Consider the following 425,711-nt stretch of genomic DNA (forward strand, 5'->3'; position numbering starts at 1 on the left):
AATGTTATGTATTCACCAAATAAAAATATTCGGTATCAACAAACTTGGCACACTATTGAGTTCTCAAACAACAAACACTCTCGACACCACAACCACCAATCCTTCGATGACTGCTTCGCTCCGGAGCAACTTTTCCAACTTACCAGACTTCCTGATCCGATCAAAATCGGCGGAAAACCTTCAGTGAAAAGTGATTGGCTGCCGGGTAAACAATCGGTAGATTCCGTGTTGTTTCCGTTCCGGCAACAGATAAAAACTATACACAGGTTCTTGGGCACTTACAAATCGAGGGGCCGCGTTCTAGGTCACATTCATTTCGCTGTTCTAGTCTGGGCTCATGAGCGACCTGCAAAGACTCCTTGGATACCGTGAACCCATCTTCAATGCATCTATGGCTGGCGCGGCTGGCGGCGCCTTGGCTGCAGCTGTTTCCCACGCGGGAGGTGTAGGGATGATCGGTTCGCCTGCAACTCCCACAGCTGACTGGATTGAACAGCAAACGCAATTCGTTGAATCCCTGAGTACTCCATGGGGCGTCGGCTTCATGGCCTGGGCGTTGGAAACGGATCTCTCCCCGCTAGAGGCCTTCTTGGAGTTCGGGCCCTCGTTGGTGACCTTGAGCTTCGGCGATGTCACCCGGGCCGCGGCGGTAGCCCATGAGGCTGGAGTTCTGACCGCCATGCAGGTAGGCAATGCGGCAGATCTGGAACGCGCGATGGCTGATGACATCGACATCATCATTGCCCGTGGCGCAGAAGGTGGCGGACATGGCCGCAATGAAGCCGGAACTCTGCCGCTGCTGCAGCTGGCAACCGCCCAGCACCAGAAGCCTGTGGTGGCGGCCGGAGGCATCGGCACTGCGCGAGGTATCGCCGCGGTGCTGTCAGCTGGCGCGGAAGCTGCCTGGATCGGGACCCGTTTCCTCTCGGCAGCAGAGTCCAGCGGGCACGGGAACATGAAGAGCGCAGCACGCAATGCGGGCCTGGATGACACTATCTATACCCGCGCCTTCGATCTCGCCCAGCAATTGCCATGGGCGCCCGAGTTCGGCGGACGGGCGCTGCGCAATGAGTTCAGCGACAAGCACGCGGATCTTTCCAGCTGGGAGCCGAACGATGCGCTGCGCGAGCAGATGGATCAGGCCCGCTCCGAAGCGCTGACGGACATAGCCCCGGTCTATGCCGGTGAGGCAGTGCAGTTCGTTGGCGCCGAGCAGCCCGCCGCCGAAATCATGCAGGAGCTGTGCGGCTTCCGCCAGGTCCTCGGGCAGGCTGCTCGACGATTTGCCTAGATCGGCTGGTTGTCGATCAGACGGACGTTGCCCACCTTCGCCGCGACAAGGATCAAGCCCTCGCCGGTGAAGGGGGTGTCCTGGCAGTTGAATGCCAGTTCCTGCAGGGTATCCGGGTCAACGACGGCGAAGTAGTCCAGCTCCACCAGCGGGGCCATCTGGTACATGGCGATGGCATCCTCGATGTACAGCGGTTCATTGCGTGCCGCACGGTCGGCAACCAGCTGGATCGAACGGTGCAGCACCAAGGCTGCTTCCTTCTCTTCCTCGCTGAGCAATGCATTGCGGCTGGAAAGCGCCAGGCCTTTCGGGCTGCGCACGATCGGCACCGCACGCAGTTCTACCGGATAGTCCAGGTCGGCAACCATGCGGCGGATCAGCATCAGCTGCTGGGCATCCTTCTGGCCGAAGTAGGCGCGGTATTCGCCCCGACGCGGGTCGGTCAAGTGCAGCAGCTTGGCGACTACGGCCAGCATGCCATCGAAGTGGCCTGGACGCGAGGCGCCTTCATACATTTCGCCCAGCGCGCCGGAGCTCAACTTCACCAGCGGAAGGCCGGCATGGTAGATCTCGGAAGCGTCCGGGGCAAAGACAAGATCAACGCCGGCGGCCGCGGCCAGCTTCACATCAGCGTCGAGCTGGCGCGGATAGTTGGCGTAGTCGCTGGCATCGTTGAACTGCAGCTCATTGACGAATACGGAGATGACTACCAGTTCGTTTTCTGCGCGGGCGGCCTTGAACAGCGAAGCATGTCCGCGGTGCAGGGCTCCCATAGTGGGCACGAAGCCCAGCGATCCCGGGTTAGCTGCGGCAATAGCAGCCTTCAGCTCGGCACGGGTCTTTACAATCTTCGGGGTTTTCACGCTTCTATTCTAGAACTCGCAGAAGCTCTTCCAGCGTGCCTTGGGAGATCAGTCCGCGTTCTGCGGCGCGTAGCGCGGTAGCGCGCGAGAGGCTCCGATAGGAATTGTTGGTTTCCGCCGGGGCGTCGGCCAGCGCCTGCAGGTGCGCGGTGACCGTTCCGCTATCGCCTCGTGCTACCGGGCCGGTCAGTGCGCCCGCGCCGGAACGCAGGGCATTATCCAGGCTCGCGTACATCAGGGCGCGCAGGGTATTGGATGGTTCTTCCACGCCGATCCGGCGCAGGATGTCCGCCGATTGCGCCGTGATGGTGTTCAGGTGGTTTGCCGCATGGGCCAGGGCCGCGTGGTAGCTGGCACGATCCTGCTCGGCGATCACCACCGGCTCCCCGCGCATTTCCACCACCAGCGCCTGGGCTACCGGGAGGATGGCCTCGTCCGCGGTGACCGCGAAGACGCAGTCGGTCAGGCGCTGGAGGTCCATGCTCATGCCGGTGAAGGTCATGGCCGGGTGGATTGCCAGTCCAAAGGCGCCAGCATCCAAGGCCGGTTGCAGGATCGAGGTGCCGTACCGCCCGGCGGTGTGCGCGATCAACTGCCCGGCGGCGATATGGCCGCCCGCTGCCAGTCCGGACACCAGTTCGCCGAGCACGTCGTCGGGTACCGCAAAGAGCACCAGTTCGCTGCGGCGCAGGATTTCTGCTGGGTCCAGCAGTTCCACGCCGGGCAGCAAGGCGTCGGCGCGATCGCGCGAATCCTCCGAGACGGCGTGGATTCCGGTGATCCGGTGTCCACTGGCTGCCAGCGCCGCACCAAGCACGGTGCCTACCTTGCCGGCGGAGATGATGCCGATTCCCAAGCGTGGTGCGTCCACTTCTACCTTTCAACCAGGCGCCGGGTTTGCGCCCGAATAAATTCTGCTGCGGTGTCCGCATCAATCTGATGCAGGTATCCGATGATGTTTCCGCCGGCACAGTGCAAGCGGACACCGGCCAGTTTACGTCCTTGCTCCCACGGCCCCTGGCCCCAGCTCATGCCCTGCACCCGGTTATGCGGCACGAAGCTGGCCTGCCGGGCCAGCCAGCCATACCGGGAAATCACCGTGGTGCCGGTCGCCAGGAACGCCTGGTGCTTCCATGCCCCGGGCGATAGCGGCTTGGCGCGTTCCGGGGAGCCGGTGAAACCGTGTTCGCATCCGGTGCTCACCGCGGTGGCCAGCACCTCGCGCTGGTTGGCGACGCCGAGATCCGGCAGCAGGATCCCCATGATCCGGGCGACCGACTCGAAGTCGCCCACCGGGAGCACCTGCAGGTTATCCGCGTCATCGCTCTTGGTGCCCAGCACGTTGACTTCCACCTTGTACCAGCCCAGCATCCGCCAGAAGAAGGGTGCCGTCACCGAAATGGCCTGGACGCGGCCGGCAGGAATGGAGTGCTGGCGGGTGTCAGCCAGCCCGTAGCTGATGCGCATGCCGGTGTCCGAGGCGCTGGCGGTGAAGTTCCAGCCCTGGTTCAGCTGCTTGTAGTAGAAGCTGCCGAAGGCCAAGGCCGCGGGGACCAGGGCCGCGATGATTCCGTCGACCCCGGCAAGCCAAAGCACCAGCATCGCCAGGCATGCGAGCACCCCGAACATCACCGGCAATTGCAGGAACATGGAGCCAATCAGGCGCCCAATGGGCACGTTGGCCATCAGCGGCAATGCGTCCGCGGCGGCCTGCGGCTGGGCTGCCGCGCGATCCGCCGCGTCGTGGGAGCCGCTTTCTTGGGCAGCGGCAGGTTCTTCGCCGCGGGCCCGCTCCAGGATGACCACGCGCAGCGCGTGGGCATCGGCCTTGCGCAGGAAGGAAAGGCGCAGCACCGACTCGGAGGAATCGGCCACGTCAAAGCGCAGTTCGGCGAGACCCAGCAGCCGGGCTACCAGTGGCTGGGCAATGTCTATGCCTTGCACCTTGTCGATGCGCGCCTGCTTCTGGCTGCGGAATAGCATCCCGGAATTCACGTACACGTGGGTGCTGGTGAGCTTATAGCGGGTGAAGTACCAGGAAAGGAAGTAGAAGATGAGCACCACGGCCAGTGCGATGCCGGCGCCCGCGACGGTCCACATCAGCCTGGTGCCGGAGAAGCGCTCCGCCCAGGACAGGTCGTCGGTGTTCTGCCAGTAGATGTAGCCCAGGCCGATGATGGCCAGCCAGCCGTGGACGAACGGGCTGGCTGGATGCACCCGCTGCCATGGCTCGGCACTGTCTCCGGTGGCCAGTTCTTCGGCCTGGCTCATAGCATTTTCTCTTCGCCGGCGGCCACAAGCCGTTCGCGCAGGGCCTGCCCTTCGCCCTCGGGCAACCCGTAGACGTGCGCGGTGGCAGCGCTGCCGGCGGTGTTCAGCGTTAGCTGGCATAGCCCATAGCGGCGCTCCAGCGGCCCGCTGTTGACCTCGACGTATTGCATGCGGCCGTAGGGAATGACCACCTGCTTGCGCCACATCACCCCGGAGCGGACGATGAAGTCTTCTTCGCGTTCGAGATAGCCCAGTGCGGCGACCTGGCGGCGGATGATGCGCAATGCCGGCAACGCGATAGCCAGCACCAGCAGGACCGGGGAAATCACCAGCCACAGCGGGACGCCGACGCCGGTGACTGCCAGCACGGCAGGGACCAGGGCCGCCAGCAGGAACAGGCCCCAGGTGATCACCCAAGTGGTGAACTTGACCTTGGCGTAGTCCCGGTGGGCTGGGGTGAAGTTATTCGGTGACCACGGAGTCGCTGTTGCCATCGGTATCCTCTGGAGGTAGTTTGCACAGTTGCTGAACAATATACCCAATAATCACCATGAGGACACCAGCACCAGTCAGCACTAGGCCGCGGGTCAGGGTGGGGGTGATCCCAGTGGCCGCCCAGAGGGTGATGATGGCCGGAACATGCCAACCGGCAATCACCGCACCAGCATACGCCGAGGCCTGGGCCAGAACCAGGGTACGAGCTGCGGCGATCGGCTCGAAGTCCGATTTGCCCAAGGTGGAGCGCTTCACGCGGATCCCCAGGAACAGGATCACCGCGCAGACTGCGCCCAGCGAGTACAGGGCGGAGTAGTCCAGCACCGGCGCGTACCTGCCTGCCGCGGTGAGCAGGCGCAACGCGATCCAGCCGGCCACGGCCCCGAGCCCGGCGCACCAGAGCAGCCAGCGCAGCTTCAGCTTGGCCATAGCCGTATGATGTCCTTCGTATCGGCAGCTTCGGCGGCCAAACGGGAAACCAGTTGCCCGTTCAGCACCGCGTCCGGATCCATCCAGCTCCACGGGGCCAGCACGAAGCCGCGGATCGCGGCGCGCGGATGAGGCAGGGTCAGCCGCTCATCATCCAGGTTCAGCTGGTCGTAGGCGATCAGGTCCAGATCCAGGGTGCGCGCTTCCCAGCGCACCTCGCGGGTGCGGTGGTGCTTGGCTTCTATCCACTGGCACAGATCCAGCAGCTCATGCGGGGCCAGCCGGGTACGCACCTGGACGACCTGGTTGGTGTAATCGGGCTGTTCCGGCGGACCGCCTACCGGCTTGGTGATGGCCAGCGGGGAAACCTTGAGCAGCTCGACTTCTGCGCCGAGGTCCTGCACCGCGGCGGCCAGGGTAGCCTGCGGATCACCCAGGTTGGCGCCCAACGCGATGATCGCGGTGTGCTGCTTCTGGTGCCGCGTCAGCGAGATGGTGACATCGGTGAACGGTACCGGGATTGGAGCCTGCGGCTTGTGCACCACCACGTCGATGGTGAACACGCCCGGGTAGGCGGCGAGGATCGCCTCGGCGATTTCGCTGCCCAGCTTCTCGATCAGGTCCCACGGGCCGGCCTGGATCTGCTGGACTACCAGCTCGCTGACTTCGCCGTAGTGCACCGTGTCAAGAACATTGTCGCTGGCTGCCGCACGTGAGATATCCACGTGCAGCACCACGTCAATGATGAATTCCTGGCCGTCGCGCTTCTCATGGTCGAAAACGCCATGGTAGCCGGTGGCCGAAATTCCGTAGATGCTAATGCGATCCATAGGCCTGCACGACTTCAATGGCGTCGCGGTTGCCGGTGACATCGTGCACGCGCACTGCCCAGACCTTGTCGCGGGCGCCCAGCACGGTGGTCGCTGCGGTCGCGGAATCGCGTTCCATCGGCGCGCGGCTCGTGGAACCCTCGGCCAGCAGTTCGCCCAGGAAGCGCTTCCGGCTGGTGCCGATCAGCACCCGGTGGCCCAGCTCCTCGATGGCAGGGACGTTGGCCAGCAGCGCCCAATTGTGCTGCGCATCCTTGGCGAAGCCCAGTCCCGGATCGATGATGATCTGCTCCGGGGCCACGCCCTTGGCGACGAATTCATCGCGCAGCATGCGCAATTCGCCGATGACCTCGGTGACCACGTCCTGGTAGTTGGCCTCGGAGACCATGTCCTGCGCGGTGCCGCGGCGGTGCATCAATACGTAGGGGACGCCGGTTTCCGCGATCAGCTCCGGCATGCCCGGCTCATAGGTCAGGCCGGAAACGTCGTTGATGAGGTGCGCGCCGGCGGCGATGGCCGCGCGGGCGGTGGAGACATGCATGGTGTCCACGGAGATCACCGCGCCGGCCTTCACCAGGGCTTCGATGACCGGGATGATGCGCTCGCGCTCCAGGGCAGGATCCACGTTCGTGGCGCCCGGGCGGGTGGATTCGCCGCCCACGTCGATGATGTCGGCACCCGAGTACAGCAGCTTCAGGCCCTGGTCGATCGCGGCATCGGCGGACAGGTACTTCCCGCCATCCGAGAAGGAGTCCTCGGTGACGTTCAGGATGCCCATGACTAGGGTGCGGCCGGTTGGCAGGTCGGCCATGGTCTTCTTGCTGGACTTGCGGATCACCGGCAATGGGCTGGTGTTCGGGCCGGTGCCCGGGATCGCTCCAAGCGACATGGGGGTTCCTACTTTCCGAGGATCAGGCTCATGGCTTCGGCACGGGTGGCGGTTTCCCGCAGCTGCCCGCGCACCGCACTGGTCACGGTCTTCGCGCCGGGCTTCTGCACCCCGCGCATGGACATGCACATGTGCTCGCATTCAACGACGACGATCGCACCGGAGGGGTTCAGGTGCTCCACGAGGGCATCGACGATCTGGGTGGTCAGGCGCTCCTGGACCTGCGGGCGGCGGGCGTACACCTCGACCAGCCGGGCCAGCTTGGACAGGCCGGTGACCTTGCCGCCCTTGCCCGGGATGTAGCCGATATGCGCCGAACCGTAGAAGGGCACCAGGTGGTGCTCGCAGGTCGAGTAGAACGGGATGTCCTTGACCAGCACCATCTCATCGTGCTCGATGTCGAAGGTGGTGGACAAGTGGTCTGCCGCTTTCTGGTGCAAGCCGGCGAAGAACTCCGCATAGGCCTTGGCCACCCGCTTCGGGGTGTCTACCAGGCCGTCGCGGTCGGGATCCTCGCCAATGGCTTCCAGGATCTCGCGCACGGCTGCCGCGATCCGCGGCTGATCAATCTCTTGTAGTTCACTCACGCTTCGATCCTAGTCGGTCGAGGAAGCTGCGCGCTCCTTGGGGCTTAATATCGGGCCCTCTTGGTGCACCGGACGGGCCTCGTTGCTCAGCCAGACTTCGCGCTTGTCGCGCTTCACCAGGTCGGAGAAGATCTCGGCGATCTCCTTCTGGTTCAGCGTCTCGCGCTCCAGCAGCGCCAGGGCCAGGCGGTCGAGCACATGGCGGTTGGCCATCAGCGCCTGGTAGGCGTCGTTGTGCGCCTGCTCGATCAGCTCGCGCACTTCCTGGTCCACCAGGTGGGCCATTTCGTCGGAGAAGTCGCGGGAGGCGGTGCCCATGCCCTGCTCGGCAGCCGAGCCGGCCAGGCGCACGGCGCCCACCTTCTCGCTCATGCCGTATTCGGTGACCATCTTGCGCGCGGTGGCGGTGGCCTTCTCGATGTCGTTGCTGGCACCGGTGGACGGATCGTGGAAGACGATCTCCTCGGCGACGCGCCCGCCCATGGCGTAGGCCATCTGGTCCAGCAGCTCGTTGCGGGTGACCGAGTACTTGTCGGATTCGGGAACCACCATGGTGTAGCCCAGCGCGCGGCCGCGCGGCAGGATGGTGATCTTGGTGACCGGTGCGGTCTGGTTCATGGCCGCGGCCACCAGCGCGTGGCCGCCCTCGTGGTAGGCGGTGACCTTGCGCTCGTGCTCGTCCATCAGGCGGGTGCGCTTCTGCGGGCCGGCCATGACGCGGTCAATGGCCTCGTCCAGGGCGCGGTCGTCGATCAGGTTAGCGTTGGAGCGGGCGGTGAGCAGCGCGGCCTCGTTGAGCACGTTGGCCAAGTCGGCACCGGTGTAGCCCGGGGTCTTCTTCGCGACGGCGTTCAGGTCCACGGTGGCATCCATCGGCTTGCCCTTCACGTGCACGGCCAGGATCTGCTCGCGGCCCTTCAGATCCGGTGCCTCCACCGGGATCTGGCGGTCGAAGCGGCCCGGGCGCAGCAGCGCCGGGTCCAGCACGTCGGGGCGGTTGGTCGCGGCAATCAGGATGACGTTGGTGGTGGCGTCGAAGCCGTCCATCTCCACCAGCAGCTGGTTCAGGGTCTGCTCGCGCTCATCGTTGCCGCCGCCGATGCCGGCGCCGCGATGGCGGCCGACGGCGTCGATTTCGTCAACGAAGATGATCGCCGGGGAGTTGGTCTTTGCCTGCTCGAACAAGTCGCGCACGCGCGAGGCGCCCACGCCGACGAACATCTCCACGAAGTCCGAACCGGAGATCGAGTAGAACGGTACCGCCGCCTCGCCGGCTACGGCCTTGGCCAGCAGGGTCTTGCCGGTGCCCGGAGGGCCGTAGAGCAGCACGCCCTTGGGGATCTTCGCGCCCAGGGCCTGGAATTTGGCTGGTTCCTGCAGGAATTCCTTGATTTCGTGGAGTTCCTCCACGGCCTCGTCGGCGCCGGCGACATCCTTGAAGGTCACCTGCGGCATGTCCTTGGTGATCAGCTTCGCCTTGGACTTGCCGAACTGCATGACCTTGGAGCCGCCGCCTTGGGAGCGGGCGAGGATGAACCAGAAGATGCCGGCGATCAGCAGGAACGGGATGATGATCCCGAGCATCGACAGCAGCCAGTTGCTTTCCACCGGCTGGTCGGTGAACTTGCCCAGGTTGGCCTTGTTGATCTCATCGACCACCAGTTCGGCACGGGCGGTGGAGTAGTAGAAGCTCACCGAGGTGCCCTTGTCCACGCCATCGACCTTCAGCGAGTCGCGCAGCTTCAGATCCACGCGCTGGTCGCCGTCGAACATCTTCGCTTCGGTGACATTGCCGCTGGTGAGCTGGTGCAGGCCTACGGAAGTGTCCACCTTGGCCGAGTTATTGCCGAAGACCATCGGCAGGAACAACACCACGGCGACTACGCCGACCAGGACCCAAATGATCCAGCTGTTAAAAAGCTTCTTCGTTTTCATTGATCCGACAGGCCCCGCGCCTGGCGCATCCCCCTCACGCACTGCTCTGGCGTCCGGGTCACGCCACCTTCGATATTTCTCAACGCCCCATTGGCGAGAAAAGTTCCCTACTGGTAAATATGCGGGGCCAAGGTGCCCACGCAATCAAGGTTGCGGTACTTTTCCGCGAAGTCCAGGCCGTAGCCCACCACGAATTCGTTCGGGATGTCCATGCCGACGTACTTGACGTCGATTTTTACCTTGGCTGCTTCCGGCTTGCGCAGCAGGGTGCAGATTTCCACCGAGGCCGGGCCGCGGGATTCCAGGTTGGACTTCAGCCAGGACAAGGTCAGGCCGGAATCTATGATGTCCTCGACGATCAGCACGTGCTTGCCCATGAGGTCGGAATCCAGGTCCTTGAGGATGCGCACCACACCGGAGGACTGGGTACCCGAACCGTAGGAGGACACTGCCATCCAGTCCATGGTCAGGTGGGAGTTCAGTGCGCGAACCAGGTCAGCCATGATCATCACGGCGCCCTTGAGCACACCTACCACGAGGATGTCGCGGCCTTCGTAATCCTTGTCGATCTGCGCGGCAAGTTCTTCCACGCGGGCCTGGATTTCTTCCTTGGTGTACAGAACGTGCGCAAGATCGGCTTTGACTGCATTGGAATCCACGAGAATTCTCCTGATTCTAGAGGTGTGGTACTTACCTAGAGTGCCACATTTAGCGGAAGGTTGTTTAGCCGGTTGTGGTGAAAACGATCACCGATTGCCGCCGGAAGGCGCTGATCCTGCCATCCAGCTGCACAGGACCAGCTGATTTGGACTTGGGGACGCCGAGCCCGGCCAGCGCGCACAGCGCCGCCGTTCGCTCATGGCCCACATTCCTGGCCCCGGCTTCCATGGCGGCCAGGCGTAATACTCGCGAGCTGATGGCCACCGGCAGCTTGGCCAGGTCCGGGATCGCCAACCCGTGCTCGTCCTTGGCCGCTTGGGCCCATTCGTCGAGGGCTTGGGCGTCGGCGGCGGCCAGGCTGGCGGTGCGCGCCAGGGCTTCGGGAACATGCTCGCCAAGTTCCTCGCGCAAGAAGGGCAGGATCCTATGGCGGATGAGGTTGCGCTTGTACCCGGTGTCCGCGTTGCTCGGATCTTCCCAGTAGCCAAGCCCCGCCTGCCGGCAGATTTCCTCGGTTTGCGCCCGGGACAGTTCCAGCAGGGGGCGCCGGTAGGCTCCGCGCCGGGCAGGGATGCCGGCCAGCGAGCGGGTTCCCGATCCGCGCAGCAGCCCCAGCAGCACCTGCTCGGCCTGGTCGTCGCGGGTGTGGGCGAGCATCAATGCCTGCGCGTTGAACTGCTGCAAGGCTGCTTCAAAGGCCTGGTACCTGGCCGTGCGGGCCGAAGCCTCGTCATCCGAGGTCTCGACCTGGAGCACCGCCACCGGGTCCAATCCCAGCTCGCGGCATTGCCCGGCGGCTCGTTCGGCCGCCTGGGCGCTGCCGGGCTGCAGGCCGTGATCGATAACCACGGCGCCGAAGGAAGCGGGCAGCGTCGCCGCGGCAATGGCCAGGGCTAGCGAGTCGGCACCGCCGGAAACCCCGATCAGGTTCAGCCCGGGCGCGCTGCTGGCACTGATGGCGGCGCGGGCAAGGTGAAGGGCGCGGCTCATCGGGTGCGGGCCAGCCAGCGTTCCGGGTCATCGAGTTCCCCGGCGCTCGGGAACATCTCGCGGGCGGTGAAGATTTCGTTGAAGCCCTCGTAGCCGATCGCGTCGACGATATGCCGCACGAATTTTGCCCCGCGTTTGTACTGCAGCGCCTTGGCATCCAATCCCAGCAGCTTGCCCAGCAGGATCGCCAGGGCCGAACGGTTCTCGCCACGGGCTTCGAAGCGGCGGCGGATGGTCTTGATGCTGCGGATCGAGGTGACATCGTTCATCACGACCATGGCGTGGCCTTCGAGCACCGACATGATGCTGGTCAGTTCGCTGACCTCGGACTTCATGGATTTCAGGCGTTCACCCAGTTCGCCCATGGAGTGGGTGGTGCCGGCCAGCGGCTCGAAGGCCTCGGCCAGGGTCTGCTTCATGACCCCGGGGATCCAGGCAGCGTGCTCGAATTGCAGGCGGTGGGTCTGCTCGTGGGTGGCGATCCACAGGTAGAAGTCGCGGGCGTTCACATTCAGCTCGCCGCGGATCTGGGTGATGGTCGGGGCGTTGAGCAGCAGGCGCGGGCCGACGAATGGGTCGAACTGGCCCAGCACCCGGGTGCCCAGCACCGAGAGCACCGCGCCAAGTTCTGCGCCGGCAATCAAGGGGACCACACCGGGGACGTCCTGGCGCGCTGCCGGGAGCAGGGCCGCGAAATTCTGGCTGACGGCCTTGGCCCAGCCGGACCGGTCCACCACCAGGGTCTGCGAGGGCGCGGAAGCAGCCAGCTTGGAAACCTTCTCGGCCTCCACCAGGCCTTCGCCGGCGGCGATGCGCAGTTCCTCGATGATCCGTGCGGCATCCTGGGCCTGGATCCCCGGCCCGGCGGGCATCAGGGTTTTCGCGGCCTTGGCCGCCAGCTTCCAATCGACGAACTGGTTCATTTGCTGCTCCTGCGGCGTTCAGCTCCGGCAGCCACAGCCACGGATGGCGGTGACAGCAGAGTCAATGGTTGGCTTGTGGGGTGCGAGTGTTCCGTTGGGCTGATCGGCATAGATCGAGAAGGCGAGCAGGCGCCCGTCTTCGGTCATGGCCATGCCCGTCAGCGTGGCCACGCCGGTGAGCGAGCCGGTCTTGGCGCGGACCAGGCCAAGTGTTCCGGCACCGCCCAGGCGGTTCATCAAGGTGCCGTTGTAGCCGGCGACCGGCAGCGAGTAGACGACCTCGCGCAATTCCGGCTTCTTGCTGGTGGCGGCCGAGCGCAGTACCGCGGTCAGCGCCGCGGGCGAAATCCGGTTCCTGGCAGCCAGGCCGCTGGTGTCCACGAGCGTGTGTCCAGCAGCCCCATGGGCCTGGGCCACAGCAGCGACGGCGGCCCCTGCCTGTTCCCCGGGCATCTGGCGGTCCAGCGCCACCAGGCGGCCCATGGATTCGGCAATGTAGTTATCCGAAACCAGCAGCATGTGCTTGATGACATCGCGCAGCGGTGCGGACTTCACTTCGGTGATCTGCTCGCCCCCCGCATAGGGGCCGCGGCCACCCTCATCCACCTTGACCCGCTCGCCCAGGGCTTGGGCGAAGACCTTGCGGACCTGCCCGGCCGGGTCGGACTGGTAGGCGGTGCTGGTGCTTTCCCCGGCACGCCCGGCGTAGTGCGCAATCGGGTAGACCTGGCCAATGTTATTGGAGGTGAACAGCGACTTGTCCCAGGCGGGGTTGCTGTGCGCATCGCCGAACAGCGAGTCGTCCAGCCACAGCTTGACCTCGCTGATGCCGCGCTTTTCAAGTTCTTCGGCGGTCTGCTTGGCCAGGGTTGCCAGTCCTGCATAGCCCTTGGGGTGCGCCGGGTCCGATTCCCCGTCGCCCAGCAGCACATCTCCCCCGCCGCGCAGGATCAATGTGCCGCCATCGAGCAGCACGCTGGTGGACAGCTGGGTGTCGCCGCCGAGGGCATCGAGGGCCGCGATGGCGGTGACTACCTTCAGGCTGGAGGCCGGGGTGCCATTTATTTCGGAGTTCCTGTCATACAGGACTGTGCCCGTGGCCACGTCGACCACCTGGGCGTTGAAGGACGTCCGGTCGGGCTTGTCCGCCAGGATGCCATCCAGCTTCGCGGCGAGGATCCCGGGGTCCGGTTGCGCGGCGTTGGGGTCCAGGTCCCGCACGGCGACTGGGGATTTATCGGCCAGCTGCGCGCTGGCCGGGGTGTAGAAAGCCTCGGGCTCTCCGGTGAAGAATCGCGGGGCCAGCAGCATCGCGGCAATCACTGCAACCATGGCAACAATCGCCACCCCCAGCGTAATAGCGCGTCGGGCGGCAGTGTTCATATGGTTACATTCCTCTCGCAGTTTTATCCATCAGGCGCAATGGGGCGATACCCTTATTAGCGGATATCCCTAAGACTAGTTTAGGAGTGTGCTTTTCATGAGCCACGACGTGACCATCGAGATCCCCACCGGATCGCGCGTCAAGTACGAGATCGACCACGAGACCCACCGCCTGCGCCTGGATCGCGTGCTGTTCACCTCGATGCAGTACCCAACCCACTACGGCTACTTCGACGATACTCTGGGCGAAGATGGCGATCCATTGGACGCCATGGTCTTCATCCCGGGTGTTGACCTGATCCCAGGTGTTGTTGTCGAAGCACGCCCAATTGGCGTATTCAACATGACCGACGATGGCGGTGGCGATGCCAAGCTGCTGTGCGTTCCTGCCGACAAGCGCTTTGACCACATCAAGGAACTTGAAGACATCGACGAATGGCTGATCAAGGAGATCGAGCACTTCTTCACCCGCTACAAGGACCTGGAACCAGGCAAGTGGGTCAAGGCCGAGGGTTGGGAAGGCCGCGAGGCTGCCGAAGCCGAGCTGGCTCGCTCCATCGAGCGTTTCAAGGCCTAGCCACTAGGCTCAAGCCGAACATGGCGGCGACCCCCGAATCGGGGTCGCCGCCATTGCTTTTGCTGCCGGTTCACTGCCGGAGACCCGGACTTGCCCGGCGCTAGGCTTCAGGCAGCATTCCGCTGAGCACATCTTCCTGCGCGGAAACTTCCAGGGTCTGCACGTCCTTGAGTTTCCGCTCCACCGCACGGGTCCGGGTACCGGCATCGCGCACCGTGTTCTGCGCCGTGGCCAGCTGCTTGCCCAGCTTGTCCCAGACATCTCCGTACTTGCGGAACTCTTCCTTGGCCGCCGAGAGCACCTGCCACACCTCACTGCTGCGCTTCTCAATGGCCAGTGTCCGGAAACCCATTTGCAAGGAGTTCAGCAGGCTCATCAGGGTGGTCGGCCCCGTGACCAGCACCCGGTGCTCGGCCTGCAGCTTGCTGGCCAGCCCCGGGCTGCGCACAACCTCGGCGAACAGCCCCTCGGTGGGCAAGTACATGATGGCGAAGTCGGTGCTGTACGGCGGGGCGATGTACTTGCTGGAGATCAGCTTGGCCTGCTCAAGGATCGCCCGGTCCAGCGCCTTGCCCGCAGCGGCGATGACGGCCTTGTCGCCGTGCTCCTGGGCATCGAGCAGGCGCTCGTAGTCCTCTTGCGGCAGCTTGGAGTCGATTGGCAGATAGATCGTTCCGGCATCCCGCCCGGGCAGGATCACCGCGAACTCCACGACCTCGCGGCTGCCGGGCACGACCGCCACGTTCTGCTCGTACTGCTCTGCGGTGAGGATGTCTTCCAGCTGGCGCGAAAGCTGCACTTCGCCCCATGAACCACGGCTCTTCACGTTGGTGAGCACGCGTTTCAGCCCGCCGACATCCTGGGCCAGGCTCTGCATTTCCCCCAGCCCCTTCTGCACCATTTCCAGCCGCTTGCTGACCAGTTCAAAGGATTCGCCCAGCCGCTTCTCCAAGGTCCCCTGGAGCTTCTCGTCCACCGTCTCGCGCATCTTCTCGAGTTTGGCTTCATTGCCCGAGCGCAGTTTCTCCATTTCCTGCTGGAGCAGCCCCTGGACCTGCAGATGGCGGTTCGCATTGGCTTCTGCCATCGCGGTCAGCTTGGCGTCGATCTCGGTACGCACTTCGCCCATCCCCTGGCGCAGTTCGGTGCGCTGGGTCCCCAGTTCCTGCCGGAGCTCCGCATTAGCAGCACGCACCGAGTCCTGGATCTGGGTGCCATCAGAGCCGGATGTCCTGCGCACCAGCAGCAAGGCAATACATGCCGTTGCCAGAATATTCAGGATGACGAGTACAAAAACCGCGATTACCATGAGCACCTAACCAAGAACTGTCGAGCGGACCATTGCCTCAGTCCTATCAGCGGACACCGACAGTTTGGGCCCATAATGGGTCCATGCATATTTTGGTCACCGGTTTCGAGCCGTTCGGCAACGACGAATTCAATGCCAGCCAGGAAGCCGTTTCCAGCCTTCCCAGGCAGCTGGGCGAGCATCAGGTCCTCACCGCCATGCTTCCGGTGTCCTTCGCGGCCTCCGGCAAAGCACTCGAATCGCTCTTGGCGAAGCACCAGCCCGATGCGCTGATTTGCGTCGGCGAAGCCGGCGGCCGGAATGCAATCACGCCGGAGCGATGGGCTTTTAACGAAGATGATGCCCGCATCCCCGACAATGATGGCGCCCAGCCACGGTCAGCGGCCATCAAGGCGAATGCGCCGGGACGCTTGGATGCCACACTTGATCCAGCAGCGGCCGTCCGCGCCCTGCTCGCCGCAGGCTATGAGGCAAGGGTCTCCGAGGATGCCGGGCGTTTCGTGTGCAACCACACTGCGTATTTGGCGTATTCCCAACCGGTCCCGGCATTGTTCATCCATGTTCCCGCACTGCGCCCGCCAGGGGTTCAAGCCACGGTTGGTGCTGAAACCGACGCATCGGCCAGCCAACCTCGGCCCGGGGACCTGAGCCAGCTATCGTCGGCCCTGGGCATTGCGATACTGGGAAGCCTCGCCCCCGGTGGATAGACTGCTTTCATGGAAGCGGTAATGGCACTGGACGGCCTGGAAGTTGGCATTCTGGTGCTGTGGGCGCTGGGCACGCTCTTTGTGCTGGTGCAGTTCCTCCGCGAACGCTGTGTGCGCACCGCCATACCGCTGGCCCTAGCCATGCCTATTCCCCTGTTTGGCGCCGTCTACTCGGTGGCCCGCTTGACCGGGATCATGATGAAACGAAAGCCTGGATCCGATAATGAATAGCAGTCCCACCCGCTGGATGGTTCTTTTTTCGCTTGCCATCGGCTTTCTTTTCATCGGAGCTTTCGCCCTGGTTGTCTCGGGGCTCGCTGCACCATGGCTGGACTGGGACTAGGAATGTGACCATCTGATACTTGCGGGATTACTGCCGGGGTTCAGCGCAGGGCTAGCCTTGAAGCATCATGACCCTGCATAATCTCACTCCGCTCGATCAGCTGCGTGCCGGAAAGCTCCCCCTGCGTCTTGCAAATCTGTTCATCGGCCTCATGCTTTTTGCGCTGGCCATGGCACTGCTGATCCGCGCCCAGCTCGGCGTGGATCCGTGGGATGTGCTTCACCTGGGCCTGGCCAACTACATTCCGCTGTCGCTGGGAACGATAGTGATCATCGTCGGCGTCGTGGTGCTGCTGGCCTGGATTCCGCTCAAGCAGTGGCCAGGATTGGGCACCGTCGCCAATGTGCTGCTCATCGGGCTTGGCCTGGACTTCTTTCTCTGGCTCATCCCTGATGTCCACGGGTTGGGCTGGCAGATCCTGACCCTGGTTGGCGCCATCGCCGTCAATGGCCTTGGCGGCGCCCTGTACATCGGCTGCCATTTCGGCCCCGGCCCGCGCGACGGCCTGATGACCGGGCTGCATTTGCGCACCGGCAAATCGATCCGCCTGCTGCGCACCATTATCGAGGTGTGCGTGCTGGGGATCGGCTGGTTGCTCGGCGGTCCGGTGGGCGTGGGCACGGTGGCTTATGCGCTGCTGATTGGCCCCGCTACGCAGTTCTTCTTCAAGTACACGACCGTTGCGCTGCCCGCCCAGCAGGGCGCGCCCAGCAGCACCCTGTCCTAGTTCCTCCTGATCCCGCCAGCCGGCGGACCAGCATCAGGCTGGAGCAGCACCGTTAGCCGCCAAGTGCCGCACAGTGCGCGACAAACCCGGTTGCACACGCAATACTTGAATCATGTTTGTCGTTGCGCTCAGCCCCCGGCCCCGCTCGGTCACCGATGTTGCCGCCGCCAGCGAGCAGCTCTGGCACCAGCTGGAACAAGTCGACACCCACGCGCCGTTCACCGCGCTCAGCGGGCAGCTGCTGCTCGGAGTGCCCAGTGACCCCGATGCCGCCGTCGACGCGCTGCTGCGCGTGGCACGGCTGAACTTCTGCAATATCGGGCTGGGCATCGGCAGCCTGTACGAGCCGGTGCCCGTAGAGGCCGACCTGGTCGAGGGCAGGGCGGCGCGGCGCGCGCTCGGCGCGCTGGAGGCGGCCAGCCACCGCGGCGAAAGGGTCCCGATCTGCGTTTCCTCGGGCAATGACGAGATGGACGGCGAGCTCGAGGGCCTGCTGCGCATGCTCGGACAGTGGATCCGCACCCGCACCGAGGCCGAATGGTCCGTCGTTGACCTGTTGACTCCCGGTGTGCGCGGGCAGCAAAAAGCGGTCGCCGGGATCCTGGGAATCACTCCCCAGGCAGTATCTGCGGCGATCGTGCGTTCGGGCTACAACGACGAGCTGGGCGCGCGGGCAGCGATCGCCCGGCTGCTGGAATACACCGACCAGCTCTAGACTCTGGTGCTAGCTGCCCAGCAGCCCTTCCAGGACGATGGCCAGGCCATCCTGGTCAACGCCTTCAGTCACGGCGTCGGCCGCTGCCTTGACCTCATCCGGCGCTTGGCCCATGGCCACGCCATGTCCGGCCCACTGCAGCATTTCGACGTCATTGCGGCCATCGCCTACTGCCAGCGAGTCCTTCGAATCGAACTTCAGGATCGCCCGCAGCCGCTCCAGGCCGCTGGCCTTGGTGGTACCCTCGGCGGCAATATCCAGCCAAGCGGTCCAGCCCACCGAGTAGGTCACCCCGGAGAGCCCCAGGCTCTGCACGGCATGCCCGAATTCCTCGGCGGTGTTGTCGGTGGAGAAAACCACCACGCGCACGGCCTTGCTGTTGACCAGCTCGCCGAAATCAACGACCTTGCTCTCGGCGCCAAAGCTCATGTCGCCGAAGGTTTCGCTGGAAAGGAATTCGCCGCGCTCGTTTTCCAAGGCGTACTTGGCTTTGGGAAGCTGGTCGCGCAGCGCCTTGAGCGCTGTCGACGGGTCGAAGATCTCGCGGTGCAGGATCTCGACTTCATCCTGGCACACCTTTGCGAGCACGCCGCCGTTGCTGACCACGACATAGCCATGGTCGATGCCCAGTTCCGCCATGATGGGCAGGGCCGCACCCAAGGAGCGGCCGGTGGAGATGATTACCTCATGGCCCTGGGCCACTACAGCCCGCGCGGCATCGCGCACGCGCTGGCTCATTTCCCCCTGGTGGTTGACGATGGTGCCATCCACGTCAAGGCAAATCATCAATTTTTGCTTGGTCAGCCGGTCATCGTTGCCGAGCTTAGTCATAACAGTCATGGCTCAAGTTAACCACCACCGCGGGTTTTTGGCGATGACCCAAGGCACAGCGCCAAGTGAACAACCGGTTAAAAGCATTTGCCGGCTGCCCGCGAGGGGCAGCCGGCAAATGGCCGGTCATTGGCTACTTGAGTACTTCGAGTCCGCCAAGGTAGGGCTGCAGCGCCTTGGGCACGTTGACCGAACCGTCCGGGTTCTGGTGGTTTTCCAGAATCGCCACGAGCCAGCGGGTGGTCGCCAGGGTGCCGTTCAGCGTCGCCACCGAACGGGTCTTGCCGGCCTTGCCGTCGATGATCTCGCGTTCGCGGATATTCAGGCGGCGGGCCTGGAAGGTGGTGCAGTTCGAGGTCGAGGTCAGTTCGCGGAAGGTGCCCTGGGTAGGAACCCAGGCTTCGCAGTCGAACTTGCGCGCGGCGCTCATGCCCAAATCCCCGGCGGCGGTGTCGATCACGCGGTAGGGAAGTTCCATGCGCCCGAGCATGTCCTCTTCCATGGCCAGCAGCTTCTGGTGCTCTGCTTCGGCGTCCTCGACGCTGGCGTAGACGAACATCTCCAGCTTGTTGAACTGGTGCACGCGGATGATGCCGCGGGTGTCCTTGCCGGCCGAACCAGCCTCGCGGCGGTAGCAGGAGGACCAGCCGGCGTAGCGGATCGGGCCGTCGGCCAGATCCATGATCTCGTCCGCGTGGTAGCCGGCCAGGGCCACCTCCGAGGTGCCGACCAGGTACATGTTGTCGCGCTCGAGCTTGTAGATCTCGTCGTCGTGCTCGACATCGAAGCCGGTGCCCTGCATGGTTTCGGGGCGGACCAGGGTCGGGGTGATCATCGGGATGAAGTCGTGCGCCATGGCCACATCCAAGGCCATGTTCATCATCGCGATTTCCAGCCGGGCGCCGATGCCCTTGAGGAAGTAGAAGCGCGAGCCGGAAACCTTGGCGCCGCGTTCCATGTCGATGGCGTCCAGCTTCTCGGCGATCTGCAGGTGGTCCAGCGGCTCGAAGCCCTCGGCCTTGAAGTCGCGGGCGGTGCCCACGTGCTTGACGACGGTGAAGTCATCCTCGCCGCCGGCCGGGATGCCGTCGATGATCAGGTTGGGGATGGAACGCTGCAGTGCGGTGCACTTGGCGGAGGCCGCGTCGGACTCGGCCTGGGCGGACTTCACCGCGGCAGCGAGCTCCTTGACCTCGGCAAGCAGGGCGGCGCGCTCGTCGCCCTTGGCCTTGCCGACCTTCTTGGAGAACGCATTCTGCTCGGCACGCAGGCGCTCGTAGGTGGCGATGGTTTCACGACGTGCCGTGTCAGCTGCCAGCAGCTGGTCAATTAACGACTCGTCGGCACCGCGCGCGCGTTGCGAGGCACGGTACAAATCCGGATTTTCGGTGAGCATTTTCAGGTCGATCACATGTTAAGGGTAGCAATCATGAGTACGATGAGAGCATTATGCAGACAAATCGTGTGATCGTTTTCTCTGCCGTGGCTGCTGCAGCTGCCGCCGCGGCGACCAGTTGGTATTCGGTGCGCAAGCTTTCGAACTACAGCAAACCGCTGATCAAGCAGCCCGAAGCGGCTGAACAGGCAGCGGCTACCAAGGTGGCCCTGGTCATCAATCCTTCCAAGTCAGGTGCTGACGAAGCAAGGGAAGCCGTGGTCCGCGTCTGCGCTGAAGCGGGCCTGGAAGCACCGCTGGTCCTTGAAACGACCAAGGACAACGCCGGCCAGGATGCAGCCCGTGAAGCACTCGATGCGCAATGCGACACAATTATTGCCGCAGGTGGCGACGGAACCATCCGCGCCGTCGCGGAAGTGCTCGAAGGCACCGGCGCATCCCTGGGAATCCTGCCGCTGGGCACTGGCAACCTGCTGGCCCGCAACGTGGATATTCCGCTCGATGACCTGCACACCGCGGCGCTGGTGGCAGTGCGCGGGATGGTTCGCCGGATCGACGTCGGGCACATGAAGCTGCAGCTGCTGGACGGCAAGGAGGCGGATCATGCTTTCCTGGTCATCGCCGGCGTGGGCACCGACGCCGACCTGTTTGACGACACCAACGAAGAGCTGAAATCCAAGGTCGGCTGGCTGGCCTACTCGGAAGCCGGCCTGCGCCAGTTGCCGGGCCAGCGCAAGAAGGTCAGCTTCAAGCTCTCGGGCGACGAGAGCTGGCAGACCCGCAAGGTCCGTTCGGTGCTCTTCGCCAACTGCGGAAAGCTGCAGGGCCTGGATTTCGTGCCCGACGCCAAGATCGACGACGGCGTGCTCGACGCAGTGATCCTTTCTCCCCGCTCGGCCGCCGGCTGGACCTGGATCCTGCTCAAGACCGCATTCCGCGCCAAGAACAAGATTCCGGTGATGAGCTTCTACCAGACCTCTGGCGTGTCGCTGCGTTGCGATGAGCCGATGAATACCCAGATCGACGGGGACCCCACCGGCCAGGTCAACGAACTGCAGGTGTCCGTGAACCCGAGCGCCCTGCGCCTGCGCACCCCGTAGCGCATGCCGAAGGCCCGGCCGATTTCCCCTTGCGGGGAGCTAGGCCGGGCCTTCGCGCTGCCTGCTTAAAGCCGGTCGCGCAGCGACTGCACCCAGGCACGGGCTTCACTGAAGGCCGCATCTGAATTATGCGTATCCACGGCCGGCTCCAGGCCTTGGGCGGCTGGGTAGGAACCGAGGAAGCGCAGCTGCGGGGACAGCCGGTGCAGCCCCGACAAGGCGGCGGCAACGCGTTCCTCGGCCACGTGGCCTTCGATATCGACGGAGAAGAAGTACTCGCCCAGGCTCTTGCCGGTAGGACGCGATTCGATGCGCGAGAGGTTCACGCCGCGCGCGGTGAATTGCTCGAGAATTTCCATCAGCGCACCGGGACGGTCCTCGGGCAGCGGCAGGATCAGCGTTGACTTGTCCACGCCGGTAGGCTGCGGAATCCTTCCCGGACGAGTCACGAGGATGAAGCGGGTCACCGCGCCGATATTGTCCTCGACCCCGCTGGCCAGCACCTTCAGGCCGCGCTCCTGGGCTACCAGCGGAGAGCAGATCGCCGCATCATGCGGCGGTTCGTCCTCTTCGAGAGCCCGGGCGCCGGCTGCCGTGGAAGAAGCCGGGGTGAATGCGGCCCCGGGAATATTCGCTTCGGCCCATAAGCGGCACTGCGCCCAGGCATGCCCGTGGGTGGAGATCTGCCTGATCTGCTCCAGCGAGTCGATGCCGGGGCGTACCGCCAGCACGAAAGTGATCGGAACCAGGATTTCGGAAACAATCTGCAGGGCTTCGCCCTGCGCAATGGCGTCCAAGGTGGCCGAAACGCCGCCTTCTACCGAGTTCTCGATCGGGACCATCGCCGCGTCCGCGGTCCCCTCGCGCACCATGGTCAGCGCCACGTTGACGTTGGAGGCCGCGATCCGCTGCGCCTCGGTAGCCCCGGGAACCTGCAGCAGGGCCGACTCGGTGAAAGTGCCAGCAGGTCCCAGATAGGCATAGTTCATCGTACGGTTGGCTCCTGGCCGTTATCCGCTTCCATTGGCAAGCCCGCTTCGATCCACGCATCGGAACCGCCGGCGACGTTGAAGGCGGTGTAGCCCATCACGGTGAGCCATGATGCGGCCTGGGCCGAACGGCCACCGGTACGGCAGATGACGTAGGTGTCTACATCCGGGTCAAGCTCGGAAATCTTCTCTGGCAAGGAGCCAAGGGGAATATGGGTTGCTCCGGCAGCACGGCCTGCTTCCCATTCGAAGTCTTCGCGCACGTCAAGGATGAAGGCATCCTTCGGGACATCATTGACCGAAACAGTCTCAAAATCGCTCACGGCTAGCATTCCTCTCACATAGGGTGTTTGCTTATAAGACTAGTCATTTCCTGCGTCGAAAGCCGACATGTTTCCCTCAAGCGCCCTGAAATTGCGAGACGAGCTGGCCCGCGGCGAGCGTTCAAGCCGCGAGGTCACCGAGCACTACCTCAAGCGCATCGAAGAGCAAGCGGACCTTGGCGCTTTCGTCCACGTGGCAGAAAATGCGATGGAGGCCGCGGCAGCGGCGGACCAGGCGCATGCCCGTGGCGACATTGGCCGCTTGCATGGGCTCCCCACCGCGTTCAAGGACCTCAATGACGTGGCCGGGATGCCTACCACCTATGGCACTGCGGCGATGCCTGCGATGGTCGCTGAACGTGATCACTCCTTGGTGGCCAGGCTGCGCGCCGAGGGCGTGGTGGTCCTGGGCAAGACGCAGGTTCCGGAATTCGGGCTGAGCAGCTATTCAGAGAACCTCGTGGCGCCCCCATCACGCAATCCCTTTGATCCCACGCGCTCGTCGGGCGGTTCCTCTGGCGGGCAGGCCGCGGCGATTGCCGCCGGCATGATTCCGCTGGGTCCGGGCTCTGATGGCGGCGGTTCGGTTCGCATCCCCGCGGCCGCCTGCGGGCTGGTAGGCCTGAAGCCTTCTTTGGGCCGCGTTCCCAGCGACATCCTTGATGGCTACACCGATCCCATGGGCGCACCGAAGCTAGCGGTTAGCGGACCGTTGGCCCATGATGCCTTGGATGCGGCTTTGCTGCTTGACGCCATGCGCGGCAAGGACCACTATCTGCCGTTGCTGCAGGGAAGCTACCCCCAGCGCCTGGACGGGCTGAAGATTGGGTACAGCATCCATTCCCCGTTTGAACCGGTCTATGAAATTACCCTGGCGCAAGAAGCCCGGGCTTCATTTGCCCAGGGCCTTGAACGCCTTGGAGAACGGCATCGCGTCCAGCCGGCCAACCTGCACTACGCCACGGACTATCCGGAAACCTTCGCGGCGGTGTGGACCAATGGGCTGAAGGACGTTCCGGTCGCGGATGATTCGCTGCTCGGCGATTTGGCAAGGGATTTCCGCCGACGTGCCGCCGACCGCTCGCTGGAACAGAGCCTGCAGGCAGGTTCGAGGTTGAAGCAGATTGCGGCCGACTTCGTGCGCCAATGGTCCGCCTACGATGTCGTGGCCACCCCTGCCATGGCCTCGATCCCGCCGAAGATCGGGCACTATACACAATCCACAGCCGATGTGGATTATATGTTGCAGTGCCAGTACACCCCCTACACTTCCATGGTGAACGTCGCCTCAGTAGCGGCCATCACCGTTCCGGTAGGCCACTCCAACGAGGGGTTACCAATGAGTATTCAGCTGATTTCCCCGCGCTCGGACGAAGGACTGCTGCTCGCGCTGGCAGCCCAGATGCAGGTGTGACCTTTCCCATATAAGTAGGTACTCGGGTGGGCAAGGGCGAAAAATATTACGTATGTCTACTGCAACAACGAGCACCAAAGCTTCCGGAAAGACCTTCTTCGGTCACCCCGGTGCGCTCGCAAGCCTCTTCAGCGTGGAAATGTGGGAACGATTCTCCTTCTACGGCATGCAGGGCTTGCTGGCTTACTACATGTACTACTCGGTCACCGACGGCGGCCTGGGCATGGACCAGGGTCTGGCTCTGTCGCTGGTCGGCGCCTACGGCGGCGCTGTCTACCTGTCCACCATCCTGGGCGCGTGGCTCTCCGACCGCCTGTTCGGCTCGGAACGCGTCCTGTTCTTCTCGGCTATCGCGATCATGATCGGCCATATTGGCCTGGCGCTCCTGCCCGGCTATGCCGGACTGGTTATCGGCCTGATCTTCGTTGCCGTCGGTTCCGGCGGCCTGAAGGCCAACGCTGTAGCCCTGGTGGGCTCCCTGTACTCCAAGGAAGATCCGCGCATCGATGCCGGCTTCTCCCTGTTCTACATGGGCGTGAACATCGGCGGGCTGCTCGGCCCACTGCTCACCGGTTGGCTGCAGGTCCAGTACGGCTTCCACATCGGCTTCGCCGCTGCCGCGGTCGGCATGGCTATCGGCCTGGGGATCTATGCCCTTGGACGCAAGAAGCTGCCGGACTCCGGCCGCATCCCAAGCAACCCGCTGCCTGCCTCTGAGCGCAACCGCTATGTGGTCATCTTCGCTGCCGTGATCGTTCTGATCATTGCCGCTTTCGCATCCAAGATCGTGACTCCGGAGAATTTGGCAAGCACCATCGCCTACGTGGTGATCGCCGCTTCGATCATCTACTTCGCGTTGATCCTGCGCAGCAAGAAGGTTGACGCCACCGAGCGCAAGCAAGTCTGGGCATTCATTCCGTTCTACATCGGTTCGGCTGCCTTCTGGGCCCTGTTCCAGCAGCAGTTCACCTTCATTGCCGCTTACTCGGATCAGCGCCTGGACCGCCACCTGGGCAGCTGGGAAATGCCACCGAGCTGGGTTACCTCGATCAACCCGGTCTTCATCATCATCTTCGCCGGTATCTTCGCCGCATTGTGGACCAAACTGGGCAAGCGCCAGCCACGCACTTCAATGAAGTTCGGCCTGGCACTGGTGGTTGTGGGTGCGGCCTTCTTGCTGTTCATCCCGCTGGAATCCTTCGTGAAGACCCCGCTGCTGGCGCTGGTCGGCATCCTGCTGCTGTGCACCTTTGCCGAGCTGCTGCTCTCGCCAGTGGGCCAGGCAATTGCCACCAAGCTGGCTCCGGCCGCCTTCGGCACCCAGATGATCGCCTTGTTCTTCCTGTCGGTTTCGCTGGGCACCACCCTGTCGGGTGTGCTGGCCGGCTACTACACCGAGGGCAACGAGATCCCGTACTTCATCGCCATGGGCGGCACCGCTGTTGTCCTGGGTATTGCCATGATGGCAGCTACCCCGGCCTTGAAGAAGCTGATGGGCCCGATCCTCTAGGCGTTCGAGCATGCGAAAAGCGGTTGGTTCATTTGAACCAACCGCTTTTTTCATGCCCGGGGATTATCGAAGAAGCCCTTGTGAGAAGGTCACGTTGTCGTAATACGAGTCGTAGCCGAACCCGGTTGACAATGCCCAGAAGAACCAGATGGCTACCGCATAAATGACTATGGCTAGTGCCAATCCAATCCATGAGGTAATTAGCCCGGCCAGGCTCAGGCCCCGGGAGCTGGGTTCACGCCGGTAGGCCAGGTGCCCGGCAATGACTCCGGCCAGCGGAACAAGGATAATGACAGTGAAGCCTAGCAACGACAAGATGCCAAGCACCAGGGAAGCCACCGAGAGGCCGGCGGATTCAGGCGGTCGTTGGTAGGGGTTCTGCGGATACTGGTAGTAGCTCATTTGCCTACCATTCTTCTACGAAACTGCGATAAGCGCATCAATCTGAAAGGCAATCTGTGGCACACCTCCGAGCTGGCCAGCCAGCCCAAGAATCAGACCTGATCAATTTGCAGGAGGTACTCGATGCCTACAGCACCCTGGTTCCTTCCAGCGGCAACCCCGACCAGGCCGTCGTTTTCGGCACCTCGGGACATCGCGGAAGCTCCCTGAACACCACTTTCAATGAAACGCATATCGCTGCGATCACCCAGGCCGTGGTCGACTACCGCAACGGTGCGGGGATCACCGGCCCGATGTACGTGGGCAAGGACAGCCACGCACTCTCCGCGCCCGCATACCGCACCGCCCTTGAAGTTTTGGCAGGCAACGGCGTCACCGTGCTCGCCGATGACGGACTGACTCCCACTCCAGCGGTCAGCCACGCAATCCTGGTACATAACGCTAGCGGCGGCGAACAGGCCGATGGCCTGATCATCACCCCATCGCACAACCCGCCAACCGACGGCGGCATCAAGTACAACCCGCCGCATGGCGGACCGGCAGAATCCGGAATCACCGGACCCATCGCTGCACGGGCCAACGAATTGCTGGCCAGCGGAGCGGTCAAGCGCGGCGAGCCGAATGCCCGGCCCTTCGACTTCCGCGAACTGTACATCGCCAATTTGGCTGAAGTCATCGACTTCAAGGCCATCGCCGAGTCCGGCATTTCCATTGGCGCAGATCCGCTGGGCGGGGCTTCGGTGCACTACTGGGGCGAAATCGGCCGCCGATACGGCCTGAACCTCGAAGTGGTCAACGAGTCCGTGGATCCGCGCTTCGGCTTCATGACCTTGGACAAGGACGGGAAGATCCGCATGGATTGCTCCTCCGCCCATGCGATGGCCTCCCTCGTGGCCAATCGCGAGAAGTACGACATCGCGACCGGCAACGATGCCGATGCTGACCGCCACGGCATTGTCACCCCGGATGCCGGCCTGATGAATCCGAACCATTTCCTGGCCGTGGCCATCGACTACCTGCTCACCCACCGTCCGCAGTGGCCGGCTGATGCCCAGATCGGCAAGACCCTGGTCTCCTCGGTGCTCATCGACAAGGTGGTGGCTTCCCACGGCCGGACCCTGCGCGAGGTACCGGTGGGCTTCAAGTACTTCGTTGAACCGCTGGCTTCCGGCAGGGTCGCTTTTTGCGGCGAGGAATCGGCCGGCGCGAGCTTCTTGGACTTCTCCGGCGAGGCGTTCAGCACCGACAAGGACGGCCTGATGCTGGCCCTGCTGGCCAGCGAGATCCGCGCAGTAACCGGCAAGAGCCCCAGCCAGCTGCATACCGAACTGGTAGAGCGCCACGGCCCCAGCTTCTACGACCGCTTTGACGCGCCCGCAAACCGCGAGCAGAAGGCCGTACTGGGCAAGCTGGACCCATCGATGGTCACCGCTACCGAACTGGCATCGGATCCGATTACCGCCAAGGCCACGCAAGCGGCCGGCTTCCCCATTGGCGGCTTGAAGGTTTCCAGCGAGCACGCATGGTTTGCCGCGCGCCCATCGGGCACAGAAGACATCTACAAGATCTATGCAGAATCAACAAAATCACCCGAGCATCTGCAGCAGGTGCTGGCTGAAGCTCGGGTGATTGTTGATGCTGCGCTAGCTGGCTAGTTCAGCTTTGCAGTCCATGGGTCGATGGCCACGGCTGGCTGCTTGCGGGTGGCCAGCCAGTGGCCCAGCCACAGCAGCAAGAAGATTGGCAGGCCAATGTAGCTGGAAGCCATCTGCAGCAGGTTTCCATCCACGATCGCCTGGTAGTTCTGGCCTGCGATCACCACGATCAGGATCACGAAAGCCAGAATCGGGCCCAGCGGGAATAGCGGCGCCTTGTACGGCAGGTTCGCGAGATCCTGTCCGCTAGCAATGTATGCCTTGCGGAACTTGTAGTGGCACACCGCGATACCCACCCAGGCGATAAAGCCGGAGAGGCCCGAAACGTTCAGCAGCCAGGTATATGCCGAGCCTTGGCCGATGATGGCGGTCAGGAAGCCAAAGAGGCCTACCGAGGCGGTTAACAGCATTGCCGGCATCGGCACGCCGCGCTTGTTCAAGCGGGCGAAAATCTTTGGCGCCTTGCCGTCCAACGCCATCGAATAAAGCATGCGTGCAGAGGCATATAGCCCGGAATTGCCTGCGGAGAGGATGGCCGAGAGGATCACCGCATTCATCAGGGCCGCGGCGAATGCTACGCCCGCACGCTCGAAGACCAGGGTGAATGGCGAGGTGGTGATATCCGATGCCTCCGAAGACAGCAGCGATGGATCCATATACGGGATCAGCATGCCAATGACGAAGATCGCGCCGATGTAGAAGAGCATGATGCGCCAGAAGATCGCCTTGATGGCGCGTGGGATATCGCGCTTGGGGTTCTCGGCTTCGCCGGCGGCTACACCGATCAGTTCGGTTCCTTGGAAGGAGAAGCCGGCAATCATGAAGACCGAGACGATGGACAACCAGCCGCCAACAAATGGCGCTTCGCCATCGGTCCAATTGCTGAAGCCCGGGGTGGAATCACCCAGGATGCCGAAGATCATCGCGACACCGCAGATCAAGAAGACCACCACGGTGATGACCTTGATCGCGGCCAACCAGTATTCGCCCTCGCCAAAGGCCTTGGCGGACAGCGCGTTCAAGCCGGTGAGCAGCACCAGGAAGATGGCCGCCCAGATCCACCCCGGGGCATCAGGGAACCAGTAGGACATGATGATGCCGGCGGCTACCAGCTCGGCAGCCACGGTGATGGCCCAGTTGAACCAGTAGTTCCAGCCGATTGCGAAGCCGAAGTGGCGGTTCACGAAGACCGTTGCGTAGGTCTGGAAGGAACCAGCGACCGGAAGGCGGGCGCTCATTTCTCCCAACGACTGCATCAGGAGCAGCACCATCATGCCGATCAGCGCGTAGGCCACCAGCGAACCGCCTGGGCCAGCTTGGGCAATGGTGCCGCCGGACGCGACGAATAGTCCGGTACCAATCGAGCCGCCAATGGCAATCATCTGCATATGGCGAGCTTTGAGGCCACGCTTCAGACCGTCCTGGGACGGTGCGGGCTCAGTCATGCGTTACATCTCCTGATGCTTGAAAATTTCCAACCTATCCATCCAAGCACCCTGACAAGCCATAACGCTATGAACCGCGCTACAGTAAGCGATCAATAATCTTTCGCTTAGCCCATGAATACGGAGGATATATTGCGCTCAAGGTGTCAACTACGGTCGTTTTGTTGAGTTCTGAGCGCATCTGCGAAAGCCGTTCGAATCCATGTTTGCCGTGGTAAGCCCCCATTCCACTCGGTCCGACGCCACCAAAAGGCAGGGTTGGAACGATCATCTGGGCCAACGGAGCATTGTGCACTATGGAGCCGGCTCGCACCCGATCAGAGAAAATCGACTGCAGGCGCGGACTTTCGCTCATCAGGTAAGCGGCCAGCGGTGATGGCCGCCGGGCAATGAATTCGAGGGCTTCCTCGAAGGTTTCCACCTCGATCACCGGCAGGATAGGACCGAAAATCTCTTCGGTCATCAAACTTCCCTCGAGGTCCACATTGCGCATGATGCTCGGAGCGATGCGCAAGGTATCCTCGTCGTATTCGCCGCCGAAAACCACCTCGCCCTGCTCGAACATCGACAACAGCCGGTCAAAGTGCTTGCGGCTGACGATGCGGCCAAAGTCCGGATGGGTCAGCGGCTCCTTGCCGTAGAAGCTGGTGATGGCCTGGCCCAGGCGCTTGATGAGCTCAGACGAGTCGCCCACGCTCAATACGTAATCCGGGGCCACGCAGGTCTGGCCGGCATTCATGAATTTGGCGTAGGCCAAGCGCTTTGCGGAAGCCAACGAATCGTTTTCCACCACGGCCGGCGACTTTCCGCCCAGTTCCAAGGTGGTTGGTGTCAGATGCTTCGCAGCCGCTGCAGCCACGATCTTGGCCACGCGTTCACCGCCGGTGTAGAAAATATGATCCCAGCGGGCGCCGAGCAACTCCGTGGAGGTATCCACCCCGCCTTCAACTACCGCGTAGACACGTTCGTCGAGGTAGACCGGGAGGAACTTGGCCAAGGCGCCTGAGGTCGCAGGAGCCAGTTCCGATGGCTTGATCACCGCCGCGTTGCCGGCAGCAATGGCCGCGACCAGCGGTGCGAGCACCAGCTGAACCGGGTAGTTCCAGGCGCCGATAATCAGCACGACCCCCAGCGGGCGCGGCTCAACCTTGGCAATGGCTGGTTGCAAAGCCAGCGGTACCTTGACGCTGGTGGAATCCATCCATTCAACGAGGTGGCGCTGGGCGAAATCTATTTCTGCCCGCACCACGTCGATTTCGGAGAATTTGGCTTCGGTGGCACTCTTGCCCAAGTCCTCGGCCAGGGCCTGGACGAAGTCTTCCAGATGCTCTTCGAGCATCTTCTCCAGGGCCTTGAGCTGCTGCAGGCGGAAGCGTCGCGGATGCGTGATCCGCGTGTCCGCAGAACGCCGCAAATGGCTCAGAACTGTTGCTATGCGCGATGGATGCTCGTCCACCGGAGGTGCGGAATCACCGACCGGTTCGGGCAACGGAGTGGAAGTAAACAGACCCATGATTTGAGCGTACGTCACTGGGACTATTTTTCATCGTTTAATTCGCCGGAGGATTCAATATGTATCAAATAGTTGATACATTGATTTCCATGAACCAGTTCTCGGCGAGCGCCATATCCATCGCTTTCGTTGCCGCAATCATCTGCGTTTGGTTGCGTTCGGTGGCGCACAGGCGTGGAACACCAGCTATCGACCGGGCCCGATCCCACTCGTTCTGGTGCGCATTGATCGCATTCTTTGCTTCAACCTCATGGGATTTGTCCGAGACCTGGCGCGTTTCAATGACCGAGCCCAATTCAGGTTCGGCTCTCGCTGAAGCACTCACTCCGGGGATCTGGGTTCTTCTGGTTTACCTCATCGGCTTGTTCACTTGGCCCAAGGAACTCCAGCCAGTGCGCACCGCTTCATTAGAGGCCCGCAGCCTGACAACTCCATTTCCCAAGGCCCTAGGGGCTTTCGTTGGGCTTTTGCTGCTGATCGCGGTCGGCTCCCTGTGGCCGGCGTCCAAAGTCGAAGGGCTCGTTGGCGTTCCGGCCTCGGAATTCACGACCTTTGATTTTGACGGCATCTATTCATACACGTCGGAGGGTCCGTATGATGGGCGGTTGCCGGGCACACAGATGCTCCCGGTATTCATCGTGGCCCTGGCAGGGATCATCGTGGCCGCGGCTGTGATTACCGTAGTTATCCTGAAAAGACCTGCCTTGGCCGGCATCTCGGCCGAAGACAACCAAGCGTTGCGCACGGTCTGGCTCAACCGCTTGATGCGCAATATCGGCATCGTCTTGCTGGCCTTCACCGTGTCGGTGGTCAATTACTCGCAGGCTAATTCGCCGGATGGACAGTACGAGTTCGTTAGCTATGGCGCCCTTGCGGTCGCCCTCACGTTGCTCTTCTGGGGACCGCGCTCTACATTCTCAGCTCAATCCACCACCAGGGAACGGACCGCCTTCTCGCGTTTGCGTGATCAACTATTCACCTTGCAATACGTAACTGCAGCACTCACCTTGCTCAGCGTTGCAATCGGCTGGTCATTCTTGCCACTGGATGACGAGCTCCAGATGCCTACCAATGAGCGAACTACGTGGATCTTAATGATCTTTGCCGGTGCGGCTTTGAGCTATGCCGTTCTCAATGCGCTTTATCTCAGCTACGTCAGCACGGTGGCCCGGCAGGCGTCTGCAGCACCCAAGTACCACGCGCCCCTGCCCTTGTGGTCCTACATCGCCGCTGGCTTGCTGTTTGCCACCAGCACCTATTTTCTGCTCGATCCGCCGCTGGACTATTTGTGGGGCTTCGTGCCTCCAGGCAAGACAATGGTTGCAGGCTTGATCCTGCTGTTGCTGGCAACCCATCTTGGATTCGTCTGGTTCTCCCGCCGGGCAATTATTCCCTGGGCTGTCTCGTCGGCCGAAGAAATCTGGTACCGCAAGGTCCTGGAACTGCGTTCAATGCGTGTTAACACCAGTGCAGTGGTAGCCATGCTGCTCATTGGCTACGGATTCCCGGCCGGGCTGGGACTCTTTGCATTGCTCATCTTCGTTGTCCCAGCAGTCATTTTCCTAGAGCGCCCCGGTAGCGCCTTCGTGCGGGAACATCAGCCGGCAGCTACTTCATGAGCACGCAGATCAGTGTTGACCTCCAAGCAGCTACCCCGCCCTATGAGCAGATCCGCTCGCAGATTGCTTCACTGATCTCCTTGGGAGATCTGCCCTCGGGGAGCAAGCTGCCTACTGTGCGTGCGCTGGCCACGGACCTCGGCGTCGCTGCCGGTACAGTGGCGCGCGCCTACAAGGAGCTGGAAGCCGAAGAGCTGATCACCTCCCGGCGCCGTGCCGGCACAGTAGTCAACGAGCGGCCGCAGCCGGTGGATACCAGTGAAGATCTCCTGGCCGCCGTGGATCACCTCTGGGCGCTGGCGGCCGCGCAGAAGGTGGATGCGGCCACGCTCAAGGCCTTGGTGGCGCGGCGCGAGCGTAAGTAACTTGTCCTCGGAACCGGTTGTGCGTACGCTCTATGGCAGTGACACGGGGTGTCGGATCAACCGACTGAGATAAGACCCGTAGAACCTGATCTAGTTCACGCTAGCGGAGGGATGTCGCATGGCTTTGCATGCAGTTGCCCAAAAATACCGGCAACAATCACCTTTGGTTTTTTGCCTGACCAATACCGTCGTATCCAATTTCACCGCCAATGTCTTGCTGGCATCCGGGGCTTCCCCGGCCATGACGGATCTGCCCGGAGAGGCCGGCCCATTCGCGCAGGCAGCTTCAGCCGTATTGGTGAATTTGGGAACTCCAAGCACTGAACAGCTGACCGCCATGGAAGAAGCTGTGCAGTCGGCGAGCGCTGCAGGCACCCCCTGGGTCCTGGATCCAGTGGCAGTGGGAGCGCTTCCGGTGCGCACGGAGTTTGCCCGGCGCATTGTCCGGCAACGCCCGACCCTGATTCGCGGCAACGCCTCGGAAATCCTGGCCCTGGCCGGCCGGCAATCTGCTTCGCGCGGTGTCGATGCCTTGGATGAGGTTTCTGCCGCCTTGGCGGCGGGACGCGAACTGGCCACGGAACACGACTGCGTAGTGGCCATTTCCGGCCAGGCTGACGCCATCATCGACGCCACGCGTACCGTCTTGGTGCATACCAACGGAATTGGCTTGACCCGGATGACAGGTGGCGGCTGCGCCTTGGGCGCGGTCTGCGCCGGGATGGTTGCGGTCCACGATGACCCGTTCGAGGCCACCATCGCAGCCCACGGTTTCTATGGCCTGGCCGCGGAAAAGGCCCTGGCTGGCAGCTCCGGTCCGGGCAGCTTCGCAGTTGCCTTCCTTGATGCGCTGTCGGCTGCCGATCCCGGGGAACTGAAGACTTTGAAGTACGAGGAATTGAACCATGCATAATTACGGCGCTTATCTAGTAGCCAACACTGCCAGCTGCACCCCACGCAGCACCCTGGAAGTTATCGAGGGCGCCGTCGCCGGAGGGATCGGGTGGATCCAGCTGCGCGCCAAGGATGAAAGCGCCCGGGAATTCTTCGAGCTGGCCTGCGCGGCTGCCAAGCTCACCGAGGGCAAAGCCCAGTTGCTGATCAATGACCGCATTGACGTCTACCTCGCGGCACGGGCTGCTGGCGCAGCAGTGAACGGCATCCATATCGGGCAAAAAGATGTGCCGGTACAGTTGGCTCGCCAGATCATCGGCGAGGGCATCATCGGCTTGAGTGCTTCCAGCGATGAGCAATTGGCCCAGGCGAACAAGGACGCCTCGGTGATCGACTACCTCGGTGTAGGAGCCATCCGCGCCACTCCGACGAAAAAAGACCATCCTGCTCCCCTGGGGCTGGACGGCTTTGCGCGAGCCGCTGCCTTGGCCAAGCTGCCCTGCGTAGCGATCGGCGCAATTACCCAAGACGATGCCGCCGCGATCCGCGCCGGCGGCGGCGCAGGCCTGGCCGTGGTCCGCGCCATCTGCAATGCCGAAGATCCGCAACTTGCCAGCGCGCAGCTGGTCGCAGCCTGGGAGGCCTCGAAATGAACATCCTATCCATCGCAGGCTCCGATCCTTCCGGCGGCGCCGGAATCCAAGCGGATCTGAAGGCCATTGCCGCCAACGGCGGCTACGGAATGTGCGTGATCACCGCTTTGACTGCGCAAAACACCCATGGGGTATCCGGAGTTCAGGCGATCAGCGGCGATTTCGTCCTCGCGCAGCTCGAAGCCGTGAGTACAGATATCCGCATCGATGCGATCAAGATCGGGATGCTGGCCAACGCCGAGGTGATCCGCGCAGTCACCAGCTGGCTGGAAACTGTTGACGCCCCCGTCGTGCTGGACCCGGTCATGGTGGCGACCAGCGGGGATCGCCTGCTCGACGACGAATCGGCCCTTGATTCACTGCTGGATCGCGCCACGGTGATTACCCCGAACCTGCTGGAGCTGGCCAGCTTGCTGCGCGAGCCTGTGGCCCCTTCCTGGGACGAAGCCCTGCGCCAGGCCCAGCGGCTGGCTGCCAAGCACGGCACGCTGGTGCTGGCCAAGGGCGGGCACCTGGCCGGGGCGGATTGCCCCGATGCCCTGGTGTCGGCGGGCGGGGTGCAGCTGGAGCTGCACGGACCGCGCCATGCCACCAGGAACACCCACGGCACCGGCTGCACCCTTTCCAGCACTCTGGCTACCCGCTTCGCTGCCACTGGAGATTGGATCGCCGCGTTGGAGCAGTCCAAGTCCTACCTCTCCAAGGCCATCGCAGCGGCCGACCAATTGCAGGTGGGCAGCGGCCACGGCCCGGTCAACCACTTCATCGACTTCTTCGGCACGGCAGATCCCATGGGCGACTGGTGGCAGAAGATCCAGCCGATCCGCGAGGAAATCGACCAGCTGGATTTCATCACCCGGCTATCCGAGGGCACCTTGGACCGGGATGACTTCCACTACTACATCGCCCAGGATGCGCTGTATCTGCTGCGTTACGCCAAGGTGCTTTCGCTAGCCAGCTCGATGGCGCCGGATCTCGGTGCACAGCGTTTCTGGTCGCGTGGCGCCAACGGCATCCTCGATGGCGAGCTGCAGCTGCACGGCAGCTACCTGGATGAGTTCGCTGATACGCCCAGCGCCACCACGCTGAACTACACCAACCACCTGGCCGCCAGCCAGGAGAGCTACGGGGAGCTGATTGCCGCGATCCTGCCTTGCTACTGGCTGTACCAGGACATCGGCAAGCGGCTGGCGGCAGCCAACCATGCCGAGCATCCTTATCGGCAATGGCTGGAAACCTATGCATCCGAGGAATTCGATTCCGCCACCGAGCAGGCCATCGAAATGGTCCGCCAGGCGTTCGAGCAGGCAGATCCGCAGCTGCGGGCCCGCATGGAGGCCGCTTTCATCCGCTCCGCGGAACATGAGCGCTCTTTCTTCGCGCAGGCGCACGAGAACCGAGTAGACTTCTCTACGGCCTAAAACCCGCAGGGCCCGGGAAGAGGAATCATGAGTTGGAGCATTCACGGCAACGGCAGGACCATCACCCCAGGTGAGGTAGTTGCCCCGGATGAGCGGCTGCATTGGCCGCAGACCGTTTCCATCGGAGCCCAGCACATCCTGGCGATGTTCGGCGCCAGCATCCTGGTGCCAACCATCACCGGCTTCCCGGTCACCACGACCTTGCTGTTCACCGGCCTGGCCACCGTCATCTTCTTGCTGATGACCAGGAACAAGGTGCCCAGCTACCTCGGCTCGTCCTTTGCGATGATTGCCCCGGTCCTCTCGACCACCCAGTCGCACAGCATGTCCGGCGCGCTGGGCGGCATCGTGATGACCGGGGCCTTGCTGTTCGTTGTCGGGCTGATCGTGCAGAAGACCGGCACCGGCTGGATCCACGCCCTGATGCCGCCGGTGGTCATGGGCACCATCGTGGCGCTCATCGGCCTGAATTTGGCCAGCGCAACGCTGGTTCCCATGACCGAGTTCCCGCTGACCACTTTCCTCACGGTGATCTTTACCGTGGTCGCGACCGTTGCGTTCAAGGGCCTGCTGGGCCGGTTGTCGATCCTCATGGGACTTCTTTGCGGCTACCTTGTTGCGCTGGCCCAGGGGCAGGTGAGCTTCAAGGCGGTTGCTGCCGCAGAGTGGATCGGACTGCCAGAATTCCACACCCCGACCTTCCACTTCGACACTGCGCTGATGTTCCTGCCTGCGGTGTTCGTGCTGATCGCCGAGAACATCGGCCATGTGCGCACCGTGGGCGTGATGACCAATCGCGACCTGTCGAAGTTCAACGGCCGTGCGCTGATGGCCGATGGCGCTGCCAGCGTGCTCGCCGGTTTCGGCGGCGGTTCGGCCACGACCACCTATGCCGAGAACATCGGCGTGATGGCCGCTTCGCGCGTGTACTCGACCGCGGCCTATTGGATCGCTGCGATTGTGGCCGTGGCCCTGGCCTTCCTGCCGAAGTTCGGCGCATTGATCGGCACCATTCCAGAAGGCGTGATCGGCGGCTTGGGCATCGTGCTCTACGGCATGATCGGCATCGTCGGCGCGCGCCTGTGGATCGAGGCGAAGGTGGATTTCGGCAACCCGATCAACTTGATGACCGCCGGCACCGGCCTGATTATCGCCATTGCGGTGACCAAGGAAATCGCTTTCGGCCAGCTCCAGCTGGGCGGCATCGCCCTGGGCTCGATCGCCACCTTGGTGGTCTTCCACCTGATGAGTATCGTCGCCAAGATGCGCGGCAACGATTTGGCGGACTCGCAGAAGCCTGCGGATAGCTAGCAAATAAATTCCCCGCAGGCCGGCATCGCGATAACTCGCAATGCCGGCCTGCTTTTTTGCCAAGAATTCGGGAGCTGGCCAGTCATGAACCGGCGACGCGCACTGGGCCTCCCCCGGTCTTGAAGTAAGGACTCCTTCCAATTTGTGATCGATCTCCCATAAAAAATCGGGAAATCGGGATTCTGCGGCTCTCGAATCCGATAGCATGGCTCATTGTGACTGCGACTACATCAGACGGAAAACTCTCCGCGCGACTCATCTTCATCGCCCTCGGGGCGGCATTGGGTGGGTTCGTTTTCGGATATGACTCATCAATCGTTAACGGCACCGTGGACGCTGTCGAGCACGAATTCGGGCTCAACGCGGTAACCATCGGATTCACCGTTTCCTGCGCCCTGCTCGGCGCAGCACTGGGAGCTTGGATAGCGGGTGTGGTCTCCGAACGCGTGGGACGCGTGCGCACCATGCTCTTCGCCTCCATCCTCCTGGCAGCATCAGCCATCGGCTGCGGCCTGTGCTTCGGCGTAACCGACCTGATCATCTGGCGCATTGTCGGCGGCATCGGCGTGGGCTTCGCCTCGGTGATCGCCCCTGCCTACATTGCCGAGGTCTCCCCGGCCGCGCATCGCGGACGCCTGGGCACCATGCAGCAGATGGCCATCGTGCTGGGCATCTTCGTGGCCTTCCTGGTCAGCGCGCTGCTGGTCTTCGTCATGGGCTCGGCGGATGCCGTCGGCTTGTTCGGCCTGACGGCCTGGCGCTGGATGTACCTGTCGCTGCTGGTTCCAGCAGTGCTCTACGGCCTGCTCTCGCTGCGCCTGCCCGAATCTCCCCGCTACCTGGTCGAGCGCGGCCGCTTCGTTGAAGCAGCTACCGTGCTGACCCGCGATATGGGCATGAACGCCGGCACGGATACCGAAAAGAAGATCGAAGAGATCCGCTCCACCGTGCACATCGAGCGCCGCCAGGTCTTCAAGGACCTGCTGGGCCGCTTCGGCTTCCACCCGCTGGTGTGGGTCGGCATCCTGCTCTCGGTCTTCCAGCAGTTCGTCGGCATCAACGTGATCTTCTACTACTCCACGACGCTGTGGAAGTCCGTCGGCTTTGCCGAATCGGATTCCTTCACGATTTCGCTGATCACCTCGGCGACCAACGTGCTGGCAACGATCGTGGCGGTGCTGCTGATCGACGTGCTGGGACGCAAGCTGCTGCTCACCATCGGCTCGGCCATCATGACCGTGTCGCTGGGCATGATGGCGGTAGCGTTCGCGCAGTCGGTCACCATCGACGGCGCCGTGTCGCTGCCGGGCAGCTGGGGCATCGTCGCCCTGGTCTCGGCCAACCTGTTCGTGGTCGGCTTCGGCGCCACCTGGGGTCCGGCCGTATGGGTATTGCTCGGCGAGATCTTCCCGAACTCGATCCGCGCCATGGCACTCGGAGTGGCAGCCTCGGCGCAGTGGATCGCCAACTTCGCCGTTTCCACCACCTTCCCGGCCCTCGCCGAGGCAGGCTTGGCATTGGCCTACGGCATCTACGCATTCTTCGCGTTGCTTTCCCTGATCTTCGTGATCTTCCTGGTCAAGGAAACCAAGGGGCGCCAACTCGAGGAGATGACCCTCTAGGCACCACCCGCAGGGCATTGCGGATTGCGCAAAGGAGGCAGGAACCAAGATGGTTCCTGCCTCCTTTTGCGTGCCCGGATGCTTACCAGGCCTTGTTGGGCACATCCACGCCGACGTCGCTTTGCAGCGAGAGCACATGCTCCAAGCTTGGCCGCCCTTCCAGCGTCGGGCCCTGGCCGGCGAGCGCCACGCTGACTGTCTGCCCCGGCTGCAGGTCCACCTGCTGGCCGCGCACCCAGATCGGACGGGAGAAGGCTCCGTGCAGGGTGAAATCAATGGCTTCAGCCCGCAAGCCCACGGAAATCCTCATGCCCCGCCACCCGAGGTTGAAGCGCAGGGCCCGCCATTTCTCCGGGAGCCGCGGATCAAAGCGCAGCTGGTCGTCATCGTCGCGCAGTCCCGCGAAGCCGTAGATCAGCGCCGACCAGACGCCACCGGTCGATGCCACATGCACGCCGTCAGCGGTATTGCCATGCAGGTTTTCCAGATCCACGTTCAGCGCGTGCTCGAAATACTCCCAGGCAAGATCGCGGTAGCCCACCTCGGCGGCGAGAATCGATTGCACTGTCGCCGACAGTGTCGAGTCGCCCGTAGTCAGCGGGTCATAGTAGTTGAAATCCGCAAGTTTCTGCTCGGCGGTGAAATCGCTGGAACGCAGCCACAAAGCCAGCACCGCGTCGGCTTGCTTGATGACCTGGAAGCGGTAGATCACCAGCGGATGGTAGTGCAGCAGCAACGGCCGCTTATCCGCACCGGTATTGGCCAGGTCCCAGACTTCGCGGTTCAAGAAATGCTCGTCCTGGGGGTGGATTCCGACCGTTTCGGAATACGGGATGTGCATGCAATCAGCGGCCTTGAGCCACAGGGCGATCTCCTCGTTTTCCAATGAGTGCCTGCTGGCCAGTTGCGCGAACTCGCGCGGATGCTCTTGGGCCATTTCGGCCAGCAGCTGGGCGCTGCGGCGCAAATTGAAGCGCGCCATGACATTGGTGTAGAGGTTGTCGTTGACTACCGCGGTGTACTCATCGGGCCCGGTGACCCCATGGATATGGAAACGCTCATTGCCCTGCTCGCCACGCCAGAACCCCAGCGAGGCCCACATGCGCGCAGTTCCCACGAGGATTTCGGCGCCGCCGGCCAGCAGGAACTCGTCATCCTCCATGACCCCGAGGTACCGGTTGAGCGAATACACCACGTCGGCATTGATATGGTACTGCGCAGTGCCAGCCGGATAATAGGCGCTGGCTTCCTCGCCGTTAATCGTGCGCCACGGGAAGAGCAGGCCTTCCTCGTTCATGATCAGCGCCCGCCGGGTCGCTGCAGGAATCATCGAGACCCGGGCGCGCAGCGTGTTGCGCGCCCACTGCTGGTTCGTATAGGTCAAGAACGGCATCACATAGATCTCGGTATCCCAGAAATAGTGCCCGGAATAGCCGTTGCCGCTTACTCCCTTGGCGCTGATGCCCAGGCCGTCGGCACGTCCGGCAGCTTGGGCGAGCTGGAACAGGTTCCAGCGGATCTTGCGCTGCAGCTCGGGCTCATCGCTCTCCACCACCACATCGCTGCGGTCCCAGTAGTCGGCCATGAAACGGCGCTGGGTGCGGAAGTGCTCGTCAATCCCCAACGGCACCAGGTGCTCCAAGGCCCGCGCAGAACGCAAGAGCATCTCCTGGGCAGGATGGCGCCGCGAGGAGTGGTAGACCGCGTACTTGGAGACGCGCACGCCTTGCCCGGCTTCCAGCCTGGCGCTGATCACTTCATCGGCGCGGTCATCGTCCACCTGGCGGACCACGGACAGCTCCGCCTGCGCTCCGCCAGTGGTGGCCACCTCGTGCTCCACCATTGCTGCTACCGACATCCCGGATCCGAAGACCTGGTACGAGATGCCCAGCCGCGCGCCATCGCGGTGGGTGCCCGCCGGATGCAGCGGGTTGGCCCTGGCTTCCTCGCTCTTGCGCGGATCGGCAGGAACCCCGGCATCGGTTTCCTCCGGGGAAGCCACCTTCCGGCTGGAACGGTACCCGATGACCGAAGACTGGATCAGCACCTGCGCCGGAGCATCGAGCAGGCGCACGTGCACGTCCTGCAGCGCCACGTGGCGATCCGTGAAGGAAATCATTGAGCGGGCAGTGACGGCTACCCGGTGCCCCTCGGCAGTTCGCCACAGGGTGTGCGCGGTCAGCGTCCCGTCAATGAAATCCAGGCGCAGCTCATCACGCAGCATCTCCGTGCGGCCGACTTCCAGGGCTTCGTCATTGATGAACACGCGCATGGTCCGGAAATCCGGGGCGCTGATCATGGTCTGTCCGGTTTCGGCCAGCCCGAAGGCGCTCTCGGCATGGCGGATTTCCCAGGTCTCATGCAGCCCGTTGATGAATGTGCCACCTCCTTGGTCCCCCAGACCCAGTTGCGCAGCCCGTGCACCCAGAAAACCGTTGCCCAAGGAGAAAACGGTGTCTTCGGCGCCATCGCTGTCACGCTGGTTCCCGCGCCACAGCGACCAGGAGTCCTCTTCCCAGGCCTTGGCTGCTTGCTCGGAGACCAGTTCGGAAAGGTCATGAACCACAAAATGGGCCCCTGCATCCAGCAAGGCGGCCTCATTGCCTTCGCGGGCCACGCCGATGACGCCGAAGCCCCCGGCACGCGCTGCCCTCACCCCGCTGGTGGCATCCTCGATGACGGCGCATTCTTCCGGACGCCAACCCAGATCGGCGGCGGCAGCCAGGAACGTGTCCGGGGCTGGTTTGCCCGCCAGCCGGCGCGCAGCAGCTTCCTGGCCGCTCATCACCAATGGGAAGTGCTCGGCCAGTCCTGCGGCAGCCAGTACCACGCGGGCATTGCGCGAGGAGGACACCACCGCGACGTCCAGCCCGGCATCCAGCACCTGTTGCAGGTAGGCCACGGAGCCAGCATAGGGGTCGATCCCGTCGCGCTGCAGCACTTGGGTGAACTTTTCGTTCTTCATATTGCCCAGCGCGCAGATGCTGCCCTCCCCCGGCAGATCGCTTTCATCCCCGCGGGGCAAGCTGATGCCGCGGGATTCGAGGGTGGCCGCCACCGCGTCATAACGCGGACGGCCGTCAAGCAGGTTGAAATAGTCCTCGGCAGTGTATGGGGCCACGCCCGGGTGCTTGTCGAAAAAGGTGGTGAAAAGTTCTTCCCACGCCTTGCGATGCAGCAACGCGGTAGGAGTGATCACGCCATCCAGATCAAAGAGGACGGCCTTGTAATCACGATGTCGGTACTCAGGACGAAAAGCGTTCACAATCGAAATCCTTCGAAAGAGGAGCGAATTACTGGCCGTAGTCCTTACCGTAGCAACTGAACGCGCTTGCTTCGACATACTACGATAAGAATGTGGCTCAGTGGATAGATGTATGGAATAGCGAAGACTGGCGTGAGGCAACCGCCGAGTGGATCGATGCTGCGTGCGAGGCATATGGCATTCAGCGCACCGCAGGACCGGATTTTTGGCCCGCAGATTTGCACCAGATCCAGGCGGCGGTTCAGACCGGTGCCGCAGATCTGATCTTCAGCGCCAACGCTCCGGGGCTGGCTTCGGAACCAGCGACCACGGTCGCTGCCGGCCAGCTGCTGCCCGATCGCGTGGTGATGCCACTGGCTATCGACCGGATCGCCGGCTACATGCTCAGCCCGGATTTCGGGCACACCCTGGCGGATCTGGGCGATTCGGTGGAGAACTGGGAGCTGGCCATGGCCTCGCTCGGTTCCTTTCAGGTCGCACTGATGGGCCACGAGGAAGAATTCTTTGATTCCGGGGTCACCGTGGTGGACCCGCAGTTCCTGCCCGAGCAGTACGAGCAGGCGCTGATGATGCATGTGTCCCTGGACCCGGCACACCCGCTGTACCTGGATGGATCCATGGCGGACAAGATGGTTTCGCATCTCGATGAGTTGAGGAGGGCCACCGCTGCCCTTCATGCCGGTGCGGTGCCGTTGAGCATCGAGCACGGCAACTTCGATCTGTCGCAGGTGGTGGTTCCTGCCGAGGCCGGAGACCACGGCCGCATCCTGAATCTGTCCTCCGCGCACTGGGCTCACCCCTTCTCATCCCTGAACACGCCGCTGGCCGCCATGTGCGAAGCGTGGGATTGCGATACCGGTGATGAGCGAGTGATGAAGGTGCTTTTCGCGTACCTGGACCAGTTCTCTGCCTACGGCTCAGCAGATGAGCTGTACGACCTGATTAATCCAGCCTGCCTGGTTGCGCCGCTGTCGCAGCACGAGACCTGGTTGCGCCTGCTCCTGGATGCCAGCGACGAGCAACTGCAGGAGCACGCCGAGACCGTTTTGGGAACCCTGGATATCTCCTAGGGCCGCAGTTCAAGAGCCCAGAACCCTGGCCAGCAAGGCCGCGTCATCGCTCATGATGGCGTCGGCCTTGCGCTCCATCAGCAGCCGCATGGTCGGCTCGTCGTTGATGACCCAGACATGCACCTGGGCGCCGGCTCGGTGGACCGCCTTGATGAATCGACGGGTCGCTACCGGCAGCATGCCCTGGTTCAGCGGCACCTGGACCGCCCAGAAGCCTGCCAGCAGCCGCTTGGGAACCCAGCCCAGCAGGTGGGCGCACAGCCAGATGGCGACAATTTCCCGTTGACCCGGCGAGCGCCGTATCGGAGCGGAAAGCAGGTGGCCGACCGCGGCGCTGCGTGCCGTGGAGAAGGACGCGAGGGCAATTTGCCGATGGGCTTTCCTGCGCTCGATGAGCTCGGCCAGCGGGCCGATCACGTGCTCGTCCTTGACGTCCAGGTTCAGTGTGGCGTGCGGGAACGCATCGAGCAGTGCATCAAGCGTGCACAGCGGTTCCCCTCCGGCCCGCACCATTGCCAGCTGCTCGTCGGTGAAGTCGTTGAAATTCCCGCTCGCGTCGGTCACCCGGTCCAGGCTCTGGTCATGGAACAGGTAGACCGTGCCGTCGGCTGAGGCGTGCACATCCGATTCCAGATGGGTGATGCCCAGGTCTGCGGCGCGCTGGAAGGCTGCCAGCGTGTTTTCCTCGTTGCCCGTGCGTACGCCGCGGTGCGAAAAGGCGTAGGTCATTTCAGCAGGCCTTCAATGACCTGGGCTACCCCGTCATCGGCCAGCGAGGGTGCACGGAAGCGGGCGGAGGCCAGCGCCATGGGGTGTCCGGAGGACATCGCGTAGCCGTGGCCGGCGTATTCGAGCATTTCGATGTCGTTGGGCATGTCGCCGAAGGCCATCACTTCAGCTGCGGCAATTCCCAGGCGCTGGCAGTATTCATGCAGCGTGGTGGCCTTGTGGATATCCACATGCGCCATTTCCAATAGGGAAACGTCGAAGGCGGAGTGGGTCACCGATACCAGTTCTGCCAGCTGCGGCTCAACCGAGGAATAGAACTTGTCTATCGGCAGGTGCTGGGAGCGGGCAAGGAATTTCACGATGCCCTCGGAATCAATTGACTCGCTAGCCAGATCCAGGACTGCCTGCACCCCGAAGTTGTGGTGGCGGTCGGCAAAGCCTTCACCCAGGTGCAGCCCCTTGGTGGTCTCGGCAGCGAAGGACGCGCGCGGTTCCAGCTCCAGGATGATTTCGCTCGCCCGCCGCGCGGTAGCCGCGCTGAGCGTGCGCGACCAGATCACTTCGTCTTGTTCCAGGTCGTAGAGCACCGCGCCATTGGAGCAGATGACCGTGCCCATCCCGCCGAAGGCTTCAATGATCGGGCTCAGCCAGCGGAAGGGGCGTCCGGTGACAAAGACGATCTGGATGCCAGCGTCGCGAGCTTGGATGAAGGCACGTTGGGTGCGTTCGGAGATGGTGCCGTCCTTGGCGACAATGGTGCCGTCGAGGTCCGAGGCGATCAGCTTGATCATCTACAGCTCCTGGCGGCGTGGCGGGTTCGCCCCGGCACGCTGCACGGTCACCGCGGCGGCCATGGCCGCGAATTCCAGGGCTCGCGAAAGCTCCGCAATCTGCAGCTGGTTCAGCTTTTCGCGGTTGGCCGCGCCAATCAGGCCATGTTCGGCCAGCCAGCACAGCAGCGCGGCGGTGAAGGTATCGCCGGCACCCACGGTATCGGTGACTTCCACCGACGGCGCAGTGAATTCGGAGTCGCCGGCGCGAACGACGCCCCAGGACCCGCGCGAGCCTGCGGTAGACACCACGATCGCCGGACCCATGTCCAGCCAGGCACGGGCCGAGTCCTGGACCGAGCGCATCGGGTACAGCCACTTCAGGTCGATGCCGGAGACCCGCACCACGTCGGCCTGGCCGACGAATCGCTCGACCTCCGCCACGGTCTGCGAATGGTTGGTGACCAGCGACGGGCGCAGGTTCGGGTCGTAGCTGATGGTGGCATGGGTGCGCGCGGCCGAAAGCAACGGCAGCAGTTCTCCGGGGCTGAACAGGGTGGCGATGGAGCCGGTGTGCACCAGCTCGGCATCCTGGGCCAGCTCCGGCCCGATGGTCGGCATCTGCCAGTAGGCGTTGAACGCGAAGGCCGCGCCGCCGGCCGGGTCGAGGATGCCATGGGCAATGACGGTTGCCTGGTCATCGGCTCCGCCCAGGTATGCCACGTTGTTGTCCTTGAGGTAATCCTCGATCTTGCGGCCCTTGTCATCGGCGCCCCAGCGGGAAATCAAGGTTCCCGGGTACCCCAGGCGGGAGAGCGCAACCGCGACGTTCAACGGGCTGCCGCCAACGAACTCCTGGGCTGGGGCAATGCCGGAGGCCAGGACGTCAACGAGGGCCTCGCCGATCACAGTCGGGTTCATGCTGCTCCTTCAGTAATGCAGTGGGGACAGGGCACGCACGCAGGCAGCCCATTGGCTGCTGTGCGGATCGATCCAGGTGTAGTGGTCTCCCGCGAACAGCGAGAAGCTGTGCTCCTGTCCGAGCGCAGCCGCTTTCTGGGCTGCGATACGGGCAATTCTTACCGGAACATCGCCATCGTCCCGTCCATGAAAGATTACGACACGGGCATGCATTGGCCATAATTCCACCGGATTGCAGGCGCCCAATGGCGCGCCTGCGAGCATCTCGTCCACTGCGCTGCCGCTGAGCTTCAGGCGCTGCGCCGTTTCAAGGTCCAGGACCCCGGCCTGGCTGATCACCTGGGAGACCCGTGCATCATGGGCGGCCAGCACGCAGGCCAATTGCGCTCCGGCTGAATGGCCGATCAGCGTGATCGGCCCCTCTTCCTTGACCAGGCCCAGCGCGAGCCGGGCATCGGCCAGCATTTTCGCCGCGCTGCCCGGCCCACGCCGGTATTCGAGGTTGTAGGCAGGGATCCCGCGGGCGGCAAGATCCTCTGCCAGGGGCACGCCAAGGCCAGAGGTGTACTTTTCACGCCAGTATCCGCCGTGGATGATCATCACCGCTCCGCGAGCGGTGGTGCGTTCCGGCTCGTAGAACTGGACCTGCTGGTCCGGGTGCGCCCCGTAGTGCATGGTCGGCGCCCCGGCTAGTTGCCCGGGAAGACCGCGGCGCGCTTTTCGACGAAGGCGGCACGGCCTTCCACCGAGTCGGCGGTTCCGAAGGCCTGCTGGAAGGACTGTGCTTCAACCAGCAGGGCGTCATGGGTGTTCAACGCGTCCATGTCCACCATCGCGGCCTTGGCATTGCCAACGGCCGTCGGTGCCACCTTCGCGATCTCCTCGATGGTGGCCACGGCCTGGTCAATCAGTTCCCCGGCCGGGACAACGCGGTTGGCCAGGCCAATGCGCAATGCTTCCTCGGACTTGATGCGGCGGCCGGTGAAAACCAATTCACGGGCCATCGCGTTGCCGACACGTCGCGGCAGGCGCACCATGCCGCCAAAGCCGGGCACCAGCCCGAGGTTGACCTCCGGCTGCCCAAAGCTGGCCGTCTCGGAAGCGTAGATGAAATCGCAAGCCAGGGCGAGTTCGCAGCCGCCGCCCAGGGCGAAGCCGTTGACTGCGGCGATCACTGGAACCTGCAGCTTCTCCAGGCGTTCGGTGACCGCGTGCATCTGGCGCCCGTAGGCCAGCGCCGCCGCCGGGTCCATTTCGCGCAGCTGCACGATATTGGCGCCGGCGACAAAGGACTTCTCGCCGGCACCGGTGAGGATCACGCCGCGGTATTCATAGCCGGTGGCCTCGAACCAGTCCAGGAAGGCTTCAAGGTCGTTGACGACCTCTTTTGCCAACGCGTTCAGCGACTTCGGCTGGTTGACGGTCAGGATGAGGGCCGAGCCCTGGGTGCTCAGGCTGAGGGTATCGAATTGCTTCATACCCCTAACTCTCTCACGTAACGCGCGTCACGTATTGGATTGTCAGCGGTGCTTGCGTGGCTTTGCCTTGGCACCCTGTGGCTTCTTGGATGAGCTCTTGGCCTGCTGTTTTGCCTTGGCTTGGGCTTTCGCCTTGGCCTTCTTCTGCTCATTGACGCGCTTGGCCTTCTGCTCCTGGTTGCGCACCGAAGTCTGGCGCGATGAGCTGGCGGTACGTCCGCGCACAATGCCGATGAATTCTTCGAGCAAGGCGGTGTCTTCGGTGGCGGTAGGCCAGGCGATGCCCACCTGGGTTGGCGAACCGTCTTCAATGAAGCGCACCACCACGTCCTTGCGGGCGAAGAGCCGGGCAATGGACTGCGTGGTGCGCAGCACCTGGGCTCCGGAAGCGACAACTTCCATCGCTACCGGAATGCCGCCCACGGATTCCGGGTAGTCGGCCAAGTCGAGTTGCGGGAAGGACTCTACGGTCTCCAGCGGAATGGATTCTTCGAAGTACTCCACGTCGTGGTCTTTGCCCGCGCAGACCACTTCGAGTTCCTCGTAAAGCGGGATGACGTGGCGCGTTGCGTCCTTGGGCGAGTCGCCGCGATAGCGCACGAATACTGCGTCAGCCTCGCCATTGGCCAACAGATCCAGGATTTCCCCCTCATCCAGGCGCCAGGCTTTCAGCTCGATGGCAGGATAGCGTTCCTGGAAGCGGTCCATCCATTTGCCGGGGGTGACGCCGGTTGCGTAGGCGATTCGAAGTTTCTGCACGGGTTAAGCCTACGCTCTGCCGGGTTAAATGGCGCAGGCGGGCACCGGTGAACCGGTGCCCGCCTGCGTCCGCGCAAGCCGGGGAGGCCTACTTGTCGGTCTTGACGACCAGAACGTCGCATGGTGCCGAGTGGGCCACCGAGGAAGCTACCGAACCGAGCACGCGGCCCAGGCCCTTCATGCCCACGTTGCCGACAACGATCATCGAAGCCTTGCGGTCCTCGGCGTCGGAGATCAGCACGTCACCTGGCTTGCCGTGGCCGGCAGCAGCGGTGATCTTGACGCCTGGCACAGCGTTCTTCACGTCGTTGGCTACGCGCTGGGCCAGCTTGCGGGCCTGCTCTGCGTCGTCCAGGATCCAGGTATCGGAACCGATGGAAACGACCTCGGTGTTATCCGAAGCGTGAGCGGTGATGACCACCAGGTCAGCGTCGAGCTTGACGGCGAGTTCTGCAGCGCGGCGGGCTGCGCGCTGTGCGGTTTCGGAACCGTCTACGCCTACGATGATGGTTTCAGACATATTGTTCTCCTTATATGAGTGATGCATTAAGTGATGGGTAACACTTTATGGCCTTTAGGCCACTTTAGCCTGCAAAAAGTCCACGGCGCGCTGCCATGCGATGGCAGCCTGTTCGGGATCGTAGTTGCCGGCAGGGTTCTCGTCGTTGTGGAATGCGTGATCGGCGTCGTAGTAGAAGTACTGGACTTCCGCGCCTGATTCCTGGCGAATCTGCTCTTCCTGAGCCTTCGCCTGAGCCGGCGAGTACATCTGGTCCAGGTTCGCGTAGTGGCCCTGGATGGCCGCGCGGACTCCGGAAAAATCGTTGGGCACACCCTGGCCGACGCCATAGAAAGGCACGGCCGCGGCAATTTTCCCGCCTTGCTGGGCAGCCATCTGCAGCACGAAACCGCCACCCATGCAGAAGCCGATGACGCCCAGCTTCTCGCTGGTGACGTGCTCATTGGCCAGCAGGTAGTCCACGGCACCGCTCAATAGCTGGGCCCCGGCGGCTTCCGGGAGCTGGGACATCATCTGCCCGGCTTCTTCACCGTCGTGGGTGATCCAGCCTCCATAGAGGTCCGGAGCCAGAGCCACGAAGCCCTGCGCGGCCAGCCGGTCGGCAACGTCGCGGATATGGTCGGTCAGACCCCACCATTCCTGGATCACGATGACCCCAGGGCCCTTGCCGAACTCCGGCAAGGCGAGATAGCCATGCGCTTGCGCGCCTGAAGAAGGGAAAGTCACGTTCTGGTGCGGGGTTTTGTCCGCCATGGTGCCTCCTGCTCTGCGTGTGCCTCCAGTTTATGCAGGTCTGGACGCCATTGGCATTGACCTGCCCCACATTGCGCCAAAGTTGTTCTATTTTCCGAGCGTGACCTCGCCGATACGTTCCAGCGCATCGACCACCAGATTCCAGAAGCCTTCGTGATCCAGGTCCACCGCCACGGAAGTATTGCAGTCGGCGGAAGCCGGCGCGCGGAAGTCCGTGACGGTCATCCCCAAGGTCAGCTCGCCACGCAGCTCAACGCTGACCGGGGCCTTGACAGTGCGCACGATATCCGGGTCGATCACGTAGGCCACGGCGCATGGGTCATGCACCGGCGGTGCATCGAAGCCCTGGTGGTCTCGGTAGGCCCGGGCGAAGAAGTCCATCAGCTCGCGCACGAAGGTCGATGGGCCGGTGCCGATCTTCTCGATGCGTTCAACCACCTCGGAGGTGGCCAACGCCTGGTGGGTCAGGTCCAATCCGACCATCACCACCGGCCAGGCCTCGTTGAAGACGATGTGCGCAGCTTCAGGATCGATCTTGATATTGAATTCTGCCACCGCCGACCAGTTGCCGGTGTGGTAGCCGCCGCCCATCAGCACCACTTCGCGCACGCGTTCAACGATGCGCGGTTCCTTCCGGGCCGCCAAGGCGATATTGGTCAATGCGCCGGTGGGCACCAAGGTGATTTCGCCGGGTTCATGGCTCATCACCAGGTCGATGAGGACGTCCACGGCGTGGCGCCCATCGAGTTCGATACCCGGCTCCGGCTGGGCCGGCCCGTCCATCCCGGAATCCCCGTGGACGTCTCCCGCGGTTTCCACTTCGCGCACCAGCGGACGGGCGCAGCCGGCCGCGAAGGGAATGCCGGTAATGCCGGCGATGGTACCCACGGCCAGCGCGTTGGCAGTGACCTTATCCAGGGTCTGGTTGCCGGCCACGGTGGTCACGGCCAGCAGGTCGATCTTGGGATTGCCATGGGCAAGAATCATTGCCACGGCGTCATCATGACCCGGGTCGCAGTCCAAAATGATCTTGCGCGGGGCATTGCTGTCCTGGGTCATGGCTTCTTCCTTCGCTCTGCCAGCTGGCGGCCGGTAGCTAAGTCGTGGGGGCGGATAGGCATCCTTTGATAATTCTTTCGCGTCCCCATGCTATCGTCAAGCGCTTAACGCAAAGCTGTCGCGTGTCACAACTCCGACTACGATGGAGCCATGAAGAATGGTGAGAAGTCCGGCAACTCGCGCGCTCCACGCCGCGTGACCGCAGCGATGGTAGCCGAACACGCCGGCGTTTCCACCGCAACGGTCTCTCTTGTTGCCAACGGGAAGTCGGCGGGCCGGGTCTCGGCCGCGAATGAGCAGCGCGTGCGTGAATCAATTCGCGAACTGGGCTACTTCGTCGACAGCATCGGCAGCTCGCTGGCCAAGGGCGTCAGTTCGCTGGTGGTCCTGGTGGCCCCGGATATCTCCAACCCCTTCTTTGCCAAGGTGATCGCTGGCGTGCGCTCGGTATTGGCTAGCGACTACCAGCTCCTGCTCTCGGTCACGGATGCCGGCGTCTCCCCCAGCGCCAGCGAAACGAGGAAGATCATGGGCCTCCGTCCGGCCGGGCTGCTGGTCCATGCCCCAAGCCAGGATTTCCTCGAGGAAATTTCGAGCAACCTCCCGCTGGTGGCCCTGGATGCCCCGGGCATCGATCCATCGATTCCTGCCGTGAATATGGACGTCGCCCAGGGAGCGCGGGAAGTCGTAGCCCATTTCGCTGCACAGGGACACACCAAGGCCGCCTACCTGGATGCCAGCACCGGCACCGAGACCCTGGCAGTGCGCCGCGAGGCCTTCCTGGCGGCGGCAAGGGAGTACGGCATCGAAGTGCTGCCATCTTCTGTTGCCAGCTCGATGATCGACGTCACTGAGGCTTCAGCAGCCTTTGGCCAGCATTGGCCCAAGTGGCATGAATCGGGCGTGACCGCACTGGGCTGCGCAACCGATAACCACGCTTTCGGCGTGCTGCATGCTTCGCGCCTGCTTGGTATCCGCATTCCGCAGCAGCTTGCGGTGGCCGGATTCGACGACCTTCCCTACTCGGCGACGTCCAGCCCTTCCATCACTTCCGTGCAGCTCAACGCCCAGGAAGGCGGGCGCCAGGCCGCATTGAAGCTGCGCGCGCTGCTCGATGGAAAAACCCCTGACCCACTGCAGACAATGCTGCCCAGTTCGTTGATTGTCCGCGGATCGACGCTGGGCAACAAAGGAGACTAGCCGGTGAACATGCATAAATGGCCTGCCAAGGTCACTGCCGCCATCGCCCTGCTGATTGCTTTGGGCCTGATCGTCATGTCCAGCGGAGTGCTGGGCCTCATTACCGGCCCGGCAACCCCACCGGGCACCGGCATCGAATCCGCCGCGCGCAGCTGGGTGCTACTGGATTAGCTTTCCGCTCTTCGAAACTTCGGGATCGGTGCATGAGGACAAATCAAAGCAGCACGGCCGGCGCTTGCCATCACGCAGCTTGGAAATACTGGCCTCCACTCGGCGTTCGCGCGTGGAAGGGTTCTTGGTCGCACCGATCCAGCGTACCCATTCCCAGCGGGCCATGGCAGTGAGCCCTGCCCACATCTCATCCAGATCCCCAGCCTCGCCCAGGGCACTGGCCAGGTCTTGCGGAATCCCTGTTTCCGGCCAGGTTCTAGCGACCCGGGCGGTCAATTCCACTTGATCCCCCGCCTCGGCCAACAGCTGGGGCGCGCCCTGTCCATCGAGGGCCAACCAGTGGCCTCGGCGCCCGTCGGGATCTATTACGACCACGTGGCCTTCATGCGCCTGGAGAAGTTCCACCGCAACCTGTCCGCGGCTTGGCAACTTGTCGCTGGATTCCTGGTCGAGCCTGATTATCTTCCGATCGTTGACCAGATCTGCAGTTCCATTCAGTTCGAATATCTCATTGGATGCCGCCATGGGAATTCCCCTTCTCCGTTGTCCAAGGGCAGTCTATGGCACGGCGGCATTGCGCTTCCACGTGGCTAGACTGCTGTTATGACCCAACCTCCGCTGCTCGTTAGTTCCTGCCTGGCCGGCATCCCTTGCCGCTACAACGGCAAGGCGAAGGCAAACCCTGCCATCGTCGAGGCCGTGGCACGAGGAGAAGCCGTTGCGGCCTGCGCTGAGGAATTGGGCGAGCTCCCTACTCCGCGTCCGCCAGCGGAGATTGTCGGTGGCGATGGCCACGACGTGCTGGAAGGCCGGGCCTGCGTGATCGACATCAACGGCGAGGACATCAGCGGGCAGTTCATAGCTGGTGCCCAGAAGGTTTCGGATCTAGTCCAGCACCAGAGAATCACCGAGGCGATCCTGCAGGATCGCAGCCCCTCGTGCGGCTGCGGCACCATCTACGATGGCTCGCACACCGGAAAACTCGTTGCAGGCGATGGCGTACTGGCCGCCCTGCTCAAGCGCCGGGGCGTCAATGTCAGCGCGCCACCGGCAAACTGACACACCCTGCAAGATAACGATTCAGTTGCTCTTTTAAACAAAAAAATAACCCTCGATCCGAAGATCAAGGGTTATTTTCCATTTGTGCGCGAGGGGGGACTTGAACCCCCACGACCTTGCGATCACTGGCACCTGAAGCCAGCGCGTCTACCAATTCCGCCACTCGCGCATATTCTGTTTTCGTTGCCATCGTTCTTTGCAACAAGAAATAGCTTACACACTCATTTTCCGTTCACCTAATCGAAACCCTGATTTGTGGTTAGGGACACATGGGAAACCTTTTTGGGGCATTTATCGTTGATATTGACGCACTTGAGCCGCTCAAGGATTTTTCGGCATTTGCACAGCTGAAAACAGTAAGATCGAATATGAAGTTCTGTGTTCACAGCTTGGACGGCGTGAATGCAGGCTCGCAATAACCAGCCATGGACCCTAAGGAAGGAGCACGAATAATGGGCTTTCTCGACAATGTCGAACGCGGCTTAGAGAAGGTCGTCACTAGCTTCTTTCGTGGCACCAGCACCGCAGATCTCAAGCCAGTCGAACTGACTACCGCGCTACGCAATGACATGGACCGCGGAATCATGCCAATCAGCGAGGGCCGCAGCCTTGCAGCCAATGACTTCGTTGTCTCGCTGAGCACCAAGGACTACAACACCGCGCAGGGTTGGGGGCGGGGCGTCGTCAACGAAATGGCAAAGGTCACCGCTGAGCATGCGGCAGCCCAGGACTACTCGGTCCACGGCGACATCACGATCCATTTTGTTTCCAAGGACGATTTCAAGCCCGGAGAAATGGAGATTGCCAGCTCGGTCAAGGAGTCCAGCTCGCGCCCAGCAGCCTCGGCTCCGGTAAAAGAGCGAGCAGCAGCGCCCGCAGCGCCATCCGCCACCCCGCCGACAACCGCACAGCCACGTCCATCGGTCCGTCCGATTGCAGAGATCCCCAAGAAGCCCATGCAGAAGCAGGCAATTCTTGAGGTCGCTGGACAGCGCTACGCCCTGCATCACCACTCCATCGTGCTGGGCCGTTCGGCCAGCACCGATATTCCCGTGGATGATTCCGGCGTTTCCCGCCAGCATGTGCGCGTCGAAACCCGTGGCAAAACCAGTTTCGTCGTCACCGATCTGGGTTCAACCAATGGAACCTACGTGGACGGCAAGAAGATTTCGGAAGAAACCCGTATATTTGACGGTTCGATCATTACTATCGGACAGACAAAAATCGTCTTTCGGCTGATTACCTCGAACAACGGAGGCCGCGCGTGAACGACCTGGTTCTAAGCTTGTTCCGATTGGGCTTTTTGGTCCTCATCTGGCTGCTCGTATTAAGCGTTGTCGGATCGATGCGCCGCGACTTGGCCATCGGATCGCGGGCCCGCACCGGCAAGCCCAGCGCTCGGGAACTGAAGAAGAATCCAGAGCTGGCGGAACCAGAAGTGCCTGCGCGCAAGGCCGCCACGTCATTGGAAGTTGTTGAGGGCCCACTGGCCGGCAGCAGCATTCCCCTCCGCGGCCAACCGATCATGTTCGGGCGAGCTCAGGATGCCACCGTCGTTCTCGATGATGACTACGCTTCGGGACGCCATGCCCGCCTGTTCCCGCAGGGATCGCGCTGGTTCATTGAAGATCTCGGCTCAACCAACGGCACCTTCGTGGGTGACAACCAGCTCTCACGCGCCCAGGCAGTGGAGCCCGGCCAGCGAATCCGCATCGGAAAGACTGTCCTGGAATTGAAGCCCTAGCCTATGGCCCTCAAACTAAAATTTGCTGCGAAATCCGACGTGGGGCGGGTTCGCAAGAAGAATGACGACTCCGCCTACGCCGGCGCGTACCTCGCGGTGCTTGCCGATGGCATGGGCGGACACGTCGGCGGTGACGTGGCGTCAGCCTCCACCGTGCTTGATTTGGTGCATCTGGACCACGATGGCACCGCAGATCCGCAAAATGCCCTGCCGGATGAGATCCAGGCCGCCAATTTGGTGCTGAATGAACTCGTCGGCGCCAACCCGAAGCTTTCGGGGATGGGTACCACCGTCACTTCCCTGCTGCTCTCGGGAAGTACCCTGCACATGGCGCACATCGGCGACTCCCGCGCCTACCGCTTGAAGCACGGGGTCTTCGAGCAGATCAGCAAGGACCATACCTTCGTGCAGCGGCTGGTCGACGAAGGCCGCATCAAGCCGGCCGAGGCCGAGGTCCACCCGCATAAGAACGTGCTCTTGCGCGTGCTGGGCGACTCGGATGCCTCCCCGGAACTCGATGTCGACCAATTCGAGGCAGAACCCGGCGAACGCTGGATGCTGTGCTCTGACGGACTCACCGACGCGGTGCCGGTTCCGGTAATCGAGCAGATCATCCGCACTACCGCCGATATGGATGAAGCGGTCAACGACCTGGTTGCCATCACCTTGAAGAATGGTGCGCCGGATAACGTCACCGTGGTGATGTTCGAGGTTGTCGAAAACGCTGTCGTCGAAGGCGAAGCGCCCGCCGAACCAGAACCCGCACCGGATACCGGCCAGCTCACCATTGCCGCCGAAGGCGATGTCGAAGCCAGCGCTTCGCTGCTCCGCCATGAGATTTCCCAGCGTCCCCACCTGCTGGTGGGCGCCGCCCAGCTTGCGACGCAAACCGGCCAGATCCCGGTGGTGACCCAGCACACCGGCGAACGCCGTGCAGCTGCCTTGCTGACCCACCGTTCCCCGGCGGCCGGCGAGGTGCTGGATCCACTGGATGCTCCGGTGCAGCAGCGCCGTTGGATGATGCCGATCCTGCTGACCTTGACGGCTTTCTTCGTCATTGCCCTGGGCGTCTGGGGCTACATGTGGACCCAGACCCAGTACTTTGTTGGCACTGTCGATGGAAAGGTCGCAATCTACAAGGGCGTTCCCCAGGAGCTCGGACCGATTTCGCTCTCCGAGGTCGACACAGTCAGCAAGGTGCCGCTCGAAGCCCTGCCGGAGTATTCACGCCACCGCGTTGAATCGACCATCTCGGCAGAGAACCAGCAGCATGCCCAGATGATCATCCAGGAACTCCTGGTCACCGCGAAGCAGAACTGCCCGGTCACCGTTCCCGGATCCTCGGATTCCGCCAACCAGCTCGAACTGCCCGCCTACTGCCAGGAGATAATGCAATGACCGAAGTGCAAACCGCACCGGTGCCTCGGCGCAATCTCGAGCTGCTGCTGGTGCTGCTGGCCCTCTGCGTGGGCGGTGCCGCGTTCTATCTGGTGGGCAGCTCCACCGAGGATGTCGACAACACCGACTTCTACGTGCAGATAGGCATCCTGGCGGCACTATCCCTGACGGTTCATGTGCTGCTGCGCATCTTCGCCAAATATGCCGATCCAGTAATACTTCCGATTACGATTGCGTTGAACTCCCTTGGCTTAGCCATGATTCACCGCATTGACCTGGCTAAAGGAACGTCCCAGTCGGCGCGCCAGCTGCTCTGGACTGCCATTGCCATCGTCATTGCTTCGGTCGTTCTCTGGGCAATCAAGGACCACCGCCTGCTGCGTCGGTTTACCTATATCGCCCTGCTGCTATCGGTCGTATTGCTCCTGCTTCCGTTGATTCCCAAACTGGGTGTCACGATCAACGGTGCCCGCATTTGGATCCGCATGGGCATGTTCTCGCTGCAGCCAGGCGAACTCGCGAAGATCACCTTGTCGATCTTCTTCGCCGGTTATCTCTCGTCGAACCGCGACTTGATCCTGATGGCTGGCCGCAAGTTCGGACCGCTGCAGCTGCCCCGCCTGCGGGATATGGCTCCGATGGTTATCGCTTGGCTGCTCTCCATCGGCGTGCTCGTGGTGCAGCGAGACCTCGGTTCCGCGATCCTCTTCTTCGGCCTGTTCATCGTGATGATCTACGTGGCAACCGCGCGTATTTCCTGGGTGCTCATCGGTGCCTTGATGGTTGTCGCCGGAGGCATCGTCGCGGGCCTGACCATGGGCCACGTGACCCGCCGCCTGGACGTCTGGCTCAACGCCTTTGACCCTGCGATCTACCAGGCCAAGGGTGGCAGCATGCAGATCGTAGAAGGCTTATTCGGCATGGCTGACGGCGGCTTGTTCGGCACCGGCCTGGGCGCGGGTTCCCCCTACCGTGTTCCGCTGGCCAACTCCGACATGATCATTGCCTCCTTCGGCGAAGAAATTGGCCTGATCGGCGTGGCCGCGATCATCCTGCTCTACATGCTGCTGGTCTCCCGTGGCTTGCGGGCCGCCTTGGGCTCGGCCGATACCTTCGGCAAGCTACTGGCTGCAGGCCTGTCCTTCACCCTGGGCCTGCAATGCATCGTGATCATCGGAGGCGTCACCCGGCTGATCCCGCTGACCGGCCTGGCAACGCCATTTATGGCCGCCGGCGGCTCATCGCTGCTGGCGAACTGGATCATCATCGCGTTGCTGCTCCTGATCTCCCACAACTCGCGCCGCCCGAAGACTGGCGGCGTAGGACCAACCGATGAATTTGCAAGTGCCAGCACGGCCCTTACCTCCAGCACCAAGGCGGTGACGAAAAAGTGAATCATGCAATCAAGCGCGTTTGGGTTGCGCTAACCGTCCTGTTCGTCATCTGCCTGGGTGGACTGAGCTACATCCAGTTCTTCGACGCCAAGCCGCTCTCGGAGAATGCGCTGAACAAGCGCGAACTCTACCGCGAGTTCGACCTGCCCCGCGGCGCGATCCTGGTCGACGGCAAGCCGATTGCCGAATCCGTTCCGACCGATGATGGCCAGTTCGAATTCCAGCGTGTTTACCACGACGCGAAAACCTACGCCCACCTGACTGGCTACTATTCGCTCGCGAATGGCACCACCCAACTCGAATCGCAGCTGAACGACTGGCTGACCGGCACGAGCTCGGATCTGCTCTTCGACCGCTTGTCGGCCATGTTCACCGGTACCCGTTCCGAAGGCGCCTCGGTTGAGCTGACCATTGACGGGCAGTTGCAGAAGACTGCCTTCGAAGCGATTCCTGACGACTTGAAGGCCACGATCATCGTGACCAATCCGAAGACCGGTGACATCCTGGCGATGGCTTCCAAGCCAAGCTACAACACCAACCTGCTGGCGGTGCACTCGACCTCCCAGGCGGCCCAGAACCTGAAGGACATCAGCAACACCGACGGCTTGAGCCCCTACCGGAACCCGGCCATCAGCAACCCGGTGACCCCAGGTTCCTCGTTCAAGATCCTCAGCACCGTTGCGGCCCTGGAATCGGGCAAGTTCGATATGGAAACCCCCATCGACAATCCGGTGTCGGTGAATTATCCGCATTCGACCGCTAAGATGAACAACTTCAATGAGGGCATCTGCGCGCGGGATACCCGGGCAAGGCTCGAGTTCATCTTTGCCCAGAGCTGCAACACCCCGTTCATGGAAATCAGCCAGACCGTCGGCAAGGATGCCTTCACCGAGGTTGCCGAGCGCTTCGGCTACGGGCAGCAGCTGAGCATCCCGCAGAATGTTGTTCCAAGCGAGTTCCCTTCTGCTGAGGCCAATGAAGCGCAGATGGCGCAGATGGCAATCGGCGAATGGGAAAACAAGGCTACTCCGCTGCAGATGAACATGGCCGCCATGGCCATCGCCAATGACGGCGTGATCATGAAGCCGAATTTGATCGGCAAGGTCATCGCGCCGGATCTTCGAGTTATCGAGGACCCGAAGCCGGAGAAGTTCTCCACGGCCACCACCCCGGAAGTTGCCGAACAGCTCACCGAGCTGATGGAAGGCCCGGTTGTGAGCGGTACGGCCATGAATGCCCGCGTTCCCGGCGTGGATTTCCGAGCCAAGACCGGCACCTCGCAGCGACCGTCAGAGAACGGAGTCCGCATGGTGAACTCCTGGATGACCGGTTTCGCACCGGCCGATGATCCGCAGGTTGCCATCACGGTCAATATTCAAGACGTAGATTACAACACCGGCCACAACACGGCAGGTGCACTTATGAAGACGATGTTAGAGGCGGTGTTCAACAAGTGAGGCCAGTAACCGGCACCACCTTGGGCGGTCGTTACAAGCTGACCGACCGCATTGCGATCGGTGGCATGGGCGAAGTTTGGAAGGCACGAGACCAGGTCCTAGGACGTCTGGTAGCGATCAAGATCCTCAAAGAGGAATACACCGATAATGAGAGCTTCCTGACGCGTTTCCGCGTGGAAGCACGCCACACCGCGCTGCTGAACCACCCTGGCATCGCTGGCGTCTTCGACTACGGCGAGGAACAGGGCTCCGCCTATCTGGTGATGGAACTGGTTCCCGGCCCGCCGCTGTCCACCATTATCGAGCGCGAGCGCAAGCTCGACGTGGACCGTACGCTCTCGCTGATCGCGCAGACCGCCCGCGCGCTGGCAGCAGCCCACGAGCACGGCCTGGTGCACCGCGATGTGAAGCCGGGTAACATCCTGGTGATGCCTTCGGGCGTCGTGAAGATCACCGACTTCGGCATTGCCCGCCTTGCTGACCAGGTTCCGCTGACCGCCACCGGGCAGGTAATGGGAACCGCCCAGTACTTGGCCCCGGAACAGGCCACCGGGCAGATCGCCACCGGCAGCTCTGACATCTACGCCTTGGGCGTGATCGGCTACGAGTGCCTGGCAGGACGCCGCCCGTTCACCGGCGAATCGCAGATCGCCATCGCCCTGGCACAGGTCAACGATGCTCCCCCGGCGCTGCCGGACACCATCCCGGCACCGGTACGCCAGCTGATCATGTCGATGCTGGCCAAGAACCCGTCGGATCGCCCGAAGGACGCAACGGCGCTGGCGAAGGCCGCCGATGCGCTGCGCTCCGGTGATACCAATACCGCGACCTTGGCCGTTCCCGGCATGCTGGCCACCGGTATCGCCACCGACGCAACCCAAGTGGTCAACATGGGTAACGACGCCACCCAGGTGGTGCCGCGTGCTGATTCCGCGCCGACAATGACCAATGCGATGCCAACCGTGGTGGAACCTGCCGGCGCTACCAGCGGTTTCTCCGGGTCCAGTGCCGCAGCCGGCGGATTCGATGACGAGGACGTGGATACCCAGGATCCGGCTGGCGAGGCCGGGGCCAAACGCAGCCCTTGGCTGGTCCCGCTGATCGTGATCATCGCGCTGGCCGCCGTGATTGCCTTGCTGGCGTGGCTGATCCCTGCCATGAGCAGCGACAAGGACAATCAGCCGACGGCTTCGGTCACGCAGAGCACCGATGTTTCCCAATCCCCTTCTCCGACCGAGGAATCCACCGATCCTTCGGAAGAAACCACCGAAGCATCGGAGACCTCCGAGTCCTCTTCCCCGACCCCGAGTGAAACCGTGACCTACGTAGAGGTTCCGGCCTCGCTGGTGGGCCAGGATATCGACACCGTGACGGCAGAGCTTGAGGGCAAGGGCCTCGTCGTTGACGCGACCCCGCAGGAAACCAATGAGTACGACCCACGCGAAGTCATTTCGCTGAACCCGACCGGCAGCGTCGAAAAGGGCGAAACCATTTCGATTACCTACGCCATGGCTCCCGAAACCGTTGGCGTTCCTTCGGTAACCGGCATGGGCTACGAAGCTGCGCAGAAGCGCATCCAGGACGCTGGGCTGGCCGTGGCCAAGGGCGAGGAACGCCATGACTCTTCGGTCGCTGGCACGGTGCTTGCGCAGGACGTTCCAGCCGGCAGCGAAGTAGAGCCGGGCACCACGGTGACCCTGGATATTTCCATGGGCCCAGAAGAACCCGAAGCATCCGAGTCCGCTACCCCGTCGGCATCTGAATCCCCAGAAGCTGCAGAGCCGGACCAAAGCGAAGCGCCATGAGTGAAGTCGAAGCCTTGCCCCCCGGCTTGCCACGGTTGATCAACGATCGCTACGAGATCGAATCGCTGGTAGGCCGCGGCGGCATGGCGGATGTCTATCTTGCCACCGACCATGTGCTTTCGCGCAAGGTCGCGGTCAAGGTGCTGCGCCCGGATACCGCAAGCAACCCCATGGTGGTCAATCGATTCCGCCGTGAAGCCAAGGCCGTCGCGGGCCTGAGCCATCCGAATATCGTTGCCGTCTACGACACCGGCGAGCTGCCTGCTACCGATCATAGCCGTGAGCGCTTGCCCTTCATGGTCATGGAATACGTGACCGGCCGGACTCTGAAGCAGGTGATCGCTTCGGGCGATGTCGACGCTTCCTTCGCTGTGCACGTCACCCGCGGCGTATGCAATGCCCTGGATCATTCGCACAATAACAATGTCGTCCACCGCGACATCAAGCCGGCCAACGTGATGGTGACCGATGCCGGCCACGTGAAGCTGATGGACTTCGGCATAGCCCGTGCCTTGGACACATCGGCGACAATGACGCAGACCGCCGCTGTGGTGGGAACCGCCCAGTACTTCTCTCCTGAGCAGGCACGCGGCGAACAGGTCGATTTCCGTTCGGATATCTACTCTGTTGGCTGCCTGTTCTACGAGCTGATGACCCAGCGCCCCCCGTTCACCGGTGATTCGCCGGTTTCGGTCGCGTACCAGCACGTTGGCGAGATTCCGTCAGCGCCCAGCGAGGTCAAGCACGACGTTGACCCGATCTTCGACCCGATCGTTTCCAAGGTTCTGTCCAAGGAACGCGATGACCGTTTCCAGAGCGCAGGCGCTTTCGCGGCTGCGTTGGAAGATGCACTGAACGGCATTGAATTCCATGATGACGAACCGGCACCATCAACCTACACCTTGCCGATATACGGCATGCACGGCGAGACTGAAACCGGGTTCATCGCGCAGTCAGCGCCAGGCACCAGCCAGCACCCGGTCTTCGTCGAAGATGAGGCTCCCGAGGCCCCTGCACGGCACAAGTCCAACCGCGGCCTGATCATCCTGCTGACCATCATTGCCCTGATCGCTGTGGGTATCGCCAGTTTCCTGGTGATCCGCTCGATCCAGGCCGAGGCTGAAAAGCGTGCCCCAGTTGCTGTGCCCAAGGTCCTGGAGATGTCCGAAGACGACGCACGTGAATTGCTGCGCGATTCCACCTTCCAGGTGCGTGTAGAGCGGGAATTCAGTGATGAAGTAGAGCAGGGCAAGGCGACCCGAACCGACCCGGCAGAAGGGTCCATGGTTTCCAAGGAATCCACGGTTGCGCTGTTCATTTCCGATGGTTCGGAACAGCGCACGATTCCCAAGGATCTGGCGAACCAGTCCGAGACGGCTGCCCGCGATGCCCTGCGTGAAGCTGGCCTCGAAGTGGGTGAAGTCAGCCGGGAGAACTCTGCAACCATTCCAACCGACTGGGTTATTGGCACCAGCCCGGAGCTGGGCTCCAAGGTGAAGGCCGGCAGCGAAGTCGACCTGATCCTTTCTACCGGCATGGTGACCGTTCCGGTCGTTACCGAGATGAGCCGTGAGGAAGCTGAAGAGAAGCTCTCTGCGGACGACATCGGGTTGGAAGTTCAGTTCGATGAGGTGGCAACCGACGACTACCCTGAGGGAACCTTGTTCAAGCAGTCCCCCGAGGCCTCCGAGGACGTGGCTCAGGGAAGCCTGGTGAAGATTTCTGTGGCCAAGGCTCCGCCGGCACCAGAACCAAGTGAAGAACCATCGCCCAGCGAGACCGAATCTCCAGATTCAGAAGAATCCGATGATCCGTCCGACAGTGCTTCGCCTACCAGTGACGCTCCGGCTCCTTCCAATGGGAACGGCCCGCCAGATCGGACTAACCCGCCACGGGAAAACGGGCGCGACCGATAGGCTGCTAGGCTACTCTCCGCTGAAGAGCGGGCTCAGGGTCGTGGCCTTCTTGGCTGCCCCCTGAAGTCCTACGAATTCCAGCCAATTGCCCAGCATCTGGTATCCCTGCTCGGTCAGCACCGACTCTGGGTGGTACTGCAGGCCCCATAGTGGTGCTTCCCGGTGCGCCAGCCCCATGATGACTCCCCCGGCGGTAGCAGCGATGATTTCAAGCTCAGCAGGGATGCTCTCGCGTACGGCTGCCAGGGAGTGGTAGCGCGTTGCGGTGAAGGGGTTGGCTACCTGGTTGAAGACCGGGTGGTTTTCGTGGCTCACCAGCGAGGTCTTGCCGTGCATTAGTTCTTCGGCGTGCGTGACCGTGCCGCCATAGGCTTCAGCGAGCGCCTGATGCCCAAGGCAGACACCGAGCATTGGCTTGCGCTGCTGCCCGCACCACTTGATCAGATCGATGCTGACACCCGCTCCTGCAGGCTCGCCCGGGCCCGGGGAGATCAGCACACCGTCGTATTCCGCAGCCAACTTAGTTGCTTCCCCAACGCTCAAATCGTCGTTGCGGTATACGGTGGTTTCCGCGCCCAGCTCCTGCAGGTAACCCACGAGGGTGTACACAAAGCTGTCGTAGTTATCGATCACGAGGATCCTGGTGCTGCTCACGGGGTGCTCTGGCCAATCGTTGAATCGGTGAATGGGCTGATGTACTGGTTCAGCCATGGGAAAACGTACATCATCAGTAATAGCACGATCGCGGCAATGAGAATCAATGCTTCAAAAATACGAAGCCACAAAGGGCCGGGCAGATTTCTAAATATCCAGGCGTACATCTCTTCTCCTAGCTCGTTGCGTCGATGACCATGTCACGGATTTCCTTCGGCGGACCTGCATCCAGTGGACGCCAATCGGTGAGTTCCGAATACGCGATCATGCGTTGCTGGGTCGAGTACTTCGGATGGCAGGTGGTCATGGTCAAGATGGACTTCGTTGGTTCCACTCCCCACTGGTGCGGGGTAGGCAACAGGACATCGCCATTGGATGGAGCCACAATCTCGGTGGCGTACCAGGTGTAGGTGTAATACCCCTGTGCAGTCTGCAGATAGATCTTGTCGCCGTCTTGCAGCTTGTCAATATCCCAGAAGACCTGGCCATGGGTCTGGCGGTGGGCCGCTACGGCGAAGTTGCCCAGCTCCCCCGGTTGCTGCGTGGTCGGGTAATAGCCAATGCCGAGGTTATCGATCACGTGGTCTTCCACTCCGTAGGTCACCGGGTGGTGCGATCCGCTAGCGCCAAAGCGCGGGAAATACATGATCCCGAAAGTTTCTCCGGGAGCCAATTCCGTGACCGGAGCCGGACCGTAGTCCTTCTCCTCTTCCTCCTCGTTGCCTTCCGGCACCACGACCTCGCCAAGTTCTTGCACGAGGTTTGCGGTGACTTCCTTCTGGGCCTGGGCCGAGTCGATATTCGTCCACCACAGTTCCCACACCACGTAGAGCATCAGCAAGATGCCAAGGGTGATCAGCAGTTCGCCAAAGAATCCGGCAATACGGTTTCCTGCCGACGGTCGTCGGTGCTGCATGCGACGTCCCTGCGCAGTGGCTGATCGGTTCACGGCGGTCTGGCTCCTTAAGGGAAAGAAATGCGCGAAATAGGTCAACTAAGATGGGTCGATACTGGCCAAAACCCAGAGTTCCAGCGGGTAACGGCTAGTATGGAAGCTACGTAGGAATGCACTAAGCAGTTCTCAGCATTCTTGCACCCAAGCCTACCGGGAAGACCTGAAGGTCACCCACATTTACTACATTAAGCAGATGAAGCCGAGGGAGCATTCGAGTGCCGGAGTCAAAGCCACGACGCAAGAAGAATTCACAGCCGCAGGAGACGCGCCAGAGCGCCCATGCCATCGATAAGCCGATGCCGGGCTGGTACAAGCCAGTCATGTTCGGACTGATGCTTCTGGGCTTGCTGTGGATCATCGTTTATTACGTTTCGCAGACCCTGTACCCGATTCCGAATATCGGCGGTTGGAACATCGTTGTCGGCTTCGGTATTGCGATGGTCGGCTTTTTCATGACAACGGGCTGGAAATAGCCGTATCGCCGGCCCCCTGCTGAGGGGGCCGGCGAAGTTGTTTAATGGCGGCTTTTGATATTAGTGGCTGACGGCTTTCAAGCCGATGATGCAACCAACCAATCCGAGAATGAAGACCATCTTCAGTACGCTGAAGGCTTCCTGTCCGGTGGCCATCGAGTAAATGACGGCAAGCGAGGCTCCGATGCCTACCCAGATGGCATATGCAGTGCCGACGGGAATTTCCTTCATGGCGTAGGCCAGTCCACCCATGGACACAACCAGCGCCGCGAAGAAGACGATGGTCGGAACGAGTTTGGAGAACCCCTCGCTCATGCCAAGAGCGATGGCCCATACCGCTTCGAATAGTCCGGAAACGATCAAAATTACCCAATGCATGCCAGATACTTTCTGGCCGTCTTGTCGCGCTCCGGGTACGGCTCCCTCGTCCGGGTCCAAGCAATGATTGCTGGTGACCACCTCAGGCTAGCAAATGCAGGCCTTGCTGTCTCGCGGCTGTGACCAAAATGCCACCTATCCTCGCGAGGATCTGCGAGTCCACAGCCCAGCGCTGAAAATACAGTGGCACATCGATAAACCATTGCTCGTTGAGTACCTGCAGCCCGCTGGCTTTCTGCAGCTGCGTTTCTGGAATCATCCCCCACCCCATCCCCGCTTCTATGGCCGCAACGAACTGCATGGAATCTGGAACATGGTGGACTTGGCCTTCCGGTCGCGCTTTAGCCCCGGCAACCCGCTGGAGCATCTCATGCTGCAAGGGATCCTCACGATCGAAGACCACCATCGGAGTGCGAATGAGCTCTTCCACGGCCCCAGTAGGTACATGGCGTTGGACCACCGAAGCTTGCGCGGCTGCGCGATAGCGCAGTGCACCCAGTTTGTCACTGATGCAACCCTGGATATTCTCCTCCGCATTGGTGACCACGGCGCTGACGCGACCGGTTCGAAGTAGCTCCAGTCCCCTGTTTTCATCGGTACGCACTATTTCACAGGAGAGGTCTTCGAACTTCGCGAGCTCGTAGAATACCGGACCGAACCAAGTGGAGAGCGAATCCGCGTTGACTCCAATGGCGATCGGGATCGGATTTTCGGAGGCTATCTCTTTGGAGAACTCTGCACTGAGCAGCGTCATCTGTCGCGCATAGCGCAGAACTTTCAGTCCATGCTCGGTAGGCCTAACCGGGCGACTGCGGACGAGCAGGACTGCGCCCAGGCGGTTCTCCAAGGCCTTGATGCGCTGGCTGACGGCCGAAGCGGTCACTCCCAGATCAATCGAGGCATCATCGAAGCTTCCCGCATCAACTACCGCAAGCAGGGTTTCGAGGTGTTCCACATCCATGTTCACATTAGGAACTCTAATCTAGAATCAGAAACTTAAGTTCGACGCAGATCAGCTAATCTCTTACAGTTTCTACATGCTCTCTGGATCCTTGTTCTTCGGCTTTACCACTGGCCTGTCCCTCATCGTCGCCATCGGTGCGCAAAATGCGTTTGTGCTGCGCCAGGGAATCAGGAAAGAGCATGTTTTCATCACCGCTTTGGTGTGCTCATTATCAGATGCGATCCTGATTGCCGCCGGAGCCAGCGGCATGGGAGCGCTTGTCGACCGAGCGCCCTGGATATTGGTGATTGCGCGAATAGGCGGTTTCATCTTCCTGGCAAGCTACGCGATTTTCGCTTTCCGCCGAGCACTGAAGCCCGAGGCGCTGAAAGTCTCAGGGCTCCCCGGTGCAACAACAGCCGTCTCGATCATCGGAACGACGTTGGCCCTCACCTGGCTGAATCCACATGTCTATATCGACACGGTACTGCTTCTTGGTTCAATTGCTACTTCCCAAGCCGCAGGCGCACCCTATTTCGCCACTGGTGCGATCATTGCCAGCTTCACTTGGTTCTTCGCACTTGCCTACGCCGCACGTTTCCTTGCCCCGCTCTTTGCCAACCCCAAGGCGTGGCAGGTACTTGATGTACTTATCGGAATCGTCATGCTCATCTTTGCCAGCATGCTGATCCTGCCAGTTCTCACCAAGTAATCCACAGGCAAACACGCTTATCCACAGTGACTGTGAACAACTTTTATAAACAGTTGTTCACAAAGTTATCCACAGCTGGGGAGAACTTGGGTAGAGTTCACGATTTTTCGGATAAAGTACAGGTCAACGGGGATATTGGAAACTGAAATGACATGCTTGTAAGTTATTAACACTGTGGATTCCGGCTGTGGATAAGGCGTGATTCCGCTTATTGAACCGTGATTCTCATGATTCGTTTAAACTTTCGAACCCGAAGTTATTAACAGTCGGTGGATTCGTATATGCACTATCTACAGGGGTTGTTAAAAAGTTATCCACAACTGGGGACAAGGTTGTGAGTATTGGGTACTCCAAGGCGAATATCCCTGATATCACGGGGTCTTGGGGCTGTTAATAACCACTAGGCCTCGAGAGTTACACGCTTGTAAGTTATTAACAGTGTGGATAAGCAGTGTGGATAACTGCATTGCTTCTTTTCGAACTATCCCAAGGGCCACTTCACTGCTTCCGTGGAGAGGTAAAGGGCTGCCAGCAACGCAATCGACAAGTCCGTGAGTAAAAGTATCTGGTTACGCGCACGCTGTGGATTACTTCGCGGGATCAGCACAATGCAGCAGGCTGCGAGGATACCCAATATCGCTCCGCCCAGATGCCCCTGCCACGAAATACTGGGAATAACGAAGCCGAGAACGACATTCAGCGCCAGGATAATTCCCATGGAGCGAAGTGCCTGCTTGTTGGAACGGAACACTACGAAAGTTGCGAGGAACAAGCCTGCCAGTGCGCCCGAAGCGCCGAGCGTGGCGCTGATCGGGTTGCTCAGCAGGAGAACGCCCAGTGAACCGCCAAAAGCGCTGAGCAGGTATAGCCAGGTGAAGCGCAGCCGTCCCATCCTTGGTTCGAGCATGGTGCCGAAGATGTAGACGCCGTACATGTTCATGGCAAGGTGCAAGAAGGAGCTCGTCGAGTGGGCAAAGGCGCTGGTGATCAGGCGCCATGGCTCATAGGCGGCCAGAGCCGGCGCAAGTACAAGCTGATTGGTGAATCCAGGGATGATCCACTGCAGCAGATACACCAGCACGTTCAGGCCGATGAAAGTGTAGGTGATAACAGGAGCACCGGATCGAGCCCGGCCACCGAATTGGGTCTTCTGCCGCGGCAGGTTCTTATTGGCTTGCGCGACGCAGTCTACGCATTGCACACCTACAGGCGCAGAGACCTGGCACTGCGGGCAGACCGGACGTCCGCACCGGTGGCATGAAACATAGGACACCGTCTGCGGGTGTCGATAGCACGTCGGAGTTGCTTGGCCCTCTGGGAAAACCTGTCCAAAGGACATCAGTACCTGCCTTGAGTTGGGGGAGAAGGATTAAATACTCGAGGCCCCGACAATGCCGCTAGGGAATCGTCGGAGCCTCGGGTTGGTGCGCCTGTGTTGTTACAGGGTCTCGATGTCGACCGAGTTGATAACGACGTCTTCCAGTGGCTTGTCACGGCCATCGGTAGCAACGGCGTTCAGCGCGTCAACGATCTTGCGCGAGTCAGCGTCAAGGACTTCACCGAAGATGGTGTGCTTGCCCTGCAGCCAGGTGGTAGGAACGGTGGTGATGAAGAACTGCGAACCGTTGGTTCCACGGCCCATGCGGATGCCCGCGTTGGCCATGGCCAGCTTGTAAGGCTCGTTGAAGTTCAGTTCTGGGTGGATCTCATCATCGAACTGGTAGCCTGGGCCGCCGAAGCCCTGGCCCAGTGGGTCGCCACCCTGAATCATGAAATCAGAAATGATGCGGTGGAAGATGGTTCCGCTGTACAGCGGGGTGTTGGTCTTCTTGTCACCGGATTCTGGGTGTACCCACTCCTGCTCACCGGTCGAGAGGCCAACGAAGTTCTTTACGGTCTTTGGTGCGTGGTTGCCAAAGAGATCGACAACGATATCGCCCAAAGTAGTGTGAATCGTGGCTTTATGAGTTGCGTTTGCGGTCATGCCTTCATTCTTCCATGATCTATGCTCGACCCGCTAAATACTGACGTACGCGTTGAGAGAAAATTTGGACCATTCTTAGGTTGCTTGTCCGATACTGCTGGCCACTGGGCATAGAACTGCCTAGTCTTGAACTGTCGGTTAGCGTGAATTTTTTCGGATCGGGAGCAATGCATGAGCAAGAAGAGCAAAGCAGGAAAAGTACTAGCCGTTGGCTTGATTGCGGGACTTGTCGCAGTGCTGGTAGCTGTGTGGAAGGCCTCGAAACCAATTGAGGATCCATGGGAAAACGAACCACTTCCTGCACAACCGCACGAGCCTGTTGAATCGCGTGAAGCCAGCGTGGAAGAAATCCGCGAAATCCTCGAAGATGACAAATAAAGCCGTCTAGGCTGCTTTTGGTTGGGCTTGCCCTCGAATCACGAGGGCAAGCCCAACAAGTATCACGGCCAACCCGGCATAGGTAGCGATAGGAACTACCTGCCCCAAGAACATTGCCGCCAGGATTGCCGCGCCAGGAATCTCGAGCAGAATCAGCGTCGAGACCGTGAGCGGACCGAGCACGCTAAGCAAATGATTCATGGCGGTATGGCCAAAGATCTGCGCGCAAAGCGTCAGCAGAATGATCGCCATCCATCCTCGGGCGTCGAAACCCCAAATCGGCGTTCCAGTCAGGAAACACAGGATTAGCAGCACTGCGGCGGTAATGGCATAGCAGCTCGAGGCATACGTTGTAGTTCCCAAGGTCCTGCGAGCCACGGATCCGGCCAGCGTGTACACAGCGGCCAAGACGCCACCGGCTAGTGCCAAGAGGTCGCCAATGATGGCATCACGTCCCAGCCCCATGTCGAATCCCGTGATGATGATTGCACCAAGCAGCGCAATGCCCATGCCAAGGAAAACCTGCGTTCGATATTTGGTTCCGCGAAGAACCTGGTAAATCGCGATCCAGACACCTTGGATGCACACCAGTGCCGTTCCAGCAGCCACGCTGGTTAGTCGCATCGAATACATGAAGCACACGAAATGCAGTGCGAGAGCTACACCTGCTACCCCGGTGAAGAACCATTCTCGCCCGGTCATCTGCAGATAAGCTTTGGAGTTCTTTCGCAGTGCCGGTGCGCTGAGCGCGGCCGCCGCAGCTCCATTGCGCCAAAAGGCCATGGAGAGAACCGGGACACCAGGGAAGGCGGCAATAATGGGGCCGGATGCCGAAATCCCGAGAATTCCGACCAAGGCAAGCAAGATGGTCACCAATCAAGATTACAGTTTCCCAGCGCATGGGCTTCATTCGAACTCGGAACGTGCCGGATCCGGCGAATACTTGGACAGATCAAGATATTCTTATGATGGAATACTTTTATCCGTGCCCGCACTCTCGAGCTATTTAGCGTCTTTTCTCCGCCAATAAGCTGCGATCAATGCGCCGGACAAGTTATGCCAAACAGAGAATACGGCACCTGGCAGAGCGGCTTCAGGCGAGAAGTATTGCTTCGCTAGCCCACCGGCGAGGCCTGAATTCTGCATGCCGACTTCGATGGCAATTGTGCGCCGGGAAGCTTCGGGAACGCGCAACAGGACACCCATGGCATACCCCAAAGCCAGGCCCAGGGCATTATGCAAAATGACCGCAACCAGGACCAGCAGGCCAGCAGTCAAAATCGTCTGTGCACTGCCCGCGACGATGACCGTCACCACGAAGGTGATGGCTAGCACCGACAGCCATGGCAGCACACCACCGATCTTCGCCACGAACCGGTTGAACAGCATGCGCAGGACGATGCCTAGGACCACAGGGATCAGTACGATCTTGATGACGCTGACGGCCATGGATCCAGCATCGACCGGCATGTACTGGCCAGCCAGCCACAAGGCCAGCGCCGGGGTCAGCAGCGGTGCGAGCAAGGTCGACACGGACGTCATGGCAACGGACAAGGCGACATTGCCTCGAGCCAGGTAGGAAACCACATTCGATGCCGTGCCACCTGGTGCGCAGCCAACCAGGATCAGGCCGGCGGCCAAGGCAGGTTCAAGCTGCAGCAGCGTGGCGACCAGCCAGCCCATGGATGGCATCACGATGAACTGCGCTGCGACACCGCCGAGCACCGGCAACGGGTTCTTGAACACCAAGGCGAAGTCTGGCAAGGTCAGCGTCAGCCCCATGCAGAACATGATCACCATCAGCAGGGGATTTATCCATCCGGAAAACCCCACGAACGCTTGGGGAACGAGCATTCCGCACAGTCCGCCCAGCAAAATCAGCACAGGGAATAGCAACACCGCGATGCGGGAGTCTTTTTCGTTCTTATTGGCATTTACCGCCACGGCGGAAGGGCTGGACTGTTCATAGGGCACCTAGGTATTTTGCCACTAAAGAGTTGCGGCCACAACGAGACAGCTGAAGTTAATCCACTACCCTTGTCATATTCACTTGCGTGTAATTGACGAAAAGCATGCTGAAGATGTGAAGGTAGCAATCGTCGCTGAATCGTTCCTTCCCCATTTCAATGGGGTCACCAACTCAATCCTCAAGACGCTGGATCACCTCAGGCAGACTGGCCAGGAGGCCGTGGTCATTACCCCTGCAGGCTCGCTGGCAGGGGAGCTGTCGGGCCATGGCGTGCCAAAGCTCTATCAGGGCTTCAAGATCCTCACAGTTCCGTCGATGCCTTTGGCAAGCTATCCCGAGGTTCGGGTCGCTACCACCAGTGTGGCGCGCCTGCGCAAGATGCTGGCTCGAGAGCGCGTCGACGTAGTTCATCTGGCTAGCCCGTTCATCCTTGGATGGCAGGCTCTGCGCGCTGCACAGGAACTCGAATTGCCCACCGTGGCGCTGTATCAGACCGAGGTTCCCAGCTACGCGGCACGCTACAAAATGCCGTGGCTGACGCAGAGGCTCTGGGAGCACGTCAGAGCGATCCACACGGGTGCGGACCTCACTCTGGTTCCAAGCACGTTTTCCTACCACCAGCTCGAATCTCTGGGCGTTCCGCGGCTTGCCATTTCAGGCAGGGGAGTAGATACAGCGCAGTTCACGCCAAGACGGCGAAGCGAGCAGTTCAGGCAGGCGGTTGCCCCGAATGACGAGGTAGTCATTGGCTACGTCGGCCGGCTGGCAGCAGAGAAGCAGGTCGCGGACCTGCAGGCCCTGGCGAGTCTTGAGAATACTCGGCTGGTGATCGTCGGTTCCGGCCCACTCGAGGACGAACTGCGCAGCCTTTTGCCCAACGCCCACTTCACCGGTTTCCTTTCCGGGGAACGCTTGGCCGAGGTCATGGCTTCGATGGACATCTTTGTGCATCCTGGCGCCTCAGAGACCTTTTGCCAGACCATTCAGGAAGCCATGGCCTGTGGTGTGCCTGTCGTGGCCGTAGGCCGTGGGGGACCGCTGGATCTGGTGGATTCCTCGCGCACGGGCTGGCTCTATCAGCCAGGAAACCTTAGTGAGCTGCGCAGTCGGGTCAGCGACTTGGCCTATGACGATGCGAAACGGCTGGCTTTTGCCAGCGCTGCGCTTAGCAGTGTCCAGGATCGGTCCTGGCACAGCATTGGCGAGCAGCTTATTGGACACTATGAGCATGTCCGGATGGCCCGGATCCCGCACTAGCGAAATAGAATTTTCTTCTGGATACGCAAAAGGCGGAAAGTTTTCACTTTCCGCCTTTTGGCAAATGTGGAGCCTAGGAGAATCGAACTCCTGACATTCTGCTTGCAAAGCAGACGCTCTACCAACTGAGCTAAGGCCCCGTATTCAATTTTGAAGTTTCCACTCCAAGACCAATCCAACCGGATCAATCAAAAAGAATTAGCGGAAAGTTTTCACTTTCCGCCACTTTCTTTTGTGGAGCCTAGGAGAATCGAACTCCTGACATTCTGCTTGCAAAGCAGACGCTCTACCAACTGAGCTAAGGCCCCAAAAGCTTTAGGAAACTTTATCGGCTACCTGATGCCAGGTTTCCTTCGTTTCCGACGAAGCCTTCGCTTTCTTGACCAAGACTACTGCAGCAGCCGCGATCGATGCGAGAACCAGGAACTTTTTCATTACTCCCTCTTTCTCTCCAGCAAGGTTTCCGTGGGCGTACCAAGACTTGAACTTGGGACCTCTTCGTTATCAGCGAAGCGCTCTAACCGCCTGAGCTATACGCCCTTGCTTTTGTTTTTGTTCCCTTCGGAACGAAATAAAACTTTACCGGTGTTCTCCCAAAGATACAAATCGAGCCCGGGTGTCATGCATCACAGCATGAATCCCGGGCTCGACTTGGGGTGTTCCTAGTCGTCGGTGAGGGTCACTCCGGCTCCGCCGACCAGTGAAGCAGCAATGTTGTACAGCACCGCGCCAAGCATGGAGACCACGGAAATTACCACTACGTTCACCACTGCGATGATCGTCGCGTAGGAAGCCACCTGGCCCAGCGACATGGTGTCGCGCAGGTCGAAGTTGCCGTCGGCGCCAATGGCCTCGCGCATCAGCTGGTTGAACGCATCAAAGGTTCCGGTCAGATCCAAGACAGCCCAGATGCCCACGGCGGCAACCACGGTGATCACACCGAAAGCTACCGAGAGCAGGAAGGCCAGCTTCAGAACCGAGAAGGGCTCCACCTTGGAAACCAGCAGGCGGGCCTTGCGGACCTTCGCCTTGGGCGCTGGACGAACCAGGCGATCCTGGCCATTGGCCGGACGCTGCTGGCTGGTTGGGCGCTGCGGCGCTCCTGTCGGGCGCTGGCCCGCTGGACGTGCCTGGCCTGCTGCTGGTCGTGCGCCGGCGCTAGCCGGACGGGCGCCAGTACCGGTCGGAGCTGGACGCTTTACCTGGGTAGGTCGCGGCGCTGCGCTCTTCGGGGCACCGCCGCTGGGGCGTGGCGTCGAGGGCGTGCTCATGCGTTACCTCCGTTAGTGTTGTCATCATTTTCCGCGCCGGATTCGTTTTCTGGCACAGCCGATGACTCATCGATCGTGTTTTCTGCGTCCAACGTTACGGCATCTTCCTCCAAGTTCTCTTCGAGCTCAGTCTCAGAGTTCTTGGCAACCGCAAGGATCCGGTCCTTCTTGTCCGGCTTGGCGAAGATGACGCCCATCGTGTCGCGGCCCTTGGAAGGAACCTGCGAAACGGCCGAGCGGACCACCTTGCCCGAGCCCATCACCACCAAGACCTCATCGGTCTCGTCGACGATCAGCGCGCCAACCAGCTCACCGCGTTCCTCGTTGAGCTTGGCCACCTTAATGCCCAAACCACCGCGGGATTGCACACGGTATTCCTCGACGGTGGTGCGCTTGGCGTAGCCCTCGTTGGTCACGGTGAAGACATAGGAGCCTTCGCGGACCACATCGGCTGCCAGCAGTTCATCGTCTTCGCGGAACTTCATACCGGTCACGCCCGAGGTTGCACGGCCCATGGGGCGCAGCGCGGTATCGGTGGCGGTGAAGCGGACCGACTGGCCCTTGCGTGAGACGAGCATCACGTCATCGGATTCGCTGACCAGCTGCGCGGAGACCAGTTCATCGTCCTCGCGCAGGTTGATCGCGATCACGCCGGCGGTGCGGTTGGTGTCGTAATCCTCCAGGCGGGTCTTCTTGACCAAGCCGTTGCGGGTAGCCAGCATCAGGTAGGCCGCATCCTGGTAGGTGCGCAGGTCCAGCACCTGGGCAATGTGCTCGTCCGGCTGGAAGGCCATCACGTTGGCTACGTGCTGGCCCTTGGCATCGCGGCCGGCCTCGGCCAGCTCGTAGCACTTGGTGCGGTAAACCCGGCCGTGGTTGGTGAAGAACAGCAGCCAGTTGTGGGTCGAGGTGACGAAGAAGTGCTCCACCACGTCGTCCCCGCGCAGGTTCGCGCCCTTGATGCCCTTGCCGCCACGTGCCTGCGAACGGTAGTTGTCGATGCGGGTGCGCTTGACGTAGCCGCCGCGGGTGATGGTGACGACCATTTCCTCTTCGGGAATCAGGTCTTCGACGCTCATGTCGCCGTCGTAGCCCATCAGCACCTTGGTACGGCGCTCGTCCCCGTGCTTGTCGACGATTTCCTGCAGTTCTTCGGAGACGATCTGGCGCTGGCGTGCCGGATCGGCGATGATCGCCTGGAATTCGGCGATCATGCGCTCGAGCTCGGCATGGCGATCCTGGATCTTCTGGCGCTCGAGGGCGGCCAGGCGGCGCAGCTGCATGTCGAGGATGGCGCGGGACTGCGCCTCGTCGATGTCCAGCAGCTCCATCAGCCCGTCGCGCGCCGCCTCGGTGGTAGCCGAGCGGCGAATCAGGGCGATGACCTCGTCCAGGGCATCCAGGGCCTTGAGCAGGCCGCGCAGGATGTGGGCTTCTTCCTCGGCCTTCTTCAGGCGGTATTCGGTACGGCGGACGATCACTTCGATCTGGTGGGTGACCCAGTGGCGGATGAATCCATCCAGCGGCAGGGTGCGCGGCACCCCGTCGACGATCGCGAGCATGTTGGCCGAGAAGTTGGACTGCAGCTCGGTGTGCTTGTACAGGTTGTTCAGCACTACCTTGGCCACGGCATCGCGCTTGAGCACGATGACCAGGCGCTGGCCGGTGCGGCCCGAGGTCTCGTCGCGCATGTCGGCGATGCCGGCGATCTTGCCGTCGCGGACCAGTTCGGCGATCTTCACCGCGAGGTTATCCGGGTTGGCCATGTACGGCAGTTCGGTGACCACCAGGCAGGTGCGTCCCTGGATTTCCTCCACGTTGACCACTGCGCGCATGGTGATCGAGCCGCGGCCGGTGCGGTAGGCATCGGCGATGCCCTTGGTGCCCAGGATCATGGCGCCGGATGGGAAGTCCGGGCCCTTCACGCGCAGCATCAGCTCGGCGAGCAGCTCCTCGCGCGAAACTTCCGGGTTCTTCAAGTACCACTGCACGCCCTCGGCGACTTCGCGCAGGTTGTGCGGCGGGATGTTGGTGGCCATGCCCACGGCGATGCCGGAGGAGCCGTTGACCAAAAGGTTGGGGAAACGCGCCGGAAGAACCGTTGGTTCCTGGTTCTTGCCGTCGTAGTTGTCCTGGAAATCAACGGTGTTCTCGTTGATGTCGCGGACCATTTCCATGGCCAGCGGGGCCATCTTGGTTTCGGTGTAACGCTGGGCGGCGGCGCCGTCGTTGCCCGGGGAGCCGAAGTTGCCCTGGCCCAGGGCCAGCGGGTAGCGCATGACCCAGTCCTGGATCAGGCGGACCAGCGCATCGTAGATCGCGGTGTCGCCGTGCGGGTGGTACTGGCCCATGACTTCGCCGACCACGCGGGCACACTTGTTGTACGAGCGCTCAGGGCGGTAGCCGCCGTCGTACATTGCGTACAGCACGCGGCGGTGCACCGGCTTCAGGCCATCGCGCACATCCGGCAGCGCGCGGCCGACAATAACGGCCATGGCGTAGTCGAGGTACGAACGCTGCATTTCGGTCTGCAGGTCGATCTGGTCGATGCGACCGCCTTCTGGGACCGGCTCGATGATCTCGCCGTCCATTGGTGCGTTCTCAGGGGTTTGCTCGTCGCTCAATTTCTTCCCTTACAAGTCAAAAAAGTCTTCGGTGGATATCTGTGGTGGCGGCGGCCGGCTAGATATCCAGGAAGCGCACGTCCTTGGCGTTCTGCTGGATGAAGTTACGGCGGGACTCGACGTCCTCGCCCATCAGCACGGAGAACACCTCGTCCGCGGCGGCCGCGTCATCCATGGTGACCTGGCGCAGCGTACGGTGCTCCGGATCCATGGTGGTGTCCCACAGTTCCGAGTAGTCCATCTCGCCCAGGCCCTTGTAGCGCTGGATGCCGTTGTCCTTGGGCAGGCGCTTGTTGGCGGCCTGGCCGGCAAGCAGCTCCTGGTCGCGTTCCTTGTCGGTGAACACGTAGTCATGCGGCGCATTGGACCACTTGATGCGGTACAGCGGCGGGGCTGCCAGGTAGACGTAGCCGTGCTCGATCAGCGGGCGCATGAAGCGGAAGATCAAGGTCAGCAGCAGCGTGGTGATGTGCTGGCCGTCCACGTCGGCATCGGCCATCAGCACGATCTTGTGGTAGCGCAGCTTGGCCATGTCGAACTCTTCGCCGATGCCGGTGCCGAAGGCGGTGATCATCGCCTGCACTTCGGCATTGCCCAGCGCGCGGTCCAGGCGGGCACGTTCCACGTTCAGGATCTTGCCGCGCAGCGGCAGGATGGCCTGGGTGTGCGGGTCGCGTCCGCGCTTGGCGGAGCCGCCTGCGGAGTCGCCCTCCACGATGAACACTTCGCACTCGGCAGGGTTCTTCGAGGAGCAGTCCGAGAGCTTGCCCGGCATGCCGAAGGATTCCATCGGCGACTTGCGGCGGGCGTTGTCGCGGGCCTTGCGGGCGGCCATGCGGGCCTGCGAAGCCAGTTGGGCCTTGCGGATGATGTCGCGGGCCACGTTCGGGTTGCGCTCGAACCAGTCGCCCAGTTCCTCGTTGACCACGCCCTGGACGAAGCCTCGGGCCATCGAGTTGCCCAGCTTGGTCTTGGTCTGGCCCTCGAACTGGGGCTCGGAGAGCTTGACCGAAATCACGGCGGTCAACCCTTCGCGGGCGTCCTCGCCGGTGAGGTTGTCGTCCTTTTCGCGCAGGATCTTGTTATCGCGTGCGTAGCGGTTGAGCAGGCCGGTCAGGGCCGCGCGGAAGCCCTCTTCGTGGGTGCCGCCTTCATGGGTGTTGATGGTGTTCGCGTAGGTGTGCACGGATTCGGCGTAGGCGCTGGTCCACTGCATCGCGATTTCCAGGCTGATGCCGCGGGCAGCATCTTCGGATTCGAAGGCGATGACCTCGTCGTGGACCAGTTCGATCTTCTTGGCGGCGTTCAGGTGCTTGACGTAGTCCAGCAGGCCGTCCTTGTACAGGTAGTCCACCGTGCGCGGCTTGACTACCTGGTTCTCGATTTCCTCCTCGACCTCGGCCTCGGGCTCTTCGTTGTCCTGCACTCGCTCATCGGTGAGGGTGATGCGCAGGCCCTTGTTCAGGAAGGCCATCTGCTGGAAACGGGCGCGAAGCGTCTCGAAATCGAATTCGGTGGTCTCGAAGATTTCCGGATCCGGGTAGAAGGTCTGGCTGGTGCCGGTCAGCTCGGTTTCTTCGCCCTTGGTCAGCTCCTGGACGGTGTGGCCGCCGTTGCCGAAGCCGATGCGCCACGCATGGCCCTGGCGGCGCACGATGGTGTCGACCTTCTCGGACAGGGCGTTCACCACGGAGATGCCCACACCGTGCAGGCCGCCGGAGACCGCGTAGCCGCCGCCGCCGAACTTGCCGCCTGCGTGCAGGATGGTCATGACAACCTCTACGGTTGGCTTGCCCTCGGTTGGGTGGATGTCTACTGGGATGCCGCGGCCGTTATCTTCACAGCGCACGCCGCCATCGGCCTGCAGCGTGACGTTGATGGTGTCGCAGTAGCCAGCCAGCGCCTCATCGACGGAGTTGTCGACGACTTCGTAGACCAAGTGGTGCAGGCCTCGAGGGCCGGTGGAACCGATGTACATGCCCGGGCGTTTGCGTACCGCTTCGAGTCCTTCGAGGACGGTAATATCCTGGGCGCCGTAAGTGTGTTCGACTTTGGAAGTCATCGATTCCGCGGGGGCTTGGCTTTCAGCCGGTTCCTGCGGTGAAGCATTTTCGGTAGACACGGGTGCTACGAACTCCTCGGATTTGGCGCGCGATTGCCCGCTGCGATGGATTCAGCGCGTCAGGCAATCATGGTCTGGAGGGACACCGCCGCCGGGCAAGCCCGCAGCGGAGTCATTTCACTACCTCTAATTCTACCGCGTAGACCAAAATAAACGGTGACTTTGAGGCCTAAATCGCCCACCAAAAGCTGCTAATTGACGTTCTGAGGCAGTTGGGGCGATCAAGTGTGGGGGGATCCACCCTCCGGGTCCGTGAGTGCGCCATATGCCGTGCCAGCAATTTCTACCCGTATGTGTCGCGTGGACCCCGGCCGGCCACCGAACGCATGCCATGGCGCCAGGAGGGAGCATTAGGCCCGAGCACCTTGATCACGGTGACGATCCCGGGACCCAACTCGGCATCGAATTTCTTCAGAATATCGTGGCTGAGCAGGCGCATTTGCGCAGCTCTCGCTGTTGTATCGCAGCGCATCACCACCACCGTGTCTTCAAAGGATTCCGGCTTGCAGTGCTTCGCGTTCTCCACGCCAATGATGTCGGGCCAGCGGCCGAGTACCGATCCGACCGCGACCTGGGTGTTCCAGCCGCGGGACTTGGACAAGCGGGAGACTACTTCGCCGATGGCGCGCGGATCGCGGATCGCCCCCTCGGCGGATTCCGGCTTTTCAGCGGCGAATCCGCGGCGGGAGGCTTTTCGCTTGCGCACTTTGTCCATGCGCGCCGCATCTATGCGCTTCTCGCCACGTTCTTCGGCGAGCTTCCGCATGCGGTTGAGCAGTGCTTTGGCCGCATCGATCTCTGGATCGAAGCGGTGTTCATCCCGTTCTGATGGCTCATGCATCGACAACCTGGCCAGGGGAGACCTGGAAGAAATGTCCCTTCAGTGCTTCTGGAACATCTTCGACAACGGCGGCGGTCACCAGAACCTGCTCGGCTCCGGCAACGATATGCGCCAAACGATCACGACGGGTGGTGTCCAGTTCGGCAAAGACATCATCAAGGATCAGGATGGGTCCGGAACCTGGGCGCGGATCGTCATCGCCGAAAACACGGTAGGCGGCAAGGCGCAGGGCCAGGGCAAAGGACCAGGTTTCCCCGTGCGAGGCATAGCCCTTGGCAGGGGTCGGTCCCAGGATCAGGGTCAGATCGTCCCGGTGCGGTCCAAAGAGCGAAATTCCGCGGTCGACTTCCCGACTGCGATTAACTTCAATGGCGTTCAGCAGCAGTTCCTGGATTTCTTCTTGGTCCAAGGATTCAAGGTCCTCTGCCGGAAGGCTGTTTTCATCGAGTTCGCCCTCGAGCGAGGACCGGTAGACGGCGCGCGCTTCCTTCGCGCCATCGGCCAAATCCGCGTAGGCGGCCTGCATGTACGGGCGAATCAAGGCCAGGACGTCAAGGCGTCCGCGGATCAATCGAGCGCCCGTCAAGGCCAACTGCAGATCCCAGGCCTTGAGGGTGTTTTCCTGCGAGGTGCTCAGCTTGGACTTGCCGCGGATGGATTTGAGCAGGGCATTGCGTTGCTTCACGATGCGGTCGTAGTCGTTCTTGGTGCCGGCTTCTACCGGGCGCAGGGCTACCAGGAGCTCGTCCAAGAACTTGCGGCGGTTGGACGGGTCGCCCTTGATCAGCGCCATGTCCTCCGGGGCGAAGAGCACGGTGCGCACCATGCCCAGGATCTCCCGAGCGCGAACCGGGTTGGCCCGGTTGATGCGGGCACGATTGATCTTGCCACTGGTGATTTCGACCTCGATCACTGTGGTTTGCGGGCCGCGATGCACGGTGCCGCGGATCAGCGCGCGCTCAGAACCGAAATGCAGCAAAGGGGCGTCATTGCTCACGCGATGCGAAGAGAGATTGGCCAAATAGCCAACGGACTCAACGATATTGGTTTTGCCGACGCCGTTGGGGCCGATCAGAACGTTGATCCCAGGGGCCAGGTGCACGTCGGCCTGCGCATACGAGCGGAAGCCCGTGAGTGAAAGCTGCGAGATATACACCGAGGTCCTGACAGAAAGAAGGTGGTGGATGGCTTTAGCCATCCACCACGAAATTGGCTTAGTTCGAGTTGGGCAACCGAACCGGCATCACGAGGTAGCGATACTGGTCCTGGTCATCCTCATCCAGCTTCTTCTGGCCGGTCAGCATGGCCGGCTTGGGCGCACTGGTGAAGGAGAAGCGCACGAAATCGGTATTGAAGGAGTTCAGGCCTTCGGACAAGAAGGTCGGGTTGAAGGCAACGACGATGTCTTCGCCGCGAAGAGACGCAACAATAGCTTCTTCAGCCTGCGCGTCTTCGCCGGTGCCAGCATCCAAGGTCAGCTGGCCATCGGTAAAAGCCATGCGAACTGGGGTATTGCGTTCGGCAACCACCGATACACGACGAACAGCTTCCATCAGCTCGCTGGTGCGAACGGTGGCATGGATTGGGGTGTCGCTTGGGAACAGCGAGCGGATCTTCGGGTATTCGCCATTGATCAGCAGCGAAGTGGTCCGGCGGTTGGAGCTTTCGAAGCCAACCATTTCTCCGTTCTCGCTCATTGCAAGCTTCAGCTCGCCAGAGCTCGAGAGAGTCTTGGCAACTTCGTTGAGGGTCTTGGCTTTGATCAGGAAGGAGGTCGAGATTTCTGCCTGGTTCGGAGTCCAATTGAGTTCACGCAGAGCCAGACGGTAGCGGTCCGTGGCCAAGAATGTGATCAGGTCATTTTCAATTTCAACCTTGATGCCGGTGAGAACTGGCAAGGTGTCGTCCTTGGACGCCGCAACGATAACCTGCGATACAGCTTCGGAGAATGCTTGGCCATCGATAGTGCCGGCGATAGCTGGAAGTTCAGGCAGGGTTGGGTATTCATCAACTGGCATGGTGGCCAGGTGGAATCGTGAACGGCCACAGGTCAGCGAGATCTTCGAGCCTTCGGTCTCCAAGGTGACCGTCGAGTTAGGCAGCGATCGGGTGATCTCAGCCAAGAGCTTGCCGGAAACCAAGATCGAACCCTGCTCAGAAATGTCCGCGGGAATCTCAATATGCGAGGAAATCTCATAGTCGAATCCCTCGAGCCGAACCAGGCCTTCATGGGTGGTGATGAGAATGCCAGCCAAAACAGGTGATGGTGGTCGCTGTGCCAGGGACCGGGCAGTCCAGGATACGGCGTCTGCCAATACATCCTTTTCAACGCTGAACTTCACGAAAAATCCGCCTTTCGGAACCCATAAGTCTTAAGTCAGGCCAAGAAGGTTGTTCCCTCGCCAAGTTCTTAAGCATAGAGCAGGTAATTGCACGTTTTATCCATCTAATCTTGCCACGCCCTGATAGCGCAACGTCTGCTCAATGAACGAAGTGTGGACGATGCAACAAAAAATTGTTCTGCACAGGATTTGGCTCGAGGGTGTGGAGTGGACTCGTTATTTGGATGATTAAGGGTTTAAAGGAGAAGTGTTAATAACCCTTGTGGATACTGTGGATAAGGCCTGCAACCCCAGACCCGCCCACGATTGTGCATGTGAACAATCTGTGGTTGAACATGAGACTCAGTTCCATCATCCTGTTGATACTCAGTTCCATGATTTTTAACGTCCACATGGTTTGCGCACTTATCCGCAGGTCGTCACCAAATCATCCACAGTCTTATCCACACCTGTGATTTCTCGCCGCTAGTGCTCCCGCTGGCTCTGCTTAATCCGGTTGGTTAGCTCGGTGACCTGATTAAAGATCGCTCGGCGCTCGGCCATGAGCTCACGGATCTTACGATCCGCGTGAATCACGGTGGTGTGGTCGCGGCCGCCAAGTTCTGCACCAATCTTCGGCAGCGACATGTCGGTAAGCTCACGCAGCAAGTACATGGCGATCTGGCGCGCGGTGACCAAAGTACGAGTTCGCGACTTGCTGTTCAGCTCATCAATACTCAGTCCGAAGTACTCTGCGGTCTGCTTGATGATGGTCGACGGCGTGATTTCCTGGGCCCCGTCTTCGCTGATCAAGTCCTTGAGCACGGTTTCGGCCAATGCAAGGTCCACGGGCTGGTTATTCAGCGACGCGAAAGCGGTGACACGGATCAAAGCACCTTCGAGTTCCCGGATATTCGTGGAAATACGCGAAGCAATGTACTCCATGACATCACTTGGAGCTGAAAGATTTTCAGCGTCGGCCTTCTTACGCAAAATCGCAATACGCGTCTCCAGCTCTGGTGGCTGAATATCGGTCAGCAGGCCCCACTCGAAGCGCGAACGCATGCGGTCTTCGAATCCCTGCAGCTGCTTGGGAGGCAGATCAGAGGTGATGACAACCTGCTTGTTGTGGTTGTGCAGCGCATTGAAGGTATGGAAGAACTCTTCCTGGGTAGCGTCCTTGTTGGCCAAGAACTGAATGTCGTCAATGAGCAGAATGTCGACATTGCGGTAAGTCTGCTTGAAACTTGCGCCCTCGTCGTCGCGGATCGAGTTGATGAAATCATTGGTGAACTCTTCGGAGTTCACGTAGCGCACGCGGATGCCCTTGTAGAGATGGCGTGCGTAGTGGCCAATGGCATGCAGCAAGTGAGTCTTGCCCAGACCTGAATCACCATAGATGAACAGCGGGTTGTAGGCCTTGGCCGGCGCTTCGGCAACAGCAACGGCTGCGGCGTGGGCAAAGCGGTTCGATGAGCCGATCACGAAGGTGTCGAAAATGTACTTCGGGTTCAGCCGGCCGAACTCCTGCGAATTCGATGGGGGAGTTGGCTGCGGTGCTGGCTGGGGGCGCGGACCAGGAGTCTCAACGACTGCTGGAGCTGACGGCGCGGCGGCTTTGGCTTCAGGCTCATCTTCTTCGAGCTCATCCGAGAGCGAGAGATCAACGCTGACGGCGCAACGGATCTCGTCCTGGAAGACTTCTCGCAGTGCTTCATCCAGCGGCTCGCGCAGCTGAGTCTGCAGAATATCGCGGGTGAGGTCATTGGGTACCGCAACTAAGAGCGTCGTACCGATTAGTCCCTGAGGTTTAGCCAGCGATACGAAGGCACGGTAACGCGCCTTGACGCGATCATCATCCTCGATCTTCCGGATGACTTGGCGCCAAGAGCTACCAATGCTATTGGTTTCGTCGCTGCTCACTAAGGGCGCCCCGCTTCCGTTTAAATGCAATCTTGGTCACAAGAATCCTGTTTCCAGGCTTCTGAAACGTCGTTTTCTGGACCACGTCTGCATTGATTCTATCCATCATCCACACAGTTATGCACAGCTCCGTGGAAAAACCGGGTGTTATTACTGTGGAAAACGGGTTTTCCCTTGAAATCAAGCGTTTTTCGCTGCGAGATGACTAGCTGTTTTGCGGAAAACTGTGAATTTTCTTTCGTTATGCACAGCCTTAATCCACAAGTCTGGGGTAGATTATTCACAGGCCGACTCTCGAAGTAGGGAGCATGGGCAGAACTCGTGCGCCAATTTGACCTTGCGCGCATAGTTTTCTATTGTTATTCAGTCCTATGCGCATCTTTTTGCGACTTGCTCATTTTTGGAAGAGCCCGCGAAAAAAGCGCATTTTATAAAAAGCACGAGCGTCATCCTGTTGTTATCCAGCTAGCTAGTAACGGGTAGTACGCATCATCTAAAACGTTTTGGAGTGTCACCGTGAGCAAGCGGACTTTTCAGCCTAACAACCGTCGTCGTTCGAAGAAGCATGGCTTCCGCCTTCGTATGCGTACCCGTGCAGGTCGTGCCATCCTTTCGGCACGTCGCGGCAAGGGTCGCACCGAGCTGTCCGCATAAATTTGCGAAACAGCTCTTGGCAGCATGACTTCAACGAGCTCAGCTAAAGAGCAACCCGAAGCCGATGTTGCCTAAGAATCAGCGACTGCGCCTAGCGCAAGACCTTACAGCCACTGTACGTTCCGGCGTCCGAAGCGGACGCCGGAACGTCGTGCTATATGCACGGCACCGAGAAACCGAAGAGTTCCTTGGTGACAGGTTTGGATTCATTGTTTCCAAGGCTGTAGGTATTGCCGTTAAAAGGAATCTCACCAAACGACGAATGCGGGAAATCGCCCACGAGCTGCGGCGCGTGGACGGCGACGTCGATTTCGTCTTCCGTGCACTTCCTGGCGCCGCCGAACTCTCTTGGGAAGAACTCAACTCCCAGGTCAATTCAGCCTTCTCCGCTGTTTTGCGCAAGATTGAGGCGCGCTGATGCGTAAGGACTTAGCTCCGCGTAGCGGTTTGCTGTGGTTCATCATCGATATCCCACGCAACATCGTTATCGGGCTGCTCAAGACTTACCGAAAACTCATCTCGCCACTATATGGCGATGTATGCCGATACTTTCCTAGCTGTTCTGCCTATGGGCTCGAAGCAGTGACTCAGCACGGCGTTGTCAAAGGCGCCGGATTGACCACTTGGCGGATTCTCCGATGCAATCCGTGGTCCCACGGAGGCGTCGACCACGTTCCTGAGGGACCGAGGATTTGGCCAGAAGGCAAACTGCCGAGGATCATAGTTCTGAATCATCCTGTGATTCCCGACGATGAAGACGCCGCGGAAAGCGGCCGCAAGGAGCTCGACCACTGATGAACAACTTCCTAGACACGATACTGACTCCGTTTACGTACGTAGTCTCGTGGGTTCTGTGGGCATTCCACGAACTGTTCACCGCGATTGGAATGAACGGGGATTCGGGTGTTACCTGGACCTTGTCGATCATCTTCCTCGTGCTGCTGATCCGTACTTTGCTGATCCCAGTGTTCGTCAAGCAGATCAAGTCCCAGCGCGCGATGCAGGCACTGCAGCCTGATCTGCGCAAGCTGCAGGCCAAGTACAAGGGCAAGACCGACCAGATGTCGCGCCAGGCTATGGTTCAGGAGCAGCAGGCGCTGTTCAAGAAGCATAAGACCAACCCGCTGTCTTCCTGCTTGCCCCTGCTCGTGCAGATGCCGTTCTTCTTCGCGCTGTTCCGCGTTCTGAACGAAGCCTCCCGCGCCAGCGATGATGGACGTTCGATCGGCGCTCTGTCCGCTGAGCACATCCGCAGCTTCGACAATTCCTCGATCCTGGGCGCTCCGCTGTCCGAGACCTTCTTGGGCACCATCAATTCCGGTGCCATCAACTGGGCAGTGATCATCGTTGCGGTGGTCATGATCCTTGCAATGACCGCATCGCAGTTCTTCACCCAGCGACAGCTGATGACCAAGAACATGAGCAAGGAGGCCCTCGAGGGCCCGTTCATGCAGCAGCAGAAGATGATGCTGTACATCCTGCCCCTGGTCTTCGGTATCGGTGGTATCAACTTCCCAATCGGTGTGCTGATTTACTGGACCGCTTCGAACCTGTGGACCCTGGGCCAGCAGTTCTGGGTTATCCGCAACAACCCGACCCCTGGTTCGGAAGCAGAGCGCGAACTTAACGCTCGCCGCGCCGCCAAGGGCCTGCCTCCAGTAGGCGTGAAGAAGGAAGACGCTGATGCCGCTGCCGCCGCCGCGGCAGAGCAGCAGGCCAAGGGCCAGCGTGAACAGCCGCAGCGCAAGAACCGTCGAAAGAAGAAGTAGCCATGACTGCAACTGAGAACATCGACGCACCAGAACTGGAAAACCAGATCGAAGACGACCAGGAAGTTCTGGACGAGGGCGACGTCGCCGCCGACTACCTCGAAGAGCTTCTGGACATTGCAGATCTGGACGGCGATATCGACATCGAGATCCGCGGTGGCCGCACCTACATCTCGATCCTTGCCGAGGACGCAGACGCCTCGTTGGAGAGCCTCGTAGGCAAGGATGGAGAAGTCCTCGATGCCCTCCAGGAACTCACCCGGCTGGCAGTGCTCACTGCTACCGGTGAACGTTCGCGCTTGATCCTGGATATTGCCGGCTACCGCGCAGAGCGCGCAGAACTGCTCCGCAAGATCGCTGAAGATGCTATTGCGTCGGTACGCGAAACCGGCGAGAAGACCCACTTGGATCCAATGAGCGCCTACGAGCGCAAGCTCGTGCACGACGTGATCGCCGATGCAGGACTGCACTCGGAATCCGAGGGTGAATCGACCCGACGCCATATCGTTATTTCGGTACTGGACAGCTAAGAACCATCACGCGAGAGCGTGCTGATCGACCTAAGGACCAACGACCATGACTGAGGACCTCAGCCTTACTGCAGAAGAGACCCTGGCTGCCGAGAAGATCTTCGGTGACCGCCTGGATCTTGCCAAGCGCTATGTGGAGCATCTGGCGACCTCGGGCATTGAGCGCGGGCTTCTTGGCCCACGGGAAGTACCCCGTCTGTGGTCCCGTCACGTGCTCAACTGCGCCGTGATCGAAGAGGTCATGGAGAAGGACGCCGAGGTAGCCGACGTAGGCTCCGGTGCTGGCCTTCCAGGGCTCTGCTTGGCAATTGCCCGCGCGGACCTCAAATTGACGCTTATTGAGCCTCTGGAGCGCCGCTGCATCTGGCTCTCCGAGGTTATCGATGATCTGGGTCTGGACAACGTCACCGTGATGCGTGGCCGTGCAGAGCAGATGGTCGACGTCGTCAACGCACGCTATGTCACGGCCCGTGCCGTATCTGCTCTGACCAACTTGGCTGGACTGACTATTCCATTGCTACACGGACAGGGCGAGCTCATCGCCATCAAGGGCCGCTCCGCTGTCGAAGAGATCGCTAAGGCTACCAAGGCGATCCGCAAGCTTGGCGGCAGGGAAACCGAAGTGCTCACTGTGGGCGAAAGCATCCTTGCAGAGCCAACCACGGTGGTTCGCATCAAGGTTGGCTAAGGTTGACGCGATAGTCTGTTAAATAGTTATAGAAGCGAAATGGCTTTCATCCTCATAGTTTTCGAGGATGAAGCCATTTCGCAATCTGAATGACTTGTTTTGAATGTTTCACGTGAAACATTATCGGTGCACGCCATGAGCATTAGGTGCATCAATTCACGAGGAGGAGTTTTACCTTTGTCTAAGACTAAGGATTCATCGGATAGCGCGTTTGATTTCAACGACTCGTCCTCGCCTTTGGCTACTCAGATAGCTAGTGAACATCGTCGTCGCGAAGCTTTGGAGGCCCGCAAGGTGCCAATGCCTGAGAAGACCCGCTATTTCACCATTTCCAACCAGAAGGGTGGCGTAGGCAAGACGACGACCACGGTCAACCTTGCCGCCGCCCTAGCCAAGGGCGGGCTAAACGTCCTGGTCATTGATATCGACCCGCAGGGCAACGCTTCTACCGCGCTGGGCATTGAACACCACGCTGAAGTAGACAGCATTTATGACGTGTTAATCAATGATCTTCCATTGGCTGACGTAGTAGCTACATGCCCAGAGTTGCCAACCCTGCAGGTCGCTCCTGCAACCATTCACCTGGCAGGCGCTGAAATCGAGTTGGTTTCATTAGTAGCCCGCGAACAGCGCCTGCAGCGCGCCCTGGATGACTACGCGCGTACCCGCCAGCGCAAGGGGCTGCCTCGCTTGGACTACGTCTTCATCGACTGCCCGCCAAGCCTAGGCCTGCTGACCGTTAACGCCTTCGTTGCCGCTCGTGAAGTTCTCATCCCAATCCAGTGCGAGTACTATGCGCTCGAGGGCCTGAGCCAGCTACTGAAGAACATTGAAATGATCCAGAAGCATTTGAACTCCAAGCTGACGGTTTCGACGATACTGCTGACCATGTACGACGGTCGCACGAATTTGGCCGCGCAGGTCGCCAACGAAGTCCGTGAGCACTTCCCAGAGCAGGTGCTCAAGGCCGTCATCCCTCGTTCGGTACGAATCTCTGAAGCGCCGAGCTACCAGCAGACCGTCATTACTTATGATCCAAATTCGACTGGTGCATTGTCGTACTCCGAAGCAGCCGTAGAGATGGCTGAACGAGGCGCGTAAGACCTTATAAATACGTTTCACGCTGGAAAAGATCATCCCCTTAGATTTTCGTTTGTTTTTCCAGATCTATCTGATGCGGATGCGAGATTCGTACGGTGAGAGCCACGGCTGACGCACTGTGCGCATCCCCGGTTCAAAGCCAAAAAACAGTAGACTAGTCTCGGGCTGAAATTTCGGATGAAAGGGCGTGCGAAGAACATGGCAGATAAGAAGCGGGGATTGGGCAGGGGACTGGGTGCCCTTATTTCCAGCTCACCGGCGACGGCGGCTCCTGAGGAAAACCAGAATGTTTCACGTGAAACAGCTCCTGTAGATCCGGCCGCGGAAGCGTCGAAGTCGCGCGCTACACGTCCTGTCGATATGTTCTTCGAACCGGGACGCAAGTCCTCGGCACCTAAGGCGCCAACCACTCCCGCAAAGCCGGCAAAGCGCGCTCGCGCAACTATGCCTGGCTTGAATACAACTCTTGGGGGAAAGAATACCTCTGCACCTCAGGAAGACGCATCAGCTGAGAAACCAGCACCTAAGAAGACCGAGCCGCAACCTGTAAAATCAGACTCTCCCGATCTTGTCGAAGTTCCTGGCGCACAGTTCGCTGAACTCGACGTCCAGCTGATTCACCCAAATCGCAAGCAGCCGCGTACCAACTTCGATCAGGAGCACATGGATGAACTCATCCATTCGATCCGCGAAATTGGATTGCTTCAACCTATCGTGGTCCGCCCTTCCCGCGAGAAAGATGACGCTCCGTATGAGCTGGTCATGGGTGAACGCCGTTGGCGCGCGACACAGGCGGCTGGCCTAGCGACTATCCCGGCCATTATTCGCGACACGCATGACACCGATCTGTTGCGCGACGCCTTGCTCGAGAACCTGCATCGCTCACAACTGAATCCACTGGAAGAGGCCGCTGCTTATCAGCAGCTTCTAGAAGAGTTCAATTGCACCCAGGAAGTGCTTTCAGAACGAATCGGACGATCCCGTTCGCAGATTTCCAATACGATTCGCTTGATGAAACTACCTCCACTCGTTCAGCGTCGTGTTGCGGCTGGCGTTCTTTCTGCCGGTCATGCGCGCGCGTTGCTAGGACTGTCGAACAACGAAGTCATCGAGCAGCTGGCTCAGCGAATCATCAATGAGGGCTTGTCCGTGCGCGCGACCGAAGAAGCAGTGGCACTGAGTGACGACAAGCCACGAAAGCCAGCAAAGAAGGCGCGAGAGACCCAGCGCAATGAACGCCTGGACTTCCTGGCAACTTCGCTCGCGGACCGCTTGGACACTAACGTCAAGATTCAGCTTGGCAGCCGCAAGGGCAAAGTCAGCATCGAGTTCGCTTCGGTGGATGATCTGAACCGCATCATGCAGGTTATTGATCCGACTATGAACTCGTAATTTCATGAACTGGCGCATGTTTCACGTGAAACATGCGCCTTTCTTGTATCTAGAGCCTGTGTTTCACGTGAAACAAATACTCCATGCGAGGTTACTGCCAACCAAGTATGAGGGCGGCACATGGAGACGAATCGTTGGTGGGTAGGAAACCGCTGCTGTCCATAAACGGATACTTATGTGTGCCCGCATAGCTTTCGCATCAAATGGATCATGAACCACAGCAAGCATAAAACTGATTGTTGGCATCCGCCGTTGGCTTATCAAAGAGGGAACGTACATGCCGATGGCATGAGCACGAAGTAGCCACGACGCTGTCCAGAAATGTAGAGAAAGCAGGACACACCGTACCAGGTTCGGGATTGGCACCGCATCGCTGAGCCGAGCCCTTCACCTCGCTTCGTAACCATTCTCCGATGCCTGCTCCTGAGGATCAGCGAGCCATTCAGTTTAGGTCACCGAAATGCCTCCACTTAATGAATTCTACGGAGAACGGGAAGAGGATAGAACGCATGATTCGACCCGCCTGGCTGCGGGAACTACCCCAGCTGATACGGATTTGGGCAGCCAGTATTCTGCTTGGTAGGACATCCGGGGCGATAGGTGCCGCATTTGGTGCACAGTATTCCGGCTACCTTCCAGTGCGAAGGAGAACACAAGGTGCGATCAGTAGAGACACTGATGGTTTTCGCGGTCTATCCCTGCCTGGCTCTACTCCATCTAATGCGCAGTGGCATGTGTCAGCCATGCTTCTTAGATTGTTCGAGGACTGATGTGCAAGGGAGCCAGGATGCTGTCCGCAACTGAGCACAACTCCGAAAACCTTGGACCGAGAAGCCGTATCGGGCGATTCCAAGGGTACGTTTCATCGTTCTTGCTTAGGGCAGATATGCAACGGCGTTGAGTAAGGACTGCATACAGCATGTTCTGGAACAGCAAGATCAGATAGTCAGGCATACCGTGATGACTCTCTGAGCAGCAAGGTGGGCGTATAGCGACGCCACGAGAGCCGGGAGTCGGGTAGGGGAGAGGAAGGCTCGCACGAAGGCCGAGAAGGGCCAAGGAAGGCCGCTATGGACTTATGGCAGGACCAACCGGGGGCAAGTTCGGAGGGGTGCCAACGCTAACTGAATGCTAACCATTGAACGACTTTTGAATATTCACCCCACCTGATCCATTCAACAGACATTCTGAGGGAAGGATCAATGTGGAACAGTACGCAGAGATCCGTCGACTGCATTGAGCAGAAGGCGTGCCAATAACGGCGATCTCGCGGCGACTTGGCATCGCACGTAACACCGTATGTTCAGCATTGGCAGTCACCGAGTCTGCAAATGACCTGCAGACGAAGCGTGGTTCCATCGCTGACGCTTTCGAACCAGAAACCCGCAGGCTGGTCTGCGAGTATCCGCGCATGCCGGCGACGGCCATCGACGAACGAATCGAATGAACGAATTCCATCTCCACGTTGAAGAACCGGGTCGCACTGATATGTCCGGAATACACGAACGTGGGCCCTGCGGACCGGATGTTCCACGAATCAGGGCAAGCCGCGCAAGTGGATCTGTGGTTCCCCAAGCCACGGACATCTGTCGGATCCGACCAGGCTCTGATGCTGCCGGAGCTGATGATGAGGCTGTCGCATTTGAGGGTGTTCAAAGCGCTGATGATTCCTAGCTGGCAATGCCCGGATCTGAGCGTTGGGATGTGGAGCTAGAACGACGATGATGACGCGGTCCTCAAGAGCAGAATCTGGGACCGTGAATCCGCGATTCGGAAGCAAAAGGAAAGACACGGAAGTCAATTCAGTGCTTGCCGAGCCGCTGGCTAGCAGGAGCATTCTGGCTCCACCGAGAGATTCTGAGTTCAAAGAGCAAACCGAATGCAACCAGTTGCTTGAATCCTCTTTCCTTCAGAATCTCAGCAAACAGCTCGACGGGTGTCTACCGAAAGCCAATGTACACCGTTCAGCCCGATCCAGGTCCGGAGCATCGACCGGTCGCCGTAGGCTCTAGGCACAATGATCATCTCGCCTTCGATGCCATCAGTACCGGGCTCAGCCATCGGGCACGATGGAGAAGGACCTATAGCATGAGTCTGGGCCGCAATAATTAATTGGTGCATCCTTCAGACATTGGCCGGATTGTTGATTCCACGGTGACCATGGATAGAGGGTCTGCGGCCAGCCGGTGGTGGCTGATCCTCCGCGGTGCTGGACAAGCTGAATATTGGACTTTTCGAGAGCCGCCAATATTGCGGTTCTGAGCCACCCAGTATTCTGTCCGCGCGCGCCGGTGGTTGCGTCTTGCTGATGGATGAGTGGCTTTTGGATCCTCCAGCCGGCGGGTTGCTGAGAATCATCTTCGAGCTCATAGGGCGGCGGTATGACGCTGCATCCACCATTTTCTGTACGCAGTACAAGCAATCGGATTGGCGTGCCCGGCTGGACGCTGGTGCGTTGGCCGACGCGATCATGGATCATGTCGTGCACGATACGATTTGGGTTGAGACCGGTGGGCGCAACATGTGTGAGGTGTACTCTCGGCCGGAGCATTAGCCACGGGGCGTTGATTCGATGGAATCCTCGTTCAGGACTGCCTGCCGGACTGATGATCCGGCAGGTGGTTCTAAGGGAGACTATTGGGTGGATCTGAACCACAATAACGACTGGCCCAGAAGCGCAATATTGGGTGGCTCTCAAACCACCGAATATTCACAAGCACCAGATGATTACCGATCCGGCACATGTGCAGATTACTGCGTTGTGCGTTGAGCAAGATTCGACGCACAACCGTTATTTGGCCACGACCACGGCTGCGTGGTCGCGTCACGCCAGGTATCGGCCGGCAATAGAATCCCTTGCCTGGACATCCACGACTTTCCTGATGACCAGTAATGCGTACTTCGGAAGAAACGATTGAGCAGTTGGCGAGAGCCATGAAAATGCCATCAATCTGTCGGACGTGCAAGTAGCATGTTGATCCAGCACATGATGAGGGATGGACTCGTGAACCTGCCGGGCCAGGACGGCGATCATCCCGACAGCTATGCTCGTGACCTGTAGAGGACCGCCATGGGCGGTGAATACTAACTCGCGTATTGCGCTGGGTGTCAAAGCCTGCCGGCAGTGGTATCCAATGCTCTTCGATGAACAGCTCTGGCTGCGCGTAAAGGTTGGTGGCGGCGCATCACGGAGGGAAATCGACTCATGAGTTGCTGCGTCTTATGCAATACAAACTGTTGATCATCGTCAAGGTGGATTACATTCCATTCGGTACTGCGGCCGTTGATGCAGCTGATCGTTATTAACAGAAGTCGGTGCTAACCAGGTCCAATCCGCCGATTGTCCGCTGGGGTGAGGCCAATGGTGACGAGGTTGATGCCTCGGCGAATACTGATTGCTTGGTTCACCCTGAGGAGAGGCTGTCTTCGCCTAACCATCCATATCGGGCGAAGAACCGTCGGGTTTGCTGACCAATGCCGAGCTGGCGTAGGGAGAATTGGACGGTACAGGTCCGATTCCGTTTGACGATAAGAAGGCGATTTTCAGTTGGTGTTGCGGGCATGACCGGAACTTCTTATGTCGAATGCGCCATGCCGTGCGATGGGGGAGTGGTACTAGCCCTTCCCGAAGCCATTACGCGCACCCTGAGCCAGGGCACGCTGATGAGAAGCAACGACTCCATTAAGATTCCTGACGCAGGTGTGGGATTAACATTGGTGCGCACCCTTGCCGAACCGACATCCAGATCTCTAGAAATCCGAGTTCGAGCTGTCATGAAATCGTGTCACCGTCTCTCGAATTTCTTGAATCGGCGACTGCGACTGGTGGGGGGGGCGGAACCGCAACATGAACACTGAGAGCAGCTGCCTTGAAGCAACGTTTCACGTGAAACATGATCCAGACCACCCTTCGAACCTGCTGACGTCTGCGAAGCGAAACGTGTTTCACGTGAAACATTAACCTGACCGCCCTTTGATTGTCCTGAATTCAACGATGCGCTTGGTGTTTCACGTGAAACAACCAGAACGACCTGAAAGCACATGCAGGGTTGACGTTGCACAGAATGGAGCGGCCACGCACGACCTGGGCACCCCGCCCCCGAGATGAATAGCTAATGATGCTATACCCACTACCCGCAGGCTGACAGCCTTTGCTGAGATGAGGCATAAGAAGCTTGCTGAATACATGCGTAGGCCTGTACGAGCGCCGGAGAGGACCTGTCTGGCCGGTGCCTACGTGAGAGGACAGTGATCAGCCTGCGGCTTGCGGCGCGGACATGAGGAAGTTCGTTCCAGCGCCAAAAACCCGGCGAGCACGCACGGCGTGCAGGAAAGTAAGAGCGTCGCGAGATGCCGAGGGATAACTTGACCCTTGGTCTCATACGCGCGGAAGGTGAAGCCTGGATACGATCGTCCAACCACTTCAACGCCAGCAGCTGACAGGAGGAAATGACGCCAAGGCCCTAGGGAGGGGTCGAGCAACAGATGGCCAGAAAGCCTTAGGAGTGACTTATGAGGCTGCAGAAGCGCGTCCTAGTCGGATGTATGGGTCTCCGGGAGCCCTGTCGGGCATGAGCGGCCCGGCAGCGCTCCAGATCCCGCTCATGAGCAAGGTGAGCGAAGGGAAATCCAGAAGGATCACAACCTTCAATCCAAGAGAGTAGGAGGATTAGCGGTGAAATAGGTTCACTAGAGTCTCCGCAAACCCGGCTCAACCCGCTCCTGCTTTTGTCCCGGTTCGAAGGAACTATTCACTAGAAAAAAGCCCCAAGGTAAATAGCGCGGGAATTCGGACCAAGCTGTCCATGCACCAGCCGCGCAATAGGTAGGCATGATGCCGTGGAGTGCGAAGCCCCAGGTGCCGAAGCCCGTAGTAGTGATCAACCTAAATTTCTCAGGGTTGGAGAACTGGGCGAAGACCTCCATTAATTGAAAGGCAAGAGAACCTGAAGGAGGGAAGCGTGTGAATGAAAGAACTTATATGTGGGGTTAGTACTGGCCCTCGGGGAAACCGACTTCCCGAAAGATAGGTAGCGCGCTGTTCAGAGTTAGTTGATTGCACTAGGACCTAGTGCAGAATTGCAATGACCTGATCAGAGAGAAACCCCTCCGATCACTAGCAGATTGGAGATTCAGGCCTTCTCTTCGCGAGTCGACAGTAGGGCAACGAGCATGAGTCTAAGGCCTTTGTCCCTGATGCAGGTTCTACCGGCAAGCTTCGCCCCGATGGGTATGAACAGCTATTCAGCGATGATGTGGCTCGTTCGCTCCACGGCAATCGACCTCAGATTCATTCAATCTTCGACAGGTCGCACCTCATCATTACCCAGCGGCCCATGTGACAGTTGCGCAGTGGGTGATGACGTATCGGCACGAAACATGGTTTGGGCCGCAGCAACTGACTTACGACAACAACTCACAAGCCGAAAGATTCTGTTCTGCTTACTGCGTGCCAGTTTAGCCAGAGAACGTCCTCAGGAACTCGTTGCTGAACCGTTCGGACTTTGGAGGAGATAGCATCATGGATTCTGACGATTGACGGCGAAACAGTAGGCTCAGTGAGCAACCAGTGGATACGCGGAAGGGGAGTGCTCCGCTAATTCCCTGGAACTCCGTTAGCCCTGGCAGTTCTCACTGCGCGTTGAACCCTCCCCAATAATCAAGACCAAGAGATGCTGTTCCAGCTAAAGACGCCCATGAAAACTGAGTGTCGCGGCGACACGGGGATGCGGCAGTCGGCATGGCCTGGATTATCCATGGACAGAATTTGACGCAATTTCGACCGGAAGCGGATAGTCCCATGAGGAATTGGTTTTGGCTGCCTCTCAGAAAGCACATCCAATCAGCTAGCATGTGCGGCGTATCCGGATGCGTTTCCGCGGCCCTTCACAGTGCAGTCTGGAATTGTGGGCCGAAGTTGAAGGGCTAGAAATACGGCGATCGCGGATCGCTGAATTTTGCATAGGACATCAAGATTCAGAATTCGGGAACCTGTCTAGGTGGCCAGAGAAACGATCAAATGCGAACCCGAACTTGCCGGGTCCATTGCTGAGCATGAAATGCGCATCTTGGCTGATGGGTGCCAAAGAACTGTGCAAAGCGTCATAGAACAGAGCCAGAATCATAAAAACAAATATTTTACCTTGGATATTCGCAACAGCATGTCAAAAGGGCCTTCAGATGAAGAACCGGCTCAACCTGAGCTGGGGTAAGGCTCGGAAACGGCCAGAAAACGAAAGCAAGTGAACTTCTCGCGGCGCCACGGTTAAATAAGAAGTGGGGACCAACCTTGCGGTTGATCCCCACTTCAATCATGTTCTTGGCTTACAGGTATTCTGCGAAGTCCTTTTCGATGACAGCCTTCGGCTTGGCACCGATGGAAGTAGCGACATGCTCGCCGCCCTTGAAGACGTATACGGCTGGGATGCTGGTGATGCCGTACTTCGCGGCAATTGCCTGGTTCTCATCGACGTTGACCTTCACGACGTCGACCTTCGCAGCGTGCTCTTCTGCGATCTGATCCAGGATTGGACCGAGCTGGCGGCAAGGGCCGCACCATTCAGCCCAGAAATCGACGATCACTGGCTTGTCGGCATCCAGGACATCGGCCTGGAAGGTTGCTTCAGTTACTGCTTTTGCGTTGCTCATGAGAGACAACCCCTTTCTGAGAAAACTATTAGGCGGTAGCGAGGGTTTCGGAAACGTTGGCCAGGTAGTGCTCCACGTCCTGGGCCGCGGCGCAGCCCGAGCCGGCCGCGGTAATGGCCTGGCGGTAGGTGGAATCGATGACGTCGCCGGCGGCGAAGACACCTGGCAGCGAGGTCTTGGATGTGCGGCCTTCAACGGCGATGGTGCCTTCGGAAGTCAGCTGCAGCTGGTCCTTGACCAGATCCACGCGTGGGTCGTTGCCGATGGCCACGAAGATACCGGTGACATCCACGGTGGATTCTTCGCCGCTGGTGCGGTTCTTCACAACCAAGCCTTCGACCTTATCGGCACCGTTGATGCCGATGACTTCGGAGTCCCAGATGAATTCGATCTTCTCGTGGGCCAGGGCGCGGTCGGCCATGATCTTCGAAGCGCGCAGCTCGTTGCGGCGGTGCACGACGATGACCTTGGAGGCGAACTTGGTCAGGAACAGCGCTTCTTCCATGGCGGAGTCGCCACCGCCGATCACGGCGATGGTCTGGTCGCGGAAGAAGAACCCGTCGCAAGTGGCGCACCAGGAGACGCCATGGCCAGAGAGGCGCTTTTCGTCCTGCAGGCCCAGCTCGCGGTAGGCGGAGCCGGTGGAGACGATGACAGCACGAGCACGGTAGATGGTGCCGTCAGCCAGGGACAGCGTCTTGATTTCGCCTTCGAGGTTCATTTCGGTGACGTCGTCGAAGAGGATCTCGGCGCCGAAGCGTTCGGCTTGCTTCTGCATGTTGTCCATCAGGTCTGGGCCCATGATGCCCTCGGGGAAGCCTGGGAAGTTCTCCACGTCGGTGGTGTTCATCAGTTCGCCGCCGGCAGTGACTGAGCCGGCGATGACTAGTGGGTTCAGATTCGCACGGGCGGTGTAAACCGCGGCGGTGTAACCGGCCGGACCGGAGCCGACAATGATGACGTCGCGGATTTCGTCGTTCTGTGCTGAAGTCACGGGGGTAGAACCCTTTCGTTCTAATAATGCGAGGTGGATAGCAAGGTCTAACCTCACTATCCACCTCAACGCATTGCTTTCGTAAAAAATTCCGCTTCTATTACTTGGCGGAGAATTCACCGATCTGGAGACCGAATGGACGTGAATCATTGCCGCCGGATGCCTTGCGAGGCAGGTCGGTGATGTCCAGGAACACGTGGGTTCCTTCCATGTAGTCCTTGTCGTCGTCCTTGGCAGTTACCGATACCGAAGGACCGGAGAATGAACCCTTGGCTACCGACTTGGCATCGCCCAGGTCTTCGGATTCGCCGACGAGGATTTCGTAGTTGCCGCCGGTGCCGTTCAGGCCCTCGAGATTGACCTCGGAGATCTTGGACTTCTCGTCCAGTTCCAGGATGAAGACCATGTTGGAAGCGAAGCCGCCAAAATCAGCGGTGGTGTACGAGTACGTTGAGTAGGTGCTCGAGGCGTTGCCGTCGATCATCTGGCCCAGCTTGCCATCGGTTTCGGAGTTCAGCTGCTGATTGCCGGGAACCAGGCGGGACACGTCGTCGATCTTCGGAGCCGGCAAGGAATCCTCGGCTGAGTCCTTTTCCTTCTCGGTCTCGGATGGCTTTTCCGGGGACTCCACGGCAGTTGGCTGCTCGCCATCGGCGGTGGTGTTCTTGTCCCCACCAAGGAAGTTGAAAGCGAACACGACTGCAACAATCAGCACGATGAGCAAGACGGCGCCAACCAGCAGGCGAGTTCCCTTGGAACCGCCTTCTTCCTCTTCCTCTTCGCCGACCTGGGGGTCCTGGGCAGGAGCATTCTTGGCAGCTGCGGGGAAGGTCGAGGCTTTCGGAGCAGCGGCAGCGGCGGCACCCGCAGCGGCGCCTGCGCCGGCTACGGCTCCAGCTGCTGCAGCCTTCTTCTTTGCCGGCTTCTCGTCTTCCTCGGCAGGCATCTGGGTAGGCTTGGCCGGCGTCTTGCCCTTGGACTGCGCAGCGGCAGCCAGGGCCGCGGTTGCGGTGACATTAGGCTCGTCTTCGTCTTCCAGGCGGGAGACCTTCGGCTTGTCTTCGGCCGCTGGCTTTTCAGCTGGCGCGACCGGGGTAGCCATGGTGGCGGGAACCTGCTCATTAGGCGCAGTCTGGTCGAACTGTTCTTCTTCAGGCTGTTCCTGGTTCTTCTTGCCGAACCGGTTCTTCAGTCCTGCGAAGCCACCAGCCAAGGCGGAACCGATCTTGCCCTGCTGCTCTGGTTCGTCTTCGTACTGCAGCTGGTCGTAGTACTCGTTGTCGTCCTCATAGGTCTCTGGGACGGCCTGGCGGGACTCGCCGAAGATCTCGGTGCCCAGGGTGTCGGTGAAGAACGGCTCAACATATGGAGCGTCGTCGGTTTCCAAAACCAGGTCCAGCAGGTCCGAGGAACGCGCGGTGTTGGCGACGAGGTAGGTCTGGTTGGCATCGGTGATGCCCAGATCCAGCACCTGAACGTTCGAAGCGCGCTCGCCCATGGCGATTTCGCGTGCGCTCGTTGCCAGCTGCGACGAATTCTCCACGGAAGCCACCATGATGCTGACCGAGCGGTTCAGTACCTGGTCTACGCCACCGAGTACCAAGTCTCCTTCAGCTGATGAAAGGATACTCTCGGTTACTTGGTAGCGACCGCTGAGGACAGAGCCGACATCGATTGGCTGCGACACGTGCATCTCCAAGGGGTTGATTTTGGTTCGGTGGCGGTCCACGGACCACCACCTGCCATGTTACCGGTCAGATCAAGCTATTTGGTGCCTATTTGCCCAGAATCACTAGCAAGTTTCAGCGGACCATCAGCGATTGAGTCCCGGGATTCTGCGAAGGATCGGACCGAGGAACGACTGGAGCTCCGGGACCTTGGTTTTGTACAGCAAGCCAATGAAGACGATGCCCATCACCAGCGCGACAATAGCCACCGAAACCAGGGCGCTGACTACGGAGTCGTAGGCGAATCCGAAGTTGAATCCCCCCAGCAGCCAGAGCGCTATGCATCCAATGATGGAGGAGAGCGTAGCCATCCAACCGACTCGAATGTAGGTGTCGATGACCGAGGAAACACCGTAGTTGCCGTAGCGGCGCTTGATCAGATAGTGGGTGCCGACGCAGGTCAGCACGTTGGTCAAGCCGTAGATGAAGGCAATGGCGGCGGCGATATGCAGCGGATCGACCACGGCGGCAGCGGCGAACGCCAAGATCAATCCGAGCCCGGCGGTGGCCGACTGGATCAGCATCGGGGTGCGGGTATCTTCCTCTGCGTAGAAGACACGCAGCATGAAGAACTGCAAGGACTTGAACGGCAGCCCAAGCGCGGTGAGCACCAGCAGCTGCCCGAGAGCGCCCGCGGCCTGCGCAGCATTCTCGGAGTTGCCGGCAAAGAGCCTGCCTAGCGGTCCGGCCAGCACGATGAAGACCAGCGTGCAGAACACGATAGGGATTGCGGTGGAGCGCATGCCCTGATTGAGCAGCTTGCCAACATCCTTGCGGCGGTTCTCGGTGAAAGCCCGGGCGAAGTCGTTGAACAGCACGGTGGCGACGGTCAGCGCGAACAGGGAGTGCGGCAGCACGGTGATCAACTGCGAGGTGTTCAACGCGTACTCGCCGGCTACCGAGGCGGCCTGTTCGGGAGGCAGCTGCGCTCGAGCCGCGGTAGCTCCGGACACGATCTTGGAGTACACCAGCGAGGAGAGATTGCCGATCACCATGGCCGCCAGGGTCCAGATCGCCAGCTTGCCCACGTGGCGCAGTCCCATGCCGCGCCATTGGAAGTCCAGTGTCAGTTTCAGCCCGGTCTTCTTCAGTGGCCAGAACAGCGCCACCGACTGCAATACGATACCCAAGGTGGCACCGCCAGCCAGCCACATGGTCTTGACCCCGCTCCAATCCTGCATCGGGTCGCCCGAAGAGTAGGCGCCGAAAGTCAGGATGAAAGCGCCAATGACGATCAGCTGGATGATGTTGTTGACCGCAGGAGCCCACATGAATGCGGCAAAGCGGCCATTCGCGTTCAGCACCTGGCCCAGTACTGCGTAGAGCCCATAGAAGAAGATCTGCGGCAGCGACCAGTAGGCAAAGGCCGTTCCCAACGCGATCATCGGCTCGGTCCAGTTATTGGTGAGCACTGTGATCAATGGCCTGGCGCAGAGCGTGAGGATCAGAGTCAAAATACCCATGCCCACGACGGTCAGCGTCACCAATTTCGACGTGTACGCGGCGCCGCGGTCCTTCGCCTTGGAGGCCTTGATCAGCTGCGGGATCAGCACGACGTTGAAAATGCCGCCGGCCAGCAGCATGTAGATGATAGTCGGGATGATATTGGCTTTTTCAAAGATGTCAGCCACCGAGGTGACCGAACCAATGGCCATCGCCAGCAAGGCCGTGCGCACGAAGCCCAGCAAGCGTGAGACCATCGTGCCGGAGGCCATCAGGGCATAGATCCTGGAGCGCGAGCCAACAGGCTGAGCTGCCTGCTGCGGGGGAGGTCCGGCGACTACGTCCATGGCTCCGGTGTGTAGCTGATCGGAGCCCGCAGATGGATTAGGAACCTGAGACATGCTTTGTAAGGACCTCGCGTGCCAGATCAGCGATCCGGCGCTCATTAGGGAAGGACAGGCGCTTGCCCAGGGAACCGATGGGGACCCAGGCAACATCGACGGCTTCATGATCGGGATCATTCTCGATCGTCAGATGCCCGCCGGTAGCTTCCAGCAGGAAATGGTGCACGGTCTTGTGCACACGGTAATTCGTCACGGTGAACCAGTAGTCGACCGAACCCAGCGGGGCGAGGATGCGTCCGGCAATGCCGGTCTCTTCCTCGATTTCGCGGATAGCCGCTTCCTCATTGGTTTCCACGCCCTCCGGGTGGCCCTTGGGCAGGCACCATTCCAGCCGTCCGCCACGGTTGTACCGGGCAATGATGGCCACTGGGAAGGTGGGGTCGTTGAAGTCGATCACGATGCCGCCGGAAGAGACTTCTTCCACGGTCGGCAGGCTCGTGTGACCGCCAGTTGCCTGCGCGCGAGCCATTGACGCAGTCAATGGGGTGCGCTTTGGGGCAGACGGGATCGGTCGGTTCATGGAACCACTCTATCGAGAAAGTACCGTTCGCCGCCTGATCGACGTGGACAAGTAAGTTATCTCGCAGGCAAATCCGTCGGAATTTCAAGCATTCTTCCGGGATTTCTGGCACGCTTAAGTAACTATGCATGCACTTCCCTCGCCTGACGCACTGCGTCAAATCCTGCCCTCGGTTATTTTCGACTTGGCCGACCGTTTTGTTCGGGCGGGCCATGAATTGTCGCTGGTAGGTGGGCCGGTTCGGGATCTGTACTTGGGACGCGTATCCCCGGACCTCGATTTCACCACCAGCGCTCGCCCGGAAGAAACCATCAAGGTGATTTCCGGCTGGGCCGATAACGTTTGGGATGTGGGACGCGAGTTTGGAACTATTGCCTTCAAGAAGGGCGAACACACGCTAGAGGTCACGACCTACCGCGCTGATGCCTATGACAAGGAGTCGCGCAAGCCGATCGTTGCCTTCGGTGATAACCTGCACGACGATCTCTTCCGTCGGGACTTCACCATGAACTCGATGGCTCTGCGCTTGCCGCAGCTCGAGCTGGTGGATCCTTTCGACGGCGTAAGCTCGCTGGAAGACGGGTCCATCCGCACCCCTGGTGCACCTGATATCTCCTTCTCTGACGATCCGCTGCGCATGATGCGTGCTGCCCGTTTTGCTTCGCAGCTGAAGATCGAAGTCAGTCCAGAGGTGCGCGAAGCCATGAGCGGAATGACCGATCGGATCGACATCATTTCCTCCGAGCGGGTTCGCGATGAACTGGTCAAGCTGATCAACGGTGCAGACCCGCGCGCGGGAATCGACCTTCTGGTGGAAACTGGCCTGGCCGATAAGGTGCTGCCCGAAGTCTCGGCACTGCGTCTGGAAATTGACGAGCACCACCGGCACAAGGATGTCTACCAGCATTCGCTGACCGTGCTGGAACAAGCCATGGCGTTGGAAACCGACGAAGAGGGACCTGTTCCCGGCCCGAACTTCGTGTTGCGCTTCGCGGCGCTGATGCACGATATCGGTAAGCCGGCGACCCGCAAATTTGAACCAAGCGGCGCGGTATCCTTCCGCCACCATGACATGGTGGGTTCGAAGCTCGTCAAGGCGCGTATGCGCGCCCTGCGTTTCGACAAGGACACCACCAAGTCCGTAGCCCGACTGGTCGAGTTGCACATGCGCTTCTATGGCTACGGCGAGGCCGGCTGGACCGACTCGGCGGTGCGCCGTTACGTCACCGATGCTGGAGACCTGCTCGAGCACCTGCACCGCCTGACCCGTTCGGATGTCACCACCCGCAATCGCAAGAAGGCCGACCGCCTAGCTTTTGCCTACGACGACCTCGAGGCGCGCATCGCGCAGATCGCCGAGCAAGAAGAGCTCCAGTCAATCCGCCCGGATCTTGACGGCGAGCAGATCATGCACCTGTTGGGAATCAAGCCGAGCAAGGTCGTTGGCCGCGCATACAAGTTCCTCTTGGAACTGCGTTTGGACGAAGGCCCGCTGGGCGCGGAAATCGCCACTGAGCGCTTGCGCGCCTGGTGGAAAGAACAGCCTGAAGCCCAGGAATCGGCTACCGAGGGGTAACCTCTGACCTGAGCACCAAGGGAAAAGCACCTGAAATCCGCATGGATTCGGGTGCTTTTGCCGTCCCCGGGAAAGTGCTTAAAGTTTCTGCGCAAATTTGTAGCGCATCGGGGATAATCCATGTATGCTGAATACTGTGATTGGGAAGTCTCAATGAGACTTGCGGATCGAGAAAACTTTTCAAAGAGGCCCCATGGCATCCATGGCCGGCCGAGAGCAGATTTTAGGAGGTGGCGAAATGATTAATACCAATTGGTACACAGAGACTCATCGCGGAGCGCGATTTATTGGCGGCTCTCCCATGTCTCGTCTGTGCAAGCTCATTTCCCCAACCTCCGGACAAGCGGATTCCTAACTCACGGTAAATCCCGCATAAGTTCCTGAGGTTGCAGGTCAGTAATCGACTCTCATCCTTAGGAACTTTTTTCATGCCTAGTCCACTGTTCTCCTCATCCGCTCAACGGGCAGTTCGCACCTCGGAATTAATCTTCGCAGGACCAGAAAGCCTGAAAGCTCGCGCCATTTCAACTACGCGCCAAGATCTTCCCTCCCCTTCTACTTTGACCGAAGGGAGGGACAGCAAATGAAAAAGCGTCAAGACAAGCGCAAGTTCACCAACCTTGATAGCACCGAGTTCAACCGCCGCATGCGTCAGCGTGAGCTGAAGAACCACGTGCCACCAGAAATGTACCTTCGAATTCGCTAAGGCCGGCAACGCCATTACCGTTGCCCGCTAACAAGAATCCGAGGTACCCATGATGAACTCGCAAGGCATCGCCAAGAGGCCCGCCGGCCTGCAAGCCGGCGGGCTTCTCCGCATCCAGAGCACCGTCGAATACAGCAATGGCCAGGACCGAACGGTCCTGGCCATTGCCTTTCCGCTAACGCGGAGGGCTAGCGCTCGATGTCGCCGCGAATGAAGGCTTCCACCTTGTTGCGCGCGGTCTCATCGTCGTACTGCTCTGGTGGCGACTTCATGAAGTAGCTCGAAGCCGACAGGATCGGACCGCCGATGCCACGGTCCAGGGCGATCTTCGCTGCGCGTACGGCATCGATGATCACGCCGGCCGAGTTTGGCGAGTCCCAAACTTCCAGCTTGTATTCCAGGTTGACCGGAGCATCGCCGAAGTTGCGGCCCTCGAGGCGGACGAAAGCCCACTTGCGGTCATCAAGCCATGCAACGTAGTCGCTTGGGCCGATGTGCACGTCGTCTTCGCCCAGGGCGGCGGAGGTGTTCGAGGTGACTGCCTGGGTCTTGGAGATCTTCTTGGATTCCAGGCGATCGCGCTCGAGCATGTTCTTGAAGTCCATGTTGCCGCCAACGTTCAGCTGGTAGGTGCGGTCCAGGACAACGCCGCGGTCTTCGAACAACTTGGCCATCACGCGGTGGGTGATGGTTGCGCCGATCTGGCTCTTGATGTCGTCGCCAACGATTGGCACACCGGCGTCAGTGAACTTCTGCGCCCACTCTGGGGTGCCGGCGATGAATACTGGCAGGGCATTGACGAATGCAACGCCTGCGTCGATGGCGCACTGTGCGTAGAACTTGGCGGCCTGCTCGGAACCAACTGGCAGGTAGCAAACCAGGACATCGACTTCGTTGCCCTTCAGGGACTGGACGATGTCAACTGGCTCGGCTGCAGACTCTTCGATGGTCTCGCGGTAGTACTTGCCCAGGCCATCCAAGGTGTGGCCGCGCTGAACGGTCACTCCGGTGGTTGGAACGTCGGCAATCTTGATGGTGTTGTTCTCGCTGGCCAAGATGGCTTCCGAGAGGTCGAGCCCGACCTTCTTGGCGTCGACATCGAAGGCGGCAACGAACTGAACGTCGCCCACGTGGTACTGGCCGAACTGCACATGCATGAGACCTGGAACCGTGGAATCAGCATCGGCGTTTCGGTAGTACTCAACACCTTGGATAAGGGAAGTGGCGCAGTTGCCTACGCCTACGATGGCAACGCGAATCGGGTTCGCCGACACATGAACTCCTTATTGAAATGTATAAAACCTTTGGGCAATAGGGCGCGCAAAAGCGCATTGCGCAAATTGACCCACAATGATCTTAAGTCTTAATGGAGTGCAAACATTCCCAATCGTGCCCGGTATCACCGAATAACTATCGGGGCGGCCTCTCTGGGCTAGCGAAACCGAGGTGATTACTGCACTGTCTCAGCGCAGCTGCACCAATAGCAGGTAAAGCACCTAAGGATTGGATACTACTGACAATGACGATCAATTCAGGCATTAAAGTGACTTCATGGGCTAAGGCCTAGTTGGTCATGACCATGAGTTGGCGCCATTTTTGCGTGCTAGCCCGAACTGGTGCCGCAACTTCACCAAAACCCTGACTAGCGGTGCAGGCAACGTTGTTCTGAGGCGGTGGCGCAATGGCTGGCGGCGAATATGCGCCAGCATTTCCGGATCAGTGTGCAGCTTTCCAGCTCGAGCTCGCTGCGCGAGAATCTCGAGGGACTGAACGAAACTGTGGTCCACCCTGTGGAAGTAGTTTTCCCGCAACCAGGCTTTGGTAGGTTCACCGAAGCTCAAGCCGGCGACGTCATCCAAGGTGCCGATGACGCCGGAGGCAACAAAGACCGTATTGATCATCTGCGCGCTGACGCCGAAGTCGGAAAGGACCAGCGTTGGCAACCCGCGATCAATGGATTCCAAGGCAGCAGTCGAAGACACTGTTACCAAGGCGCTGCCATCGGCCAATGCTTCACTCATCGATCCGGTATCGAAGCGAAGCCGCGACTCGGGCCCGATCCGCCGTTCGGACTGCAACTTCTCGAACAGCGAATCGTACGGGAACGCCTCGAGATGCGTTTGGGGCTCACCGGCCTTGGCGCGGAGCTTGACGATCACCTCAAGTTCGGGATTCATCTTGCTAGCCTGCTCGAGAGCCAGCAGGATCGACTCGCGTTCGCTCTCTTGGGCAGGTACCTTCGCTTGCGGCGCGAACACCAAGCGTTCGACCACCTGCTTTTGCGCTGGCGGGAATCCTGCCGAGTGCAAGAACGGGAGCTTGCTGACCATGATGGTCGGCTGGTGCCCTACCTGGCCTTCGATCATGAATGAGAAATCACGGGCTTCGGCATGCGAATGGCAAATGAACGCATCGCCGGCTCGACGATAGTTCCACCCCTTCTGCGTGGCGGGGAATGCCACGCCAGGCAGGGCGGAAATCAGTGCGGTGCACCGGCCATCAGTCGGCTCGGTGCGAAGCATGCGAGAGTAGATCTCGGCAACTACCGGCCCGGTGGCCGAAGCGAAAACAATGTCTTCATCTACGGTGTCGGCTTCTAATTGGGATACGGAAATCACCTGCAGGATATCCGGATCCAGATCCGTGCCTTCAAAGGCGGCTGCGATCTGGTCGGCGGTCGGCATCACCGGGGTCCGCGCCAAATACACCTTGCGATCCCATGCGGGACCTAGGCGGTTCAGGAAGCTCGTTGCCAGCTTCAGATAGGAATCCGAGTCGGCGATGGCAAGTATTGATGGCTTCATCGGCTGATTCACACCTTCAATGAACTGGATAGGTGCTCGCGCAACTCGGATGGGGTACCAGGGGTCCACCAGCTGTCAATCACGGCTTGCGGATAGAGGCAGCGGGCATCAGGACCCAGCAGCAGGCGCAGGGATGGAATCACCGTGGAAGGCAAGGCGCGGATCTCCTGGCCTGGTCGCAGGACACGCAAACGCATTTCAATGGGAACGGTGTGCTCCTTGAGCACCACCTGATCAATCCTCGAGATCTTCTCCAGCAATTCGGGAGTTTCACGGCGATGCGGGAAGTACGCAACCGGGCCTTCGGAAGCGATCTGCTCAATCCAGCGCAGATACGGCTGCTCAAAAATCAGCTCATCAGCCACCATCGCCGAACCGATCAGCAAGGTAGGTTCGGTGAACTGCTCGGCTACCGGCTGGGTAGCGAGCCATTCAAACTTGTGCTGCGCGAATTTGATCCCCAGATCAGCCATCTTCTGACGGGATGCCGGGTCGACATACAGCGCTGAAACGATCAGCAGGCGATCTTCACGGGCCAGCTGGCGCAAGCGATGCCAAGTCGCCAACCCCATGGCCACGCGTGCTGCGGAATTCCTGGTCCGGGCGCGCACCAACGGGGTGGGCTCATCGGAAATGAGCTGCTTGATCAGGGCCAGCGTAGCCATGCCGTCATCGATGATCACGATTTCCTTGGCCCGTACGCCTGCCAGCAGCGTGCGCTGGATCTTGCCCGAGTAGGCGTCGCCGGTGACATACCGATCGGCAGGGCCCTTGGGCTGCGGAGGCTTACGCGCGGCCGGTTCAAAATGAACCCCTGCAGGGGCATGCTTCAGCATTGCCTGCGTCGTGGCTTCCAGGGGCATTCCCTGACGGGGGATGATCCGGATGTCCGTGCCCAGCAGCCCCGCTGCATGCGTTTCTACCGCCGAAAGCAGCTGCAGTGGCGACTCCACCCAAACGTGCGCGGTGCCGAAACGCGGGCGTGGCACCTCGTGGGTGTCATGTTGAGTCAGTTTCATCATGGTGAGGGTCATTTTGCCAGTCGGCTCAGGGATTTGGAAAGCGTGTCCAGCTGCTTGGAACCATTGCGCAGCACACGGCGCGAGGCCCCGCGGACTCTGGAAGGCAGCGAGCGGCGCGAGCTGATGTGCGCCCAGCGTGGAGGCAGCTCCAGCCTGGTGATGCGCCGGCGCTTGAAATGAGCCGAGAACTCCGGGTAGTGCGCGGACAAGAAGGACTCGGCCTGCTCGCGCAGGTGAGGCAGCTGCGCGGCCTGCATGCAGTAGGCCACGGCAGCCAGCAGTTCGGTGAGGCGGTCGCCGCCGCCATCGTGCGCCGGAACCGCCACGTCCTGGACGAACAAGGCATGAATGATGGACAACGGGATGCGGTTGGAATTCTCGTATGGAGCCAGCGCCTGGAGCAGTCTGCCGGTGCCCACTGCGTAGACCTCGGTATCCAGGATGTACTTGGCGGTGGCCAAGCCTGTGGAGAAGCAGGAGATCACCACGGCTGGACGTACCGCCGCGATGACGGTTTCCGCCAGATGATCGGTGCCGACCAACCGGAAATCCAGCCCCATGTCCCTGGCGGCTGCAGACAAGCGTGCCGCTGAGGTGGCGCTGGCCGATGGGTGCGCCTTGAACAGGACGGTGGAAATTTCCCGGCGGGCCACCTCGTTGAGCATTTCCAGATGCAGCTCGAATTCTTCCTCGGCATCCATCAGGCCCAAGGAACCCAGGTACTGGCCGAGGATCAGCGCACTGCCGGTTGGCAGATCGAATTCTGCCCCCTGGGCCAGTTCGCCGAAGATTGCAGCCAGGCCGCCGGTGGCCAAGACCTCGCGCCGCGGCTCGAGCTCTGCGAGCAGGTGAGGCTGCAGTCCTGGAACCAAGTCCACATGGATGGTGCCCATGACGCGCTGGCGAAGCGGCATTGGCAATCGATTACGGGTTGGGCCATAGGACATCAAGCCGTCGGAGTGGATCCACAGCTGGGCATCAAAGAAAATACGCGCCAGCGCACGCGCCGGATTGACCTGGATGGATTCCAGAACCAAGGTCAAGGGTTCATTGCCCAGATCCCAAGCGCTGCGCAGGAGGCGTTCGAAAATATGCAGCTCGTCCTCACGCGGGTTGAACTGTGCCGGGCGACGCGGGGAGGTCAGCGCAGCGAAATCCACCACGCGGTCAAAGCGGGCGGCAAGCTGCTCGAAGCCCGGGACTTCATCCAACGCAGTAGTCAGTTCCGGAACCTGCGAGCCGTTAGCCAAGACGAGAATTCGTTCATCTGCCTCGGGGAGCAGTCCTGCATCGGCCATCGCGGCCAGAGAAGCAAGCTGGAAATAGCTGCTGGCTTCAATCAGTGCGATCACTTGGCGGCCCCGATCTGACCTGGCTGGAGGAAGGAGAGAATATGGCGGCGGCGGGCAACGTCCATCTCGAGGGCAACCTGGCGGGCCATCGGCGCATCAATAGTGGTGAATACCTGGCGCAGTTTCTGCTTCATTTCCAAGCGGACTTCCGGCGGGTAGTTCTTCGCGCGCTTCTCGTGGTGGCACACGATGGCGAAGAACTGCCGCATCGCCTTGGGCAGGTGGCGATCCGCGTCCGGGTGCAAGCGCACCTCGGTGAGGATCTGCGAGTAGGCCGGAATGAAGCCGAGCTGACGGTGGTCGAAGACCTGGGTCAGCGAGCCGGGCAGGCCGCGGCGGTAGAACACCCCGGGGGAGGAAACGACGGAATAGCGCTCGGTGTTCAGATGCAGCTTCCATAGCCAGAGGCGGTCTTCGGCGCTGTGCAACTGCGCGTCGAAGTACATCAGTTCGCGGGCGCGCATCAGGTCGGTGCGGTACATGCCCGCCCACACGAAGGCGTAGTCCACCATGGACGGCGAATCGATAGGTTCAATGTCATCGGCCGGGTTCAGCGGCATGCCGCGCAACGCCTGCGGGGCGCGGTGGATGACGCGATTGGTGCCGGTGACACGCACATGATCGCAACGCACGAAGTCCACGTGCAGTTCGGTCAATGATTCCGCCAGGGCTTCCAAATGCTCGGGGGAGTACCAGTCGTCGGGGTCGAGGAAGGTGAAGTATTCGCCGGTGACCTGTTCCAACCCGGCATTGCGGGCGGCAGAAACTCCGGCATTCTCAGGCAGCGAGATCAGGTTCAGGCCAGGCAATTGGTCTTGGTAGCTGCGAACCAGGGCAGCAGTCTGGTCATCGGAAGCGTCATCAACCACGAGCACTTCCAGCTCCCAGCGTCCCAGCTTCTGCCGGACCAGCGATGACAAGGCATCGCAAATATATGCTTCTTGGTTATAGGCGGGGATAACCACGGAAATGCGCCCGGGGATCAAACTCATCTGTGCTTCAAGGCCTTCCTCATGCAGACAAAAATAAACGGCGGTTGGACCCGTCGGTGAGTCCAACCGCCGGATACGTTGGCGTGCTTAGGCGTCGACGCGGCGCAGGCGCGAGAGCGGTGCCAGCTCGCCTGGGAAGACCTTCTTCACGCCGTCACCCATGGCCTGCTCCAGGATGCGGATGTCGCGGATCAGCGACTCGAAGCCCTTTGGCTCCAGCGACGAGGCCTGGTCCGAACCCCACATGGTGCGGTCCAAGGTGATGTGGCGCTCGACGGTCACTGCGCCCAGGGCAACAGCAGCCAGCGAGATCTGCAGGCCGCGCTCGTGGCCCGAGTAGCCCACTGGGACCTGGTAGCGGTCGCGCAGGGTCTCGATCATGCGCAGGTTGGCCTCTTCAGGAGGCAGCGGGTAGGTGGAGGTAGCGTGCATCATGACCAGGTTCGAGGTACCCAGGGTCTCGACGGCCTTGTCGATCTGCTCGATGGTGGACATGCCGGTGGACAGGATGATCGGCTTGCCGGTCTGCGCCAGGGCCTTGAGCAGCTCGATGTCGGTGACCGATGCGGAGGCGACCTTGTGGGTGACTGCACCCTGCTCTTCCATGAATTCGACCGATGGAACATCCCATGGCGAGGCGAAGGCGTGCAGGCCCTTGGAAGCTGCGTAGGAGATGAGTTCCTTGTACTGCGCCTGGTCGAACTCGACGCGGTAGCGGTAGTCCAGGTAGGTCATGTCGCCCCATGGGGTGGAGCGGATCTTGTCGCGCATGTCCATCGGGGTGGAAATGTCCGGGGTGCGCTTCTGGAACTTCACTGCGTTGGCACCGGCTTCAGCAGAGATATCGATCAGCTGCTTGGCGATCTCGATGTCGCCGTTGTGGTTGATGCCGATCTCGCCGATGACGTAGACCTGCTGGCCTGCGCCAACCTGGACGTCGCCGATAGCAACAGGCTTGATGTCAGTAGTCATGGAAGTCATGGGTATTGCCTTTCAGTGGGTGAAACTTGGAGAACTCTTGGTAGCGGTGCGTGCGGCGAGAACCAGTTCGGCTAGTTCCCGTACCGCTCCGTGCCCGCCCTTGCGGGTCAGTTTGTACCGTGCTGCCCGGTGCACATCTTCCTGGGCATCGGCCACGGTGATCGGCCAGCCGACCAATGCCATCGCGCCCAGATCGTTGATGTCGTTGCCCACGTAGGCAGCACGAGCCGGATTGATGGATTCGTCAGCCAGCCAGCGGGCCAGGTATTCGGCCTTGTTGTCGATTCCGTGGGCCACTTCGACGTTCAGCTTGGCGGCGCGGGCGGCGACAACAGGGTTGATTTCCTTGGAGAGAATAAGGAACTTCACTCCGGCAGCCCGCAACCGGGCCACTCCCATTCCATCGGAGCGGGAGACGCGCACGGTTTCGGTTCCGTGCTCATCGACATACGCGGTGTCCGGGGTATGCACCCCGTCGAAATCCGTGATGACCGCGTCGACTTCGATCGGTTCCCGGGTGGCCGGAACGGCCAGCCCAGCGAGCAGCAGGTCTGCCTCGGTATCGATGTCGATGCCGTGCTCTGCTGGAACTTCGTGAACCCGGACCTTTCCGAAGAAACGGTGCCCTGCCTCGCGGAATCCCCGGGTATCCATCACGTAGAAGGCCCCGGTTTCGCGGAAGCGCGGTTCGCGATCCTGGCGACGCGGACGGTGCAGCTTGTCGTGGCCTACGGCGACCGCTTCGCCCTGCGGATCCAGGCCCCAATGGAAACCGTGGTCCGCTACAGCTGCGAAGCTGACGTCGGCGCGTTTCGAAGAAACCGCCGCAATGGCTGCGTCCAGATCCTCCGGATCGATGAACGGGCTGGTGCACTGGATGAACACGGTGATCTCTGGCTGAGATTCCGCATTCGCTAGCGCGTGGAGCAGAACTGACTCGCTGCTGGCCGTGTCGCCGGCGATATCTGCCGGTCGATCGATGACTCGCGCCCCGTAGCGAAGCGCTTCGGCCTTGATCTGCTCATGGTCGGTACTGACCACGACGTCGCTGACTGCCGCCGCGGATCTGGCTGATTCGATTGCGCGGCCCAGCAGCGATTTGCCGCCGATCTCACGCAGGTTCTTAAGCCGGATGCCCTTGGATCCTCCCCTGGCGGGGATGATCGCCATGGCATTTGGCTGGTTGGTTTTGCTCACGAGTAAGACGCTATGGGCACAAGTTAACTAAGAGGGGGCATCTGGGTTAACGCACGGTGAAGTGCCGGTGTAATCACCTGTTTGTTTGCTGAATGCGAGGTCAGCAAGCGTTTTACGTACCAGTAGGCGAATCCGGAAGAGGGATTTCGAGCCCTCGGAACCGCATAAAAGATCAAAGCGACTAATGAAACATGAGTGTGCAAGGCGGAGCTTAGGCACAGAACATTTAGGCTGGAGGGTATGCACGAGCCAAACCAGTCACAGCCCACGCGTGGCCCCCTGCGGATTACCGTGCCATCACGCGCTGACGGGTTCCTTCGACAGTTCACCGCAATGATCGGTGGCCGCCTGGGACGACACAGCGATCCAGGCCGAGTCGATCCAGGATTCTTCAGCGTGGAACGAGTCATTATCCTGATGACCACCGTGGGCGCCTTGCTGATGCTCCTTGCCAAGAACCCCTGCCGGGTCAACGGGTGGACTGGCAACAACCCGTACGCCTATGCGTGCTACAGCGACTGGGTTCCGCTGTTCTCCGCCCGCGGCTTCGCCGAGAACCCCTGGGCGCCATTCAGCGCGACCGCCCAGTTCGAGTACCCGGTACTGATGAGCACGGTGGCCTCGGCCGTTGCCTCGATCATCCCCACGGGGATCGAAAACCGTTCGCTGCTGTACTTCGACATCAACCTGCTGCTCGTTGCGATCCTGTGGATGGTCACCGTGATCGCCACCCTGCGGATGACCGGGCGCCGCCCGTGGGATGCCGCAATGGTGGCTATTGCCCCGGGCATCATCCTGGCCGGCAGCATCAACTGGGACATGTGGGCTGTGGCCTTGCTGGCCCTGGGCATGCTGGCATTCGCACGAAAGCACACCGTCCTTGCCGGGGTGCTGATCGGCTTAGGTGCCGCGATGAAGATCTATCCGTTCTTCATCCTCGGCGCGGTGCTGATATTGGCCATTCGCACCGGCAGGCTCAAGACCTTCTGGGTGACTGGCGGAACCGCCGCGGCGACATGGGCACTGGTGAACCTTCCCTATGCGCTGGCGTTCCCCGACTCGTTCATGCACTTCTTCAACTTCTCTTCTGAACGCGGGGCAGGCTTCTCCAGCTTCTGGCACGCATGGAATGTCATCGCCGATAACAGGGGAGGGGTCCCGCTCTTTGAAGCCGAACAGATTTCCCGTTACGGCCTGGTCCTCTTCTTCCTGTGCTGCGTGGGCGTCGCAGTGCTGGGCTTGACTGCTAAACGCACCCCGCGCCTGGCCTCCATGGCCTTCTTGATCATTGCTTCCTTTGTCATGGTCAATAAGGTGTATTCACCACAGTTCATCGTCTGGCTGATTCCGCTGTTCGCCCTCGCCTTGCCGCGCTGGCGCGAATTCGTTGTCTGGATGCTCGTGGAAATCGCGCACTTCTACGCTGTTTGGTTCTACCTTGATTCCCTCTCTGCGGAAGAAGCGCAGAAGGCCTTCCCTGAGACCGGTTATGCGGTGCTGGTGCTGGCGCATATGGTGATGCTGGGATACCTGATGTTCTTGGTGGCACGTTCAATTCTTGATCCACGCCACGACCCGATTCGTGCCGTGGGCCAGGATGATCCTTTGGCCGGCCCATTCGCCGGACTGGAGGACCGCTGGACCCTGCGCGGACTGCTGCCTCAATCCAAGAAAACGAATGAAGTGGCGGGAAATAAATCATGAGCGATGTTGCCGTTGTCGGTGCGGGACCCAATGGGCTAGCAGCCGCAGCAGTTGCTGCCCGTGCTGGATTAAGCGTCACGGTATATGAAGCCAACGACACCATCGGCGGGGCCGCCAGAACGCAGCCGCTGAATGGTTCTGCAGCGAAATTCGATTTGGGCAGCGCAGTGCATCCGATGGCCATGCAATCCCAAGCCATGCATGAACTGGGCGTCCACGACAAGGTGGAGTTCATCGTCCCCGAGCTGTCCTTCGCCCATGTGCTGGATCGCCGGACTGCCTACGCGTACAAGGATCTGGAACGCACCGGGCAGGAACTTGGAGGCGCGGACGGCGAGATGTACACCCGGCTCCTGGGCCCGCTGGTCAAGCAGATTGACGGGGTCAGCCAGACACTGCTCAATCCTCTGCTGAGGGTTCCCTCGAACCCCGCAGCGTTGGCGACCTTTGCCGTGAGCACGGTGGCGGGCATGGCCGTCAAGGAACTCTTTTCTGGAAAGTTTGAACGCGCCGCCGCGCTCTACGCAGGCTGTTCCGCCCACGTTGCGGGAGGCTCTCGCGGACCGGCCAATGCCGGGGCAGGACTGTTCCTTGCAGCAACAGCGCACGGCAAGGGATGGGCCATCCCGCGTGGAGGTTCCCAAGCCATCAGCGACGCCTTGGCCGAAGAAGCGATGGCTCATGGAGCAAAAATCCTTACCGGCACCCGCGTCAACCATGTTGATGAGCTTTCTGCGCAGAGCATCCTCTTCGATACCTCCGCCGAAAACGCTGCCAAGCTTTCAACAGGACACCTGCCTGAACGGCTCTCGCACGCGTTGAGCAGCATCCGGCGCTCGCCGGGAAGCTGCCTGGTGCACTACGTCCTTTCGGCACCGGTTCCATGGCGCGACGAGACTCTGGGCAAGGCCGGCACCGTGCACCTGGGCGGCACCGCGGCGCAGGTCGGGAAGGCCGAACGCGCCGCAGTGCGCGGGGGAGCGGCGAAGCCGTTCATGATTGTTGCCCAGCCCTCGCAATTTGATGATTCGCGGGCACCGCAGGGCCAGCACGTCATCTGGGCCTACTGCCACGTGCCACTGGATTCTCCGGTAGACATGAGCCGGGAACTGAAGGAAATGATTGAACAGGCAGCCCCTGGTTTCAGCGAGACAATCATTGAATCCCATGTTGTCACCGCCCAGGACTTGGAAGTGCAGAACTCGGCACTGGTCGGTGGCGATCTTTCCGGGGGAACCATGGACCTGCTGGGCAGCATCAAGCGGCCTCGGATCTCGGCCGACCCGTGGTACCTGGAGTCCAAAGGACTGTACTTGGTATCCTCGGCTGCGCCTCCGGGGCCGTCGGTGCATGGCATGGGCGGATTCCTCGGAGCGCAATCGATGCTCAAACGGGAATACGGAATCGCAAACTGGAAATCGGTGAACTGAGAGGCAATGGAATCAGTGCTCGCGCAGCTCGTTGGCTGGGTCTTCCTGGCAGCACTCTGGTGGCTGTTTATCCGGCAATACCGCAAGGACCCACGCCGCTTGGGTCTGGCTGCACTTCTCTTGCCGCTGGTGTTCTTCACCATTTCGGCGGTCGTCGACCTGTTGACCAGTGTGATCCCCGGGTTTGGGTTCCTCTTCTCCATAGTGCTGGTGCTGACCCCGCTGATGGTCGTTGTCTTCGGTGCCGCGCTGATCTACAACGGGATCCTGATGTGCCGGCGCGAAGGAGCCAAACCTGCGAATCTGCTGTCATTGGCAGCCGGGCTATCCGTCTTTGTCCTGCCAGTCATTGCGGTGCTGCTGATTCGCATCGAATCCTGGTGGACCTATTCGCTGGCTTTCGTCCTGTTCATGGCCTCCGTCTTCACGGCGAGCTTGTTCGCCATGCTGTTGCTGTACGCATGGGTGCACGCCAGATACCCATCCAAGGGCGAAGCCGCCGCCGTGGTGGTCCTTGGTGCCCGCACAATCAACGGCAAGGTCACCCCGTTGCTGCGTGGCCGCTTGGACAAGGGCATAGACCTGCATCAACTGCAGGCATCTGCTCGCCCCTTCATGGTTCCGACCGGGGGACAGGGCCATGATGAGGAAGAACCAGAGGGCGTAAGCATGGCCCGCTACCTGCGTGAGCAGGGCATTGGCGATGAACAGATTCTGGTTGAAGACCGGGCCAGGGACACCCTTGAGAACCTGGAGTTCTCCGACGCCTTGGTCCGTGCCCAGCGTCCGGATGGCCAGCTGTGGTTGGTCACCAGCGACTATCATGCGCTGCGTGCAGCGATGGCGTCACGCAAGCTCGGCTTGGATGCCCGTGCCTTCGGCGGGAAAACGGCGGCCTACTACCGTCCGAGTGCCTTCCTCAGGGAATGCGTTGCGATCGTGCGGGATCAAAAGAAGCTGATGGTTTTGCTGGCCCTGCCCTTCGCATTAGCCGTCGCAGGGATGATGTTCGTGCTCACGACGACCTTCTAACTTCCTTGGCACCCTGGGACCATGCACCATCTGGTGCATGGGCCCAGTTTTCGCTTCCCTGCCATCACCCTTTTGGTTGAGCCATAAATCAGCACTGGGGGCGGTGAGAGCTGGGCTCGAATTCCTTAGGCTGGAAATATGATCCAGGCAGAGCAGTTGACGAAGAAATACGGTGGAAAAACCGTGGTCGATAATGCGTCGTTCACGGTCCAAGAAGGCATGGTGACTGGGTTCCTCGGCCCCAATGGTGCCGGCAAGTCCACCACCATGCGCATGATCGTGGGATTGGCCAAACCTACCAGCGGTGAAGTGCTGGTCAACGGGCACGATTTCAAAAAATCACGTCACCCGTTGACCGAAGTCGGCACCCTGCTGGAAGCTAAGTCGGTGCACAAATCCCTGACTCCGCTGGCGCATTTGCGTGCCATGGCGGCTACCGCGGGGATCCCGAAGTCCCGAGTGCACGAAGTGCTCGATCTGACTGGCTTGTCTAGCGTGCAGCGCAAGAAGGTCGGCGGCTTTTCGCTGGGCATGGGGCAGCGGCTGGGCATTGCCACGGCCCTGCTTGGAGATCCGCAGGTGCTGATCCTCGATGAGCCGGTCAACGGCCTGGATCCCGAAGGCGTGGCTTGGGTCCGCAACCTGGCCCGCCAGCAGGCGGCCGATGGCAAAACCGTTTTCATCTCCTCCCACCTGATGAGTGAAATGGCCCAGACGGCGGATCACCTGATCGTGATTGGCCGTGGCCGCATCATGGCCGATGCGCCGATCACTGAATTCATCGACAACGGTCTTGACCAGACCATTGTGCGTTCAGCCGACATTGAGATCTTGATGAATGCGTTGAATGGTGAAGGTATTCAGCTACGCCGGATTGATGAGCATGGCCTGGAAGTTACCGGCCCCGATTCAGAAACCATTGGCCGCCGTGCCTTGGAATACGGGGTGGTGCTCAGCGAATTGCGTCCGCTGCAACGCACCTTGGAAGACGCCTACATGGAATTGACCCGCGATGCCGTCGAATACCACTCGAACACAGTTGCCGAGACTGGCGGCGGGAAGTAAGGACATGTCTAACCATCTAGCAACCGCACCGCATGGCAAGGTCACCCTCTTCGGCGTGCTGCGCAGTGAGTCCATCCGTTTCTTCTCCCTGAACTCCACCCGCATCCTGGTTCTCTTGGCCATCGTGTTCTATGTGGGCATTGCAGCCGTGGCCACTTGGGGCATTGGTTCGCTCAGTGCCAGCATGGGCGACACGGATCAGATGCCGGGCATGGAAGGCCTATCGGCCCCGGGATTCGCCGCTGAGCTCATCGGCTCGGGCCTGGTCTTCAGCCAGCTGATCCTTGGCGTGCTTGGTGTCCTGCTCTTCAGCGGTGAATTCACCACCGGTTCAGCGGTAAGCACGTTCCTGGCCAGCCCGCGGCGACTGCGTGTCCTGGCCGCCAAGGGCATCTTGATCATCCTGCTTACTGCCGTCGTCCAGATCATCAGCTCGCTCTTGGCCTTCGCGATCAGCAAGCCGATTGCCGAGAACTACCAGATGAATCTGGAATTCAGCAGCGACGCCTTCCAACGGGTGCTCTGGTACGGGACGCTGGCGGTGACCATGGCGGCGTTGATCGGTTTGGCGTTGGGGATGCTGCTGCGCAACTCGGCCGGCGGCATCACCAGCCTCGCTGCCCTGTTCTTCGTGCTGCCGATCATCCTTTCCATCCTGACCGCCTTGACCGACTGGGCGCAGGATATCGCGAAGTTCACCCCTGACCAGCTGGGCATGGGGTTGGCAACGCCCGCAAGTGTTGTCACCGACTTGGAGACCTGGCAGCAACTGCTGGGCGTGGCGGGTTGGGTCGTGCTTCCACTGGTATTGGGTGCAATCCTGCTGACCAAGCGGGACATCAAGTAGCGCAGGGATTGATCGAGAAAACTAGACTGGAAACATGAGCCAACCGACGCTGCAGGAAACTGTGGTTTCCTTCGATGAACTGGCCGCCAAGCGCATGGGCCGGATACGCCGTTATTTGCGTACCCACCCGCGTTTGGTGGTCATCGGTGCGGTAGTCATCTATCTGCTGCTCACACTGCCCGGTGTCCTGGTCATGGCAGCGATGCCAGAAGCCAACGCCACCGGCCTGCTGGTCGTCACCCTCGCCGTCAGCGCTGCCTTGTTGTACCGGCGCCGGGCACCGATGACGGTGATCATCCTGGTGTTCATTTTCGAATGCCTGGCCCTGGTGATTGCTGGTCCGCAAGGTGGACTGGGCGGGGTAGGCATGATTATCGCCCTGTACACGGTCGCCACCAGCTATTCGGCCAAACGCACCATCCCGCTGGCCATCCTGGCCGGCAGCTTCCAGACGGTCCTGATGGTGCTGATGGGCTTCCCCGACATGGCCGGAATGGAATTCGACCCGCAAGATGGAATCGACGAAACCATCTTCACGCGCGTCATCATCGCCGTCTCGGGCAGCTTCGTCATCGGTTTCTACATTGCCGCAGCCGCGGTGGGCATGAATGTGCGCAACGCGCGCATCCACGAAGCTGAACTGAACCACTGGGCCTCGCAGGTCTCCGGACTGGCCCAGGTGCAAGAGCGCAACCGCATCGCCCGCGAAATGCACGACGTTGTCGCCCATTCGCTTTCGGTGATGATTGCCCTGTCAGAGGGGGCACGAGTGGTGGCCAAGCGCGATCAGGTCCGTGCCGAAGAAGTGCTCAATGAGCTCTCTGGAACCGGTCGCGCCGCCCTGGCGGATATGCGCCGCATGCTGGGCGTGCTTCGCCAAGAAGAATCCGGAGAGCTGGCCCCGCAGCCTACCGGCGGGAACGTGGAGCAATTGCTCGAAGGATTCCGTACCGCAGGTCTGCCGGTCTCATTTACCCATACGGGCGATCCGCTGCCGGAGGACACCACCTTCCAGCTGACCGTCTTCCGTATCATTCAAGAGTCCCTGACTAATTCCTTGCGCTATGCCCGTAACGTAAGTGATGTGCAGGTTCGCCTGGAACGGCGCCGCGAAGAACTGCGCATGGAAATCATGGACAACGGAGATGCAACGAGAGTTCCGAGTATCGGCAGCGGACGCGGTCTGCGCGGCATGCGCGAACGAGCCGCGCTCTTTGGCGGAACGGTTGATGCCGGACCGGTAGCCAGTGGCGGATGGATTGTGAAAGCGGTCCTCAAGCTACCCGAATGCAGCTTGCAGAACGAAAACCAGAAGGCAGTGAAGGAATAAGCGTGGACGACAAAATCAAGGTACTGCTGGTCGATGACCAGCCCCTCTTACGCATGGGATTCCGCCTCATCCTCGAAGGTGAAGACGACATCGTCATCGCCGGCGAAGCTGTCGATGGACTCGATGCCCTTGCCCAGACGGCCGCACTGAAACCCGATGTGGTCCTGATGGATGTGCGCATGCCCAAGATGGACGGCTTGGAAGCGACCGAACGCATCGCCAAGGACCATCCGGAAACCAAGATCATTATCCTGACGACCTTTGACCTGGACGAGTACGCCTTCTCAGGGCTGCAGGCAGGAGCCAGTGCGTTCCTGCTCAAGGACGTGGCCCCGGAAGAACTGGTCCAAGCGGTGCGCCTGGTAGCTTCCGGCGACGCTGTGGTGGCACCCCGGGTGACTGCCCGCCTGCTGGAAACCTATGTGCGCAACGCTGGCGCCGGGAACCGGAACCAGCCGGCCGAAACTCCGCATGACCCGCTGCTCGATGATCTCACCCCGCGTGAGCAGGAAGTGCTGCGTGCGCTTTCCGAGGGACTATCCAACGCCGAGATTGCACACCGTTTCTTCCTTTCCGAAGCAACGGTGAAAACCCACGTGCGGCGCATCCTGACCAAATTGCATCTGCGCGACCGTGTTCAAGCGGTGGTGTACGCCTACGAGACCGGGCTGGTCATTCCATCCCAAGGCCTGGACTACTAGGCATCGCTGAGGCAGCAAAATGGCCGCCGGGTGAAACCCCATGGGGTTCCGCCCGGCGGCCATGGAGCTTTCTAGCGCTTATTGGCCTTGCGCTGCTTCTTCGCCGTAGAGCGCAGCTGTATCACGCGGGCCACCCCGGCGATCGCGACCACTAGGGCGCCACCAATAGCGGCAAAGAACAATGCCAGCCCGAGGTTGACCTGTCCCTGATACGCGAAGTAGTTCAGGGTCACCTGCTCCTGGTTCTGGGCAATGAAGATGATCAGCAGGATCAGCACGAGCAAGCCGAAGATCGTAGCGGTCCAGATACGACCCAACTTGGTCGCTGGGAGCTTATCTGCACCGGCAGGTTTGGCCCGTTGGACCTTGGAATCCATCGGTACGGTGGTCTCCACTTCGACCTCGCGTGATTCTGCTGGAATGTTCTCTTGCTCTGGTGTTCGATCAGCCGTAGCCATGATGAACTCGCTTTCCTTGTCTCCGGGACTGCTTTCAGCTTCGTCGAGAGCGAGGTGCCAAGTCAAGACCCGGATAGGGGTGTCTGCCAGGTTGCCAGGGCGGAGGCAGGCTCAGCAGGACATCAGCAAATGTGGTTCAGGCTACTAAGCTGGGAGGCAACTCGACTTTTCAGGCGGGAACCTAAACCTGAAGAACCGTCTGACAAACATCTCTTGACAGAAAGAAGTGAGTAACCAGCCATGGCACAAGCCGCAGCAATGGCCCACATTGCAGATCTGGCCGAATACGTCGCAACCTCGCCATCGAGCTACCACGCCGCGGCCTCGGCCGCGCAGCGCTTGGACGCTGTTGGATTCACCGGTCTGGACGAAAAGCAGGCTTGGAACCTGGTCCCGGGTTCCTACTACGTGGTCCGCGACGGTGCGATCATCGCTTGGGTGCAGCCAGAAGCTGCCACTGCGACCAGCGGATTCCATATCCTCGGCGCCCACACCGACTCGCCGGGCTTCAAGCTCAAGCCGAAGCCAACCACCGGTTCCAACGGCTGGTGGCAGGCAGGGGTCGAAGTCTACGGCGGACCGCTGCTGAACTCCTGGCTGGACCGCGAACTGGTGCTCGCCGGCCGATTGGTACTCAAGGACGGTTCCGAGCACCTGGCGAAGACCGAACCAATCCTGCGCATCCCGCAACTAGCGATCCATCTGGACCGCCAGGTCAATGAGGGCCTGACCCTGGACAAGCAGACCCACACCAATCCAATCTTTGGCGCCGGCGATCTGGCGGATGCCGACATCCTGGCGATCCTGGCGAAGTCTGCAGGTGTCGACCCGGCCCAGGTAGCCGGCTACGACATCCTGACCGCGCCCGCGCAGCGCGGCGAGGTCTTTGGCGAGGGCAAGAACTTCTTCGCCAGCGCCCGGCTGGATAACCTCACCTCGGTGCACGCAGGCCTGATTGCGCTGACGGGCCATTCCCGCAAGCCAGCAGGCAACCGCATTGCCATGCTTGCTGCCTTCGACCACGAAGAACTGGGTTCCTCCTCGCGCTCGGGCGCTTGCGGCCCATTCCTGGAAGAGCTGATCAACCGCATCCAGGCATCCATGGATGCTTCAGTTGAAGACACCGCTCGCGCCCTGTCGAATTCTGTATGCCTGTCTGCCGATGCTGGCCACGCGGTTCACCCGAACTACCCAGAGCGCCACGACCCAGCCAACCGTCCGCAGCTGAATGCCGGCCCGCTGCTGAAGATCAATGCGAACCAGCGTTATGCCACCGATGCGGTGGGTGCTGCCGCATTCGCCAACTGGTGCGAGTCGGCGGGAGTTCCCTACCAGGAGTTCGTGTCCAATAACCGCGTACCGTGCGGATCCACCATTGGACCATTGACCGCGACCCGACTGGGCATTCGCACCCTGGATGTGGGAGTCGCGCTGCTGTCCATGCACTCGGCCCGCGAGATGTGCGGCGTTGACGACCCTTGGTATCTGTCCAAGGTCTCTCGCGAGTTCTTCGGAGCCTAGCAAGTCCAACCTGAAAAGCCGGCCTGCGGGCTGGCTTTTCGCCTCCCCGGGGGATCTTCGCCCGATGTGCCTAATCGATGGCATAATCGGCACCATGACGATCCTCAACCAGAACACGTTGATCTTCCAGCAGACGAAGAACATCTCGAAGAACGACTTCGCGATTCTTGATTCTTCCGGGATGCAGATTGCCCACGTGGATACCGGCGGAAGCGCGCTGGGCCGCATGTTCGTTGGGGCTCGCGAACTCACGGTCTTCGATGGACCAGGCAATCCGGTTGTCATCGTCAAGGACACGATGACCATGGGCCGCGATCGTTTTGAAATCCTTGATGGCAACGCTGCCCCGCTGGCCAGCCTGGTCAAGAGGATCACCTTCTTCAAAACAAGGGTCTCCATCTCGATGCTGGGCGAAGAGCTCGAATTACTGGGCAGCATCTGGGACTTCGACTTCCAGATCACCGGTCCCGGCGGGGTTCTGGGAACCGTGACCCGAGAATGGTCCGGGATGGGCAACGCATTGCTCGGCAAGTCAACCTATGCCCTGCGCTTGGCGGAAAACCTCAACGCACAGCAACGCCAGGCAGTGATCGGCTCGGTGCTGGCACTGGATTTGATCCGTGAAAAGCAACAGCGCAATTCTTAACGGAGCTGAGGTAGTCGCCGCCAGGAATACTTCTTCGTCGCAGGCCAGCCTTGGTTCTTGGCCGCTGTCGTGTTGCAGTCGGGTAACTGTCACGTCGATGTCGTGGTGCTTTCGGGGCGCCATTGGCTAGCGTAAGTGGCATGAATGAATCACGGATTGCAGAGCTTCGCCGTGCCAAGGGCTGGACGCAAGAACGTCTAGCCGCCGAAAGCGGCATCACTGTCAGAACGGTCCAACGGCTCGAAGCCGGAAATGATGCGAGCTTGGAGACTATCTCACTGGTCGCCAAGGCCTTGGAGGTGCCGGTTGGAGACCTGTTCAAAAGCGTCCAGACTCCGAAGTTCTCCGAGGCCGTGGATGGGCTTGAAGCGCGGACCCAAGCAGATCAAGATCGTCGGGATTCGGCAACCAAGGGGATCCTGGCCGTGTTCCGCGGGCTGGGCATCCTGGTCACTTTCGGCACGGTCATCTTGGCTACCACCGGCGACTTTGGGTGGTACATCTGGTTGCTGATCCCGGTGTACTGGGGCGTCGGGCAGCTGCTGCTTGAGGCTGCTTTCCGTCTGAGCCTGGATGCCAAACTCGACGCCAAATACCCGCTGTCCACGGCAAATCGGAAACTGCTGGGCTAGGTCCATGCTGCGAAGCGCAAACCCAGGCACCGCCCATGAGGTTCCCACGGGTCGTTAGACCGACTGTTGCCCATTGATAACCTGCTGTTTACCCCCTGCTGGTCTGATCAATGACTATGAGTTCGAATTCCCTGCAGGTCAAGAATTTCCGCCCGGAGATCCAAGCGCTCCGCGCCTTGGCGGTTCTGCTGGTCGTCGCCTATCATCTTGAGCCATCCGCAGTTCCAGGCGGTTATATCGGGGTTGACATCTTCTTCGTCATCTCGGGCTTCCTGATTACCTCGCACCTGCTGCGTGAAGCCGAACGCACCGGCCGGGTCAGCCTCGCAGCCTTCTTTGCCGGCCGAGCGCGAAGAATCCTCCCGGCTGCCATGCTGGTGATCCTGGTAGTTGTCGTGGCAAGCCTGCTGATCTTTCCCAAAACCCAGTGGGGTGCCTTGGGCACCCAGGCCATCGCCTCTGCCTTCTCGGTGCAGAACTGGGTTCTCGCCGCCGACTCCGTCGACTACCTCGCTTCGGATCAAGCACCCGGGCCGTTGCAGCACTTCTGGTCCCTGGGCGTGGAGGAGCAGTTCTACCTTTTCTGGCCGTTGCTGGTTTTGGCCGTGTGCCTGTTGGCCAAACCGAATGCGGACGCTAGCAGTGGCGATGGATTTGCCCCGCGGCGCCGCATGCTCTGGATCATTTTCTCAGCCACCGCACTTTTGTCGCTGGGATACTCGGCCTATGCCGGTTACTCAGGCAATAGCGCCGGATACTTCATCACCACCACCCGCATTTGGGAACTGGCCGTCGGCGGACTGCTGGCCTTGGCAGTCCAGGCGCACGCCAACGGCGCCTTGAAGCTTCCACCGTGGGCAACCAGCTGGCAGTTCAGAAATCTTGCCGTACTCGTGGCTTTGGCGGCGATCTGCTTCGCGGCATTCAGCTACAACGCCACAACAGTCTTCCCGGGGATTGCGGCGGCCCTCCCGGTTCTTGGCTGCGCCGTGGTGATTGCCGCAGGCAGTACGCGAGGACCTGGTTCCCTGCACCCGCTGGTGAACTGGGCTCCCGTTCAATGGGTCGGCCTCGCCTCGTATTCGCTATATCTGTGGCACTGGCCGCTGATCGTATTCTTCATCGAACTGGCCGGGGGCAACCCGGACCCATTGCAGTCGCTGGCCTTGCTGGCCGGGTCCCTGCTCTTGGCTTGGGCCAGCTTGAAGTGGGTCGAAACTCCCATGCGCCACTTCCGCCCCATAGCCGGTTCTCCTGCCCGCTCCTTGATTGCAGGGGCGGCGATGGTCGGGCTGGCCGCGTCCATCGCGCTATTGCCAGGTGCCATGCAGCAGCATCTTGTGGGCCAGGAGCAGCGTGAGCTGGGCGCGATGATGCAAAACCCGCCAGCTGGTTTTGGCGCGGCCTCCGTGGGCCAGGGCGCACCTGCGTACCTTTCCGGCCATCGCCAGGTCGTCCCGCTTCCTGCGACGGCCGCCGAGGACCAGCCCGAACTGGGAGATTGCGTCCAGGAACCGAAATCCACGCAGATCAAGGAATGCGAATTCGGCAGCGAGGACGCCAGCTACACCGTGGCCCTGGTGGGTGATTCCCATGCAGCCCACTGGTTCGAGGCCGTCAGCCGATACGCCCAAAGCAAGGGCTGGAAAGTGGTGACCTATCTGAAGAATTCCTGCCCGTTCTCCGAGGCCCAGCGCAAGGCGGATCGGGATGGCAGCATCAACTGCGAAGAAGCCATCGACCAGACCATGGAAGCTCTGGCTGCGCGCGATGACATCAACGCGGTGATCACCTCGAGTTGGGGAGGAGCCACCTTTACCACTGACGCGGCACAGGGGCTGGCTTCGACGTGGTCCACCCTTGAAGACGCGGGCCTGCCGGTCTACGCCATTGTGGACACCCCGCGGCCGCCGCAGGATTCCTATGCGCGCGACTGCGTGGAAGAAAACGTGCAGAACCCGGATAAGTGCGCCTTCCCGGAAAAGGGAGCCTATGAAGTGGGCGATGCCACCAAGCAGGCCGCCGAACTGGAGCCGCGCGTCGAAGTGCTCGACTTCAGCGATTACTTCTGCATGGATGGAACCTGCCCGGCAGTGGTGGGGAATGTCTTGGTCTACCGGGACAAGCACCATATCAGCGATACCTACATGCGCACCTTGGCCCCGATCTTTGGCGAAAGGATCGAGGCTGCCTTGGATTCCGAGTAGCCCAGCATGATTTAGGACACCAAGGCTTATGCAAGTTCGGGTCTCTCGGGTAGGATTGGAAGGTCTGTGCCACTGCATGCCCGAAAGTTGGGCGTCTGGTGCACAGATAACGCAAGAACCTCCTGTTGCGGAAATACCGCGACCGTTTAGCCCAAAGGAGGTGGGTTCACATGCGTGCTTATGAACTTATGGTCCTCATTGATCCAGAGGTCGATGACCGCACCGTAGAGCCAACCATCGAGAAGTACCTCGAGGTTGTCCGCTCCAACGGTGGCACTATCGAAAAGGTTGATGTCTGGGGTCGTCGCAAGATGTCCTACGAGATCAAGAAGAAGGCAGAAGCCACTTACGTAGTGGTGAACTACACCGCAGAGCCAGCAGCTTCCGCTGAGCTTGAGCGCCAGCTCAAGATCAACGAACTGATCCTGCGCCACAAGGTCACCCGTCCGGAAGAGGCACGCGTTTAATTACGCGCAACCTTCCGTCGTAGGAATTAACGTTCAATCTTTTTAAGGAGAGTCAATGGCAGGCGAGACTGTTATTACCGTTATCGGAAACCTGACTGCCGATCCGGAGCTGCGTTTTACGCCGTCCGGTTCAGCCGTAGCGAACTTTACGATCGCTTCGACTCCTCGCACCTTTGACCGCCAGTCCAATGAGTGGAAGGACGGGGAAGCCCTGTTCTTGCGCGCATCGGTGTGGCGCGAAGCTGCAGAGAACGTTGCTGAAACGCTGACTAAGGGCATGCGTGTCATCGCCCAGGGTCGCCTGCGTTCACGTTCTTACGACACCAAGGAAGGCGAACGTCGCACCGTCATGGAGCTTGAAGTCGATGAAATCGGCCCATCGCTCCGTTTCGCGTCCGCCAAGGTCACCCGTACCCAGCGCTCCGGCGGTGGCAACGGTGGCTTCGGCAACGGTGGTGGAGGTTTCTCCAACGCACCGCAGCAAAGTGCACCAGCTCAGGCGCCGCGTCAGCAGCAGCCTCAGCAGGGTGGCGGATGGAATGCTCCAGCCGCAGACCCATGGAGCACCGGCGGAAACAACGGTGGCGGCTGGGGCAACCCGGGCGCAGACGAACCGCCTTTCTAAACAATATTTATTCACCATCCCGCAGATCACTCTGCGGGCTCCAAAGCTAAGGAGCTCCACGATGGCTAAGGCTGAAATCCGTAAGCCCAAACCAAAGTCCAACCCATTGAAGGCCGCTGACATCACTGTCATCGACTACAAGGACACCGCACTGCTGCGCAAGTTCATCTCCGACCGCGGTAAGATCCGCGCTCGTCGTGTAACTGGCGTTTCCGTTCAGGAACAGCGCAAGATCGCACAGGCAATCAAGAACGCACGTGAAGTAGCCCTGTTGCCTTACTCCGGCGCTGGCCGCGGCTAAGGAAGAGGGATAGCAAAATGGCAAAGATCATTCTGACTCACGAAGTATCCGGTCTCGGTGCTGCTGGCGATATTGTCGAGGTAAAGAACGGCTACGCCCGTAACTACCTGCTGCCACGCGGCTTCGCAATCGTCTGGACCCAGGGCGGTGAGAAGCAGGTGGAGTCGATCAAGGCTGCACGTGCTGCTCGCGCCGTTGCAAACCTTGAGGATGCTCAGGCACTTGCAGCTAAGCTGAAGTCCCAGCCGGTGAAGATCACCATGAAGGCTGGCTCGAACGGTCGCCTGTTCGGCACCGTTAAGACCACCGAAATTGCTGCTGCCGTAGAGGCTGCCGGTCTGGGTAAGATCGACAAGCGCAACATCGAGGTCAACGACCAGATCAAGTCGACTGGCAACTACACCGCAACCGTTCGCGTTCACGCTGACGTTCTTGCAAACCTGCGCCTGCAGGTTGTAGCTGCTGCCAAGAAGTAAGTCTTCTAGACTCAGCTTCTGTCCAAGAGGTGGCGTGCACTCCGCAAGGAGAGCACGCCACCTCTTGGCGTTAACCCGGTGTCCAGGCCGTCTAGTCAGCTAGCGCGTTGGGCCAGCCGTCGATTGAGGTGCGTCCGTTGGGCACCGGGGTTAACGGTGGTGGCCACGATGCATCGGCATCGCAGCCACCGATCGGAATTACAGTTTTTCAGTGTGCCATCCGGGAGCCGCCAGTTGCATGGCGCATCTGAATGGCAGGGGAAAGCGCGAGCAGGCCGGCCACGACGCCGACACCACCGCAGATCCACGACATCCAAGCGACGCCAGCGGAATCGGTAAACGATCCCATCCATGGCGAGGCGAATAGCAAGGCGCTGGCGATAACCAGTGCCCATTCCATTGAAACCAGGCGCGGCATCATGACGCTCCAGACACCGGTGATCACCATGAGCAGGCCGAAAGCCGCCATTAGCGTCATCGAGGTGCTGGTTCCGCCAAGCCACGTGGTTGAAACTGCGGCCGCAATACCTGCCGCAACGCCGACCCAGTCTTGCCACCGAGTCCATTTCTTCATTGCAGATACCTCCAACATTCATCGCAGAGGGCTCCTGAGCGGGAGTCGATTTAAAGGTAGGTTCGCCGTTGCTGATGCGCAATCCACTTTTGGGAGCATTTTGGTAAATCCTTGGCCCCTACGGTACTTCTGGCCGCCCGTATCGTGGAGCTACCGCGGGTTTGCGCATAATTCATCAGATCGTCTCGCGCTGGGCGCGTCTTAATCGTTGGCAGAGGAGCAGCGGACTCGTAGCCTCGAAGATGAGTACGTCCAAAGCCAGCACGATCGAGAGAAGCGGTGGAACAAATGGGTTTTGCGTGTGCGGATCCTGAAGTATTGACCGAGGCGCAACGCGAAGCTGTGGCAGAGCATCAGCGCCGTGTGCAAAGCGAGTCCCGGCGCCTGTCGTTGCGTGCGCTGCGCGAAGAAGCAGAACTGAGCCAAGTAGAACTTGCCACCGTGCTGAAGCTGAGCGTGGACCGCATCGCCCGCATGGAGACCGGGGACCTTGACCGAGTCCAGCTGGCCACCCTGCGCCGCTACGCAGAAGCCATGGGCGCCAGCCTGCAAGTGAAAGCGATCCGCGAGGGCACGCACGCCGAACTTGGCTAGTGATCGAGCTCCCGGCGGTCGCTGCCAAGCTGCCATTCCTGACCGACCGGTCAGCGCAAATAGAGCGCACCTCATCGATAAATATGCCACCCATCGCTCAGAAGCGCACAGCGAGGCCTGAATCACTGTGCTGACCAGCTAAAGTATTCCGGTGAGACGCGGGTTATAGACCTGTGTCACAAGGAAGTTCTGAAGGGGTTATTTTGCACGAACGTATTCACCACCGGGCCTTTGCTGATCGCTTGATGAGCGCCGAGCAAGCTGCAGAGTTCATTAAGCCAGGCATGACTGTCGCCATGAGCGGTTTTACCGGTGCAGGATACCCGAAGGCCGTGCCCGGGGCACTGGCAGCGCAGATGGAGCGCCAGCACGCTGCGGGCAAGGACTTCAAGATCAACGTGCTTACCGGCGCTTCCACCGCCCCTGAGCTTGATGGCGTGCTGGCCAAGGCCGAAGGCATGAACCTGCGCCTGCCATACATGTCGGACCCAGAACTGCGCCGCCGCATCAACGAGGGCAACATGGAATACATGGACATCCACCTGTCCCATGTCGCCCAGCACGCCTGGTTCGGCTTCTACGGCAAGATCGACTTGGCCATCGTCGAAGTTGTCGGCGTCACCGCCGAGGGCGACTTGATCCCTTCCAGCTCGGTGGGCAACAACAAGACCTGGCTGGAGATGGCCGACAAGATCATCATCGAGGTCAATTCCCAGCAATCTGCGGCCATGGAGGGCATGCACGATGTCTACTACGGCACCGCACTGCCTCCGCACCGCAAGCCGATCGACCTGAGAACCGTGCGTGACCGCATCGGCCAGCAGTACATGGACGTCGACGTCAACAAGATCGTCGCCGTCGTGGAAACCGACGCGCCAGACCGCCTGAGCCCCTTCGCCCCGGTGGACGAGACCAGCGAGAAGATCGCCGATCACCTGCTGACCTTCCTGGATTCCGAGATCCGTGCCGGACGCCTGTCCGAGAAGCTGCTCCCGCTGCAGTCGGGCGTGGGCAATATCGCCAACGCAGTGCTCGCTGGCCTAGCCCGTGGCGGCTACAAGGGCCTGACCGCCTATACCGAGGTCATCCAGGACGGAATGCTGGAGCTGATCAAGGACGGGACCATCGAGTTCGCCTCTGCCACCAGCTTCTCGCTGTCTTCGGAGGGCATCGAGGAATTCAACCGCAACGTCGACCACTACCGCGAGCGCATCCTGCTGCGCGCCCAGGAAATCTCGAACCATCCGGAGATCATCCGCCGGCTGGGCTGCATTGCGCTGAACGGCATGATCGAAGCCGACATCTACGGCAACGTGAATTCCACCAACGTGCTGGGATCGCACGTGATGAACGGCATCGGCGGCTCGGGCGACTTCGCCCGCAACGGCTACCTGTCGGTCTTCATGTCCCCATCGACCGCCAAGGGCGGCAAGATCTCGGGCATCGTTCCTTTTGCTTCGCATGTGGACCACACCGAGCACGACACCATGATCCTGATTACCGAACAGGGCCTGGCCGACCTGCGCGGCCACTCGCCAAAGCAGCGTGCGCAGCTGGTCATCGATAACTGCGCCCACCCGGAGTACCGCCCGATGCTGCAGGACTACTTCGACCGTGCGTGCAAGGAAAGCTACGGCAAGCACACCCCGCATCTGCTGGGCGAGGCCCTGTCCTGGCACCAGCGCTTCCAGGAGACCGGAGACATGCGCCCGGCCAGCTAGTCGCCGGCCAGACGGGGCGCGATGCGCAGGATGCGGTCATCGCCCGCCCCTGGCTGGCCGCGCCCGTCGGTATTGTTGGTCAGCACCATCAGTGCGCCGTCAGGATCCACTAGCACGTCGCGTAGCCGGCCGAGCCGGCCATCGAGCAGTTCATGCTCGGTGGCCGGCTCGTCCAGTTCCACCGCGCGCAGCACTTCTCCGCGCAGATTCGCCAGGTAGAGGGTGCCATCGAGGATCGCGATGCCGCTGGGGCTGGCTTCGGACGGGGACCACTGCGCAATCGGATCGGTGTACGACGGATTTCCGCCGCTTTTTCCCTCGGCTTCGGGCCAGCCGTAGTTTCCCCCGGCTTCGATGATGTTCAGCTCGTCGAAGGTGTTCTGCCCGAACTCGCTGGCGAACATGGTGCCATCAGCACCCCACGCCAAGCCCTGCACATTGCGGTGCCCGTAGCTGTAGACGAGGGAATTCTCGAACGGGTTGTCGTCCGGGACGCTGCCGTCAGGTGCCATGCGCAGGATCTTTCCGCCCAGCTGCTGCAGGTCCTGGGCTTGCTGGGGATTGCCCGCATCGCCCACGGTGGCATAGAGCATCCCGTCCTGACCGATGGCCAACCGCCCGCCGTTGTGGATGCTGGCCGAGGGCAACCCGTCAATCAAGGTGCGCGGGGCCGACAGTGAAAGATTCCCGGCGCTGCCTTGCAACGTGAACCGCTGGATGCGGTTGCCGAATTCCGCGGTGGAATACGCATAGAGCCGGTCCGGTGCGAGGAAGGCCAGGCCCAGCAATCCGCCTTCTCCCGTCGCTACCAGATCATCGAGCCGGGCTAATTCGCGCAGTTCTCCGGACTCCAAAACCTCCACGATCCGCCCGGAATCACGTTCGCTGACCAGCAACCTGCCCTGCGCGTAGACCATGGACCAGGGGGCTTCGAGTCCGGTGGCCAGTGGTGCTGGAACAGCTTGCGATTCGGTGGCTGGAGCTGAAGGCGGGGTTGGCGCGGAGCATCCGGCGAGGAACACTGCGCCGAGCACTAGGCAGGTACCCAGAATGCGCTTCATCGAGCTGCTATGCATGGGCTGGTTGATGGCGCGTCGGGCGATAAGTCAGTTCCTGGATCCGTCCGTCCAGCAGCTTGGACTCGACAAGTTCCAGATCGTAGTCATCGACCCCGCCAAGTACCGGGGCAGAACCGCTATGCCCGGTCAGTACCGGGAAGATGGTCACCTGGATGAAGTCCACAAGACCTGCCGCCAGCAGGGAATGGTTCATCGCTAAGCAGCCGTGGGAGCGCAGCGGCACATCTGAAGCTTCCTTGAGCTGTGCGACGACTTCCAGTGCATCAGCGCGCTCCAGCGTGGGGTTTGGCCAGGACAGCGGCTCTTCCAGGGTGGTGGAGATGACGGTGGCGGGCTTGTCGTGCAGGGCCACACCCCACGCGTCTTCAACCTCGGGATTCGCCTCGATTTCTGCCCAGAAGCGGCTGAAGAGACGGAAGGTGTTGGCCCCGAAAACCATGCGGCAAGCCGGAGTGTAGAGCTCGAGCCGGTGGGCCAGCAGCTGCGGCCCTTGCTTTCCCCAGTAACCGCCCCAATCGCCACCGGCGCTGCCGAAGCCATCGAGGCTGCTGAACACATCGAAGGTATAGGTCGCACTCATGGCGAATCTCCTGGAGCTTGAGCGTTAGATGCCACCTACCGTACGCCCGTGCTCGCGGTGTGAAAACCAGCTCGGCCGGATTCTCAGGCAAATCCATATTCTGGATACGCAACTGGCCGCTTCGTCCTTCTGAGGATGCGGTGTTTCGCGTGCTCGGTATGGTGCCTCTCGCGGGACTCGCAAGTTCGCTTAGAGTGCATCTAGGGTCCCTGCTCCGAGTTGTCTTGACACATGCCAAGATACTTGGAATCCGAAAATACCGAGGAGACCTCTATGGTCCTTGAACGAGGGTGACTCCGAGCGCTAATAGTTGCACGGCCAGTACGCCAAGAGCTACGGATATGAGTCCCCATCCATAGCTTTTCTTCACTGTGGCGATAATGCCACCAGCTAAGCCAAATCCACTAGGGAGGAAATACGTGCTCACTGAACTGGACCGCCAACAGCCCAAGGGTATCCCTGCCGCTGCCTTCACTATTTGCAAACCCAGCGCACTAGTAGCTGGTTTGGCACATGGAGTCTTGGCTTGCGCTGAGCTGAATTGATTTAACAACTTGCCCATTTCCAGAGCATGAGAATCCGTGCCGTCGGCACGGGCCTTCTTCATGTCGAAGTAGACCTGCCCATGTCGAGTTGCCGTGCAAGCCACGTAGTCGAATCCCATCCGGCATGAGGGTCTTATTTCTCAGGCAAATCCACATTCTGGGTGCGCAACTGGCCGCGGGATAGCTGCTTGCCGTTGGATTCATCGGTGATGATGACCTCCCAGAGCTGCTGGGTGCGCCCTTGGAATAGCGCGGTGGCGATCACCTGAACCCGTGCTCCGGTGGAAGGGCGCAGGAAGTCGGTGGCGTTGTGCACGCCCACGGCGAATTGCCCGCGTTCGGCCACCGCGTAGCTGGCGCCCACTGATCCTGCGCTCTCGATGATCGAGGTGTAAACGCCGCCATGCACCACGCCCCAAGGGGTGTGGTGGTTCTCGTCCAGCTGCGCGTGGCCGCGTACTTCCGTGGCCGTGATTTCGTCGAATTCCAGTCCGATGCTTTCGGTGAAGCGGCTGGTCTTATTGGGAATCCGCGGTGCAGTGTTTTCCAATTGGTGATCCTCAGGCTAGTTCGGTGTGCTGGCTTCGAGCGCTTGGGCGCGCAGGACATTCTTCTGCACCTTACCAGTGGAGGTGCGCGGCAGATCCTGCGGGAAGACGATGGTGCGCGGCACCTTGAAACCGGCAAGCTTTTCGCGGGCGAATTCAATCAGCGTTTGCGCGTCCAGGGAGGATCCGCTGGCGCGGATGACATATGCCACCGGACGCTCGCCCCATTTCTCGTCCGCGATGCCGATGACGGCCAGGTCCAGCACCTCTGGGTGCGAGGCGAGGGCTTGCTCCACCTCGATGGTGGAGATGTTCTCGCCGCCGGAAATGATGATGTCCTTGGCCCGGTCGCGCACCTGGATGTAGCCATCCGGGTGCATGACACCCAGATCGCCGGTGTGGAACCAGCCGCCATGGAAAGCTTGGGTAGTGGCCGCTTCATCGCGGTAGTAGCCGATCATGACGTTATTGCCGCGCAGCACGATTTCGCCCATGGTCTGTCCATCCGCCGGGACATCGTTCATGTTCTCGTCAACAATGCGTGCGGACTCGGCGGTAATCATGCCAACGCCTTGGCGGGCGAGCTTCGCGGCCCGGTCCGGGCCATCGAGGGCATCCCACTCATCCTGGTACTCGCACACCGTGTACGGTCCGTATACCTCGGTGAGGCCATATACATGGACTACCTCGATGCCCAGCTTCTGCAGCTTGGAGATGATTGCCGGGGACGGGGGAGCTCCTGCGGTGGTGATGCGCAGTGGCGCATCGAGCTGGTGGGCGCGGGTGGAGTCGGCGATGATGGAGCAGACGGTCGGAGCGCCGCACAAGTGGGTGGTTCCAAGATCCTCGATGGCATCCCAAACGGAATCTTCGCGCACGCCGCGCAGGCACAGGTGCGTTCCTCCCGCTGCGGTGACGGCCCATGGAGTGCACCAGCCGTTGCAGTGGAACATCGGCAGGGTCCACAAGTAGCGGGTCTTGGCGGTGAAGCCCTGGTGGTGCGCTTCGCCCAACGAGTTCAGGTAGCTGCCGCGGTGCGAGTAGAGCACGCCCTTCGGCTTGCCGGTGGTGCCCGACGTGTAATTGAGAGTGATCGGAGCCCGCTCATCGGCGATGGCGTAGGGAAGTCTTTCATCCGAGGCTTGTGCGATTAGCTCGTCCAAGGTGGCGTCCACGGGCACGTCCGGACGTTCTCCGGCGTACTGGTCATCGGTGATCTCGATGAGCGCCTCCAGCGTTGGGTTATCGCGGCGCAGGGTCTTCGTGTTTTCCAGCAGCTCTGTGTCGGCAAGCATCAGCTTGGCAGCAGAATGATCAATGATGTATTGCAGCTCGTGGGCCGAGAGTCGGGTGTTCAGGGCAACGAGGACTGCGCCTGCCAGCGGTACGGCGTAATGCGCCATGAGCATTTCGGGAGTATTCGGTGCCAGCACGGCCACGCGGTCGCCCGGCTCAATGCGAGCCTTCAGCGCCTGGGCAAAGCGGTGCACCCGTGCTTCGAATTCTTCATAGGAGAAGATGCGAGTTCCATGGATGACGGCGGTCTTCTTCGGATAGGCCTCGGCTGTGCGTTCCAAGAAACGCAGTGGGGTCAATTCTGAATGGTTGGCCTGAATCTCTACCATGGTGTGGCTATTCCTCAATCGTCATCGATGGTTACGGAGAACAATAAGCAGGAGTGTGACTCAATGCACTCCATGACCAATAGTGGCATGAACCTCAGCGTCATGCCGGGAAACCAAGTTTCATTACGGTGGGCGGTAGGGAATTCGCGCCAGGGCCCCGAGCCCAGGGGAGGCGTTAGTGTTCTGCCGAATCAAGGGCGGCGGAAGCCTGCTGCGATCATGGGGGCCGAGTGGTTCAAGAAGCGCGGCGCATGGCGAATAAAAGACTGCCCAAGGACTCCCCGTGGGGCCTTGGATCGAATATTGCGTCGAATATTGCGATTTGCGAAGTGAAATGTTTGACGGTTGTTCGTCATGAGCCATATCGTTTTAAACAGAATCAAGAGCATCAGCTATAAGCCCTGGCTTGCTGATCGGCAACCCTCTCAACGGTAGTGGGGTGCTCCAGGTGAGGATTCGGTTCCACGCAAAATGTGCTGGAACAAGTACCGCACACGGCGCGGAACTTCAGCCCAAGCGGCTTCGAGTAACGAGAAGCCAATGCTTGCAGGCTACTGCGCGGTGGGCAAGACCCAAAGGAATCGAGCCATGTCATTGAATCTTGAACTTGACCCGTTGACCCTGCGCAAGGTTTTCGCTCAGCATCCATCAGGGGTAGCCGCCCTCTGTGCAGAACTGGATGGCGTGAAGACGGGAATTGTCGCTTCATCGTTTACCGTGGGAGTTTCCCTCGAACCTGCACTGGTGATGTTCGCCGTGCAGAAGTCCTCGAACACTTGGCCAAAGCTGCGCGAAGCTGGCCGCATTGGCGTCTCAGTGCTGAGCGAACGCAATGATGGTGTCTGCGCTCAGATTGCCTCGAAAAATGGCGACCGGTTCCGCGGAATCGATACCTATTCCTCGGATCAGGGCGCGCTCTTCGTCAACGACTCAACGTTGTGGCTGGAGACTTCGATCTACAACGAGGTCGAAGCGGGGGATCACTGGGTAGTCCTGATGGAAGTCCACGGGCACCGCACCTCCGAGCACTCGCCACAGATCTTCCATGATTCGCGGTTCCATTCGCTGCCGATTCCTGAGCTCGTATAAGCGCTTCGCATCTTCCAAAGCTCCGGCCAGATCAAATCATCGATCTGGCCGGAGCTTTTTGAATTCCGGTTAGGCGGGTTGAGCCGTTCCCCGCAGCCCTCGACACCGGCAATGCCCGTTCTCTCTCGCCACCCTGAAGACGTGGCAAGATGGCTGGCAATCTCATGGCCTGCCATCTTGGGCCAGCTGCCCCAGGCATTTGGCGATAACCTCGTCATCAAAGTATCTGTCGCGAGAAACCTTGAACTCGCCATATCCGCCACCCGCCTGGGCTGTCGAACAGAACCGCGCAGGTAGCTCATGGATCCTCGCTGCACGCTGGACCAGAGTGGCAGCGAATTGCCGGCAACCCTCGGATGGGGTTTCCGAGCCATGCAAAGGCTGCGCATCACAAATGAAACCGGCGCTTTATGGGGTCTTCACTGGCGCGCGTCGCGGACGCGAAGTGGCGAGAGTGCGCCGGCAGCCCAGTCGCTGATCCAGGTTCGCCCGCCGAGTCGTTGCACACATTAAGTTATCCACCGCCCCCGAACGCAGAAACCCTGGCCGATTGTGGACTACTGGAAGATCCGGCCTTGCTGGCGAATTTAATCCACGGTGACTTAGGGTTTTGTAAATTCAGCAGTATCCACAAGGTTATCCACAAAACTGTGGACAAGACATGGGCAAATGTGTGCAAAGGGTGAAAAACCCCGGGAACTGGGCGATTAAGGGTGTTGATAACCTTGGGCCGGTTGGCGTGAGCTTCAATGAATTAATTTTCTGTCCACAGGTGTGCGAATACAAACAACCAAGTCAACAGATATTAATGATACGTAGAGTGGGGTAATCCACAGAGTTCTCCCCAGACTGTGAACAGGGAAGTCCACAGGTAGAGGAGTGTTATCCACATATTCTGTGGATAATGAGGTTTACGCCTGTTAATAACAGCCCTAGTGTTGGGTTCGGGAGAGAAATATCCACAGGCGCCTGACATCCAAATGTCCGTATCGACTGACACGATGAAGCGTTGCCATGAGGCAAGGATAATTTTTCCCAGCGGGTCAATAGGGGATGGAAGTGTCTGCAATGAGTGCTGAGCCGGTTTACGAAGGACGAGATTCCGACGCAGGGCGCAAGCCGCCACAGGATATCGAGGCCGAGATGTCGGTCCTCGGTGGCATGATGCTCTCCAAGGACGCCATTGCTGACGTCGTTGAATCCATTCGCGGCACCGACTTCTACCGTCCCTCCCACGAATCGATTTACGAGGCGATTGTCGACCTCTACGGTCGTGGCGAACCAGCCGATGCGGTCACCGTAGCCGACTTGCTGACCAAGCGCGGCGAAATCTCGCGCATTGGTGGCGCCGCCTACCTTCACAATCTCATCCAGCAGGTTCCAACTGCAGCCAACGCCGGGTACTACGCAGAAATTGTGCGCGAACGCGCCGTGCTGCGCCGATTGGTTGACGCTGGAACGCGTATTGTCCAGATGGGCTACTCGCCAGATGGTGAAGTTGACGCAATCGTCAACGAAGCCCAGGCAGAGGTCTACAAGGTGGCCGAGAACCGCAGCAGTGAAGACTACGTGCGACTTTCGGACATCATCGAAGACACCGTTGATGAAATCGAGAACGCGGCCAACGCGGGCGATGGCATTACCGGTGTGCCCACCGGATTCTATGAATTCGACGAGCTGACCCAGGGCCTGAAGGGCGGCCAGATGATCATCATCGCCGCCCGTCCTGCGGTGGGCAAGTCAACCTTCGCGCTGGACTTCGCCCGTTCTGCTGCCATCAAGCACAATATGGCCACCGTGTTCTTCTCCTTGGAAATGGGCCGCAATGAAATTGCGATGCGCCTGCTCTCGGCCGAAGCATCCATCCAGCTCCAGGATCTGCGCAAGGGCTCGGTGGAAGACGCACAGTGGACCAAGATCGCCACGACCATGGGCCGGCTGAACGAAGCCCCGTTGTTCATTGATGATTCGCCGAACATGTCCATGATGGAAATCCGTGCCAAGTGCCGTCGCCTCAAGCAGCGCAACGAGCTGCGCATGATCATCCTGGACTACCTGCAGCTGATGAGCTCGGGCAAGCGCGTGGAATCGCGCCAGCAGGAAGTTTCCGAGTTCTCGCGTAACCTCAAGCTGCTCGCCAAGGAACTCGACGTTCCGTTGATTGCGCTGTCGCAGCTGAACCGTGGTTCCGAGCAGCGTACCGACAAGAAGCCAATGGTTTCGGACCTGCGCGAATCGGGCTCGATTGAGCAGGACGCCGACATGGTGATTTTGCTGCACCGTGATGACGTCTACGACAAGGAAAACCGTCCGGGCGAAGCTGACGTGATTATCGCGAAGCACCGTGCCGGTCCGACCAAGACCATCACCGTGGCCTTCCAGGGCCACTACTCGCGCTTCAACAACATGTCCACCGAGGGTTAGTCCCAGTCAGAACTCATATGGCACCTACTAAGCCAGCGAATTGCTGGCTATAGTGGGTGCCATGTTCGCTTCGATGCAGGCTTTGCTGTGGGGCACTGTGGCCGGCTCGGCCCTGCTGCTGGGATCTGGCGCGGCCTGGTGGCTGAAGATCCCCAAGGTCTGGGTCAGCGCCATCATGGCCTTCGGTGCCGGGGTCCTGGTCAGCGCACTGGCCTTCGAGCTGGTGCTCGAAGCCTATGAAACCGGCGGCCTCGTTGCGACGCTGGGCGGCGTGATCGTGGGCGCTGCCTTGTATTTCGGCGCGAACCGGCTGCTGGCCTGGAGAACCTCAAAGCGGCAGGCGCAGCGCGCAGGAGAGCAGGAGTCATCGGGAACCGCGCTCGCGGTCGGTGCACTCATCGACGGCATTCCCGAGTCCGTGGCGCTTGGACTTTCCGTGGTCGCCACCGCGAGCATTAATCCGGCGATGCTCATCGCCATATTCATCTCCAATGTCCCCGAGGGACTGGCGAGTACCGCACAGATGAAAGCGTCCGGGCGCAAGGGGTCCTCGATCGTTTTGCTCTGGGGATCGATAGCCATTTCCTGCGGCATCGCTGCCTTCCTCGGAGCGCTGCTGCTGGAATCCATGCCCGGTGAAGTGCTGGCCTTCGCCACCGCGGTCGCTGCCGGAGGCATCTTGACGATGATCGCCGACACCATGATCCCGGAAGCCTACAAGGTGGAGCACGACTACACCGGGTTGCTGGTGACCTCGGGCTTCCTGGCGGCCTTCAGCCTGCACGTGATCGGCGGCTAGGGGAAACCTGAGATCATGGATGCATGCCCCTGAACCGCAGCAGCCAATCAGCCGAGCGCGCCGAGTCAACGATCTATGCTCCGCAGTATCTTGCCACCACCCTTGGCATGTTCGTGCTCGTCTTCCTGGTCGCTTTCGAATCCATGGCCGTGACCACGGTAATGCCACTGGTCAGCGAGCTGCTGGAGGGCGAACGCTACTTCGCCCTGGCCTTTGCCGCGCCAATCGCCAGCGGGATGCTGGGGATGGTTGCCGCCGGAGAAGTCACCGACCGGTGGGGGCCCAAGCACCCGCTGTCCATCGCCGTGGCCGTTTTCTGCATTGGGCTGCTGATCTGCGGTTCAGCCGAGAACATGCAGGTCCTGATTGCCGGGCGCATCTTGCAGGGAATTGGCGGTGGCGCGATCACCGTCGCCATCTACGTGCTCATTGCCCGCGCGTATCCTGCGCATCTGCATTCCAAGATCTTCGCCCTGTTCGCTACCGCCTGGGTGGTCCCGGCGATGATCGGCCCCTGGCTGGCCGGCTTGATGGCCGTGCACCTCGGTTGGCGCTGGGTGTTCTCCGGCGTGGCGGTGCTGGTGGTTCTCGCGTTCTGCGGGATCGTGCCGGCGTTGAAGTCGCTGAGCTCCCAGCGCAATCCGGACCTGGGGCCGATTTCCAAGAAGCGGCTGATGCTGGCCGGCCTGGCTGGACTGGCTGTCATCTGCATGAACTTGCTCGGCAATGCGCAGGGCAGCTGGTCCCTTCTGGGACTGGTCTTGGCATTGGCGGTAGCCCTTGCAGCAATTCGCCCGTTGCTGCCCAAGGGCACGTTCAGCTTGGCCAAGGGGCTGCCGTCCACCATCATGACCCGCATCTTCGTGGCCGGGGCCTTCTTCGGCGTGGAAGTCTATCTGCCGTACCTGCTGCGCGAGGATTACCAGCTGGGTCCCGACCGGGCGGGCCTGATCCTGACGGCCTCGGCATTGTGCTGGTCGGTGGGTTCATGGCTGCAAGGAAAGCTGGGGGATAAGGTGGAATCCTCCACCTGCATCACCGTGGGTGCGATCGCCGGCAGCGTAGCGATTTCAACCGCATTGGCCACCGCGATCTTCCATCCGCCGGTCCTCGTGCTGGTCTGCGGATGGGCCGTGGGCGGCTTCGGCATGGGGATGATCTTCCCGCGGCAAAACGTGAACATGCTGGCCCTGTCTGCCAAGGATGAACAGGGATTCAACTCATCGGCAATGACCGTGGCCGACTCCCTGGGCAACGCCGGAACCACCGCCATCGGTGGCGTCATCTTCGCGATGGCCGCCACCGGGATGGAGTTCATCTCGGTCTTCAGCTTCAGCCTCTTGCTGATTCTGGTCCTGATCGCGATCTCGCCGCGCACCAAACCTGTTGCGCAGCCAGCAGCCTGACTACGCTGGGATCATGGACACAGAGCTTCCCAAGACGAGCAACCCCGCCGCCAGGGCTTTCGAGCAGGCCGGCATCACCAGTCTCGAGCAGGCGGGGCAAGCCGGCACCGCGGCGCTGCTCGCGCTGCACGGCGTCGGCCCGAAAGCCATCCGCATCCTCCGCGACGAGCTGGCCGCACGCGGCCTCAAGATGAACCCCTGAGATCTCCGGTTTAGCCGCGCGGCAGGATGCCCAGGTGGTCCTTGTCCGGTTCCACGATATGCTGCGCATACTCGGTGTGCTTGGCAACGTAGGCCTTCACGTACGGGCAGACCGGAACGATCCTGGCACCGCTGGCGATGGTGTTCTCCAGCGCGAATTTCACCATGACGCTGGCTAGGCCCTGTCCGCCGTATTCCTCATCCACGGTGGTGTGGAAGAAGATCCGCTCGACGCCTTGGGCCCCATCAAAATCGCGGTAGTGCGCCGCTCCGATGATCTTGCCGTCATCGTCGAGGGCGAAGCGCTGGCGCTCGGGCAGGAATACTGGTTTGATGTCGCTCATTGGGAGTTCCTTACTGGTTAGGCGGGGTTCACGCGCGGGCGCAGGCGAACGGTGGGAAGTGCTGGAGCCGGCAAGGCTGCCGGAGTATTAGGCGGGAAAGGCCCGAAGCGATCCTCGGAGGCATCCCCGGGCTCGGCCCCGATCTCGGCCTGCCATTGCGCGCGGAACGCGAGGACTTCCTCATGGGTGCGGCCTACGAAGTTCCACCACATCAGGATGTCTTCCTTCAGCGGCTCTCCGCCGATGAGCAGCGCCAGAACCGGCTGGTCCCCGGACTTCAGGCGCAGGGTCGTGCATCCCGCACGCACGAACCCGAGATCGCGTGGAGCGAGTTCATGGCCGTTGACTTCAAGATTGCCGGAGTCCAGGAGGATCCCGTGCTCATGGTGCCCGGGGACAACCACTTCGATCTCGGTGTTCGGTTCAAGGCGCAGTTCGGCGCCACCGAGCTCGGTGTGCGTCTTCACCGGGGAGGTGGACGACTTGCCCGACACCCCGTAGGTGCCAAGGAAGACCGACAGCGACCAGCCGGGAGCGGTGAGCGCTTCCGGGCGGTAGTTCTCAAAAGTATGTTCCATATCCCGTGCATGATCCGGCAGCGCGGTCCATAGCTGGGCGCCGTGAAGGATGGTGGTGTCTTCGGTGAGGATCTCCGAATGGCTGATTCCGTGCCCGGCGGTCATCAGATTGACCTCGCCGGGTCGCACGGTCGCCTTGAACCCGGCCGAATCCATATGGTTGATCTCTCCGGTGAAGAGCCAAGAGACAGTCTGCAGTCCGGTGTGCGGGTGACGGGGCACGTTCATCCCGCCGGTGACTGCGACATCGTCAGGACCGTAATGGTCCAGGAAGCACCAAGCGCCGATCAGGCTGCGCTGCTTTTGCGGCAGTGTCCGGAAGACCGTCATTGCCCGCGGACCGCCCAAGGGCACTTCGCGTGGTTCCAGGATTTCAACCTCTGCCTGGGAACGCACTGCACTGCAGCCGATCTCCTCAGGCCGGTGCTCAAGATTGCTCATATGCCAAGGCTATTCACTGTGGCCCGCTTTGACTACTTGCGCCACCGGATTCGAACGCAACTGGAATTGGCGCTGCGACCCGGGACAGCTTTCGGCCCGGGCACGGTATTCTCGACCGCGGTACGATCAATGCAGTGGTATTAGGCATCTTTCAAGGAGCTTGCGACAACGTGGACAGTGCTATTCTTCGTGACGAAGATCTTCTCAAGCTGGAAAAGCAGGTGTGCTTCGGCCTGGCCGTAGCCTCGCGCTCGGTGATCTCGGCATACAAGCCCGTGCTGGATCCGCTGGGGCTGACGCATCCCCAGTACCTGGTGATGCTGGCCCTTTGGGACTTGGGGCCGATCAGCGCCCGTGCCCTCAGCGGGCATCTGCACCTGGATCCGGGAACGCTTTCCCCGTTGGTCAAGCGCCTCGAAACTGCCGGTTTGGTGGCAAAGACGAAGAACCCGGACGATGAGCGGGCCGTCATCATTCAGCCCACCGAGAAGGGTGCCGCGCTGCGTGCTGAAGCGGTGGAGGTGCCGCGCGAAATGATGGCCCGGCTTGCCCTGACCGACAAGGATGTGCTGGAGCTGCGCGGCATCCTGGACCGCATTATTGCTGCAGGTTCGAACGCTCCGAAAAGCTAGAACCCCATTTAGTTGGTGCACCAACTAATGACGTATGATTGAAGTGCCAGTACTCGCAAACCCAATGACCGAAGAGGACGACGATCATGGATGAATCACCCCTGCCGATCATTTCCGATACCACCGGACTAAGCGTCGGCTACCGCATGTTCTGGCGTCTGAAGTACTTGGGATTGTCCATCTTCGGTCCGGCCGAGCGCCGTGTCCTCGCCAGCCCTCGCGAACGCATCAAATGGGACCGCGCAATGAAGGTCATGCGCGCCCATGAAGCTGCCGGAACCTCGCCGGATGAGCAAACGCTGTACACCGCGAGCCGCATGGAGCCTCGCCGTCCGCAGGGGTAGTTGCCCCCGCAGGTGAACCTGATGGCGGGCCGCGATAATATTGACCTTATGGAATCGATGACTGAACTCGTAGTCGCCCGGCAATTTTCCGCACCGAAGAACGCCGTTTGGGCTGCCTTCGTCGAGCCGGAAATCATCGCCCAGTGGTGGGGTCCCGATGGCTGGCTTGTCGAGGAAGATTCCGTCGTATTCGAAGCCAAGGTCGGCGGCCGGCATGAGCTGAATATGGTGCAGGCTGATAACCCGGATGCCAAGGTGCCGCTCAAGGCGGTCCTGACGTCTTTCGACGAGTACGAATGCCTGGTCAGTGCCGACGGCCCGCACGAAATGACCTTGGACCTCGTGATCGAAACCCGTATCGAATTCAAGGAATTCGCCGGGCAGACGATGCTGACGCTGACCCAAACCCCATTGCCTTATGAGGTTCTCGAATCCAGCACCAAGGCATGGAATTCCGCTTTTGCGAAGCTCGAAGCGCTGCTGGCGGAATTCTTCTAGGCCTTTAGTACGGCAGGGGAAGAACCAGCACAGCAGCTGCGAACGCCTGCCAGTTTCGCGCTCTTGCCGGCGGAGTCAAAGCGCAGCACGTGGCTGAAAGGCGTTTCGCTGCGGCCACTGGCGCAGTTCTGGCAGGTTCTTGCCGTGCAGTGCAACCAGAAGCCCCATGAGGATCTGATGGCGCGGAGCATTGCCGCACGTAGCCGGAGAATCTACTTGCAAGCCAATGCCTCCCTCCCGTTGCCCGCGGCCTAGCCTCGCCCGATGTATGGCATGCCGCCAGCGGTGATGGTGAATTGGTTGATGGACGTACCGATCGGAACCCCGGCGATGTACGCAACGGCTTCAGCGGCTTGGGCCAGCGGGAATGTCGGCTCGACGAGCCGCTGGCCGCCCGGTTGCAAGGCACCCTGGGTGGCACCGAAATCATCGAGCAGGTCACTGGCGGTGTTGCCGATATCGAGCTGCGTGGCCCTGATCCGGTGCTCCCGTCCATCAAGTTCTAGGCATTTGGTCAGGCCGGCGATGCCGTGCTTGGTGACGGTATAGGCAACGGAGTTCACGCGCGGAACCTGCGCTGAAATCGATCCATTGTTGATAATGCGTCCCCCGCCGTTGGCCTTGAAATGGGCAAAGGCCGCGCGGGCCGCGTTGATGGCCCCGGTGAGGTTGACCCGGCAAACCTCATCCCACTGGGCCGGACTCAGCTCATCGATGGCTGCCGAGGGACCGAAAATTCCGGCATTATTAAACAGTGCATTGACCTTGCCGAAACGTTGTGCCGCTTCGGCAAACAGGTGTTCCACAGCCTGCGGATCACTAACATCCGTGGGGACCACCAAGGCGGAACCGTGGCCTTGCGCCGTCTCATGCAGGTTAGCCGCGGTGCGCCCGGCGAGCACCACATTCCATCCCTGCCCCAGCAGCAGGCGGGCGGTGGCGCGGCCTATGCCTGATCCTGCGCCGGTGATGGCAATCGTGCGCGGGGCATGCGGGATTCCAAGTGAGTGGGACATCAATTCTCCTTGCGGAAAGCTCAACAGTATTGGGACGAGGCGCGTGGTCTCATCCTAGGAATTTGCGCCGCCAAACCCCAGTTTTCGGCTGCATGTTGCGAAGCGCCCCCGAGCGCATTTCCCGGATCAGCCTGGAAAGCAACTAACCTTGAAGTGCTCGGTCCCCGCAACCCCGGCCGAACATCTCCTAAGGAGGCTTGTGTTCCTCGACGTGCTCTATGGTGTGCTGCCGCTGTTCTTCGTCATGCTCATCGGCTACGGCGCCAGCCATGCACCCAAATTCCCGGCCAGCGTGGAACCGGCACTGAATGTGTTCGTCTTCTATGTCGCCTTGCCGGCGCTGCTCTACAAGGTGGTAGCCCGCGCGGATATCAGCGAAGGCGTGCCGCTCGCATTCCTGTGGATCAGCATCGTCTCCGCGCTGCTTTTCGCCCTGCTCAGCTGGCTGGCTTTCCGCTATCTGCTGCGCGCAAACCGGGCGCGGGCGCTCGCCGGCATGCTGACCACCAGCTTCGGCAACGTGTCGTACTTGGGAATCCCGATTATCCTCGGCGTCATGGGCACCGAAGCCGGGTTCGCCGCGGGCATGGGGCAACTGGTCCACAACATCATCTTCATGGTCGGATTCCCCATCCTCGCCCAAATTCTCTTGCCCAACGGCAAAGGAGGCCAGCATCCGGCAAGCGCAGCGCGCATCGCCCGGACCATCCGCAATGCCTTGGTTTACAGCCCGGTCACCTGGGCCATGGTCCTTGGCGGCACGGTAGCAATCCTCGGTGTGCCCGTGCCGCGGCCGGTGGACGACACCGTCGACCTGATATCCGCCGCGGCCGCCCCGGGTGCACTCTTCGTCATCGGAATGTCGCTGAAGCGGACCATTGACCGTTCGCGTGCCAGGAAGCATGCACCGGTTGCTCCGGATGGCTCTGCGGCTGGCGGCAGCTGGGCGAGAACCTCCATCGCGGCCATGGTGCTGGGCAAACTCGTGGCAATGCCATTGCTGACGGTGGCCATGCTGCTTGTTTTCGCCCCGGATCTGGATCGCATCTGGTTCAATGCCGCGGTGCTCATGGCGGCCATGCCGGTCAGCGCAACCGCCTACATCATGGCCCAGAACGACACCGGGGATGGCGAGCCGACCGCGGTGGCCATCGTCATCACCTGCGTTCTGTCGGTCATTGCCTTGCCGGTGCTGGCTCAATTGGTACTGAAGTAGTCCCCGCGCTTTCCTTGACCTTTGCCCCGGTGCGGGGACAGTCTTGTAGCAGCACAGGCTAATCGGCCCGGAGTATCCAGCCCGAGAGATGAGATGCAGGGATTTGATGAAGAAGTTTTCGCTGGCCGCCATCGCCCGAACCCAGCTGAGGGAAGCCGCGGATGCAACCAATGGCCGAGCTGCCAGCACGGTTTTCGGCGGACATGAGCACACCCTGCGCCAAACCGTCATCGGTCTCACGGCCGGCACCGAGCTGCAAGAACATGTGAATCCCGGCGAAGCGACACTGCTGGTCCTCCAGGGCAGGGTCACCGTTTCATCCATGGGCAACCAGTGGGAGGGGCGCAGCCAGGATCTCATTGTGCTTCCCGAGGGGAGGCTGAAAATCAGCGCCACGCAGGATTCCAGCGTGCTGCTGACCGTAGCCAAGATCGATCGCTAGGGGACAGCAAAATGCGGGCCAGTTCACATCCATGAACCGGCCCGCATCTGCAGGGGAGAAGGACTGATTAGACGCTGACCGCGTCCTTCTCCCGGTCTCCAGTGCCGCTTTCGCCGGCCGCGGCTTCGGCGTCTGCCAAGTCCCCGGCTTCAGCGTCGATGGCGTCGGCGGATGCCGCGGCTTCGTTCGCCTTGGCTTCAAGCGCCCGGCCTTGCAGCGCGGCGAGCTCCTCGGCGGAAACCGGGTGGCTGGAGGTCTGCACCGGCTTGAGCTGGTCGATGACCATGGTCACGGCCAGGCTGGCCAAGGCCCAAATAGCCAGGACCACCAGGTGGGAGCCTAGCCCGACACCGTCGAAGTAGACGATCGCGCGGATGGCTTCAACGGCAGCCGGCATCGGCAGGATGTCGTGCAGGATGGTGAAGATGCGCGGTTCCATGTAGATGGACAGCCCGCCATTGGAGGCTGGGACGCCCAGGAACATCACGATCAGCATGGTCGGGACCAGGCAGACCATGCCCAGCAGGCGGTTGAATACCGTGGTGAGCATGGCCACCGCGAAAATCGCGAGCATGCCGACGCTGAACAGCTGCCCGAAGTGGCCCTCGACTGCCCCGGTGAACGGGACGGCGATCAGGCAGAGCACGGCGGACATGAAGGCCGAGTACACGGCCGCCAGCGGGACCAGTTTCTGCAGCGGGGCCATGTGCGGTGCCGCGGTGGCGCCGACCATGATGACCATGAAGCCTGCCATCACCCAGCCCATGCCCAGGTACATGGCCACGGTGCCCATATTGTCGTGCTCCGGAAGCGGGGCCAGCTCCTGGTGGTCCACGTCCATCTGCTGCGCTTGGCCGATCTGCGTGAACACCTGGACCACCAGCTGCGATGCGGCGTTGCCGGAAGCCTGGGCGGTATAGACGGCAGCTTCCGGGCTCTGCTCCGAAGGCAGCACGAAGGCCCCTGTCAGCTCCTGGGACTCGACCAGGTACCGGGCGTCAGCGGCAGTGTCCATGGCGGTTAACTCGAACATGCCCTCCATGGATTCGTTCAGCGAATCCACGGTCTGCTGGGCCTGCTCCACGGAGGAGCCCACGACGGCTACCGGCATGTCGCGTGGCACCGGGGTCTGCATGGCGCCGAGCATCGAGCTGAGCATGATGGCGATCATGCCGAAGGGCAGCGCGGCCAAGGTGATGTAGCGCCACGCCTTGTTCTTGGGGCGCGGGCCGCCATGCAGGGAAGCGACATTGATCTGGGTGGGGATATCGCTCTTGCCCTTGGCGATGCGCAGGGCATCGAGCAGGGCGACCAGCAGCAGCGCCGCGACGGCACCGCCGGCGAGAATCAGGATATGCCGGGCCGCTCCGTCGCCGTTGAAGTACAGCACCGAGCGCATGGCTTCGCCCAGGGCCGGCATCGGCAGGAACTGGTGCAGGAACGGGAAGATCTTCGGCAGGGTGTAGACCGACATGCCCATATTGGAGGCCGGCTGGCCCAGCACCATGAACAGGAACATTCCGGGGATGACGGCCATGGCGCCGAATATGCGGGTCAGCAGCAGCTGCCCGGCGCCCACGGCGAAGACGCCCAAGGCCAGGGTCGACCACGCGGGCAGGATGCTCGCGGCAGGAATGACGCCCAGGATCGGGCCGCCGACGAGGATGCCCAGCCCGGAGAGCAGGATCGACCATCCGCCCAGCAGCGGCAGCGCGCGGCGGCGCTTGAGCAGTTCCGGGGAGTTCGAGAAGGCCATCGACCAAGGCATGTAGCCGGCAGTGATCATCGCGGTGGCCAGCAGCATGGCGCCCATGCCCATGGAGTCGTTCTCCGGAAGCGGCACCAGATCCTGGGAAGCCAGTTCCAGCGACTGCTCCATGATGACCGGCGTGAGCACGGCCGTGATGGCCGAGGTGGCTGACATGCCGGCGCCGCTGGCGGTGTACAGCGTGGCCGTATCGCCATCGAGGTCCACCGCAGCGGTGACTTCGCGGTCGTAGACCAGCTCGCGGGCTTCGCGGGCCGAGTCCACGATGCGCAGGTCCACGGCCTCAGCATTGCTGTCCTCCAGCGCCCGGGCAAAGTCACCGGCCGCTGCGCTGCTGGTGGCCGAAATGGCCACCGGCATGTTCGCGGCTGACTGGTGGTGCATGGCTCCCAGGTAGCCCCAGATCATCATGCCCACGATCATCAATGGCATGATGAAGACTGCGACAGTCCTGCCGATCTTTTCGGCCTTGGCGCGTTTGGCGGCCGCTTCCTGCTCGGAAAGAGGCTGCTTCTCGTGCTTGGCCCTGCGGGAGGGCGGCGGGTTTTCAGTGACTGCGGCGTCGTTGCTCAACTGCGCATGCTCCTTGGATTCTCGGTCTGCAGCGGGGTGCGAGGCAACCCGCCAAGGTCTTTAGTTGAATACTGACAACTAATTTACGCCACGTGGCGTAAAATTGTCAGCAACTGTGCCGAGGTTCACTTCCTGGACGCCGGGACGAGATGATGCGAGGAAAGGCGGGAATGGTGAGCCGACACGGCGATAAGGCGCGGGAGGTCTTGCTCGATGCGGCAGAAGAGCTCTTCGCGAGCCACGGCATAGACGCCGTATCGAATCGGAAAATTGCCGAGCATGCCGGTACTGCCAACCATTCGGCGATCAAATACCATTTCGGGAGCCGCGAGGACCTGTTGCAGGCCATGCTCCAGCGGGCACTGGGCGACATGCGCAGCTGCCGCAACCGCCTGCCATCCCTTGCTGGCGGACCGGAGGCGAGCCTGCGCGAGGTGGTCACCGTGCGGACCCTTCCCTGGATCTATTCCTTTGACGCGCTGCCGCGGCCCTCCTGGCGGGCGCAATTCCTCTACCAGGCACGGCTGCATCCAGGACTGCCGGCGATTGTGGGCGACAGCCTGCGCAACGAGGTGCTGAGCGTGGCGGGCCCAGGACGTGCTCGCAAGGAATTCGAGGGCATTCCGGAGGTCGTGGTCAGGTCGCGTGCGCTGATTCTCGGTCCGATGTTCCTGGGGCTGTGCGCGCAGTACGAGCGCACGGTCAATGAAGGCAAGCAGCAGGGCAACTGGGAATCGCTGGGCTACTTCCTGGTCGATTCCATGGTCGGCATGCTGGCGGCGCCAAGCACCGCTGCGGCCGACTTCATGGGATTCGGCGAGGACTAGCCGGGCTGGCGCGAGGCGCTGCAGCTGGAACTAAAAAACGCAGAGGCCAGGTCCCGACGCCTCAGGGGTTGGCCTCTGCGTGGTCTTCAGGGGACGCTTAGCGTCCCGGGTGCTGGCCGAACAGGCGGCTCCACAGCGAGGGAGCCTCGCGGGTGATCCGCGGCTGGCGGGCAATATCCGGATCCAGGTTCTCGATGGGCTGGAACAGTCCGGTGCGTAAGGCGTCGGTGGTGGCAATGAGGCGCTGGCCCTCCGGTGTGCAGTTGATCTTGCTTGGGTTGATAGCGGTCATTGCGACCCTCCTTCACGATTTCGCATTTCCACAATATGGAAATTATCTTCTGTGTTGTGAAACCATTATGTGGGCTAGGTCGGAGCGTTTGCAATAGCTGGGCGCAAAATTATCTATCCATAATATGGAAACCGGCAAAAAGTCACACTTGTTAAAGTTTTTCCAGCTTTCGCTTGACTGCGACGCTGTGAGGTGGATTACAGTGGTCACACAAGGTTCCACGAAACCAGCATCGAGTCGAAGCCGAAGTCTCCTTCGGTGGTAAGGGTGTTCAGCCAAGGTCCGTGGAAAGAACGACCGTTTGAAAAGAGCTGATCACCCGATGCGTTTAGACGTATTCAACCAATTGCCCGCAGCCGAGGCCGCTGATTTCCTGCGCCCCTGCGTCGATGTCGACCGCTGGATCGATGCCCTTGTTTCCGCCCGTCCTTTCAGCAGCTTCGATGCGCTTTCCAGCTTTGCGCTCCAGGACGTCGCTCCCTTCAGCCGCGAGGAAATTGCCGCCGCCCTGGCCCACCATCCGCGCATCGGCGAACAGGCGCAGGGAAGCAGCAAGGAAGCGGACCTCTCCCGCGGCGAACAGGCAGGCCTGGACCTTGATGACGATGTCGCCGGCCGCCTGGCAGCAGCCAACCGGGCCTATGAGCAGCGCTTCAACAGGGTATTCCTCATCCGCGCCGCCGGCCGCAGCACCGAAGAAATCCTTGCCGAATGCGAACGCCGGCTGGCCAACGCAGAACAGGCCGAACTGCTTGAAGTAGCCGAGCAGCTGCGCCAGATTGCGCTGCTGCGGCTGGAGAACTCGGTGGACAACTAAGCCCATGCCCGGGGCGAACCCCTGCGCATTTATCGATACCAATCCCTCCGACAGCCAGGAGATGAACATGGCAGATGGAAATGGCGAACGCAGCCACATCACCACCCACATACTCGACACCGGGACCGGGAGGCCTGCCTCCGGTGTCAAGGCCACGCTGGAAGCCAAGACGGCATCCGGCTGGCAAGAAATCGGCTCGGGTTCCACGGATGCCGATGGCCGCATCAAGAACCTCGGACCGATACAGGTTGAAGCCGGCCGCTACCGGATTTCCTTTGAAACCGGGGGCTACTTCGGGAAGCAGGGAACGGAAAGCTTCTTCCCCGCGGTAAGCATCGATTTCTTCGTCAACGACGTCGACGAGCACTACCACGTACCTCTTCTTATCAGCCCGTTTGCATATTCCACGTACCGAGGGAGTTAGAACAATGACTACCGAAATCACCGCCCCAGCAGATACCAAGATCGTGCTGGGCTCCAACCAGTACGGCAAGGCCGAAGTCCGCCTGGTCAAGATCACCCGCGACACCGTGCGCCACCAGATCCAGGACCTGAACGTCACCAGCCAGCTGCACGGCGACTTCACCGCCGCGCACCAGGACGGCGACAACGGCCGCGTCGTCGCCACTGACACCCAGAAGAACACCGTCTATGGCCTGGCCCGCAACGGCGTGGGCGCCATCGAGGAGTTCCTGGTGCAGCTGGGAAACCACTTCACTGGCGAATTCGAGTGGATCACCGGCGGCCGCTGGGCAGCCCAGCAGTTCTTCTGGGACCGCATCAACGACCATGACCACGCCTTCTCGCAGAACAAGTCCGAAGTGCGCACCGCCGTGCTGGAAATCGACGCCGAAGGCAAGAAGTCCATCGTTGCCGGCCTGGAGGACCTCACCGTCCTGAAGTCCACGGGCAGCGAGTTCCACGGTTTCCCGGTGGACAAGTACACGACCCTGAAGGAAACCACCGACCGCATCCTGGCCACCGACGTGACTGCGCGCTGGCGCTACACCGGCCAGGCCATCGCCCAGGGCATCGACTTCGACGCGGTCTATACCTCGGTGCGCCACCTGCTGCTGACCCGCTTCGCCGACACCCACTCGTACGCGTTGCAGCAGACCATGTTCCAGATGGGGCAGGCAGTGCTCGAAGCGCATCCGGAAATCGCCGAAATCAAGATGTCCCTGCCGAACAAGCACCACTTCCTGGTTGACCTGGAAGTCTTCGGCCAAGACAACCCCAATGAGGTCTTCTTCGCCGCGGATCGCCCATACGGCCTGATCGAAGCGACGATCACCCGCGAAGGCACCGAGGCGAATCACCCCATCTGGGCCAATATTCCGGCATTTATCTAACTGAACGGCGTTGAAGGTGGGCCGGCGCTGGCACGCCGGCACACCTTTGGCAGCGACTGACGTAGGAGGTCAGCCTTGAGCGCTACACAAGATGAATCTATCAAAGGCAATCGTCCCGAGGACGCGAAGCTCCCTCTGGGGAAGTCCTTTGCCTATGGCCTGCAGCATGTCCTGACGATGTACGGCGGCATTATCGCCCCGCCGCTGATCATCGGAAACGCTGCCGGCTTGGCCCCGGACGAGGTGGGCCTGCTGGTCGCCTGCTGCCTGTTTGTCGGCGGGCTGGCCACCATCCTGCAAACCGTGGGCATCCCGTTCTTCGGGGCGCAGCTGCCGCTGGTCCAGGGCACGTCCTTCGCATCCGTGGCTACCATGGTGGCCATCGTCAACGGGGGAGGCGGAATCCAGGCGGTCTTCGGGGCCGTGCTCGTCGCAGCGCTGATCGGCTTCCTCATAGCGCCGTTCTTCGCCCGCATTGTCAGGTACTTCCCGCCGGTGGTCACCGGCGTGGTCATTACGATGATCGGCATCTCGCTGACCCCGGTCGCGGCCAACTGGGCCATGGGCGGGGACGCGAAGGCCGATGACTACGGGTCGCTGGCCAACATCGGCCTGGCCGCCGGAACACTGCTGGTGGTCCTGCTGCTGTCCAAGGTCGGCAATGCAGCGATTTCCCGCATGTCGATCCTGCTGGCCATCGTGCTGGGCACCGTCGCCGCAGCGCTGCTGGGCATGGCCGATTTCTCGCAGGTCGGGCACGGCGCGATCTTCGCCTTCCCGCAGCCGCTGGCCTTCGGCATGCCGGTCTTCGAAATCGGCGGCATCATCTCGATGACCATCGTGGTGCTGGTGATCCTCACCGAAACCACCGCAGACATCCTCGCTGTGGGCGAGATCGCCGGATCGAAGGTGGATTCCAAGCGCATTGCCGACGGCCTGCGTGCCGACATGGCCTCTTCCGCAGTGGCGCCGATTTTCAATACCTTCACCCAGTCGGCCTTTGCGCAGAATGTCGGCCTGGTGGCCATCACGGGCATCACCAGCCGCTTCGTTGTCGCGGCCGGTGGCGGCATCCTCGTCGTGCTCGGCTTGCTGCCGATCCTCGGACGAGTGGTCGCTGCCATCCCGACTCCGGTGCTCGGCGGCGCAGGCATCGTGCTCTTCGGCACCGTCGCCGCTTCCGGGATCCGGACCCTGTCCAAGGTGAAGTACGACGGCATGAACTTGGTGATCGTCGCGGCATCGATTGCCTTTGGCTGCATCCCGATTGTGAAGCCGGACTTCTACGCTGGATTCCCCACGTGGTTCGAGACGATCTTCCACTCCGGGATTTCCTCGGCGGCCGTGATGGCCGTGCTGCTGAACCTGCTGTTCAACGAACTCAAGTTCGGGAATACAAAGGATGCATCGGTCTTCTCGGCGGCTCCGCCGCGCATGGTCAAGACCGAGGAGATCTGCGGATTGCTCGATGGCGACCACTACGTGGGCGGCAAGCTCATCGACAAGGAAGGCTACGAAATTCCGGTGGTCACACCCGATGAATTCGAGCAGATCCAGACCGGAGCCATCCAGATGCCTGTACCCAGGCCTGCCGAGACATCAGGGCACTGAGGAATCGGCCCCATCCGAACCCGAGGCCGAGGAATTGCTCGATGACGAGAAGTAGCAGCTAGCGCGAAATGCTCGCAAACTCCGGTTTGCGGGCATTTTGCGCGAGCTCGAGCAGTTGCACTTCACAGCGCGAACAGCCAGGGAGCACCGCCGGACGAGTTTTCCGGGCACCTTGCGCAGGGCTGGCCCAAGTGCTGGACTGCGTTGGAAGTTCCGTGCAGGCACCGGACCAGTCAGGGGCTCCTGTGCGGCAGCGGGAGCATCGGCGTTTTGCGAGGGTCTAAGCTAGATGACTGTGAGTTCAGCAAATCTTTCCATCGGCGTTGACATCGGTGGCACCAAAATCCTTGCAGCCCTTGTGGATCAAGAGGGGAACGCCTTCGGGCAAATCCGCCGCGAGACACCTGACCATGACGTGGCGGGGACCGAACGTGCCCTGGCTGAGATGATCCGCGAGCTCTCGAAGGGCAACGAAGGTCTTCCGGTGGGCATTGGCGCCGCGGGATGGATGGACCGCAAGGGGCAGAACGTGCTGTTCAGCCCCCACCTGTCTTGGCGCAATGAACCGGTGCGCGACCGTCTGATGCAGCTGGTAGGACATGAAGTGACTCTGGTCAACGACGCTGATGCGGCCGGCTGGGCCGAGCATCGTTTTGGCGCGGGCCGGGGCGAAAGCGACATGGTGTGCCTGACCCTCGGAACGGGGATCGGCGGGGCGGTCATCCTCGGAGGGCAAATCCACCGTGGCAAGTCCGGGATTGCTGGCGAATTCGGGCACCAGGTGATCGTTCCCGGCGGCCATCGGTGCGCCTGCGGAAACCGCGGTTGCTGGGAGCAGTACGCCTCTGGCAATGCCCTGGGCCGGGAAGGAGCCGAACTCGTGCGCAGCAAATCACCGGTGGCCTTCCGCCTGCGCGAGGCCGTGGGCGATGATCCGGACGCCGTTACCGGGGCGGAGGTAACTCGACTTGCCGCAGAGGGCGACCCGGCGTGCGCCGACCTCATTGCGGATATGGGCGAATGGCTCGGGTTGGGCATTTCGAATCTGGTCTCGGTTCTGGATCCGGGGACCATCGTTATCGGCGGCGGCTTGGGCGCGGCGTCGAAGCAACTGGTGGCCACCGCGGAGGAGACCTACCGCCGCACCCTCTCCGGCAGGGGCTACCGTCCCTTTGCGAAGATCAGCCAAGCCGAATTGGGTCCGGTGGCAGGCCTGATCGGGGCTGCTGATTTGGCGAGGTTCAATCAACAGCAATAAACATTGACAGGACATTAGGTCTTATCTAGGCTCAGTTTGTTATTCAACACGAGAGCGAGGTTCCGGCATGGTCCTGCCAGAGAAGCCGCCGCAGACCCGTGGCTGGCCGCTAGCAGTCGTTTTGGGAACCTACGCGGTCGCCATGTGCGGTACCACCATGCCGACCGCGCTGTATCCAATGCTCCAGGATGAATACGGCCTGAGCACCGCCGCCTCGACCCAGCTTTTTGCGATATACGCCCTGGTGGTGCTCACGGTGCTGTGCATCTTCGGTTCCCTCTCCGACGCCATTGGCCGCAAGCCCGTCATGATTCTCGGGTTGCTCTCCTCGGCCGCCAGCGGGATGCTTTATGCCGTGGCCACCGACGTTCCCATGCTGTTCATTGCCCGGGCCCTGTCCGGGGTGTGCGCCGGGCTGGTCACCGGAACGGCCACAGCCTATTTGGCGGATGTGGTCTCCAGCTCCGGACGCGGTGCCGCCATTTCCAGCCTGGCGAATATGGCGGGACTAGGCAGCGGGCCGGCCTTGGCGGCATTTCTGACTTTCTTCTTCCCGGCTACCCCCATGATCGCTTTCAGCGTGCACGCGGTGCTTTCGGGTCTGTGCATCGTGCTGCTGGCCATGATCCCCGACAGTGTTGCGCACCGCCGGGGCGGGTGGAAACTCAGCCTTCCGCTGGTGCCGCGTTTGGCACGACGGGACTTCTGCGTGGGTGGACTGATGACCCTGGGCTTTGCGGTCATGGGCGGCTGTACAGCCATGACGTCCATCCTGGTGGTCCGCGCCTTTGGGATTACCGACCTGCGCCTGCTGGGGCTCATCGGTTCGCTGATTTTCGCCGCCACTGCCGTGGGCCAGAAAGCGGGCGGGAAGCTGGTCAGCGAAAAAGTGCAGCTGGGCTATGCCGGGCTGGCGGTGGGAGCAGTGCTGATAGCTATTGCCCCGAGGTTGGGCGGGGGCTTGGCGGTCACGGTGTACCTGGTTGGCCTAGTGGTTGCTGGACTGAGCCATGGTGCGCTGTTCCCGGTGGGACTGGGCATCGTACTGCGGCGCATCGAACTGCGGCATCGAGGCAGCGCCAGCTCCGCCTTCTGGGTACTGGGCTACGCCCTGACCGCACTTGGGGCGCTGGGGCTGGGCTGGGTAGGGCAGATCAGCGGCGAATCGATGGCAGTGACCTGCTTCGGCGCAATCATCGCACTGTGCGCAATCGGGTGCGCCAGGCTTCATCGCCGCTGGGACGATTCTGCAAACTCGCGAATCCCTGCCGGACCCTAGGTCTGCGTGCGGCGGGCATTGCTGGCAGGACAGCCGAGCTCCAGATGAGCCCCGGCCTGCGTGTGGCAGAGAACACGTGGCTTGCCGGAATGAGGTGCAGCCGATCCTCGTTGGGCATTGATAGAAGAAAACCGTATCCGGCAATGGCCCGAACCAGTGGCCTCGGACAGATCTGAAAGGCAATCAATGACAGTTGCATCCCAGGAAATCCAGGCCGACACAGCAACGCTCAACGCCATTTTTGGCGAGGCACGCACCGCTAACGCGTTCACCGGAGAGGTTACCGAGGAGCAGGCCCAGGAAATCTACGAACTGGCCAAGTTCGGTCCAACCGCGTTCAATTCCCAGCCGCTGCGCGTCACCTACGTGCGGTCGGACGAAGCCCGCGCCACCCTGGTCGACGCGCTCTCCAACGGCAACAAAGCCAAGACCGCCGCAGCTCCGCTGGTAGCGATCCTCAGCTATGACACCGCATGGCACGAACAGTGGGACAACTTCCTGCCCGGCTACAACGCACCCAAGGCCATGTACGATGCTGATGCGGACTTCACCGCATCCACCGGCAACAACAACGCACACCTGCAGGCGGGCTACTTCATGCTGGCCGCGCGCAGCTTGGGCTTCGCGGTAGGTCCAATGACCGGCGCAGACTTCTCCGCCATCGACGCATCGTTCTTCCCGGAAGGCGATCAGAAGAGTTTCCTGGTCGTGAATATCGGCCAGCCAGCCGAAAGCGAGATCGGCTCGCCAAAAGCACGCTTCGACTACGAAGCAGTTGTCCGCACCGTCTAGGTGCATCGAGTACTTCGAAAACGGCATGCGCCAGAAGCCCGGAATTCACACGGTGAATTCCGGGCTTCTGCACGCCAGCGGGAGGATCCTAGGAGGTTGCGGCCAATGAAGCTTGCAGGGCCGCGTCGGCCTCAATGAGTACCTTGGCGGCGACTTCCAGGCCCTCAACGGCACCTAGCTCGGTGTCCTCGTGTTCGATGTTCACCATCATTTCCGGATCCACCTCGTGCAATGCGCGCAAGAATTCGGTCCAGAATGCGGTGCCATGTCCCTTGCCCAAAGCCACGAAGTCCCAGGCTGAATTCTTCGGCCACTCGTTCGCCCATTCATCCCCGCCGAGGTTGGTGCGTGGTTCGTCTTCGCCCAGCTTGCGGAAGCTGTTATCCAATACGCCCTGGATGGCCGCATTCGGATTGACGCGCACATCCTTGGCTGCTGCGTGGAAGACCCATGGGCCCAGGTCGCGGACAACGGCTACTGGATCCATCTGCTGCCAGAAGAGGTGCGAAGCATCCAGTTCAACTCCGATGTTGCTGGTACCCGCCCGCTTCAACAGCTCTCGAAAGCTTGCAGGGTTGAAGACCAGGTTCTGCGGGTGCAGCTCCAGAGCGACCTTGACTCCGTGTTCGACAGCCAGCTCATCGATTTCTTTCCAGAATTCCGCGGCAATCCCGAATTGATAGTCCAGCTGGTCTAGGGCTGCCGAATTCCAGGCATTGACTACCCAATTCGGGGTCGAAGCATTGGGGTCTCCAGCGGGCAGTCCGGACATGGTGACCACGCGGGTCTGGCCTAGGCGCGCGGCCAGCTTGATGGAGCGGCGAATGTCCTCGGCGTGCTTCTGGCCGATTTCGCGATTGGGGTGCAACGGGTTGCCGTTGCAGTTCAGCCCATAGATTTCCACGCCGGTGCCTTCGAATTGGGCGAGGAAAGCATCGCGAGCGATGTCCGATTCCAGGATCTCGTCGATGTTCGGCACGTGCACTGGGGGCAAGAAGCCGCCGGTATTCAATTCGATGCCGGTCAGCCCCTGGGCGGCAATGATCTCCAGGGCTTCGGCCAGCGGGCGGTTGTGGAGGATTGCGTTGTAGACTCCGAGTTTCACAGTGAAACCTTCTTTCCGTCATTGGCAGCGGACTGCACGACCGCCTGGAGGACCTGCATATTGTGCACGCCCTCGTCGAATGTTGCGTTGATGGGAAGTGCATTGCCCAGGCCGCAGACCTCGTCGAGGAAGGCGCGCGCCTGGTAGCCGAAGGCATCATTCTGGCCGAAGCCGACACCTGGCGCATCCATGGGCAGTCCGCCACTGAGGTAGGCGTGTTCCGAGCCGAGATTTACCGTGCGGTAGCCGTTGGTTGCCGAAGGGCCCTCGGTGAGCATGATTTCGATTTCCGCTGGACGCAGCTGGCTGAAGCGTGCGGCGCCCTTCTCGCAAAAGACCTCGAAGGTCAGCGTATTGGGGTGGCCGGCTGCCACGCGGGAAACTTCCAGGCTGCCTGCGGCCCCGGCGAACTGTACGTTGAACGCCGCGTAGTCGTCGTTTTCTACCGGCTCGGACTTGTCGCTCAGTTCCACGAGATCGTGGCCGGTGACGGCGCCGGCTGGCAGGAAGCGTTCGGTGATGCTGGTGCTCAGCTGGCCGCCGCTGACCGAAAGAATCTCGCCGGCCAGGAATTCGGCAACGTAGGCCAGGTGGCTTCCCACATCGGCCAGTGCGCCCGAGCCTGGCTGGCCCTTGAAGCGCCAGCTCATCGGGGCCTGCGGGTTGTGGCCGTAGTCGGTCCAGTAGCGTCCGGAGAAATGCAGCACCTTGCCCAGGGTGCCATCGGCGATCAGGTTCTGGATCGTGGCGATGCCCGGGGTGCGGCGGAAGGTGAAGCCAACGCGGGCCACGGAGTCGGCGTTGCGGGCCGCGGTGGCCATCGCTTCAGCTTCTTGAAGGGTGTCAGCCAGCGGCTTTTCGCACAAAACGTGCTTGCCGGCAGCCAGCAGGCCCTCGACTGCTTCACGGTGGAAACGGTTGGCAATAACTACCGAGACCACGTCGATATCTGGATCTGCGGCCACCTCTTGCCAGGAACCGAGCGCCTTTTCGTAGCCGTAGCGCTTGGCGACCTTGGCTGCGAGCTCGGTGTTCACGTCAGCCACGGCAACGTAGCGAAGCGGTGGCAAGTCGGAGCTGTAGAGGGTGGGTGCTGTGCGGTACCCAGCGATGTGGGACAGCCCGGCCATGCCGGCGCCAATGACGGCAATGCCGATGGTTTTTGTCATGGAATTCTCCTGGGTGAAAGCTGTTCATGAAATATTTTGGAGCGCTCCAAAAGAGTCTAGAACCTATTTCAGATCGCGGTCAAGGGGTCTGCAGGAGAAGGTTTGGAACTGGAGGGAATCAGGGCCGGCGTGGTGCCGCGCAGGTGCCGCGCTCGATGAGCAGCGGCTCCATCAGCACGCGCTGGGCTTCGCGTTCGGGATTGGCGAGCCGGGAGAGCACCTGCTGGGCCACGTGCAATCCAAGCTCGTGGTTGCGGCTATCCACGGTTGTCAGGCGCAGCAGGTGGGTGCCGGAGAGCGGCGAGTTGTCGTAGCCGATGATTGACAAATCCCCAGGTGTCGACAGGCCGGCTTCCCGGGCGGCTGCCATGGCTCCCATGGCCATTGAGTCGTTGCCGGCCAAGATGGCCGTTGTTTCCGGGGCTTCGCCCAAAAGCTGCCGTGCGCACTGGTAGCCGGTGTCTTCGGTGGTCAGTTCGCTGACCGAAACGATGCGCTCTTCGAGTCCCGCGGCCTTCATTGCCTCCTGGTACCCGGCCAGGCGCAGCATCGAGGCTCCGCCGCCACCGGCGATGTGGCCAATATTCCGGTGGCCCAGCGAAACCAGGTACTCGATGGCTTGGCGTGCCCCGACCCTGTCGTCACTGGAAGAAATGTCCGCGCCGCGAACCTGGGTGGCGCGATTGCCGGCCACAATGACCGGAACCTGCGCTGAAAAGCGCATGGCAGGAGTCGGTTCGGTGGCCAGTACCAAAGCCTCTACCCGGGTGCTGAGGAATCCATCGAGCGGGTCCGACTCGACGTGGGTGTTGAGTGCCCGGTCGGAAACTGCGATGCGCAATCCTGCGCTTGCCAGTCCTTCTTGGAGCCCGCGAAGAAGTTCCACGAACCAGACGTTGGTGTAGTCGTCGATGACTACGCCGACTGTCTGGCTCGTGCCGCCGGCAAGTGCCGTGGCGGCCTGGCTGGGGCGGTAATCCAGTTCCTTGATGGCGGCCAGTACTGCCGCGCGACGTGCTTCCGAGACGCTGGGGGAGCCGCGCAGCACCAGGGACACCAGCGACTTGGAAACACCTGCGGCCTGGGCAACGTCGTAGATGGTCGCTCGACGGCGTGCTGCGGCCACAGTTCCTCCTGGGGGTGTCGGTTGTTCTCGTTAAGAGCCTAGCGTTTTGCTCGAGCGCACGGCCGTGCGGGACGGTTTCGACGCGTCGAACTTCGCGGGCCACGCCATGAAGCCAGGACATGGCATGCGGAAATTTTTTTATTTTCAACGTCCGAAACAGATGGAAAACCCCGGAATTCCGCGGATTTGTCCACATCATGTTACTCATGTTGTAAATATGTCAGTACAAACCTTTGACAGTGCCGAATTCATGGTGCAAAGTATTTCTTGTGGCACCGTTCACATCTTCGGCAGTTGGCCGATCCCTGAACTTCTGACTCGAAAGGACGTCGATCTGCGTGACTTACGACGTACTCACCCTCGGACGCATCAGCGTCGACGTGTATCCGAATGACATCGGCGTTTCCCTCGCGGATGTGAACACATTCAGCAAGTACCTCGGCGGCTCCGCCACCAACGTCGCCGTGGCGGCAGCCCGGCACGGCCGAGCAGCCGGTGTGATCACCAAAATCGGCGACGACGACTTCGGCACATTCCTGGAACGCGAATTGGACCGCTTCGGCGTGGACCGCACCCAGGTAGCCCGCGACGCCACGTTGCAGACGCCGGTCACCTTCTGCGCCATCATGCCGCCGGACGACTTCCCGCTGTACTTCTACGGACGCTTCCCGATGGCGCCGGACTGGAACATCGACAGCAGCGACATCGACCTCCAAGCCGTCAAGGACTCCAGGATCTTCTGGAGCACCGTCACCGGCTTGAGCCGCGAACCTTCGCGCACCGCGCAATTGGCGGCCTATGCCGCCCGCCCAGCAGATTCCCTGGCCCAGGGACAGTTCACCATTCTGGATTTGGACTACCGCCCGATGTTCTGGGACTCCGTGGAACAGGCCCGCGAACAGGTAGCGCGTGCCCTGCCATCGGCCACCGTGGCCATCGGCAACGACACCGAATGCTCGGTAGCCGTCGGCGAAGGCACCCCGGATGAGCAGGCCGACCGCCTGCTGGAGGCCGGAGTGCAGATTGCCGTGGTCAAGCTCGGCCCCGAAGGGGTCATGGCCAAAACCCGCACCGAGCGCGTGGTTTCCGCGCCGGTCCCGGTGCAGACCGCTAACGGACTGGGTGCCGGAGATTCCTTCGGCGGCGCCTTCTGCCACGGACTGCTCTCCGGCTGGCCGCTGGAACAGGTGCTTGACTACGCCAATGCCGCCGGAGCCATTGTGGCCTCGAAGGTTGCCTGCTCCGACGCCATGCCGGACCCGGAAGAAGTCAATGCCCTGCTGGCCGAGCGCGGCCGCACCGTCCCCGACTCCCAGAAAGACCTGGTCTAGAAATGAAACAGGCATCAGAGCTGCCAGTGGACCGGGAAGACCCGCGCCGCTACGAATCCATCACCCGCCAGCGGCTGGAAGACCCGGCCTCGGTGCAGCGCGCCGCTTCGCTGCGCCGGAAGCACGCCGGCCCGGTGCTGGGACGGCAGAACTTCATCATCGCCGCCGACCACCCGGCCCGCGGCGCCCTGTCCGTGGGCAAGCGCGCCACGGCCATGGCCGATCGCCGCCAGCTGCTGGACCGGCTGCAGATCGCCTTGCAGAACCCCGCCTGCGACGGGGTGCTGGCCTCACCCGATATCCTCGATGACCTGCTGCTGCTGGGCGCGCTGGAAGGCAAGCTGGTCTTCGGATCGATGAACCGCGGCGGGCTCACCGGCTTGGTCAACGAGATCGACGACCGCTTTACCGGGCACAGCGCGGCCGCCCTGGCTGCCCTGGGCGCCGACGGCGGCAAGATGCTCACCCGGATCAGCTACGAGGATCCGGACACCGTGAAAACCCTGGCCGCTACCGCCGACGCCGTGTCGGATCTGGCCCGGCACCAGCTGGTGGCCATGGTCGAGCCGTTCATCTCCAAGCGGGCCGAGGGCAAGGTAGTCAACGACCTGCGCCCGGAGGCAGTGATCAAGTCCATGGGCATCGCCTCGGGACTGGGCGAAACCAGCGCCTACACCTGGCTGAAGATTCCCGTGGTCCAGGAGATGGAACGGGTCATGGCCGCGACCACCCTGCCCACGGTCCTGCTCGGCGGGGATCCATCGGGCAGTCCCGACGAGGTCTTCGCCTCGTGGCAGGCGGCGCTGGCCCTGCCTTCGGTGCAGGGGCTGACCGTAGGCCGGACCCTGCTGTATCCCGAGGACGGGGATGTGGCCGCCGCCGTGGCAACCGCCGCATCGCTACTGGACACCACCGCAACCGTACGCAGCTGAGAAGGACGAAGCTCGATGACTACACGCACAATGACCGTTGCCCAGGCGGTCGTGGAATTCCTGGGCCGCCAGTACACGGTGGATTCCATCGGCGGCACGCACTACCGCGAACGGCTGATTCCGGGCATGTTCGGGATTTTCGGCCACGGGAATGTTGCCGGGGTGGGCCAGGCGCTGAAGCAGTGGCAGGCCAAGGACCCGAGCCTCATGCCGTACTACCAGGGCCGCAATGAGCAGGCCCAGTCGCACCAGGCCGTCGCCTACGCGCGGCACACCCGCCGGCGCGCCACCTACGCGGTCTCCACCTCCATCGGCCCCGGGTCCTCCAACTTGCTCACCGGTGCGGCACTGGCCACCGCCAACCGCCTGCCGGTGCTGCTGCTGCCTTCGGACACCTTCGCCACCCGCGCCGCGGACCCGGTGCTCCAGCAGCTGGAAATGCCGCACGGCTACGACATCACCGTCAACGACGCCTTCCGCCCGCTGTCCAAGTACTTCGACCGGGTCACGCGACCCGAGCAGCTGGCCAGTGCCTTGCACCACGGGATGCGGGTGCTCACCGACCCCGCCGAAACCGGAGCGGTGACCATCTCCTTGCCGCAGGACGTGCAGGCCGAGGCCTTCGACTTCCCGGAAGAGCTCTTTGCCGAGCGCGAGTGGAAGATCCGCCGCCCGGCACCGGAATCCGAGGACATCGCGGCCGCCGCGGCGATGATCCGCAAAGCCAAGCGCCCATTGATCGTCGCAGGCGGCGGCGTGCTGTACGCCTACGCCACCGAGGAGCTGGCCGCCTTCTGCGAAGCCACCGGCATTCCCGTGGGCAATACCCAGGCCGGGGTGGGCGTGCTGCCGTGGGATTCCGAGTACTCCCTGGGCGCCATTGGCTCCACCGGCACCACCGCGGCCAATGCGCTGGCCGAGCAGGCGGATCTGGTCATCGGCATCGGCACCCGCTATGAGGACTTCACCACCGCCAGCCGCACCGCATTCCAGAACCCGGACGTGAAGTTCGTGAACATCAACGTCGCCGCGCTGGACGCCTACAAGCACGGCACCGTGCTGCCGGTGGTCGCCGATGCCCGCAAGGCGCTGATCGCGCTGCGCGAGGCGCTGACCGGATACCGGGTCGAGGGAGCCCTGGAAGTCCAGGCCGCCACCGAGAAGCAGCGCTGGGACGCGACCGTTGATGCGGCCTTCGCCGAGCGGCTGAGCCCGCTGGTCAGCCAGAACGCCATCATCGGAGCGGTGAACCAGGCCATGGATCCGCGCGATGTGGTGGTCTGCGCCGCCGGCTCGCTGCCCGGGGACCTGCACAAGATGTGGCGGGTCTCCGACCCGTTCGGCTACCACGTGGAATACGGCTTCTCCTGCATGGGATACGAGATCGCCGGCGGGCTGGGCATCAAGCGCGCCGCCCTTGCTGAAACCGCGCGAGGCTCCGAAGAGCCCCGCGACGTCGTGGTGATGGTGGGTGACGGCTCCTACCTGATGATGCACACCGAGCTGGTCACCGCCGTGGCCGAAGGCCTGAAGCTGATCACCGTGCTGATACAGAACCATGGCTACGCCTCCATCGGAGCCCTGTCCGAATCACTGGGCTCCCAGCGTTTCGGCACCAAGTACCGCACGCTCGATGCCCAGCGCCACAGCTTCGATGATGGTGCGACCTTGCCAGTGGACCTGGCTGCCAACGCCGAGTCGCTGGGCGTGAAGGTCATCCGGATCGAGCCCGGGCCCCAAGCCATCGATGAGCTCTCGGCGGCCATCGCCCAGGCCAAGGCCGCGCCCGAGGGTTCGGGGCCGATCCTGATCCACATCGAATCCGACCTCTACGCCGATGCTCCCTCCAGCGAGTCCTGGTGGGATGTGCCGGTCAGCGAGGTCGCCGAGCTGGACTCCACCACCCAGGCCCGCAAGACCTACGCCGAGCACAAATCCCGCCAGAAGCCCCTGCTGGGCTAGGCGCACCGCACCAGACCAACTCGAATACCGAAAGACGTGAACCCATGACTGCTACCGCTACCGAAGTCACCGAAATCCTGCACTACATCAACGGCAAGCCCAGCGCCGGCACCGGCACCGCCACCCAGCCGGTCTACAACCCTGCGACCGGCGAAATCACCGGCCAGCTGCACCTGGCCAGCGACGAGGACCTGCAGCAGGCCGTGGCCGTGGCCAAGGCCGCCTCCGAAACCTGGGGCGAAGTATCGATCGCCAAGCGCAGCAAGATCCTCTTCCGCTTCCAGCAGCTGCTCACCGAGCACACCGGCGAGCTGGCCCGCATCGTCACCTCCGAGCACGGCAAGGTCCTCTCCGACGCCGCCGGCGAGATCAGCCGCGGCATCGAAGTGGTGGAGTATGCCTGCGGCATCTCCCAGTCGCTGAAGGGCGAATACTCCGACCAGGTCTCCACCGGCATCGACGTGTTCTCCTTCCGCCAGCCGCTGGGCGTGGTCGCCGGCATCACCCCGTTCAACTTCCCGGTGATGGTGCCGCTGTGGATGGCACCGGTGGCCATTGCCACCGGCAACGCCTTCATCCTCAAGCCTTCCGAGCGCGACCCTTCGGCCGCCTTGCTGATCGCCGAGCTGTTCAAGGAAGCCGGCCTGCCCGACGGCGTTTTCCAGGTGCTGCACGGCGGCAAGGAAACCGTGGACGGGCTGCTCACCCACCCGGATGTGGATGGCATCTCCTTTGTCGGTTCCACTCCGGTCGCCAAGTACGTGCACGAAACCGCCACCAAGCACGGCAAGCGCGTGCAGGCCCTGGGCGGAGCGAAGAACCACGCGGTGATCATGCCCGATGCCGATATGGACTTGGCCGCCGACCACATCAACGCCGCCGCTTTCGGCTCCGCGGGCCAGCGCTGCATGGCCATCTCCGTGGCCGTCGCCGTGGGCGATGCCGCCGACGGCCTGGTGGACAAGCTCGCCGAGCATGCCCGCAACGTCAACGTCTCGGACGGCTTCGATGAGACGGCGGATATGGGACCGGTGATCACCCCGGCCTCGAAGTCCCGCCTGCAGAAGATCGTTGGCGAGGCGCAGGAAGCTGGCGCCGCGCTGGTCATCGACGGACGCGACCTGGTGGTCAAGGACCACGAGAACGGGTTCTTTGTCGGCCCGACCATCATCGACAAGGTCAGCCGCGAGATGAGCGCCTACACCGAGGAGATCTTCGGCCCGGTACTGGTGGTGCTGCGCGTAGACAGCCTGGAAGAAGCCATCGAAGTGGTCAACGCGAACCCCTACGGCAACGGCACGGCCATCTTCACCTCCTCCGGCGCCCACGCCCGCACCTACACCCGCCGCATCCAGGTAGGCATGGTCGGGGTCAACGTGCCGCTGCCGGTGCCGGTTGCCTGGCACTCCTTCGGAGGCTGGAAGGACTCGCTGTTCGGCGAGCACCACATCTACGGCCCGGACGGCGTGCGCTTCTACACCCGGGGCAAGGCCATCACGCAGCGCTGGCCGGAGCCGGCCCAGGGCACGGCCGCCACCTTCAACTTCCCCTCCAACTAGGCACCTTGAACAGAAGATAAGGTACGCACCATGGCACAGAACATCACCATTGGGACTGCCCCCGACTCCTGGGGAGTCTGGTTTCCCGATGATCCCCAGCAGACACCCTGGCAGCGCTTCCTCGACGAAGTGGCTGAAGCCGGCTACAAGACCATCGAACTGGGTCCCTACGGGTACCTGCCCACCGACCCCGCGCAGCTGGCCGACGAGCTGACCGCCCGTGACCTGAACGTCTGCGCCGGCACCGTCTTCACCGCCTTCCACCGCGGCATCGACGGCAGCGCCAGCGCCTGGGAAGAAGCCTGGGAGCCAGCCCGCAAGGTGGCCGAGCTGACCGCCGCCATGGGAGGCGAGCATATTGTGGTGATCCCTGCCATGTGGCGCGACGACGTCACCGGCCAGGCGCTGGAACCAGGCGTTCTGGAAGCCGAGGGCTGGGACTCGCTGGCCAAGGGCCATGACCGCCTGGGCAAGATTCTGCAGGAGGAATTCGGCCTCAAGCAGCAGTTCCACTCCCACGCGGACTCCCACGTCTGCGGCCAGAGCGACATCGAGAAGTTCCTCGAAGTCACCGACCCGCAGTTCACCACCCTGTGCCTGGATACCGGCCACGCCGAATACGGCGGAGCCTCCAGCGTGGATTTGATCCGCCGCTTTCCGGAACGCATCGGCTACCTGCACCTGAAGCAGATCAACCCGGACATCCTGGCCACCGTGCGTGAAAAGGATATGACCTGGGCTGCCGCCAACCTGTCCGGGGTCATGTGCGAACCGCCATCGGGCCTGCCCGACCTCAACGAGGTCCTGCAGGAAGTAGAGAAGCTGGGCCGTCCGATCTTCGGCATTGTGGAGCAGGACATGTATCCGGTGGCCGACTTCTCGGTGCCGCTGCCGATTGCCACGCGCACGCGCAGCTATCTGCACAGCTGCGTCTCCCGCACGCACGTTTAAGCCAGACTGAACCTAGCCAAAAATTTCTTGAAAGGACATATCGTGCCAGATATCCTGCGCGTTGCCGTCGTTGGAGCCGGACGCATGGGCGCTGACCATATCCAGCGAATCCACCACCGTATTTCCGGTGCCGAAGTAGCTGCCGTGGTCGACATCGACCTGGACCGGGTCAACGCCGCCATTGTGGGCATTCCCGGCGCCAAGGGCTACACCGATCTGGACTCCGCGCTCGCCGGCGGAGACGTGAACGCGGTCCTGCTCGCCACCCCGGGCTTCCTGCACCACGATGCACTGCAGAAGGTGCTGGAAGCGGATATCCCGGTATTGTGCGAAAAGCCGCTGACCCCGGATGCCGCATCCTCATGGGAAATCGTCGAGGCCGAGGCGAAGCTGGGACGCCAGCGCATCCAGGTGGGCTTCATGCGCCGCTTCGACGCCGAGTACAAGCAGCTGCGCCAGCTGATCGAGGACGAGAGCCTGGGCGAACTGCTGGTGCTGCACCACCAGCACCGCAACCCCTCCACCCCGGAGGGCTTCACCAATGAGATGCTGATCAACGACTCGGTGGTCCACGAATTCGACGCCATCCGCTACTTCACCGGTGACGAGATCACCTCGGTGCAGGTGCGCTTGGGCAAAGCCACCCGCAATGCTCCCAACGGCCAGCACGACCCCCAGCACGTGCTGCTGGAAACCTCGACCGGAGTGCTCGCCGACGTGGAGATCTACGTCAACGCGAAGTTCGGCTATGAGGTGGCGACCCAGGCTTCCTTCGAGGAGGGCATCGTGTCCATCGGCAATGACGCTGGACCGTATGTGCGTACCGCCGGGCAGTGGGGCGGCAAGGTCACCCCCGGCTTCGAGGAGCGTTTCGGCGCCGCCTACGATACCGAAATCCAGTCCTGGGTGGACGCCGCGCTGCGAGGCGAATTGGGCGGGCCCAGCGCCTGGGACGGCTACGCCACTGCGGCCTGCTGCGAGGCTGGAGTCGAGGCCCAGCGCACCGGCGAAAAGGTGGCAGTCAAGCTGAACAGCAAGCCGGATCTATACAGCTAAGGGCATCATGAAATACGCACTGGACCCGACCCCGTTCCATTCCACCCATTCGCTGCTCCAGTTCCCGGAACTGGCAGCGGAGCTGGGCTATGACAGCATCCAGCTGACACCGCATGCGGACATGATTCCGTTCTTCACCCACCCCAAGGCCGACGATGACCTGGTCGCGCAGCTCGCGGCCCGTTGCCGGGCTTCCGGGGTGGAGATCGCTTCGGTGCTACCGGTACTGCGCTGGGCCTCGCCCGATGAGAATTTGCGCCAGGCCGCGGTGCGCTACTGGAAGCGCGCCATCCAGATTGCCGTGGATCTCGGCGTGAACCAGATGAACACTGAATTCTCCGGGCGGCCGGAACGCGCCGAGGAGTCCGAGGCGGCATTCTACCGCTCCATGGAAGAGCTCGTGCCAATCATTGAGCGCGAGGGCATCAATGTGGCCATTGACCCGCATCCGGATGATTTTGTCGAAGAAGGCCTGGCCGCTTGGCGGGTGATCCGCGGGGTGAACTCGCCGAATCTGTCCTTCGTCTACGTTGCTTCGCATTCCTTCCACATGAAGGACAAGCCGCTGGATATCATGCAGGCAGTGGGAGAGCGGCTGCGCGTGGTGCACGTGGCGGACACCATGAACCATCATGCCTCGCACGGGTTGCGCTACATCACCAACCCGCCGGGCAATGCGGTGCGCGTGCACCAGCATCTGAAGCTTGGCGATGGCGACGTGAACTGGGACGAATTCTTCTCCGGCCTCGTGGCCAACGGATTTGCCGACCGCCAGGACAGCGTGATGGTCTCCTGCGTTTTTGCCGAGAACGAGAACGCCGTAGCAGTCGCCAAGTACCAGTTGGAGCAGATGCGCAGCCGCGTTGACGCTGCCCGTGCCGTGCGCGCCTAGCCAAACCGGCTTCCCGAGCCGAATTGCAACATGACGAAAGCCGAATCCGCAAGGGTTCGGCTTTCGTCGTCCTGCCAGGGGCCATCCTGCGCAGAAGGCGGATCCAGCAAGAGCCGCAAAATGCCGTGATGATCTGTGGGCATGGTCCCGGGAAGTGGCGGACCGGGAGGCTGCGGCAGTCCAAAAAGCAGTATCCGCCAGGACAAAATGTCCAAGAATGCTTGCCCAGAAAACACTGATGACGTATTGTCCTTACATAAGGGCTGTGAAGCCCATCACTTTCAATTATCGACGGGGCCGGAATAATGCTCAATGGCCCCCGCCGCACCGAGTGGAGGAAGCCGGATCGCAGTTGATCCGATGGATGGCCGCAGGCCAGCCACGCTTCCACCCGGGCAATCCAAAGGAGTCCCCATGTCCAGTGCGCAGAGTGCTTCTGCAGAGTCGAGTCTGCCGCCCCTTAGTCCGGGCCCCCATGCAAAACGTCTCGGTTTAATCTCCATCGTTGCCTGTTTCGGCGGTCTGCTTTTCGGCTATGACACAGGTGTTGCCAACGGTGCTGAAGGCCCGATGGCCGCCGAGCTGGGCCTGAATCTCCTGCAGATTGGCGTGGTGATCAGCTCGCTGGTCTTCGCCGCCGCAATTGGCGCACTGGTCGGTGGGCAGATCGCTGACGTGTGGGGCCGGCGGAAAACCATCATCATGCTGGCAGTCCTCTTCTTCGCGGGAAGCCTGCTGGTTGTCTTTTCGCCTGCTGGACCGGAACTGGGAACGTTCTCGCCCTTTGGCTACAGCGTGCTGATTGCCGGACGCATCATGCTCGGATTGGCCGTCGGCGGCGCATCTACGGTCGTACCGGTATACCTGGCTGAACTGGCACCGTATGAAATTCGCGGCTCGATCACCGGCCGCAATGAGTTGGCCATCGTCTCGGGCCAGCTGGCCGCCTTCGTCATGAACGCGATCATTGGAACCGTTCTGGGCGGGACCGTGGATGGCATCTGGCGTATCATGTTCGCGATTTGCGCCTTGCCGGCATTGGCGTTGTTCTTCGGCATGCTGCGCATGCCTGAATCCCCTCGCTGGCTCGTGGAAAAGCGCCGCTATGCCGAGGCGTTGCGGGTGCTCAAGACCGTGCGCTCGCCTGAACGCGCACTGGCCGAAGTCCACGAGATCGAGATTGTCGCCGACGAGGAAAAGCTGGCTAACAAGCCGGTGGGCATCAAAGCGGTGCTGAAGAACAAATGGCTGATGCGCATCATCGCCATCGGCATCGGCGTTTCCATGACTCAGCAGCTCACGGGCATCAACTCGATCATGTACTACGGCACGCGCGTGCTGGAAGAATCCGGGATGTCAGAGCAGCAGGCAGTACTGGCGAATATCGCCTTTGGCGTGGTTGCTGTCATTGGCGGAATTATCGCCCTGCGCAACATGGACCGCATGGACCGCCGCAAGACGTTCCTGATTGGCCTGTCGCTGACCACCACCTGCCACTTGCTGGTGGCTATCGCGGGCATGCTGCTGCCAGTTGGCAGCCCGATCCGGCCAGTGGTGATCCTGATCCTGGTGGTTGCCTTCGTGATGTCCATGCAGACATTCCTGAACGTGGCCGTCTGGGTATGGCTGGCTGAAATCTTCCCGCTGCATATGCGCGGACTGGGCATTGGCATCTCGGTATTCTTCGGCTGGACGACCAACGGCGTGCTGGCACTGTTCTTCCCGTCGCTGGTCTCCGGGATCGGGATTACCGGATCCTTCTTCATCTTCGCTGGCATCGGTGTGCTGGCACTGTTCTTCGTAGCCACTCAGGTGCCTGAAACCCGTGGACGCTCGCTGGAAGCGCTGGAAGAGGATGTTTCCACCGGAGCGATCTACCACGTCAAGCCTGTGGTCAACGCCTGAATCCCGGCGCATCGCTGAGCTGGCAAGCCCAGCCCCCGCCGCATGGCAAGGGGCTGGCCTCGCTGCTATGCCCGGGGCCTTGCCGTGCTGCCTCGCACTACCAGCTGCGGGGCATGGGTGCTGGAAGCGCCCGGGGCGTTCAGGGCCGCGTGCATGGCGGCTTGGGCCAGTGCCGCGACATCTTGCCGAACGCTGGTCAGATCGGCGTGCGCCAGCCTGGCGAATTCACTGTCGTCATAGCCGACCAGGCAGATCTGCTCGGGAACATGCAGGCCGGCAAGGTCGATTGCTTGGCGGGCGCCGAGCGCCGCACGGTCATTGAAGGCCAGTACCGCTGTGGCGCGTTCGGCTGGGGTAGTCGCTTCCAGGTATTCGCGCAGGACCGTGAAAGCGGTGGCGTCATCGGGGCCAGCTGGGAGCACTTGGCCGTGCGCGTTGGCGCGGGCGGCGGATTCGGCAAAGGCATCGCGCCGCTGTTGCGCCGCGATGGCAGTTCCGCCATCCAGATGCAGCAGCCGTGTGTGGCCGAGCTGGGCCACGTGGCTGACGGCTTGTTCAACGCCGGCAGCTTCGTTGGTAATGACTGATGGGATGCCGTCAATCGTGCGCAGCAGGCTGATTATGGGAAGCTGCTTGGAGGCGTGGACCAGTTGAGCCGGCGGAAGTTCCGGGAACAGGCCAATCACCGCTTCGACTCCCGCATCGATCAGCGTATTGAGCACTCGGCGTTCATCGCGGTGCCTGCCGGTAGCGCCCAGGATGATCTCGAAGCCGTTCTGGTCTGCCTGCTCGTACAGGGCATCGGCCAATTCTGCATGCAACGGTTCTCCCAGCGCCAGGGCCAGACCGATGGTCCGGCTGCGGCTGCTGCGCAGCGACCGCGCGCGCGAATCCGGGCGGTAACCCAACTCCGCGGCCGCCTGCTTGACTCGGGACCGGGATTCTTCGCTGGCACCCTCGGCATCGCGCATGACAATCGAGGCCAGCGCTACCGAGACCCCAGAGGCGCGGGCGACGTCGGCCAGTGTGGGGCGTTTTGCAGGGGGTGTCGGCATGGGCGGAACTTTCTTCTAGAACGTTATAGACAGTTGCTATCCAGTGTGCCATGATTTTCCTGAACACTAAATCTAGAACGTTCTAGGAGAGACTTCATGGCTTACCAGACCCTGCCAGAAACTTCAGTAAAGCCGCTGCGCCTGGCCGTTATCGGTACCGGGTGGATCGGAGCATTCCACGCCCGCACTGTGGCGCAGCATCTGCGGGATGCGCAATTGCATGTCATAGCGGACCCCGCGCCGGGCCGGGCCGCTGAACTGGCCGCTGAGCTTGGTTGCCCGAACTACACCGAAGACATCGCCGACGTGCTGGCCGACGACAGCGTGGACGCCGTGGTTATCGGGGCGCCTTCGAGCTTCCATGCTAGCTTGATCGCCCAAGCCGCCGCAGCCGGAAAGCACATCTTCTGCGAAAAGCCGGCAGCGCACGCGTTGTCGGACTTGGACGCCGCGCTTGACGCCGTGGAGGCTTCCGGGGTGCTGCTGCAGATCGGTTTCAACCGGCGCTTCTCCCGGGACTTCGCCGTTGTGGCGGAACAGGTGCATTCCGGAGTTATTGGCACCCCGCAACTGCTGCGCTCGCTGACCCGGGATCCAGAAGTGGCCGGCGGGCTGCCCAACGCGGCAAAGATCCGTTCCCACGTCATTTTCACTGAAACCCTGATCCACGATTTTGACACCCTGAACTGGTTGAACCCGGGAGCCGAAGCAGTGGAAGTCCACGTCATGTCCGATGCGCTGGTGGCCCCTGAGCACCGGGGCTCCGGTTTGCTGGATACCGCCGTGGTGAGCCTGCGCTACTCCAATGGGGCAATCGCCGTGGCCGAGGCGAACTTCTCGGCCAGCTACGGCTATGACGTGCGCGGAGAAGTCTTCGGTTCAAAGGGCATGGTGCAGGCAGGCAATCCGGTGCAGCTGGCCGCGGCCAGCTTCGACAGCCAGGGAGCGCATGCGCCAACCGAACGGTTGAACATCGAGCTATTCGCCCAGGCCTACCGCGAGCAGCTCTCGGTCTTCGCCCGCAAGATCCGGGGCTTGCGCGAGGATACGGCTGATGCGGCCCTGGCGGTCCCCACCGGCGCCGACGCCCGCGCAGCCCTGCGCATCGCACTGGCGGCCTTGGAATCCGCAGAATCCGGGCTGCCGGTCAAGTTGGAATCCGCCACCCGCCTTGCGGTGAACCCATGAACGGGCAACTGGCGGTCTGTGCCGAAACGGTCTTCCTGGACCTTCCGCTGATCGACCGGGTGAAGCGCCTGGACGAGGCCGGCTTTGAAATAGAACTCTGGGATATCCGGGGCAAGGACGTGCCGGCATTGGCGGCCACCGGCGCCCGTTTCGGCTCCATGACAGGCTACAGCGCAGGCAGCCTCTGCGATCCGGACAGCGCGGCAGAAGTTGTTCGCACCGCCAAGGAATTGATCCCGGCAGCCCAGCAGCTGGGCATCCACCGGCTAGTTGTGCATCCGGCCCAGCTCGTTGACGGGCAGGCGGCCAGCCCGCAATTCCGGGCTACCGGAGAGATGTGGCTCACCGCAGCGCGAACGCTGGAAGCACTGGGCCGCATCGGCGAAGAGCACCAGGTCACCTTCATGCTGGAGAACCTGAACACGATCCTGGATCACCCTGGAATCCCGCTGGGACGCGCCAAGGACACGATGTCCCTGGTCAAGGCCGTCGGGCACCCGAACGTGAAGATGATGCTGGACCTGTACCACGCCCAAATTGGCGAGGGGAACCTCATCGAACTGGTGCGCTCGGCGCTTCCGCACATTGGGGAAATCCAGGTCGCAGACGTACCCGGACGGTGCGAGCCGGGCACCGGGGAGATCAACTATCTGGCCGTCGCCCGTGTGCTGGCCGAGCTGGGTTATTCTGGCCCGATCGGCATGGAGGCCTACGCCAGCGCAGATTCCGAAGGAGCCATCGCGGCCTTTGCCCAGGCGTTTTCACCGCTGTCCAAGCCCGTGGCGCGCTAGCCATCATGCACCGAGCATCGGAATGAGAGTCTAAAGCCCAGTGGCGGCAGCAGGAAAACCTGCTGCCGCCACTTGGCGTGCGTTCCGAGAAGCTACGCGCCAGCGCCGAAAGGCAAGCGCGAATCCATGCTCTGCGAATCCCAAGTCTGGCGGATCCAGCCGTGGTGGGGATCATCGCTGATCAGCCAATCGCGCACCCGCCCCGGGCCGGCCATGACGTTCAGGTAGTAGAGGTCGTATCCCGGCCCAGCCATGGCCGGGCCATGCCAGCCGTAGGGGACCAGGACAACGTCCCCGGTGCGGACTTCGGCATTAACGTCGATGGGGCGTTCATCCGAGGCATAAACGCGCGCGTAGCCGATGGGATCGCTTGCCGCCTCGGCGGGCATGCCCTGGGCTAGCTGCGTCTCGAAGTAGTAGATTTCCTCGAGGCTGGTTTCGCCTTCCTTCTCCTGATCATGCTTATGCGGAGGGTAGGAAGACCAGTTGCCCGCCGGAGTGATGACTTCGCAGACGATGAATCGGTCCGCTTCCAGGGCGGCCGGGGTGCCGAAGTTGTGGACCTGGCGGGAGCAGTTTCCTGCGCCGCGCAGCTCCACAGGGGTCTCTTCTGCCCTGATCAGCCGGGTCGGGTAGGACTGCTTGGCCGGGGCCAGTGCGACGGCGACCCGGCCCCCTTTGGCGGAGCTGATGGACAACGCCGTGTTGATGCCGGTGTAGAGGACATCAGCAGGTCCAGCAAAGACTGATTCGCGACCCCTGAGAACGTGTTCTGTTCCTGCCATGGCGACAGTGAATGATTCGCCGCTGAGCGGGACCACGATCCGCTCTTCGCCGCAGGCCTCCAGTTCAACTGTTTGGCCAGGGGCCAGCTCAGCTACCTTGAGACCGGTGTGTGCCCAGCCGTCTATGGAAACGGCTGAGTCATGGGCACCGAGCGAGATGCTCCATTCTCCGTTAGCGGCCGAACCTGCAGGGTAAATCCAATCGGTCATCAGTCGATCCTTTCGACGGCAGGGGACAGGTGCCTAGCGTTGCACCAAGGTCATTTCAAAACTGTAGGCGTCTGCTCGATAAACATGGGAGCCGGTTTCCACGTTGCGCCCAGTGTCATCCACCGCGGTGCGCTGCATGGTCACCAGGGCTGAACCGGCCGCTGCGTCCAAGGTCTTGGCCTGGGCTTCATCTGCAGTCGTGGCCCCGATGCGCTGCTGGGCCAGGCGGAAGTTCACCCCTGCTTCGCGCAGGAGCTCGTAGAGGCCATGGGCCTGCAAGGACTTTTCGTCCAGCTCGACAATGTCGTCGCGAACCCAGTTCTCCATGAGGGCCAGCGGGCTGCCTCCGGCAGAACGCAGCCGGGTGAAGTGGTAGACAGAGACGTCCTTGGGCAACGAAAGAAGATCCTGGATCTCCGGCGGAGCGGGAATGTGCTCGAAGCTGAGCAGGGTGGTAGAAGGCTTCTTCCCGGCGCGCTCAAGGTCGTCATTCAGGCTGGACAGCTCAAGATGCCGGCGGATCTGGCTGGAAACAACCTGCGTTCCCACACCGCGCTTGCGCACCAGCAGGCCGGACTGGACTAGGTCATCCATGGCCTTGCGAATGGTGGGCCGTGAAAGCCGCAGCCGCTGGGCCAGCTCGATTTCATTTTCCAGTCGAGTGCCCGAGGCCAGCGAACCGTCGCGGATCGCGCCTTCGATGCCTTGCGCTACCTGGTGGTAAAGGGGAATGGGCGAAGATCGGTCGATCTTGATGCTCAGTGGTGTGCTCACAGTTGCTCCTTGCCGGCGACTTTGTCATGATATGTCGCTTTGACAGGACAAACTATATATGAAAGTTCACGATTTGGGCATCCTTTGGCTGGAAATCCAATCATTCCAAAGCATTCTCCACGCAAGTTGGTGATCCCCGGCGGCGTTGCCAGCCGCGGGGTTCGAGTCAGACATGAGGTCCGACAAGGGGAATTGGACAACAGGTTGGATTGTCCAATTGTCCAGATAAGAAATTCGGCAGATTCCATTGCCCGAGGATTCCAGTGGCACATATGGTTTTTTGGAACGGTCCAAGACTTGAGGCGAGCCGCGGCGGCCACAGGGAATCACGGCGTTAAACGCCGCAGACAGGAGAACATCATGAATGAACAGCGCAGCATCGGCGTGGGGCTGATCTCGGTGGGATGGATGGGCAAGCTGCACGCTCGCGCCTACAGTTCGGTGCCCTATGCTTATCCAGAGCTGGGCATCAAGCCAAGACTGGTCATAGCCGCGGACACCGAGCAGTCGCGAGTCGACTTCGCGATCTCAACACTGGGCTTCGAGCGCGGAACACTGGACTACCACCAGGTGCTAGCCGATCCCGAGGTGGATGTCGTCTCGATTTGCGCTCCGAACTTCCTGCACGCCGACATGGCGATCGCCGCAGCGGAGGCCGGCAAGCACTTCTGGATCGAAAAGCCCGCCGGCCGAAGCCTGGCCGAAACGCAGGCTATCGAGCAAGCCGCCATCCGCAATGGCGTGGTCACCTCGGTCGGGTTCAACTACCGGCATGCGCCAGCTATCGCACGCGCCCGCCAGCTGGTGCAAGAAGGCCGGCTGGGATCCATCGCGAATGTCCGCGCCAGCTTCCTTGCCGGATATGCGGCAGACCCCCGGGCCGCTTTATCGTGGCGCTTCAACCGGGAGCTGGCCGGCAGCGGGGTGCTTGCTGACCTGTTCAGCCATGCAGCTGATCTATGCAGCCATGTTGTCGGCCCCATCCAGGGCATTTCCGCATCCACCAATGTCATGATCCCGTCCCGGCCGAAACTATCCATGGGCCAGGGCACGCATTTCGACCTGATCGAAGGCGGTGAGCAAGGTGAGGTCGAGAATGAGGACTACGCCGCAGCGTTGGTGCGTTTCAGCCCAGAAGGCGTGGCGGACCGCGCGATCGGAACTATCGAGGCATCCCGGGTGGCTGTGGGACCGCAGTGCGGTTACCGACTGGAAATCTACGGCACGGAAGGTTCGGTCAAGTGGGATTTTGAACGCATGAATGAACTGGAAGTCGTGCTCGGTCGAGACAATGAAGAGCAGGGATTCACGACGGTGATCGGCTCGCCAAAGCATGGCGAATACTCCCGGTTCCAGCCAGGCCCAGGGAACGCGATGGGCTTTGACGACCTCAAGACCATCGAGGCCAAGAAGTTCCTGCTGGCTGTCGCCGGTGGAGAGAAAACGAACTCCACCATCGCCGATGCGGTGGCCGCAGCCGCAGTGGTCGAAGCGGCCGAAGCATCTGCCGCAAGCGGCACGTGGCAGGCGCTGGATGAGCCTGTGCGCGCTGCGAGTGTGCAATACTGACCGCCATGCCTGACTCGTCGCGCCGCCGCCCCACGATCCGGGACGTCGCCAAGCATGCCGGGGTCTCAAAATCCTTGGTCTCCCTGGTGCTCTCGGATCCTAGCAAGGTCAGTTCGATGCGGCGTTCGCTGGTCGAGGACTCCATCCGCGAGTTGGGCTATCAGCCCAACCTGGCAGCGCGCTCGCTTTCGGCCGAGAACCGGCATGCCATTGGCGTTGTCCTGGGGGAACTGCATAATCCCTGGGTTCTGAGCGTCGCGGAAGTGGTGCGCGAACAGTTGCAAGCAGCAGGACTTGACGTGCTGTTCAGCGCGGCCGCGATCCACGACGGGCAGGGCGTTGGGCCTGCGGAATTGCAGACTTTGCGCGATTTGCGGGTCAGTGGAATTCTCATCGTCGGATCAGCCGATGACGCCGTCAGCTTCGAAGCCGCCTTGGGTGAGACTCCCGCGGTATTTGTTGGCGGCGGGCGCCAGGCCCAATCAGGCACTGGCGCGGTTTCGGTTGATGATGAGCAGGGCTTCGGTTTGGTGATTGACCACTTGGTCGATCGCGGAAATGCGCGGATTACCCATATAGCCGGTGGCGCTGGTCCGGTTTCTGCGATGCGCGAAGCTGCCTATCATCGGGCGATGCTGCGCCATGGCTTGCGCCAGCATGTACAGGTGGTGGAAGCCGGGCCAACGATTCAGGCCGGGCATGAAGCCGTAGCGCGGTTGCTGGCCTCGGGGGCACGGCCTGAATCGCTGGCTTGTTTCAATGATCTTTCCGCCATTGGGGCGCTGCAGGCTCTGGATGAGGCTGGCGTGTCTGCGGCGGTGACTGGCTACGACAATATTTCCCTATCGTCGCTGGGAAGAATTTCGCTGACCAGCATCGGCTCGGATTCGGAAGATCTCGGTCGCAGCAGCGTGCGGCTGCTGCTCCAATTGATGCGGAATCCGGAAGGAAAATTTGCACGTCAGTTGATGATTCCACCGCGGCTTATCGTGCGCTCCTCGTCGCAGCTGCACCGTTGAACCCTGTGAAAGCGGCGTTTCGCCGTGCTTGTCAAGGTCGGCAAATTACTCGTCTTCACATCCTTATGTCTTAACAAAGTCTTGACGGATCGCTTTTCGTCACGCACACTTTAGGCATCTTGTGATTCAAGTCACGGAACATCTTGTTAAGGCGGCCCGCCCCAGGGGACAATCGGGGTGCGCCGGGGATTCCTGAAGGGGAAACGAATATGGGAAAGCCAATTTGGCGCAAACTCGCAATCACGCTCGCCATCATTCCAGCATTGGGGCTGGCGGCTTGCTCGTCCACTGGCGGGCGTGCACCGGAACCGGAAAGCAATGCCGGTGGCGGTGCGGTGGCGGCTACTGACCGCATCAAAATCGCGGTCATCACCCACGCGGCTCCAGGAGATACCTTCTGGGACATTCTTAGAAAGGGCGCTGAAGAAGCTTCGGCCAAGGACAACGTAGAACTCCAGTACCTGAGTGATCCTGATGGCGGACGCCAGTCCCAGCTGATCGAGCAGGCTATTGACCAGGGCGTCGACGGCATCGCCGTGACCCTGGCCAAGCCCGACGCCATGGCTGGAGCGCTAGGCAAGGCTGCCGATGCCGGGATCCCCATTGTCAGCTTGAATGCCGGTGAAGCCCGATTCAAGGATCTCGGAGCATTTGCCCACTTCGGTTCCAATGAGCAGCTTGCAGGCCAGGCCGCTGGCGAAAAGCTGAAGGAGGCGGGAATCAAGAAGCCGATATGCGTCATCCAGGAACAGGGGCACGTTGGGCTTGAAGCACGTTGCGCCGGCGTGAAGAAAATCGTCCCAGACACCGAAATACTCTACGTGCAGGGCACTGACATGACCCAGGTTGAATCAACGGCAACCGCAAAGCTCCAAGCCGATAAGCAAGCCGACGCGATCATCGGCCTGGGCGCACCCATCACGATGACACTGCTCAAGGCTAAAGCCACGGCGAAGTCCGAGCTCGAGGTAGCTTCCTTCGACATGAACTCGCAGTTGGTTGAAGAAATCACCAAGGGCAATGTGATGTTCACCGTTGACCAGCAGCCTTGGTTGCAGGGCTACATGGCAGTTGATGCGCTGTGGCAGAACAACCGTGGCGGCTTCACCATCGGCGGTGGACAGGCGACGTTGACCGGCCCGGCTGTTGTAGACAAAGCCGTCGCTGAGCAAATTACCAGTTTCGCCCAAGAAGGCGTCCGCTAGCCACATCCCCTCGGCGCGCGCCTGATCTGCCGGTAGCGGCGATCCGGCGCGCAGCCTGGACACGGAGGAAATCCCATGTCATCTATAACAGCTTCACCCTCTCAAAAGAGAAAATCTCCGGCTCTGGACGAGCGCGTCGGCAAGAAAAGCGCATTGTCTATCCTTCTGGGCCGTCCGGAGATCGGTGCTCTCGTGGGCGCCATCGCCCTCTTCGTATTCTTCGCCGTCGTCGCTCCGGTCTTCCTGGCTCCCGCATCCTTGGCCACCGTCCTCTATGGGGCTTCGACCATCGGCATCATGGCCGTTGGCGTGTCACTGCTGATGATCGGTGGCGAGTTCGACCTATCCACCGGTGTGGCCGTCATTTCTTCGGCGCTCAGTGCATCGATGATCTCCTGGTACTTCGGTCTCAACGTCTGGGTCGGCATTGCCTTGGCCCTGGTCGTCTCGCTGCTGATCGGTTTCATCAACGGAATCATCCTGATCAAGACCAAGCTGCCATCCTTCATCGTGACGCTGGCCAGTTTCTTGATGCTCACCGGCCTGAATCTGGGCCTGACGCGAGCCATTGGCGGCTCGGTGTCCTCTCCATCTATTGCGGATATTGAAGGATTCCAGAGCGCAAAGGCGGTCTTTGCCTCTTCAGTCAATATCGCCGGGATCGACGTCAAGATCACCGTGTTCATCTGGATCGCCATGGTGATCATCGCTTCCTGAATCTTGCTCCGAACCAAGATCGGGAACTGGATCTTCGCCGTAGGCGGGGATGAGAAGGCCGCTCGCGCCGTCGGCGTTCCAGTGGTCCGCACCAAGATCGGACTCTTCATGGCCGTTGGATTCTGCGGCTGGGTGCTGGGCATGCACAACCTCTTCGCCTTTGACTCGGTGCAGTCCGGCGAAGGCATCGGCAATGAATTCCTCTACATCATTGCCGCGGTCATCGGCGGCTGCCTGCTCACCGGCGGTTACGGTTCAGCCATTGGCGGCGCTATAGGGGCGTTCATTTTCGGCATGGCGAACAAGGGCATCGTGTACGCGGAATGGAATCCGGACTGGTTCAAGTTCTTCCTTGGCCTGATGCTGCTCTTGGCTACGGTGGTCAACATCGTGGTGAAAAAGCGTGCGGAATCCAGCAAGTAGGAAGCCAAGGACAAAAATCATGAAGACTCGCAAGAATAAGAAGACCGAAGACCTGCTCGAGAAGCTCGAGCCCAAGATCAGCGACAACCTGCTGACCCTCAAGGGAGTTGGCAAGCACTACGGAAGCATCATCGCCCTGCGCGGTGTCGACATGGTGGTGGATCCGGGCAAGGTCACCTGCGTTCTCGGGGATAACGGCGCCGGCAAGTCCACGCTGATCAAGATCATCGCCGGCTTGCACCAGCACGATGAAGGAGAGTTCAGTTTGCATGGCTCGGCCATCAAGCTCAAGAGTCCCCGCGTCGCACTGGATGCCGGCATCGCCGCGGTGTACCAGGACCTGGCGGTCGTTCCTTTGATGCCGATCTGGCGCAACTTCTTCCTCGGCTCGGAACTGACCACCGGGGTTGGGCCGTTCAAGAAGCTTGACGTGCAGAAAATGAAGGACATCACCAAGCAGGAACTCTCCGACATGGGCATTGATCTGCGTGACGTCGAGCAGCCGATCGGCCAGCTGTCCGGCGGTGAACGCCAGTGCGTAGCCATCGCCCGCGCGGTATATTTCGGAGCCAAGGTCCTGATCCTCGATGAGCCCACCGCCGCCTTGGGCGTCAAGCAGTCCGGCGTGGTGCTGCGCTACATCCTCCAGGCGCGCGACCGCGGGTTGGGTGTCATCTTCATTACGCACAACCCGCATCACGCGTATCCGGTAGGGGACTCGTTCCTGTTGCTGAAACGCGGCCGCTCCATCGGGTACTACTCGAAGTCGGAAATCACCGTCGAAGAGCTGACCGCCCAGATGGCCGGTGGCGCTGAACTCGCTGAACTGGCTCATGAGCTTGAACAGCTTGGTGGACATGATGAAGAGCTGGCAGAGGCAGAGGCGGGCGCGAACTCTCAAGCAACAGCCTGACCCAACCGCAACTAAAGCCTGGGCTTCTTCGCGATGGTGAAGAAGCCCAGGCCTTAGCTGTCCCAGTGCTTAGAGCGAGTAGTCAATCATTTCACTATGGCCAGTAGCGATGGAACGCACCGCGGCCTGGGCGATGGCCTGGGATTTGAGCCCCTCACGCAACGTGACAGGTACTTCCCGGTCTTCGTCCAGTGCCTGAACGAAGGCTCCCAAGCTGGCGGCATAGGTTGGCTGGACCCTGTCGAACCAGTTGCCGTGCAGCCCGTGGGATTGCGCGTGCTGCCCCTGGAACAGGCTGACGTGCCCCGAGGGTTGCCGTTCAGATGCGGCCATGGCTTCAGACCCCAGCGCTTCGATGCGTTCGTCATAGCCGTAATTCGTATGGCGCACACAATCTATTTGGGCCATCGCTCCACTAGGGAACTGCAGCGAACTGATCGAAGTGTCCACATCGCCAAATTCCGCAATCTCCGGGGCGGCCAGGGCCGAGCCGAAGGCGTGCACCTGCAGGGGATCCTGGCCTGATATCCAGCGTGCCAAATCATAGAAGTGCACGGCTTGATCGCGGAACTGGCCGCCAGAATTTTTCAGGTAAGCCAGTGGTGGCAATGCCGGGCCACGCGAAGTCAACTGGAGCAAAGCCAGATCGCCGATTCGCCCGGAGTGCACGAGCTCCTTGAGCTCTGCGTGAGCGCGATCGAAGCGCCGGTTGAAATTGACCATGGCCTTGATTCCTGAACGTTCAACGTAGGCTACCGTCGCTTTTGCCGTTTCCAAGTCGAGGTCGATTGGCTTTTCGACGAGAGCCGCCAGGCGCGCATCGGCTGCAAGGCGGAGGTTCTGGGCGTGGGAATCCGTTGATGACGCGATGAACACTGCGTCCAGGCCGTCATTGCCGAAAATCTGGTCGAGCGTTGCTGCTGCCTTGGCGCCATGTCGCGAGGCCAGAGCAGCAGCTCGCTGAGGGTCAATGTCGTAGACCAGTTTAAAGTCGATCTCCGGGTGTGCGGCCAAGTTGTGTGCATGCACCGAGCCGATGAAGCCGGCGCCGATCAGGGCGAATCTTTGCATTGAAGGCACCTCGTGAAGTTGGTTGAAGTCAGGAGACCATGATGTCCAGAAGATTGCGCATGGTGCTGGCAACCTTGTGGAAGTCGTGCTCATTGGCGCGGTCAGAGAACATCTCGGAAACCCACCAGCCGTCATAGCCGGTGGACTTGATCGCGTCCACCCACTGCTGCAATGGGATGGCGCCACCGCCGATGACGACATTGCGGTGCACGTCCTGGGCCGGAACCTCATGGCGCCGATCCAGATCCAACCCGTCGGAAATATGGGCCGCCTTGATCAGTTCCTTGGGCAACGCGGCCACTTCTTCCAAGGTGTCCCCGACGGTCCAGAAATGCCAGGTGTCCAAGGCGATGCCGACGTTCTCGCGACCGCAACGCTCAATAATTTCCAGGGCTTGTCGACACCGATTGATATTCGACCAAGCCAGCGGTTCCACGTAGATCTCCAGCCCGTGCTCTGCGGCGATCCCGGCGGCAGCAGATACATTATCGGCGGCAATGGCCATGGCCTCCGGTTCCGAAAGACCGAGTGTCCCGCGGTAGCGATCATCAGATGCTGCGAGTTTTCCGGACTTGAAATCCTTGACCACATTCCAGTCCACTGGCCCGGTGCACATTTGCAGGATCGGTGCGCCGACCACTGTGGCGATTTCGGCCATCCGCCTGACTTCCCGGAGCATGTCATCACGTGCGGTGCCTTGGCGTTCAAGGTCAAGGACTGCGCCGATTCCTGTCACTTCAAGGCCCGTGAGCATTTCTGGAAGCGTGTGCACAGAAAAGCCGGCATCAAGATAGCGATAGAGTTTCGGGCTTTGCAACTCGATGCCGCCGAATCCGGCCGACCGTGCCGTTGCAATGTCGGTGGCAACATTCCCGTAAAAACTTGTTGTGACATTCATGGACAGTTTTGCCATTGGTCCTCCTTGGCGTGTGGAATGCATGCGTGGAAACGAAATGTACAGTTGTCAGTACAAAGGTGCTTCCAAGATCATATGCCCACTGCTCCCCGGAAAGTAATACGCCCGGGCATATTCTCCATGAGTTTTTTCCGAGCCGCCGCTAGGCTGGTCTGCGAGTGCAGGATACGTCTGTTCATCACCGGTTTTTCAATGGTTCAAGGCGAAAGTGCGTTATATACCTTCAAGGGAATACAGTAATCCGGCTCGCTGATTGACCGGATATTCGCCCGCGACAGTGGCTGTTTCGAAGGTGTTTGCAATAATGACCGTTGTGAACATTGCTCAGCCCGGTGAAGGGCGCCCAGGAAACCGGCCCCCGTCGATGGCGGATGTGGCGGCCTTGGCTGGGGTGTCCCATCAGACGGTTTCCCGCGTGCTCAACGACCATCCAAACGTCAGGGCGGGAACCCGCGACCAGGTGCTGGATGCCATCCGTCAGCTGGGTTATCGCCGCAACCGAGCCGCGCGGGCACTGGCCACATCGCACTCGAGCACTATCGGCATTCTGACCATCGGCAGCGAATTCTTCGGACCTCAATCCACCGTGCTGGCCATCGAGGCCGCTGCCCGTGCGCAGGGATATTTCGTGACCGTTACCGCACTGGATCGCTATGACGCGCACAGCGCGAGCGAAGCCCTCAGCCACCTGGTGGACCAGGGCGTTGATGGCGTGGTGATGGTTGCGCCCTTCGAAAAGGTGATCGATGCCCTGGATGATGCTGCGCTGACGATTCCAGTGGTGGTCGTGGCCGCTCGCACCGAGGTTCCCGACGCGGATCCGGCGCATTACGTGTACATCGACCAGCGTGAAGGCGCGCGCTTGGCCACTGGTCATCTTCTGGCCCTGGGGCACCGCAAGATCGTCCACGTGTCCGGGCCGACCGGCTGGTTCGACGCCACCGAACGGCAGATCGGCTGGCGGGAAAAAATGCTGGAAGCCAAGGCCCCGATTGTTGAGGTGCCAGCTGAATCCTGGCAGGCCCAGAGCGGCTATGAGGCAGGCCAGCGTCTGGTTGACCCGATACGCGCCGGCGAAGTTACGGCAGTATTCGCAGCGAATGATTACCTTGCCACCGGTGTTCTGCGTGCTTTCTGGGAAGCCGGGCTGGAAGTGCCCAATGACGTTTCGGTTATCGGTTTCGACGACCTGCAAATCTCCAATTTCCTGATCCCTTCGCTGACCACGGTTCGCCAGCCTTTCCGCGATGTCGGCCATGCTGCGCTGATGGAATTGCTGGAAGGCGCCACGGCTGACAGGGTCCCGAAAGTGATTGCGCCAACGCTGGTAATCCGGGCGAGTACCGCACCGCCCAACGCCCGCTAGCCAAGCGCTTCATTCCCCGAGTCCGGGATCCGGTATTGCGGATCACAAATTGTTAGCGCTAACATTGGATCGAGGTTTTGTTCTGCCAGCGCATTTTTCGCGAGTGGAGCAGGAAACGATGGCTATGGCGCTGCTCACCGAGCTGTGCGAACGGAGATTTCATGGCAACACAGCTCAACGGGCCAACCGCCCGCGAGATCATCAGCACCGGCGAAGCCGTGCTGGGCATCGAGTTCGGTTCAACGAATATCAAAGCCAGCCTGATCGGCCCCGGTCACCAGCAGCTTGCCAGCGGAAGCCACGCCTGGGAGAACCAGTACGAAAACAGGAATTGGACCTACTCCCGCGAAGCCATCGTCGCCGGCCTGCAGGACTGCATGGCCCAGGTGCTGGCAGATGCCCAAGAGCGCCACGGAGTACGCCCAACGCAGCTAGGAGCCGTTGGAATCTCCGCGATGATGCATGGCTACCTCGCCTTCGACGCCGACCGGGAACTGCTGGTTCCCTTCCGCACCTGGCGCAACACCTCCACGGCAAAAGCGGCGGCGATGCTAAGCGAGGAACTGGACTTCAATATCCCGCAGCGCTGGTCCGTAGCGCACTACTTCCAAGCGCTGCTCAACGGCGAAGAGCACGTGTCGAAAGTTTCCCGCCTGAACACGCTGGCCGGATTCGTGCATGAGCTTCTCACCGGAAATTTTGTGCTTGGCGTGGGCGATGCCGCGGGAATGTTCCCCATCGATTCAGCCACCGGCAGCTACGATGCACGGATGCTTTCCGCCTTTGACGCGGTGGCTGCCCGGCATGGCGCGACCGCAGGGCTTTCCTCAATGCTGCCCGCGGCACTGCCCGCCGGTGCAGATGCTGGCACGCTTAGCGAAGCCGGGGTCTTGCTCCTGGACCCCACCGGCCAGCTCCAGCCTGGCAGCCCGCTGTGCCCACCGGAAGGAGACGCCGGAACCGGCATGGTGGCCACCAATTCGGTAGCCCAGCGCACCGGCAACATCTCCGCCGGAACCTCCATTTTCGCGATGGTGGTCCTCGACGCGCCGCTCAAGGAAGTGCACCACGAAATCGACGTGGTCACCACGCCCGATGGGCATCCGGTAGCCATGGTCCACTGCAATAACGGCGCCAGCGAATTTGCCGCCTGGGCCCAGGTCTTCGGGCAGTTCGCCCGGGCGCTGGGCAGCGACGCCGACGACAACGCGGTCTTCGAAACCCTGCTGCGTTCGGCCCTTCAGGGTGCTGCCGATGGTGCGGGGCTCTTGGCCTACAACAATCTTTCCGGCGAACCGGTAGCGGGTCTTGCCGAAGGCCGTCCGGCCATCCTGCGCACCCCGGACTCCACGCTGAACCTGCCCAACTTCGTGCGTGTTCAGGTGTACGCCATGTTCGCCACGCTGAGCCTCGGACTGCGCGTGCTGGCCGCCGAAGGCGTCGAGGTCAAGCAGATGTTTGCCCATGGCGGCATCTTCCGCACCGCCGGGGTGGCCCAACGGCTGCTGGCCGCTGCGATCAACACTCCCGTCCTTGTCGGGGACAGCGCCGGACACGGAGGTGCATGGGGCATCGCCGTCCTGGCAGCGTACCGGCGCCGAGTCCTCGATGGCCTGCAGCAGTCCCTGCCTGAATTCCTGGATTCCGAAGTCTTCGCCGGTGCCGCTTTGAGCCTCGCGGAGCCGCAGGCCGATGACCGTGCCGGCTTCGAGGCCTACCTGGAAACCTATGAAGCCGGCCTGGCCATTCAGCGCACCGCCATTACCGCCATCTAGGCATCGCACACAGTTTCGGACGAAAAGAGAAACCGATGAATCAACCACGAATCCTGGCGGATTACCCGCAGTCAATGCAGGACGAGGTGGCCACGGTCCGCCAGATTGTTGCCGACCTGCACGCCGAATTGCCGCGCTATGAGCTGGTGGTCTGGACTGCCGGCAACGTGTCGCAGCGCGTGCGCCACCCGGAAATCGCCGACGGCTCCGCGGACCTGTTCGTGATCAAGCCATCGGGCGTCGCCTACGACGAGCTGACCGCGCAGTCCATGGTGGTCTGCACCTTGGACGGCAAGCTGCTCGATGGCACCCGCACCCCGTCCTCGGACACCGCGGCCCATGCCTACACCTACGAGCACATGCCGCAGGTGGGCGGCGTGGTGCATACCCACTCCACCTACGCCACCGCATGGGCGGCGCGCGGCGAGGAAATTCCCTGCGTGCTGACCATGATGGCCGACGAATTCGGCGGCCCGATCCCGGTAGGCCCCTTCGCCATCATTGGCGATGATTCGATTGGCCGCGGCATCGTGTCCACGCTGAGCGAGTCCCGCAGCCCGGCCGTGCTGATGCGCAACCACGGTCCTTTCACGATCGGAAAGGACGCCAAGGCCGCAGTCAAAGCCGCAGTGATGTGCGAGGAAGTGGCGCGAACCGTGCACATCTCGCGCCAGCTAGGCAACCCGGTCGCGATCGACCAGAAGCATATCGACTCGCTCTACGAGCGCTACCAGAACGTCTACGGACAGTAAGGACATCATGGCCAAGGCATATAACACCCAAGAAATCTGGTTCTTCACCGGCAGCCAGGACCTGTACGGCGAAGAGACGCTGCGCCAGGTGGCGCAGCAGTCCACCGAGGTCGCGCAGGCGCTGGATGCGTCCGCCGACGTTCCGGCAAGGATCGTGTGGAAGCCGGTCCTGAAGGACTCCGAATCGATCCGCCGCGCAATGCTGGAAGCAAACTCGGATGACAAAGTGCTGGGCGTCATCACCTGGATGCACACCTTCAGCCCGGCCAAGATGTGGATCAACGGCCTGAAGGCCCTGCAGAAGCCGCTGCTGCACCTTCACACCCAGGCCAATGTCGAACTGCCCTGGGATTCGATCGACTTCGACTTCATGAACCTGAACCAGGCCGCCCACGGCGACCGCGAGTACGCCTACCTGGCCACCCGCCTGGGCGCGGCCCGCACCACCGTGGTCGGCCATGTCTCCAACCCGGCCGTATCCCGCCGCGTGGGCACCTGGATCCGCGGCGCTGCCGGCTTCAACGCCGTGCAAAACCTGAACCTGGTCCGCTTCGGCGACAACATGCGCAACGTCGCGGTGACCGAGGGGGACAAGACCGAGGCGGAGATCCGCTTCGGCGTCTCGGTGAACACCTGGGCCGTCAACGACCTGGTCGAAGCGGTCCAGGCCGTGGCCGAGGCCGACATCGATGCGCTGGTCGCCGAGTACGAGCGCGAATACGACGTCGTGCCCGAACTGCGCGCCGGCGGTGCCCGCCACGAGTCGCTGCGCTATGCCGCATCCCAGGAAATTGCGCTGGAAGCCTTCCTGTCCAAGGCCGGCGCCATGGCGTTCACGACCAACTTCGAGGACCTGGGCGGGCTCAAGCAGCTGCCGGGCCTGGCTGTGCAGCGCCTGATGGGCAAGGGCTACGGCTTCGGCGCCGAAGGCGACTGGAAGACCGCGGTACTGGTGCGTGCCGCCAAGGTCATGGGCGAGGGCCTGCCGGGCGGCGCCTCGCTGATGGAGGACTACACCTACGACCTGACTCCCGGCAAGGAGCTGATCCTCGGCGCCCACATGCTCGAGGTCTGCCCGTCGCTGACCACCTCCAAGCCGCGGGTTGAAATCCACCCGCTGGGCATCGGCGGCCGCGAGGATCCGGTGCGCATGGTCTTCAACGCGGACGTTGCCGAAGGTGCGGTGGTCGTGTCCATGGCCGATATGCGCGAGCGCTTCCGCCTGACTGCCAATGTGGTGGATGTGGTCACCCCGCCGGCGGACCTGCCGAACCTGCCGGTGGCGCGCGCGGTGTGGAGCCCGCGGCCGGACTTCAATACTTCCGCCGAGTCCTGGCTGGCTGCCGGCGGTGCGCACCACACGGTGATGTCCACGGCCGCGGGGATCGAGGCTTTCGAGATCTTCGCTGAAATCGCAGGCACCGAGCTGCTGGTTATCGATGAGGAAACCACCCGCCGGAACTTCGCGCAGCAGATTCGCGTGAACCAGAGCTACTACCGCTTGGCGCAGGGTTTCTAGCGGTTCGAAGGACACCTGCCCAGGTAATGCGCGCCCCGTGGCGGGGCGTGCATTACCAATGAGTAAGGAATCTTAATTTATTTACATAGAGGGTGGCTGAAATCACTGTGTTAGCGCTAACATAGTGTGAGTCCAGTCTCACTCGCAGATATGGCAACCTTTCAAGGAGGAAAAGATGGCATGGAATAATTGGACCCGCAAGGCCGCGGCGACCATGGGATCGCTGGCACTGGTCGGCGCATTGGCAGCGTGCAGCGGCGGTGGCGCTGGCGGCGGAGCAGGAGCCGGCGAAGGCGAGTCGACTGCACCTGAGGACATCCAGGTGGGCGTGGCAATGCCAACCGAGACTTCCGAGCGCTGGATTGCCGACGGCGAAGCCGTCAAGTCCCAGCTGGAAGCCGCTGGCTTCGAAGTCGACCTGCAGTTCGCGAATGACGACATCCCCACCCAGCAGCAGCAGATCGACCAGATGATCACCAAGGGCAGCGACATCCTGGTAGTCGCCTCCATCGACGGCACCGCGCTGTCCACCCAGCTGCAGGCCGCAGCGGACCAGAACATCCCGATCATCTCCTACGACCGCTTGATCAACGGCACCGAGAACGTCGACTTCTACGTCACCTTCGACAACTACAACGTCGGCGTCCAGCAGGCAACCTCGCTGCTGACCGGCATGGGCCTGGCCGATGAGGAAGGCAAGCGCACCAGCAAGGAGGGCAAGTTCAACGTCGAGCTCTTCGCCGGTTCGATCGACGACAACAACGCGCACTTCTTCTGGAAGGGCGCCATGGATACCCTCAAGCCCTACCTGGATGACGGCACCCTGACGGTCAAGTCCGGGCAGACCAAGATCGAGCAGGCAGCTACCCTGCGCTGGAGCCAGGAAGAAGCCCAGTCGCGCATGGAAGACCTGATCACCGCCCACTACCAGGGCGGCAAGACCAAGATCGACGGCATCCTCTCGCCATTCGACGGCATCTCCCGCGGCATCATCACCGCACTGTCCAACGCCGGCTACGGCAAGACCATCGAGGCCGGCCTGCCGATCATCTCGGGCCAGGATGCAGAAATCGCTTCGGTGAAGCTGATCGACGATGGCGTGCAGTACGCAACCATCTTCAAGGACACCCGCAAGCTGGCTACCCAGGCTGTCGAGGCAGTGAAGTCCTACGCAGGCGGCGGCGAGCCGGAAGCCAATGACACCGAAACCTACGACAACGGCAAGAAGGTTGTTCCTTCCTACCTGCTGGATTCGGACATCGTCGTCAAGGACAACATCACCTCCCTGCTGGTCGACTCCGAGTACTACACGGCCGAGGAAGTCAAGGCCGGCCAGACCAAGTAGTCTCCCAGGCCGCAATCCGGTGGGCGGGAGGGCAAGCCGCCCTCCCGCCCACCGGATGCACCGCTCACAGCACACACCAAGGACGTCTGCACTATGGACACCACGATCCTGCACATGCAGGACATCACCAAGACTTTTCCCGGAGTCAAGGCGCTGGACGGCGTCAACCTTTCGGTTAGCAAGGGCGAAATCCACGCTATCTGCGGAGAGAACGGCGCCGGAAAATCCACCCTCATGAAGGTGCTCTCCGGGGTCTACCCGCACGGCAGCTACGAGGGCCAGATCATTTTCGAAGGCGAAGAGCTCAAGGCCTCGAACATCAAGGACTCCGAAGCCCAGGGCATCGTGATCATCCACCAGGAGCTGGCGCTGGTGCCGTACCTGTCGGTGGCCGAGAACATCTTCCTCGGCAACGAAACCGCGCGCGGCGGCTTCATCGACTGGAACGAGACCAACCACCGCGCCGCGGACCTGCTGGCCCGCGTGGGCCTGGACGAACTGCCGGTCACCCCGGTAGGCCAGCTGGGCGTGGGCAAGCAGCAGCTGGTGGAAATCGCCAAGGCGCTGAGCAAGAACGTCAAGCTGCTGATCCTGGACGAACCGACCGCCGCGCTGAATGACGACGACTCCGAGCACCTGCTGAACCTGCTGCGCGGACTGCGCGAACAGGGCATCACCTCGATCATCATTTCGCACAAGCTCGGCGAGATCGAGGACATTGCCAACACCACCACCATCATCCGCGATGGCCAGTCCATCGAGGCGCTGGACATGGCCGATCCCGAGTCCAACCAGAACCGCATCATCCGCGGCATGGTGGGCCGCGAACTGTCCTCCCGCTACCCGGAACGCGTACCGCAGATCGGCGACGTGGTCTTCGAGGTCCAGGACTGGTCGGTCCAGCACCCGGTCCAGCAGGACCGCACCGTGGTGGAAGACGCCAACCTGGAGGTCCGCGCCGGCGAAATCGTCGGCATTGCAGGACTGATGGGCGCCGGGCGCACCGAATTGGCGATGAGCATCTTCGGCCACAGCTATGGCCGGAACATCACCGGCACGGTCAAGATGGACGGCAAGCCGGTGGACACCTCCACCGTGGGCAAGGCCATCAAGGCCGGCATCGCCTACGTTTCCGAGGACCGCAAGAAGTTCGGGCTGAACCTGATCGAGGACATCCGCGTGAACACCACCGCGGCCGGCCTGGACAAGATCTCCTCCAAGGGCTTCGTGGACGGCAACAAGGAGATCCAGATTGCCGAGCACTACCGCAAGTCCATGCGCATCAAGACCCCGAACGTGATGGCGAAGGTCGGGAACCTCTCGGGCGGCAACCAGCAGAAGGTCGTGCTGGGCAAATGGCTGCACACCGCACCCGAGCTGCTGATCCTCGACGAGCCCACCCGCGGCATCGACGTCGGCGCCAAATACGAGATCTACACCATCATCAACGAGCTGGCGGCTGCCGGCAAGGCCGTGCTGGTGATCTCCTCCGAACTGCCAGAGCTCTTGGGCATCTGCGACCGCATCTACACCCTGGCCTACGGCCGAATGACCGGCCAGCTGCCCAGCAGCGAAGCCACCCAGGAACGCCTCATGGAACTCATGACCATCGAGAAGGAAAGCACCCGATGACCATCACAAGCGAGCTGAAGGATATCTTCACCAAGAACCTGCGCACCTCGGGCATTTACATTGCCTTCGTGCTCATCGTGGTGCTGTTCACCATCCTGACCAACGGGCTGCTGCTCAGCCCGATCAACATCACCAACATCATCTTGCAGTACTCCTACGTGCTGATCCTCGCCCTGGGCATGATCCTGGTGATCGTCGCCGGGCACATCGACCTGTCGGTCGGCTCCCTCGTGGCGCTGACCGGTGCGGTCTCCGCGGTCATCGTCATCAAGGGGGATCTGCCCTGGTGGGTCGGCATGCTCGCCGGCATCGCCGTGGGCGCCCTGTGCGGCCTGTGGCAGGGCTTCTGGGTGGCGTACGTGGGCATTCCCGCGTTCATCGTGACCCTGGCCGGCATGCTGCTCTTCCGCGGCCTGACCTACGAAGTGCTGAGCAATGTGTCGCTCTCGCCGTTCCCCGGCGAATACGGCCAGATCGCCGGCGGTTTCCTCAACGGGCTGCTGGGCGGCAACGGATTCGACCTGTTCACCGTGATCATCGGCGTGATCGCCGTGGCCGGACTGTTCGTTTCGCAGTGGCGCAACCGCGCTGGACGCGCCAAGTACGGCCAGAGCGTTGAATCCATGGCCATGTTCCTGGCCAAGAACATCATCTCGGGCATCATCATCCTCTGGTTCTTCTGGCAGATCGCCACCAGCCGCGGCATGCCGATCGTGCTGATCATCCTGGCTGCCCTGATCCTGGGCTACCACGTGCTGACCACCAAGACCGTTTTCGGCCGCCACGTCTACGCCATCGGCGGCAACCTGTCCGCCGCGAAGCTTTCGGGCGTGAACGTGAAGAAGATCAACATGTGGATCTTCATCAACATGGGCCTGCTTTCGGGCGTGGCCGGCGTGGTCTTCTCCTCGCGTTCCAACGGCGCCCAGCCGGGTGCCGGCAACATGTTCGAGCTGGACGCCATTGCGGCCTGCTTCATCGGCGGCGCTTCGACCACCGGCGGCGTGGGCCGGGTGACCGGCGCGATCGTCGGCGGCCTGGTGATGGCGGTGCTCTCCAACGGCATGCAGCTGATGGGCGTGGGCGCCTCCACCCAGCAGATCGTCAAGGGCGTTGTGCTGCTTCTGGCAGTCGCCTTCGACATCTACAACAAGCGCCGCGCGGGCGCCGGCAACTAGCCTGCCACTGGTGCCATGGGCCCTCCCGCACGCGATTGCGGGAGGGCCCATGCGTGCCCGACGTTTTCGATGGCCCAGCAAGAAGGATGAAGACATGGACCGCCTCGCACTGCCCCTGAAGGACACCGCCAATGGAACGGTGCTGACGCTGCAAGTCCATGGCTTCACCGCGCAAGTGGCCACGGTGGGCGCCACCCTGGTTTCCCTCCAGTACGGCTCCCGCCCGCTGGTGCGCGCTTTCGACCCGCACGGGCCGCGCCCGGTTTTCGCGGGCGCCATCCTGGCCCCGTGGCCCAACCGGGTGATCGACGGGGCCTACAGCTGGGAAGGCCAAGAGCTGCAGCTGCCGATCACCGAGCCGGAGCGCGGCCATGCGCTGCACGGCCTGGTGATCGATACCGGCTTCGAGATCATCGAGCACCGTGCCGACTTCGCCCAGCTGCGCACCGTCATCGCCCCGAGCGCCGGCTATCCGTACGAGGTGCAGCTGGTGATCGGCTACCGGCTGGAGGCCGGCGGGCTGCGCACCGTCGCTGCCGCCACCAACCTCGGGACGGGCACCGCGCCCTTCGGCTGGGGTTCGCACGCCTACCTGGTCGCCCCGGGCAAGAAGGCGGATGAATGGACCTTCACCCTGCCAGCTGGCAAGGTGCAGCTGACCGAAGGCCCGCGCCTGCTGCCGCGCGACACGGTTCAGGCCGCCGGCACCGAGCTGGATTTCCGCACCCCGAAGCCCATCGGGGATCTCTTCATCGACCATGCCTACACTGGCCTGGCTGCCCGCGCGGACGGTTCTTTCCGCGCGGAGATCACCGACGCCGGGGGCGTCGGATCGCACATCACCTGGGACGAAGCCTGCCCGTGGGTCCAGATACACACCGCCGACCGCGATGATCCGGCCCTGGACCGCACCGGCCTGGCCATCGAGCCGATGACCTGCCCGCCGGGCGGCTACAACTCCGGCCAGGACGTCATCGCCCTGGCACCGGGCGCCAGCCACGAAGCCAGCTGGCTGATCGGCCCGGTCCAGCCGCGCTAGCACCCCAGGCGCCACCCACCTTTGGAACCACCACGAGTCAACTGGAGAGATTGCAATGCCGCAGGGCTCCGCAGCACATGAACCGACCCACCGGGTCCATCACCTGGCCGATGGCCGCGAGGCGATCTTCTTCGCCGACGCCAATGCCGCCGTGCCCGAACCGGTGGCCGACACCCGGCCGCTGGATCCGCGCGGGGAGCCTGGCGAACTGCGCTACGACCGGCTGACCGGGGACTGGGTGGCCGTAGCGGCCCACCGCCAGTCGCGCACCTACCTCCCGCCCAAGGAAGAATGCCCGCTGTGCCCCAGCGTCCACGGGCGGCAGAGCGAAATCCCTGCCGAGGACTTCAACGTGGTGGTTTTCGAGAACCGCTTCCCGTCCCTGGGCCCGGCACTGGGCCGGATTCCAGCGGCCGCACCGGTGCAGCAGCCGGCCCCGGCCTACGGGCGCTGCGAGGTCGTGGTGTTCACCCCCGAGCACACCGGTTCCTTCGCATCGCTGGATGATGCCCGGGCGCGCACCGTCATCGAGGCCTGGGCGCAGCGCACCGCCGCCCTGTCCGCCATGGAGGGCATTGCGCAGGTGTTCGTCTTCGAGAACCGCGGCCAGGATATCGGCGTGACCCTGCACCACCCGCATGGGCAGATCTACGCCTACCCGTACCTGGCGCCAACCGCCGCCAAGATGGCCGGCCAGGGCATCGCGCACCTGGAGAAGACCGGGCGCACCCTGATGGGCGACATCCTGGACTTCGAGCGCAAGGAGGGCACGCGCATGGTCGCCGAGGGCGAGCACTTCTCCGTGTTCGTGCCCTACGCGGCCCGCTGGCCGCTGGAAGCGCACCTGGTGCCGCACCGCCACGTGCCGGACTTCGCCGCGCTCAATGCGGACGAAAAAGCCGAGCTGGCCGTGATGTACCGGGACCTGCTGCGCGGATTCGACGCGCTGTACCCGACGCCCACCCCGTACATCGCCGCCTGGCACCAGGCTCCGCTGGAGCCCGTGGCCCGCAAGGCCTCACGGCTGCACCTGCAGCTGACCAGCCCGCGCCGGGCCGCTGACAAATTGAAGTTCCTGGCCGGATCGGAAGCTGCCATGGGCGCTTTCATCAACGACGTCCCGGCCGAGCAGACTGCTGCACGGCTGCGCGAGGTCATGCCATGAGCCGCAGCGGAACGAAGGAAACCGCGGCGCGCGTCAACGCCCTGCGCGAGAAGTTCACCAAGGCCTACGGCCACCACCCGGAAGGCATCTGGCGGGCCCCGGGACGGGTGAACCTGATCGGCGAGCACACCGACTACAACATGGGCTATGTGCTGCCCTTCGCCATCGACAAGAACGCGCTGGTGGCCGTGCGCCGCAAGTCGCAGCTGGAGCCGGGCAGCCAGGTGCTGGATTTCGCCTCCACCTACGGGGCGGGCGACGAACCGCCGGTCACCTCCATTACCCTCGATGAGCTGGTGCCCCGCGCGGTGCCCGGCTGGGCCGCCTACCCGGCCGCCGTGCTGTGGGCGCTGAGCCAGCTCGATGGCGTGCACATTGGCGGGCTGGAGCTGATGGTGGACTCCGATGTCCCGGTGGGCTCGGGCTTGTCCTCTTCGCATGCCCTGGAAGTGGCGACCATCGTGGCGCTGGACGATCTCTACGGCCTGGGCCTGTCCAAGGTGCAGATGGCCCAGCTGACCCAGCGTGCCGAGAACGAATTCGTGGGTGCTCCGACCGGGATCATGGACCAGAGCGCCTCGCTGATGTCCCATGCCCAGCATGCGCTGTTCCTGGATTGCCGATCCATGGAATCCCAATCCGTGCCGCTGCCGCTGGCGCAGCATGACGCGGTGGTCCTGGTCATGGACACCCGCGTAGAGCATTCGCACGTGGATGGCGGCTACGCCGCCCGTCGCACCAGCTGCGAGCAGGCCGCCGCGGTGCTGGAGGTAGCATCGCTGCGCGAGGTGCACAGCATCGAAGAGCTGGAGGCCATTGGGGACCCGGTAGCCAAGCGCCGCGCCAAGCACATCGTGACCGAGAACCGCCGCGTCCTGGATACTGTCCTCGCGCTGCGCGAAGGCGACCTGCCCGCGGTGGGCAAGCTGCTTTGCCAGTCGCACGAATCCATGCGCGACGACTACGAGATTTCCAGCGAGGAACTGGACGCCGCCGTGGAAGCGGCCATGGCGGCCGGGGCGATCGGAGCCCGGATGACCGGTGGCGGTTTTGGCGGCAGCGCCATTGCCTTGGTCAAGCGCGAGCAGATCGAACCGGTCAGCCAGGCCGTCCGCGAAGCCTTTGACCAGGCCGGCTATGTCGAGCCGGCCATTTTCACCGTAATTGCAGACGAAGGAGCAGGCCGGGCATGAGTTGGCTAGTGACCGGCGGAGCCGGATATATCGGATCCCACGTGGTGCGTTCGCTGTCCGCGGCAGGCCTTGAGCCGGTCGTCGTGGACTCGATGTCCAGCGGGGTGCACGGCTTCGTTCCCGAACAGGTGCCGTTCTACCAGCTGAACATCCTGCAGACCGAAAAGCTCGTGGAAATCATGAAGCGCCACGAGGTCACCGGGGTCATCCACTTGGCCGGCTACAAGTATGCCGGCGAATCGGTGAAGCACCCGCTGCTGGCCTTCGAGCAGAATGTCACCGGCACCGCGCACCTGCTCGAAGCCATGGCGTCCTCCCGCGTGCACAACATGGTCTTCTCCTCCTCGGCAGCCGTCTACGGCACCCCGGACGAAGATGTGGTGACCGAATCCACCGGCACCTTCCCCGAATCCCCGTACGGACAGAGCAAGCTCGTGGGGGAATGGCTGATCCGCGACCAGGCGGTGGCTACCGGGCTGAAGCACACCTCGCTGCGCTACTTCAACGTGGTCGGCTCGGGCAGCGAAGAACTCTACGATGCCAGCCCGCACAACCTGTTCCCGCTGGTGTTCCAGGCGCTGAATGCCGGAAAGACGCCGAAGATCTTCGGCACCGACTACGACACCGAGGACGGCACCTGCGTGCGCGACTACGTGCACGTCGCCGACCTGGCGCTGGCGCACGTGGAGGCGGCCAGGAAACTGGAAGCCGGCGAGGTATTGGAGCCGGTCTACAATTTGGGCTCCGGCGATGGCGTCTCGGTGCGCCAGATCATGGATGCGGTAGCGAAGGCCACCGGCATCGGTTTCACCGCGGTGGAAGAAGCGCGCCGCCCGGGCGACCCGGCGCGCATTGTCGCCGACGGGAAGCTGGCCGCCCGCGACCTTGATTGGCAGATGCGCCATAGCCTGCAGCAGATGGTCCACAGCGCCTGGAAGGCTTCGGCCCAGCGCGGCTGATTGCGCCAAGCTGAAGCGCAGCGGCCTGGGAAACTAGCTGGTGCGCAGCGTGGCCGCGATCTGATCCATGGTCTGCGCAATCGCCAGCGATTCAGCCAGCGGCATGACCGGGGATTCGGCCAGGCCCAGGGCAATGCACTGGGCCACGTGGGCCGCTTCCCAGCCCAAACCGGCAGTAGGCGAGGTTTCCGTGAACTCGCGGCTGTCGGCGATCTTGCCGTCGGCGCTGCGCAGCACCAGCCCGGAACCGCAGCACATCGGGCGCTGGAGTTCCAAGGTGCCCTGCGTGCCGGCAATCCATGCGCCCTGCGGCGAATCGGTTTCGATGCTGCTGAAGACCGTTGCCGTGGAACCGTCTTCATTGGAGAGTACCGCGGTGAAGGTAGCGTCAACCCCGGTCTTGGCCATGCGTCCCGAAGCGTGCAGGAGCTGCTTGGCAGGGGAGACCATGGCGCTGAAGGCAATAGGGTAGACGCCGACATCCAGCAGGGCCCCGCCGCCGAGCGCCGGGTCGTAGATGCGCGAGTCGTAGTCGACCTCGAACTTGGCGCCGAAATCAGCCTGAACGGTGATGATCTGCCCCAGGATTCCGGACTTGACGACCTGTGAAACCACATTGCCGATGGGCAGGAATCGTGACCACATGGCTTCCATGGCGAAAACTCCGGCAGCCTTGGCCGCCTCGATGATCCGGGAAGTTTGCCCGGCGTCCAGGCTCATTGGCTTCTCCACCAGGACATGCTTGCCCGCGGCGATCGCCTCGAGCGCAAGTTCTGCGTGGCCGCTGTGCGGGACGGCGATGTAGACGACGTCCACCCCAGGGTCCCCGAGCACCTCGGCATAGGAGCCGAAGGCCCGGGTTCCGGCGTCTCCGTAGGTGCGTGCGAACTGCTCGGAGCGGGCCAAGGTGCGCGAGCCGACTGCTGCGAGCCGGCTGGCGGTCAAGTCGTTCAGCGATGCGGCAAACTGCGAGGCGATCCACCCCGGCCCGAGGATGCCCCAATTCAGCGCAGGAGCCGAGGAGGGATGGGGCAGCGTGGATTCGGGTAAGGCTAGTGGCACTGAAGGCTCCGATGGCAGGTAAAATTCATGGTGGATCCTAATCAGACTAGTGGAAGGCGCAAGGCGGGGGAAGAGCAGTATTCCAACGACTATTCACCGATCAGCAGCATCTGGGGTTAGCGGTATGCGGCCCCAGGGCATCCTCGGTTAATCAGTGTGCATCCTCGTGACCGCCAAGGGCAGCGTCCGGGCCACGGTTGGCAGGCCGGCAGGCGGGCCGCGAGTAGTGCTGGCGATTCATCTGGCGACCGCAACACCGCTACGCTTCTGCCTCGCTTTCGCTGAATTCGCGACTAGATCCAGCGGAATATCCCTGCTATCGCGCAGCGGGCGGGCGGTAGCCTCGCGGGCTTCTCGCACTTAGCGGTGGGCCATGGCATCGAAAAGCGCACGGGCGGAAACTCGGATTGGGCGAGCACATCCCCTCAAGGGTCCTGCTGGAAGCGCGCAGTAATATCCGGGATCCCATCCTCGCCGCCGGCGCCAGCGATGGGCTGGCTGGTAAGCCTCAATTGCTGAGCCAACCGCCTGGCTACAGGTCGACCGCGTTGGCCAGCACCGGCAGCTGCTTGCGAGCGGCCTGGACCTGACTGAGATCCAGATCGACTACCAGCAGCTCGGGTTCTGCACCGGCCCGGGCAATAATGCGTCCTAGCGGATCAACCACCACCGAATGCCCGACGCCCAAAGGCGCGGTACCGGTGATCTTGCGTCCAATGCTTTCAGGATCAGCCTGGTCCACTGCCACCACGAACGTCGTCGCGTCCAAGGCGCGGGCCTGCGCAAGGGTGGTCCACTGCTCGGCCTTGCCCTCGCCCTGGCCCCACGAAGCGCTGACGATATTGACCGCTGCACCAGCCTTCGCATGGCGGGTGAACAAGCGCGGGAACCGCAAGTCGTAGCAGGTGGCCAAACCGATCGTCGTTCCCTCATGCTCGAACTGCACCGGAGAAGTTCCGGGCGTCACCGAATCCGACTCGGCATAGCCGAAGGCATCGTAGAGGTGGATCTTGTCATAGTGGGTATCTACGCCTTCACCGGCGACCAGCAAGGTGTTGCGTACCCGGCCGCCTTCACCGGGGGTGAACATGCCCACGGCAATGGTGATGCCTATATCCCGCGCCTGCTGGCGGATCAGTGTAGCCCAGGGCCCATCCAGGGGTTGCGCGTACTTGGCGAGATCGTGGCCGAAGGAAACCTGCATGGCCTCGGGGAAGACCACCAGCGAGGCGCCTGCTTCCTTTGCCCGGCGCGCATGATCGCGCACTGTTACCAGATTGCGCTGCGGATCAGCGGTGCTCAGAACCTGCGCCAAAGCGATTCTCATGGGATAGTCCTTTCCTGCTGCCAGCTGCTGGCTATGCGCTACCTTCACGACTCTACGCAGTAGCGATCAGCGAAGCTACATCCGGGCCATCTGCACCTCTTCACGGCCCTTGGACACCGACATCACGTCCTTTTGGCGCTCACCGTCCACCTGGGCAGCCAAGGCATCCAGCTGCGACATTGATTCCAGGGATAAGCGGACATCCAGCGCCCCCAGATTATCCTCGAAGTGCGCGCTGAAGCGGGTCCCCGGAATCGGGGAGACGGCCACATTGAATGCGCGTGCTTTTTCATAAACCCACGCCAGTGACACCTGGGCGGTTGAAACACCTTCGCGCTGGGCCACCTCCGCGATGACTTGCCGCAATGGATGGTTGTGCTGCATGCGGGCCGCTTCGAAGCGCGGGAAGTTATGGCGGATGTCGTTGGCTTCAAGCTGCTGCAGGGAATCAACTTCTCCGGTGAAGTACCCGCGACCCAGCGACGCGTAGGTCACCAGGCCCACGCCGAGTTCACTGGCGGCTGGCAAGAGCCATCTTTCGATGTCCCGGCTGAAAATCGAGTACTCCATCTGGATCGCGGAAATTGGATGCACCTTGTGGGCTCGGCGCAGCTCCTCGGAAGTCACTTCGGACAAGCCGATGTGCCGGGCCTTCCCTGCTTCGACTAGCTCCTTGTAGGCTCCGACAGTCTCCTCGATTGGCACCCGGGAATCCACCCGGTGGTAGTAGTACAGGTCAACGTGGTCTACGCCCAGCCGCTGCAGGCTCGCATCCATGCATTTCTTGATGAAGTCCGGGTCGCCATTAGCGCGTGGGTCTCCCGGATTCTTCGGACGCACGATGCCCGCCTTGGTTGCCAGGGTGACTTCGCCGCGACGGGTTTTGAGCACCTGCGAGAGCAGGGTTTCGTTGTGCCCTTCGCCGTAGATGTTGGCGGTATCCAGGAACGTGACGCCGCGATCAAGAACATGGTTCAAGGTGCGCAGGGATTCGGCATCGTCGGCCGATCCGTAGGGCCCGCTCAGGGACATGCAACCAAAACCCTGCGAGGTGGCTTCCAACCCCTGGCCGAGGTCGATGCTGTTTGCGATCTGCTGTGCCATGGTGGTCCTTCGAGTAGTCAGTTTCTCTCTTCTTGAGCCTAGCGAAGCAGGATTCAGCGGTCATCATGTTCCGTGATTTATTGAGTTCCGTGAACTGCGGCCGAAACGACACACCGTAGCTAAAGTGGCAATGACCAGCATAAAGAGACTGTGTCTCACTTCTGCCCTTGAATCTCAGAGTAAAATTCTTGCCATGGGAAGCGTGGTTCGCGATCGAGTGCGCGAAAAGATGAAAGTCGAGTTGGCGGAACAGGTTTATGCCGTGTTCGCCGAACGCGGCATGGAGAACGTCACCGCCCAGCAGGCAGCCCAGGCAATCGGAATATCCCGTGCCACGTTCTTCCGGTACTTCTCGTCAAAAGAGGACGCGGTAGTTACTGCGTTGCGTTCCATGACCGCGCACTTCTCCGACATGGCCAGCTCCATGTCTTCGCATCCGGGCGAGAGCTTGTTGGAGCTTTTGCGCCGCAGCTTTGAATCGGCAGTAGTATTCGCTGAGCAGGATCCGGTGGCGATGCAGGGCCGCATTGAGCTGGTCAGGAGCACCCCTGCGCTCCGGGCCAGCTGGCAGGAATCCCGGCGAGAGCAGCAGGTAGCGCTGGCCCAGGCGCTGTCGCCGTTCTGCGCGAACCAGCGGCTGGCTGAAACCGCCGCGTTGCTGGGTCTGGCCCTTTACGACCATGCACTGACCCGTTGGGTTGGGACGGCGGGCAGTACACTTCGCGAGATCCTCGATGAAGCCTTCGACTTCGCGGCCATGATCGATGACAACTGGGCGGAGAAGCGCTAGCAACCGCTACAGGCTACGGCAAGCGAAGCACCTTGATCGCCTCGGCCAAGTACGGTTCCGGGCTGGGGTCAGCAGATTGCGCCCAGCTGATCCATGCTGCAAAAGTCACCGTGCCGAAGGCCAGCGCCAGATAGGGCGCCGTCTGCGCGCTGACCCCGCCTTCCGAGAAATGCCGCAGCACCCGCTCGTTGTCCTTGCCCATCCGCATCGAGGCCTGGGCCAGGAGCTCGGGCTGGTCAGCGATAAGCCGCAGGCGTCCTCGCGTGACCTCCGGATCCGGCAGCGAATCGAAAGCTGCCACCGCAGCAGCGTGCATGGCACCCACCAGGTCGTGGCCCTCCTGCTTCGCCGAGGCGAAGGCGCCGTCTGAAATGGCCGAAGCTTCCAGCAGGCCGCCCCACACCAAATCCGCCTTGGAAGCGAAATAGCGGTAGAGGCTCTTGCGTCCGATTCCCGCTTCTTCGGCAATTTGCGCCATCGAGACTTCGCCATAGCCATGCTTGGCGAAGAGCGCCAGGGCGGTGCGGGCCACGGAGTCGGGATCAATGGACTGCGGGCGCCCAGGCAGGTGCGTGGCAACGGAATCTCGGGTGTCAGGCATATCCCAATTATGGCCCATTGAGTTAAGACACAGTGTGTCATAACATGAAACTACCAATTCATCGGCAACCAGAAGGAACGGTTATGGGCATGGAAAACGCATGGCAGGAAAAGGTCACCGCAGAACGTTTTGCCGGCAAGACAGTGGTGGTCACTGGCGCCGGTTCGGGCATCGGCAAGGCCACCGCGCTGCGCGTGGCCAAGGAAGGCGGCAAGGTGATCGCCGCGGACATCAGCCGCGAACGGCTCGATGAGCTTGTTGCCGAGAACCCGGATCTGGACGTTGCCGTTGTGGCCGGCGACATCACCGACCAAGCGGTAGTGGACCAGGTAGTGGCAGCTGGCGAGGGGCGGATCGATGCGCTGGCCAACGTCGCCGGCATTATGGACAAGTTCGAGCCGATCCACGAGATCGAGGACTCGACCTGGGAACGGGTCATGAATGTGAACGTCAATTCCGTTCTGAAGCTGACCCGTTCGGTGGTCCCGCTGATGCTCGAGGCCGGCCAGGGCAACGTGGTCAATGTGGCTTCGGAAGCTGGCCTGCGCGGCTCGGCCGCCGGCGTCGCATACACGGCCTCGAAGCACGCGGTCATCGGCATGACCAAGAACTCGGCTGTCATGTACGGCAAGAAGGGGCTGCGTTTCAACGCAGTGGCTCCGGGTGCGGTGCAGACCAATATCGAGGCTCCAATGGCCTCCGAATTTGCCCAGCAGGTAATCCCTCCGCTGATGGGCATCATTCCGGGCATGGCTACCGCAAGCCAGCTCGCCGCCTCGATCACCTTCCTGCTCAGCGAGGACAGCACCAACATCAACGGCGTGGTCCTGGCTTCAGATACCGGCTGGAGCGCCATCTAGCAAGGCCTGCCTGGAGACGAGTTTCCCTGCCAGCAGGTGGAACGGCCATCGGCCGGGGTGCACTGGAAAGCTCCAGTGCACCCCGGCCGATTAGCTCTCAAGGTCCCCGCAGTTTTCCGTGCGGCAACCGCCTGACTCAGCTGCGCGCTTCTGCGCGTTCCTCATCGGGGTAGCTTTTTTGCGTGGCCGCAGCTGCTTCGGCTTCGGTTGCCGGGCTCATATCGAACTTGAGCAGGGCCTCCGGGGTGGGGCCACCGCCGAACTTCGGTGAAGGCTGGCCGCCGTTGGCTACGCGTTCGGCCTCCATGGCTTCCCATTCCTCATCGCGTCCGAGCATGCGGGCCGAGTCCTCATTGGTGATTTCCCCGGCGAAGGCGCGCTTCATTGCCTCGCGGTCGAACTGCCCTTCCCATTTGGCGACCACGAAGGTGGCCACGCAGTTGCCCAGCAGGTTCACGGCAACGCGCATCGAATCCATGATGCGGTCCGCGCCCAGCAACAGGGCCACGCCGGCCACCGGGAAGATGCCCAGGGCGGCTGCCGTCGCCGATAGGGCCAAGAACGAGGATCCAGGGACGCCGGCCATGCCCTTGGAAGTCAGCAGCAGGATGCCCAGGGCGGCAAGCTGCTGGCCAAAGCTGAGATTGTGGCCGAACGCCTGGGCCAGGAACAGCAGCGAGATGGACAAGTAGATGGCCGCACCGTCGAGGTTGAAGGAATATCCGGTCGGGACCACCAAGCCGGTGGTGGCGCGGGAGCATCCGGCGTTGGTCAGCTTGGTCATGATGCGAGGCATCACCGACTCGGTTGATGCGGTGCCCAGGGCCAGCAGGAATTCCTCGCGGGTGTACTTGATGAATTGCCACAGCGGAACCCGCGCAAATCCCCAGGCGATCAGGAAGAGGATGCCGATGAACAGCAGGGCCGCGGCGTAGCAGGCGAGAATTAATTTCGCATAGGTGCCCAGTGTCTCGATGCCGTATTGGCCGATGATGAAGCCCATGGCGCCGAAGGCACCCACGGGTGCGACCCGCATGACCCAGCTCATGACCTTGAAGATCAGCTCCAGGACGTTCTCGAACACCGCGAGCAGTGGTGCGCAGCGTTCCTGGCCGACCACCACGATGGCTGCGCCGAAGAAGACCGAGAAGAACAACACCTGCAGCAAGTTATTATCCGCGAAGGCGCCGATGACGCTGACCGGGATGATTCCCAGGATGAAGTCGGCGGCCCCCTTGGCCTCTCCGGATTTCTCTTCGATGGCCCCGGCGTCGAGGGATGACGGGTCGATGTTCAACCCGGCGCCTGGCTGGAAGAGGTTGGCAATGATCAGGCCGAAGACCAGGGCGAAGAGTGTGGCGCAGGTGAAGTAGACCAATGCCTTGACGCCAACGCGTCCCACTGCCTTGACATCGCCCACCGCCGCAATGCCGGTGACAATCACCAGGAAGATCAGCGGGGCGATGATCATCTTGATCAGCATGATGAATCCGTCGCCCAGCGGGCGCAACTCGGATCCGACCTTCGGCAGGAAGTGGCCGATCAAGACGCCGGCGACGATTGCGACGCCAAGCTGGAAGAACAGGGAAGTGTAGAAAGGTTTCTTGGGGGTTGGCTCAGCGACCCGGAAGTCGTCTGCGGATTTGATTTTCATGGCTGCTCCTGAGGATGGACTCGCTCCGAGGTATGTGCCCGTGGCTTGGATGGTGTCAACTGTAAGGCACGTCACAATATTCCGCAATGAAAAAAGATAATTTCGTTATGCGGAATGGATTCCTTCTGGATTATGGAATTAATCCGTGTTTGATAGGCATTTATCTGGCTCCGAGTACCGCTGTGCCGATGGCGGCAGCGTTGGGCGTGTCACGCGCCATCGGGGGCTCGTGCTGTGCCGCGCGGGGCCGGCGAGGAATGAACCCGGGGGTACCGCTGTTCTTGATGCAGGGATCCCTCTTGATGCAGGGATCCCGGTTATTGCGCGTCGGGCAATCGGGCTGTGTCGCCCGGGCTGGCCGCCGTAAGCTGACCCTACCTGGAAGTCGCGGATGGCTTACTGGGATCATGGACAAAGGTGGAACCCACCGATTACTTCCAGCAGGATTGAGAGCACTCACTTATGAGCATGGAAAGCGCCGCCTGGCATTCGCTATGGAAGCTGTCAGGAGACAAGGGCAAGGCCTACGCTCCAACCACGCCTAAGCGAGTGCTGAAGTTCGCAGCCAGCTACAAGTCCCGGCTGCTGGTCTTCGTCGTCTTCTCCATCTTCGCCGCAGTCCTGGCCGTGATCACCCCGGTGCTCGCTGGACGGGTGGTCGACGAAGTCGTCGCGCAATCCGGGGTGCGGACGATCATCAACTTGGCTCTGGTCATGGCGGGGATCGCGATCCTGGATGCGGTGGTGTCCGTAGTGGTCCGCTGGTTCTCCTCGCGCTTGGGCGAGGGCATCATCTATGACCTGCGCACCGCAGTCTTCGACCATGTGCAGAAGATGCCGGTGGCATTCTTCTCGCGCACCAGGACCGGTGCGCTGGTCAGCCGCTTGAACAACGATGTCATCGGCGCGCAATCCGCCTTCGCCGGAACCCTTTCCGGGCTGGTCTCCAATACCGTGGCGCTGGTGCTCACCGCTGCGGTCATGTTCACCACCTCGTGGCAGGTCACGCTGATCGCTCTGGTGCTGCTGCCGATTTTCCTCTTGCCCGCCCGCCATTTCGGCAGGTCCGTGGCCCTGCTGCGCCGTGAATCCGCGGACCTGAACGCGACCATGGGCAACCAGATGACCGAGCGCTTCTCCGCCCCCGGCGCCACCTTGATCAAGCTTTTCGGCCGTCCCAAGGACGAGTCCGAGCAGTTCGCGCTGCGTGCCGGCAAGGTGCGGGATATCGGCGTCAAGATGGCCATGCGCCAGTTCTACTTCGTCGCCGCACTGACCCTGGTTGCGGCCCTGGCACTCGCCCTGGTCTACGGTCTGGGCGGCATGTACGCGGTACGTGGCGATCTGGCCGCCGGCGACGTGGTGGTCCTGGGCATGCTGCTCACCCGCCTCTACACGCCGCTGACCGCACTGGCCAACGCGCGCGTGGAAATCACCAGCGCGCTGGTCAGCTTCGACCGGGTCTTCGAGGTGCTGGACTTGGAGCCGCTGATTGCCGATGCCCCGAACGCCCGCCGCCTCGAGGCCGGGGCGGTGCCGGTGAGATTCAACCACGTGAGCTTCTCCTACCCGAGCGCCGACAAGGTCTCGCTGGCTTCGCTGGAAGAAGTCGCCATCCTGGACACCCGCGGCGGCGAAGAGGTCCTGCACGATATCGACTTCGAGATCCCCGCGGGCCAAACCTACGCGCTGGTCGGCTCCTCGGGTGCGGGCAAGTCCACCATCGCCTCGCTGCTGGCGCGCCTGTACGACGTGGATTCGGGCAGTGTTGAACTGGCCGGCGAGGATATCCGCCAGCTTGAGCTCGATTCGCTGCGTTCGACGGTGTCCATGGTGACCCAGGACGGGCACCTCTTCCACGAGAGCATCCGCTCCAACCTGACGCTGGCCCGGCCCGAAGCGACCGAAGAGCAGATCTGGGAGGCGCTGGAGCGTGCCCGGCTGAAGCCGGTGATCGCTTCCTTGCCCGATGGCCTGGATACCGTGGTGGGCGAGCGGGGCTACCGGCTTTCCGGTGGCGAACGCCAGCGCATGACCATTGCCCGTCTGCTGCTGGCAGCACCCCAGGTAGTCATCCTGGATGAGGCGACGGCGGCCCTGGACTCGTCGAATGAAGCGGCGGTGCAAGCGGCGCTGGGCGAGGCGCTGGCAGACCGCACGGCGCTGATCATTGCCCACCGCCTGTCGACCATCCGCTCGGCGGACCAGATCCTGGTCGTGGAGGGCGGGCGCATCGTCGAGCGCGGAACCCACAGCGAGCTGCTGGCCTTTGGCGGACGCTATAGCGAGCTGCACGAAACCCAGTTCGCGCAGTAGCACGCCTGTTCGCCGGCTCCATAGGTGTTCCGGCACCAGCGCGAACTGAGATGCCCGCCTGGGCGGTCGATGCCATCGACTGCCCAGGCGGGCATCTTTGCTTGCGTGCCGGAATCGCCAAGCGCGGCTAGTCCGCCGCGGCCACCAGCTGGCGTCCCAGCTCGCGGGCCGCCTCCTGCAATACCGGCACCGCGCTGTCGATGAAGGCCTCGTCAACGCGGGTCACCGGCCCGGAAACCGAGATGGCCATCGGCGTTGGCGCGCCCGGTACTGGCACGGCGATGCAGCGAACCCCTAGTTCCTGCTCTTCCTCGTCGATGGCGTAGCCGCGTTCGCGGGTGGCCTCGACATCGGTGAACAGCTTGCCCAGGGTGGTGATGGTGTTCGCGGTCTTCGGGGGCATGCCCGCCTGCGAGACCAAACGCTGCACGCGCTCGTCATCCAGCACCGAGAGCACGGCCTTGCCGACCCCGGAATTGTGCAGCATGGCGCGGCGTCCGACTTCGGTGATCATGCGCATCGAGTGGGCTGACTGCACCTGGGCGATGTAGGTGACCATGTCTCCGTCGAGCACCGCGATATTCGCCGATTCGCCCAGCTTCGCGACCAGATCCTTCAGCGCAGGGGAGGCCAAGGCGCCCAGCTGGCGGTTGGCTACCTCGCCCAGCCGGATCAGCCGCGGGCCCAGTGAATAGCGGCGGTTGGGCAGCTGGCGCACGTAGCCCACTCCGACCAGGGTGCGCAGCAGGCGGTGGATGGTCGGCAATGGCAGGGGAGTATCGGCGGCAAGCTCGCTGAGCGCGGCTTCTCCGCCGGCACGGGCGATGACTTCCAGGAGCTCGAAAGCACGTTCGACGGACTGGACGCCGCCGGTGGTGGACTTGCTGGAAGTCTGCGTCATCTTTGCTCCTAATAAAGGCACTGGTTTCGGAAGAGGGCTACGCATTACTTCTACGATGCGAAATCCTAGTCCCAAGAATAGCGCAGAATCAGGCTTTTCTTCCACGATCCGATATTAACTCGGCAAAAAATCGTGCCGGGCGCCACAAAACACTCTTGCATTTTCATTTTGAGGATAATAGTATCCACTATACGGAAACTTTTACAGGAGGATCAGATGGCAGCACCAAGCCCGGGATATTCACTCACGCTTCGCGTCCAGACACCTGCGTCGATTACCGCTACCAGCGAGCTGGCCGGCGCGGTCGGTTCGGCCGGCGCGCACATCACCGCCCTGGATGTCACCGAGTCCAACCACACCCACATGGTGGTGGACGTTTCCTGCAACACCACCGACGTGGCCCACGGCGAGACCGTGCGCGCGGCGCTGGATAACCTCGATGGCGTAAGCGTGCGCAACGTCTCGGACCGCACCTTCCTGATGCACCTTGGCGGCAAGCTCTCGGTGACCCCCAAGGTCGCCCTGCGCAACCGCGATGACCTCTCCCGCGCCTACACCCCGGGTGTCGCCCGCGTCTGCATGGCCATCGCCGAGAACCCTGCCGATGCGCGCAACCTGACGGTCAAGCGCAACACCATCGCCGTGGTCACCGACGGCTCGGCCGTGCTGGGGCTGGGCAATATCGGCCCGGCCGCAGCCCTGCCGGTCATGGAAGGCAAGGCGGCGCTGTTCAAGCAGTTCGCCGATGTCGATGCCTGGCCGGTCTGCCTGGACACCCAGGACACCGAGGAGATCATCATGATCGTCAAGGCGCTGGCACCGGTCTACGGCGGGGTGAACCTCGAAGACATCGCCGCCCCGCGCTGCTTCGAAATCGAGGCCCGGCTGCGCGAAGAACTGGACATCCCGGTCTTCCACGACGACCAGCACGGCACCGCAATTGTCACCCTGGCCGCGCTGCTCAACGCGGTGAAGGTCGTGGACAAGAAGATCGAGGACCTGCGCATCGTGGTCTCCGGGGTCGGCGCGGCCGGCAACGCGATCATCCAGCTGCTCATGGCCCGCGGCGCGCAGAACATCATCGCCTGCGGACGCAATGGCGCGATCACCCGCAACGAAGCCTACGCCGATGCGCACCGCACCTGGCTGGCGGAAAACACCAATCCGCAGAACTTCACCGGCACCCTGAAGGAAGCCATCGCCGGCGCGGACGTCTTCATCGGCGTCTCGGCCCCGAACGTGCTGGACGAAGCCGATATCGCCGCCATGAACGAGCGCGCCATCGTCTTCGCCATGGCCAACCCGGATCCCGAGGTGGACCCGGAACTGGCCGGTCGCCACGCGGCGGTGGTCGCCACCGGGCGCAGCGACTTCCCCAACCAGATCAACAACGTCCTGGCATTCCCAGGTTTCTTCCGCGGGCTGCTGGATGCAGGCGTCACCGAGATCACCGACGCCATGCTCCTGGCCGCCGCGGACGCCATTGCCGCGCGGGTCAGCGAATCAGAGCTGAACCCCGGATTCATCATCCCGTCGGTATTCGACCCACAGGTCGCCTCCGATGTGGCCATGGCAGTGCAGGACGCAGCCGCCGCCAAGTAGGCGCTGCGCAGCAAGACCTTAGGGTGCATGTCAACGCACCCTTCATTGGAACAGAGCACAAGAAGTTAAGGAACAACCCATGAGTATTGAAATCACCAGCATCCCCGACGTCGCCGATGCCCAGCAGATCCTCTCGGGCGAAGCGCTGGCCTTCATCGAGAAGCTGCACCAGAAGTTCGCTGGCACCCGCGATCAGCTGCTGGCCGCACGCGGCGTGCGCCGCCAGCAGTTCTCCGATGCCAAGTCCATCGACTTCGATCCGCAGACCGAATCCGTGCGCACTGGCGACTGGAAGGTCGCCGAAGCCCCAGAGGCGCTGCGCGACCGCCGCGTGGAGATCACCGGCCCGGCCTCCCCGGCCAAGATGGCCATCAACGCGCTGAACTCCGGCGCCAAGGTCTGGCTGGCCGACCTGGAAGATGCTTCCACTCCGAGCTGGTTCAATGTCATCGATGCGATCTCCAATCTCTCGGCCGCCGCCCGGGGCACCTTGGCCTTCACCGATGCGAAAACCGGCAAGTCCTACGCACTGCGCACCGACGCCCCGCGCGCGGTCGTGGTGGTCCGCCCCCGCGGCTGGCACCTGCCGGAGAACAATGTGCTCATCGACGGCAAGCCGGCGGTCGGTGCACTGGTCGACTTCGGCCTGCACTTCTTCCACAATGCCAAGGTGCTCGCCGAATCGGGACAGGGCCCGTTCTACTACCTGCCGAAGATGGAGCACTACCTGGAATCGCGCCTGTGGAACGAGGTCTTCACCTTCGCCCAGGCCGAGCTGGGCATCGCCCACGGAACCGTGCGCGCCACCATGCTCATCGAGACCATCCCGGCCGCCTTTCAGATGGAGGAATTCCTCTACGAGCTGCGCGAGCACGCCTCTGGCCTGAACGCGGGCCGCTGGGACTACCTGTTCTCCATCATCAAGACCTTCCGCGAAGCCGGCGAAGCGTTCATCATGCCCGACCGCTCGGCCGTGTCGATGACCGCGCCGATGATGCGCGCCTACACCGAGCTGCTGGTCAAGACCTGCCACAAGCGCGGGGCTTTCGCCATGGGCGGCATGGCGGCGTTCATCCCGAACCGCCGCGAACCAGAAGTTACCGCCGCCGCCTTCGACAAGGTCCGCGAGGACAAGTCCCGTGAGGCCAACGACGGATTCGACGGCTCCTGGGTCGCCCACCCTGACCTGGTTGAGCTGTGCAAGGAGATTTTCGACGCGAAGCTCGGTGAGAAGCCGAACCAGATCGACCGCCAGCGCCCGGAGGTCGAGGTCACCGCGGCCCAGCTGCTGGACGTGGCCAGCGCTCCTGGCGATGTCACCGAGGCCGGCGTGCGCGCCAACCTCTACGTGGCCGTGAACTACGTGGCCGTGTGGCTCTCGGGCAACGGCGCGGTCGCCATCCACAACCTGATGGAAGACGCCGCCACCGCGGAGATCTCGCGCTCGCAGATCTGGCAGCAGATCCGCAACCAGGTGGTCGCCGCCGACACCGGCAACACCATCACCGCCGAACTGGTTGCTGGCATTCTCGCCGAAGAGGTTGAACGCCTGCGCGCGGAGGTCGACAATGAAGAGCACTTCAACGCCTACTACCAGCCGGCAGCGGAACTGATCGCGAAACTGACCAGCGGCAAGGACGAGGATTTCGCGGACTTCCTCACCACCCCAGCCTACGAACTCTTGGAAAAGGAATACGTGACCAAGCCATGAGCAACACCTTCGATGAGTCCACGCTTGCCAGCGTAGAAGCAAAGCTGGCCGCCACCGACCGGCTGCTGGAAACCTCCTACCCGGGGGATACCGGAGCCCGCCAGCCGATCCATACCGTGTACGTCCCCGGGGACAAGTACACCGTGGACCTCCCAGAACGTTGGGGCCACAACGCAGTAGCCACTGCCGGAGGACTGATTGGCCTATCCGCCTTGGCGGCCAAGCTCAAGCTGGCCGAACCAGAGCGCTTGGCGGAACTGGTTGGCGCGAAGCTGGCAAGCGAACCCATCGAAGATCTGCGCCTCGATTTCGAGGACGGCTACGGCAACCGCACGGATGCCGAGGAGGACGCCGCAGTGCTTGCCGCGGCCGACTCGGTATCCGCCGCGGTGGCCGCCGGCAAAGCCCCGGCCTGCATCGGCATCCGCTTCAAATGCTTCGAAGCACCCACCCGGGCCCGCGGGATCCGCACCCTGGACCTGTTCATCACCCGGCTTCTGGCCAACGGTCCGCTGCCCGAGGGCCTGCGCCTGACCCTGCCCAAGGTGACCACCGTGGCCCAGGTCGAGTCCATGGTCTACCTGGCCGAGAAGCTGGAAGAAGCCCACGGGCTGGAAGCCGGACGCATCCGCTTCGAAGTGCAGGTGGAAACCCCGCAGGTCATCCTGGCCGCCAACGGAACCCATCCGGTGGCCCAGCTGATCGCCTCGGGCAAGGGCCGGGTATCCTCGCTGCACTACGGAACCTACGACTACTCCGCGTCGCTGGGCGTGGCCGCCGGATACCAGTCCATGGAGCACCCGGTAGCGGACTTCGCCAAGGACGTCATGCAGGTGGCCGTAGCCGGCACCGGGGTGGAACTGTCCGACGGCTCCACCAACATCATCCCGGCCGGCGACCCGGAGAACATTGCGGCCGCCTGGGAACTGCACGCCCGCCTGGTCTCCCGCCACCTGTCCCGCGGCATCTACCAGGGCTGGGACATGCACGAGAATCAGCTGGTCACCCGTTACCTGGCCACCTTCGCCTTCTTCCGCGAAGGCCTGCAGGCAGCCGGAACCCGGTTGCGCAACTACGTCCACCAGATCAACTCGGCCATCATGGACGAGCCGGCCACCGCACGGGCCCTGGCCCGCTACATCCACCGCGGGGTGGCCTGCGGTGCGGTCAGCGCCGACGAGGTCACCGAACTAGCCCAGATCACCCTGCCCGAACTCGAGGCGATCGCCTTGAACCGCTCCCACGCCTAAGGACAACACCATGACTGTTCCAGCCATCCAGAACTCCTCGTCGTACTACTCGGACTTCGGCGGCCACCCGCCGCAGAGCGATCTGCTCACCGACCGGGCCATCGTCACCGAGGCCTATACCGTGATCCCCAAGGGCGTGCTGCGCGACATCGTCACCAGCGTCTTCCCCGAGTGGACCAACACCCGTGCCTGGGTGCTCAACCGCCCGGTCGCCGGCGGGGCCACCACCTTCTCCCAAGCCATCGTGGAAGTTGCCCCGGGCGGCGGCGCCACCAAGCCGGAGCCGCAGGCCCAGGTGCAGGGATTCATCTTCGTGCTCACCGGGCAGCTGACCCTTCTCATCGAGGGCACCGAACATGTGCTGGTGGACGGCGGCTTCGCCTACCTGCCAGCCGGCGCTACGTGGTCCGCCCGCAATGACGGCACCGAGACCACCAGCTTCCACTGGCTGCGCAAGCGCTACGAAGTGCTTGAAGGCGTCGCCGCACCGGCTCCCGTGGTGGGCAATGAGCGCGACATCGAACCTGGCCCGATGCCGGGCACCGATGGCAAGTGGCGCACCACCCGCATGCTCGATCCCAACGACGTGGCCTTCGACTTCGGCGTGAATATCGTGACCTTCGAACCGGGCGCATCCATCCCGTTCGCCGAAACCCACGTCATGGAGCATGGCCTGTACGTGCTTGAAGGCAAGGGCGTGTACCGGATGAATGGCGACTGGGTCGAGGTCGAAGCCGGGGACTACATGTCACTGCGCGCCTTCTGCCCGCAGGCTTGCTACGCCGGCGGCCCGGAGAACTTCCGGTACCTGCTCTACAAGGACCAGAACCGCCAGATCGCGTTGTAAGCGTTCATTTCCAGAGACTGCCGGGGCCGCACCCCGCGCTGACCCGCCGGCCATCGGCGCACCGTGTCCATTTCATGTTCCAGTGATGTTTCTTTTGCTCGGACATGGTGGGCTGACGGCAGGGTCGCGCGGGATGCGGCCTTCGGTTTTGGCGACCCGGGGCTGTTTCGTGAAGATCCAAGGATCACTTGGAACCGCTCATCGAAACCATCGGCAATACCGGGCGTCATCCCGGCAATCGCGGGGAGCACGGAATCGTCCAACGTTGGACGGGTTGGAATTGGGACTCATCACTGGAGTCGCGGGCAGCACTTGAGTTATTTCCGAAGGCTTGGCCTGTTTGGGACGTGCCCCTATGCACCGGGCGCGAACTGGATGCGAACGCGGCTCGATGTTGCAGGTCGAGACGGGGCAGCGGATGCCCTCGTTGCCAACTCGCAGGCATCAGTGCCGCAGCAGCTAGAACTCTTCAGCGTCAACCTTGGCCGGAGCATCTGCTGCATCGCTGCTCAAAATCAACCGCCGTTCCAAACGGGTGAGATTTCCCGGCGAAGGATCAAGTCGTGCTGGTTCCAAGGCGGCCGCTAATGCCGCGCCAACCGCTTCCTCGTCCAAGTTCATTCCCACGGCGACCAGCGCGTCATTGGCCGGATCGCTGTGGGCCGTTGCTTTCGCGAAATGGATCTGCCGGCCCACCATATTGACCAGGAAACGCTGCGTGCCGCGATCGGTGCGCAGTTTTACATGCCCCTTGAGCCGGTAGGCCGCAACCGGCGGGTGCTCCAGCAGGTCCAAGAGGGCACCCGGATCCGCCGCTTCGGGGCAGCGCACCGTCACCGCGTTGGCGTGAGGAGCATGCTCGTGGTCGTGGTGCGGGCGGGAGGCAGCCGCCAACGGCAACTCGTCGATCGGGTCTTCGTTCAGGGCGATGTCGAAGACCAGCTCGGGGTCTATGGCGGCGTGCGACGCCGGGATGATGGCAACGTGCGGGTTGATTTCGCGGATCCGTCCGCTGATCCTGGCCAGGACCGCGTCGCGGTGTTCCGGGGCAATGCGGTCCAGCTTGTTGACCACCGCCATGCTGGTGGCGCTGAAGCGGGCCGGGGCCATCGCCGCGGTATCCACGGTGTGCTCATGCTCCACCGCGTCGATCACGTCGATGATGCCGCCGAAGCGTACCCCGTGGGCCTTGCCGAAACGCAGCAGCCGATCCACGTTCAGCGGGTCGGCCGCGCCGCTGGCCTCCACGATGATGGCATCCAGGCGCAGCTTCGGCTGGCCCAGCTTCTCCAGCAGCTCGTCCAGGCCGCTGCTATCGGACAGGCAGCAAACGCAGCCGCCGGCAATGGATTCGGCCGCATCGATCTGGCCGGTGATCAGCCCGGTATCCACGTTGACCTTGCCGATGTCGTTGATGATGACCCCGACGCGGGTACCCGGGCGGGTCAGCAAGCGGTTGAGCAGGCTGGTCTTGCCTGCACCCAGATATCCGGTGAGCACGATGACAGGGATCAATGCCGGCTCCTTTTCACTTCGACAAGCGGGCCGAATCCATTCTCCTTGCAGGGCCAACCGTTGCCGCGTGCTGACACGCCTGCCAGAAGATGGTTACCAGGAAGGCAAAACCGGAATCGGGCCATCGGCCTCGATATGCCGGGCCTGGCCGCGGGCCAGCCATTCGATCAAGCCTTCGCGGTCCGAGCGCACCTTCAGCGCGCCATCGCCGATGACCCATTCGTCGCCCTCTTCGGTCACCAGCGTCATGCCCGGAGCGTTCTTCACGCGCATAGTCCGCACGGCGGCCTCGACGGCGTTCTCCTGGGAATCCGGATCGGCTTCCTCGATGGTCCACGCGGTATCCAGATCATGGTGGTGGATGACCACCTCTGAGATGCGCAGGGCCACGATGGAGGTCGCCGGAATGATCTTGCCGTGAAGGTCCACCTCTTCCACGGCCAGTTCGCCGCTGAGCCGTTCGCACTGCTCGGCGAAGTATGCGGCGGCGTCCTGGAACTTCTTGACCAGTTCCTCGCGCGGCAGGGCCGCCAGCTCGTCGATCTCCGCGTCGCGGGCCTCGCGCGAGGCGTAGAGCTCCTGCGGTTCTCCGCTGGTGGCCCAGTCGATGAGCTTGACCAGGCTCCGGCCGTTGGAGGCCAAGTGCGCAATGACCTGCGCCCGGCTCCAGCCTTCGCACAGCGAGGCGGCGGCCATTTCTTCGGTGGACAGGGTTTCGATCGTGGCCGACATCATCGCGGTTTCGCGGTTGAGTCGTGACAGGTCCGAGTGCAAACGAGCAGTATTGATCATGAAGTCACCCTACCAACGCGGGCGCTCCAGCAGTACGGGTTACGCCATAGATATCGAAAGCGACTCGATTCATATCCGCGCCGTGCGGGCCCTGGCGGTGCCTGGCTGCGACGGCAGGAAGCTGTCCAGCAGAACACGTGCCAGGCATGCTTCTTCAGGAACCAGCAGCCACGTAGCCTAGGGGGAGAAGCAAACGACCAGGAAAGCAGTCCGATGGCGAAGAAAAAGAAGAAGCAGAAGCCCAAGCAGGGGCATCCGGCACGCCTGCAAGAGGGCGTCGTCTCCCTGGACCGGGTGAAGGTGGGGCGCGGCCTGGACGCGCTCACGCCGCAGTTCGTACGCTGGTTCTCCGAGAACCGCGATGACCCAGAACTGGCCCTGATGGTCCTTGCCGCAGTGCGCGAAACCCTGGGCATCTACGCCGAAGTCGTCGGCCTGGACAAGGTTACCGATTTTGATCCGCCCAAACTGCTGGCAGTGCTCAGCTCGATGATTGAATTCGAAGAGGCCGAGAATCCCGATGCCGCCGATAATGGGCTGGGAACCATGATCTATATGGCCTGGGCGGATTACGTCGAGTTCTTGCGCGATGCCGGTCTGTGGGAGCGCGAGGCCGAAAGCCTGGAGTGGTTCCGGAAGTCGCTGGAAGCCCAGGATCCATTCGCCGGTGATGACGGCATCGATGAAAACGATGAAATTGACGAGATCATGGCATCTGACGAGGCCTCTCAAGCGGCCCTGGCTGAAATCGCCGCCATGCCGATCAGCAAGCTGGGCCGTGCCTTCTTGGCTTGGACCCTCACCGAGGGCAAGAATCTGTGGGCCAGCTTGCCGGCGTCTGAATTCTTGGAAACGGCCGCAATAGCGCTCGCCGACCAGCTGCCTCCGGAAGTCCACGAATCGCGCAGGGGCCTGATGGTTGCGGTCGTGCTCTCGGCACTGGAATCGGTCAGCGCCATCAAGCTGCCCGAACAGGGCAAGCCGGAGCGCGGCGTGACGTACGAAGACATCATGCAGCATGAAGACGCCGACTCCTTCGAGCCGAACTTCTACTTCATCCAGGCCTGCCTGGACTCGTTGCTGGAAAAGCCGGAAGGCGGCGATGACGCCAGCCTTGAAGCCTGGGGGCTGGCAGCGTTCTGGATCGTCGAGGGGATCGAAGGCAACCCGCATCGCGTGGCTGACCCGCGAGATGATCAATGGTCGCCAAAGGTATGGGAAACCGCGCATGTGCGCATGCATGAACTGCGCGTACTTGGCCTTATCGAAGATGGCGAAGCGTACTCGGTGCCCACTATCGTCCGCCTGGCGATTACCGACGTTGAACAGGACCTGCTCGATGAGGATGAATTCGACGACACCGATCTCGACGCGATGTTCGGGCCGGACGATGACGAGCCGAAACGCCTGAAGCGCGAAACACCGTATACCGGCAAGGTGCTGCAGCTGAAGCTGACCCTCAAGGACGCCAAGCCGCCGATCTGGCGTCGCGTGCTGGTGCCCATGGACCTGAACCTTGGCGACCTGCACGACATCATCCAAGCGAGCTTCGACTGGTACGACGGGCACCTGCACAGCTTCTACGAGGGTGGCTTCGGCGGCACTTCATATGGTCCAGAGATTGACGACATGGACTACCAGAAGAACGAAGCGGAAACCCTGGTTTCCTCGTTGCTGCAGAAGGAAAAAGACCGCCTGGATTACCTGTACGACTTCGGGGACAACTGGGAAGTGCGCATCGACGTCGAGAAGATCCTGGATGCCGATGGCGGCCAGCTGCCGCGATGCACCGGCGGCCGGCGCATGGCTCCGATGGAGGACAGCGGCGGGATCGGTGGCTGGGAAGCCAAGCTGGATATTCTCGATGATCCGACGGACCCGGAGTACGAGGAAGTGCAAGACTGGCTTTCGAACTTCGGTTACGAAGAGGAATACGAGATCGATCCGGCGTATTTCAACAAGGACGAAGTCAATGCCCACCTGGAGTTCGAGTTCTAGGCGGCTGATTCAAGCCAGTGAAAATGCTCGTGGGTTGCCAAACTTTCAAACTTGGCAACCCACGGGCATTTTTGGTTTTCGGCTGGTTGGCCCTCTGGCCTAGTCGTCGTCTAGCGCGGCTCCATGCGGCGTCGCTCCGCCTTCATCGGTCCAGTCCTGGCCAACTTCATCATTCAAAGCAGGGTCGGAAATGGTATCGGGCTCTTCGGCCTCTGCCTTGTGCAGTCGGGCTTCAGGGTTGTTCTCGCTCATAAATCCATCCCTCTCGTTGCTTGGAATGCCAACCTAGCAAGAACCGCTGGGCATCAGAAGCTGCAGAACCCGCTTTTCAGGAACCCCTAAGGTAAACGTCAGCGCGCTTGGCTCGGGGCCACAGTCGATGCACGGATAACGAGCTTGGGAGTGAAAACGAATTGCTCGCGGACCGCTTGATCGCCCGCTTCTGCTTCGCGCAGCAAGACGTCGACAGCGGTTCGCCCGATTTCTTCTGCTGGCTGGCGCACGGTGGTAATCGGGATGACGGCCGACTCGGCGAAGTCGATATTGTCGTATCCCACCAGAGCAATATCCTCGGGAACACTGAGTTCGCCGGACATCACCAGGGCCTGCAGTATGCCCAACGCGAGCAGGTCGTTGGCCGCAAAGATCCCGTCGGGGCGCTGTGCAGGATCCATGGCAAGAATACGCTCTCCGGCTGCCCGTCCTTCCATCACAGTCAGGTTCTTGGTAGGCATGTGCTCCAGCACGGCATCCGGGGCTTGGGCCAATACCGATTGGGCTCCCGTTAATCGGTGCTGGACCTGTTCGATGCTCTGCGGTCCGCCGACGAAGGTGATCCGCTTTCTGCCAATGTCCAGCAGGTGCCGTACGGCAATTCTTCCGCCTTCCACATCGTCCACGGAGACCGATGAAAAGCTGCGGTCGCCACTTCCGCGGTCCACCAGCACCACTGGCGTGCCCGCTTCGCGGATCCGCCAGAGCCGGCTCAAGTCGCTGTGCAAGGGGGAGATGAGTACTCCGGCGACGCGTTGCTCTTCGAAGAGATCCAGCAGTTGCTGTTCGGTGCTCAGGGAATTGTCGCTGGCTCCCATCAGCACGGTGTAGCCGTTGTCCAGGGCACGATGCTGGGCGCCCTGGGTGACGTCCATGAAGAACGGGTTGCGTGCATCGAGGACGACGAGCCCGAAGCTCCGGCTGCGGCCGGCACGCAGTTGCCTGGCCGCATCGTTGCGGACAAAGCCGAGCTTCTCGATGGCTGCGGTGACCTTGGAAACGGTGTGTTCGGAAACAACCTGGGGCCGGTTGAGCACGTTGGAGACGGTGCCTACGGAAACGCCCGCCTCGGCGGCAACTTCCTTGACGCTGACGGCCACAGAGCTTTCCTGTTCTTCGGTGAGTTGTTCTTCTGCGAGTATAACTGGCGCACGGATGGGAACTGGAATCCCGACAGCTTTTTGAAAGGATTCAAAAGAATGCGGCATTCGATCGACCGACCGCTTGCAATTCAAGTGTGACCTGCTCTACACTCGAATTTCGAAGCGATTGAAACGATTCATTTTTGTGCAAAGCGAATCGGATCGCACAGTTTTGCCCACCCAGTTCCAGCGCTCCGGAAGAGTAGTACGATGCGAGTTTGCTTTCAATTGCAGGTCAATCCCGACCTGATCGACGAGTATGTGTCGCGCCACCGGGAAGTGTGGCCGCAGATGCTCCAAGCCATCGAAGAAGCCGGGCGTCGCAACTACTCACTCTTTCTGCGCGAGGACGGGTTGCTGATCGGCTATTACGAAACCGATGACGACAGCGCTGCCCAGGCCGCCTTGGACTCCGACCCGCGCACCGCAGCGTGGGAAGCGGAAATGAGCCGATTCTTCCTCAGCCTGGGCGGCCGGCCAGATCAGCAAGCGCCGCGTCTGCGCGAGGTCTTCAATCTCGAAAACCAGCTGGCCGCACTTGCCGCATCCCAGCAGTAGTAGCCCGCAGAATTACTAGAAATGGAGAGTTCCATGAGCTCGAAGCTGAGCCCTGAGCACCTGCAAATCCTTGACCGCCTTGCCATCGAAGTCCCTTCCTGGGCCTATGGAAATTCGGGCACTCGCTTCAAGGTCTATTCGACCCCCGGGACCCCGCGCGATCCCTTCGAAAAAATCGCCGATGCGGCTGAAGTCAACCGATTGACCGGACTGGCTCCCTCGGTGGCCCTGCACATTCCGTGGGACAAGGTCGAGGACTTCACCGTGCTGCGCGAGCATGCAGAAGGCCTGGGCGTCAGCCTCGGAACCATCAATTCGAATACCTTCCAGGATGACGATTACAAGTTCGGCGCCTTGACCCATGAGGATCCGAAGATCCGCCGCAAGGCAATCGACCACCACCTCGAATGCATCGACGTAATGGATGCCACCGGAAGCCAGGACCTGAAAATCTGGCTGGCAGAGGGCTCGAACTATCCAGGCCAAGCGGATATGCGCGGGCGCCAGGACCGGCTAGGCGATTCGCTGGCCGAAATATATGCGCGGCTTTCCGGAGACCAGCGCCTGGTGCTGGAGTACAAGTTCTTCGAACCGTCCTTTTACCACACCGACGTGCCCGACTGGGGAACGTCCTATGCCCAGGTTGCGGCCTTGGGGGATCGGGCCATGGTTTGCCTGGACACCGGGCACCATGCGCCAGGCACCAATATCGAGTTCATCGTGATGCAGCTGCTGCGGCTTGGCAAGCTCGGATCCTTCGACTTCAATTCCCGCTTCTACGCGGATGACGACTTGATCGTTGGCTCGGCAGACCCGTATCAGCTGTTCCGCATCATGGCCGAGGTGATCCGCGGTGGCGGACTGGACCAGGACACGCCTGTGGCCTTCATGCTCGATCAGTGCCACAACGTGGAGAACAAGATCCTGGGCCAGATCAGAAGCGTCCAGAACGTGCAGGAAATGACGGCCCGGGCGTTGCTGATCGACCGCGTAGCGCTGACTGAAGCACAGATTTCCGGTGATGTCCTGGCCGCCAACGAGATCTTCATGGATGCCTTCTACACCGACGTGCGGGCCGACCTGGAAGCATGGCGCGCAACGCGCGGCCTGCCAGCCGATCCGATGCAGGCCTTCCGCGCCTCCGATTACCAGAGCCGAATCGAAGCATCGCGCGCTGGTGGCGTGCAAGCAGGATGGGGAGCCTGATCATGAACACCGCAGCAAAGAAGCGCGGCATCTCCGGGTGGAAAGCCACCATTGCCGTAGCCATGAGCAATTACATAGAAGCCGGAGCCATCATTGCGCTGGCCACCAGCCTCAGCCTGTGGCAGGGCGCGTTCGGATTCGACGACGCGCTGGTCGGTGTCATCGCTGCCGTGTCGGCCAACGCGTTCGGCGCGGCCCTGGGTGCACTGATCGGCGGACCGCTCTGCGACCGTCTGGGCCGCAAGTTCATCTATACCTACGACCTGATCGTGTTCATGGTCGGCGCCCTGATGATCACCTTCTCCTCCGGTACGAGCCTGCTGATCATCGGCGTGGTCCTCATGGGCATTGCCGTGGGCGCAGGCGTTCCAGCCTCCTGGACCTACATTGCCGAGGAGGCTCCGCAGGAATCGCGTGCTGCGCACGTGGGCACCGCTCAGCTGGCGTGGTCGATTGGCCCAGCCATCGGTTTCGCGCTGGCGATCCTGGTTGAGCCTTGGGGCGTGAACGGCTCCCGGGCAATCTTCTTCCATCTTTTCCTGATCGCCGCTGTCACTTGGTGGGTCCGCCGCGGATTGCCCGAGTCCAGGAGGTGGAAGGAGCAACGTGCCGCGGAAACGGCTGCTGGCGTGAAAGCCTCGTTCTTCTCCGGCATGCGCGGGCTGCTGGCCGACCGCCGCAACTGGAGCGCGCTCTTCTTCCTGCTCGGCGTCTATGGGCTATGGAATACCGTGGCAGGGCAGGCTGGCATTTTCCAGCCTCGCGTCTATGCTGCCGCTGGCGTTGAATCCGCTACCCAGCAGAACCTGCTCCAGGTGCTGGTCTGGGTGCTGACCGCCGCCGCAACCTATTTCGGATTCATGAAATACGGAGACCAGGTCTCGCGGCGTTGGCTCTACTTCGGTGGCGCCCTGCTGGGTGTTGCGGCCTGGACCGTGCTGATCTTCGCTCCTCCAGGTGCCTTCTCCCTGCTGTTCTACGCAGTGGCCTGGGGCATCTCGGCGGGTATCGGCGCGCAGGCTTTCTACGGGCTATGGACCGCGGAGCTCTTCGCCACGCGCTACCGCGCCAGTGCACAGGGCGTGCTGTTCATGCTTGCCCGGGTGCTTGTCGGCCTGCTCTCGTTGGTGTTCCCGGTACTGCTCACCAACCTGGGCTTGGAAAAGCTTGGCCTCCTGATCATCGGCCTGCTGGTCGTCGCGTTGCTGATCGGCACCATTTGGGCGCCGGAAACGCGAGGCAAGTCGCTGGAAGAGATCGAACTGGAGCGCTATGGATATGAAACCAGGGCCACCAAAGTCGACGCCTGAGAACCACTGCCCCCATGCACATTAACGAGTCGGAAGACAAGAACACCATGAGCAACACCATCGCGACACGCACCACCGCACAGGAACTGATTCAACGATCCAACCGGTTGGGTGCAGACAAGAAGAACACCAACTACGCCGGTGGAAACACCTCGGCCAAGGGCACCGCGAAAGACCCGGTCACCGGTGAGCAAATTGAGCTGCTCTGGGTCAAGGGATCGGGCGGGGACCTCGGCACGTTGACCGAAAAGGGGCTGTCGACCCTGCGCCTGGACCGCATGCGCTCGCTGGTGGACGCCTACCCGGGCGTGGAGCGCGAAGACGAGATGGTCGAGGCCTTCGATTACTGCCTGCACGGCAAGGGAGGCGCCGCGCCATCCATTGATACCGCAATGCATGGGCTGGTCAACGCAAACCACGTCGACCACTTGCACCCGGACTCCGGCATTGCCATTGCCACTGCCAAGGACGGCCGGGAGCTGACCGCAAGGATCTTCGGCGACAAGGTGGCTTGGGTTGACTGGCGCCGCCCCGGATTCCAGCTGGGACTGGATATTGCCGCGATCAAGGACGCCAATCCGCAGGCCGTGGGCTGCATCCTCGGCGGCCATGGCATCACCGCCTGGGGAGATACCTCCCAGGAATCCGAGTCCAACTCGCTGTGGATCATCGACACCGCCGCTGCCTACCTTGACGAGCACGGCGCACCGGAGCCCTTCGGTCCTGTGGTTCCCGGATTCGAGCCGCTGGACGAGGAGGAGCGCCGGACCCGCGCCGCCGCATTGGCCCCGAGCATCCGCGGCCTGGCCAGCACCGACAAGCCCATGGTGGGGCACTTCAGCGATGACCAGCGAGTCCTGGATTTCCTCTCGCGCCAGAAGCTGGCGCAGCTGGCGGCCCTGGGCACCAGCTGCCCGGACCACTTCCTGCGCACCAAGATCAAGCCGATGGTGCTGGATCTTCCCGCTACCGCAGGCGTATCGGAGCAGATCGCTCGCCTGGAAGAACTGCATGCGCAGTACCGTGCTGACTACCAGGCCTACTACGAGGCCCACAAGGACCTGGACTCTCCGGCGATGCGCGGGGCCGACCCGCTGATCGTGCTGGTCCCGGGCGTCGGCATGTTCTCCTATGGGGCGAATAAGCAGACCGCACGGGTCGCTGGCGAGTTCTACCTCAATGCCATCAACGTCATGCGCGGCGCCGAAGCGGTCTCCAGCTATACGCCGATTTCCGATGCCGAGAAGTTCCGCATCGAATACTGGGCGCTGGAGGAAGCCAAGCTGCAGCGCATGCCCAAGCCCAAATCCCATGCCGGGCGCATCGCCCTGGTCACCGGTGCCGCGTCGGGCATCGGCAAGGCCGTGGCGCAGCGGCTGGCAGCCGAGGGAGCCTGCGTGGTCATCGCAGACCTGGACCTGGACAAGGCGCAGGCCGCCGCGGCGGAGCTGGGTACAGCAGATGTGGCCGTTGGCGTCGCCGCCAACGTGGCCGATGCGCACGCCGTGCAACGTGCCATCGATGAGGCGGTGCTGGCATTTGGCGGATTGGACCTGGTGGTGAACAACGCGGGCCTCTCGCTTTCAAAGCCCTTGCTGGAAACCACCGAGGCCGACTGGGACCTGCAGCATGATGTGATGGCCAAGGGATCGTTCCTGGTTTCCAAGGCCGCGGCCAAGGTGCTGATCGAGCAGAAGCTCGGCGGTGATATCATCTACATTTCCTCCAAGAACTCGGTCTTCGCAGGTCCGAACAATATTGCCTACTCGGCCACGAAGGCCGACCAGGCGCATCAGGTGCGCTTGCTGGCCGTAGAATTGGGCGAGCATGGCGTGCGCGTGAACGGCATCAACCCCGATGGCGTAGTGCGCGGCTCCGGGATCTTCGCCTCCGGCTGGGGTGCCCAGCGTGCGGCGACCTATGGCGTGGCAGAGGAGGATCTGGGGCAGTTCTACGCAAACCGCACGATCCTGAAGCGCGAGGTCATCCCGGAGAACATTGCCGATGCCGTGTTCGTGCTGACCGGGCCGGAACTGACCCGGACCACCGGATTGCACATTCCGGTGGATTCCGGAGTGGCGGCAGCCTTCCTGCGATGAGCAAGCAAGCAGAGAGCGCGCCGGTCGCAGCTATCGACCTCGGCGCCACCAGCGGACGTGTCATGATCGGCCAGATGGTGGACGGGAAGCTCCAGCTCACTGCCGTCCACCGTTTCGCCAACGGACCGGTTCCGCTGTCGAGCCTGGAACCAGGGGCGCGGCAAGAAGCGCTGGCCTGGGATATCGATGAGCTCTGGGCGCAAATTCGCCACGGCCTCTCGCTGGCTTTCGCGCAGCGCGGGGATATCGCCAGCATCGGGGTGGACTCCTGGGCGGTGGACTATGCGTTGCTCAAGGACGGCAAGCGCCTGGGAGAAGTGCGGCATTACCGGGATCCGCGCAATGAGCGCGCGGTTGCTGCGCTGGAACAGAAATTCAGCCGGCGCGAGTTGTTTGCACGCAATGGGCTGCAATTCCTTCCGTTCAACACCGTGTACCAGCTGCAAGCCGAGAAGTTGGAAAACCGGTTGGCGGACGCCGAGGCGCTGCTGCTGGTTCCCGACTATTTCAACTGGATGCTCACAGGGCAGCGGCGCAGCGAGTGGACGAACGCTTCCACCACCGGGTTGCTGAACCACAGCACCGGTACATGGGACGAGGATCTGGTTGCTGAACTGGGGCTTTCGGGAAAGCTCGCGCAGCTTGTGCACCCTGGCCAGCCGGTGGGCGCCCTGCTGCCCGAGCTGGCTGCGGAATTCGGTGCCAGCCACGAAGTCCAGGTAGTGGCGGTCGCTTCCCACGACACGGCCAGCGCAGTGGTTGCGACCCCGCTCTCCAGCGGGAAATCCGCCTATATCTCTTGCGGAACGTGGGGATTGGTTGGTGTGGAGCTGGACCGCCCGGTACTCACCGAGCAAGCGCATCAAGCGGGATTCACCAACGAGCTGGGGCTGGATTCCAGTGTCCGGTTCCTGAAGAACGTCGCCGGAACCTTTCTGCTCAGCGAGTCGATCCGCCAATGGAACGACGACGCGGAAGCCGCCGGAAGGGAAGAAACCAGCTTGGAGCAGCTCCTTGCCGAGGCCGCGGAATTGCCTGTTCCCCAGATGCTGATCGATCCTCAAAGCGAGCGGTTCCTGGCTCCTGGCCAGATGGCCCAGCGCATCTGCGATGCGGTGGAAGCCGCCGGCGGGCAGCGCCCGTGCTCACCTGCCGAAGTGATCAGGGTGGTCGTCGAGTCGCTGGCTCAGAGTTTCGCCCGCCAAGCTGCAGAAGCCGCGCGGTTGGGAGGATTCGAGCTGGAGAACATCCATATTGTCGGAGGCGGCTCGCAAGGCCAGCTGCTGTGCCAGCGCACTGCAGACCATGCGCGCGTGCCGGTCATTTCCGGACCCGTGGAATGCACCGCCCTGGGCAACGTGCTCGTGCAGTTGCAAGCGGCTATGCCTGCGGGTGGTGATGCATTGAACCTGCGCGACGTGGTGCGCGACTCGGTGCCGCTAGGCGCCTACGCCCCGTCGCAGGCCCTGAAGCTGGCCTAGATCCGTGTGGGATATCTAGGCCGTCGTCGACCCTTCAGCCCGATGGGGCTGGAGGGTCGAACTTTTTAAACCTTGCGCTGCACGAATACCACGGCATCCTCCAGGGTCGCCGGATTGCCATCGGGACCGATGATGGTGCGTTCGCGGACCTCGGCGCACAGCACCTCCCACTGCGCCGGATCCAGAGCCAAAGCTTCCAGTTCTTCTTCGGGGCTGGGGAACACTGGCATCTGGTGATCGGGCTTGCTGGCGAAGGACGGCATCGATGCATGGGACAGGGCCAGCAGGTGGCCGCCGGGTGCGACCAGGGTCGCTGCCTTGCGCAGGAAGCTGGCGCGAGGGAATTCAAAGGGTGCCTGGAAGAAGCTCAAGGTCACCAGGTCGAAGGTTTCCCCGGTATTCCACGCAGCCAGATCCGAGGCGATGAAGCGAGTCTGCCCCGCGTCCAGGCCGTGCTTGGCCGCTTCTTCCTGCGCGCGCTTCACCGCGGTGGGCGAGATGTCGACTCCGGTAGCCTTCCAGCCGTGGGTGGCCAGCCACAGCGCATCGCCTCCCTCCCCGCAGCCGATATCCAGCGACGTGCCGGGGGCCAGCGGGGCGACAAGGTTCTCGATGACCTGGTTGACCTTGCCTGACCAGACCCGCTCGGACTGGCCGTAGTGGTTCTCCCAGAAGGCGACATCATCATGTTCTTTGGTGTGGTGTTCGTGGTGGTGGCTCATTTTCGTTGTTCCCCATTCGTCAGTAAGGCCGTTGTTATCGACCCTACTGACGATCGGCCCCATGCGCGATCAGTTTTGCGCCAGAGGCAAGAATCGCTGCTCCTACCTTGCACTGACCTTGCCGAAGAGCCGGGCTATGGATGCGAGGATCATTGGCCGGCAGGCCAGCCAGGCGCCGGCGATTACGAGCAGCGAGAGCGCGAAGAAGAGCAGTCCGGTCCAGTTATCCGCGTACGCGGCTGGATCCGTGGAACCCTGGGCCGCGTACATGTGGTTCAGGTTGCGCAGCGCCCCGGTGGAGAACACCAGGATCACGTGCACGAGGATGAACACAGCGAAGTACAGCATGGTTGGGAAGTGCAGCGCGCGGGCAACCTCGATCGGGTACTTCGCGGTCAATGCTGGCATGTTCTTCGGCCAGAAGGCGCTGAGCCGGAAGCCGGTGATCGCCGCGACCGGGGCCGCGATGAACACGGTGGTGAAGTAGGCCAGCTGCTGCAGCGAGTTGTAATTCACCCAGCCGTTTTCGGTGGGCCAATCCAGCGTCAGGTACTGCAAGGCCGCCGAAATCGCGTTGGGGAAGACCTCCCACGACGTCGGGACGATGCGCATCCAGTGGCCTGTGGCGAACAGCAGCACGAGGAACACCAGGCCATTGATGATCCACAGCAGGTCAAGACCCTGATGCAGCCAGAGGTTGATGCTCACCTTCGGGCTGCGCTTCGACGACCAATAGGCAGGCGGCTTCTTCTGGTGCCTGACCAGCATGCCAGAACGGATGATCAGGACCATCAGGAAGAAGTTGAAGAAGTGGTTCCATGCCAGCCAGCCAGGGAACCCGAGAGGTGCCGAGTCCGGCAGGTGGTACTCACCCGGGTAGCGTTCCATGAATGACTCCACGGCATCGATGCCGGCAATGCCGCGGGCAACGAGCACCACGGCGGTGGCGATGCCCAAGGCGCAGAATGCGCCAAGGATTCCAGCCAGCACCCACTGCTTGGTCGTCATCGGGCCATGCTTGGCCGCTTCTTTCTTGCTCTTCGCCGCTGCCTGGGGTGCCGGCTTGCTCGCGCGCCCGGCGGCCGGCGCGTTACTTGCCGCGGCTGCTGGCGCGGCAGGTTCCTGCGCACCCATGCGGGTACGGGCAGGAGCAGCCTGCACCTCGGCGGCCGCAGGCTCCGAGGCCAGCGCGGCGCCGGATGCCTGGCCCACCGGATCCGCGGGTGCTGCCTCTGCCCTCGGCGGGATGGCCGGTGCGGCCTGGGCCTGGGCAGCTTCCGCAACCGGTGCCGGCGGGAGCGCAGGCGCTGGAGCCGCTGGAGCTGCGGCAACAACGGGAGCGGCCACGAATGAACTTGGCGGCCACGGTTCTGCACCGGCGGTGCGCGGCAGGCCACGGCGAACTGCTGGTGCCCCGGCACTGCAAACCGCTGTGGCCGGGGCGGTACCCGCGGTGGCAACTGGTTCGGGGGCCGCCGGCGCTGATTCAGCTACCGGTTCGGCAACCGGTTCGCCAACTAGCTCGGCAACCGGCTCGGGTGCTGGTGCAGCGCAAGCGTTCTGCGATGCGGCTGGAGCGTTCGCGGCGACCGGCGTTCCCGCAGGCGGCCACGGCCCGCCGCCGGCAACCCGTGGCAGGCCCTGGCGAAGAAGCCCGGCAACCGCGCCCTGATCTGCAACAGGTTCCGCGGCCGGTGCGCTGGCTGCGGAACTAGCAGATGCTTGGCCAGGCGTTGGTTCCGCAGGCACCGACGGGCCAACGGGCTGGTCGAGAACTGGTTCTGCAGCATCCTCGACCGCGCTAGGCCCTGCCGGGACCGCGGCGCCTGCAGCGGGAGCGAACAGCTCGGCTGGCGGCCAGGGATCGCCGCCGGCCACGCGCGGCAGCCCCTGGCGGATGGATTGGTTTGGTGCGTTCATGGCGATCAGGCCTTGCGTGCTTCCAAGGCGGAAATCAGCTGGGGCACGACCTTGAAGACATCCCCCACCACGCCGAAGTCGGCGATCTCGAAGATCGGCGCATCGGCATCCTTGTTGATGGCGATGATGGTCTTGGCGGTCTGCATGCCCGCCTTGTGCTGGATGGCTCCGGAAATGCCCAGTGCCACGTACAGCTGGGGAGAAACTGCCACGCCGGTCTGGCCCACCTGGGCGGCATGCTCGACGTATCCGGCATCCACCGCCGCACGCGACGCGCCCACGGCAGCGCCCAAGGCATCGGCCAGCTGGTGCACCAGGTCGAACTGCTCCGCGCTGCCCAACCCGCGGCCACCGGAGACCACGCGTGCCGCGGAACGCAGCTCGGGACGGGTGGATGCCGTTTCGGCCGTTCTCAGTTCCTTGACCTCGACCTCCGGCTTGCCGCTGGCGGCTGCTTCCAGCGGGATCGCGCTCGCCGGTTGGGCCTGGGCACGCTCTTCGATGCTGCCCACGCGCACGGTGATCACCGGCGCGCCGAAGGTCGGGGCGCTGTGGGTCGAATACGCGCCGCCGTAGATCGAGTGGGCTGCGATGATTCCCTGGTCATCACGCGAAACACCGAGCGCATCGACGCTCAGCGCCAAGCGGTGGCGCACCGCGAAGCGTGCGGCCACTTCGCGCGAAGCCAGGGTATGCCCCAGCAGTACGGCTTGTGGCTGGATTTGCGCGAAGGCCTGCTGCAGCGCGTCAGCCATCGGCGCGGTCAGCACCGGAGAATCGACGGCGGCGGTGAGTACCTGCGCGGCGCCAGACTCGCTGGCTTGCGCCGCCAGGGTATCAAGGGATCCGGCCGGAGCGGCGACAAGCGCTACCGGGGTGCCCACGGCAGAGGCGGCGCCGAGCAGTTCCTCGTGGTTCTTGGCCAGCGTTCCAGTGGCCGTGGTCTCGAGGAAAACAAGAATTGAATCAGAAGCAAAGGAAGTCATGGTTTTCTTTCCGCTCACACCAGGTTGTTCTTGACGAGGAATTCGGCCACTGCGTTACCGGCATCGCCGTCATCGGCAATGACAGTTCCAGCGGTGCGGGGCGGGCGCTGGGCCACCGAAACCATGATGGAACGCGCAGTATCCGCAGGCAGGGACTCGACGCCCAAATCGGCCAGGGACAGGGACTCGACCGGTTTCTTCTTCGCGGCCATGATGCCCTTGAAATTCGGGAAGCGGGCATCCGGCAATGCCTCGGTGATCGAAGCGACCGCTGGCAATGGAGCGCTGATCTGGGCGGCAGCGCCATCCAGCTCGCGCAATCCGCTGATCGCGCCGTCGGCAATTTCTACCGAGGACAACGAAGTCGCCGCCGGAAGATCAAGCAGCTCGGCCAGCATGACCGGGAGCATGCCCGCGGAGCCGTCGGTGGACATGTTGCCGGTGAGGACCAGATCGTAGCTGCCTCGGCGCAAAGCCGCCGCCAGGACCTGCGCGGTGAGGACCAGATCGGCGCCGAGAAGCTCCTCGTCGCTGATATGCACGGCGCTGGCAGCGCCCATGGCCAAGCCCTTGCGCAGGGTGGCCTGAGCTGAATCCGGGCCCATGGTCAGCACGGTGATTTCAGTTCCAGGGTTCGCATCAGCATGCTTCAGCGCAACTTCCAAGGTCCGCTCGCCGATTTCATCGAGCACCACTTCTGAAGCGGCACGGTCAGCCAGGCCGGTCTCCAGATCCAGCAGGCGGTCCTCTCCGGTATCTGGGACTTCTTTGATCAAAACCGCGATCTTCATTATTTTCTCCCTCTTATCGCAGTAGCATCTGCCAGGACAGCCGATGGCCGGAAATCACCAATGATCCGGGGCTTCGCGGACCACTGAAGCGGCCCCCGCCGAAACTACTAGGAAATCCAAGTTCATTAATAGGCCACGGCGCAGATTTTCTGCAGAGCTGAAAGCATTGTGTCGCAGGCTACGTCTGTCTTTGCTGTTCATCTTGTCGGATTCAGCGCCATTGGTCAATGAAAGTGGACAAGAAAACAGCAAGTGAGCACCTTGAACACCAAAGGTCCACGATCCGGCGGGGTCATCCGGGCATGCTTCCACGCAGGTGAGCCGCATCGCGCTATTCGCCCGGCTTCGGGCGGGCACCGTAGGCTTTAACCAGAGACCAATTTCGGAACCAAAGGACGGCTCATGGCCAGCAAAAAGCGTCAAGGCAAGAAGAACTCGGGCGCAGGAAATCCTGCCAAGGCGGCAGCGCGCGGCCGCAGCGTGTTCCTGATCCAGGCTGAACAGCAGATCAATGCGCTTCGCCAGGACTACACAACTTGGGTAGCGCAGCAGGTTCCTGCCTTTTCGCCTGAACAGGCGGCGCAGGCAGCGGGCATGCAGCTGGACGTCATCGGGCAGATCGCCGGCCAGTACGCCGAGAACGCCCGCAGCTCGAACCTGTTCGACCTGGACATCGATGTCTTCGGCGAGACTCTGGCCGAGCACCTGGGCAACCTGCCGGAATCCTTGGCTCCGGAGCCGATCTTCACCACATGGCTGGAATACTTCAGCTTCATCGAGCGGCGCATGCTCTGGCAGGGCCCTGCGGAGAACCTCGAAGCCCTGCGCGAGATGCTGGAAGATACGCTCAATGGTTTTGCCGAGGGCGACGCGGAGCTATGCGGATTGCTGCGCGAAACCAGGTTGTTCAGCCAGGTCAAGGCCTATGCCCAGGCAGTGGCCGAAGGCGTGGACATGGAGGACTTCAGTGCAGCAGCCGAAGCGCCGCGCGCCAAGGTATTGACTGCCGTTGGCCTGGATGCCGAAACCTTCGACCCGGAAGGCCCGGCGCCACTAGCCTTCAACTACATCTGGAGCGCCGGCCGGATGTCCGTCGTGGAGTCGGAAGGATCGGTGTTGCGCACGGATCCGGACGCCTACGAATTGCTGGTTGCCGGCGAGGAAGCGGGCAGCGCGCAGCTGCTCTTCGAGATGGCTGTCGGCTGCGTCCAGGCGCACCTGAACCCGACCTTCGATGTCACCTTGCGGGATGAAGCCCATTACCTGGTGCTGCGCAACCTGCTGGTCACCGCATCCACCGGCCGCGAAGGGGACTTGGAGGGCCTGCGCCGCAACTGCGGTCCGAAGATCTACGATGCCGTGCTTCCAGAAGCCCGCATCGCCATGGATTCCTTGGTCGGCTACGGTCTGATTTCCAAGGACGGCGAGCACTACAGCATCGACGAGCGCCTGGTTCCGGTCATCTCCGCCGGCATCTCAGAGGTCGAGGCCTTCTTCGAAGAAGCCGAATAAGGCAGGGGATGATACCCGCAGAGGCACCAGTCTGCGGGTATCATCCAACCTAGGAAGATATTCGCTAGTAGCAAGCAGGCAATCGCTAATGGGCAAGAAAATCAGTTGGCCAATGAGCTGGCTGGCTGCAGCCAGCGGGATCCTCTTTGCGGTGTTGCTGCTGATCGTGGATCCGCTGATCGCGGATGCCCCATGGTGGTCCGAACCCGACTTGTGGGTGCCCTTGGCGTTCCCGCTGCTTCCATGGCTGGCAGTTGCCGGCGTGATGGCATGGCTGGGAAGCGCAACCGAGCGCTGGCTGCACGCTCTGGTGTTCAGCTTCAGCGCCCTGGCCGCCGGGGTGATTCCCGGCCTTTTCTGGACGCTACTGCTCTTTGACGCTTTCCCGGATTCCGCCAGCCCGCAGCTTCCCATGGCCGTCTCGCTATTCTCGGGTGCGGTGGCAATTGTGCTGGGTGCAGTTGCAGGCGGGCGGGCAATTTTCAGGCGTTTCAGGAAGGCCCGGCTGGCCGCCGTGGCGAACTAGGCGGCGGAGCTAAGCCCCTGGAGGCTATCGAGCCTGGTCGTCCTGCCGCGAGGCAGCGATGGAGATCAGTTTCCGCAGCACCTCCAGGTCGATGTCCTCCAGCTTTTTCACGTACACGCAACCGGCTCCCTCGGTGTATTTGCCCAGCTGCGGCAAGAGCTGGGCGCCCTCGGGAAGGTCCTTCAGCCCGTAGAGCGAGAGCTGGGCCTTGCGCGGCGAGAAACCGGTCTTGGGCCAGATGCCCGTGGTGCGCGCATTGGCAGGGGAGATGTAGGTGTAGCTTCCGTAGCCCACCATGCTCGGTCCCCACATCACCGGCTGCTCGCCGGTGGCTTCGCGGAAGATGCGGTCCAGTTCGTGGCCGTCAACCCGGCGCTTGGCCGGGGTTGCCGCCTCAATGAATTCCTCCACGCTGGCCTCAGTTGGAAGGGTCTTCTGACTTGTTGGCAAGTGATGCCTCCTCGGGTGCTCCAGGTGATTCGGCCTGGAAAATTGTCGACAGCTTGCGGTACTGGCTGGTGCCCATGGCCAGCAGCGCCACCACAATCATGATCAGCCCGCCGGCCAGGAATATCAAGGCGATGCCGCGCGCCTGGCCTTGCCCCACCAGCCAGCCGAATCGGTCGTCGCCCGCTGGCGAGCGCATGAAGGGGATGACCAGGTACTGGGCAATCGGCGCGATCAGGAAAGCGGTAATCGGCGCCGCGGCGGCTTCCATCATCTGGGCGAAGCCGAACACCCGGCCCTGGCGGCGGAAGGTGACCACCTTCTGGATCACCGTTTGCTCCGAGGCTTCCACCGCCGGGATCAGCATCATGTAGAGCCAGATGCCCAGCACATAGAGCCACGTCCATTCGCGGATGGTGAAGATCGCGCCGAGGAATCCCATGACGGCAACCAGCAGGAGCATGGTGCGGATCGGGTTGGCCCCCAGACCGAACTTGGCGATGGCCAAGCCGCCGATGATGAAGCCGGTGGATGCCAGCCCGAAGGTGATGCCCCAGGCTTCGACCGGCATGATGGTCAGCCCGTAGGGATCCATCAGCGCCATGTAGGTGCCGCCGATGAAGTTGTTGAACATCGAGAAGATGATCAGCGCGAATAGGCCAGGGATGGCCATCACTGTAGTGAAGCCCAGGCGCAGGTCGCTGGTCTTGGTCCGCCCCTCCTCCTTTTCCGGTTCCTCCTCCGGGATGGAGATGCCCAAAAGGTGCAGCATCGTGACCACGACCATCACGATGGCAATGGCCAGCGTCCATCCCATCCCCAGCAGTCCGATGGACAGCCCGGAGAACACGCTGGTGATGATGAAGGCGATGCCCTGCACCGTGCCCACCAGCCCGTTGGCGTTGGCATGGCGCTCGACCGGGATCAGCAAGGTGACCGTCGTGGACAGCGCGATGCCTCGCATCTGCTCCACGATCGCGCCGAACAGGATGACCAGGCAGAAGATCCAGAACTGCCATCCGCCGATATCCAGGATGTCCTTCGTGGGCAGCCAGAGGTAGATCAGCCCAGCCAGGGAAAAGGCCACAGCGGTGATCATCGCGGAGAAGACGAAGACCGATTTCTTGCGGTGGTTGTCCACGATCGTCCCGAAAACCATGGAGAACACGGAGATCAGCAGCATGAATGCGCCGCCGATGATGCCGGTGGCCATGACGTTCTCGGTCTCCAGGTACACCCAGAAGGTCAGCGCGAACCACAGGTAGCTGGTGGTGAGGTTCGCGACGGCGGTGTTGACCAGGATGTGCATGAAAGAGCGCTGGCCCTGCGGCGGAACTTCGTGGTTCTGGCCGTGGGCCGGCGGGAGATCAGGGGGTCCTTCATCGCGCATGGGCAAGCCTGCTTCGAAAAAGTGGCTGGTGGTCGTAGCAAAAGAATACGCCGATGCATTGATAGGCAACAGGTGTGAATTCAGACGATCGAAAACATAGTAGTCAGATGCCTAGCCCAAGCCTAGGCATAACCCTAGTGTGACCGCCCGCACTTTCTGCCAAGGTTGAATCCATGCAAACCGGCTGCAGCGGTTTCCCCTTTAAACGAGCATTGAATGGACGGAGCACACCACGCCATGACCGAGACCCTGAACGAGGTATCCAGCCTGCTGGATAACGCGCTGGTTGACAGCCCGGAAACCGGAGAGTTCCGCGCCAACCGAAATATCTTCACCGACGAAGAGATTTTCGAGATGGAAATGAAGCACATCTGGGAAGGCAACTGGGTGTACCTGGCCCACGAGTCCCAGATCCCGAACATCGGCGACTACTACACCACCAACATCGGCCGCCAGCCCATCATCATCTCGCGCAACAAGCAGGGCGAACTCAATGCGCTGATCAACGCCTGCAGCCACCGCGGAGCCATGCTCTGCCGGCGCAAGACCGATAACCGCACCACCTTCACCTGCCCGTTCCATGGCTGGACCTTCAACAACTCCGGCAAGCTGCTCAAGGTCAAGGATTCGCGGGGAGCTGGCTACCCGGAGCAGTTCAACAAGGACGGCTCCCACGATTTGACCAAGGTTGCCCGTTTCGAGAACTACCGCGGTTTCCTCTTCGGCTCGCTGAACGCCGATGTCCTGCCGCTGGAAGAGCACCTGGGCGAGGCCACGAAGATCATCGACATGATGGTTGACCAGTCCGAAGAAGGCCTGGAAGTGCTGCGCGGCGCCTCGACCTACACCTATGACGGCAACTGGAAGCTGCAGGCGGAGAACGGCGCCGACGGCTACCACGTCTCGGCCACCCACTGGAACTACGCCGCCACCCAGGCCCGCCGCGCCAACGGCGAATCCTCCAACGACACCAAGACCATGGACGCCGGCGGCTGGGACAAGCAGAAGGGCGGCTACTACTCCTTCGAGCACGGCCACCTGCTGCTGTGGACCGAATGGCTGGACCCGGCCAACCGCCCGCTGGCCGAGAAGCGCGACGAGCTGGTTGCCAAGTTCGGCGAAGCCAAGGCCGACTGGATGATCGGCATTTCGCGCAACCTGTGCCTGTACCCGAACGTGTACCTGATGGACCAGTTCGGCTCGCAGATCCGCGTCTTCCGGCCGGTGGCAGTGGACAAGACCGAGGTGACCATCTACTGCTTCGCCCCGGTGGGCGAGTCGGACACCGCGCGCGCGGCCCGCATCCGCCAGTACGAGGACTTCTTCAACGCCTCGGGCATGGCCACCCCGGATGACCTGGAAGAATTCCGCTCCTGCCAGAAGACCTACCTGGCCACCTCGGCGCAGTGGAATGACCTCTCGCGCGGCCAGGCCCACCAGATCACCGGACCGGATGAGAACGCGGACAAGGTGGGCCTGAAGCCCATCTCCTCCGGGGCGCGCACCGAGGACGAGGGCCTGTACCCGATCCAGCACGGCTACTGGCTGCAGACCATGCGCCAAGCCGTGGACAACGAACGCGAAGCACAGAACTAAGGCCGAAGGGACAAGACAGATGAGCACCATCGCACTGACCGAGGCGCCGACTTCCAACGGCGCAGTCACCACCGCGGATATCGCGCAGTTCCTCTACCAGGAAGCCCGCTTCCTCGATGACCGCGACTTCGACCGTTGGCTGGACTGCTACCACCCGGAAGCCACCTTCTGGATGCCGGCCTGGGCCGACGACGAGCAGCTGACCGAAGATCCGCAGCGCGAAATCTCGCTGATCTACTACGCTAACCGCGGCGGCCTGGAAGACCGCGTCTTCCGCATCAAGACCGACCGCTCCTCGGCCACCTCGCTGCCCGAGCCGCGCACCGGGCACAACATCACCAACGTGGAGATCGTTGCAGTGGACGGCGACAAGGTGGACATCCGCTTCAACTGGTTCACCCTGTACTACCGCTACCAGAACGTGGACACCTACTTCGGCACCTCGTTCTACACGATCGACTACTCCGGCACCGCGCCGGTGATCACCGCGAAGAAGGTCGTCCTGAAGAACGACTACATCCACCACGTCGTGGACATCTACCACATTTAAGCGACACCCATTGGGCGGCGGGGCCAGTGCAGGCCCCGCCGAATCGCCCATCCCCGAATCCTGTGAAATGAGCATGCCATGTCCCACCAGGTAGCCCTCGCCTTTGAAGACGGAATCACCCGCTTCATCAAGGTCGGCGCGAACGAAACCGTCGCCGATGCCTCCTACAAAGCCCGCATCAACATCCCGCTGGACTGCCGCGACGGCGCCTGCGGCACCTGCAAGGCCTTCTGCGAGTCGGGCAAGTACGACGGCGGCGACTACATCGAAGAAGCCTTGACCGACGACGAGGCAGAGGCCGGATACTGCTTGCCCTGCCAGATGGTCCCCGAATCCGACCTCGTGCTGCAGATCCCGACCACGTCGGATGTCGCCAACACCTCGGCCGCCTCCTTCGAATCCACGCTGAGCGAGATCCGCCGCATCTCCGAAACCACCTGCGCCTTCAGCCTCGAGGTGGACAAGCGCGAAGACCTCTCCTTCCTGCCGGGCCAGTACGTGAACATCGAGGTCCCCGGCTCCGGTGGGCAAACCCGTTCCTACTCCTTCAGCTCGGGCCCGGAAGTGGACATCGTCTCCTTCCTGATCCGCATCACCGACGGCGGTCTGATGTCCACCTACATGCGCGATACCGCGCAGGTGGGCGACCGCATCACCTTCACCGGCCCGATGGGCAGCTTCTTCCTGCGCGAACCCAAGCGCCAATCGCTGCTGCTCGCCGGCGGCACCGGCCTGGCCCCGCTGCTGGCCATCCTGGAGAAGCTGGCCGGCATGGACAACCCGCACCCGGTGCACCTGATCTACGGCGTGAACACCGACATCGACCTGGTCGAACTCGATGTGCTGCAGGACTACACCCAGCGCATCGCGGGCTTCAGCTTCGACACCGTGGTGGGTGACCCGGACAGCGCTTCACAGAAGAAGGGCTACGTCACCAACCACTTCGAGCCGCAGCACCTGGCCGAGGGCGACGTGGATATCTACCTTTGCGGCCCGCCTCCGATGGTGGAGGGCGTGCGCCGCCACCTGGAAGCCGAAGGCCTCAAGCCGCAGAATTTCTACTACGAGAAGTTCGCGCTGGCCGTCGTTCCGGACGCCGAGCCTGCCGCCCCGGCTGCCGAGGCGCCCGCCGCGCAAGCCGCCGCCGACCAGGGCTACGAAATCGGCGAGGAGCACGCCAGCTTCGAGGCCCAGTTCGATGCGCGCATGGCCTTGGAACTGGCCGTCGTCGAGCTGACCATGGGCAAGCTGGCCGAGGGCCAGCTGGGCGAATTCAAGGTCCTGGCCGAACTGGCCGGCAAGACCCTGGACGGCGAGAAGTTCATCAACGCCGAGGAATTCACCGTCACCAATGACGCCTTCCACGAATTCCTGTTCAAGGCCGTGGGCAACGAGCACCTGCTGCAGGCCTACCGCCGCCTGGACGTGCCGGCGCTGATGGCCGCCGTGCTGCGCCAGGAGCACTGGATCGACGGGGCCGTGGACGCCGACCACCTGGGCATCGTCGCCGCTTTCGAGAAGCAGGACATCGCCGCTGCCCGCGCAGCGATCACCGCGCACAACCAGCACGCCAAGGCCACCATGGCCGCCGCTTCCAAGGCAGCGGCCCAGTGAGCGCCGGGCTGCCCGAGTCCTTCCATCCGGGACGCTTTGCCGGCAAGGTCGTCATGGTCACCGGCGCCGCCCAGGGCATCGGCTGGTCCGTGGCCCGGCGCATCGCCGCCGAGGGCGGGGAAATGGTGCTCGTGGACCGCGCGGCGCTGATCCACGAGGTGGCCGGGGCCCTGCGCGCCGACGGCGCCACCGCGCTGAGCGTGACCGCCGACCTGGAAACCTACGAGGGCGCGCTGGCTGCGGTCACCGCCGCGAAGGACCAGTTCGGACGCATCGATGTGCTGGTCAACAACGTGGGCGGAACCATTTGGGCCAAGCCCTACGAGCACTACGCGCCCGAGGAGATCGAAAAGGAAATCCGGCGATCGCTGTTCCCGACCTTGTGGATGTGCCGTGCGGTCTTCGAGGAAATGGTCCAGGCCCGATCCGGAACCATCGTGAACGTCTCCTCGGTCGCCACCCGCGGCATGAACCGCGTCCCGTACGCGGCGGCCAAGGGCGGGGTCAAGGCCATCACCTCGGCGCTGGCCATGGAGGGCGCCGAGTTGGGCATCCGCGTGGTCGCCACCGCGCCGGGCGGCACCGAAGCCCCTGAACGGGTAGTCAAGCGCGGGCCGGCGCCCACCGGCGAGCAGGAAAAAGCCTGGTACCAGGCCATCGTGGACCAGACCGTGGACTCAACCTTGCTCAAGCGCTACGGCACCTTGGACGAGCAGTCGGCGCCCATCGTGTTCCTGGCCTCGGATGAGGCCTCCTACATCACCGGTTCCACCCTCGCGGTGGCCGGAGGAGACCTCGGCTAGCGGCAGTCCCGGCACCGCAAACGCACCACCATGGAACAAACGGCTCGTGATCACGGGCCGTTTGTTCCATCCAGCACCAACCCGGCCGTGCTTCCAGCGCCGGGCACGTATTTTCCGGGGAACAACGAGGTTCCCCGGTCACCGCAAACGAACGGAAAAACACGTGAATACCAGCCCAATGACATCCAGCAATGCCGCCAATGGCGCCGTGCGCTGGGTGGTGGTGATCGCCGCCATCGCCCTGATCTTCGACGGCTACGACCTGGTGGTTTTCGGAACCATCGTCTCCACGCTGCTGGCGGACCCCAGCCAGCTCGGCCAGCTCGATGAAGCCGCCGCCGGATTGCTGGGCAGCTACGCGCTGCTCGGCGTGATGGTCGGTGCGCTGTCCACCGGCGCGATCGGCGACTACATCGGCCGGCGCAAGGCGATGATCACCGGCATCATCTGGTTCTCCGTCGGCATGGGCCTGACCGCGCTGGCCTCCGAGACCCTGTGGTTCGGCATCCTGCGCTTCCTCACCGGCATGGGCGTGGGCGCGATCGTGGCCACCGCTGGCGCGGTGGTGGCCGAGTTCGCCCCGAAGAACAGCCGCAACTACTACAACGCGATCGTCTACTCGGGCGTGCCGGCCGGAGGCGTGCTCGCCTCGCTGCTGGCCATGGTGCTCAGCGACGTGATCGGCTGGCGCGGGCTGTTCCTCATCGGCGCGCTGCCGCTGCTGTTCCTGCTGCCGATGGCCTGGTTCAAGCTGCCCGAATCCCCGCAGTGGCTGCTCTCCCGCGGCCGCGTGGCCGAAGCCCGCGAGGTGGCTGCGCGCACCGGAATGCTGCTGGAACTTCCCAGCGACGCCGATGCCGGGCAGCTGAAGGCCGAACGTGTCGGCTTCGCCGCGCTGGCCACCAGGCGCTACGCGCTGCCTACCGCACTGCTGGGCATGATGAGCTTCGCCGGACTGCTGCTGACCTATGGGCTGAACACCTGGATGCCGGAAATCATGCAGCAGGCAGGCTACGGCAAGTCCCATTCGCTGCTCTTCTTGCTGGTGCTGAACCTCGCCGCGGTCTTCGGCGGGCTGCTGGCTTCGGTGGCCGCCGACCGCGTCGGCCCCAAGCAGGTCGTGGCGCTGACCTTCTTCCTGGCCGCGCTGGCAATGGTGCTGCTGACCCTCAAGCTCCCGCTGGGCTTGCTGCTGTCCCTGGTGGCAGTGGCAGGTGTGGGAACCATCGGCACGCAGGTGCTGATCTACGGCTTTGTGTCGAACTACTACCACAGTGCCGCCCGCGGGGCCGGGGTGGCCTGGTGCGCCGGATTCGGCAGGCTGGGCGGGATCTTCGGCCCGCTGCTGGGCGGAGTGCTGCTTTCGGCGGGAGTTTCCCCGGGAACCGCATTCTATGTCTTCGCCGCAGTTGCTATCGTTGGAACGCTGGTCACCACCTGCGTCCCGATGACCCGTTCGGCCGCGCAGCGCAGCGCGCAAGAAGAGCTGGCTGCCGCGGGAGCAGGGAAGTAGCAGCACATCGAAACGCAACGCGGCGACGCAGGAAGGCTGGTGAACGCCATGCTCAGTGCCCAGCAGGGCCAGGATGCGCTCATCGGCCTTTCCCGCGAAGTCCAGCAAACTGGCAGTACCCTGGCCGTGCTGAAGGGCCCGCGCGGCAGCGGCAAGAGCACCATCATCAAGGCGCTGCTAACCCGGTTGGCCAGCCAATCGGTGCAGCTGGTGACCGCCTCGCGCTGGGAAACCGCGCAGCCCGGAGCCGCCTTGGGCCCGTTGCTGCAACGCAGCCACGCAGGCTCGGCCGGGGCGCTGGGCGAGGCCTTGCTGGAATACCTGCGCAGGGAGGCGCCGCAACCCCGTGCGCTGGTGCTGGAAAATGCGCAATGGGTCGATGACCTGAGCTTCCAGGCGCTGCACTACGCCTGGCGCCGCTTGCGCAATGAACCGGTACTCATCGTGCTGGTGATGCGCGACCAGAACCTGGCCAGGCTTTCACCGGAAACCCGGGAATTCCTGGCCGACAGCCAATTGAAGATCCTGCAGCTTCAAGTGCCCGATCCAACGCATGCGCGCGAGATCATCTGCGCCAGGACGGGGATCGACCTGCCGCCCATGGCCGTCGAGCAGCTGGTGGACTACACCGAGGGCAACCTGCAGGTGGTCATCGAGCTGGCCCAGGAGAATCCGGAGCACAGCTGGGAGCAGTTCGACCGCTGGCCGCCTGCCCCTCACGCCCTGTCGTTGCACGTCATCGAGCTATTGGAGGGGTTGGAACCGCGGGCGCGGGCGCTGCTGGAAGCGGCTGCGGTGCTCGGCGCGCAGGCCCGGATCGACAATATCGCCAAGCTGGTGGGCGAGGATGATCCGCTGCTGCCGATCCAGCAGATTCTCGACTCCTCGCTGGCGCAAACCCACGGCCATAGCGGGAAGGTGCGGCTCGGGTTCGAGAACGCATTGACCCAAATGGCTGTCTACCATCAGATCCCGCTGAGCACCCGCATCCGGTTGCATGCTTGCGCCGCGGACATCGTCGAGGACCAGGGGGCCAAGCTGGGCCATCGGGCCGATGCGAGCATCCTGCCCGATGGCCGCTTGTCGATGGAACTGCAAGACTACGCGCGGTCCCAAGGCAAGCGGGGCGAGTGGTCTTCGGCCGCTACCGCGTACTTCAGGGCCATGCACTTGTCCCCGGAACCGATGCGCCGCGACTCCCTGCTGCTCAACGCAGTGGATGCGATTGTCGCCGCCGGCGAGCTGCCGCGGGCGCAAACCTTCGCGCATCAGCTTTCGAGCTTGGAAAGCAGTCCGGAACGGGACGTGCTTTCCGGATACATCTCGATCCTGCAAGGCCGCGCCAACACCGCGCAGCGCTGGCTGTCCAGTGCCTGGCAGAACGCGGTCCAGCATCAGGACAACGATGTGATGGCCGCGATCGCCCAACGCCAAGTCCTCGATTCGCTGTGCCGTTTGAAGGGGCAGAAGATCATTGACTGGGCTGAGCAATCGCTGCGCCTTGCCCAGGTGGGCAGCCCGCTGGCCATTGAGAACGCAGCCATCCAAGGGCTCGGCCTGGCAATGATGGACCGGGCTGATGAGGGGGAACAGGTCTTGATGGACCTGCTGGCCACCCTTCCGGCGGGAGCACAGCGCCAGCGCGCGGAAATGTCACTGGGCTGGGTCTACCTCGCGACCGATCGCGTGGAGCTAGCCCGGCACGAGCTCTCCGCAGCCAGCTCCACGGACTTCAGCGATGGTTCCCTGCGCATCTCGCTGTGGGCCAAAGCCTGGTCGGCGCGCGCTGAATTCCTCATGGGCGACTGGGACCAAGCGCTGGAGACGGTTCGATCCGCGCAGTCCCTGCAGGAGCGTTCTGAAATCCAGATCCTGCGTCCGCTGATCCAGCTGACCGCGGTGCAGATTCACGCATTGCGCGGCAATTGGGAGCAGGCGGATCTGCACCTACGCAAGTCGTGGGCACGCACCGGCAGCTATGCCATTATGGAGATGCCTTACCGGATGGCGCGGGCCGAGATTGCCCGGGCGCAGGCAAACCATGAAGAGGTTGTGCGGACGCTGGAACCATTGCTTCGGCTGGACCGTACGCAGGGCATCGACCAAGCAGGTTTCTGGACCTGGCAGGATACATACGCCATGGCGCTAATCCGTTGCGAACGCCTGGATGAAGCAGAAAAATTCGTACAGCCGTTGCTGGAGAGTGCTCTCGCTTCAGGCCACCAGAGCGGAGCCGCTCGATTCCTGAGCGTGCAAGGCACCTTGCTGGCAGCCCGCGGTGATATCGACGCAGCCCGTTTGGCCTTTGAAGATGCCATCCGCCGTTTGGAAGGCATCGGGTCGGTCTACCACCGGGCAAAAATTGATTTCTACTACGGGCAATGCCTGCGCCGAGCCGGCAAGCGAGCCGAATGCGTTGCGCCGTTGACCCGCGCGCTGGCGATTTTCACGCACTTCGATGCATCCGTGTACATCGACCGCTGCACTCGTGAGCTCCAGGCAAGCGGAACCGGGATGCTGCGCAGGGAGAGTGCTGACTGGTCGACGCTGACGGTGCAGGAACAAGCCGTGGCCAAGCTGGTTTGCGAAGGTGCAAGCAATCGACGTGTCGCTGAAGAGCTGTATATAGGCACCAAGACAGTGCAGTACCACCTGACCAAGATCTACACGAAGCTGGCGGTCTCAAACCGTACTGAGCTTGCTGCGCTGGCGCGTTTCGACCTTGAGGGATAGTGCCTTCCGACTGAGAAAAATTTTCATTCCCGAGGGCAGCAAAACCATGCGGAGTTCGAGTTGACCTGCGCGCTGTGACTGTAGATTTTTTTCATTCAGCACGAATCGCTTGAATCGAACGCGGCCGGGATTCTTGATTCAGGCCGCGTCCAGCATTGCAACCAGACTCAAAGCCGTTGCTCCTGCGAAGTATGGGTGGTGTGGTGGTGCTAGTGACTGAAAAAATTTATCGCTCGAAATCCAAATCAGGTACTGGCTCTAGCTGGTTTCGGTTCCGGGCAGGCCCTCATCTTGGCCGAGCCCCAGTACTCGCCGCACTTCGGGGGTCAATTGCACCTCGCAGGCCGCAGCCTCCTGGGGACGTTGAGGACAACGATCGTTGACATGATCAAATTTCTCCACGTTGTCCACGCTCTCGGGAACCGTGATTGACCGCAGCCCGTGCGGAGATACCCACGTCTTGGAGCCATCCGGGCAAGCGAAGACCTTCCAGCCAAGCGCGTGCTTGTACATCTGATGCTGCTTGCACAAGAGATGAGTGTTCTGCCGGGTAGTGTGGCCGCCCTGCCCATACGCTTCGATGTGATCAATTTCCGAACGATCGGGCAGGCGGCGGCAACCAGGGAAACCGCAATGCTGGTCGCGGTAACGCAGCAAATCGCGCAACCCCTGGGAAGGCCGATATTTCTTGGGCTCCACATCAATTGCGGCTCCCGTCCACGGGTCGGTCAGAACGCGCTGGAACGACGGAGCATCCGCGGCGATTTCCAACGCTACGCCGATTGGGATCGGCCCGTAACCTTCCAAATCAGCGAGGGCGCGAGCGGGATTCGCGAGCATTTCAATGGCTGGGATCGTGATGGCAACCCGTGGCTTCAGCGGCATGCCTTCCATTCCGGGCCAGCCATGCAGATACACGTCCGCAAGCACATCGGCTTCAACCTGCGTTTGCGTGCGCAGATCCTTGGAATCAGTGATCTGGGCGGCTGCCTGCTTTATCGAGTTGCGAATCGAATGGATGACATCAGCGCGGTGATGCAGCTGCAAGGTAGCCATGCCATTCTCCTCATTCCACACCTTGAGATTACGGGCTGCGAATGCGTTCTTCTGCCGGTTCTCTGCCGAATTGGGATTCATCCGGTCGTGAAAGCGACGGGCCCGCTGGTAGACGGTCTCGTCGCAGGCTGTTCTTGCCAGAGGCAGCAAATTTTCCTCCATGCGGCCGACCTGCTCCGGGGAAAGGTCTTGCGAGTATTTGACGATGTCGTGGGCGGCCTTAACGGTAATCTCACCTGCAGCGAGCGCGGCAAGGGTGGCTTTGCAGGCGTGGCGCAAGCCCTTGGCATGGAACATCCGCTTGCTGGCTTTACGGACGGATTCGCGCAATGCGACAGCTGACTCAGCTACGAAATTGGAGTTGATGACCTGCTCGCTGCCACGGTCTATGCCATAGTATTCGGCACTCTTGCTGGCTTCGGCTTCCTCGTCTGGGGTGTGGGCATGCTCGGTGGCAATCAGGTCATTGAAGGACGCGCTGACCTGCTCGACTCCGTCTGCCAGTAAAACGCAGATAGCGGCTTCAGCGCTGCTCATCAGGCGTTGGAGTTTCTTCAGGCGTTCCAATGCGTCTCCGGGCCCATCCACGGGGCCCGCATTGAATAGTTCGTCGGCAACCTGCTTGATGGGTCCGAAGAACAACTGGTGCTCGCGATGGGCGTCGAGCGCTGACGCTCTGTGCGACTCCATGCGGGTGCCCGGCGGGCGCAGTGGAAGGCGATGTTCATCGTCGTGATCGTCTAGATATGCGGGAATAGTCATAGTTAACGTTCGCGCAGATTATCGACAGTATCTTCTGGTTCGAAACCAATTGTGGATAAGTTCTAGAAAGTTTATACGAATGCGATTAAGCGTGATTCCGGCGCGAAAATCGCTAGATCAGGGAAGGCAGTAATGGGTGCCGTGCTAGTTGCTAGTTGGATGCAGGGGGCGCGGCGGGCGGGTGAAGGCAGTTCGGATGCCAAAGGCTGCCATGGCTGCGAGTATGGCAAAGGCGAGGACGCTGGCCATGTACAGGGGTGCGGCTAGATCCGCGGCGGCATCGGCGTTCCAATCGGCAAAGGTGTCGCCCACCGAGTTCATATTGGCGAAGGAAGCGAAGAAATAAGCCGGTGCGCCTAAGGCAATGATCAGGCTCCAAGCTCCGATAGCCGCCCAGGCGGGCAGCTTGCGTCCGGCGGAAACTACCGGAACGAGCCAAGAAATGGCGAGGGCGGTTCCAGTGGCTGCGAAGACCCACCCTCCAAGCGAGTCGTAATTCTGGTCCATTGAGGCCATCTCGGAAATGGTTTCATCGAGGGAGAGTCCACTTGCTGCGGTCACGGCCCAATTGTTCATGAGCAGTGAGCCGTAAGCCGCGTAAGCCACGATCATGGCGAACCCGGAGATGGCTAGAAGTTTACGCATGTCAGTAGCCTAACAGTGCACTAGTCAACTCGGTGGGATAACCAATACGCGTATGAGTTGGGCGTCCATGCTACTTCCTTGCACGATCAAGCTGTCCTGAGGCCAGCTGCCTGTATTCCAGTGCAAGAATCCGTGAATCAGATGCCCTTAGTCGGTAAGGTGCATTATGTGCCGATCGGGAGCCCAAAGCGATCGCGCGAGCGATACCACCCAGCGCCGCAATGAGGCGCCAACCGTTAGAAGGAGACTAGGGATGATCTTCACCAAAAAAGGCGACGCCGCAGTTCTGGCCAAGCTCAGCACAGCTCCAGCACCCTATCGCGAGATCGCCGAACGGCTTCACACCATAATCATGCAGAGCGCACCATCGCTGGAGCCGATCGTCCGCTGGGGACTTCCGTTTTACGTCCGGGATGGCAAAGACGTCTGCTACATCAAGCCTGACAAGGACTTCGTAGCTTTCGGTTTTGGAGAAGTCGTGAATCCTGCCTACGAGGAAGGCTCCCACATGCATCCAGTTGCATGGACTATCACCTCGCTGGATTCTGCAACGGAAGACAGGATCCGGGACCTGGTGAAGAAGGCCGCGGGCTGATCCCGAGCAAGCTAGCTGGCCGCAAGATGAACAGTGCGCCCGCTGCAGGCAGCCGCATTGCCTGGAGTCCGTCCTCAAGTGCGCCGAAGGTCCCGGCAGCGTCATTGCTGTCGGGACCTTCCGCTTCGCGTCGGTAGTACTGAGGGCAAAAGCCTAGGCGGCAAGCATCGAGGTGCCGTGCTCCTCTTCTGGCATCCATCCGGTCCAGGCCCAGTGGTTCTGGGGTTCGCTGGCATCGGCAGCTCGGTGCGCGATGGATTGGGGTTGGAACTTCCCGGCTGGATCGTTCAGTGTTGAAGCATTCATGCTGCGCTCCCATTGGATTGGCGGGTGTTCGCCCGTTCGTCGAGGTTCCGGGTACGGCAACGGCGGGGGTCCGGCCAATGCTGCCGGGACCCCCGCCGTGTTGAGGCGCGCTGGGGCTTACTTCACAGGGTCGAGCACGAAGTCGTAGGTGACCTGCTTGCCGTTGCCCGATGCTGCTGGGTGCACGTCGAGCATCAGTTCCGGCTTCACCGCGGTGGCGATGTCGTCGTCGTTGTGCGCATCGCCCGGGAAGTACAGCTGGGCGGTGAGCAACTCGTGGCCCTCGGCGGAGACCTTCAGGTGCAGGTGCGCTGGGCGCCACGCGTGCCAGCCGGCGGCGGCGATCAGCTGGCCGCAGGCGCCGTCGGTCGGGATCTGGTACGGGGCTGGCTGCATGGTGTTGATCTGGAAGTTGCCTTCCTCGTCAGCAATGAAGGTGCCGCGCAGGTTCCACTCGGGGATGCCAGGGGCGAACTGCGAGTAGAAGCCCTCTTCGTCTGCGTGCCACAGCTCGATCTTGGCGTTCTTCAGCGCCGAGCCGTCGGTGGAGCGGACCTGGCCCTGGAAGAGCAGGTTGGTGCCCTTCTCGTCCTCGCGCATCGAGATGGTGGCAGGGGTGTTCTGCGAAGGCGCTTCGGGCACGTAGTAAGGGCCTTCGATCGAGCCCTTGTTGCCTTCGCGGTGGTCGGTGGCGACCTCTTCCACCGAGTGCTCCAGCCACACGTCCAGGAACAATGGCCATTCGCCGTCGTCGCCAACCTTGATCAACCATGCCTTCAGGGCATTGAACTCGTCGTAGCTCACGCGCTCTTCGAGGATGATGTCGTTGGCGGCCTTGACGAGCTTGGAAGCAAGCATGTTCACGCGCTCGGTGGAGGTCGCGATGCTGCCGAGCTTGCCGGAGTTGCGGAAGCTGTCGGTGGCGGCGTTGCCGGACTTGGCTGCAGTTGCGTCTGCTGGAGTTTCAGTGGTCATGGTGACTCCCCTAAATTATGTGGTGTGGCGGATGCGGATCCATACTGTGACCCCCATCATCCCGGGTGATTGATATTCAATGTAGTGCAGCGTCTATGCCAAGTGAAATACTCATTTGTCGGCCATTGGAACGTTTTGAATATCAATGCTTGTGGGCTGGGACACGGAGGGAATCCGCCGGTCCGGAAAAGTCCTAGGCCAGCGAATTCGGATGCTTGGCCAGCGCGGTGACCTTGATCTTCATGTACGGGTACATCGGGAAGCCGCTGAGGATTTCGTGCAGTTCGTCGTTGGATTCGACGTTGTACAGCGAGTGGTTCGCGTACTCGCCGACCACGCGCCAGATGCCCTGCATCTTGCCGCTGCGCTGCAGGCTTGCGGAGTACTCCTTTTCCCGGGCCTGGAAGTCAGCGACTTGCTCATTGGTCAGGTGGTCCGGGAAAACAACGTCCATACGGGCGAGGAACAACATGGGGATCTCCTTTAGTTCGAGGTGGAAAGCACGTGGTCCTGGCGGTAGCGCGCCAGCTTGGATTCGTCGATGGCGGCGCCCACGCCGGGCACGGTGCGTACCGGAATGCGGCCGTTGACGATCTGCAGCGGCTCGGCGAGCAGGTCATCGGCCATGTCCAGGAAATTGGACAATTCGCCGGCGCGGCGGCTGGTGGCTTCGAAGGCCGCGCCGAAGGTCACCGTGGCCAGCGAACCGACCTGGGTGTCGATCTGGTTGCCCATGGTGACATCCACGCCCAGCCCGGTGCACAGGCCCAGGATTTCGGTGGCTTCGGTGAAGCCCGAGCGGGCGGTCTTGATGCAGATCGCGTTCGCGCCGCCGGAGAGCAGCTCGCGCGAGGCATCGCCCGCGGTGGGCGCGGACTCGTCGGCGACGATCGGGATCGGGGAGCGTTCGACCAGGCGGCGTCGGCTCATCGCTTCCTTGGCATCGCACGGCTCTTCGAGCATGGTCAGACCCAGGCCCTCGGTCTGGCGCAGCACCTCCATGGACTCGTTCGCGCTCCAGCCGCGGTTGGCGTCCAGGTAGAGCTCCACGTCCTCGCCCAGCCCTTCGCGCAGCACGCGGCAGGCCTCGATGTCCAGGGCGAGCGGGCGGCGGCCGACCTTGAGCTTGAAGGTGGTGATGCCGTACTGCTCGCCGAAGCGCAGGGCCTCGTCGAGCAGCTCCTGGGCGGGCTTGAAGCCGAGCATGTGGCTCACGCGCATCGAGTCGGTGAAGCCGCCGAGCAGCTTGTGCACCGGCGTGCCCAGCGCCTGGCCGATGGCGTCCCAGACGGCGATGTCGATCGCGCCCTTGGCCACCTGGTTGTGGATGGTCCTATCCAGCACCTGGCGGATCTTGGCGCGGTCCATGATCTCCAGGCCGATCAGCTGCGGGGCGAAGACATCCTGCACGATCGCGACGATGGACTTCTGCGTCTCGCCGTAGGTGTACGGGCGCGGCGGGGCGTCGGCGGTGCCGATCACGCCTTCGTCGGTGTGCACGCGGATGAGCACGTGCTCGGCGGTGTGCACCTCGCCGCTGGCAAAGCGCAGCGGGTGGTTGTAGGGGATGGCGTAGGGGATTGTTTCAATCCGCTGGATTCGCATCGGGGTCCAGCCTTTCTAGGGGGTTGAGCAATGTGCAAAGTTCCAGGAAGTTGCGCACCAGCGCAGACTCGTTGCCGGCCTTCCAGGCGATCGCCAGGTCGACGGCCGGTGCGTTGCGCAGCGGCCGGAAGGTGATCCGGGTGCTGTGCGGCAGGTAGTGCGTGGTGGGCAGCAACCCGATGCCCAGGCCCGCGGCGACGAAGGTGAGCAGGGTGGAAGTCTCGCTGGCCACCTGCGCGATCTGCGGGGCGAAGCCCACGCGGCGGCAGGAGTCCATGATGATGTTGTTCACCGCGGAGGATGGCGGGTAGCAGATGAACTTCTCGCCAGCCAGCTGTTCCAGGTCCAGCTCATCGTGGGCGGCGAGCGGGTGGCCCAGCGGCAGCGCCACGGCCAGGTGGTCGCGGTCCAGCAGCATGTAGTCCACCTCGGTGCCGCGCACCGGCGGGCGCAGGATAGCCAGGTCCAGGCGTCCCTCGACCAGTCCCTCGACCATCTGCGGGGTGAGCATTTCGCCCTGCACGTTCAGCTGCAGGCCCGGCATCTGCTGGGAGCTGGCTTCGATGAGCTTGGGCATGATGCGCGAGGTGGCGCTGCCGGTGGAACCCAGTCGCAGCACGCCCAGCGCGCCTTGGCCCACGGTGCGCACATCGCGGGAGAGCTGGTCGAGCTCTGCAAGCAGGATGCGCCCGCGGCGCAGCAGCAGCTCACCGGCGTTGGTCAGTTCCACCTTGCGCGTGGTGCGGATCAGCAGCTGGGTATCCAGGGTCTCTTCGAGCTGCTTGATCTGCTGGGAGAGCGGGGGCTGCGCGATATGCAGGCGCGCCGCTGCGCGGCCGAAATGGCGTTCTTCGGCGACGGCGACAAAGTAGCGAAGTAGTCTCGTGTCCATGGTGCTCCGATCGTCGGACCGCGCGTCGAATGCGCAGAAGACGCTTGCTGGCAACTCTAACGCGGCGATCCAAGAGGGTGAAATACTTATTCTGGGTCGATTGAGAGTCTACAAGTATGAATTCTTGGGTCGCACTGTATTCAACGATTGATTTCCAGACCGGAATCACGCCGGGAGGCACTGGACTGCCATGGACCGCCACGGCCCCATGTCGCCACTTGGCCACCAGCACGGCTCCTTCCTGGTGCTTGGCAGCGGGACGGCTCGCGGCTAGGGTGTGAATGTGACGCTGGGCACATGTTTCGTGTCCGCGCAGATTCCGACGAGGCGATCCATGAAGGGGTACGCAGATGAAGGCTTATGCCCAGGGCGAGAGCGGACCGCAGCTGATCGAAGAGACGATCGGAGCCAGCTTCGAACGCACCGCAGCCCGCTTCGGCCCGGCAGAAGCACTGGTCGAAGCGGCCAGCGGACGGCGTTGGTCATGGAATGACCTGGATGCGCAGATCAACGCCCTGGCCAAGGGCCTGCTGGCCGCCGGCCTGGAGGCGGGAGACCGGGTGGGCATCTGGGCGCCTAACTGCGCGGAATGGGTATTCTCGCAATACGCCACCGCGAAGATCGGCGTCATCCTGGTCAACGTCAATCCTGCCTACCGCACCCACGAATACGCCTACGCGGTCAACCACTCCGGGGTGCGCCTGCTGCTGGCGGTCTCCGAATTCAAGACCAGCAACTACCGTTCGATGGTGGAGGCGACCCGCGCCGACACCCCGAGCCTCGAACGCGTGGTCTACGTGGACACCGGGGACTTCGCGCAATTGCTGGCCGAGGGCGAGCAGGTCAGCGACGAGGAGCTGGCCGGGCATCTGGCGGCCACCAAGCCCGGGGACCCGATCAACATCCAGTACACCTCGGGCACCACCGGCTACCCCAAGGGCGCGGTGCTCAGCCACCGCAACATCCTGAATAACGGCTACCAGGTCACCGGCATGATCGACCTGGACGAGCACGACCGGCTGTGCATCCCGGTGCCGTTCTACCACTGCTTCGGCATGGTGATGGGCAACCTGGGCTGCACCTCCCGGGGCGCGACCATCGTCATCCCGGCCCCGGGCTTCGATGCCGAAACCACGCTGAGGGTAGTGGCGGAGGAGAAGTGCACGGGCCTGTACGGGGTGCCCACGATGTTCATCGCCATGCAGAACCTGCCCAATTTCAAGGACTACGACCTCTCGTCGCTGCGCACCGGCATCATGGCCGGATCCATCTGCCCGGTCGAGGTGATGCGCCGCTGCATCGACGAGATGGGCATGGACGGGGTGTCCATTGCCTACGGCATGACCGAGACCTCGCCGGTCTCCTGCCAGACCCGCAGCGACGACGATATCGAGCGCCGCACCTCCACCATCGGCCGGGTGCACCCGCATGTGGAAATCAAGGTGGTGGACCCGGTGAGCGGCGAAACCCTGCAGCGCGGGGAAACCGGCGAATACTGCACCCGCGGCTACTCGGTGATGCTCGGCTACTGGAACGACGAAGACAAGACCCGGGCGGCCATCGACGACGAGGGTTGGATGCACACCGGCGACTTGGCGGTGATGCGCGAGGACGGGTACTGCACCATCGTGGGCCGCATCAAGGACATGGTGATCCGCGGCGGGGAGAACATCTACCCGGCGGAAATCGAGGAATTCCTCTACAAGCATCCGGATATCGAGGACGTGCAGGTGATCGGGGTGCCCGATGAGAAGTACGGCGAGGCGATCTGCGCCTGCATCCGCATGAGGGACGGCCGCGAACCCCTGGACGTCGCGGCCATCGGCGAATACTGCACCGGGCATCTGGCGCATTACAAGATCCCCGCCTACGTGCAGATCCTGCAGGATTTCCCGACCACCGTCACCGGGAAGATCCGCAAGAACCAGCTGCGCGAGGATGCGGCGAAAGTGCTCGAACTGTAGCCAAATGCCACCAGGCAGGGGCGCAAGGCACAGCGTTGCTTTGGGTGGAGGTGACCTTGGACATAAATACTGCGTCGATGATTTTTCCGACTGCTAGTTTTCCAAGTAGCTTGCCTTGGGCAAGCCTGGCATGATTCGCTGATCCAGATCAGGTCCAGGCCAGGGGTTGCCAAGGAATCCGAACGTGAATGGGGCGCGTACTTGCAGAAACATTTCAGCCGCTTAGTGGGCATCGCTGTCATTTTGATCGTCGTTCTCGCGGCCTCGCTCTTGGCCTGGGCGTTGAGCATGGGCGGGAAGCCTGCGCTGATGTGGAACCCGATCGAGGTCCATATCGGAAAACTCTGGACTACTTTCTACAGCACCGAGCTGCCGGATCTGTCCATCCTCGCTTTCGCCGTCGCCGCAGCAGTCTTCCTGGTGCTGCTGGTGGTCCTGGGCGAACGCTTTGTCACCTGGCGCTATCGCCGGACGCCGATCCAGAAATCGAGCCGGCCGCTGGCGCCCAAAGCGGTGATGGCCCGGACGCGGGGCATCTACGCCGGGCCGGTGACCGTGACCGTGCTGATCCCGGCGCACAATGAAGAAGCCTCCCTGCCGTACACCCTGAAAGCACTGGAAGAGCAGAGCTTTGCCCCCTCGAGCATCATCGTGGTTGCCGACAACTGCACCGACCGGACCGTGCAAGTTGCCCGCGAGCACGGGGTCGAGGTGTTCGAATCGGTGGAGAACAAGCACAAGAAGGGCGGCGCGCTGAACCAGGCGCTGCACTCCATCCTGCCCGGGATGGGCGATAACGACTGCGTCATGGTGATGGATGCCGACAGCCAGATCGGCGCGGACTTCCTGGCAACCGCCCGGGACCGCTTCACCTGGGACCGCGCGCTGATGTCCGTGGGCGGGCTGTTCCACGGAGAAGAGGGCCATGGGCTGATCGGCCAGTTCCAGCGCAATGAGTACACCCGCTACCAACGCGAAATCGGCCGTCGCGACGGCCGGGTCTTCGTGCTGACCGGAACGGCCTCGGTATTCCGCGCGACGGCCCTGCGCGAAGTGGCTGCGGCACGCGGGAGCATGCTGCCGGGCACCTGCGGCGAGGTCTACGACACGGAGGCTCTGACCGAAGACAACGAACTGACCATCGCGCTGAAAACCCTCGGCGCGCTGACCACATCGCCGCAGGACTGCACGGTGGTCACCGAGCTGATGCCCAACTGGAAGATGCTGTGGGCGCAGCGGCTGCGCTGGCAGCGCGGCGCCTTGGAGAACCTGGGCGCGTACGGAGTCACCCCGCAGACCACGCGGTACTGGGCCCAGCAGATCGGCATCGGCTACGGCGTGATCGCGCTGTTCAGCTATTTCGCGCTGATGATCATCATGCTGGTCTCCATGGACAACTGGGTGTGGTTCCCCTTCTGGATGCTGCTTGGAGCGCTCTTCGCTGTCGAGCGCGTGGTCACGGTCTGGCACGGCGGCTGGAAAGCCAGGATCATCGCCGCGCTGGTGATTCCGGAATTGGTCTATGACGCCTTCCTGGACCTTGCGTTCCTCAAGGGCGTAGGGGATATCGCGTTTGCCCGGAGCGCGGATTGGAAGCACGTCGACCACGCGGGCGCCGCACGTAAGGAAAGCACCTCATGATGAATCACCTCGTCCAGATTCCACATGGAATCATTCTTCACGAGAGCGTTCTGCTCAGTGATTGGTTCGCGGTGCTCGCTTCGTTCGTCGCGATCAACACCGTGCTCTATCTGGTCCTGGGACTGGCCAAGCTGCTGCCGGTGATCCGGATCCGCAGCTCGCGGGGACGGGAACGGCGCTCAGAAACCCGGAATATCGATCCCGAGGCGTCCGTGTAGCTCATGCATCGCAGCTGGCAACCCCGCAAGCTCTATGCCCGGGCTGAAATAGAAGCCCTGCGCATAGTCGAAGTCCAGCTTCCGGGCCAGATCCAGATGTTCACCGGTTTCGATCCCCTCGACCAGAGTTCTGGCACCGATCTCGCGGGCAGCGGCCAGCAGGATGTCAACGTGTTCGCGAGCCTGCGTCGATGCCAGGTAGCGGATGAAAAGCGAACGGTCCAGCTTCACAATGTGCGGCTTCAGCCGGAGGATGCGCCCCCGCGTTGCATAGCCGATGCCGGCATCGTCAACCAGCAGCAGGCAGCCGAGCTCATCTGCATGGATGCGGGCGGCATCGCAAACTTCCGGCGCGGACTGCTCGTGCAGTTCCAGGCCCCAGAGCAGCCGGGGATCGAGTGCCGGCTCTGAGTGCGCGAACGCCCTGATCGCTGGACCCGAAGCATTCATGGTGAGCAGCAGCCCGTCGGGCAGGCCTTGGCTGGATTCGACAATGCGCTCCAGAGCGCGAAGCTCAAGTTCTACCAGGTTGCCTTCGGTCCGGGCCGCGGAGAAATGCTCGTCAGGGCTGCGCCCGTCGCTGAAGCGCGCCAGTGCCTCGAAACCCAGCAGCGTTGTGGAACGCAGGTTGATCAATGGCTGGAATACGAACTTCATGGACTACCTAACCTGGCGGTATGGGCTGGCAACTTGATTGCTGATTAGGCTGTTGCTACGAATGAGATCTTACCGCGCCACTGGCCGGGATCACGCGGTTAAGATGAATTAAAGAGAAAGCGGGTGATGGCATGCCGAGGACAATGGATCGGCGGTCAAACGACGACGGAATTTGGTGGAGCCGGTTCCTGCCAGCCAGGCTCCGCCGCATCAAGCGATTGGAAGTGGCTGTCACAGGGATGGTGGCAGTTTTCCTGCTGCTTTTCTATGTGGTCAACCTGGGCAATGATTTCAGCTCTCCGCTCTTCCAGAAGCTGGCGGTAGCCAGGGTTGCCGGGGCGCTGGGGCTGGTGATCGCCGTGTGGTGGATGCTGGATCGTTTTCCGTTGTGGATCGCCTATCTCGGGGCCCTGGCCGAACTGTCGGCCTTCGTGGTCTTCGTGGGTTTTTCGCTAAACCATGAGCAGATCGTCTTCAGGCTCCAGGAATTTCCGCTCATCGCACTGTACATGTCGTGGCTCTTTCCCCCGGCCGTCACCCGGTGGACCATCTACCCGATCATGGCTTTCACGATTCCCTACTCGGTGTTCTTCGGCCCTGCTGTGGGCACCGAGCACCAAAGCGGGCTGTTGAACGTGCTGAGCTTGGTCTTCTTCACCGTCGCCGGGATGTTCGTCGGCCTCTACGTCAAGCGCCGGTTCCGCCAGCAAACCCAGATCGACGCATTGACCGGGGCCTTGAACCGCGTCGGGCTGGCCGTGCGCGGCGATGCCGCCTTGCTCTCCTCCCGGAAATACCGCAGGCCCCTGGCTGTGGCGCTGCTGGACCTGGACGGATTCAAGGAGATCAACGACCAAGGCGGCCACGAAGCCGGGGATCTTGCCTTGAAGCAACTGGTGCGGCATCTGCGCAGTGCCACGCGGGCCGGGGACCTGGTCAGCCGCTTGGGCGGCGATGAATTCGTGCTGGTTTTCCCTAATACGACCCGTGGCCAGGCTCAGGTGCTGATGGAGCGCATCGAGCTTACATCGCCGCTGGCGTGGAGCTTCGGAACGGCAGAAGCCCGCACGGATGACAACTTGAGCACGATGATTCTCCGTGCCGACCGGGACATGTACTCCTCCAAGCGCCTGCGGACGGCCGAACGCGGAAAGAGCGCGGAGGGAAGCTGAGCTCCGTGCCCTAGTTCAGCTTCCCGCCCAGGCGGTCCTGCATCTTCTGGCTGGCCTCGTTCAGGCCGCGGATTTCCACGGTTTTCCCGTAGTTCTGGTACTTGGTGCGGATCGAGTCCAGGGCGGCGATGGTCGAGGCGTCCCACAGGTGCGAATCGGACATGTCGATGATGACCTTCTCGGGGTCCTGCGCGTAGTCGAACTGGGTGTACAGGTCGTTCGAGGAGGCGAAGAACAGTTCGCCGTTGACCTTGTACACGGCGGCATCCGGGGTTGCGCTGCGATCCACGGTGACCATATGCGCCACGCGATTGGCGAAAAGCACCATCGCCGAGAGGATGCCCGCCCCCACGCCGATGGCCAGGTTGCTGGTGATCACGGTGAGCGCCACGGTGATGGCCATGACGAAGGTTTCGCTCTTGGGCATCATCTTCAGCGTGCTCGGTCGGATGGAATGCCAGTCGAAGGTGGTCGCCGAAACCACGATCATCACCGCCACCAGGGCCGCCATCGGAATCTGCGCGACAATGTCGCCGAGCAGCACCGCGAGCAGCAGCATGAAGATGCCGGCGAAGGCGGTGGAGATGCGGGTGCGCCCGCCGGAGACCTTCACGCCCACCATGGTCTGGCCGATCATCGCGCAGCCGCAGATGCCGCCGAAGAAGCCGGTGACGATATTCGCGGTGCCCTGTGCCCAGGACTCGCGGGTCTTGCTTGACGGGGTATCGGTGATGTCATCGACCAGCTTGGCGGTCAGCAGCGATTCGAGCAGCCCCACGAAGGCCACCGCGATCGCGTAGGGCGCGATGATCTGCAGGGTCTCCAGGTCCAGCGGCACCCCGGGCAGGTGGAAGATCGGCAGCGAATCAGGCAGTTCGCCCTTGCCGCCCACGGTCGGAACGGCGACCTTGGCAAAGATGGTGATCGCGGTGAGCACCACGATGGCGATCAGCGGAGCCGGAACCGCCTTGGTGATCTTCGGGAAGAAGCACACGATGGCCACGCCCAGGATCACCAGCGGGTAGACCATCCACGGGACATTGCGCAGCTCGGGCATCTGCGCCCAGAAAATCGAGATGGCCAGGCCGTTGACGAAGCCGATCATCACCTGGCGCGGGATGAAGCGCAGCAGCTTGGCCACGCCCAGCAGCGCCAGTGATACCTGGATGATGCCGGCCAGGACCACCGTGGCGAAGAGATACTCCACCCCGTGGGTGCGCACCAGCGGTGCGACCACCAGAGCCACCGCGCCGGCAGCTGCCGAAATCATCGCCGGGCGCCCGCCGGTGATCGCGATGACCACCGACATCGTGAAGGACGCGAAGATGCCCACGCGCGGGTCGACTCCGGCGATCACGGTGAAGGCGATGACCTCGGGGATCAGTGCCAGGGAGACTACCAGGCCGGCGAGCAGCTCTGTCTTGAGCAATCGCGGGGACTTCAGGGTGCGCAGCACCGACTGTCGTTGCAGGGGCGTCAGTTCAGCGGTCGCGGTACTCACCGGGGCTCCGTTTCGTCAGATGTCCCAGGGAAGGGAAATTGGGAACCCGTCTACGTTATCGCACCTATGCCCGATTGGGCTCAGGGCTGCAGATCGGACGCAGGCGCTGACCGTCATTCGGGAGGTACGCGCTCGCCGGTTGGGAGAATGAACAGATTGCTCAACAGTCAGAGCCCAGGCCTGGTACTCTCCACGAGGTCTTTACTGAGAAAGCACCGTTTCCTGCCAAATTACGCTGCGGAGCCAATCAATCCACGGTGGGTTGTGGTTACGACTACTGAATGTTCCTATCGACGAGATTTCCATTCCGCTGTCGAAGTTTCGTGGTGACGAGCGGTGCATGCTCGAATCCACATGGAGGAAGGTCGGTACTTTGTTCGCACGGATTTCATCAGTGCTGCGCGGTCCTGCGAATCGTTACTTTGGTGCCGGTGAGGGGTGAATATCAAAATTGCCGTCACAACCCTGCTGTGGGTCTAAGTCGGAGAAATTGAAGCGCACGGTAGGCACAGCCGACTTTTTTAACTGCTGAACCAGATCGTATGGCCTCCATCGGCATGCCACATGACCGGAGGCCAAATGCAGTGTCTGAATCACAATATTGAATTGTAGGCTCGATGGCTCGTCTGCTGGTCTGACAGTCGGTTGCATGAGCAATGCTGAAAATTTCAGCGATGTTCGGTACGGGTCAACCTGTCTCCTTTGGTGCGGCCATCATCACGCTGAGAAGCCACGCCTGGTTTGCCCCCTTTTCACGTTCGGCAACTTCACATACTGGCGTAAGGAACTGGATGCTTATCACAAAAGCTCGCCGACACCGCGAAGGTTTATTTCACCGAGGCTGACTCTGTGCAGATATTGACCCGGTGCTTCTTGCTCAGCGGTGTCCCGACTGCAATGTAGGCCTGTAGGCTGTGGGGACTCCATGATTCCGAAGATTGGATTCCCATCGCCATCCTCGTCGTACGGCAATAAAGTAGTATGCGTGAGATACAGAATGCCGCCCCCTGTCAGTTCCATGCCTTCAGTATTCTGGACCTTCCGAGCTTCCCAGCTGACTTGAGTTTCTGGGTACTTTTCCTGAATCTCATAGCATTCACGCTCACTGGCCACGATCGCAATTATTGGCTCTATGTGTTCTAGATCTGGAAACGGGCTGGGTTGTTTACCGTAGACAACGAAAACCATCAGTTCCTCTGAATATTTCGATCTAAGACGATTCTTGATTTTTGTCAGGATATTGCTTAGAGGCGGCATCGAACCCCCTTCTGCACAGGAGCATAAGCATCAGCATAGTAAGTCTTGCCATTGTAGACAATTGTTCCGAGGGTGCGACCTGACCAAGTGGTCGTTTTTGCAGATTTACATGTCAGCGCGTGATTTGTCTGCTGGAAGACAGTCGGGTAGTAGGTGCCATTATGTTTACCAGCTTTTATCTTTTGGGCTGGCTGGCCAATCGCGCGACCACCCTTGACCCACCACGCAAGCCGCTTAAAACGTGCCTGGGAAGAATGGTGGATCGCAGTGACTTTCTTGGTGCAATAGGTAGTGGATTTGAAGCCACCCGTCTCGTACTTCCCGGATTTTCTGGTGTGAAAACCTTCGGCCACGATCTTGCAAGGCCCATAGTTAACCTTTGCCATGGTCCCCACGTTGAATCCCGCTTGACGCAGTTCATCCATCATGTTCATTTTGGCTACTGCTTCGGCAGGTGATGCCGCTTCAATGTAGTTGGATTCTGCAGAGGTCTTTTCGGAGAAAAAAATCTTTCGTTGAAAGGGCGTATTCCGAGGACTGCTGCAACGTGTAGGTTTCGCCAACCGGAGTTTCAACAGCTTGCGCCGTCCCTGGCGATACAGTCACCAAAGACAATGCAAGGGGTAATGCGACAAAGGAAAGTTTCATCATTATGGCCTAAGTCGAATATTAAACATTTAGATATGAATGGGACGTTTTTATTATCGATAGTAGTGTAACCGATTTTCGAGAATCTACCATTGGTCCAAGTCCGCACATGGAATTTAGGTTCCACGGCCGCGGGGTGCGGTTATTAGGAACTTTGGCCATTCTGATACCCCTGGTAGCCCTGATCGCAACTCTCCTTCCATGCCGTAATCATGATGCCCAAATTCTCCTTCGCACGGTCGATGCCGTTGGTTACGAGATCTTGGGCCGCGCCTTCGTATTTCTCGATGGTTAGATATAACGTTCTGCTTACAAGGAGCCCATAACCGTCAGCCGGAGCTGCGATATAGGAGTCAAGCGAAATTAATAGTCACAATTCAGTCACTCCGGATGTTTTTAAGCCCGACGTTAATGCATATAGGACAGGCTCGACTTAGCCCCTCAGCCGACCGATTCACATCGGGGTCACTAAATCAGGTCGCAGATGGCACCTAGATCGTAAGACTTGTGGACGGACCAGGCTGTTGCCGAGGACCGCGGATAAAAGTATTGAGAAATTCAGGACATGATAGCCCCGGGGGGCGAATCGGGGTTAGATTCACGAACGACTTTCAATGCCAAAATGTATACCCTTTTCGATATGTCCATCCATGAAAGCGTGTGTGAGCGGAGCCAAAAGTTGCAGGTGAGCGAGCTGCGATCGACCGGAACAAGTGTTTGCCGAACGTGGGGTATCGTCATGGTAAGTAGTGCCTCCGAGGTGGAACAAGGGCAAGGCGCTATTGAGGCCAGAGGGCGGGTCGTTGATCCAATCTGTTCAATAAAGGGCGAGTAGCTCTGTAGGGCAACTCACTTAAAGTGGGCACCCAACTACCCGACTATCCGCCGGCCGGTTAAAATCGTAACCCCGGCGAATTGCTTTGCCGGGGTTACTCGATCATCACTCGCACCTTCATGAGGTATTTACCACTGTAGGGTGCAAAGCTATGCCGGCGCTGAGCGCCAACTGCAGGTTTGGGGAATTGCTTCAACTCCATGAGGGCGGGCCGCAGGGCCGGCGGACTGCTGGACACGAGCAAAAAGGTTTTGGATACAGAAACTGGCACTGTCGCAAGACCGACAGTGCCAGTTTCTACGTCATCACTCGCACCTTCATGAGGTACTTAATACTCTAAGTTGGCATTCTGTGGATGCGGTAAGCATGCACTGCGCGTAGGCCATGGATCCCTGGAGGTGAACTAGATCTTCTCCGGGGCGGGCTTGGCCAGTGCCGGGATGCACAGGGCGATCAACCCCGCCAGCAAGGAGATTCCCGCACCGAGCCACAGGGTCATGTGGAACCCGGCTTCGGAGGGCAGTACCGTGCCGTGGAAGTCGGTGGTCATCTGGGCCAAAACCAGGCCAATCACTGCCGCACCCGAGGTGGTACCCAGCGAACGCATCAGGGTGTTGAAGCCGTTGGCGGCACCGGTTTCGCTGCGTGGCACTGCGCCCATGATGATGGCTGGCATTGCGCCGTAGGCCAGGGCCACGCCAGAGTTGATGACCAGGCTGGTGATCAGCAGGCCCCAGAGGCTGCCCATGCCAATCTGGCCTACCGCGTAGCCAGCGGACATGATGAAAATACCCAGCACCAGGGTGAACTTTGGGCCCTTGGCGCTGGTCAGTCGACCGCCCACAGGGGAGAGGAAGAGCATCATCAGGCCGGCTGGAGCCATCCAGAGGCCGGCGGCCAGTACGCCCTGCCCCAGTCCGTAGCCTGCCTCGGTAGGCATCTGCAGGATCTGCGGCATCACCAGCGAGCTGGAATACATGCCGAAGCCCACGAAGATCGAGGCGATATTGGTCAACAGCACCCGGGGTATTGCGGCGGTGCGCAGGTCCACCAGCGGTGCACTGGTGCGTAGTTCCCATACTCCCCACAGCAGGAAGACGATGACCGCGCCGATCAGCAGGCTCAGTACCAGCGGGGAAGCCCAGCCCCAGGTGGAGCCCTTGGAAACGCCGAGCATCAGGGCGATCAAGCCGATGGCCAGGCCGATGGCACCAAGCCAATCGAAGCGGGTTTTCGCGCCGATGGTTGGAATTGCCGGAATGAACTTCAAGATCAGTGCGGCCACCACAACGGTAATCGCCGAACCGAAGAAGAACAGCACGCGCCAGGAAGAGAACTCGATCAGCGCTGCGGAGAGCGGCAGGCCGATCGCACCGCCCACACCAAGGGTGGCTGAAACCGTGGCGATGGCTGCCGGCAGATGCGCCTTATCCACGAGGTCGCGCAACATTGCGATACCCAGAGGGATCATGCCTGAACCAAAGCCTTGCAAGGCCCGGCCGATGATCATGACGGTGACATTTGGTGCCAGGGCACAGATGATTCCACCGAGGATCAGCGGGATGGCCAGGATCAGGATCATTCGGCGTTTGCCGAACATATCACCGAGACGACCGGAAATCGGCATCACTACGGCAGCTGCCAGCAGGGTCGCGGTGATGATCCATGCGGTGTTATCCGGTGAGGTGCTGAAGATTCCAGGCAGCTGGGGGATCAGTGGGGCAACCATCGTCTGGGTGAGCGATGAGGCGATGCCTGCCGTGGCGAGGATGCCGACGGCGAGTCCGGATTTCGGATGTCCGGTGGGGGTGGGGTTGGGCACAAGAGCCTTCCGGGATAAATGTGTAAGCTACATACTGTATGTATTTTACACATTGGAGAAGTTTGGAATGAAGCGCCATCTGGAACAGATCGAATACGAGCAGCTCATGCTCAGCCGCTACACCATCGCGCAGCAGCGCCAGTTCGGTGGTGTCGATCGCAGCGTGTACCTGCTGATGAGTCGCATTCAGGCCCAGGGTCCGCTGAGTATCGCGGAACTAAGCCACGGGCTGAGGCTGGACAACTCCACCCTGCAACGCCAGGTAACCCATGGAATCGACGATGGCTACCTAGAACGCATCGCAGATCCCGATGGCCATATTGCGCGTAAGATCACGCTGACCGACCTGGGGTTGGCGAAGCTGGAGCATGCCCGCGAAGTAACCCTCCATGCCCTGGATCGAATCCTGAATGAGTGGGAGGCTGAGGATGTTGAGCAGTTCGCCGGCTACCTGCAGCGCTTCAACGCTTCCATCGAGGAGTACCGCGACTCCCAGCGGGACTAATCACGAACTTGGTTAAAGAAAGATTCCCGCCGGGCAATATCCGACGGGAATCCTTACGATCATCACTCGCACCTTCAAGAGGTGTTTTAAACTCTAATGCCGCTTTCTGTGCCATTCCTTTGGCGGAGCTAGCTATTAGCGATGCACTTGAAAAGCATCTGCGAGCCAGACAAATGCACATAAGCAGGCCCCGAACTTCGCTCGAACTACAGTCAAAAGACCATAGGTGCAGGTCTCAAGAGTGCCTAGGCTGATGGGTATGACTTCAACCCAGCATTCGATGCCCTGCAAGGTGGCCATTGTGCCCGACTCCTTCAAGGGAAGTGCCCGCGCCAGCGGGGTAGCCGCGGCCTTGGCACGAGGCTTCAGCAAGGGTGCGGCTAGCCGGTCGCGGGCGGTCGAGATTACCGCGGTGCCCTTCGCCGACGGCGGCGAGGGAACCCTTGAAGCGTTGATCGACACCTGGGGGACCGAGGCGATCGCACTGGAGACCACCGACGCCTTGGGGCGCCCGGTCACCTCCCGGCTGGGGCTTTCGGCCGACGGGAAAATCGCGGTGGTGGAAGCGGCCGAAGCAGCCGGGTTGCCGCAGGTGAGCGACGTGCCACGGCAACCACTGGATGCCACTACCTATGGGTTGGGCACACTGGTATCTCACGCGCTGGACCTAGGGGTCGCCCGGATCATCCTGTGCCTAGGCGGTTCAGCAACCACCGATGGCGGAACGGGTTTGCTCAGCGCACTGGGCGCAAAATTCTTGGACGCCAACGGGGAGCAGCTTCCCGCAGGGGGCGGGGCACTGAACCAGCTGTCGCGGATCGACGTTTCGCAGCTGGATGCCCGGGCCGGGCAGGTTAACTGGCAAATCGCCTGCGATGTCACCAACCCGCTACTGGGCGCCAAGGGTGCGGCTGCGATCTTCGGTCCGCAAAAGGGCGCCAGTGAAAATGATGTCCAGATTCTGGATCAGGGGTTGGCGCAACTGGCCGATGTTTTGGAAGCCAATACCGGCCGGGCACTGCGTGAGCAGCCGGGCATGGGGGCTGCCGGCGGGATTGCGGTGAGCCTAGGGTCCTACTTCGAGGTGGAGCTGGTGCCGGGCTGGGATTTGGTGGCCAAGGTACTTGGTGCCCATGAAATTCTGGCCGACGCTGACCTGGTGATCACCGGTGAAGGCCGGCTGGATGCGCAATCCTTGGACGGCAAGGTAGTTTCCGGGGTGCTGCAGGCTGCCGGTGAACAGGCCGAGGTGATCGTGGTGGCCGGTTCGGTGCAGCTGTCCGATGAGCAGCTGGAGGCCTCGGGAATCCTGGCCGCGTACTCGATTGCGCCAGGTCCGGCCACGCTGGCAGAACTTTCAGCAAACACCATGGAGCTAGCCGAGCGCACAGCTTTCAGCGTGGCCCGAACCTTCCTGCGCTAGGCGCTAGAAAATATCCAGCTTGAGCAGGCCGGCATCCAGAATAATCTTGGCCGAAGCCTCATAGTGGGTTCGCAAGCGCGCAGCCAAGGCAGGTGCATCCCGATCAAGTGCCGCCTGCAGCATGGCCTCATGCTCGGCCTCAACATTTCGGTGCGTGGCACCCTGCGAAGCGGCCGCCCAACGCCGGTAGAGCAACGTGGAATTGGCCAGGTTGGCCGACAGCTCAAGGATCGGCGGGCAGGCGCATGGAGCCAGCAGCAGCTGATGGAAATCGCGGTGCGCCTTACCCCATTCAGGGGTGAACTGCTCCGGGTTATCTTGTTGCCGGCGCGGTGCCTTGGACAGCCTGTAATGCGTGGCAATCAGCGCGGACTCCCACTCCAGATCCCCGCGGGTGATGGCCAGATTGACCGCCAATTCCTCGGTGACACAGCGCAGCTCAGTCTGATCCTGCAACTGCTGCAGGTTCAGCTCCGGTACGAAAAATCCGCGGTTGGGGATCGCCGCCACCAAACCCTCACCGGAAAGCCGGGTGAGGGATTCGCGGATAACGGTGGTGCTGGTGGAAAAACGCTGGGCCAGATGCGGGGGAGCAAGGCGCTCGCCGGGCATCCACGCGCCATCAAGGATGGCTTCGCGGATGCCGGACAGGGCAGCTTCTGCTGGCCTAGCCACGAGTTCCTTGCTTGGCGGCACCGAAGGTGCGCAGCACGGTGGCCTTGGCGCTGAGCGCTTCCAGAAGTTGGTCGACCTCGCGTGCTGGTGCAATGCCTGCTACATAGTAGTCTGGACGCACCAGCAGTACGGTACCGGTGGCGGTATCGAAGACCCGGTTGATGTCCTTGGCCCTCACGCTATCGCCGTCCTGATTGGTGAAGACCAGCTGGGATCCGGCAGCCACCTCAATGGTGTTCCAGCCGGCCGACAGCAGCTCGTCGAGCATCACAGTGGCGCCATTGACCTCAAGGTTTGGCTGCGGAAGCATGCGACCGGCAAAGTTCTGGGCCAGGTGCGGAACCCCGGAAACCGGTGCGGCGACGGTGCCGGTGGTGTAGTGAGGCTGCTTGAGGAAGCGCATGCCGGTTAGCCAGCGGTTCAGCGGTGGGATGATGCGGGTGCTGGTGACCACGGCATCGCGCACGCGGGTGATCACGGGGTTGGTGTTCATCACTACCCAGCCGATGCGCTTGGAAAGCTTGACCATTTCCTCGGCATGCGGGCGACGCTCGGTTTCGTAGTCATTGATGAGCACTTCGCTTGCTTCACCCTTGATGACCGCGGCCAAGCGCCAGGCAGCACCCACGGCGTCGCGGATGCCGGCGTTCAGCCCCTGCCCGGCGAAGGGCGGCATCAGGTGCGCGGCGTCGCCGGCCAACAGGATGCGTCCCTTGCGGTAGGTGTCGGCGATGCGCTGGTGTGCGGTGTAGACCGCGGCGCGGCGTACGGAGACCACGTTGGTGTCCTGGAATGGTGCGACCAGGGCGGTGATGGATTCGGGGGTGATCATCGCGTCGCCATCTTCGTGATCGAAGAGCATGAATTCATAGCGGCGGCGGCCACCGACCCCGGGGACCACTACGGCCGGGCGCTGCCCGTTGCAGTGGAAGGACGCGAAAGGTTCGGGGTTGCCGGGCACATCCAGCAGATCCACCACGATCCAGCGTTCGGTTTGGGTGGAACCCTGCAGGCCGATGCCCAGTTCGCGGCGGGTGAAGGAGCGACCGCCGTCGCAGGCAAGTACCCATTTGGCTTTGAACTCGAGGGCGGTTTCTTCGCCTTCTGCTACTGCGTAGGGGTTCTGCCCGGTGTCTGCTGCCTTGGAGCCGTTGAATCCGGTGGTGGCTTCGCCGGTGCGGGTGGCGTGCACGATCACGTGGTCGGCATGCTGTTCGATCCTGGTGGCCGCGGTGGCGTAGTGCAGGCCCAGGTTCTGGCGCAGTGTGGCGGCCTCGTAGAGCAGGCCTTCCATGATTGGCTGGTCGAACTGGCTCTTGCCGGGCTGACCTAGGCGGGGTGTGCCGGGGCGAACGTCGGCAATGACCTTGCCGCCCAGGCCGAAGTAGCGGGCACCGGTGTCCATGAGCATCTGCGGTCCCAGCTCATCCATGATTCCCAGGTGCGCCATGACGCGCAGGGTTTCATCGGTGGCGCTGATGGCACGTGGCTCATCGCCACTGCCCGGGTTCTTCTCGATCAATGCAACCTGCAGGCCGGTATCTGCCAGCAGGTTGGCGGCGGTCAGGCCGGTGGGACCCGAGCCGATGACCAGGACGTCGATTTCATGAGACTGTGCCACTGCCCGCTACTTCCTTTGTGCTTCGTGTATTAACAGTGCGCGGCTGCGCGTCAGGCGGTGGCGCCGGCGGTGGCCTGTGCGCCGGCCAGCAGCGTAGCCTCGTCGGCCACGGTGTTGCGCAGGATGCCCAGGCCGGTGATCTCGACCTCGACGACGTCGCCGTGGTTGATCAGGCCCTCTGGGCCGTAGAACAGGCCCACTCCGCCCGGGGTGCCGGTGACGATCACGTCGCCCGGGTTCAGCTGGGTGAAGCCGGTGACGTAGTTGATCAGGGTCGGGATGTCGAAGACCAGGTTGGATACCGGGGCGTTCTGGCGCACTTCGCCGTTTACGCGGGTTTCCAGTACGGCGGTGGTGATGTCGCCCAGATCGGCTGCAGGAACCAGGTACGGTCCGAAGCCGCCGGTGCCCGGGAAGTTCTTGCCCGGGATCCACTGGCTGGCTGCCTTCTGCCAGTCGCGCACCGAGAAGTCGTTGTAGCAGGCGTAGCCGGCGATGTGGTCCCAGGCGTCTTCCTTCTCCACGTGGAAGGCTTCCTTGGAGATGACCAGGGCCATTTCGCCCTCGTAGTCGAACTTGGTGGTGGAAGTCGGCTTGACCGCAGGAGCCAGGTGGCCCATCTGCGAGTCGGCGAAGCGGGTGAAGACGGTCGGTGCGGTCTGCCCGGTCTTGCCCGACTCTTCCTGGTGGGCCAGGTAGTTCACGCCGATGCAGATGATCTTGCCCGGGTTGGTCACCGAGGGCAGGAAGTCGATCTCGGCCTCGGCAATGGTTGGCGCGCCGGACAGGTCCAGCTGGGTGCCGAAGATGCCCTTTTCGATCGCGTCGCGGGTGTTGGCGGCCAGGTTCTTGCCGGTGGGGCCCAGGTCGTAGACGGTGCCGTCGATGGACACGCCCCAGGTTTCGGTGCCGTCAGCTGCCTTGAAGGATACGTACTGCATGGTGGTGCCTTTCGGGTGTTCTAGATGAAGGTTTTCAGTTCGGTGACAGTGGGAATGCCGAAGGTGCGGAAGTCCTCGGTGCGGCGGTTGGACCACATGTTCCACCAGTTCTCGTCTTCGCCCCAGACAATGGGATCGCGCTCATCGTCGTAGATCTGCTCCAAATCGGTGTAGAGCTCCACGACCGCGCCGGAGGTTTCCACGTAGTAGGCGGCGATATTGTGGCCGGCGCCGTGGCGGACCGGGCCCCAGATCAGTTCGCGGCCGGCCGCGCCCAGACGGTCGCCGAGCTTGGCGAGGTCGCCGATCGACTGGACCTGCCAGGCGTGGTGGTGGAAGGTGCCCTGGCCCTTGATCAGCGCGATGCCGTGGTGATCCGGGTTGCAGCGCATGAAGTAGGCGAAGTCATCCCCGATGACATCCGAGAGGCGGAAGTCGAAGATCCGGCGCAAAAATTCCATCATGCCGCGCACGTCGCGCGGGTGGAAGTTGATGTGGCCGTAGCGGTCCGGGCCGAAGGAAAGCAGGCCGCGGTCGTTGTGCTGCATGCCGGTGTAGACCTCGAAGATCCAGCCTTCGGGGCCGATGAACGAGAAGCCGTCCTGCACGCCGGCGGAGACCGGGGTTTCGGAGACGATTCTGAAGTTCTCGTTGGCTACGCGCTTGCGGATCTCGCGCAGCGCGTCGCCGTTCTGCGCGATCAGGCCCAGGGAGTGGATGCCGTTGACTTCGGACTCGACGTAGGACAGCTCGTGGTGCACTGAGTTCGCTGCGAGGTAGGCCTCGTTGCCGGTGCGTTCGGTGACGCGCAGGCCGAGCAGCTGCGTGGCGTCGAAGATGGATCCTTCGATGTCATTGGTCTGGATGGACACGTGGCCCATTTCCCTGATTAATCCCCAAGCCATGGTGGATCCCTTCTGTAGCCGATAAAAATATTGTGATCTAAATAATTAGATTATTTGCATTAAGTTAGATTGTCTAGTGTTTTCGGAAAAAGACTCGCGCGCCTGCCCGAGCAGACCTGCTGGTCCGCAAGAATAGGCGCGCAAAGACTAGGCCAAAACCGGTCGCCTGGTGCTGAACGGACGCTGAATTTCTCGCTTGATCAGGCCTGTTTCATCCAGTGCTGTCAGCGATTGAGCACCCGTCTGGTGCACCGCAAGAGCGTTATTATCGCTGGTAGCTGCGGTTCCCAGGCGGATAAATGACCCTAGGGCATCACCCAGAACCTTCGCCGTTTGCTCGAAGAGCTCATCGGCCACGCCATCGAGCATCGGGGCATCCTGCCAGCGCTCACGGTTGCCAAAGAGGAACGGCAGCTCTAAGCAGTGGGCCGAACCAGCGTGAGGCAACGGGGAGCGAACTTCGAAGCCCAGGAGCTGCACCTGGATGCCGGCAGCGGCTGCCGCATCGGCCAATTCCACGGCATAGAGTTGAATCTGGTGCAGGCTCATCGCCCTAACCATGAGTGACTTGGCCGTTGCTTGCGGTTCTGCGGCAATCAGTGCGTCGAAGACTTCTTGCGGTTCATTGAAGTTCCCTGCAATAAACCCGCGCACACTATCGAGGGTGAATGCCTGCTCGGGGGCCATGCCAATGAAGGCACTTGCCTCATCGGCGGTGTAGGACAGCAATAGCTGCTTCACATGCAGGCGTTCGACTGCCCGCGCGGTATCAAAAAGATCCGCCGGAACGGACTCATCGGCACTCGGGTAGAGGCCCAAGCCGCGCCCGGCCCAAGCCTGGGCCAGTGCTGTGCCGGCAGCCAATAGCTGCTCGGTGCTTGCCTCGGCCAAGGCGGTGCCATTAAGCGCTTGGGCCATCACCGCATTGCGTTCCTGCGCCTGGGTTTCACCCATCGGCGGCTGCAAGGACAGCGAACCAACGTAGAGCCTGTTGAACAGTCCACGGGCTGCCTCAAGCTGGGCCAATGCGAAGGCCCAGAAGGCACCTGCGGACTGGCCTGCCAGGGTGACTTCCTGCGGGTTGCCACCGAGTTCAGCAATATTGCGCTGTACCCATTCGAGCGCCAAGAGCAGTTCTTCGGGCGGCGTATTCCCGCCGCCCACCTGCTGGTTGTGGGCCAGCAATCCGATGCGGTAGTTGACCACGGCAACAACGCAGTTCTGCTTCTCGGCAAAGTTCTGCGCGTCGTACCAGCGCACGGTGCCGGCGCCGGAAACGAATCCGCCGCCGGGAAGGAAAACCATCACCGGAAGCCCTTCGGCACCAGCGGGTGCGAACACCGCAACCTGGAAAGCATCCTCGGACTGGGGCAGTTCCTGCAGTGCAGGACCTAGCAACCAATCCAGGGAACCTGGGGTCTGCGGGAAAATTGCCGGCTGCGCTTGATGAAGCTCGATCACAGCTGAGAGCTTCTCGAAGCGCCCGGCGCTGCGCTGCGCGTAGCTGTAAACCCCCATGCCTAGCGGATTTCCGTGTACTGCGACCGGTCGACCGCGCGGGTGATGTTCCAGTACTCGACGATCGGGTAAGGCCAGATCTGCGAGACGCGGCCGAACTTGTTCTTGTACCAGGTGTGCACCTCGGGGTGGCCCCAGGCCTTCTGCGCGTTGGCGGCATCGAGATCCGCCACGAACGCGTCGAGCACCTCCTGCTTCAGGTCCAGTGCCTTGATCTCCTTGTCGAGCACGATGTTCAGTGCATCCAGGATGTAGGTCAGGCCGTACTCGATCATCGAGAACAGCGAGCCGTTGACCACATGCCCGGTATTCGGCCCGGAAACGATGAACAGGTTCGGGAAGCCCGGCACGGTGGCCCCGGCGTAGGCGGTGGCGTTGCCGCCCCAGTATTCGTGGATGTCCTTGCCCTCGCGGCCGGTGATGCGCAGCGGCTCGAGGAATTCGGAAGCCTGGAAGCCGGTGGCGTAGATGATGACGTCCAGCTCGTGCAGGGTGCCGTCGCCATCGATGATCCCGGCCTCGGTCATTTCGCTCATGCTCGAGGTGACCAGGGTGGTCTGCGGCTTTTTCAGGCTCTTGGCCCACACGCCGTTATCGCGCAGCATGCGCTTGCCGCCCACGATGTAGTCCGGGGTGACCTTGGCCAGCAAGTCCGGGCGATCGGCGTACTGCTCCTTGAGCATCTCGGTCAGCTGTTGGCGCACGCGCTCGTTGACCGCGGACACTGAACCGTCCTTGGTCCAGTTAGGATCCGCGGCGGTGGTGTGCTGGCGGCCCTCGACGCCCAGCCAGTGCTGCCAGAAGCGCAGCCACTGGCCGTACTGCGGCAGGTGCTCGACCAGCCAGGTCACCGATTCGGGCATGTCCTCGTAGTAGAACGGGGTAGGCAGCATCCAAGGGGAGGAGCGCTGGAAGATCTTGAGCTCTTCGACCTCATCCACGATGGCTGGGACGATCTGGTAGGCGCTGGCGCCGGTGCCGATGACGGCAACCTTCTTGCCCTTCAAATCGATGCCCGGCTTCCATTCGGCCGAATGCACGTGGACGCCGGCGAACGTGTCGTGGCCCGGGGTATCGGGGAACTTCGGGCGGTCCAGCTGGCCGACGGCGGTCAGGACGGCATTGAAGCGGCGTTCCTGGACTTCGCCGCCGTCCACGATCATGGACAGCACCCAGCGTCCGTCTTCTTCATCCCAGGTAGCCGAAAGCACCTCGGTGCCCATCTGGATGTTCTGCGTGATGCCGCCGCGTTCCGCGACGTCGCGGGTGTATTTGTGGATCTCGGGGCCTTCGGAGAACTGCTGGGGCCAGTCATCGCGCTGCGCGAAGGAAAATGAATAGGCGTAGTTGGGGGTATCGAGGCGCACGCCCGGGTAGGTGTTCTTCCACCAGGTACCGCCGACTTCGTGGCCCTTCTCGAAGACGGTGTAGTCCAGGCCGGCCTGCTTCAGCCGGTAAGCGGCGGCCATGCCGGCCACGCCCGAGCCGATGACTGCCACGGTGAAGTCGCGGGTGGGAGCAACCTGTTCCTTGGTGAAGGCCGGTGCGCCGCTCACTTCGGGAACCAATGCCATGTCGTGCTTGAGCATCTGGTGGTAATCGGTGGTGGCCTGGTTGGTGATCCAGTCCAGGATCGTGGTGGCCTGCTCGTCGTCCAGGGTCTCCACCGAGGTGATTTTTTCATCGCGGATCCGGCGCAGTGCTTGGAAGGCCAATTCGCGGGCCGCTTCCTGAGCTGCGGCGTCCATGCCACCGTGCGGCTGGCCCACGGTGTCAACCGGCGGCTGCGGTGGACGCAGCTCATCACGAAGGATCGAGTAATCGCCGGTTGCCGCGGCCAGGGCCACCATCAGTGGCGGCAGGTCGGTGCTTGCAACGATCTTGCGCAGCTGCTCGTCGCTTTCGGTGATAGCAGAGTAGTTTGCGCGCCAGTACAGGTCATCTACCTGTTTGGTGGCGGCGGTCTCGATCAGTGATTCGCTCATTGGTTACTCCTAGCAAGTCTTTTCGGGCCGTGCGCGACAGGGTCTGGCAGGCGCGTGATGTAACCAGTGTCACCTCTTGGTTATGCATAAGTCAACTAAAAATGTATTCTTTGCCGACTTTGGTATGATTTGTGTCATGGCGAAACGCACCGATTCAGAGACGATGTCAAAGCACATCCGCGACACCCTGCGCACCGATATCCTGGATGGGCGCTGGGAACCAGGTGCCCGGCTGCAGCTCACGCATCTTTCTGAGCATTACGAAACCTCCAGTACGGTCATTCGCGAAGCGTTGACCCGGCTGGTGGGGGACAAGCTCGTCACCCTTCGCCCCAACAAGGGCTTCTTTGTCCCGGAACTGTCGTTGGCCGACTTGAGCGACATCGTGGAGATGCGCTGCGTCAACGAGCAGCTGGCAATTTCGCTGGGCTTCGAACGTGCGCCATTGGAGTGGGAGAGCGAGCTGATGGCAGCGCACCACACCCTGGAGCGCACGCCGCGCCGTTCGGACGAAGACCCGGATAACCACACCCCGGCATGGAATCACGCGCATCAGAACTTCCATGACAAGCTCGTTGAGGCCTGTGGTGTTCCGCTGCTGACCGAGGTGACTCGCACCCTGTCTGACCTGATCCAGCTCTATGGACGCTGGGCCGGCCCGGCCACCCGTGACGCCAAGCGGGACCTGGACAAGGAGCATCGCGATATCCTCAACGCCGCCCTGGACCGCAATGCGGAACTGGCTGGCCAGCTATTGCGCGCGCACTACGAAACCACGCTCAGTGCGGTGAAAAACGGTGGCGAGGTCGGGCTAGCCTGCTTGCCGCACGTGAAGCTGCTCAAGTAGCCAGAACCTTCGTGGGTATTCCCACGCCCAGACCCTGACCCGGATTGCTGCAGCGGGAACATTTCCGACTGGTTCCGGAGCCGGCGCAAGCGCAGTTTCCATCATGATGCTGCACGCATCCGGGCTCTATCCCGGCAGTGTTTTGGCAACGCGGATGGCCGGCAAGCCTGTTTTGCGGCGCTATCAAGGCAAGAGCTGGGTCGCCGCTTTTCGCAGCGACCCAGCTTAAGAAGCCAGAATGGGAGTTCAGTAGCGTGAATGCTTTCGTTCAAGGAACTGATTGCGCAAGGAATTGATAGCCTGGAGTGCCTGGCCCTCGCCGGTGTACACCGATGAATACGGGCCCAAGGGCATACGCATGAATAACGTGCTTCCCGGCTTCACCAAGGAAGACCCGAGCACGGTTCCTGAAGCATGGGTCCAGAAGATTCCATTGCGCCGTGCTGCCAGCACCACCGAGATTGCCAAGGCCGTGCGCTTCTTGGCCAGCGACGAGTCAAGCTACATGACCGGACAGAACGTTCGCGTTGACGGTGGCTTTGCGCGCGGTCTCTAGCAGCGGCGTGGATGCGGATGCTGGCGGGAACGAAACTAGTGCCAGCAGGAGATTATTTCTTTTTGCCCGATGCCAGAGCCCGCTTTTTCAGTTGGCGGCGTTCGCGTGCATCTTCGATGAATAGCTCGCATACAAGGAGAACTGCGCCAGCGCCGACCATGATGAAAAATACTCGGATGCCTTCTGCCGGTGAATCAAAGATACTGCTCAGAAGTCCTGACATCAGAGCGGTTGGCACTGCGATCAGAATCAGAACCACGATAGCGATGAGGATCGCAAATGCACGCTTGGACAGGGACTGGAAGAAGTCTTTCACTTAACTGCTCCTCTGGCGCTCATGCGGGATTCGTCGGTTTGCATATGCTCAATACCAGTGTGATCACGATTGCGCGTTGTGCCCGATCTTCTCCACTTTATATCAATGGTTCATTAAATCAACGCATGTAAAAAATGGAATGTGCTGTACTTTCCTAGCATCTTCCGAGCTGGCGGGGGCGTATGCCCAATTCTCTGCCGATGCTAATTCCGGGGAAGAGCCATATGAAAATCCCCCCACTGCCTATTGCGGTGAGGGGATCATGCGTGGCTCAAGGCACGGGCTTGGGGCTAGACGCTGGAGCGCTGATCGCGGAAGCGCGCAGGCCAGACGCCCTGTTTGCCAGGGGCCAGGATCCCCGCCGGATCCAGTGCATCCTTGATCTTCTCCTGCAGGCGGCGTGCTGCGTTGTCGTTGAAGTCGAAGCCGTCGGCAATGCGGTCCATGTAGTCCACGTGGCTGCGGTACGGTGCGTAGCCGCGGGCGCGGGCCGCATCGAGCAGCTCGGAGTACAGGGCGCGCGCACGGGCGAGCATCTCCTGGTTGCCGCGCTCGAAGAAGATCATGGTCACGTGAACCATATGCCGGGGGTACAGGTGGTACCCGATGTACAGGTCGAAGCCGTGCTTCGCGTAGAGCTTCTTGGCTTCCTGGTAGAACTCGGCCACGAGTTCGCCGCGGGCCGGGATGATCGGCGCCGCGTCGATGTGTCCGCCGTTTTCAGCGGCCCAGCCCACGGTGGACAGCGGCTTCAAGGTCGGGACGCCGGCCATCTGGGTGCGGTCCTGGGCGGCGATGTCCTCATGCTGCAAGGCCAAGCCTTCTTCTCCCGAGTAGAACCGGGCGTCAACGCGGGCACCGGGGATCACGCTGATCCTGTCCTTGACGATTTGCAGGCGGCGTTCGCACAGTTCGCGGTCGCCGTAGAAGGCGAACTTGCAGTTCCACTGGCCAATGCCGAATTCCTGGCGCATTTCTTCCAGGCGCCAGTCGGGAATGGAACCTTCGCCATCCCAGAAGTCGGCGCGCGATCCGCGCATGGTTGCCGCGCGCACCACATTGCCGCAGAGGGCATTGTTCTGGATGATTTCCTCGCGGCGCAAGGTGGTGAGGATGTCGATCAGTTGCGGCAGGTGCGCCTCGTCGTCGACGAAAATATCGCCATTGACGTAGGTGTGCGGTGCCGGCATCAGCCACAGTCCGACCTGGGTAACCACGCCGTAGTTGGACTGGGTGAACAGTCCGTCCAAGGTCGGGCCGAAGCCGCCCTGGAAGATCGGGCCCAGCTCGGTGCCGTCCATCGCGCCCATGCCGGTGCGGACCAGATCGCCGTCGGGCATGACCACTTCCATGCCGCACAAGGACTTCACGTGGTCGCCCAGCGGGGTCATGCCGTAGCCGCGGTCGAGCATATTGCCCATGACCGAGCCCCAGCCCAAGGCCGGAACCGACATCCAGACCTTCAGGCCGCGTTCCTTGATGTATTCGAAGAGATCGAAGAAGGTGACGCCGGGCTCCACCACGGCGTAGCACAGCCGGTCATCGACCGCGATGATGCGGTTCATGCGGCTCAAATCCAGCGCCACCATCCCGGTATCGCGTGGTTCGGGGCCGCCATAGCCCAGGTTCTTGCCGCAGGAGAAGGTCCACAACGGTACCTCGTGCTCGGTGGCCAGCTTGACGATGGCCTGCACTTCCTCGGTGCTGGCCGGGCGGATGCCGGGCCAAGGGGTACGGCCCGGGTTCAGCGGGTAGGGATCCAAGTAGCCCTCGGAATCTCCCAAGGAAACAACGTTTTCTGCGCCAACGATTTCCTTGGCTGCCTCAAGAAATTCTTCACGACGATCCATGATTCACCCTTCCACTGGCCATCGGCGAACGCCGCGGCCCCACTGTCTTAATCTAAAAAACTTGCTTTGTTTCGTGCCGTCATCAATATGCTTGATGACATGAATCTTGTGTCCCACCCGCAACTGACCTTGCGCCAGCTTTGGCACTTCGTTGTCGCGGCCGAGGCTGGAACCATGGCCGAAGCTGCCCGCCGGCTGCAACTGGCGCCTTCGGCAATTTCCATGTCCATCGCGGAACTCGAACGCATCGTCGGTGCCGAGCTGGCGATCAAGCGCCGGGCCAAGGGGCTGACGTTGACCGCGACCGGCAAGACCGTGCTGCTCCAGGCCCGGGAACTGCTGGAGCGGGCCCATGATCTGGAAACCATGGGCCAGGGAACCCGCGAAGAGCTTGCCGGCCCGTTAACCGTTGGCTGCTTCATGCCCCTGGGCCCGATCATCATTCCGCCTATGCTCAGTGCCTTTGCCCAGCAATGCCCGAAGGTGGAGGTCGATTTCCTGGAGGGGTTCCACCAGGAAATGCAGCATGCGCTGCTCGATGGTTCCATCGATGTCGCCTTCCTCTACGGATCGGAGATCTCACCAGCCTTGCGTTCGGCCACCGTGGCGATGGCCGAGGCCCAGATACTGCTGCCTTCCGGGCATCCGCTGGCCGCCAGCCCCTCGGTGTCATTGCGTGAAATCGCGAAGGAGCCGTTGGTCCTCTTCGAATCCGAGCCGATCACCCAGCGCATCCTCGGCCTGTACCAGGGCAGCGGGCTGGAACCGATGATCCGGCACCGCTCGCGTTCCTATGCGACCGTGCGCTCGCTGGTCAGTACCGGCCGCGGGGTGGCTGTGCTGTTCCAGCAGCCGGCCCTGGAAGCACCCTACGAAGAGCTGAACGTGGTGCTCAAGCCGCTGAAACTCGATGACGAAAATATCGCAGTGGTTCCGGTTTCGGTGGCTTGGCCCCGCAGTTCGCGGCTGAACTCCCGTGCCCAAGCCTGGGTGGAAGTCGCCGCGGAACTCTTCGAGAATGCGGGCCGGCGCAGCTAGCGGCTAGACGCGCGTGCGGATCGAGGACGGGTAGGACAATCCGAAGTTATCCCGCAGGGTGGTGCCCTCGTATTCGGTGCGGAAGTAGCCGCGATTCTGCAATTCAGGGATCAGCTTGTCGCAGATGAGCTTGAAGCCGCCTGGGTTGAACGGGGCGTTCAGGTTGAAGCCGTCGCAGGCCTTGGAATCGAACCAGTCGATCATGCGGTCTGCCACTGCCGAGGCGGTGCCGGCCATCCACTGGTGTCCGGTGGAGCGGGCCAAGTCAACGATCAGCTCGCGCAGGGTCATGCCCTGGTCCACCGACTTGCGGCGGTAGATCTGGTAGCGCGAACCCAGGGCGGGGTCATCGGAGAACCACTCGGCGGGAATCTTCTCGTTGAAGTCCAGCGAGGACAGATCCATCTTCAGATCGGCACCCACCTGCACGCGGCCGTTTTCCAAGTGGATGTGGTTGGCCAGTTCCTCGGCCAGCTCATCTGCTTCGGCCTGGGTGTCGCCGAGGATCGGCAGGATGCCCGGGATGATCTTGATGTCGTTGGGGTTGCGGCCCTTGGCAGCCGCCATCGCCTTGAACTTGGCGTAAAACTCCACCGATGGTTCCTTCAGCGGCTGCGCGGTGTAGATGCCATCGGCCACCGAGGAGCCCAGTTCCATGCCTGGTCCCGAGGAGCCTGCCTGCACCAGCACCGGGCGGCCTTGCGGGCTGCGCGGCATGTTGATCGGGCCCTGCACCTTGAAGAATTCGCCTTCGTGGTTGATCGGGTGGATCTTGTCGGTGTCCACGTACCATGCCGACTCCTTGTCGTTGGTGACGGCGTCGTCTTCCCACGAATCCCACAACTGGTTGGCTACCTCGACGAACTCGGTGGCGCGGCGGTAGCGGGTGGCCGGATCCGGCGCGCAGTCCATGCCGAAGTTCTGGAAACCATCGGAGCTGGTCACGATGTTCCACCCGGCGCGGCCACCTGACATGTGGTCCAGTCCGGCCATCTGGCGGGCCAGGTTGTAAGGCTCCGAGAAGGAAGTGGAAACGGTTCCGATCAGGCCAATGTTCTTGGTGCGTGCTGCCAGTGCGGAAAGTACCGAGATCGGCTCGTAGAAGCCGTTCATCTTGATATCGCCGCGCATCACGGTGTTGGCATGGACGATGTCGCCGAAGAAGATGGCGTCCAGCTTGGCGTCTTCAGCCATCTTGGTCAGGTCGTAGACGAATTCCAGGTTGGCCAGCTCCTCGGAGCGCGAGCCGTCCATGCGCCACGAGTCCTTGTGGTAGCCAGCGGGGAGCATGAAGGTCGTGAGCACCATGTGCTGGGGGTTCTTGGGAGTCATTGAAACTCATCCTTTCCTGCGGATGTGACGGGAAGCACTGAGTCCATGGTTTCAAGAGTCTCTAAAGTCGTAAATGGAGAACTTTTGCGCCATAGGGTTCAGAAAAATTGATGTTAGGTGTTAAAAGCTGGTCCGCGTATCAACTGATACGCGGACCAGTGCCGGGGTTCAGGCGTTCAGCTTTGCGTTGGACGGCGCTGATGCGGCTGCCTTGGGAGGCAGGGCGGCGCCTTCCGGGCTGATGCGGATGGCGACCAGCCCGACGATCAGGATTGCCACCCAGAAGATGCCTACGGCGGTGATGCCGAAGCTGACGGCCAGCGCGGTGCAGATCATCGGGGTGAAGCCGGCCCCAAGGGTCGAGGAGCCCTGGTAGGCCAGCGAAGCGCCGGTGTAGCGGACATCAGCTGGGAACAGCTCGGAGATGTAGGCGCCGATCGGTCCGGCCAGGATGCCCTGGATGACGCCGTTGCCGACGATGACTGCAACTGCGAAGCCCCAGCCGGTGCCGTTGCTCATCAGGAAGACTGCCGGGAAGGCCCAGAGGATGCCGGCGGTGCCGCCGATGGTCAGGATCATCTTCCGGCCGTACTTGTCCGAGAGCTTGGCGGCCAGCAGGCAGACCACGATGGTGACCATGGCCGCGTAGCCCTTGGTGTTCAGCACAAAGGAGCGGTCCACGCCCTGGGCCGCGGCTTCGGAAACGCCCCACGAAGTCAGCACGCCCTGGCAGGTGTAGAAGCCAAGGGAAGCGATCAGGGTGATGATGACGGTGCGCGAATGGTTCTTCAGCACCAGCGAGATAGGAGTCTTGCGCTCCTGCTTGCGCTCGGCGGCCTTGGCATCCAGCTCCTGGAAGACCGGAGTTTCTGCGACCTTCAGGCGGATCACCATGCCGATGATGATCAGGACTGCCGAGAAGATGAACGGAATGCGCCAGCCCCATTCCAGGAACGCATCACCGGTGGAGAAGGAGATGAAGGAAACCAGGAAGGTGGCCAGCAAGCCACCGGCCGGTGCGCCGGCGTTAGCGAAGGATGCTGCGAAACCGCGCTTGGAAGCGGGTGCATGTTCCAGGGCCATCAGGGTGGCGCCGCCCCATTCGCCGCCAACTGCGACTCCCTGGACCACGCGGAGCAAGACCAGGATGACCGGGGCAGCTGCGCCAATGGTTGCGGTAGTCGGCAATAGGCCAATGGCAACGGTGGCTACGCCCATCATCATCATGGAAAGCACCAGCATCTTCTTGCGGCCAAGGCGGTCGCCGAAGTGGCCGAAGACGATGCCGCCCAGCGGGCGGGCAATGTACCCGACGGCCAAGGTGCCGAAGGAGGCGAAGAGTGCCAAGCCCGGGCTCAGGTTGCCGAAGAAGACCTTGTCGAAAATCAGCGACGCCGCAGTGGCGTACAAGATGAAGTCGTAATACTCGATGACGCTGCCCAAGAAGCTGGATCCGAGAATGCGGCGCAAATCCCTGGTGTTGAGGGAGTCGCTTGGCTCCATTGCCGGCACTGGCTGGTTCTGTTGCGAGTCGGACACGACGAGAACCCTTCCTGATCGCTGATGTGACTTAAGCCATAGTGGCCCATTTCACTAACCTTGTCCACTTTTTACGCATTTTAAGACAGATAATATTTTCTTCAGCCCTTGAAAACCGCGTGATCCTGCGGGTTTGAAAAAATTCTTCGACTCAGAGCTTGATCTGGGTCACATGAGTTATATAAACTGATGCACAGAATATATTTTTCAACCCGCTCAGCGGGACGCCCGATAAGGAGCAGCGAAGATGAGTGCACGCACTGGAGAGCAGTACCTGGCAGGGCTCAAGGATTCCCGCGAGGTCTGGCTGGGCGATCAGCGCATTGACGTCACCGAGCACCCGGCATTTGCCGGCTCGATCAACGGCATGGCCGCCTACTTCGACTACCAGCACAAGTACGCCGATGACTGCCTGATGAACGACGAGCAGACCGGCGAACAGCACAACGTCTCCCTGCTGCGTCCCAAGAACGCAGAAGACATCGCCCGCCGCCACCGCGCGTTCGACCGCCTGGCCCGCTACTCCAATGGCATGCTCGGCCGCACCCCCGACTACGTCAACGTGGTGCTCGCCGGCCACGCCTCGCGCCCGGACATCTTCGCCAAATCCGGCGACCCGGTCTACTACGAGCGCCTGGAGAACTACTGGCGCCATGTGCAGGAAAACGACCTGGCGCTGACCCACACCATCGTGCACGCGGCCATCGACAAGTCGGTCGGCGAACTGCAGGGCATCAATGAAGAGCTGACCTTGCGCGTGGTGGACCGCACCGCTGAAGGCCTGATCGTGCGCGGCGCGAAGATGCTCGCCACCCTGGGCCCGATCGCCGACGAGCTCTATGTCTACCCGGCGGTGCCCATCCAGAAGGGCTACGAGGAATACGCGCTGTCCTTCGCGATCCCGGTCGCCACCAGCGGCGTGGTCTCGGTCTGCCGCGACCACTACGGCGTGGACCAGCCGGTAGTGGACAAGCCGTTCTCCTCGCGCTTCGACGAGCAGGATGCGGTCATCATCTTCGACGACGTGCTGGTCCCTTGGGATCGCGTGTTCATCGACGGCCAGCTCGATGTCTACAATTCCCTGAACGCCGGCACCGCCACCGGCAACACCCAGCAGCAGACCGCCATCCGCGCCTCGGTGAAGTTGGAGTTCGCCTACGACCTGTGCGTGCAGATGGCCAAGGTCACCGCCACCGACAACAAGCCGGACACCGCATCGATGCTCGGCGAGATCTATTCCTACCTGCGCATCGCCCGCGCCGTGATCCACTCGGCCGAGGTCAACGCGTCGGAATGGGGCGGCGGGGCGTTCTTCTGCCACGACGACATCTCCGCGCTGCGCACCATGATGCCCATCTGGATGGCCCGCGTGAACGACATCATCAAGTCCATGGGCAGCCACAACCTGCTGGCCACCCCGACCGCGGCCTCCTTCGAGGACCCGCGCCTGGGCCCACTGCTCAAGAAGTACCTGCCGGGAGCCAACGGCATCGCGCCAGAGGAACGCGCCAAGATCTTCCGCACCGCTTGGGACTTCGCCGGATCCGCCCTGGGCAGCCGCATCGAACTGTACGAGCGCTTCTACCTGGGGTCGGTCAGCCGTGCCCGCGGGCTGGATCACCGCAAGGCGCAGATGAAGGGCGAGACCGGTGCCTTCGAGGCGATGTTCGCCGAGGTGGGGATCAGTCCGGTCATCGCCGAGCAGGCCGCGCTGGACCTGGACGCCGCGGCAACGCGCGCCTAGGGAAGCAGGAAAATCATGGCTAACCCGACGCCCGATGTGCTCGATGCGCTGCTCGAGCACCTGCTGGAAACCCAGTACGGCCAGCTGCCGACGGCCACGATCCAGCGCGTGAACCAGCGCCTGCTGGATTCGGTTGGCGTTGGGCTGGCAGGGCACCGCGCCGACGACATTGCCGGACTCATCGAAGCGGCGCAGGCCTGGGGCCACGGCGATGAAGCAACCGTGCTGGGTACCGGAATCAAGCTTCCGGCCACCTCCGCGGCCTTCGTCAACGCGGCCCTGATCCGCTCCTTCGACTTCGAGCCGGTGGAAGCCGAAGGCCCGGCCGGCAAGCAGGTCGCCGCCCACATCTCCGGAACCACCGTGGCCGTCGTGCTGGCCCTGGCCGAAGCCACCGGCGCCACCGGAGAAGAAGCACTGGCCGCGCTGGCGCTGGGCGATGACCTGGCAGCCCGCCTGGCCATCGCCGGCGGCTTCGACGTGTACTCGGGGCAGGATAATACCGGCACCTTGAATGCCCTGGCCGCCGCTGGAATCGCCAGCCGGATGCTGGGCCTGGACAAGGCGCAGGCACGCCATGCCATCGGCATTGCGGTCAACCAGGCTTCGGGCAATGTGGCGGCGATCTTCGATGGGGCCAACGGCTTCAAGCTGCCCATGGCCTTCGCCGCCCGCTCCGGAATTTCCGCCGCGCAGCTGGCCAAAGCCGGCATGAAGGCGGCGGATGATCCGCTGACCGGCAAGCACGGCTACTTCCAGCTGTTCGGCATCGACGCGCAGCCGGAACTGGCGGTGGCGGATCTTGGCGTGAGCTTCCATGGGGACTGCACGATCAAGCCCTTTGCCAGTTGCCGGGCCGCGCAGCCTTCGCTGCAGGCCTGCGCTGAACTGGTGGCCGACGGCACGGTGGGCTACAAGGACATCGAATGCCTCACCGTCCACCTGAGCGAGCGGACCCTGAACGGATTCGTCGGGGCGCGCTTCGAAGCGGGGGACACCCGCACCGTGGCAGCCCTGTTCTCGGTGCACGCCACCGCGGCGATCGCCTTGATCCACGGAACGGTTCGCCCCGAGCACCTGACCGCCAGCGCGCTGGCGGACCCGGAGCTGGCGCAGATGCTCGGGCGCATCGAGCTAGCCGGCACCCTGCCCAACAGCCAGCGGCTGACGGCGGAGATCACTGCACGGCTGCGCAGCGGCGAGGTGCGCCACGTGCGCGTGGAGCACCCGGACGGAAACATCTTGCGCACACCCCTGGAGCATGACCAGGTAGTTGAGAAGTTCTCGAAGAATCTCGAGTTCTCGCATCCAGAACTGGCAGCACGCAAGGACGCGTTGCAGCACCAGCTCGAACACCTCGCCAGCGCACCGGATCTGACTGATCTGATGGCGGCGCTGGACCCCGCTAGAAACTTCACCCCGAATTACCAGGAGCAACTCCCATGAGCATCACCAACCTTGAATCGGTCACCCCAGTAGACATGAACACCTTCCGCAACGTCGTCGGCCACTTCGCCTCCGGCGTCACGGTGATCACCACGGCCGTGGACGGCCAGCTCTACGGCACCACCGCTTCGGCAGTGTCCTCCCTGTCGATGGAACCGCCAATGATGCTCGCTTGCCTGAACCGCTCCAGCTCCACCCATGACCGGGTAGTTGAAGCAGGCGTCTTCGGCATCAACATCCTGGCCGAGGACCAGGGCGCGCTGGCCTTCCACTTCGGCCGCAAGGGCGAGGACAAGTTCGCCACCGTGCCGCATACCCTCTCCGCGGAGGGCATCCCGCTGATTGACGGCGCATTGGCCACGATCGTATGCCATGTGGCCGAAACCCCGACCGGCGGTACCCACACCGTCTTCCTGGGACTGGTCAGCCACGCTGAAGCCCATGACCGCGAACCGCTGGCCTACTACCGCGGAACCATGGGCCGCCTCGAGCCCACCAAGGAGTTGGCTGCCTACCAGGCCACCCGCACCTGGGTGCTGCTGCGCACCAGTCCACTGGGCGAAGACCTCGACGTGGATGCCATCGCCGCGGCTTCCCGGGCCGACGCTGATCATGTAGCCAACGCGCTGGTGAAGCTGGAAAGCGAGCACCTGGTCTTCCGCACCGAAACCGGAAAATACCAGCCAAAGCCGATTACCGCAGAATTGACCGATTCGGCCTACGACTCGCGCGCCACCATCGAGTCCGGGGTGATCGCCTCGCACCTGGGCAAGATTTCCGAAGAGACCATTTCCAGCCTGCGCGAGATCACCGCGAAGCTGGCTGACCTGCGTGAGACTTCGGAATCCGACCTGGAAGAGTTCTTGGCCCTGAATGTCGCCTACCACGATGCTCTGGTTGGCGTTGCCGGCTCCAGCCAGCTGGTGGATTCCTTCCGCCGTTTGGGAATTGGCACCGTCTGGCGCCAAGCGCTGACCGCAGAGCAGTGGTCGCGCCAGCTGGACCACCGCCACGTTGCCGAATTGACTGAAGCGCTGGCTGCCGGTGACGCGCCAGCGGCCCAGGCAGCGCTTGCCGCGCACACCGAGTTCGGCAAGGCGCTGGCTCGTGAAGCAGTGGCCCGCCATGGCGGCCAGGTTTAGGCATTAAGGCGATAGCCACTGTGGAAAGGCGGCAGGTTGGAAGATCCAGCCTGCCGCCGTGGCTTTTAAAGCGTCGAAGTGCGGGCCTATTGCGCTGTGGCCCCGACAAAGAGGCGCAGCTTCCACTGGCCGCCGGTCTTGGCCCACACCGTGCGGTTGGCAGTTGCCAGATGCTTTTCGACGCCTCCGGAAATCAGATGCATTTTCATGCTGCCTTCGACGACCACCACGTTGCCCTCCTGGGTAACGGACTCGAAGTCGTGGCTGAGCGCCAAATATTCGACGGCTCCGGAACCGAGCAGTTCCAGCAATGAGTCGCGGTCATCGACACGACCGGTGGAGTGGGTGTACTGCAAATCCGGCTCAAGCAGGTTCCCCAAGGTTTCGAGGTCACGGGCGAGCATGGCCGAAAGGCGCCGTTCTTCTGCGATGCGCAGTTCCGATTCAAGTGCCGCAGGGTCAATAGTCGTCAACGGTGATGGCTCCTAAGTAGCGTTTGGTTCGTAGGCAATCTACCAATAAGCAGTGGCGATGTGCGGATATTAGCGAGTGCTTTTACTGGGTGAGATGGAGTTTCAGGGTTGATCCCAGAAGTGGAAACTATCAGCCGAGGGTATGAGCCGGGCACGGGATAGTTACCTCGCATCGCTGATTCCCCGGGCCGCGGAAATTTCTACGATGGAATCATGCTCAAGAAAAAGTACCTCGCCACTGGCGCGCTCGCCCTTCCCTTCGCTCTCCTGCTCACCGGCTGCAGCGGTTCTGATCTCTTCGTCGACAAGTACGATGAATCCACCACTCGAACTGCCAAAACTTCAGAGAAGGCCGTGGCCGATGGCGTGCTGCCCGACTGGGTTCCGTCCGGCGGCACCGACGTTCAGCTGGTCCAGCGCAATACCGGCGCTGAACGCATCTTCATGCTGAACTACGACGGCAAGCTGGACAGCGAACAGTGCAAGGCGCTGGAAACCGTTGGGAATCCGACCGAAGCCGAACTGGCCAAGGCCTACGCTTCTGACCCGCGCACCAAGAACCTCGAGCCTGACGAGATCTCAGCTACCCGCACCTTGGATGCCGACTGGTGGCCAGCCGATGGCCAAAGCGAGACGACTGATCTGTGCGGGCGCTTCTGGGTCCATCAGTCAGAGGGCAAGCTCTATGCCTTTGCTCCGGACATGGTTGCCCAGGTCCAAGCCATCGAGAAGGAGCGGGCCGCCAAGGAAGGCAAATAGAGGCTGGCCGCCACTAGCTGGGCTGCAGGCCGCGAACCAGGAAACTGGTTCGCGGCCTGCAGCTTGTTGCTCATGCGGATCAGAAGCGGATCACGCTGCGGGCGATGGACCCGGTTTCCTGCTTTGCATAGGCTTCGTTGATCTCGTCGAGCTGGATCTCCTGCGCCACCAGGTCATCGAGATTCAACCGGCCCTGCAGATAGAGCTCGGCGTAGTAGGGAATGTCATTGCGGACCGTGGAGGAGCCCATGTAGATGCCGTGGAGATTGCGCTGCGGGATCAGCAGGTCCAGCATGATATTCATTTCCAGCGGCTTGCCCTGGGGAATGCCGATGAAATACACGTGTCCGCCGGTTTTGGCGACTTCCAGGGCCTGGCGCTGCGTGGGGGCAATGCCGATGGCTTCGAAGGAATGGTGGACTCCGCGGCCGGTGATGGCGCGGATGGCGCTGACCACGTCTTCCGTGCCGCCGTTGATGACATGGGTGGCTCCGAATTTCTTGGCCAGCTCCAGCTTCTCTGGCTGCAGGTCAATGCCGATGATGGTCTTGGCGCCGGCCAGCTTGGCTCCCTGGATGACATTCAGGCCGATGCCGCCCAAGCCGATGACCGCGACGGTTTCCCCGGGGGAAACCTTGGCGGCGTTGAGCACCGCGCCCACGCCGGTGGCTGTCGCGCAGCCAAGCACAGCAGCCTGCGCGAATGGGATTTCCTTGGGCACCCTGACCAGCTTGTTCTGGTGCAGGACCGTGTACTCGGCGAAACCGGCCACGCCGAAGCCTTCTACGCGCTCGCCGTTGCGCGTCAAGCGTGCCGGGGTATCCGGTCCGCGCAGCGCATGCTGGGGATTCAAGCAGCGGTAGGTCGCTCCGTTGACGCATTCTTCGCAGCTCCCGCAGAAGCTGATTTCCGTGGCGATGACATGGTCTCCCACTTCGAAGTCGGTGGCTTCGGGGCCTAGCGCGATGACGGTGCCGGCCATTTCGTGGCCGACCACCATCGGCAAGGGGCGCCCGCGGTCTACGGTGGCAACTATGTGATCCGAGTGGCACAGGCCTGCGGCTTCGACCTTCACCAGAACTTCTTGCCCCCGCGGCTCGTCGACTTCGAGTTCCTCGATGCTGAAACCTTCGCCGATGGAGTTGATGACCGCTGCGCGCATTGCAGATCCTTCGTTAGATTCTTCTTCTAAAAATGCATTATTTCTAATAGTATATTTTTATTAGTGTTCTGCGTCACCCCCTTTGCGCGACTATTTTCCGGAGGAAGCATGAAAGCAGCAGTCGTTTCTGAAGTTGCCGGCTCTTTTGATGTCCTGGACATCAGCATTGACAACCCCGAAGCCCATGAAGTCCTCATTGACGTGAAGGCCAGCGGCCTGTGCCACTCGGATTTGCACGTGGCGACGTCGGACATCGGCTTCCCCATGCCAGCGGTGCTCGGCCACGAAGTCTCGGGTCTGGTCGTGGGCGTCGGTTCGGCTGTCACCTCGCTCTCGGTGGGGGACCGCGTGGTGACTTCTCCAGTGCACAGCTGCGGGGTCTGCAAGGGATGCCGCACCGGCAAACCCTACCAGTGCCGCGTGCCCTCGCACACCGACCGCACCGCGCAGCAGAATCCGCGATTGTCCCTGGGTGGGCAGCGGCTCACCCAGTTCATCGGTGTTGGCGGCTTCGCGGAACAGGTGCTGGTGCATGAGAACACCGTCGTAAGGGTTCCGGACGCTATCCCGTTCGACCGCGCGGCGCTGCTTGGCTGTGGAGTGGTCACGGGTGCTGGCGCGGCTATTAATACCGCGCGCATCCGTCCAGGCGATACCGTTGCCGTGATCGGCGCCGGTGGTGTCGGGCTGAACGTCATCCAGGGCGCGAAACTGGCTGGCGCGACCCGCATCATCGCTATCGACCTGCAGCCGGCCAAGCTGGAGCTGGCCAAGGTCTTCGGTGCCACCGACGTCATCAACGGCGGGGAGGGCGATGCGGTGGAAACCGTCAAGCGGATTGCTGGCGGGGGAGTGACGCATGCCTTCGAGGTCATCGGCCTGCAAGCCACCAGCGAGCAGGCGGTGGCCATGCTGGAAATCGGCGGCACCGCGTACCTGATTGGCGTTCACAAGCCCGGCGCGCAGATCAGCATCACCCCATTTGGAGACCTGATGGGACGCCAGAAGGGCATCCGTGGCGTGGCCATGGGGTCGAGCAACATCCAGGTGGACATCCCCATGTACGCCGAGTTGTATCTGCAGGGCCGTTTCAAGCTCGACGAACTGGTGTCAGCGCATATCAGCTTGGATGAAATCGACAAGGGATACGAGCAGCTGCGTGGCGGTGCGGTGGCCCGAAGCGTGATTACCTTCTAGATTTATCGACGCCGGTCGCTGAACGAAGCAAGGCCAGCAGTCCACTGATCTGCTGGCCTTGTTTCATGTTCTGGGGGTGCTGCTACTCTCCGGTCTGCGCGCGGCGCTGTATGCGCGTGGCGTACAAGACGCAGCCCAGCAACCCGATGAAGCTGAGCGCAACCGCCACGGACCCGGTGATGCCGGGCAGGTGCTGGTTCCAGGTCATGTTCAGGGTGACAAGCAGAGACACCAGAAATCCTCCGGTGAGGTAACTGATTGCCGAACTCATGGTGAACCTTCCGTGGGCAGAACGTGCTCCCGTGAGCCTAGCATCGCGCCAGTCCCTGTCCAAGGATTTGCCGGTGCTGGTTATTTGCGAGACGCGTGCTCCCAGAGCACTTCATCCACTGTTACGGGCTTGTCAATGAGCTCGAAGCGTGCCATTGCATCCAGGCCTGACTGGGAAGCCTCTGCATCGAACGCGGTGCCTGCCAAGGCGAACCGCGTTGGAGCTTTTTCCACCGGAATCTGGTTGACCTCGGCGTGTATCTTCTGCACTTCCTCGAGGTTTGCTGCATCGGAGTAGAACTCCACTGCCTCTTTCATGGCCGATACGAAGGCCTTGGCAGTATCTGGATTCGCACCGGCCCACTGGGAAGTGCTTAGCCACAAAGTGCCCGGCTGATTCCCCTGGTACTCGCGGACCGGGTTGCCCAAGGAGGGGAAGCCGGCCGCAATCATCTGGTGGTAGAAGACGTCGCTGGGGACGACCGCGTCAACGGTCCCGGTCTCCACCGCGGCCTGCATCCCGGCGTAGGGCATGCCCACTTCGCTGAACTCCTCGGCGCCCACCCCTGCGTCTTCCAGGGCTTGGAAGACCGGCAGATCGCTGCCGGTCTTCACGCCGATGACACCGATGGTCTTGCCCTTGAGATCGGCAAGCCTCGCAATCCCAGAGTCCTTGGCGACGAGCACTCCGGAGTTATCGACGTTCGGGTCGACCACGCCATTCGAAGCCAGCGCTTCGATCGGCAGGCCCTTTGACACGGAGGTGGCGACGTTGACCCAGGAACCGGTGGCGATGTCCACCTCGCCGGAGATAGCAGAAGCAATCTGGGCGGCGGGGTCTGCGCCATTGATGATTTCAACGTCCAAGCCATGGTCTTCGAAGAAGCCTTGGGATTCGGCGAGGTAAGCCGGCTCGAACTGGATGCCGGCCACCGAGACCTTCAGCGGGATCAAGCCGCCCGGTGTTTCGGCGCCTTGCCCAGCGTTGCCGCAAGAGGCCAAGGCCATGGTGGAAAAGAGCAGGACCGCGGACAGGGGCAGGGCCCGGCGCGCGGAAGATGGAGTTCTCAAGATGGCCTCGTCGTGCTTGAAGGGGATATGAAGTGGCAGGCAATCAGCTGAAATCTGTGATGACCGAACGGGCAACGCCCTGCCCGGCCTTCATCGCTGCGAAGCCCTCGTTGATCTGCGAGATATGAAGTTCCCGGGCAACGAGCGCGTCGAGCTTGAGGCGCCCGGCAAGATAGTGCTCGGTGTATTTGGGGACATCACGTTGCGGGCTGGAAGAGCCCATATAGATCCCGTGCAGGCTGCGCTGCGGCCCAATGATGTCGGACATGGCATCCAGCGGCAGTTGCGCGCCGGGCTTATGCAACCCGACCAGATAGGCATCCCCGCCTACACGGGTCATGCGCACCGCCTGCAAGCTGGTGGCCTGCAGGCCGATCATCTCGAAGGAATGATCCACCCCGCCGCCGGTGATTTCCTGGACCTTGGCGACAGCGTCTCCACTGCCGCCATTGATCGTGTGCGTTGCCCCGAATTCGCGGGCCAGTTCCAGCTTCTCATCGCTCAGATCCACTGCGATGATCTTCGAAGCGCCGGCGATCTGGGCGGCATTGATCGCGTTCAACCCGATGCCTCCAGCGCCAATGACTGCGACGGATTGCCCCTGGGCCACCTGGGCGGAGTTGAACACTGCCCCGGCACCGGTCAGCGTGGAGCAGGCCATCACCGCGGCTTGGGCGAAGGGCAGCTCCTCGGGAATCCTTACTGCCTGGTTGGCATGCACCAAGGTGTACTGGGAAAATCCGCCGGTGCCGAACATCTGCATCACCGGCTGATCCTTGCAGCTGGCGCGCGGTGCTTGGCCGGCCGTGCGCAGCGTGCTGGGGCGGTTGGCGCAACGGTATTCCTGGCCCGAAAGGCACAGGGCGCACTGCGCGCAGTATTGGATCAAGCTGGCCAGCACGTGGTCTCCCGCAGTGAAACCGCAGGCTTGGTTGCCGGTGCTGAGCACCACCCCGGCAACTTCATGGCCCAGCAGCAGCGGGGCAGGAAGGCCCAGATCCATGCCCGCCAGGTGGGCATCGGACTGGCACAGTCCAACTGCTTTGACTTCGATCAGCAATTCCGCGCCCAGCGGAGCATCAACGTGGATGTCCTCAATGCTGAAGCTGCCATCGCCGTGCCTTGCCAGTGCTGCCCGTGCGCTGAGTGCCATGGGGATCAGTCCTGGCGCAGGCGCACGAGGATCCGTGCGCGGGCCTCGGTGAAGCGCGGGTCAGCCTTGGTGGCCAGCTGGTCGCGGGTCTCGCCGAAACCGGTGACGATCTCGTCGACTACGGTGGCCGGCTTCTCCGCGATCACGACCACCTTGTCGGCCAGGTACAGCGCCTCGTCGATGTCGTGGGTGACCAGCAGGATCGTCACACCCAGCTTGTGCTGCAAGTCCAGCACGAGGTCTTCGAGGTCGAAGCGGGTCTGCGCATCAACCGAGGCGAAGGGCTCATCCATGAGCAGCACCTTCGCGTTGTAGGCCAAGGCGCGGGCAATGGCCACGCGTTGCTGCATGCCTCCTGACATTTCCCAGGGGAACTTGCCGCCTTGGCCTTCAAGGCCCACGGCAGCCAGATGCTCATCGGCCAGCTTGTTGCGCTCGGCCTTGCCGATGCCCTTGCCCTGCAGCGGGAAGGCCACGTTTTCGCGGGTGGTCATCCACGGCATCAGCGAACGCGAGTAGTCCTGGAAGACCACGGCGAGATCGGGGTGCGGGCCGTTGATCTTCGTGCCGGAAACCTCGATGGTTCCGGCTTTTGGCTTCAGCAAGCCGGAAAGGCATCGCAGCAAGGTGGTCTTGCCGACGCCCGACGGGCCGACTATCGAGATGAACTGGCCATACTCCACGTCCAGATCCAAATTCTCCAGGATCTTGTTTTCGGCCGGGCCGGCGCCATAGCTCATGGACATGCCGCGAACCTTCATGAGCAATGGTTTGGTTTCCATGGTCGTTTCAACGGGTGCTTGGGTGGTCATGGGATTCTCCTTGGTCAGAAGATGGAAGGTCGGACGGAAACGGAGGCTACTGGGCGCCGGAGGCGTGGTACCAGCGCAGGATCCGTTTTTCGACGAGCACGAAGAGGATCGAGATGATGTAGCCGATGACACCGACCAGCAGTGCGCCGGCCCATGTCTCCGGAACCTTGAAGGTGGCCGAGGAATTCAGGATGTAGAAGCCCAGGCCTTCAATGGAGGCGAACATTTCCGAAACCACCATCACGGTGATGCCGATCGGCAATGCGACGCGGATACCGGCCACGATCTGCGGGGTGGCACCGGGCAGGATCACGCGGCGGAAGTGCAGGCCCCGGGGAATGCGGTAGACCTTGGAGAACTTGCGCACCGTTGGCTCGATGCCCAAGATGCCGTCGATGGTGTTCAGCAGGATCGGCCACATGCAGGCGAAGGCGATGGTGCCCATCTTCGGGCCCTGCCCCATGCCGAAGACGCCGATGATCATCGGAACCAGTGCTGCCTGCGGGACAGCGCGGAAGAAGTGGATGATCGGGTCAACGATCTTCAGCAGCAACGGGACTTCGCCCAGCAGCAGTCCGCCGCAGATGCCGAAGAAGGCAGCCAGGGCCAAGCCGACAAAGAGATTGGACAGCGAGTACCAGGCGCCGGAAATAATCACGCCGTTGCCCAGGTCGCGGACCAAGGCTTCGAGGATGGACTCCAGCGAGGGGATGAAGAAGTTCGTGGAGTTTGCCGAGCCGAACCACCAAGCCGCAACCACGGCAACGATGAGCCATGAAGAAACCAGTATCTTGCGTCCGGCGGCCGCCGAGGAACTCGGAGCCTTGGCTTTCGAAGCGCGTGATGGCACTGCGGGGGCGTTCAAAGTTGCGTTAGTCATCGTTCTGCCTCTTCCACTTCAGCAAACGGTTTTCGGCCTGTTGCAAGAGCAGGGCGATGGCCCATCCGGTCAGGCCGGCGAAGAACAGGTAGGCGAAGGCCAGATCCCAACGCTGCGCCTGCTGCATCAGCGTGATCTGGCGTCCAATGCCTGGTGCCTGGGAGATCACTTCAACGCCCACCGCCACCAGGATGGCGATGGCCGAGGAAATGCGCACACCGGTCGCGATCAGCGGCAGGGCAGAAGGCAGCAGGACCTTGGTGAAGCGCAGCATCGGCGGGATGCGGAAGACGGCGACGGTGTCGGCAACCGCGGCTTCCTGGCGGCGTGCACCGTAGATGGTCTGGATCAGCACTGGCCACAGGCAGGACAGCGCGACGACGACGATTTCCATCATGGTGTTCGAGCCGAGCAGCATGATCACTACCGGCATCAGGGCCAGTACCGGGAACGAACGGCCGAAATCGATCAGAATCGAGGTGGAGTTGTCGAGGAAGCGAACTGATCCAATGACCAGGCCCAGGACGACACCCACGACCGAAGCAATGAGCCAGCCGGTGAGGGCTGCGAGCAGGGTCTTGCCTAGCCCGCCCCAGAAGGCCGCTTGGCCCAGGGCTTCGGAGATGGCAGAGAAGATCTTTTCCACGCCGGGGAGCATGGAGGGCATGGTTCCTGAGGCGATCACCAGTTGCCAGATGCCCAGCGGGGCGGCGATGGCCACGATGCGCAGGGTCCAGAGCAGACCCGGTGAAATCGTTGACTCTTTCATGGGAATCCTTGAGTAAGCAGTTGCAAGCTAGGGGTGCTGGTGGCGCCAGCGCAGGGGATGGCGCCACCGGTGGGGCGAAGAGGACGTGGGCTACTTGGCGTCTGCCGAAGCCCGGGTAGGGGCTTCGTCCCAGAGCACATCTTCGACGATGACCTTGTTCTCGACCAGGCCGAAGTGGACCATGGCATCGATGCCGGATTGGGCTTCAGCCACGTTGAAGGTGACGTCCGCCGGGACGAAGGTCTTGGGCGCATCGGCTACATCGATCTGGTTGGCTTCGGCGTGGACCTTGCGGACTTCCTCCAGATTGGCCGGGTCCGAGTAGAACTTCACGGCATCCTGCATAGCTGCGTCGAACTTCTTGGCGGTCTCGCCATTCTGCTCCAGCCACTGCTTCTGCACGGTCCAAACGGTTACCGGCATGCTGGACTGGAATTCCTGTACCGGGTTGGAGATGGTCTGGTAGCCCTTCTCCAGCATCTGGTGGTAGAAGGAGTCGGCAGGCACTACTGCATCCACGGTGCCTTGTTCCAAGGCCGCTTCCATGCCCGCGTAGGGAACAGCAACTTCAGTGACTTCCTTTTCCTTCACGCCGGCCGCTTCCAATGCCTGGAGCACGGGGATGTCGCCACCGGACTTCACGCCAACTACGCCAATGGTCTTGCCCTTCAGGTCTGCCAGTTCCTTGACCCCGGACTCCTTGGCCACCATGACGCCGGAGTTGTCGGCTTCCGGGTCGACCATGCCGTTGCCGCCAATGACCTGGATCGGAACACCTTGGGAGAAAGAGGTGGCGACGTTGATCCACGAGCCGATGGCAACGTTCACGTCACCGGAGACCACCTGGGCCAGCAGGGCGGCGGGGTCGGCGCCATTGACCAATTCAACGTCCAGGCCCTGGTCCTCGAAGTAGCCCTTCTCTTCAGCGATGCGGGCGGTTTCGAACTGGATCGGAGCAATGGCGACGCGCAGCTTCACCGGGCCGTCGGCGCTGGCCTCCTCGCTGGATCCGCACGCGGCCAGGGTGCCGATTGCGAGGGCAGAGACTGCGAGGCCGGAGAAGGCCTTCCGTGCAAAACGTCGTTTCGTGACCATGGGGATCTCCTTGAAAGCTTGGTGCCTAGGCGAAGGCTGCGAGTTGTCGACCGGGGTCGGCTCCCGGAAGAAGAAGTACATTGAGCATCAAAATGTATTCCTTGAATCACAATATATCTTTAGTATGATTGTGTGGCAAGACTCACATTCAAAATGATGCCAACGACGAAGCGCGCCGGGCAGACCAGGAGATACATTCCATGACAGCAACAGATCTTTCCGCCGTTCCGCTGGCTCAGCAGCTTCGCGCCGCTTTGGCGGCCACGCCCCTTCCGCTGGTGATCAATGGCCAGGAGGTCGCTGGCTCGGGGGAAAAGCTGCCGGTAACCGATCCCTCCACTGGCCAGCTGCTGACCGAGACGACGGCTGCCACCGCAGCGGACATCGACCGCGCAGTAGCTGCCGCCCGTGCAGCGTTCGAGTCCGGGCCCTGGGCAGAAATGACCCCGGCAGCACGCCAGCGGGCGCTGCACCGCTTGGCTGACGCATTGGAAGCGAACCTCGATGAATTGGCTACCCTGGAGTCCCTGAACTGCGGGAAGCCCTTCAACGTCGCCCGCTTTGGCGAGCTGCCCGCGGGCATCGAAACCTTGCGCTACTTCGCCGGCTGGGCCACCAAGCTCAACGGCGAAACCCGCGAGATTTCCCTGCCAGGAACCTGGCACGCCTATACCCAGCGCCAAGCCTTGGGCGTGGCCGCACTGATCGTGCCATGGAATGTCCCCTTCACCATTGCGCTGTCCAAGGTGGCTCCGGCGCTGGCGTCCGGTTGCACCGTCGTGCTCAAGCCCGCGGAGCTGACCCCGCTGACCGCCGTGCGCATGGCGCAGATTGCGCTTGAAGCAGGCATCCCGGCCGGTGTGCTGAACGTTGTCCAGGGTTTGGGGCCGGTGGCCGGCCAAGCGCTCGCCGACCATCCGGATGTCGACAAGCTCTCCTTCACCGGATCCACCGCGGTAGGCAAGAAGCTGCTGGCGTCGGCAGCGGGCAATCTCAAGCGGCTGAGCCTTGAGCTGGGCGGCAAATCCCCGGTGGTGATCTATCCCGACGCGGATCTGGACAAGGCCATTCCGGCCGCGGCCATGAGCATCTTCGGCAACTCCGGCCAGGTCTGCGCGGCAGGGTCGCGACTGTATGTCCACGAAGACATCGCAGACCAGGTCATCGAAGGCATCGCCGGATTCGCGAAGAGCCTCAAGCTGGGCGCTGGCCTGGCAGACGGAACCCAGCTGGGCCCGCTGATCTCCCAGGTGCAGCGCGAGCGCGTGCTGGGGTACATCGAGGCGGGCATCGCTGATGGCGCGGAACTCGTTGCCGGTGGCTTGGCCGAAGGCGGAGAAGGATTCTTCGTGCAGCCGACCGTGCTGAAAAATGTCAGTCCGGACATGTCCATCGCCAAGGATGAGATCTTCGGGCCGGTGCTCTCGGTCAGCACCTTCGGCGACGAGGATTCGCTGGCTGAGGTGCTGCGCCGGGCCAACGACACCGACTACGGCCTCAATTCGGTGATCTTCACCCAGGACATTTCCCGCGCGTTGACCTTCGCCAAGAAAATCCAGGCCGGCAACGTCAGGGTGAATACCGGTGCCGGCATGGATGCGAACATGCCGTTCGGCGGATTCAAGCAGTCGGGGTGGGGCGCCGAAAATGGCCGTGAAGGCATCGAGGCCTACACCTCGCTGAAGTCGGTCACCGTCAAGCTCGACTAGCGGCAATGTTCTATTCCGGGACTGCTTTGCGCAGTCCCGGGCCGTTAGGATGAGCTCATGAGCGAAAAGGAGCAACCCCGGCTGGCTAGCGCGTTGGCGCAGAAAGTCGTCGACACGATTGCGCCGACCATCAACCGCAATGTGAACATCATGAATGCTCACGGAGTCATCATTGCTTCTACGGATGCTGCGCGTATCGGTACCCACCACGACGGCAGCGCAGAGGCGATCCGACGCAACGGCATCATCCGTGTCAACCAGGCCGACGGCTCGGCCGGAACCCAGCCAGGGGTCAATGTGCCGCTGGTGCTGAACGACCAGCTCTGCGGCGTTGTGGGCGTGACCGGAGCTCCCCACGAGGTGGAACCGCTGGCCGGCCTGATTGCATTGACCGTTCAATTGCTCTTTGCCCAGGAACGCGAGCACTCTCGCAGCGCGCGGCGCGAGACCGAAGCCCGCGACATTATTTCTGCGTTGATCGCCGGTCGCGTTGCACCTGAAGTGATCGACCGCTCGCTCGCAGCGCATGGTTTGCGCGGGCCGAAATGCATTGAAGCTTGGCTGCCCCGAAGCGTAGGGGATCCGTCGCTCGAAGAGCCGGCGAAGGATCATCACCGCACGTCATGGATTAGCCTTTCCGGCGCGTACTGGAGGCTTTGCGCTGCCAGCGAGACAGCTTTCGCTCCCGAGCGCATGGACCAGGAACGTTTCCTGGTCTCCGCGCCTGTCGAGAAGGCCGAGGATCTCATGGCCGAAACCGAAGTGCTGCGCGTATTGGTGGGCTATCCGGCACTCGTGCCATCCCACGCGCGGCGCCGCATGTGGAGCCGGGAAATTGCTGTGGCTATCGCCCGCACCCCAGCCCGCAGCCTGGACCATGCAGCTGCCCCAGCGATGCAGCTCAATGAGGAACAAGCCAGAACCCTGCTGGTCGTTGCGACAGCTGCTTCGATGAGCCAAGCGGCCACGGATCTGCATATTCACCGCAATACCTTGGTGCAAAGACTTGAGCGGATAAGCCAGGTTAGCGGCGTCGATATTCGGCGGTCCAGCGAATCCCTGAAACTCCAGCATGCCATCTACGCGAGAGTGGCCTTGGGCCAGCTGCATGTTTTCTAGGCCCTGGAAACTAGGGGAGCTGGCGCCGGGGCTGGGAAGGGTGGGATGTTTGCACACATTGGCTCTTTCGAACCCAGGCAAATATGGTCGTGTGCCCATAGGTATTCGGGGTCACTTTTCCTAGTATTGGCAGGATGATCGATCTTTGCGCCCGAAACCGGGGTGGCACGGTGGCATCTAGCCCAACGGGCAAAGCCTTGAGCGGCTTTGCCGACAGGGCTGGTCCACCCGTTGAGCCATTGCGGGCTGGACGCAGAGAACTACCGATATTGGCAAAGGAGCCAACCCGCCGTGTACGAACTGCTAGTTCTGCTGATCCTTGTTGTGGCCATCGTGATGGTCACAGCACGCTTGAAGATCAGCCCATTCCTCGCCCTCGTTGGCGCCGCTATCCTGGCGGCCTTCGCCTACCGGATTCCGCTGGCCGACGTGGCTTCGACGGTCACCACGGCTTTCGGCAGCACCATGGGAAATATCGGACTGGTGATCCTGTTCGGAACAATGATCGGTGTCATCCTGGAGAAATCCGGCGCCGCGATCTCCATGGCAGATGCGCTGATCAAGGTCCTGGGTACCCGGTTCCCCAACCTCACGTTATCGATTATCGGCTACATCGTTTCCATTCCGGTCTTCTGCGACTCGGGATACGTGGTGCTCAACTCGCTGCGCAAAGCCATCACCCTGCGTACCGGGGTCTCTGGGCTGGCAACTTCCATCGCCCTGATGACCGGCCTGTACGCGACCCACACCATGGTGCCTCCAACTCCGGGCCCGCTGGCCGCAGCCGAAAGCATCGGCATTGCCGATAACCTGGGCTTGATCATCGCTGTCGGATTGCCCGTTGCGGCCATCTCGGCACTTGCCGGCTTGGCCTACGCCAGCCGCTTCAACAAGTCCCAATGGACCCCGTTGCCAAGCGACGACCACAATGACATCTCCGAACTCGACTATGAGCAGCTGCGTGCAAGCTTCGGAAAATTGCCCAGCCCGGCGCTGGCCTTCATGCCGATCCTGGTTCCGCTGGTGCTGATCTGTGCCGCATCCATTGCGAAGCTGCCCTCGCACCCGATGGGCGAAGGCGCTGCCCTGGAAATCCTTTCCTTCCTGGGGACGCCAGTTATTGCGCTGATCTTCGGCTTGATCTCATCGACTTTTCTTTTGAGCGGTGGCAGCAAGCTGGCGGTCTTCAATGAGCAGATGAACGAAGCTGTACGCACCGCTGCTCCGATCTTGCTGATCACCGGTGCCGGCGCCGGCTTCGGGGCGGTCCTGGCCGCGTCGGATCTGACCACGATTCTTTCGGATTCACTCAGCGGACTGGGCTTGGGCCTGGCTGTGCCATTCCTGATCGCCGCTGCACTGAAGTCCGCCCAGGGCTCGTCCACCGTCTCAATGGTGACCACTTCCGCGCTGGTCGCTCCGATGCTCGGCTCCCTGGGCTTGAGTTCGGAGTTGGGCATGGTGCTATCCGTATTGGCAGTAGGCGCCGGTGCGATGGTTGTCTCGCACGCCAACGACTCCTACTTCTGGGTCGTCTCGCAGCTCAGCCGCATTCCGGTGATCACCGCCTACAAGACCCTGAGCGTGGCTACCGCCATCCAGGGCACCGCGGGGTTCCTGACTGTACTGGTCCTGGGAGCCGTACTGCTTTAGCAGCACGCCTTCCAAGAAAGCAACGGATCGCGCCATCGGCAGATGGCGCGATCCGTTGCTTTAAGCAGTGCTGGATTAGCCCAGGCCTGCCGCCGGGAAGCTCCGCGCGGCCTTATTCGCTGTGGCAGTCGAGATCACCAGCAACGCGATGGCGGCCAGGTAGCCGGTTCCGGTCGCGGCGAAGGCGAAACCGAATTGGCCCAGCAGGCAGAGAACTGCTGCGCTGGCCAATGCCGCCCAACCGGCCCAGGAAGCCGCGGCAAGCAGGGGCGCAGCCTGCTGATGCCCGGCGAACCAGGCGTCATCGCTGGCCAAGGTGTGGCGCGTCTTGATGCCGATCGCCGCATTGCGAGCGAGCTTCCGGTCCCGTGCCATCGGGGCGAGGAACGCTGCGACCAGCGTTATGCTCAGCAACCCGAACATGAAGGCAATCACGCCTGCTGGATCCACTTGCCGCCTCTTCTGCCGATTGATCTTGAATGGCCATTCTATGCGGTCGCATGGAAGTGCCCTGATCCACGCTGTGTTCCCAATCGATGCCTGCGGGAACGTTCTTGAGATCCAGTTCCGGCATGCCAATTGCGTCATGCGAAGGTCATATGACGTCTTATCTGCCCGTTTTCCGGCAGGGCGAAGGCGCGAAGATGACGTATTTTGTCCTGCTGTTCCTCCGCATGACAGCGCCCTTCCCGAGGACCTGCCAGTAATGCTTGACTCGGAGCACAACCCATCCAGAGCGGCTGAGAGACCTGGCTCCGAGACGCCGCAGCAAGCCTGCACCAGCAGGTAGTGCTAACGCCAGGTTCGATGGAACTCCCGGGTCTAGAAGCATGAACTTCTGTTCGGGATCCCTCGTTCAATTTGTCTAAGAGAGGGACGACATGACTCGTACTCGTCCGAACGCCTTGAAAGTTCTGGCTTCAGCGATGGCGGCAGCAACACTGCTGACTGGCTGCTCGCTGAAAGAACCACGGCCGGAAATAGCGCCGGTTGTGGCGCAAAGCAGTAATCCGCAAGCCGAGCATAAGCTCGACAACGTTCCTTCACTCAAAGGCAAAAAGGTCGGCATCGCGGCCAAGGATATCCTGCACGACTACTCGCGCGTGGTCTACCAGCAGATCCAAGAGCGCATCAAAGAGCTCGGCGGCGAGGTCATCGCTACCCAAGCCGAAGCCAAAGACGAGAAGCACGTCTCTGACGTAGAAAACCTGATCACCCAGTCGCCCGATGCCATCGTGGTGATCCTGGGCGATGCCCAAACGCTCACTCCTGCCTTGGCCAAGGTGGACGCCGCCGGGATCCCGCTGTTCACCATCGATTTCCAAAGCGAATACTCGAAGAACAACGTCACCAGCGACAACTGGAACGTCGGCACCACGCTGGCTCGCACCATGGCTGAAGACCTCCACGGCAAGGGGAAGATTCTGGTCTTCAACGGCTTCCCCGGTGTGACTCCCTGCCGGATCCGCTACAACAGCCTGAACCTGGTGCTGGAAGACTACCCAAATATCGAGAAGATCACCCCGGAACTCCAGGACAAATACGAAGGCACCATCGAGGATGCCAAAAACCAGATCCAGGACCAACTGCGCAGGCTGCCCGAGGGCGAAGTTGACGCGATTTGGTCCTGCTGGGACATGCCGCTGATCGGTGCCGCGCAGGCCATCGATCCCACTGGTGGCGACATCAAGCTGTATGGAGTGGACGCAGAGCCCGGGGCCCTGGATTTGATAGCGAACCCGGACAGTTCATACCAGTTCACCGTCGCTCAGCCCACCAAGCAGATTGCCGCTGCCTCGGCCACTAATATCGCCCTGTTCCTCGATGGGCAAACCGATCTGGTTCCGAGCACCAGCTATGCCGAGCCAATTTTTGTCGACAAGGACAACGTGAATCAGGTGCGCCATGACAACGGAATCTAAGGAACTGCTGAGCATGGCCGCCATCAACAAGTCCTTTGGCACGGTCGCCGTGCTCGACCATGTGCACCTGCAGCTTCGGGCCGGAGAGGTTCTGGGCCTAGTGGGCGAAAACGGAGCTGGAAAATCCACCCTGATCAAGATACTCACCGGGCTGTACACCCTGGACTCGGGGCAGATCGAACTTGCCGGCCAGCCGGTGCAAATTCGCCGGCCTGCCGATGCCGAAGCGCTAGGCATTGAAGTGATTCACCAGGACCGCCATCTGGCCGGCCGCTTGACCGTCGCCGAACAGCTGTACCTGGGCACCGCGAAGAGTCGTGGGCTCTGGCGCCACGAGCGCACCGCGCAGGCAGCAGCCCGGGCGGATATTTTGCGAACCACCGGCCAGGAGCTGGACACCGGTGCCTTCGTTGATGAGCTCAGCGTTGCCCAGCAGCAGCTGATCCAGATTGCCCGTGCCGTACTGGCCGAACCCAAGGTGCTGATTCTCGATGAGCCGACGGCACCGTTGGCCAATGATGAAGTTGAACAGCTCTTCGGCACGATCCGGCATCTGCGGGACCGCGGGGTAGGGATCATTTTCATCTCGCATTATCTCCAGGAACTGCGGCAGATCACCGACCGGATTACGGTGCTGCGCAACGGCAGAAATGCCGGTGACGCCAGTTTCGCGGACGGTGACAGTATCGAAGATGTCATCGGCTTGATGCTGGGCAACCAGGTTAACGAGTTCTCGCACCAGAGGCGCGAGCCGCCCGCCGTTCAGGGCGAGCCTGCCCTTGAACTGGTGGACCTCTCGGTGGCCGGAACATTGAGCGGCATCAATATCTCGGTGGCGCCCGGAGAAATCGTGGCCGTCACCGGATTGGTGGGATCGGGGATTGAGGTGCTCGCCGACGCGGCCACCGGCAATCGTGCGCATACCGGCTCGGCGCTGCTGCACGGCCGGCCGGTGGCATCTGCGGCGGACTTTGCCGCCCGGGCAGGCGCCTACGTCCCGTCGAACCGGCATTCAGATGGCATCTTCCTGCGCAACACCGTGCGCGAAAATATTGCAGCGGCCAGCCTGCGAAAGCTTGGCCGCCGCCTGGGCTTGTTGAATGCGCGCAAAGAGCGGGACACAGCCAGCGAACTGGTGCAGCGCCTGGATATCCGTCCGGCGAATCCAGGAGCCGTGGCTTCGGGTTTGTCCGGCGGCAACCAGCAGAAAGCGGTATTGGCCCGCTGGTTGGCCAAGGGATCGGACGCGCTCGTCTTTGACCAACCCACCTCGGGCGTCGACGTGGGAAGCCGTGCGCATATCTACGCGCAGATTTCCCAGTTGGTCCAGCAGGGAGCCGCCGCGCTGTTGGTCAGCGTTGACCTGGAAGAAGTAGTGGGACTGGCCGATCGAGTGCTGGTGCTCTATCGCGGTCGGATCATCGCCGAACTGCCGTCGAGCGAGGCGAGTACGGAAAGAATTCTTCACTTGGCATCCAGCGGCCAAACCGCCGGAACATCACGCGAAGAGGTCAAAGCATGAGCGCCACCCTTGTTCCGGTCGACGAAGCACCTGCGCCTGGCGCGTCCCGCACGAAGCCGAGATTGGCGGCCTGGATCGGCTACGCCGGCATCACCGCGGTGCTGCTGCTCTTTGCCTTCGGTTCCCCATTTTTCTTGACGGCTTCGAATATCGCCACCATCCTGACCCAAGCGTCGGTCTTCGGCATTGCCGGGGTGGGGCTGGCCATTGTGATCATCGCTGGCGGCGACGACGTGCTCAACGGAGGCATCGACCTGTCCACCGGCGCGGTGGCAGGACTAGCCGGAACGGTGACCGCGCTGGCCGCGGCTGCCGGAACCCCGGGCATGGTCGCGGTGCTCTACGGGGTCCTCGTTGCCACCGCGATCGGCGTCGTCAATGGCCTCTCGGTCACCTTGGGCCTGCGTCCGCTGCTGGCCACCTTGGCCACCATGGGGGTGGCCGCTTCGCTGGAACTGGTCTTCAGCCAGAACTTGAAGATCGCCGTTACCGGTGGCTTCTTCGAAGCGGCGCGGGGCAGCGTGCTCTTCGGCATCCCATTGGTGGCCTGGCTTATGGCGCTCATCGGGGCAGCGGTGTGGTGGGTATATGGCAAAACCAGCTGGGGAGTGAATTCCTATGCGGTTGGCCAGAATCCGACCGCCGCGCAGGTGGCGGGACTTGACCCGCGCCGATACCGGCTAGCTAGCTATGTGCTCAGCTCGGCGTTGGCTGGCCTGGCCGGAACGCTGCTGGTGGCAAGGCTTTCGGCCGCCGTTCCAGGCATCGGAACCCAAATTCTCCTGGACATCATCCTGGTGGCCTACATGTCCATGATCTTTTCGCGCAGGCGGCTGGTCAGTGTGGTCGGCACCGTTCTGGCCGCGGTATTTGTGGCCGCCCTGGATAACGGATTGACGCTGCTGGGCGTGGCCAGCCAGTGGGTGGGTGCTGCCAAGGGCCTGCTGATCCTGCTGGTCTTGGCCAGCGTGACCCTGCGCGGAAGGAAGAACCGATGAGCACCATTGAAACCCTGGCCGCACCCGTGGAGCCGAGCCCCGGACCGGTCGCAGCCTACAGCGGAAAGAAACGCGGCACGCTTCAAGCATCGAGGCTGGTGGCTCCGGGTACGTTGGCCCTGATCCTCATCGTGTTCTCGGTGCTCAGCCCGGTGTTTTTCACCGTGGGAAACCTCTTCGGAATCCTGGGGCAGGTGGCTTTGCTCGCCTTGGCCGCCATCGGGTTGACCCTGGTGGTGCGCGCCGGAGGCATCGACCTGTCGATTGGCGTGGCCCTGGATCTGGGAGCCTTGGCCAGCGCTTGGCTGATCCATGACGGCTACCGTGCGTGGGTGGCCGTGGCCGGCGGGCTGCTTTGCGCCTTGGCGGTGGGAGCGGTGAATGCGCTGCTGATCGTGATCCTGCGAATCCCGGCTTTCCTGGCTACGCTGAGCGTGTGGTTTGCCGGCACCAGCGTGCAGCAGCTGCTCACCGGCGGCGGCGCACCGATCTACCTGTCGGCGCCCCTGGTGCCGGACGGTTTTGCCGTGATCGGGCGCGGATACTTCCTGGGCATTGACGCCGCCATCGTCAACGCGGTCTCCATCTCCCTGGTGGTGGCCCTGCTGCTTGGCATCACCCGCTACGGGCGGAAGCTGACCATGGCAGGCGAACAGCCGAGCGCCGCAAGAATATCTGGCCTGCGGACCAATGCGCTGATCGCCAGCGCCTACCTGTTGTGCGCGGTGATCGCCGGATTCGCCGGAGTGGTGCTGGCGGCACGCTCCAACGGATATGTCCCGGGCAGCGGACAGGCCTATCTGATGGATGCCATTGGCGCGGTCTTCATCGGGGCAACCATCAGCCGCTACGGGCGAGTGTCCGTGGGCGGAACGCTGATCGGCGTGGTGATTTTTGGCCTGCTGGATAACGGGCTGAACCTGATTGGCCTGTCCTTCTTCTGGCAAGACCTGGCCCGAGGGCTGGTTCTCCTGTCCATCCTGCTCGCCGCCGTGGTGCTCGGGAGGGCCAAGAGTCGGCCGGCCACCGGCATCTTCGCGCTATTGCGCACGACCAAGCATCAGGCACTGACGAACACCGCGAAGGGAAACAGAAAATAATGGGCAAGCGCATCCACCTTAACGCCTTTGACATGACCTGCGTCAGCCACCAGAGCCCTGGGCTGTGGCGGCACCCGCAGAATCGAGCCGACGAATACAACACCCTTGAATACTGGGTGGATCTGGCCAAGACCCTGGAGCGCGGTGGCTTTGATGCCCTGTTCCTCGCCGATGTACTTGGCATCTATGACGTGTACCAGAATTCCAGCGGTCCAGCCTTGCTCGATGCCGACCAGGTGCCACTGAACGATCCCTTCATGCAGGTTTCCGCCATGGCCGTGGCCACGAAGAATCTCGGTTTCGCGGTGACCAGCGCGCTGACCTATGAGCAACCCTACGCGCTGGCCCGGAAGTTCTCCTCGCTGGACCACCTCACCCGCGGGCGCATCGGTTGGAACGTGGTGACTAGCTACTTGGAGTCGGCGGCCCGCAATCTGGGCATGGCCAGGCAGCTGGATCACGACGCCCGCTACGACATTGCCGATGAATTCATGGACGTGGTCTACAAGCTCTGGGAGGGATCATGGGAGGAAGACGCGGTTCTCAAGGACCGCGAACGTGGCGTCTACACCGACCCTTCCAAGGTGCATCCGATTAACCATCACGGCCAGTACTTCAACGTGCCGGGCATCCATCTTTCCGAGCCTTCCATCCAGCGCACCCCGGCGATCTTCCAAGCGGGCGCTTCTTCGCGCGGCCGGCGCTTTGGCGCGCAGCATGCCGAGGGCATCTTCCTGAATTCGATCAATACCGCGGTCACCCGCCGCCAGACCGATGCGATCCGCGATGAGTTCGAACTGGTGGGTCGGCCCCGGGACGCCGCCAAAATCTATGCGCTGATGACCACTGTGGTGGCTGATTCAGACGCGCAGGCGCAGAAGCTCTACCGCGAATACCAGTCCTATGCCTCGCGCGAAGGTGCCATGGCATTCTATGGCGGGTGGTCGGGCTTGGACCTGAGCCAGTACGCGCCGGATGAGGAGCTGCAATATCTGGAAACCAACGCGGCGCGATCGGCGGTATCGATTTTCACTACAGCGAATCCGCAGCAGAAGTGGACCCCGAATGCCATCGCCGACTACCTCGGAGTTGGCGGCATCGGACCGGTGCTCGTCGGTTCGCCGGAAACCGTGGCGGACGAAATCGAGCGTTGGGTGGATGAATCAGGATTGGACGGGATCAACTTGGCCTATGCCATCACCCCAGGTTCCTTCGAGCAGTTCACCGATCTGGTGGTTCCCGAGTTGCGGAAGCGCGGAAGAACTTGGGCAGGATACGAAGGCAACACCCTGCGCGAATATCTGGCGGGTCCCGGCACGACGCGAGTGGCTGACGATCACCCTGCAGCCGCCTATCGCGGGGCTTATGCGGGAAAGGCCTCGGCAGCGGAATCCGAAGCGAGCCAAACACCTGAAGCTGTACTAGGCGCCCGGTGACACATGAGGAAATATGACGGCCACTGAGGCCCCTGTGAAGGCCTCGAAAATGTCGATTCATGACGATGTTCCGTCCTATGACATCTTCCCTGCCAAGCGGAGGCCGTCGGTGCTTCACTGATGGAGAACAACCCATCCAGAGCGGCTAAGAGACCTGGCTCCGAGACGCCGCAGCAAGCCTGCACTCCGCAGGTAGTGCTAACGCCAGGTTCGATGGATCCGCAGATTTTCTGCATCCTTCGGAATCCATAGCCCAAGAGGAGAACGAAGATGACTGTACTGGATACCCAATTGCCGCGCGTGCCCTACACCGGCACTGCTGATGAAGCTGAACTGGCTGATTGGCGCGACGTCGCCCAGCAAGTAGCTGACAAGCTGGCGGCTGACGCGCTCGAACGCGACCGAAAGAACGCCCAGCCTTTCGCCGAAGTGCAGCTGCTGCGCGAAGCCGGGTTGCTCAATCTCTTGGTGCCTGCAGAATTCGGCGGAGCCGGAGCCCATTGGGAAACGGCCTTCGAAGTGGTCCGCATACTGGCCGCAGCTGATGGATCCATCTCGCAGTTGCTGGCTTACCACTACATCAACCAGTCCGGCATTCCGTTCTACGCCCCAGCAGAAGCGCAAGGGGCATGGTGGCAGCGCACCGTGGAAGGTGGCTGGCTCTGGGGCGATTCGGTGAATCCAGTTGATCCGGATTTGACGCTGAGCGCCGAAGGGGACGGCTACCGACTGAATGGAGCCAAGCGATTCTCCACGGGTTCCGGTGTTGGCGAGGTCATCGTCATCAACGCGCTGGTCCAGGGCGGAGAATACGACGGGCAGATTCTCGCGTTGGTTCTGCCACGCGATATCGATGGCTTGGAAATCGTTGACGACTGGGACTACCTGGGACAGCGGCTGAGCGCGTCGAATTCCTTGAAGTTCCACAACGTGCGGCTCGAAGCAGGGGACTTGCTGGGATTCGTCACCGATGAACCGGTCTCCACCCTGCTTACCCCCGGTATCCAGCTGGCCTTCGCCAACTTCTATCTGGGCATCGCCCAGGGAGCACTGGAGCGCGGCAAGCAGATCTTGCTGGGCCGCAAGAACGCCTGGCTGTTCTCGCAGGCAGAGACCTACTCGCAGGACCCGATCTTCCAGCGCACCGTCGGAGAGCTCAAAGCCCGCACCGCAGCAGTGGCGGCGCTGACCGAGAAGCTGGGCCGGAAATTCGACGCCCTGCTCTCAAAGGCCGGGGAAGTCACCCAGCCCGAACGAGCGGCGTTGGCCGTGGAAATTGCTGAAGCCAAGGTGGTCTCCACTGAGGTGGGAGTGGATGTGGCGAACCGGATCTTCGAGGTGACCGGTTCATCTTCGACTGCGAACTCGGTGGGCCTGGACCTGTACTGGCGCAATGTGCGCACCCATTCGCTGCACGACCCAGTGGACTACAAGAAGATCGAGGTCGGCGCCTACTTCCTGCGCGGAGAGTCCCAGCCGCTCTCGCTGTACACCTAAGAAAACTTCTCCCGGATTGGACTGAACGATGACTGTACTTGCAACTGGCAATCGACTCGCAGGCCTCAAAAACCGCTTCGCACCGCTCTTCGCGCGCATTGCGCAGGGTGCAGCTGAACGCGACCGCACCGGCGAATTGCCCTACCAGCAGGTCGCGGACCTGGCCGCTGCCGGCTTTGGCGCGGTTCGGGTCCCGGAATCGCACGGGGGTGCCGGTGCTACGCTGCCCGAACTCTTCGAGCTCTTCGTGGATCTCGCGGCGGCGGATTCCAATATTGCCCAAGCGCTGCGCGCGCACTTCGCCTTCGTCGAGGACCGTCTGGTTGCGGCCCCCGGTCCGGGGCGCGACAAATGGCTGGCCCGCTTCGTGGCGGGAGAATTGGTGGGCAACTCCTGGACCGAGGTCGGCACCGTCAAGGTCGGGGACGTGATCACCAAGGTCACCCCGGACGGCGAGGGAAGATTCAAGCTCAACGGCACCAAGTACTACTCCACCGGCTCGATCTTCGCCGACTGGCTCGATACCTACGCAGAGCGCACCGACACCGGAAAGCGCGTGATCGCCGCAGTCAACCGCCACCAGCCCGGCGTCGAGCTGGCCGATGACTGGGATGGCTTCGGCCAGCGCACCACGGGTACCGGCACCTCCACCTTCACCGATGCGATTGTCGCTGAAGAAGACCTCATCGACTTCGATACGCGTTTCAAGTACCAGACAGCTTTCTACCAGCAGGTGCTGCTCGCTGTTCTGGCCGGCTCCGCCAAAGCAGCCGAGCGCGACTTCGCCGCCGAGCTGAAGGCGCGCAAGCGGACCTTCAGCCATGCCGCGGCCAATCTGGCGGCCGAAGACCCGCAGCTGCTGCAGGTGATCGGCGAGGTCTCCGCGGCGGCCTTCGCTGCCGCGGCAACGGTGGAACGAGTGTCGACGGCATTGCAGGGAGCCTATGAAACTGCGCAGGCGCTGCACACCGGCGAGGTGACCGGGGAAGAGGACGAAGCAGCCAACGATGCGGCAGAGCTGGCCAGCGCCCAGGCGCAGGTGGTGCTCACGCCATTGGTCCTCAACGCGATCACCCACGCTTTTGATGCGCTGGCCGCCAGCGCCACGAGCGTTACCAAGAACCTGGACCGGCACTGGCGCAATGCCCGTACCGCCGGCAACCACAACCCCTGGGTGTTCAAGGCGCGGTTGATTGGCGACCTGGCGGTTAATGGCACCGAGCTTCCGCGCGTGTGGGCGATTGGTGCATCAAAGACGATTCCTTGATTTTGCGGGTCCAGCATTCTTTGCCGATGCTGGGCCCGTGGTCGTCGGCCCGGGGGCAATTGATCGACCATGGTTCCAGCCGCCTGACGGATAGCTGCCGGCCTTGGCCTTAGCGCACCTGGGTAACCGTGCCACTTGCGATATGGAAGATATCCAAGTCGCGGGGCACGAAGAGGCTGCCAGAGAACTGTTTCGAAGCCCGCTGCCAAACTTCCATTCCAGATCCAGCGGGAACCAAATGATGCAGCGCCAAGTTCCGTGCTCCAGCCCGCTGGGCGATTCGTCCTGCATCTTCTGCGGTGGTGTGCGCGCGCCGATGATGTCCCATGCTCGCTTCCAGCTCGGAGGATGAAGCATGCGGGTAGCTACGAGCGATGGCCTCCAGATCAATAGCTTCATGGAACAGCAAGTCGCAGCCTTGGGACAGGCGCGCAAGATTTGCGCTTGGCGCTGTATCGCCGGAAATCACGACCGATCCATATCTCGAATCAAAGCGGAATGCGAATGCCGGAGCGATAGGTTGGTGCTGGACCAGGATAGCGCTAATTTTTACATGTCGATCAGCGTATATTTCAAAAGGCTCCATGTCCGGGTGATTATTGTGGTTGGGGTGGAAGCCTGTGCCGGCAGGAATCTCGATATCTACGCCATGGAAAATATCCGAAATATCAGGTGTCGCCGAATCCCGTCGGCGATCGTTGAGATCTGTCGCATGGGCGCGCAGCAGCAAGTTGACCATGGCGTTGGTCCCGGGTGTGGGCGACTGCGGAAATATGGCTTCCGGCTCCTCGGCCGCTGTCTGCATCGAGGGCAGCACTCCTCGATCACCCGGTCCGAAAACAGGAACCTGCCGACCCTCGGTGCCGCGGAACGCAAGGCCGCCCAGGACCATGACAGAATTCAGGTCAATGACGTGGTCTGAATGCTGATGGGTAATGAAAATTCCGCGCAGGGCAGTGGGGTGAATCCCGATCTCAGCCAGGCCCAAACCGACGCCTTGGCCGCAATCCACCAAGTAAGCGTGGCCGTCCACAACGATTGCGGTAGAAATTCCGCGACGGTGACCGGTTCCTGGATCCGGCCTCAATAGCGGGCCGCCAGCAGTTCCAAGCGCCACTGCATGCATTCCGGTCTTCATCACTGGCTTCATCTGTCTCCTGTAGACGGGTTACTTCATCGGCAAGCTGATGCCATCATCCGCGGAGGCAATGAAGTAGTCAAGAAATAATAGATTATTCGCCTCATAACATTTTCTAGTTGGCAGCGGTCCGCTGCCCGCTGGCTAGACTGGGCGGGTGATCAACTACACCCTGCGCCAGCTGCAGTACTTCGTCGCCGTCGCTGAACTCGGCTCCATCTCCGCCGCAGCGAAGCAGTGCCATATTTCCCAGGCAGCCATGTCCCAGTCCATGGACGAGCTGGAACGCGCCGTCGGCTCGCAGCTGCTGGTGCGCAGACGTGCCCGCGGCGTGGTGCTCACGGCTGTCGGCACCGACTTCCTGCTGGACTCGCGGGCCCTGGTGCGCCATGCCGAAGAAGTGCAGGACCAGATTGTCGAACGCCAGACCAAGCTCTCCGGCCCTTTGGTGATCGGCTGCTATTCCTCGCTGGCCGCTTTCTGGATCCCGGTGATCTGCGAACGCTTCACCAATGTGCACCCGGACTTGCAGGTCACCCTCGTGGAGGGGGACGGGGCCGACCTGCAGGAGCGCATGCTCAAGGGCCACCTGGATGCGGTGCTCACCCATACCCGCCACCTGCTGCCGCAGGTCTCTTCGCGTACGGTGATGTCGGGCCGGCCCTATGTGCTGGTGGGAGGCAATCACCGGCTGGCCGATCGCACCTCCGTCGCCTTGAGCGAACTGGCCGACGACGACTTCGTCTCCCTGGACATCCCCACGGTGCGCGATAACCAGCTGGTGAATCTTCGCATGTCGGGCTTGGACCCCAAGGTGCGGTGGAGTTCGCAGAGCTTCGAGGCGGTGCGCGGGATGGTGGCTCGGGGTTTGGGCTATACCGTTCTGGTGCAGCGCCCGCCGGTCAACCTGAGCTACGACGGCTTGCCGCTGTCGGTATTGGAGATCGAGGGCGAGGTTGGCGTGAGCGATATCTGCGTGGCCTACACCGCTTCGGACCGCCCTAGCTTGCGGCTGCGCGCGTTCTTGGATTTCTGCGAGGAAGCCGGAGCCGAGAAAGAGCGCAAGGCCGGTTAGAACCCGTAGGTTCCAACCGGCCTGCGCTCCAGCCAGTCGGGAGGCTAGTGGCTCATTTCCTCGGCCTCGAGGTCGGCGTCGCGGCCTTCCTTGATGCCGCGCATGGCCAGGGCGGCGACGATGAATGCGGCGGCCCAAACGGCTCCGGCGATCCACAGCGATCCGCCGCCCAGCAGCACCAGGCCTGCAACGATCATCGGGGTGAAACCCGCGCCCACGGTGGAGGAGAGCTGGTAGACCAGCGAAGCGCCGGTGTAGCGGATGCGGGTTGGGAACAGCTCCGCGGTGAACGCGCCGAACGGCCCGAAGATGAAGGCCTGGATGATGCCGTTGGCCACGAACAGCGCGATGGCGAACAGCCACAGCTGGCCCAGTTCCAGCATCCACATGATCGGCAGGGCGGCCACGGCGCCGGCGAGGATGCCGACCATCATGACCGGGCGGCGGCCCAGCTTGTCTGAATAGCGCGATGAAACCCAGATGCCCACCACGGTCAACGCGGCGCCAATGGCCTTGATGTTCAGCACCGCAGTGCGGTCCATGCCGACTTCCTCGACCACGTAGGAGATGGCCCAGACGGTCATCAGGCCCTGCACCGTGTAGGAGCTCATGCCCACCAGGGTTCCGCGGATGACGGACTTCGGGTACTTGGTGATGACCTCCATGAAGGGGGTCTTGCGCTCTTCTGCCTTGTTTTCCAACGCGAGGAACAGCGGGGACTCGGTGACCTTCAGCCGGATGACCAGCCCGATGCCCACCAGCGCGATGCTGATCAGGAACGGAATGCGCCAGCCCCAGGCCAGGAACTGCTCATTGGGCATGAGCGAGACGGCCGAGACTGCCAACGTGGCCATCACGGCGCCGGCCGGGCCGCCCATGTTCGCGAAGCTCGCCGCGAAGCCGCGGCGCTCCTTCGGCGCGTGCTCCAGTGCCATCAGCATGGCCCCGCCCCATTCGCCGCCCACGGCCAGGCCCTGGACGATGCGCAAGATGATCAGCGCGATCGGGGCCAGCATGCCGATCTGCGCGGTGGGAGGAAGCAGGCCGATCAGTGTCGAGGCACCGCCCATCATCGCCATCGAGGTGATCAGCACGCCCTTGCGGCCGATCTTGTCGCCGAAGTGGCCGAACACGATGCCGCCCAGCGGTCGGGCCAGATATCCCACGGCCAAGGTGGCAAAGGAAGCGAAGATGGCTACGCCCGGGGTCAGGCCAACGAAGAAGACCTTGTTGAAGACCAGCGAGGCCGCGGTGGCGTAGAGGATGAAATCGTAGAATTCGATTGCGCTGCCGATGAAGCTGGAAGCCAGGATCCGGCGCATCTGCGGGGATTTCAGCGAGGGAACCAACGCTTGTGCCTCCACGCCGTTGCCATTATTCAGGGTGCTGCTCATCGTACTGCCGCCATTTCACTGTTGACGCGGGAAAAGGATATCGTGTCCAGATCGTTGGGCACTAGGTAGTTGCCGGAGAATTTCGCGGCGTGGGCTTCCCAGACCTGCAAAGGCGTAGTTCCGGGGACCAGATGGTGCAGGGCCAGAGTGCGCGCCCCGGCCTCGTGCGCGATCTCGATCGCCTGCTCCGGCGAGGTGTGCGAGGCGCGGTGGTGGTCCATCGAAGCCTGGGCTTCCAAAGTGCCAACCGAACCGTAGGCGCGTTGCACCCAGTCGAAGTCGATGGCCTCATGAAGCAGCAGGTCGGTATCCTTCGCCAGGGCCACCAGGTTCTGGCAGGGCGCGGTGTCTCCGGAAATGGTCACCGAGCCTTCTGCGGTATCGAAGCGGAAGGCGAAGGCCGGAGCGATCGGCGGGTGCTTGACCAGTGTTGCGGTCACCGTGACCAGCTCGTCGCGGTAGATCTCGAACGGCGCGAAGCCCTTCGGTGTCGGGTTCTCGTTGGGGTGGTACCCGGTGCCGGCCGGAATCTCGATGTCCGAGGCGATGAAGTGGTCCAGCGGGGAGGGGCGCAGGGCGTCGATCACGCGGTCATTCAGGTCCGTGGCGTAGGCCTGCATCAGGTGGTCGAACATCGAGGCAGTGCCCGGGGTCGGGTTCTGCGCGAAGACCGGCTGCGGGGCGGTCACTGCGCGCGGGGAGGCAGGTGGCAGGGCGCCGCGGTCGCCGGGGCCGATGATGGAAATCGGAGCCTTGCCCGCTGGCAGGGTGAACATTCCGAAGATGGCCAGCGAAGCCAGGTCGATGGTGTGATCGGAGTGCAAGTGCGTGAGGAAGATGCCGCGAAGGTTCGCAGGGGTGAAGCCGGCTTTCATCAGCTGGTTGCCCACGCCGGTTCCGGCATCCACCAGGTAGACGCTTTCGCCCACGACTACGGCGGTGGAAATTCCCGCCCGCTTGCCGGCGTTCTCGCCGGTCCACCAGCGGGGTCCGCCGGCGGTGCCCAGCGTAACGACGTGGGGATTGAGATTGGTGGAGGCCATGGAATGCGCCCTTTCTTTGGTTCAAGTGCTGCATTCAATTCTTATGCGCTGGATCACATTCGTAAAACTGTTTTTATCAACCAACTAAATAGGTTTAGCCGATAATAGGTTGGGTATGCTCATAGCATCGACGCAAACCAAGGAGGGTCATGTCCGAGCAAGATCGCAGCCGGCTTTCACGCTGGATATTGCCACGGGGCAGTGAGCCTGACCCGCGCTTCACGCTGGCCAACGAGCGCACCTTCTTGGCCTGGATTCGAACTTCGCTAGCCTTCCTCGCGGGCGGCACAGCGCTGGAGGCCTTCGCCGCAGAGGCCTTCCCGTCGCCAGTTCGCACCTGGCTGGCGGTGCTGGTGATCGGCGTCGGCATCCTGATTGCTGCCGGTGCAGCCGTGCGCTGGGTCCGCGTGGAACGCAGCATGCGCACCGGCAGGCCGTTGCCGATTCCCGCCATTGTCCCGCTGCTGGCATTCGGTGCCGTGGTGGCCTCACTGGCGGCGATCGCCATGATTTTCTGGTCCCTCAGCTCGTGATGAAAGAGCCCATCGAGATCAGCGACCCGGGGTTGCAGCCAGAGCGCACCGTCTTCGCGTGGAACCGGACAATGGTTTCATTTCTCGTGGTTTCCGCGGTCTTCCTGCGCTGGCTTCCGCACTATGGCCTGGCCGTGATCCTGCTGATTGCGATATCTTCCTCGATGGCATTCGGGATTCTGCTCTCGCAGCGTGCCCGGTACCGGAAAATGGCGCAAGGCGTGAAGGCTGAACGCGTCAGCGCGGATGTTCTCGCCGTGCTGCTGACAACAGCGGTGCTGCTGGCTCTAGGCGCTTGCGCGATCATCCTTGTGCTCGGCGCCTAGTTCCGGGTGCTCGCCAGGCGCAGGTTTATCGAGGCTGCGGCAGTAGCGGCCAGAGGAGTTGCAGGCGCGGCGCGAGTGCTGTTCCGGCCCTATTGCGAATGCCCGGGCCGGTGCAGCCAGTCCAGGCGCTCTAGCTGTACCGGTGCTGGGACCCGGATTTACCGAAGGGTCAGGGCCCATGGAGCTCGAGAATCTCCGCGGAGCTGAATGCTACCGATTCCGCGAGCTTTTGCACCGCTGCATAACGCTGTGACTCCGCATCGATATCCTTGTGGAACCGGGAATTTCTTTCGTCCCTATCAGCCTCGAACTTCTTTCCGGCGAGAGCCAGCTCCCGGGCAATTAATGCTGCCAATCCGTCACGCAGTTGTTCCAGGGAGGTGTTGGAAATTTCCAATCTTCGGTTAGCTGCGCTCAGAACGGCATCAGGGTAGCCGGCGGCATCGAGTTGGCCGCGCATGAAATCGCTGGTCAAGAACTCTGTTTCCTCGGCTGCGGGCTGGCGGTTGAAAACGGCGGCAACCCGGTACGCGCCGGGCGCCTTGTCGCTGAGCAAAGTTCCCGGCAGAGAGTTCATGAGCACCGGGCCTATCTTCAGCGGCTGGTGCTTCTTGCCAAGAGTGCGGGAGAAGTCCATCATGGCTTTTCCTTTCCATGTCCGTTCCATGCCGGCGACCAGGGTGCTCTGCCGTGGGCAGCAGCGCCTGGCGCCAGCTCAGCTAGGCTTGCCGTAGGGTTGCTTGGCCCGTAGCAGGCAAGATGTCCACGCGGCGCTCTGGTCCCTGTAGTGGTTCTTGCGAACTGTAGGCAACCTTGCGCCATCCGCATGAGGTGCAGGTCCAGAGCACTTCACGCATCGTTACCAGCATGTCCTGGCGCTGGCCAGCTTCGTGGCCGCCTTCGTTGTCCCATCTCTTGAGCTGGTTTTGATCATCGACGAATCGACGGGTTTCTGTTTCAACCAAGGTATTTCTGTAGCACCTCGGACAGCTGTTCGGCTTGTCCATGACATTCCCTCCGTTGCTGCATAGTCGTTTTTATTGCCGTGCTCTGCCCTCGGTGCTGCAGTTCAAGGCCGGTTCCACGGGAAACGCCGTACCATTTCTTGAGTTGGGCATCGCGGGGACCGCGGCAGTTGTGCGCGTACTGCCGTTTTGCACTGTCGGCTTCAAAGGTATTGTCCGGCTGTGCTGGTTGCATGATTCGCCACTAGCGGACCGAACCGGTCTGTGGGCTGCTGGAGCAAAACTGTGATTCGTTCCTGGCGGGCAACCCTTATCGGGCAAATGGGAGAAACGCAAGGAAGCGGGCAGTTAATTCGAGCCGCCTCGATAAAGATCCCGGTTCAACACTGCTGCGTTAATCTGAACGCCGTCCTCGGCAATGAGGAGGGCACAAAAGCTCTACGCCGGTAGGAAGTGCTTCCGATGACGGCATTTCTACGGAAGTTAGATCCAATTCCAGTCTACTCCGGTTTCCCGGTTGTGGACCGGAAAATGGCCAAGTGAAGCGACGAAGGGTGCCCGCGGCTGCAACGGCTTGTGTTGCCGAGGGGCGTCACCCTGTCGCGGTCCGGGCCATGGCGCGGGAGGCCAGCGGAAACCGCCATCGGCTAATGCGGGGCCCGATCTTGAATGTTCCGGAGTTCGGGGTCCAACGGGCGGGAATGCGCGTACAGTGAAAATACCGGTCCAGCTCGAATTCGCTGTAAAAGGGGATGATTCGCGATGCAGGCTGACGCTAGATTCAAGATGCCGTTCAATTTCGCCCAGGTGGTTATTGCGGCTTTCGGAGCCATGGGGCTTAGCACCTTGGCCTATTTTGTTGCCAGGGTTATCGGCGCATCCATGGAGTACTCCGGCGGCTTATTCCGGAACCTGGATTTCATCCACATCGTGCGATTCACTGCCCTGCCCATTCTCATTCTCGGCTTCCTGACCTTCTTGATCGGCCGGGCCAAGCCGGGCTTCTGCCGCATCGCCCAGTGGGTCGGGGTTGCCGCCGTCTTGACCTCAGCGGTGGTGCAGTGGTTCTTCGCCGAGGACTGGGGGACCGCGCTGACCCTGGCGATTATGCACCTGGTTGTTGCAGCGTCTTGGTATATCGCGGTGAACTACTCGAATAGGAAGTTCAACGAGATCGCGGCCCTGGAAAACCTATAGCCCTGCTAAGTGTCGCGGTTCTCACGGGCTTCTGAGAGCCGTGGCACAGGCACTCGGGAATAGAATAGTTGCGAACTATCAACAATTCTAGGAGTGCCATGACGTCTCAGGGACAACCCAATAGCCCATTCAATTTCATTCAGGTGATTATCGGTGCGCTGGGTACCAGCTACCTGAATGTCATCATTTTCTTCCTGTCTGGCGCCGCTGGGGCATCCCGCCGGATTGGTCCTAATTCAACTGATGTTGTCGCCTTTGACCACCTGTTGCAGTTCACGTTGATCCCGATTCTGTTCTTCGGCCTGGTGGTCTTCCTGATCGGACGGGCAAACAAGGGCATTTGCAAGATCGCGCAGTGGGCTGGCTTGCTCATCGCGGTAGTCTCGATCGTTTTCCCGATCATGAACGCAGCAGATGCCGCTACCGCTGTGGGCCTGTCCCTGATCCATATCGTGACCGGTATCGGCTGGTTCTTCTCGGTGCACTACGGCAACAAGGAGCTCCACGTTCCTTCCAAGGACGTAGCGCTCGTCTAAGCACGAAAAGCAAAACCTCGCAGAGCGATCAGCAATGATCTGTTCTGCGAGGTTTTCCGTTAAGCCGTGAGAGCTGCTGGTGCTGATTCGGGCTACACCCCAACTTTCTCTAGCTGAGGATGCTCGTAGGCTTTGCGCATGCGCGGCAAGAACAGCAGGCTGACGGCTGCCGCAAGGCACAGCACCGCAGCGGTAATCCACGCGGCCAGGTAGCTGCCGGTGGTTTCCCGCGACAGCCCTGCGGTCAGCGAGCCGGCGCCGGCGCCGATCATGTGGAAGGCGAAGACCCAGCCGAAGACCACGGTGGCTCTAACCGGACCGAAGTACTGGCGGCAGAGCACCACGGTAGGAGGCACGGTGGCCACCCAGTCCAAACCGTAGAAGACAATGAAGATCCACATCAGCGGCTCGACGGTTGGACCCATCAGCGAGTGCAGGAACATCAGGGACAGTCCGCGCAACGCGTAGTACACCGCAAGCAGCAGCCACGGGCGTACACGGTCGGTCAGCCACCCGGAGAGCACCGTGCCGAGGATATCGAAAATGCCAACCAGCGCCAGCAACCCGGAAGCGGTCGTTGCCGGCATGCCATGGTCGTGCGCCGCAGGGATGAAGTGCGTCTGCACCAGCCCGTTGGTAGACCATCCGCAGATCCAGAAGGTCATCGCCAAGACCCAGAATGCCGGGTAGCGTGAGGCCGCGAACAGGGCCTTGAGAGTCGCGGCAGCCATCGAACCCTGCTGCGTTCCGGATGCCGGCGCGGCTGCAGCTCCGGCCCCGCCGTAAGGCAGTACACCGGCTTCGGCAGGGGAATTGGCGAAGGGCCAGCGCAGCAACGGGATGATCAGCACCGCGAAGACCGCAACAACCAGAGCCGCGGCCCTCCATGAGTACTGCTCGATGATCAGCACAATGCTTGGCAGGAACACCAGCTGGCCGGCGGCATTCGCGCCAGAGAAGATGCCCATCACCAGGCCGCGCCGTTCGCAGAACCAGCGGTTGGCAACCACAGAACCGAAAACCAACGCCATCGCCCCGGTGCCCAGTCCAACCAGCACACCCCAGAGCGCCCACAACTGCCAGATCTGGCTGATGAACACGGACAATCCGGCTCCGGAGGCCACCAATGCCAGAGCGATGGCAGCCACCTTGCGCATGGAATACCGTTCCAGCAAAGTCGCGGCGAAAGGAGCTGCCAGGCCGTAGACCACCAGGTTGATGGTCACCGCGGTCGATAACTGGGAGCGGAGCCAGCCGAATTCGGATTCAAGTGGTTCAAAGAACGCGCCGGTGGTCGAGCGGAACGCCGCCGTGGCGACTAGCGCCAGCGTGGTCACGATGGCGACCAGCCAGGCTCGATGGATCCGCAATGGCTTCGGGGAGTTCAATCGCATGCTCCTTCTGGGTGTTGCTTTAAGCATTGCACCGGCGCTAACAGGCGTTGGAGTTCGTGACGTGCGAAGAACAAATATTGATGTCCGAAACAGGTGGAGCGCCTTGCCTCGCCGGGATTAGCTGTGCATGGCGAAGCGCGGCAGACTCAGTTTTTGCGCCTGATCGGCTCTGCTTATTCGCTATGCGGGGTCGTTGCCGTTGCTGGGGTTCTGGCGCCGGCTGCGAGGGTGCCGGTCCTGCGGCTGCACTGCACCCAGCGCCTGCCGCGGAAAGGTTTTTAGCTTGGCCCCGGAAGGCGGTTCGTCCTGGTCCAGCGGATCGGCCATGGACGATGGGGCAGCGGAGGCTTGGCCTGTTGCGGCTGCCTCGGCGGTTTGGGCCGTCACCGGGGCATCGCGGATCACCGGCATCCTGCGTGGCGGCAGCGGACGACGTTGGTGCACGAGATAAATCAGCATGGCCAGGGCCTTGTGCATGACCACGATGGTGAAGATGGCCGATCCGGCATAGCAGCCCCAGGCGACCAGGTGAAGCGTGGTCACTTCAAGGACGTTCAGCTCCAGCGAGCCGTTGAACATCATGACGGCGCCGATTTGCTGGATGACCATGCCGAGCACGGCCAACCCCACCGCAAACCAGAAATACACCAGGGTATCGGCTCCGGGTTTCTTCACGACAGGCATTTGAACCTCCGTTGGCCAGCTGTCGGCGGTCATTGCTACACACTGTAGCCCATGGCGGGAAACAGCTTATCTGCCCAAGGTGGCCCGGGCCTGGCGCAGCAGCGGCTCATCGACCATCTGCCCTTCGAAAGCGAAAACTCCGGGATTCGCCTCCGCGGCGTCGAGGATCCGCCGGGCACGTTCCCGTTCTGCTTCGGTCGGTGCGAACGCCTCGCGAATGACCGGCATCTGGTTCGGGTGGATCGAGGCTTTCGCGGCGAATCCCGAGGCCTTGGCATCGCGGGACTCCTCGCCCAGGCCTTTGAGATCTGGAATATCGAGGTACACGGAATCAATTGCGGCCTTGCCTTGGGCCACCGCATGCAGCAGCACCTGCGACCGCGCGAACCGTGCCACCTCGCGGTAGCTGCCATCCTCGCCCCGCGAAGAAGTGCCGCCGAGCGAGGCGATCAGGTCTTCGGCGCCCCACATCAGCGCGACGACATTCTGCGCCCCGGCAATGTCCGAGGCATTGGTGATGCCCTTGGCGGTTTCGCACAGCGCCAGGACCTCGTAGCCCGCCAGCACCGCCGGCTGCGCCGCCGATTCGCACTTGGGCAGCATCACGGTGCGGTAGGCCGTTTGCCCCAGCGCTGCCAGGTCCTTGGCGAAGTGCTCGCTATCGACCGGGTTCACGCGCACGATGACCCGCGCGGGATCCAGCGGCGTATCCAGCAAGGCGCGGCGGGCCGCTTCCTTGTTCCCGGCAGCCACAGCGTCTTCCAGATCGATGATGACCGCATCGGCACGCTGCGCCGCCTTGGCGTAGCGCTCGGGCCGGTCGGCCGGGCAGAACAGCAGGGAAGGACCCATCAGGAAGCTAGCCATTGGAGCTTTCCCCCTTGGGTTCCAGCGAATCCAAGTGCGCCTGCTGGGTCCACATCAGGCAGGTGCGGGTGGCGGTGGCAACGATGTCGCCGTGCTGGTTGCGGCCGGTGTGAGTCATGGACGCCAGGCCCTGCCCGGGGCGGGACTTGGATTCGCGCAGTGCGGTGATCTCGGTTTCGGTGTAGAGGGTATCGCCGTGGAACATCGGGTGCGGGAAGCGCACGTCATTGATGCCCAGCTGCCCCACGATGGTGCCCTCGGTCAGCTGGCCCACCGACTGACCAATCATGGTGCTCAGGGTGAGCAGGGAGTTGACCAGCGGCTTGCCGAAAGGCTGGGTGGATGCCCATGCCGCGTCCAGGTGCAGTCCCTGGTTGTTCATGGTCATCGTCGTGAACGCGACGTTATCCGCTTCGGTCAGGGTGCGCCCGGGCTTGTGCACGTAGGTGGCCCCCAGCTGCAGCTCATCGAAGTAGAGGCCGCGCTGTTCGACGCATTTGGGGGTTTGCTCGCTCATGCGTCCTGCTCCTGATGCTGTGCTTCGGTTGGCTGCGCTGCTTCCACGGTGGCCACGACCTGCTTGGCCTTGACCAGATCCCCGGTCTTCAACCCGGTCATGCGCACGATGCCGTCCGCGGGGGAGAAGAGCTGGTGCTCCATCTTCATCGCTTCGATGCTCAGCAGCAGCTGGCCTTCGGCGACCGCATCGCCATCGGCCGCCTGCACGTTGATCACGGTGCCGGGCATGGGCGAGAGGACATGCGGGGAGAAGGTCCCGGATTGCTTGGCGATGGTGGCCAGCTGGCGTTCGAGGACTTCTTCGCGGGGCAGCTTGCGCACCGCCGCGGTCCAGCCTTCCTCGCACAGCCACAGCGTGCCATCGGCGGCGAAGGCATGCTGTAGTGCTGTGCGCTGGCCGTTGACGGACAGGGTTCCATCCGGTTCCTGCCGCACGGTGAATTCTTCGGCGCCCACGCGCACCCGGCTCGAATCGGGGTCCCTGAGCAACGCGGTCCTGCCCTCGGCGGCCTCGACGTCGAAGTGCCCGATGCTGGCCCGGCGATGCTGGGCCCGCCATCCGTCGCGCAGGCCCCACGGGGTATTCGCGGCTGGAATGCGCCGATCCTCTAGATGCGCTGCCAGTGCCAGTTCGCGGGCCCCGACCTGGCGGAAGGCGAACTGGTCCATCTTCCGCTCGATCAGGTTGGTGTCCAGGGCCCCGGCGGCCACATCCTCGTCGGCCAGCAGCAGCCGCAGGTATTCGCTGTTGGTCAGCACGCCCAGCACCACGGTGCCGGCTAGTGCCTTATCCAAGCGGGCCAGCGCCTCGGTGCGATCCGGGCCCCAGGCGATGAGCTTGGAAAGCATCGGATCGTAGTGGGCGCTGATCTCCAGGCCGTCGCGCAGCGAGGAATCCACCCGGACATTCTCCGGCTCGCGCACGTGCAGCACGGTGCCCACCGAGGGCAGGAAGCCGGAGGACGGGTCTTCGGCGTAGAGCCGGGCCTCGATGGCATGGCCTTCCAATGCCACCTGGTCCTGGGTGAAGTCCAGTGGCTGTCCGGCCGCGATGCGCACCTGCCACTGGACCAGATCCAGCTTTGCGCCGTTCACCCGCACGACTTCCTCGGTGACCGGGTGCTCCACCTGCAAGCGGGTATTCATTTCCATGAAGAAGAATTCGTCGGGGTTCTGGTCGCTCACCAGGAACTCGACAGTTCCGGCGCCGACGTAGCCCACCGATTGCGCAGCGGCCACCGCGGCGGCGCCAATGCGCTCGCGGATCGCCGCGCCGTGCTCCAGATTCTCGAACAGCGGAGCCGGGGCTTCCTCGATGACCTTCTGGTGGCGGCGCTGCAAGGAACATTCGCGTTCGCCCAGGTGCACGGTGTTCCCATGCGCATCGGCCAGGATCTGCACCTCGATATGCCGCGGATTGCGCACCAGCCGCTCGAGGAACAGGGTGTCATCGCCGAAAGCATTGCGTGCGGTGCGCCGGGCGATGGCCAGCGCTTCGGACAGTTCTGCGGCGGAATCCACGGCGAACATGCCCTTGCCGCCGCCGCCGGCCGAAGGCTTGATCAGCAGCGGGAAGCCGACGTCCGTGGCAGCGGCGAGCAGCTGCTGATCGCCCAGGCCGGGTTCGGCGATGCCGGGAACCACCGGCACCTGGTGGGAGAGGACATGGTTCTTGGAACGGATCTTGTCGCCCATGAGATTGATGGAGTTCACCGGCGGGCCGATGAAGGTGATGCCGGCAGCCTCCAGCGCACGGGCGAAGTCCACGTTCTCGGAGAGGAACCCGTAGCCCGGGTGCACCGCCGGGGCACCGGTGTGCCGGCAAGCGGCGATCACCGCGTCGATATCCAGGTAGCTTTCATTGGCCGCAGCCGCACCGATGCGCACCGCGCGATCGGCTTCGGACACATGCAGCGCCCCGGCATCGGCATCGGAGTAGACGGCGACCGATTCGATGCCCAGCGCCCGCAGGGTACGGATGATGCGCACCGCGATTTCTCCGCGGTTGGCGATCAGGACAGTGTCAAAGAGCTTCGTAGTCATGGTGTTTTCCTCGTACTACATCCGGAAGAGGCCGAAGCTGGTCTCCGGCAGCGGCTGGCGGGCGCAGACATCCAGGGCCATGCCGAGCACCCGGCGGGTATCTGCCGGGTCGATGACCCCGTCGTCCCATAATCTGGCCGTGGAATAGTAGGGGTTTCCCTGGGTTTCGTACTGCTCGCGGATCGGGGCCCTGAACGATTCCTCCTCCTCGGCGCTCCAGCTGCCGCCGCCCGACTCGATTCCGTCGCGCTTGACCGTGGAGAGCACCGAGGCGGCCTGGGCCCCGCCCATCACCGAGATGCGCGCGGCCGGCCACATCCACAAGAAGCGCGGGGAGTAGGCCCGGCCGCACATCGAGTAGTTGCCGGCGCCGAAGGAGCCGCCGATGACCACCGTCAGCTTGGGCACCCGGGCGGTGGCCACGGCGGTGACCATCTTGGCCCCGTGCTTGGCGATGCCGTCCGCCTCGTAGTCGCGGCCCACCATGAATCCGGCGAGGTTCTGCAAGAAGAGCAGCGGGATGCCGCGCTGGTCGCACAGCTCGATGAAGTGCGCGCCCTTCATCGCGGACTCGGAGAACAGCACGCCGTTGTTGGCGATGATGCCTACCCGGTGCCCGTGGATCTGCGCGAAGCCGGTGACCAGGGTGGTGCCGTAGTCGGCCTTGAATTCGTGGAACTCGCTGGCATCGATGATGCGGGCGATGATCTCGTGCACGTCGTAGGGCGCGTTGACATCCACCGGCACCACCCCGGCCAGTTCACTGCCCGGGTAGAGCGGCTCGACCACTTGGTTTTCGATACTCCAGGCGGGGGCCGGGTTGGCCGGCAGGGTGGAGACGATATCGCGGATGATCATCAGCGCGTGCTCGTCGTTCTCGGCCAGGTGGTCCACCACGCCCGAGGTCTTGGCGTGCAGGTCGCCGCCGCCCAGCTCCTCGGCGGTGACGATCTCCCCGATGGCGGCCTTCACCAGCGGCGGGCCGCCCAGGAAGATGGTGCCCTGGTTGCGCACGATGACCGTCTCGTCGCTCATTGCCGGAACGTAGGCGCCGCCGGCGGTGCAGGAACCGAGCACCGCAGCCAGCTGCGGGATCTTCTTCGCGGAGAGCTGCGCCTGGTTGTAGAAGATGCGCCCGAAGTGCTCGCGGTCCGGGAAGACCTCGTCCTGCATGGGCAGGAACGCCCCGCCCGAATCCACCAGGTAGATGCAGGGCAGGCTGTTCTCCAGCGCGATTTCCTGGGCGCGCAGGTGCTTCTTGACCGTCATCGGGAAGTAGGTGCCGCCCTTGACGGTGGCGTCGTTGGCGATGACCAGCACGTGGCGGCCGTGCACCAGGCCGATGCCGGCGATCATTCCGGCGCCGGGGCTGGCGCCGTCATACATGTCCTCGGCGGCCAGCGGTGCGATTTCCAGGAAGGGCGAGCCGTCGTCCAGCAGCGCGTCTACGCGTTCGCGGGGCAGCAGCTTGCCGCGATCCACATGGCGCTGCCGGGACTTCTCGGAGCCGCCGCGCGCAGCGCGTTCGAGCCGTTCGTGCAGTTCGGCCAGCAGTGGTGCCTGGTCGGCGGCGTTGCGCTCGAACTGCTCGGGGTTCAAGTGGGAGGAGAGGGTCTTCACGAAGTCAGTCCTTGCTGGTCGGTTCGCTGGCGATCACCCGGGGTACGGGCAGCTGCTGCGCAGGCAACGGGAATTCGTCGGGCACGGCCAGGATGCGCATGGCCAGGGAAATGAAGTTCAACTGCACTTGGGCCAGTGTGAGCCGGCCGTCCTTGCGGTACCAGTGCGAGACACCGGTCCCCATTTCCATCAGTGCCAAGCGGGCGATGCCCAGGTCCACGGTGCTGAAACTGCCTTGGCGCTCGCCGGCCTGAAGCGCGTCGGCGAAGAGCTGCTCGTAGGCGTCGCGCAGTTCCTGCATCTGCTCGCGGGCCTTGGCCGATAGCGCGCGCATCTCGTATTCGGTGACACGTGCGGTGCTGGGATTGGTGGCGGTGAACCCCACGTGGAAGGCCACGAGCAACGCGAGCTGGCGTACCGGGTCCTTGCTGCCGGCCAGCGCCTGCTCGGCACCGGAGATCATGGCGGCCAGGCAGTCGTTCATGATGCCCACTAGCAGGTCTTCCTTGCCGCCGACGTAATGGTAGAGGGTCGCCGAGTTCAGTCCTACGGCACTGCCTAGTTCGCGGATGCCGGTGGCGGCGAAACCTCGCTGGGCAAAGCAGGCTACGGCTGCTTGCTGGACCTTTCCCAGTTCCATGGACACCACCCTGTGACTCAAGAGCCAATCAATCGATTGACTGCTTCCATCCAACCGAAGAAAAAGTGTGGTGTCAATCACCATCTTCCGCGGACGGGGACACCGAGTGGCGCTGCCATCCGCACCTCATGCAACGCTCATGCTAAAAGGGGCCGAAATATGACGTTTGCTATTTATGAATCAAATGCAAAACACTAGACTGCTTGATGTTATTTACTGTCAAGCTCTAGTTAATTCTGCTGGGCAGCTGATCAGACGCCACTGGAAGGCATGATGCCGCAACCTGAACCACGTTTCCTCAACCGCCAAAACCCAACCCCAGCCGGACCGTCGCGCCGCGGCCTGCTCGCCGGTGCCTCCGGGCTCATTGCCCTGGCCGGACTGGCAGCCTGCGCATCACCGCAGGCCACGGACGCGGACAGGGCAAACCTCGCCGGACCCCCGCAGACCCCCGATGAAGTGCTGCAGGTACTGCGCGCCGGGAACCAGCGCTACGCCGACGGCATGCCAGAACGCCCCAACCAAGCAACTGAACGGCGCAGCGAGCAGGCCGAGCACCAGAACCCCTTCGCCCTGATCCACGGCTGCGTGGATTCCCGCGTGACCCCCGAGCTCCTGTTCGACCAGGGGATCGGAGACCTGTTCGTCACCCGGACCGCCGGCGGAGTGCTCGATGACACCTTGGTTGGCAGCATGGAATTCGCTGTTTCCAGTCCCTATTCGGTCCCGTTGCTGGTGATCCTCGGCCATACGGCCTGTGGTGCGGTGGCGGGCACCTTGAAGGCAATGGAAGAAGATGCCAAGAATCCGCAATTGCCCGGCGAGATGGTCGACTTCGCTGAACAGATTGCTCCTGTAGCACGCAAGGCAAAAGTTGAAGGTTCGGGTAGCGAAGAGGTGGACCAAGTGGTGCAGGCCAATGCCCGTGCCGTCACCGAGCAGCTACTGGAGCGATCTGCCATCATTCGCGAGGCAGTGCAAGAAAAGCGGACCCGGGTGGTGGCAGCTGTCTACGACCTGGACAGCGGAGAAGTGCGCTGGCTCGATGGCTAGCTCCGATTTTCCGGTTGCGAATTAACCAGAAGTTCCCGCCGGTGGAACCGGCGGGAACTTCTGCGATCATCACTCGCACCCTCGCTGAGGTTGTTTCTACGATATTGACAATGCCTATGGCCACGCTGAGCGCAGGCTCCACGGCGGCAGGGCATCTGGCGAACGGGGCGATCCAGCTGCTGGACCAGCTGGGCTTCCAAGGTTGCAGCCGAAACGCGAATACCGGCGGATGGCCAGCTCGCCGCTATCCTGATGCAGCTGGTCAGACGCAAAACACCCATTCCCGGGCCTTTCGGCACGGTTTCGGGATTTGCCAGCAGGTGCACTGGTACTCTCGACGCTGGATGCTAGTGAAGCATTCCCCGTGAAGAATCCGCATGCACGTGCAGTGAAAGGCCCCATGGCAGCCAGCGAATCCAGCGTCAACTCCCGCGCCCGCGCTGCAGTCGCGGCCCTGTTCCTCACAAACGGAGCACTCTTTGCCAATATGGCGCCGCGCCTTCCCGAGCTGAAGCGGGAACTGGAATTGGACACCGCCGGCTACGGCTTGCTGGTCACCGCATGGCCTGTTGGGGCAATCCTTGCAGGGTTGGCTGCAGGTGCGCTGGTGCGCCGTTTTGGTTCCGCACAGGTTGCCGTCGTGGGCACGATAGTTACCGGTGCTGCCTTGCTGGCCGCCGGCAGCGCGCCGGGCGTGGTCTTGGTCGTGCTGGCTTTTGCCCTGGGCGGCGCCATGGATTCGATTACGGATGTCGGGCAGAACGCGCACGGGCTGGTGGTGCAACGGCGCTATGGGCGTTCGATACTGAATTCCTTCCACGCATTGTGGTCTGTCGGAGCGGTGATCGGCGGTTTGATGGCCGCCGGAGCGATCCAGATGAACTTGGCATTGCCAGTGCATTTGGGCATATCGATGGTGCTCTTCGCCGCGGTGGCACTGACTGCCCTGAAATTCTGCCTGCCTCGATCCGCCGAACTGGCGGTCATAGAACCTGTTGCACCACCTGCACCCGGAACTGCCCGGGCCGCGGCCCCCGCAGGATCCCGCGGACGGCTGCTGCTGATGATGAGCGCCCTGGTCTTGATCTCCGTAGCCGGAGTAATGGTTGAAGACGCCGGGAATTCATGGTCCACGCTGTATCTTGGCCAGCTGGGGGCGCCAGCGGCGCTGGCGGCCAGCGGGTTCATCGCTCTGGTCGGGGCCCAGTTCATTGGCCGAATTCTCGGCGATGGCATGGTCAACCGCTTTGGCCAGCGCGGCATGGCCCAGTTCGGGGGAGCGCTAATAGCAATCGGTATGGGTCTGGCGTTGTTCTTCCCCACGGTTCCGGGCACGCTGCTGGGATTTGCCGCGGCTGGATTCGGCTCGGCAACCCTGGTCCCGGCGGTGATGGACCAGGCCGACAAGCTGCCCGGCCTGCCTCCGGGAACTGGGCTGAGCATCGTCTCCTGGCTCATGCGATTGGGCTTCTTGTTCTCGCCACCGCTAGTTGGTTTCCTTGCCGAGAACTTCGGGTTGAGCATGGCCCTGATGGTGTTCCCCATTGCGGGACTTGTGGTGCTTGCTTGCTCGCCAGTGCTGCGTGGAAAAAGCCCGCGGAGCGATGGAACAGGGGAGCAAGGAAGCCGTAGCTAGTTTTCGCCCCGAAGCGTGATGGACTCGATGGCTTCTCCGTGCAGGTCTTCAATGACCAGATTAACTACCAGTTCCCTCCAGCTGATCAACGGGCTGATGGCACAGCGAACATAGTCAAGGACTTGCTGCTCGATAACCTGGACCGAACTATCCCCAGCCATGCTGACATGGCATTGCACCCTCCAGTTAAGGTGGGGAATCTGCGTGTCAGTCGCCTTGATCTCCGTGTAGTTCAATTGCGCTGTCGGCGACTCGGAAAATGCCGCTCGAATCGCCTTGATTAATTCCAGGGACGATACGCGTTTGGCCAGTCCCGTGCCCGCATCTTGCACATCCCACATCCGCTGGAACGGCGAGTGCTCGGCTATTTTGCCCAATATTCGCTGCGAGAATGCTTCAGGCTGGTGCTCCGGGGTCGAGCTGTGCAGCAGTTGGGTGATGAATCCGTTCTGGTCCTTGAGCCGCTGCCGTTCGGCGTGGCACCACCGGCACTGCAATTCGTGCAGATCTGCAGGTTCATCCAGGTTCAGCAAAACGTCTTCGGTAGTACGTCCGCAGGGAAGGGTTTTCATGACACCGCCTCGCTGATTGCATTGCGTGCCCGTGCGAGTCGCCCTCGCACAGTTGATTCTGAAACGTTGGTCACCAGGGCCGCTTCCTTATAGCTCATGCCTTGGAGCGCGACCAGTACGAACGCCTGGCGAAGCGCCGAAGGCAATCCGTTGATGATCTGCCAGGCATCGGCAATCTCGCCGCGTTGCACGGCGACGTTTTCTGGCAATTCACGGTCAGGGACTGGGGTTTGCTCTAGCACTTCATCATCCACGGTTTGCTGGTCATTGGCACGCTGGCGGATGCGATCAAGACAAATATTTCGTGCCATGCGGTAGAGCCAAGTCTTGAACGCGGCACGTTCGCGCAGCGAGCCCAATGACTGCCACGCGCGGATCCAGGCATCCTGGGTGGCATCCTCCGCATCGTGCCAGCTGCTGAAAAAAGTCTTGCAGTATTGGCGCAGGCCGGGTGTCAGCGCGGTGACGAGTTCGCCGAAGGCCTCGGGGTCCCCCTCCATTGAACGACCAACAAGCACGGTCAACCGGGTCGGTTCCAAACACCCCTCCTTAAGTGATATATATCACACTCATAATGTGTGAGGATTAATCTGTAGCTCTCGTCTGTATGAGTGTAAGGCACAAAAATATCCGTTCAATGAATGAGGAGACCATCATGGTGCAACGCGATTCACAAGGGCCAATCATCAAGCCAACCGGCGAAGAGCTGGAACGCCAGGCCAAGGCAAAGGCCGCAAATGACACGCCGGTCCACGAAGAGCTGCGCGGTCCGCTGCACACCGAACTGGGCAAGACGACCATCGAAGACCGTGTTGTCCAGAAGATCGCCAGCATCGCCACCCGCGAAGTTTCCGGCGTCTACGCCATGGGCAACGCCGCCCGCCGGACCTTCAACTCGCTGGCCGAACGCATCCCCGGTGCCCAAGCCAACGCGGCTGGAGGCGTGAGCGTCGAAAAGGGCGAGCAGCAGACCGCCATCGACGTGTCGATCGTAGTTTCCTACGGGTTCTCGATCGTTGAGGTCTCCAACGAGATCCGTTCGAACATCATCGCCCAGGTTGAACGCGCCACCGGCTTGGAAGTTATCGAGGTAAACATCGAAGTCACCGACGTGCACCTGCCAGAAGACGATGACGATGACGCCGAGCCCCGCGATGGCCTGAAATAACTGTCCTCATCTAAGGAGCAGAACATGTTACACGTCAAGTGGGGTTTGGCCATCGGCTGCCTAGCCGGATTGCTGATTGCCTTCGGATCATTCACCCAGTTCGTGGTGGTGGCATTCTTCGCCATCATCGGCGCTGGAGTCGGATGGCTTTTGCAGGACAGGGTTGACCTCAGTCAAGTGTTCAGCAAACGTCGGCGGTGAAGCAGATGGCAGAGCTGTCCTCTAGCCGTGGAAGCACCACGGTGAACACGGCCGTCTATTCAAAAATCGCTGCCCAAGCAGCCTATAAGGTGCCAGTTGTCGGCTCTGCCGCGGGTGGGATCCTGGGGCTGGGCAAGTACAAGGATTTTGACAGCCGGCCCAAGGCCAAGGCCGAGGTGCTTGGAAGTGCAGTGGTGGTCGATTTGGACCTTGGATTGAGCTATCCGAGCAATGTCCAGCAAGCCTGCGAAGACGTGCGGAACATGGTTGCGGCTGATCTGCGCAAGTATCTGGGCGTTGAGCAGGTGCAAACCGATATACGGGTGAGCTGGATGTCAACGCCGGATGAAGGAACTAGCAACAGGAGGCTGCGATGAGCAGGTTCTGGCACGTTCGCAGTGCCCGCACCATGGCCTTGATGATCAGCTTCATCGTCGTGTTGGCCACGAGCATTCTCCTGGCGCTATCCTGCCTGCTGCGTTTGACCAGCGGACAATGGCCCGGTTTTGCCCAGCAGGGCATTAACGCGGTCAGCAACTTGCGCTTCAATGACAACCTGGCAGTGATCGCCATGGTGGTTCTTGCGGTGCTCGGTCTGCTGCTGTTGCTCAGCGCGCTCATTCCAGGGCCCCGGCAGAGCATCCTGCTGACTACCGATGATCCTTCAGCGGGGTCGGAACAGGCAATCTCATGCCGTGGAATATCAACCTTGGTGGGGCATGAGGTCGAGCGAACCGATTCGGTGACCCGCGCGAGCGTGAAAACCAGCCCGGCCCTGGTCCAGGTTACCGTGCAGACTCCAGCGCACTCGGTTCAGCGCGTGCGGGAAAACGCGCAGGCGCGGGCGCAGCGCGTGATCGACGGGTTGCCATTGCAACGCGCTCCCAAGGTCAAGGTCTCAGTGCAACGCCGAGGGGGAAACTAGAAATGTTCAGAACGCATGTGGTGCGCCAACGACTTATTCTGGCGATCTTCGGTTTGGTCCTGCTGGCGGCCGGTGCCTCGGGCCTCGCAGCAGTCTGGTGGGGGCTTGGCCAAGGCGCTGGCCTCGGCCAAGCCCGGATTGCCAGCAGCCTGCCGATCGATCAGCAGTACCTGCTGCCACTGGGACTCGCGCTCGGAATTGCCGGCATCGTGCTCTCGCTGGCGGTGCTGATCACTGCCATTCCGCGCCGCCCATCGGCGCATGAATTCAGATACGAATCGAGCAGCGAAGGAGTCAGCGAGATCGAGACTTCGGTAATAGCCAAAGCCGCGGAAACGGCCGCTCGAACGCAACCGGAAATCGTGGATGCGAACGTTCGAATTGGCGGCAATGCAGCTGAACCCGTGCTTTATGCGCGATTCACCCTGCGCGCCGACGCTCCGGCGAATCGAGGGATCGAGCTGGTCAATGGCCGCGTGGTACCTGACCTTGAAATGGTGCTGGGGGTGCCTTTCTCCCGCAAGCACATCTCGTTCAGCTTCCAGAAGCCGGAAAAGCAGGATTCGAATAAGGCCGTGCTCATCTGAGCCGGCCCAGGAAAACAAAAAATAGCCATTAACGGCACGGGCATCGTGCCGCATCTCTTGGGGAAGTAGGAATGCATGGGAATAATCGGTTGGATCATCCTTGGCCTCGTTGCCGGTGCGATCGCGAAGGCAATCAAGCCCGGAAAGCAGGGAGGCGGCTGGCTTGCCACGCTGCTGCTCGGCGTGGTCGGGGCGGTGCTGGGAGGCTGGATTGGCTCGGCAGTTTTCGGTGTCGGAGTGAGCGAGTTCTGGTCATTGTCCACCTGGCTGCTGGCCATCGGCGGCTCGCTGCTGGTCCTGGTCATTTGGGGTTTTGTCAGCAGCAAACGCGACTAGGGGCATGCGCTGAACTGCCTGCAGCCTGATGGCGCTGGCTAATGGGAACGGGCGGGATCCTTATGGATCCCGCCCGTTTCCTTCTGCCGCAACGCCTGCATGATGCCGGTGAGAACCTGCAGTGCCCAGGACAGCGCGGGGCCAGGTGCAGCGCGAATCATCCAGCTTGGCATGCAAGGCGCCCTCCGCTACGAAGGCCATCATCGACAAGACCAGGCAGATCCCAGTCGAGCGAACGTGGCGGCCAGGACCGCCTGGAAACCGTAGGGCTAGGCTTGGGGAATGGAAGATGCGCTGAAAAAGATCAGCTGGCCGGTACGCACTGAACGCCTGTCCCTGCGTCGCGTGAATTCGGCTGATGTGGAAGACCTCTGGTGCTACCGGCAGCTTGCCGATGTCACCCAGTGGATTACCGCTGGCCCAGCAACCGTGGAAGAATTCCGTTCGCTGTTCTTCGCGAAGGACTATCCGCTGAGGAACCTGGCTGTGGAACTGGACACCGGGCAGGGGACCCAGCTGATTGGCACGGTCATGCTGGATATCGTGGATGGCTGGGGGCAAAGCGAAATTGAGCAGCGCGCCAAGGGCGTTGAGGGCAACCTCGGCTGGAGCTTCGATCCCTCCTTCGGTGGCAAGGGCTACGCCACTGAAGCCGTTGCCGCTGCCATGGGCCTGTGCTTCGGCCCTCTTGGCCTGCGCAGGGTTACTGCCGAATGCTTTGCCGCCAATGAGCCATCATGGAGACTGATGGAGCGTTTGGGGATGCGCAAGGAATTCCATGGCCGCAAGGACAGCCTGCATCGCAGCGGTGAATGGATGGATTCCGTGGGCTACGCGCTGTTGGCTGAGGAATGGACGGCCCAGGCCTCCTGCTAAAGGATGAGGGATGGATCCTTGATCACCGGTGTGTTCTTTGAAAGGCTGGAAGGGAACAGCACCACCCCAGCGAGCTAGGCGGTCCCATGGGCAAATCAACGCGCACCAGTGTTCTTTTGGCGCTGGCAACCGCCGCTATTCTGCTCATGGCGCTGTCGGAGGAACCTACCTGGGGGTTGCTCGTAGGCAGCTGGACCTTGATGCTTTGGGGTTGGACTGGCAGTCCGAAGCCCCAGGAAATCACCGTCGATGCACAGGGGCTCTCACCCCGGGATGTGAAGGAATACCGCCGTCAGCATCCGGGCGTGACGATGGTTGACGCGATCAATGCGCTGGGGAAGTCCAAGCAATAGCCAAAACTGTCCGTGCAAGGTAGGCATGCACGAAGGTGCGTGCTCGCGAAGCGAGCTGGATCGCCTTGCCGAACAGAAACAAAACACCCCAAACTGAGCCACCGCCCACAGATCGGCGATCGTGAACTGTCCTGCACTTGAGGTGCGAGCCGGAGTGCATTGATGCTCGGGGATGGTCTTTCGTGTCGACAGTTCATTTTCGGCGATAGCTAGTCCGGGACGGCTTCATTGGCGTAGAGAATACTTGAGGGAGCCGGAAAATTCTGTTGGGCGAGCACGGTATGAACGACGCTGCTGGCTGGAGCCAAAAGCCATGAAAATGCGTGTTGCGGGGTCTTTCGCGTCATTGTTTCATGGATCGGGCGCATCGTTGCCTCCCTACCGGGTTGGGGGAGCTGGGTCTATGGCTTCGGCAATCGACCCCAATATCGGTTGGCCTGCCGCTGGCCTTGCCTGGTTGGTTCCGTTGCCGTGCAGGATTAGTTTTCGCGTCGGGTCCTTGCCGGCCTAGTGCGGGCCAGCAGCCGGAGCTTCGCGGCTATTCGACCGAGAGCAATCGCGTAATTTGGGCTGCGGCGCCTTGGACACTTTCAATGAGCAGATCCAGGTCGGTTTCCGGCAGACGCACCTGAGCGATGGTTGCTGTAACAGACCCCGCAATGACGCGATCTTGGAAGATCGGGGCGCTGATTCCAAACGCATCTGGCAAGCGTTCTCCATGGCCGATTGCCCAGCCGCGTTCGCGAATCTCCGCAAGATCCTTGGCTAGGTCCTTGCGGTTAACCGGTGTCTTCTCGGTCAGTGGATCTAGCGGAACGGAAGCCAGGACGCGCTCGTCGCAGAATGCCAGAATCGATTTTCCAGCGGAGCCCGCATGGAGCGGGATGGGAACGTTGGAGGCGAGACGGTAATGAAGCGGCTTGACGCCATTGATGACCAGCGTCATTTCGGCGTTCGCCGATTCACGACTGTATTCTGACAAGCCAATGGTTTCACCAGTTTCCCGGGAAAGATTCTCCAGAATTGGCCGCGCCATGGAAGAGAAGTCCAACTGCGGACCAAGCAATGCGGCCCAGTGCAGCAAGCGAGGTCCGGCTTGCAGCACCCCTGCGTCTTCGGTGGCGAGGCCTACAGCGACGAGGCTGGACACCAGACGGTTGGTCGTTGCGGGATTTCCATTGATTCTGCTCGCCAGGGACTTCCCGCTCGAAACGCTGAGGGGTGAGGTGCACAATGCTGTCAAAAGACGAACGACGCGTTCGAGTGCCGTTGCCCCTGCAGGATTGGTGATTCTGTCCGTGCTCTGCAGGGATACATCCGTGGCGTGGGAACTGGAGATCTGATCTGAGGCTTGGCGGACCATATGGCCGAATACGGTTAGGTCTTCGTCACTAGTCGAGTAGGTTGGGCGGGTTATCGAAACGGAACCGATGAGATTGCCAAAGGCAAAGGGCGCAGCTGCACCGGCAGCCAAGGGGAATTGGTGCCCGACGCTGATGGTATAGCCGACTTTTCGATCATGTCGCAGGAGCTTGCCCAGTTCCTCGTAGTCGGTCACTGTCTCCGCAGTTCTCGGCTCAAGGGGCAGCTGGCCGAGCGCTTCAATTCCGGTACGCGTGAGAATGGCTCTGCCAGTAGCGCCGGCATGGAGTGGAAGTTCGGTGCCTGGATCGAGGGAGTAGGCCACGGGACCAGGCTGGGAGTGCGATGTGAGCACGACGGCCTGCCGGTGCATCGCATCGTGGACAGCCATTAAAGCAGTGGCTCCGGTTTTGACCGAGAGGTCCTCGGTCAGCGTTCTTCCCAACGCAAAAAGCGGGTGGCGGTCCTGGAGAGCGCATGCTAGGACACTGATCCTTGGACCGCAGGTATAGGTTCCTTGTGGCGAAGCGACAGCCAGCCCATGCTCGGTAAGCCCGAGGAGGATGCGGTTGATGGTGCTTCGGCTCGATTCGAGGGCTGAAGCGAGTTCGCGCACGCCGATGGCTTCGGTCCTCGTGATGAGAGCATGGAGAACCGCAAGAATACGCTCGTTATTGGCCACAATTTCAGTCATGACATTCCCGCCGAGACAATCGTGATAACACGTTCCCGGGCGATCCGTAATTCCTTTCCACCTAAGCACTATTTCCCAGAAAGCAACTCTGCCGTACCGGGAAACCTGAAGATGAGACTTCTCAATTCTCGCACGTCGTAGCTGTTCCACCATTGCCAGCATCGTTTATTGGCTCGCGGGTTTACCCGAGAATTCGATCGGCTTGGCTATCTGCTGCTGGGCTCTACCCCGGGGCAAGCGATCGGTAAATCGAGTTCATGCACTTGACACGACCATGTGCGTGCCCTCACACTCTAATTACATAATAGGACACTGTCCCAGTTTTTAAACTCATTCTGATTGGAGGCGACCATGACTTCGGTATCGGTCAAAGATGACTTGTACAAAAAGAAGGCAAAGAAAGCCACAGGAGTAGCCGTTCTCGGTACGTTTATCGAGTACTACGATTTCAGTGTTTTCGGCTACGTCGCGGCAACGATCGCAGTCGTATTCTTCCCGAGCGGCGACTCGATGGCAGGCATCATGAACACCTTCCTGGTGTTCGGGTCGGCATTTGTCGTCCGCCCGGCCGGTGCGCTCGTTTTCGGGCACATTGGCGATAAGTACGGTCGCAAGGCAAGCCTCATTGGCTCCGTGATCCTTATGAGCGTGGCAGCTGCCTTGATTGCGGTGCTTCCGACGTATGCGCAAATCGGACTATGGGCGCCACTGCTTCTGTGCATTTGCCGCATGCTGCAAGGATTCTCAGCAGGCGGGGAAATCGGTGGTGCTGCCAGCTACATCCGGGAGTGGGCCCCGGCGCAACGGCGCAACTTCTACATTTCGCTGATTCCCAGCGTTGCCGTGATGGGCAAAGCCCTTGCGGCTGGACTGGCCGCGCTGGCTGCCACACTCGTGCCGGCGGCCGCAATGCTGGAATGGGGCTGGCGACTGCCTTTCCTGCTAGCTATCCCGTTGGGTATTGCCTGCCTGATCATGCGGCTCAAGATCGAAGACAGCCCCGAGTTCAGCCAGAAAGCCGCTTCGGAAACCCGCGAGCATACTCCACTTAAGGAGATGTTCCGGGACCATCGTCCGGCACTTGCCAAAGTGTTCTCCATTGCGCTGGTCCAGAATGTCGGCACGTACATTGGCACTGTCTTCGTTGCTACCTATTTCAGTTCGATTCTTGGATTCAGCAAGGCGCAATCATCAACAATCGTACTCATTGCGGTAATTGCAGCTGCCTTCTTCATTCCGGTCGCCGGACAGTGGGGCACCAAGATCGGGAGTAAGAAAATCCTTGTTATCTCCTACCTTGCATACATTGTCATCACCATTCCTTCCTTCTCGATGATGAACGCGGGAAGCATGAAATTGGCGATCCTGGGATTGCTGCTCGGGATGATCCCTTATGCGCTATGCCAAGCCGGCACCTATGCCTCGATGCCGGAATTCTTCCCTGTTGAGGTTCGCCAGACGGGAGTTTCCTTTGGCCACTCGGTTGGAGCGGTGCTTGGAGGCGCCGGCGCACCGTACGTTGCAACCTGGCTCATCGGGAACACAGGAGACACTTTGGTCCCCGCCTACATGCTTGTGCTTTTCGGGCTCATCGGGCTTGCAGTAGTCCTGGGCACTGTCCGCACCAACGGCAAATCACTCTCCCATATTTACCGATAGGAAAACCCAATGCCAGCAATTTATGTTTCGGATGCCATCCATGCCGAAGCTTTGAAGAAACTCAGCGCTTTGGGAACTGTGTACCAGGGGTACGGAGAGCATGCAGTTGCATATGAATCCGTCAGCGAGCAGATCGATGCAGTCATGCTTCGTGCTGAAATCTTCGATGCAGAAAAAATCGAAGCGTCTCCGAAACTCAAGGTCATCGCTCGTCATGGCGTTGGCACGGACAACGTCGACATCGAGGCGGCGACGCGTGCCGGTATCTGGGTCACCAGTACACCGGGAAGCAATAGCCGCGCAGTGGCCGAGCATGTTTTTGCGCTGCTGCTGTCGCTAGCGCGCAGAACGCCTTACGGCGTGCAAGCAGTCAGCCAAGGGAGCTGGTCTGAAGCCAAACCCCACATGCTCGGATTCGAATTGCATGGAAAGTCCTTGGGATTGCTGGGCTACGGGAGCATATCCAGGATGGTTCACGCGATTGCAACAGGTTTCGGCATGAAAGTTCTAGTGCACGATCCGTTTGTCTCTGATAGCGACATACGTGCCGCCGGTGCCGGCCCCGCGGATTTCGACACGCTCATCGCGCAGTCAGATGTGCTGAGCCTGCATCTGCCGCTGACCGATTCGACAGCAGAAATTATTAGTACCCAGGCGCTGGCGCATATGAAGCAGGGCGCCATTCTGGTCAATACTTCCCGCGGCGGGCTGGTGAACGAGCAGGCTTTGCTTGAGGCCCTGGAAAACGGCCACCTGCATGGAGCAGCTTTAGACGTCTTGCAGAGCGAAAGCGTTGATATGAAGAACCCGCTGCCACATTCTGTCCTAGCGGCCGCCGGGCTGCCCAACCTCATCCTGACTCCGCACGTTGCTGGTCAAAGCGCCGAAGCATTCCTGGCTGCCGGCATCCAGGCATTCGAATCCATCGACAGCGCGTTGCGGGGCAAGGCGCCCTCAGCAGCACTCAACCTCGTGTCTTTGGTCTGAAAAGCAAGAAAAAAGGAAGAATAATGATCATCTCAGCCCCAACAGATGCCCTGCAGATAAACGCTGCGTGGGAGCGTCCAAACCCGGAAACCATCGCCAAGCTGTCACATTTTCCCGTGGCGCTCATAGCGGACGCGCAAGGGCGCATGGGAGTCATGAATTCAGCATTGAGCTCAATCACCACGGGCTTGGCGCTTTCTGGTTCCGTGCTTCCGATCCTGACGAGGGAAGGCGACAATCTGGCGATCCACCGTGCTTTGGATGATGCTCGTGAGGGTGACGTTCTAGTCATCAATGCAAATAGCGAAACCAACAGGGCTTGCTTCGGAGATATCTTGGGCGAACTGTGCGTGAGCAAGGGCATCGCTGGTGTCGTCATCGATGGCGCGACTAGAGACGTTGCCGACCTATCAGAACTTGGTCTGCCAGTTTTCGCCAGGGGTGTTAACCCTGCGGGACCGTTTAAATACGGGCCAGGAACCATCGGGCGTGCGGTGGCCTGCGGCAATGTCGTATGCAACCCCGGTGACGGCATCTTCGGTGATCAGGATGGGCTCGTCGTTGTCCCGTCGGCCAACCTTGAAATGGTGCTCGAGCTGACTATGGCGCAGGACGCCGCAGAAAATAACCTGCGCGCGCTGATTCCGTCGGAGGACTCCAGAATCAAGGCGTGATCGCGACTCGGCAAGTTCGCTAGGAATCTTGGCAGTATAAGAGAAGCCGCCGTCATCACCTGACGGCGGCTTCTGCGCTGATCGCTGACGGGAATGATTCCGGTCAACTGCCAGCGCATGCCGGCTGCGCATTGGACCAAGACGCCCGGAAACAAGCGGACTGCTGCAGCGGGGAATGAGCCTAGTAGTAAACCGCCAGCGGGCCATTGGGGCCCGGGATGACCTTTACCGGGGTTTCGAAGACCTTGGTCAACACCTCATCGCACATGATTTCATTAGGGGTGCCGAACTCGACGACCTTGCCCTGCTTCATTGCGCAGATGTAGTCGGCGTAGTGGCCGGCGAAGTTGATGTCGTGCAGCACGATCACGATGGTGCGGTTCAGCTCGCGGGCAGCGCGCTGCAGGTGCTGCATCATCACTACCGAGTGCTTCATGTCCAGGTTGTTCAGCGGCTCATCGAGCAGCACCGTGTCGGTGTCCTGGGCCAGGACCATGGCCACGTAGGCGCGCTGGCGCTGGCCTCCGGAGAGCTCATCGAGGTAGCGGCTTTCCAATTCGCCCAGGTCCAGGAAGTCGATGGAGCGCGAGATGATCTCTTCATCGGCCTGGGTCAACCGGCCCTTGGAGTGCGGGTAGCGGCCGAAGCCCACCAGCTGGCGCACGGTCAGGCGGGTCACGAAGTGGTTTTCCTGGCGCAGGATCGAGACGATCTTGGCCAGATCCTTCGAGTTGGTCTTGGATACGTCGTAGCCGGAGACCTCGATGGAACCCTGGTCGATGCCCAGCAGGCGCCCGACCATGGTGAGCATGGTGGACTTGCCGGCGCCGTTCGGGCCTACCAGGGCGGTGATGCCGCCGGTGGGGATTTCCAAGCTGACCGGGCCGATGGAGACCGTGGAGCTGTACTTCTTGCTGACGGAATTGAGGGTAATCACAGCCGGCCCTTTCGCAGGATGAAGATCAGGAATGTAATGCCGCCGACGGCTTCGATGATGATGCCGACCACGCCTTCTGCGTAGAAGATGTTCTTCATGACGAAGTAGGCGCCGGCCAGGACCACGAAGCCGATGAGGAAGGACATCGGGTAGATGTAGCGGTGGTCGTAGGTGTCCGCCAGCTGGTAGGCCAAGGTGGCCACCAGGAAGCCGAGGAAGGTCAGCGGGCCCACCAGTGCGGTGGTGACCGCCATGAGAATCGATACGAAGAACAAGGTCTTCATGACCTCGCGGCGGTGGTTGATCCCCAGGTTGATGGTGGTTTCCTTGCCCAGGGCCAGGATGTTCATCTTCTTCGAGGACAGCACCAGGTAGCCGCCGGCAATGGCCACCAGCGGGATGGCCACGGGCATGTAGCTCATGTCGGCGTTGGCCATCGAGCCGAACAGGCGTGCGGTGAGGACATCGAATTCGCTCGGGGTCAGCAGGCGCTGCATGAAGGTCGAGATCGAGCCCAGCCCGGTGCCGATGATGATGCCCACCAGCAGCATGATCTGGATGTTGCCCAGCTTGCCCGAAAGCAGCCAGCCGTACAGCGCCACCGAGAGGCCCACCATGATCGCCACTTGCAGGACGAACTGGCTGACACCGGTGAAGAAGGTCACCCCGGCAACGCCCAGCACGAAGATCGCACCGGTCTGCACCACCCGGTACAAGGCTTCGAAGCCCATGATCGACGGGGTGATGATGCGGTTGTTGGTCACCGTTTGGAAAGCCACCGTGGCGATGGACTGGCAGGCGGCCACGATCACCATGGTCAGGATGTTGCTGGCGCGCAGCTTGGCGATGATCCAGAATCCGTCGGAGCCAAATGGCATGGGGTTATCCCAGGCGAGCAAGCCGATCCCGAAGAACAGGGCCAGCCCGATCATGATGGACAGGGTGATCCAGTAGCGTTTGCGGACCTTCTTGGTGGGCAGCGGCCCGGCAGAACGGCCGGAGTGGTGGATGCCCAAAGCGGGGTGAGTCATGAGATTAGCCAACTTTACGCTGCCTCAGAAGCAGGAAGATGAAGACGGCCGCGCCGAGCACGCCCAGGATCAGGGAGACCGGGACCTCGAACGGCATGATGATGGTGCGGCCGATCAGGTCGCACACCGTGGTGATCGCGATGCCCAGCAGGCAGACCCAGGGCAGGTTGCTGCGCAGGTCGTCACCGCGGACCATCGAGACGATATTCGGCACGATCAGGCCGAGGAATGGCAGGTTGCCGATGACCACGGTGACCACGCCGGTAGCGACCGCGATCAGCGCGGTGCCCAGCAGCATCACCTGGCGGTAATTCAGCCCGACGTTGGTGGCGATTTCCTCGCCGAGCCCTGCTACGGTGAAGCGGTCGGCCACGATGTAGATGGCAATGGCGACGATGGCCACGATCCACAGCACCTCGTACTGCCCGCGGATCACAGAGGTGAAGGAACCCGCCAGCCAGATGCCCATGGACTGCAGCTTGTCGGTGGACAGCGCGAAGAAGGTGGAGAAGGCGCCGACCACGGAACCGAGCATGATGCCCACGATCGGCACGGTCAGCGAGGCCTTGAGCGAAATGCGCTGCAAGAACAGGAAGAAGATCATGGTGCCGATGAAGGCGAAGACAATCGCGACGCTCATCTTGGCCAGCAGCGACGCGCTGGGGAAGAGCACCAGCATGGTCAGTAGGCCCAGGCCCGCCCATTCGGTGGTGCCGGTGGTGGTCGGCTCCACGAAACGGTTCTGGGTCAGCAGCTGCATCACCAATCCGCTCATGGCCATGGCCGCTCCGGCCAGTACCAGCGCAAGGGTGCGCGGAATGCGGGTGACGGCGAACATCATGGCGCCGTCGTCCATGCCGAAGATGTCGTAGACGCCGGTGAACAGGGAGAACGCCAGCAGCACCAGTACTGCGAGGATGCCCAATGCGAGTTTTCCGGAAAGGGCCTTGCTCTTGGTCCGGGCTGGGGAGGTCGTGCTTGTCATTATGCCGCCGTGGAAATAAGTGGTGGGAAAACAGCTCTAGTGGCGAAGCCGGAATTCGGCTTCGCCACTAGCTGGCTGGGGTGTCCGGAATGCTACTTGGCAGCTTCCAGCGCGTCAGCGAAAGTATTCAGGAACTCGGTGTAGGTCTGGATGCTCTCGTTGGTGTAGGTGTCAGCAGGCATGACGACAACCTGGGATTCCTTCGAGGCGGTGACATTCTGCAGCGCCTCGGACTTCTCCAGCAGGTCCTTTGCCGGCTGGTAGTCCGCACCGTCGGCTTCAACCGCTGCGTCGCGGTCCATGACGATGATCCAGTCCGGGTTGGACTTGGCGATGGCTTCGACCGAAACGTCGTCGCCCTCGTGGTCGGTGGAGGATTCGTCGAGCTTCAGCGCCGGGGTCAGGCCCAGGAAGTCGAACATCGGGCCGACGGTGCGGCCGGTGGTAGGAGCCGAGTAGCCAAGCTCGCCGCCCGAGGCGATCAGGCCCATGACGGTCTGGTCCTTGTCGTAGGCATCGGTGACGCGCTTCTCGGCGGCTTCGAAGTCCTCAACGAGCTTTTTGGCCTCGGCCTGCTTGCCGAAGATCTCGCCCAGGGTGGTGACCTGGCGTTCCAGCTCAGCGTCAAATGGCTCGCCTTCGCGTGGGTCCAGCGAAATGATGGCGGCTTCCGGAGCCAGTTCCTTGAACTTCGCGGCGTGCTGGGTGTAGCGCTGGCCGTTGATGATCAGGTCAGGGTCGACGGTGACAACTGATTCCAGGTTCGGTTCCTTGTGGCTGCCCAAGTCCAGGATGTTCTCGTCCTTGGTGTAGGAGATGGTATCCGGCATCAGCGAGACAGCGCCTGCGGTGAGCTTGATGCCCCAGGAATCCAGGGTCTCGAAGGTGCGGTTATCCGTGGCAACGACCGACTGCGCAGGGGACTTGACGGTCTTCTCGCCTTCGTTGTCCGTAACGGTGACAGTCTTGGTGTCGCCGGCCTTGGCCTCAGCAGCCGTATCGGTTGCGGAACCGCAAGCGGTCAGGGACAGTGCGGCGATGCTCAGCAGAGCAGCGGCGCGAAGCTTAATCGAGGCCATGTTTTCCTTCTTCGGACAGCAACCGGCGTTGGTTGCGCTATTGAGTGATCTGATAATTAGCTTAGCCTTATCTGAGCGAATTAAGCCAAACGTCTCTTGTGTTAGCTAAGTCACCCAAATGCGCGAATTTAAGGCCGGAACCGTCCGCAAATGCGGCTCTTGCTGAGGCTTGCCCCAGCTGACTGGGCTATTTCAGGGAGAAATAACGATCATCGGCCTTGTTTAATTAGTGTCCGGAGGCATGGAGGAAGCTGCGTCAGACAGCGTAATGAATTGCACCTCCAGCTCATTGCATGAGCCGAGCCATGGCGCAGATGCTGCCATTGATGCCCGTTTTGCGCGCCGGTATCAGGCTGCCGGGTAGGTGATCCGCGACTGCTGGTCGATCACCGCGCCCGGGCTCAGCTCGGCAGGTTTGGCCGGATGCCCATCGATGATGTGGAATACCTCGGCACCGCGGGCCAGCAGATGATCAGCAATGATCCTGCGATGGCAACGCCACCATACAGCTTCGGCGCACATGATCGCCGTCTTCTGGCCGGCGGCCCGCGCCTGCAACCGCTGGAGCGCCTGCAGGAAATCGTCCCCGAGGGCATGGTCGGCGTAATTATGGAAGCTGCGGTTCGTCCACCATGCGTTGACTGCGAAATCGACGCTTCGGCTCACAGGACGCCTGCCGGTCAGCGCTTCTTCGTGGTGCAGGCTGATTCCTGCTGTGCTCAAGGAGGCTTCCAAGGCATCCGCATTGAACTGCGGGAATTTGCGGGAGCCGGCCAGTTTGCGGACATCCACAACATTCGTGACTCCGTACTGCGTTAGCAGTGCGAGGAAATCCTCGATGGATCGTGCCGAATGTCCAATGGTGAAAATTCCAGCGGGCAAAATGCTGGCTCCTTGGGTGGGGAAGGGGCGGGGCTAATGCTGATCGTGCTTGGCGGAGCTGAGGACTAGTTGGAGCAGCTCTTCGACTTCGGCAGCACGGGACTGCCAGTAGCCGGTGTCGAGCCCGAAGCCGAGTGTTGCTTCATCGGCGCGTTTCTTGAAATAGTCCCGGTGGTCCTCCAGCGCATTGGCCAGGTCCGCGAATTGGTCATTGCTCAGTTCCAAGTTCAAGGTTCTCTGCTTCATGAGCTTCATCCTGGGTCGAGTGCGAATTCTATGAACCCGAGCGTACGCCCATTGCCAGCCGAAATGACCGCTATCAAGCTGGCACTCAGAAAGTCGTCGCCAAAGCTCGCCGGGAATAGGCTCGTGGCAGGCCTTGTTGTGCCGAATACGAGCATCGATCAGAAGGAGCAGTTCATGGCTGAAGAAAATCGAGTAGTTCTCATTGGCGGACATGGGAAGGTTGCCCTGCTGGCAGCGCCCAAGCTGGTTGGGCGCGGCTACGCGGTCAACTCGCTGATCCGCAACCCGGAGCATGCAGCCGACATCAGCGCCACGGGCGCCACCCCAGTAGTCATCGACATCGAAAGCGCTGGCGTGGATCAGTTGGCCCAGGCCTTTTCCGGTGCAAGCGCCATCGTCTTCTCCGCAGGTGCCGGTGGCGGCAACGAGCATCGCACCCGCGCCGTGGACTATGATGCCGCGGTGCGTTCCATGCAGGCCGCCAAGCAGGCCGGCGTGGACCGCTTCGTGATGGTCTCCTACAGCCGCGCCCTGGTGGATGTGGACAGCCTGGATCCGGCCAACTCGTTCTACACCTATGCCAAGGCCAAGCACGACGCCGACGCGTACTTGCGCGGCACGGAGCTGGACTACACGATCCTGGGCCCGGGGGCGCTGACCCTGGAACCGGCCAGCCAGCGCGTGGTGCTGGCTGACAAGGCAGGCAAGGTGAACGGAGCAGACGTTGAAGGCGAGGCATCGCAGACCTCGCGCGAGAACGTCGCCGAAGTGATCACCCATGTGGTGGCCAATAATGCAGCACGCCGCTCCACCGTGAACTTCTACAACGGGAACATGCCGATCGTGGAAGCGATCGTCTAGGAATGCGCAGCCGCAGCCCTGCCTCCGCAACGGGGGCAGGGCTGTTCTGCGTCTGCGGATGAAAGTTCTGCGGCTTCCACTGAGTGGATGCGGAGCCTTCTGCCCGCGGGCAAGCGGTGGGAGGACGCCAAGGAGCTTCTCGCGTTCCGGAGCAATTATGCGCACACCCTGTATTCGGTGTCCATGGCCCATCAGCTGCTGGGCCATCACCCGGAAGCCGGTGCCAATATCGTGCTGCTGGCCATGCTGCTGCACGATATCGGCTGGTCTGCCGTGGATCCGGCCCTCGTGCTGGGCGCTATCGCACCGGGTGCGGGCAATGCCGAAGGTGGGCCAGGTCCAGATCACCGACTGGGAGAAGGTCTATGCCGCGATCCCGCATCAGGATATCTTCACGGAGCGCAAGATCGACCGGCCCGGAGCCCTGGTTGTCGTCCGCCCGGACACGTATGTCGCCCAGGTCTTGCCGTTGACTGCCCGCGCGGAACTGGCCGAGTTCTTCTCGAAGAACATGGCATTGCCGAAGGTGCCTGAATTCTCCTAGGCCAATCCGGTCCTCGATGGAGAGCAGGGCAAGAAGAAAACCCCGGTGCCGAAGCACCGGGGTTTCCTTTTGTCATCACTCGCACCTTCATGAGGTACTTATAACTCTAGGACGGCTGACTGTGAGCGCGCTGGGCTGAGCCTGCCATTTGGCTTGGCATTCAGAGACCCGCCGGAACGACGGCCGCCGGAGTCATGGGAAAGCCGTTCACGGTCTTGGGCCGCGGGGGAGCGTAGGTGCGCACCTTGGAGGTGCTCAGCCCCATGCGGACCAGCGACTCCGCGATGGTCACCGCTGCGCGCACGCCATCAACAATTGGCACGCCGGTGGCCAGCCGCACCTGTTCCTCCAGCTCGGCCATGCCGCCGCAGCCCAGGCAGATCACTTCGGCCTTGTCGTGCTCCACTGCCTGGCGGGATTGCTCGACGATGGCCGCTACCGCGCGCTGCGGATCGGATTCCAGTTCCAGCACGCCCAGCCCGCTGGCGCGCACCGAGGCGAGCCGGTCGGTCAGGCCGGCCAGTTTCAGCCGGTCCTCGATCAGCGGCACCGTGCGGTCCAGCGTGGTGACCACCGAATACTTGTGGCCGAGGAATTGCGCCGTGGAGGCGGCGGCTTCGGTAATGTCCACGACCGGGACATCCAGCAGTTCCTGCAGGCCCTCGCGGCCGTGCTCGCCGTAGCCTGCTTGGATGACCGCGTCGAATGGCTCGGTGTAGCGGACCACCTTGTCCATCACGGCGATGGCCGCCAGGTAGCTCTCGAAATTTCCTTCGCAGGAGTCAGCCCCGAAATCCGGGGTCAGCTCGATGATCTCGGTACCGGGCGAGGCGACCTGCCGGGCGGAATCCCCGATGGCGCGGGTCATGGATTGCGTGGTGTTGACGTTCAGGATCAGAATGCGCATGAGTTTTCCTAGTGGGTTGGTGCCACGGCGATCGGCTCGCCATCGATGTCTGCCAGATCGTGCTGGCGCTTGGCCAAGGCCAGGTAGGCCAGGGCACCGGCGCTCGAACCCAGGAACCAGGCAAACGGACCGACAATGTGCAGGGCAGGGACGAAGGCCAGCACCAGTGCGATCACCGAGCTGATCACCAGTGCGCCGACAGCCCGGTAGTTCACGCCGCGGGTGAAGTAGTAGGTGCCTTCGGCATCCGAGCGGTACAGGTCCATGACGTTGATCCGGGCTTTGCGGATCAGCCAGTAGTCGGCCATGATGATGCCGAACAGCGGGCCAAGCAGCGCGCCCAGGCCGCCCAGGAAGTAGTTGATGATCTCGGGGGAGTTGTACAAGTTCCAGGGCAGGATGACCAGGCCGATGACTCCGGAGATCAGTGCGGCGGTGCGGAAGTTCAGCTTCTTCGGGAGCAGGTTGGTCAATGCGTAGGTCGGTGCCACGAAATTGGCCATCAGGTTCACCGCGATGGTCAGCACCAGCAGGGCGGCGGAGGCCAGCAGCAGCAGCAAGGTGTTCGGGATCGCGCCGACAATATCCGACGGCGAGGTGATGACCTGGCCGTTGATGGAGAACTGCGTACCGGTCAGGACCACCACGATGGCGCCGAAGAACATCATGTTCAGCGGGATGCCGAAGAAGTTGCCCTTGACGATCGCCTTCTTGGAAGATGCGCCACGGGTGAAGTCGCAGAAGTTCAGGACGAAGGTGCCGTAGATCGAGACCCACAGCGCGGCCGCGCCGAACATCGCGGTCCACATCTCGATGCCGGTCTTCGATTCGCCGGTGCTCATCGAGACGTTGAAACCCGATTCGAAGAGCATCCAGATGGCCAGGCCCAGGAAGGTGGCCAGGATGACCGGGCCGGCGAACGCCTCGTACTTGCGGATCATCTCCATGCCGTAGCTGACGATGACCAGCTGCACCGCCCAGAGGGCGACGAAGCAGATCCAGCCCAGGGCGTTCAGTCCCAGGAAGCTGGTCTGCTCCAGGGCTGCGGACCCCGGGGCCACGGCAATCACCATGACGGCGAGGACCTGGGCGGCGAGGTAGGTCTGGATGCCGAACCAGGCAATGGCCACGGCCCCGCGCAGCAGCGCGGGAATCTGGGCGCCGTTGATGCCGAAGGCGATGCGGCTCATCACCGGGAAAGGGACACCGGTTTTCTCGCCCATGAACCCCGAGAAGTTCAGCAGCGCGAAGAGCAGGACCGCTCCGATGCCCAGCGCGCCGAGGATCTGCCAGCCACTCATGCCCAGCGCGAAGAGCCCGATGGCGAAGGTGTAGTTGCCCAGCGAGTGCACGTCGTTGGCCCACAGGGTGAAGATGCTGTAAGAGCTCCAGGTGCGTCCGGAGCGGGTGGTTGGTGCCAGGTCCTGGTTGTAGAGCGACGCGCTCAACTCGAAGGGATTGGCCCGGTCGATAGCGGGCCGGTTTTCCTGCGGTGCGGCCTCGGGCACCATTTCAGGGGTCTTTTGCGACATGATGGACATCCTTGTCAAAGGGTCATGCATCCGGGCAGGCGCATTCGGGCGCACTGCGGCAGGGGAAGATGACAGATCTGGGGAAGCGGAGCGTTCAGGGGAACGGCCCGTGCCTGCCTGCGGGGACGCAGGACAGGTAGGCGGGCCCGCTTACGGGTAGATCGGCTGTCCGAAATTAACGTAGAACTCGGCCGGCGAGCCGAGAAGCGGCATGGCCGGGCGCGGCGCAACGGCAAGCCGCTGTGCGCTGTGCGTGATGCACGGTGGAAAAAGCATGGCTGCTCCTGAGCTAGGAAGTCACTCCGAGATATGTGCCAGGTGAGTAACCACCACTGTATGCACTGGATCACATTCCCGCAATAGAAAATGATAATTTCACCAGATGGTATTTTGTCCGGATTCCGGAGCCTTTTATTCCGTTCCCGGAATCCACTGATGAGCCAGCTTTTATCAGGAGCGCACCGGGCGCCATTCCTGTCCTGATGCCACTGCAGCGCTCTTCTGCGCGGCTCTGCACGCATCGGCACTTCGTCCCAAAACCTTCTTGACAGTGATTGGCGTCTCGTCCTAGAGTTTTCATAAAGCAAAAGCTAACTTCCATAAAGCGGAATCTTTGGAAGGTGTTCTTGAAGGGAAATCCAGTGTCCTACACTCTGAACTGCTCGATCCTCCTCACCGAGTTGCCGCTGCTGCAGCGCGCGGATGCCGCCAAGCAGGCGGGTTTCGACAGCGTCGAATTCTGGTGGCCATTTGGCGAAGCCGCCCCCTCCGGCAAGCAGGTCGACGAATTTCTCGCCTCGCTGGCCAACGCCGGCGTCCAGCTGGACGGGCTGAACTTCTTCGCCGGAGATATGCCGGCAGGCGACCGCGGACTGGTTTCATGGCTGGGGCGCGAGTCCGAATTCAAGGACAACATCGACGCGGTAGTAGCGATCGCCGAAGCTACCAGCTGCAAGGCCTTCAACGCCCTGTATGGCAACCGCATCGAGGGCGCCGACCCGGCGGCCCAGGATGCGCTGGCCTTGGAGAACCTGGTGGCCGCGGCCCAGGGCGTGGCCAAGGTCGGCGGCACTGTGCTGATCGAGCCGGTCTCCGGCACGGAAGCCTACCCGCTGAAAACTGCGGCCCAGGCGCTTGCGGTCGTCGAGGCTGTCAAGGCCCAGGGCGAAGGGAACATCGCGCTGCTGGCCGACTTCTACCACCTGTCAGTCAACGGCGATGACGTCGCCGCCGTCATTGAAGCGCATGCCAAGGACTTCGGCCATATCCAGATCGCCGATGCGCCGGGCCGCGGAGCTCCGGGCACCGGGGACCTGCCGCTGCAGGACTGGATCAAGCGCTCGCGCGAGTTGGGCTACACCGGCAACGTCGCCCTGGAGTACAAGCAGGAAGCGGCCACCGCCTTCGACTGGCTCCAGAGCGCCAGCAGCAGCGCCGCAGTCTAGAGAACACCTTTTCGCACAAGAATTTTTGGAGAATCACATGTCGCAGAACATCGCCTTCATCGGACTGGGCATCATGGGCCTGCCGATGGCCAAGAACCTGGTCAACGCCGGCTATCACGTCACCGGCTACAACCGCAGCGACAAGGCCGGCAATGAGCTGGCCGCCGCTGGCGGAACCAAGGCCGCTTCCATCGCGCAAGCCGTGGCCAATGCGGACGTGGTCATCACCATGGTCCCGGATTCCCCGGATGTCCAGGCCGTCACCCTCGGCGCAGAGGGCGTCCTCGCCAACGCGAAGGCCGGAGCGCTGTGGATCGACAACTCCTCGATCCGTCCCGACGTGGCCGTCGAGCTTGCGGCCGCGGCCCGCGACGCCGGACTGCGCCCGCTCGATGCCCCGGTCTCCGGCGGCGAGGCCGGCGCCATCGAGGGCGTGCTGTCCATTATGGCCGGCGGCGAGCCAGCTGACTTCGAGGCGGCCAAGCCGGTGCTCGAAGCCGTGGGCAAGACCATCGTGCTGGTGGGTCCTTCGGGCTCCGGGCAGACCGTCAAGGCGGCCAACCAGCTGATCGTCGCGGCCAATATCCAGGCCCTGTCCGAAGCGGTACTCTTCCTCGAAGCCTATGGCGTGGACACCGACGCGGCCATCAAGGTCCTCGGCGGCGGCCTGGCCGGCTCCAAGGTGCTTGACCAGAAGGCCCAGAAGATCCTGGACCGCGAATTCGCCCCGGGCTTCCGCTTGGCCCTGCACAACAAGGACATGGGCATCGTGACCTCCGCAGCCCGCGAAGCCGGTGTCGTGCTGCCACTGGGCGCACTGGTCGCCCAGCTGGTCACCTCCACCGTGGCTTCCGGCGACGGGGCGCTGGATCATTCGGGCCTCTTCCGCGGGGTGCAGCGCCTGGCCGGCAAAATCGAGGCCCCGGTCCCGGCCTAGCGCCGCTAAATCTTCCTACGGCGGGGACAACTAGGTAACCCGCTTCTTCAGCTAGCGGCCGCGCAATACCGGCTACGCTCCGGTGCCGCCGGGCCCCTGGTACACGGCAGGGGCCCGACGCACCGTATCCGCTGCGCAATGGGCTTTGTTCCAGTTCATCGCCGCTAGCTGGTGCTCAAGGAAGCGGCGTTGTGGTGACTCATGCACCTTGGCTTCCCGCCGTAGGTATCCTTCTTTTCTTCTTCTCGTTCCAAAGGACGTATTCCCATGCCTAAGATGCGCGCAATCGACGCCGTCGTCCAGATCCTGGCCAAGGAGGGCGCCACCGAGGCGTTCGGCCTGCCAGGAGCCGCGATCAACCCGCTGTACTCGGCCATGAAGGCCCACGGCGGCATCCGCCACACCCTGCACCGCCACGTCGAGGGTGCCAGCCACGCCGCCGACGGCTACTCGCGGGCCACCGGCAAGATCGGCCTGTGCCTGGGCACCTCCGGCCCTGCCGGCACCGACATGATCACCGGCCTGTACGCCGCGATCGCCGACTCCATCCCGATGCTGTGCATCACCGGGCAGGCCCCGACCAATGTGCTGCACAAGGAGGACTTCCAGGCCGTGGACATCGAGTCCATCGCCAAGCCGGTGACCAAGTACGCCTCGACCGTGCTGGAGCCGGGACTGGTTCCGGGCACCTTCGCCAAGGCCTTCCAGATCATGCGCTCGGGCCGCCCGGGCCCGGCCCTGATCGACCTGCCGATCAACGTGCAGATGGCCGAAATCGACTTCGACATCGATGCCTACGAGCCGTTGCCGGTCCAGAAGCCGAAGGCCACGCGCGGCCAGGCCGAGAAGATCGTGGACCTGCTGCTCTCCGGAAGCAAGCCGATCATCATCGCCGGCGGCGGCGTGATCAACGCCAACGCCAGCGCGCAGCTGGTCGAACTCGCCGAGGAACTGGACATCCCGGTCTCCCCGACCCTGATGGGCTGGGGCGCCATCCCGGATGACCACCGCCTGCAGTCGGGCATGGTCGGCATCCAGACGCACACCAAGTACGGCAACCAGACCTTCCTGGAATCGGATATGGTGCTGGGCCTGGGCAACCGCTGGGCCAACCGCCACACCGGGGATCTGGCCACCTACCGCGCCGGACGCAAATTCATCCACGTGGATATCGAAGGCACGCAGATCGGCCGGGTGTTCTCCCCGGACCTGGGAATCACCTCGGATGCCGGCGCCGCCATCGAGGCCATCCTGGAAGTCGTGCGCGAGCGTAAGGCCGCCGGCACCCTGCCGGACTACTCGGCCTGGGCCAACGAGGCCACCGCCCGCAAGTCCACCGGGCACCGCAAGACCAACTTCGAGAACGTGCCGATCAAGCCGCAGCGCGTCTACCAGGAAATGAACGCCGCCTTCGGCCAGGACACTACCTACGTGTCCACCATCGGGCTCAGCCAGATCGCCGGCGCGCAGATGCTGCATGTCTACAAGCCGCGCAACTGGATCAACGCCGGACAGGCCGGCCCGCTGGGCTGGACCGGACCGGCCGCCCTGGGCGTCGTGCGCGGCAAGCCGGGGGAAAAGGTCGTGGCCCTCTCCGGAGACTACGATTTCCAGTTCATGATCGAGGAGCTGGCCGTCGGCGCCCAGTTCAAGCTGCCGTACGTGCACGTGGTGGTCAACAACTCCTACCTCGGACTGATCCGCCAATCGCAGCGCGCCTTCGAGATGGATTACCACGTGTCCCTGGGCTTCGATAACATCAACTCCCCGGAAACCAACGGCTACGGCGTGGACCATGTGAAGGTCGCCGAGGGCCTGGGCTGCAAGGCCGTGCGCGTCGAGGATCCGAGCCAGCTGGCTGCCGGATTCGCGCAGGCCAATGCGCTGGCCGAAGAGCACCAGGTGCCGGTTGTGGTGGAAGTGATCCTGGAAAAGGTCACCAACATCGCCATGGGCGCGCAGCTGGATGCAGTCAATGAATTCGAAGACCTGGCTTTGGACGCCGCCGATGCACCAACCGCGTTGGTGCCGATGGCTGCCTCGGCCACCGTGGGTGCGTGAAAGGGCAGTCGTCGCTGACCTGCAACCCGCAAAGTTTGGCGCGGGGCACCGGTTCACCAATACGGGTGTGCCCCGCGCCACAACAACCTAGACTTGGCATAGAGCTGCCGAGCCCCAAGAACACCTAGCAATTAACGAGTAGGAACACCTCATGAGCATCAACGAAGCTGTTGGCCGCACATCGTCCCCCACCGCCACCGGAACCACCTATGACCTGGTGCTGCGCGGCCAGCAAGTGCTGACCGCGCAGGGCATTGGCCCGCGCGAGATCGGCGTGCGCGACGGAAAGATCGTCGCCGTGCAGGAATTGGGTGCCGGACTGGCCGCAGAGCGCGTCATCGAGGTGGCCTCCGACGAGGTCCTGCTGCCCGGACTCGTTGATACCCATGTGCACGTGAACGAGCCAGGACGCACCGAATGGGAAGGGTTCGAGTCGGCGACCAAGGCCGCCGCTGCCGGCGGGGTGACCACCATCGTGGACATGCCGCTGAACTCCATCCCGCCCACGGTGAACCTCGAAGCGCTGGAAATCAAGCGCGCGGCCGCTTCCAAGAACGCCTATGTCAACGTCGGATTCTGGGGCGGTGCCATCCCGGGCAACAAGAAGGATCTGCGCGAGCTGCACGAAGCTGGAGTCTTCGGCTTCAAATGCTTCCTGCTGCATTCTGGAGTCGACGAGTTCCCGTCCCTGAGTGTAGGCGAGATGGAAGAGGACATGGCCGAACTGGCCTCCTTCGACTCGCTGATGATCGTGCACGCCGAGGACTCCGATATCATCGGCAACTCCCCGCAGCCGGTGGGCGGCAAGTACGCCGGCTTCCTGGACTCGCGCCCGCGCGATGCCGAGAACACCGCCATCGCGCAGGTGATCGAGCGTGCCCGCACCACCGGAGTGCGCGCCCACGTGCTGCACCTGTCCAGCTCGGATGCGCTCCAGATGATCCGCGAAGCGAAGGCCGAGGGCGTGCTGCTCACCGTGGAAACCTGCCCGCACTACCTGACCTTGCTGGCCGAGGAAATCCCCGACGGCGCCACAGCCTTCAAATGCTGCCCTCCGATCCGCGAGAATGACAACCGCGAGCTGCTGTGGAAGGGCCTGGAGGAAGGCATCATCGACTGCGTCGTTTCGGACCATTCCCCATCCACCATTGACCTCAAGGATGTGGAGAACGGCGACTTCGGCGTGGCTTGGGGCGGGGTGGCGTCGCTGCAGCTGGGGCTGCCGCTGATCTGGAGCGAGGCGAAGAAGCGCGGACTGAAGCTGGAACAGGTCGTGCAGTGGATGGGCCTGAATCCCGCGAAGCTTGCCGGACTGGGCGCCAAGGGCAGCATCGAGGTAGGCAAGGACGCGGACTTCGCGGTCTTCGCTCCGGAGGACACCTTCGAGGTGGATGTCCAGAAGCTGCACCACAAGAACCCGATTTCCCCGTACCAGGGCAAGACCCTGAACGGCGTAGTCCGCCGGTCCATCATTGCCGGGACCGACGTGGACTTCCAGAATCCAACGGGTCAGCTGATCCGCCGCGAGAGCTAGGAACCGGTACCTCGCAGAGCCCCTGTCCGCAGGACGGGGGCTCTGCCGCGCCGTGGGCAATGATAGCCCCGGCGTGCTTTGGCTACCGCAGATTCGCAGCGTATTCACCGGTGGTACGCAGGCTATTTCCCTGGCGCATAACAAACAGGTATCGATTGGATGTGGCGTTAAAGGATTGGGCTGCCCAGCTCATAGACTGTCAGCACTATGGGGATAGAGCAGCCGTCACTCTGAATACAGGAAATGGGTATGAACGCGATTACTGCTGCTTCGATTATGAGCAAAGAAGTCGACGATCTGGCGTTGGGCGAAGTGGTCCAGGTGTCGCTGGTCTTCGGCGCAATCCTCATGGCTGTGCTCCTTGCCTTCGGGCTCAAGACCTATGCCCATTGGCGCCGGCATGCCAACGGTTCTCCAGCTGATCAGCGTCCGGCCGAGCGTGATGAGGCTCCGAGTCCAGCAAGCGGTACCCGTCAACTCCCAGCACCGCGGATTGAAGTGCTTTCGGCGCTCGGGGACCTGCGCCGGACCGGGGCCTTGAACCGCGGTTTAGAGGACAGCAGATGAGGTAGCCTTCGGAACCGACTGTTGACCCGACTGAGCCAGTTGACCCGACTGAGCCGACTGTGGATCCTACGGAACTTACTGAATCCGATGAAGCCGAGGAAGATCTCGTTCAGAAGGCAGCTCCGGCTGAAGGCTCAGCCGAAGCTCCGCCGCCATCTGAAAAGGATGACAAGCTTGCGGACACAGGTTTCACTGCGATGTACGTGTTGATCGCTGGACTCCTTTTGGCAGCTGCTGGTGTGCTGATTTCTCGGCGCAGCAACCGCCGACATGGCTAAAGCCTAGGATTCGAATGAGGCTGTGAACTGTTCGCGGAGCAGGCTCTTGCGATCGTCGTAGGACCGATCGTCTAGGCTCTTGCAGATAGTTCGCGCATACGCCCGACTGGAATTAATTTTCCGGTCGGGCGTTTTGCGTATCTGGACGATGTGCAAAAAACGGGCAGCTGTTTCAGACCGTCCTGAGCTTGACTCAACCGGCCGGATTATTTGGTGCGTTGCTGATGGCCTCTCCGCCCGGTGTTCTCATCTGAACTTCGCCGGTCTGGTTCCCTCCGCACTGTGAACCTGCAGCGATGAGTCACCAGAATCTAGGACCTCGGTTGAAACCATTAGTGAGCTAACAGTTGTAGCTCTCACTGCCATCGGTATTGCTTGCTCGCCGACACGCAGTTTCGGATTTCCTGCGAAAGTGCCGTCACGAAGTGAACCCAGGCGCCCTCTAACTCTATGGATCCATCGAATGGACACTCGTTGATGGCATGAAAGCATGCGCTTTAGGAATCTCCCAGCAATCCGGGCGCAGCATGGGGATGCGGCTTTCTTCGCTATCAGGAGGACCAGAGCCAAGAACGCAAAGGATCCGCTTCTGAACGCTCCATAGAAAGAGAACGTCATGAGTATGTCACTCGCAATCTTCGGCATTGTGGCCTCTATAACCGCGATCTTCAGTGCATTGAGCCGGCGGGGACGACGATGGCTGGTGCGTGACTTTACGCACTACAAGACCATCCTTGTTGCTTGGATTGCTGGCAACTTGGTGTTCGTAGCCGCGGCCTGCTGGCATCTTCTCTTCCAAGGGCAGTCGGACATCGGGGCAGTCGTGGCCATAATGATGGCCATCTCATTGTTGATTTTCTGCCTGTCCATGTTGACGCTGCAACGAAGGCCTCAGAACAACACCCGTCCGAGACGCTTCCTGGCAGTCGGAGCACATCCTGATGATGTCGAGCTGGCTTGCGGTGCGACCATCGCGAAATTGGTGGATGCCGGCCATGATGTTCGTATCGTGGTCATGTCGCAGGGTGAAAGTGGCGGACATGCTCCTCGCAGGATTCAAGAAGCCCGACGCGGAGCCGGTTACCTGGGTGCCCAGTCCCATACGGTGCGGTCCTTTTGCGATACGCGGCTGTCGGAGAATTCCAACCTGATGGTTGCAGCGATCGAGGAGGAAATCGCTGCTTTCGGACCGGATGTCGTGCTGACTCATTCTGCTACTGATATCCACCAAGACCATGAGGCGGTGCACCGTGCAGTAATGCGCGCCGGGAGGCGACTGCCCTCCATACTCTGCTTCGAGAGCCCCTCGGTGGGCAATGATTTCTCTCCAAGCTTCTTCGTTGACGTCGAGAACTACACCGACGTCAAGGTCGAAGCCATCAAGCTACATGCCGATCAGCGGAACAAGCCCTATATGACCCGTGCGCGGATCGAGTCCATGGCTACTTTCCGTGGCAACCAGGTCAAGCAGCAGCGGGCCGAAGGATTTGAAGTAATGCGCCTCGTATCAACCACAGTGGGAGATTTCTAATGAAGATCCTAGTCACCGGGGTCGGAGGTCCAGCAGGAAGCTCGCTTGCGCGCCAGCTGCACGCGCGAGGACATAGCGTCATCGGCGCTGACATGGTGCCAATAACTGATCCGCTGCTCGACGCCTTCCACCAGGTGCCAGCAGCCGGTCACCAGCAGTACCCCACTCGGCTTCAAGAGATTGTTCTCCAGCACTCAGCTGAACTGGTTATCCCGACCGTCAGCGAAGAACTCCCGGTGCTTTCGGCAGAGAGTATCCGAGAGCTGCTGGAATCGGCCGGAGCCCGATTATTGATTTCCTCGAAAGAATCCGTGCTGATCAGCGACGACAAGTACTACACGATGCTGACTTTGCGAGGGGATAACGTGCCCGTCCCCGATTTTGCCCGGATCAACGCTGGCAGTGGCGAAGCCTTGGCGCAGTTCAGCCCGGAAGAGCAGATCATCATCAAGCCACGCGTATCGCGCGGAGGACGGGGCGTCCGCTTGGCTACGGCAGGAGACCTCGGGGCAGGCCGCGTACCGGCTGGTACGCGGGATCTTGTGCAGCGCTTTGCCCCCGGACGCGAATTCGCGCCGATGATCTTCAGGAACCCTGATTCCGGGGAGATCGAGGTCTGCGTGGTGGTGGAGAAGACCGAGCTGCGCGAGGGGCTCGTGGGCAACGCAGTATCGGTGCGCCGCTGCGAGTCGAATGATCCAATAGCCGCTCATGTTGCGTGGGTGGCCAAGAATGCAGTGCAGTCGCTGGAGCTGGTCGGGCCGGTAGACATGGACGTGCGCCTGGGTGGCGATGGGCAACCGGTGGTGCTCGAGGTCAATGCCCGTTTCGGAGCCAATAGCCAGTCCGCGCCGGAACTGCTGGATGCTGCATTGCGCTTGCTCGGGGTGGCGTCCACAGCGCAAGTTGGCTGTGCATGAGTTCGGCACTCGTTCTTGGCTATTACACACTGACCGCAGTCATCCTTTCCGTCGGTGTGCTCAAGCTGGGGTTGATCCCCTTGGCGTTGCTTTTCGAATGCCGCCGGGGTCTGCTTTTCACCCGCTACGGGAAGCTGTCGTCATTGCCTCCTGGCAGCCCGGCAAACACTATTCTGCGGCCCCGCCGTCGAACCCGGGCGTCGAGGCATTTCGGGCAGATCCCGGACTACAGGGTATCGGTAATCATCCCGGCCTATAACGAGGAAGTGGTATTGCGCGCCTGCGTTGAATCAATTGTCCGAAGCAAGGGAAACCTCGCTGAAGTGGTGATTGTCGATGACGGATCCACCGATGGCACCGCACGGCTGATGCGTGAGCTGGCTCAAGAGCATCGCCTGGTGCAGGCCATCAGCCAGGAGAATGCCGGCAAAGGCGCGGCACTTAATCGTGGAATTGCCCTCGCGACTGGAGAGATACTGGTTTTTGTCGATGCCGACGGAATTTTTTCGCCGGTGACTATTCCGTGGTTGCTCACTGGATTCCGCGATGTGAAGGTGGGGGCGGTTTGCGGTGACGACCGGCCTGTAAACCTGGATAGGGTGCTGACCAAGATGCTTTCGGTCCTTTCGCATCTGGGAACGGGGGTTGTTCGGCGGGCGTTGTCCCTGATTCATTGCTTGCCGGTAGTTTCCGGGAATATAGGTGCATTCCGTGCTGATCTGGTCAGGGATCTTGGCGGGTTCCGCACCGATACGGTTGGAGAGGACTTGGAATTGACCTGGCGCTTCTATGGTGCCGGGTATCGTGTGGCTTTTGAACCACGCGCGATTGTCTTGGCGGAGTCACCTTCTACGCTGCAGGCGCTGTGGAAGCAACGAGTCCGCTGGGCACGGGGCCTGCTGCAATCGATCAAGATACATTGGCGGATGCACGGCAACCCCCGGTTCGGGCCGTTCGGAGTGTTCCTGCTGTTCAATTTTCTCACGATGGTGGTGGTGCCACTGGCTCAGATCCTGGTGCTTGCCGGATTGCTCTATTTCATCCCGGCCGGGCTGATTACCTTCGGCGGCGAAGAAGAAGCAACCTTAATTGGTCGCACCGCGATGGTGGTCGGTTGGATTGGCATCGGAATCACGCTGGCTTCGGTGGTTCTTGGCATTGCGCTGAACACTGCATGGAGGGATTTGGCGAACCTGTGGACCCTACCGCTATGGCCGTTCTATGCCACGGGGATGGGGCTCACCATGCTCGCAGCGGTAGCGTTTGAGATCCGCGGGAGGCCCGCCAAATGGAACAAGCTGCAAAGAACCGGTGTCATTTCCAGCGGTGAGTTCTCTGCCATTCTTGGAAGCGGATCATGAGCGCGGCCAAGATGCAGCGTCAACGCCGGAAACTGGCAATGGCAGCCATAGCGGGCTTGGTGACTTTTCTTTTGCTGGCGGCTGCTTGCTACATGACCAGATTCCCCACTTCTGCAGCGCATCAACCGACCCCGACGCCGGACCCCACGGTGGTCGAGCCGATGCCTCCGCAGCATGCCTGCCAAGATTCCCCTCGCGCAGAGGGCACCAGTTCCCCAGGAGACAACCTCGGCATGCGCCACTCCAAGACAGACACCCAACTTCCCCGATTTTCCAGAGTTGTGAACGTCGGCTTTGAAGATATTACCGCCGAAGATCCTGCCCGTATCCCGGAAATTGCCCGTCGATTAAATTCGGTCAGTGCGACAGGAGTATCGCTCTCCATTGGACGTCTCGACTGGGTGGCTTTCCCCTGGCCAGCCCAACGCGATGTCGAATCCAGCGAAGTCGCGCAAACCGGACGGGACTATGTTGCTGAAGCGATTAGTGCCTTCCGCTGCGATGAGCAGGGTAGACCTCGAACAATCTACTTGAATATCGATACGTTGCTGGGCAGAGAGCTGGAGCGCCGTCCATCGCTAGCAGGAATCAACTCCGAGGGGCATCCTTCCAAGAACTGGGCAAGTATCTCGGCGTGGAAAGAGGATGGACTTGATACCAGGCTTGTCGAGCTGGTTAGTGAAGCCGTTCGGCGCTATGCACCCGATGGCATCAACGTCACGGAGCTGATGTTTCCCAGCTACACGTTCGGCGAGGATGACTTGGAGAATTTTGCGAAGTCCAGCGAGCTCCCTGATTGGCCGAGGTCTGCTGACGGAACGATTGATTCCACGTCAGAGCAAATCTACCTATGGCGGTCAAACGCAGTCACCTCGATCATGAAGAAAGTGGCTGGAAGTCTGGACGAAACCGGTCCGGTGCTCACCATGGATGTGCGATCACCTGCCAACGGAGATCCAAGGGGACGCCCTGATTCCGGCCAAGACTACGGGCAGCTTCTGAACGTGGTTGACCGCCTGAACATCTGGAATTTTCGGGGCATCGCATCGTCCAATCGGGTTTCGACGGACGAATTGGTACAGCGGTACATGAAGCAGGAACCTGAAAAGTATTCCTTGGAAATCGGGCTTTGGGAAGGCGCAGGCTCCATGGACAGCAGTTCCGTGAGCAAGGAACTGCTGAATGCCGAGGACCATTCATTGCTGCATGTCTCCGTTACCCCCACTTCGTTAATGGACGACAGCATATGGTCCGCATTGGAGGGTGCTTGGAGCCAGGTTCCTGCTACTCGCCCGGATGCGGACTAATCGCGGAATCTATGCGAATTCCGGCTCGAAGAAAAAATTTCAGATTAATCTGGATTCTTGCGTCATGATTCCCTTTTCCGCGTATCTAAGTGATGTACGCGCTGAACTGGGCAACAAGGAATTATGAGGTTTCGAGACGTCCAGTTGTCTTATGGGGAAGATGCTGACGGGTGGGCGAGTTGCAAGCTTGGGGGATGGAGCTCGCCCACCTTTCAGGATTTTCGAACCCATTTCATAGAGATATTGGAAAAATCCTGATAGGTTCTAAAGGATGAAAATGCCGTCCCAAGTCGGGCGGCATCGTCGACGGGGCATTGGTTGCCGTTTGCCGTTCCGGGGATTGGGGAATCCTTGGGGCGATCGGCGGCGGGTACCGGCGCTGTCGCGTGAAACGTTATGGGGACGTAATGACAATAGATTCTGGGGCACGCTTTGCTGACGTCAGCGATGCGGATTTAATTCGTGGCGTTAGGAACGGAAGCAGCGAGGCCCAGGACCACCTGTATCGACGGCACAGGCAAGTGGCGCTGAACGTAGCGTTTAGGCATACGGACTCTCCTTCCGATGCCGAGGATGTCGTCTCCGAAGCTTTCCTGCGGGTCTTCCGTATCATCGAACGTGGGGCAGGACCTGATGAGTTCTTCCGCGCCTATTTACTGACTGCGGTATCGCGCGAAGCCTTTTCCAGGAACAAATCAGCCTCAAAGCAGATTACCGTCGAAGACGTCCAGGACTTCCTGCCAGGCGATGCGCACGCGGACGAGGCGATGGAACGCCATGAATCCACCTTTGCCATCCTCGCGTTCAAGGCCTTGACCGAGCGCTGGAAGACGGTCCTGTGGCTCACCGAAGTAGAGGAACTGCCGCCGAGAGACGTTGCGCCAATGCTCGGCATGACACCCAATGCGGTTTCCGCATTGGCGGTACGCGCGCGAGAGGGACTGCGCGAAGCCTACTTGGCTGCGCATATGAATGGCCAGTCAGGGTTGCCCGCAAGTTGTTCCGATATTCGTGAACATCTGCCGGCCTTTATCCGCGGAACGCTGGGGAGCCGGAACGAGCGTGGAGTCAAGGCGCACTTGAAGTCGTGCGCGAATTGCGCAGTAGTGTTCGGGGAATTGGACGAAATCGGTGCTACTTTGCGTGCTTTCGTCCTTCCTCTGGTCGTTGGAGGGATTACTGCGCTGGGGATTCCTGCCTCGGGAGGTATTGCAGGAATGGGAGCTTCGGCAGCCACGGCAACGGCTGCTGGTGGAGCTACTGCCGGGACAGCAGCTTCTGTTGCTTCGGGGGCCGATGTGAGTATTGCAGGAGGTAGTAGCCTGGCCGTTACTTTAGGCGTTGGCTTGGTGGGTGTCGCCGTAACAGCGTCCGCCATCGGTCTGATACCGATACTGATCGTGCATGATGAAAGAGAAAGGGCCGCACCCGAAAGCGCAGTCCAGCCCCAGCTGGAAGGAGTCGAAGCCCCGATGGTTGGGGCCGAGCCATCTGCCGTCATGAGCCGTGCCATGTTCTTGCGGGACCTGACTGGGCGAACCGTTCCTGATGCGAAAGACGAATTAGAATTCACAAACCAAGTGGAATCGCCATTCACGAGGCCGTTTTACCCGCTGTCACATGTGCCAGCGGCAAGACCGTCGCCTGAAGCGACCTCTGAATCTACTTTTGAGCCGACTGCGGAGCCAACGGTGGAGCCTTCAGTCGAGCCGACTCCGGAACCGACTCCGGAACCAACTGCGGAACCGACTCCGGAACCAACGGTGGAGCCTTCAGTCGAGCCGGCTCCGGAACCAACCTCGGAACCGACTCCGGAACCAACCCCGGAACCAACGGTGGAGCCTTCAGTCGAGCCGACTCCGGAACCGACTCCGGAACCAACGGTGGAGCCTTCAGTCGAGCCGACTCCGGAACCAACCTCGGAACCGACTCCGGAACCAACCCCGGAACCAACGGTGGAGCCTTCAGTCGAGCCGACTCCAGAACCGACTCCGGAACCAACGGTGGAGCCTTCAGTCGAGCCGACTCCGGAACCGACTCCGGAACCAACGGTGGAGCCTTCGGTCGAGCCGACTCCGGAACCGACTCCGGAACCAACAGTGGAGCCTTCAGTCGAGCCGACTCCTGAATCAACCCCGGAACCAACCCCGGAGCCGACTCCGGAACCAACAGTGGAGCCTTCAGTCGAGCCGACTCCTGAATCAACCCCGGAACCAACCCCGGAGCCGATTCCGGAACCAACCCCGGAGCCGACTCCGGAACCAACGGTGGAGCCTTCAGTCGAGCCGACTCCTGAATCAACCCCGGAACCAACCCCGGAGCCGACTCCGGAACCAACGGTGGAGCCTTCAGTCGAGCCGACTCCTGAACCGACTCCGGAACCAACGGTGGAGCCTTCAGTCGAGCCGACTCCTGAACCGACTCCGGAACCAACCCCGGAGCCGACTCCTGAACCAACCCCGGAACCAACGGTGGATCCTACGGTGAAGCCTTCAGTCGAGCCGACTGCAGAACCGACCCCGGAGCCAACGGTTGAGCCGGAAGACGACCAAGACGGATCTGGATTCCAGGTCATCATGGCACAAGAGGAAGGTGGATTCTTTGCGAATTACACCTTCGATATCAGCGGAGCTTCTGAAAGCGATCCAATAAGTTTCGAGGTGCGGCTCAACTGGCTTTGGGTGGATTACATGACGTACAAGGGGAACTGCGTTCCCTCGAACATGAGAGCTAATTCGTTCAGGCTTAGCTGCGAAGGCCCAGTGACTATAAAGCTGAAACAGTTCTACCTCCTTGGGGGCCGGACTATTGCATTTGAAAGCCAAGGGAACTCGAAGGAGAAGTTCGAATTCAAGATTCCAGGACTCTAGACGCAGTCCAACCGTCCTCCCATAGCCATTCCAGGGCCATGCGGAATCTTCGTGGCGGCTAGGATCGTTCCATGACTGAAAAATCTCTTCCAGTGTTGCCGCCTATCAATGCAGAAGCTGCTGAACAGATGTGGTCTGCGTACCTGGAGAGTAAAGGGATTCCGCGGACCGAGGCACCGCACTATGTCGCCGAATCGTTCGGTGATCATCCTGCGCTTGCCGATGAGCTTCTGGATGAAATGCTGCACGGAACCAAGCGAGCGACTTCATCTCTGGCTAGCGATTATGCCTATTACAACGAACGTGTCCCGCAACCGGAAGACCACTGCATTGTCTGCGATGGGCAAGGGCAGCCGCGAGCAATTTTGCGAGTACTTTCCGTCGAGCGCTCCTCGTTCTTCGAGGTAGACGCGCAGTTTGCCGCGGCCGAGGGCGAAGGGGATCTGTCGCTGGAATACTGGCGCGCAGAACATGAAAAATTCTGGCGCCGTACCCAGAAGTCCATAGGAATCGACTGGATCCCTGAAGACACCGCCAACGCCGGGGGAGAGCTGGTCTTGGAACGCTTTGAAATTTGCTGGCCACAGGAGTATGCCGACTAGCCGGTCGAACTTCGTCACGCTGGCCTGCGGTCGAGAACGCGCGGGCGTAGGGTGGAGACAGAGGGTTTCCCGTGAAAGAAGCCCGGAAAAGAAAGGTTGAACATGTCGATTGTCGTCATCAATGCCCTATCGGTTCCCGGCGAAGCTGGACCGGAACTGGAGAAGCGTTTTGCTGCTCGCAAGCATTCGGTGGATTCTTCACCGGGGTTCGAAGGGTTCAAGTTGCTGCGTCCGGTCAATGGTGGAGACAAGTACTTCGTGTACACCCAGTGGGCAACCCGCGAGGACTTCGAGAACTGGCGTACCCAGCGCGCTGATGCGGCCCATGCTGGCAGTGATGCCAAGAAGCCAGTGGCCAGCGGCGCTGAACTTCTGGAATTCGAGATCGTGGAATTCTAGGCGCTGCAGCCTGCTGGCAACGTCCCGATGCCTTCGTGGTATCGGGGCGTTATCTGCATCCAGGACCTTTTTGCCTACCTGCGTCCCTTGAACTTGCGCCGTGCCGAATCGGCCAGCAACGCAGCACCCAAGGCGATGCAAAGCAGTGCGCCGATCAAGAAGGTCATGTCGATGCCTTCCGGACTGGCCTCGCCATTGAGTCCGGGGTGGGTGGCGATAATGGCCGCGGAAATCGCCGTGCCGAAGGAAGAACCTACAGTACGCAGCACCTGGTTGAAACTTACCGAGCTGCCTAGCTCCTTGGTCGCTACGCTGCGGGCGATCAATGCCGGCATGGCCGCATAGCTTGCGCCCATGCCGATGCCGAAGACCAGCATGCTCAACAGGATCTCCCAGAGCGCCGAGTGGAGCAGCCAGAGCATGGTGCCCGCAGCGGCCATGATGATCGCTCCAAGGGGGAGCATGACCTGGATGCCAACACGTTTTGCCAGTATGCGAACTGTGCGGTTGGCGGCCAAGCTGCCTACCGAGAGCGGGAAGATGACAAATCCTGCCCAGAAGACCGGCAGGCTCAGCCCGTAGCCAGTTGCCGCATCTGCCTGGGCTACCAGTGATGATACGGACATGCCGATATACAGCGCGGCGCCCAGGGCGATGGCCGAGATATTGGCCAAGAGGACTTCGCCCTGCTTGAGCGTGCGCAGATTAATCAGCGGGTGGCCAAGGCTGTTTTCCACCCTCACCCAGATGATCAGCACGATGACCGAGAAAGCGCCCAAAGCAAGCGTTGCAGGTGAAGCCCAGCCCCACTTGGGTCCCTCGGATATGGCCAGCAGCAGGGAAGCGAGGCCCAGCGCCAGCAATCCGGAGCCGATGTAGTCGAAGGGGCGTTGCTCGGCGTGGGTATCGGGGCCTGCAGGAACTACCTTCCACACCACGCAGATGGTGGCCAGCACGAATGCCGCACCAAACCAGAAAGCGTAGGAGTAGTCGAAAATGCCGGCGATGATTCCGGTCAACGGATAGCCGATGCCGATGCCTGAGGCAACTGTCACCGACAAGGTGGAGATGGTGTTCTGCAGGTGCTCGGCCGCTACATAGCGCCTGGCGATGGCGATGGTGACCGGAACAATGCCGTAGGACAATCCCTGGAGCACGCGTCCGGCAAGGAACACGCCAAAGCTCGGTGCGGACGCTGCCATGACAGAGCCTACGAACATGGCCGCCAGCGAGACGAGCAGCAGCCGCTTCTTATGCGGTCCATCGCTGAGGCGTCCCATGATGGGTGTTGCCACGGCGCCGGCCAGCAGATTCACGGTGAGCATCCACTGGGCGGCGGCAATATCGACATTGAACCGCAAGGAAATCGAGGGGACCAGCAGCATGCCCAGCGAGGAGACGATTGCCGTGGCAAGCGCGGCGAAGACCAGCGTGGGCACCAGCGGGCTCTGGTTGGATGCGTTGCGGCTCATGGGCGGACCGCGGTATTGATTTTCTTGAGCGCGGGCAAGGCGGAGCGGATCAGGGAACGGTCCTCCTCGCTCAGGTTCTCGCCCATGGCTTGGAGCAGCGCGGTCCGGCCGAGCAGGATTTCCTGGTCCAGCTTTTGGCGGCCGTCATCGGTGAGCTGGAACCAGAGCTTGCGGCGGTCGGCCTCGTCCCGGTGCCGCTCGATCAGTCCGAGGCCTTCCAATTCCTTGGTCGTCAGCGAGATGGCCTGCTGGCTGACCCCGATGGCCTGGCTCATCCGGGCGGCACTGGCCCGGCCTTCGGTGGCCAAGGTGTGCAGGATTCCCAGTTTGCCCGGGGAGATGGATCGTGCCGTGCGTATCAGGCTCAGCAATGGCGAAAGCACCTCGAGCATTTGCTGGGGAAGGTCTGCGGGCTCGGGATCAATTTCCATAGCTATAGAATACAATTAACTTGTACAAGCTTCTTGTGGAATGCTCGTGAGGCTGCACACTGCCCCGATCCATCGGGCGCGAGAAGGCGGTACTCGCTCGCTTGGCCCCGTGGCTCGCAGGCATGTCGCCGTAGTAAGTGGTTGTCGTTTTGGTGCGCTCCTGATGGATTCCGGCTCGTGCCGCGCACTCCTGGCCCTGCGCCGGGACCGCGTGTGCGCCGCAGGGAAAATGCCTTCCGGGCCCTGTTGGCCGGCATGTGCAAGACCTGGATGGGCTAGCGGGGGATCCGGTCGCGTGGCGCTTGGATGCCGGGGGTGTTCCGGGCGGCAGAAAACCCTTGACCGGCGTTCGGTAGGTGCTCTAGGCTTCAAGATAACCTGATATACCAGTCGGATACTAAGGGGTTCCGGCGGCCTGGACCGTGGTCCTGCGCGCCGGAAATCCCGCCGAACGGTGCAGGGATCAACTTCCATGCGTCCCGAACGAGGGGAAACCCCATTGATCTCCAATGAAACTGTCAGCAGCTACCTTGAGCGGCTTGCCTCGGGCGCCCCGACGCCAGGAGGGGGCGCGGCCGCGGGCCTGCATGCGGCGCAGGGCGCGGCATTGGTGTCCATGGTTGCCGAATTCACTTCCGGACCGCGGTACGCGGACGTCCAGGAGCAGGCCCAGCAGATTTCCGAGCATGCCCGGCTGCTGATGCGCCAGGGGCTCTTCGCCGCTCAGGAAGACGAAAGGCTGTTCGGCGCCCTGGGTGCCGCGTACAAGCTGCCCAAGGAAAGCAGCGAGCAGAAGTCGGAGCGCAGCGCGGCAATTCAAAACGCCACCATCGCCGCCGCCGCACCGCTGGTCTCTACCGTCGAGGCCTCCATTGAGGTCATCAAGCTGGGCCAGCGCCTGCTGCCCATTGGCAACCGATCGGTTCTCAGCGACGTGGCCGCCGCGGCCGAAGCTGCCCGGGCGGCCTTGGCTACCGCGCTGGCCACCCTGGAAATGAACATCAGCTCAATCAAGGACATCGCCCAGCGCGACCGGCTGGTCCAGGCGGCCAGCCAGGCCAGTGAGGCGATCGCCCACGCCGAAGAGCTCAGCGCGCACGCCCGTGCGGTGGTGGCAGCATGACGGCACGCAATCTAGCCGGGCAGCCGGTGGCTGAAGCGATCCGCGCCCGCACCGCAGAACTGGTGGTGCGCATGGCCAGCGAGGGCACCAGTGTCCGGATCGCGGTCGTGCTGGCCACCGATAACGAGGCCACCGCCTGGTATGTGCGCTCGATCGAACGGGCCGCCGCGCAGCTCGGGGTGGACTGCCAGGTCGTGGACCTGACCGGGTCCGGCCAGGAGCAGCTGTCCGAAGCGATCACCGCCTTGAACGAGGACAGTTCGGTGCACGGAATCATCTTGCAGACCCCGTTGCCGCCAGGGGTGGATGCCGCGGCGCTGGTGGCGCTGATCGACCCGGCCAAGGACATTGACGGGGCCAATCCGCTGAGCCTGGGACGGCTCAGTGTCGGCCAGCCGGCCTTCGCCCCGGCTACCGCACGCTCGGTCATCGAGATCCTGGAGCACTACCGGATCCCGCTGCCCGGGCAGCATGTCGCGGTGGTCGGACGCTCTGCGGTGGTGGGCAAGCCGTTGGCCCAGCTGCTGCTGCAGCGCGATGCCACGGTGAGCATCTGCCATTCGAGGACCGTCGATCTGGCCCAGTTAACGAAGTCCGCCGCGGTGGTCGTCATGGCCGTGGGCAAGGCGAACCTGCTTACCGGCAGTGAGGTGGATGAAACCTCCGTGGTGATCGATGTCGGAACCAATATCAACGCTGAAGGCAAGCTGGTGGGGGACGTCCATGCGGCATCGGTGCGCCCGCTGGTGCGGGCCCTGAGCCCGGTTCCGGGGGGCGTGGGCACGGTAACCACGGCGTTGCTGGTCCTTCATGCCGCGCAAGCCGCGGAGGCAAGCCTGCAGGCGGCCCCGGCGAAGGGAGCGCGCATGGCCGGACGCCGGTAGCTGGCTGGCCGGTGTTCCGGGTTCCGCTGCGGGCAAGCCAGCGTGCAGCGGAACCCGGAATGCCGGAACCGCAATTGCCATGGCGAAGCGAATTACGTGCACAGTGCACGCCGGAGGGGAACATGAACTGGGATCTGCCGCCGGCCAGATGCACCACGTGCCGCCGCCGCATCATCGATTGGGAGGTTGATGATGCGGCGGCTTTCTGCTGCCCGCCCGGCAACTTCCCCGGCGGCTCCCTTGCATCTTCCCGCGCTCGAAACCGGTTGCCGGGGCTTCGAGCAAGGACCTGGGTCAGGGCTGTCGACTTCGCAGTTCCGCGGGGTTTCCGACCATCGCGGGGCGGTCAATTCGCAGTGCGCCACAAAGGCCTCGGCGATGTGCTGGTCCGGCCTTGTTGAATCGAGAGTTCATGAAAACAACTGCACCCGTTCGGGTGAATGCTCGGTCCAGGGATCGGTTCTGCGCGCTAGGCTCCGATGCAGTTCAATACAGTTCAACACAGTGCAGCAGTGCTGGAAGCAGGCAGCGCTACGGCATCAGGGATGAAGCGCGCACGTCATGCAGAATCGTGGTGCCCGCGGAAACGGAGTAAGTTCTCTAGGGACTGCTTGCTTTCAGCGTTTGGCAACCTAGGAGAACAACTTGGCACTGTATTCAGCCCGCGGACTTTGGCATTTTCTTGATTCACCGGAAATTCTTGCAACGACATCGAAGTTGGGTTTTGGCTGGCATGGGCTGGACATGCAGCATGGATTGTGGAGCGAGGCCCGGATAATTTCTGTTCTTGCTACTGCGCCAGGTGGAAACATCGCAGTTCGGCTCCGCAGCGGAAGCTACGCGGACATCGGGTTTGCCCTCGACGCGGGTGCTGCTCACATTATAGTTCCCATGGTGAACACGGCCGAGGAGGCCCGGGAAGCAGCCGACGCGGCAAGGTACGCGCCACATGGTGCCAGAAGCTGGGGGCCGATGAACGCACTGTTCGGTGAACCGGTGCTGACCCCGCAGGAAGCGAACGACCGGCTTCATCTGTCGGCGATGATTGAATCCGCTGAAGGATTGGAAAACCTTGAGGCAATCCTTGGAGTCGCCGGTATCAACTCCGTATTCGTTGGGCCGGTCGACTTGGCGATGAGTCTTGGAACCGACGTGGATTCACTGCTTGCTGCCAAGGACTCGCCCCTGGCATTCATAGCAAAAACCTGCCATGACCGCCGAATTGAAGTGGGCGCCTTCGCCGGTTCATCATCAAGAGCCAGTGCTTTCGAAGCCCTGGGCTACGACTGGGTAGCCACCGCCACGGATATGGGCCTGCTGAAAGCCGGTGCCGCGCAAGTACTGGAGAGCTGAGCGGTCACTGAAGTTCCTGCTTCGAAGCGTCTTCGCCTGAGGGCACGCAGGGTGTTTTGGTGCCGGGCGGTTCCTGCCAATGCCACCGGTTGCCGGTCCGGCACCTGCTTTCCGCGAGGCGCACGAAGACCAGCATGGTGCGTAGGGAATTTTGGTGCCCGGAAGGCAGTTCAACCAAAGGGGATAGCTGCTGCGAAGAGCGGCAGGCACCCGCAATGCCGGACTTTGCTGAAGGGAAATGGAATGCCAACGCTGGGAATCATCGGAAGCGGGAATATCGGATCTGCAATCGCCCGATTGGCCGTTGCCGCGAATGTGAACGTGGTGATTGCGAATTCCCGCGGAGTCCAATCGCTGCAGGAACTCGTGGCCGAGCTGGGGCCGCTGGCCGCAGCCGGCACGGTTCAAGAGGTGGCCGAAGCGGGCGAAGCCGTGGTGCTGTCCATTCCGCTCGCTGCGGTACGTGAGCTGCCAGCCGGGTTGCTGCGCGGCAAGACAGTGCTGGACACCAGCAACTACTATCCATCCAGGGATGCACGCATTGCCGAACTCGACAGCGGGACGATGACGACCAGCGAACTGGTGGCGAGCTGGCTCGATGGTGCTCGCTATGTCAAAGCCTTCGGCAACATCCTGGCCCACCACATTCCGCTGCTGGCCCGTCCCGCCGAGGCTGCTGGCCGCTCTGCGCTTCCCATTGCCTCCGATGATTCCCAAGCGAAGGAGCAAGCAGCAGCAATCATCGAACGCCTCGGCTTCGATACGCTGGACGCGGGCGCGCTCGCGGAAACGTGGAAATTCGAGCCCGAATCCGCCGGATATACGCGCATCTACCTGGCGGATTCCACGACCCCGGATGACCAGCTGCTTTCCTCGATTCCAGCGCCAACACCAGCGGACCAGGTCAAGGCAGCACTGGATTCCGCGGCTCGCGTGAATGTTGCCGAACGCGCCTTCTGAGCGGCCCGTTGCCCTCCAGCGGAAGGCCATCCGCGGCCGCTATCGGCAGGGCACCCCTATTAAGAGGCATGAATGCATGGCGTACCGCCTCGGCGTGCAGGCAGCCACGCAGGTTAACGACGACAGGCCGGGCACCGCTCGCATGAGCGGTGCCCGGCCCCGGGTACGTGCGTCTAGCCGCTAGCTGGCCGAAGTGGCCAGCGAAACTCCGCGCAAGCGGTCCATCTGCGGATCGTACAGCGGATCATCGACCACGGTGGCGGCAATCTGCTTGCCGAAGTACTCGATCGCCACCGGGTCTCCGGTTTCCACCGAGATCGGCAGCCACGCGTAGGCGATCGGCTTGCGGACCGTGTATCCGTAGGCGGCGCTGGTGACGTAGCCGGAAGGCTTGCCATCCACGTAGACCGGTTCCTTGCCCAGGACCATGGACACGCCATCATCCACGGTCAGGCAGCGCAGGCGCTTGGTGGCCGCCGCGGCACGTTCGGCCAGCGCCGACTTGCCCACGAAGTCCGCGGTCTTGGCGGCCTTCACCGCGAAGCCCAAACCGGCCTGTTCCGGTTCGTGCTCGCTGGTCATATCGGTGCCGAAGGAACGGAAGCCCTTCTCCAGCCGCATGGAGTTGAACGCCTCGCGCCCGCCGGCAATGATGCCGTGCTCCTGCCCGGCTTCGAAGATCGCATCCCAGAGCTTGGCGCTGACATCCGCCGAGGCGTAGAGCTCCCAGCCGAATTCGCCCACGTAGGACAGGCGCATCGCGGTGACCGGGATGCCGGCGATGGAGATCTGCTTGGTGCGGAAGTACTTCAGCCCCTCGTTGCCCATATCGTCGTCGCTGATCTTGGCCATGACCTGTGGGGCCAGCGGGCCCCACAGGCCGATGCAGGAAGTCCCGGCGGTGATATCGCGAACTGCCACCCACTGGCCCGGGTTGGCCTCATTGAACTTGCGCGCTTCGCGGTCCAGGTAGGCGACATCCACGTTGGAGTTGATGCCGGCCTGGTAGACCTGTTCGGAGAGCCGGGCCACGGTGATGTCGCTGGTGATGCCGCCGGCATGGTCCAGCAGCAGGGTGTAGCTGACCATGCCCGGGGCACGCAGCATATTCGCCGTGGTCAAGCCCTGGAGCATCGGCCCGGCACCGGGGCCGGTGACTTCCACGCGCTTGAGCGGGGTCATGTCGAACATGGCCACCGCGGTGCGGGTCTTCCAGGCTTCCACCGCGGCAATCGGCGAGTGGAACTTGCTTGACCAGCTGTCGCGCTCCGGGGCCGCCCACTCCGCCGGCAATTCATCGAGCAGCGCGGCGTTGGCCTCGTACCAGTGCGGGCGCTCCCAGCCGGTGCCCTCCAGGAAGAAGGCGCCCAGCTTCTGCTGGCGGGAGTAGAACGGGCTGGTGCGCACGGCGCGGGGCTTGGTGCGCGGTTCCAGCGGGTGGCGGACATCGTAGATTTCCACGAAGTTCTGCTGCGAGGTCTCGCTGACGTACTCCTTGGTGGTTTGCACGTCCTCGAAGCGGTTCAGGTCGCAGTCGCTCAGGTCCGTCGTGGAGGTGCCGGTGGTGATCAGCTCGGCCACGGCCTTGGCGATGCCCGGCGCGTGGGTGACCCACACGGCCTCGGCCGCGAAGAAGCCGTCCACTTCCCTGGACTGGCCTACCAGCGAGCCGCCGTCCGGGGTGAAGGAGAAGATGCCGTTGAAGCCGCGCTGGATCCGGGTGTTGCGCAGATCCGGCAGCAGCTCCTGGCTGGCTTCCCATTCGGCGGCGAAGTCCTGCGGGGTGAATTCCAGTGAGGAAGGCATCCGCTCGTGGGTGATCTCTTCCGGGCGGTAGGCCTGCAAGGTGTCCAGGTCCACCGGCATCGGGCGGTGGGCGTAGGAGCCGATGCCGATGCGATCTCCCCACTCGCGGTAGTAGAGGTCGCGGTCCTGGTAGCGCAGGATCGGGCGGCTGGCACCGGCCGGCAGCTCGTTCACTCCGGCCAGCGAGGGCGCCGGGGTGCTCCAGGCGAACTGGTGGCCCAGCGGCAGCAGCGGGATCGAGGTGCCCACCATCTTGCCGATATTCGGTCCCCAGAAGCCCGCGCAGGAGACCACGATGTCCGCCGCGAAGCGCTCCTCGCCGCAGATCACCGCGGCGACCTTGCCGCCGGAGACCTCGATATCGGTGACGATGGTGCGGTCGCGGAACTCGACTCCCGCGGCCTTGGCGCGTTCCATGACCAGCGCGGTGCCCTTGGCGGCCAGGGCCAGCCCGTCGCCCGGGGTGAACAGCCCGCCCAGGACCTTCTCCGGGTTGAGCATCGGGAACTTCGCCAGGCAGGCGGCGGCGTCGATGACTTCGGCGTCGACCCCGTAGGAGCGGTTCCAGCCGGCACGGCGATGCAGGTCGGCCAGGCGCTCATCGGTGGTGGCGATTTCCAGCCCGCCCACCGGAAGGAAGGAACCGCGCCCGTCGGCGCCCACCAGGCCGGTGAGCTTCTCGATGGTGTACTGCGCGAATTCGGTCATGGACTTGGACGGGTTGGACGAGAAGACCAGGCCCGGGGCGTGCGAGGTGGAGCCGCCGGGAAGATCCAGCGGACCCTGCTCGATGACCAGGGTATTGGTGTGGCCCAGCGCGGCCAGTTCGTCTGCGAGGTTGGCGCCGACGATGCCGGCGCCGATGATGAGGATCCGAGGGGAAAGACGGGACATGGGGACTCCTTGAAAGCTGATGGTGTGGTGGTGGCCGGCGCGGCTAGGCGTCGATGACCAGATCCGATTGGGCGGTGGAGCAGCAGGGCAGGAACTTCCCGGCCGCGATTTCACGGGCGCGGATGCCGCCCTGGTGGTTCATCGCCACCTCGCCTTCGAGCTTGACGACCTTGCACGAGCCGCACATGCCCTCCTGGCAGTTGGCGCCGATGCGCACCCCGGCCCGCTGGGCGACACCCAGGATGTGCTCCTGGGAACTGATCCGGACATTCACCGCGGTGCGCAGGAAGGTCATGGTCAGCTCGCCTTCGCCCACGGTGGGGAAGGAAGCGGTATCCGGCGGGTCCTGCGCGGGAACCAGCGGCGCGGCTGGCGGCAGCGGGGCATTGGAATCGACCGCCACCAGCTTCTGGCCGCTGGCCTCGATGGTGCCGCTCTGGTCGTACTCGGGTTCGTACATCCCCAGCTCCGGCGGCTGGCTCTCGTAGAACTCCTCCACGGATTCGGCCACCTCCTCGGCGATGGACCCGGCCAGAGCGATTTCCTCCTGGTATTCGAGCAGCGTCTTGCGGTCCCCGGAGAAGAACTCCATGAACACCGAGGTGTCATCCACCCCGGCCTCGCGCAGCAGCTGGGTGGCCGAATTCAGGTACCCTTCCGGCCCGCAGGCGAACACCTTGCGGCCATTGGCATCCGGGGCCACCGCGTCGATCATCGCCGTGGTCAGCCGCCCGGCAAAGCCCTTCCAGCTCTTGGGCTTGGCCCGGTCGCCCAGCGAGTAGAACACCTTGATCCGCGAATCGACCTGCGCGATGTATTCCAGCTCTGGCCAGAAGGCGAAGTCCCCGGGCACGGTGCCGTGGCAGAGCACCACCACATCGGCCTGGCCGGGCAGCGAGTGGATGGTGCGCACCATCGACATGATCGGGGTGATCCCGGCTCCGGCCGCAAGGAACAGGTAGCGGGCGCGCCGGTCGGAATCGCCCAGGTGGAAGGCGCCCACCGGGCCGAGCATCTCCAGCACCATGCCGGGGCGCAGGTTCTCATGCGCCCAGGAGGAGACCAGGCCCTTGGGATCGCGCTTGATGCTGACATTGAAGGTCCAGGGCACGGTGGGCGCGCTGGAAATCGAGTAGCTGCGGTCCACCGGGTCCTGGTCTTCGCCATGCACCGGGAAGGCGACGTTCAGGTACTGCCCGGCGCGGAAGGCCAGCGGGGCGCCGTCGGCGCGGCGGAAGACGAAGGTCATCAGCCCGCCGGCTTCCTCGATGGTCTGCACGCATTCGGCCAGGAACTCCTGGGGGTGCCATGGTCCCAGCGCGCGGGCCGCGCTCGCCGGGCCTTCCTGGGAACTGAGGACCCGGTTCCACGGCATTTCCAGCCCGCGGATGCGCTGGGCCGCTACGCTCGATGCCAGCTGGGCGCCTGCGCTCATGCCAGGTGCTCCAGCACGCGCTGGGTGTACCAGTTGATGAAGGCCTCGACCTGGTATTCGCTCTTCATGTACGGGCCCGGCTGGTAGGCGGGGCTGGCTGCGCCCTTCTGGCACAGCTCGACGAAGGCCTTGTCCTGCAGGTTGGTCTGCTTCCAGGTGTGGGTGAGCTTCTCCAGATCGTAGTCGTCTCCTTCGACCGCGTCATCGGCCACCAGCCAGGTGGTGCGCACCAGGGTCTGGTGCTCGTTGATCGGGAAGGCGGCGAAGGTGATCACGTGGTCGGACTGGAAATGGAACCAGCTGTTGGGCTGCAGGTGCATGGAGCAGCGGCCCAGCCGGAAGTCGCGCAGCTCGCCGAGCAGCTTCTTGGACAGGCGGTGCCCGTCGGCGGAGAAGGATTCCCCGTCGCCGTCCAGGGATTCGCGGGAGATGCGGATGCCGGCGATGCGGGTGTCCAGCTGCTCCACGACCTCGTAGGGCAATCCGTAGCGGAGGCAGCGTTCCTCCAGGGCCGCCTGGGCTTGCTGGTTGCGTTCCCATACCTCTTCCAGGTGCGGCGGAACGGTGTCGTCGCTCAGCCCCCAGGTGGGGAACAGCGAGCAGGCCAGCTCGGGGTGCCCGTCGCAGTGGTAGCACTCGCGGTTGTTCTCCATCACCAGCTTCCAGTTGCCCTCCTCGATGATGTCCTGCTGGTAGGCGACCTTGGCGCGGGCGATATCGTGCGGGGCCAGGTAGGGCTCGAAGATGCCGGCGACCTCGCCGAAGTCCGCCGGCGGGTCCTGGGCCAGGGAAACGAAGACCAGCCCGGCATGGACCCGGCCGTGGGCGCGCTTGAGCGCGAAGCAGCTCTTGTCGAACTTGCCTTCGCCCGGGGCGGAGGCGTGGATCAGGTCCCCTTCGGGGGAGTAGGTCCACGAGTGGTAGCCGCAGACCAGGTTCCCGGTGCTGCCCGAAGCTTCGGTGAGCACGCGGGCGCCGCGGTGCCGGCAGACGTTGTGCAGCACGTTGACCCCGCCCTCCTCGGTGCGCAGCACGATCAGCGAATGCGGACCGTAGTCCACGGTCACGTAGTCCCCGGGCTCGGGGATCTCGGCAATGCTCGCGGCGAACAGCCAGTGGGTCCCGAAGATGGCCTGCATTTCGACATCGAATACTGAGGGGTCGGTGTACAGCGGGGCTTCGAGCGAGTAGCCCTTGCGCCGGTTGCGGAAGAGTTCGGTGATCTCGGCGAGCTGTTCTTGGTTCACCGACGTAGCGAGCTTCCCACGCGTAGTGCGCGGTGCGCTTACCGAAGCGGTCATCTGTTACTCCTTGGAACACGACGCGGCTGGCGTCCTCGGGCTGTGGTTGCGCGGGCCGATGTGAGGCCGGTCACCGCATGAATCGAGACTAGGAAGAAATAGTCGGCAAGAAAAGCGCAAGAAATTGAACGGAACCGTGCACAATTGGTGCATGATCGATCCACGCTTCGCCACCCTGCGGGTCTTCTCCTCCACGGGCTCGGTAGCGCGCACCGCAGAACTGACCGGCTACTCGGCCTCGGCGGTCTCCGCGCAGCTGCGCGAACTGCAGCGCACCCTGGGCATCAAGCTGATCACCAAGGAGGGCCGCGGGGTGCGGCTGACCTCCGCGGGCCGGCATTTCGTTGCGGGCCTGGACGGGATTGTGACGCAATGGGAGCTGCTCGCGGCGTCCGCGCGCAACGCCTCCGGGCAGGTGCAGGGGCAGTTCGGCCTGGGCGGTTTCTCCACCGCTGCCGCGCAGCTGCTTGCCCCGCTGGCCGCGAACCTGCGAGCCACTCGGCCCGATACCGAAGTGCAGCTGATCGAAGCGCAGCCGCAGCGCTGCCTGGACTTGCTGCTCGCGGAGCGGATCGACCTGGCCGTGATCGTGGCCAGCCAGACGTCCGCGGGTTCTGCCGCCAGGGACCGGTTCGAGCAGACCGTGCTGCTCGATGACCCGCTGGATGTGGTGCTGCCCGCCACGCACCGGCTGGCGCAGCACAAGTCCGTGGCCCTGGAGGACCTGGCCGATGACCCGTGGATCTCGGAATCCGGGCAGTCGGTCTACCGGGCGCTGTTCGTTGCCGCCTTCACTTCGCTGGGGGTCACCCCGCATATCGCCCACGAGGCGGTGGAGTGGGAAACCATGATCGCGTTCATCGGGGCGGGCCTGGGCGTGGGGCTGCTGCCCCGGCTGGCCACCCTGGGCGATGCGCAGAACGTGGTGCGCCGCCGGATTTCCGGGGCGGCCAAGCCCTCGCGGCGCATCGTGGCGGTGACCCGCAAGGGCAGCCGCGGCTCGCCGCTGATCGAGGAATCCCTGGAAATCCTGCAGCGCACAGCCAAGGACATCATTTCCCTGCGCTCGGCCGAGGAACTGGACGGGTAGCCGGCCGCTGGCGGGCTGCCGGACCCGGCGGATTTCTCGCCGGGCTATTGACATGGATCACATCCAGTGGTCAGACTTGGGCACATCCGATTTGGTATCCAACTGATATTTCAAGGAAGTGGTCCGCTATGGGCAACTTGGCAGTAAGCTACGCCGGGGCAGGCAAGGTCGAGCTGATCGACACCCCGTACCCCGAATTCGAATTGAAGGACGGACCCGGGGTCCACCCGGCAAACGTCGGGCGGCAGGTGCACCACGGGGTCATCCTGCGCACCATCGCCACCAATATCTGCGGTTCGGACCAGCACATGGTCCGCGGCCGCACCACCGCCCCCGTCGGGTTGGTGCTGGGCCACGAGATCACCGGCGAAGTGGTGGAAGTAGGCCGCGATGTGGAATTCCTCAAGGTCGGCGACGTCGTCTCGGTGCCCTTCAACATCTCCTGCGGCCGCTGCCGCAACTGCAAGGTCGGGCAAACCGGCATCTGCCTGAACGTCAATCCCGACCGCCCCGGCTCCGCCTACGGCTACGTGGACATGGGCGGCTGGGTGGGCGGCCAGGCCGAATACGTGCTGGTGCCCTACGCGGACTGGAACGCCCTGAAATTCCCCGACCGCGACCAGGCCATGGAGAAGATCCTGGACCTGGCCATGCTCTCGGACATCTTCCCGACCGGCTACCACGGAGCCATCGGCGCCGGGGTCACCGTCGGCTCCACCGTCTATGTCGCCGGCGCCGGCCCGGTGGGCCTGGCCGCGGCCACCTCCGCGCAGCTGCTGGGTGCGGCCACCGTGATTGTCGGGGACCTGAACGCCGACCGGCTGGCCCAGGCGCGCAGCTTCGGCTGCGAAACCGTGGACGTCTCGCAGGGCGACCCGGCCGAGCAGATCGCCCAGATCCTGGGCGTGCCCGAGGTCGACTGCGGCATCGACGCGGTGGGCTTCGAAGCGCGCGGGCACGGGCACGACGCTGGCAAGGAGCAGCCTGCCACGGTGCTCAATTCGCTGATGGAAATCACCCGTGCCGGCGGCAGCCTGGGCATCCCGGGACTCTATGTCACCGGGGATCCGGGCGCCGAGGACGAAGCGGCCAAGGTCGGTTCGCTGTCCATGCGCTTCGGCCTGGGCTTCGCCAAGTCCCACACCTTCGTCACGGGCCAGTGCCCGGTGATGAAGTACCACCGCGGGCTGATGCAGGCGATCCTCTCGGACAAGGTCTCGATTGCCAAGAACGTCAACGCCACGGCCATTGGCTTGGACCGGGCCCCGCAGGGCTACGCGGCCTTCGACGAAGGCGCCGCGCAGAAGTTCGTGCTCGACCCGCACGGGCTGATCAGCGCCTGATCCGCGCTTGACGCGCATTTAACCGCTGCCCGCCGTGCCGGCCGGGAACAATTCCCGGCCTGCACGGCGCACTTCCGGCCGGCTCTTGAGCCCGGCCGATTTGCCGGCCCCGGCCACCACTCACGAGCAACCCCGGGACCCCGGCTGATTCGGCGCGCCCGCATTCCCCTGCCGGCCCGCCACCTATTGCCTTTATTGAAGGAAACCGAAATGAAACGCACTGAGCAACCCGTGAACGACCTGGTCAGCGAGCTGCACTCGGCTCGCCGGCGCCGGCCCAGAAGATACCTGTCCTCCGGCACCGACTACTGGGTCTTCGGCATTGCCGGACTCCTCGCCCTGGCGTTCATCGCCTGGGGCTTCGCTTCGCCCGAAGGGCTGGGCTCCGCGGCCGGGAAGGCCCTCGACTGGGTGATTACGAACACCGGCTGGGTCTTCGTGATCGCCGCGACCGTTTTCACCCTGTTCGTGCTGGTGGTCGCGGCCAAGAGCTTCGGGCGCATCCCGCTGGGCAAGGACGGGGAGAAGCCGCAGTTCAGCACGGTTTCCTGGATCTCGATGATGTTCGCCACCGGCATGGGCATCGGGCTGGTCTTCTACGGGGTGGGCGAACCGCTGTACTTCTACATGTCTCCGCCGCCGGAAACCGTGGGCGGGCAGACCTCGGCCGCGGTGGGCACGGCCATGGGCACCACCATGTTCCACTGGACGCTGTTCCCCTGGGCCATGTACGCGATTGTCGGGCTGGGCATGGCCTACGGCAGCTTCCGGCTGGGCCGCCCGCAGCTGTTCTCCTCGATGTTCACCTCGATCTTCGGAGAAAGGGTCGTCCACGGCTGGGGCGGGAAGACGATCAACATCCTGGCTATCCTGGCCACGCTTTTCGGCTCGGCCTGCTCGCTGGGGCTCGGCGCGCTGCAGATCGGCGGCGGCATCCAGTCCGCCGGGCTGCTGTCCTCGGTGGGTTCGGGGGTCCTGGTACTGATCATTGCGGTGCTCACCGCCTTGTTCGTGGCCTCGGCCGTCTCCGGAATCGAGCGCGGCATCCAGTGGCTGTCCAATATCAACATGGTGCTGGCGGTGATCCTGGCGCTGATCGTGTTCATCGGCGGGCCCACGCTGTTCATCCTGAACGTGATTCCCAATGCGGTGGGCTCCTTCATCGCTGACTTGCCGGAAATGGCATCGCGGACCGCGGCTTCCGGGGACGGCGACATGGCCGCCTGGCTTTCCTCCTGGACCATCTTCTACTGGGCCTGGTGGGTTTCCTGGACCCCGTTCGTGGGCCTGTTCATCGCGCGGATCTCGCGCGGGCGCAGCATCCGCCAGTTCGTCACCGGGGTGCTGCTGGTACCTTCCACCGTCACGCTGTTCTGGTTCGCCATCTTCGGCGGCGGCGCCATCGGCCTGCAGGAGCGGGCCGAGCGCAACGGGGACATGGGCCAGGCGCTGGCCCAGATGGTGGACGGGGCCCCGGACATCGACTTCAACTCGGTGCTCTTCGAGCTGCTGGGCGCACTGCCATTCCCCGAATGGTTCTCCATTGCGCTGATGGCTCTGGCCGTGGTGCTGATTGCCATCTTCTTCGTCACCGGGGCGGACTCCGCCTCGATCGTGATGGGCGCGCTGAGCGAACGCGGCGCGCAGGAGCCCTCGAAGAAGTCGGTGGTCTTCTGGGGCGTCTCGGTGGGAGCGGTGGCCGCGGTCATGCTGCTGGCCGGCGGGGACCATCCGGCGGCGGCCCTGAACGGGCTGAAGAACATCACCATCGTCTCGGCGCTGCCCTTCGTGCTGGTGATGCTGCTGCTGTGCGTGGCGCTGTGGAAGGACCTGTGCCGTGATCCGCTGGTGCTGCGCGGCAAGGTGGCGATGGAGGTGCTGGAGCAGGCGGTGGATGACGGAATCGACCGCCACGAAGGCGAGCAGTTCAGCCTGATGACCAGGGAGAACTCCATTGTGGCCGCGTCGGGCCTGCCGGCTGGAGACCGGCCGGAGCCGGTGGCCCAGGAGCTGGAAGCCCCGGTGCGCGAACCGCAGCCGCGGCCCGAAACTGATCTGGAACCCGAGGGCGCCGGCCGCTAGCGGCCGGTTCGCGTCCCCGGCATCCAGCTAGGGTGCGCGGCGCAGGGCCTGCTCGAAGTGGGCCACATGCTCGGAGACCAGCCGCGCTGCCAGCTGCGCGTCGCCGTCGAGGATGGCGCGCAGCAGGGCCGAATGCTCGGAAATGTGCTCTGCGATCGGAGGCATCTGGTCGATGACCAGGCACCAGATCCGGGTCACCAGATTATCCAGGCGCACCAGGGTTTCCTCCAGGTACTTGTTGGCCGCCGCATTGTAGATGAGCCGGTGGATGCGCACATCCAGCAGCAGCAGCGAACGCTGGTCCAGGGCGGGATCCAGGGCATCGATCTGCTGCAGGTAACTGGCCAGCTGCTCGCGGATCTGCGGGTCCTTGTTCGCGGCCGCGTTGCGCGCGGCCAGCGGCTCGAGCACCTGGCGCATTTCGGAGATGTAGTTCAGCTCATGGAAATCCACGGCCGTGGCGAAGGTGCCGCGGCGCGGATAGGACACCACCAGATGGTCGGTTTCCAGCCGCTTGAGAGCCTCGCGCATCGGGGTGCGCCCAATGCCCAGTTCTTCGGCCAGCTGCGGCTCGTGGATCGGGTGCGTCGGAGCGATTTCGAGCAGCACCAGCCGGTCGCGCAATGCGTTGTAGGCTCGATCAGCCATCGAGCCTTGCTCGGTGGCGGCGCTGGTCAGTTCGGTGGGCCTTGGCATATCGCTCTCTATCACTGTTCAAAAATCAATTGCCGACACACAAAGAGTATCGCCCCGGCTTCGATTTGGGCGCTTTTCCTGTGCCGATGCGCTCAACAGCCCTTGGCTTGCCGGCCAGCGGCAGAGCGGAAAACCGTACTGGGGGCGCTGGGAAAGGCGCCAGGAAGAACCGCCGGAAAAGTTGTTGACGCTGTGCTGAAGCACACATAGTATTGTGATCATCAATTGATATATCAGTATCCGGCCAGAGATTGGCGGGTCTGCCCGCAGCTGCTTCCGAAGGCAGGGGCGGCGCGCAGTTCCGCTGGGAAAACTCAGACCGGACGGCTTTGAATCCGTGGCGCAGAGCACTGCGCGGAAGCCAGGTGCAACCGCATGAAAATCCCCCGAAAAACCACTACGAGCCATGGCGAAGCTAATGCCATCTCGGCGAAACCAAGGAGCGGCACGATGACCGAACCGAACAACAAGTATGTCCTGACCCTCACCTGCGCCGAGCGCCCGGGCATCGTGCATGCGGTCACCGGGTTGCTGCTCAAGCACCATGGCGACATCCGGGAGCTCAAGCAGCATGACGACCAGCTTTCCGGGACGCTCTTCATGCGCATCGAATTCGAGGTCGCCGCGGCGGAGGATATCCCTGCCGAGATCGCCGAACTCGAGTCGGGCCTCGGCCAGCTCGCCGATGAGCACCAGGCGACCTGGGGTTTGCGCCCGGCCGGCAACAAGAAGCGCGTGGTGGTGATGGTCTCCAAGTTCGGCCATTGCCTGCATGACCTGCTGTTCCGCGCCCGGATGGGGGAGCTGCCGGTGGAGATCGCGGCAGTAGTCTCCAACCACCCGGACCACCGGCAGCAGGTCGAGTGGAACGGGATTCCGTTCTTCCATATTCCTGTCACCCCTGAGACCAAGCCCGAAGCCGAGTCCAAGCTGATGGACCTGGTGGAGCGCTTCGAGGTGGATCTGGTGGTGCTGGCCCGCTACATGCAGGTGCTCTCCGATGACCTCACCCGCAAGCTCACCGGCCGGGCCATCAACATCCACCATTCGTTCCTGCCCTCTTTCAAGGGGGCCAAGCCCTACCACCAGGCCTTCGAACGCGGGGTGAAGACCGTGGGCGCCACGGCGCACTACGTGAATTCGGAGTTGGACGAGGGGCCGATCATCACCCAGCGCGTCCAGGAAGTGGACCACAGCTACGCGCCCGAGCACCTGGTGGCCGCCGGACGCGATACCGAGTGCAAAGCCCTGTCCGATGCGGTGCGCTGGCACTGCGAAGACCGGGTCTTCCTCAGCGGCTCGCGCACTGTGGTGCTGCGCTAGCACCCTCCGGGCCAAAGGCCCCGGCGGGGATTCGATGGACATCATATGACGATGCCCGCCGAACCCGGCCGGGGCCTTTGCTGTTGCCCGCCGTTTGGGCCCGGAGGCGCTCGACCGGGGGCGCAAAGGCCGGGAAGACAGTGCGGTCGAATGCAGGGGCACGGAAGTTTTCCCAAGTTAACCTAGGAATTACACTTGTCTTGGCCACGGGGGCTATGCAAGGCTATGGATCAAGCGGGTGCTTGTGACCCAGCTCATGAAATAAGAACCAGCGGCTCCCAGAAGGAATGTGTCGATGTTTGGACTACCGGCGTTCACGACCATGGTCATCATCGGGGTTCCGGCCCTCTGGGTGATCTATACAGGTGTTTTCCTGTGGCTCAGCCGCGGCTGGAAGCGCGAGGATGCGAAGGAGCAGCAGTGAGCATCGAAATCCTGTTCCTGGTCATCTATTTCATCGCCATGGCCGCCATTGGCTTCTGGGCGATGAAGCGCGGCAAGCAAGATGCCGAAGGGTTCCTGCTCGGCGGACGCAGCCTCGGCCCCGGCGTCACCGCGCTGCGGCTGCAGAGTTCTTCCATGTCCGGCTACATGTTCATGGGTGCCGGATCGATGGGCTACACCCAAGGCTATTTCAGCATGTGGTACGCGCTGGGCGACCTGGGCGGCGGCATCCTGAACCTCTCGGTCCTGGGCCGGCGCATGCGCAAGCTATCCCAGATCCTGGGGTCCATCACCTCCATCGAGTACCTGGAGCACCGCTATCCCTCGAAGTGGATCCGGCTCATCGCCGCTCCCGTGGCGCTGTTCTGCATGTTCTTCTACGTCCTGGCCCAGTTCATCGCCGGCGGCCGCGGATTGGAAATGGTCTCCGGGGTTTCCTTCCCGGTGGCCTTGGCGATCGCCATCGGCGTGATTGTCCTCTATACCTTCCTTGGCGGCTACCTGGCTGTGGCCTACACCGACTTCGTGCAGGCCATCATCATGGTGGTCGGCATGGTCTGGATCCTGGTTGCCACGCTGATGGCCGTGGGCGGTTTCACCAAGGGCAATGAGACTGTGGGCGGGATCAACCCCAACCTGCTGACCATGTGGGGAGCGGATCTGGGCTACCAGGGACAGTGGGGAGTCATTCTCGGTGCGCTGCTGGTCTTCTCCATCGGCTACATGGGCTGGCCGCACGTGGTGGTCAGCCACATGGCCATGAAGAAGCCTTCGGTGGCACGTACCGCAGGGGTCTACTCATTGGTATTCAACCTGCTGTTCATCCCCGGCCCCTACCTGGTGGGCCTGTTCGCGCTGATCCTGCTGCCCAACCTGGCCAACCCGGAAACCGCGATCTTCGAGGTCGCCGACGCGGTGCTGCCGACCTTCGCCGTGGGCATCGTCATGGCAGCGATCATGGCAGCCATCATGTCCACCGCCGATGCCCTGCTGCTGCAGGCCGGCACCATCGCCAGCCAGGACATCTACGCCCGGTTCATTAACAAGAAGATGAGCGATGCGCAGATGGTCTGGGTCTCGCGGATCACCGTGCTGGCCCTGGCCATCATCGGCTATGGCATTGCCGCTTTTGATCCTCCCGCGGTGGCCGCCGTGGTGATCTTCTCAACGACCGTGCTGGGCAGCGCCTTTGTCCCTTCCTATATCTGCGCGGTGTGGTGGAAGAAGGCCAATACGGTTGGCGCGATCTCATCGATGGCCGCCGGCACCCTGGTCTCGGTGCTCTGGCAGGTGTCCGGCGCGCCGGATGCCACCGGCATTGATCCGATGGTCACCGGCATCCTGGCCTCCACCGCGGCCATGGTCATCGGCAGCCTGGCCAGCCAGAAGTCGCATCCCGTGCCGGAGCATATTGGCCGTGCCCTGGATGAGACTGCGAAGATCGGCCCGATCCCGAAGAAGATGCTCATGGGCCAGGATGCACTGCTGGCCAGCCAGGCGGAAATGGCGGCCCGCGGTGAATGAACTGGTGCTGAAAACCTTGGTCGATGACCAGGACGCGCAACGCATCCTTGCCGCCAAGGCGCCAGGGCTGAGAGTCGAGTCGGCCAAGCTGCGCCATCATCCCTTTGCGGGGTTCATCTTCGAGGTGCCGCAGCTGGCCGGGCGGTCAGGGCAGGCGCACGCCTTGGTGGACTACTACTCGGGCAAGGCCTTCGTCTGCGATCCGTGGCAAGCCGAAGATGCGGAAACCGGCCAAGTGCTGGACCGGGTGGCTGATCCGCAGTGGAACACCATCGATTTCGACACTGCACGCCGGCGGGCCAAGGCCCTGCTATCCACCGCGGCACTGCGCCGGGCCCGGCTGGCCTGGCGCGGCGGGGTCCGGGAAAAGAGCAGTGTCGCAAAGGTCTGGAAACCCAACTGGATGGTCGAAGCGAGCCTGGAGAAAAAGTCCTACCGCGTCATGGTGGACGGACTGAACGGCGGCTACTTCATCATCGGCAGCTGAGACTGGAAACGCCGGAGGACGGCGCAATGACCAAGATCCATCCCATCACAGGAAGACATCGGAGATTCAATGAAGAATATGCCAAAGCAGTTCCCCGCTCAGTTGCTGAAGAAGGGCTCCTGCATCGTTGCCGGCTCGGCACTGTTCCTCGGCTTGGGGCTTGTCCCGGCCAATGCCGTAGGCAACGGGCCGGACTACGCCGGAAATGAAACCATCAACACCTCGATCTTGCATACGCACGAGTCGATGGCCGCCGAACTGCGCAAGCAGGATGCCAAGCAATCGGCGATGGAACTGGAAGTCATCGGCCAATCCGCCAAGGGACGCGATCTGTTCCTGGCCAAGTACCTTTCTAACCCGGAAAATCCCACGATCATGTTCCTCACCCAGCAGCACGGCAACGAGCAGCTGACCACCGAGGGGACCCTGGAAGTGATCAAGCACCTGGGCTCGGGGCGGATGAAGGAGGTGCTCAAGGACGTCAACATCCTGGTGGTGCCGATGCTGAACCCGGATGGCGCCATGGGCGATGTGGACTTCCCGCTCGATGACTACATCGCCTCGGGGGACCGGCACCTGACCCGCTACAACGCCAACAACGTGGACATCAACCGGGACCACGTGGCCAAGACGCAACCGGAAATCCAGGCGCTGCACAACAATGTGCTCTCCGCCTACGGCATCGACTACATGATCGACCTGCACCATCAGGGCACCCGCTCGGCGGTGGACGGCAAGCTGGTGTCCGGCTCGATCCTCTACCCGACGACCCCGGACGTGCCTGAGGAAGTCCGCGAGGGTTCCAAGCGCCTGGGCGCAGTGGTCTACCAGAATGTCGACCGGACCGGCTGGGGCCACTTGGGCAAGTACGTGGGCGGGACCGCCAACACCATTGCGCGCAATGGCATCGCGGCCGAATACGGCATTTCCACCTTGCTCTTCGAAATGCGCGGCATGAGCGATCACAGCAACCCGGATTATGTCCTGGGACAGAAATCCAATGGCTACTTGCGCCAGCAGACCATCCTGACCCTGGAGAGCACCATCAAGGCGGTAGCCGATGGCTCCGTGGAAACCATGGATACCTCCTTCTGGGACAGCCTGCCGGAGCAGTCGACGTTGCCCGGAGAAGAGGCTGACGAATAGCCGATCCAGTTGATGGCGGGCCCGCAAGGGCCCGCCATTGTCCTGCCTGGAGCAGGAGAACCGCGCTCGGCCCGAAGCGCTGCTGGCCCTAGGGGCGCATGCGGTACGTTTCTACTAGCACTGTCCATACCGGCAAGGAAGCTGAACCATGCTCATCCGCAATGCCCGCCCCTGGGGCGGTCCGCCCAGCGACATCCTGATTGGCGACGGCAAGATTTCAGCGATCTCCGTGCACGACCCGCAGCAGGTGCGCAACCTGGCGGACGTCGATGGCCGCGGGCGCATCCTTCTCCCCTCCTTCTCCGACGTGCATGTGCATCTGGATTCCACGCGCATCGGACTGCCTTTCCGCGAGCACACCGGACGCCCGGGGGTGTGGGGCATGATGAGCAATGACCGGGAGAACTGGCGGGATGCCGAAATCAGCTTGCCCGAGCGCGTGGCCGGAACCCTGGAACGGATGATTGCCCGCGGCACCACGCGGGTGCGTTCCTTCGCCCAGGTGGATGTGGATTCCAAGCTGGAGAAATACGAGGCCGTGGTGGCCGCGAAAAAGAAGTTCGCCAACGAGGCCGAGGTGCAGATCATGGTCTTCCCGCAGGCAGGGATCCTGCGCGAGCCGGGTACCGTCAAGCATCTCGAGGATGCGCTGGAAGCCGGCGCCGATGCCATGGGCGGCATCGACCCCTGCGCACTGGACCGCGACCCGGTCCGCCACCTCGACGTGGTGTTCGGGCTGGCCGATAAATACCAGGTGGACATCGACGTGCACCTGCACGAGCCCGGTGCGCTCGCCGTCTTCTCGGCAGAGCTGATTGCCGAACGCACCCGGGCGCTGGGCATGCAGGGCCGGGTCAACCTGTCCCATGCCTACGAGCTGGGCAGCGTCAGCGAGGCTGCCAGCCGCCGGCTGATCGACACCTTCGCCGAGCTGGACATCTCGCTGACTTCCGTTGCGCCCAGCACCTCCAATCATCTGCCGCTGGTGGACCTGGTTGGAGCCGGGGTGCGCTTCGGCCTGGGCGAGGACGGGCAGCGCGACTACTGGAGCCCCTACGGGAACTGCGATCTGCTGGACCGGACCTGGCAGCTGGCTTTCGTCAACGGGTTCCGCCAGGACGAACTGATCGGGCATGCGCTGGCCGTGGCCACCATGGGCGGTGCCTCGATCATGGACCGCTCGGTGCCGCGCCTGGCTTCGGTGGCCGACCGCCCAGGGGTGGCCGTGGGGGACCGGGCCGACCTGGTGCTGGTGGATGGCGAGAGCATTGCCTCCACCGTGATGGACCGGGGCACCGACCGCACCGTCATCCACGACGGGCGGGTGGTGGCCGAAGGGTTGAAAGTGCTCTCGGTAAGCGAGCCCTACTGAAATCGAGCAGGTGTTCGCGTGGAACTTGTCGGCGCAACTCAACAGCGTAGTTGCATTCCAACAGTGCACCAGTGCATTCAATATTGCGGAACGCACCAGAGAGTCCACGGCGGGCTTCGATAGGACGCGGAACTGGCTGCGCTGCAGCCTGGCCGGGATCTCGAGCCGCTCCCAATTCTCCTCCGAACTTTGGTCCCGGTGAGCTCGTCGGCGGCGAATTCGCCCTGAGGCCTCCAGCATGGATCTGGACAGGGAGAACCCAGCGATGCAGGGCTACCTTGCCAATGTCCACCGCCGATTGACGCATGCAGCGGGGAGCGGCGTGGGCATTCCTCAGCGCCATGGCGCTGCGCGGATCTTGCTTTCCGGTGCGCAGATTGGGCCCGCTATCCATTTACCCAGTGGAAAGCACCATGAAACCCGAGGCGATCCACGTAACCGCCCGGCATTGAATGGCCAAACGATCCCGCCTTCAGTTTTACACGTTGTCGAAATACAGTCACCGATCTGTAATACTGGTGGTGTGCAAAAGACCTCCCGCTCATCACGTGCTCTCAGAGGCACCGCCGCCGCGTTCTTCGCGACGTTTGTTTCTCTGGCTTCCCACGTGCTTGCGGGCGGAGCCATACCGGACATCCTGAACGTCGCTCTCCCGCTGTCTCTGTCGCTCATGGTCTGCATCTTGCTCAGCAGCAAGCGGTTCACCTTCTGGCGGTTGTCCATCATGGTGGGGTTCAGCCAGGTGCTTTTCCATCTCCTGTTCTCCATGGGAGCCGGGCATTCCGCTCTTTCATCCGCAGGGCAAGGCATCCACGCACATCATGGGATGTCCCTGGCGGTCGATGCGACCGGCTCGGCAAGTACCGCCATGGCAATTCACGGCGATGGCACCATGCTGCTTGCTCACTTCCTTGCTGGGTTCGCAACAGTTCTGGTGCTTCACCGTAGCGAGCAGCTACTCATCGCCGCTTCAGACATCATTAGCCTGTTCACCTGGAAACTCTTCTGGCGACTGGTCAACTTCGCCGTTCAACCAGTGCGACCGCAACCAGTTCCTGCCGCACCGCGCGATATCCCTGGCTGCACAGTGGCTGTGTATGCAACGTCTGTCGTTCGCAGAGGCCCACCCGCACTGGCAAAGGTGTAAGGCAACAGTTGCAGTCCATTTGGCCTGCTGCTTTTCCGCTCTTGCTTTCAAAGGCCCCGGAATCGGGCCCTGACATGCCCCATCCCGGGACAAGTTTCCATGCTCGTGCGCACTGGCTTGCTTGAAAGCATGCCGGTGAACCTATCCTTCTGAGTTCGTTTATCGGCATTGCCTGTCCGGACTCCATTGCGCGCTCCGGCTAGAACTTCAGCGGCCAACCGACCCAGCTTCGCACCTCACCTTCGCAAGCCCTATCCGATCAGGGCTATTTTCTCCTCTGCTGTGCCCAGCACCATGCGTCCTGCCCACCGGCACCATGCCTCGGTGGTTGCAGGCACCACAGCAGCAATAATTCAGAGCGCGCTATTCGTGCTTCCCTCATTTTCCTAGGATTAACAGTGAAAACCTCTTTTGCCCTGCGCACCACCGCCCTATCCGCAGCCGCATTGATCGCCTTAGCAGGTTGTGCCGGCACCCCTGCTGCCAACAGCAACCCGGCTCCGGCTGGCGCCACTGTCACCATGAAAGATCCTTGGGTGAAGGCTATCGATGAGGGGATGTCGGCGGGATTCGGCACGATTCGAAACACCGGAGGCCAGGACATCACCATCACCTCGGTCACGAGCCCGGCCTCCAGTGATCTGGAACTGCATGAAACGGTAGCCAACGAATCCGGGGCCATGGTGATGCGTGAAAAAACTGGCGGATTCACCATCCCCGCCCACGGCGAACTGCATCTTGAACCAGGGGGAAGCCACATTATGCTCATGGACCTCGCCGAACCGCTCAAGCCCGGCAGCACCGTGAACATGAGCCTGGAATTCTCCGATGGCACCAGCTCCGAGACCATCGCCCCGGTGAAGGATTTCGCCGGCGCGAATGAAAACTATGACGGCTCCGAGCACGAGGGCATGGATCACGGCGAGATGGACAAGGACGACTCCGAATCCGAAAGCGCCCACGATCACTAATGCCACACGTAGACGCACCCGCCAAACAAGGACCAAGCAGGCGAGGAATTCTGTTCGGCGGCGCCGCAGCCGGACTGGGAGCGATCGTAGCTCTGGGGATCGACTCCCTGTCCAGTGCCGCAGCGCCGGCCGGCGGCTCGGAGCCGCTGCACGGACAAGCCGTGATTCCGTTCTACGGCTCACACCAGGCAGGAATCACCACGGAGCCACAAGCCCACGCCAGCTACGTCGCGTTGAACTTGCGTGATGGCCTTGACCACGAGTCCCTGCAACGCCTGCTCCGTCTGCTCAGCGATGACGCGGCAAGGCTCACCCAAGGCCAGGCGGCCTTGGCAGACACCGAACCGGAACTGGGCACTGTTCCCGCACGGCTCACGGTGACCTTCGGATTCGGTCCGAAGCTCATGGAACTCGCCGGCTCCTCGGCCGGCGAAAGCCAGCCGCTGCCGGAGTTCAAGATCGACGAGCTCGAAGAGCGCTGGAACGATGGGGATCTGCTGCTGCATATCGCCTCGGATGATCCATTATCCGTTGCGCATGCCCAGCGGATGATGCTCAAGGATGCCCGCCGGTTCGCCTCCGTGAAATGGGTGCAATCCGGGTTCCGCCGGTCCCGGGGATCCGAAGCCAGCGGCACCACGATGCGGAATTTGTTCGGACAAGTCGACGGAACCGTGAACCCCGTTCCAGGTTCGGAGGATTTCAACTCCGTGGTGTGGAACGCGGATGGGAGCACCACGATGGTCATCCGGCGCATCCGAATGAATGTTGATACCTGGGATGAGCTGGACCGTTCTGGCCGGGAATTCAGTGTCGGGCGGACCCTGGGCAACGGGGCGCCGACCACTGGAAGCAAGGAACACGATGAGCCGGATTTCGAAGCGACCAATGCCCTGGGATTCACGGTCATCGCCGCGCACGCGCACATCCGCAGAGCCCGTTCCAAGAACACGAACGAGCGGATCTTCCGGCGCGGATATAACTACGACGAGCCGCCTACCGGGAGCGAGATCTCCAACTCCGGGCTGATCTTCGTGTCCTACCAAAAGAGCGTGGCCGAACAATACACCCCGATGCAGCAACGGCTATCGGACCTCGATGCGCTGAACCAGTGGACGACTCCCATCGGCTCGGCCGTCTTCCTGATTCCGCAGGGCTGCGCGGAAGGAGGGTTCATCGGTGAAACTCTCTTCGCAGCTTAGCCGCCGATACTCGTCCTGCTTTGCCACCAAGGATCCCTCATGACTCTTCTGGAAACCACGACCCCCGAATCCCAGCCGCCGACCGGGATTTCGAAGCCCAACAGAAAAGGATGGTTCGGCCAGCTGCTGCTACGGCTGCACTTCTATGCGGGAATCTTCATCGGCCCGTTTATCCTTGTCGCCGCCGTGAGCGGCGCCTTATATGCAATTACTCCGCAAATCGAACAGGCTGTCTATGCAGATCAGTTGCGCGCGCCGCTAGCCGACGCCTATTTGCCGCTGGCCGATCAAGTAGAGGTGGCTAACACCTACATGGGCAGCGGTGATGCGCTGGTGGCGGTTCGACCGGCACCACACCCCGGTGATACCACTCGGGTGATGTATGCGGATGAGAACCTGGGAGCCAGCGAAACCAGGGCTATTTTCATCGACCCGGCCACCGCTGAAATCCGCGGTGACTTGACCGCCTACGGAACCAGCGGAGTGCTGCCCCTGCGAACGTGGATCGACCACTTGCACCGCAACCTGCAGCTCGGCGAGCCAGGGCGCATGTATAGCGAACTGGCAGCCTCCTGGCTGGGAGTGATCGCCCTGGCAGGATTTGCCTTGTGGATTCTGCGCATCAGGAAAACCAAGCGCAAAAAAGACCTCATCCGCCCCGCTGCCAAGGCAACGGGCTACCGGCGCCTGGCCAGCTGGCATGGATCGCTTGGGATCTGGGTCTTGCTCGGCGCATTCTTCCTCTCCGCCACCGGCATCACCTGGTCGACCTACGGTGGCGCCAACGTCAGTGAGCTCCGCGCCGCGCTGAACTGGGGAACCCCCTCGGTGGACACTGAACTGTCTGCCGCGGAGAGCAGCGCAGGTGATGAACACGCCCACCACCACGGGGCAGCGCCCGCGCCAACCGGCGAATCGGTGAACCCGGCGGCATTCGACACCATGCTCTCGATCGCCAAGGAAGTCAATGTCAATACTGGACTGGTTGAGATCAAGCCGCCAGCCGCTGACGGCAAGGCGTGGGTGGTCCAAGAGATCCAGCGGTCCTACCCGACCGAAGTTGACGCTGTCTCCATCAATGGGCAAACACTGGACGTCGTTGACCGCGTTGATTTCAGCGAATTCAACCTCGCAGCGAAACTCTCGCGATGGGGAATCGACATCCATATGGGCTCCATGTTCGGACTGTCCAACCAGATCCTGCTGTTCCTGGTGGCCTCTGCCATCGCCTCCATGGTGGTGCTGGGCTATGCGATGTGGTGGAAGCGCCGCCCAACGAAGAACCTGGGACAACGCGTGGGCAAAGCACCTGCACGTGGCGGCCTAGCCCGCGCCCCGTGGTGGGGCAACCTGCTGGTCTTGCTGGCTGCAGCTGCCGTCGGCGTCTTCCTGCCCCTGATGGGGATCAGCCTGGCCCTGTTCCTGCTCGCAGACTTGGTCATTGGCTGGACTCATGGAGCTAGGAGCCAACGCCCGGCCACAGAGTAGCAAGCTGGCCTCAGTGGTGTTTGTGCAGTGTTCTGTGTGCGTTGCACGCGGATCACTGCCCCTCCTTGACTGAGCGATCTTGATGCACTGTAAAGTGCGCGCCCAGGGAGGCCATTTGCGATGCCGGATCACGAAGCTGGCTTCGTGCCAGCGGCGAGTTCGGAAGGGACGACGAAGGTCCGGCCGGAATTCGGCAGATCAAGCACATCATGGGCCTCGGCTTGAGGGGCGCCAAGGATCTGGCCACCGGGACAGGCATGCCAGGAGCAGTGGAATTGTCTTGTGGGGAGAGGAAAAGCGAGCAGTCGCGCTACGGTTTTGTCCGAAATCGCGAATGAAAATTACGATGTCCACTATGGATTGCAATTTTTCCATCACTGCGCAGGCAACACATTCCAAGTGAATGCTGCAAAAGCGCTCGGTGACAGACGAAGGGGCTGCCTCGGCATATTTGTTCGGGGGAACTCACATGATTGCGAGTTAGCGCTAACGCGGGTGCAGCGAAGCTGCCCAGAGCTCGCCGAGGATCAGCTCACTTCAACAGTGTGCCATCTGTGGCCGAGGCGGCCGCTTGTCGATGATCTGGGTCTGCAGCTCGCTGCTGTTGGCGACAATGATATCGACCAGGTAGTCCTGGCTGACGCTGATATTATGCAGGGCAAGCGATCCGGGCAAGGCCAGTGCCTTCTGCGCGAGGTTCGTGACGGCACTTCCGCCGCCGGATAAGCCGAAGGCCGCGGTGCCGGAACCTGAAAGTCCCTGCGCCGCGGCCTTCGAAGGCAGCAAGCTATGTGGCGCGCAGCGCGACGAACGTCGCCGAAACGACCTCGGTGACCGCGCGCTCCCAGTCGCCGAGCAAGCCCAGCACGTTCTGACCATCGGAACGGCGGCCTTCCAGCTGCCCAGCCAGTGCGGCCAGCGTCGCGGTGCGCAGCTCGGTGTTCAAATTGACCTTGCCCACCCCGAAGGAAATGGACCGCGAGAGGTCCGCAGGCGCAATGCCCGAAGCCCCGTGCAGCACCAGCGGCACCGTTGATTCGGCGTGGATGGCTTCAAGCACATCCCAGTGGATTTTCGGTTCGCCCTTGTACCGGCCATGGACATTGCCGATGGCCACGGCCAGCAGCTGCGCGCCGCTGTCCTGGACGAATCGGGCCACCTGCGCCGGATCGGTCAGCTGGGAGGCGCTCTGCTCAAAGGCCTTGTCCTCGTTGCCCGGCAGGGCACCCAGCTCGGCTTCCAGCACCACCTCAGGGCCGATCAGCGAACGAACCTGCTGGACGAAGGCGGTATTCTCCTCCAGCGTCCCGGCCGAGCCGTCGGCCAGCACCGCGGTGGCGCCGGCTTGCACCGCCCGCACGATCAGCTGCGCGTCGCTGGCGTGGTCCAGCTGGATGGCTACCGGAACGGCGGCCTGCTCGCCCAGGGTGCGCAGGGCGGAGATCAGCCGCAGCCCCGCGGTGGAGCTGGCGGCCTTCGGCGCGACATTCAGGATGACCGCGCGGTCCTGGGCTTCGGCCTCGGCGACCACGGCCAGCGCGGTGGTGAAGTCGTAGCAGGTGAAGGCGGGGACGGCGTGCCCTGCGGCAATGGCCTGGGCGGCCATCTGGTTCATGGGGGTGAGCATCGGGATGATTACACTCCTGCAGCGGTGATGATGGCGTAGGTAATGGCGGTGAGCGCGAACCCGGCCACGCCCAGCACCGTGGTCAGCACGGTCCAGGTGCGCAGGCCCTCGGCCACGGACAGGCCCAGGAAGCGGGTGACAATCCAGAAGCCCGAGTCGTTCACGTGGCTCAGGCCGAAGGCGCCGAAGCCCACAGCGACCAGGATCAGCACCGTCTGCACGGTGGAGAAATCGCCGGCTTCCACGGCTGCGGCCAGCAGGCCGGTGGTGGTGATAATTGCGACCGTTGCAGAGCCCTGCGAGGCGCGAAGGATGGCGGCCAGGATGAAGGCCATCACGATGATCGGCAGGCCGGCCGCAGCCAGGGACTGCGCCAGCACGGTGCCGATGCCCGATTCGGTGAGCACCTTGCCGAACACGCCGCCGGCGCCGGTCACCAGGATCACGATGGCCGCCGGGGCCAGAGCGGAGTCCATGACCTTGCCGGTCTGCTCGCTGGTCCAGCCGCTGCGCACGCCCAGCAGGTAGTAGGAAACCAGCACAGTGACCAGCAGCGCGACAGCAGGGGATCCGACAAAGCCCAGGATGTTGGCCGCAGTGGATTCAGCGGCCACCAGGGAACCGCCCACGGTGCCGAGCATGATCATCACGATCGGCAGCAGGATCATGGAAATGACCATGGACGAGGTCGGGGCCTTGGTCTTGGCCAGGGTGGTGCCGGTTCCGGAAGCGCCGAAGGATTCGAACTGCTCGGCGGTTTCGGGAAGCATCGGGATCTCGCGGCGGTTGATGCGCTTGGCCACGAAGTAGCTCAAGACGCCCAGCGGGGCGCAGAACGCCAGTCCCAGGATGGTGGCCCAGCCGATATCGGCGCCGAGGATCTCTGCGCCGCCGACCACACCCGGATGCGGCGGAACCACAACGTGGATGGCCAGCATGATTGCGCCCACCGGCAGGCCGATCTTCACCGGCGGGACCCCCAGGGCCTTGGCGAAGCCGTAGATGATCGGCACCAGGACGATGAAGCCCACGTCGAAGAACACCGGAATGGCCAGCAGGAAGGCCGCGGTGGTCAGCGCGGCGATCACCCGGCGCGGGCCGAAGAGTGCGGTGAAGCGGGTGGAAAGCACTTGGGCTCCGCCGGAGATCTCGATGACCTTGCCGAGCATGGCGCCCAGGCCCACCAGCACGGCGACGCTGCCCAGCGTGCCGCCCATGCCCTCGGTGACCAGGCCGGCCACCTCCTGGATGGGGATGCCCGCGGCCAGGGCCACGAGCATGCTGACCAGCAGCAGGACAATGAAGGCGGGCATCTTGAACTTGATGACGCCGAGCAGCAGCAGGGCCACTCCGGCCACTGCGATCAGTAGCAGCATTAGCGGGCTCATGGGTTGTGTCGTCTCCTTTGACGCGGTGCGCGGGTGTCGAACTCGCGCGCTGATGACTTTACTGGGCAGCCTTCGGGGCTACGACCTTGATGACAGCGGAATCGTCGGCCGCGGCCAGCTCGTGGGCTTCGCCCAGCAGGTAGAGCTGTTCGGCCGCCGAGGCCACCGGGGTGGACAGGTGCAGGGAGCGGGCCGCGGAGGTTACGATGCCCATGTCCTTGACGAAGATGTCCAGGCGCGAGAGCACTTCGGCACCATCCTCGGAGTAGGCCTCGAGCATGCGCGGGCCGCGGTTGCCGAGCATGAAGGAGTTCGCGGCGCCGGCCTGCAGCGCTTCCAGGGTGGTGGCCTGGTCCAGGCCGAGCTTGTCCGCCAGGGCCAGGGCCTCCGCGGCCGCGGCGATGTGCACGCCGCACAGCAGCTGGTTCACCGTCTTCAGGGCCTGGCCATCGCCGGGCTTGTCGCCCACGATGCTCAGGGTGGAGGCCAGCAGCTCCAGCACCGGGCGGACCTTCTCCAGCTGAGCCGGCTCGGCTCCGACCACGATCAGCAGGTCGCCTTCGCCTGCGCGCACCGGGCCGCCGGAGAGCGGCGCGTCCACCAGGCCCAAGCCCAGTTCGGCCAGGCGCTTGGCGGTGGCGGGCACTGCTTCCAGGCCAACGGTGGAGGTCAGGATGACCACTGCGCCGGCTTTGAGCTGCCCGGCCACGCCCTGCTCGCCGAAGAGCACGGCATCCAGCTGCTCGCCGTTGCGTACTGCCAGCAGCAGTGCATCAGCGCCGGTGACCGCTTCGCGGGCGGAAGCGTAGGTAGTGATGCCCGACTGGCTGGCCAGGGCCATGCGTTCGGCCGAGATGTCGAATCCGTTGACTTCCAGCTTGGTGGCCAGGCGGGTTGCCATGGGCAGGCCCATGGCGCCCAGGCCGAGGACTGCAACTTTGGTAGTGCTCATTGGGATCTCCAGGAAATTGTAAAGATGGTTAGAAAGTGGCGCTCAGCTTGGCGGTGACGGCGGTCAGCGAGCTGTCGTCGCCCACGTTGCCGGCGAAGACGATGTAGGGGATGCCGGCGGCAGGTCCGTCCACCGATTCCCAGAGCGAGACAATGCCCGGGAGCATCGGCCCGCGCACGATGGCATGGCGGATTTCCAGGCCATGGGCGGCGACATCCGAGGAGGTGATCCCGCCCTTGGCGATCACGAAGCGCGGGGGAGTAGCGTGCAGGATCAGGTTGACGACCGAAACCACCGCAGCGCTCACGGTGCGGGCGATCTCCAGCGACTGCGCCGCGTCATCGGTTTTCACCAGCTTGCGCGAGGTGTGCACGATGACATCCTGGGTGGCCAGGGCGGCGCTGATCTGCGCGGCCTTGCCCTTCAGGTAGGCCTCGGAGCCGTCGGCGAGGATTTCCGGGACGTCCAGCTCGATCACCGTGGCATTCGAGTGCCGGCTGGTCAGGTCGGCCAGCTGGCGGGTGGTCACGCCCACATGGGAGCCCACCACGATCAGCCCGCCGGCGGTGCGCCGCTCGGCGCCGTTGCCCGCGTAGATCTCCTCGGCGGACAATGGCTGCCGTTGCTGCTGGCCGATTCGGGCACGCACGAAGGGCGGGCCCACGCGGCACAGCACGCGGGTTCCGGCCGCTTCGGCCTGCTGCAGGCCCTCGGACAAGGCCAACAGGTCGTTTTCCGTGACGATATCCGCGGTGGCGACCTGTGCGTTGGAAGCTTCGGCCAGGCGGGTGGCGATGGAGGAAGCGCCGGAACGGATGGTGTCCAAGTCCAGGACCATCACGTCGTTGGCCGCGATGCGCCCGGCGGTCTTCTCGGCGACGTAGTCCGGCAGATAGCTGGTGCTGAATCCGAAGGTGGCGTCTTTGGCAAACTCAGTCTCGCTGACCTTGGCGACCTGGCCATCGATGGTGCGCATGTAGTGCTCGCCGGCCACGGTGATCCGCCCGGCTTCGCCGAAAGCAGGAACCATCAGCACGGCATCCACCGAGGAATCCGGATCCACGGCGGCCACGGTGGCGGCCAAGGTGTCGGTTTCCAGCGGGAAATGCCCGCGCAGGGTGGAGTCGCTACGGCTGACAAAGGACACCGACAGGCCGGTTTCCGCCGCTGCCTGCAAGGCGGCCCGGGCTACCTGCTCATTGCGCAGTGCGGCGTCGTCGGCGTCCAGGGAGCGGGTGTTGGTGAGCACGTAGACGGCCAGCGGGCGTTCGCCATCCAGCTGCAGGGCGAAGGCCCAGCGGAAGTCCTCGACTTCCCAGCTGGTGAGCACCGGAAGGTTGCTGACCGATTGGGTTCCGGTCGGGTCGTCATCCAGGACCACCAGCACGCTGCCGGTGGAGCGCGCGGCCTCGGCGATATTCGCGGGCGCGATCTCGCGCTCCGGGAGGTATCCGGCGAGCAACTCGGACTCAAGCATGGTCAAGGACTCCTTTGTCATTGGGCAATGCCTCGGCATCATAGGTAAGATGTCAGACATCTGTCATGACGATTAGTGTTACATGGATCGCGGTCAGCCGCAACTGCCTGCGGGACATAGACTGGACAGGTCTTTGGCGGGATGAATTGTCCCGGGGATGGAGGAAGCATGGCCCGGAAGTCATTGGTCGTAGAGGTCGCCGACAGCGTCTTGGACCGCATAGTCAGCGGTGAACTGTCGGTTGACGAGTTGATTCCTGGCGAGCTGGAACTCTGCGAGACCCTGGAAGTCAGCCGGATGACGGTGCGAGAAGCGATCAAGACACTCGCGGCGCAGAACATCATCCGCGTCGAACGGGGCCGCGGGACCTATGTGAATCCGGTCAACATGTGGAACTCGCTGGAGGCGGTAGTACGCGCCACAACCGCCGGCGTGGGGGCAGCCGCGGCCGCCGTGCAGCTGATCGAGTTGCGCCGCATGCTGGAGACCGGCGCCTGCGAGTTGGCCGCCTCGCGGATCACCGAGGAGCAGCTGGCAGCAATGGGCGAACTGCTAGAAGCCATGCGCGCAGCACACGCGGCCGCCGATCTGGACCGCTTTGTCGAAGCGGACCTGGAATTCCACGACGTGATCCTGCGGGCCTCGGGCAATGTTTTCGTTTCGGCGCTCTACGAGCCGCTGGGCCGAGTGCTCTCCTCACGGCGGCGTGAGACCAGCGCCTTCGCGCAGATCCAGCAGCACGCCATCGCCGAGCATGAGCACATCCTGGTTGCGCTTCAGCGGCACGACAGCTCCCAAGCCCGCCAGGCAATGGACAACCACATGCAGCAGACCCTCGATGACCTGAACACTTTCGTGCTCAATCGATAGCAACCCAGCCAGTTTTCGTTTGGCGCCGCGGAACGGGCAAGCGAGTTGAAGGTGGAGCTGTCCGTGTCGCCGAGCCGGCCAATTAGGAGAATCCTCTGTTCAAGGCGCTAGGCGAAGCAGGCAGAGGCTCGGCACCCTGGCAGGAACGCGGGATCCCGGGATACGGGGTGCATCCCTGCGTGCTGGGCCATGAACAGCTGACCGGGATGCACAGCAATGACGCAGAATCCGAGATCAGGCGTTGAAACTCTCGGCGAGCAGGCGATAGGCATCCAACCTGTCTGCCGGGTCGCAGACCAAGGTATTGAGCATCAGCTCATCGGCGCTGTGCTCTTCTGCCAAGGCCAGCAGCCGGTCGCGGACCTGGTCCGGGGTGCCTACGATCAGCGCTTGGCTGCGCTCCTTGGCACGGGCCCGTTCCTGCGCATTCCACGGGTGGCTCGTCGCTGTTGCCGTCGAGGGGATCGGTCCATCGTGGCCGAGGTCCTTGCGCACGCGCCAGAGCAAGAGCGCATTGGCCAGGGCCTGCGCCTTCTCTTCGGTTGAGGCGGTGGCAAAGCGAACGGCCAGCACGGTGTGGGCGGCGTGCCCCGCATTGGCCGAGGCCTCGCGGTAGGCCCGGGTGGCAGGCTCGCCGCCAGCAGGGCGCAGGAAGTGCCCATGGACGTAGCCCGCCCCGAGCATTCCAGGCAAGGGCGCGGTGGAACCGCCAGCGCCCAGTACCCAGACGCGGCCTGCCGGTTCGGTATCCGAGGGCTCGTGGACGGCGTCCGAATCATGCACCAGGGCGGCAATCTTCTGCGCGTAATGCGGGTCCGAGAGTGCAGCGCGGCCCACGCCGATGTCCACCCGGTCCGGGTGCACGGCGGCCAGCAGGCCCATGGCTTCGGAGACCTTCTGCGCCTGGTAGTACGGCAGCAAGATGGCACCGGTGCCGACCCGAATGGTCTCCGTGCGTTCCAAAGCCAGCGCGGTCATCATTTCCGGGGCGGCACTGGCGAAGGATTTCGAGTGGTGGTGCTCGGCAAACCAGATGCGGTGGTAGCCCAGCGCTTCCGCATCCTGAGCCAATTGCAGGCCGCTGGACAAGGCCTGGCCTGCGGTGGGGGCATGCTCGGTGAGCGGGACCTGGTCAAGTATGGAAAGCCTCATGCAGGCAGGCCTGCTTTGCGATTCTCCGGGGCAAGCTGCAGCTGCATGATCATGTCCTTTCAACGGCGAGGGTCCAGTCAGTGAGCTTACCGCGTTGCGCAGGGCAGCGGGGCATCCAAGACGCGGCAAGCAGGGGAGCGCTGGCGATCCTTGCCTCCACCCTGAGGGGGGAGGCGGGGCAACGGATATCATTCCCGGTCGGGAGGACATCGCCGGCGCGCGGAACTAGTGTTGACACGTAGAGAAAGCAGCAGCTGCGTCCACCTGAGAAAAGGAATCCCATGCACGGCACTTCGCGTTCAGCATCCAACCGCACTTCGACCTGGCTAGCGGCCAGTTCCGCAGCGCTTGTCCTCGGCATGGGCCTGACTGGATGCGGCGCCATTGAAAGCTTCGACAAATCGACTGCGGATGCCTGGGCGGTGACCTACGAGATCACCGTGAGCGGGGAAGCCGCCGATGAGCTGAGTGATGTGTCCTACCTGGACTCGCCCAGCCGCGGCGAAGACTCGGCCGAAGTGACCGAGCAAGCGGTGGCCACGACCAGCGGTGCTGGCAAGAACAGCGAATCAATCTGGACTGCGCAGAGCGTCATCACGGCCGAAAAGGATGCAGCCATCGCGGCTACGCCTGCCGCAGGCAGCACCGCCACCTGCCGGATCCTGCTCGACGGGGTAAAGGAGATCGCGGCGCAAACCGGCAAGCCCGGCGAACGCGTGGAATGCGCCGTAACGACCCCTGCCTTCGGGGAAAAATTGAACCCGGCATCAGCCAAACCATGATCGGAGCGGGTATCGGAAGCATTTGATGAGTAGTTGGCGTGCTCCGAAACCAAGTGAGCATCCCCAGAGATCGGGGGAGTGCCAGCGCCTATCTGGCACTAGCCACGAAGATAAAATGCCGAAGCCCTGCAGCTATCAAACAGCTGTAACCCTGCGGCAGTCCGCGAATGCAATTGCCCTTCATCAAGTTAATTTTCGACGATTTATAGAAAGCAAATTCTCTAGTAGTTGACTCATTCGCCATAGGATGCGATCAGCGCAACGGTGCGCTTCGGGAGTCGGACTTTGAATGGAGATGGGGTATAGGATGGCACCTTCAGAGAAGCCAGTACAAACCACCACCGACGGGCGCTACCTGATAATCAAGGGGCGGCGGTGGAGAGCCAGTGATCCCTCGATCCCTGCGAAATTACGACAAGAGCTGGTCAACGAGCTGATGTCAGCCCGCCGGGCAGTCAAGCAAGGCGAAATCGGCGCTAGCAAGCGTGTGAATAATGCCAAGCTCGCACTGGGCGAACGTGGACAGCCGTGGTGGGAGGAGCCGGAATCGGATTCAATGGGAGAGCGAATCCGCGCGACCATTCGCAGCTTGCTGAGCCATAGGGCAAACACGTCAATCTGCCCGAGTGATGTTGCACGCATAGTGGGCGGGCCGGACGAAGGGTGGCGTAAGTGCATGGGCCAAGTGCGCCAGATTGCCGCGGCATTGGCCGTGCAAGGTGAAGTCGTTGCAACTCAAAATGGCGAGCCCGTGGAAGCTGACGGTGTCAAAGGGCCAATTCGGATTAGACGCCGACACCCAGGCGAATAAAATTGCCCGATCTCTAGGGGAAGAACCGAGAATATGCTGGCACCGAGGTCTTCATGCCCGGTGAAGAGGGAGTGCTTCGGGCAAGGAGTCGACCCTCTAGACGCCGTGCTCGGTGACCATGAGCCGGCTGTGGTCGCTAAGCTATCGACCGTAATGCTGGAGCGCTTTAAAGAGGCAGTAGCTGTCGTCTTCGCGGTCAATATCGAGCATAACTCGGTAGGGGATGAACTTTTTCGCTGAGCTCCTGGAATCCGTCCTTAAATGTTTAACTGCCGAAGTTCCAACGAAAGGAGGCAGTTGACTGAAGTGGACGCTGCGTCCTAGGTAACTTTACGTGCTGATGGTGAGCATTTCTTAATGATTTTCACGAGAAGGCGTCATTGAAAGGGAACTGGCAGGCAGAAGATCCCGGTTCGAAGGCTACGAAAAGGAAGCATCATCGCTTCATGGGTAATGCCATCACGCTTTGTGCACTTTGTTGTGGCTTAGTGGCTGTTCTGGATCCTGGTATCCGCAACCCTGGATAGAGGACCGAGGCCAACAACTAGCCCCCAGAAGAAGCCCGGTTCTGGCCCATTAGCGGTCCAACCCAACATGGGTATTGACCAGCCATGAGAATGAGCCAGGACCGCTGGGCTGAAGGGCTTACTGGCTGGCGCCCGCCGCGACGGGCGCTTCTGCGTGGCAGCGTTCCGGGAGAGGATATCGAGCCGGTGAGGTGGTTCGCGACTGCATAGCGGGGCAGGCTGGGATCTTGTGGGCGACGGCAGTATTCTTCCAGAATTTCACACGGAACTCGGCAATGAGCTCGGTCGCCAGGCGTTCGAAGAACTCTTCCATGGTGAGTCGATCAGCGCAGGCCCTGGTGACTTTCAGTGCTGCTTGGGGGACGGTGACATGCATCATGTGCAGTTCTTCGGTTTGCGGATCGAGCATGGCCACCAGCACTGCACGGCCATGGATTGATGCCATGCCCATGGCATCGTTGAGCGATTCGGCAGGCTGCGTCATGACGATCGGCATTCCCTGCGCCCAGCCGTAGTCGGACAGGTGGGACTTGCCTTCACGGGTGGCGAGAAAATCAGCGACTCTGACTGCGGTTCGGGTTCGTGCGATTCGACCTGGCATTTTAGATACTTCCCTTTCGTGCACTGCTCATGAAAAATATCGATGTGGACGTAATTCTCCGCAGTGAGATGCGCTTCGGAAAGGTCCCGTCGTTTTGGTGGTGCCGCTCTTGGTGTGCGGCGGGTGCTGCAGATCCTAGGCCATGCTCAAATCTGCATGGGATCCATCTGATTCACTTCCCAAACTGGTAGGTTCGAACCCTAAACCAGTGGTGGGGGCCAGCGAAGGTGCGGCGGAAGGCTGATCGAGCCAATGTGCTGGGAGTCCAGCTTCGGGCGCGTGCTCTGGTGCTGCGAGCAGGCTCTCCTTGCCGGCGACGGCGAACTGCAGATTCTTCACCTCGAATCGGACACCGAGCGCTGTCTCCATCTGCGGCATGAGGGTGTCGTTGACATATTGCATCAGCGAGGATACGTCCCGTTCACTCTTCGCGGTGCAGGCCAAATTCACGACCAGCTGCTCCGGGGACCCGGTAATGGTGCATATTGCTGAATGCACCGCGTCCCGGCTCCGACACTCTTCAGAGGCGAAGGCGGCGATCTTGTGGATTCGCGTGGTCCACGAATTGGTGTCATGCATCGTTGTTTCTACGGGAACTGCTAAGGATTCTTTCATCTTTCACTCCGGTACTGATAGCTGTTTCGTAGTAGAATATCTTTAGACAAGCTAACTATTAGATAGGTTACATGATTTTTTCTGTGTTGAGCAAGCTGGACCTCGCGAAGAAGGGTATTGGAACCCCAGGGGTTGCGGGCATGGCGTTCGCATCCGGCGGAAGGAGTTTTCATGAGTAGGTATCAAGCCAGTGGGTATTGGTACGGCGAGGGCCGTTCGGTGCCCGAAGCGGTGGATTTGCTGAATCTGATGCGCAAGTACCGTGAGGCGGAGCGCAAGATGCGAGCTGCGACCCGCGGTTCGATGGGAATGAATGAGACCGATATGTCGGCGCTGCGCTTCCTGCTCGCTGCGCACCGTAAGGGGTTGGTTCCCCGCCAGCGGGATTTTGCTGAGGAACTGGGGATCTCCAATGCCTCGGTGTCGGTATTGATCGACCGGTTATGCCGCGATGGGTATGCCGAGCGTATTGTGCATCCTGCAGATCGGCGGTCTGTGGGAATTGTGCCCACTGACTACAGTGATACGGACGTTCGAGGAACGCTGCATCGGATGCATGAGCAGATGATGGATGCCGTATGCACGCTCTCCGAGGCCGAGAGGGTTGCGGTTGCCAAGTTCCTGAAGGCCATGATCCGCAGCGTCGAGATCGAGGACGAGCCAAGCCAGCCTTCCAGGGGGAAATCTCAGATGGCGGAGAGCACCGCGTCTTCCCGGTAGGTGCAGAGCGCATAGCACCGCTTTATCCACGCTGGAAGATCTGACCGATACCTTAGTTAGCAGACCGACCAAGGGATAGTAGCCCGTTTAGTTTCCTTCAGTGATTTTGATTCTCCACGTGCTCTAGTTGAGTGATCGTCTGACGCGCGAGGGGCCTAGTTCCTGTGTTTCTGAAGACAGGTTTCTGAGGAAAACCTTGTGGTAGCTGTCGCAGGCAACTTGGACGCGTAAGTTAGACGAAACCAGAAAGTATTTAGCCTTTCTAACAAGTTAGGATGATGCAAATGCCACGAAAGCACGTTGATGTAAGTGTCAGTCATGCTGAGTTCGAGGATCTGAATAACGCTCTGGAGGACCATCGAGATGGTTTCAAGAAGATGGCCGAAGAAGCGACTAATGGCTTCGGCTTAGAGCCGGCCTACTGGGAAGGACGGGCCCAGGAAGTCGAGGGTCTACGCGAGACGATTCACGAGCACAGTACTGACGAGCTCGAACAGAGCGAGTCTTCCACCAAGGAAGCGGACACTGGCCCCGAGGTTGATTCGGCTCGGGATCGGGACTTTGAATCCGATTCTCGCCAGTGAGCATCCGGCGCAGGCATGCGAGAGGCACTTCCTCATACGGCAACGGTCCACCACTATTCCGTGGTGGACCGTTGCTTTTCAGGTGCAGTTAGGCACGCTTGCGCGTGAACAATCCCCAAATCCCCAATACGATCAGCGACCCGCCGATGGCCAGGAGCCAGCTGGACAGGGACCAGAACTGGTCCACGCCTTCGCCGAAGACTGCTGAGCCGATCCGGCCACCTACGATTGCGCCGACGATGCCCAGCAGCAAAGTAGCGAGCCATCCGCCGCCCTGCTCTCCGGGTTTGATGGCCTTGGCAATAGCACCGGCGATCAGTCCCAAAACGATCCAACTTGAAATATCCATGGGTTCTTCTCGACTAGTTCGTATTGGGTCTTGCCCGTTGGCGGTGACACTCGCCCCTTGTCCAGCAAGCTACCCGCAGCTGCCATCCAGCAGGCGCACAGCGAACGGCACGTGGCGGCGATAGAATTGCAAGGAGCCGCCGAGGTGTACCCGGCGGGCGGGAAGGCAAAGCAAAGCAGTGGACCCAAGGATTTCATCGCGCAAGGACAGGCAGAACTTTCCTGCCGCTGCGCTGCCCTCGGGCCGCGGCCTGCCTGCCCTGAGGCAGATCCTCGGTTTCCTGCTGCGCGTGCTGAAGCTTGGGCACGTGCGCGTTTTCCGCTACCTGGCGGTGATCACCACCTTGCAGGCAGCTAATGGCTTGCTGGTCATCCCTGCGATCAAGTACCTCTTCGGCTTGGCGCTGGAAATCAGCAAGCTGAACAACGTCACCGACCGGACCTACACCGTGCTGCTGGCCCATCCGGTCTCGGTGCTGCTCCTGCTGGCCATCGCGGTGCTGGCACTGGGCGCGGTGAGCGTGCAGTTCGTAGCACTGATCGTGATGGTCAACCGCCAGCAATCCGGGAAGCCTCCCAACCTGCGGGCCGAGTGCCGCGAGACCGCCGACTGCCTTGGCCGGATGCTGTCCTACCCCTCGCCGCTGATGATGGTGTACTTTTTCCTCGCCCTGCCGCTGGGCGGCTTGGGCCTGTCTTCGGTGCTGATCCAGGGTGTGGGGATCCCGCCCTTCGTGACCCGCGAGTACCTCAAGGCGCCGCTGAGCACGGGGATCTACCTGCTGATGATCGGGGCGATCATCTACGCCAACCTCCGCCTGGTGCTCACCTTGCCGCTGCTGGCTGTCGGGCCGAAGCGGCCGCTGGCTGCCTTGGGCACCAGCCTGAAGGCCACGCACCGCAACAGCCTGCGCTACCTGCTGCTGATCGGGATCCCGCTGGGAGTCTGCGCCCTGTGCGCCTCGCTGCTGGTCGAGGCGCTGGTATGGACCTCGGATCTGGCCGCCAGCCTGCTCGGCGTGCAGAACTCCGCGCTGGTGGCGACCCTGTGCATCGGCGTGGGACACACGCTCGGTTTCCTGCTGATCGGAGCCGCGACCGTGGTGGCGATTCAGATTGTGGTGGCCCTGAGCCGCGAGCACCTGGCACTGCCCGTCACCCTGCAGGAGCGCTCGCAGCGGCATCGCAGCGCGCAGTCGCGCGCACTGAAGGCCACCGCCGGGACCGCGGCCGCGGCCTTGGTGCTTTCAGCGAGCTTTGCCGCATCCCCTGCCTTGGGGCAGACCGCAACGGGAGCCGGGGACGCGCAGATCCTGGCCCACCGCGGCTACTCGGCGGGCGGGGTGGAAAACACCTTGGGAGCCCTGGAAGCCGCGGCAACGCATCAGGCCGACATCGTCGAGGCCGATTTCCAGGAAACCGCGGACGGGCATTTCGTAGCCAGCCACGATACCAACCTGCTGGTGGTCGCCGGGGTGAACCGGAACATCCACGAGATGACCCTGGCCGAAGTCCGGAAGGTCACCGTGCGCGAAGGCGGCTTCGCCGACCGCATCCCCACCATGCAGGAGTACCTGGAGCACGCCGATGAGCTGGGCATCCCGGTGCTCGTGGAGCTGAAGGTCACCGGCCACGAATCCAAGGGCTACCTGGAGCGCTTCCTGGCGCAGCTGGACGCTACCGGGACCACCACGCAGAACATCTACCATTCGCTCAGCCCCCGGGCAGTCAAGGAAATCAAGGCGCAGCGCCCCGAGCTGCGGGTCGGGCTGACCGTGGCCATGAGCGTGGGCGGGCTGCCGAAGGCGAACGCCGATTTCTACACCCTGGAGCAGGCCTCCTTCACCCGCGAATTCCTGGAGCAGGCCCACGCGCTGGACCGGGAGGTGTATGCCTGGACCGTTAATGACGAGTCCACCATCCGCGAGCTGCTGGGCCTCGGCGTGGACGGCATCGTCACCGACAACGTGGAACTGGCCATCCGGGACCGCTACCTGGTGGCCAACAACCCCGCCGCGGAGTACCGGGTGGGTTCCGCGCTGGCGTACCTGGACATCTTCCGCTAGATTCCGGCGCTCAGGGCGTCTCCGGATAGGTGCCATCGCCCAAATCCGGATTTGCCAGCGACTGCAACGGATCATGCAAGAACACCCGACGCCCTTCATTGCGCAGCCGGCGCAGCCCTTCCAAGGTCATTCGCCGGGCCACATCGGTGAAGGAGAAGACCCGGGAAATATCCACATGCACGTCTCCGTCGAAACGCGACTCGGACATGATATCGAGCAGTTCGGCAGCAGCGGTGAACTGCACGTTGCCCTGCAGCGAGAAGGTCTCGCGCGTGCCGCCGCGCTGCACGTCGATGACATCGAGCCGGCCATGGCTCGGGGCCAGCAGGTGCATGCCCATGTCCGTGGACAGCCGCTCGAAGGCCCGCCGCGCCCGCTGGCTGTTGCCGTGCGAATCCAGCCGCGGCGAGAACGCGCCGATGCCCACCTGGTCCGGCAGCACGCCCACCAGCCCGCCGGCCACCCCGCTCTTGGCGGGGATCCCGACGCGGGTCAGCCAGTCGCCGGCCCCGTCGTACATTCCGGCCACCGCCATCACCGACATCACCTGGCGGGCCGTGGCCTCGTCCATGATCCGCTCGTGCGTGCACGGCTGCACCCCGCCATTGGCCAAGGTGGCGGCCATCGCCGACAGATCCGCCACGGTGACCAGGATGGAGCACTGGCGGGTGTAGCCGGTGACCACCTCATGCGGGTCATCGCCGATGATCCCGTGCTTGCGCAGCATGTGGGCCATGGACAGGTTGTGGTCCGCGGTGCCCAGCTCCGAGTTGAAGACCGCTTCGTCGATGCGCAGCCGGCGCCCGGCCAGTGCGGAGAACAAATCCAGTGCCCGGTCAACGCGCTGCTCGCCGGTGGCGTCGGCGCCGACCATCAGGCCGTGGGCGGCGATCGCCCCGGCATTGATCATCGGGTTCTTCGGCCGATTGGTGCCATCCTCCAGCGACAGCTCGTTGAAGGCCTCGCCCGAAGGCTCCACCCCGATATGTTCCAGCACATGCTCCAGCCCGCGGTCCATGATGGCCGCCGCGTAGGCGAAGGGCTTGGAGATGGACTGGATGGTGAACTCGATCCCGGCATCCCCGGCGCTGTAGGTGCTGCCCATAGCGGTGGTCACGGCCAGGGCGAAGAAATCCGGATTGGCGTCGGCCAGTTCGGGAATGTAGCCGGCGCGCTGCCCGGAGGTGTCGTCGCGCAGCGCATCGAGCACTTCGTGGAGGTAATCGGGAATCGGATTCTTCATGGTGCCATTTCCTCTTGGATCTCGGGTGGATTCTGCCATTGTTCCGGTTATGGCCCACCCTATCGGCAAGAGCGCCCTATGCCGTGTACCCATGCTTACGGCCGGTCAGAAAGTGCCTGCAGAAGTTGCTGGAATTCTGGGACGTTCAGCCGCGCAGGGCTTTGCCGTGCGGCGACTTCTATGGGGACAGAAAGCTGGCCCCGATCATAAGGAGAGAGATCATGAAATGCAGGCTGATCATGCGTGCAATTTCGGATTCATCCAGCCTTCTGGCGGATTTGCCGATGCCTTCGCGCATTGCAGTGCAATTCAGAGCTTCGGATTCATGAGCGTCGAAGAAGGCCAATCAGTCGAATACAAGATTGAAGCGGGACCGCCGAAGGATGCCGTGATGGGCGATGAGGATCTGGCCGGCAACCACTCGCTGCTGAGGCTGCTCTGATTTGGATTTCACTGCCACTATCGCGCCTGGAGTCTCGGACAGGATGGCTGCTGCAGGACACTGTTGTCCTCTTGGGATTGCCGCATTCTCGCCTGTCGATAATGCGTATAGGCCCAGCCGCGTGGCACCGGGGAAACTGGCAGTAGTCCCTGTTTCTGCAGGGATGTGCTGCTTACCGAAAGGACGTCATCGTGTACTTTATTGTCGTTAAATTCAAAGTCAAGCCGGATTGCTCAGACCGCTGGCCGGATCTGGTGCGCAGTTTCACCGAGTCAACCCGTGCGGAACCAGGCAACCTTTGGTTTGATTGGTCGCGCAGCCTTGAAGACCCCAACGAATTCGTTCTGGTTGAAGCCTTCCAGGACGACGCAGCTGGAGACCACGTGGGCAGCGACCACTTCAAGCAGGCCATGATCGACATGGCGCCGGCCCTGGTTGAAACTCCGCGCATTGTCAGCCGGCAGATCGAAGGCGATACCTGGGACCGCATGGGCGAATTGGAAATCAGCTAGCAACTTTTGCGATGAACCCTGAAATTGCTGGGGCAAGGCCAGCGGCAGCTGCGACTCATATTGAAGTTCCCAGCTCACCTCGACAAGATGGGGTTATGGGATATAACGATTCACTAGCTGGCCTTGCTTCAGTTCAAAAAGCATTCGCCTTGCTGGACGTGGTGGCCGCGCATAACCGGGGTATGGCTGCCAAGGAGATCGCTGCAGAACTGCAGATGCCCTTGCCTACCGTTTATCGCCTGCTCAAGACCTTGACCCTGTCGGGCCACCTGGTCCACCTGCGCGATGAAGGGCTCTATGCCCTGGGCTACAAGCTTCACGCCCTGGATAACTCGCTGCGCCGGCAGGTAGGCACCCCGCCTTCGGTGGCGCGCTTGATCCGCGAATTGCATGTGCGGGCCGATGCCGCCGCCTACTACGCAGTGCACCGCGGAGAAGATATCGTGGTGGCCCACGTCGTTGAGTCGCCACTGCGCCCGCGCATCACCCCCATGGGCTTCGGGTTCAACAATGGTGCCCATGCGACCGCCTTCGGCAAAGTGCTGTTGGCGGCCATGGATGCCGAACGCTGCCACGCCTACCTGGACAAGCACGGCATGCCCGGGATGACCTCCGCGACCATCTGCGATCCGCAGGTCTTTGCCGCAGAACTGGACGCCGTACGCGAGACCGGCATTGCCATCGAACGCGAAGAATTCATCCGAGGCGCCTCCTGCATGGCCGCCCCGGTAACCACGGGCGCCGGGCAAGTCATCGGATCGGTGGCAGTTTCCATGGACCCGGCCGAATTCCAGACCCGCCACCGAGACGTCTCCGTCCTGCTGCGCGATGTGGCTTCGCGGGTGAGCCGCGCGCTGCGGGGCACCTCGATGCTAGGCGCAGCTTGCGCCGACTAACGAGGTGCCCGGACAGCCTACAACTTGGCCTGGGCCATTTGCTCGACGATGTACTCGGCCTGGCGGATGGCCAGCGCCACGATGGTCAAGGTCGGATTGGCCGCGGCTCCAGTGGTGAATTGCGAGCCATCGGAGATGAACAGATTCGCAACATCATGGGCCTGGCCGAAAGCGTTGACCACCCCGTCTTCAGGACGCTGGCTCATTCGCGCCGTACCGAGATTATGCGTCGACGGGTACGGGGGAGTGTGGTGCGTGGACCGCGCGCCCACTGCCTCGAAGAGCAGCGAACCCTGCTGGTAGCCGTGCGTTCGCATGGCGAGGTCATTGGAGTGGTCGTCAAAATGGACATTCGGCACCGGCAGGCCCAAGCGGTCGCTCACCGTGTTGTTCAGCGTGATTCGATTGCTTTCCTGCGGCATATCCTCACCGGTAATCCACATGCCCGCAGTGTTCAAGTAGTCGTCCAGCAGCGTAGTGAATTCCGGTCCCCAGCCGCCGGGCTCCACGAAGCTGGCGAGGAACGCCGGCCCCAAGGCGATGGTTTCCATGTAATAGCCACCGCAGAATCCGCGATCCGGATCATGGCGGGATTCGTCGGCAATCAGCCCGGCCATCGTCTCGCCCCGGTGCATGTTCACCGGCTGGTCGAACTTGGCATAGACGCTGCCGGTGGTGTGGCGCATGTAGTTGCGGCCCAGCTGGCCCGAGGAGTTCGCCAATCCATCGGGGAACAGCGGCGAAGCTGACAGCATCAGCAAGCGAGGGGTTTCAATGGCGTTGCCGGCCACCGCCACGATGCGGGCTTTTTGGCGCTGCGGGTTCCCTTCGGAATCTATGTAGATGACTCCGTCCACCTTGCCGGCAGCAGTATGGGTAACTTGAACAGCATGCGATTCGGGACGCAAATCCAGCAGGCCGGTGCGCAGCGACTTCGGGATTTCCGAGACCATTGTGGACCATTTGGATTTGTTCTTGTCGCCCTGGAAGTTGAACCCATCCTGGATGGATGCTGGGCGGCCGTCGTAGGGTTCGGCATTGGTTGCGTAGGGCCCTGTGGCATACTGGCGGTAGCCCAGGCGCTGGGCTCCATTGGCAAAAACCTTGTAGTTGTTGTTGGCCGGCAGCGCGGGACGCCCGTGGCGGTGGGTGCTGCCCATCTTCTGCTCGGCACGGTCGTAGTACGGTGCCAAATCGTCCAGGGTGATGGGCCAGTCCAGCAGGTTGGCCCCGTCGACCCGGCCGTAGGTGCTGCGCGCCTTGAACTCATGTGCCTTGAATCGCGGGGTGGCCCCGGACCAGTGGGTGGTGGTGCCTCCGACCGCCTTGACGATCCAGGCCGGCAGATTGGGGAAGTCGCGGGCCACGCGCCATGACCCCGAGGTGGTCCGCGGATCCAGCCAAGCCATCTGGTTGAAGGCGGCCCATTCGTCCTGGTGGTAGTCCTCATTCTTCAGATACGGGCCGGCCTCCAGCATGACCACCTTGACGCCCTTGGAAACCAGCTCATGGGCCAAAGTTCCGCCGCCGGCGCCGGAGCCGATGACGACAACTACCGAGTCGTCGTCATGGTCGTGCACTGCCGATTGCTCTTCGGTGCTCATCGGGTTGTCCCTTCCTCGAGGATTCCTGAATCACCCAGGACGTTGTCCACGGGTTTGCTGCTGGTTTCCGGTGCGTAGGCTTTCACGGCGTAGGGAAGCGGGCCCTGGTCTTGTACGGGCTCTCCGCTTTCCTCGATGCGCGGTTCGGGCAACCAATTCAGATCATTGAAACCGCGGTTCACGTAGCCGCCCTTGGAGAAGGATTCGCCTTCGTAGCCCAGGGCCTGATGCACTTCGGGGTCATCGTAGAAATTGAGGACTACGGTGCGGCGGATGAAGGCGAAGAACTCCAGATCCACGATGCGCTTGAGCACCGCCAGTGCACGGTCATCGGGAAGATCCAGGAAATGCTCTTCGCTGAGCGTATCCAGGGTCATCAAGCCCTGGGCCAAAGCCATGCGGAACCAGCTGGATTCGGCTGAAGCCTCGATGATTTTCTCTGTCATGCGCTCGTAGGGCCCATCCGGGAACTGCGGGTGCGGAAACGAAACCCGAATGATCCGGGTCAAGATCCGCCGAGCCTCATCCGAGAGCTCCAGGGCGTTGAGAGATGAATATTTTGCTGGGAACACCATTGTTGTCACCTCGATTATTAGACGGTTAGGTCAGTTCCTGCGCTGATTCTGCAGGGAAACCGGCAGTGAAGCCTTACTTGGATTATGTAGTGCACGTCACAGTGCTGCCAGCGTCGTTATCGGCTGGTGAGAATGGCCCGGCAACTCGCTCGGCGCCACGTTGCGGGCATTATCGCTCTGCGAGAACGAAGCTATCCCCGGAGCGAGCGCGGGCCCCAAGCTGGGCAGACTCGACGGGCCAAGGGGCCGCTTCAAAGTCCGAGCAGCATCTAACAGGAGGAATCACCATGGCAGGATCCACCGCAGGGGTCGCACTCATCACCGGAGCAGGACGAGGGATTGGAAGGGCCATCGCCGAGCGCCTGGCTGATGATGGGCAGGACATCATCGTTGCCGATGTCCCAGGAGCCCAGGAGAACGTGGATGAGGTCATCGCCGCCGTCCAGCAGCGCGGGCGCCGTGCGGTCGGGGTAGCCGGAGACGTGTCGAACCCCGAAGACGTGGAACGGATGATCAAGGAGGGTACCGAAGCCTTGGGCGACCTGACGGTGTTCGTGGCCAACGCCGGCATTGCGCAGGTTGAGGAGATCCTGGACGTGAAACCCGAGGCGTTGGACCGCATGCTCGACGTGAACATCAAAGGCGTCTTCTATTCCTACCAGCTGGCGGCCAAGCGCTTCATTGAGCAGGGCAGCGGCGGGAAAATCATTGGCGCGGCATCCATCGTTGCTTTCCGTCCGTTTCCCATCCTCGCCTCGTATTCGGCCACCAAATGGGCGGTGCGAGGACTGACCCAAGCGGCCGCCATGGAGTTCGCCAAACACAACATCACCGTCAATTCCTATGCGCCGGGCGTGGTGGGAACCGCGATGTGGGATTTGATTGACGAGCGGCTCACGGCGCGTGAAGGAACCCCGAGGGGCAGTGCCCTGCAGGCGCAGGTGGACAACATTCTGGCTGGCCGTGTTTCCGAGCCGGAGGACGTCGCCAAGCTGGTGAGTTATTTGGCAGGCCCGGACTCGGACCACATGACTGGCCAGACCGTCTTGATCGATGGCGGCATCAACTTCTCCTGACGCATGGGCATTGACGAGGTTCGCCATGGAGCACTGTAGCTCCGCGGCGAACCTCTTCGCTGTTGGGTGAGCCGGCAAGCGGCCGGCTCAGTGCCCACCGCCCAGGCATTTGCGCATCTTCAAGCAAGCGGTAGTCAGCCCTTCGACGTCCGCATTCTTGGGAGCCGTGCCTGACGATGACGAAATTCTGCGGGTCTTCGGCCTAGTTGAACTGCGTGTCCAGGTCGTTGGAAGAAGCTAAGAGCAATACGCCAGTGAGCCACGCCCGTCAGGAACCGCCGAAGACGGTAGCGCCCGGAAATAGAGCTTCTCCTTCTTGGGCGCCATGCGCCGGACCAGCGTATTTCGCGGACTTAAAAGAAGCCAATGGATCTGAACCGAAGATACAGGTTTGTTGAATCTCCGGCATAGCCGATCAGCTCGGCTGCCGGTAATCTTGTGAAATCTCTATGCAAGAGCAGGGGATTGGGCAAACAATTGTACGGTTCAACCAATTTGGCGCGCAGCATGCCGGATAATTGATGGAACATAGCAGGCCGGAGGAAGATACTCCGGTCGGAAGGGAATGATGGACGCTTCAGGCGACAGTAGATCTCATAGTTCCAACCCTCTGCCCGGAAGGCATGCCGGCCAGGCTCCGCAGGTCAGGGGGTGCATGTAATTGGAATGGATCTCGCTACTCATAGCGCTTCTCCTCATTCTCGGTTGCGGATTATTCGTTGCCGCTGAATTCGCGCTGATCACGGTTAACCGGAATCAGGTCAAGCAGGCCGCCGCGAACGGCGACCGCCGTGCCTCCGGTGTTCTCAAGGGCATGGAAACATTGTCCACCCAGCTTTCGGGCGCCCAGCTGGGCATCACGCTGACCAACCTCGGCATCGGCTTCCTCGCCGAGCCGGCCATCGCGGCCCTGGTCGTCGGGCCGCTGCAGGACTTCGGCCTCGACGAAACCCTGGCCCGCTCGGTCTCCATTGCCATTGCGCTGATCCTGGCCACCATCTTGACCATGGTCTTCGGCGAATTGGTTCCCAAGAACCTGGCCATTGCCAAGCCTTTCGAAACAGCCAAGGCCGTGGTGGGGTTCCAGCGCGGCTTCAGCGTCGTGACCAAGCCCTTCCTTTCATTCTTCAACGGCAACGCCAACTGGATTGTCCGCCGCTTCGGCATCGAGCCGCAAGAAGAGCTGGCCTCGACCCGTTCGGCCGAGGAACTGGTGGCCTTGGTGGGGCACTCGGCCCGCGAGGGACTGCTTCCCTCGGAAACTGCCGAAATGCTGCGCCGGACCGTGGCCTTCGGCAACCGCCGGGCCCATGATGTGATGACCGCCCGATCGCGGATGATCACCGTGACCGCCCAGGAGACGGTGCACGAAGTGCTGGAGCTTGCCGCGCGGACCGGGCATTCCCGCTTCCCGCTGGTGGACGAGGGCGGGCACCGCGTGCTGGGCATGGTGCACATCCGCGCCTTGCTCGCCATCCCCTACGCGCAGCGGCAGCAGTCCGCGGCCGGGGACAGCGCCGAAGAGGCCTTCCTGGTCCCGGATACCATCGAGCTCGATGAGCTGATGGACCAGATGCGCAACGGCGGGCTGCAACTGGCGGTACTGATCGACGAGACCGGCGACGTCGCCGGGATGCTCACGCTGGAAGACCTCGTGGAGGAAATCGTCGGCGAAGTGCGCGACGAGCACGACCCGGAGGATTCCACCATCCAGGTGCTCTCCGGGAACTCCTGGCGGCTGGATGCGGCACTGCGGCCGGATGAGGCCAATGAGCTGCTGGGCTGCCAGATCCCCGAGGACTCGGACTACGAGACCTTGGCAGGACTGCTGACCGTGCAGCTGGGCAAGTTCGGCGAGGTGGGCGATGTCGTGCGCCTCGTGGTCCCGGGCGAGCCCGGTGGACCGCATAAGGAACTTGAATTCACCATCCACGCCACCGATGGGCAGCGGATCGCCAGTGTCGATGTGACGGTGTCCGAGCAGGCAGAAGGGGAGGACGCGCGATGAGCGACCTTATGGGAATTCTGGTGACGGTTGCGCTGCTGGCAGCGAACTTCTACTTTGTCGGCGCCGAATTCGCGCTGATCTCCGCACGCCGGAGCATCATCGAGCCCAAGGCCATGGAAGGCAGCCGCAGCGCCAAGATGACGCTGTGGGCCATCGAGAACGTTTCGCTGGTCATGGCCGGTGCCCAGCTGGGCATCACCGTCTGCTCGCTGGCGCTGGGCTATGTCACCAAGCCGCTGGTGAAGTACGCGGTGGCCGGGCCCTTCGAAGCCATCGGCGTTCCGGCAGGCATGATCGACGCGCTGTCCTACGCGATTGCGCTGATCGCGGTGACCTACCTGCACGTGGTGCTTGCCGAGATGGTGCCCAAGAACATGGCGTTGGCCGGACCCGAGCGCATGGCGCTGATCCTGGGCCCGAGCATGGTCATCCTGGTCAAGGTGCTGCGCCCGGTGCTGTGGCTGATGAATGCCATGGGCAACCTGGTGCTGCGGATCTTCGGCGTCGTTCCGAAGAACGAAGTGGCCAGCACCTTTACCCGCGACGAGGTCTCTTCCATGGTGGCCGAATCCCGGGAGGGAGGCCTGCTCGATGCGCATGACGAGCAGCTGCTGCTGGGCGCCTTGCACTTCGATGCCCGGAGCATCGAGTCCGTGGCGATCAGCTTCGAGAAGGTGCAGACCTTGCCGGTGGATGCCACGATAGAGCAGATCGAGGCGGCGGCCGCGCATGGCTTCTCGCGCTTCCCGCTGGTGGACGCCGGCGGCACCCCGGTGGGCTATGTCCACGTCAAGGACGTGCTGGGCGCCGACGCGCAAGCCCGGACGCGGCCGCTGCAGCCCAGCGGCATCCGCGAGTTGCCGTCCTTCGGGCAGCAGCAGAGCGTGCGCACCGCGCTGCAGGAAATGCAGCTCTCCGGAGCCCATTTGGCCCTGGTGCGTGATGGCGAATCGGGCAAGGTCACCGGCATGGTGACCTTGGAAGACATGCTCGCAGAGCTGGTCGGCCAGATCAGGGACGAGCACCGCAGCGCAAGCTAGCCGCGCAAGCCGGACAATAAAGCACCGGGCAGGGGCTGGAGGCAGGATGGGACATCTCGGGCCTCCAGCTCTGCTCGTCCAGGGCATCACGGCGCCTTGGCACAGGGGGAATCCTGCGCGAGAGCACCAGCGCCGCCCCGAGCGGTGCGAAGCCCGTAGCCAGCAGCTATTCGACGTCGGACTGAACATGGCTGCCAGGAGAACGTGAACTATCCTTCCCACGCGGCCCAGAGCTGGGCATAGCGCCCACCGGCTGCCAGCAATTCCTCATGGCTGCCATCCTCGATAATCTGACCGTGCTCCATCACAATGATCCGGTGGGCCAAACGCGCTTGGGAGAGACGGTGGGCAATCACCAAGGCGGTGCGCCCGGCAGCCAGCGCGGCGGCGGCCATGTCCAGGGTCCGCGAGTTGCTGGAACCGGACTCGGCCGTGGCCTCATCCATCACAATGATGCGCGGGTTGAGCAGCTCAATGCGGACCAACGCCAGGTGCTGTTGTTCGTGGGCCGTCAATTGATGCCCATCGGAGCCGAGCAGGGTATCAAGGCCTTCGGGCAGTGCATTAATCCAGCCAGCGTGACAGGTTTCCAACGCCTGCTGAATCCGGGCATCGGTGCACGGCGCCGTGGATCCCAGCAGCAAGTTCTCCCGGACAGTTCCCGCAAAGACATGGGTCTCCTGCGAAATTAATGCGATGTTGCGGCGCAGGGTCGCGGTGTCCAGGGCGGCCAGCGCGGTTCCATCCAACGCGGCGGTGCCTGAGCTCGGCTCGATGACGCCGGACAAGATCTTGGCTGCTGTGGATTTCCCGGCGCCGGTCGAACCGACCAAGGCGACGCACTGGCCATCGCGCAGATGCAGGTCGAGATTGCCCAGGACCTGCGGGCCGGTCTCAAAACGGTGGCTGACACCACTTAGAGTCAGTCCCTCGGCAGGGGAAGAAGCTGAGGGAACCGCGGATCTGGCCAGCGGGGTGCGCCGAGCGGCCAGCAACACTCCGGTCACCCGGCGCAACGCGATCCCTGCTTCCTGGAGCATGTCGAACAAGGTGACCACCTCGGAGATCGGGTCGAACAGCCGATGGTAGAGCAGGGCCGCGGTGGTGACAGCGCCAACCGTCGCTGCATTGGCCTGGACCAGGAAGAACCCCGAGGTCAGCAGCGCGGCCATGGTGATGAATTCGGCCCGGTTGTTGCGTGCGAAGTAGCGGGTCAGCATGCGGAAAACCCGGTCCGCGACGTGGCGTGAATCGTCGCTTGCGTGTTCAAGGGCATCGATTTGCGTTTGCGCCCAGCCTTGGGAATGCAGCATAGCCCGGCCATGGAATGCGTTCAAGAAGGTATTGGTGCGTCGAGCGAGGATCTCGCGTTCTTCGCGGTAGAGCGGTGCGCTGCGTGGCAGGTACCAGCGCAGCGAGAGCAGGTACATCGGGACAGCGATCAGCCCGGTGAGCCCCAGCACCCAGTGCAGGGTGAACAGCCCTGGAACCGACAGCACCAGCAGCGTGCCGGCGGACAACAACGCGGGCAGCAGCCAGGCTACTGCCTGGGAGATCAGGCGCGAGTCATCCGAGACACGCGAGACAAGCTCGCCATCACCGGCGCGCTCCAGGATTCCCGACTCCAGGTGGAGCGCGTGCTCTACCGCGTCCTCGCGCAGCGTGGCCACCGTCGGCTCAGCAATGCGCGCGTACAGCACCCGGGCGTACCAGGTCAGCAGCGCGCCGCCGAGCAAGGAGGCGGCAATGGAGGCCAGGCACCACACCAGGGCGGAGGCCGGTGCGCCGGTGCCCAGCGCATCCACCAGGATGCCAATGGCAAACGGCGGGACCATGGCCGTTGCGGAGGCAGCCAGGGTGATCACGGATGCCCAGGTGATCAGCAGGCGGTGCGGGCGAAGCGTTCGCCGCAGTGCCCGCCAGGCCGCAGCGGCGCTGGCGGTCGGCAGGGCGGGAGCGGAGGGTTCTGCCCGGTCGTGAACAGCGCTCATCGGCCGACCACCTTTTCATAGGTCGTATTTTCTGCAAGTGCGCGGTGGGTGGAACGCGTGATGCTTCCATCGGCCGCGAGGAAAAGCACCTCATCTGCGGCATGCAGCAGGGTGGGGGATGTGCTCAGCACCAGCAAGGTGCCTGCCCCGGCTCCGTTGCTGGCGGCATGCGCGCGCAGCTGGACCAGGCCCTGGGCGATGTTCGCCTCGGTGACCGAATCCACTGCGCTGGTTGGATCGTGCAGCACGCGCGCCAACGGTCCGCCGGATAATGCGCGGGCCAGTGCGATGCGTTGACGCTGGCCGCCGGAAAGGTTATGTCCACGGCCCTGGACCTGGTGTTCGAGCCCATCGGTTAGCGTGCCCAGCAGCTCGTCGACGCCGCTGGCGCGCAGCAGCAGCTGCAGGGTCTGCGGGTCGGGCAGCGCTGCGTCGCCCACAATGTTTTCCTTCACGCTGCCCTCGATGAGGTGCGCCTGATGCGGGGCCATGCGCAGCAGCTGCGGCAGGTAGGCGGGATCGATCTGCGCGGCGTCGATTCCATCAACCAGCAGCCGCGCGGCCGCCGCCGCTGTACCTTCGCGGACTGCCGCGGTGCCAGGATTTTCCGAGCCTTCGCTGAGCAGCTTGGCCAGCCGGTGGCGCATGCTGTCGTTGGCGCAGACCAGCACGGTGAACCTGCCGGGCACGAAAACCAGCGGGCGTTCGCCAAGCCCGGGCACATCCAAGGCAAGTGCTGCATCCGGCTCGGCTGCCGGACGCCGGGTTCCGGGTTGCCGCCCGCCGTCGGCCAGTAATGCGGCAACGCGATCCGCCGCGGCGATGGACCGGGTGCCGGCTTCCACCGTTGAGACCAGGGTGCCCAGCGGCGTGGACAAGAACTGGGCCACGCCCAGCACACCCAGCAAGGTGCCGATGCCCATGGCTCCTTCAGCAACCTGCCAGGCGCCCAGGCTGGCGGCGGACAGCAGGACCAGCCCCGAGATCAATACCTGGGCGCCCTCGATCCGTCCGGTGGCCGAAGCGGAGGCCACCCCCGCGGTGGCGGCGCTGCGGCTGGCGGCACGGTAGCGCTCGGATGCCTGGTCCTGGCCGCCGATGCCACGCAGTACCTGGACTCCTGCCATGAGATCGGCGGCCGCCGCGCCGGATGCGGCGATATCGGACTGCAACCGGTCGCTGGCCCGGCTCAATCTGGGGGTCAGCCAGCGCAGGGCGGCCATGCCCAGTGGCGTGATGGCCAGCACCGCCAGGCCAACCCAGAGGTTGGCCCAGAGCAGGTATCCGGCGCAGACCAGCAGGCCCGCCAAGGCGCTGAAGCCCAGGGAAGCCTGGCGGATGATCGTCGCGGTGACGGTGGTGTCCACCGAGGTGATGGCAGCAATTTCCCCGGGCATCCGTGCGGTGGCAGGCCGATAGCCGGGGTCCAAGACATGCTCGGCGATCCGGGTTCGCATCAGGTGCACCTGGCGGTTCATTCCGGAGTTGCCCAGCCGTGCACCCAAGCGGTAGCCGGAGGACAGCATGAGGAAGCACAGGCCGAGGGCGGCGAGCCACACCACCAGCAGCGGCAAGCTCTGCCCGGCGATGGCGTGGTCGATGGTGGCACCGACCAGCGCGGGGACAAGCGCTTCGCCCGCTGTCCAGCAGGAAAGGAGGGCGATGGCGCCGATGATGCGGCCGCGTTCGGCTCGCAGCATGCCGCGCAGCAGAGTGCGCCCGGTGAGCATAGATGAGGACATGCTACCCATAATATGCTATTAATTATTTTCGTAACTCACATAGGTTAGCCTATGCTCAGTGCCGATTTGTGGTGCGCTCCGTGGGACCTCGCAGTCCACGCACCCGGCGGCCGACCGTTTAAGGATCACCCGCATGACCCGCAAGATCACTCGCACTTTGTTGGCCCCAGCCGCGCTGCTTGCCGCCACGGCCTTGGCCCTGACCGGCTGCGGCCAGTCCTCCGAGGCCTCCCAGGCGCCATCGTCCCCGGCGGCCGAAGGAACCCCGCTGAAGACCGTGGACCCGCAAGGCCACGAAGTTTCGCTGGAGCAGCAACCCGCCGCAGCCCTGGGTTTCTACACCACCGACGTGGATATCCTGACCATCCTGGAGGTGCCGCTGGCCGCTGAACAGCCGATTCGCGGCGACTCCGGCTTCACTACCTTCCCGGACTACTTCGACCAAGAAGCCTTGGAGGGGGTCACCCCGTTCGCCAACTACCCGGAATTCAACTACGAGCGCGTCCTCGGCGCCGCCCCGGACTTCATCCTCAACGGCCTAGGGTATGACGCCGAGGTGCATGAGAAGCTCGCGGCCATTGCCCCGACCTACACGACCAACGCCTTTGACGGCGAAACGTGGCAGTCGCACTTCGAGCGGACCGCCAAGGACCTCGACCGGCAGGCCCAGTACGACCGGTGGCTGCAGGACTACCAGCAGGCGGGTGCCGAAGCCAAAGCCGCTATCGACGAAGCCGGAAACGGCGACCTGACCGTCGCCACCCTGGGGTACTGGGATGGCAAGGTCAACGTCGACTGCTACGCCTACCTCGAATGCGGAGTCTTTGACACCATTGGCCTGGAGACCACCGAGTTGAGCCGCGAAAAAGGCCTGTCGCTGAGCTTGGAGGAACTGGACCGGCTCAAGGACGTGGACGCGGTGTGGATGTCCACCGGCGTTGGCGAGGATGCGAAGGCCGAGCTGGACAAGTCCATCGCCTCCATGGCCAAGTCGCCCTACTGGAAGGATCTGCCCTTTGTGAAGAATGAGCGGATCTACACCTACAACATGGAAATGGCCTACGGTTCGCCGTCGGGCGCCACAGCGTTCCTGCAGCAGGTCCGCAGCGACCTCGCCGGATAATTCAGCCATTGCCGACCTCCGGACCGGCACCGCCAAGTGTCGGGGCCGGACGGACACGGCCATCCCCTGCGCCTGAGCGCACCTCAACTACTCCTCTCGCGTTCGCCCTCCAAGCAGCCGACGCCTCCAGATTCAGGACTCGACCATGGAAATTTTTGAAGCAACCGTGCAATCCACCCGCCTGCTCTCGCCTACGCTGAAGCGGCTGCGCTTCGCGGTGCAGGGCTTCACCAGCACGGGGGTCGGCGACGAATATGTTCGCCTGTTTTTCCCGCATACCGAGGACCGCAGCCTGCTGTGCCTTCCGGTAGCCGATGGGGAAACCTGGCGCACGCCTCCGGGGCAGCCGGACGCGCCAATGCGCACCTACACCATCCGCGACTGCGGCGAGGGGTGGATCGATATCGATTTCGTGGTCCATGACGGAGGCATTGCCGCCGCGTGGGCACTGGCCGCCGAACCAGGAGACCGGATCGGCTTGAACTCACCGACCGGGCTGTACGATTGCCCGCCGGAAGCAACCTCGCAGGTGCTGATCTGCGACCTGACCGGGCTGCCGGCCGCGGTACGGCTGGTGGAACTGACCGGTGAACAGGTGTGCACCGAGCTGGTGGTGGAGATCCCGGATGAGGCCTCGCGCCTGGACCTGTCGGGTTTGCCGAACCTGGGCGTGCAGTGGATTGTGGCCGGAAACGGCGTGGCCCCCAGCGTGTTGCCCAAGGTGGCACGCAAGGCGGTTGAGGCGGCGGCCGGATCGGAAACCCGCCCGTACGTCTGGGTGGCCGGGCAATCCGCTGCGCTGCGTGAGATCCGCAAGATGCTGCACCGGGAACTGCGGTGGCCAAGCACCCAATACAAGGTGATTGGCTACTGGGTCGAGCAAGCCGAGAAGTGGCGTGCCCAGTGGGATGCCTTGGATGCCGGTATAAAGGAGGCCCTTGATGCCCTCTGGGACAGCTTCGAAGACCACGACGAGGCATTGATCGCATACGAGTCCGAACTTGCACGCCTGGGGCTCTGAGCACGGTGGCAACCACACGGGATCCCGGGCTGTTGCTGGCCCCACCCGGCGCAGCACCACCGGGCAGCGCGGCCGGTACCGATGCGGACCAACGGCACCGGGTGCTGGTGGGTTCACCGGGAGCCAAGCTGGTATGGCTTGCCGTCCTGATTGCCCTGTTGGCGTTCACGGTGCTGTGCTCGCTGGCCTTCGGCAGCCGCCAGATCGACCTGTCCGTGGCCTGGCAGACCATCACCAATCCCTCCTTCAATACCGATGAGGCGCAGGTCATCCGGCAGTTGCGGGTTCCACGTACGGTCCTGGGCGTTCTGGCCGGGGTCGCGTTGGGCGTAGCCGGGGCCCTGATCCAGGCGCTGACCCGCAACCCGCTGGCGGATCCAGGCATCCTGGGCGTCAACGCCGGAGCCCAATTCTCCTTGGTGATGGCAAGTTTTGCTTTCGGTTCGCTGAGTGTGCTCGGTGCCATCTGGTGGGCCTTGGGCGGTGCGCTCGCCGCAACCTTGGCGGTATACGGATTAACCCTCTCCAAGGGAGGACGCGCCGCCGACCCGTCGACCTTGGTGCTGGCTGGTGTGGCCTTCGGCGCGGTGCTGTCGGGGATCACCACCGCGCTGGTGCTGCTGCGTCCGCAGATTTTCGACATGATGCGGGTATACACCGCAGGAAATCTCAACGGCCACGAGCTTCCAGCAGTGCTGCTGATTGTCCCCTTCGTGGCAGTGGGCCTTGCCATCGCGCTGTGCTGCGCCGGGTCGCTGAATGCGATTGCCCTGGGGGATGCTCCGGCCAAGGCGCTGGGCGTGCGCATCGCCCCGGTGCGGATCGCGGTCATCGCCGCGGTGACATTGCTCTGCGGCGCGGCAACCGCGCTGGCAGGCCCGATTGGTTTCGTCGGACTCATGATTCCGCACGTGGTGCGCTGGCTGTTTGGCGTGCAACAGGGCTGGATCCTGATTTTCACCATCGTCCTGGCCCCTGTGCTGCTGCTTGGTTCCGACATCCTGGGCCGGGTGATCCTGCCCAATGCGGAGGTCTCGGCGGGAATCATCACCGCCTTTGCCGGTGCACCTGTGCTCTTGGCCTTGGCCCGGCGCAAGAACGCGAGTACCCTATGAACCTCAAGCCCCTGATCCCAGCACCGGCTGAGGCAGCCGGTGGGCGTGTGCAAGGGTGCCAGGTGCCAACCGGACGACGGGAAGTGCGGATCGGTCGTGGCCGTTGGAGTTGGCGGCTTGATCGCACCTCGCTGCTGGTGGGTACGGCCCTGGCCCTGTGCGGGCTGCTGGTTGGGCTCATATCCCTGGCCCTCGGGGATGTGCGTGTGCCGATGGACCAGGTGATTCCCGCGCTGCTGGGAAACTCCGAGCACCGTTATGAAGTGGTGGTCCGCGACTGGCGGCTGACCCGGGTGGTCCTGGCACTGGCATTCGGATTCGCCCTCGGAATCTCTGGTGCACTCTTCCAATCGTTGACCCGGAACCCCCTGGGCAGCCCGGACGTGATTGGCTTCAGTTCGGGGGCTTACACCGCGGCGCTGGCGCTGATGCTTTTCACCACCGCGAGTGCCGCACAGATTGCCGTGGGTTCCATTGCCGGAGGCCTGGCGGCCGCGGCATTGGTTTTCATGATCGCCAGCCGCAACGGGACCACAGGGTTCCGGCTCATTGTGGTCGGTATTGGCGTTGGCGCCATGCTGGCCTCGGCCAACACGTTCATGCTGTTGGCAGCTCAACGCCAGGTAGCCATGTCTGCAGCGGTATGGGGTGCTGGTTCGCTGAACTCGGTCGGCAATGCCGTAGTGGGTCCTTCGCTGCTGGGCATTGGCATTTTCGCGCTTGCCGCGGTTCTGCTGCAACGCCATGCCCGGATCCTGGAATGCGGAGATCCGCTGGCCATTTCGCTGGGCGTGAATGCCAAGCTGGTGCGCGCGTCGATGGTGGTTGTAGGAGTTGGCCTGGTGGCGGTGGCCACCGCGGCGGCTGGGCCGATCGCCTTCGTGGCCCTGGTGGCCCCGCAGATCTCGGCCCGGCTCAGCGGCCGTGCCGAGCTGGACCTCGTTCCGGCTGGATGCTTCGGAGCGTTGCTGCTGGTGTCGGCGGACACCGTGGCACGCATAGCTTTCATGCCGATCCAGCTGCCGGTCGGCATTGTGACCGTCTGCCTTGGCGGAGTGTATTTGATTTGGCTATTGATAAGGGAGAGTCGCGCATGAGCGCATTGGGAACCGAACCCGCTCAGCAGGCAGCCGACGCGGTAAGAGCGGGCATGGTGGCGCGGAAGCCAGCGCCTCGGCTTGAGGTGCAGGGGGTGCAGCTGGGATATGGCCGTGAGCCAGTCATCGATTGCCTCGATGCGTCCTTCGAAGCGGGCAAATTCACCGCGATCATCGGGCCCAACGGCTGCGGCAAGTCCACGCTGCTCAGCGCGCTGGCCAGGTTGCTGAAGCCCATGGCCGGCCGGGTGCTGCTGGATGGCAACCCCATCGCATCCTACAAGCCCAAGGCCTATGCACGGGAAGTGTCGCTGTTGAGCCAGCAAGCCATCGCTCCCTCGGGGATCACCGTTGCCCAGCTGGTAGCCCGCGGCCGCTTCCCGCATCAGAAGCTGCTGGCCCAGCATAGCGAGCAGGATGAAGCGGCGGTCCACGCTGCACTGGCCGCGACCGGAACCCTTCCCTTGGCCACCCGCCGGCTGGCCGAGCTTTCCGGCGGCCAGCGCCAGAGGGTCTGGGCGGCCACCACCTTGGCCCAGCAGGCACCCATTCTGCTGCTGGATGAGCCGACAACCTATCTGGATGTCGCCCATCAGGTGGAGCTGCTGGACCTGTTCGCCCGGCAACGCGATGCGGGAAAAACCGTGGTCGCGGTGCTGCACGACATCAATCAGGCAGTGCGATACGCCGACACCGTGGTGATGATGCGTGGCGGAAAGATACTGGCTTCCGGCGCACCAGAAGATGTCATTACGGCGCAGAGCCTTGGCGAGGCATTTGGCGTGCACTGCGAGATTCACCCCGATCCGGTGACATCCGGTCCGATGATGGTCGCCGTCCCCGGCAGGCTGCGTCACGAGTCCGCGCCGAAATCAGTCGATTGATAGCTCGGATCCGGGGTGGCCCACGGCGCAAGATGCTGCCATGGGCAAGAACCCGGTCGCTTGGTTGAGCCTTGGTGGGGGAGTTTAGAGACCATCCCATGAACCGGGCTGGATACGAGCCTCCTGACTGCTTGGGAACCGGTCCGGATAGCCGGGGCTCTTGGTGCGCAAGTTTGGCTGACGGGGTAGTTCCCGCAGCCTTTTGTGCAGTGGTCAAGCGCCGCGGGCTGGCATCAGCTACCGGGATCGCCGAGCGGACTCGAAGGGCGAGTTCTTGCGCGAAAGCAGCAAGGTCAGCATTGCCCCGAGCAGCGCGAAGCCTGTGGTCAGCAACCAGGTGGCATTCCAGCCGCCGGTGATTGTGGCCATGGATGCCAGCAGCATCGGGCCGGTGAAGTTGCCGATGTTGAAGATCTGCTGGGTCAAGCCCATCGAGGCAGGGGCCGAACCGCCGGGCGGAGCCAGATCGACCACCACGCGGGTCATGGTGGTCGGGATGGCCGCTCCGGCCAGCGAGAAGAAGCCAACGCAGATCATCTGGATCCACAGCAACCCAGGCGGGTAGTCGAAGGCGAAGGTGCAAAACGATGCCAGGGACATCAGCGCAAAGCCGGCTAGCAGCAGCGTGCGCCCATTGGCGCCACGCTGGAGCAGCCCTCCGCAGAGGATCGCGCCCACCGCGTTCAGCCCGCCCACCACGGCGGAAGCCAAACCACCGGCCACCGGATCCAGGCCGAATTCCTCGTAGATGGTGGGCAGGAACCCCACTACTGCCATCCATTGCACCGTGTAGCAGCCGAAAATCAGGCCGCTGATCCACACGCGCGATGCCCGGGCGGTGATGGCGATGCGCCGGGCGGCCTCACGCAGGGCCGCCGATCCGGCGGGTTCATCCGCACCCACGAACTTGAGGATCAGCGGAATCGGCAGCAGGGTGATGAACGCGAGGATGCCCCACCACAGGTGCCATGACAGGTGCTGGAGCACCAGCGCCGTGGAGAAGACCCCGATGAAGGTGGCCATGCCCATGTAGGCGGCCCACCACCCCACGGCCATGTTCAGGTTCCGGATGGGGGCATGGAGGCGCACCAGCCCCGGCCCCATGACGGTAGCCATGATCACGCCCGCCCCTTCCAGGACGCGGGTGGCCAGCAGCAGCGGAGCGCTGGGGGACAAGGCGCCCAGCGCGCTGCCCAGCATCAGCAGCAGCAAGCCGAGGACCAGCGTTCGGCGCTGGGAGATGACTTCCGACAGCAGGGAAACGGCTAGGCCCCCGGCCATGCCGGCTACCTGCACCACGCCCAGCAGCACGCCGGAGAAAATCAGCGAGAAGCCCAATTCGTCCTGGATCACGGTCAGCGCGGGGGCGAGCTTCCAGATGTGCAGGCCGGCCACCACGCCGGAGGCCACGATGATGATCCAGGCCGCGTTGGTCCGCTGCTGGACCTGTTCCATTTTGGCTTGCACTGCCGCCGATGCCTCCTTGCATAGGACGCGCCAACTGGTGCTCGGCGCTACTGTCCACTTCGGATTGTGGCACGGGCCGGGCAGCGATCCGGCATTCGTGTCATTGAACGGGAATCCCTGCCGGCGGCACTCCGGGCTGGATCCACTAGCCCAGGGTGAATTCTCCTTCGGCAGGTTGCAGGTGCGAGCTGAGAGTTCGCCGATATTTCCCGGGCGTTGCATTGCAGCACGAGTCCTCGGAGTAGTTTGGAGGCCAACCCGGCCGATCAAGCTCAGGAGGAATGATGTTCCGGCACAGTTCGTCCCGCACCCGGCAAGTGAAGGCAGCAGCGGCTCTTGGATGCGTCTTCATGGCGACAGCCTGCTTCCCAGCGGTGCCGGTGGACCCCGAAGGAACCCTGGACACGGTTCGTTCCGGGACACTTCGGGCCGGAGTATCTCCTGCATCGGATTTCGTGGAAATACGGGATGGAGCACCCCAGGGCGCCGAACCAGCGCTCATAGAAGACTTTGCCCAGCATGCAGGTGCCGAAATTCAATGGACCATTGGTGGCGAAGAGCAGCTAGTGAAGCAGCTGGAAGCAGGCCAGCTGGATCTGGTGGCGGGAGGCATCACCTCCAAGACGCCGTGGACGGAAAAGGCTGGAGTCACTCGTCCCTACACGACCGCCATTGACGCCAAGGGCAAGGAAAGGAAAATCGTCCTGCTCGTGCCTCCGGGCGAAAACGCATTCCTGTCCGAGCTGGAGTACTTCCTGGACCAGACGCAGGAGATGCCATGAAAAACGCTGCCGGAACGCACTTGCCTCCCGAGCAACGCGAACTCATGGCGCGCGCTGCGAAGCTCGAGTGGATCAGCATCGGATACACGGCGCTCACCATTACCCTTGTGGCACTAGTGGTGGGAAATTCGCAGGCCATGCGCACAGCGTGGATCGAAGACATGCTCTCAGTCCTGCCGCAGCTGGCCTTTTTGGCATCACTGCAGTTCACCCGGAGGGCTCGTCGGCGCTCGCACCCCTACGGCTACCACCGGTCCATGGGAGCCGGGCATCTGGTCGCAGGAGTGGCGTTGCTCGTCGTCGGAGCGATGCTCGCGTACGAATCGGTATCGGCTCTGGTTAAACTGGAGCACCCGACCATCGGAACCATGAACCTGTTTGGCCATACGGTATGGCAAGGATGGATCATGATGGCGGTCATGGCGCTGATCGCGGCACCGGCCGTGGTGCTGGGACGGTTGAAAATCAAGATTGCCCAACCGCTGCACAATAAGCTGCTCTACGCCGACTCCAAGATGGCCAAGGCCGACTGGCAGACCAATGCTGCTTCGATCGTCGGTGTCGCCGGAATCGGCGTTGGGTTGTGGTGGCTGGATTCCACCGCGGCGCTGGTGATCGCTGCAGGCATTCTCAAGGACGGCTGGGACAGCACGAAGTCCGCAACCTCGGATTTGCTGGATCGCCGTTCCAAAGGTGTCGACGGCACGGATCCGCACCCGCTGATCCCGGCCATGGAGGAACAGCTCCATGCCCTGGATTGGGTTCGCACTGCGGGATTGAGGGTCCGCGAACTCGGCCAGGTCCAGCACACGGAAGCGTTCATCGTTCCGGAATCCGATACCGTGACGCTGGCCCAATCCGAGGAAGCGCGGAAAGTGCTAGAGGGAACCGACTGGAAAGCGTATGACGTGGTGGTGACGATAGTTCCCGAGCTGCCTGAGTTCCTCAAGCAGGGCTGAAATTCGAGGTCTAGGCCCCCGCCTGGAGCGCAGTGGAAGCACGGCGATCCGGCGAGGAAAACCGGCGAGGCAGGGTGCTGGCGCTGGAGCTAGCAGCCCGCCTCGGCTGCCCCGCCGGACTAGCCGATATCGGTGGGTGACGTGGCTACTTGGCCAGGCCAGTCGTTGCGCACAAAGCAGGGAATCTCATGGATTGCCGCGCTATGGGACCAGAAAGCGACGCGAAAGGGCATCATTTTCTCCGTGTGCTGCCGGGAGCAGAGTTCGCTGATGGTGGTTCCAGCTGGCAAATGGGGAACTTTGGGAAACAGCGGGCTGGGTACCGTGATGTGCCATAGCTGCAGGTCATCGGTTTGGTCATCGTCAAGAACCATGAGTACAGCCCGGCCATGGACCGATACGAAGCCCATTACTTCATCTACTGGATCAGTGCGTTGCGCGAATACCACGGGCATGCCCTCCATCCAGCCGTACGCAGTGAGATGGGTTCTGGCCTCGGGGCAATGCAAAAGTTTTTCGACGCGGTGCATGGCGCGCATATTTAGTTCAGGCATGTTCATTTAATCCTCCGCTGATGGCAGCTCTCCGAAAGGTGACCGCCCACGAAGTTCTGCGGCATAAAGCCGCGGAATCCCCCGGGTTTCGCCTTTGGCGCTCGGTGTTCATCGTGGAGTGTTCTTCTGATAATACATCTTGTTTCCAACCGCCGAGCGGCGCCTTATGTGGACACATGCCCAATGTGGTGCAATTCGCAGGTTTTCAAGTGGGATGTCCCTGCGCAAGCAGTGGAGCAGAGATCCATTTAGCAGAACGAGATTGCCGGGTTAACTAGAGTCGAAGAATTGAATGAATAGCGAATGGGCACTTTCCTGTTTCGCCTCTTAAAGCTGTGGATCGAAGTAATTCTGCACTCAATACCCAGAGCGTTTTGGACCGCGCAGGTCCCGGAAAAGCTTCAGATGCCTGAAGCGGCGCGTATCAACGAGCCGGTCAAGTGCTTGGAAGGAATATAACTGTAGGCTATATAACCCTCGTTGGTCTCGCTTGGCTTGAAATCTTTCGTTAGTCCGGCTCATGATCGAAGCGTTGCGTCTAGCCCGGTGTTGGTCTTGCTCTTCAGGACCGTGTCGGGTTGCTGGGTGCTGATCTTTGGCGTAAAAAGGTACGGTCGTTGCAACGCCTGATTGTTCAGGATGTTGCAACGACCGTTAGAACCCGTCGACCGCCTGCCCCGCTTTTGGGGTGATCGGCCTAAACGCGCTTAGCGTGCCTGGATGTCCGCAGCCTGAGGTCCCTTTGGACCGGATTCAAGCTTGTATTCGACCGATTGTCCTTCTTCAAGATTCTTGAATCCGAAACTCTGAATTGCGCTGTAATGCGCGAAAACGTCAGCGGATCCATCAGAAGGCTCAATGAAACCGAAGCCCTTTTCGGAGTTGAACCACTTTACAGTGCCAGTAGCCATGTGTATTCCTAAATCGTAATTCGCGATATGTCGCGATTTGAGCTTGTGCCACCGTAGCAGCACTGAAGCCATTATTTTTGTTGCATCCCGTGAAACTTAATCAAGCATGAATAGCTTGGAGAGCCAGAACATCGAATTCTGAGTTCTGGAGTAAGAATTCACTGGAGACGCATGTAATAGCGGTCGAAGAGGTTCTATAGAAACGCAGTTTCAAACCGACTGCCCCACCACGGAAGTGGGGACGAATATTTCAAGTGACGCGATTCGCTCTCATGGGAAAAGATACCGAGGAAACGCTTATTAAAAATCCAAGGGAGGAACAATAGGAATTTTCAATTTTCCTTATTGGCTCTAATATCTAGACTACCATGAGGAGCTCACTTAATCTCGCCGGTTTGCTGTGAGGGGAAGTCGAAGTCCTGCCCGGGACGCCGATTTCGTTGTTCTGTGCCTGCAGCAAGACCGTTATGGGATTCGGTATCCGGAGATCATTGGGCACTCGAAAGGATCCCGGGCCGATAGCCCGACCTTGTTCAGGTAGGTGATCACCTGTGCGTAGGATTCGCGGACACTGGCCACGGTGTATGG

395 protein-coding genes, 4 tRNA genes, 3 pseudogenes and 5 riboswitches are annotated in these 425,711 nt (G+C 62.0%); of the genes and pseudogenes, 221 read left to right on the top strand and 181 right to left on the bottom strand.

Translation table 11 applies throughout. The annotated features are described in order from the left end of the window. Positions 1 to 337: 337 nt before the first annotated feature. Positions 338 to 1,291, top strand: coding sequence for a nitronate monooxygenase family protein (locus tag ACIOTN_RS11430; RefSeq protein ID WP_105662165.1), 954 nt, complete (start codon positions 338 to 340; stop codon positions 1,289 to 1,291). On the opposite strand, the gene panC is transcribed toward ACIOTN_RS11430, so the two are convergent. The 13 genes from panC to dacB all read right to left on the bottom strand — a co-directional run bounded on the left by panC (position 1,288) and on the right by dacB (position 13,546). Continuing rightward, positions 1,288 to 2,154: a pantoate--beta-alanine ligase gene (gene panC, locus ACIOTN_RS11435; RefSeq protein ID WP_402735386.1), complete on the bottom strand. Its 867-nt coding sequence runs from the start codon at positions 2,152 to 2,154 to the stop codon at positions 1,288 to 1,290. The two genes, ACIOTN_RS11430 and panC, sit on opposite strands and share 4 nt — an antisense overlap. A gap of 4 nt (positions 2,155 to 2,158) precedes the next feature. Further along, complete coding sequence (locus ACIOTN_RS11440; protein ID WP_332595340.1) at positions 2,159 to 3,025, bottom strand: DUF2520 domain-containing protein; 867 nt, start codon at positions 3,023 to 3,025, stop codon at positions 2,159 to 2,161. A 2-nt stretch (positions 3,026 to 3,027) separates the two neighbouring features. Beyond that, positions 3,028 to 4,425, bottom strand: a complete 1,398-nt coding sequence (locus ACIOTN_RS11445) for a PH domain-containing protein (RefSeq protein ID WP_181148927.1) — start codon at positions 4,423 to 4,425, stop codon at positions 3,028 to 3,030. Further along, complete coding sequence (locus tag ACIOTN_RS11450) at positions 4,422 to 4,919, bottom strand: PH domain-containing protein (protein ID WP_388024664.1); 498 nt, start codon at positions 4,917 to 4,919, stop codon at positions 4,422 to 4,424. The genes ACIOTN_RS11445 and ACIOTN_RS11450 overlap by 4 nt, the downstream gene beginning before the upstream one ends. Then, positions 4,888 to 5,349 (bottom strand): DUF3180 domain-containing protein, encoded by a 462-nt coding sequence (locus ACIOTN_RS11455; protein WP_105658625.1) that lies wholly within the window; start codon positions 5,347 to 5,349, stop codon positions 4,888 to 4,890. Before ACIOTN_RS11455 ends, ACIOTN_RS11450 begins: the two co-directional genes overlap by 32 nt. Continuing rightward, a complete protein-coding gene (folK, locus tag ACIOTN_RS11460) occupies positions 5,337 to 6,179 on the bottom strand; it encodes a 2-amino-4-hydroxy-6-hydroxymethyldihydropteridine diphosphokinase (protein WP_166650737.1) in 843 nt (280 codons plus the stop codon). Before folK ends, ACIOTN_RS11455 begins: the two co-directional genes overlap by 13 nt. Continuing rightward, positions 6,166 to 7,068, bottom strand: a complete 903-nt coding sequence (folP, locus tag ACIOTN_RS11465; protein WP_402735387.1) for a dihydropteroate synthase — start codon at positions 7,066 to 7,068, stop codon at positions 6,166 to 6,168. The genes folK and folP overlap by 14 nt, the downstream gene beginning before the upstream one ends. 8 nt (positions 7,069 to 7,076) lie before the next feature. Continuing rightward, complete coding sequence (gene folE / locus ACIOTN_RS11470; RefSeq protein WP_286134348.1) at positions 7,077 to 7,655, bottom strand: GTP cyclohydrolase I FolE; 579 nt, start codon at positions 7,653 to 7,655, stop codon at positions 7,077 to 7,079. Between the two features lie 9 nt (positions 7,656 to 7,664). Then, a complete protein-coding gene (gene ftsH / locus ACIOTN_RS11475) occupies positions 7,665 to 9,590 on the bottom strand; it encodes an ATP-dependent zinc metalloprotease FtsH (protein WP_105658628.1) in 1,926 nt (641 codons plus the stop codon). Positions 9,591 to 9,697: 107 nt separating this feature from the next. Further along, positions 9,698 to 10,249: a hypoxanthine phosphoribosyltransferase gene (gene hpt, locus ACIOTN_RS11480; protein ID WP_402696974.1), complete on the bottom strand. Its 552-nt coding sequence runs from the start codon at positions 10,247 to 10,249 to the stop codon at positions 9,698 to 9,700. A 64-nt stretch (positions 10,250 to 10,313) separates the two neighbouring features. Next, on the bottom strand, positions 10,314 to 11,240 hold the full coding sequence (gene tilS, locus ACIOTN_RS11485) for a tRNA lysidine(34) synthetase TilS (protein WP_286134349.1): 927 nt from the start codon (positions 11,238 to 11,240) through the stop codon (positions 10,314 to 10,316). Further along, positions 11,237 to 12,163: a zinc-dependent metalloprotease gene (locus ACIOTN_RS11490; RefSeq protein WP_105662169.1), complete on the bottom strand. Its 927-nt coding sequence runs from the start codon at positions 12,161 to 12,163 to the stop codon at positions 11,237 to 11,239. Before ACIOTN_RS11490 ends, tilS begins: the two co-directional genes overlap by 4 nt. A gap of 18 nt (positions 12,164 to 12,181) precedes the next feature. Continuing rightward, positions 12,182 to 13,546 carry a D-alanyl-D-alanine carboxypeptidase/D-alanyl-D-alanine-endopeptidase gene (dacB, locus tag ACIOTN_RS11495; RefSeq protein WP_105662170.1) on the bottom strand — a complete coding sequence of 455 codons (1,365 nt, stop codon included), beginning with the start codon at positions 13,544 to 13,546 and terminating at the stop codon, positions 12,182 to 12,184. 97 nt (positions 13,547 to 13,643) lie between these two features. On the opposite strand from dacB, the gene ACIOTN_RS11500 reads away from it, so the two are divergent. Continuing rightward, a complete protein-coding gene (locus ACIOTN_RS11500) occupies positions 13,644 to 14,123 on the top strand; it encodes an inorganic diphosphatase (RefSeq protein ID WP_105658632.1) in 480 nt (159 codons plus the stop codon). Between the two features lie 100 nt (positions 14,124 to 14,223). Here the strand turns inward: ACIOTN_RS11500 and ACIOTN_RS11505 are convergent, their stop codons facing one another. After that, positions 14,224 to 15,432: a DNA recombination protein RmuC gene (locus ACIOTN_RS11505; protein WP_105662171.1), complete on the bottom strand. Its 1,209-nt coding sequence runs from the start codon at positions 15,430 to 15,432 to the stop codon at positions 14,224 to 14,226. An 83-nt stretch (positions 15,433 to 15,515) separates the two neighbouring features. Here ACIOTN_RS11505 and ACIOTN_RS11510 point away from each other — a divergent pair, with 83 nt between their 5' ends. The 4 genes from ACIOTN_RS11510 to ACIOTN_RS11525 all read left to right on the top strand — a co-directional run bounded on the left by ACIOTN_RS11510 (position 15,516) and on the right by ACIOTN_RS11525 (position 17,924). Then, entirely contained in the window at positions 15,516 to 16,139 is a 624-nt protein-coding gene (locus ACIOTN_RS11510) for a pyroglutamyl-peptidase I (protein WP_105662172.1), read from the top strand. A gap of 21 nt (positions 16,140 to 16,160) precedes the next feature. Then, positions 16,161 to 16,370: a hypothetical protein gene (locus ACIOTN_RS11515; RefSeq protein ID WP_105662173.1), complete on the top strand. Its 210-nt coding sequence runs from the start codon at positions 16,161 to 16,163 to the stop codon at positions 16,368 to 16,370. A gap of 179 nt (positions 16,371 to 16,549) precedes the next feature. Then, positions 16,550 to 17,209, top strand: a complete 660-nt coding sequence (locus ACIOTN_RS11520) for a YitT family protein (protein WP_105658636.1) — start codon at positions 16,550 to 16,552, stop codon at positions 17,207 to 17,209. 112 nt (positions 17,210 to 17,321) lie between these two features. Continuing rightward, positions 17,322 to 17,924 (top strand): hypothetical protein, encoded by a 603-nt coding sequence (locus tag ACIOTN_RS11525; RefSeq protein WP_105662174.1) that lies wholly within the window; start codon positions 17,322 to 17,324, stop codon positions 17,922 to 17,924. A gap of 9 nt (positions 17,925 to 17,933) precedes the next feature. On the opposite strand, the gene ACIOTN_RS11530 is transcribed toward ACIOTN_RS11525, so the two are convergent. Both ACIOTN_RS11530 and serS read right to left on the bottom strand, forming a co-directional pair. After that, positions 17,934 to 18,764, bottom strand: coding sequence for an HAD family hydrolase (locus ACIOTN_RS11530; protein WP_105662175.1), 831 nt, complete (start codon positions 18,762 to 18,764; stop codon positions 17,934 to 17,936). A 124-nt stretch (positions 18,765 to 18,888) separates the two neighbouring features. After that, on the bottom strand, positions 18,889 to 20,166 hold the full coding sequence (gene serS, locus ACIOTN_RS11535) for a serine--tRNA ligase (protein WP_105658639.1): 1,278 nt from the start codon (positions 20,164 to 20,166) through the stop codon (positions 18,889 to 18,891). Between the two features lie 38 nt (positions 20,167 to 20,204). On the opposite strand from serS, the gene ACIOTN_RS11540 reads away from it, so the two are divergent. After that, positions 20,205 to 21,251, top strand: a complete 1,047-nt coding sequence (locus tag ACIOTN_RS11540) for a diacylglycerol kinase family protein (RefSeq protein WP_105658640.1) — start codon at positions 20,205 to 20,207, stop codon at positions 21,249 to 21,251. A gap of 65 nt (positions 21,252 to 21,316) precedes the next feature. On the opposite strand, the gene pheA is transcribed toward ACIOTN_RS11540, so the two are convergent. After that, entirely contained in the window at positions 21,317 to 22,240 is a 924-nt protein-coding gene (pheA, locus tag ACIOTN_RS11545) for a prephenate dehydratase (protein ID WP_402735388.1), read from the bottom strand. Further along, positions 22,237 to 22,563, bottom strand: coding sequence for a rhodanese-like domain-containing protein (locus ACIOTN_RS11550; RefSeq protein WP_105658642.1), 327 nt, complete (start codon positions 22,561 to 22,563; stop codon positions 22,237 to 22,239). The genes pheA and ACIOTN_RS11550 overlap by 4 nt, the downstream gene beginning before the upstream one ends. A gap of 67 nt (positions 22,564 to 22,630) precedes the next feature. Here ACIOTN_RS11550 and ACIOTN_RS11555 point away from each other — a divergent pair, with 67 nt between their 5' ends. Continuing rightward, complete coding sequence (locus ACIOTN_RS11555) at positions 22,631 to 23,977, top strand: amidase (protein WP_105658643.1); 1,347 nt, start codon at positions 22,631 to 22,633, stop codon at positions 23,975 to 23,977. Positions 23,978 to 24,029: 52 nt separating this feature from the next. Further along, positions 24,030 to 25,487: a peptide MFS transporter gene (locus tag ACIOTN_RS11560; RefSeq protein WP_105658644.1), complete on the top strand. Its 1,458-nt coding sequence runs from the start codon at positions 24,030 to 24,032 to the stop codon at positions 25,485 to 25,487. A gap of 63 nt (positions 25,488 to 25,550) precedes the next feature. Here ACIOTN_RS11560 and ACIOTN_RS11565 read toward each other — a convergent pair whose 3' ends face one another. After that, positions 25,551 to 25,889: a DUF4190 domain-containing protein gene (locus ACIOTN_RS11565; protein WP_402735389.1), complete on the bottom strand. Its 339-nt coding sequence runs from the start codon at positions 25,887 to 25,889 to the stop codon at positions 25,551 to 25,553. Positions 25,890 to 25,945: 56 nt separating this feature from the next. Between ACIOTN_RS11565 and pgm the strand changes: the two genes are divergently transcribed. Beyond that, positions 25,946 to 27,544 (top strand): phosphoglucomutase (alpha-D-glucose-1,6-bisphosphate-dependent), encoded by a 1,599-nt coding sequence (gene pgm / locus ACIOTN_RS11570; RefSeq protein ID WP_402735390.1) that lies wholly within the window; start codon positions 25,946 to 25,948, stop codon positions 27,542 to 27,544. Here pgm and ACIOTN_RS11575 read toward each other — a convergent pair. The 3 genes from ACIOTN_RS11575 to ACIOTN_RS11585 form a co-directional block, all read right to left on the bottom strand. After that, positions 27,541 to 28,989 (bottom strand): amino acid permease, encoded by a 1,449-nt coding sequence (locus ACIOTN_RS11575; protein ID WP_133833731.1) that lies wholly within the window; start codon positions 28,987 to 28,989, stop codon positions 27,541 to 27,543. The genes pgm and ACIOTN_RS11575 overlap by 4 nt on opposite strands. Positions 28,990 to 29,068: 79 nt before the next feature. Further along, positions 29,069 to 30,520: an aldehyde dehydrogenase family protein gene (locus ACIOTN_RS11580; RefSeq protein WP_402735391.1), complete on the bottom strand. Its 1,452-nt coding sequence runs from the start codon at positions 30,518 to 30,520 to the stop codon at positions 29,069 to 29,071. A gap of 46 nt (positions 30,521 to 30,566) precedes the next feature. Continuing rightward, positions 30,567 to 30,797, bottom strand: a complete 231-nt coding sequence (locus tag ACIOTN_RS11585; protein WP_041648259.1) for a hypothetical protein — start codon at positions 30,795 to 30,797, stop codon at positions 30,567 to 30,569. On the opposite strand from ACIOTN_RS11585, the gene ACIOTN_RS11590 reads away from it, so the two are divergent. The 7 genes from ACIOTN_RS11590 (at position 30,784) to ACIOTN_RS11620 (ending at position 38,387) form a co-directional block, all read left to right on the top strand. Continuing rightward, positions 30,784 to 32,121 carry a hypothetical protein gene (locus ACIOTN_RS11590; RefSeq protein WP_041648256.1) on the top strand — a complete coding sequence of 446 codons (1,338 nt, stop codon included), beginning with the start codon at positions 30,784 to 30,786 and terminating at the stop codon, positions 32,119 to 32,121. The two genes, ACIOTN_RS11585 and ACIOTN_RS11590, sit on opposite strands and share 14 nt — an antisense overlap. Then, positions 32,118 to 32,486, top strand: coding sequence for a GntR family transcriptional regulator (locus ACIOTN_RS11595; protein ID WP_105658650.1), 369 nt, complete (start codon positions 32,118 to 32,120; stop codon positions 32,484 to 32,486). Before ACIOTN_RS11590 ends, ACIOTN_RS11595 begins: the two co-directional genes overlap by 4 nt. Before the next feature lie 34 nt (positions 32,487 to 32,520). Beyond that, a riboswitch (TPP riboswitch) is annotated at positions 32,521 to 32,615 on the top strand. Beyond that, positions 32,605 to 33,399, top strand: a complete 795-nt coding sequence (gene thiM, locus ACIOTN_RS11600) for a hydroxyethylthiazole kinase (RefSeq protein WP_013347455.1) — start codon at positions 32,605 to 32,607, stop codon at positions 33,397 to 33,399. Its footprint overlaps the riboswitch before it by 11 nt. Beyond that, positions 33,392 to 34,033: a thiamine phosphate synthase gene (gene thiE, locus ACIOTN_RS11605; protein WP_193058078.1), complete on the top strand. Its 642-nt coding sequence runs from the start codon at positions 33,392 to 33,394 to the stop codon at positions 34,031 to 34,033. The genes thiM and thiE overlap by 8 nt, the downstream gene beginning before the upstream one ends. Continuing rightward, the gene (gene thiD / locus ACIOTN_RS11610) at positions 34,030 to 35,454 is read left to right on the top strand and encodes a bifunctional hydroxymethylpyrimidine kinase/phosphomethylpyrimidine kinase (RefSeq protein WP_105662184.1); all 1,425 of its coding nucleotides are present in this window, start codon (positions 34,030 to 34,032) and stop codon (positions 35,452 to 35,454) included. Before thiE ends, thiD begins: the two co-directional genes overlap by 4 nt. 27 nt (positions 35,455 to 35,481) lie before the next feature. Then, a complete protein-coding gene (locus tag ACIOTN_RS11615; RefSeq protein WP_105658654.1) occupies positions 35,482 to 36,765 on the top strand; it encodes a uracil-xanthine permease family protein in 1,284 nt (427 codons plus the stop codon). A 215-nt stretch (positions 36,766 to 36,980) separates the two neighbouring features. Continuing rightward, positions 36,981 to 38,387, top strand: coding sequence for a sugar porter family MFS transporter (locus tag ACIOTN_RS11620; RefSeq protein ID WP_105662185.1), 1,407 nt, complete (start codon positions 36,981 to 36,983; stop codon positions 38,385 to 38,387). A gap of 82 nt (positions 38,388 to 38,469) precedes the next feature. On the opposite strand, the gene ACIOTN_RS11625 is transcribed toward ACIOTN_RS11620, so the two are convergent. Then, positions 38,470 to 41,652, bottom strand: a complete 3,183-nt coding sequence (locus tag ACIOTN_RS11625; protein WP_402735392.1) for an HAD-IA family hydrolase — start codon at positions 41,650 to 41,652, stop codon at positions 38,470 to 38,472. 92 nt (positions 41,653 to 41,744) lie between these two features. Between ACIOTN_RS11625 and ACIOTN_RS11630 the strand changes: the two genes are divergently transcribed. Further along, entirely contained in the window at positions 41,745 to 42,722 is a 978-nt protein-coding gene (locus tag ACIOTN_RS11630; protein WP_105658657.1) for a hypothetical protein, read from the top strand. A gap of 9 nt (positions 42,723 to 42,731) precedes the next feature. Here ACIOTN_RS11630 and ACIOTN_RS11635 read toward each other — a convergent pair whose 3' ends face one another. The 9 genes from ACIOTN_RS11635 to ACIOTN_RS11675 form a co-directional block, all read right to left on the bottom strand. Next, positions 42,732 to 43,451, bottom strand: a complete 720-nt coding sequence (locus ACIOTN_RS11635; RefSeq protein ID WP_332594765.1) for a glycerophosphodiester phosphodiesterase family protein — start codon at positions 43,449 to 43,451, stop codon at positions 42,732 to 42,734. After that, positions 43,448 to 44,242 carry an HAD family hydrolase gene (locus ACIOTN_RS11640; protein WP_105658659.1) on the bottom strand — a complete coding sequence of 265 codons (795 nt, stop codon included), beginning with the start codon at positions 44,240 to 44,242 and terminating at the stop codon, positions 43,448 to 43,450. The genes ACIOTN_RS11635 and ACIOTN_RS11640 overlap by 4 nt, the downstream gene beginning before the upstream one ends. Next, a complete protein-coding gene (locus tag ACIOTN_RS11645; RefSeq protein WP_105662189.1) occupies positions 44,243 to 45,142 on the bottom strand; it encodes a PfkB family carbohydrate kinase in 900 nt (299 codons plus the stop codon). 9 nt (positions 45,143 to 45,151) lie between these two features. Continuing rightward, on the bottom strand, positions 45,152 to 45,817 hold the full coding sequence (locus ACIOTN_RS11650) for an alpha/beta hydrolase (RefSeq protein ID WP_105658661.1): 666 nt from the start codon (positions 45,815 to 45,817) through the stop codon (positions 45,152 to 45,154). A gap of 14 nt (positions 45,818 to 45,831) precedes the next feature. Then, positions 45,832 to 46,620 carry an enoyl-CoA hydratase/isomerase family protein gene (locus ACIOTN_RS11655; protein ID WP_105662190.1) on the bottom strand — a complete coding sequence of 263 codons (789 nt, stop codon included), beginning with the start codon at positions 46,618 to 46,620 and terminating at the stop codon, positions 45,832 to 45,834. 42 nt (positions 46,621 to 46,662) lie between these two features. After that, on the bottom strand, positions 46,663 to 47,379 hold the full coding sequence (locus tag ACIOTN_RS11660; RefSeq protein WP_402735393.1) for a LysR substrate-binding domain-containing protein: 717 nt from the start codon (positions 47,377 to 47,379) through the stop codon (positions 46,663 to 46,665). An 88-nt stretch (positions 47,380 to 47,467) separates the two neighbouring features. Further along, a complete protein-coding gene (locus ACIOTN_RS11665) occupies positions 47,468 to 47,899 on the bottom strand; it encodes a universal stress protein (protein ID WP_038992696.1) in 432 nt (143 codons plus the stop codon). Between the two features lie 54 nt (positions 47,900 to 47,953). After that, positions 47,954 to 48,652, bottom strand: coding sequence for a dienelactone hydrolase family protein (locus ACIOTN_RS11670; RefSeq protein WP_400341862.1), 699 nt, complete (start codon positions 48,650 to 48,652; stop codon positions 47,954 to 47,956). Positions 48,653 to 48,739: 87 nt separating this feature from the next. Beyond that, a complete protein-coding gene (locus ACIOTN_RS11675; RefSeq protein WP_105658665.1) occupies positions 48,740 to 49,711 on the bottom strand; it encodes a nucleoside hydrolase in 972 nt (323 codons plus the stop codon). A gap of 150 nt (positions 49,712 to 49,861) precedes the next feature. Between ACIOTN_RS11675 and ACIOTN_RS11680 the strand changes: the two genes are divergently transcribed. Continuing rightward, entirely contained in the window at positions 49,862 to 50,911 is a 1,050-nt protein-coding gene (locus ACIOTN_RS11680) for a LacI family DNA-binding transcriptional regulator (protein WP_105662193.1), read from the top strand. 3 nt (positions 50,912 to 50,914) lie between these two features. Beyond that, positions 50,915 to 51,082 (top strand): hypothetical protein, encoded by a 168-nt coding sequence (locus tag ACIOTN_RS11685; RefSeq protein WP_166650740.1) that lies wholly within the window; start codon positions 50,915 to 50,917, stop codon positions 51,080 to 51,082. Here ACIOTN_RS11685 and ACIOTN_RS11690 read toward each other — a convergent pair. Beyond that, positions 51,071 to 51,607 carry a YdeI/OmpD-associated family protein gene (locus ACIOTN_RS11690; RefSeq protein ID WP_402735394.1) on the bottom strand — a complete coding sequence of 179 codons (537 nt, stop codon included), beginning with the start codon at positions 51,605 to 51,607 and terminating at the stop codon, positions 51,071 to 51,073. The genes ACIOTN_RS11685 and ACIOTN_RS11690 overlap by 12 nt on opposite strands. Before the next feature lie 78 nt (positions 51,608 to 51,685). Between ACIOTN_RS11690 and ACIOTN_RS11695 the strand changes: the two genes are divergently transcribed. Then, positions 51,686 to 52,141, top strand: a complete 456-nt coding sequence (locus tag ACIOTN_RS11695; RefSeq protein ID WP_105658668.1) for a DUF523 domain-containing protein — start codon at positions 51,686 to 51,688, stop codon at positions 52,139 to 52,141. An 85-nt stretch (positions 52,142 to 52,226) separates the two neighbouring features. Here the strand turns inward: ACIOTN_RS11695 and ACIOTN_RS11700 are convergent. Continuing rightward, positions 52,227 to 52,310: transfer RNA gene (locus ACIOTN_RS11700), tRNA-Leu, on the bottom strand. 283 nt (positions 52,311 to 52,593) lie between these two features. Here ACIOTN_RS11700 and ACIOTN_RS11705 point away from each other — a divergent pair. Genes ACIOTN_RS11705 through pknB form a run of 7 tightly spaced genes read left to right on the top strand, consistent with a single transcriptional unit; the run spans position 52,594 to position 61,855 of the window. Then, entirely contained in the window at positions 52,594 to 53,409 is an 816-nt protein-coding gene (locus tag ACIOTN_RS11705; RefSeq protein ID WP_181148929.1) for a DUF3662 and FHA domain-containing protein, read from the top strand. Further along, positions 53,406 to 53,885, top strand: coding sequence for an FHA domain-containing protein (locus tag ACIOTN_RS11710; RefSeq protein WP_105658670.1), 480 nt, complete (start codon positions 53,406 to 53,408; stop codon positions 53,883 to 53,885). Before ACIOTN_RS11705 ends, ACIOTN_RS11710 begins: the two co-directional genes overlap by 4 nt. Positions 53,886 to 53,888: 3 nt before the next feature. Then, a complete protein-coding gene (locus ACIOTN_RS11715; protein WP_105658671.1) occupies positions 53,889 to 55,283 on the top strand; it encodes a PP2C family serine/threonine-protein phosphatase in 1,395 nt (464 codons plus the stop codon). Next, complete coding sequence (locus tag ACIOTN_RS11720; RefSeq protein ID WP_402735395.1) at positions 55,280 to 56,677, top strand: FtsW/RodA/SpoVE family cell cycle protein; 1,398 nt, start codon at positions 55,280 to 55,282, stop codon at positions 56,675 to 56,677. Before ACIOTN_RS11715 ends, ACIOTN_RS11720 begins: the two co-directional genes overlap by 4 nt. After that, entirely contained in the window at positions 56,674 to 58,134 is a 1,461-nt protein-coding gene (locus ACIOTN_RS11725; RefSeq protein ID WP_105662196.1) for a penicillin-binding protein 2, read from the top strand. The genes ACIOTN_RS11720 and ACIOTN_RS11725 overlap by 4 nt, the downstream gene beginning before the upstream one ends. After that, positions 58,131 to 59,939 carry a protein kinase domain-containing protein gene (locus ACIOTN_RS11730; protein ID WP_105662197.1) on the top strand — a complete coding sequence of 603 codons (1,809 nt, stop codon included), beginning with the start codon at positions 58,131 to 58,133 and terminating at the stop codon, positions 59,937 to 59,939. The genes ACIOTN_RS11725 and ACIOTN_RS11730 overlap by 4 nt, the downstream gene beginning before the upstream one ends. Continuing rightward, positions 59,936 to 61,855 (top strand): Stk1 family PASTA domain-containing Ser/Thr kinase, encoded by a 1,920-nt coding sequence (gene pknB, locus ACIOTN_RS11735; RefSeq protein ID WP_105662198.1) that lies wholly within the window; start codon positions 59,936 to 59,938, stop codon positions 61,853 to 61,855. Before ACIOTN_RS11730 ends, pknB begins: the two co-directional genes overlap by 4 nt. A gap of 9 nt (positions 61,856 to 61,864) precedes the next feature. Here the strand turns inward: pknB and ACIOTN_RS11740 are convergent, their stop codons facing one another. From ACIOTN_RS11740 to ACIOTN_RS11750, 3 genes are read right to left on the bottom strand one after another with little or no spacing between them, the layout of a single operon-like run. Beyond that, positions 61,865 to 62,509, bottom strand: a complete 645-nt coding sequence (locus ACIOTN_RS11740) for an aminodeoxychorismate/anthranilate synthase component II (RefSeq protein ID WP_105658676.1) — start codon at positions 62,507 to 62,509, stop codon at positions 61,865 to 61,867. Further along, complete coding sequence (locus tag ACIOTN_RS11745; RefSeq protein ID WP_013347422.1) at positions 62,506 to 62,676, bottom strand: hypothetical protein; 171 nt, start codon at positions 62,674 to 62,676, stop codon at positions 62,506 to 62,508. Before ACIOTN_RS11745 ends, ACIOTN_RS11740 begins: the two co-directional genes overlap by 4 nt. Before the next feature lie 8 nt (positions 62,677 to 62,684). Further along, entirely contained in the window at positions 62,685 to 63,458 is a 774-nt protein-coding gene (locus ACIOTN_RS11750) for a class E sortase (RefSeq protein ID WP_105658677.1), read from the bottom strand. A gap of 221 nt (positions 63,459 to 63,679) precedes the next feature. Between ACIOTN_RS11750 and ACIOTN_RS11755 the strand changes: the two genes are divergently transcribed. Beyond that, positions 63,680 to 63,937 carry a cell division protein CrgA gene (locus ACIOTN_RS11755; RefSeq protein ID WP_105658678.1) on the top strand — a complete coding sequence of 86 codons (258 nt, stop codon included), beginning with the start codon at positions 63,680 to 63,682 and terminating at the stop codon, positions 63,935 to 63,937. A 60-nt stretch (positions 63,938 to 63,997) separates the two neighbouring features. Here the strand turns inward: ACIOTN_RS11755 and ACIOTN_RS11760 are convergent, their stop codons facing one another. Together ACIOTN_RS11760 and ACIOTN_RS11765 are read right to left on the bottom strand one after the other, a co-directional pair. Continuing rightward, complete coding sequence (locus tag ACIOTN_RS11760) at positions 63,998 to 64,315, bottom strand: multidrug efflux SMR transporter (protein WP_105658679.1); 318 nt, start codon at positions 64,313 to 64,315, stop codon at positions 63,998 to 64,000. Between the two features lie 11 nt (positions 64,316 to 64,326). After that, positions 64,327 to 64,392: riboswitch (guanidine-III (ykkC-III) riboswitch) on the bottom strand. A gap of 5 nt (positions 64,393 to 64,397) precedes the next feature. Then, a complete protein-coding gene (locus ACIOTN_RS11765; RefSeq protein WP_105658680.1) occupies positions 64,398 to 65,276 on the bottom strand; it encodes an ArgP/LysG family DNA-binding transcriptional regulator in 879 nt (292 codons plus the stop codon). Positions 65,277 to 65,352: 76 nt separating this feature from the next. Between ACIOTN_RS11765 and ACIOTN_RS11770 the strand changes: the two genes are divergently transcribed. Beyond that, positions 65,353 to 65,970: a LysE/ArgO family amino acid transporter gene (locus tag ACIOTN_RS11770; protein ID WP_105658681.1), complete on the top strand. Its 618-nt coding sequence runs from the start codon at positions 65,353 to 65,355 to the stop codon at positions 65,968 to 65,970. Between the two features lie 481 nt (positions 65,971 to 66,451). Here the strand turns inward: ACIOTN_RS11770 and ACIOTN_RS11775 are convergent, their stop codons facing one another. Both ACIOTN_RS11775 and ACIOTN_RS11780 read right to left on the bottom strand, forming a co-directional pair. Beyond that, positions 66,452 to 67,309: a rhomboid family intramembrane serine protease gene (locus tag ACIOTN_RS11775; protein WP_402735396.1), complete on the bottom strand. Its 858-nt coding sequence runs from the start codon at positions 67,307 to 67,309 to the stop codon at positions 66,452 to 66,454. Positions 67,310 to 67,408: 99 nt separating this feature from the next. Beyond that, positions 67,409 to 67,954 carry a peptidylprolyl isomerase gene (locus ACIOTN_RS11780; protein WP_105658683.1) on the bottom strand — a complete coding sequence of 182 codons (546 nt, stop codon included), beginning with the start codon at positions 67,952 to 67,954 and terminating at the stop codon, positions 67,409 to 67,411. A 171-nt stretch (positions 67,955 to 68,125) separates the two neighbouring features. Here ACIOTN_RS11780 and ACIOTN_RS11785 point away from each other — a divergent pair, with 171 nt between their 5' ends. Then, a complete protein-coding gene (locus ACIOTN_RS11785) occupies positions 68,126 to 68,332 on the top strand; it encodes a hypothetical protein (protein WP_105658684.1) in 207 nt (68 codons plus the stop codon). Positions 68,333 to 68,338: 6 nt separating this feature from the next. On the opposite strand, the gene ACIOTN_RS11790 is transcribed toward ACIOTN_RS11785, so the two are convergent. Together ACIOTN_RS11790 and ACIOTN_RS11795 are read right to left on the bottom strand one after the other, a co-directional pair. Then, on the bottom strand, positions 68,339 to 69,205 hold the full coding sequence (locus ACIOTN_RS11790; RefSeq protein WP_105658702.1) for a DMT family transporter: 867 nt from the start codon (positions 69,203 to 69,205) through the stop codon (positions 68,339 to 68,341). 129 nt (positions 69,206 to 69,334) lie between these two features. Next, positions 69,335 to 70,306 carry a bile acid:sodium symporter family protein gene (locus ACIOTN_RS11795; protein ID WP_332594769.1) on the bottom strand — a complete coding sequence of 324 codons (972 nt, stop codon included), beginning with the start codon at positions 70,304 to 70,306 and terminating at the stop codon, positions 69,335 to 69,337. Between the two features lie 109 nt (positions 70,307 to 70,415). On the opposite strand from ACIOTN_RS11795, the gene ACIOTN_RS11800 reads away from it, so the two are divergent. Next, entirely contained in the window at positions 70,416 to 71,558 is a 1,143-nt protein-coding gene (locus ACIOTN_RS11800; protein ID WP_400341851.1) for a glycosyltransferase family 4 protein, read from the top strand. Positions 71,559 to 71,625: 67 nt separating this feature from the next. Here the strand turns inward: ACIOTN_RS11800 and ACIOTN_RS11805 are convergent. The 11 genes from ACIOTN_RS11805 to dnaA form a co-directional block, all read right to left on the bottom strand. Further along, positions 71,626 to 71,698 (bottom strand) — tRNA-Ala (locus tag ACIOTN_RS11805). A 95-nt stretch (positions 71,699 to 71,793) separates the two neighbouring features. Then, positions 71,794 to 71,866, bottom strand: a tRNA-Ala gene (locus tag ACIOTN_RS11810). A gap of 7 nt (positions 71,867 to 71,873) precedes the next feature. Continuing rightward, positions 71,874 to 71,993, bottom strand: a complete 120-nt coding sequence (locus ACIOTN_RS11815; protein ID WP_219844366.1) for a DLW-39 family protein — start codon at positions 71,991 to 71,993, stop codon at positions 71,874 to 71,876. Between the two features lie 31 nt (positions 71,994 to 72,024). Beyond that, positions 72,025 to 72,098, bottom strand: a tRNA-Ile gene (locus tag ACIOTN_RS11820). A gap of 122 nt (positions 72,099 to 72,220) precedes the next feature. Next, on the bottom strand, positions 72,221 to 72,829 hold the full coding sequence (locus tag ACIOTN_RS11825) for a DUF3566 domain-containing protein (RefSeq protein WP_105658687.1): 609 nt from the start codon (positions 72,827 to 72,829) through the stop codon (positions 72,221 to 72,223). After that, entirely contained in the window at positions 72,826 to 75,453 is a 2,628-nt protein-coding gene (gyrA, locus tag ACIOTN_RS11830) for a DNA gyrase subunit A (RefSeq protein WP_105658688.1), read from the bottom strand. Before gyrA ends, ACIOTN_RS11825 begins: the two co-directional genes overlap by 4 nt. A 58-nt stretch (positions 75,454 to 75,511) precedes the next feature. After that, positions 75,512 to 77,515, bottom strand: a complete 2,004-nt coding sequence (gene gyrB, locus ACIOTN_RS11835) for a DNA topoisomerase (ATP-hydrolyzing) subunit B (protein WP_219844139.1) — start codon at positions 77,513 to 77,515, stop codon at positions 75,512 to 75,514. Positions 77,516 to 77,858: 343 nt separating this feature from the next. Beyond that, complete coding sequence (locus ACIOTN_RS11840; protein WP_402735397.1) at positions 77,859 to 78,416, bottom strand: DUF721 domain-containing protein; 558 nt, start codon at positions 78,414 to 78,416, stop codon at positions 77,859 to 77,861. After that, the gene (gene recF, locus ACIOTN_RS11845; protein ID WP_105658691.1) at positions 78,409 to 79,572 is read right to left on the bottom strand and encodes a DNA replication/repair protein RecF; all 1,164 of its coding nucleotides are present in this window, start codon (positions 79,570 to 79,572) and stop codon (positions 78,409 to 78,411) included. Before recF ends, ACIOTN_RS11840 begins: the two co-directional genes overlap by 8 nt. Positions 79,573 to 79,630: 58 nt before the next feature. Then, complete coding sequence (dnaN, locus tag ACIOTN_RS11850) at positions 79,631 to 80,758, bottom strand: DNA polymerase III subunit beta (RefSeq protein ID WP_105658692.1); 1,128 nt, start codon at positions 80,756 to 80,758, stop codon at positions 79,631 to 79,633. A gap of 465 nt (positions 80,759 to 81,223) precedes the next feature. After that, on the bottom strand, positions 81,224 to 82,660 hold the full coding sequence (dnaA, locus tag ACIOTN_RS11855; protein WP_105658693.1) for a chromosomal replication initiator protein DnaA: 1,437 nt from the start codon (positions 82,658 to 82,660) through the stop codon (positions 81,224 to 81,226). A 516-nt stretch (positions 82,661 to 83,176) separates the two neighbouring features. Here dnaA and rpmH point away from each other — a divergent pair. From rpmH to ACIOTN_RS11905, 10 genes are all read left to right on the top strand, one after another. Then, positions 83,177 to 83,314, top strand: coding sequence for a 50S ribosomal protein L34 (gene rpmH, locus ACIOTN_RS11860; protein WP_075972541.1), 138 nt, complete (start codon positions 83,177 to 83,179; stop codon positions 83,312 to 83,314). Positions 83,315 to 83,378: 64 nt separating this feature from the next. Beyond that, positions 83,379 to 83,732, top strand: a complete 354-nt coding sequence (gene rnpA / locus ACIOTN_RS11865) for a ribonuclease P protein component (RefSeq protein ID WP_105658694.1) — start codon at positions 83,379 to 83,381, stop codon at positions 83,730 to 83,732. Further along, on the top strand, positions 83,732 to 84,109 hold the full coding sequence (gene yidD, locus ACIOTN_RS11870) for a membrane protein insertion efficiency factor YidD (protein ID WP_402735398.1): 378 nt from the start codon (positions 83,732 to 83,734) through the stop codon (positions 84,107 to 84,109). The genes rnpA and yidD overlap by 1 nt, the downstream gene beginning before the upstream one ends. Beyond that, positions 84,109 to 85,083 (top strand): membrane protein insertase YidC, encoded by a 975-nt coding sequence (gene yidC / locus ACIOTN_RS11875; protein WP_105658696.1) that lies wholly within the window; start codon positions 84,109 to 84,111, stop codon positions 85,081 to 85,083. The genes yidD and yidC overlap by 1 nt, the downstream gene beginning before the upstream one ends. A 2-nt stretch (positions 85,084 to 85,085) precedes the next feature. Continuing rightward, positions 85,086 to 85,613: a R3H domain-containing nucleic acid-binding protein gene (locus tag ACIOTN_RS11880; RefSeq protein ID WP_133833763.1), complete on the top strand. Its 528-nt coding sequence runs from the start codon at positions 85,086 to 85,088 to the stop codon at positions 85,611 to 85,613. Between the two features lie 46 nt (positions 85,614 to 85,659). After that, a complete protein-coding gene (rsmG, locus tag ACIOTN_RS11885) occupies positions 85,660 to 86,301 on the top strand; it encodes a 16S rRNA (guanine(527)-N(7))-methyltransferase RsmG (protein WP_105662203.1) in 642 nt (213 codons plus the stop codon). A 177-nt stretch (positions 86,302 to 86,478) separates the two neighbouring features. Then, the gene (locus ACIOTN_RS11890; protein ID WP_402735399.1) at positions 86,479 to 87,402 is read left to right on the top strand and encodes a ParA family protein; all 924 of its coding nucleotides are present in this window, start codon (positions 86,479 to 86,481) and stop codon (positions 87,400 to 87,402) included. A gap of 198 nt (positions 87,403 to 87,600) precedes the next feature. After that, positions 87,601 to 88,794, top strand: a complete 1,194-nt coding sequence (locus ACIOTN_RS11895) for a ParB/RepB/Spo0J family partition protein (RefSeq protein ID WP_332486933.1) — start codon at positions 87,601 to 87,603, stop codon at positions 88,792 to 88,794. 1,309 nt (positions 88,795 to 90,103) lie between these two features. Next, positions 90,104 to 90,241 (top strand): hypothetical protein, encoded by a 138-nt coding sequence (locus tag ACIOTN_RS11900; RefSeq protein ID WP_402735400.1) that lies wholly within the window; start codon positions 90,104 to 90,106, stop codon positions 90,239 to 90,241. 759 nt (positions 90,242 to 91,000) lie between these two features. Further along, complete coding sequence (locus tag ACIOTN_RS11905) at positions 91,001 to 91,348, top strand: ATP-binding protein (protein WP_105656614.1); 348 nt, start codon at positions 91,001 to 91,003, stop codon at positions 91,346 to 91,348. 3,770 nt (positions 91,349 to 95,118) lie between these two features. Here the strand turns inward: ACIOTN_RS11905 and trxA are convergent. The 5 genes from trxA to ACIOTN_RS11930 form a co-directional block, all read right to left on the bottom strand. Continuing rightward, positions 95,119 to 95,442, bottom strand: coding sequence for a thioredoxin (trxA, locus tag ACIOTN_RS11910; RefSeq protein ID WP_105656613.1), 324 nt, complete (start codon positions 95,440 to 95,442; stop codon positions 95,119 to 95,121). Positions 95,443 to 95,470: 28 nt separating this feature from the next. Continuing rightward, complete coding sequence (gene trxB / locus ACIOTN_RS11915) at positions 95,471 to 96,436, bottom strand: thioredoxin-disulfide reductase (protein WP_332728257.1); 966 nt, start codon at positions 96,434 to 96,436, stop codon at positions 95,471 to 95,473. A gap of 100 nt (positions 96,437 to 96,536) precedes the next feature. Continuing rightward, a complete protein-coding gene (locus tag ACIOTN_RS11920) occupies positions 96,537 to 98,123 on the bottom strand; it encodes a hypothetical protein (protein WP_402735401.1) in 1,587 nt (528 codons plus the stop codon). Between the two features lie 126 nt (positions 98,124 to 98,249). Next, positions 98,250 to 99,953: a murein biosynthesis integral membrane protein MurJ gene (murJ, locus tag ACIOTN_RS11925; protein ID WP_402735402.1), complete on the bottom strand. Its 1,704-nt coding sequence runs from the start codon at positions 99,951 to 99,953 to the stop codon at positions 98,250 to 98,252. Between the two features lie 37 nt (positions 99,954 to 99,990). Continuing rightward, positions 99,991 to 100,530, bottom strand: coding sequence for an NUDIX domain-containing protein (locus tag ACIOTN_RS11930; RefSeq protein ID WP_105656609.1), 540 nt, complete (start codon positions 100,528 to 100,530; stop codon positions 99,991 to 99,993). 124 nt (positions 100,531 to 100,654) lie between these two features. Here ACIOTN_RS11930 and ACIOTN_RS11935 point away from each other — a divergent pair, with 124 nt between their 5' ends. Next, positions 100,655 to 102,106 carry a CCA tRNA nucleotidyltransferase gene (locus tag ACIOTN_RS11935; protein ID WP_105656608.1) on the top strand — a complete coding sequence of 484 codons (1,452 nt, stop codon included), beginning with the start codon at positions 100,655 to 100,657 and terminating at the stop codon, positions 102,104 to 102,106. 583 nt (positions 102,107 to 102,689) lie between these two features. Beyond that, positions 102,690 to 102,812, top strand: a complete 123-nt coding sequence (locus ACIOTN_RS11940; RefSeq protein WP_255209577.1) for a hypothetical protein — start codon at positions 102,690 to 102,692, stop codon at positions 102,810 to 102,812. Between the two features lie 188 nt (positions 102,813 to 103,000). Here ACIOTN_RS11940 and ACIOTN_RS11945 read toward each other — a convergent pair whose 3' ends face one another. The 7 genes from ACIOTN_RS11945 to ACIOTN_RS11975 form a co-directional block, all read right to left on the bottom strand. After that, positions 103,001 to 104,086 (bottom strand): inositol-3-phosphate synthase, encoded by a 1,086-nt coding sequence (locus ACIOTN_RS11945; RefSeq protein ID WP_402735403.1) that lies wholly within the window; start codon positions 104,084 to 104,086, stop codon positions 103,001 to 103,003. A 297-nt stretch (positions 104,087 to 104,383) separates the two neighbouring features. Continuing rightward, on the bottom strand, positions 104,384 to 105,616 hold the full coding sequence (locus ACIOTN_RS11950) for a DUF6716 putative glycosyltransferase (protein WP_286134086.1): 1,233 nt from the start codon (positions 105,614 to 105,616) through the stop codon (positions 104,384 to 104,386). An 8-nt stretch (positions 105,617 to 105,624) separates the two neighbouring features. Further along, a complete protein-coding gene (locus ACIOTN_RS11955) occupies positions 105,625 to 106,638 on the bottom strand; it encodes a hypothetical protein (protein ID WP_402735404.1) in 1,014 nt (337 codons plus the stop codon). Between the two features lie 8 nt (positions 106,639 to 106,646). Next, positions 106,647 to 107,990 carry a polysialyltransferase family glycosyltransferase gene (locus ACIOTN_RS11960; protein WP_105662210.1) on the bottom strand — a complete coding sequence of 448 codons (1,344 nt, stop codon included), beginning with the start codon at positions 107,988 to 107,990 and terminating at the stop codon, positions 106,647 to 106,649. Beyond that, positions 107,987 to 108,982 carry a glycosyltransferase family 2 protein gene (locus ACIOTN_RS11965; RefSeq protein ID WP_105656603.1) on the bottom strand — a complete coding sequence of 332 codons (996 nt, stop codon included), beginning with the start codon at positions 108,980 to 108,982 and terminating at the stop codon, positions 107,987 to 107,989. The genes ACIOTN_RS11960 and ACIOTN_RS11965 overlap by 4 nt, the downstream gene beginning before the upstream one ends. Positions 108,983 to 109,069: 87 nt before the next feature. Further along, on the bottom strand, positions 109,070 to 109,963 hold the full coding sequence (locus ACIOTN_RS11970) for an N-acetylneuraminate synthase family protein (protein ID WP_105656602.1): 894 nt from the start codon (positions 109,961 to 109,963) through the stop codon (positions 109,070 to 109,072). 12 nt (positions 109,964 to 109,975) lie between these two features. Continuing rightward, on the bottom strand, positions 109,976 to 111,160 hold the full coding sequence (locus ACIOTN_RS11975; RefSeq protein ID WP_402735405.1) for a cytidylyltransferase domain-containing protein: 1,185 nt from the start codon (positions 111,158 to 111,160) through the stop codon (positions 109,976 to 109,978). A gap of 291 nt (positions 111,161 to 111,451) precedes the next feature. Here ACIOTN_RS11975 and ACIOTN_RS11980 point away from each other — a divergent pair, with 291 nt between their 5' ends. From ACIOTN_RS11980 to ACIOTN_RS12010, 7 genes are all read left to right on the top strand, one after another. Beyond that, positions 111,452 to 112,864: a glycosyltransferase 87 family protein gene (locus ACIOTN_RS11980; RefSeq protein ID WP_332502718.1), complete on the top strand. Its 1,413-nt coding sequence runs from the start codon at positions 111,452 to 111,454 to the stop codon at positions 112,862 to 112,864. Further along, the gene (locus ACIOTN_RS11985) at positions 112,861 to 114,294 is read left to right on the top strand and encodes a phytoene desaturase family protein (protein ID WP_402735406.1); all 1,434 of its coding nucleotides are present in this window, start codon (positions 112,861 to 112,863) and stop codon (positions 114,292 to 114,294) included. The genes ACIOTN_RS11980 and ACIOTN_RS11985 overlap by 4 nt, the downstream gene beginning before the upstream one ends. Positions 114,295 to 114,300: 6 nt before the next feature. After that, the gene (locus tag ACIOTN_RS11990) at positions 114,301 to 115,326 is read left to right on the top strand and encodes a YdcF family protein (protein ID WP_402735407.1); all 1,026 of its coding nucleotides are present in this window, start codon (positions 114,301 to 114,303) and stop codon (positions 115,324 to 115,326) included. A gap of 138 nt (positions 115,327 to 115,464) precedes the next feature. Beyond that, entirely contained in the window at positions 115,465 to 116,391 is a 927-nt protein-coding gene (locus tag ACIOTN_RS11995) for an ABC transporter ATP-binding protein (protein ID WP_105656597.1), read from the top strand. A 4-nt stretch (positions 116,392 to 116,395) separates the two neighbouring features. After that, positions 116,396 to 117,238 (top strand): ABC transporter, encoded by an 843-nt coding sequence (locus ACIOTN_RS12000; RefSeq protein ID WP_105656596.1) that lies wholly within the window; start codon positions 116,396 to 116,398, stop codon positions 117,236 to 117,238. A 34-nt stretch (positions 117,239 to 117,272) separates the two neighbouring features. Then, complete coding sequence (locus ACIOTN_RS12005) at positions 117,273 to 118,568, top strand: sensor histidine kinase (protein WP_402735408.1); 1,296 nt, start codon at positions 117,273 to 117,275, stop codon at positions 118,566 to 118,568. Then, positions 118,526 to 119,269 (top strand): response regulator, encoded by a 744-nt coding sequence (locus tag ACIOTN_RS12010; protein WP_402735409.1) that lies wholly within the window; start codon positions 118,526 to 118,528, stop codon positions 119,267 to 119,269. The genes ACIOTN_RS12005 and ACIOTN_RS12010 overlap by 43 nt, the downstream gene beginning before the upstream one ends. A 71-nt stretch (positions 119,270 to 119,340) precedes the next feature. On the opposite strand, the gene ACIOTN_RS12015 is transcribed toward ACIOTN_RS12010, so the two are convergent. After that, positions 119,341 to 119,727, bottom strand: coding sequence for a lipopolysaccharide assembly LapA domain-containing protein (locus ACIOTN_RS12015; protein ID WP_133833776.1), 387 nt, complete (start codon positions 119,725 to 119,727; stop codon positions 119,341 to 119,343). 240 nt (positions 119,728 to 119,967) lie between these two features. Between ACIOTN_RS12015 and ACIOTN_RS12020 the strand changes: the two genes are divergently transcribed. From ACIOTN_RS12020 to rplI, 8 genes are all read left to right on the top strand, one after another. Next, a complete protein-coding gene (locus tag ACIOTN_RS12020) occupies positions 119,968 to 121,248 on the top strand; it encodes a M18 family aminopeptidase (protein WP_105656592.1) in 1,281 nt (426 codons plus the stop codon). A gap of 94 nt (positions 121,249 to 121,342) precedes the next feature. Next, on the top strand, positions 121,343 to 121,894 hold the full coding sequence (locus ACIOTN_RS12025; protein ID WP_166650745.1) for an LURP-one-related/scramblase family protein: 552 nt from the start codon (positions 121,343 to 121,345) through the stop codon (positions 121,892 to 121,894). 140 nt (positions 121,895 to 122,034) lie between these two features. Further along, a complete protein-coding gene (locus ACIOTN_RS12030) occupies positions 122,035 to 122,526 on the top strand; it encodes a helix-turn-helix domain-containing protein (protein ID WP_402735410.1) in 492 nt (163 codons plus the stop codon). Between the two features lie 116 nt (positions 122,527 to 122,642). Further along, on the top strand, positions 122,643 to 124,733 hold the full coding sequence (locus tag ACIOTN_RS12035) for an acyltransferase family protein (RefSeq protein ID WP_402735411.1): 2,091 nt from the start codon (positions 122,643 to 122,645) through the stop codon (positions 124,731 to 124,733). A 170-nt stretch (positions 124,734 to 124,903) separates the two neighbouring features. Then, entirely contained in the window at positions 124,904 to 125,200 is a 297-nt protein-coding gene (gene rpsF / locus ACIOTN_RS12040) for a 30S ribosomal protein S6 (RefSeq protein ID WP_060703203.1), read from the top strand. A 55-nt stretch (positions 125,201 to 125,255) separates the two neighbouring features. After that, positions 125,256 to 125,825 (top strand): single-stranded DNA-binding protein, encoded by a 570-nt coding sequence (locus ACIOTN_RS12045; RefSeq protein WP_013350684.1) that lies wholly within the window; start codon positions 125,256 to 125,258, stop codon positions 125,823 to 125,825. A gap of 61 nt (positions 125,826 to 125,886) precedes the next feature. Continuing rightward, the gene (gene rpsR, locus ACIOTN_RS12050) at positions 125,887 to 126,126 is read left to right on the top strand and encodes a 30S ribosomal protein S18 (protein WP_013350683.1); all 240 of its coding nucleotides are present in this window, start codon (positions 125,887 to 125,889) and stop codon (positions 126,124 to 126,126) included. Between the two features lie 17 nt (positions 126,127 to 126,143). Further along, positions 126,144 to 126,602 (top strand): 50S ribosomal protein L9, encoded by a 459-nt coding sequence (rplI, locus tag ACIOTN_RS12055; protein WP_105656588.1) that lies wholly within the window; start codon positions 126,144 to 126,146, stop codon positions 126,600 to 126,602. A 208-nt stretch (positions 126,603 to 126,810) separates the two neighbouring features. Here rplI and ACIOTN_RS12060 read toward each other — a convergent pair whose 3' ends face one another. Next, positions 126,811 to 127,176: an SPW repeat protein gene (locus ACIOTN_RS12060; RefSeq protein ID WP_166650746.1), complete on the bottom strand. Its 366-nt coding sequence runs from the start codon at positions 127,174 to 127,176 to the stop codon at positions 126,811 to 126,813. A 288-nt stretch (positions 127,177 to 127,464) separates the two neighbouring features. On the opposite strand from ACIOTN_RS12060, the gene ACIOTN_RS12065 reads away from it, so the two are divergent. Both ACIOTN_RS12065 and ACIOTN_RS12070 read left to right on the top strand, forming a co-directional pair. Further along, positions 127,465 to 127,770, top strand: a complete 306-nt coding sequence (locus ACIOTN_RS12065; RefSeq protein WP_133833780.1) for a helix-turn-helix transcriptional regulator — start codon at positions 127,465 to 127,467, stop codon at positions 127,768 to 127,770. Positions 127,771 to 127,973: 203 nt separating this feature from the next. Then, positions 127,974 to 129,491, top strand: a complete 1,518-nt coding sequence (locus tag ACIOTN_RS12070) for an acetyl-CoA hydrolase/transferase family protein (protein WP_181149065.1) — start codon at positions 127,974 to 127,976, stop codon at positions 129,489 to 129,491. On the opposite strand, the gene ACIOTN_RS12075 is transcribed toward ACIOTN_RS12070, so the two are convergent. From ACIOTN_RS12075 to ACIOTN_RS12090, 4 genes are all read right to left on the bottom strand, one after another. Beyond that, positions 129,488 to 130,552: a PQQ-dependent sugar dehydrogenase gene (locus ACIOTN_RS12075; protein ID WP_402735412.1), complete on the bottom strand. Its 1,065-nt coding sequence runs from the start codon at positions 130,550 to 130,552 to the stop codon at positions 129,488 to 129,490. The genes ACIOTN_RS12070 and ACIOTN_RS12075 overlap by 4 nt on opposite strands. 7 nt (positions 130,553 to 130,559) lie before the next feature. Beyond that, positions 130,560 to 131,150, bottom strand: coding sequence for a dihydrofolate reductase family protein (locus ACIOTN_RS12080; RefSeq protein WP_402735413.1), 591 nt, complete (start codon positions 131,148 to 131,150; stop codon positions 130,560 to 130,562). A 678-nt stretch (positions 131,151 to 131,828) separates the two neighbouring features. Next, a complete protein-coding gene (locus ACIOTN_RS12085; RefSeq protein ID WP_402735414.1) occupies positions 131,829 to 132,245 on the bottom strand; it encodes a PaaI family thioesterase in 417 nt (138 codons plus the stop codon). Positions 132,246 to 132,260: 15 nt separating this feature from the next. Next, on the bottom strand, positions 132,261 to 133,868 hold the full coding sequence (locus ACIOTN_RS12090; RefSeq protein WP_402735415.1) for a long-chain-fatty-acid--CoA ligase: 1,608 nt from the start codon (positions 133,866 to 133,868) through the stop codon (positions 132,261 to 132,263). 377 nt (positions 133,869 to 134,245) lie between these two features. Continuing rightward, positions 134,246 to 134,362: riboswitch (SAM riboswitch) on the top strand. 94 nt (positions 134,363 to 134,456) lie between these two features. Here ACIOTN_RS12090 and ACIOTN_RS12095 point away from each other — a divergent pair. From ACIOTN_RS12095 to ACIOTN_RS12115, 5 genes are all read left to right on the top strand, one after another. After that, positions 134,457 to 134,957 (top strand): flavin reductase family protein, encoded by a 501-nt coding sequence (locus tag ACIOTN_RS12095; RefSeq protein WP_105656581.1) that lies wholly within the window; start codon positions 134,457 to 134,459, stop codon positions 134,955 to 134,957. A 1,068-nt stretch (positions 134,958 to 136,025) separates the two neighbouring features. Next, positions 136,026 to 137,381 (top strand): replicative DNA helicase, encoded by a 1,356-nt coding sequence (gene dnaB / locus ACIOTN_RS12100; protein WP_105656572.1) that lies wholly within the window; start codon positions 136,026 to 136,028, stop codon positions 137,379 to 137,381. Positions 137,382 to 137,442: 61 nt separating this feature from the next. Next, on the top strand, positions 137,443 to 138,180 hold the full coding sequence (locus ACIOTN_RS12105) for a ZIP family zinc transporter (protein ID WP_332731080.1): 738 nt from the start codon (positions 137,443 to 137,445) through the stop codon (positions 138,178 to 138,180). 23 nt (positions 138,181 to 138,203) lie between these two features. Beyond that, the gene (locus ACIOTN_RS12110) at positions 138,204 to 139,586 is read left to right on the top strand and encodes an MFS transporter (protein ID WP_133833832.1); all 1,383 of its coding nucleotides are present in this window, start codon (positions 138,204 to 138,206) and stop codon (positions 139,584 to 139,586) included. 13 nt (positions 139,587 to 139,599) lie between these two features. Continuing rightward, entirely contained in the window at positions 139,600 to 139,788 is a 189-nt protein-coding gene (locus ACIOTN_RS12115) for a hypothetical protein (RefSeq protein ID WP_105656632.1), read from the top strand. Positions 139,789 to 139,798: 10 nt separating this feature from the next. Here ACIOTN_RS12115 and ACIOTN_RS12120 read toward each other — a convergent pair whose 3' ends face one another. Continuing rightward, complete coding sequence (locus ACIOTN_RS12120; RefSeq protein ID WP_105662222.1) at positions 139,799 to 140,131, bottom strand: GNAT family N-acetyltransferase; 333 nt, start codon at positions 140,129 to 140,131, stop codon at positions 139,799 to 139,801. 17 nt (positions 140,132 to 140,148) lie between these two features. Then, positions 140,149 to 141,150, bottom strand: a complete 1,002-nt coding sequence (locus ACIOTN_RS12125; protein ID WP_105656569.1) for a pirin family protein — start codon at positions 141,148 to 141,150, stop codon at positions 140,149 to 140,151. Between the two features lie 170 nt (positions 141,151 to 141,320). Between ACIOTN_RS12125 and ACIOTN_RS12130 the strand changes: the two genes are divergently transcribed. The 3 genes from ACIOTN_RS12130 (at position 141,321) to ACIOTN_RS12140 (ending at position 142,624) form a co-directional block, all read left to right on the top strand. Continuing rightward, positions 141,321 to 141,782: a MarR family winged helix-turn-helix transcriptional regulator gene (locus tag ACIOTN_RS12130; RefSeq protein ID WP_105656568.1), complete on the top strand. Its 462-nt coding sequence runs from the start codon at positions 141,321 to 141,323 to the stop codon at positions 141,780 to 141,782. Positions 141,783 to 141,868: 86 nt separating this feature from the next. Beyond that, entirely contained in the window at positions 141,869 to 142,126 is a 258-nt protein-coding gene (locus ACIOTN_RS12135) for a hypothetical protein (RefSeq protein WP_402735416.1), read from the top strand. A 57-nt stretch (positions 142,127 to 142,183) separates the two neighbouring features. Continuing rightward, a complete protein-coding gene (locus ACIOTN_RS12140) occupies positions 142,184 to 142,624 on the top strand; it encodes an SRPBCC domain-containing protein (RefSeq protein ID WP_181148787.1) in 441 nt (146 codons plus the stop codon). A 251-nt stretch (positions 142,625 to 142,875) separates the two neighbouring features. Here ACIOTN_RS12140 and ACIOTN_RS12145 read toward each other — a convergent pair whose 3' ends face one another. Next, entirely contained in the window at positions 142,876 to 143,640 is a 765-nt protein-coding gene (locus tag ACIOTN_RS12145) for an SDR family oxidoreductase (RefSeq protein ID WP_105662226.1), read from the bottom strand. A gap of 199 nt (positions 143,641 to 143,839) precedes the next feature. Between ACIOTN_RS12145 and ACIOTN_RS12150 the strand changes: the two genes are divergently transcribed. Further along, on the top strand, positions 143,840 to 144,856 hold the full coding sequence (locus tag ACIOTN_RS12150; RefSeq protein ID WP_402735417.1) for an AEC family transporter: 1,017 nt from the start codon (positions 143,840 to 143,842) through the stop codon (positions 144,854 to 144,856). A 106-nt stretch (positions 144,857 to 144,962) separates the two neighbouring features. After that, entirely contained in the window at positions 144,963 to 145,298 is a 336-nt protein-coding gene (locus ACIOTN_RS12155) for a LuxR family transcriptional regulator (protein ID WP_133833835.1), read from the top strand. 67 nt (positions 145,299 to 145,365) lie between these two features. On the opposite strand, the gene ACIOTN_RS12160 is transcribed toward ACIOTN_RS12155, so the two are convergent. Then, entirely contained in the window at positions 145,366 to 147,639 is a 2,274-nt protein-coding gene (locus ACIOTN_RS12160) for an ABC transporter permease (RefSeq protein WP_402735418.1), read from the bottom strand. 170 nt (positions 147,640 to 147,809) lie between these two features. Here ACIOTN_RS12160 and ACIOTN_RS12165 point away from each other — a divergent pair, with 170 nt between their 5' ends. Further along, complete coding sequence (locus tag ACIOTN_RS12165; RefSeq protein ID WP_400341818.1) at positions 147,810 to 148,466, top strand: TetR/AcrR family transcriptional regulator; 657 nt, start codon at positions 147,810 to 147,812, stop codon at positions 148,464 to 148,466. 97 nt (positions 148,467 to 148,563) lie between these two features. On the opposite strand, the gene ACIOTN_RS12170 is transcribed toward ACIOTN_RS12165, so the two are convergent. Beyond that, positions 148,564 to 148,758, bottom strand: coding sequence for a hypothetical protein (locus ACIOTN_RS12170; RefSeq protein ID WP_105656560.1), 195 nt, complete (start codon positions 148,756 to 148,758; stop codon positions 148,564 to 148,566). 322 nt (positions 148,759 to 149,080) lie between these two features. Here ACIOTN_RS12170 and uraD point away from each other — a divergent pair, with 322 nt between their 5' ends. From uraD to ACIOTN_RS12205, 7 genes are all read left to right on the top strand, one after another. Next, positions 149,081 to 149,575, top strand: a complete 495-nt coding sequence (gene uraD / locus ACIOTN_RS12175; RefSeq protein WP_105656559.1) for a 2-oxo-4-hydroxy-4-carboxy-5-ureidoimidazoline decarboxylase — start codon at positions 149,081 to 149,083, stop codon at positions 149,573 to 149,575. Between the two features lie 67 nt (positions 149,576 to 149,642). Further along, on the top strand, positions 149,643 to 149,999 hold the full coding sequence (gene uraH, locus ACIOTN_RS12180) for a hydroxyisourate hydrolase (RefSeq protein ID WP_105656558.1): 357 nt from the start codon (positions 149,643 to 149,645) through the stop codon (positions 149,997 to 149,999). A 4-nt stretch (positions 150,000 to 150,003) separates the two neighbouring features. After that, a complete protein-coding gene (gene pucL, locus ACIOTN_RS12185; RefSeq protein WP_105656557.1) occupies positions 150,004 to 150,927 on the top strand; it encodes a factor-independent urate hydroxylase in 924 nt (307 codons plus the stop codon). Between the two features lie 75 nt (positions 150,928 to 151,002). Continuing rightward, positions 151,003 to 152,538, top strand: coding sequence for a nucleobase:cation symporter-2 family protein (locus tag ACIOTN_RS12190; RefSeq protein WP_105656556.1), 1,536 nt, complete (start codon positions 151,003 to 151,005; stop codon positions 152,536 to 152,538). Positions 152,539 to 152,833: 295 nt separating this feature from the next. Next, positions 152,834 to 153,796, top strand: a complete 963-nt coding sequence (locus ACIOTN_RS12195) for an ROK family protein (protein ID WP_286134082.1) — start codon at positions 152,834 to 152,836, stop codon at positions 153,794 to 153,796. A 67-nt stretch (positions 153,797 to 153,863) separates the two neighbouring features. Continuing rightward, positions 153,864 to 155,075 (top strand): MFS transporter, encoded by a 1,212-nt coding sequence (locus ACIOTN_RS12200; RefSeq protein ID WP_402735419.1) that lies wholly within the window; start codon positions 153,864 to 153,866, stop codon positions 155,073 to 155,075. A gap of 186 nt (positions 155,076 to 155,261) precedes the next feature. After that, the gene (locus ACIOTN_RS12205) at positions 155,262 to 155,867 is read left to right on the top strand and encodes a malonic semialdehyde reductase (protein WP_105662234.1); all 606 of its coding nucleotides are present in this window, start codon (positions 155,262 to 155,264) and stop codon (positions 155,865 to 155,867) included. Positions 155,868 to 155,955: 88 nt separating this feature from the next. Here the strand turns inward: ACIOTN_RS12205 and ACIOTN_RS12210 are convergent, their stop codons facing one another. The 3 genes from ACIOTN_RS12210 to ACIOTN_RS12220 form a co-directional block, all read right to left on the bottom strand. Further along, the gene (locus ACIOTN_RS12210; protein WP_332594584.1) at positions 155,956 to 156,972 is read right to left on the bottom strand and encodes a sugar phosphate isomerase/epimerase; all 1,017 of its coding nucleotides are present in this window, start codon (positions 156,970 to 156,972) and stop codon (positions 155,956 to 155,958) included. After that, positions 156,969 to 158,141 carry a Gfo/Idh/MocA family protein gene (locus ACIOTN_RS12215; RefSeq protein WP_402735420.1) on the bottom strand — a complete coding sequence of 391 codons (1,173 nt, stop codon included), beginning with the start codon at positions 158,139 to 158,141 and terminating at the stop codon, positions 156,969 to 156,971. The genes ACIOTN_RS12210 and ACIOTN_RS12215 overlap by 4 nt, the downstream gene beginning before the upstream one ends. 118 nt (positions 158,142 to 158,259) lie before the next feature. Beyond that, positions 158,260 to 159,267, bottom strand: coding sequence for a LacI family DNA-binding transcriptional regulator (locus ACIOTN_RS12220; protein WP_402735421.1), 1,008 nt, complete (start codon positions 159,265 to 159,267; stop codon positions 158,260 to 158,262). Between the two features lie 338 nt (positions 159,268 to 159,605). Here ACIOTN_RS12220 and iolC point away from each other — a divergent pair, with 338 nt between their 5' ends. The 8 genes from iolC to ACIOTN_RS12260 all read left to right on the top strand — a co-directional run bounded on the left by iolC (position 159,606) and on the right by ACIOTN_RS12260 (position 169,855). Continuing rightward, positions 159,606 to 160,598 (top strand): 5-dehydro-2-deoxygluconokinase, encoded by a 993-nt coding sequence (iolC, locus tag ACIOTN_RS12225; RefSeq protein ID WP_105656549.1) that lies wholly within the window; start codon positions 159,606 to 159,608, stop codon positions 160,596 to 160,598. Positions 160,599 to 160,600: 2 nt separating this feature from the next. Next, positions 160,601 to 161,530: a deoxyribose-phosphate aldolase gene (locus tag ACIOTN_RS12230; RefSeq protein ID WP_105656548.1), complete on the top strand. Its 930-nt coding sequence runs from the start codon at positions 160,601 to 160,603 to the stop codon at positions 161,528 to 161,530. A 30-nt stretch (positions 161,531 to 161,560) separates the two neighbouring features. Further along, positions 161,561 to 163,492 carry a 3D-(3,5/4)-trihydroxycyclohexane-1,2-dione acylhydrolase (decyclizing) gene (gene iolD, locus ACIOTN_RS12235; RefSeq protein WP_402735494.1) on the top strand — a complete coding sequence of 644 codons (1,932 nt, stop codon included), beginning with the start codon at positions 161,561 to 161,563 and terminating at the stop codon, positions 163,490 to 163,492. Between the two features lie 44 nt (positions 163,493 to 163,536). Beyond that, entirely contained in the window at positions 163,537 to 165,051 is a 1,515-nt protein-coding gene (locus ACIOTN_RS12240; RefSeq protein WP_402735422.1) for a CoA-acylating methylmalonate-semialdehyde dehydrogenase, read from the top strand. Positions 165,052 to 165,081: 30 nt separating this feature from the next. Then, positions 165,082 to 166,002 carry a sugar phosphate isomerase/epimerase family protein gene (locus tag ACIOTN_RS12245; protein ID WP_402735423.1) on the top strand — a complete coding sequence of 307 codons (921 nt, stop codon included), beginning with the start codon at positions 165,082 to 165,084 and terminating at the stop codon, positions 166,000 to 166,002. Positions 166,003 to 166,044: 42 nt separating this feature from the next. Beyond that, positions 166,045 to 167,058: a Gfo/Idh/MocA family protein gene (locus tag ACIOTN_RS12250; RefSeq protein WP_402735424.1), complete on the top strand. Its 1,014-nt coding sequence runs from the start codon at positions 166,045 to 166,047 to the stop codon at positions 167,056 to 167,058. Between the two features lie 7 nt (positions 167,059 to 167,065). Next, the gene (locus ACIOTN_RS12255; protein WP_105656543.1) at positions 167,066 to 167,950 is read left to right on the top strand and encodes a sugar phosphate isomerase/epimerase; all 885 of its coding nucleotides are present in this window, start codon (positions 167,066 to 167,068) and stop codon (positions 167,948 to 167,950) included. A 414-nt stretch (positions 167,951 to 168,364) separates the two neighbouring features. After that, positions 168,365 to 169,855: a sugar porter family MFS transporter gene (locus tag ACIOTN_RS12260; protein WP_105656542.1), complete on the top strand. Its 1,491-nt coding sequence runs from the start codon at positions 168,365 to 168,367 to the stop codon at positions 169,853 to 169,855. A gap of 65 nt (positions 169,856 to 169,920) precedes the next feature. Here the strand turns inward: ACIOTN_RS12260 and ACIOTN_RS12265 are convergent, their stop codons facing one another. Then, positions 169,921 to 170,910: a LacI family DNA-binding transcriptional regulator gene (locus ACIOTN_RS12265; RefSeq protein ID WP_402735425.1), complete on the bottom strand. Its 990-nt coding sequence runs from the start codon at positions 170,908 to 170,910 to the stop codon at positions 169,921 to 169,923. Between the two features lie 96 nt (positions 170,911 to 171,006). On the opposite strand from ACIOTN_RS12265, the gene ACIOTN_RS12270 reads away from it, so the two are divergent. Both ACIOTN_RS12270 and ACIOTN_RS12275 read left to right on the top strand, forming a co-directional pair. Further along, entirely contained in the window at positions 171,007 to 172,098 is a 1,092-nt protein-coding gene (locus ACIOTN_RS12270) for a Gfo/Idh/MocA family oxidoreductase (protein ID WP_402735426.1), read from the top strand. Further along, on the top strand, positions 172,095 to 172,889 hold the full coding sequence (locus tag ACIOTN_RS12275; protein WP_402735427.1) for a TIM barrel protein: 795 nt from the start codon (positions 172,095 to 172,097) through the stop codon (positions 172,887 to 172,889). The genes ACIOTN_RS12270 and ACIOTN_RS12275 overlap by 4 nt, the downstream gene beginning before the upstream one ends. A 92-nt stretch (positions 172,890 to 172,981) precedes the next feature. On the opposite strand, the gene iolB is transcribed toward ACIOTN_RS12275, so the two are convergent. Both iolB and ACIOTN_RS12285 read right to left on the bottom strand, forming a co-directional pair. After that, complete coding sequence (gene iolB / locus ACIOTN_RS12280; RefSeq protein ID WP_402735428.1) at positions 172,982 to 173,884, bottom strand: 5-deoxy-glucuronate isomerase; 903 nt, start codon at positions 173,882 to 173,884, stop codon at positions 172,982 to 172,984. 33 nt (positions 173,885 to 173,917) lie between these two features. Further along, positions 173,918 to 174,658, bottom strand: coding sequence for a GntR family transcriptional regulator (locus ACIOTN_RS12285; protein WP_332486354.1), 741 nt, complete (start codon positions 174,656 to 174,658; stop codon positions 173,918 to 173,920). Positions 174,659 to 175,018: 360 nt separating this feature from the next. Between ACIOTN_RS12285 and ACIOTN_RS12290 the strand changes: the two genes are divergently transcribed. From ACIOTN_RS12290 to ACIOTN_RS12310, 5 genes and pseudogenes are all read left to right on the top strand, one after another. Then, positions 175,019 to 176,227 (top strand): Gfo/Idh/MocA family protein, encoded by a 1,209-nt coding sequence (locus ACIOTN_RS12290; protein WP_402735429.1) that lies wholly within the window; start codon positions 175,019 to 175,021, stop codon positions 176,225 to 176,227. A 5-nt stretch (positions 176,228 to 176,232) separates the two neighbouring features. Continuing rightward, the gene (locus tag ACIOTN_RS12295) at positions 176,233 to 177,246 is read left to right on the top strand and encodes a LacI family DNA-binding transcriptional regulator (protein ID WP_402735430.1); all 1,014 of its coding nucleotides are present in this window, start codon (positions 176,233 to 176,235) and stop codon (positions 177,244 to 177,246) included. Between the two features lie 209 nt (positions 177,247 to 177,455). Further along, positions 177,456 to 178,451: a substrate-binding domain-containing protein gene (locus ACIOTN_RS12300; RefSeq protein WP_402735431.1), complete on the top strand. Its 996-nt coding sequence runs from the start codon at positions 177,456 to 177,458 to the stop codon at positions 178,449 to 178,451. 75 nt (positions 178,452 to 178,526) lie between these two features. Further along, positions 178,527 to 179,591 (top strand): annotated as a pseudogene (locus ACIOTN_RS12305) (ABC transporter permease). Positions 179,592 to 179,610: 19 nt separating this feature from the next. Beyond that, the gene (locus tag ACIOTN_RS12310; protein ID WP_105656532.1) at positions 179,611 to 180,504 is read left to right on the top strand and encodes an ATP-binding cassette domain-containing protein; all 894 of its coding nucleotides are present in this window, start codon (positions 179,611 to 179,613) and stop codon (positions 180,502 to 180,504) included. A gap of 69 nt (positions 180,505 to 180,573) precedes the next feature. Here the strand turns inward: ACIOTN_RS12310 and ACIOTN_RS12315 are convergent, their stop codons facing one another. Both ACIOTN_RS12315 and ACIOTN_RS12320 read right to left on the bottom strand, forming a co-directional pair. Then, entirely contained in the window at positions 180,574 to 181,575 is a 1,002-nt protein-coding gene (locus tag ACIOTN_RS12315) for a Gfo/Idh/MocA family oxidoreductase (protein WP_402735432.1), read from the bottom strand. A 28-nt stretch (positions 181,576 to 181,603) separates the two neighbouring features. After that, positions 181,604 to 182,488 (bottom strand): sugar phosphate isomerase/epimerase family protein, encoded by an 885-nt coding sequence (locus tag ACIOTN_RS12320; RefSeq protein WP_402735433.1) that lies wholly within the window; start codon positions 182,486 to 182,488, stop codon positions 181,604 to 181,606. 307 nt (positions 182,489 to 182,795) lie between these two features. Between ACIOTN_RS12320 and ACIOTN_RS12325 the strand changes: the two genes are divergently transcribed. The 11 genes from ACIOTN_RS12325 (at position 182,796) to galE (ending at position 196,414) form a co-directional block, all read left to right on the top strand. Continuing rightward, positions 182,796 to 183,857: a substrate-binding domain-containing protein gene (locus ACIOTN_RS12325; RefSeq protein ID WP_105656529.1), complete on the top strand. Its 1,062-nt coding sequence runs from the start codon at positions 182,796 to 182,798 to the stop codon at positions 183,855 to 183,857. A gap of 161 nt (positions 183,858 to 184,018) precedes the next feature. Further along, entirely contained in the window at positions 184,019 to 185,632 is a 1,614-nt protein-coding gene (locus ACIOTN_RS12330; protein ID WP_105656528.1) for a xylulokinase, read from the top strand. 35 nt (positions 185,633 to 185,667) lie between these two features. Next, complete coding sequence (locus tag ACIOTN_RS12335) at positions 185,668 to 186,384, top strand: L-ribulose-5-phosphate 4-epimerase (protein ID WP_105656527.1); 717 nt, start codon at positions 185,668 to 185,670, stop codon at positions 186,382 to 186,384. Positions 186,385 to 186,391: 7 nt separating this feature from the next. Continuing rightward, the gene (gene araA, locus ACIOTN_RS12340) at positions 186,392 to 187,903 is read left to right on the top strand and encodes an L-arabinose isomerase (RefSeq protein ID WP_105656526.1); all 1,512 of its coding nucleotides are present in this window, start codon (positions 186,392 to 186,394) and stop codon (positions 187,901 to 187,903) included. 175 nt (positions 187,904 to 188,078) lie between these two features. After that, positions 188,079 to 189,248: a multiple monosaccharide ABC transporter substrate-binding protein gene (gene chvE / locus ACIOTN_RS12345; protein ID WP_105656525.1), complete on the top strand. Its 1,170-nt coding sequence runs from the start codon at positions 188,079 to 188,081 to the stop codon at positions 189,246 to 189,248. Positions 189,249 to 189,341: 93 nt separating this feature from the next. Then, a complete protein-coding gene (mmsA, locus tag ACIOTN_RS12350) occupies positions 189,342 to 190,880 on the top strand; it encodes a multiple monosaccharide ABC transporter ATP-binding protein (protein WP_365945698.1) in 1,539 nt (512 codons plus the stop codon). Further along, positions 190,877 to 192,058, top strand: a complete 1,182-nt coding sequence (mmsB, locus tag ACIOTN_RS12355; protein WP_105656523.1) for a multiple monosaccharide ABC transporter permease — start codon at positions 190,877 to 190,879, stop codon at positions 192,056 to 192,058. The genes mmsA and mmsB overlap by 4 nt, the downstream gene beginning before the upstream one ends. A gap of 94 nt (positions 192,059 to 192,152) precedes the next feature. Continuing rightward, the gene (locus ACIOTN_RS12360; protein ID WP_105656522.1) at positions 192,153 to 193,097 is read left to right on the top strand and encodes an aldose 1-epimerase family protein; all 945 of its coding nucleotides are present in this window, start codon (positions 192,153 to 192,155) and stop codon (positions 193,095 to 193,097) included. 55 nt (positions 193,098 to 193,152) lie between these two features. Further along, complete coding sequence (gene galT, locus ACIOTN_RS12365) at positions 193,153 to 194,262, top strand: galactose-1-phosphate uridylyltransferase (protein WP_105656521.1); 1,110 nt, start codon at positions 193,153 to 193,155, stop codon at positions 194,260 to 194,262. Continuing rightward, complete coding sequence (gene galK / locus ACIOTN_RS12370; RefSeq protein WP_133833862.1) at positions 194,259 to 195,455, top strand: galactokinase; 1,197 nt, start codon at positions 194,259 to 194,261, stop codon at positions 195,453 to 195,455. Before galT ends, galK begins: the two co-directional genes overlap by 4 nt. After that, positions 195,452 to 196,414, top strand: coding sequence for a UDP-glucose 4-epimerase GalE (gene galE / locus ACIOTN_RS12375; protein WP_105656519.1), 963 nt, complete (start codon positions 195,452 to 195,454; stop codon positions 196,412 to 196,414). Before galK ends, galE begins: the two co-directional genes overlap by 4 nt. Before the next feature lie 33 nt (positions 196,415 to 196,447). On the opposite strand, the gene ACIOTN_RS12380 is transcribed toward galE, so the two are convergent. From ACIOTN_RS12380 to ACIOTN_RS12390, 3 genes are all read right to left on the bottom strand, one after another. Continuing rightward, complete coding sequence (locus tag ACIOTN_RS12380; protein WP_400341791.1) at positions 196,448 to 197,476, bottom strand: Gfo/Idh/MocA family protein; 1,029 nt, start codon at positions 197,474 to 197,476, stop codon at positions 196,448 to 196,450. A gap of 532 nt (positions 197,477 to 198,008) precedes the next feature. Continuing rightward, positions 198,009 to 198,803 (bottom strand): carbon-nitrogen hydrolase family protein, encoded by a 795-nt coding sequence (locus ACIOTN_RS12385; RefSeq protein ID WP_105656517.1) that lies wholly within the window; start codon positions 198,801 to 198,803, stop codon positions 198,009 to 198,011. Positions 198,804 to 198,878: 75 nt separating this feature from the next. After that, positions 198,879 to 199,907, bottom strand: a complete 1,029-nt coding sequence (locus tag ACIOTN_RS12390) for an aldo/keto reductase (RefSeq protein ID WP_105656516.1) — start codon at positions 199,905 to 199,907, stop codon at positions 198,879 to 198,881. Positions 199,908 to 200,100: 193 nt separating this feature from the next. Between ACIOTN_RS12390 and ACIOTN_RS12395 the strand changes: the two genes are divergently transcribed. Next, positions 200,101 to 200,697 carry a TetR family transcriptional regulator gene (locus tag ACIOTN_RS12395; RefSeq protein WP_181148784.1) on the top strand — a complete coding sequence of 199 codons (597 nt, stop codon included), beginning with the start codon at positions 200,101 to 200,103 and terminating at the stop codon, positions 200,695 to 200,697. 13 nt (positions 200,698 to 200,710) lie between these two features. On the opposite strand, the gene ACIOTN_RS12400 is transcribed toward ACIOTN_RS12395, so the two are convergent. Then, complete coding sequence (locus ACIOTN_RS12400; protein WP_105656514.1) at positions 200,711 to 201,298, bottom strand: TetR family transcriptional regulator; 588 nt, start codon at positions 201,296 to 201,298, stop codon at positions 200,711 to 200,713. Between the two features lie 83 nt (positions 201,299 to 201,381). Here ACIOTN_RS12400 and ACIOTN_RS12405 point away from each other — a divergent pair, with 83 nt between their 5' ends. Further along, positions 201,382 to 202,158, top strand: coding sequence for an SDR family NAD(P)-dependent oxidoreductase (locus ACIOTN_RS12405; protein WP_105656513.1), 777 nt, complete (start codon positions 201,382 to 201,384; stop codon positions 202,156 to 202,158). Between the two features lie 136 nt (positions 202,159 to 202,294). On the opposite strand, the gene ACIOTN_RS12410 is transcribed toward ACIOTN_RS12405, so the two are convergent. Beyond that, positions 202,295 to 203,812, bottom strand: a complete 1,518-nt coding sequence (locus ACIOTN_RS12410; protein WP_402735434.1) for a cation:dicarboxylate symporter family transporter — start codon at positions 203,810 to 203,812, stop codon at positions 202,295 to 202,297. 462 nt (positions 203,813 to 204,274) lie between these two features. On the opposite strand from ACIOTN_RS12410, the gene ACIOTN_RS12415 reads away from it, so the two are divergent. Further along, entirely contained in the window at positions 204,275 to 206,128 is a 1,854-nt protein-coding gene (locus ACIOTN_RS12415) for an ABC transporter ATP-binding protein (protein WP_105656511.1), read from the top strand. A 127-nt stretch (positions 206,129 to 206,255) separates the two neighbouring features. Here the strand turns inward: ACIOTN_RS12415 and ACIOTN_RS12420 are convergent, their stop codons facing one another. Continuing rightward, positions 206,256 to 207,029 carry an IclR family transcriptional regulator gene (locus ACIOTN_RS12420; protein ID WP_105656510.1) on the bottom strand — a complete coding sequence of 258 codons (774 nt, stop codon included), beginning with the start codon at positions 207,027 to 207,029 and terminating at the stop codon, positions 206,256 to 206,258. Between the two features lie 216 nt (positions 207,030 to 207,245). Here ACIOTN_RS12420 and ACIOTN_RS12425 point away from each other — a divergent pair, with 216 nt between their 5' ends. From ACIOTN_RS12425 to ACIOTN_RS12440, 4 genes are all read left to right on the top strand, one after another. Beyond that, the gene (locus tag ACIOTN_RS12425) at positions 207,246 to 208,631 is read left to right on the top strand and encodes an NAD-dependent malic enzyme (RefSeq protein WP_332486400.1); all 1,386 of its coding nucleotides are present in this window, start codon (positions 207,246 to 207,248) and stop codon (positions 208,629 to 208,631) included. Positions 208,632 to 208,710: 79 nt separating this feature from the next. Beyond that, a complete protein-coding gene (gene aceB, locus ACIOTN_RS12430; RefSeq protein ID WP_105656508.1) occupies positions 208,711 to 210,342 on the top strand; it encodes a malate synthase A in 1,632 nt (543 codons plus the stop codon). After that, positions 210,339 to 211,592, top strand: coding sequence for a DUF6986 family protein (locus ACIOTN_RS12435; protein ID WP_105656507.1), 1,254 nt, complete (start codon positions 210,339 to 210,341; stop codon positions 211,590 to 211,592). Before aceB ends, ACIOTN_RS12435 begins: the two co-directional genes overlap by 4 nt. A gap of 10 nt (positions 211,593 to 211,602) precedes the next feature. Continuing rightward, a complete protein-coding gene (locus ACIOTN_RS12440; RefSeq protein ID WP_105656506.1) occupies positions 211,603 to 212,439 on the top strand; it encodes a bifunctional allantoicase/(S)-ureidoglycine aminohydrolase in 837 nt (278 codons plus the stop codon). A 459-nt stretch (positions 212,440 to 212,898) separates the two neighbouring features. Here ACIOTN_RS12440 and ACIOTN_RS12445 read toward each other — a convergent pair whose 3' ends face one another. Both ACIOTN_RS12445 and ACIOTN_RS12450 read right to left on the bottom strand, forming a co-directional pair. Next, entirely contained in the window at positions 212,899 to 213,954 is a 1,056-nt protein-coding gene (locus ACIOTN_RS12445) for a CobW family GTP-binding protein (protein WP_400341779.1), read from the bottom strand. 93 nt (positions 213,955 to 214,047) lie between these two features. Further along, positions 214,048 to 214,746, bottom strand: a complete 699-nt coding sequence (locus ACIOTN_RS12450) for a maleylpyruvate isomerase family mycothiol-dependent enzyme (protein WP_105656504.1) — start codon at positions 214,744 to 214,746, stop codon at positions 214,048 to 214,050. A gap of 213 nt (positions 214,747 to 214,959) precedes the next feature. Here ACIOTN_RS12450 and ACIOTN_RS12455 point away from each other — a divergent pair, with 213 nt between their 5' ends. Then, a complete protein-coding gene (locus tag ACIOTN_RS12455; RefSeq protein WP_332486409.1) occupies positions 214,960 to 216,744 on the top strand; it encodes a plasmid pRiA4b ORF-3 family protein in 1,785 nt (594 codons plus the stop codon). Positions 216,745 to 216,843: 99 nt separating this feature from the next. Here the strand turns inward: ACIOTN_RS12455 and ACIOTN_RS12460 are convergent, their stop codons facing one another. Together ACIOTN_RS12460 and ACIOTN_RS12465 are read right to left on the bottom strand one after the other, a co-directional pair. Beyond that, positions 216,844 to 216,996, bottom strand: a complete 153-nt coding sequence (locus tag ACIOTN_RS12460) for a hypothetical protein (protein WP_166650735.1) — start codon at positions 216,994 to 216,996, stop codon at positions 216,844 to 216,846. Positions 216,997 to 217,094: 98 nt separating this feature from the next. Beyond that, a complete protein-coding gene (locus tag ACIOTN_RS12465) occupies positions 217,095 to 218,117 on the bottom strand; it encodes a LacI family DNA-binding transcriptional regulator (RefSeq protein ID WP_402735435.1) in 1,023 nt (340 codons plus the stop codon). 252 nt (positions 218,118 to 218,369) lie between these two features. Here ACIOTN_RS12465 and ACIOTN_RS12470 point away from each other — a divergent pair, with 252 nt between their 5' ends. Genes ACIOTN_RS12470 through ACIOTN_RS12490 form a run of 5 tightly spaced genes read left to right on the top strand, consistent with a single transcriptional unit; the run spans position 218,370 to position 224,813 of the window. Beyond that, the gene (locus ACIOTN_RS12470; RefSeq protein ID WP_105656501.1) at positions 218,370 to 218,717 is read left to right on the top strand and encodes an L-rhamnose mutarotase; all 348 of its coding nucleotides are present in this window, start codon (positions 218,370 to 218,372) and stop codon (positions 218,715 to 218,717) included. Positions 218,718 to 218,750: 33 nt separating this feature from the next. Continuing rightward, a complete protein-coding gene (gene rhaI / locus ACIOTN_RS12475; RefSeq protein ID WP_400341774.1) occupies positions 218,751 to 219,923 on the top strand; it encodes an L-rhamnose isomerase in 1,173 nt (390 codons plus the stop codon). 2 nt (positions 219,924 to 219,925) lie between these two features. Further along, on the top strand, positions 219,926 to 221,233 hold the full coding sequence (locus tag ACIOTN_RS12480; protein ID WP_208294243.1) for an MFS transporter: 1,308 nt from the start codon (positions 219,926 to 219,928) through the stop codon (positions 221,231 to 221,233). A gap of 47 nt (positions 221,234 to 221,280) precedes the next feature. Further along, positions 221,281 to 223,332 carry a bifunctional aldolase/short-chain dehydrogenase gene (locus ACIOTN_RS12485; RefSeq protein WP_402735495.1) on the top strand — a complete coding sequence of 684 codons (2,052 nt, stop codon included), beginning with the start codon at positions 221,281 to 221,283 and terminating at the stop codon, positions 223,330 to 223,332. Then, positions 223,329 to 224,813 carry a rhamnulokinase family protein gene (locus ACIOTN_RS12490; protein WP_402735436.1) on the top strand — a complete coding sequence of 495 codons (1,485 nt, stop codon included), beginning with the start codon at positions 223,329 to 223,331 and terminating at the stop codon, positions 224,811 to 224,813. The genes ACIOTN_RS12485 and ACIOTN_RS12490 overlap by 4 nt, the downstream gene beginning before the upstream one ends. 65 nt (positions 224,814 to 224,878) lie before the next feature. Here ACIOTN_RS12490 and ACIOTN_RS12495 read toward each other — a convergent pair whose 3' ends face one another. From ACIOTN_RS12495 to ACIOTN_RS12510, 4 genes are all read right to left on the bottom strand, one after another. Next, a complete protein-coding gene (locus ACIOTN_RS12495) occupies positions 224,879 to 225,535 on the bottom strand; it encodes a bifunctional 2-polyprenyl-6-hydroxyphenol methylase/3-demethylubiquinol 3-O-methyltransferase UbiG (RefSeq protein WP_105656498.1) in 657 nt (218 codons plus the stop codon). Positions 225,536 to 225,637: 102 nt separating this feature from the next. Then, positions 225,638 to 227,455, bottom strand: coding sequence for a cytochrome b/b6 domain-containing protein (locus ACIOTN_RS12500; protein ID WP_402735437.1), 1,818 nt, complete (start codon positions 227,453 to 227,455; stop codon positions 225,638 to 225,640). Between the two features lie 5 nt (positions 227,456 to 227,460). Beyond that, entirely contained in the window at positions 227,461 to 228,441 is a 981-nt protein-coding gene (locus ACIOTN_RS12505) for an electron transfer flavoprotein subunit alpha/FixB family protein (RefSeq protein ID WP_402735438.1), read from the bottom strand. Positions 228,442 to 228,455: 14 nt separating this feature from the next. After that, a complete protein-coding gene (locus tag ACIOTN_RS12510; protein WP_105656495.1) occupies positions 228,456 to 229,232 on the bottom strand; it encodes an electron transfer flavoprotein subunit beta/FixA family protein in 777 nt (258 codons plus the stop codon). A 402-nt stretch (positions 229,233 to 229,634) separates the two neighbouring features. Between ACIOTN_RS12510 and ACIOTN_RS12515 the strand changes: the two genes are divergently transcribed. Both ACIOTN_RS12515 and ACIOTN_RS12520 read left to right on the top strand, forming a co-directional pair. Continuing rightward, positions 229,635 to 230,744: a hypothetical protein gene (locus tag ACIOTN_RS12515; RefSeq protein ID WP_402735439.1), complete on the top strand. Its 1,110-nt coding sequence runs from the start codon at positions 229,635 to 229,637 to the stop codon at positions 230,742 to 230,744. Positions 230,745 to 230,832: 88 nt separating this feature from the next. Next, complete coding sequence (locus ACIOTN_RS12520) at positions 230,833 to 231,270, top strand: hypothetical protein (protein WP_105662264.1); 438 nt, start codon at positions 230,833 to 230,835, stop codon at positions 231,268 to 231,270. Between the two features lie 24 nt (positions 231,271 to 231,294). Here ACIOTN_RS12520 and ACIOTN_RS12525 read toward each other — a convergent pair whose 3' ends face one another. Next, entirely contained in the window at positions 231,295 to 231,720 is a 426-nt protein-coding gene (locus tag ACIOTN_RS12525) for a DUF1801 domain-containing protein (RefSeq protein WP_105656492.1), read from the bottom strand. After that, on the bottom strand, positions 231,689 to 233,107 hold the full coding sequence (locus ACIOTN_RS12530) for an MFS transporter (RefSeq protein WP_402735440.1): 1,419 nt from the start codon (positions 233,105 to 233,107) through the stop codon (positions 231,689 to 231,691). The genes ACIOTN_RS12525 and ACIOTN_RS12530 overlap by 32 nt, the downstream gene beginning before the upstream one ends. 237 nt (positions 233,108 to 233,344) lie before the next feature. Here ACIOTN_RS12530 and benA point away from each other — a divergent pair, with 237 nt between their 5' ends. The 6 genes from benA to ACIOTN_RS12560 all read left to right on the top strand — a co-directional run bounded on the left by benA (position 233,345) and on the right by ACIOTN_RS12560 (position 241,916). Then, positions 233,345 to 234,703, top strand: a complete 1,359-nt coding sequence (gene benA / locus ACIOTN_RS12535) for a benzoate 1,2-dioxygenase large subunit (protein ID WP_332730805.1) — start codon at positions 233,345 to 233,347, stop codon at positions 234,701 to 234,703. 19 nt (positions 234,704 to 234,722) lie between these two features. Beyond that, positions 234,723 to 235,253, top strand: coding sequence for a benzoate 1,2-dioxygenase small subunit (benB, locus tag ACIOTN_RS12540; protein WP_105656489.1), 531 nt, complete (start codon positions 234,723 to 234,725; stop codon positions 235,251 to 235,253). A 78-nt stretch (positions 235,254 to 235,331) separates the two neighbouring features. Next, on the top strand, positions 235,332 to 236,867 hold the full coding sequence (benC, locus tag ACIOTN_RS12545; RefSeq protein ID WP_402735441.1) for a benzoate 1,2-dioxygenase electron transfer component BenC: 1,536 nt from the start codon (positions 235,332 to 235,334) through the stop codon (positions 236,865 to 236,867). Further along, positions 236,864 to 237,670, top strand: a complete 807-nt coding sequence (locus ACIOTN_RS12550) for a 1,6-dihydroxycyclohexa-2,4-diene-1-carboxylate dehydrogenase (RefSeq protein WP_286134080.1) — start codon at positions 236,864 to 236,866, stop codon at positions 237,668 to 237,670. Before benC ends, ACIOTN_RS12550 begins: the two co-directional genes overlap by 4 nt. A 163-nt stretch (positions 237,671 to 237,833) precedes the next feature. After that, the gene (locus ACIOTN_RS12555) at positions 237,834 to 239,183 is read left to right on the top strand and encodes an MFS transporter (RefSeq protein WP_402735442.1); all 1,350 of its coding nucleotides are present in this window, start codon (positions 237,834 to 237,836) and stop codon (positions 239,181 to 239,183) included. Between the two features lie 48 nt (positions 239,184 to 239,231). Continuing rightward, positions 239,232 to 241,916, top strand: a complete 2,685-nt coding sequence (locus ACIOTN_RS12560) for a LuxR C-terminal-related transcriptional regulator (RefSeq protein WP_402735496.1) — start codon at positions 239,232 to 239,234, stop codon at positions 241,914 to 241,916. A 258-nt stretch (positions 241,917 to 242,174) separates the two neighbouring features. On the opposite strand, the gene ACIOTN_RS12565 is transcribed toward ACIOTN_RS12560, so the two are convergent. Beyond that, positions 242,175 to 243,539, bottom strand: a complete 1,365-nt coding sequence (locus ACIOTN_RS12565) for a DUF222 domain-containing protein (RefSeq protein ID WP_332486430.1) — start codon at positions 243,537 to 243,539, stop codon at positions 242,175 to 242,177. A gap of 339 nt (positions 243,540 to 243,878) precedes the next feature. Next, complete coding sequence (locus ACIOTN_RS12570; RefSeq protein ID WP_105656484.1) at positions 243,879 to 244,379, bottom strand: hypothetical protein; 501 nt, start codon at positions 244,377 to 244,379, stop codon at positions 243,879 to 243,881. A gap of 253 nt (positions 244,380 to 244,632) precedes the next feature. On the opposite strand from ACIOTN_RS12570, the gene ACIOTN_RS12575 reads away from it, so the two are divergent. Continuing rightward, positions 244,633 to 244,974 (top strand): DUF1801 domain-containing protein, encoded by a 342-nt coding sequence (locus tag ACIOTN_RS12575; RefSeq protein ID WP_332486432.1) that lies wholly within the window; start codon positions 244,633 to 244,635, stop codon positions 244,972 to 244,974. A 153-nt stretch (positions 244,975 to 245,127) separates the two neighbouring features. Here ACIOTN_RS12575 and ACIOTN_RS12580 read toward each other — a convergent pair whose 3' ends face one another. The 5 genes from ACIOTN_RS12580 to ACIOTN_RS12600 all read right to left on the bottom strand — a co-directional run bounded on the left by ACIOTN_RS12580 (position 245,128) and on the right by ACIOTN_RS12600 (position 248,752). Further along, positions 245,128 to 245,280 (bottom strand): hypothetical protein, encoded by a 153-nt coding sequence (locus ACIOTN_RS12580; protein WP_332486434.1) that lies wholly within the window; start codon positions 245,278 to 245,280, stop codon positions 245,128 to 245,130. Between the two features lie 117 nt (positions 245,281 to 245,397). Further along, the gene (gene catA, locus ACIOTN_RS12585) at positions 245,398 to 246,255 is read right to left on the bottom strand and encodes a catechol 1,2-dioxygenase (protein WP_105656483.1); all 858 of its coding nucleotides are present in this window, start codon (positions 246,253 to 246,255) and stop codon (positions 245,398 to 245,400) included. Positions 246,256 to 246,448: 193 nt separating this feature from the next. Beyond that, entirely contained in the window at positions 246,449 to 246,727 is a 279-nt protein-coding gene (catC, locus tag ACIOTN_RS12590; protein ID WP_105656482.1) for a muconolactone Delta-isomerase, read from the bottom strand. A gap of 11 nt (positions 246,728 to 246,738) precedes the next feature. Further along, entirely contained in the window at positions 246,739 to 247,860 is a 1,122-nt protein-coding gene (locus ACIOTN_RS12595; RefSeq protein WP_332594566.1) for an enolase C-terminal domain-like protein, read from the bottom strand. Continuing rightward, on the bottom strand, positions 247,841 to 248,752 hold the full coding sequence (locus ACIOTN_RS12600; protein ID WP_105662373.1) for a LysR substrate-binding domain-containing protein: 912 nt from the start codon (positions 248,750 to 248,752) through the stop codon (positions 247,841 to 247,843). Before ACIOTN_RS12600 ends, ACIOTN_RS12595 begins: the two co-directional genes overlap by 20 nt. 350 nt (positions 248,753 to 249,102) lie before the next feature. On the opposite strand from ACIOTN_RS12600, the gene ACIOTN_RS12605 reads away from it, so the two are divergent. The 3 genes from ACIOTN_RS12605 (at position 249,103) to ACIOTN_RS12615 (ending at position 252,575) form a co-directional block, all read left to right on the top strand. Next, on the top strand, positions 249,103 to 250,716 hold the full coding sequence (locus ACIOTN_RS12605; RefSeq protein ID WP_402735443.1) for an AMP-binding protein: 1,614 nt from the start codon (positions 249,103 to 249,105) through the stop codon (positions 250,714 to 250,716). Between the two features lie 201 nt (positions 250,717 to 250,917). Next, complete coding sequence (locus tag ACIOTN_RS12610) at positions 250,918 to 252,357, top strand: glycosyltransferase (RefSeq protein WP_402735444.1); 1,440 nt, start codon at positions 250,918 to 250,920, stop codon at positions 252,355 to 252,357. Further along, positions 252,354 to 252,575, top strand: coding sequence for a hypothetical protein (locus tag ACIOTN_RS12615; RefSeq protein WP_402735445.1), 222 nt, complete (start codon positions 252,354 to 252,356; stop codon positions 252,573 to 252,575). Before ACIOTN_RS12610 ends, ACIOTN_RS12615 begins: the two co-directional genes overlap by 4 nt. Here ACIOTN_RS12615 and ACIOTN_RS12620 read toward each other — a convergent pair. After that, entirely contained in the window at positions 252,537 to 253,232 is a 696-nt protein-coding gene (locus ACIOTN_RS12620) for an EAL domain-containing protein (RefSeq protein WP_105662275.1), read from the bottom strand. The two genes, ACIOTN_RS12615 and ACIOTN_RS12620, sit on opposite strands and share 39 nt — an antisense overlap. Positions 253,233 to 253,456: 224 nt before the next feature. Between ACIOTN_RS12620 and ACIOTN_RS12625 the strand changes: the two genes are divergently transcribed. Continuing rightward, complete coding sequence (locus ACIOTN_RS12625) at positions 253,457 to 254,404, top strand: GGDEF domain-containing protein (RefSeq protein ID WP_166650757.1); 948 nt, start codon at positions 253,457 to 253,459, stop codon at positions 254,402 to 254,404. Between the two features lie 10 nt (positions 254,405 to 254,414). Here ACIOTN_RS12625 and ACIOTN_RS12630 read toward each other — a convergent pair whose 3' ends face one another. The 4 genes from ACIOTN_RS12630 to ACIOTN_RS12645 form a co-directional block, all read right to left on the bottom strand. Continuing rightward, positions 254,415 to 255,905: a SulP family inorganic anion transporter gene (locus ACIOTN_RS12630; protein ID WP_105656477.1), complete on the bottom strand. Its 1,491-nt coding sequence runs from the start codon at positions 255,903 to 255,905 to the stop codon at positions 254,415 to 254,417. Between the two features lie 798 nt (positions 255,906 to 256,703). After that, positions 256,704 to 257,162 (bottom strand): hypothetical protein, encoded by a 459-nt coding sequence (locus tag ACIOTN_RS12635; RefSeq protein WP_402735446.1) that lies wholly within the window; start codon positions 257,160 to 257,162, stop codon positions 256,704 to 256,706. Next, positions 257,150 to 257,596 (bottom strand): hypothetical protein, encoded by a 447-nt coding sequence (locus tag ACIOTN_RS12640; protein ID WP_332486452.1) that lies wholly within the window; start codon positions 257,594 to 257,596, stop codon positions 257,150 to 257,152. Before ACIOTN_RS12640 ends, ACIOTN_RS12635 begins: the two co-directional genes overlap by 13 nt. A 1,452-nt stretch (positions 257,597 to 259,048) precedes the next feature. Continuing rightward, the gene (locus ACIOTN_RS12645) at positions 259,049 to 260,467 is read right to left on the bottom strand and encodes an MFS transporter (RefSeq protein WP_286134076.1); all 1,419 of its coding nucleotides are present in this window, start codon (positions 260,465 to 260,467) and stop codon (positions 259,049 to 259,051) included. Between the two features lie 67 nt (positions 260,468 to 260,534). Between ACIOTN_RS12645 and ACIOTN_RS12650 the strand changes: the two genes are divergently transcribed. Then, positions 260,535 to 260,972 (top strand): MarR family winged helix-turn-helix transcriptional regulator, encoded by a 438-nt coding sequence (locus ACIOTN_RS12650; protein ID WP_105656474.1) that lies wholly within the window; start codon positions 260,535 to 260,537, stop codon positions 260,970 to 260,972. A gap of 259 nt (positions 260,973 to 261,231) precedes the next feature. Next, a complete protein-coding gene (locus ACIOTN_RS12655) occupies positions 261,232 to 262,395 on the top strand; it encodes a glycerate kinase (RefSeq protein WP_181148782.1) in 1,164 nt (387 codons plus the stop codon). A 3-nt stretch (positions 262,396 to 262,398) separates the two neighbouring features. On the opposite strand, the gene ACIOTN_RS12660 is transcribed toward ACIOTN_RS12655, so the two are convergent. The 6 genes from ACIOTN_RS12660 to ACIOTN_RS12685 all read right to left on the bottom strand — a co-directional run bounded on the left by ACIOTN_RS12660 (position 262,399) and on the right by ACIOTN_RS12685 (position 270,040). Next, entirely contained in the window at positions 262,399 to 263,070 is a 672-nt protein-coding gene (locus ACIOTN_RS12660; RefSeq protein WP_105662279.1) for a GntR family transcriptional regulator, read from the bottom strand. Continuing rightward, positions 263,063 to 264,691, bottom strand: a complete 1,629-nt coding sequence (locus ACIOTN_RS12665) for an FAD-dependent monooxygenase (protein WP_388024829.1) — start codon at positions 264,689 to 264,691, stop codon at positions 263,063 to 263,065. The genes ACIOTN_RS12660 and ACIOTN_RS12665 overlap by 8 nt, the downstream gene beginning before the upstream one ends. A 50-nt stretch (positions 264,692 to 264,741) precedes the next feature. After that, positions 264,742 to 265,632: a fumarylacetoacetate hydrolase family protein gene (locus ACIOTN_RS12670; protein WP_105656470.1), complete on the bottom strand. Its 891-nt coding sequence runs from the start codon at positions 265,630 to 265,632 to the stop codon at positions 264,742 to 264,744. 20 nt (positions 265,633 to 265,652) lie between these two features. After that, positions 265,653 to 266,537 (bottom strand): VOC family protein, encoded by an 885-nt coding sequence (locus ACIOTN_RS12675; RefSeq protein ID WP_402735447.1) that lies wholly within the window; start codon positions 266,535 to 266,537, stop codon positions 265,653 to 265,655. A gap of 147 nt (positions 266,538 to 266,684) precedes the next feature. Next, positions 266,685 to 268,055 (bottom strand): carboxylesterase family protein, encoded by a 1,371-nt coding sequence (locus ACIOTN_RS12680; RefSeq protein ID WP_402735448.1) that lies wholly within the window; start codon positions 268,053 to 268,055, stop codon positions 266,685 to 266,687. Positions 268,056 to 268,057: 2 nt separating this feature from the next. Continuing rightward, entirely contained in the window at positions 268,058 to 270,040 is a 1,983-nt protein-coding gene (locus tag ACIOTN_RS12685; RefSeq protein WP_402735449.1) for a flavin-containing monooxygenase, read from the bottom strand. Between the two features lie 136 nt (positions 270,041 to 270,176). Here ACIOTN_RS12685 and ACIOTN_RS12690 point away from each other — a divergent pair, with 136 nt between their 5' ends. Further along, a complete protein-coding gene (locus ACIOTN_RS12690; RefSeq protein WP_166650759.1) occupies positions 270,177 to 270,887 on the top strand; it encodes a GntR family transcriptional regulator in 711 nt (236 codons plus the stop codon). A gap of 280 nt (positions 270,888 to 271,167) precedes the next feature. Beyond that, the gene (locus ACIOTN_RS12695; RefSeq protein ID WP_402735450.1) at positions 271,168 to 271,443 is read left to right on the top strand and encodes an SDR family oxidoreductase; all 276 of its coding nucleotides are present in this window, start codon (positions 271,168 to 271,170) and stop codon (positions 271,441 to 271,443) included. A 52-nt stretch (positions 271,444 to 271,495) separates the two neighbouring features. Here the strand turns inward: ACIOTN_RS12695 and ACIOTN_RS12700 are convergent, their stop codons facing one another. Together ACIOTN_RS12700 and ACIOTN_RS12705 are read right to left on the bottom strand one after the other, a co-directional pair. Continuing rightward, on the bottom strand, positions 271,496 to 271,759 hold the full coding sequence (locus ACIOTN_RS12700) for a hypothetical protein (protein WP_105662284.1): 264 nt from the start codon (positions 271,757 to 271,759) through the stop codon (positions 271,496 to 271,498). 290 nt (positions 271,760 to 272,049) lie between these two features. Then, positions 272,050 to 273,609, bottom strand: coding sequence for an FAD-binding oxidoreductase (locus ACIOTN_RS12705; protein ID WP_105662285.1), 1,560 nt, complete (start codon positions 273,607 to 273,609; stop codon positions 272,050 to 272,052). A gap of 99 nt (positions 273,610 to 273,708) precedes the next feature. Between ACIOTN_RS12705 and ACIOTN_RS12710 the strand changes: the two genes are divergently transcribed. Continuing rightward, on the top strand, positions 273,709 to 274,647 hold the full coding sequence (locus tag ACIOTN_RS12710; RefSeq protein WP_402735451.1) for a LysR substrate-binding domain-containing protein: 939 nt from the start codon (positions 273,709 to 273,711) through the stop codon (positions 274,645 to 274,647). A gap of 3 nt (positions 274,648 to 274,650) precedes the next feature. On the opposite strand, the gene ACIOTN_RS12715 is transcribed toward ACIOTN_RS12710, so the two are convergent. Together ACIOTN_RS12715 and ACIOTN_RS12720 are read right to left on the bottom strand one after the other, a co-directional pair. Then, positions 274,651 to 275,979: an NtaA/DmoA family FMN-dependent monooxygenase gene (locus tag ACIOTN_RS12715; RefSeq protein ID WP_105662287.1), complete on the bottom strand. Its 1,329-nt coding sequence runs from the start codon at positions 275,977 to 275,979 to the stop codon at positions 274,651 to 274,653. A 168-nt stretch (positions 275,980 to 276,147) separates the two neighbouring features. Beyond that, on the bottom strand, positions 276,148 to 277,518 hold the full coding sequence (locus ACIOTN_RS12720) for an MFS transporter (protein WP_402735452.1): 1,371 nt from the start codon (positions 277,516 to 277,518) through the stop codon (positions 276,148 to 276,150). 247 nt (positions 277,519 to 277,765) lie between these two features. Here ACIOTN_RS12720 and ACIOTN_RS12725 point away from each other — a divergent pair, with 247 nt between their 5' ends. Genes ACIOTN_RS12725 through ACIOTN_RS12735 form a run of 3 tightly spaced genes read left to right on the top strand, consistent with a single transcriptional unit; the run spans position 277,766 to position 281,850 of the window. Then, positions 277,766 to 279,262 carry a 4-hydroxyphenylacetate 3-hydroxylase family protein gene (locus ACIOTN_RS12725; RefSeq protein ID WP_133833894.1) on the top strand — a complete coding sequence of 499 codons (1,497 nt, stop codon included), beginning with the start codon at positions 277,766 to 277,768 and terminating at the stop codon, positions 279,260 to 279,262. A 15-nt stretch (positions 279,263 to 279,277) separates the two neighbouring features. Then, entirely contained in the window at positions 279,278 to 280,708 is a 1,431-nt protein-coding gene (locus tag ACIOTN_RS12730) for an MmgE/PrpD family protein (RefSeq protein WP_105662289.1), read from the top strand. Continuing rightward, positions 280,705 to 281,850 carry a flavin reductase gene (locus tag ACIOTN_RS12735; protein ID WP_105656459.1) on the top strand — a complete coding sequence of 382 codons (1,146 nt, stop codon included), beginning with the start codon at positions 280,705 to 280,707 and terminating at the stop codon, positions 281,848 to 281,850. Before ACIOTN_RS12730 ends, ACIOTN_RS12735 begins: the two co-directional genes overlap by 4 nt. 86 nt (positions 281,851 to 281,936) lie before the next feature. On the opposite strand, the gene ACIOTN_RS12740 is transcribed toward ACIOTN_RS12735, so the two are convergent. Beyond that, positions 281,937 to 282,323 carry a nuclear transport factor 2 family protein gene (locus ACIOTN_RS12740; protein ID WP_105656458.1) on the bottom strand — a complete coding sequence of 129 codons (387 nt, stop codon included), beginning with the start codon at positions 282,321 to 282,323 and terminating at the stop codon, positions 281,937 to 281,939. A gap of 213 nt (positions 282,324 to 282,536) precedes the next feature. On the opposite strand from ACIOTN_RS12740, the gene ACIOTN_RS12745 reads away from it, so the two are divergent. Further along, positions 282,537 to 283,082: a hypothetical protein gene (locus ACIOTN_RS12745; RefSeq protein WP_105656457.1), complete on the top strand. Its 546-nt coding sequence runs from the start codon at positions 282,537 to 282,539 to the stop codon at positions 283,080 to 283,082. A 79-nt stretch (positions 283,083 to 283,161) separates the two neighbouring features. On the opposite strand, the gene ACIOTN_RS12750 is transcribed toward ACIOTN_RS12745, so the two are convergent. Next, positions 283,162 to 284,244 carry a zinc-binding dehydrogenase gene (locus tag ACIOTN_RS12750; protein ID WP_105656456.1) on the bottom strand — a complete coding sequence of 361 codons (1,083 nt, stop codon included), beginning with the start codon at positions 284,242 to 284,244 and terminating at the stop codon, positions 283,162 to 283,164. Between the two features lie 108 nt (positions 284,245 to 284,352). On the opposite strand from ACIOTN_RS12750, the gene ACIOTN_RS12755 reads away from it, so the two are divergent. Then, entirely contained in the window at positions 284,353 to 285,441 is a 1,089-nt protein-coding gene (locus tag ACIOTN_RS12755) for an alcohol dehydrogenase catalytic domain-containing protein (protein WP_105656455.1), read from the top strand. 82 nt (positions 285,442 to 285,523) lie between these two features. Here ACIOTN_RS12755 and ACIOTN_RS12760 read toward each other — a convergent pair whose 3' ends face one another. The 7 genes from ACIOTN_RS12760 to ACIOTN_RS12790 form a co-directional block, all read right to left on the bottom strand. Next, entirely contained in the window at positions 285,524 to 285,673 is a 150-nt protein-coding gene (locus ACIOTN_RS12760; RefSeq protein WP_166650762.1) for a hypothetical protein, read from the bottom strand. Positions 285,674 to 285,792: 119 nt separating this feature from the next. Next, on the bottom strand, positions 285,793 to 286,782 hold the full coding sequence (locus ACIOTN_RS12765; protein ID WP_402735453.1) for an ABC transporter substrate-binding protein: 990 nt from the start codon (positions 286,780 to 286,782) through the stop codon (positions 285,793 to 285,795). Between the two features lie 43 nt (positions 286,783 to 286,825). Further along, positions 286,826 to 287,935 (bottom strand): zinc-binding dehydrogenase, encoded by a 1,110-nt coding sequence (locus tag ACIOTN_RS12770; protein ID WP_105656452.1) that lies wholly within the window; start codon positions 287,933 to 287,935, stop codon positions 286,826 to 286,828. 5 nt (positions 287,936 to 287,940) lie between these two features. Continuing rightward, the gene (locus tag ACIOTN_RS12775; protein WP_105656451.1) at positions 287,941 to 288,747 is read right to left on the bottom strand and encodes an ABC transporter ATP-binding protein; all 807 of its coding nucleotides are present in this window, start codon (positions 288,745 to 288,747) and stop codon (positions 287,941 to 287,943) included. A 46-nt stretch (positions 288,748 to 288,793) separates the two neighbouring features. Further along, positions 288,794 to 289,627 carry an ABC transporter permease gene (locus tag ACIOTN_RS12780; RefSeq protein WP_105656450.1) on the bottom strand — a complete coding sequence of 278 codons (834 nt, stop codon included), beginning with the start codon at positions 289,625 to 289,627 and terminating at the stop codon, positions 288,794 to 288,796. Beyond that, positions 289,620 to 290,396, bottom strand: a complete 777-nt coding sequence (locus tag ACIOTN_RS12785) for an ABC transporter permease (protein WP_105662293.1) — start codon at positions 290,394 to 290,396, stop codon at positions 289,620 to 289,622. Before ACIOTN_RS12785 ends, ACIOTN_RS12780 begins: the two co-directional genes overlap by 8 nt. 90 nt (positions 290,397 to 290,486) lie before the next feature. Beyond that, a complete protein-coding gene (locus ACIOTN_RS12790) occupies positions 290,487 to 291,491 on the bottom strand; it encodes an ABC transporter substrate-binding protein (RefSeq protein ID WP_181149070.1) in 1,005 nt (334 codons plus the stop codon). Between the two features lie 200 nt (positions 291,492 to 291,691). Between ACIOTN_RS12790 and ACIOTN_RS12795 the strand changes: the two genes are divergently transcribed. From ACIOTN_RS12795 to ACIOTN_RS12805, 3 genes are all read left to right on the top strand, one after another. Then, complete coding sequence (locus ACIOTN_RS12795) at positions 291,692 to 293,200, top strand: aldehyde dehydrogenase family protein (protein ID WP_402735454.1); 1,509 nt, start codon at positions 291,692 to 291,694, stop codon at positions 293,198 to 293,200. Between the two features lie 57 nt (positions 293,201 to 293,257). Further along, on the top strand, positions 293,258 to 294,319 hold the full coding sequence (locus ACIOTN_RS12800; protein WP_402735455.1) for a CdaR family transcriptional regulator: 1,062 nt from the start codon (positions 293,258 to 293,260) through the stop codon (positions 294,317 to 294,319). A 291-nt stretch (positions 294,320 to 294,610) separates the two neighbouring features. Continuing rightward, the gene (locus tag ACIOTN_RS12805) at positions 294,611 to 295,972 is read left to right on the top strand and encodes a GntP family permease (protein ID WP_402735456.1); all 1,362 of its coding nucleotides are present in this window, start codon (positions 294,611 to 294,613) and stop codon (positions 295,970 to 295,972) included. Positions 295,973 to 296,047: 75 nt separating this feature from the next. On the opposite strand, the gene ACIOTN_RS12810 is transcribed toward ACIOTN_RS12805, so the two are convergent. Further along, the gene (locus tag ACIOTN_RS12810; RefSeq protein WP_181148779.1) at positions 296,048 to 296,422 is read right to left on the bottom strand and encodes an SdpI family protein; all 375 of its coding nucleotides are present in this window, start codon (positions 296,420 to 296,422) and stop codon (positions 296,048 to 296,050) included. A 274-nt stretch (positions 296,423 to 296,696) separates the two neighbouring features. Continuing rightward, a riboswitch (SAM riboswitch) is annotated at positions 296,697 to 296,786 on the top strand. Positions 296,787 to 296,853: 67 nt separating this feature from the next. On the opposite strand from ACIOTN_RS12810, the gene ACIOTN_RS12815 reads away from it, so the two are divergent. From ACIOTN_RS12815 to ACIOTN_RS12845, 7 genes are all read left to right on the top strand, one after another. Continuing rightward, positions 296,854 to 297,894, top strand: a complete 1,041-nt coding sequence (locus ACIOTN_RS12815; RefSeq protein WP_105656443.1) for a substrate-binding domain-containing protein — start codon at positions 296,854 to 296,856, stop codon at positions 297,892 to 297,894. Continuing rightward, on the top strand, positions 297,878 to 299,416 hold the full coding sequence (locus tag ACIOTN_RS12820) for a sugar ABC transporter ATP-binding protein (protein WP_402735457.1): 1,539 nt from the start codon (positions 297,878 to 297,880) through the stop codon (positions 299,414 to 299,416). The genes ACIOTN_RS12815 and ACIOTN_RS12820 overlap by 17 nt, the downstream gene beginning before the upstream one ends. After that, positions 299,413 to 300,414 (top strand): ABC transporter permease, encoded by a 1,002-nt coding sequence (locus ACIOTN_RS12825; RefSeq protein WP_105656441.1) that lies wholly within the window; start codon positions 299,413 to 299,415, stop codon positions 300,412 to 300,414. The genes ACIOTN_RS12820 and ACIOTN_RS12825 overlap by 4 nt, the downstream gene beginning before the upstream one ends. Then, a complete protein-coding gene (locus ACIOTN_RS12830; protein WP_402735458.1) occupies positions 300,411 to 301,514 on the top strand; it encodes an ABC transporter permease in 1,104 nt (367 codons plus the stop codon). The genes ACIOTN_RS12825 and ACIOTN_RS12830 overlap by 4 nt, the downstream gene beginning before the upstream one ends. Beyond that, a complete protein-coding gene (locus ACIOTN_RS12835; RefSeq protein ID WP_105662298.1) occupies positions 301,514 to 302,950 on the top strand; it encodes an LLM class flavin-dependent oxidoreductase in 1,437 nt (478 codons plus the stop codon). The genes ACIOTN_RS12830 and ACIOTN_RS12835 overlap by 1 nt, the downstream gene beginning before the upstream one ends. A 129-nt stretch (positions 302,951 to 303,079) precedes the next feature. After that, a riboswitch (SAM riboswitch) is annotated at positions 303,080 to 303,170 on the top strand. Positions 303,171 to 303,220: 50 nt separating this feature from the next. Beyond that, positions 303,221 to 304,447 carry an acyl-CoA dehydrogenase family protein gene (locus ACIOTN_RS12840; RefSeq protein ID WP_181149071.1) on the top strand — a complete coding sequence of 409 codons (1,227 nt, stop codon included), beginning with the start codon at positions 303,221 to 303,223 and terminating at the stop codon, positions 304,445 to 304,447. A 28-nt stretch (positions 304,448 to 304,475) separates the two neighbouring features. Continuing rightward, complete coding sequence (locus tag ACIOTN_RS12845; RefSeq protein WP_105662299.1) at positions 304,476 to 305,714, top strand: acyl-CoA dehydrogenase family protein; 1,239 nt, start codon at positions 304,476 to 304,478, stop codon at positions 305,712 to 305,714. Positions 305,715 to 305,823: 109 nt separating this feature from the next. Here the strand turns inward: ACIOTN_RS12845 and ACIOTN_RS12850 are convergent, their stop codons facing one another. Further along, positions 305,824 to 306,864, bottom strand: a complete 1,041-nt coding sequence (locus ACIOTN_RS12850; protein ID WP_105662300.1) for an MBL fold metallo-hydrolase — start codon at positions 306,862 to 306,864, stop codon at positions 305,824 to 305,826. Positions 306,865 to 307,009: 145 nt separating this feature from the next. On the opposite strand from ACIOTN_RS12850, the gene ACIOTN_RS12855 reads away from it, so the two are divergent. Next, complete coding sequence (locus ACIOTN_RS12855; RefSeq protein WP_105656436.1) at positions 307,010 to 307,927, top strand: LysR substrate-binding domain-containing protein; 918 nt, start codon at positions 307,010 to 307,012, stop codon at positions 307,925 to 307,927. Between the two features lie 44 nt (positions 307,928 to 307,971). Here the strand turns inward: ACIOTN_RS12855 and ACIOTN_RS12860 are convergent, their stop codons facing one another. After that, entirely contained in the window at positions 307,972 to 309,321 is a 1,350-nt protein-coding gene (locus ACIOTN_RS12860) for an MFS transporter (protein ID WP_105662301.1), read from the bottom strand. Next, positions 309,318 to 310,364 (bottom strand): MBL fold metallo-hydrolase, encoded by a 1,047-nt coding sequence (locus ACIOTN_RS12865; RefSeq protein ID WP_402735459.1) that lies wholly within the window; start codon positions 310,362 to 310,364, stop codon positions 309,318 to 309,320. The genes ACIOTN_RS12860 and ACIOTN_RS12865 overlap by 4 nt, the downstream gene beginning before the upstream one ends. Before the next feature lie 149 nt (positions 310,365 to 310,513). Here ACIOTN_RS12865 and ACIOTN_RS12870 point away from each other — a divergent pair, with 149 nt between their 5' ends. Together ACIOTN_RS12870 and ACIOTN_RS12875 are read left to right on the top strand one after the other, a co-directional pair. Then, a complete protein-coding gene (locus ACIOTN_RS12870) occupies positions 310,514 to 310,897 on the top strand; it encodes a YidH family protein (RefSeq protein WP_105656433.1) in 384 nt (127 codons plus the stop codon). Then, complete coding sequence (locus ACIOTN_RS12875; protein ID WP_105656432.1) at positions 310,897 to 311,223, top strand: DUF202 domain-containing protein; 327 nt, start codon at positions 310,897 to 310,899, stop codon at positions 311,221 to 311,223. The genes ACIOTN_RS12870 and ACIOTN_RS12875 overlap by 1 nt, the downstream gene beginning before the upstream one ends. A 169-nt stretch (positions 311,224 to 311,392) precedes the next feature. Here ACIOTN_RS12875 and ACIOTN_RS12880 read toward each other — a convergent pair whose 3' ends face one another. Continuing rightward, positions 311,393 to 311,863, bottom strand: a complete 471-nt coding sequence (locus tag ACIOTN_RS12880) for a hypothetical protein (protein WP_105662303.1) — start codon at positions 311,861 to 311,863, stop codon at positions 311,393 to 311,395. A gap of 79 nt (positions 311,864 to 311,942) precedes the next feature. After that, entirely contained in the window at positions 311,943 to 312,188 is a 246-nt protein-coding gene (locus ACIOTN_RS12885; protein ID WP_105656430.1) for a hypothetical protein, read from the bottom strand. A 786-nt stretch (positions 312,189 to 312,974) separates the two neighbouring features. Between ACIOTN_RS12885 and ACIOTN_RS12890 the strand changes: the two genes are divergently transcribed. Then, positions 312,975 to 313,385, top strand: coding sequence for a DUF6069 family protein (locus ACIOTN_RS12890; protein WP_286134073.1), 411 nt, complete (start codon positions 312,975 to 312,977; stop codon positions 313,383 to 313,385). A 98-nt stretch (positions 313,386 to 313,483) separates the two neighbouring features. Further along, positions 313,484 to 313,921: a DUF6069 family protein gene (locus ACIOTN_RS12895; RefSeq protein WP_105656428.1), complete on the top strand. Its 438-nt coding sequence runs from the start codon at positions 313,484 to 313,486 to the stop codon at positions 313,919 to 313,921. A gap of 92 nt (positions 313,922 to 314,013) precedes the next feature. On the opposite strand, the gene ACIOTN_RS12900 is transcribed toward ACIOTN_RS12895, so the two are convergent. The 7 genes from ACIOTN_RS12900 to ACIOTN_RS12930 form a co-directional block, all read right to left on the bottom strand. Then, positions 314,014 to 315,315, bottom strand: coding sequence for an MFS transporter (locus ACIOTN_RS12900; RefSeq protein WP_105662304.1), 1,302 nt, complete (start codon positions 315,313 to 315,315; stop codon positions 314,014 to 314,016). A gap of 180 nt (positions 315,316 to 315,495) precedes the next feature. Next, positions 315,496 to 315,999: a hypothetical protein gene (locus tag ACIOTN_RS12905; RefSeq protein WP_105656426.1), complete on the bottom strand. Its 504-nt coding sequence runs from the start codon at positions 315,997 to 315,999 to the stop codon at positions 315,496 to 315,498. A gap of 66 nt (positions 316,000 to 316,065) precedes the next feature. Then, positions 316,066 to 316,866 (bottom strand): HpcH/HpaI aldolase/citrate lyase family protein, encoded by an 801-nt coding sequence (locus ACIOTN_RS12910; RefSeq protein ID WP_402735460.1) that lies wholly within the window; start codon positions 316,864 to 316,866, stop codon positions 316,066 to 316,068. Then, entirely contained in the window at positions 316,859 to 317,383 is a 525-nt protein-coding gene (locus ACIOTN_RS12915) for a MaoC family dehydratase (protein WP_402735461.1), read from the bottom strand. The genes ACIOTN_RS12910 and ACIOTN_RS12915 overlap by 8 nt, the downstream gene beginning before the upstream one ends. After that, positions 317,380 to 319,428 (bottom strand): biotin carboxylase N-terminal domain-containing protein, encoded by a 2,049-nt coding sequence (locus ACIOTN_RS12920; protein ID WP_402735462.1) that lies wholly within the window; start codon positions 319,426 to 319,428, stop codon positions 317,380 to 317,382. The genes ACIOTN_RS12915 and ACIOTN_RS12920 overlap by 4 nt, the downstream gene beginning before the upstream one ends. A 15-nt stretch (positions 319,429 to 319,443) precedes the next feature. Further along, a complete protein-coding gene (locus ACIOTN_RS12925) occupies positions 319,444 to 321,048 on the bottom strand; it encodes a carboxyl transferase domain-containing protein (protein ID WP_402735463.1) in 1,605 nt (534 codons plus the stop codon). A 4-nt stretch (positions 321,049 to 321,052) separates the two neighbouring features. After that, entirely contained in the window at positions 321,053 to 321,688 is a 636-nt protein-coding gene (locus tag ACIOTN_RS12930; protein ID WP_105656422.1) for a TetR/AcrR family transcriptional regulator, read from the bottom strand. 270 nt (positions 321,689 to 321,958) lie between these two features. Between ACIOTN_RS12930 and ACIOTN_RS12935 the strand changes: the two genes are divergently transcribed. Then, entirely contained in the window at positions 321,959 to 322,741 is a 783-nt protein-coding gene (locus ACIOTN_RS12935; protein ID WP_105662309.1) for a carbonic anhydrase, read from the top strand. Positions 322,742 to 323,105: 364 nt separating this feature from the next. Next, positions 323,106 to 324,377, top strand: coding sequence for an MFS transporter (locus ACIOTN_RS12940; protein WP_133833918.1), 1,272 nt, complete (start codon positions 323,106 to 323,108; stop codon positions 324,375 to 324,377). Here ACIOTN_RS12940 and ACIOTN_RS12945 read toward each other — a convergent pair. Beyond that, complete coding sequence (locus ACIOTN_RS12945; protein WP_133833919.1) at positions 324,374 to 324,949, bottom strand: hypothetical protein; 576 nt, start codon at positions 324,947 to 324,949, stop codon at positions 324,374 to 324,376. The genes ACIOTN_RS12940 and ACIOTN_RS12945 overlap by 4 nt on opposite strands. Continuing rightward, entirely contained in the window at positions 324,946 to 325,488 is a 543-nt protein-coding gene (locus ACIOTN_RS12950) for an RNA polymerase sigma factor (RefSeq protein ID WP_133833920.1), read from the bottom strand. Before ACIOTN_RS12950 ends, ACIOTN_RS12945 begins: the two co-directional genes overlap by 4 nt. Before the next feature lie 116 nt (positions 325,489 to 325,604). Here ACIOTN_RS12950 and ACIOTN_RS12955 point away from each other — a divergent pair, with 116 nt between their 5' ends. From ACIOTN_RS12955 to ACIOTN_RS12990, 8 genes are all read left to right on the top strand, one after another. Next, a complete protein-coding gene (locus tag ACIOTN_RS12955; protein WP_105656619.1) occupies positions 325,605 to 326,117 on the top strand; it encodes an Asp23/Gls24 family envelope stress response protein in 513 nt (170 codons plus the stop codon). Positions 326,118 to 326,141: 24 nt separating this feature from the next. Then, on the top strand, positions 326,142 to 326,318 hold the full coding sequence (locus tag ACIOTN_RS12960; protein ID WP_166650766.1) for a hypothetical protein: 177 nt from the start codon (positions 326,142 to 326,144) through the stop codon (positions 326,316 to 326,318). A 5-nt stretch (positions 326,319 to 326,323) separates the two neighbouring features. Next, the gene (locus ACIOTN_RS12965; RefSeq protein ID WP_146112224.1) at positions 326,324 to 326,695 is read left to right on the top strand and encodes an Asp23/Gls24 family envelope stress response protein; all 372 of its coding nucleotides are present in this window, start codon (positions 326,324 to 326,326) and stop codon (positions 326,693 to 326,695) included. Beyond that, a complete protein-coding gene (locus tag ACIOTN_RS12970) occupies positions 326,692 to 327,243 on the top strand; it encodes a DUF6286 domain-containing protein (RefSeq protein WP_133833921.1) in 552 nt (183 codons plus the stop codon). Before ACIOTN_RS12965 ends, ACIOTN_RS12970 begins: the two co-directional genes overlap by 4 nt. 2 nt (positions 327,244 to 327,245) lie before the next feature. Continuing rightward, complete coding sequence (locus tag ACIOTN_RS12975) at positions 327,246 to 327,830, top strand: hypothetical protein (RefSeq protein WP_105656415.1); 585 nt, start codon at positions 327,246 to 327,248, stop codon at positions 327,828 to 327,830. 75 nt (positions 327,831 to 327,905) lie between these two features. After that, positions 327,906 to 328,166 (top strand): GlsB/YeaQ/YmgE family stress response membrane protein, encoded by a 261-nt coding sequence (locus ACIOTN_RS12980; protein ID WP_105656414.1) that lies wholly within the window; start codon positions 327,906 to 327,908, stop codon positions 328,164 to 328,166. 282 nt (positions 328,167 to 328,448) lie between these two features. Continuing rightward, positions 328,449 to 329,042 (top strand): GNAT family N-acetyltransferase, encoded by a 594-nt coding sequence (locus tag ACIOTN_RS12985; RefSeq protein WP_402735464.1) that lies wholly within the window; start codon positions 328,449 to 328,451, stop codon positions 329,040 to 329,042. Between the two features lie 86 nt (positions 329,043 to 329,128). Next, the gene (locus tag ACIOTN_RS12990; RefSeq protein ID WP_105656412.1) at positions 329,129 to 329,395 is read left to right on the top strand and encodes a hypothetical protein; all 267 of its coding nucleotides are present in this window, start codon (positions 329,129 to 329,131) and stop codon (positions 329,393 to 329,395) included. 538 nt (positions 329,396 to 329,933) lie between these two features. Here ACIOTN_RS12990 and ACIOTN_RS12995 read toward each other — a convergent pair. After that, on the bottom strand, positions 329,934 to 331,604 hold the full coding sequence (locus tag ACIOTN_RS12995) for an IclR family transcriptional regulator (RefSeq protein WP_402735465.1): 1,671 nt from the start codon (positions 331,602 to 331,604) through the stop codon (positions 329,934 to 329,936). A 198-nt stretch (positions 331,605 to 331,802) separates the two neighbouring features. On the opposite strand from ACIOTN_RS12995, the gene ACIOTN_RS13000 reads away from it, so the two are divergent. Genes ACIOTN_RS13000 through ACIOTN_RS13010 form a run of 3 tightly spaced genes read left to right on the top strand, consistent with a single transcriptional unit; the run spans position 331,803 to position 334,771 of the window. Continuing rightward, complete coding sequence (locus tag ACIOTN_RS13000; protein WP_400341692.1) at positions 331,803 to 333,110, top strand: MFS transporter; 1,308 nt, start codon at positions 331,803 to 331,805, stop codon at positions 333,108 to 333,110. Between the two features lie 9 nt (positions 333,111 to 333,119). Then, the gene (locus ACIOTN_RS13005) at positions 333,120 to 334,097 is read left to right on the top strand and encodes a hydroxyacid dehydrogenase (protein ID WP_400341691.1); all 978 of its coding nucleotides are present in this window, start codon (positions 333,120 to 333,122) and stop codon (positions 334,095 to 334,097) included. Between the two features lie 23 nt (positions 334,098 to 334,120). Then, the gene (locus tag ACIOTN_RS13010) at positions 334,121 to 334,771 is read left to right on the top strand and encodes an RraA family protein (protein WP_402735466.1); all 651 of its coding nucleotides are present in this window, start codon (positions 334,121 to 334,123) and stop codon (positions 334,769 to 334,771) included. A gap of 181 nt (positions 334,772 to 334,952) precedes the next feature. On the opposite strand, the gene ACIOTN_RS13015 is transcribed toward ACIOTN_RS13010, so the two are convergent. From ACIOTN_RS13015 to ACIOTN_RS13040, 6 genes are all read right to left on the bottom strand, one after another. After that, positions 334,953 to 335,708 carry an ABC transporter ATP-binding protein gene (locus ACIOTN_RS13015; protein ID WP_402735467.1) on the bottom strand — a complete coding sequence of 252 codons (756 nt, stop codon included), beginning with the start codon at positions 335,706 to 335,708 and terminating at the stop codon, positions 334,953 to 334,955. Continuing rightward, complete coding sequence (locus tag ACIOTN_RS13020; protein ID WP_332488727.1) at positions 335,705 to 336,739, bottom strand: iron chelate uptake ABC transporter family permease subunit; 1,035 nt, start codon at positions 336,737 to 336,739, stop codon at positions 335,705 to 335,707. Before ACIOTN_RS13020 ends, ACIOTN_RS13015 begins: the two co-directional genes overlap by 4 nt. A 4-nt stretch (positions 336,740 to 336,743) precedes the next feature. Further along, positions 336,744 to 337,724 (bottom strand): ABC transporter permease, encoded by a 981-nt coding sequence (locus tag ACIOTN_RS13025; RefSeq protein WP_181148775.1) that lies wholly within the window; start codon positions 337,722 to 337,724, stop codon positions 336,744 to 336,746. Between the two features lie 92 nt (positions 337,725 to 337,816). Further along, the gene (locus tag ACIOTN_RS13030) at positions 337,817 to 338,803 is read right to left on the bottom strand and encodes an ABC transporter substrate-binding protein (protein WP_332488731.1); all 987 of its coding nucleotides are present in this window, start codon (positions 338,801 to 338,803) and stop codon (positions 337,817 to 337,819) included. 348 nt (positions 338,804 to 339,151) lie between these two features. Next, positions 339,152 to 339,685 (bottom strand): DUF488 domain-containing protein, encoded by a 534-nt coding sequence (locus ACIOTN_RS13035; RefSeq protein ID WP_332488733.1) that lies wholly within the window; start codon positions 339,683 to 339,685, stop codon positions 339,152 to 339,154. A 33-nt stretch (positions 339,686 to 339,718) separates the two neighbouring features. Next, positions 339,719 to 339,931: a hypothetical protein gene (locus tag ACIOTN_RS13040; protein WP_105656406.1), complete on the bottom strand. Its 213-nt coding sequence runs from the start codon at positions 339,929 to 339,931 to the stop codon at positions 339,719 to 339,721. 174 nt (positions 339,932 to 340,105) lie between these two features. On the opposite strand from ACIOTN_RS13040, the gene ACIOTN_RS13045 reads away from it, so the two are divergent. Continuing rightward, positions 340,106 to 340,792, top strand: a complete 687-nt coding sequence (locus ACIOTN_RS13045) for an SDR family oxidoreductase (protein ID WP_105656618.1) — start codon at positions 340,106 to 340,108, stop codon at positions 340,790 to 340,792. A gap of 319 nt (positions 340,793 to 341,111) precedes the next feature. Next, positions 341,112 to 341,336, top strand: coding sequence for a hypothetical protein (locus tag ACIOTN_RS13050; protein WP_208294249.1), 225 nt, complete (start codon positions 341,112 to 341,114; stop codon positions 341,334 to 341,336). Between the two features lie 160 nt (positions 341,337 to 341,496). Here the strand turns inward: ACIOTN_RS13050 and ACIOTN_RS13055 are convergent, their stop codons facing one another. Continuing rightward, complete coding sequence (locus ACIOTN_RS13055) at positions 341,497 to 342,243, bottom strand: aspartate/glutamate racemase family protein (RefSeq protein ID WP_133833927.1); 747 nt, start codon at positions 342,241 to 342,243, stop codon at positions 341,497 to 341,499. 8 nt (positions 342,244 to 342,251) lie between these two features. Continuing rightward, the gene (locus tag ACIOTN_RS13060) at positions 342,252 to 343,775 is read right to left on the bottom strand and encodes an NCS1 family nucleobase:cation symporter-1 (protein ID WP_286172183.1); all 1,524 of its coding nucleotides are present in this window, start codon (positions 343,773 to 343,775) and stop codon (positions 342,252 to 342,254) included. Positions 343,776 to 344,416: 641 nt separating this feature from the next. Here ACIOTN_RS13060 and ACIOTN_RS13065 point away from each other — a divergent pair. From ACIOTN_RS13065 to ACIOTN_RS13115, 11 genes and pseudogenes are all read left to right on the top strand, one after another. After that, positions 344,417 to 345,220, top strand: coding sequence for a hydroxypyruvate isomerase family protein (locus tag ACIOTN_RS13065; protein ID WP_133833928.1), 804 nt, complete (start codon positions 344,417 to 344,419; stop codon positions 345,218 to 345,220). A gap of 25 nt (positions 345,221 to 345,245) precedes the next feature. Continuing rightward, complete coding sequence (locus ACIOTN_RS13070; protein ID WP_332731243.1) at positions 345,246 to 346,157, top strand: 2-hydroxy-3-oxopropionate reductase; 912 nt, start codon at positions 345,246 to 345,248, stop codon at positions 346,155 to 346,157. Positions 346,158 to 346,424: 267 nt separating this feature from the next. Continuing rightward, a complete protein-coding gene (gene gcl / locus ACIOTN_RS13075; protein ID WP_133833930.1) occupies positions 346,425 to 348,218 on the top strand; it encodes a glyoxylate carboligase in 1,794 nt (597 codons plus the stop codon). Positions 348,219 to 348,369: 151 nt separating this feature from the next. Continuing rightward, a complete protein-coding gene (gene allB / locus ACIOTN_RS13080) occupies positions 348,370 to 349,752 on the top strand; it encodes an allantoinase AllB (RefSeq protein WP_133833931.1) in 1,383 nt (460 codons plus the stop codon). A 249-nt stretch (positions 349,753 to 350,001) separates the two neighbouring features. Then, positions 350,002 to 350,319 carry a hypothetical protein gene (locus ACIOTN_RS13085; protein ID WP_133833932.1) on the top strand — a complete coding sequence of 106 codons (318 nt, stop codon included), beginning with the start codon at positions 350,002 to 350,004 and terminating at the stop codon, positions 350,317 to 350,319. A 59-nt stretch (positions 350,320 to 350,378) separates the two neighbouring features. Next, positions 350,379 to 350,597, top strand: coding sequence for an LPXTG cell wall anchor domain-containing protein (locus ACIOTN_RS13090; RefSeq protein ID WP_133833933.1), 219 nt, complete (start codon positions 350,379 to 350,381; stop codon positions 350,595 to 350,597). A 616-nt stretch (positions 350,598 to 351,213) separates the two neighbouring features. Next, positions 351,214 to 352,128, top strand: coding sequence for a PIG-L deacetylase family protein (locus tag ACIOTN_RS13095; RefSeq protein ID WP_133833934.1), 915 nt, complete (start codon positions 351,214 to 351,216; stop codon positions 352,126 to 352,128). Beyond that, positions 352,128 to 353,048, top strand: a complete 921-nt coding sequence (locus ACIOTN_RS13100) for an ATP-grasp domain-containing protein (RefSeq protein WP_133833935.1) — start codon at positions 352,128 to 352,130, stop codon at positions 353,046 to 353,048. The genes ACIOTN_RS13095 and ACIOTN_RS13100 overlap by 1 nt, the downstream gene beginning before the upstream one ends. Positions 353,049 to 353,128: 80 nt before the next feature. Then, positions 353,129 to 354,409: a glycosyltransferase gene (locus tag ACIOTN_RS13105; protein WP_402735468.1), complete on the top strand. Its 1,281-nt coding sequence runs from the start codon at positions 353,129 to 353,131 to the stop codon at positions 354,407 to 354,409. Then, complete coding sequence (locus ACIOTN_RS13110; RefSeq protein ID WP_402735469.1) at positions 354,406 to 355,716, top strand: hypothetical protein; 1,311 nt, start codon at positions 354,406 to 354,408, stop codon at positions 355,714 to 355,716. The genes ACIOTN_RS13105 and ACIOTN_RS13110 overlap by 4 nt, the downstream gene beginning before the upstream one ends. A 407-nt stretch (positions 355,717 to 356,123) precedes the next feature. Further along, positions 356,124 to 356,807 (top strand): annotated as a pseudogene (locus ACIOTN_RS13115) (sigma-70 family RNA polymerase sigma factor); the annotation flags it as partial. A 515-nt stretch (positions 356,808 to 357,322) separates the two neighbouring features. Here the strand turns inward: ACIOTN_RS13115 and ACIOTN_RS13120 are convergent. Next, positions 357,323 to 358,294 (bottom strand): hypothetical protein, encoded by a 972-nt coding sequence (locus ACIOTN_RS13120; RefSeq protein ID WP_402735497.1) that lies wholly within the window; start codon positions 358,292 to 358,294, stop codon positions 357,323 to 357,325. Between ACIOTN_RS13120 and ACIOTN_RS13125 the strand changes: the two genes are divergently transcribed. From ACIOTN_RS13125 to ACIOTN_RS13135, 3 genes are all read left to right on the top strand, one after another. Continuing rightward, a complete protein-coding gene (locus ACIOTN_RS13125; protein ID WP_402735498.1) occupies positions 358,293 to 358,586 on the top strand; it encodes a hypothetical protein in 294 nt (97 codons plus the stop codon). The two genes, ACIOTN_RS13120 and ACIOTN_RS13125, sit on opposite strands and share 2 nt — an antisense overlap. 71 nt (positions 358,587 to 358,657) lie before the next feature. Next, positions 358,658 to 359,188: an ASCH domain-containing protein gene (locus ACIOTN_RS13130; RefSeq protein WP_402735470.1), complete on the top strand. Its 531-nt coding sequence runs from the start codon at positions 358,658 to 358,660 to the stop codon at positions 359,186 to 359,188. A 102-nt stretch (positions 359,189 to 359,290) separates the two neighbouring features. Further along, positions 359,291 to 359,587: an antibiotic biosynthesis monooxygenase gene (locus ACIOTN_RS13135; RefSeq protein ID WP_105662322.1), complete on the top strand. Its 297-nt coding sequence runs from the start codon at positions 359,291 to 359,293 to the stop codon at positions 359,585 to 359,587. Between the two features lie 74 nt (positions 359,588 to 359,661). Here ACIOTN_RS13135 and ACIOTN_RS13140 read toward each other — a convergent pair whose 3' ends face one another. After that, the gene (locus ACIOTN_RS13140; protein ID WP_402735471.1) at positions 359,662 to 361,059 is read right to left on the bottom strand and encodes an MFS transporter; all 1,398 of its coding nucleotides are present in this window, start codon (positions 361,057 to 361,059) and stop codon (positions 359,662 to 359,664) included. Continuing rightward, the gene (locus ACIOTN_RS13145; protein ID WP_105658912.1) at positions 361,056 to 361,490 is read right to left on the bottom strand and encodes a MarR family winged helix-turn-helix transcriptional regulator; all 435 of its coding nucleotides are present in this window, start codon (positions 361,488 to 361,490) and stop codon (positions 361,056 to 361,058) included. Before ACIOTN_RS13145 ends, ACIOTN_RS13140 begins: the two co-directional genes overlap by 4 nt. Before the next feature lie 472 nt (positions 361,491 to 361,962). Between ACIOTN_RS13145 and ACIOTN_RS13150 the strand changes: the two genes are divergently transcribed. The 4 genes from ACIOTN_RS13150 to ACIOTN_RS13165 all read left to right on the top strand — a co-directional run bounded on the left by ACIOTN_RS13150 (position 361,963) and on the right by ACIOTN_RS13165 (position 365,810). Further along, positions 361,963 to 362,613, top strand: coding sequence for a cyclodeaminase/cyclohydrolase family protein (locus ACIOTN_RS13150; protein ID WP_105658913.1), 651 nt, complete (start codon positions 361,963 to 361,965; stop codon positions 362,611 to 362,613). Then, positions 362,610 to 363,497, top strand: a complete 888-nt coding sequence (locus ACIOTN_RS13155) for a bifunctional 5,10-methylenetetrahydrofolate dehydrogenase/5,10-methenyltetrahydrofolate cyclohydrolase (protein ID WP_402735472.1) — start codon at positions 362,610 to 362,612, stop codon at positions 363,495 to 363,497. The genes ACIOTN_RS13150 and ACIOTN_RS13155 overlap by 4 nt, the downstream gene beginning before the upstream one ends. A gap of 645 nt (positions 363,498 to 364,142) precedes the next feature. Further along, positions 364,143 to 364,850: an aldolase/citrate lyase family protein gene (locus ACIOTN_RS13160; protein ID WP_402735473.1), complete on the top strand. Its 708-nt coding sequence runs from the start codon at positions 364,143 to 364,145 to the stop codon at positions 364,848 to 364,850. Positions 364,851 to 365,093: 243 nt separating this feature from the next. Continuing rightward, entirely contained in the window at positions 365,094 to 365,810 is a 717-nt protein-coding gene (locus tag ACIOTN_RS13165) for an NADPH-dependent F420 reductase (RefSeq protein ID WP_105658915.1), read from the top strand. Between the two features lie 180 nt (positions 365,811 to 365,990). Here the strand turns inward: ACIOTN_RS13165 and ACIOTN_RS13170 are convergent, their stop codons facing one another. The 3 genes from ACIOTN_RS13170 to ACIOTN_RS13180 are packed head-to-tail and all read right to left on the bottom strand — an operon-like array spanning position 365,991 to position 371,246. Continuing rightward, positions 365,991 to 368,510 (bottom strand): FAD-dependent oxidoreductase, encoded by a 2,520-nt coding sequence (locus ACIOTN_RS13170; RefSeq protein WP_105658916.1) that lies wholly within the window; start codon positions 368,508 to 368,510, stop codon positions 365,991 to 365,993. Positions 368,511 to 368,553: 43 nt separating this feature from the next. After that, positions 368,554 to 369,945, bottom strand: a complete 1,392-nt coding sequence (locus ACIOTN_RS13175) for a flavin reductase family protein (RefSeq protein ID WP_105658917.1) — start codon at positions 369,943 to 369,945, stop codon at positions 368,554 to 368,556. Further along, positions 369,942 to 371,246: an SRPBCC family protein gene (locus ACIOTN_RS13180; RefSeq protein ID WP_402735474.1), complete on the bottom strand. Its 1,305-nt coding sequence runs from the start codon at positions 371,244 to 371,246 to the stop codon at positions 369,942 to 369,944. The genes ACIOTN_RS13175 and ACIOTN_RS13180 overlap by 4 nt, the downstream gene beginning before the upstream one ends. 151 nt (positions 371,247 to 371,397) lie before the next feature. Between ACIOTN_RS13180 and ACIOTN_RS13185 the strand changes: the two genes are divergently transcribed. The 3 genes from ACIOTN_RS13185 to ACIOTN_RS13195 all read left to right on the top strand — a co-directional run bounded on the left by ACIOTN_RS13185 (position 371,398) and on the right by ACIOTN_RS13195 (position 375,761). Then, on the top strand, positions 371,398 to 372,336 hold the full coding sequence (locus ACIOTN_RS13185) for a LysR family transcriptional regulator (protein WP_105658919.1): 939 nt from the start codon (positions 371,398 to 371,400) through the stop codon (positions 372,334 to 372,336). A gap of 128 nt (positions 372,337 to 372,464) precedes the next feature. Further along, the gene (gene fdhA / locus ACIOTN_RS13190; RefSeq protein WP_133833949.1) at positions 372,465 to 373,679 is read left to right on the top strand and encodes a formaldehyde dehydrogenase, glutathione-independent; all 1,215 of its coding nucleotides are present in this window, start codon (positions 372,465 to 372,467) and stop codon (positions 373,677 to 373,679) included. A gap of 210 nt (positions 373,680 to 373,889) precedes the next feature. Next, positions 373,890 to 375,761 carry a BCCT family transporter gene (locus ACIOTN_RS13195; protein WP_105662331.1) on the top strand — a complete coding sequence of 624 codons (1,872 nt, stop codon included), beginning with the start codon at positions 373,890 to 373,892 and terminating at the stop codon, positions 375,759 to 375,761. 27 nt (positions 375,762 to 375,788) lie between these two features. On the opposite strand, the gene ACIOTN_RS13200 is transcribed toward ACIOTN_RS13195, so the two are convergent. Beyond that, positions 375,789 to 376,457 (bottom strand): GntR family transcriptional regulator, encoded by a 669-nt coding sequence (locus ACIOTN_RS13200; RefSeq protein WP_402735475.1) that lies wholly within the window; start codon positions 376,455 to 376,457, stop codon positions 375,789 to 375,791. Between the two features lie 450 nt (positions 376,458 to 376,907). Between ACIOTN_RS13200 and purU the strand changes: the two genes are divergently transcribed. The 10 genes from purU (at position 376,908) to ACIOTN_RS13250 (ending at position 387,561) form a co-directional block, all read left to right on the top strand. After that, positions 376,908 to 377,780 (top strand): formyltetrahydrofolate deformylase, encoded by an 873-nt coding sequence (gene purU / locus ACIOTN_RS13205; RefSeq protein WP_105658923.1) that lies wholly within the window; start codon positions 376,908 to 376,910, stop codon positions 377,778 to 377,780. Positions 377,781 to 378,075: 295 nt separating this feature from the next. Beyond that, positions 378,076 to 378,204: a hypothetical protein gene (locus tag ACIOTN_RS13210; RefSeq protein ID WP_402735476.1), complete on the top strand. Its 129-nt coding sequence runs from the start codon at positions 378,076 to 378,078 to the stop codon at positions 378,202 to 378,204. Beyond that, positions 378,201 to 379,748, top strand: coding sequence for a sodium/proline symporter (locus ACIOTN_RS13215; RefSeq protein ID WP_105658924.1), 1,548 nt, complete (start codon positions 378,201 to 378,203; stop codon positions 379,746 to 379,748). The genes ACIOTN_RS13210 and ACIOTN_RS13215 overlap by 4 nt, the downstream gene beginning before the upstream one ends. Next, positions 379,741 to 380,235 carry a hypothetical protein gene (locus tag ACIOTN_RS13220; protein ID WP_105658925.1) on the top strand — a complete coding sequence of 165 codons (495 nt, stop codon included), beginning with the start codon at positions 379,741 to 379,743 and terminating at the stop codon, positions 380,233 to 380,235. Before ACIOTN_RS13215 ends, ACIOTN_RS13220 begins: the two co-directional genes overlap by 8 nt. A gap of 78 nt (positions 380,236 to 380,313) precedes the next feature. Next, positions 380,314 to 381,381, top strand: a complete 1,068-nt coding sequence (locus ACIOTN_RS13225; RefSeq protein ID WP_332488140.1) for a M14 family zinc carboxypeptidase — start codon at positions 380,314 to 380,316, stop codon at positions 381,379 to 381,381. Between the two features lie 148 nt (positions 381,382 to 381,529). Continuing rightward, the gene (locus ACIOTN_RS13230) at positions 381,530 to 382,753 is read left to right on the top strand and encodes an amidohydrolase family protein (protein ID WP_402735477.1); all 1,224 of its coding nucleotides are present in this window, start codon (positions 381,530 to 381,532) and stop codon (positions 382,751 to 382,753) included. A gap of 238 nt (positions 382,754 to 382,991) precedes the next feature. Next, positions 382,992 to 383,900 carry a hypothetical protein gene (locus ACIOTN_RS13235; protein ID WP_146112962.1) on the top strand — a complete coding sequence of 303 codons (909 nt, stop codon included), beginning with the start codon at positions 382,992 to 382,994 and terminating at the stop codon, positions 383,898 to 383,900. 398 nt (positions 383,901 to 384,298) lie between these two features. After that, entirely contained in the window at positions 384,299 to 384,871 is a 573-nt protein-coding gene (locus tag ACIOTN_RS13240) for a copper chaperone PCu(A)C (RefSeq protein ID WP_105662334.1), read from the top strand. Then, on the top strand, positions 384,871 to 386,073 hold the full coding sequence (locus ACIOTN_RS13245) for a Dyp-type peroxidase (protein ID WP_332595437.1): 1,203 nt from the start codon (positions 384,871 to 384,873) through the stop codon (positions 386,071 to 386,073). The genes ACIOTN_RS13240 and ACIOTN_RS13245 overlap by 1 nt, the downstream gene beginning before the upstream one ends. A gap of 39 nt (positions 386,074 to 386,112) precedes the next feature. Further along, positions 386,113 to 387,561 carry a PepSY-associated TM helix domain-containing protein gene (locus ACIOTN_RS13250; protein ID WP_332499400.1) on the top strand — a complete coding sequence of 483 codons (1,449 nt, stop codon included), beginning with the start codon at positions 386,113 to 386,115 and terminating at the stop codon, positions 387,559 to 387,561. 537 nt (positions 387,562 to 388,098) lie between these two features. Here the strand turns inward: ACIOTN_RS13250 and ACIOTN_RS13255 are convergent. From ACIOTN_RS13255 to ACIOTN_RS13275, 5 genes are read right to left on the bottom strand one after another with little or no spacing between them, the layout of a single operon-like run. Further along, positions 388,099 to 388,347 (bottom strand): hypothetical protein, encoded by a 249-nt coding sequence (locus tag ACIOTN_RS13255; protein WP_332499398.1) that lies wholly within the window; start codon positions 388,345 to 388,347, stop codon positions 388,099 to 388,101. A 1-nt stretch (position 388,348) separates the two neighbouring features. After that, on the bottom strand, positions 388,349 to 389,176 hold the full coding sequence (locus tag ACIOTN_RS13260; RefSeq protein ID WP_402697674.1) for a class II fructose-bisphosphate aldolase: 828 nt from the start codon (positions 389,174 to 389,176) through the stop codon (positions 388,349 to 388,351). A 20-nt stretch (positions 389,177 to 389,196) separates the two neighbouring features. Beyond that, entirely contained in the window at positions 389,197 to 390,576 is a 1,380-nt protein-coding gene (locus tag ACIOTN_RS13265) for a GntP family transporter (RefSeq protein ID WP_402735478.1), read from the bottom strand. Positions 390,577 to 390,634: 58 nt separating this feature from the next. Next, complete coding sequence (locus ACIOTN_RS13270; RefSeq protein ID WP_105662339.1) at positions 390,635 to 391,528, bottom strand: NAD(P)-dependent oxidoreductase; 894 nt, start codon at positions 391,526 to 391,528, stop codon at positions 390,635 to 390,637. A gap of 28 nt (positions 391,529 to 391,556) precedes the next feature. Continuing rightward, positions 391,557 to 393,005, bottom strand: coding sequence for a four-carbon acid sugar kinase family protein (locus ACIOTN_RS13275; protein ID WP_402735479.1), 1,449 nt, complete (start codon positions 393,003 to 393,005; stop codon positions 391,557 to 391,559). A gap of 168 nt (positions 393,006 to 393,173) precedes the next feature. Here ACIOTN_RS13275 and ACIOTN_RS13280 point away from each other — a divergent pair, with 168 nt between their 5' ends. Next, complete coding sequence (locus ACIOTN_RS13280; protein ID WP_402735480.1) at positions 393,174 to 393,875, top strand: FadR/GntR family transcriptional regulator; 702 nt, start codon at positions 393,174 to 393,176, stop codon at positions 393,873 to 393,875. A gap of 234 nt (positions 393,876 to 394,109) precedes the next feature. Here ACIOTN_RS13280 and ACIOTN_RS13285 read toward each other — a convergent pair whose 3' ends face one another. Beyond that, a complete protein-coding gene (locus tag ACIOTN_RS13285; RefSeq protein WP_402735481.1) occupies positions 394,110 to 395,027 on the bottom strand; it encodes an LLM class flavin-dependent oxidoreductase in 918 nt (305 codons plus the stop codon). 281 nt (positions 395,028 to 395,308) lie between these two features. Between ACIOTN_RS13285 and ACIOTN_RS13290 the strand changes: the two genes are divergently transcribed. Both ACIOTN_RS13290 and ACIOTN_RS13295 read left to right on the top strand, forming a co-directional pair. Next, positions 395,309 to 395,809 carry a hypothetical protein gene (locus tag ACIOTN_RS13290; protein ID WP_402735482.1) on the top strand — a complete coding sequence of 167 codons (501 nt, stop codon included), beginning with the start codon at positions 395,309 to 395,311 and terminating at the stop codon, positions 395,807 to 395,809. A gap of 556 nt (positions 395,810 to 396,365) precedes the next feature. After that, the gene (locus ACIOTN_RS13295) at positions 396,366 to 396,620 is read left to right on the top strand and encodes a DUF3253 domain-containing protein (RefSeq protein ID WP_286134677.1); all 255 of its coding nucleotides are present in this window, start codon (positions 396,366 to 396,368) and stop codon (positions 396,618 to 396,620) included. A 645-nt stretch (positions 396,621 to 397,265) separates the two neighbouring features. Here the strand turns inward: ACIOTN_RS13295 and ACIOTN_RS13300 are convergent. Continuing rightward, positions 397,266 to 397,748: a hypothetical protein gene (locus tag ACIOTN_RS13300; protein ID WP_105658938.1), complete on the bottom strand. Its 483-nt coding sequence runs from the start codon at positions 397,746 to 397,748 to the stop codon at positions 397,266 to 397,268. A 135-nt stretch (positions 397,749 to 397,883) separates the two neighbouring features. Continuing rightward, positions 397,884 to 398,327, bottom strand: coding sequence for a hypothetical protein (locus tag ACIOTN_RS13305; protein ID WP_402697681.1), 444 nt, complete (start codon positions 398,325 to 398,327; stop codon positions 397,884 to 397,886). Positions 398,328 to 398,534: 207 nt separating this feature from the next. Between ACIOTN_RS13305 and ACIOTN_RS13310 the strand changes: the two genes are divergently transcribed. Both ACIOTN_RS13310 and ACIOTN_RS13315 read left to right on the top strand, forming a co-directional pair. Continuing rightward, positions 398,535 to 399,083, top strand: coding sequence for a MarR family winged helix-turn-helix transcriptional regulator (locus ACIOTN_RS13310; RefSeq protein WP_133833958.1), 549 nt, complete (start codon positions 398,535 to 398,537; stop codon positions 399,081 to 399,083). A 284-nt stretch (positions 399,084 to 399,367) separates the two neighbouring features. Next, positions 399,368 to 399,667 carry a hypothetical protein gene (locus ACIOTN_RS13315; RefSeq protein WP_105658941.1) on the top strand — a complete coding sequence of 100 codons (300 nt, stop codon included), beginning with the start codon at positions 399,368 to 399,370 and terminating at the stop codon, positions 399,665 to 399,667. Positions 399,668 to 399,755: 88 nt separating this feature from the next. Here the strand turns inward: ACIOTN_RS13315 and ACIOTN_RS13320 are convergent, their stop codons facing one another. After that, a complete protein-coding gene (locus ACIOTN_RS13320) occupies positions 399,756 to 400,016 on the bottom strand; it encodes a GlsB/YeaQ/YmgE family stress response membrane protein (protein WP_402735483.1) in 261 nt (86 codons plus the stop codon). Positions 400,017 to 400,194: 178 nt separating this feature from the next. Between ACIOTN_RS13320 and ACIOTN_RS13325 the strand changes: the two genes are divergently transcribed. Continuing rightward, positions 400,195 to 402,081, top strand: a complete 1,887-nt coding sequence (locus tag ACIOTN_RS13325; RefSeq protein ID WP_402735484.1) for a glycerophosphoryl diester phosphodiesterase membrane domain-containing protein — start codon at positions 400,195 to 400,197, stop codon at positions 402,079 to 402,081. 10 nt (positions 402,082 to 402,091) lie between these two features. On the opposite strand, the gene ACIOTN_RS13330 is transcribed toward ACIOTN_RS13325, so the two are convergent. Beyond that, positions 402,092 to 403,324, bottom strand: a complete 1,233-nt coding sequence (locus ACIOTN_RS13330; RefSeq protein WP_402735485.1) for a glutaminase — start codon at positions 403,322 to 403,324, stop codon at positions 402,092 to 402,094. Between the two features lie 25 nt (positions 403,325 to 403,349). Between ACIOTN_RS13330 and ACIOTN_RS13335 the strand changes: the two genes are divergently transcribed. The 3 genes from ACIOTN_RS13335 to ACIOTN_RS13345 all read left to right on the top strand — a co-directional run bounded on the left by ACIOTN_RS13335 (position 403,350) and on the right by ACIOTN_RS13345 (position 405,174). Next, positions 403,350 to 403,766, top strand: coding sequence for a cold shock domain-containing protein (locus ACIOTN_RS13335; protein ID WP_402735486.1), 417 nt, complete (start codon positions 403,350 to 403,352; stop codon positions 403,764 to 403,766). Positions 403,767 to 403,957: 191 nt separating this feature from the next. Next, positions 403,958 to 404,278, top strand: a complete 321-nt coding sequence (locus tag ACIOTN_RS13340) for a putative quinol monooxygenase (RefSeq protein WP_105658946.1) — start codon at positions 403,958 to 403,960, stop codon at positions 404,276 to 404,278. Positions 404,279 to 404,373: 95 nt separating this feature from the next. Further along, positions 404,374 to 405,174, top strand: a complete 801-nt coding sequence (locus ACIOTN_RS13345) for an IclR family transcriptional regulator (protein ID WP_105658947.1) — start codon at positions 404,374 to 404,376, stop codon at positions 405,172 to 405,174. A 17-nt stretch (positions 405,175 to 405,191) separates the two neighbouring features. Here ACIOTN_RS13345 and ACIOTN_RS13350 read toward each other — a convergent pair whose 3' ends face one another. After that, entirely contained in the window at positions 405,192 to 406,778 is a 1,587-nt protein-coding gene (locus ACIOTN_RS13350) for a GMC family oxidoreductase (RefSeq protein WP_105658948.1), read from the bottom strand. Continuing rightward, the gene (locus ACIOTN_RS13355; protein ID WP_402735487.1) at positions 406,775 to 407,224 is read right to left on the bottom strand and encodes a hypothetical protein; all 450 of its coding nucleotides are present in this window, start codon (positions 407,222 to 407,224) and stop codon (positions 406,775 to 406,777) included. The genes ACIOTN_RS13350 and ACIOTN_RS13355 overlap by 4 nt, the downstream gene beginning before the upstream one ends. A gap of 416 nt (positions 407,225 to 407,640) precedes the next feature. Here ACIOTN_RS13355 and ACIOTN_RS13360 point away from each other — a divergent pair, with 416 nt between their 5' ends. The 3 genes from ACIOTN_RS13360 (at position 407,641) to ACIOTN_RS13370 (ending at position 411,477) form a co-directional block, all read left to right on the top strand. After that, complete coding sequence (locus ACIOTN_RS13360; RefSeq protein WP_402697689.1) at positions 407,641 to 408,429, top strand: SDR family NAD(P)-dependent oxidoreductase; 789 nt, start codon at positions 407,641 to 407,643, stop codon at positions 408,427 to 408,429. A 661-nt stretch (positions 408,430 to 409,090) separates the two neighbouring features. Beyond that, positions 409,091 to 410,437, top strand: coding sequence for a hemolysin family protein (locus tag ACIOTN_RS13365; protein ID WP_402697691.1), 1,347 nt, complete (start codon positions 409,091 to 409,093; stop codon positions 410,435 to 410,437). Next, positions 410,434 to 411,477, top strand: coding sequence for a hemolysin family protein (locus tag ACIOTN_RS13370; protein WP_105658952.1), 1,044 nt, complete (start codon positions 410,434 to 410,436; stop codon positions 411,475 to 411,477). The genes ACIOTN_RS13365 and ACIOTN_RS13370 overlap by 4 nt, the downstream gene beginning before the upstream one ends. Before the next feature lie 209 nt (positions 411,478 to 411,686). On the opposite strand, the gene ACIOTN_RS13375 is transcribed toward ACIOTN_RS13370, so the two are convergent. Next, the gene (locus ACIOTN_RS13375) at positions 411,687 to 413,468 is read right to left on the bottom strand and encodes an ABC transporter ATP-binding protein (RefSeq protein WP_402735488.1); all 1,782 of its coding nucleotides are present in this window, start codon (positions 413,466 to 413,468) and stop codon (positions 411,687 to 411,689) included. Further along, positions 413,465 to 415,210, bottom strand: coding sequence for an ABC transporter transmembrane domain-containing protein (locus tag ACIOTN_RS13380; protein ID WP_402735489.1), 1,746 nt, complete (start codon positions 415,208 to 415,210; stop codon positions 413,465 to 413,467). The genes ACIOTN_RS13375 and ACIOTN_RS13380 overlap by 4 nt, the downstream gene beginning before the upstream one ends. A gap of 133 nt (positions 415,211 to 415,343) precedes the next feature. Here ACIOTN_RS13380 and ACIOTN_RS13385 point away from each other — a divergent pair, with 133 nt between their 5' ends. The 5 genes from ACIOTN_RS13385 to ACIOTN_RS13405 all read left to right on the top strand — a co-directional run bounded on the left by ACIOTN_RS13385 (position 415,344) and on the right by ACIOTN_RS13405 (position 420,450). Beyond that, on the top strand, positions 415,344 to 416,333 hold the full coding sequence (locus ACIOTN_RS13385) for an ABC transporter substrate-binding protein (RefSeq protein ID WP_133833967.1): 990 nt from the start codon (positions 415,344 to 415,346) through the stop codon (positions 416,331 to 416,333). Between the two features lie 145 nt (positions 416,334 to 416,478). Then, positions 416,479 to 417,354 (top strand): siderophore-interacting protein, encoded by an 876-nt coding sequence (locus ACIOTN_RS13390; RefSeq protein ID WP_402735490.1) that lies wholly within the window; start codon positions 416,479 to 416,481, stop codon positions 417,352 to 417,354. Positions 417,355 to 417,359: 5 nt separating this feature from the next. Next, a complete protein-coding gene (locus ACIOTN_RS13395; protein WP_402735491.1) occupies positions 417,360 to 418,469 on the top strand; it encodes a FecCD family ABC transporter permease in 1,110 nt (369 codons plus the stop codon). 62 nt (positions 418,470 to 418,531) lie between these two features. Further along, a complete protein-coding gene (locus ACIOTN_RS13400) occupies positions 418,532 to 419,566 on the top strand; it encodes an iron chelate uptake ABC transporter family permease subunit (protein ID WP_286134672.1) in 1,035 nt (344 codons plus the stop codon). Then, positions 419,563 to 420,450 (top strand): ABC transporter ATP-binding protein, encoded by an 888-nt coding sequence (locus ACIOTN_RS13405; protein ID WP_286134397.1) that lies wholly within the window; start codon positions 419,563 to 419,565, stop codon positions 420,448 to 420,450. Before ACIOTN_RS13400 ends, ACIOTN_RS13405 begins: the two co-directional genes overlap by 4 nt. A gap of 237 nt (positions 420,451 to 420,687) precedes the next feature. On the opposite strand, the gene ACIOTN_RS13410 is transcribed toward ACIOTN_RS13405, so the two are convergent. Then, the gene (locus ACIOTN_RS13410) at positions 420,688 to 421,917 is read right to left on the bottom strand and encodes a CynX/NimT family MFS transporter (protein WP_402735492.1); all 1,230 of its coding nucleotides are present in this window, start codon (positions 421,915 to 421,917) and stop codon (positions 420,688 to 420,690) included. Positions 421,918 to 422,267: 350 nt separating this feature from the next. On the opposite strand from ACIOTN_RS13410, the gene ACIOTN_RS13415 reads away from it, so the two are divergent. Both ACIOTN_RS13415 and ACIOTN_RS13420 read left to right on the top strand, forming a co-directional pair. Beyond that, complete coding sequence (locus tag ACIOTN_RS13415) at positions 422,268 to 422,699, top strand: transporter substrate-binding domain-containing protein (protein WP_402735493.1); 432 nt, start codon at positions 422,268 to 422,270, stop codon at positions 422,697 to 422,699. After that, positions 422,696 to 423,658 (top strand): cation diffusion facilitator family transporter, encoded by a 963-nt coding sequence (locus ACIOTN_RS13420; protein WP_402697699.1) that lies wholly within the window; start codon positions 422,696 to 422,698, stop codon positions 423,656 to 423,658. The genes ACIOTN_RS13415 and ACIOTN_RS13420 overlap by 4 nt, the downstream gene beginning before the upstream one ends. 119 nt (positions 423,659 to 423,777) lie before the next feature. Here ACIOTN_RS13420 and ACIOTN_RS13425 read toward each other — a convergent pair whose 3' ends face one another. The 3 genes and pseudogenes from ACIOTN_RS13425 to ACIOTN_RS13435 all read right to left on the bottom strand — a co-directional run. Further along, positions 423,778 to 424,218: a hypothetical protein gene (locus ACIOTN_RS13425; RefSeq protein ID WP_105662366.1), complete on the bottom strand. Its 441-nt coding sequence runs from the start codon at positions 424,216 to 424,218 to the stop codon at positions 423,778 to 423,780. A gap of 701 nt (positions 424,219 to 424,919) precedes the next feature. Beyond that, positions 424,920 to 425,123: a cold-shock protein gene (locus ACIOTN_RS13430; protein WP_105658961.1), complete on the bottom strand. Its 204-nt coding sequence runs from the start codon at positions 425,121 to 425,123 to the stop codon at positions 424,920 to 424,922. 465 nt (positions 425,124 to 425,588) lie between these two features. Continuing rightward, positions 425,589 to 425,711 (bottom strand): annotated as a pseudogene (locus ACIOTN_RS13435) (acyl-CoA desaturase); the annotation flags it as partial.

The organism is Glutamicibacter sp. NPDC087661, from assembly GCF_044743275.1.
GTDB lineage: Bacteria > Actinomycetota > Actinomycetes > Actinomycetales > Micrococcaceae > Glutamicibacter.

Bases quoted from the DNA above. Each gene is read 5' to 3' on its own strand.
- ACIOTN_RS11430 (WP_105662165.1), top strand. From the start codon at position 338: ATGAGCGACCTGCAAAGACTCCTTGGATACCGTGAACCCATCTTCAAT.
- ACIOTN_RS11445 (WP_181148927.1), bottom strand. From the start codon at position 4,425: ATGAGCCAGGCCGAAGAACTGGCCACCGGAGACAGTGCCGAGCCATGG.
- ACIOTN_RS11450 (WP_388024664.1), bottom strand. From the start codon at position 4,919: ATGGCAACAGCGACTCCGTGGTCACCGAATAACTTCACCCCAGCCCAC.
- ACIOTN_RS11455 (WP_105658625.1), bottom strand. From the start codon at position 5,349: ATGGCCAAGCTGAAGCTGCGCTGGCTGCTCTGGTGCGCCGGGCTCGGG.
- folK (WP_166650737.1), bottom strand. From the start codon at position 6,179: ATGGATCGCATTAGCATCTACGGAATTTCGGCCACCGGCTACCATGGC.
- folP (WP_402735387.1), bottom strand. From the start codon at position 7,068: ATGTCGCTTGGAGCGATCCCGGGCACCGGCCCGAACACCAGCCCATTG.
- ftsH (WP_105658628.1), bottom strand. From the start codon at position 9,590: ATGAAAACGAAGAAGCTTTTTAACAGCTGGATCATTTGGGTCCTGGTC.
- tilS (WP_286134349.1), bottom strand. From the start codon at position 11,240: ATGAGCCGCGCCCTTCACCTTGCCCGCGCCGCCATCAGTGCCAGCAGC.
- ACIOTN_RS11490 (WP_105662169.1), bottom strand. From the start codon at position 12,163: ATGAACCAGTTCGTCGATTGGAAGCTGGCGGCCAAGGCCGCGAAAACC.
- dacB (WP_105662170.1), bottom strand. From the start codon at position 13,546: ATGAACACTGCCGCCCGACGCGCTATTACGCTGGGGGTGGCGATTGTT.
- ACIOTN_RS11500 (WP_105658632.1), top strand. From the start codon at position 13,644: ATGAGCCACGACGTGACCATCGAGATCCCCACCGGATCGCGCGTCAAG.
- ACIOTN_RS11505 (WP_105662171.1), bottom strand. From the start codon at position 15,432: ATGGTAATCGCGGTTTTTGTACTCGTCATCCTGAATATTCTGGCAACG.
- ACIOTN_RS11510 (WP_105662172.1), top strand. From the start codon at position 15,516: ATGCATATTTTGGTCACCGGTTTCGAGCCGTTCGGCAACGACGAATTC.
- ACIOTN_RS11515 (WP_105662173.1), top strand. From the start codon at position 16,161: ATGGCACTGGACGGCCTGGAAGTTGGCATTCTGGTGCTGTGGGCGCTG.
- ACIOTN_RS11520 (WP_105658636.1), top strand. From the start codon at position 16,550: ATGACCCTGCATAATCTCACTCCGCTCGATCAGCTGCGTGCCGGAAAG.
- ACIOTN_RS11525 (WP_105662174.1), top strand. From the start codon at position 17,322: ATGTTTGTCGTTGCGCTCAGCCCCCGGCCCCGCTCGGTCACCGATGTT.
- ACIOTN_RS11530 (WP_105662175.1), bottom strand. From the start codon at position 18,764: ATGACTGTTATGACTAAGCTCGGCAACGATGACCGGCTGACCAAGCAA.
- ACIOTN_RS11540 (WP_105658640.1), top strand. From the start codon at position 20,205: ATGCAGACAAATCGTGTGATCGTTTTCTCTGCCGTGGCTGCTGCAGCT.
- pheA (WP_402735388.1), bottom strand. From the start codon at position 22,240: ATGAACTATGCCTATCTGGGACCTGCTGGCACTTTCACCGAGTCGGCC.
- ACIOTN_RS11555 (WP_105658643.1), top strand. From the start codon at position 22,631: ATGTTTCCCTCAAGCGCCCTGAAATTGCGAGACGAGCTGGCCCGCGGC.
- ACIOTN_RS11560 (WP_105658644.1), top strand. From the start codon at position 24,030: ATGTCTACTGCAACAACGAGCACCAAAGCTTCCGGAAAGACCTTCTTC.
- ACIOTN_RS11565 (WP_402735389.1), bottom strand. From the start codon at position 25,889: ATGAGCTACTACCAGTATCCGCAGAACCCCTACCAACGACCGCCTGAA.
- ACIOTN_RS11575 (WP_133833731.1), bottom strand. From the start codon at position 28,989: ATGACTGAGCCCGCACCGTCCCAGGACGGTCTGAAGCGTGGCCTCAAA.
- ACIOTN_RS11590 (WP_041648256.1), top strand. From the start codon at position 30,784: ATGACCGAGCCCAATTCAGGTTCGGCTCTCGCTGAAGCACTCACTCCG.
- ACIOTN_RS11595 (WP_105658650.1), top strand. From the start codon at position 32,118: ATGAGCACGCAGATCAGTGTTGACCTCCAAGCAGCTACCCCGCCCTAT.
- thiM (WP_013347455.1), top strand. From the start codon at position 32,605: ATGGCTTTGCATGCAGTTGCCCAAAAATACCGGCAACAATCACCTTTG.
- thiE (WP_193058078.1), top strand. From the start codon at position 33,392: ATGCATAATTACGGCGCTTATCTAGTAGCCAACACTGCCAGCTGCACC.
- thiD (WP_105662184.1), top strand. From the start codon at position 34,030: ATGAACATCCTATCCATCGCAGGCTCCGATCCTTCCGGCGGCGCCGGA.
- ACIOTN_RS11615 (WP_105658654.1), top strand. From the start codon at position 35,482: ATGAGTTGGAGCATTCACGGCAACGGCAGGACCATCACCCCAGGTGAG.
- ACIOTN_RS11635 (WP_332594765.1), bottom strand. From the start codon at position 43,451: ATGACCTACGCCTTTTCGCACCGCGGCGTACGCACGGGCAACGAGGAA.
- ACIOTN_RS11640 (WP_105658659.1), bottom strand. From the start codon at position 44,242: ATGATCAAGCTGATCGCCTCGGACCTCGACGGCACCATTGTCGCCAAG.
- ACIOTN_RS11645 (WP_105662189.1), bottom strand. From the start codon at position 45,142: ATGAACCCGACTGTGATCGGCGAGGCCCTCGTTGACGTCCTGGCCTCC.
- ACIOTN_RS11650 (WP_105658661.1), bottom strand. From the start codon at position 45,817: ATGCACTACGGGGCGCACCCGGACCAGCAGGTCCAGTTCTACGAGCCG.
- ACIOTN_RS11655 (WP_105662190.1), bottom strand. From the start codon at position 46,620: ATGAAGCAATTCGATACCCTCAGCCTGAGCACCCAGGGCTCGGCCCTC.
- ACIOTN_RS11665 (WP_038992696.1), bottom strand. From the start codon at position 47,899: ATGTCTGAAACCATCATCGTAGGCGTAGACGGTTCCGAAACCGCACAG.
- ACIOTN_RS11670 (WP_400341862.1), bottom strand. From the start codon at position 48,652: ATGGCGGACAAAACCCCGCACCAGAACGTGACTTTCCCTTCTTCAGGC.
- ACIOTN_RS11675 (WP_105658665.1), bottom strand. From the start codon at position 49,711: ATGACCCAGGACAGCAATGCCCCGCGCAAGATCATTTTGGACTGCGAC.
- ACIOTN_RS11680 (WP_105662193.1), top strand. From the start codon at position 49,862: ATGAAGAATGGTGAGAAGTCCGGCAACTCGCGCGCTCCACGCCGCGTG.
- ACIOTN_RS11690 (WP_402735394.1), bottom strand. From the start codon at position 51,607: ATGGCGGCATCCAATGAGATATTCGAACTGAATGGAACTGCAGATCTG.
- ACIOTN_RS11695 (WP_105658668.1), top strand. From the start codon at position 51,686: ATGACCCAACCTCCGCTGCTCGTTAGTTCCTGCCTGGCCGGCATCCCT.
- ACIOTN_RS11705 (WP_181148929.1), top strand. From the start codon at position 52,594: ATGGGCTTTCTCGACAATGTCGAACGCGGCTTAGAGAAGGTCGTCACT.
- ACIOTN_RS11715 (WP_105658671.1), top strand. From the start codon at position 53,889: ATGGCCCTCAAACTAAAATTTGCTGCGAAATCCGACGTGGGGCGGGTT.
- ACIOTN_RS11720 (WP_402735395.1), top strand. From the start codon at position 55,280: ATGACCGAAGTGCAAACCGCACCGGTGCCTCGGCGCAATCTCGAGCTG.
- pknB (WP_105662198.1), top strand. From the start codon at position 59,936: ATGAGTGAAGTCGAAGCCTTGCCCCCCGGCTTGCCACGGTTGATCAAC.
- ACIOTN_RS11745 (WP_013347422.1), bottom strand. From the start codon at position 62,676: ATGTACGCCTGGATATTTAGAAATCTGCCCGGCCCTTTGTGGCTTCGT.
- ACIOTN_RS11760 (WP_105658679.1), bottom strand. From the start codon at position 64,315: ATGCATTGGGTAATTTTGATCGTTTCCGGACTATTCGAAGCGGTATGG.
- ACIOTN_RS11765 (WP_105658680.1), bottom strand. From the start codon at position 65,276: ATGGATGTGGAACACCTCGAAACCCTGCTTGCGGTAGTTGATGCGGGA.
- ACIOTN_RS11770 (WP_105658681.1), top strand. From the start codon at position 65,353: ATGCTCTCTGGATCCTTGTTCTTCGGCTTTACCACTGGCCTGTCCCTC.
- ACIOTN_RS11775 (WP_402735396.1), bottom strand. From the start codon at position 67,309: ATGTCCTTTGGACAGGTTTTCCCAGAGGGCCAAGCAACTCCGACGTGC.
- ACIOTN_RS11780 (WP_105658683.1), bottom strand. From the start codon at position 67,954: ATGACCGCAAACGCAACTCATAAAGCCACGATTCACACTACTTTGGGC.
- ACIOTN_RS11785 (WP_105658684.1), top strand. From the start codon at position 68,126: ATGAGCAAGAAGAGCAAAGCAGGAAAAGTACTAGCCGTTGGCTTGATT.
- ACIOTN_RS11815 (WP_219844366.1), bottom strand. From the start codon at position 71,993: ATGAAAAAGTTCCTGGTTCTCGCATCGATCGCGGCTGCTGCAGTAGTC.
- ACIOTN_RS11825 (WP_105658687.1), bottom strand. From the start codon at position 72,829: ATGAGCACGCCCTCGACGCCACGCCCCAGCGGCGGTGCCCCGAAGAGC.
- gyrB (WP_219844139.1), bottom strand. From the start codon at position 77,515: ATGACTTCCAAAGTCGAACACACTTACGGCGCCCAGGATATTACCGTC.
- ACIOTN_RS11840 (WP_402735397.1), bottom strand. From the start codon at position 78,416: ATGCATGAGCCATCAGAACGGGATGAACACCGCTTCGATCCAGAGATC.
- rnpA (WP_105658694.1), top strand. From the start codon at position 83,379: ATGTTGCCTAAGAATCAGCGACTGCGCCTAGCGCAAGACCTTACAGCC.
- yidD (WP_402735398.1), top strand. From the start codon at position 83,732: ATGCGTAAGGACTTAGCTCCGCGTAGCGGTTTGCTGTGGTTCATCATC.
- yidC (WP_105658696.1), top strand. From the start codon at position 84,109: ATGAACAACTTCCTAGACACGATACTGACTCCGTTTACGTACGTAGTC.
- ACIOTN_RS11880 (WP_133833763.1), top strand. From the start codon at position 85,086: ATGACTGCAACTGAGAACATCGACGCACCAGAACTGGAAAACCAGATC.
- rsmG (WP_105662203.1), top strand. From the start codon at position 85,660: ATGACTGAGGACCTCAGCCTTACTGCAGAAGAGACCCTGGCTGCCGAG.
- ACIOTN_RS11895 (WP_332486933.1), top strand. From the start codon at position 87,601: ATGGCAGATAAGAAGCGGGGATTGGGCAGGGGACTGGGTGCCCTTATT.
- trxA (WP_105656613.1), bottom strand. From the start codon at position 95,442: ATGAGCAACGCAAAAGCAGTAACTGAAGCAACCTTCCAGGCCGATGTC.
- murJ (WP_402735402.1), bottom strand. From the start codon at position 99,953: ATGGACGTAGTCGCCGGACCTCCCCCGCAGCAGGCAGCTCAGCCTGTT.
- ACIOTN_RS11930 (WP_105656609.1), bottom strand. From the start codon at position 100,530: ATGAACCGACCGATCCCGTCTGCCCCAAAGCGCACCCCATTGACTGCG.
- ACIOTN_RS11935 (WP_105656608.1), top strand. From the start codon at position 100,655: ATGCATGCACTTCCCTCGCCTGACGCACTGCGTCAAATCCTGCCCTCG.
- ACIOTN_RS11940 (WP_255209577.1), top strand. From the start codon at position 102,690: ATGAAAAAGCGTCAAGACAAGCGCAAGTTCACCAACCTTGATAGCACC.
- ACIOTN_RS11950 (WP_286134086.1), bottom strand. From the start codon at position 105,616: ATGAAGCCATCAATACTTGCCATCGCCGACTCGGATTCCTATCTGAAG.
- ACIOTN_RS11955 (WP_402735404.1), bottom strand. From the start codon at position 106,638: ATGATGAAACTGACTCAACATGACACCCACGAGGTGCCACGCCCGCGT.
- ACIOTN_RS11965 (WP_105656603.1), bottom strand. From the start codon at position 108,982: ATGAGTTTGATCCCCGGGCGCATTTCCGTGGTTATCCCCGCCTATAAC.
- ACIOTN_RS11970 (WP_105656602.1), bottom strand. From the start codon at position 109,963: ATGACTTCCATGACTACTGACATCAAGCCTGTTGCTATCGGCGACGTC.
- ACIOTN_RS11985 (WP_402735406.1), top strand. From the start codon at position 112,861: ATGAGCGATGTTGCCGTTGTCGGTGCGGGACCCAATGGGCTAGCAGCC.
- ACIOTN_RS11990 (WP_402735407.1), top strand. From the start codon at position 114,301: ATGGAATCAGTGCTCGCGCAGCTCGTTGGCTGGGTCTTCCTGGCAGCA.
- ACIOTN_RS11995 (WP_105656597.1), top strand. From the start codon at position 115,465: ATGATCCAGGCAGAGCAGTTGACGAAGAAATACGGTGGAAAAACCGTG.
- ACIOTN_RS12000 (WP_105656596.1), top strand. From the start codon at position 116,396: ATGTCTAACCATCTAGCAACCGCACCGCATGGCAAGGTCACCCTCTTC.
- ACIOTN_RS12005 (WP_402735408.1), top strand. From the start codon at position 117,273: ATGAGCCAACCGACGCTGCAGGAAACTGTGGTTTCCTTCGATGAACTG.
- ACIOTN_RS12010 (WP_402735409.1), top strand. From the start codon at position 118,526: ATGCAGCTTGCAGAACGAAAACCAGAAGGCAGTGAAGGAATAAGCGTG.
- ACIOTN_RS12015 (WP_133833776.1), bottom strand. From the start codon at position 119,727: ATGGCTACGGCTGATCGAACACCAGAGCAAGAGAACATTCCAGCAGAA.
- ACIOTN_RS12020 (WP_105656592.1), top strand. From the start codon at position 119,968: ATGGCACAAGCCGCAGCAATGGCCCACATTGCAGATCTGGCCGAATAC.
- ACIOTN_RS12025 (WP_166650745.1), top strand. From the start codon at position 121,343: ATGACGATCCTCAACCAGAACACGTTGATCTTCCAGCAGACGAAGAAC.
- ACIOTN_RS12030 (WP_402735410.1), top strand. From the start codon at position 122,035: ATGAATGAATCACGGATTGCAGAGCTTCGCCGTGCCAAGGGCTGGACG.
- ACIOTN_RS12035 (WP_402735411.1), top strand. From the start codon at position 122,643: ATGAGTTCGAATTCCCTGCAGGTCAAGAATTTCCGCCCGGAGATCCAA.
- rpsF (WP_060703203.1), top strand. From the start codon at position 124,904: ATGCGTGCTTATGAACTTATGGTCCTCATTGATCCAGAGGTCGATGAC.
- ACIOTN_RS12045 (WP_013350684.1), top strand. From the start codon at position 125,256: ATGGCAGGCGAGACTGTTATTACCGTTATCGGAAACCTGACTGCCGAT.
- rpsR (WP_013350683.1), top strand. From the start codon at position 125,887: ATGGCTAAGGCTGAAATCCGTAAGCCCAAACCAAAGTCCAACCCATTG.
- rplI (WP_105656588.1), top strand. From the start codon at position 126,144: ATGGCAAAGATCATTCTGACTCACGAAGTATCCGGTCTCGGTGCTGCT.
- ACIOTN_RS12060 (WP_166650746.1), bottom strand. From the start codon at position 127,176: ATGAAGAAATGGACTCGGTGGCAAGACTGGGTCGGCGTTGCGGCAGGT.
- ACIOTN_RS12065 (WP_133833780.1), top strand. From the start codon at position 127,465: ATGGGTTTTGCGTGTGCGGATCCTGAAGTATTGACCGAGGCGCAACGC.
- ACIOTN_RS12075 (WP_402735412.1), bottom strand. From the start codon at position 130,552: ATGAAGCGCATTCTGGGTACCTGCCTAGTGCTCGGCGCAGTGTTCCTC.
- ACIOTN_RS12080 (WP_402735413.1), bottom strand. From the start codon at position 131,150: ATGAGTGCGACCTATACCTTCGATGTGTTCAGCAGCCTCGATGGCTTC.
- ACIOTN_RS12090 (WP_402735415.1), bottom strand. From the start codon at position 133,868: ATGGTAGAGATTCAGGCCAACCATTCAGAATTGACCCCACTGCGTTTC.
- ACIOTN_RS12095 (WP_105656581.1), top strand. From the start codon at position 134,457: ATGTCATTGAATCTTGAACTTGACCCGTTGACCCTGCGCAAGGTTTTC.
- dnaB (WP_105656572.1), top strand. From the start codon at position 136,026: ATGAGTGCTGAGCCGGTTTACGAAGGACGAGATTCCGACGCAGGGCGC.
- ACIOTN_RS12105 (WP_332731080.1), top strand. From the start codon at position 137,443: ATGTTCGCTTCGATGCAGGCTTTGCTGTGGGGCACTGTGGCCGGCTCG.
- ACIOTN_RS12110 (WP_133833832.1), top strand. From the start codon at position 138,204: ATGCCCCTGAACCGCAGCAGCCAATCAGCCGAGCGCGCCGAGTCAACG.
- ACIOTN_RS12115 (WP_105656632.1), top strand. From the start codon at position 139,600: ATGGACACAGAGCTTCCCAAGACGAGCAACCCCGCCGCCAGGGCTTTC.
- ACIOTN_RS12120 (WP_105662222.1), bottom strand. From the start codon at position 140,131: ATGAGCGACATCAAACCAGTATTCCTGCCCGAGCGCCAGCGCTTCGCC.
- ACIOTN_RS12125 (WP_105656569.1), bottom strand. From the start codon at position 141,150: ATGAGCAATCTTGAGCACCGGCCTGAGGAGATCGGCTGCAGTGCAGTG.
- ACIOTN_RS12135 (WP_402735416.1), top strand. From the start codon at position 141,869: ATGGATGAATCACCCCTGCCGATCATTTCCGATACCACCGGACTAAGC.
- ACIOTN_RS12140 (WP_181148787.1), top strand. From the start codon at position 142,184: ATGACTGAACTCGTAGTCGCCCGGCAATTTTCCGCACCGAAGAACGCC.
- ACIOTN_RS12145 (WP_105662226.1), bottom strand. From the start codon at position 143,640: ATGTCCCACTCACTTGGAATCCCGCATGCCCCGCGCACGATTGCCATC.
- ACIOTN_RS12155 (WP_133833835.1), top strand. From the start codon at position 144,963: ATGAAGAAGTTTTCGCTGGCCGCCATCGCCCGAACCCAGCTGAGGGAA.
- ACIOTN_RS12165 (WP_400341818.1), top strand. From the start codon at position 147,810: ATGGTGAGCCGACACGGCGATAAGGCGCGGGAGGTCTTGCTCGATGCG.
- ACIOTN_RS12170 (WP_105656560.1), bottom strand. From the start codon at position 148,758: ATGACCGCTATCAACCCAAGCAAGATCAACTGCACACCGGAGGGCCAG.
- uraD (WP_105656559.1), top strand. From the start codon at position 149,081: ATGCGTTTAGACGTATTCAACCAATTGCCCGCAGCCGAGGCCGCTGAT.
- uraH (WP_105656558.1), top strand. From the start codon at position 149,643: ATGGCAGATGGAAATGGCGAACGCAGCCACATCACCACCCACATACTC.
- pucL (WP_105656557.1), top strand. From the start codon at position 150,004: ATGACTACCGAAATCACCGCCCCAGCAGATACCAAGATCGTGCTGGGC.
- ACIOTN_RS12200 (WP_402735419.1), top strand. From the start codon at position 153,864: ATGGTCCTGCCAGAGAAGCCGCCGCAGACCCGTGGCTGGCCGCTAGCA.
- ACIOTN_RS12205 (WP_105662234.1), top strand. From the start codon at position 155,262: ATGACAGTTGCATCCCAGGAAATCCAGGCCGACACAGCAACGCTCAAC.
- ACIOTN_RS12215 (WP_402735420.1), bottom strand. From the start codon at position 158,141: ATGACAAAAACCATCGGCATTGCCGTCATTGGCGCCGGCATGGCCGGG.
- ACIOTN_RS12230 (WP_105656548.1), top strand. From the start codon at position 160,601: ATGAAACAGGCATCAGAGCTGCCAGTGGACCGGGAAGACCCGCGCCGC.
- iolD (WP_402735494.1), top strand. From the start codon at position 161,561: ATGACCGTTGCCCAGGCGGTCGTGGAATTCCTGGGCCGCCAGTACACG.
- ACIOTN_RS12240 (WP_402735422.1), top strand. From the start codon at position 163,537: ATGACTGCTACCGCTACCGAAGTCACCGAAATCCTGCACTACATCAAC.
- ACIOTN_RS12245 (WP_402735423.1), top strand. From the start codon at position 165,082: ATGGCACAGAACATCACCATTGGGACTGCCCCCGACTCCTGGGGAGTC.
- ACIOTN_RS12255 (WP_105656543.1), top strand. From the start codon at position 167,066: ATGAAATACGCACTGGACCCGACCCCGTTCCATTCCACCCATTCGCTG.
- ACIOTN_RS12260 (WP_105656542.1), top strand. From the start codon at position 168,365: ATGTCCAGTGCGCAGAGTGCTTCTGCAGAGTCGAGTCTGCCGCCCCTT.
- ACIOTN_RS12265 (WP_402735425.1), bottom strand. From the start codon at position 170,910: ATGCCGACACCCCCTGCAAAACGCCCCACACTGGCCGACGTCGCCCGC.
- ACIOTN_RS12270 (WP_402735426.1), top strand. From the start codon at position 171,007: ATGGCTTACCAGACCCTGCCAGAAACTTCAGTAAAGCCGCTGCGCCTG.
- ACIOTN_RS12275 (WP_402735427.1), top strand. From the start codon at position 172,095: ATGAACGGGCAACTGGCGGTCTGTGCCGAAACGGTCTTCCTGGACCTT.
- iolB (WP_402735428.1), bottom strand. From the start codon at position 173,884: ATGACCGATTGGATTTACCCTGCAGGTTCGGCCGCTAACGGAGAATGG.
- ACIOTN_RS12290 (WP_402735429.1), top strand. From the start codon at position 175,019: ATGAATGAACAGCGCAGCATCGGCGTGGGGCTGATCTCGGTGGGATGG.
- ACIOTN_RS12295 (WP_402735430.1), top strand. From the start codon at position 176,233: ATGCCTGACTCGTCGCGCCGCCGCCCCACGATCCGGGACGTCGCCAAG.
- ACIOTN_RS12300 (WP_402735431.1), top strand. From the start codon at position 177,456: ATGGGAAAGCCAATTTGGCGCAAACTCGCAATCACGCTCGCCATCATT.
- ACIOTN_RS12310 (WP_105656532.1), top strand. From the start codon at position 179,611: ATGAAGACTCGCAAGAATAAGAAGACCGAAGACCTGCTCGAGAAGCTC.
- ACIOTN_RS12315 (WP_402735432.1), bottom strand. From the start codon at position 181,575: ATGCAAAGATTCGCCCTGATCGGCGCCGGCTTCATCGGCTCGGTGCAT.
- ACIOTN_RS12320 (WP_402735433.1), bottom strand. From the start codon at position 182,488: ATGGCAAAACTGTCCATGAATGTCACAACAAGTTTTTACGGGAATGTT.
- ACIOTN_RS12325 (WP_105656529.1), top strand. From the start codon at position 182,796: ATGACCGTTGTGAACATTGCTCAGCCCGGTGAAGGGCGCCCAGGAAAC.
- ACIOTN_RS12330 (WP_105656528.1), top strand. From the start codon at position 184,019: ATGGCAACACAGCTCAACGGGCCAACCGCCCGCGAGATCATCAGCACC.
- ACIOTN_RS12335 (WP_105656527.1), top strand. From the start codon at position 185,668: ATGAATCAACCACGAATCCTGGCGGATTACCCGCAGTCAATGCAGGAC.
- araA (WP_105656526.1), top strand. From the start codon at position 186,392: ATGGCCAAGGCATATAACACCCAAGAAATCTGGTTCTTCACCGGCAGC.
- chvE (WP_105656525.1), top strand. From the start codon at position 188,079: ATGGCATGGAATAATTGGACCCGCAAGGCCGCGGCGACCATGGGATCG.
- mmsA (WP_365945698.1), top strand. From the start codon at position 189,342: ATGGACACCACGATCCTGCACATGCAGGACATCACCAAGACTTTTCCC.
- mmsB (WP_105656523.1), top strand. From the start codon at position 190,877: ATGACCATCACAAGCGAGCTGAAGGATATCTTCACCAAGAACCTGCGC.
- ACIOTN_RS12360 (WP_105656522.1), top strand. From the start codon at position 192,153: ATGGACCGCCTCGCACTGCCCCTGAAGGACACCGCCAATGGAACGGTG.
- galT (WP_105656521.1), top strand. From the start codon at position 193,153: ATGCCGCAGGGCTCCGCAGCACATGAACCGACCCACCGGGTCCATCAC.
- galK (WP_133833862.1), top strand. From the start codon at position 194,259: ATGAGCCGCAGCGGAACGAAGGAAACCGCGGCGCGCGTCAACGCCCTG.
- galE (WP_105656519.1), top strand. From the start codon at position 195,452: ATGAGTTGGCTAGTGACCGGCGGAGCCGGATATATCGGATCCCACGTG.
- ACIOTN_RS12385 (WP_105656517.1), bottom strand. From the start codon at position 198,803: ATGAGAATCGCTTTGGCGCAGGTTCTGAGCACCGCTGATCCGCAGCGC.
- ACIOTN_RS12390 (WP_105656516.1), bottom strand. From the start codon at position 199,907: ATGGCACAGCAGATCGCAAACAGCATCGACCTCGGCCAGGGGTTGGAA.
- ACIOTN_RS12395 (WP_181148784.1), top strand. From the start codon at position 200,101: ATGGGAAGCGTGGTTCGCGATCGAGTGCGCGAAAAGATGAAAGTCGAG.
- ACIOTN_RS12400 (WP_105656514.1), bottom strand. From the start codon at position 201,298: ATGCCTGACACCCGAGATTCCGTTGCCACGCACCTGCCTGGGCGCCCG.
- ACIOTN_RS12405 (WP_105656513.1), top strand. From the start codon at position 201,382: ATGGGCATGGAAAACGCATGGCAGGAAAAGGTCACCGCAGAACGTTTT.
- ACIOTN_RS12410 (WP_402735434.1), bottom strand. From the start codon at position 203,812: ATGAAAATCAAATCCGCAGACGACTTCCGGGTCGCTGAGCCAACCCCC.
- ACIOTN_RS12415 (WP_105656511.1), top strand. From the start codon at position 204,275: ATGAGCATGGAAAGCGCCGCCTGGCATTCGCTATGGAAGCTGTCAGGA.
- ACIOTN_RS12420 (WP_105656510.1), bottom strand. From the start codon at position 207,029: ATGACGCAGACTTCCAGCAAGTCCACCACCGGCGGCGTCCAGTCCGTC.
- ACIOTN_RS12425 (WP_332486400.1), top strand. From the start codon at position 207,246: ATGGCAGCACCAAGCCCGGGATATTCACTCACGCTTCGCGTCCAGACA.
- aceB (WP_105656508.1), top strand. From the start codon at position 208,711: ATGAGTATTGAAATCACCAGCATCCCCGACGTCGCCGATGCCCAGCAG.
- ACIOTN_RS12435 (WP_105656507.1), top strand. From the start codon at position 210,339: ATGAGCAACACCTTCGATGAGTCCACGCTTGCCAGCGTAGAAGCAAAG.
- ACIOTN_RS12440 (WP_105656506.1), top strand. From the start codon at position 211,603: ATGACTGTTCCAGCCATCCAGAACTCCTCGTCGTACTACTCGGACTTC.
- ACIOTN_RS12450 (WP_105656504.1), bottom strand. From the start codon at position 214,746: ATGATCAATACTGCTCGTTTGCACTCGGACCTGTCACGACTCAACCGC.
- ACIOTN_RS12455 (WP_332486409.1), top strand. From the start codon at position 214,960: ATGGCGAAGAAAAAGAAGAAGCAGAAGCCCAAGCAGGGGCATCCGGCA.
- ACIOTN_RS12460 (WP_166650735.1), bottom strand. From the start codon at position 216,996: ATGAGCGAGAACAACCCTGAAGCCCGACTGCACAAGGCAGAGGCCGAA.
- ACIOTN_RS12470 (WP_105656501.1), top strand. From the start codon at position 218,370: ATGCGAGTTTGCTTTCAATTGCAGGTCAATCCCGACCTGATCGACGAG.
- rhaI (WP_400341774.1), top strand. From the start codon at position 218,751: ATGAGCTCGAAGCTGAGCCCTGAGCACCTGCAAATCCTTGACCGCCTT.
- ACIOTN_RS12480 (WP_208294243.1), top strand. From the start codon at position 219,926: ATGAACACCGCAGCAAAGAAGCGCGGCATCTCCGGGTGGAAAGCCACC.
- ACIOTN_RS12485 (WP_402735495.1), top strand. From the start codon at position 221,281: ATGAGCAACACCATCGCGACACGCACCACCGCACAGGAACTGATTCAA.
- ACIOTN_RS12490 (WP_402735436.1), top strand. From the start codon at position 223,329: ATGAGCAAGCAAGCAGAGAGCGCGCCGGTCGCAGCTATCGACCTCGGC.
- ACIOTN_RS12495 (WP_105656498.1), bottom strand. From the start codon at position 225,535: ATGAGCCACCACCACGAACACCACACCAAAGAACATGATGATGTCGCC.
- ACIOTN_RS12500 (WP_402735437.1), bottom strand. From the start codon at position 227,455: ATGAACGCACCAAACCAATCCATCCGCCAGGGGCTGCCGCGCGTGGCC.
- ACIOTN_RS12505 (WP_402735438.1), bottom strand. From the start codon at position 228,441: ATGACTTCCTTTGCTTCTGATTCAATTCTTGTTTTCCTCGAGACCACG.
- ACIOTN_RS12510 (WP_105656495.1), bottom strand. From the start codon at position 229,232: ATGAAGATCGCGGTTTTGATCAAAGAAGTCCCAGATACCGGAGAGGAC.
- ACIOTN_RS12515 (WP_402735439.1), top strand. From the start codon at position 229,635: ATGGCCAGCAAAAAGCGTCAAGGCAAGAAGAACTCGGGCGCAGGAAAT.
- ACIOTN_RS12520 (WP_105662264.1), top strand. From the start codon at position 230,833: ATGGGCAAGAAAATCAGTTGGCCAATGAGCTGGCTGGCTGCAGCCAGC.
- ACIOTN_RS12530 (WP_402735440.1), bottom strand. From the start codon at position 233,107: ATGCGCGATGAAGGACCCCCTGATCTCCCGCCGGCCCACGGCCAGAAC.
- benA (WP_332730805.1), top strand. From the start codon at position 233,345: ATGACCGAGACCCTGAACGAGGTATCCAGCCTGCTGGATAACGCGCTG.
- benB (WP_105656489.1), top strand. From the start codon at position 234,723: ATGAGCACCATCGCACTGACCGAGGCGCCGACTTCCAACGGCGCAGTC.
- benC (WP_402735441.1), top strand. From the start codon at position 235,332: ATGTCCCACCAGGTAGCCCTCGCCTTTGAAGACGGAATCACCCGCTTC.
- ACIOTN_RS12560 (WP_402735496.1), top strand. From the start codon at position 239,232: ATGCTCAGTGCCCAGCAGGGCCAGGATGCGCTCATCGGCCTTTCCCGC.
- ACIOTN_RS12570 (WP_105656484.1), bottom strand. From the start codon at position 244,379: ATGCGTAAACTTCTAGCCATCTCCGGGTTCGCCATGATCGTGGCTTAC.
- ACIOTN_RS12575 (WP_332486432.1), top strand. From the start codon at position 244,633: ATGATCTTCACCAAAAAAGGCGACGCCGCAGTTCTGGCCAAGCTCAGC.
- ACIOTN_RS12580 (WP_332486434.1), bottom strand. From the start codon at position 245,280: ATGAATGCTTCAACACTGAACGATCCAGCCGGGAAGTTCCAACCCCAA.
- catA (WP_105656483.1), bottom strand. From the start codon at position 246,255: ATGACCACTGAAACTCCAGCAGACGCAACTGCAGCCAAGTCCGGCAAC.
- catC (WP_105656482.1), bottom strand. From the start codon at position 246,727: ATGTTGTTCCTCGCCCGTATGGACGTTGTTTTCCCGGACCACCTGACC.
- ACIOTN_RS12595 (WP_332594566.1), bottom strand. From the start codon at position 247,860: ATGCGAATCCAGCGGATTGAAACAATCCCCTACGCCATCCCCTACAAC.
- ACIOTN_RS12600 (WP_105662373.1), bottom strand. From the start codon at position 248,752: ATGGACACGAGACTACTTCGCTACTTTGTCGCCGTCGCCGAAGAACGC.
- ACIOTN_RS12605 (WP_402735443.1), top strand. From the start codon at position 249,103: ATGAAGGCTTATGCCCAGGGCGAGAGCGGACCGCAGCTGATCGAAGAG.
- ACIOTN_RS12615 (WP_402735445.1), top strand. From the start codon at position 252,354: ATGATGAATCACCTCGTCCAGATTCCACATGGAATCATTCTTCACGAG.
- ACIOTN_RS12620 (WP_105662275.1), bottom strand. From the start codon at position 253,232: ATGAAGTTCGTATTCCAGCCATTGATCAACCTGCGTTCCACAACGCTG.
- ACIOTN_RS12635 (WP_402735446.1), bottom strand. From the start codon at position 257,162: ATGCCGCCTCTAAGCAATATCCTGACAAAAATCAAGAATCGTCTTAGA.
- ACIOTN_RS12640 (WP_332486452.1), bottom strand. From the start codon at position 257,596: ATGAACATGATGGATGAACTGCGTCAAGCGGGATTCAACGTGGGGACC.
- ACIOTN_RS12650 (WP_105656474.1), top strand. From the start codon at position 260,535: ATGAAGCGCCATCTGGAACAGATCGAATACGAGCAGCTCATGCTCAGC.
- ACIOTN_RS12655 (WP_181148782.1), top strand. From the start codon at position 261,232: ATGACTTCAACCCAGCATTCGATGCCCTGCAAGGTGGCCATTGTGCCC.
- ACIOTN_RS12670 (WP_105656470.1), bottom strand. From the start codon at position 265,632: ATGCAGTACGTATCCTTCAAGGCAGCTGACGGCACCGAAACCTGGGGC.
- ACIOTN_RS12675 (WP_402735447.1), bottom strand. From the start codon at position 266,537: ATGGCTTGGGGATTAATCAGGGAAATGGGCCACGTGTCCATCCAGACC.
- ACIOTN_RS12680 (WP_402735448.1), bottom strand. From the start codon at position 268,055: ATGGGGGTTTACAGCTACGCGCAGCGCAGCGCCGGGCGCTTCGAGAAG.
- ACIOTN_RS12685 (WP_402735449.1), bottom strand. From the start codon at position 270,040: ATGAGCGAATCACTGATCGAGACCGCCGCCACCAAACAGGTAGATGAC.
- ACIOTN_RS12690 (WP_166650759.1), top strand. From the start codon at position 270,177: ATGGCGAAACGCACCGATTCAGAGACGATGTCAAAGCACATCCGCGAC.
- ACIOTN_RS12705 (WP_105662285.1), bottom strand. From the start codon at position 273,609: ATGGATCGTCGTGAAGAATTTCTTGAGGCAGCCAAGGAAATCGTTGGC.
- ACIOTN_RS12710 (WP_402735451.1), top strand. From the start codon at position 273,709: ATGAATCTTGTGTCCCACCCGCAACTGACCTTGCGCCAGCTTTGGCAC.
- ACIOTN_RS12715 (WP_105662287.1), bottom strand. From the start codon at position 275,979: ATGACTCCCAAGAACCCCCAGCACATGGTGCTCACGACCTTCATGCTC.
- ACIOTN_RS12725 (WP_133833894.1), top strand. From the start codon at position 277,766: ATGAGTGCACGCACTGGAGAGCAGTACCTGGCAGGGCTCAAGGATTCC.
- ACIOTN_RS12730 (WP_105662289.1), top strand. From the start codon at position 279,278: ATGGCTAACCCGACGCCCGATGTGCTCGATGCGCTGCTCGAGCACCTG.
- ACIOTN_RS12735 (WP_105656459.1), top strand. From the start codon at position 280,705: ATGAGCATCACCAACCTTGAATCGGTCACCCCAGTAGACATGAACACC.
- ACIOTN_RS12745 (WP_105656457.1), top strand. From the start codon at position 282,537: ATGCTCAAGAAAAAGTACCTCGCCACTGGCGCGCTCGCCCTTCCCTTC.
- ACIOTN_RS12750 (WP_105656456.1), bottom strand. From the start codon at position 284,244: ATGCGCGCAGCGGTCATCAACTCCATCGGCGAAGGTTTCAGCATCGAG.
- ACIOTN_RS12755 (WP_105656455.1), top strand. From the start codon at position 284,353: ATGAAAGCAGCAGTCGTTTCTGAAGTTGCCGGCTCTTTTGATGTCCTG.
- ACIOTN_RS12770 (WP_105656452.1), bottom strand. From the start codon at position 287,935: ATGGCACTCAGCGCACGGGCAGCACTGGCAAGGCACGGCGATGGCAGC.
- ACIOTN_RS12775 (WP_105656451.1), bottom strand. From the start codon at position 288,747: ATGACCACCCAAGCACCCGTTGAAACGACCATGGAAACCAAACCATTG.
- ACIOTN_RS12780 (WP_105656450.1), bottom strand. From the start codon at position 289,627: ATGACTAACGCAACTTTGAACGCCCCCGCAGTGCCATCACGCGCTTCG.
- ACIOTN_RS12785 (WP_105662293.1), bottom strand. From the start codon at position 290,396: ATGAAAGAGTCAACGATTTCACCGGGTCTGCTCTGGACCCTGCGCATC.
- ACIOTN_RS12790 (WP_181149070.1), bottom strand. From the start codon at position 291,491: ATGGTCACGAAACGACGTTTTGCACGGAAGGCCTTCTCCGGCCTCGCA.
- ACIOTN_RS12795 (WP_402735454.1), top strand. From the start codon at position 291,692: ATGACAGCAACAGATCTTTCCGCCGTTCCGCTGGCTCAGCAGCTTCGC.
- ACIOTN_RS12800 (WP_402735455.1), top strand. From the start codon at position 293,258: ATGAGCGAAAAGGAGCAACCCCGGCTGGCTAGCGCGTTGGCGCAGAAA.
- ACIOTN_RS12815 (WP_105656443.1), top strand. From the start codon at position 296,854: ATGACTCGTACTCGTCCGAACGCCTTGAAAGTTCTGGCTTCAGCGATG.
- ACIOTN_RS12820 (WP_402735457.1), top strand. From the start codon at position 297,878: ATGACAACGGAATCTAAGGAACTGCTGAGCATGGCCGCCATCAACAAG.
- ACIOTN_RS12825 (WP_105656441.1), top strand. From the start codon at position 299,413: ATGAGCGCCACCCTTGTTCCGGTCGACGAAGCACCTGCGCCTGGCGCG.
- ACIOTN_RS12830 (WP_402735458.1), top strand. From the start codon at position 300,411: ATGAGCACCATTGAAACCCTGGCCGCACCCGTGGAGCCGAGCCCCGGA.
- ACIOTN_RS12835 (WP_105662298.1), top strand. From the start codon at position 301,514: ATGGGCAAGCGCATCCACCTTAACGCCTTTGACATGACCTGCGTCAGC.
- ACIOTN_RS12840 (WP_181149071.1), top strand. From the start codon at position 303,221: ATGACTGTACTGGATACCCAATTGCCGCGCGTGCCCTACACCGGCACT.
- ACIOTN_RS12845 (WP_105662299.1), top strand. From the start codon at position 304,476: ATGACTGTACTTGCAACTGGCAATCGACTCGCAGGCCTCAAAAACCGC.
- ACIOTN_RS12850 (WP_105662300.1), bottom strand. From the start codon at position 306,864: ATGAAGCCAGTGATGAAGACCGGAATGCATGCAGTGGCGCTTGGAACT.
- ACIOTN_RS12860 (WP_105662301.1), bottom strand. From the start codon at position 309,321: ATGAGCAGCACCCTGAATAATGGCAACGGCGTGGAGGCACAAGCGTTG.
- ACIOTN_RS12865 (WP_402735459.1), bottom strand. From the start codon at position 310,364: ATGGCCTCCACCAATCTCAATCCCCACGTCGTTACGCTGGGCACCGCC.
- ACIOTN_RS12870 (WP_105656433.1), top strand. From the start codon at position 310,514: ATGTCCGAGCAAGATCGCAGCCGGCTTTCACGCTGGATATTGCCACGG.
- ACIOTN_RS12875 (WP_105656432.1), top strand. From the start codon at position 310,897: ATGAAAGAGCCCATCGAGATCAGCGACCCGGGGTTGCAGCCAGAGCGC.
- ACIOTN_RS12880 (WP_105662303.1), bottom strand. From the start codon at position 311,863: ATGATGGACTTCTCCCGCACTCTTGGCAAGAAGCACCAGCCGCTGAAG.
- ACIOTN_RS12890 (WP_286134073.1), top strand. From the start codon at position 312,975: ATGCCGTTCAATTTCGCCCAGGTGGTTATTGCGGCTTTCGGAGCCATG.
- ACIOTN_RS12895 (WP_105656428.1), top strand. From the start codon at position 313,484: ATGACGTCTCAGGGACAACCCAATAGCCCATTCAATTTCATTCAGGTG.
- ACIOTN_RS12900 (WP_105662304.1), bottom strand. From the start codon at position 315,315: ATGCGATTGAACTCCCCGAAGCCATTGCGGATCCATCGAGCCTGGCTG.
- ACIOTN_RS12905 (WP_105656426.1), bottom strand. From the start codon at position 315,999: ATGCCTGTCGTGAAGAAACCCGGAGCCGATACCCTGGTGTATTTCTGG.
- ACIOTN_RS12910 (WP_402735460.1), bottom strand. From the start codon at position 316,866: ATGGCTAGCTTCCTGATGGGTCCTTCCCTGCTGTTCTGCCCGGCCGAC.
- ACIOTN_RS12915 (WP_402735461.1), bottom strand. From the start codon at position 317,383: ATGAGCGAGCAAACCCCCAAATGCGTCGAACAGCGCGGCCTCTACTTC.
- ACIOTN_RS12920 (WP_402735462.1), bottom strand. From the start codon at position 319,428: ATGACTACGAAGCTCTTTGACACTGTCCTGATCGCCAACCGCGGAGAA.
- ACIOTN_RS12930 (WP_105656422.1), bottom strand. From the start codon at position 321,688: ATGGAACTGGGAAAGGTCCAGCAAGCAGCCGTAGCCTGCTTTGCCCAG.
- ACIOTN_RS12935 (WP_105662309.1), top strand. From the start codon at position 321,959: ATGATGCCGCAACCTGAACCACGTTTCCTCAACCGCCAAAACCCAACC.
- ACIOTN_RS12945 (WP_133833919.1), bottom strand. From the start codon at position 324,949: ATGAAAACCCTTCCCTGCGGACGTACTACCGAAGACGTTTTGCTGAAC.
- ACIOTN_RS12955 (WP_105656619.1), top strand. From the start codon at position 325,605: ATGGTGCAACGCGATTCACAAGGGCCAATCATCAAGCCAACCGGCGAA.
- ACIOTN_RS12960 (WP_166650766.1), top strand. From the start codon at position 326,142: ATGTTACACGTCAAGTGGGGTTTGGCCATCGGCTGCCTAGCCGGATTG.
- ACIOTN_RS12965 (WP_146112224.1), top strand. From the start codon at position 326,324: ATGGCAGAGCTGTCCTCTAGCCGTGGAAGCACCACGGTGAACACGGCC.
- ACIOTN_RS12970 (WP_133833921.1), top strand. From the start codon at position 326,692: ATGAGCAGGTTCTGGCACGTTCGCAGTGCCCGCACCATGGCCTTGATG.
- ACIOTN_RS12975 (WP_105656415.1), top strand. From the start codon at position 327,246: ATGTTCAGAACGCATGTGGTGCGCCAACGACTTATTCTGGCGATCTTC.
- ACIOTN_RS12980 (WP_105656414.1), top strand. From the start codon at position 327,906: ATGGGAATAATCGGTTGGATCATCCTTGGCCTCGTTGCCGGTGCGATC.
- ACIOTN_RS12985 (WP_402735464.1), top strand. From the start codon at position 328,449: ATGGAAGATGCGCTGAAAAAGATCAGCTGGCCGGTACGCACTGAACGC.
- ACIOTN_RS12990 (WP_105656412.1), top strand. From the start codon at position 329,129: ATGGGCAAATCAACGCGCACCAGTGTTCTTTTGGCGCTGGCAACCGCC.
- ACIOTN_RS12995 (WP_402735465.1), bottom strand. From the start codon at position 331,604: ATGGTGGAACAGCTACGACGTGCGAGAATTGAGAAGTCTCATCTTCAG.
- ACIOTN_RS13000 (WP_400341692.1), top strand. From the start codon at position 331,803: ATGACTTCGGTATCGGTCAAAGATGACTTGTACAAAAAGAAGGCAAAG.
- ACIOTN_RS13005 (WP_400341691.1), top strand. From the start codon at position 333,120: ATGCCAGCAATTTATGTTTCGGATGCCATCCATGCCGAAGCTTTGAAG.
- ACIOTN_RS13010 (WP_402735466.1), top strand. From the start codon at position 334,121: ATGATCATCTCAGCCCCAACAGATGCCCTGCAGATAAACGCTGCGTGG.
- ACIOTN_RS13020 (WP_332488727.1), bottom strand. From the start codon at position 336,739: ATGACTCACCCCGCTTTGGGCATCCACCACTCCGGCCGTTCTGCCGGG.
- ACIOTN_RS13025 (WP_181148775.1), bottom strand. From the start codon at position 337,724: ATGACAAGCACGACCTCCCCAGCCCGGACCAAGAGCAAGGCCCTTTCC.
- ACIOTN_RS13030 (WP_332488731.1), bottom strand. From the start codon at position 338,803: ATGGCCTCGATTAAGCTTCGCGCCGCTGCTCTGCTGAGCATCGCCGCA.
- ACIOTN_RS13040 (WP_105656406.1), bottom strand. From the start codon at position 339,931: ATGAAGCAGAGAACCTTGAACTTGGAACTGAGCAATGACCAATTCGCG.
- ACIOTN_RS13045 (WP_105656618.1), top strand. From the start codon at position 340,106: ATGGCTGAAGAAAATCGAGTAGTTCTCATTGGCGGACATGGGAAGGTT.
- ACIOTN_RS13050 (WP_208294249.1), top strand. From the start codon at position 341,112: ATGCCGAAGGTGGGCCAGGTCCAGATCACCGACTGGGAGAAGGTCTAT.
- ACIOTN_RS13055 (WP_133833927.1), bottom strand. From the start codon at position 342,243: ATGCGCATTCTGATCCTGAACGTCAACACCACGCAATCCATGACCCGC.
- ACIOTN_RS13060 (WP_286172183.1), bottom strand. From the start codon at position 343,775: ATGTCGCAAAAGACCCCTGAAATGGTGCCCGAGGCCGCACCGCAGGAA.
- gcl (WP_133833930.1), top strand. From the start codon at position 346,425: ATGCCTAAGATGCGCGCAATCGACGCCGTCGTCCAGATCCTGGCCAAG.
- allB (WP_133833931.1), top strand. From the start codon at position 348,370: ATGAGCATCAACGAAGCTGTTGGCCGCACATCGTCCCCCACCGCCACC.
- ACIOTN_RS13085 (WP_133833932.1), top strand. From the start codon at position 350,002: ATGAACGCGATTACTGCTGCTTCGATTATGAGCAAAGAAGTCGACGAT.
- ACIOTN_RS13095 (WP_133833934.1), top strand. From the start codon at position 351,214: ATGAGTATGTCACTCGCAATCTTCGGCATTGTGGCCTCTATAACCGCG.
- ACIOTN_RS13100 (WP_133833935.1), top strand. From the start codon at position 352,128: ATGAAGATCCTAGTCACCGGGGTCGGAGGTCCAGCAGGAAGCTCGCTT.
- ACIOTN_RS13110 (WP_402735469.1), top strand. From the start codon at position 354,406: ATGAGCGCGGCCAAGATGCAGCGTCAACGCCGGAAACTGGCAATGGCA.
- ACIOTN_RS13125 (WP_402735498.1), top strand. From the start codon at position 358,293: ATGGCACAAGAGGAAGGTGGATTCTTTGCGAATTACACCTTCGATATC.
- ACIOTN_RS13120 (WP_402735497.1), bottom strand. From the start codon at position 358,294: ATGATGACCTGGAATCCAGATCCGTCTTGGTCGTCTTCCGGCTCAACC.
- ACIOTN_RS13130 (WP_402735470.1), top strand. From the start codon at position 358,658: ATGACTGAAAAATCTCTTCCAGTGTTGCCGCCTATCAATGCAGAAGCT.
- ACIOTN_RS13135 (WP_105662322.1), top strand. From the start codon at position 359,291: ATGTCGATTGTCGTCATCAATGCCCTATCGGTTCCCGGCGAAGCTGGA.
- ACIOTN_RS13140 (WP_402735471.1), bottom strand. From the start codon at position 361,059: ATGAGCCGCAACGCATCCAACCAGAGCCCGCTGGTGCCCACGCTGGTC.
- ACIOTN_RS13145 (WP_105658912.1), bottom strand. From the start codon at position 361,490: ATGGAAATTGATCCCGAGCCCGCAGACCTTCCCCAGCAAATGCTCGAG.
- ACIOTN_RS13150 (WP_105658913.1), top strand. From the start codon at position 361,963: ATGCGTCCCGAACGAGGGGAAACCCCATTGATCTCCAATGAAACTGTC.
- ACIOTN_RS13155 (WP_402735472.1), top strand. From the start codon at position 362,610: ATGACGGCACGCAATCTAGCCGGGCAGCCGGTGGCTGAAGCGATCCGC.
- ACIOTN_RS13165 (WP_105658915.1), top strand. From the start codon at position 365,094: ATGCCAACGCTGGGAATCATCGGAAGCGGGAATATCGGATCTGCAATC.
- ACIOTN_RS13170 (WP_105658916.1), bottom strand. From the start codon at position 368,510: ATGTCCCGTCTTTCCCCTCGGATCCTCATCATCGGCGCCGGCATCGTC.
- ACIOTN_RS13175 (WP_105658917.1), bottom strand. From the start codon at position 369,945: ATGAGCGCAGGCGCCCAGCTGGCATCGAGCGTAGCGGCCCAGCGCATC.
- ACIOTN_RS13180 (WP_402735474.1), bottom strand. From the start codon at position 371,246: ATGACCGCTTCGGTAAGCGCACCGCGCACTACGCGTGGGAAGCTCGCT.
- ACIOTN_RS13185 (WP_105658919.1), top strand. From the start codon at position 371,398: ATGATCGATCCACGCTTCGCCACCCTGCGGGTCTTCTCCTCCACGGGC.
- fdhA (WP_133833949.1), top strand. From the start codon at position 372,465: ATGGGCAACTTGGCAGTAAGCTACGCCGGGGCAGGCAAGGTCGAGCTG.
- ACIOTN_RS13195 (WP_105662331.1), top strand. From the start codon at position 373,890: ATGAAACGCACTGAGCAACCCGTGAACGACCTGGTCAGCGAGCTGCAC.
- ACIOTN_RS13200 (WP_402735475.1), bottom strand. From the start codon at position 376,457: ATGCCAAGGCCCACCGAACTGACCAGCGCCGCCACCGAGCAAGGCTCG.
- purU (WP_105658923.1), top strand. From the start codon at position 376,908: ATGACCGAACCGAACAACAAGTATGTCCTGACCCTCACCTGCGCCGAG.
- ACIOTN_RS13210 (WP_402735476.1), top strand. From the start codon at position 378,076: ATGTTTGGACTACCGGCGTTCACGACCATGGTCATCATCGGGGTTCCG.
- ACIOTN_RS13225 (WP_332488140.1), top strand. From the start codon at position 380,314: ATGCCAAAGCAGTTCCCCGCTCAGTTGCTGAAGAAGGGCTCCTGCATC.
- ACIOTN_RS13230 (WP_402735477.1), top strand. From the start codon at position 381,530: ATGCTCATCCGCAATGCCCGCCCCTGGGGCGGTCCGCCCAGCGACATC.
- ACIOTN_RS13235 (WP_146112962.1), top strand. From the start codon at position 382,992: ATGGATCTGGACAGGGAGAACCCAGCGATGCAGGGCTACCTTGCCAAT.
- ACIOTN_RS13245 (WP_332595437.1), top strand. From the start codon at position 384,871: ATGCCACACGTAGACGCACCCGCCAAACAAGGACCAAGCAGGCGAGGA.
- ACIOTN_RS13250 (WP_332499400.1), top strand. From the start codon at position 386,113: ATGACTCTTCTGGAAACCACGACCCCCGAATCCCAGCCGCCGACCGGG.
- ACIOTN_RS13260 (WP_402697674.1), bottom strand. From the start codon at position 389,176: ATGAACCAGATGGCCGCCCAGGCCATTGCCGCAGGGCACGCCGTCCCC.
- ACIOTN_RS13265 (WP_402735478.1), bottom strand. From the start codon at position 390,576: ATGAGCCCGCTAATGCTGCTACTGATCGCAGTGGCCGGAGTGGCCCTG.
- ACIOTN_RS13270 (WP_105662339.1), bottom strand. From the start codon at position 391,528: ATGAGCACTACCAAAGTTGCAGTCCTCGGCCTGGGCGCCATGGGCCTG.
- ACIOTN_RS13275 (WP_402735479.1), bottom strand. From the start codon at position 393,005: ATGCTTGAGTCCGAGTTGCTCGCCGGATACCTCCCGGAGCGCGAGATC.
- ACIOTN_RS13280 (WP_402735480.1), top strand. From the start codon at position 393,174: ATGGCCCGGAAGTCATTGGTCGTAGAGGTCGCCGACAGCGTCTTGGAC.
- ACIOTN_RS13285 (WP_402735481.1), bottom strand. From the start codon at position 395,027: ATGAGGCTTTCCATACTTGACCAGGTCCCGCTCACCGAGCATGCCCCC.
- ACIOTN_RS13290 (WP_402735482.1), top strand. From the start codon at position 395,309: ATGCACGGCACTTCGCGTTCAGCATCCAACCGCACTTCGACCTGGCTA.
- ACIOTN_RS13295 (WP_286134677.1), top strand. From the start codon at position 396,366: ATGGGAGAGCGAATCCGCGCGACCATTCGCAGCTTGCTGAGCCATAGG.
- ACIOTN_RS13300 (WP_105658938.1), bottom strand. From the start codon at position 397,748: ATGCCAGGTCGAATCGCACGAACCCGAACCGCAGTCAGAGTCGCTGAT.
- ACIOTN_RS13305 (WP_402697681.1), bottom strand. From the start codon at position 398,327: ATGCATGACACCAATTCGTGGACCACGCGAATCCACAAGATCGCCGCC.
- ACIOTN_RS13310 (WP_133833958.1), top strand. From the start codon at position 398,535: ATGAGTAGGTATCAAGCCAGTGGGTATTGGTACGGCGAGGGCCGTTCG.
- ACIOTN_RS13315 (WP_105658941.1), top strand. From the start codon at position 399,368: ATGCCACGAAAGCACGTTGATGTAAGTGTCAGTCATGCTGAGTTCGAG.
- ACIOTN_RS13320 (WP_402735483.1), bottom strand. From the start codon at position 400,016: ATGGATATTTCAAGTTGGATCGTTTTGGGACTGATCGCCGGTGCTATT.
- ACIOTN_RS13330 (WP_402735485.1), bottom strand. From the start codon at position 403,324: ATGAAGAATCCGATTCCCGATTACCTCCACGAAGTGCTCGATGCGCTG.
- ACIOTN_RS13345 (WP_105658947.1), top strand. From the start codon at position 404,374: ATGGGATATAACGATTCACTAGCTGGCCTTGCTTCAGTTCAAAAAGCA.
- ACIOTN_RS13350 (WP_105658948.1), bottom strand. From the start codon at position 406,778: ATGAGCACCGAAGAGCAATCGGCAGTGCACGACCATGACGACGACTCG.
- ACIOTN_RS13355 (WP_402735487.1), bottom strand. From the start codon at position 407,224: ATGACAGAGAAAATCATCGAGGCTTCAGCCGAATCCAGCTGGTTCCGC.
- ACIOTN_RS13360 (WP_402697689.1), top strand. From the start codon at position 407,641: ATGGCAGGATCCACCGCAGGGGTCGCACTCATCACCGGAGCAGGACGA.
- ACIOTN_RS13370 (WP_105658952.1), top strand. From the start codon at position 410,434: ATGAGCGACCTTATGGGAATTCTGGTGACGGTTGCGCTGCTGGCAGCG.
- ACIOTN_RS13375 (WP_402735488.1), bottom strand. From the start codon at position 413,468: ATGAGCGCTGTTCACGACCGGGCAGAACCCTCCGCTCCCGCCCTGCCG.
- ACIOTN_RS13380 (WP_402735489.1), bottom strand. From the start codon at position 415,210: ATGTCCTCATCTATGCTCACCGGGCGCACTCTGCTGCGCGGCATGCTG.
- ACIOTN_RS13385 (WP_133833967.1), top strand. From the start codon at position 415,344: ATGACCCGCAAGATCACTCGCACTTTGTTGGCCCCAGCCGCGCTGCTT.
- ACIOTN_RS13390 (WP_402735490.1), top strand. From the start codon at position 416,479: ATGGAAATTTTTGAAGCAACCGTGCAATCCACCCGCCTGCTCTCGCCT.
- ACIOTN_RS13405 (WP_286134397.1), top strand. From the start codon at position 419,563: ATGAGCGCATTGGGAACCGAACCCGCTCAGCAGGCAGCCGACGCGGTA.
- ACIOTN_RS13415 (WP_402735493.1), top strand. From the start codon at position 422,268: ATGGCGACAGCCTGCTTCCCAGCGGTGCCGGTGGACCCCGAAGGAACC.
- ACIOTN_RS13420 (WP_402697699.1), top strand. From the start codon at position 422,696: ATGAAAAACGCTGCCGGAACGCACTTGCCTCCCGAGCAACGCGAACTC.
- ACIOTN_RS13425 (WP_105662366.1), bottom strand. From the start codon at position 424,218: ATGAACATGCCTGAACTAAATATGCGCGCCATGCACCGCGTCGAAAAA.
- ACIOTN_RS13430 (WP_105658961.1), bottom strand. From the start codon at position 425,123: ATGGCTACTGGCACTGTAAAGTGGTTCAACTCCGAAAAGGGCTTCGGT.